This window comes from Metabacillus sediminilitoris, assembly GCF_009720625.1.
GTDB classification, from domain to species: Bacteria; Bacillota; Bacilli; order Bacillales; family Bacillaceae; genus Metabacillus; species Metabacillus sediminilitoris.
Genome location: NZ_CP046266.1, coordinates 3,162,715 through 3,624,087, shown reverse-complemented (window position 1 = coordinate 3,624,087; position 461,373 = coordinate 3,162,715). Strand labels below are relative to the sequence as shown.

The 461,373-nt window shown below is 34.7% G+C and carries 467 protein-coding genes, 3 rRNA genes, 1 other RNA gene, 12 pseudogenes and 6 riboswitches (2 of these 489 cut by a window edge); of the genes and pseudogenes, 378 read left to right on the top strand and 105 right to left on the bottom strand.

Annotated elements, in window-relative coordinates; all coding sequences use genetic code 11:
* The 63 genes and pseudogenes from flhF to GMB29_RS17010 all read left to right on the top strand — a co-directional run.
* On the top strand, positions 1–1,103 hold the 3' portion of the coding sequence (gene flhF / locus GMB29_RS17320) for a flagellar biosynthesis GTPase FlhF (RefSeq protein ID WP_136351226.1). 49 nt of this gene lie to the left of the window's left edge; 1,103 of the gene's 1,152 nt are visible here — the last part of the coding sequence; its start codon lies beyond the left edge, outside the window; it ends in the stop codon at positions 1,101–1,103.
* 10 nt (positions 1,104–1,113) lie between these two features.
* The gene (locus GMB29_RS17315) at positions 1,114–1,977 is read left to right on the top strand and encodes a MinD/ParA family protein (RefSeq protein ID WP_136351225.1); all 864 of its coding nucleotides are present in this window, start codon (positions 1,114–1,116) and stop codon (positions 1,975–1,977) included.
* A gap of 4 nt (positions 1,978–1,981) precedes the next feature.
* The gene (locus GMB29_RS17310) at positions 1,982–3,076 is read left to right on the top strand and encodes a protein-glutamate methylesterase/protein-glutamine glutaminase (RefSeq protein WP_136351224.1); all 1,095 of its coding nucleotides are present in this window, start codon (positions 1,982–1,984) and stop codon (positions 3,074–3,076) included.
* Positions 3,077–3,091: 15 nt separating this feature from the next.
* The gene (locus GMB29_RS17305; RefSeq protein ID WP_136351223.1) at positions 3,092–5,149 is read left to right on the top strand and encodes a chemotaxis protein CheA; all 2,058 of its coding nucleotides are present in this window, start codon (positions 3,092–3,094) and stop codon (positions 5,147–5,149) included.
* Positions 5,150–5,201: 52 nt separating this feature from the next.
* Positions 5,202–5,663 (top strand): chemotaxis protein CheW, encoded by a 462-nt coding sequence (locus tag GMB29_RS17300; protein ID WP_136351222.1) that lies wholly within the window; start codon positions 5,202–5,204, stop codon positions 5,661–5,663.
* 9 nt (positions 5,664–5,672) lie between these two features.
* Positions 5,673–6,314, top strand: a complete 642-nt coding sequence (locus GMB29_RS17295) for a chemotaxis protein CheC (RefSeq protein ID WP_136351221.1) — start codon at positions 5,673–5,675, stop codon at positions 6,312–6,314.
* Positions 6,304–6,801 (top strand): chemotaxis protein CheD, encoded by a 498-nt coding sequence (locus GMB29_RS17290; protein WP_136351220.1) that lies wholly within the window; start codon positions 6,304–6,306, stop codon positions 6,799–6,801. Before GMB29_RS17295 ends, GMB29_RS17290 begins: the two co-directional genes overlap by 11 nt.
* A gap of 44 nt (positions 6,802–6,845) precedes the next feature.
* Positions 6,846–7,613, top strand: coding sequence for a FliA/WhiG family RNA polymerase sigma factor (locus tag GMB29_RS17285; protein WP_136351219.1), 768 nt, complete (start codon positions 6,846–6,848; stop codon positions 7,611–7,613).
* Between the two features lie 27 nt (positions 7,614–7,640).
* Positions 7,641–8,162 carry a Swarming motility protein SwrB gene (locus GMB29_RS17280; protein ID WP_136351218.1) on the top strand — a complete coding sequence of 174 codons (522 nt, stop codon included), beginning with the start codon at positions 7,641–7,643 and terminating at the stop codon, positions 8,160–8,162.
* A 156-nt stretch (positions 8,163–8,318) separates the two neighbouring features.
* Positions 8,319–9,020 carry a 30S ribosomal protein S2 gene (gene rpsB, locus GMB29_RS17275; protein ID WP_136351217.1) on the top strand — a complete coding sequence of 234 codons (702 nt, stop codon included), beginning with the start codon at positions 8,319–8,321 and terminating at the stop codon, positions 9,018–9,020.
* A gap of 117 nt (positions 9,021–9,137) precedes the next feature.
* Complete coding sequence (gene tsf, locus GMB29_RS17270) at positions 9,138–10,019, top strand: translation elongation factor Ts (RefSeq protein WP_136351216.1); 882 nt, start codon at positions 9,138–9,140, stop codon at positions 10,017–10,019.
* A 141-nt stretch (positions 10,020–10,160) separates the two neighbouring features.
* On the top strand, positions 10,161–10,883 hold the full coding sequence (gene pyrH, locus GMB29_RS17265; RefSeq protein ID WP_227551381.1) for a UMP kinase: 723 nt from the start codon (positions 10,161–10,163) through the stop codon (positions 10,881–10,883).
* Positions 10,884–10,885: 2 nt separating this feature from the next.
* Positions 10,886–11,443, top strand: coding sequence for a ribosome recycling factor (frr, locus tag GMB29_RS17260; protein ID WP_136351215.1), 558 nt, complete (start codon positions 10,886–10,888; stop codon positions 11,441–11,443).
* 125 nt (positions 11,444–11,568) lie between these two features.
* A complete protein-coding gene (locus tag GMB29_RS17255; protein WP_136351214.1) occupies positions 11,569–12,348 on the top strand; it encodes an undecaprenyl pyrophosphate synthase in 780 nt (259 codons plus the stop codon).
* Between the two features lie 17 nt (positions 12,349–12,365).
* Complete coding sequence (locus GMB29_RS17250) at positions 12,366–13,157, top strand: phosphatidate cytidylyltransferase (RefSeq protein WP_136351213.1); 792 nt, start codon at positions 12,366–12,368, stop codon at positions 13,155–13,157.
* 112 nt (positions 13,158–13,269) lie between these two features.
* Positions 13,270–14,421 (top strand): 1-deoxy-D-xylulose-5-phosphate reductoisomerase, encoded by a 1,152-nt coding sequence (gene dxr / locus GMB29_RS17245; RefSeq protein WP_136351212.1) that lies wholly within the window; start codon positions 13,270–13,272, stop codon positions 14,419–14,421.
* A 15-nt stretch (positions 14,422–14,436) separates the two neighbouring features.
* On the top strand, positions 14,437–15,696 hold the full coding sequence (rseP, locus tag GMB29_RS17240) for an RIP metalloprotease RseP (protein WP_136351211.1): 1,260 nt from the start codon (positions 14,437–14,439) through the stop codon (positions 15,694–15,696).
* Positions 15,697–15,722: 26 nt separating this feature from the next.
* Positions 15,723–17,426, top strand: a complete 1,704-nt coding sequence (locus GMB29_RS17235; RefSeq protein ID WP_136351210.1) for a proline--tRNA ligase — start codon at positions 15,723–15,725, stop codon at positions 17,424–17,426.
* 221 nt (positions 17,427–17,647) lie between these two features.
* On the top strand, positions 17,648–21,958 hold the full coding sequence (locus tag GMB29_RS17230) for a PolC-type DNA polymerase III (RefSeq protein ID WP_136351209.1): 4,311 nt from the start codon (positions 17,648–17,650) through the stop codon (positions 21,956–21,958).
* 569 nt (positions 21,959–22,527) lie between these two features.
* Entirely contained in the window at positions 22,528–23,001 is a 474-nt protein-coding gene (gene rimP / locus GMB29_RS17225) for a ribosome maturation factor RimP (protein ID WP_136351208.1), read from the top strand.
* A gap of 165 nt (positions 23,002–23,166) precedes the next feature.
* Positions 23,167–24,297, top strand: a complete 1,131-nt coding sequence (gene nusA, locus GMB29_RS17220; RefSeq protein WP_136351207.1) for a transcription termination factor NusA — start codon at positions 23,167–23,169, stop codon at positions 24,295–24,297.
* A 13-nt stretch (positions 24,298–24,310) separates the two neighbouring features.
* Complete coding sequence (gene rnpM / locus GMB29_RS17215; protein ID WP_136351206.1) at positions 24,311–24,583, top strand: RNase P modulator RnpM; 273 nt, start codon at positions 24,311–24,313, stop codon at positions 24,581–24,583.
* 5 nt (positions 24,584–24,588) lie between these two features.
* Complete coding sequence (locus GMB29_RS17210) at positions 24,589–24,891, top strand: YlxQ family RNA-binding protein (RefSeq protein ID WP_136351205.1); 303 nt, start codon at positions 24,589–24,591, stop codon at positions 24,889–24,891.
* Positions 24,892–24,910: 19 nt separating this feature from the next.
* Complete coding sequence (gene infB, locus GMB29_RS17205; RefSeq protein WP_136351204.1) at positions 24,911–27,118, top strand: translation initiation factor IF-2; 2,208 nt, start codon at positions 24,911–24,913, stop codon at positions 27,116–27,118.
* The gene (locus GMB29_RS17200; protein WP_136351203.1) at positions 27,115–27,393 is read left to right on the top strand and encodes a DUF503 domain-containing protein; all 279 of its coding nucleotides are present in this window, start codon (positions 27,115–27,117) and stop codon (positions 27,391–27,393) included. Before infB ends, GMB29_RS17200 begins: the two co-directional genes overlap by 4 nt.
* A gap of 15 nt (positions 27,394–27,408) precedes the next feature.
* On the top strand, positions 27,409–27,765 hold the full coding sequence (gene rbfA, locus GMB29_RS17195) for a 30S ribosome-binding factor RbfA (protein WP_136351202.1): 357 nt from the start codon (positions 27,409–27,411) through the stop codon (positions 27,763–27,765).
* Between the two features lie 116 nt (positions 27,766–27,881).
* Positions 27,882–28,802, top strand: coding sequence for a tRNA pseudouridine(55) synthase TruB (gene truB, locus GMB29_RS17190; RefSeq protein ID WP_136351201.1), 921 nt, complete (start codon positions 27,882–27,884; stop codon positions 28,800–28,802).
* A gap of 33 nt (positions 28,803–28,835) precedes the next feature.
* The gene (gene ribF / locus GMB29_RS17185) at positions 28,836–29,783 is read left to right on the top strand and encodes a bifunctional riboflavin kinase/FAD synthetase (protein WP_136351200.1); all 948 of its coding nucleotides are present in this window, start codon (positions 28,836–28,838) and stop codon (positions 29,781–29,783) included.
* A 124-nt stretch (positions 29,784–29,907) separates the two neighbouring features.
* A complete protein-coding gene (gene rpsO / locus GMB29_RS17180) occupies positions 29,908–30,177 on the top strand; it encodes a 30S ribosomal protein S15 (RefSeq protein WP_095298147.1) in 270 nt (89 codons plus the stop codon).
* Positions 30,178–30,368: 191 nt separating this feature from the next.
* Complete coding sequence (gene pnp, locus GMB29_RS17175) at positions 30,369–32,486, top strand: polyribonucleotide nucleotidyltransferase (protein WP_136351199.1); 2,118 nt, start codon at positions 30,369–30,371, stop codon at positions 32,484–32,486.
* A 299-nt stretch (positions 32,487–32,785) separates the two neighbouring features.
* Positions 32,786–33,763, top strand: coding sequence for a polysaccharide deacetylase family protein (locus tag GMB29_RS17170; RefSeq protein ID WP_136351198.1), 978 nt, complete (start codon positions 32,786–32,788; stop codon positions 33,761–33,763).
* 32 nt (positions 33,764–33,795) lie between these two features.
* Positions 33,796–35,028: a M16 family metallopeptidase gene (locus GMB29_RS17165; protein WP_136351197.1), complete on the top strand. Its 1,233-nt coding sequence runs from the start codon at positions 33,796–33,798 to the stop codon at positions 35,026–35,028.
* A gap of 112 nt (positions 35,029–35,140) precedes the next feature.
* The gene (locus GMB29_RS17160; RefSeq protein ID WP_136351196.1) at positions 35,141–35,401 is read left to right on the top strand and encodes a YlmC/YmxH family sporulation protein; all 261 of its coding nucleotides are present in this window, start codon (positions 35,141–35,143) and stop codon (positions 35,399–35,401) included.
* A gap of 176 nt (positions 35,402–35,577) precedes the next feature.
* Entirely contained in the window at positions 35,578–36,480 is a 903-nt protein-coding gene (dpaA, locus tag GMB29_RS17155; RefSeq protein WP_136351195.1) for a dipicolinic acid synthetase subunit A, read from the top strand.
* Positions 36,477–37,079, top strand: a complete 603-nt coding sequence (locus GMB29_RS17150) for a dipicolinate synthase subunit B (protein ID WP_136351194.1) — start codon at positions 36,477–36,479, stop codon at positions 37,077–37,079. Before dpaA ends, GMB29_RS17150 begins: the two co-directional genes overlap by 4 nt.
* Before the next feature lie 126 nt (positions 37,080–37,205).
* Positions 37,206–38,249, top strand: a complete 1,044-nt coding sequence (asd, locus tag GMB29_RS17145) for an aspartate-semialdehyde dehydrogenase (protein WP_136351193.1) — start codon at positions 37,206–37,208, stop codon at positions 38,247–38,249.
* Between the two features lie 69 nt (positions 38,250–38,318).
* On the top strand, positions 38,319–39,536 hold the full coding sequence (gene dapG / locus GMB29_RS17140; RefSeq protein WP_136351192.1) for an aspartate kinase: 1,218 nt from the start codon (positions 38,319–38,321) through the stop codon (positions 39,534–39,536).
* A gap of 75 nt (positions 39,537–39,611) precedes the next feature.
* Complete coding sequence (gene dapA / locus GMB29_RS17135; protein WP_136351191.1) at positions 39,612–40,487, top strand: 4-hydroxy-tetrahydrodipicolinate synthase; 876 nt, start codon at positions 39,612–39,614, stop codon at positions 40,485–40,487.
* A gap of 219 nt (positions 40,488–40,706) precedes the next feature.
* Positions 40,707–42,368: a ribonuclease J gene (locus GMB29_RS17130; RefSeq protein WP_136351190.1), complete on the top strand. Its 1,662-nt coding sequence runs from the start codon at positions 40,707–40,709 to the stop codon at positions 42,366–42,368.
* A gap of 272 nt (positions 42,369–42,640) precedes the next feature.
* Positions 42,641–43,384 carry a ClpP family protease gene (locus GMB29_RS17125; RefSeq protein ID WP_136351189.1) on the top strand — a complete coding sequence of 248 codons (744 nt, stop codon included), beginning with the start codon at positions 42,641–42,643 and terminating at the stop codon, positions 43,382–43,384.
* Complete coding sequence (locus tag GMB29_RS17120) at positions 43,381–43,629, top strand: YlzJ-like family protein (protein ID WP_136351188.1); 249 nt, start codon at positions 43,381–43,383, stop codon at positions 43,627–43,629. Before GMB29_RS17125 ends, GMB29_RS17120 begins: the two co-directional genes overlap by 4 nt.
* A 1,118-nt stretch (positions 43,630–44,747) precedes the next feature.
* Positions 44,748–46,205 (top strand): annotated as a pseudogene (locus GMB29_RS28105) (DNA translocase FtsK); the annotation flags it as partial.
* 316 nt (positions 46,206–46,521) lie between these two features.
* The gene (locus GMB29_RS17110; protein ID WP_136351186.1) at positions 46,522–47,247 is read left to right on the top strand and encodes a GntR family transcriptional regulator; all 726 of its coding nucleotides are present in this window, start codon (positions 46,522–46,524) and stop codon (positions 47,245–47,247) included.
* Positions 47,248–47,446: 199 nt separating this feature from the next.
* A complete protein-coding gene (locus tag GMB29_RS17105) occupies positions 47,447–48,517 on the top strand; it encodes a BMP family lipoprotein (RefSeq protein WP_136351185.1) in 1,071 nt (356 codons plus the stop codon).
* 291 nt (positions 48,518–48,808) lie between these two features.
* Positions 48,809–50,338 (top strand): ABC transporter ATP-binding protein, encoded by a 1,530-nt coding sequence (locus GMB29_RS17100; protein ID WP_136351184.1) that lies wholly within the window; start codon positions 48,809–48,811, stop codon positions 50,336–50,338.
* Positions 50,335–51,381 (top strand): ABC transporter permease, encoded by a 1,047-nt coding sequence (locus tag GMB29_RS17095; protein ID WP_136351183.1) that lies wholly within the window; start codon positions 50,335–50,337, stop codon positions 51,379–51,381. Before GMB29_RS17100 ends, GMB29_RS17095 begins: the two co-directional genes overlap by 4 nt.
* A gap of 6 nt (positions 51,382–51,387) precedes the next feature.
* A complete protein-coding gene (locus GMB29_RS17090) occupies positions 51,388–52,341 on the top strand; it encodes an ABC transporter permease (protein WP_406600351.1) in 954 nt (317 codons plus the stop codon).
* A gap of 381 nt (positions 52,342–52,722) precedes the next feature.
* Positions 52,723–53,964 carry a bacillibactin exporter BcbE gene (locus tag GMB29_RS17085; RefSeq protein WP_136351181.1) on the top strand — a complete coding sequence of 414 codons (1,242 nt, stop codon included), beginning with the start codon at positions 52,723–52,725 and terminating at the stop codon, positions 53,962–53,964.
* Between the two features lie 155 nt (positions 53,965–54,119).
* A complete protein-coding gene (yfmF, locus tag GMB29_RS17080; protein ID WP_136351180.1) occupies positions 54,120–55,397 on the top strand; it encodes an EF-P 5-aminopentanol modification-associated protein YfmF in 1,278 nt (425 codons plus the stop codon).
* Entirely contained in the window at positions 55,394–56,680 is a 1,287-nt protein-coding gene (yfmH, locus tag GMB29_RS17075; protein ID WP_136351179.1) for an EF-P 5-aminopentanol modification-associated protein YfmH, read from the top strand. The genes yfmF and yfmH overlap by 4 nt, the downstream gene beginning before the upstream one ends.
* A 77-nt stretch (positions 56,681–56,757) precedes the next feature.
* Positions 56,758–57,480 (top strand): elongation factor P 5-aminopentanone reductase, encoded by a 723-nt coding sequence (gene ymfI, locus GMB29_RS17070; protein ID WP_136351178.1) that lies wholly within the window; start codon positions 56,758–56,760, stop codon positions 57,478–57,480.
* Between the two features lie 77 nt (positions 57,481–57,557).
* Positions 57,558–57,815, top strand: coding sequence for a DUF3243 domain-containing protein (locus tag GMB29_RS17065; protein WP_136351177.1), 258 nt, complete (start codon positions 57,558–57,560; stop codon positions 57,813–57,815).
* Positions 57,816–58,024: 209 nt separating this feature from the next.
* Positions 58,025–58,819, top strand: a complete 795-nt coding sequence (locus tag GMB29_RS17060; RefSeq protein WP_136351176.1) for a YmfK family protein — start codon at positions 58,025–58,027, stop codon at positions 58,817–58,819.
* A gap of 8 nt (positions 58,820–58,827) precedes the next feature.
* Positions 58,828–59,718, top strand: a complete 891-nt coding sequence (locus GMB29_RS17055) for a helix-turn-helix domain-containing protein (RefSeq protein ID WP_136351175.1) — start codon at positions 58,828–58,830, stop codon at positions 59,716–59,718.
* Between the two features lie 143 nt (positions 59,719–59,861).
* Positions 59,862–60,440 carry a CDP-diacylglycerol--glycerol-3-phosphate 3-phosphatidyltransferase gene (pgsA, locus tag GMB29_RS17050; protein WP_136351174.1) on the top strand — a complete coding sequence of 193 codons (579 nt, stop codon included), beginning with the start codon at positions 59,862–59,864 and terminating at the stop codon, positions 60,438–60,440.
* Positions 60,441–60,464: 24 nt separating this feature from the next.
* Complete coding sequence (locus tag GMB29_RS17045) at positions 60,465–61,715, top strand: competence/damage-inducible protein A (protein WP_136351173.1); 1,251 nt, start codon at positions 60,465–60,467, stop codon at positions 61,713–61,715.
* A gap of 283 nt (positions 61,716–61,998) precedes the next feature.
* Positions 61,999–63,039: a recombinase RecA gene (recA, locus tag GMB29_RS17040; protein WP_136351172.1), complete on the top strand. Its 1,041-nt coding sequence runs from the start codon at positions 61,999–62,001 to the stop codon at positions 63,037–63,039.
* A gap of 532 nt (positions 63,040–63,571) precedes the next feature.
* Positions 63,572–65,134 (top strand): ribonuclease Y, encoded by a 1,563-nt coding sequence (rny, locus tag GMB29_RS17035; RefSeq protein WP_406600274.1) that lies wholly within the window; start codon positions 63,572–63,574, stop codon positions 65,132–65,134.
* Between the two features lie 333 nt (positions 65,135–65,467).
* Positions 65,468–66,262 (top strand): TIGR00282 family metallophosphoesterase, encoded by a 795-nt coding sequence (locus GMB29_RS17030; RefSeq protein WP_136351170.1) that lies wholly within the window; start codon positions 65,468–65,470, stop codon positions 66,260–66,262.
* 273 nt (positions 66,263–66,535) lie between these two features.
* On the top strand, positions 66,536–66,796 hold the full coding sequence (gene spoVS / locus GMB29_RS17025; RefSeq protein ID WP_066231967.1) for a stage V sporulation protein SpoVS: 261 nt from the start codon (positions 66,536–66,538) through the stop codon (positions 66,794–66,796).
* A 238-nt stretch (positions 66,797–67,034) separates the two neighbouring features.
* Complete coding sequence (locus GMB29_RS17020; RefSeq protein WP_136351169.1) at positions 67,035–67,958, top strand: dipeptidase; 924 nt, start codon at positions 67,035–67,037, stop codon at positions 67,956–67,958.
* Positions 67,959–68,236: 278 nt separating this feature from the next.
* Positions 68,237–69,973, top strand: a complete 1,737-nt coding sequence (locus GMB29_RS17015) for a 2-oxoacid:acceptor oxidoreductase subunit alpha (protein ID WP_136351168.1) — start codon at positions 68,237–68,239, stop codon at positions 69,971–69,973.
* Position 69,974: 1 nt separating this feature from the next.
* Positions 69,975–70,844 (top strand): 2-oxoacid:ferredoxin oxidoreductase subunit beta, encoded by an 870-nt coding sequence (locus GMB29_RS17010; protein WP_136351167.1) that lies wholly within the window; start codon positions 69,975–69,977, stop codon positions 70,842–70,844.
* Positions 70,845–71,622: 778 nt separating this feature from the next.
* On the opposite strand, the gene GMB29_RS17005 is transcribed toward GMB29_RS17010, so the two are convergent.
* Positions 71,623–71,856 (bottom strand): hypothetical protein, encoded by a 234-nt coding sequence (locus tag GMB29_RS17005; protein ID WP_136351166.1) that lies wholly within the window; start codon positions 71,854–71,856, stop codon positions 71,623–71,625.
* A 368-nt stretch (positions 71,857–72,224) separates the two neighbouring features.
* Here GMB29_RS17005 and GMB29_RS17000 point away from each other — a divergent pair, with 368 nt between their 5' ends.
* The 5 genes from GMB29_RS17000 to GMB29_RS16980 all read left to right on the top strand — a co-directional run bounded on the left by GMB29_RS17000 (position 72,225) and on the right by GMB29_RS16980 (position 76,188).
* Complete coding sequence (locus GMB29_RS17000; RefSeq protein WP_136351165.1) at positions 72,225–73,325, top strand: M24 family metallopeptidase; 1,101 nt, start codon at positions 72,225–72,227, stop codon at positions 73,323–73,325.
* A gap of 164 nt (positions 73,326–73,489) precedes the next feature.
* Complete coding sequence (locus GMB29_RS16995; protein ID WP_227551380.1) at positions 73,490–74,188, top strand: thermonuclease family protein; 699 nt, start codon at positions 73,490–73,492, stop codon at positions 74,186–74,188.
* Positions 74,189–74,244: 56 nt separating this feature from the next.
* Entirely contained in the window at positions 74,245–75,204 is a 960-nt protein-coding gene (gene pfkA, locus GMB29_RS16990; protein ID WP_136351164.1) for a 6-phosphofructokinase, read from the top strand.
* A 498-nt stretch (positions 75,205–75,702) separates the two neighbouring features.
* A complete protein-coding gene (locus GMB29_RS16985; RefSeq protein ID WP_136351163.1) occupies positions 75,703–75,921 on the top strand; it encodes a DUF1659 domain-containing protein in 219 nt (72 codons plus the stop codon).
* 51 nt (positions 75,922–75,972) lie between these two features.
* Positions 75,973–76,188 (top strand): DUF2922 domain-containing protein, encoded by a 216-nt coding sequence (locus GMB29_RS16980; RefSeq protein ID WP_136351162.1) that lies wholly within the window; start codon positions 75,973–75,975, stop codon positions 76,186–76,188.
* A 173-nt stretch (positions 76,189–76,361) separates the two neighbouring features.
* Here the strand turns inward: GMB29_RS16980 and GMB29_RS16975 are convergent, their stop codons facing one another.
* Complete coding sequence (locus GMB29_RS16975) at positions 76,362–76,577, bottom strand: hypothetical protein (protein ID WP_136351161.1); 216 nt, start codon at positions 76,575–76,577, stop codon at positions 76,362–76,364.
* A gap of 270 nt (positions 76,578–76,847) precedes the next feature.
* On the opposite strand from GMB29_RS16975, the gene GMB29_RS16970 reads away from it, so the two are divergent.
* Entirely contained in the window at positions 76,848–77,123 is a 276-nt protein-coding gene (locus tag GMB29_RS16970) for a hypothetical protein (protein ID WP_136351160.1), read from the top strand.
* 653 nt (positions 77,124–77,776) lie between these two features.
* Here GMB29_RS16970 and GMB29_RS16965 read toward each other — a convergent pair.
* Positions 77,777–78,157 carry a hypothetical protein gene (locus GMB29_RS16965; protein ID WP_136351159.1) on the bottom strand — a complete coding sequence of 127 codons (381 nt, stop codon included), beginning with the start codon at positions 78,155–78,157 and terminating at the stop codon, positions 77,777–77,779.
* 207 nt (positions 78,158–78,364) lie between these two features.
* On the opposite strand from GMB29_RS16965, the gene glcT reads away from it, so the two are divergent.
* From glcT to ptsP, 4 genes are all read left to right on the top strand, one after another.
* Positions 78,365–79,204, top strand: coding sequence for a glucose PTS transporter transcription antiterminator GlcT (gene glcT / locus GMB29_RS16960; RefSeq protein WP_136351158.1), 840 nt, complete (start codon positions 78,365–78,367; stop codon positions 79,202–79,204).
* Between the two features lie 255 nt (positions 79,205–79,459).
* Entirely contained in the window at positions 79,460–81,562 is a 2,103-nt protein-coding gene (gene ptsG / locus GMB29_RS16955; protein WP_136351157.1) for a glucose-specific PTS transporter subunit IIBC, read from the top strand.
* Between the two features lie 97 nt (positions 81,563–81,659).
* Positions 81,660–81,926 (top strand): phosphocarrier protein HPr, encoded by a 267-nt coding sequence (locus tag GMB29_RS16950; RefSeq protein ID WP_136351156.1) that lies wholly within the window; start codon positions 81,660–81,662, stop codon positions 81,924–81,926.
* Complete coding sequence (gene ptsP, locus GMB29_RS16945) at positions 81,926–83,644, top strand: phosphoenolpyruvate--protein phosphotransferase (protein ID WP_136351155.1); 1,719 nt, start codon at positions 81,926–81,928, stop codon at positions 83,642–83,644. Before GMB29_RS16950 ends, ptsP begins: the two co-directional genes overlap by 1 nt.
* Before the next feature lie 470 nt (positions 83,645–84,114).
* Here the strand turns inward: ptsP and GMB29_RS16940 are convergent, their stop codons facing one another.
* Both GMB29_RS16940 and GMB29_RS16935 read right to left on the bottom strand, forming a co-directional pair.
* Positions 84,115–84,285: a hypothetical protein gene (locus GMB29_RS16940; protein ID WP_155443913.1), complete on the bottom strand. Its 171-nt coding sequence runs from the start codon at positions 84,283–84,285 to the stop codon at positions 84,115–84,117.
* A 424-nt stretch (positions 84,286–84,709) separates the two neighbouring features.
* Positions 84,710–85,393: a GNAT family N-acetyltransferase gene (locus GMB29_RS16935; protein WP_136351154.1), complete on the bottom strand. Its 684-nt coding sequence runs from the start codon at positions 85,391–85,393 to the stop codon at positions 84,710–84,712.
* Positions 85,394–85,517: 124 nt separating this feature from the next.
* Here GMB29_RS16935 and GMB29_RS16930 point away from each other — a divergent pair, with 124 nt between their 5' ends.
* The 5 genes from GMB29_RS16930 to GMB29_RS16915 all read left to right on the top strand — a co-directional run bounded on the left by GMB29_RS16930 (position 85,518) and on the right by GMB29_RS16915 (position 92,071).
* Complete coding sequence (locus GMB29_RS16930) at positions 85,518–86,303, top strand: SDR family oxidoreductase (protein ID WP_136351153.1); 786 nt, start codon at positions 85,518–85,520, stop codon at positions 86,301–86,303.
* Between the two features lie 58 nt (positions 86,304–86,361).
* Positions 86,362–87,231 carry an NAD(P)-dependent oxidoreductase gene (locus GMB29_RS16925; protein WP_136351152.1) on the top strand — a complete coding sequence of 290 codons (870 nt, stop codon included), beginning with the start codon at positions 86,362–86,364 and terminating at the stop codon, positions 87,229–87,231.
* A 285-nt stretch (positions 87,232–87,516) separates the two neighbouring features.
* On the top strand, positions 87,517–89,598 hold the full coding sequence (locus GMB29_RS16920; RefSeq protein ID WP_136351151.1) for a peptidoglycan D,D-transpeptidase FtsI family protein: 2,082 nt from the start codon (positions 87,517–87,519) through the stop codon (positions 89,596–89,598).
* Positions 89,599–89,726: 128 nt separating this feature from the next.
* Positions 89,727–89,903 (top strand): hypothetical protein, encoded by a 177-nt coding sequence (locus GMB29_RS27090; protein ID WP_168733741.1) that lies wholly within the window; start codon positions 89,727–89,729, stop codon positions 89,901–89,903.
* Positions 89,904–90,265: 362 nt separating this feature from the next.
* Positions 90,266–92,071: a PAS domain S-box protein gene (locus GMB29_RS16915; RefSeq protein WP_136351150.1), complete on the top strand. Its 1,806-nt coding sequence runs from the start codon at positions 90,266–90,268 to the stop codon at positions 92,069–92,071.
* 140 nt (positions 92,072–92,211) lie between these two features.
* Here the strand turns inward: GMB29_RS16915 and GMB29_RS16910 are convergent, their stop codons facing one another.
* Positions 92,212–93,360, bottom strand: a complete 1,149-nt coding sequence (locus GMB29_RS16910; RefSeq protein ID WP_136351149.1) for an aminotransferase A — start codon at positions 93,358–93,360, stop codon at positions 92,212–92,214.
* Between the two features lie 232 nt (positions 93,361–93,592).
* Between GMB29_RS16910 and GMB29_RS16905 the strand changes: the two genes are divergently transcribed.
* The gene (locus tag GMB29_RS16905) at positions 93,593–93,769 is read left to right on the top strand and encodes a hypothetical protein (RefSeq protein ID WP_155443912.1); all 177 of its coding nucleotides are present in this window, start codon (positions 93,593–93,595) and stop codon (positions 93,767–93,769) included.
* A gap of 184 nt (positions 93,770–93,953) precedes the next feature.
* On the opposite strand, the gene GMB29_RS16900 is transcribed toward GMB29_RS16905, so the two are convergent.
* The 3 genes from GMB29_RS16900 to GMB29_RS16890 form a co-directional block, all read right to left on the bottom strand.
* Positions 93,954–94,358, bottom strand: a complete 405-nt coding sequence (locus GMB29_RS16900; RefSeq protein WP_136351148.1) for a transporter — start codon at positions 94,356–94,358, stop codon at positions 93,954–93,956.
* Between the two features lie 191 nt (positions 94,359–94,549).
* Positions 94,550–95,533, bottom strand: coding sequence for a GGDEF domain-containing protein (locus GMB29_RS16895; RefSeq protein ID WP_136351147.1), 984 nt, complete (start codon positions 95,531–95,533; stop codon positions 94,550–94,552).
* Between the two features lie 314 nt (positions 95,534–95,847).
* On the bottom strand, positions 95,848–97,134 hold the full coding sequence (locus GMB29_RS16890) for an NCS2 family permease (RefSeq protein ID WP_136351146.1): 1,287 nt from the start codon (positions 97,132–97,134) through the stop codon (positions 95,848–95,850).
* Positions 97,135–97,387: 253 nt separating this feature from the next.
* Here GMB29_RS16890 and GMB29_RS16885 point away from each other — a divergent pair, with 253 nt between their 5' ends.
* Together GMB29_RS16885 and GMB29_RS16880 are read left to right on the top strand one after the other, a co-directional pair.
* Positions 97,388–98,038, top strand: coding sequence for a glycoside hydrolase domain-containing protein (locus GMB29_RS16885; RefSeq protein WP_136351462.1), 651 nt, complete (start codon positions 97,388–97,390; stop codon positions 98,036–98,038).
* Positions 98,039–98,191: 153 nt separating this feature from the next.
* Positions 98,192–99,097 (top strand): chemotaxis protein, encoded by a 906-nt coding sequence (locus GMB29_RS16880; RefSeq protein ID WP_136351145.1) that lies wholly within the window; start codon positions 98,192–98,194, stop codon positions 99,095–99,097.
* A 111-nt stretch (positions 99,098–99,208) separates the two neighbouring features.
* On the opposite strand, the gene GMB29_RS16875 is transcribed toward GMB29_RS16880, so the two are convergent.
* Complete coding sequence (locus GMB29_RS16875) at positions 99,209–100,099, bottom strand: DUF1002 domain-containing protein (protein ID WP_136351144.1); 891 nt, start codon at positions 100,097–100,099, stop codon at positions 99,209–99,211.
* A 292-nt stretch (positions 100,100–100,391) separates the two neighbouring features.
* Here GMB29_RS16875 and GMB29_RS16870 point away from each other — a divergent pair, with 292 nt between their 5' ends.
* The 6 genes and pseudogenes from GMB29_RS16870 (at position 100,392) to GMB29_RS27765 (ending at position 103,914) form a co-directional block, all read left to right on the top strand.
* Positions 100,392–100,826, top strand: a complete 435-nt coding sequence (locus GMB29_RS16870) for a peptidylprolyl isomerase (protein ID WP_136351143.1) — start codon at positions 100,392–100,394, stop codon at positions 100,824–100,826.
* 128 nt (positions 100,827–100,954) lie between these two features.
* A riboswitch (FMN riboswitch) is annotated at positions 100,955–101,102 on the top strand.
* Positions 101,103–101,394: 292 nt separating this feature from the next.
* Positions 101,395–102,042, top strand: coding sequence for a riboflavin synthase (gene ribE, locus GMB29_RS16865; RefSeq protein ID WP_136351142.1), 648 nt, complete (start codon positions 101,395–101,397; stop codon positions 102,040–102,042).
* A 43-nt stretch (positions 102,043–102,085) separates the two neighbouring features.
* Positions 102,086–102,676, top strand: a pseudogene (gene ribB, locus GMB29_RS16860) (3,4-dihydroxy-2-butanone-4-phosphate synthase); the annotation flags it as partial.
* Between the two features lie 126 nt (positions 102,677–102,802).
* A complete protein-coding gene (gene ribH / locus GMB29_RS16855; RefSeq protein WP_136351140.1) occupies positions 102,803–103,270 on the top strand; it encodes a 6,7-dimethyl-8-ribityllumazine synthase in 468 nt (155 codons plus the stop codon).
* A 159-nt stretch (positions 103,271–103,429) separates the two neighbouring features.
* A complete protein-coding gene (locus tag GMB29_RS16850; protein WP_136351139.1) occupies positions 103,430–103,783 on the top strand; it encodes a GNAT family N-acetyltransferase in 354 nt (117 codons plus the stop codon).
* The gene (locus GMB29_RS27765) at positions 103,783–103,914 is read left to right on the top strand and encodes a hypothetical protein (protein ID WP_264766583.1); all 132 of its coding nucleotides are present in this window, start codon (positions 103,783–103,785) and stop codon (positions 103,912–103,914) included. The genes GMB29_RS16850 and GMB29_RS27765 overlap by 1 nt, the downstream gene beginning before the upstream one ends.
* A gap of 11 nt (positions 103,915–103,925) precedes the next feature.
* Here GMB29_RS27765 and GMB29_RS16845 read toward each other — a convergent pair whose 3' ends face one another.
* Positions 103,926–104,456, bottom strand: a complete 531-nt coding sequence (locus tag GMB29_RS16845) for a DUF309 domain-containing protein (RefSeq protein ID WP_136351460.1) — start codon at positions 104,454–104,456, stop codon at positions 103,926–103,928.
* 245 nt (positions 104,457–104,701) lie between these two features.
* Positions 104,702–104,797: a YjcZ family sporulation protein gene (locus tag GMB29_RS16840; protein WP_136351138.1), complete on the bottom strand. Its 96-nt coding sequence runs from the start codon at positions 104,795–104,797 to the stop codon at positions 104,702–104,704.
* A 169-nt stretch (positions 104,798–104,966) separates the two neighbouring features.
* Between GMB29_RS16840 and GMB29_RS16835 the strand changes: the two genes are divergently transcribed.
* The 15 genes from GMB29_RS16835 to GMB29_RS16765 all read left to right on the top strand — a co-directional run bounded on the left by GMB29_RS16835 (position 104,967) and on the right by GMB29_RS16765 (position 120,226).
* On the top strand, positions 104,967–105,725 hold the full coding sequence (locus tag GMB29_RS16835) for a segregation/condensation protein A (protein WP_136351137.1): 759 nt from the start codon (positions 104,967–104,969) through the stop codon (positions 105,723–105,725).
* Positions 105,726–105,729: 4 nt separating this feature from the next.
* Positions 105,730–106,326 (top strand): SMC-Scp complex subunit ScpB, encoded by a 597-nt coding sequence (gene scpB, locus GMB29_RS16830; protein WP_136351136.1) that lies wholly within the window; start codon positions 105,730–105,732, stop codon positions 106,324–106,326.
* Positions 106,327–106,535: 209 nt separating this feature from the next.
* Positions 106,536–107,687 carry a D-alanyl-D-alanine carboxypeptidase family protein gene (locus GMB29_RS16825; RefSeq protein ID WP_136351135.1) on the top strand — a complete coding sequence of 384 codons (1,152 nt, stop codon included), beginning with the start codon at positions 106,536–106,538 and terminating at the stop codon, positions 107,685–107,687.
* On the top strand, positions 107,680–108,267 hold the full coding sequence (locus GMB29_RS16820) for a nucleoside recognition domain-containing protein (RefSeq protein WP_136351134.1): 588 nt from the start codon (positions 107,680–107,682) through the stop codon (positions 108,265–108,267). Before GMB29_RS16825 ends, GMB29_RS16820 begins: the two co-directional genes overlap by 8 nt.
* Positions 108,268–108,273: 6 nt before the next feature.
* The gene (locus tag GMB29_RS16815) at positions 108,274–108,804 is read left to right on the top strand and encodes a spore maturation protein (RefSeq protein ID WP_136351133.1); all 531 of its coding nucleotides are present in this window, start codon (positions 108,274–108,276) and stop codon (positions 108,802–108,804) included.
* Between the two features lie 527 nt (positions 108,805–109,331).
* Positions 109,332–110,066: a 23S rRNA pseudouridine(2605) synthase RluB gene (rluB, locus tag GMB29_RS16810; protein ID WP_136351132.1), complete on the top strand. Its 735-nt coding sequence runs from the start codon at positions 109,332–109,334 to the stop codon at positions 110,064–110,066.
* A gap of 90 nt (positions 110,067–110,156) precedes the next feature.
* Positions 110,157–110,678: a thiol-disulfide oxidoreductase ResA gene (gene resA, locus GMB29_RS16805; protein WP_136351131.1), complete on the top strand. Its 522-nt coding sequence runs from the start codon at positions 110,157–110,159 to the stop codon at positions 110,676–110,678.
* A gap of 16 nt (positions 110,679–110,694) precedes the next feature.
* Entirely contained in the window at positions 110,695–112,317 is a 1,623-nt protein-coding gene (resB, locus tag GMB29_RS16800) for a cytochrome c biogenesis protein ResB (RefSeq protein ID WP_136351130.1), read from the top strand.
* 72 nt (positions 112,318–112,389) lie between these two features.
* On the top strand, positions 112,390–113,565 hold the full coding sequence (gene ccsB, locus GMB29_RS16795; RefSeq protein WP_136351129.1) for a c-type cytochrome biogenesis protein CcsB: 1,176 nt from the start codon (positions 112,390–112,392) through the stop codon (positions 113,563–113,565).
* A gap of 294 nt (positions 113,566–113,859) precedes the next feature.
* A complete protein-coding gene (locus tag GMB29_RS16790) occupies positions 113,860–114,582 on the top strand; it encodes a response regulator transcription factor (RefSeq protein ID WP_136351128.1) in 723 nt (240 codons plus the stop codon).
* On the top strand, positions 114,579–116,378 hold the full coding sequence (locus tag GMB29_RS16785) for an ATP-binding protein (RefSeq protein ID WP_136351127.1): 1,800 nt from the start codon (positions 114,579–114,581) through the stop codon (positions 116,376–116,378). The genes GMB29_RS16790 and GMB29_RS16785 overlap by 4 nt, the downstream gene beginning before the upstream one ends.
* A gap of 172 nt (positions 116,379–116,550) precedes the next feature.
* Positions 116,551–117,135, top strand: a complete 585-nt coding sequence (locus GMB29_RS16780) for a cob(I)yrinic acid a,c-diamide adenosyltransferase (RefSeq protein ID WP_136351126.1) — start codon at positions 116,551–116,553, stop codon at positions 117,133–117,135.
* A 210-nt stretch (positions 117,136–117,345) separates the two neighbouring features.
* The gene (gene sigX, locus GMB29_RS16775) at positions 117,346–117,894 is read left to right on the top strand and encodes an RNA polymerase sigma factor SigX (RefSeq protein ID WP_136351125.1); all 549 of its coding nucleotides are present in this window, start codon (positions 117,346–117,348) and stop codon (positions 117,892–117,894) included.
* On the top strand, positions 117,872–119,038 hold the full coding sequence (locus GMB29_RS16770) for a GerMN domain-containing protein (protein ID WP_136351124.1): 1,167 nt from the start codon (positions 117,872–117,874) through the stop codon (positions 119,036–119,038). Before sigX ends, GMB29_RS16770 begins: the two co-directional genes overlap by 23 nt.
* Before the next feature lie 327 nt (positions 119,039–119,365).
* Entirely contained in the window at positions 119,366–120,226 is an 861-nt protein-coding gene (locus GMB29_RS16765; protein WP_168733740.1) for a M23 family metallopeptidase, read from the top strand.
* 76 nt (positions 120,227–120,302) lie between these two features.
* On the opposite strand, the gene serA is transcribed toward GMB29_RS16765, so the two are convergent.
* Positions 120,303–121,877 carry a phosphoglycerate dehydrogenase gene (serA, locus tag GMB29_RS16760; RefSeq protein WP_136351122.1) on the bottom strand — a complete coding sequence of 525 codons (1,575 nt, stop codon included), beginning with the start codon at positions 121,875–121,877 and terminating at the stop codon, positions 120,303–120,305.
* Positions 121,878–122,035: 158 nt separating this feature from the next.
* Positions 122,036–122,172: riboswitch (FMN riboswitch) on the top strand.
* Positions 122,173–122,345: 173 nt separating this feature from the next.
* Between serA and GMB29_RS16755 the strand changes: the two genes are divergently transcribed.
* A complete protein-coding gene (locus tag GMB29_RS16755) occupies positions 122,346–122,933 on the top strand; it encodes an ECF transporter S component (protein ID WP_136351121.1) in 588 nt (195 codons plus the stop codon).
* 77 nt (positions 122,934–123,010) lie between these two features.
* On the opposite strand, the gene GMB29_RS16750 is transcribed toward GMB29_RS16755, so the two are convergent.
* Positions 123,011–123,259: a ferredoxin gene (locus tag GMB29_RS16750; RefSeq protein ID WP_136351120.1), complete on the bottom strand. Its 249-nt coding sequence runs from the start codon at positions 123,257–123,259 to the stop codon at positions 123,011–123,013.
* Between the two features lie 298 nt (positions 123,260–123,557).
* On the opposite strand from GMB29_RS16750, the gene GMB29_RS16745 reads away from it, so the two are divergent.
* The 11 genes from GMB29_RS16745 to GMB29_RS16695 all read left to right on the top strand — a co-directional run bounded on the left by GMB29_RS16745 (position 123,558) and on the right by GMB29_RS16695 (position 133,752).
* Positions 123,558–124,619, top strand: a complete 1,062-nt coding sequence (locus GMB29_RS16745; protein WP_136351119.1) for a YpbB family protein — start codon at positions 123,558–123,560, stop codon at positions 124,617–124,619.
* A gap of 3 nt (positions 124,620–124,622) precedes the next feature.
* Positions 124,623–126,122: a RecQ family ATP-dependent DNA helicase gene (locus tag GMB29_RS16740; protein ID WP_136351118.1), complete on the top strand. Its 1,500-nt coding sequence runs from the start codon at positions 124,623–124,625 to the stop codon at positions 126,120–126,122.
* Between the two features lie 3 nt (positions 126,123–126,125).
* Positions 126,126–126,725, top strand: a complete 600-nt coding sequence (locus GMB29_RS16735; protein ID WP_136351117.1) for a CPBP family intramembrane glutamic endopeptidase — start codon at positions 126,126–126,128, stop codon at positions 126,723–126,725.
* Positions 126,718–127,368: a LysM peptidoglycan-binding domain-containing protein gene (locus tag GMB29_RS16730; RefSeq protein WP_136351116.1), complete on the top strand. Its 651-nt coding sequence runs from the start codon at positions 126,718–126,720 to the stop codon at positions 127,366–127,368. Before GMB29_RS16735 ends, GMB29_RS16730 begins: the two co-directional genes overlap by 8 nt.
* Before the next feature lie 86 nt (positions 127,369–127,454).
* On the top strand, positions 127,455–127,922 hold the full coding sequence (locus GMB29_RS16725; protein WP_136351115.1) for a DUF2663 family protein: 468 nt from the start codon (positions 127,455–127,457) through the stop codon (positions 127,920–127,922).
* A 164-nt stretch (positions 127,923–128,086) separates the two neighbouring features.
* Positions 128,087–128,803, top strand: coding sequence for a metallophosphoesterase (locus tag GMB29_RS16720; RefSeq protein ID WP_227551378.1), 717 nt, complete (start codon positions 128,087–128,089; stop codon positions 128,801–128,803).
* A gap of 158 nt (positions 128,804–128,961) precedes the next feature.
* Complete coding sequence (locus GMB29_RS16715; protein WP_136351113.1) at positions 128,962–129,213, top strand: hypothetical protein; 252 nt, start codon at positions 128,962–128,964, stop codon at positions 129,211–129,213.
* Between the two features lie 32 nt (positions 129,214–129,245).
* Positions 129,246–130,160, top strand: a complete 915-nt coding sequence (locus GMB29_RS16710) for a MerR family transcriptional regulator (RefSeq protein ID WP_136351112.1) — start codon at positions 129,246–129,248, stop codon at positions 130,158–130,160.
* Positions 130,161–130,284: 124 nt separating this feature from the next.
* Positions 130,285–130,875, top strand: coding sequence for a genetic competence negative regulator (locus GMB29_RS16705; protein WP_136351111.1), 591 nt, complete (start codon positions 130,285–130,287; stop codon positions 130,873–130,875).
* A gap of 265 nt (positions 130,876–131,140) precedes the next feature.
* Positions 131,141–132,412: a Glu/Leu/Phe/Val family dehydrogenase gene (locus GMB29_RS16700; RefSeq protein ID WP_136351110.1), complete on the top strand. Its 1,272-nt coding sequence runs from the start codon at positions 131,141–131,143 to the stop codon at positions 132,410–132,412.
* 377 nt (positions 132,413–132,789) lie between these two features.
* Positions 132,790–133,752 carry a YpdA family putative bacillithiol disulfide reductase gene (locus GMB29_RS16695; protein ID WP_136351109.1) on the top strand — a complete coding sequence of 321 codons (963 nt, stop codon included), beginning with the start codon at positions 132,790–132,792 and terminating at the stop codon, positions 133,750–133,752.
* Positions 133,753–133,814: 62 nt separating this feature from the next.
* Here the strand turns inward: GMB29_RS16695 and GMB29_RS16690 are convergent, their stop codons facing one another.
* A complete protein-coding gene (locus tag GMB29_RS16690; protein WP_196305194.1) occupies positions 133,815–134,783 on the bottom strand; it encodes an asparaginase in 969 nt (322 codons plus the stop codon).
* Positions 134,784–135,014: 231 nt separating this feature from the next.
* Here GMB29_RS16690 and prsW point away from each other — a divergent pair, with 231 nt between their 5' ends.
* The 9 genes from prsW (at position 135,015) to fni (ending at position 143,292) form a co-directional block, all read left to right on the top strand.
* Positions 135,015–135,677, top strand: coding sequence for a glutamic-type intramembrane protease PrsW (gene prsW, locus GMB29_RS16685; RefSeq protein WP_136351107.1), 663 nt, complete (start codon positions 135,015–135,017; stop codon positions 135,675–135,677).
* Between the two features lie 209 nt (positions 135,678–135,886).
* Positions 135,887–137,059 carry a spore cortex-lytic enzyme gene (gene sleB, locus GMB29_RS16680; RefSeq protein WP_406600272.1) on the top strand — a complete coding sequence of 391 codons (1,173 nt, stop codon included), beginning with the start codon at positions 135,887–135,889 and terminating at the stop codon, positions 137,057–137,059.
* 15 nt (positions 137,060–137,074) lie between these two features.
* On the top strand, positions 137,075–138,421 hold the full coding sequence (ypeB, locus tag GMB29_RS16675; RefSeq protein ID WP_136351106.1) for a germination protein YpeB: 1,347 nt from the start codon (positions 137,075–137,077) through the stop codon (positions 138,419–138,421).
* A 146-nt stretch (positions 138,422–138,567) separates the two neighbouring features.
* Positions 138,568–139,230 carry a flagellar brake protein gene (locus GMB29_RS16670; protein WP_136351105.1) on the top strand — a complete coding sequence of 221 codons (663 nt, stop codon included), beginning with the start codon at positions 138,568–138,570 and terminating at the stop codon, positions 139,228–139,230.
* Between the two features lie 108 nt (positions 139,231–139,338).
* Complete coding sequence (locus GMB29_RS16665; protein ID WP_136351104.1) at positions 139,339–139,521, top strand: YpfB family protein; 183 nt, start codon at positions 139,339–139,341, stop codon at positions 139,519–139,521.
* Positions 139,522–139,652: 131 nt separating this feature from the next.
* A complete protein-coding gene (cmk, locus tag GMB29_RS16660) occupies positions 139,653–140,324 on the top strand; it encodes a (d)CMP kinase (protein ID WP_136351103.1) in 672 nt (223 codons plus the stop codon).
* 4 nt (positions 140,325–140,328) lie between these two features.
* Positions 140,329–140,904: a lysophospholipid acyltransferase family protein gene (locus GMB29_RS16655; protein ID WP_136351102.1), complete on the top strand. Its 576-nt coding sequence runs from the start codon at positions 140,329–140,331 to the stop codon at positions 140,902–140,904.
* Between the two features lie 173 nt (positions 140,905–141,077).
* Positions 141,078–142,226, top strand: coding sequence for a 30S ribosomal protein S1 (rpsA, locus tag GMB29_RS16650; protein WP_136351101.1), 1,149 nt, complete (start codon positions 141,078–141,080; stop codon positions 142,224–142,226).
* A gap of 10 nt (positions 142,227–142,236) precedes the next feature.
* Positions 142,237–143,292, top strand: a complete 1,056-nt coding sequence (fni, locus tag GMB29_RS16645; RefSeq protein ID WP_136351100.1) for a type 2 isopentenyl-diphosphate Delta-isomerase — start codon at positions 142,237–142,239, stop codon at positions 143,290–143,292.
* Positions 143,293–143,341: 49 nt separating this feature from the next.
* On the opposite strand, the gene GMB29_RS16640 is transcribed toward fni, so the two are convergent.
* Complete coding sequence (locus GMB29_RS16640; RefSeq protein WP_136351099.1) at positions 143,342–143,473, bottom strand: YpzI family protein; 132 nt, start codon at positions 143,471–143,473, stop codon at positions 143,342–143,344.
* Positions 143,474–143,675: 202 nt separating this feature from the next.
* Between GMB29_RS16640 and GMB29_RS16635 the strand changes: the two genes are divergently transcribed.
* The 54 genes and pseudogenes from GMB29_RS16635 (at position 143,676) to GMB29_RS16375 (ending at position 194,864) form a co-directional block, all read left to right on the top strand.
* The gene (locus GMB29_RS16635) at positions 143,676–144,281 is read left to right on the top strand and encodes a YphA family membrane protein (protein ID WP_136351098.1); all 606 of its coding nucleotides are present in this window, start codon (positions 143,676–143,678) and stop codon (positions 144,279–144,281) included.
* Positions 144,278–145,168, top strand: coding sequence for a YIEGIA family protein (locus GMB29_RS16630; RefSeq protein ID WP_136351097.1), 891 nt, complete (start codon positions 144,278–144,280; stop codon positions 145,166–145,168). Before GMB29_RS16635 ends, GMB29_RS16630 begins: the two co-directional genes overlap by 4 nt.
* A complete protein-coding gene (locus tag GMB29_RS16625) occupies positions 145,168–145,359 on the top strand; it encodes a capping complex subunit for YIEGIA (RefSeq protein ID WP_136351096.1) in 192 nt (63 codons plus the stop codon). Before GMB29_RS16630 ends, GMB29_RS16625 begins: the two co-directional genes overlap by 1 nt.
* Before the next feature lie 351 nt (positions 145,360–145,710).
* Complete coding sequence (der, locus tag GMB29_RS16620) at positions 145,711–147,021, top strand: ribosome biogenesis GTPase Der (protein WP_136351095.1); 1,311 nt, start codon at positions 145,711–145,713, stop codon at positions 147,019–147,021.
* A 15-nt stretch (positions 147,022–147,036) separates the two neighbouring features.
* A complete protein-coding gene (locus GMB29_RS16615; protein WP_168733739.1) occupies positions 147,037–148,068 on the top strand; it encodes an NAD(P)H-dependent glycerol-3-phosphate dehydrogenase in 1,032 nt (343 codons plus the stop codon).
* A gap of 644 nt (positions 148,069–148,712) precedes the next feature.
* On the top strand, positions 148,713–148,913 hold the full coding sequence (locus GMB29_RS16610) for a DUF2768 domain-containing protein (RefSeq protein WP_136351093.1): 201 nt from the start codon (positions 148,713–148,715) through the stop codon (positions 148,911–148,913).
* A gap of 26 nt (positions 148,914–148,939) precedes the next feature.
* Positions 148,940–149,665, top strand: a complete 726-nt coding sequence (locus tag GMB29_RS16605) for a YphF family lipoprotein (RefSeq protein WP_136351092.1) — start codon at positions 148,940–148,942, stop codon at positions 149,663–149,665.
* 361 nt (positions 149,666–150,026) lie between these two features.
* Entirely contained in the window at positions 150,027–151,505 is a 1,479-nt protein-coding gene (spoIVA, locus tag GMB29_RS16600; RefSeq protein WP_136351091.1) for a stage IV sporulation protein A, read from the top strand.
* A gap of 389 nt (positions 151,506–151,894) precedes the next feature.
* Positions 151,895–152,173, top strand: coding sequence for a non-specific DNA-binding protein Hbs (hbs, locus tag GMB29_RS16595; RefSeq protein WP_034332307.1), 279 nt, complete (start codon positions 151,895–151,897; stop codon positions 152,171–152,173).
* A gap of 168 nt (positions 152,174–152,341) precedes the next feature.
* Positions 152,342–152,908 (top strand): GTP cyclohydrolase I FolE, encoded by a 567-nt coding sequence (folE, locus tag GMB29_RS16590; RefSeq protein ID WP_136351090.1) that lies wholly within the window; start codon positions 152,342–152,344, stop codon positions 152,906–152,908.
* Between the two features lie 112 nt (positions 152,909–153,020).
* Positions 153,021–153,245 (top strand): trp RNA-binding attenuation protein MtrB, encoded by a 225-nt coding sequence (gene mtrB, locus GMB29_RS16585; protein ID WP_136351089.1) that lies wholly within the window; start codon positions 153,021–153,023, stop codon positions 153,243–153,245.
* Positions 153,246–153,669: 424 nt separating this feature from the next.
* Entirely contained in the window at positions 153,670–154,455 is a 786-nt protein-coding gene (locus tag GMB29_RS16580) for a heptaprenyl diphosphate synthase component 1 (RefSeq protein WP_136351088.1), read from the top strand.
* A 1-nt stretch (position 154,456) separates the two neighbouring features.
* On the top strand, positions 154,457–155,173 hold the full coding sequence (locus GMB29_RS16575; RefSeq protein ID WP_136351087.1) for a demethylmenaquinone methyltransferase: 717 nt from the start codon (positions 154,457–154,459) through the stop codon (positions 155,171–155,173).
* A 137-nt stretch (positions 155,174–155,310) separates the two neighbouring features.
* Positions 155,311–156,273, top strand: coding sequence for a heptaprenyl diphosphate synthase component II (gene hepT, locus GMB29_RS16570; RefSeq protein WP_136351086.1), 963 nt, complete (start codon positions 155,311–155,313; stop codon positions 156,271–156,273).
* Between the two features lie 118 nt (positions 156,274–156,391).
* Positions 156,392–156,838 carry a nucleoside-diphosphate kinase gene (gene ndk / locus GMB29_RS16565; protein ID WP_136351085.1) on the top strand — a complete coding sequence of 149 codons (447 nt, stop codon included), beginning with the start codon at positions 156,392–156,394 and terminating at the stop codon, positions 156,836–156,838.
* 120 nt (positions 156,839–156,958) lie between these two features.
* Positions 156,959–157,735, top strand: a complete 777-nt coding sequence (locus tag GMB29_RS16560) for a CheR family methyltransferase (RefSeq protein ID WP_136351084.1) — start codon at positions 156,959–156,961, stop codon at positions 157,733–157,735.
* A gap of 77 nt (positions 157,736–157,812) precedes the next feature.
* Entirely contained in the window at positions 157,813–158,985 is a 1,173-nt protein-coding gene (aroC, locus tag GMB29_RS16555) for a chorismate synthase (RefSeq protein WP_136351083.1), read from the top strand.
* Positions 158,985–160,082 (top strand): 3-dehydroquinate synthase, encoded by a 1,098-nt coding sequence (gene aroB / locus GMB29_RS16550; RefSeq protein WP_136351082.1) that lies wholly within the window; start codon positions 158,985–158,987, stop codon positions 160,080–160,082. Before aroC ends, aroB begins: the two co-directional genes overlap by 1 nt.
* Complete coding sequence (aroH, locus tag GMB29_RS16545; RefSeq protein WP_136351456.1) at positions 160,075–160,440, top strand: chorismate mutase; 366 nt, start codon at positions 160,075–160,077, stop codon at positions 160,438–160,440. Before aroB ends, aroH begins: the two co-directional genes overlap by 8 nt.
* Positions 160,441–160,800: 360 nt before the next feature.
* On the top strand, positions 160,801–162,315 hold the full coding sequence (gene trpE, locus GMB29_RS16540; RefSeq protein ID WP_136351081.1) for an anthranilate synthase component I: 1,515 nt from the start codon (positions 160,801–160,803) through the stop codon (positions 162,313–162,315).
* Entirely contained in the window at positions 162,312–163,331 is a 1,020-nt protein-coding gene (gene trpD / locus GMB29_RS16535) for an anthranilate phosphoribosyltransferase (RefSeq protein WP_136351080.1), read from the top strand. The genes trpE and trpD overlap by 4 nt, the downstream gene beginning before the upstream one ends.
* On the top strand, positions 163,324–164,088 hold the full coding sequence (gene trpC / locus GMB29_RS16530; protein ID WP_136351079.1) for an indole-3-glycerol phosphate synthase TrpC: 765 nt from the start codon (positions 163,324–163,326) through the stop codon (positions 164,086–164,088). Before trpD ends, trpC begins: the two co-directional genes overlap by 8 nt.
* Positions 164,081–164,710, top strand: a pseudogene (locus tag GMB29_RS27760) (phosphoribosylanthranilate isomerase); the annotation flags it as partial. The gene trpC and the pseudogene GMB29_RS27760, both read left to right, overlap by 8 nt.
* A 9-nt stretch (positions 164,711–164,719) precedes the next feature.
* On the top strand, positions 164,720–165,946 hold the full coding sequence (gene trpB / locus GMB29_RS16525; protein ID WP_235883114.1) for a tryptophan synthase subunit beta: 1,227 nt from the start codon (positions 164,720–164,722) through the stop codon (positions 165,944–165,946).
* Entirely contained in the window at positions 165,912–166,706 is a 795-nt protein-coding gene (gene trpA / locus GMB29_RS16520; protein ID WP_136351077.1) for a tryptophan synthase subunit alpha, read from the top strand. The genes trpB and trpA overlap by 35 nt, the downstream gene beginning before the upstream one ends.
* Before the next feature lie 142 nt (positions 166,707–166,848).
* Entirely contained in the window at positions 166,849–167,931 is a 1,083-nt protein-coding gene (hisC, locus tag GMB29_RS16515; protein WP_136351076.1) for a histidinol-phosphate transaminase, read from the top strand.
* Between the two features lie 414 nt (positions 167,932–168,345).
* The gene (locus GMB29_RS16510; RefSeq protein WP_136351075.1) at positions 168,346–169,449 is read left to right on the top strand and encodes a prephenate dehydrogenase; all 1,104 of its coding nucleotides are present in this window, start codon (positions 168,346–168,348) and stop codon (positions 169,447–169,449) included.
* Between the two features lie 63 nt (positions 169,450–169,512).
* Complete coding sequence (gene aroA / locus GMB29_RS16505; protein ID WP_136351074.1) at positions 169,513–170,808, top strand: 3-phosphoshikimate 1-carboxyvinyltransferase; 1,296 nt, start codon at positions 169,513–169,515, stop codon at positions 170,806–170,808.
* 223 nt (positions 170,809–171,031) lie between these two features.
* A complete protein-coding gene (locus tag GMB29_RS16500; RefSeq protein WP_136351073.1) occupies positions 171,032–171,943 on the top strand; it encodes a hypothetical protein in 912 nt (303 codons plus the stop codon).
* A 102-nt stretch (positions 171,944–172,045) separates the two neighbouring features.
* The gene (locus tag GMB29_RS16495) at positions 172,046–173,314 is read left to right on the top strand and encodes a tetratricopeptide repeat protein (RefSeq protein ID WP_136351072.1); all 1,269 of its coding nucleotides are present in this window, start codon (positions 172,046–172,048) and stop codon (positions 173,312–173,314) included.
* A 79-nt stretch (positions 173,315–173,393) separates the two neighbouring features.
* Positions 173,394–173,936 carry a ReoY family proteolytic degradation factor gene (locus tag GMB29_RS16490; RefSeq protein ID WP_136351071.1) on the top strand — a complete coding sequence of 181 codons (543 nt, stop codon included), beginning with the start codon at positions 173,394–173,396 and terminating at the stop codon, positions 173,934–173,936.
* A 266-nt stretch (positions 173,937–174,202) separates the two neighbouring features.
* Positions 174,203–174,655: a YpiF family protein gene (locus GMB29_RS16485; RefSeq protein ID WP_136351070.1), complete on the top strand. Its 453-nt coding sequence runs from the start codon at positions 174,203–174,205 to the stop codon at positions 174,653–174,655.
* A 145-nt stretch (positions 174,656–174,800) separates the two neighbouring features.
* Positions 174,801–175,307 (top strand): Rieske (2Fe-2S) protein, encoded by a 507-nt coding sequence (locus GMB29_RS16480; RefSeq protein WP_136351069.1) that lies wholly within the window; start codon positions 174,801–174,803, stop codon positions 175,305–175,307.
* 4 nt (positions 175,308–175,311) lie between these two features.
* Positions 175,312–175,986 carry a menaquinol-cytochrome c reductase cytochrome b subunit gene (gene qcrB, locus GMB29_RS16475; protein ID WP_136351068.1) on the top strand — a complete coding sequence of 225 codons (675 nt, stop codon included), beginning with the start codon at positions 175,312–175,314 and terminating at the stop codon, positions 175,984–175,986.
* 74 nt (positions 175,987–176,060) lie between these two features.
* Positions 176,061–176,828, top strand: a complete 768-nt coding sequence (locus tag GMB29_RS16470) for a menaquinol-cytochrome c reductase cytochrome b/c subunit (RefSeq protein ID WP_136351067.1) — start codon at positions 176,061–176,063, stop codon at positions 176,826–176,828.
* A 370-nt stretch (positions 176,829–177,198) separates the two neighbouring features.
* A complete protein-coding gene (locus GMB29_RS16465) occupies positions 177,199–177,801 on the top strand; it encodes a lipoprotein heptaprenylglyceryl N-acetyltransferase LhaT (protein ID WP_136351066.1) in 603 nt (200 codons plus the stop codon).
* 108 nt (positions 177,802–177,909) lie between these two features.
* Positions 177,910–178,701 (top strand): sporulation protein YpjB, encoded by a 792-nt coding sequence (gene ypjB / locus GMB29_RS16460; RefSeq protein WP_136351065.1) that lies wholly within the window; start codon positions 177,910–177,912, stop codon positions 178,699–178,701.
* A 214-nt stretch (positions 178,702–178,915) separates the two neighbouring features.
* A complete protein-coding gene (locus GMB29_RS16455; RefSeq protein ID WP_136351064.1) occupies positions 178,916–179,272 on the top strand; it encodes a nucleotide pyrophosphohydrolase in 357 nt (118 codons plus the stop codon).
* Complete coding sequence (gene dapB / locus GMB29_RS16450) at positions 179,259–180,056, top strand: 4-hydroxy-tetrahydrodipicolinate reductase (RefSeq protein ID WP_136351063.1); 798 nt, start codon at positions 179,259–179,261, stop codon at positions 180,054–180,056. The genes GMB29_RS16455 and dapB overlap by 14 nt, the downstream gene beginning before the upstream one ends.
* Before the next feature lie 14 nt (positions 180,057–180,070).
* Entirely contained in the window at positions 180,071–180,487 is a 417-nt protein-coding gene (gene mgsA / locus GMB29_RS16445; RefSeq protein ID WP_136351062.1) for a methylglyoxal synthase, read from the top strand.
* Complete coding sequence (gene bshB1, locus GMB29_RS16440) at positions 180,480–181,190, top strand: bacillithiol biosynthesis deacetylase BshB1 (protein WP_136351061.1); 711 nt, start codon at positions 180,480–180,482, stop codon at positions 181,188–181,190. Before mgsA ends, bshB1 begins: the two co-directional genes overlap by 8 nt.
* Positions 181,190–182,320, top strand: a complete 1,131-nt coding sequence (bshA, locus tag GMB29_RS16435; protein ID WP_136351060.1) for an N-acetyl-alpha-D-glucosaminyl L-malate synthase BshA — start codon at positions 181,190–181,192, stop codon at positions 182,318–182,320. Before bshB1 ends, bshA begins: the two co-directional genes overlap by 1 nt.
* A gap of 26 nt (positions 182,321–182,346) precedes the next feature.
* Positions 182,347–183,561, top strand: coding sequence for a CCA tRNA nucleotidyltransferase (locus GMB29_RS16430; RefSeq protein WP_168733738.1), 1,215 nt, complete (start codon positions 182,347–182,349; stop codon positions 183,559–183,561).
* A complete protein-coding gene (locus GMB29_RS16425) occupies positions 183,531–184,511 on the top strand; it encodes a biotin--[acetyl-CoA-carboxylase] ligase (protein ID WP_136351058.1) in 981 nt (326 codons plus the stop codon). Before GMB29_RS16430 ends, GMB29_RS16425 begins: the two co-directional genes overlap by 31 nt.
* A 419-nt stretch (positions 184,512–184,930) precedes the next feature.
* On the top strand, positions 184,931–185,770 hold the full coding sequence (gene panB, locus GMB29_RS16420; protein WP_136351057.1) for a 3-methyl-2-oxobutanoate hydroxymethyltransferase: 840 nt from the start codon (positions 184,931–184,933) through the stop codon (positions 185,768–185,770).
* Positions 185,767–186,615, top strand: coding sequence for a pantoate--beta-alanine ligase (gene panC / locus GMB29_RS16415; protein WP_136351056.1), 849 nt, complete (start codon positions 185,767–185,769; stop codon positions 186,613–186,615). The genes panB and panC overlap by 4 nt, the downstream gene beginning before the upstream one ends.
* Positions 186,616–186,680: 65 nt before the next feature.
* The gene (gene panD / locus GMB29_RS16410; protein ID WP_136351055.1) at positions 186,681–187,064 is read left to right on the top strand and encodes an aspartate 1-decarboxylase; all 384 of its coding nucleotides are present in this window, start codon (positions 186,681–186,683) and stop codon (positions 187,062–187,064) included.
* A 307-nt stretch (positions 187,065–187,371) separates the two neighbouring features.
* Positions 187,372–190,191 (top strand): ATP-dependent DNA helicase DinG, encoded by a 2,820-nt coding sequence (gene dinG, locus GMB29_RS16405; protein ID WP_136351054.1) that lies wholly within the window; start codon positions 187,372–187,374, stop codon positions 190,189–190,191.
* Positions 190,192–190,400: 209 nt separating this feature from the next.
* Entirely contained in the window at positions 190,401–190,571 is a 171-nt protein-coding gene (locus tag GMB29_RS16400; RefSeq protein WP_136351053.1) for a YpmA family protein, read from the top strand.
* A gap of 15 nt (positions 190,572–190,586) precedes the next feature.
* Positions 190,587–191,093 (top strand): cell wall elongation regulator TseB-like domain-containing protein, encoded by a 507-nt coding sequence (locus GMB29_RS16395; RefSeq protein ID WP_136351052.1) that lies wholly within the window; start codon positions 190,587–190,589, stop codon positions 191,091–191,093.
* Positions 191,094–191,264: 171 nt separating this feature from the next.
* Positions 191,265–192,557, top strand: a complete 1,293-nt coding sequence (gene asnS / locus GMB29_RS16390; RefSeq protein WP_136351051.1) for an asparagine--tRNA ligase — start codon at positions 191,265–191,267, stop codon at positions 192,555–192,557.
* Positions 192,558–192,690: 133 nt separating this feature from the next.
* Positions 192,691–193,395, top strand: a complete 705-nt coding sequence (locus tag GMB29_RS16385) for a DnaD domain-containing protein (RefSeq protein WP_136351050.1) — start codon at positions 192,691–192,693, stop codon at positions 193,393–193,395.
* Between the two features lie 259 nt (positions 193,396–193,654).
* Positions 193,655–194,320: an endonuclease III gene (nth, locus tag GMB29_RS16380; protein ID WP_136351049.1), complete on the top strand. Its 666-nt coding sequence runs from the start codon at positions 193,655–193,657 to the stop codon at positions 194,318–194,320.
* Complete coding sequence (locus tag GMB29_RS16375) at positions 194,310–194,864, top strand: YpoC family protein (protein ID WP_136351048.1); 555 nt, start codon at positions 194,310–194,312, stop codon at positions 194,862–194,864. Before nth ends, GMB29_RS16375 begins: the two co-directional genes overlap by 11 nt.
* 37 nt (positions 194,865–194,901) lie before the next feature.
* Here GMB29_RS16375 and GMB29_RS16370 read toward each other — a convergent pair whose 3' ends face one another.
* Positions 194,902–197,577 (bottom strand): transglycosylase domain-containing protein, encoded by a 2,676-nt coding sequence (locus GMB29_RS16370; RefSeq protein WP_136351047.1) that lies wholly within the window; start codon positions 197,575–197,577, stop codon positions 194,902–194,904.
* A gap of 79 nt (positions 197,578–197,656) precedes the next feature.
* Positions 197,657–198,247: a Holliday junction resolvase RecU gene (gene recU, locus GMB29_RS16365; RefSeq protein ID WP_319941516.1), complete on the bottom strand. Its 591-nt coding sequence runs from the start codon at positions 198,245–198,247 to the stop codon at positions 197,657–197,659.
* 134 nt (positions 198,248–198,381) lie between these two features.
* Between recU and GMB29_RS16360 the strand changes: the two genes are divergently transcribed.
* Entirely contained in the window at positions 198,382–199,374 is a 993-nt protein-coding gene (locus tag GMB29_RS16360; protein ID WP_136351045.1) for a DUF2515 domain-containing protein, read from the top strand.
* Between the two features lie 61 nt (positions 199,375–199,435).
* Here GMB29_RS16360 and GMB29_RS27085 read toward each other — a convergent pair whose 3' ends face one another.
* Positions 199,436–199,540 carry a spore protein gene (locus GMB29_RS27085; RefSeq protein ID WP_196305193.1) on the bottom strand — a complete coding sequence of 35 codons (105 nt, stop codon included), beginning with the start codon at positions 199,538–199,540 and terminating at the stop codon, positions 199,436–199,438.
* A 174-nt stretch (positions 199,541–199,714) separates the two neighbouring features.
* Between GMB29_RS27085 and GMB29_RS16355 the strand changes: the two genes are divergently transcribed.
* Together GMB29_RS16355 and GMB29_RS16350 are read left to right on the top strand one after the other, a co-directional pair.
* Complete coding sequence (locus GMB29_RS16355; RefSeq protein WP_136351044.1) at positions 199,715–199,987, top strand: hypothetical protein; 273 nt, start codon at positions 199,715–199,717, stop codon at positions 199,985–199,987.
* Between the two features lie 37 nt (positions 199,988–200,024).
* Positions 200,025–200,387, top strand: a complete 363-nt coding sequence (locus tag GMB29_RS16350) for a YppE family protein (RefSeq protein WP_168733736.1) — start codon at positions 200,025–200,027, stop codon at positions 200,385–200,387.
* 345 nt (positions 200,388–200,732) lie between these two features.
* On the opposite strand, the gene GMB29_RS27080 is transcribed toward GMB29_RS16350, so the two are convergent.
* Positions 200,733–200,897: a hypothetical protein gene (locus GMB29_RS27080; protein ID WP_168733735.1), complete on the bottom strand. Its 165-nt coding sequence runs from the start codon at positions 200,895–200,897 to the stop codon at positions 200,733–200,735.
* A gap of 143 nt (positions 200,898–201,040) precedes the next feature.
* On the opposite strand from GMB29_RS27080, the gene GMB29_RS16345 reads away from it, so the two are divergent.
* Positions 201,041–201,505, top strand: a complete 465-nt coding sequence (locus GMB29_RS16345; RefSeq protein ID WP_136351042.1) for a YppG family protein — start codon at positions 201,041–201,043, stop codon at positions 201,503–201,505.
* Positions 201,506–201,765: 260 nt separating this feature from the next.
* Here GMB29_RS16345 and GMB29_RS16340 read toward each other — a convergent pair whose 3' ends face one another.
* Genes GMB29_RS16340 through GMB29_RS16330 form a run of 3 tightly spaced genes read right to left on the bottom strand, consistent with a single transcriptional unit; the run spans position 201,766 to position 202,486 of the window.
* Complete coding sequence (locus GMB29_RS16340) at positions 201,766–202,026, bottom strand: Acb2/Tad1 domain-containing protein (RefSeq protein WP_136351041.1); 261 nt, start codon at positions 202,024–202,026, stop codon at positions 201,766–201,768.
* A gap of 20 nt (positions 202,027–202,046) precedes the next feature.
* Positions 202,047–202,295 (bottom strand): sigma-G-dependent sporulation-specific acid-soluble spore protein CsgA, encoded by a 249-nt coding sequence (locus tag GMB29_RS16335; protein WP_136351454.1) that lies wholly within the window; start codon positions 202,293–202,295, stop codon positions 202,047–202,049.
* A gap of 5 nt (positions 202,296–202,300) precedes the next feature.
* The gene (locus GMB29_RS16330; protein WP_136351040.1) at positions 202,301–202,486 is read right to left on the bottom strand and encodes a hypothetical protein; all 186 of its coding nucleotides are present in this window, start codon (positions 202,484–202,486) and stop codon (positions 202,301–202,303) included.
* Positions 202,487–202,606: 120 nt separating this feature from the next.
* Between GMB29_RS16330 and GMB29_RS27755 the strand changes: the two genes are divergently transcribed.
* On the top strand, positions 202,607–202,732 hold the full coding sequence (locus GMB29_RS27755) for a hypothetical protein (RefSeq protein WP_264766582.1): 126 nt from the start codon (positions 202,607–202,609) through the stop codon (positions 202,730–202,732).
* Positions 202,733–202,780: 48 nt separating this feature from the next.
* On the opposite strand, the gene GMB29_RS16325 is transcribed toward GMB29_RS27755, so the two are convergent.
* Positions 202,781–203,254: an Hsp20/alpha crystallin family protein gene (locus GMB29_RS16325; RefSeq protein WP_168733734.1), complete on the bottom strand. Its 474-nt coding sequence runs from the start codon at positions 203,252–203,254 to the stop codon at positions 202,781–202,783.
* 167 nt (positions 203,255–203,421) lie between these two features.
* On the opposite strand from GMB29_RS16325, the gene GMB29_RS16320 reads away from it, so the two are divergent.
* The 15 genes from GMB29_RS16320 (at position 203,422) to GMB29_RS16250 (ending at position 219,023) form a co-directional block, all read left to right on the top strand.
* A complete protein-coding gene (locus tag GMB29_RS16320) occupies positions 203,422–203,925 on the top strand; it encodes a PTS sugar transporter subunit IIA (RefSeq protein ID WP_136351038.1) in 504 nt (167 codons plus the stop codon).
* Between the two features lie 120 nt (positions 203,926–204,045).
* Entirely contained in the window at positions 204,046–206,325 is a 2,280-nt protein-coding gene (locus GMB29_RS16315) for a DEAD/DEAH box helicase (RefSeq protein WP_136351037.1), read from the top strand.
* Positions 206,322–207,569 carry a ribonuclease H-like domain-containing protein gene (locus GMB29_RS16310; RefSeq protein ID WP_136351036.1) on the top strand — a complete coding sequence of 416 codons (1,248 nt, stop codon included), beginning with the start codon at positions 206,322–206,324 and terminating at the stop codon, positions 207,567–207,569. Before GMB29_RS16315 ends, GMB29_RS16310 begins: the two co-directional genes overlap by 4 nt.
* 311 nt (positions 207,570–207,880) lie before the next feature.
* The gene (locus tag GMB29_RS16305; RefSeq protein ID WP_136351035.1) at positions 207,881–208,165 is read left to right on the top strand and encodes a CotD family spore coat protein; all 285 of its coding nucleotides are present in this window, start codon (positions 207,881–207,883) and stop codon (positions 208,163–208,165) included.
* A 190-nt stretch (positions 208,166–208,355) separates the two neighbouring features.
* Positions 208,356–208,916: an SLOG family protein gene (locus GMB29_RS16300; protein WP_136351034.1), complete on the top strand. Its 561-nt coding sequence runs from the start codon at positions 208,356–208,358 to the stop codon at positions 208,914–208,916.
* A gap of 96 nt (positions 208,917–209,012) precedes the next feature.
* On the top strand, positions 209,013–209,312 hold the full coding sequence (gene gpsB, locus GMB29_RS16295) for a cell division regulator GpsB (protein ID WP_136351033.1): 300 nt from the start codon (positions 209,013–209,015) through the stop codon (positions 209,310–209,312).
* Between the two features lie 70 nt (positions 209,313–209,382).
* An RNA gene (rnpB, locus tag GMB29_RS16290) (RNase P RNA component class B) lies at positions 209,383–209,777 on the top strand.
* 167 nt (positions 209,778–209,944) lie between these two features.
* Complete coding sequence (locus GMB29_RS16285) at positions 209,945–211,090, top strand: THUMP domain-containing class I SAM-dependent RNA methyltransferase (protein ID WP_136351032.1); 1,146 nt, start codon at positions 209,945–209,947, stop codon at positions 211,088–211,090.
* 85 nt (positions 211,091–211,175) lie between these two features.
* Complete coding sequence (locus GMB29_RS16280; RefSeq protein ID WP_136351031.1) at positions 211,176–211,361, top strand: hypothetical protein; 186 nt, start codon at positions 211,176–211,178, stop codon at positions 211,359–211,361.
* Between the two features lie 272 nt (positions 211,362–211,633).
* Positions 211,634–211,828, top strand: coding sequence for a hypothetical protein (locus tag GMB29_RS16275; protein ID WP_136351030.1), 195 nt, complete (start codon positions 211,634–211,636; stop codon positions 211,826–211,828).
* Positions 211,829–212,011: 183 nt separating this feature from the next.
* Entirely contained in the window at positions 212,012–213,934 is a 1,923-nt protein-coding gene (locus GMB29_RS16270) for an ATP-dependent DNA helicase (RefSeq protein WP_136351029.1), read from the top strand.
* 135 nt (positions 213,935–214,069) lie between these two features.
* Positions 214,070–215,578, top strand: coding sequence for a carboxypeptidase M32 (locus GMB29_RS16265; RefSeq protein WP_136351028.1), 1,509 nt, complete (start codon positions 214,070–214,072; stop codon positions 215,576–215,578).
* Positions 215,579–215,794: 216 nt separating this feature from the next.
* Positions 215,795–215,896: riboswitch (purine riboswitch) on the top strand.
* 106 nt (positions 215,897–216,002) lie between these two features.
* Positions 216,003–216,596, top strand: a complete 594-nt coding sequence (locus GMB29_RS16260; protein WP_136351027.1) for a xanthine phosphoribosyltransferase — start codon at positions 216,003–216,005, stop codon at positions 216,594–216,596.
* Positions 216,593–217,906: a nucleobase:cation symporter-2 family protein gene (locus tag GMB29_RS16255; RefSeq protein ID WP_155443911.1), complete on the top strand. Its 1,314-nt coding sequence runs from the start codon at positions 216,593–216,595 to the stop codon at positions 217,904–217,906. The genes GMB29_RS16260 and GMB29_RS16255 overlap by 4 nt, the downstream gene beginning before the upstream one ends.
* A 112-nt stretch (positions 217,907–218,018) precedes the next feature.
* Positions 218,019–219,023 carry a tyrosine-type recombinase/integrase gene (locus GMB29_RS16250; protein WP_136359247.1) on the top strand — a complete coding sequence of 335 codons (1,005 nt, stop codon included), beginning with the start codon at positions 218,019–218,021 and terminating at the stop codon, positions 219,021–219,023.
* A 408-nt stretch (positions 219,024–219,431) separates the two neighbouring features.
* Here GMB29_RS16250 and GMB29_RS16245 read toward each other — a convergent pair whose 3' ends face one another.
* Positions 219,432–219,749 carry a TM2 domain-containing protein gene (locus GMB29_RS16245; RefSeq protein WP_136359249.1) on the bottom strand — a complete coding sequence of 106 codons (318 nt, stop codon included), beginning with the start codon at positions 219,747–219,749 and terminating at the stop codon, positions 219,432–219,434.
* Positions 219,750–219,994: 245 nt separating this feature from the next.
* On the opposite strand from GMB29_RS16245, the gene GMB29_RS27475 reads away from it, so the two are divergent.
* The 7 genes from GMB29_RS27475 to GMB29_RS16215 all read left to right on the top strand — a co-directional run bounded on the left by GMB29_RS27475 (position 219,995) and on the right by GMB29_RS16215 (position 222,924).
* Positions 219,995–220,225 carry a restriction endonuclease gene (locus GMB29_RS27475; protein ID WP_227551376.1) on the top strand — a complete coding sequence of 77 codons (231 nt, stop codon included), beginning with the start codon at positions 219,995–219,997 and terminating at the stop codon, positions 220,223–220,225.
* Entirely contained in the window at positions 220,197–220,484 is a 288-nt protein-coding gene (locus GMB29_RS27470; protein WP_227551758.1) for a restriction endonuclease, read from the top strand. Before GMB29_RS27475 ends, GMB29_RS27470 begins: the two co-directional genes overlap by 29 nt.
* 312 nt (positions 220,485–220,796) lie before the next feature.
* The gene (locus GMB29_RS16235; RefSeq protein ID WP_136359251.1) at positions 220,797–221,066 is read left to right on the top strand and encodes a hypothetical protein; all 270 of its coding nucleotides are present in this window, start codon (positions 220,797–220,799) and stop codon (positions 221,064–221,066) included.
* A 141-nt stretch (positions 221,067–221,207) separates the two neighbouring features.
* Positions 221,208–221,417 carry a hypothetical protein gene (locus GMB29_RS16230; RefSeq protein ID WP_136359254.1) on the top strand — a complete coding sequence of 70 codons (210 nt, stop codon included), beginning with the start codon at positions 221,208–221,210 and terminating at the stop codon, positions 221,415–221,417.
* A gap of 8 nt (positions 221,418–221,425) precedes the next feature.
* Positions 221,426–221,743, top strand: a complete 318-nt coding sequence (locus tag GMB29_RS16225) for a hypothetical protein (protein WP_136359255.1) — start codon at positions 221,426–221,428, stop codon at positions 221,741–221,743.
* A gap of 285 nt (positions 221,744–222,028) precedes the next feature.
* Positions 222,029–222,571: a hypothetical protein gene (locus GMB29_RS16220; protein ID WP_136359258.1), complete on the top strand. Its 543-nt coding sequence runs from the start codon at positions 222,029–222,031 to the stop codon at positions 222,569–222,571.
* An 11-nt stretch (positions 222,572–222,582) separates the two neighbouring features.
* The gene (locus GMB29_RS16215) at positions 222,583–222,924 is read left to right on the top strand and encodes a DUF4064 domain-containing protein (RefSeq protein ID WP_136359260.1); all 342 of its coding nucleotides are present in this window, start codon (positions 222,583–222,585) and stop codon (positions 222,922–222,924) included.
* A 116-nt stretch (positions 222,925–223,040) separates the two neighbouring features.
* Here GMB29_RS16215 and GMB29_RS16210 read toward each other — a convergent pair whose 3' ends face one another.
* Positions 223,041–223,385: a hypothetical protein gene (locus GMB29_RS16210; protein WP_227551375.1), complete on the bottom strand. Its 345-nt coding sequence runs from the start codon at positions 223,383–223,385 to the stop codon at positions 223,041–223,043.
* Positions 223,386–223,662: 277 nt separating this feature from the next.
* On the opposite strand from GMB29_RS16210, the pseudogene GMB29_RS16205 reads away from it, so the two are divergent.
* Positions 223,663–224,136 (top strand): annotated as a pseudogene (locus GMB29_RS16205) (solute carrier family 23 protein); the annotation flags it as partial.
* Between the two features lie 50 nt (positions 224,137–224,186).
* Here the strand turns inward: GMB29_RS16205 and GMB29_RS16200 are convergent.
* Positions 224,187–224,633: a hypothetical protein gene (locus tag GMB29_RS16200; RefSeq protein WP_136358132.1), complete on the bottom strand. Its 447-nt coding sequence runs from the start codon at positions 224,631–224,633 to the stop codon at positions 224,187–224,189.
* Positions 224,634–225,076: 443 nt separating this feature from the next.
* Here GMB29_RS16200 and GMB29_RS16195 point away from each other — a divergent pair, with 443 nt between their 5' ends.
* Positions 225,077–225,301, top strand: coding sequence for a methionine aminopeptidase (locus GMB29_RS16195; RefSeq protein ID WP_136358130.1), 225 nt, complete (start codon positions 225,077–225,079; stop codon positions 225,299–225,301).
* 74 nt (positions 225,302–225,375) lie between these two features.
* On the top strand, positions 225,376–225,783 hold the full coding sequence (locus GMB29_RS16190) for a VWA-like domain-containing protein (RefSeq protein ID WP_136358128.1): 408 nt from the start codon (positions 225,376–225,378) through the stop codon (positions 225,781–225,783).
* A 95-nt stretch (positions 225,784–225,878) separates the two neighbouring features.
* On the opposite strand, the gene GMB29_RS16185 is transcribed toward GMB29_RS16190, so the two are convergent.
* Entirely contained in the window at positions 225,879–226,322 is a 444-nt protein-coding gene (locus GMB29_RS16185) for a chemotaxis protein CheX (protein ID WP_136358126.1), read from the bottom strand.
* A 181-nt stretch (positions 226,323–226,503) separates the two neighbouring features.
* On the opposite strand from GMB29_RS16185, the gene GMB29_RS16180 reads away from it, so the two are divergent.
* The 8 genes from GMB29_RS16180 to GMB29_RS16145 all read left to right on the top strand — a co-directional run bounded on the left by GMB29_RS16180 (position 226,504) and on the right by GMB29_RS16145 (position 235,044).
* Positions 226,504–227,043 (top strand): GNAT family N-acetyltransferase, encoded by a 540-nt coding sequence (locus GMB29_RS16180; RefSeq protein WP_136358124.1) that lies wholly within the window; start codon positions 226,504–226,506, stop codon positions 227,041–227,043.
* Between the two features lie 284 nt (positions 227,044–227,327).
* Entirely contained in the window at positions 227,328–228,425 is a 1,098-nt protein-coding gene (locus tag GMB29_RS16175) for a type III polyketide synthase (RefSeq protein WP_136358122.1), read from the top strand.
* Positions 228,426–228,428: 3 nt separating this feature from the next.
* Complete coding sequence (locus GMB29_RS16170) at positions 228,429–228,977, top strand: isoprenylcysteine carboxyl methyltransferase family protein (protein ID WP_227551374.1); 549 nt, start codon at positions 228,429–228,431, stop codon at positions 228,975–228,977.
* 382 nt (positions 228,978–229,359) lie between these two features.
* Positions 229,360–232,956, top strand: coding sequence for a dynamin family protein (locus GMB29_RS16160; protein ID WP_136358116.1), 3,597 nt, complete (start codon positions 229,360–229,362; stop codon positions 232,954–232,956).
* 70 nt (positions 232,957–233,026) lie between these two features.
* Complete coding sequence (locus GMB29_RS16155) at positions 233,027–233,212, top strand: hypothetical protein (RefSeq protein WP_136358145.1); 186 nt, start codon at positions 233,027–233,029, stop codon at positions 233,210–233,212.
* Positions 233,209–233,475: a DUF2533 family protein gene (locus GMB29_RS16150; RefSeq protein ID WP_136358114.1), complete on the top strand. Its 267-nt coding sequence runs from the start codon at positions 233,209–233,211 to the stop codon at positions 233,473–233,475. Before GMB29_RS16155 ends, GMB29_RS16150 begins: the two co-directional genes overlap by 4 nt.
* Positions 233,476–233,567: 92 nt before the next feature.
* Entirely contained in the window at positions 233,568–233,702 is a 135-nt protein-coding gene (locus tag GMB29_RS27750; protein WP_264766581.1) for a hypothetical protein, read from the top strand.
* Positions 233,703–234,147: 445 nt separating this feature from the next.
* The gene (locus tag GMB29_RS16145) at positions 234,148–235,044 is read left to right on the top strand and encodes a 5'-3' exonuclease (RefSeq protein WP_136358112.1); all 897 of its coding nucleotides are present in this window, start codon (positions 234,148–234,150) and stop codon (positions 235,042–235,044) included.
* A 51-nt stretch (positions 235,045–235,095) separates the two neighbouring features.
* Here GMB29_RS16145 and sspL read toward each other — a convergent pair whose 3' ends face one another.
* A complete protein-coding gene (gene sspL / locus GMB29_RS16140) occupies positions 235,096–235,236 on the bottom strand; it encodes a small, acid-soluble spore protein L (protein ID WP_136358110.1) in 141 nt (46 codons plus the stop codon).
* A gap of 122 nt (positions 235,237–235,358) precedes the next feature.
* On the opposite strand from sspL, the gene GMB29_RS16135 reads away from it, so the two are divergent.
* Positions 235,359–235,634 (top strand): DUF6123 family protein, encoded by a 276-nt coding sequence (locus tag GMB29_RS16135; protein WP_136358108.1) that lies wholly within the window; start codon positions 235,359–235,361, stop codon positions 235,632–235,634.
* 9 nt (positions 235,635–235,643) lie between these two features.
* On the opposite strand, the gene GMB29_RS16130 is transcribed toward GMB29_RS16135, so the two are convergent.
* Positions 235,644–236,558 carry a DMT family transporter gene (locus GMB29_RS16130; protein ID WP_136358106.1) on the bottom strand — a complete coding sequence of 305 codons (915 nt, stop codon included), beginning with the start codon at positions 236,556–236,558 and terminating at the stop codon, positions 235,644–235,646.
* Between the two features lie 35 nt (positions 236,559–236,593).
* On the bottom strand, positions 236,594–236,977 hold the full coding sequence (locus tag GMB29_RS16125; protein ID WP_136358143.1) for a reverse transcriptase-like protein: 384 nt from the start codon (positions 236,975–236,977) through the stop codon (positions 236,594–236,596).
* A gap of 346 nt (positions 236,978–237,323) precedes the next feature.
* Between GMB29_RS16125 and GMB29_RS16120 the strand changes: the two genes are divergently transcribed.
* Both GMB29_RS16120 and GMB29_RS16115 read left to right on the top strand, forming a co-directional pair.
* Complete coding sequence (locus GMB29_RS16120; RefSeq protein ID WP_136358104.1) at positions 237,324–238,001, top strand: reverse transcriptase-like protein; 678 nt, start codon at positions 237,324–237,326, stop codon at positions 237,999–238,001.
* Complete coding sequence (locus GMB29_RS16115; RefSeq protein WP_136358102.1) at positions 237,994–238,170, top strand: zinc-finger domain-containing protein; 177 nt, start codon at positions 237,994–237,996, stop codon at positions 238,168–238,170. Before GMB29_RS16120 ends, GMB29_RS16115 begins: the two co-directional genes overlap by 8 nt.
* Positions 238,171–238,208: 38 nt before the next feature.
* On the opposite strand, the gene GMB29_RS16110 is transcribed toward GMB29_RS16115, so the two are convergent.
* The gene (locus GMB29_RS16110; protein ID WP_227551373.1) at positions 238,209–238,475 is read right to left on the bottom strand and encodes a DUF2564 family protein; all 267 of its coding nucleotides are present in this window, start codon (positions 238,473–238,475) and stop codon (positions 238,209–238,211) included.
* Positions 238,476–238,791: 316 nt separating this feature from the next.
* Between GMB29_RS16110 and GMB29_RS16105 the strand changes: the two genes are divergently transcribed.
* Positions 238,792–238,992: a hypothetical protein gene (locus tag GMB29_RS16105; protein WP_136358100.1), complete on the top strand. Its 201-nt coding sequence runs from the start codon at positions 238,792–238,794 to the stop codon at positions 238,990–238,992.
* A gap of 146 nt (positions 238,993–239,138) precedes the next feature.
* Here the strand turns inward: GMB29_RS16105 and cspD are convergent, their stop codons facing one another.
* Entirely contained in the window at positions 239,139–239,339 is a 201-nt protein-coding gene (gene cspD / locus GMB29_RS16100) for a cold-shock protein CspD (protein ID WP_026562601.1), read from the bottom strand.
* 262 nt (positions 239,340–239,601) lie between these two features.
* Between cspD and GMB29_RS16095 the strand changes: the two genes are divergently transcribed.
* Complete coding sequence (locus GMB29_RS16095; RefSeq protein WP_136358098.1) at positions 239,602–239,853, top strand: hypothetical protein; 252 nt, start codon at positions 239,602–239,604, stop codon at positions 239,851–239,853.
* Positions 239,854–239,970: 117 nt separating this feature from the next.
* A complete protein-coding gene (locus GMB29_RS16090; protein WP_136358096.1) occupies positions 239,971–240,237 on the top strand; it encodes a phosphocarrier protein HPr in 267 nt (88 codons plus the stop codon).
* Between the two features lie 56 nt (positions 240,238–240,293).
* On the opposite strand, the gene GMB29_RS27075 is transcribed toward GMB29_RS16090, so the two are convergent.
* The 4 genes from GMB29_RS27075 to metA form a co-directional block, all read right to left on the bottom strand.
* Positions 240,294–240,446, bottom strand: a complete 153-nt coding sequence (locus GMB29_RS27075) for a hypothetical protein (protein WP_168733962.1) — start codon at positions 240,444–240,446, stop codon at positions 240,294–240,296.
* Positions 240,447–240,681: 235 nt separating this feature from the next.
* Positions 240,682–241,677: a metal-dependent hydrolase gene (locus GMB29_RS16085; protein WP_168733961.1), complete on the bottom strand. Its 996-nt coding sequence runs from the start codon at positions 241,675–241,677 to the stop codon at positions 240,682–240,684.
* Between the two features lie 104 nt (positions 241,678–241,781).
* Positions 241,782–242,939, bottom strand: a complete 1,158-nt coding sequence (locus GMB29_RS16080; protein WP_136358092.1) for a diglucosyl diacylglycerol synthase — start codon at positions 242,937–242,939, stop codon at positions 241,782–241,784.
* Positions 242,940–243,321: 382 nt separating this feature from the next.
* A complete protein-coding gene (metA, locus tag GMB29_RS16075; RefSeq protein WP_136358090.1) occupies positions 243,322–244,230 on the bottom strand; it encodes a homoserine O-acetyltransferase MetA in 909 nt (302 codons plus the stop codon).
* 177 nt (positions 244,231–244,407) lie between these two features.
* Between metA and GMB29_RS16070 the strand changes: the two genes are divergently transcribed.
* Positions 244,408–246,099, top strand: a complete 1,692-nt coding sequence (locus GMB29_RS16070) for a formate--tetrahydrofolate ligase (protein ID WP_136358088.1) — start codon at positions 244,408–244,410, stop codon at positions 246,097–246,099.
* 9 nt (positions 246,100–246,108) lie between these two features.
* Positions 246,109–246,612, top strand: coding sequence for a hypothetical protein (locus GMB29_RS16065; RefSeq protein ID WP_136358086.1), 504 nt, complete (start codon positions 246,109–246,111; stop codon positions 246,610–246,612).
* A 235-nt stretch (positions 246,613–246,847) separates the two neighbouring features.
* Here GMB29_RS16065 and GMB29_RS16060 read toward each other — a convergent pair whose 3' ends face one another.
* Entirely contained in the window at positions 246,848–247,084 is a 237-nt protein-coding gene (locus GMB29_RS16060; RefSeq protein WP_136358084.1) for a hypothetical protein, read from the bottom strand.
* 121 nt (positions 247,085–247,205) lie between these two features.
* On the opposite strand from GMB29_RS16060, the gene GMB29_RS16055 reads away from it, so the two are divergent.
* From GMB29_RS16055 to GMB29_RS16015, 9 genes are all read left to right on the top strand, one after another.
* On the top strand, positions 247,206–247,865 hold the full coding sequence (locus tag GMB29_RS16055; RefSeq protein WP_136358082.1) for an HD domain-containing protein: 660 nt from the start codon (positions 247,206–247,208) through the stop codon (positions 247,863–247,865).
* Positions 247,866–247,908: 43 nt separating this feature from the next.
* Positions 247,909–249,033: a conserved virulence factor C family protein gene (locus GMB29_RS16050; RefSeq protein WP_136358080.1), complete on the top strand. Its 1,125-nt coding sequence runs from the start codon at positions 247,909–247,911 to the stop codon at positions 249,031–249,033.
* 101 nt (positions 249,034–249,134) lie between these two features.
* Positions 249,135–249,569, top strand: coding sequence for a BrxA/BrxB family bacilliredoxin (locus GMB29_RS16045; RefSeq protein ID WP_136358078.1), 435 nt, complete (start codon positions 249,135–249,137; stop codon positions 249,567–249,569).
* Between the two features lie 60 nt (positions 249,570–249,629).
* Positions 249,630–250,409 carry a class I SAM-dependent methyltransferase gene (locus tag GMB29_RS16040; RefSeq protein WP_136358076.1) on the top strand — a complete coding sequence of 260 codons (780 nt, stop codon included), beginning with the start codon at positions 249,630–249,632 and terminating at the stop codon, positions 250,407–250,409.
* Positions 250,410–250,440: 31 nt separating this feature from the next.
* Entirely contained in the window at positions 250,441–250,572 is a 132-nt protein-coding gene (locus GMB29_RS16035) for a YuzL family protein (RefSeq protein WP_136358074.1), read from the top strand.
* 397 nt (positions 250,573–250,969) lie between these two features.
* A complete protein-coding gene (locus GMB29_RS16030; RefSeq protein ID WP_136358072.1) occupies positions 250,970–251,569 on the top strand; it encodes a YpjP family protein in 600 nt (199 codons plus the stop codon).
* A gap of 226 nt (positions 251,570–251,795) precedes the next feature.
* On the top strand, positions 251,796–252,533 hold the full coding sequence (locus GMB29_RS16025; protein WP_136358070.1) for an anthrax toxin lethal factor-related metalloendopeptidase: 738 nt from the start codon (positions 251,796–251,798) through the stop codon (positions 252,531–252,533).
* 55 nt (positions 252,534–252,588) lie between these two features.
* Positions 252,589–253,383 carry a thymidylate synthase gene (locus GMB29_RS16020; RefSeq protein ID WP_136358068.1) on the top strand — a complete coding sequence of 265 codons (795 nt, stop codon included), beginning with the start codon at positions 252,589–252,591 and terminating at the stop codon, positions 253,381–253,383.
* Complete coding sequence (locus GMB29_RS16015; protein WP_136358066.1) at positions 253,380–253,874, top strand: dihydrofolate reductase; 495 nt, start codon at positions 253,380–253,382, stop codon at positions 253,872–253,874. The genes GMB29_RS16020 and GMB29_RS16015 overlap by 4 nt, the downstream gene beginning before the upstream one ends.
* A 53-nt stretch (positions 253,875–253,927) precedes the next feature.
* On the opposite strand, the gene trhA is transcribed toward GMB29_RS16015, so the two are convergent.
* Positions 253,928–254,566 carry a PAQR family membrane homeostasis protein TrhA gene (gene trhA / locus GMB29_RS16010; protein ID WP_136358064.1) on the bottom strand — a complete coding sequence of 213 codons (639 nt, stop codon included), beginning with the start codon at positions 254,564–254,566 and terminating at the stop codon, positions 253,928–253,930.
* A gap of 418 nt (positions 254,567–254,984) precedes the next feature.
* On the opposite strand from trhA, the gene ilvA reads away from it, so the two are divergent.
* The 10 genes from ilvA (at position 254,985) to ypmT (ending at position 263,880) form a co-directional block, all read left to right on the top strand.
* Positions 254,985–256,253, top strand: coding sequence for a threonine ammonia-lyase IlvA (gene ilvA, locus GMB29_RS16005; protein WP_136358062.1), 1,269 nt, complete (start codon positions 254,985–254,987; stop codon positions 256,251–256,253).
* 118 nt (positions 256,254–256,371) lie between these two features.
* On the top strand, positions 256,372–256,623 hold the full coding sequence (locus tag GMB29_RS16000; protein ID WP_136358060.1) for a DUF2535 family protein: 252 nt from the start codon (positions 256,372–256,374) through the stop codon (positions 256,621–256,623).
* A gap of 290 nt (positions 256,624–256,913) precedes the next feature.
* Positions 256,914–257,756, top strand: a complete 843-nt coding sequence (locus GMB29_RS15995) for a DegV family protein (RefSeq protein WP_136358058.1) — start codon at positions 256,914–256,916, stop codon at positions 257,754–257,756.
* Between the two features lie 112 nt (positions 257,757–257,868).
* Positions 257,869–258,882 (top strand): nucleoside hydrolase, encoded by a 1,014-nt coding sequence (locus tag GMB29_RS15990; RefSeq protein ID WP_319941515.1) that lies wholly within the window; start codon positions 257,869–257,871, stop codon positions 258,880–258,882.
* 115 nt (positions 258,883–258,997) lie between these two features.
* Positions 258,998–259,558, top strand: a complete 561-nt coding sequence (locus tag GMB29_RS15985; protein ID WP_136358139.1) for an SCO family protein — start codon at positions 258,998–259,000, stop codon at positions 259,556–259,558.
* Positions 259,559–259,649: 91 nt separating this feature from the next.
* Positions 259,650–260,453, top strand: a complete 804-nt coding sequence (locus tag GMB29_RS15980; RefSeq protein ID WP_136358054.1) for an SGNH/GDSL hydrolase family protein — start codon at positions 259,650–259,652, stop codon at positions 260,451–260,453.
* 12 nt (positions 260,454–260,465) lie between these two features.
* Positions 260,466–261,044: a YpmS family protein gene (locus GMB29_RS15975; RefSeq protein ID WP_196305192.1), complete on the top strand. Its 579-nt coding sequence runs from the start codon at positions 260,466–260,468 to the stop codon at positions 261,042–261,044.
* Positions 261,045–261,306: 262 nt separating this feature from the next.
* Positions 261,307–262,461 carry an FxLYD domain-containing protein gene (locus GMB29_RS15970; protein ID WP_136358050.1) on the top strand — a complete coding sequence of 385 codons (1,155 nt, stop codon included), beginning with the start codon at positions 261,307–261,309 and terminating at the stop codon, positions 262,459–262,461.
* Positions 262,462–262,464: 3 nt separating this feature from the next.
* Positions 262,465–263,586: a S1C family serine protease gene (locus GMB29_RS15965; protein WP_136358048.1), complete on the top strand. Its 1,122-nt coding sequence runs from the start codon at positions 262,465–262,467 to the stop codon at positions 263,584–263,586.
* Between the two features lie 99 nt (positions 263,587–263,685).
* Complete coding sequence (gene ypmT, locus GMB29_RS15960) at positions 263,686–263,880, top strand: protein YpmT (RefSeq protein WP_136358046.1); 195 nt, start codon at positions 263,686–263,688, stop codon at positions 263,878–263,880.
* A 47-nt stretch (positions 263,881–263,927) separates the two neighbouring features.
* On the opposite strand, the gene GMB29_RS15955 is transcribed toward ypmT, so the two are convergent.
* Positions 263,928–264,119, bottom strand: a complete 192-nt coding sequence (locus GMB29_RS15955; RefSeq protein ID WP_136358044.1) for a hypothetical protein — start codon at positions 264,117–264,119, stop codon at positions 263,928–263,930.
* Positions 264,120–264,561: 442 nt separating this feature from the next.
* Between GMB29_RS15955 and GMB29_RS15950 the strand changes: the two genes are divergently transcribed.
* On the top strand, positions 264,562–265,368 hold the full coding sequence (locus GMB29_RS15950) for an alpha/beta fold hydrolase (protein ID WP_136358042.1): 807 nt from the start codon (positions 264,562–264,564) through the stop codon (positions 265,366–265,368).
* A gap of 48 nt (positions 265,369–265,416) precedes the next feature.
* Here GMB29_RS15950 and GMB29_RS15945 read toward each other — a convergent pair whose 3' ends face one another.
* Both GMB29_RS15945 and GMB29_RS15940 read right to left on the bottom strand, forming a co-directional pair.
* On the bottom strand, positions 265,417–265,662 hold the full coding sequence (locus tag GMB29_RS15945; RefSeq protein ID WP_136358040.1) for a DNA alkylation repair protein: 246 nt from the start codon (positions 265,660–265,662) through the stop codon (positions 265,417–265,419).
* 95 nt (positions 265,663–265,757) lie between these two features.
* The gene (locus GMB29_RS15940) at positions 265,758–266,177 is read right to left on the bottom strand and encodes a MarR family winged helix-turn-helix transcriptional regulator (protein ID WP_227551372.1); all 420 of its coding nucleotides are present in this window, start codon (positions 266,175–266,177) and stop codon (positions 265,758–265,760) included.
* 169 nt (positions 266,178–266,346) lie between these two features.
* Here GMB29_RS15940 and msrB point away from each other — a divergent pair, with 169 nt between their 5' ends.
* The 12 genes and pseudogenes from msrB (at position 266,347) to GMB29_RS15880 (ending at position 275,172) form a co-directional block, all read left to right on the top strand.
* Complete coding sequence (gene msrB / locus GMB29_RS15935) at positions 266,347–267,306, top strand: peptide-methionine (R)-S-oxide reductase MsrB (RefSeq protein ID WP_406600271.1); 960 nt, start codon at positions 266,347–266,349, stop codon at positions 267,304–267,306.
* A gap of 95 nt (positions 267,307–267,401) precedes the next feature.
* Positions 267,402–267,527, top strand: coding sequence for a YjcZ family sporulation protein (locus GMB29_RS15930; protein ID WP_136358036.1), 126 nt, complete (start codon positions 267,402–267,404; stop codon positions 267,525–267,527).
* Positions 267,528–267,699: 172 nt separating this feature from the next.
* Positions 267,700–268,655: pseudogene (gene bioB, locus GMB29_RS15925) on the top strand (biotin synthase BioB).
* A gap of 92 nt (positions 268,656–268,747) precedes the next feature.
* On the top strand, positions 268,748–268,975 hold the full coding sequence (locus GMB29_RS15920; RefSeq protein WP_136358034.1) for a YozE family protein: 228 nt from the start codon (positions 268,748–268,750) through the stop codon (positions 268,973–268,975).
* 192 nt (positions 268,976–269,167) lie between these two features.
* Positions 269,168–269,851, top strand: coding sequence for a hypothetical protein (locus GMB29_RS15915; protein ID WP_136358032.1), 684 nt, complete (start codon positions 269,168–269,170; stop codon positions 269,849–269,851).
* 372 nt (positions 269,852–270,223) lie between these two features.
* Positions 270,224–270,406 (top strand): YozD family protein, encoded by a 183-nt coding sequence (locus GMB29_RS15910; protein WP_136358030.1) that lies wholly within the window; start codon positions 270,224–270,226, stop codon positions 270,404–270,406.
* 442 nt (positions 270,407–270,848) lie between these two features.
* A complete protein-coding gene (locus tag GMB29_RS15905) occupies positions 270,849–271,586 on the top strand; it encodes a serine/threonine protein kinase (protein WP_227551371.1) in 738 nt (245 codons plus the stop codon).
* A gap of 14 nt (positions 271,587–271,600) precedes the next feature.
* Positions 271,601–272,371, top strand: coding sequence for a sporulation protein (locus GMB29_RS15900; RefSeq protein ID WP_136358026.1), 771 nt, complete (start codon positions 271,601–271,603; stop codon positions 272,369–272,371).
* A 67-nt stretch (positions 272,372–272,438) separates the two neighbouring features.
* The gene (locus GMB29_RS15895; protein ID WP_136358024.1) at positions 272,439–273,053 is read left to right on the top strand and encodes a PH domain-containing protein; all 615 of its coding nucleotides are present in this window, start codon (positions 272,439–272,441) and stop codon (positions 273,051–273,053) included.
* 132 nt (positions 273,054–273,185) lie between these two features.
* Positions 273,186–273,950 carry a MerR family transcriptional regulator gene (locus GMB29_RS15890; RefSeq protein ID WP_136358022.1) on the top strand — a complete coding sequence of 255 codons (765 nt, stop codon included), beginning with the start codon at positions 273,186–273,188 and terminating at the stop codon, positions 273,948–273,950.
* Positions 273,951–274,157: 207 nt separating this feature from the next.
* Positions 274,158–274,784, top strand: a complete 627-nt coding sequence (locus GMB29_RS15885; protein ID WP_136358020.1) for a phosphatase PAP2 family protein — start codon at positions 274,158–274,160, stop codon at positions 274,782–274,784.
* Positions 274,785–274,863: 79 nt separating this feature from the next.
* Positions 274,864–275,172, top strand: a complete 309-nt coding sequence (locus GMB29_RS15880; protein ID WP_155443960.1) for a YodL domain-containing protein — start codon at positions 274,864–274,866, stop codon at positions 275,170–275,172.
* 45 nt (positions 275,173–275,217) lie between these two features.
* On the opposite strand, the gene GMB29_RS27070 is transcribed toward GMB29_RS15880, so the two are convergent.
* Complete coding sequence (locus GMB29_RS27070) at positions 275,218–275,367, bottom strand: hypothetical protein (RefSeq protein ID WP_168733959.1); 150 nt, start codon at positions 275,365–275,367, stop codon at positions 275,218–275,220.
* Positions 275,368–275,383: 16 nt separating this feature from the next.
* Positions 275,384–275,521, bottom strand: a complete 138-nt coding sequence (locus GMB29_RS27065; RefSeq protein WP_168733958.1) for a hypothetical protein — start codon at positions 275,519–275,521, stop codon at positions 275,384–275,386.
* 189 nt (positions 275,522–275,710) lie between these two features.
* Between GMB29_RS27065 and deoD the strand changes: the two genes are divergently transcribed.
* From deoD to GMB29_RS15865, 3 genes are all read left to right on the top strand, one after another.
* Complete coding sequence (deoD, locus tag GMB29_RS15875) at positions 275,711–276,418, top strand: purine-nucleoside phosphorylase (protein ID WP_136358015.1); 708 nt, start codon at positions 275,711–275,713, stop codon at positions 276,416–276,418.
* 215 nt (positions 276,419–276,633) lie between these two features.
* Complete coding sequence (locus GMB29_RS15870) at positions 276,634–277,476, top strand: M15 family metallopeptidase (RefSeq protein WP_136358013.1); 843 nt, start codon at positions 276,634–276,636, stop codon at positions 277,474–277,476.
* 14 nt (positions 277,477–277,490) lie between these two features.
* Positions 277,491–278,000: a mismatch-specific DNA-glycosylase gene (locus tag GMB29_RS15865; RefSeq protein WP_136358011.1), complete on the top strand. Its 510-nt coding sequence runs from the start codon at positions 277,491–277,493 to the stop codon at positions 277,998–278,000.
* A gap of 49 nt (positions 278,001–278,049) precedes the next feature.
* Here the strand turns inward: GMB29_RS15865 and GMB29_RS15860 are convergent, their stop codons facing one another.
* The 3 genes from GMB29_RS15860 to GMB29_RS15850 form a co-directional block, all read right to left on the bottom strand.
* A complete protein-coding gene (locus GMB29_RS15860) occupies positions 278,050–278,304 on the bottom strand; it encodes a hypothetical protein (protein ID WP_136358136.1) in 255 nt (84 codons plus the stop codon).
* 87 nt (positions 278,305–278,391) lie between these two features.
* Positions 278,392–279,099 carry a class I SAM-dependent methyltransferase gene (locus GMB29_RS15855; RefSeq protein ID WP_168733957.1) on the bottom strand — a complete coding sequence of 236 codons (708 nt, stop codon included), beginning with the start codon at positions 279,097–279,099 and terminating at the stop codon, positions 278,392–278,394.
* 58 nt (positions 279,100–279,157) lie between these two features.
* Positions 279,158–279,430: a hypothetical protein gene (locus tag GMB29_RS15850; RefSeq protein WP_136358007.1), complete on the bottom strand. Its 273-nt coding sequence runs from the start codon at positions 279,428–279,430 to the stop codon at positions 279,158–279,160.
* 285 nt (positions 279,431–279,715) lie between these two features.
* Here GMB29_RS15850 and GMB29_RS15845 point away from each other — a divergent pair, with 285 nt between their 5' ends.
* A complete protein-coding gene (locus GMB29_RS15845; protein ID WP_136358005.1) occupies positions 279,716–281,098 on the top strand; it encodes a S41 family peptidase in 1,383 nt (460 codons plus the stop codon).
* A 334-nt stretch (positions 281,099–281,432) separates the two neighbouring features.
* On the opposite strand, the gene GMB29_RS15840 is transcribed toward GMB29_RS15845, so the two are convergent.
* On the bottom strand, positions 281,433–282,056 hold the full coding sequence (locus tag GMB29_RS15840; protein WP_136358003.1) for a nitroreductase family protein: 624 nt from the start codon (positions 282,054–282,056) through the stop codon (positions 281,433–281,435).
* A 142-nt stretch (positions 282,057–282,198) separates the two neighbouring features.
* Between GMB29_RS15840 and GMB29_RS15835 the strand changes: the two genes are divergently transcribed.
* The 3 genes from GMB29_RS15835 to GMB29_RS15825 all read left to right on the top strand — a co-directional run bounded on the left by GMB29_RS15835 (position 282,199) and on the right by GMB29_RS15825 (position 283,608).
* On the top strand, positions 282,199–282,519 hold the full coding sequence (locus GMB29_RS15835) for a winged helix-turn-helix transcriptional regulator (protein WP_136358001.1): 321 nt from the start codon (positions 282,199–282,201) through the stop codon (positions 282,517–282,519).
* Entirely contained in the window at positions 282,516–283,265 is a 750-nt protein-coding gene (locus GMB29_RS15830; protein WP_406600350.1) for an SDR family oxidoreductase, read from the top strand. Before GMB29_RS15835 ends, GMB29_RS15830 begins: the two co-directional genes overlap by 4 nt.
* 124 nt (positions 283,266–283,389) lie before the next feature.
* Positions 283,390–283,608 carry a hypothetical protein gene (locus tag GMB29_RS15825; RefSeq protein WP_406600270.1) on the top strand — a complete coding sequence of 73 codons (219 nt, stop codon included), beginning with the start codon at positions 283,390–283,392 and terminating at the stop codon, positions 283,606–283,608.
* Between the two features lie 50 nt (positions 283,609–283,658).
* Here the strand turns inward: GMB29_RS15825 and GMB29_RS15820 are convergent, their stop codons facing one another.
* Complete coding sequence (locus tag GMB29_RS15820) at positions 283,659–284,120, bottom strand: spore gernimation protein GerT (protein WP_136357997.1); 462 nt, start codon at positions 284,118–284,120, stop codon at positions 283,659–283,661.
* A gap of 146 nt (positions 284,121–284,266) precedes the next feature.
* Here GMB29_RS15820 and rarD point away from each other — a divergent pair, with 146 nt between their 5' ends.
* Genes rarD through bshB2 form a run of 4 tightly spaced genes read left to right on the top strand, consistent with a single transcriptional unit; the run spans position 284,267 to position 286,572 of the window.
* Complete coding sequence (gene rarD, locus GMB29_RS15815; protein ID WP_136357995.1) at positions 284,267–285,208, top strand: EamA family transporter RarD; 942 nt, start codon at positions 284,267–284,269, stop codon at positions 285,206–285,208.
* Between the two features lie 21 nt (positions 285,209–285,229).
* Positions 285,230–285,511, top strand: a complete 282-nt coding sequence (locus GMB29_RS15810; RefSeq protein WP_136357993.1) for a hypothetical protein — start codon at positions 285,230–285,232, stop codon at positions 285,509–285,511.
* Positions 285,511–285,861, top strand: coding sequence for a YojF family protein (locus GMB29_RS15805; RefSeq protein WP_136357991.1), 351 nt, complete (start codon positions 285,511–285,513; stop codon positions 285,859–285,861). Before GMB29_RS15810 ends, GMB29_RS15805 begins: the two co-directional genes overlap by 1 nt.
* A gap of 45 nt (positions 285,862–285,906) precedes the next feature.
* The gene (gene bshB2 / locus GMB29_RS15800; protein ID WP_136357989.1) at positions 285,907–286,572 is read left to right on the top strand and encodes a bacillithiol biosynthesis deacetylase BshB2; all 666 of its coding nucleotides are present in this window, start codon (positions 285,907–285,909) and stop codon (positions 286,570–286,572) included.
* Positions 286,573–286,852: 280 nt separating this feature from the next.
* Here the strand turns inward: bshB2 and GMB29_RS15795 are convergent.
* Positions 286,853–288,213 (bottom strand): IS3 family transposase gene (locus tag GMB29_RS15795; protein ID WP_136359328.1). Its coding sequence is split into 2 segments (ribosomal slippage): positions 286,853–287,757 and positions 287,757–288,213, totalling 1,362 coding nucleotides; the frame shifts between segments, so codons are not numbered across the junction.
* A 90-nt stretch (positions 288,214–288,303) separates the two neighbouring features.
* Positions 288,304–289,662, bottom strand: coding sequence for an MATE family efflux transporter (locus tag GMB29_RS15790; RefSeq protein WP_136358611.1), 1,359 nt, complete (start codon positions 289,660–289,662; stop codon positions 288,304–288,306).
* Positions 289,663–290,130: 468 nt separating this feature from the next.
* Between GMB29_RS15790 and cdaS the strand changes: the two are divergent.
* Together cdaS and GMB29_RS15780 are read left to right on the top strand one after the other, a co-directional pair.
* Positions 290,131–290,657, top strand: a pseudogene (gene cdaS / locus GMB29_RS15785) (sporulation-specific diadenylate cyclase CdaS).
* Between the two features lie 340 nt (positions 290,658–290,997).
* Positions 290,998–292,047 carry a C40 family peptidase gene (locus GMB29_RS15780; RefSeq protein ID WP_136358609.1) on the top strand — a complete coding sequence of 350 codons (1,050 nt, stop codon included), beginning with the start codon at positions 290,998–291,000 and terminating at the stop codon, positions 292,045–292,047.
* Positions 292,048–292,101: 54 nt separating this feature from the next.
* On the opposite strand, the gene GMB29_RS15775 is transcribed toward GMB29_RS15780, so the two are convergent.
* A complete protein-coding gene (locus GMB29_RS15775) occupies positions 292,102–293,877 on the bottom strand; it encodes an adenine deaminase C-terminal domain-containing protein (RefSeq protein ID WP_136358607.1) in 1,776 nt (591 codons plus the stop codon).
* 204 nt (positions 293,878–294,081) lie between these two features.
* Between GMB29_RS15775 and GMB29_RS15770 the strand changes: the two genes are divergently transcribed.
* The 5 genes from GMB29_RS15770 to GMB29_RS15750 all read left to right on the top strand — a co-directional run bounded on the left by GMB29_RS15770 (position 294,082) and on the right by GMB29_RS15750 (position 303,339).
* Complete coding sequence (locus GMB29_RS15770; protein ID WP_136358606.1) at positions 294,082–294,969, top strand: ATP-binding protein; 888 nt, start codon at positions 294,082–294,084, stop codon at positions 294,967–294,969.
* 9 nt (positions 294,970–294,978) lie between these two features.
* Positions 294,979–296,898 (top strand): vWA domain-containing protein, encoded by a 1,920-nt coding sequence (locus tag GMB29_RS15765; protein ID WP_136358604.1) that lies wholly within the window; start codon positions 294,979–294,981, stop codon positions 296,896–296,898.
* 415 nt (positions 296,899–297,313) lie between these two features.
* Positions 297,314–300,175: a 2-oxoglutarate dehydrogenase E1 component gene (gene sucA / locus GMB29_RS15760; protein ID WP_136358602.1), complete on the top strand. Its 2,862-nt coding sequence runs from the start codon at positions 297,314–297,316 to the stop codon at positions 300,173–300,175.
* Positions 300,176–300,269: 94 nt separating this feature from the next.
* Positions 300,270–301,514, top strand: coding sequence for a 2-oxoglutarate dehydrogenase complex dihydrolipoyllysine-residue succinyltransferase (gene odhB / locus GMB29_RS15755; RefSeq protein ID WP_136358600.1), 1,245 nt, complete (start codon positions 300,270–300,272; stop codon positions 301,512–301,514).
* 478 nt (positions 301,515–301,992) lie between these two features.
* Positions 301,993–303,339: a sodium-dependent transporter gene (locus GMB29_RS15750; RefSeq protein ID WP_227551370.1), complete on the top strand. Its 1,347-nt coding sequence runs from the start codon at positions 301,993–301,995 to the stop codon at positions 303,337–303,339.
* Between the two features lie 92 nt (positions 303,340–303,431).
* Here GMB29_RS15750 and GMB29_RS15745 read toward each other — a convergent pair whose 3' ends face one another.
* Positions 303,432–304,346, bottom strand: coding sequence for a superoxide dismutase (locus GMB29_RS15745; RefSeq protein WP_227551369.1), 915 nt, complete (start codon positions 304,344–304,346; stop codon positions 303,432–303,434).
* A 173-nt stretch (positions 304,347–304,519) separates the two neighbouring features.
* On the opposite strand from GMB29_RS15745, the gene GMB29_RS15740 reads away from it, so the two are divergent.
* The 5 genes from GMB29_RS15740 to GMB29_RS15720 all read left to right on the top strand — a co-directional run bounded on the left by GMB29_RS15740 (position 304,520) and on the right by GMB29_RS15720 (position 309,852).
* The gene (locus GMB29_RS15740) at positions 304,520–305,926 is read left to right on the top strand and encodes a M48 family metallopeptidase (RefSeq protein ID WP_136358598.1); all 1,407 of its coding nucleotides are present in this window, start codon (positions 304,520–304,522) and stop codon (positions 305,924–305,926) included.
* A 289-nt stretch (positions 305,927–306,215) separates the two neighbouring features.
* Positions 306,216–307,397, top strand: coding sequence for a NupC/NupG family nucleoside CNT transporter (locus tag GMB29_RS15735; RefSeq protein WP_136358596.1), 1,182 nt, complete (start codon positions 306,216–306,218; stop codon positions 307,395–307,397).
* Positions 307,398–307,501: 104 nt separating this feature from the next.
* Complete coding sequence (locus GMB29_RS15730; RefSeq protein ID WP_136358594.1) at positions 307,502–307,708, top strand: DUF6501 family protein; 207 nt, start codon at positions 307,502–307,504, stop codon at positions 307,706–307,708.
* A 298-nt stretch (positions 307,709–308,006) separates the two neighbouring features.
* Positions 308,007–308,516, top strand: a complete 510-nt coding sequence (locus GMB29_RS15725; protein WP_136358615.1) for a GNAT family N-acetyltransferase — start codon at positions 308,007–308,009, stop codon at positions 308,514–308,516.
* Positions 308,517–308,664: 148 nt separating this feature from the next.
* Complete coding sequence (locus GMB29_RS15720) at positions 308,665–309,852, top strand: DHH family phosphoesterase (protein WP_136358593.1); 1,188 nt, start codon at positions 308,665–308,667, stop codon at positions 309,850–309,852.
* A gap of 149 nt (positions 309,853–310,001) precedes the next feature.
* Here GMB29_RS15720 and GMB29_RS15715 read toward each other — a convergent pair whose 3' ends face one another.
* Positions 310,002–310,445 (bottom strand): cupredoxin domain-containing protein, encoded by a 444-nt coding sequence (locus GMB29_RS15715; RefSeq protein ID WP_136358591.1) that lies wholly within the window; start codon positions 310,443–310,445, stop codon positions 310,002–310,004.
* A gap of 260 nt (positions 310,446–310,705) precedes the next feature.
* On the opposite strand from GMB29_RS15715, the gene gsiB reads away from it, so the two are divergent.
* Positions 310,706–311,143 carry a glucose starvation-inducible protein GsiB gene (gene gsiB / locus GMB29_RS15710; RefSeq protein WP_136358589.1) on the top strand — a complete coding sequence of 146 codons (438 nt, stop codon included), beginning with the start codon at positions 310,706–310,708 and terminating at the stop codon, positions 311,141–311,143.
* A 291-nt stretch (positions 311,144–311,434) separates the two neighbouring features.
* A complete protein-coding gene (proC, locus tag GMB29_RS15705) occupies positions 311,435–312,235 on the top strand; it encodes a pyrroline-5-carboxylate reductase (RefSeq protein ID WP_136358587.1) in 801 nt (266 codons plus the stop codon).
* A gap of 67 nt (positions 312,236–312,302) precedes the next feature.
* On the opposite strand, the gene GMB29_RS15700 is transcribed toward proC (GMB29_RS15705), so the two are convergent.
* The 4 genes from GMB29_RS15700 to GMB29_RS15685 form a co-directional block, all read right to left on the bottom strand.
* Positions 312,303–312,971, bottom strand: coding sequence for a serine/threonine-protein kinase (locus tag GMB29_RS15700; protein ID WP_196305191.1), 669 nt, complete (start codon positions 312,969–312,971; stop codon positions 312,303–312,305).
* A 151-nt stretch (positions 312,972–313,122) separates the two neighbouring features.
* On the bottom strand, positions 313,123–313,335 hold the full coding sequence (locus tag GMB29_RS15695) for a cold-inducible protein YdjO-related protein (protein ID WP_136358585.1): 213 nt from the start codon (positions 313,333–313,335) through the stop codon (positions 313,123–313,125).
* A gap of 121 nt (positions 313,336–313,456) precedes the next feature.
* A complete protein-coding gene (locus GMB29_RS15690) occupies positions 313,457–313,636 on the bottom strand; it encodes an H-type small acid-soluble spore protein (RefSeq protein ID WP_136358583.1) in 180 nt (59 codons plus the stop codon).
* A gap of 322 nt (positions 313,637–313,958) precedes the next feature.
* Entirely contained in the window at positions 313,959–315,155 is a 1,197-nt protein-coding gene (locus GMB29_RS15685) for a DUF418 domain-containing protein (protein WP_136358572.1), read from the bottom strand.
* A gap of 339 nt (positions 315,156–315,494) precedes the next feature.
* On the opposite strand from GMB29_RS15685, the gene GMB29_RS15680 reads away from it, so the two are divergent.
* Positions 315,495–316,118, top strand: a complete 624-nt coding sequence (locus tag GMB29_RS15680; RefSeq protein WP_136358570.1) for a CAP domain-containing protein — start codon at positions 315,495–315,497, stop codon at positions 316,116–316,118.
* Between the two features lie 61 nt (positions 316,119–316,179).
* Here the strand turns inward: GMB29_RS15680 and GMB29_RS15675 are convergent, their stop codons facing one another.
* Positions 316,180–316,383 carry an alpha/beta-type small acid-soluble spore protein gene (locus tag GMB29_RS15675; protein ID WP_136358568.1) on the bottom strand — a complete coding sequence of 68 codons (204 nt, stop codon included), beginning with the start codon at positions 316,381–316,383 and terminating at the stop codon, positions 316,180–316,182.
* Between the two features lie 253 nt (positions 316,384–316,636).
* Here GMB29_RS15675 and GMB29_RS15670 point away from each other — a divergent pair, with 253 nt between their 5' ends.
* Positions 316,637–317,422 carry an alpha/beta fold hydrolase gene (locus GMB29_RS15670; RefSeq protein ID WP_168733975.1) on the top strand — a complete coding sequence of 262 codons (786 nt, stop codon included), beginning with the start codon at positions 316,637–316,639 and terminating at the stop codon, positions 317,420–317,422.
* A gap of 17 nt (positions 317,423–317,439) precedes the next feature.
* Here GMB29_RS15670 and GMB29_RS15665 read toward each other — a convergent pair whose 3' ends face one another.
* Both GMB29_RS15665 and GMB29_RS15660 read right to left on the bottom strand, forming a co-directional pair.
* Positions 317,440–317,631, bottom strand: a complete 192-nt coding sequence (locus tag GMB29_RS15665; RefSeq protein ID WP_136358564.1) for a hypothetical protein — start codon at positions 317,629–317,631, stop codon at positions 317,440–317,442.
* Positions 317,632–317,937: 306 nt separating this feature from the next.
* Complete coding sequence (locus GMB29_RS15660; protein WP_136358562.1) at positions 317,938–318,711, bottom strand: hypothetical protein; 774 nt, start codon at positions 318,709–318,711, stop codon at positions 317,938–317,940.
* Between the two features lie 146 nt (positions 318,712–318,857).
* On the opposite strand from GMB29_RS15660, the gene GMB29_RS15655 reads away from it, so the two are divergent.
* Entirely contained in the window at positions 318,858–319,499 is a 642-nt protein-coding gene (locus GMB29_RS15655) for a hypothetical protein (RefSeq protein WP_136358560.1), read from the top strand.
* Between the two features lie 54 nt (positions 319,500–319,553).
* Here the strand turns inward: GMB29_RS15655 and GMB29_RS15650 are convergent, their stop codons facing one another.
* Complete coding sequence (locus tag GMB29_RS15650) at positions 319,554–321,107, bottom strand: bifunctional metallophosphatase/5'-nucleotidase (RefSeq protein WP_136358558.1); 1,554 nt, start codon at positions 321,105–321,107, stop codon at positions 319,554–319,556.
* A 213-nt stretch (positions 321,108–321,320) separates the two neighbouring features.
* Here GMB29_RS15650 and GMB29_RS15645 point away from each other — a divergent pair, with 213 nt between their 5' ends.
* On the top strand, positions 321,321–321,599 hold the full coding sequence (locus tag GMB29_RS15645; RefSeq protein WP_136358556.1) for a hypothetical protein: 279 nt from the start codon (positions 321,321–321,323) through the stop codon (positions 321,597–321,599).
* Between the two features lie 49 nt (positions 321,600–321,648).
* Here the strand turns inward: GMB29_RS15645 and sinI are convergent, their stop codons facing one another.
* Entirely contained in the window at positions 321,649–321,786 is a 138-nt protein-coding gene (gene sinI, locus GMB29_RS15640) for a DNA-binding anti-repressor SinI (protein ID WP_136358554.1), read from the bottom strand.
* Between the two features lie 157 nt (positions 321,787–321,943).
* Between sinI and GMB29_RS15635 the strand changes: the two genes are divergently transcribed.
* Positions 321,944–322,777, top strand: a complete 834-nt coding sequence (locus tag GMB29_RS15635; protein WP_227551368.1) for a glycerophosphodiester phosphodiesterase — start codon at positions 321,944–321,946, stop codon at positions 322,775–322,777.
* A 60-nt stretch (positions 322,778–322,837) separates the two neighbouring features.
* Here GMB29_RS15635 and GMB29_RS15630 read toward each other — a convergent pair.
* A pseudogene (locus GMB29_RS15630) lies at positions 322,838–323,083 on the bottom strand (integrase core domain-containing protein); the annotation flags it as partial.
* A gap of 423 nt (positions 323,084–323,506) precedes the next feature.
* Between GMB29_RS15630 and GMB29_RS15625 the strand changes: the two are divergent.
* Positions 323,507–325,723, top strand: a complete 2,217-nt coding sequence (locus tag GMB29_RS15625; protein ID WP_168733974.1) for a SpoIID/LytB domain-containing protein — start codon at positions 323,507–323,509, stop codon at positions 325,721–325,723.
* Positions 325,724–325,899: 176 nt separating this feature from the next.
* On the opposite strand, the gene GMB29_RS15620 is transcribed toward GMB29_RS15625, so the two are convergent.
* The 4 genes from GMB29_RS15620 to GMB29_RS15605 all read right to left on the bottom strand — a co-directional run bounded on the left by GMB29_RS15620 (position 325,900) and on the right by GMB29_RS15605 (position 329,683).
* Positions 325,900–326,691 (bottom strand): hypothetical protein, encoded by a 792-nt coding sequence (locus GMB29_RS15620; protein ID WP_136358548.1) that lies wholly within the window; start codon positions 326,689–326,691, stop codon positions 325,900–325,902.
* 33 nt (positions 326,692–326,724) lie between these two features.
* Positions 326,725–327,426: a hypothetical protein gene (locus tag GMB29_RS15615; RefSeq protein ID WP_136358546.1), complete on the bottom strand. Its 702-nt coding sequence runs from the start codon at positions 327,424–327,426 to the stop codon at positions 326,725–326,727.
* 161 nt (positions 327,427–327,587) lie between these two features.
* On the bottom strand, positions 327,588–329,012 hold the full coding sequence (locus GMB29_RS15610) for a T7SS effector LXG polymorphic toxin (protein WP_168733973.1): 1,425 nt from the start codon (positions 329,010–329,012) through the stop codon (positions 327,588–327,590).
* 299 nt (positions 329,013–329,311) lie between these two features.
* Positions 329,312–329,683 carry a PRC-barrel domain-containing protein gene (locus GMB29_RS15605; protein WP_227551754.1) on the bottom strand — a complete coding sequence of 124 codons (372 nt, stop codon included), beginning with the start codon at positions 329,681–329,683 and terminating at the stop codon, positions 329,312–329,314.
* 510 nt (positions 329,684–330,193) lie between these two features.
* Between GMB29_RS15605 and GMB29_RS15600 the strand changes: the two genes are divergently transcribed.
* Entirely contained in the window at positions 330,194–331,330 is a 1,137-nt protein-coding gene (locus GMB29_RS15600) for a CapA family protein (protein ID WP_136358540.1), read from the top strand.
* 53 nt (positions 331,331–331,383) lie between these two features.
* Here GMB29_RS15600 and GMB29_RS15595 read toward each other — a convergent pair whose 3' ends face one another.
* Together GMB29_RS15595 and liaG are read right to left on the bottom strand one after the other, a co-directional pair.
* A complete protein-coding gene (locus GMB29_RS15595; RefSeq protein ID WP_136358538.1) occupies positions 331,384–331,953 on the bottom strand; it encodes a CBO0543 family protein in 570 nt (189 codons plus the stop codon).
* A 152-nt stretch (positions 331,954–332,105) separates the two neighbouring features.
* Entirely contained in the window at positions 332,106–332,960 is an 855-nt protein-coding gene (gene liaG / locus GMB29_RS15590; protein ID WP_168733972.1) for a LiaG family protein, read from the bottom strand.
* A gap of 216 nt (positions 332,961–333,176) precedes the next feature.
* Here liaG and GMB29_RS15585 point away from each other — a divergent pair, with 216 nt between their 5' ends.
* The 12 genes and pseudogenes from GMB29_RS15585 to GMB29_RS15530 all read left to right on the top strand — a co-directional run bounded on the left by GMB29_RS15585 (position 333,177) and on the right by GMB29_RS15530 (position 346,613).
* The gene (locus GMB29_RS15585; RefSeq protein ID WP_168733971.1) at positions 333,177–333,710 is read left to right on the top strand and encodes a TetR/AcrR family transcriptional regulator; all 534 of its coding nucleotides are present in this window, start codon (positions 333,177–333,179) and stop codon (positions 333,708–333,710) included.
* Positions 333,711–333,912: 202 nt separating this feature from the next.
* Positions 333,913–334,824, top strand: a complete 912-nt coding sequence (locus tag GMB29_RS15580) for a hypothetical protein (protein ID WP_136358533.1) — start codon at positions 333,913–333,915, stop codon at positions 334,822–334,824.
* A 4-nt stretch (positions 334,825–334,828) separates the two neighbouring features.
* Complete coding sequence (locus tag GMB29_RS15575; protein ID WP_136358531.1) at positions 334,829–335,254, top strand: ABA4-like family protein; 426 nt, start codon at positions 334,829–334,831, stop codon at positions 335,252–335,254.
* A gap of 177 nt (positions 335,255–335,431) precedes the next feature.
* A complete protein-coding gene (locus GMB29_RS15570) occupies positions 335,432–336,604 on the top strand; it encodes an MFS transporter (RefSeq protein WP_136358529.1) in 1,173 nt (390 codons plus the stop codon).
* Positions 336,605–336,900: 296 nt separating this feature from the next.
* Entirely contained in the window at positions 336,901–337,611 is a 711-nt protein-coding gene (locus GMB29_RS15565) for a pirin family protein (protein ID WP_136358527.1), read from the top strand.
* Position 337,612: 1 nt separating this feature from the next.
* Positions 337,613–337,888: a hypothetical protein gene (locus GMB29_RS15560; RefSeq protein WP_136358525.1), complete on the top strand. Its 276-nt coding sequence runs from the start codon at positions 337,613–337,615 to the stop codon at positions 337,886–337,888.
* A 1,068-nt stretch (positions 337,889–338,956) separates the two neighbouring features.
* Positions 338,957–339,561, top strand: a pseudogene (locus GMB29_RS15555) (LysE family transporter).
* A gap of 671 nt (positions 339,562–340,232) precedes the next feature.
* Positions 340,233–341,783: ribosomal RNA gene (locus GMB29_RS15550) — 16S ribosomal RNA — on the top strand.
* A gap of 304 nt (positions 341,784–342,087) precedes the next feature.
* Positions 342,088–345,020 (top strand): 23S ribosomal RNA (locus GMB29_RS15545).
* A 208-nt stretch (positions 345,021–345,228) separates the two neighbouring features.
* Positions 345,229–345,344, top strand: a 5S ribosomal RNA gene (rrf, locus tag GMB29_RS15540).
* Together the 16S, 23S and 5S rRNA genes form the textbook arrangement of a ribosomal RNA operon.
* A 471-nt stretch (positions 345,345–345,815) precedes the next feature.
* Positions 345,816–346,358, top strand: coding sequence for a GNAT family N-acetyltransferase (locus GMB29_RS15535; protein ID WP_136356868.1), 543 nt, complete (start codon positions 345,816–345,818; stop codon positions 346,356–346,358).
* Positions 346,359–346,400: 42 nt separating this feature from the next.
* The gene (locus tag GMB29_RS15530; RefSeq protein ID WP_136356866.1) at positions 346,401–346,613 is read left to right on the top strand and encodes a hypothetical protein; all 213 of its coding nucleotides are present in this window, start codon (positions 346,401–346,403) and stop codon (positions 346,611–346,613) included.
* A 37-nt stretch (positions 346,614–346,650) separates the two neighbouring features.
* Here the strand turns inward: GMB29_RS15530 and GMB29_RS15525 are convergent.
* Positions 346,651–347,142, bottom strand: a pseudogene (locus GMB29_RS15525) (cupin domain-containing protein); the annotation flags it as partial.
* Between the two features lie 245 nt (positions 347,143–347,387).
* Between GMB29_RS15525 and GMB29_RS15520 the strand changes: the two are divergent.
* The 15 genes and pseudogenes from GMB29_RS15520 (at position 347,388) to sdaAA (ending at position 363,775) form a co-directional block, all read left to right on the top strand.
* Positions 347,388–347,957, top strand: a complete 570-nt coding sequence (locus tag GMB29_RS15520) for a PadR family transcriptional regulator (RefSeq protein WP_155443909.1) — start codon at positions 347,388–347,390, stop codon at positions 347,955–347,957.
* A gap of 73 nt (positions 347,958–348,030) precedes the next feature.
* Positions 348,031–348,744: pseudogene (locus GMB29_RS15515) on the top strand (ABC transporter permease); the annotation flags it as partial.
* Positions 348,745–348,746: 2 nt separating this feature from the next.
* Positions 348,747–349,391, top strand: a pseudogene (locus GMB29_RS15510) (ABC transporter ATP-binding protein); the annotation flags it as partial.
* A 277-nt stretch (positions 349,392–349,668) separates the two neighbouring features.
* Entirely contained in the window at positions 349,669–350,505 is an 837-nt protein-coding gene (locus tag GMB29_RS15505) for a ribokinase (protein ID WP_319941370.1), read from the top strand.
* 61 nt (positions 350,506–350,566) lie between these two features.
* On the top strand, positions 350,567–352,291 hold the full coding sequence (gene ade, locus GMB29_RS15500) for an adenine deaminase (protein ID WP_196305190.1): 1,725 nt from the start codon (positions 350,567–350,569) through the stop codon (positions 352,289–352,291).
* Positions 352,292–352,637: 346 nt separating this feature from the next.
* The gene (locus GMB29_RS15495; protein ID WP_136356857.1) at positions 352,638–353,672 is read left to right on the top strand and encodes a LacI family DNA-binding transcriptional regulator; all 1,035 of its coding nucleotides are present in this window, start codon (positions 352,638–352,640) and stop codon (positions 353,670–353,672) included.
* Between the two features lie 316 nt (positions 353,673–353,988).
* The gene (locus GMB29_RS15490) at positions 353,989–355,254 is read left to right on the top strand and encodes an ABC transporter substrate-binding protein (protein ID WP_136356855.1); all 1,266 of its coding nucleotides are present in this window, start codon (positions 353,989–353,991) and stop codon (positions 355,252–355,254) included.
* A gap of 90 nt (positions 355,255–355,344) precedes the next feature.
* Positions 355,345–356,271 (top strand): carbohydrate ABC transporter permease, encoded by a 927-nt coding sequence (locus tag GMB29_RS15485; protein ID WP_136356853.1) that lies wholly within the window; start codon positions 355,345–355,347, stop codon positions 356,269–356,271.
* The gene (locus GMB29_RS15480) at positions 356,271–357,101 is read left to right on the top strand and encodes a carbohydrate ABC transporter permease (RefSeq protein WP_136356851.1); all 831 of its coding nucleotides are present in this window, start codon (positions 356,271–356,273) and stop codon (positions 357,099–357,101) included. The genes GMB29_RS15485 and GMB29_RS15480 overlap by 1 nt, the downstream gene beginning before the upstream one ends.
* 52 nt (positions 357,102–357,153) lie before the next feature.
* The gene (gene melA / locus GMB29_RS15475; RefSeq protein ID WP_136356849.1) at positions 357,154–358,482 is read left to right on the top strand and encodes an alpha-glucosidase/alpha-galactosidase; all 1,329 of its coding nucleotides are present in this window, start codon (positions 357,154–357,156) and stop codon (positions 358,480–358,482) included.
* Between the two features lie 203 nt (positions 358,483–358,685).
* A complete protein-coding gene (locus GMB29_RS15470; RefSeq protein ID WP_136356847.1) occupies positions 358,686–359,936 on the top strand; it encodes an MFS transporter in 1,251 nt (416 codons plus the stop codon).
* A 370-nt stretch (positions 359,937–360,306) separates the two neighbouring features.
* Entirely contained in the window at positions 360,307–360,984 is a 678-nt protein-coding gene (locus tag GMB29_RS15465) for a helix-turn-helix transcriptional regulator (RefSeq protein ID WP_227551367.1), read from the top strand.
* A 62-nt stretch (positions 360,985–361,046) separates the two neighbouring features.
* Complete coding sequence (locus tag GMB29_RS15460) at positions 361,047–362,090, top strand: PTS sugar transporter subunit IIC (RefSeq protein WP_136356845.1); 1,044 nt, start codon at positions 361,047–361,049, stop codon at positions 362,088–362,090.
* A gap of 128 nt (positions 362,091–362,218) precedes the next feature.
* Complete coding sequence (gene sdaAB / locus GMB29_RS15455) at positions 362,219–362,881, top strand: L-serine ammonia-lyase, iron-sulfur-dependent subunit beta (RefSeq protein WP_136356843.1); 663 nt, start codon at positions 362,219–362,221, stop codon at positions 362,879–362,881.
* A gap of 27 nt (positions 362,882–362,908) precedes the next feature.
* Positions 362,909–363,775 (top strand): L-serine ammonia-lyase, iron-sulfur-dependent, subunit alpha, encoded by an 867-nt coding sequence (gene sdaAA, locus GMB29_RS15450; protein WP_136356841.1) that lies wholly within the window; start codon positions 362,909–362,911, stop codon positions 363,773–363,775.
* Between the two features lie 186 nt (positions 363,776–363,961).
* Here sdaAA and GMB29_RS15445 read toward each other — a convergent pair whose 3' ends face one another.
* Positions 363,962–364,414 carry a YndM family protein gene (locus GMB29_RS15445; RefSeq protein WP_136356839.1) on the bottom strand — a complete coding sequence of 151 codons (453 nt, stop codon included), beginning with the start codon at positions 364,412–364,414 and terminating at the stop codon, positions 363,962–363,964.
* 148 nt (positions 364,415–364,562) lie between these two features.
* On the opposite strand from GMB29_RS15445, the gene GMB29_RS15440 reads away from it, so the two are divergent.
* Positions 364,563–364,799: a YczF family membrane protein gene (locus GMB29_RS15440; protein ID WP_136356837.1), complete on the top strand. Its 237-nt coding sequence runs from the start codon at positions 364,563–364,565 to the stop codon at positions 364,797–364,799.
* On the opposite strand, the gene GMB29_RS15435 is transcribed toward GMB29_RS15440, so the two are convergent.
* From GMB29_RS15435 to GMB29_RS15425, 3 genes are read right to left on the bottom strand one after another with little or no spacing between them, the layout of a single operon-like run.
* Positions 364,792–365,892, bottom strand: a complete 1,101-nt coding sequence (locus GMB29_RS15435; RefSeq protein ID WP_136356835.1) for a GerAB/ArcD/ProY family transporter — start codon at positions 365,890–365,892, stop codon at positions 364,792–364,794. The genes GMB29_RS15440 and GMB29_RS15435 overlap by 8 nt on opposite strands.
* A 24-nt stretch (positions 365,893–365,916) precedes the next feature.
* A complete protein-coding gene (locus GMB29_RS15430) occupies positions 365,917–367,119 on the bottom strand; it encodes a Ger(x)C family spore germination protein (RefSeq protein ID WP_168733925.1) in 1,203 nt (400 codons plus the stop codon).
* Position 367,120: 1 nt separating this feature from the next.
* On the bottom strand, positions 367,121–368,743 hold the full coding sequence (locus GMB29_RS15425; protein ID WP_136356832.1) for a spore germination protein: 1,623 nt from the start codon (positions 368,741–368,743) through the stop codon (positions 367,121–367,123).
* Positions 368,744–369,006: 263 nt separating this feature from the next.
* Here GMB29_RS15425 and GMB29_RS15420 point away from each other — a divergent pair, with 263 nt between their 5' ends.
* The 3 genes from GMB29_RS15420 (at position 369,007) to GMB29_RS15410 (ending at position 370,924) form a co-directional block, all read left to right on the top strand.
* Entirely contained in the window at positions 369,007–369,402 is a 396-nt protein-coding gene (locus tag GMB29_RS15420; protein WP_136356830.1) for a VOC family protein, read from the top strand.
* Between the two features lie 239 nt (positions 369,403–369,641).
* On the top strand, positions 369,642–370,250 hold the full coding sequence (locus GMB29_RS15415; protein ID WP_136356828.1) for a flavin reductase family protein: 609 nt from the start codon (positions 369,642–369,644) through the stop codon (positions 370,248–370,250).
* Positions 370,251–370,321: 71 nt separating this feature from the next.
* A complete protein-coding gene (locus GMB29_RS15410) occupies positions 370,322–370,924 on the top strand; it encodes an NADPH-dependent FMN reductase (protein WP_136356826.1) in 603 nt (200 codons plus the stop codon).
* Positions 370,925–371,067: 143 nt separating this feature from the next.
* On the opposite strand, the gene GMB29_RS15405 is transcribed toward GMB29_RS15410, so the two are convergent.
* Positions 371,068–371,421, bottom strand: a complete 354-nt coding sequence (locus tag GMB29_RS15405; protein ID WP_136356824.1) for a DUF805 domain-containing protein — start codon at positions 371,419–371,421, stop codon at positions 371,068–371,070.
* Between the two features lie 422 nt (positions 371,422–371,843).
* On the opposite strand from GMB29_RS15405, the gene wrbA reads away from it, so the two are divergent.
* Positions 371,844–372,455: an NAD(P)H:quinone oxidoreductase gene (gene wrbA, locus GMB29_RS15400; protein ID WP_136356822.1), complete on the top strand. Its 612-nt coding sequence runs from the start codon at positions 371,844–371,846 to the stop codon at positions 372,453–372,455.
* A 227-nt stretch (positions 372,456–372,682) separates the two neighbouring features.
* On the opposite strand, the gene GMB29_RS15395 is transcribed toward wrbA, so the two are convergent.
* A complete protein-coding gene (locus tag GMB29_RS15395; RefSeq protein ID WP_319941369.1) occupies positions 372,683–373,747 on the bottom strand; it encodes a lactonase family protein in 1,065 nt (354 codons plus the stop codon).
* A 157-nt stretch (positions 373,748–373,904) separates the two neighbouring features.
* Positions 373,905–374,231: a winged helix-turn-helix transcriptional regulator gene (locus tag GMB29_RS15390; RefSeq protein WP_136356818.1), complete on the bottom strand. Its 327-nt coding sequence runs from the start codon at positions 374,229–374,231 to the stop codon at positions 373,905–373,907.
* 208 nt (positions 374,232–374,439) lie between these two features.
* Between GMB29_RS15390 and GMB29_RS15385 the strand changes: the two genes are divergently transcribed.
* The 11 genes and pseudogenes from GMB29_RS15385 (at position 374,440) to GMB29_RS15335 (ending at position 389,141) form a co-directional block, all read left to right on the top strand.
* Positions 374,440–375,510 (top strand): LLM class flavin-dependent oxidoreductase, encoded by a 1,071-nt coding sequence (locus GMB29_RS15385; RefSeq protein WP_136356816.1) that lies wholly within the window; start codon positions 374,440–374,442, stop codon positions 375,508–375,510.
* Positions 375,511–375,896: 386 nt separating this feature from the next.
* A complete protein-coding gene (gene rocF / locus GMB29_RS15380; RefSeq protein ID WP_196305275.1) occupies positions 375,897–376,799 on the top strand; it encodes an arginase in 903 nt (300 codons plus the stop codon).
* A gap of 287 nt (positions 376,800–377,086) precedes the next feature.
* A pseudogene (locus tag GMB29_RS15375) lies at positions 377,087–377,938 on the top strand (IucA/IucC family protein); the annotation flags it as partial.
* Between the two features lie 479 nt (positions 377,939–378,417).
* Positions 378,418–379,686 (top strand): ABC transporter substrate-binding protein, encoded by a 1,269-nt coding sequence (locus GMB29_RS15370; RefSeq protein ID WP_136356812.1) that lies wholly within the window; start codon positions 378,418–378,420, stop codon positions 379,684–379,686.
* A 77-nt stretch (positions 379,687–379,763) separates the two neighbouring features.
* Positions 379,764–380,660 carry a carbohydrate ABC transporter permease gene (locus GMB29_RS15365; protein WP_136356810.1) on the top strand — a complete coding sequence of 299 codons (897 nt, stop codon included), beginning with the start codon at positions 379,764–379,766 and terminating at the stop codon, positions 380,658–380,660.
* 13 nt (positions 380,661–380,673) lie between these two features.
* Positions 380,674–381,534: a carbohydrate ABC transporter permease gene (locus GMB29_RS15360; RefSeq protein ID WP_136356808.1), complete on the top strand. Its 861-nt coding sequence runs from the start codon at positions 380,674–380,676 to the stop codon at positions 381,532–381,534.
* A gap of 135 nt (positions 381,535–381,669) precedes the next feature.
* The gene (locus GMB29_RS15355; protein ID WP_136356806.1) at positions 381,670–382,731 is read left to right on the top strand and encodes a LacI family DNA-binding transcriptional regulator; all 1,062 of its coding nucleotides are present in this window, start codon (positions 381,670–381,672) and stop codon (positions 382,729–382,731) included.
* Between the two features lie 61 nt (positions 382,732–382,792).
* The gene (locus GMB29_RS15350; RefSeq protein ID WP_136356804.1) at positions 382,793–384,691 is read left to right on the top strand and encodes a glycoside hydrolase family 127 protein; all 1,899 of its coding nucleotides are present in this window, start codon (positions 382,793–382,795) and stop codon (positions 384,689–384,691) included.
* Positions 384,692–385,032: 341 nt separating this feature from the next.
* On the top strand, positions 385,033–386,043 hold the full coding sequence (locus GMB29_RS15345) for a substrate-binding domain-containing protein (protein WP_136356802.1): 1,011 nt from the start codon (positions 385,033–385,035) through the stop codon (positions 386,041–386,043).
* 28 nt (positions 386,044–386,071) lie between these two features.
* On the top strand, positions 386,072–387,889 hold the full coding sequence (locus GMB29_RS15340; protein WP_136356800.1) for a cache domain-containing sensor histidine kinase: 1,818 nt from the start codon (positions 386,072–386,074) through the stop codon (positions 387,887–387,889).
* Between the two features lie 13 nt (positions 387,890–387,902).
* Positions 387,903–389,141, top strand: coding sequence for a response regulator transcription factor (locus tag GMB29_RS15335; RefSeq protein ID WP_136356798.1), 1,239 nt, complete (start codon positions 387,903–387,905; stop codon positions 389,139–389,141).
* Positions 389,142–389,279: 138 nt separating this feature from the next.
* On the opposite strand, the gene GMB29_RS15330 is transcribed toward GMB29_RS15335, so the two are convergent.
* Entirely contained in the window at positions 389,280–389,642 is a 363-nt protein-coding gene (locus tag GMB29_RS15330; protein ID WP_136356797.1) for a VOC family protein, read from the bottom strand.
* A 347-nt stretch (positions 389,643–389,989) separates the two neighbouring features.
* Between GMB29_RS15330 and GMB29_RS15325 the strand changes: the two genes are divergently transcribed.
* The 4 genes from GMB29_RS15325 (at position 389,990) to mmsB (ending at position 394,827) form a co-directional block, all read left to right on the top strand.
* Complete coding sequence (locus GMB29_RS15325) at positions 389,990–390,619, top strand: serine/threonine-protein kinase (RefSeq protein ID WP_136356795.1); 630 nt, start codon at positions 389,990–389,992, stop codon at positions 390,617–390,619.
* A gap of 314 nt (positions 390,620–390,933) precedes the next feature.
* Positions 390,934–392,016: a multiple monosaccharide ABC transporter substrate-binding protein gene (gene chvE / locus GMB29_RS15320; protein ID WP_136356793.1), complete on the top strand. Its 1,083-nt coding sequence runs from the start codon at positions 390,934–390,936 to the stop codon at positions 392,014–392,016.
* Positions 392,017–392,071: 55 nt separating this feature from the next.
* Positions 392,072–393,607: a multiple monosaccharide ABC transporter ATP-binding protein gene (gene mmsA, locus GMB29_RS15315; protein ID WP_136356791.1), complete on the top strand. Its 1,536-nt coding sequence runs from the start codon at positions 392,072–392,074 to the stop codon at positions 393,605–393,607.
* A gap of 5 nt (positions 393,608–393,612) precedes the next feature.
* A complete protein-coding gene (gene mmsB / locus GMB29_RS15310) occupies positions 393,613–394,827 on the top strand; it encodes a multiple monosaccharide ABC transporter permease (protein ID WP_136356789.1) in 1,215 nt (404 codons plus the stop codon).
* A 168-nt stretch (positions 394,828–394,995) separates the two neighbouring features.
* Here the strand turns inward: mmsB and GMB29_RS15305 are convergent, their stop codons facing one another.
* Complete coding sequence (locus tag GMB29_RS15305; RefSeq protein ID WP_136356787.1) at positions 394,996–395,244, bottom strand: alpha/beta-type small acid-soluble spore protein; 249 nt, start codon at positions 395,242–395,244, stop codon at positions 394,996–394,998.
* A gap of 252 nt (positions 395,245–395,496) precedes the next feature.
* Between GMB29_RS15305 and GMB29_RS15300 the strand changes: the two genes are divergently transcribed.
* The 6 genes from GMB29_RS15300 to araA all read left to right on the top strand — a co-directional run bounded on the left by GMB29_RS15300 (position 395,497) and on the right by araA (position 403,025).
* Entirely contained in the window at positions 395,497–396,627 is a 1,131-nt protein-coding gene (locus GMB29_RS15300) for a GntR family transcriptional regulator (protein WP_136356785.1), read from the top strand.
* Positions 396,628–396,702: 75 nt separating this feature from the next.
* Positions 396,703–397,926, top strand: coding sequence for a sn-glycerol-1-phosphate dehydrogenase (locus GMB29_RS15295; RefSeq protein WP_136356783.1), 1,224 nt, complete (start codon positions 396,703–396,705; stop codon positions 397,924–397,926).
* Positions 397,919–398,623, top strand: a complete 705-nt coding sequence (locus GMB29_RS15290; protein WP_136356781.1) for an HAD family hydrolase — start codon at positions 397,919–397,921, stop codon at positions 398,621–398,623. The genes GMB29_RS15295 and GMB29_RS15290 overlap by 8 nt, the downstream gene beginning before the upstream one ends.
* A 443-nt stretch (positions 398,624–399,066) precedes the next feature.
* Positions 399,067–400,770, top strand: coding sequence for a ribulokinase (araB, locus tag GMB29_RS15285; protein WP_136356779.1), 1,704 nt, complete (start codon positions 399,067–399,069; stop codon positions 400,768–400,770).
* A gap of 38 nt (positions 400,771–400,808) precedes the next feature.
* Positions 400,809–401,525 carry an L-ribulose-5-phosphate 4-epimerase gene (araD, locus tag GMB29_RS15280; RefSeq protein ID WP_136356777.1) on the top strand — a complete coding sequence of 239 codons (717 nt, stop codon included), beginning with the start codon at positions 400,809–400,811 and terminating at the stop codon, positions 401,523–401,525.
* Between the two features lie 15 nt (positions 401,526–401,540).
* Entirely contained in the window at positions 401,541–403,025 is a 1,485-nt protein-coding gene (gene araA, locus GMB29_RS15275; protein WP_136356775.1) for an L-arabinose isomerase, read from the top strand.
* Between the two features lie 487 nt (positions 403,026–403,512).
* On the opposite strand, the gene GMB29_RS15265 is transcribed toward araA, so the two are convergent.
* The 3 genes from GMB29_RS15265 to GMB29_RS15255 form a co-directional block, all read right to left on the bottom strand.
* Positions 403,513–404,376, bottom strand: coding sequence for a YitT family protein (locus tag GMB29_RS15265; RefSeq protein WP_136356773.1), 864 nt, complete (start codon positions 404,374–404,376; stop codon positions 403,513–403,515).
* Between the two features lie 340 nt (positions 404,377–404,716).
* Positions 404,717–405,622: a VanW family protein gene (locus tag GMB29_RS15260; protein ID WP_136356882.1), complete on the bottom strand. Its 906-nt coding sequence runs from the start codon at positions 405,620–405,622 to the stop codon at positions 404,717–404,719.
* A gap of 28 nt (positions 405,623–405,650) precedes the next feature.
* On the bottom strand, positions 405,651–406,493 hold the full coding sequence (locus tag GMB29_RS15255; protein WP_136356771.1) for a hypothetical protein: 843 nt from the start codon (positions 406,491–406,493) through the stop codon (positions 405,651–405,653).
* Positions 406,494–406,783: 290 nt separating this feature from the next.
* Here GMB29_RS15255 and GMB29_RS15250 point away from each other — a divergent pair, with 290 nt between their 5' ends.
* The 7 genes from GMB29_RS15250 (at position 406,784) to GMB29_RS15220 (ending at position 414,018) form a co-directional block, all read left to right on the top strand.
* On the top strand, positions 406,784–407,758 hold the full coding sequence (locus GMB29_RS15250) for a 2-hydroxyacid dehydrogenase (RefSeq protein WP_136356769.1): 975 nt from the start codon (positions 406,784–406,786) through the stop codon (positions 407,756–407,758).
* Positions 407,759–408,208: 450 nt separating this feature from the next.
* On the top strand, positions 408,209–409,192 hold the full coding sequence (locus tag GMB29_RS15245; protein ID WP_136356767.1) for a bile acid:sodium symporter family protein: 984 nt from the start codon (positions 408,209–408,211) through the stop codon (positions 409,190–409,192).
* A 102-nt stretch (positions 409,193–409,294) separates the two neighbouring features.
* Positions 409,295–409,396: riboswitch (TPP riboswitch) on the top strand.
* 125 nt (positions 409,397–409,521) lie between these two features.
* A complete protein-coding gene (locus GMB29_RS15240; protein ID WP_136356765.1) occupies positions 409,522–410,799 on the top strand; it encodes an acetylornithine deacetylase in 1,278 nt (425 codons plus the stop codon).
* Between the two features lie 19 nt (positions 410,800–410,818).
* Positions 410,819–411,493: a thiaminase II gene (tenA, locus tag GMB29_RS15235; protein WP_136356763.1), complete on the top strand. Its 675-nt coding sequence runs from the start codon at positions 410,819–410,821 to the stop codon at positions 411,491–411,493.
* Positions 411,486–412,250 carry an ABC transporter ATP-binding protein gene (locus tag GMB29_RS15230; RefSeq protein ID WP_136356761.1) on the top strand — a complete coding sequence of 255 codons (765 nt, stop codon included), beginning with the start codon at positions 411,486–411,488 and terminating at the stop codon, positions 412,248–412,250. Before tenA ends, GMB29_RS15230 begins: the two co-directional genes overlap by 8 nt.
* Positions 412,247–412,999 carry an ABC transporter permease gene (locus GMB29_RS15225; RefSeq protein ID WP_168733924.1) on the top strand — a complete coding sequence of 251 codons (753 nt, stop codon included), beginning with the start codon at positions 412,247–412,249 and terminating at the stop codon, positions 412,997–412,999. Before GMB29_RS15230 ends, GMB29_RS15225 begins: the two co-directional genes overlap by 4 nt.
* Complete coding sequence (locus tag GMB29_RS15220) at positions 412,996–414,018, top strand: ABC transporter substrate-binding protein (RefSeq protein ID WP_136356759.1); 1,023 nt, start codon at positions 412,996–412,998, stop codon at positions 414,016–414,018. The genes GMB29_RS15225 and GMB29_RS15220 overlap by 4 nt, the downstream gene beginning before the upstream one ends.
* Positions 414,019–414,378: 360 nt before the next feature.
* On the opposite strand, the gene GMB29_RS15215 is transcribed toward GMB29_RS15220, so the two are convergent.
* Together GMB29_RS15215 and GMB29_RS15210 are read right to left on the bottom strand one after the other, a co-directional pair.
* Positions 414,379–415,131 (bottom strand): SurA N-terminal domain-containing protein, encoded by a 753-nt coding sequence (locus GMB29_RS15215; RefSeq protein ID WP_136356757.1) that lies wholly within the window; start codon positions 415,129–415,131, stop codon positions 414,379–414,381.
* 279 nt (positions 415,132–415,410) lie between these two features.
* Positions 415,411–416,202, bottom strand: coding sequence for a GNAT family N-acetyltransferase (locus GMB29_RS15210; RefSeq protein WP_227551365.1), 792 nt, complete (start codon positions 416,200–416,202; stop codon positions 415,411–415,413).
* Between the two features lie 378 nt (positions 416,203–416,580).
* Here GMB29_RS15210 and proC (GMB29_RS15205) point away from each other — a divergent pair, with 378 nt between their 5' ends.
* The 4 genes from proC (GMB29_RS15205) to GMB29_RS15190 all read left to right on the top strand — a co-directional run bounded on the left by proC (GMB29_RS15205) (position 416,581) and on the right by GMB29_RS15190 (position 420,505).
* Positions 416,581–417,441 (top strand): pyrroline-5-carboxylate reductase, encoded by an 861-nt coding sequence (gene proC, locus GMB29_RS15205; protein ID WP_136356755.1) that lies wholly within the window; start codon positions 416,581–416,583, stop codon positions 417,439–417,441.
* A gap of 53 nt (positions 417,442–417,494) precedes the next feature.
* A complete protein-coding gene (gene proB, locus GMB29_RS15200; RefSeq protein WP_136356753.1) occupies positions 417,495–418,622 on the top strand; it encodes a glutamate 5-kinase in 1,128 nt (375 codons plus the stop codon).
* 196 nt (positions 418,623–418,818) lie between these two features.
* Positions 418,819–419,181: a P-II family nitrogen regulator gene (locus GMB29_RS15195; RefSeq protein ID WP_136356751.1), complete on the top strand. Its 363-nt coding sequence runs from the start codon at positions 418,819–418,821 to the stop codon at positions 419,179–419,181.
* Position 419,182: 1 nt separating this feature from the next.
* On the top strand, positions 419,183–420,505 hold the full coding sequence (locus GMB29_RS15190; protein WP_136356749.1) for an ammonium transporter: 1,323 nt from the start codon (positions 419,183–419,185) through the stop codon (positions 420,503–420,505).
* Positions 420,506–420,548: 43 nt separating this feature from the next.
* Here GMB29_RS15190 and GMB29_RS15185 read toward each other — a convergent pair whose 3' ends face one another.
* From GMB29_RS15185 to GMB29_RS15175, 3 genes are all read right to left on the bottom strand, one after another.
* Positions 420,549–421,934 carry a branched-chain amino acid transporter BcaP gene (locus tag GMB29_RS15185; RefSeq protein WP_136356747.1) on the bottom strand — a complete coding sequence of 462 codons (1,386 nt, stop codon included), beginning with the start codon at positions 421,932–421,934 and terminating at the stop codon, positions 420,549–420,551.
* A 446-nt stretch (positions 421,935–422,380) separates the two neighbouring features.
* Positions 422,381–423,460, bottom strand: a complete 1,080-nt coding sequence (locus GMB29_RS15180; RefSeq protein WP_136356876.1) for a copper resistance D family protein — start codon at positions 423,458–423,460, stop codon at positions 422,381–422,383.
* Positions 423,460–424,035 carry a copper resistance CopC family protein gene (locus GMB29_RS15175; protein ID WP_136356745.1) on the bottom strand — a complete coding sequence of 192 codons (576 nt, stop codon included), beginning with the start codon at positions 424,033–424,035 and terminating at the stop codon, positions 423,460–423,462. Before GMB29_RS15175 ends, GMB29_RS15180 begins: the two co-directional genes overlap by 1 nt.
* A gap of 192 nt (positions 424,036–424,227) precedes the next feature.
* Here GMB29_RS15175 and GMB29_RS15170 point away from each other — a divergent pair, with 192 nt between their 5' ends.
* Both GMB29_RS15170 and GMB29_RS15165 read left to right on the top strand, forming a co-directional pair.
* Complete coding sequence (locus GMB29_RS15170; RefSeq protein ID WP_136356744.1) at positions 424,228–424,332, top strand: YjcZ family sporulation protein; 105 nt, start codon at positions 424,228–424,230, stop codon at positions 424,330–424,332.
* A gap of 48 nt (positions 424,333–424,380) precedes the next feature.
* Entirely contained in the window at positions 424,381–424,524 is a 144-nt protein-coding gene (locus tag GMB29_RS15165) for a YjcZ family sporulation protein (RefSeq protein ID WP_136356742.1), read from the top strand.
* 201 nt (positions 424,525–424,725) lie between these two features.
* Here the strand turns inward: GMB29_RS15165 and GMB29_RS15160 are convergent, their stop codons facing one another.
* Complete coding sequence (locus GMB29_RS15160) at positions 424,726–424,947, bottom strand: hypothetical protein (RefSeq protein WP_136356740.1); 222 nt, start codon at positions 424,945–424,947, stop codon at positions 424,726–424,728.
* Between the two features lie 256 nt (positions 424,948–425,203).
* Here GMB29_RS15160 and GMB29_RS15155 point away from each other — a divergent pair, with 256 nt between their 5' ends.
* The 4 genes from GMB29_RS15155 (at position 425,204) to GMB29_RS15145 (ending at position 426,891) form a co-directional block, all read left to right on the top strand.
* Entirely contained in the window at positions 425,204–425,347 is a 144-nt protein-coding gene (locus GMB29_RS15155) for a tyrosine-protein phosphatase (RefSeq protein WP_235883170.1), read from the top strand.
* Positions 425,304–425,510, top strand: coding sequence for a hypothetical protein (locus tag GMB29_RS27060; RefSeq protein ID WP_196305287.1), 207 nt, complete (start codon positions 425,304–425,306; stop codon positions 425,508–425,510). The genes GMB29_RS15155 and GMB29_RS27060 overlap by 44 nt, the downstream gene beginning before the upstream one ends.
* 34 nt (positions 425,511–425,544) lie before the next feature.
* Complete coding sequence (locus GMB29_RS15150) at positions 425,545–425,679, top strand: tyrosine-protein phosphatase (protein ID WP_136356738.1); 135 nt, start codon at positions 425,545–425,547, stop codon at positions 425,677–425,679.
* Between the two features lie 165 nt (positions 425,680–425,844).
* Positions 425,845–426,891 (top strand): M42 family metallopeptidase, encoded by a 1,047-nt coding sequence (locus GMB29_RS15145; RefSeq protein ID WP_136356736.1) that lies wholly within the window; start codon positions 425,845–425,847, stop codon positions 426,889–426,891.
* A 148-nt stretch (positions 426,892–427,039) separates the two neighbouring features.
* Here the strand turns inward: GMB29_RS15145 and GMB29_RS15140 are convergent, their stop codons facing one another.
* Together GMB29_RS15140 and GMB29_RS15135 are read right to left on the bottom strand one after the other, a co-directional pair.
* Positions 427,040–427,330: a YxcD family protein gene (locus GMB29_RS15140; protein ID WP_136356734.1), complete on the bottom strand. Its 291-nt coding sequence runs from the start codon at positions 427,328–427,330 to the stop codon at positions 427,040–427,042.
* Positions 427,318–427,761, bottom strand: coding sequence for a hypothetical protein (locus GMB29_RS15135; protein WP_136356733.1), 444 nt, complete (start codon positions 427,759–427,761; stop codon positions 427,318–427,320). Before GMB29_RS15135 ends, GMB29_RS15140 begins: the two co-directional genes overlap by 13 nt.
* 341 nt (positions 427,762–428,102) lie before the next feature.
* On the opposite strand from GMB29_RS15135, the gene GMB29_RS15130 reads away from it, so the two are divergent.
* The 3 genes from GMB29_RS15130 to GMB29_RS15120 all read left to right on the top strand — a co-directional run bounded on the left by GMB29_RS15130 (position 428,103) and on the right by GMB29_RS15120 (position 430,483).
* Positions 428,103–428,570 carry a YtxH domain-containing protein gene (locus GMB29_RS15130; RefSeq protein WP_136356731.1) on the top strand — a complete coding sequence of 156 codons (468 nt, stop codon included), beginning with the start codon at positions 428,103–428,105 and terminating at the stop codon, positions 428,568–428,570.
* Between the two features lie 42 nt (positions 428,571–428,612).
* Positions 428,613–428,942, top strand: coding sequence for a DUF3243 domain-containing protein (locus tag GMB29_RS15125; protein WP_136356729.1), 330 nt, complete (start codon positions 428,613–428,615; stop codon positions 428,940–428,942).
* Positions 428,943–429,043: 101 nt separating this feature from the next.
* The gene (locus GMB29_RS15120; protein WP_136356727.1) at positions 429,044–430,483 is read left to right on the top strand and encodes a phospholipase D family protein; all 1,440 of its coding nucleotides are present in this window, start codon (positions 429,044–429,046) and stop codon (positions 430,481–430,483) included.
* Positions 430,484–430,537: 54 nt separating this feature from the next.
* On the opposite strand, the gene GMB29_RS15115 is transcribed toward GMB29_RS15120, so the two are convergent.
* Together GMB29_RS15115 and GMB29_RS15110 are read right to left on the bottom strand one after the other, a co-directional pair.
* Positions 430,538–431,152, bottom strand: a complete 615-nt coding sequence (locus GMB29_RS15115) for a class D sortase (RefSeq protein WP_136356725.1) — start codon at positions 431,150–431,152, stop codon at positions 430,538–430,540.
* Positions 431,152–432,108 (bottom strand): processed acidic surface protein, encoded by a 957-nt coding sequence (locus GMB29_RS15110; RefSeq protein ID WP_168733922.1) that lies wholly within the window; start codon positions 432,106–432,108, stop codon positions 431,152–431,154. The genes GMB29_RS15115 and GMB29_RS15110 overlap by 1 nt, the downstream gene beginning before the upstream one ends.
* Before the next feature lie 110 nt (positions 432,109–432,218).
* On the opposite strand from GMB29_RS15110, the gene GMB29_RS15105 reads away from it, so the two are divergent.
* Positions 432,219–432,620 (top strand): YmaF family protein, encoded by a 402-nt coding sequence (locus tag GMB29_RS15105; RefSeq protein WP_136356721.1) that lies wholly within the window; start codon positions 432,219–432,221, stop codon positions 432,618–432,620.
* Positions 432,621–432,698: 78 nt separating this feature from the next.
* On the opposite strand, the gene thiC is transcribed toward GMB29_RS15105, so the two are convergent.
* The 4 genes from thiC to GMB29_RS15085 all read right to left on the bottom strand — a co-directional run bounded on the left by thiC (position 432,699) and on the right by GMB29_RS15085 (position 437,083).
* On the bottom strand, positions 432,699–434,471 hold the full coding sequence (gene thiC, locus GMB29_RS15100; protein WP_136356719.1) for a phosphomethylpyrimidine synthase ThiC: 1,773 nt from the start codon (positions 434,469–434,471) through the stop codon (positions 432,699–432,701).
* 119 nt (positions 434,472–434,590) lie between these two features.
* Positions 434,591–434,706: riboswitch (TPP riboswitch) on the bottom strand.
* Between the two features lie 150 nt (positions 434,707–434,856).
* Positions 434,857–435,504 carry an MOSC domain-containing protein gene (locus tag GMB29_RS15095; RefSeq protein ID WP_136356717.1) on the bottom strand — a complete coding sequence of 216 codons (648 nt, stop codon included), beginning with the start codon at positions 435,502–435,504 and terminating at the stop codon, positions 434,857–434,859.
* Between the two features lie 683 nt (positions 435,505–436,187).
* Positions 436,188–436,523, bottom strand: a complete 336-nt coding sequence (locus tag GMB29_RS15090; RefSeq protein WP_136356716.1) for a MerR family transcriptional regulator — start codon at positions 436,521–436,523, stop codon at positions 436,188–436,190.
* Positions 436,524–436,822: 299 nt separating this feature from the next.
* The gene (locus GMB29_RS15085) at positions 436,823–437,083 is read right to left on the bottom strand and encodes a hypothetical protein (protein ID WP_136356714.1); all 261 of its coding nucleotides are present in this window, start codon (positions 437,081–437,083) and stop codon (positions 436,823–436,825) included.
* Positions 437,084–437,254: 171 nt separating this feature from the next.
* Between GMB29_RS15085 and GMB29_RS15080 the strand changes: the two genes are divergently transcribed.
* Complete coding sequence (locus GMB29_RS15080) at positions 437,255–437,446, top strand: Fur-regulated basic protein FbpA (RefSeq protein ID WP_136356712.1); 192 nt, start codon at positions 437,255–437,257, stop codon at positions 437,444–437,446.
* A gap of 28 nt (positions 437,447–437,474) precedes the next feature.
* Here the strand turns inward: GMB29_RS15080 and GMB29_RS15075 are convergent, their stop codons facing one another.
* Entirely contained in the window at positions 437,475–438,248 is a 774-nt protein-coding gene (locus tag GMB29_RS15075; RefSeq protein ID WP_168733921.1) for a nucleotidyltransferase domain-containing protein, read from the bottom strand.
* A gap of 179 nt (positions 438,249–438,427) precedes the next feature.
* Between GMB29_RS15075 and GMB29_RS15070 the strand changes: the two genes are divergently transcribed.
* The 6 genes from GMB29_RS15070 to GMB29_RS15045 all read left to right on the top strand — a co-directional run bounded on the left by GMB29_RS15070 (position 438,428) and on the right by GMB29_RS15045 (position 445,433).
* Positions 438,428–438,886 (top strand): MarR family winged helix-turn-helix transcriptional regulator, encoded by a 459-nt coding sequence (locus tag GMB29_RS15070; RefSeq protein ID WP_136356708.1) that lies wholly within the window; start codon positions 438,428–438,430, stop codon positions 438,884–438,886.
* Between the two features lie 491 nt (positions 438,887–439,377).
* Positions 439,378–440,385, top strand: coding sequence for a LacI family DNA-binding transcriptional regulator (locus GMB29_RS15065; RefSeq protein WP_136356706.1), 1,008 nt, complete (start codon positions 439,378–439,380; stop codon positions 440,383–440,385).
* A gap of 161 nt (positions 440,386–440,546) precedes the next feature.
* Positions 440,547–441,782: an ABC transporter substrate-binding protein gene (locus GMB29_RS15060; RefSeq protein WP_227551363.1), complete on the top strand. Its 1,236-nt coding sequence runs from the start codon at positions 440,547–440,549 to the stop codon at positions 441,780–441,782.
* A gap of 192 nt (positions 441,783–441,974) precedes the next feature.
* Complete coding sequence (locus GMB29_RS15055) at positions 441,975–442,838, top strand: carbohydrate ABC transporter permease (RefSeq protein ID WP_136356702.1); 864 nt, start codon at positions 441,975–441,977, stop codon at positions 442,836–442,838.
* A gap of 2 nt (positions 442,839–442,840) precedes the next feature.
* Entirely contained in the window at positions 442,841–443,659 is an 819-nt protein-coding gene (locus tag GMB29_RS15050) for a carbohydrate ABC transporter permease (protein ID WP_211091272.1), read from the top strand.
* Positions 443,660–443,726: 67 nt separating this feature from the next.
* Positions 443,727–445,433, top strand: coding sequence for a glycoside hydrolase family 13 protein (locus GMB29_RS15045; protein WP_136356698.1), 1,707 nt, complete (start codon positions 443,727–443,729; stop codon positions 445,431–445,433).
* Positions 445,434–445,652: 219 nt separating this feature from the next.
* Here GMB29_RS15045 and GMB29_RS15040 read toward each other — a convergent pair whose 3' ends face one another.
* On the bottom strand, positions 445,653–447,476 hold the full coding sequence (locus GMB29_RS15040) for a DNA ligase D (protein ID WP_227551751.1): 1,824 nt from the start codon (positions 447,474–447,476) through the stop codon (positions 445,653–445,655).
* Positions 447,477–447,589: 113 nt separating this feature from the next.
* On the opposite strand from GMB29_RS15040, the gene GMB29_RS15035 reads away from it, so the two are divergent.
* Positions 447,590–448,117: a D-glycero-alpha-D-manno-heptose-1,7-bisphosphate 7-phosphatase gene (locus GMB29_RS15035; RefSeq protein ID WP_136356694.1), complete on the top strand. Its 528-nt coding sequence runs from the start codon at positions 447,590–447,592 to the stop codon at positions 448,115–448,117.
* Between the two features lie 134 nt (positions 448,118–448,251).
* Here the strand turns inward: GMB29_RS15035 and ku are convergent, their stop codons facing one another.
* Entirely contained in the window at positions 448,252–449,142 is an 891-nt protein-coding gene (gene ku, locus GMB29_RS15030) for a non-homologous end joining protein Ku (RefSeq protein WP_136356692.1), read from the bottom strand.
* 237 nt (positions 449,143–449,379) lie between these two features.
* Positions 449,380–450,159 (bottom strand): undecaprenyl-diphosphate phosphatase, encoded by a 780-nt coding sequence (locus tag GMB29_RS15025; RefSeq protein WP_136356691.1) that lies wholly within the window; start codon positions 450,157–450,159, stop codon positions 449,380–449,382.
* Between the two features lie 171 nt (positions 450,160–450,330).
* Positions 450,331–450,443, top strand: a riboswitch (yybP-ykoY riboswitch).
* Between the two features lie 92 nt (positions 450,444–450,535).
* Here GMB29_RS15025 and GMB29_RS15020 point away from each other — a divergent pair.
* The 3 genes from GMB29_RS15020 (at position 450,536) to GMB29_RS15010 (ending at position 453,927) form a co-directional block, all read left to right on the top strand.
* Entirely contained in the window at positions 450,536–451,330 is a 795-nt protein-coding gene (locus GMB29_RS15020) for a TerC family protein (RefSeq protein WP_136356690.1), read from the top strand.
* Between the two features lie 651 nt (positions 451,331–451,981).
* A complete protein-coding gene (gene sigI, locus GMB29_RS15015) occupies positions 451,982–452,728 on the top strand; it encodes an RNA polymerase sigma factor SigI (protein ID WP_136356689.1) in 747 nt (248 codons plus the stop codon).
* Positions 452,725–453,927, top strand: a complete 1,203-nt coding sequence (locus GMB29_RS15010; RefSeq protein WP_136356688.1) for an anti-sigma-I factor RsgI family protein — start codon at positions 452,725–452,727, stop codon at positions 453,925–453,927. Before sigI ends, GMB29_RS15010 begins: the two co-directional genes overlap by 4 nt.
* Positions 453,928–453,989: 62 nt before the next feature.
* Here GMB29_RS15010 and GMB29_RS15005 read toward each other — a convergent pair whose 3' ends face one another.
* Together GMB29_RS15005 and GMB29_RS15000 are read right to left on the bottom strand one after the other, a co-directional pair.
* Positions 453,990–454,190 carry an alpha/beta-type small acid-soluble spore protein gene (locus GMB29_RS15005; protein WP_136356687.1) on the bottom strand — a complete coding sequence of 67 codons (201 nt, stop codon included), beginning with the start codon at positions 454,188–454,190 and terminating at the stop codon, positions 453,990–453,992.
* Positions 454,191–454,335: 145 nt separating this feature from the next.
* Positions 454,336–455,034, bottom strand: coding sequence for a DUF1836 domain-containing protein (locus GMB29_RS15000; protein WP_319941366.1), 699 nt, complete (start codon positions 455,032–455,034; stop codon positions 454,336–454,338).
* 208 nt (positions 455,035–455,242) lie between these two features.
* On the opposite strand from GMB29_RS15000, the gene htpX reads away from it, so the two are divergent.
* The 3 genes from htpX (at position 455,243) to GMB29_RS14985 (ending at position 459,925) form a co-directional block, all read left to right on the top strand.
* Positions 455,243–456,121 carry a protease HtpX gene (htpX, locus tag GMB29_RS14995; protein WP_136356685.1) on the top strand — a complete coding sequence of 293 codons (879 nt, stop codon included), beginning with the start codon at positions 455,243–455,245 and terminating at the stop codon, positions 456,119–456,121.
* Between the two features lie 335 nt (positions 456,122–456,456).
* Positions 456,457–457,806, top strand: a complete 1,350-nt coding sequence (locus GMB29_RS14990) for a TrkH family potassium uptake protein (protein WP_136356684.1) — start codon at positions 456,457–456,459, stop codon at positions 457,804–457,806.
* A 103-nt stretch (positions 457,807–457,909) separates the two neighbouring features.
* Positions 457,910–459,925, top strand: coding sequence for a penicillin-binding transpeptidase domain-containing protein (locus tag GMB29_RS14985; RefSeq protein WP_136356683.1), 2,016 nt, complete (start codon positions 457,910–457,912; stop codon positions 459,923–459,925).
* 125 nt (positions 459,926–460,050) lie between these two features.
* Here the strand turns inward: GMB29_RS14985 and GMB29_RS14980 are convergent, their stop codons facing one another.
* The gene (locus tag GMB29_RS14980; RefSeq protein WP_136356682.1) at positions 460,051–460,392 is read right to left on the bottom strand and encodes a DUF3905 domain-containing protein; all 342 of its coding nucleotides are present in this window, start codon (positions 460,390–460,392) and stop codon (positions 460,051–460,053) included.
* A 365-nt stretch (positions 460,393–460,757) separates the two neighbouring features.
* Between GMB29_RS14980 and GMB29_RS14975 the strand changes: the two genes are divergently transcribed.
* The 3 genes from GMB29_RS14975 to GMB29_RS27050 all read left to right on the top strand — a co-directional run bounded on the left by GMB29_RS14975 (position 460,758) and on the right by GMB29_RS27050 (position 461,317).
* Positions 460,758–460,898 (top strand): hypothetical protein, encoded by a 141-nt coding sequence (locus GMB29_RS14975; protein WP_168733920.1) that lies wholly within the window; start codon positions 460,758–460,760, stop codon positions 460,896–460,898.
* Positions 460,899–460,982: 84 nt separating this feature from the next.
* Positions 460,983–461,135: a hypothetical protein gene (locus tag GMB29_RS27055; protein ID WP_168733919.1), complete on the top strand. Its 153-nt coding sequence runs from the start codon at positions 460,983–460,985 to the stop codon at positions 461,133–461,135.
* A gap of 5 nt (positions 461,136–461,140) precedes the next feature.
* Complete coding sequence (locus tag GMB29_RS27050; protein ID WP_168733918.1) at positions 461,141–461,317, top strand: hypothetical protein; 177 nt, start codon at positions 461,141–461,143, stop codon at positions 461,315–461,317.
* A 30-nt stretch (positions 461,318–461,347) separates the two neighbouring features.
* Here the strand turns inward: GMB29_RS27050 and GMB29_RS14970 are convergent, their stop codons facing one another.
* Positions 461,348–461,373, bottom strand: partial view of a B12-binding domain-containing radical SAM protein gene (locus tag GMB29_RS14970; RefSeq protein ID WP_136356681.1) — the 3' portion only. 1,741 nt of this gene lie beyond the right edge of the window; the window shows 26 of its 1,767 coding nt (coding positions 1,742–1,767); its start codon lies beyond the right edge, outside the window; the stop codon is at positions 461,348–461,350.

Genomic DNA, 461,373 nt, shown 5'->3' with positions numbered 1-461,373 from the left:
AAATAAGGTCAGAAATGGGAAATGATGCAGTTATCTTAAATTCAAAGGTAGTTCATACAGGAGGATTTTTAGGTTTATTCTCGCAGAAAAAAATTGAAGTAATTGCTGCACTTGATCCAGAGATTCCTCTCCCCAAAAAAAGGAAAGAAAAGGAATCAAATTTAAAAACTAATAATCCTATTTTATCAAAGGAAGAAATAACTCAAAATGAACGAATAAAACCTGTAAAAGCTATAGAAGATCATCAGCATTTATTAGAAGAAATAAAAGAGTTAAAAGGCATTCTCCAATCGATTTCAGCAAATGAAAAATCTGACTTATATCCTGAACCGCTAAAAGTGATCTTGCAAGTAATGATTAGGCAAGAGATTAATCCTGCTATTCGTGGCCAGATTATGACAGACCTATTAGAATATTGGTTTCAAGCAGGTGGCAATATAACCTCTACACAATTAAAAAATAAAGAGTTAGAACTTTTTGTTCAGTTATTAAATGATCTTGATTTCGGCGGGATCTCATACGAGAAAAAATATATTAATGTCGTTGGTCCAACAGGGGTTGGTAAAACAACTACTCTAGCAAAGCTTGCTGCAAAATGTGTGCTGGAAAAAAAGAAAAAAGTAGCTTTTATTACGACAGATACTTACAGAATTGCTGCTATAGATCAGTTAAAAACATATGCAAAAATCTTAAATGTGCCAATAGAAGTTTGTTATAACATTGATGATTTTAAGGAAGCAAAAAAGAAATTTGAAAGGTACGATTATCTTTTTATTGATACCGCTGGAAGAAATTTTCTTGATTCACAGTATGTGAAAGATTTAAAGTTAATCATCGATTTTAATGATGAACTCGAATCTTATTTGGTATTAGCCGCAACAGCAAAACCATCTGATATGCTTGCGGTTTATGAACAATTCTCAGTTATCCCCATTAAGAAGCTTATCTTTACTAAACTAGATGAAACAACATCAAGAGGTTCATTGATTGATGTCATGATAAAAACGAAAAAGGGGATTGCTTATACAACACACGGCCAAAATGTCCCTGATGATATTGAAGAGGCGACTACAGAACACATAGTCGAACAGATATTGAGGTAGTGAGATTATAATGAACGATCAAGCAGAACGTCTAAGAGAACGATTAAATAGATTTAGAACCCAAGCTAGCTCAATTGCAGTTATTAGTGGTAAAGGTGGAGTTGGAAAATCTAATTTTTCCTTGAATTTTTCATTAGCATTACAAAATGCCAAAAAACGAGTTTTATTATTTGATTTAGATATCGGTATGGGGAATATCGATATATTAATTGGTGAGAGTTCAAAGTATTCAATTGTCGATTTTTTTGAAAATCAGCTTCCTTTAACAGATATTATTTCAAAAGGTCCATATGGTCTTGATTTTATATCTGGCGGAACTGGGTTAGGATCCATTTTTAAACTTAACGAAAAGATGTTTCAACGTTTTATAGAAGAACTTGAATCTTTATTCCAAACATATGATATTGTCATTTTTGATATGGGTGCAGGTATTTCAGAGGATAGCTTACAATTTTTATTATCAGTAGATGAAATAATTGTTATTACTACACCAGAGCCTACATCATTGACAGATGCCTATGCAGCAATTAAAAGCATATGCGTCCGTCATAAAACGATGTCTTTTTCAATTGTTGTAAATCGATCGTTTAATAAGAAATCTGGGGATTCAACGTTTAATAGATTATATCAAACAATTGTCCATTTTTTAAAAAGGGAAGTAACTCTTCTTGGTAGTATTCCTGATGATTCTACGATTATGAAAGCTGTCATTGATCAAACACCGTTTCTTATTTACCGTCCGAATTGTCTAGCAAGTAAAGCAATGTTTACGATCTCACAAGACTATCTACAAAGAAAGTCACTTGATCAAGCTTGCTTAGAATCAACTTCTTTTATTTCTAAATTAAAGAATTTATTCATGAAGGGAAGGTAGATGGATGAAGAAGATCCGCGTACTTGTCGTTGATGATTCAGCCTTCATGAGAAAATTAATAACTGATTTTCTAAGTGAAGAAAAAAAGATTGAAGTAATTGGAACTGCAAGAAATGGTGAAGATGCCATTAAAAAAGTAGCGTTATTACATCCGGATGTTGTAACAATGGATGTTGAAATGCCTATAATGAACGGTCTTGTAGCACTAAAAGAAATTATGATGAAATCCCCAATTCCTGTCATCATGCTTTCTAGTACGACGAAAGAAGGTGCTGAAAATACGATTAAGTCATTGCAATTAGGTGCAGTAGATTTTATTACAAAACCTTCAGGGGCAATCTCATTAGATCTTCACAAAGTAAAGAATGAAATAATAGAAAAAGTTATCCTTGCAAACACTGCTAACATTCGTCATATATCAAGTGATGTTCTTAATAAAAAAAGTACCCTTAAGGGGATTCGATATAGTAAAATAGACTCATATAAGGACCAAGTACCTACAGCTATCGGCAAAGCCAGATTGACTAAACAGATTGTTTGTATAGGCACATCTACTGGGGGTCCAAGAGCTTTACAACATGTGTTGACAAAATTACCTATTGATTTTCAGGCACCAATTTTTATTGTTCAACATATGCCTCCTGGATTTACTCAGTCACTTGCAAATCGATTAAACACACTATCCATGATCACGGTCAAGGAAGCGGAAAATAATGAAGTCGTGCAAAATGGAATTGCATATATTGCCCCAGGCGGCTCGCATTTATTAGTCAATAAAACAGGTAGCTCATTAATAATAAAATTAGAAAAATCAGAAATAAGGAATGGACATCGTCCTTCTGTTGATGTGATGTTTGAATCTATTAGTGAAATCTATGACTATCGGAAAATTGCAGTAATTATGACAGGAATGGGATCTGATGGAACTGAAGGGTTGAAAAAGCTTAAATCTACTGGTGTTGTTAAAGCAATTTCAGAATCTGAGCAAACTTCAGTTGTTTACGGAATGCCAAAAGCAGCTCTGAATACTCAATTAATTGATAAAGTTGAAAATGTGGAAGATATCGCTGCTTCTATCATGGATTTTATTCGAAACTAAGGAGTGCCACCATATATGGATATGAATCAATATTTAGAAGTTTTTATTGAGGAAAGCAAAGAGCATTTACAATCTTGTAATGAAAAATTACTAGAGTTAGAGAAAAATCCAAAAGATTTATCGATTGTAAATGAAATTTTTCGATCTGCACATACATTAAAAGGTATGAGTGCAACGATGGGGTACGAAGATATAGCAAATTTAACACACCAAATGGAAAATGTACTTGATGCAATTAGAAATGAAAAATTAGCCGTTACATCAGATCTTTTTGATGCAGTATTTGTTTCGGTAGATAACCTAGAAGAGATGGTTTTCTCGATTGCACAAGGCGGGGATGGTAAAAAAGATGTATCCGCAGTTGTAGAAATGTTAAAGAAAATTGAAGATGGTGAAGATCTTAATCATGACTCATCAAAAAGTGAGAATCAAGGGAATTCTTTAAATCAAAACCATAACAATCATGCAATTCAAGAATATGATGATTTCGAATATACAATTATCCAGCAGTCAAGAGAACAAGGATTCTCGGCTTATGAAGTGACAATATCTTTGCGAGAGGATTGTTTATTAAAAGCGGCAAGAGTATTTATGGTGTTCGAAATTCTAGAACAACTAGGAGAAGTCATTAAAGCTGTTCCTTCCGTAGATCTCTTAGAAGAGGAAAAATTCGATTCACAGTTTAGTGTAGCGATTATAACGAATGATTCGAGTGATGATATTCATAACAAAGTGATGAAAGTATCTGAAATAAAAGAGGTAGTTGTACAGCAACTTGATCACTTAGCAATGATGAACAATCAAGCAAACTCACAAGCTACAGTTCTAGTAGAAACAAATCAAAATGATGAAGTAGAAAAAGAAACACATCAACATGTGCAAGAGAACAGCGTGAAAGCTGCGGAAAAGCAAGTTGCAGCAACAAGCTCCAAAACAATTCGTGTTAATATCGAAAGATTAGATATACTAATGAATTTATTTGAAGAGCTGGTTATTGACCGGGGAAGATTAGAGCAAATTTCTAAGGATTTAAATAATAATGAACTTAATGAAACGGTTGAAAGAATGTCTAGGATATCAGGGGATCTCCAAAATATTATTTTAAATATGAGAATGGTTCCAGTTGAAACGGTATTTAATCGTTTCCCTCGAATGATCCGACAACTAGCTAAGGACTTAAATAAAAAGATTAACCTAGAAATAATCGGTGCTGAGACTGAATTAGATCGAACAGTCATTGATGAAATTGGCGACCCGCTTGTTCACCTTTTGCGGAATGCGATTGACCACGGTATTGAGATGCCTGATGTACGTTTGAAAAATGGGAAATCAGAAGAAGGACATGTTGTATTAAGTGCTTATCACAGTGGAAATCATGTATTTATTGAGATTGAAGACGATGGTGCTGGTATAAATCGTGAACGTGTTCTTAAAAAGGCGCTTGACAGAGGTGTTGTGACTGAGCAACAGGCAGCAACTTTAACTGATAAACAAGTATATGAGCTTATTTTCTCATCAGGTTTTTCAACGGCAGACCAAATCTCTGATATATCTGGGCGAGGGGTTGGATTAGATGTAGTAAAAAGTACGATTGAATCACTAGGTGGTTCCGTTTCAATAGATTCAGTAGAATCAAAAGGCTCTAAATTTTCAATACAGCTTCCACTTACTTTATCGATCATTTCAGTGATGCTTGTTGAATTACAGAATGAGAAATATGCTATTCCGTTATCTTCTATTATTGAAACAGCTGTTATTAAAAAAGACGCGATATTACAAGCCCATAACCAACAGGTTATTGATTTCCGCGGGAAAATTGTTCCTTTAGTCTATTTAACAGAGATCTTTGAAGTGCCTGTCGAAACAGGAAATGAAGATTATGTGTCATTAATTATTGTACGAAAAGGCGAAAAAATGGCAGCGCTAGTCGTTGATTCGTTTATCGGTCAACAGGAAATTGTTTTAAAATCTTTAGGCAATTATTTAAGCTCAGTATTTGCTATCTCAGGCGCAACAATTTTGGGAGATGGACAAGTTGCTCTAATAATTGATTGTAATGCACTAATAAAATAAGATCTATTGACGAACAATTTTTTTCCTGATTTCAATGAAAGGGGTCTATACAATGGGTGAATATTTATCTGAAGATGTAAAATTCATAGTCTTTCAATTACAAGATGAGGAGTATGGAATTCCTGTACATCAAGTACGTTCAATTGAGAAGGTTCAATACATTACAAGAGTTCCGAGAACAGCACCATATATAAAAGGAGTAATCAATTTAAGAGGTGTAGTTACACCAATTGTTGATTTACGCAGTAGATTCGGATTGGAAGAACAAGTTAATTTAGACAGTTTAAGAATTATCATTGTTTCAAAAGATGAGATGGATGTAGGTTTTATCGTTGACGCAGCAAATGATGTCATAGATATTCCGTTAAATATTATTGAACCAGCACCAGAAGTAGTTGGAGCAGTCCAAGTTGACTTTATTAAAGGGGTTGCTAAGCTGGATAAAAGATTAATCGTTATGATTGATCTAGAGGAAGTTTTAAAGGTTGAAAAAGACCGTTTATTGACTGTGTAGGTAGTGGCTATGGATTATATTAATCGTTTTACAACAGAACACTTAGATGTTTTGAAAGAGGTTGGGAATATTGGAGCTAGTCATTCAGCAACAGCCCTTTCAAAGCTCTTAAATAAAAAAATTGAAATGACCGTTCCAGATGTAAAAGTTGTTTCGTTTAATGAATTAATGGAATGGGTTGGTGGACCAGAGGTTGTTATTGCGAGTGTTTTTTTTAGAATTGATGGGGACATTCCTGGGTCACTCTTTTTCATTTTAGGGATTGATCAAGCTGAACGATTCATAAAGCAATTAATAGACGATGACCTTTTTTCATTTAGACATTCATCGAATGATGAACTTGGTTTATCAGCATTTCAAGAACTTGGAAATATTTTAACAGGATCTTATCTAACATCTTTATCTGATTTTACTAAATTAAACCTTTTTCCTTCTGTCCCTGCTTTATCCATTGATATGTTTGGAGCGGTAATAAGCCATGGATTAGTAGAATTATCACATGTTAGTGACTATGCAATTATTATCGATACAGCGATTAGAGAAGAGGATCAATTAGAAAATGAATCTGTAAAAGGTCACTTTTTTCTATTACCTGATCTGGATTCGTTTAAAAAGCTATTTACAGCATTAGGTATGTCAGATGAATATTGAAACAAATGTAATTAAAGTTGGTATTGCAGATCTAAATATTGTTAAATCGCCAAATCATATCCGTACATCAGGGTTAGGCTCATGTGTAGGATTAATTATATTTGACAAACATAATGAAATAGCTGGGTTAGCTCATATCATGCTACCGGACTCTTCTCTAGCTAATAAAGGGTCTTTTAACCAGGCGAAATATGCTGATACAGCTATACCTTTACTTATTCATAGATTAACGATGGCTGGTGCAAGAAGCAGGGCATTACTGGCAAAAATGGCTGGCGGGGCACAAATGTTCCAATTTCAAAATACGAACGATATGATGAGAATTGGTCCAAGAAATATTGAAGCAATTAAGAAGCAATTACACGAGTACAACATCCCGTTAATAAGTGAAGATGTTGGAGGAAACAGCGGAAGAACGATTGAATTTGATCCCGTATCATGTGAATTAACGATAAGAACAGTAAACAAAGGGACAAAAGTGATTTAAGTCTGTTAGCTGTAAGAAACTATTCTTGGTGGGGCGGATAATAAATGACACAATTTACATTAACTGATGAGCAAGTGATTTGGCAAAAATGGAAAGATGCACGTGACTCTCAAGCAGGTGATGTTTTAATTAAAAAGTATATGCCACTAGTATCTTATCATGTCCAAAGGATTTCCGTTGGCCTTCCTAAGAGTGTTAATAAAGACGATTTGATGAGTTTGGGGTTATATGGTTTATATGATGCATTAGAAAAATTTGATCCATCCAGAGATTTAAAATTCGATACGTATGCATCTTTTCGAGTTAGAGGTGCAATAATTGATGGTCTTCGCAAAGAGGACTGGTTGCCCCGAAGTTCAAGAGAGAAAGCAAAACGAATTGAAGCAACAATAGAGAAGCTGGAGCAAAAGCATTTAAGAAATATTTCTTCAAAAGAAATAGCTAATGAATTAGGTATTTCAGAAGGGGAAGTTGTTAACGTAATAAACGAAGGCTTTTTTGCTAATGTTCTTTCAATTGATGAACAACTTGTTGATCATGAAGATGGAGAAAGCATAGGTTTTAGCATTAAAGATGACAATCAACAAACACCTGAAGAAAAAATCGTTAAGGATGAATTGATTGCACAATTATCCGATGTAATACTTCAGTTAAGTGAAAAAGAACAGCTTGTGATAAGCTTTTTTTACAAAGAAGAATTAACGTTAACAGAAATAGGACAAATTATGAATTTATCCACTTCGAGAATTTCCCAAATTCATTCTAAGGCATTATTTAAATTGAGAAAAATACTTGAGAATGTGATTCATTAACACTCTCTTTGTTAAGTGAGGATGTATATGACAACAATATTACTTTTGATAAGTTTACTACTCCATGTAGTAGCTTTTTATTTTATTGTCGTTCTTTATTCGAAATATTCAACCATTAAAGATTTAGCAGATTCACAAAGAGATTTGCTTGAGGAAGCTGAACAAGCGTTAACTAGCTTTTTAATAGAGATAAAAGATGAAAATGAAAAATTGTTGCAGAATCTTGAGGCGAAAGGTTTGGAAAACTCAACAAATGAGCAGGACGAAAAAAAATCGAAGGTGATCGTTCAATCACGGGGGAATGCTGCATCAGATACGAAGCAGGAACCTGCTGTTTTTACTGATGAGGAGCTTCCGCAATATCTACCAAAAGTAGACGAAATCGAAGATATTATTGAAATTAATAATTTTTCTCAAAAAAATAATATTTCATTCGAGATTGAGGCTATAAATCTCCATGAAAAGGGTCATACTGTTGAACAGATTGCCAAAAAATTAAACAAGGGAAAGACAGAAATTGGGCTTCTTCTTAAATTTCGTCAAAAGTAGTCAAATATCCTTGATTGTCATAATACGATATGGTATATTAATTTTTGGTGTTAATACACACGCTTATAGATTTAAGTATTGGTGCTGTTTATAAAACAGTGATGCTTAAAGATGATGTAAGCGGAGGAAAACAAAACCATTAGGAGGAACAAACACATGTCAGTTATTTCTATGAAGCAATTGCTTGAAGCTGGTGTTCACTTCGGTCACCAAACTCGCCGTTGGAACCCAAAAATGAAACGTTACATCTTCACTGAGCGTAACGGTATCTACATTATCGACCTTCAAAAAACAGTTAAAAAGGTTGAAGAAGCTTACAAATTCGTTAAAGAACTTGGAGCTGAAGGCGGTACTATTCTTTTCGTAGGTACAAAAAAGCAAGCACAAGATTCTGTTAAAGAAGAAGCAGAACGTTCAGGAATGTACTTCGTTAACCAACGTTGGTTAGGTGGAACATTAACTAACTTTGAAACAATCCAAAAACGTATCAAACGTTTAAAAGATATTCAAAGAATGCAAGAAGATGGTACTTTTGAAGTACTTCCTAAAAAAGAAGTAGTTCAACTTAAAAAAGAGCTTGAGCGTCTTGAAAAATTCCTAGGTGGAATTAAAGACATGAAGCAATTACCAGATGCATTATTTATTATCGATCCTCGCAAAGAGCGTATCGCTGTAGCGGAAGCTCGTAAATTAAACATTCCGATCGTTGGTATCGTTGATACTAACTGTGATCCAGATGAAATTGATTACGTTATCCCTGCAAATGATGATGCAATTCGCGCTGTTAAGCTTCTTACTGCAAAAATTGCAGATGCTATTTTAGAATCTAAACAAGGTGAAGAAACTACAACTGCTTAATCTGCAAAAAGGTGATAAGGGGAATTGACCTTTTATCACCTTTTTTAAGCATGATACATAAAGTACTCAAACATTCATGTAAGCAAATACATTAACCCTTAAAGGAGGAATACCGTTATGGCAGTAACTGCACAAATGGTAAAAGAATTACGTGAAAAAACAGGCGCTGGAATGATGGATTGTAAAAAAGCTTTAACTGAAACAAATGGAGATATGGAACAAGCAATCGATTACCTTCGTGAAAAAGGTATTGCAAAAGCAGCTAAGAAAGCTGATCGTATTGCTGCTGAAGGTTCTACACTTGTTAAAGTTAATGGAAATGAAGCTGTAATCTTAGAGGTTAACTCTGAAACTGACTTCGTTGCGAAAAACGAAGGATTTAAAGAATTAATCAATGGTTTAGCTGATTTCTTATTAGCTAAAAAACCAGCTGATGCAGAAGCAGCTTTAACAGTAACTATGGACAACGGTTCAACTGTTGAGGAATACATCAACTCTGCAATTGCTAAAATTGGTGAAAAAATTAGTCTTCGTCGTTTTACAATCGTTTCTAAAACAGACAACGATGCATTCGGTGCATACTTACACATGGGAGGACGTATCGGCGTTCTAACATTATTAGAAGGAACTACTGATGCAGATGCAGCTAAAGATGTAGCAATGCATATTGCTGCAGTAAATCCTAAGTATGTAACACGTGATCAAGTTTCTGCAGAAGAAGCTGAGCATGAGCGCAAAATTTTAACAGAACAAGCTCTAAACGAAGGTAAACCTGAAAATATCGTAGCTAAAATGGTAGAAGGCCGTTTAAGCAAATATTTTGAAGAGATTTGCTTACTAGACCAAGCTTTCGTTAAAAACCCTGATCAAAAAGTTAAACAATTTGTTGAGTCTAAGGGCGGTACTGTAAAAACATTTATCCGTTATGAAGTAGGCGAAGGTATCGAAAAACGTCAAGACAACTTTGCTGAAGAAGTAATGAGCCAAGTTAAAAAATAATTTTCATTCATATACACGCTACAAATTGTGTACATGAGCATACATTTCTAAAAATGGAAAAAGGGAACACAGGCTGTGTTCCCTTCTTTTGGAGATAAGCAGTCTTCTTCAGAACGAAATGTAACAATGCTGGAGGTAATTATGAGTAATCCTAAATATAATCGTATCGTCTTAAAATTAAGTGGTGAAGCACTTGCAGGTGAAAATGGGTTCGGTATTAATCCTACTGTTATCCAGTCAATTGCTAAACAAGTGAAAGAAATTGCAGAGTTAAATGTTGAAGTTGCTGTTGTTGTTGGCGGCGGAAACATATGGCGTGGGAAAATTGGTAGTGAAATGGGCATGGATCGTGCAACTGCAGATTATATGGGAATGCTGGCTACTGTCATGAATTCATTAGCATTACAAGACAGTCTTGAAACACTAGGCATACAAACTAGGGTTCAAACTTCTATTGAAATGAGACAAGTTGCAGAGCCATATATAAGAAGAAAAGCGATTCGCCACTTAGAGAAAAAACGGGTCGTTATTTTTGCAGCTGGTACAGGTAACCCATATTTTTCTACAGACACAACTGCGGCATTGCGTGCAGCTGAAATCGAAGCTGATGTTATCTTAATGGCGAAAAACAATGTTGACGGCGTGTATAATGCTGATCCTAGAATTGATAAAAATGCTGTAAAATATGAAACTTTATCATATCTTGATGTATTAAAGGAAGGACTTGCTGTCATGGATTCGACTGCATCTTCTTTATGTATGGATAATGATATTCCATTGATTGTCTTCTCTATTATGGAAGAAGGAAACATTAAGCGTGCCGTAATTGGTGAAAATATTGGAACAATTGTTAGGGGGAAATAACCTTGGCTAAACAAGTTTTGGAAAATACAAAAGATAAAATGGAAAAAGCAGTTTCTTCTTTAAGTCGTGAATTGGCATCTGTAAGAGCGGGAAGAGCTAGTGCTAACTTATTAGATAAAATCTCTGTTGAATATTATGGCGCACCAACACCTGTTAATCAGCTAGCTTCAATAAGCGTACCTGAAGCACGTATGCTTGTTATTCAGCCATATGATAAATCAGTTCTTGGTGATATCGAAAAAGCGATCCTTAAATCAGATTTAGGATTAACTCCTTCAAATGATGGATCTATTATTCGATTATCTATACCTGCTTTAACTGAAGAAAGACGTAAAGAACTTGTCAAGCTAGTAAAAAAATATGCTGAAGAAGCAAAGGTGGCAGTTCGAAATATTCGTCGTGATGGTAACGATGACTTGAAGAAGTTAGAAAAAAATGGTGAAATCACAGAGGATGAGTTAAGAAACAACACGGAAAATATTCAAAAATTAACTGATGAGTATATTGTAAAAGTAGATAATGTTGCAAAAGATAAAGAAAAAGAAATCATGGAAGTTTAATGAAAAAATAGGTACAATAGAAATGTTAAAGACCCTCTAATGTTTACAGGGGGTTTTTTTGTTAATACTGTTAACAGTATCATGGTAAAAAGAGATCATGAATTATTGGGTGTTGGAGGAATCACATGCTCAACATATTAAAGAAGTGGAAAGGCAATCCTCAAGCCGCAAATGAACAATCAATTATTAAAGAGGAATTATTAAAGGAAGAGATTCCTGAGCATATTGCCATAATTATGGATGGTAATGGTAGATGGGCTAAAAAACGTGCACTTCCAAGAATTGCTGGTCATCATGAAGGTATGAAAGTAGTCAGGAAAATTACAAGACAAGCGAACGAACTAGGTGTTAAAGTACTCACTTTATATGCTTTTTCAACTGAAAATTGGAAAAGACCTAAATCAGAAGTAGAATACATAATGAAGCTTCCTGAAGAATTTTTAAATACCTATTTACCAGAACTTATTGAGAAAAATGTTCAGGTTCGAATTATGGGCGATAAAAATAGACTTCCAGCACATACGTTAAGAGCGGTAGAAAAAGCAATTAATGATACTAAGAACAATGATGGAATGATTCTTAATTTTGCATTAAATTATGGAAGCCGTGCAGAAATTATTTCAGCCGTACAATCAATTGCTCACGATGTTAAAAATGGTCAGTTAAATGAAGATTCTATTAATGAAGAAATATTTTCGAATTATTTAATGACACATACACTTAAGGATCCTGATTTATTAATCCGTACTAGTGGTGAAATAAGACTGAGTAATTTTATGTTATGGCAGTTAGCATATACTGAATTTTGGTTTACAGAAGTTCTATGGCCAGATTTTAATGAAGAAAACTTATTACAAGCCATTCACACATATCAACAAAGAGGACGCAGATATGGCGGCGTATAAAAGGTGATGAAAGCACAATGAAACAACGAATTTTAACTGCAGTATTGGCTGCAGCTATTTTTCTTCCCTTTATCATTTACGGGGGATTACCATTTACAATATTTGTTTATTTATTAGCTACAATTGCTTTGCGTGAATTATTAAAAATGAAAAAAATATCCCTGGCAAGTATACCTGGTCTTGTAAGCTTAGTTATACTGTGGGTACAATTAATTCCAACCTCTTATATAACAGTATTAGATGATGTTAATTTTTCAAAGGCAGAATTTGCCTTAATGGCGTTACTACTTTTATTAACTTATACAGTAGTGACAAAAAATAAATTCACATTTGATGATGTTGGTTTTGTTGTTATTGCTATTTTTTATCTTGGGATAGGCTTTTATTTTCTCATCGAAACGAGAAATATTGGTCTAGAGCTCGTATTTTATGCATTAATATTGATATGGGTAACAGATTCTGGAGCTTATTTTGTTGGACGTGCAATGGGCAAAAACAAGCTCTGGCCAGAAATAAGTCCAAATAAGACGATTGAAGGTGCGGTTGGCGGCGTTATATTTGCGGTTCTTTTTTCATGGGTCTACCATTATTTTACTGGTGTTCTAGATAATTATTTCGTTGTGACTTTCATGACAATATTATTATCTGTATTTGGACAAATAGGTGATTTAGTTGAATCAGCACTAAAACGTCATTATCAAGTTAAAGATTCAGGTACGATACTTCCTGGTCATGGAGGGATCCTAGACAGATTTGATAGTCTGTTGTTCGTTTTACCACTTTTACATTTTTTAAATTTAATTTTTTAAGCTATTATGAGTCCATTACCCTTTCCTATTAGCTTCATACCCTTAATCAGCATATCCTTGTTTGTGCGGATTAGTAACTAACGCATTTTTTTATTTGATTGGAAGTGAATTTGTGAAAAAAATTAGCTTGTTAGGTGCTACTGGTTCAATTGGAGTACAAACTCTTGATGTGATTGGAGCACATCCTGAGGCATTTCAACTTGTAGCCATGTCTTTCGGTCGTAATTACAAAGCCGGGAGCGAGATTATTAAGAAATTTAAACCGAAATTTGTTGCAGTTCAAGACAAAGAAACTTACGAAATGGTTAGTAAAGAGTTTTCACATAATGACGTTAAAATAGGATATGGCAGTGATGCTCTCATTGAAGCGGCTATTTATGATGGGGTGGAATGTTTAGTAAATGCGGTAGTAGGTAGCGTGGGGTTAGTTCCAACATTAAAAGCAATAGAAAATGGCATTACGATAGCACTTGCTAATAAGGAAACACTTGTTACAGCTGGACATTTGGTCATTGAACATGCAAAAAGATATAATGTTGATATCTTACCAGTTGATAGTGAACACTCTGCTATCTTTCAATGCTTACAAGGTGAAAATGTAAAATCTATTGAACGGTTAATCGTTACTGCCTCTGGTGGAAGTTTCCGTGATAAAAAACGAGAAGAACTTGTGGAAGTTACTGTTGAAGAAGCATTGAAACACCCAAACTGGTCAATGGGTGCAAAAATTACAATTGATTCAGCTACTATGATGAATAAAGGCTTAGAAGTAATTGAAGCACATTGGCTATTTAATATGCCTTATGAAAAGATTGACGTTTTATTACATAAAGAAAGTATTATTCATTCATTAGTAGAATTCGAAGACAGTAGTATTATTGCACAACTTGGCACACCTGATATGAGAGTCCCGATACAATTTGCCCTAACATACCCTGAAAGATTGCCTTTAGTAAAAGCTAAACGACTTGAGCTCTGGGAAGTTGGGAAATTACATTTTGAAAAAGCTGATTTTAACAGGTACAGATGCTTACAATATGCTTTCGATTCAGGTAAAATAGGTGGAACAATGCCAACTGTTTTAAATGCAGCAAATGAAGAAGCTGTTTCAGCTTTTTTAAGAGGTGATATAACATTTCTTCAAATTGAAGAAATTATTGAGAGATCTCTTAATAAGCATGAGAGCATTTCACATCCAAATTTGGAGCAAATTCAATTTGTTGATCAACAAACACGAAATTTTGTACAAACATTAATCTCATAAAGGTGGTCATTTAAGATGAATACTGTGATAGCGTTTGTCCTCATTTTCGGCGCTCTTGTTTTTTTCCATGAGCTTGGCCATTTAATTTTTGCAAATCGTGCAGGAATTTTATGCCGTGAATTCGCTATTGGATTTGGACCGAAAATCTTGTCTTTTAAAAAGAATGAAACAGTTTATACGATTCGCTTATTGCCTATCGGCGGATTTGTAAGAATGGCAGGAGAGGATCCCGAAGTCATTGAAGTAAAACCTGGTCATAATGTTGGATTACTTTTTAATAAAGGCAATAAAGTAGAAAAAATCATATTAAATAATAAAGAAAAATATCCAAATGCTCGAATAGTAGAAGTTGAAAACGCTGATTTAGAACATAACATGTTTATCTCTGGTTATGAGCTCGGTGAAGAAGATTTCTTAAAACGATTCGACGTTAGTGAAACATCTTATTTTATTGTTGATGGACAAGAAGTTCAAATCGCTCCTTATAATCGTCAATTTCAGTCTAAAAGTGTCGGACAGAGAATAGCAGCAATATTTGCAGGACCTTTAATGAATTTTATTCTTGCATTAGTCATTTTGTTTACATTAGGATTGATTCAAGGTGCACCTGTTGATGATCCAAGATTAGGGCAATTAACTGATGATGGTTCGGCAAAGTCATCAGGATTGCAAGAAGGTGATGTCATCCATTCTATCGAGGGAGAATCTACCTCTTCTTGGACGGAAGTCGTGACAATTATTCGTGAAAATCCTGAAAAAGAATTAACATTTGAAGTTGAACGTGGTGGAGAAATTTTATCATATGAAGTTGTTCCTAAAGCTGCGAAGGTTGGAGAAGAAACAATAGGTCAAATTGGAGCCTATAATCCAGTAGATAAATCGTTTATAAGTTCCATCAAGTATGGTTTTATTGAAACATACACTTGGACAAAAGAAATATTATTTGGATTTGGAAAGCTAATAACAGGTCAATTTTCAATCGACATGCTTTCAGGACCTGTCGGTATATATGATATGACAGATAAAGTTGCTGAATCTGGTTCATTAAATTTGCTTAGATGGGCTGCACTATTAAGCATAAATTTAGGTATTGTAAACTTATTACCTTTACCTGCATTAGATGGTGGCCGCCTGTTATTCTTATTTATTGAAGCATTAAGAGGAAAACCAATTGATCGACAAAAAGAAGGAATTGTACACTTTATTGGTTTTTCATTATTAATGTTATTGATGCTTGTGGTTACTTGGAATGATATCCAAAGATTATTCTTATAAGTTTAATTAAAATTGAGGTGCTCGTAATGAAACAAAGTATGACGTTTATTCCTACTCTTAGAGAAGTTCCAGCTGATGCTGAGGTGAAAAGCCATCAGCTTATGCTGCGAGCAGGATTTATTAGACAAAACACAAGTGGGGTATATAGTTATTTACCACTTGCACAAAAAGTGTTAAAAAATATTGAACAAATTGTTCGTGAGGAAATGAATAATGCAGGAGCATCTGAATTATTAATGCCTGCCATGCAACAAGCTGAACTTTGGCAGGAATCAGGTCGTTGGTATTCATATGGCCCAGAACTTATGAGACTAAAAGATCGTCATAATCGTGAATTTGCATTAGGAGCTACACATGAAGAGGTCATCACTAGTTTAGTTCGCGATGAAGTAAAGTCTTATAAACGTTTGCCTCTTAGTTTATATCAAATTCAAACAAAATTTCGTGATGAAAAGCGTCCTCGATTCGGCGTATTACGTGGCCGTGAATTTATTATGAAAGATGCATATTCATTCCATGCTACACAGGAAAGCTTAGATGAAGTATATGATAAAATGTTTACTGCGTATCAAAATATATTTACTCGTTGTGGTCTAGATTTTAGAGCAGTTATTGCGGACTCAGGTGCAATGGGCGGTAAAGATACACATGAATTTATGGTATTATCTGATGTTGGCGAAGATACAATCGCATACTCAGACACATCAAAATATGCTGCAAACATAGAGATGGCTCCAGTTATTTCAACATATGAAAAAAGGTCGGAAGCATTAAAACCGTTAGAAAAAATTGAAACACCGAATCAAAAAACGATTGCAGAAATATCTACGTTTCTAAATGTAGCGAAGGAATCTTGTATTAAATCAATATTATTTAAGGTTGATGATCGATTCGTACTCACATTAGTTCGCGGGGATCATGAAGTGAATGATATTAAGCTGAAAAACCTTTATGGTGCAACTGTTGTTGAATTGGCTTCAGCTGAAGAAACAAAAGAAACCTTAAATTGTGTCCCAGGGTTTGTTGGACCAATCAATGTATCTAATGATGTCGAAGTTGTTGCAGACCATGCGATTGCTGCAGTGGTAAATGGAGTATGTGGAGCAAACGAGGAGCATTTCCATTTCCAAGGTGTTAATATTGACCGTGATGCTAAAATTTCACAATATGCTGATCTCCGTTTTATCCAAGAAGGTGACAAATCCCCAGATGGTGAAGGCGTTATTAAATTTGCTAAAGGTATTGAAGTTGGCCATGTGTTCAAACTTGGCACTAGATACAGTGAAGCAATGGATGCTACGTTTTTAGATGAAAATGGACGTACACAGCCAATGATTATGGGCTGTTATGGAATTGGTGTATCTAGAACACTTGCTGCAATTATTGAACAGTATAATGATGAAAGTGGGATCGTGTGGCCAGAATCTGTTGCCCCATTCCAGATTCATGTCATTCCAGTTAATGTAAAAAATGATGCACAAAAGGATTTATCAGATAAACTATATGCTGAATTTTTACAAAAAGGATATGATGTTTTACTTGATGACCGTCCAGAACGTGTTGGTGTTAAATTTGCAGATTCTGATCTTATCGGCTTACCTGTTCGTGTTACAGTTGGTAAAAAAGCAGAAGATGGAATTGTAGAAGTAAAAGTTCGTAAAACAGGTGAATCTTTTGAAGTGTCAGTAACGGAGCTTTATGACAAAATCAAGCAATTACTTGGTAACTAAAATAGGTTACAGAGAAGAATAAAGCATGTTAAAATAAAACTAGAAAATTGACGAGAAGAGGCTGACTCGAATGTAGTGGACATAGCCCTTATACATGTAATATGTATAGAGGCTTTGTTAACAATGAGGCAGCCTCTTCCATTGTGATTAGACCATTTCAGCCAATGACATTCGTCATGAAATGCAATATTTGAAATTAATGGAGAAAGGGGATGACTTAAATGGAGAAAGTGAACCAAATTGAGCGATTTCAACTCCTGCTCCAACAAATAAATTTAACTGAAGATGCAGCTGTCGTTCATTTTAAAAATGGTTCAATTGCCAAATTAACCGTTCATAAACATACAAAAAATTGGCATTTCCATTTTCAATTTGAAAAAATACTACCATTTGATGTATATCAATTGTTTCAAGCAAAACTTGTTAAGTCTTTTTCTCATATAGCCGATATTACATTTTCTATTGAAACGAAGGATCCAGTTTTTGATGAAAAACTTGTACAAGATTATTGGTCAATTTGTATTCAGCAAATGGATGGGATTTCTCCGCCAATGCTCGCTCTTTTAAATGAGCAAAAACCGACTTTACAAGGTATAAAAGTAATCGTAAAGACAAAAAACGATACTGAGGCAATGACAATTAAGAAGAAATATGCCCACCTTATTCAAGAAAGTTTTCAGGAGCTTGGATTCCCTACTTTTCAAATGGATACAACCGTTGCAGTAACAAAAGAAGAGATTCAAAGGTTTCAAGAACAAAAGCTGCAAGAAGATAAAGAAAAAGGGCTAAAAGCATTAACGGATATGATGAATGCTGAGAAGGAAGAATCAACTAAGCCAGAATTCACTGGTCCTTTAACAATAGGATATACCATTAAAAATGATGAAGAAATTCGTACTCTTGCTTCTATTGAAGATGAAGAAAGAAGAGTGGCAATTCAAGGATATGTTTTTGATGCTGAAACGAAAGAATTAAGAAGTGGACGAACACTCCTTACCTTTAAAATTACAGATTATACAAGCTCAATCCTTGTAAAAATGTTCGCTAGAGATAAAGAAGATGCAGTATTAGTACAAGCTGTGAAAAAAGGTATGTGGTTAAAAGTACGCGGTAGTATTCAAAATGACACATTCGTACGCGATTTAGTTATGATTGCTAATGACATAAATGAAGTCAATGCACAAGAACGTCAGGATCTATCGCCAGAAAATGAGAAGCGGGTTGAACTTCATTTACACTCACCAATGAGTCAAATGGATGCTGTTACTTCAGTCAGTAAATATATTGAACAAGCGAAAAAATGGGGACATAAGGCTATTGCTTTAACAGATCATGCAGTAGCGCAATCTTTTCCTGAAGCATATTCTGCAGGGAAAAAGAACGGTGTTAAAATATTATATGGTGTTGAAATCAATCTAGTAAATGACGGCGTACCAATTGCATATAATGATGATAATCGATATTTACCGGATGAAACATATGTTGTTTTTGACGTTGAGACAACAGGCTTATCTGCTGTATATGACACGATTATTGAGCTAGCAGCAGTAAAAGTCCGTGGTGGAGAAATTATCGATCGCTTTGAATCATTCGCTAATCCACATCATCCACTATCTGCTATAACCATTGATTTAACTGGAATAACAGATGATATGGTAAAAGACGCACCGAATGTTGATGAAGTCCTTCGAGATTTTAAAGAGTGGATCGGCAATGATATTTTAGTAGCACATAATGCTAGCTTTGATATGGGCTTTTTAAATGTCGGATATAAGAAGTTATTAGGTGAAGAAAAGGCTAAAAACCCTGTCATTGATACATTGGAGCTCGGTCGTTTCCTCTATCCTGAGCTTAAAAATCATCGACTAAATACACTTTGTAAAAGGTTCGATATCGAATTAACTCAGCATCACCGTGCCATTTATGATGCTGAAGCGACAGGTTATTTACTCATTAAGATGCTGAAAGATGCAGCAGAAAAAGGCATCGAAAATCATAATCAATTTAATGACAATATGGGTAAAGGCAATGCTTATCAGCGTTCTAGACCATACCATGCAACAATTCTTGCCCAAAATGAAACTGGATTGAAAAATTTATTTAAACTAGTATCAATTTCACATATGAATTATTTTTATCGTGTGCCTCGAATTCCTCGGTCGCTACTAAATAAATACCGAGAAGGTCTAATTGTCGGATCAGCATGTGACAAAGGTGAAGTTTTCGAAGGGATGATGCAAAAATCTCCTGAAGAAGTGGAAGAAATTGCCGCATATTATGATTATTTAGAGGTACATCCTTTAGAGGTATACAATCATTTAATAGATTTAGATTATATTAAAGATGAAACGGCATTAAAAGAAATTGTGTCAAATATTGTTAATCTTGGTGAAAAACTAGAGAAACCTGTTGTAGCAACAGGGAATGTACATTATTTAAATCCTGTGGATAAAATATATCGCAAAATCTTAATTAGCTCGCAAGGTGGTGCAAATCCACTTAATCGTCATACATTACCAAATGTTCATTTTCGAACAACGGATGAAATGATGAGCTGTTTTTCCTTCCTTGGAAAAGATAAAGCAAAAGAGATTGTTATAGAGAACACCAATAAAATTGCCGACATGATCGATGAAATTAAACCAATAAAAGATGATTTGTACACTCCTAAAATTGAAGGTGCAGATGAAGAAATTCGGGCAATGAGTTATTCAAGAGCAAGAAGTATTTATGGTGAGAATTTACCGGAACTAGTTGAAGCACGCCTTGAAAAAGAACTTAAGAGTATTATTGGACATGGTTTCGCAGTCATTTATTTAATTTCACATAAACTAGTTAAAAAATCCCTCGATGATGGATATCTAGTTGGATCACGTGGATCTGTCGGTTCATCATTCGTTGCTACAATGACGGAAATAACTGAGGTAAATCCACTGCCGCCACATTATGTATGCCCAGAATGTCAACACTCTGAATTTTTTAATGATGGGTCTGTTGGTTCTGGTTTTGACTTACCGAATAAAGAATGTCCGAATTGTGGTGCACAATATCAAAAAGATGGACATGATATTCCATTCGAAACATTCCTTGGCTTTAAAGGAGATAAAGTACCTGATATTGATTTAAACTTCTCTGGTGAATATCAACCAAAGGCACATAACTATACAAAAGTTCTATTCGGTGAAGATAATGTGTACCGTGCTGGAACAATAGGAACTGTTGCAGAAAAAACAGCATATGGCTATGTAAAAGGTTATGCTAATGATCATAACATTATCTATCGAGGTGCCGAGGTTGATCGTCTCGTTCAAGGATGCACAGGTGTAAAACGAACAACAGGACAACATCCAGGTGGTATTATTGTTGTACCGGATTACATGGATATATTTGATTTTTCACCAATTCAATTTCCAGCAGATGCAACAGGATCCGAATGGCGCACAACCCATTTTGACTTCCATTCTATCCATGATAATTTATTAAAGCTAGATATTCTTGGGCACGATGATCCAACCGTTATCAGGATGCTACAAGATTTAAGCGGAATTGACCCAAAAACGATTCCGACAGATGATCCTGAAGTAATGAAAATTTTTAGCGGTACGGAATCTTTAGGAGTATCTGAAGAGCAAATTATGTGTAAGACAGGTACATTAGGGATTCCTGAATTCGGAACTCGCTTTGTAAGACAAATGCTTGAAGATACAAAACCAACAACATTCTCTGAGCTTGTCCAAATTTCTGGACTTTCACACGGTACAGATGTTTGGCTTGGAAATGCTCAAGAGTTAATTCATAACAAAATTTGTACGTTAAGTGAAGTTATAGGTTGTCGTGATGATATAATGGTCTATCTTATCTATCAAGGCTTAGAACCTTCATTTGCCTTTAAGATCATGGAGTCTGTACGTAAAGGTAAAGGTTTAACAGATGAGATGGAAGAAGAGATGAAAAAGCAAGAAGTACCTGATTGGTACATTGACTCTTGCTTGAAAATAAAATACATGTTCCCGAAAGCCCATGCGGCTGCGTATGTATTGATGGCTGTGCGTATTGCTTGGTTTAAAGTTCATCATCCACTTCTTTATTATGCGGCATATTTCACAGTCCGTGCCGATGATTTTGATATTGAAACAATGGTAAAGGGTTCAACTCCAATAAGGGCTAAAATTGAAGAAATTAATCTAAAAGGGTTAGATGCAGCTCCAAAAGAAAAAAGTTTACTTACAGTTTTAGAATTAGCATTAGAAATGTGCGAGAGAGGCTATTCATTCCAAAAAGTTGATCTTTACCGCTCAAGTGCATCTGAGTTTATCATTGATGGAGATACACTTATTCCTCCTTTCAACTCTATCCCGGGGCTTGGAACTAATGCAGCAATAAACATTGTGAATGCTAGAAAAGATGGGGAATTTCTTTCAAAAGAAGATCTACAGCAACGTGGTAAAGTCTCAAAAACAATTATTGAGTATTTAAATGCGCAGGGCTGTTTAGACGAACTACCAGATCAAAACCAATTATCACTATTTTAAACGAGGTCTGATCCCCGGAGTATATATAAATTTTTCAAGATAACAAATTTGGGGTCTTACCCCGGTCTTGACTGGCGCCAGACCTTTAATATGTCTTAATGTCTAGCTCCAGCGCCTAGTTCCTTGAGTCATAATCCACATTTGAATTGAAGGTAAAGAACATTTTCTATTCAAATGCGTCTTATGCTTGCCGACCTATTCAAGGCGCTTCCGCTAATAATTTGCAATAAAATTCCGGTTATGTTATGCTTTTAATGGAAATGCTAACGATAAGCAGAGGAAAAGAGTGGGGAAACCCACTCTTTCGTATTGTTATCGTCCTCGTCACACGGATAGTATAATACATACCATTCCCTGCTCAAAAGGCAGGGTTTTTCAGCAATTAAAGGTGCCAAAATGCTGTTCCAGCGCTTGCGCATTTCTTGAAAAAACAAAAGTTTAGTTTTTACTTTGTTTTTATGTCTAGTTCCAGCGCCTGTCCATTTAGGTCAAACGAAGGATTTCATATGGTGTGAATTTGCCTGTGACTGATTAAGGTGCTTGCGCTTTTCTGAGTAAGGAGGAAGACAATGAGCAAAAAGGTAACGGACATCGTTGAACAATTAGTAACACCAATCTTAGATGATATGAAATTAGAATTGGTTGATATTGAATATGTAAAAGAAGGTTCTAATTGGTTTCTTCGATTATTTATTGATTCAGAAACAGGCATTGATATTGAAGAATGTGGTGTAGTAAGTGAGAAATTAAGCGAAAAGCTTGATGAATTAGATCCCATTCAACATAATTACTTCTTAGAAGTGTCATCTCCAGGTGCAGAGAGACCATTAAAAAAAGAAGAAGATTTAAAGAGGGCAATTGGTAAACAGGTCCATATAAAAACTTATGAGCCTATAAATGGAGAAAAGTTATTCGAAGGTGTGTTAACTGATTTTGACGGTCAAACGGTTACAGTTACTGTAACAATTAAGACAAGAAAAAAACAGGTTGAAATCCCTTATGATAAAGTGGCGAAAGCTCGATTAGCCGTCACATTCAATTAGCATTAGTTTATTGAGATCTCCGAGGGATTTGCTAGAATACTGCAAATCCTATTCCATTTTTCGTTTTCTTTTGACAATGCTTATTTCACAAAAATTAAAAAAGAAAATGGAAATATCATAACAGATAATGCATTTAGCTTATTTTTTAAGGGGGAAGCCGTTAAAATGAGTAGTGAACTATTAGATGCCTTAACGATATTAGAAAAGGAAAAAGGCATCAGCAAAGAAATTATTATTGAAGCAATTGAAGCTGCTTTAATTTCTGCTTACAAACGTAACTTTAATCAAGCGCAAAATGTACGTGTGGATTTAAACCGTGAAACAGGTACAATGAAAGTTTTTGCAAGAAAAGATGTTGTTGATGAGGTATATGATTCTCGTCTGGAAATCTCAATTGGTGAAGCTCGTCAAATTAATCCAAATTACGTTCTTAACGATGTAATTGAAATGGAAGTAACGCCTAAAGACTTTGGTCGTATAGCTGCACAAACAGCTAAACAAGTTGTGACACAACGTGTCAGAGAAGCTGAACGCGGTGTTATTTATACTGAATTTATTGATCGAGAAGAAGATATAATGACAGGTATTGTTCAGCGTATCGATTCAAAATTCATATATGTAAGTTTAGGTAAAATTGAAGCTCTTTTACCTGTTAGTGAACAAATGCCCAACGAAACTTATAAACCGCATGACAGAATTAAAGTTTTTATTACCAAAGTTGAAAAAACAACTAAGGGTCCACAAATTTTTGTTTCAAGAACACACCCTGGATTATTAAAAAGATTATTTGAGATTGAAGTTCCAGAAATCTATGATGGTACAGTTGAAATTAAATCGGTATCACGAGAAGCTGGAGATCGTTCAAAAATATCTGTCCATTCCGATAATCCTGAGGTGGATCCAGTTGGTTCATGTGTTGGGCCAAAAGGTCAGCGTGTACAAGCAATTGTTAATGAACTTAAAGGTGAAAAAATTGATATTGTTCGATGGTCCGCTGATCCGATTGAATTTGTTGCAAATGCATTAAGCCCATCTAAAGTAGTTGAAGTTCTTGTCAATGAAGCTGATAAAGCAACAACAGTCATCGTACCTGACTATCAATTATCATTAGCAATAGGAAAAAGAGGGCAAAATGCACGATTAGCTGCTAAACTCACAGGCTGGAAAATTGATATTAAAAGTGAAACAGACGCTGAAAAAGCAGGAATTTACCCAGTTCAATCATCTAAAACTGAAGATGATGTTGATGATGAACCACTTTTAACGAGTTTGCATGAGACTGAGCTTAGTGAATAAGAGGTGAAATCACATGAACAATCGCAAAATTCCTTTACGTAAATGTGTTGCAACAGGAGAAATGAAAGCGAAAAAAGAACTTGTCCGCGTTGTCCGATCAAAGGAAGGCGATGTTTCTGTCGACCTAACCGGCAAAAAAAATGGACGCGGTGCTTATATTACGCTTGATAAAGATTGTATTCTTCAAGCTAAAAAGAAAAATATCCTTGCTAATCATTTAAAAGCAACTATTGAAGAGTCGGTTTATGACGAATTGCTTGAATTGGCTGAGAAGGAGAAAAAATAATTCACATGAAACAGCAGCAATGGACGTCCTTATTGGGCCTGGCAAATCGAGCACGAAAAGTCATTTCTGGGGAGGAACTTGTTGTTAAAGAAGTTAGGCAACAACGTGCAAAACTTGTTCTTCTTTCTCAAGATGCATCAGCAAATACAATGAAGAAGGTTACAGATAAATGTAAGTTTTATCAGGTCCCCTTTAAAATGGTTGAAGATCGCTACCAGTTAGGTCAGGCAATTGGTAAAGACGCGAGAGTCGTTGTAGCGATAAATGATGCAGGCTTTGCTGCAAAGTTAAAAACCTTGCTCGATTAATATTCTTGGGGGTGAACGTATGACAAAAATGCGAGTATATGAATATGCAAAACAAACGAATGTATCAAGTAAAGACATTATTTCTACGTTACAAGAAATGAATGTTGAAGTTAGTAATCATATGTCCACGATCGAGGACAATGTCATTGTCAAGCTTGATCAAAAATTTAAAGCTTCAAACAATACAAATAAAAGTAACGAATCAACTATGAAACCGGGGAAAAACGTGACTAATAATTCTAAAACAAGTAATAATCATTCAGAAAATGTAAAAGTAAGCAGTGGGGAAAAACCTGCAAATAATAAACCTATGAAGCAAGCTCCATCTCATTCAAATAATAAAAAGCCAAACCAAGCAAATAATAAACCTTTTAACCAAAATAAAGGGAAGAAAAATAATAACAATAATAACAATAAGAAAAATAAGGGGTTTTCTGGTCAACAGCCTGCACAACCTAAGCCTAAAAAGGAATTACCAAGCAAAATTACGTTTACAGATAGCTTATCAGTAGGTGAATTAGCTTCCAAGCTTGGAAAAGAGCCATCTGAAATCATTAAAAAACTTCTTCTATTAGGTACAATGGCGACAATTAATCAAGAACTTGATAAAGATTCAATTGAATTAATTGCTGGCGAATATGGTGTTGAAGTAGAAGAAGAAATTGTCTTTGAAAAGACAGAGTTCGAGAAATATGAAGAAATAGACCGTGAAGAAGATCTTAAAATTCGTCCTGCTGTTGTAACGATCATGGGACACGTTGACCATGGTAAAACAACACTCCTTGATTCTATTCGTCATACGAAAGTAACAGAAGGTGAAGCTGGAGGTATTACGCAGCATATTGGAGCTTATCAAATTGTCGCTAACGATCAAAAAATCACATTCTTGGATACTCCTGGACATGCCGCTTTTACGACAATGCGTGCTCGTGGTGCTCAAGTAACTGATATTACAATTTTAGTTGTTGCGGCAGACGACGGTGTTATGCCTCAAACAATTGAAGCGATAAATCATGCAAAAGCTGCCGAGGTACCAATTATTGTTGCTGTTAACAAAATTGACAAACCAACTGCAAACCCTGACCGTGTTATGCAAGAATTAACAGAACATGGTCTAGTACCTGAGGCTTGGGGTGGGGATACTATCTTTGTACCTGTTTCTGCATTAACAGGCCAAGGACTAGATGAGCTACTTGAAATGATTATCCTTGTGACAGAAGTAGAAGAACTAAAAGCGAATCCAAACAGACGTGCAACTGGTACTGTTATAGAAGCACAGTTGGACAAAGGTCGAGGTTCTGTTGCTACCCTTTTAGTTCAAAATGGTACATTACGTGTTGGTGATCCAATTGTTGTAGGTAATACTTTTGGTCGTGTACGTGCTATGGTTAATGATATTGGGCGCCGTGTAAAAGAAGCAGGTCCATCTACTCCTGTTGAAGTAACAGGCCTTAATGACGTTCCGTTAGCCGGAGATCAATTTATGGTATTTGAAGATGAGAAACAAGCACGTCAAGTTGGGGAAGCAAGAGCTCAAAAGCAACTTGATGCACAACGTAGTGAAGGTTCTAAACTAAGTTTAGAGGACTTATTTGAGCAAATTAAGCAAGGTGAAATTAAAGATATTAATTTAATTGTAAAAGCTGATGTACAAGGTTCTGTAGAAGCTTTAGCAGCAGCATTACAGAAAATTGATGTTGAAGGTGTTCGTGTCAAGATTATCCATACAGGAGTAGGCGCGATTACTGAATCAGATATCATTCTTGCAGCAGCTTCTAATGCAATCGTAATTGGATTCAATGTTAGACCTGATAACGGTGCTAAGAAAACCGCTGATGTAGAAGAAGTTGATATTCGATTACACCGTATTATCTATAAAGTAATTGAAGAGATTGAATCTGCAATGAAAGGTATGCTTGACCCTGAATTCGAAGAAAAAGTAATTGGTCAAGTCGAAGTACGTACAACTTTTAAAGTATCAAAAATCGGTACAATTGCAGGTGCTTATGTAACAGAAGGAAAGATTACGCGTGATAGTGGTATTAGATTAATTCGTGATGGTATCGTCATATTTGAAGGTGAAATTGATACGTTAAAACGCTTCAAGGATGATGTAAAAGAAGTTGCTCGAAACTACGAATGTGGAATCACGATTAAAAACTACAATGATGTTAAAGAAGGCGACATTATTGAAGCATATGTGATGGAGGAAATTGAGCGTAAATGATTGGATATGTTGATTGTGAATGCTTTATCTATGATTCACAGTCATTAAAAGAAAAAAGAGCCGTTTTACAACGTGTTCAGACAAGAATTAAACAAAAATTCAATGTTTCAATCTCAGAAATTGATTTTCAGGATACATGGCAACGTACAAAATTAGGTATAGTTGCCATTACTTCCTCGAAAGTTCAAACAGAAAAAGAATTGCAAAATGTTTTGCAGTTTATTGATTCATTTCCAGAGATTGAACGAACAGTGACATCGTTTGAATGGTTTTAATGAAGAGGTGATGACATGAGCTTAAGAGCAAACCGTGTCGGTGAACAAATGAAGAAAGAGCTTGGAGATATAATTGGTCGAAAAATTAAAGACCCTCGTATCGGCTTTGTTACCGTGACAGATGTAAGTGTATCAGGTGATTTGCAAATTGCAAAAGTGTTTATCTCTGTTTTAGGTGATGAAGAACAAAGACAAAACACGCTTAAAGGTTTAGCAAAGGCAAAGGGATTTATACGTTCCGAAATCGGTCAACGTATCCGCTTAAGAAAAACGCCTGAAATTCAATTCGAATTTGATGAATCAATTGATTATGGAAATCGAATTGAAACACTTATTCATGAATTAAATGTTCAAAATAAAGAGGAGGAATAACTCCTTTTAAAGGGATAGACACCTTCGTCTATCCCTTTCATTATGTAAGCTTGCAAGAAAAACATACAATTGTTGCAAACTATACAGCAAAACATGGTGTTTAAGGAGAGTGTAAAATGGAAGGTGTGCTTTTATTAAATAAGCCAGCTGGAATGACGTCCCATGACTGTGTGGCAAAAATGCGGAAGCTCGCTAAAACAAAAAAAGTCGGTCATACAGGTACTCTTGATCCTGACGTGACTGGTGTATTGCCAATTTGTCTTGGAAGAGCAACAAAGATTGTGGAATATTTGACGGCTTCTTCAAAAACATATGAAGCAGAAATTACAATTGGTTATTCTACAACAACAGAGGATTCATCTGGTGAAGAAATAAGCAGAAAAAGCGTCAATCCTGCGATAACGAAAGCTGAAATCCAAGAAGTACTCCATTCAATGATTGGGGAGATAGAACAAATTCCACCAATGTACTCAGCTGTAAAAGTAAGGGGAAAGAAGCTATATGAATATGCAAGAGCAGGGATAGAAGTAGAAAGACCTTCTAGAATCATTACAATTAGTGAATTAATTTTACTAAGTGATATTATAAACAAAAACAATCTTACAAAATTTCGTTTTCGAGTCACATGCTCGAAGGGGACGTATGTTCGAACATTAGCAGTCATGATTGGTGAAAGACTGGGCTATCCTGCACATATGTCACATCTTATTCGTACAAAATCTGGAGATTTTGATCTAAAGGATTGTCTTACATTTGAAGAGGTTGAAGAGGCCATAGAAAGTGGGAATTTTCAGAAATCTTTACTATCAATTGGTGAAGCGTTAAAAGATTTGCCGAAACTTATTATCCATGATACGCTAAAAGAGAAAGTGAAAAATGGAGCTGTACTAGAGTTGCCATTGAATTTCCAAGACCTAAATGTTGGTTCTCCTATTGCCGTTTACGGTGAAAATAGACAATGTCTAGCTATTTATGCAAAGCACCCTACAAAGCATCATCTCATGAAGCCTACAAAGGTATTAATGAATGAATCTTAAGAAGTTTTTAGTGAGAAAAAGGTGAAGTTGACTGTGAAACTGATTAAACTGACACATCCCCATCATTTTAGTAAACAAGATTTCGATGAAATAGTATTAGCACTCGGTTATTTTGATGGGATTCATAAAGGACATCAAAAAGTCATTAATAAAGCAATAGAGATAGCCGATAAACTAATGCTTAAAAGCGCAGTAATGACGTTTGACCCGCATCCACTTGTAGTTCTTCGTAATCAAAAAGAAATTGATTATCTTACACCACTTGAAGAGAAAATCCGTTTGATTGAGAAATTAAATGTGGATATTTTGTTTATTGTAGAATTTACAAAAGACTTTGCGTCATTAACGCCTCAGCAATTTGTTGATGAGTATATTATAAATATGAATGTTAAGCATGTAGTTGCAGGCTTTGATTTTACATATGGACATCTAGGAAAGGGGACGATGGAAACTTTGTCATTCCATTCAAGAAACCAATTTTCACAAACGACTGTCGAAAAACAAACAGACCATGATCGTAAAATAAGCTCTACATTAATTCGTGATGTTATACGGAGTGGAGATGTAACTTATGCAAGTACTTTATTAGGAAGACCTTATTCGGTATCAGGAACCGTTATACATGGTGATAAAAGAGGTCGAACAATTGGTTTTCCAACAGCAAATATTGGAGTTGACGACGATCTACTAGTACCTCCTACAGGTGTATATGCTGTTTCATTAAATGTACATGGTAAAGAATTTGAGGGTGTTTGTAACATCGGATTCAAACCTACTTTTAATAAAGAAAAATCATTAAAACCAAGTATTGAGGTACATATTTTTGATTTTAACCAAGAAATTTACGATGAAAATGTCACAGTTTCATGGTATAAACGTATAAGAAGTGAGCAAAAGTTCAATAATGTTGATGAGCTTATTCAACAAATTGCAAAGGATAAAGCAGCTGCAATACAATTTTTTGGACAAAAAACGGTTTAATACTTGCATAATCTTTCAAAAGATAGTATTCTAATTGTTGTAACTTAAAACCATTGCTTGGCAATTCGATTCACCAACGTTTGCTCGGTAATTGGGGTTTTTGAAAATTAAGGAGGTGAAAAGGATGGCTATCACACAAGAACGTAAAAATGAACTAATCGCTACTTACAAAACACATGAATCTGATACTGGATCACCAGAGGTTCAAATTGCTATCCTTACTGAGGACATCAATAACTTAAACGAACACTTACGCGTTCACAAAAAAGACCACCATTCACGTCGCGGTCTTTTAAAAATGGTAGGTAAACGTCGTAACTTACTAACTTACCTACGTAATAAAGACGTAACTCGTTATCGTGAGTTAATCAACAAGCTTGGTTTACGTCGTTAATTACTAAGAAAAGCGGGATTTTTCCCGCTTTTTTAGTGTAATTAAATATAGTTATAAAATAAGCAAATTTTGTAAGTATCTTAATAGTTTTTTTCTAATCCTATTTACATACAATAACAACATTGATATGTTGAAATGAAATGGAACATACTAATACATACTTAACTATATAAGAGAGGAGTTTTACATATATGGGACAAGATAAACAATCCTTTTCCATTGAATGGGCAGGTAGAAATCTTACTGTTGAAATAGGACAACTCGCTAAGCAAGCAAATGGCGCAGTTCTAATTCGATATGGCGATACTGCGGTATTAAGTACAGCAACGGCATCAAAAGAACCAAAGCCCTTAGATTTCTTCCCGTTAACTGTAAATTATGAAGAGCGTTTATATGCAGTTGGAAAAATACCAGGTGGTTTTATTAAGAGAGAGGGGCGTCCGAGTGAAAAAGCGATTTTGGCTAGTCGATTAATTGACAGACCAATTCGTCCATTATTCGCTGACGGCTTTAGAAACGAAGTACAAGTTATTAGCATTGTTATGAGTGTTGATCAAAATTGTTCATCTGAGATGGCCGCTATGCTAGGATCATCATTAGCGCTTTGCGTTTCTGATATACCGTTTGAGGGGCCAATTGCTGGAGTAACAGTTGGACGTATTGATAATCAGTTTATTATTAATCCAACGGTTGAACAAACTGAAAAAAGCGATATTCATTTAGTTGTTGCAGGTACAAAAGATGCTATAAATATGGTTGAAGCCGGTGCTGATGAAGTACCAGAAGAAACAATGCTTGAAGCAATTATGTTTGGCCATGAAGAAATTAAACGTCTAATTGCATTCCAAGAAGAAGTCGCTGCAGCTGTTGGAAAAGAAAAAATAGAAATTGAACTATTTGAATTAAATCCTGTATTAGAACAAGAAATTCGTCAATCTGCAGAGAAGGACTTATTACAAGCTATTCAAGTTCAAGAAAAACATGCTAGGGAAGCTGCGATTACGGAAGTGAAAAATGCAGTTATCGCTAAATATGAGGAACAAGAAGTTGATGAAGGCACTATTAAACAAGTTAAACAAATTCTTCAGAAATTAGTAAAGGCAGAAGTCCGTCGCCTTATTACTGAAGAAAAAGTAAGACCTGACGGCCGTGGTATTGATGAAATTAGACCACTTTCATCTGAAATTGGAATATTTACAAGAACACATGGATCAGGCTTGTTTACACGTGGACAAACACAAGCATTAAGTGTATGTACACTAGGTGCACTTGGCGATGTTCAAATATTAGATGGTCTTGGTATTGAGGAATCAAAACGTTTTATGCATCATTATAATTTTCCACAATTTAGTGTTGGGGAAACAGGACCAATGAGAGGACCTGGTCGTCGTGAAATTGGCCATGGTGCTTTAGGTGAAAGAGCATTAGAACCGATTATTCCTTCTGAAAAAGATTTCCCATATACAATTCGACTTGTATCAGAAGTTCTTGAGTCTAATGGATCTACATCACAGGCAAGCATTTGTGCCAGTACGTTAGCTATGATGGACGCTGGAGTGCCAATTAAGGCGCCTGTAGCAGGTATTGCTATGGGACTAGTTAAATCTGGAGAGCATTATTCTGTACTAACAGATATCCAAGGTATGGAAGATGCGTTAGGTGATATGGACTTTAAGGTTGCAGGTACAGAAAAAGGCGTAACTGCATTACAAATGGATATTAAAATTGAGGGACTTTCTCGTGAAATTCTCGAAGAAGCATTACAGCAAGCTAAAAAAGGACGTATGGAAATCTTAAAATCTATGCTCTCAACCATTTCAACACCAAAACAAGAGCTTTCTGAATATGCACCGAAAATATTAACAATGAAGATTAACCCAGATAAGATTAGAGATGTTATCGGGCCTAGCGGTAAGCAAATCAATAAAATTATTGAAGAAACTGGCGTTAAGATTGACATCGAACAAGACGGTACAGTTTTCATCTCTTCTGTTAATGAAGAAATGAATCAAAAAGCGAAAAAAATTATCGAAGATATTGTCCGTGAAGTGGTTGTCGGTCAAATGTATCTTGGTAAAGTAAAACGTATCGAAAAATTCGGCGCATTTGTAGAAATTTTTAATGGCAAAGATGGTTTGGTTCATATTTCTGAATTAGCTGAAGAGCGTGTTGGTAAGGTAGAGGACGTTGTCTCTCTCGGTGATGAACTTTTAGTGAAAGTAACTGAGATTGATAAACAGGGCCGTGTAAACTTATCAAGAAAAGCAGTATTGAAAGAACAAAAAGAAGCAGAAAAGCAAGAAGGATGATAGTGGAGGCCGGGGTAACCGGGCTTCTTTTTAGGTTTTGAGGGTATGTGTTTAAAAATTTATGTTTATGTTAATAGACATTGAGGTATAAATATGTCTTTAGATTAGCTGTCATTGATTTAATAGGTGTTGAATTAGCTAGTACTATAGCGCTTAGACTCTTAATCCCTAATTGAAATGAAAGAACACCTTCTATTAGAGGTCATCTTATGCTTGTCAGGTCTGACCAAAGCGCTTTCGCTTTTCTGTTCTACCTTGTCCTCTTTTTACATATTTTTTAGTAAAAAGGGGGATATATAATGCAAAGGAAAATTATTCATTTCGTGGGTTTTGTTTTAATCATAACGATAAGCATCGGATTTCTAGAAAATCCCTATACATCTTCATATGTTGAGCAAATGAAGCATGCCAGTGTGACTGTTTCTAAACATCAAGACACTTTATACGATAAGATCATTGCTAGGGCAGAAGAATATTACATACCTGCTCAAAATGCTGAAATAGATAGAGTCTGGAAGACAACTCCAGGTTATAATGGCTTAGAGGTAGATATCGAAGAATCGTATAAGAAAATGAAGGAAAAAGGTGTGTTTGATGAGAAACTCCTCGTGTATCGACAAGTAAAGCCGAAGATTCATTTAGAGGATTTACCAGCAGAACCAATTTATCGTGGCAACCCAGAAAAACCTATGGTTTCTTTTTTAATTAATGTTGCTTGGGGAAATGAATATATTCCTGCTATGCTAGAAACTTTGAATAAATATCATGTTAAAGCAACCTTCTTTTTAGAAGGGAGATGGGTTAAAGAAAATCCTGAAATGGCAAAGATGATTGTTGATGCAGGACATGAGGTTGGTAATCATTCTTATACACATCCCGATATGAGTCAACTATCTCCTTCTTCTATTAGAGAACAGCTAGTGAAAACTAATGAAATTATAAAATCAGTGACAGACATCACACCAACATGGTTTGCACCACCAAGTGGAAGTTTTAAAAAAGAAGTTGTAACAATTGCAGACGAAATGAACATGAATACGGTTTTGTGGAGTGTTGATACAATTGATTGGCAGCGACCAGAACCGCATGTGCTTATTGATCGCGTTATAAGTAAAGTACATAATGGAGCACTAATCTTGATGCATCCAACCTCATCAACTTCAAAAAGTCTTGAAACACTCATATTAACGATCAAACAAAAAGGGTATTCTTTTGGTTCGGTTTCAATGATGGTTAATGAGGAAAGGCTAGTGACAATTGAGCAAACAGATGAATAAGAATTTAGAACATCGATGAAGGAGGAACAAGTTTGATAAAAAAATATACGTGTCAAAACGGGGTCAGAATAGTATTTGAAAACATACCAACTGTTCGTTCAGTTGCAATTGGAATCTGGATTGGCACTGGTTCAAGAAATGAAAATCTAAAAAATAATGGTGTGTCCCACTTTTTAGAGCATATGTTCTTTAAAGGAACAAAAACTAGATCTGCTCGTGAAATTGCGGAATCCTTTGATAGTATCGGTGGTCAAGTTAATGCATTTACATCAAAGGAATATACATGTTACTATGCAAAAGTTCTTGATGATCATGCGGGTTATGCTCTTGATGTATTAGCTGACATGTTTTTCCATTCTACTTTTGATGAAGAAGAATTGAAAAAAGAGAAGAATGTTGTGTATGAAGAGATTAAAATGTATGAGGATACACCTGATGATATTGTACATGATGTATTAAGTCGTGCAACGTTTGGAACTCATCCACTTGGTTATCCTATATTAGGAACTGAAGAAACACTAGCCTCATTTAATGGTGATACATTACGAGAATATATGAATGGACATTATACACCAGAAAATGTCGTCATATCTGTTGCAGGAAATGTATCTGAAGCCTTTATTCATGAGGTTGAGAAACTTTTTGGAGCTTTTGAAACAAGCTCTGGCAAGAGTGATTTTGAAAAGCCTAGCTTTATGGATCAAAAATTAGCAAGACAAAAAGATACAGAGCAGGCACATCTTTGTATTGGTTTTAATGGTTTAGAAGCTGGTCACAAAAATATTTATAGTTTGATTGTTTTAAATAACATATTAGGCGGAAGTATGAGCAGTCGTTTGTTCCAAGATGTTAGAGAACAAAAAGGGCTTGCTTACTCTGTCTATTCCTATCATTCATCATATAAGGACAATGGCTTATTGACAATTTACGGTGGAACAGGAAGCAAGCAATTAAATGTATTATTTGAGACAATTCAGGAAACGTTATCTACTTTAAAAGCTGAAGGAATTACGGCAAAAGAATTAGCTAACAGTAAAGAACAAATGAAAGGCAGTTTAATGCTTAGCCTTGAGAGTACAAACAGCAGGATGAGTAGAAATGGAAAAAATGAGCTTATCCTTGGTGAACATCGTTCACTTGATGCAATTATCGAATTGGTTAATGAAGTGAGTGAGGAAAGTGTGAATACATTAGCGAACCAATTATTTACTGATAACTATTCAGTTGCTCTAATTAGTCCTGACGGTAAACTTCCTGAAAGATGAAATAAATGATCATAGAGATTAATATGACAAATGATTATGCCGACAATTTCTTAAAATTGTTGGCATTTTTTTATAACAATGAGCGATAAGATAGTATAAAGGAGGAATGGACATGAGATTAAGTGAATTAAGCGGGAAAGAAATCGTTGATGTAAAACGTGCTGAACGTTTAGGTGTGTTAGGACAAACTGATCTTGAAATCAACGAACAAACAGGACAAATTACATCACTAATTATCCCATCATTAAAGTGGTTTGGTTTAAGAAAACAAGGCAAAGAAATTCGTGTACCATGGAACCATATTAAAAAAATTGGGACAGATATGATTATCCTAGATATACCAGATGAACAGATTGATAAATTAGAATCATAGCCCTCAAATGATTGGCTTAGGCCAATCATTTTTTATTTCTTCACTTATTTATCTCTTCATTTTCAAATTTACCTAGTTTATTCACCCATACTCCATTTTCTACATAGTATGTTGAAGTAAGTTATCCAAGAAAATCAAAACAGATAACATGTCTAAAAAGAAGGTGAACGATTAACATGTTAACAGGACTGAATGTAGCTGTTATCGGTGGCGATGCAAGACAGCTAGAGGTTATCCGTAAATTAACTGAGCTAGATGCAAAACTTTTTCTCATCGGATTTGACCAATTAGACCATGGATTTACAGGTGCTTCGAAAGTGAAGTTAGATGAGGTTCAATTTAAAGAAATAGATGCAATCATTTTACCAATCCCTGGCACAAATCATGAGGGGATTATTGATACAGTTTTTTCTAATGAAGAAGTCAAATTAACGGAGGATTTAGTTAAATCTACTCCACCACATTGCGTTATTTATTCAGGAATTACGAATGCTTATTTAGATAAAATTGTTCAATCGACAGATCGGAAATTAATCCAGCTTTTTGAACGTGATGATGTTGCAATCTACAATTCCATTCCAACTGTTGAAGGTACGATTATGATGGTCATTCAACATACGGATATTACAATCCACGGTTCTAAAATAGCTGTTCTTGGTCTCGGAAGAGTGGGAATGAGTGTTGCTAGAACATTTTCCGCATTAGGGGCAAATGTAAAAGTAGGGGCTAGAGATACTGCACATATCGCTAGAATAACTGAGATGGGCCTTACTCCCTTTTATTTAGATGCCATTCAAAAAGAAGTTGAAGACATTGATGTGTGTATTAACACAATTCCACATTTAATTGTAACAGCACAGGTCATCTCAAAGATGCCTGCACATACTTTAATCGTTGATTTGGCCTCTAAACCAGGTGGAACGGATTTTCGATATGCTGAAAAACGAGGAATCAAGGCTTTATTAGCACCTGGTTTACCTGGCATAGTTGCACCAAAAACGGCTGGGCAAATTATCGCGAATGTTCTTTCGCAATTGTTACATGATTTAGTGAAAGAAAGAAAGGGGTCTTCACAATGAAATTAGCAGGAAAACGAATCGGCTTTGGTATTACTGGGTCTCATTGCACATATGAAGAGGTATATCCGCAAATTAAGTCATTATTAGATGAAGGTGCAAATGTTGTACCTGTTGTAACACATACAGTGAAAAATACAACTACTCGTTTTGGAGCAACTGGAGAATGGGTTGAGAAAATTCAAAAATTGACTGGTAACAAAGTAATTGATTCAATCGTTGATGCAGAACCATTAGGACCAAAGCTGCCACTTGACTGCATGGTGATTGCTCCTTTAACAGGAAATTCTATGAGTAAGTTTGCAAATGCACTCACAGATTCCCCTGTACTTATGGCTGCAAAAGCAACATTAAGAACTCATAGACCTGTTGTATTAGGGATTTCAACAAATGATGCACTTGGTTTAAATGGAGTTAATCTGATGCGTTTAATGGCAACAAAAGATATTTATTTTATTCCATTTGGTCAGGATGCACCAGACAAAAAGCCTAACTCTATGGTAGCTAGAATGGAAGCATTACTAGAGACAGTATTAGCGGCATTAGAAGGCAAACAATATCAACCTGTAGTTGTTGAAAAATTCCGCGATCTAGAAAAATAATTTAAAAATTCAATAAAATAATCATAAATTTTTGAGTTCATTCTTTAATTATTATGATAGAATAGTACGTAAAAGATTTGAAGCTATTATCATGTTTGTTGAAATAGCTGGAAGGAGCTAGTATTGATGGAAGCAAAAGGTTATCATGTAGCAGTAGTCGGAGCAACAGGAGCAGTTGGGCAGCAAATGCTTCAAACTTTAGAAAATCGTAATTTCCCAATTTCAAAACTAACTTTGCTTTCTTCTGAACGTTCAGCAGGTACAAAAGTAACGTTCAAAAACGAAGAATATACAGTTCAAGCTGCAACTCCAGAAAGCTTTGAAGGAGTTCAAATTGCACTATTTAGTGCGGGTGGAAACGTGTCAAAACAGCTAGCACCAGAAGCGGTTAAACGCGGTGCTATTGTAGTAGATAATACAAGTGCTTACCGTATGGATGAAAATGTTCCATTAGTTGTACCTGAAGTAAACGAGGAAGCATTAAAAACTCATAATGGTATCATCGCAAATCCAAACTGCTCTACAATTCAAATGGTTGTTGCACTTGAACCGCTTCGCCAAGCTTACGGGTTAAATAAAGTGATCGTATCAACTTATCAAGCAGTTTCTGGGGCTGGAGCTGTAGCAATTAATGAATTAAGAGAACAATCTAAGGCTATTTTGAATGGGGACCAATTCACACCTGAAATTCTCCCTGTAAAAGGTGACGAAAAACACTATCAAATTGCATTCAACGCTATTCCACAAATTGATAAATTCCAAGATAATGGTTTTACATTTGAGGAAATGAAAATGATCAATGAAACAAAGAAAATTATGAATACGCCTCAATTACAAGTAGCAGCTACATGTGTTCGTTTACCTGTTGAAACAGGCCACTCAGAATCAGTATATATTGAAATTGATCAAAAAGATGTAACTGCAGACCAAATTAAAGCATTGTTAAAGGATGCAGATGGTGTTACACTTCAAGATGATCCATCAAATCAAATTTATCCAATGCCAGCACATTGTGTAGGAAAAAATGATGTGTTCGTAGGAAGAATCCGTAAAGATTTAGACCAAGAAAATGGTTTCCATATGTGGATTGTTTCTGATAACCTATTAAAAGGTGCTGCATGGAATTCAGTACAAATAGCAGAGAGTTTAATAAAATTACAATTAGTTTAATTTATTTTTGGAAGAGAGCATGGATCATATCAGGCTCTCTTCTCTCACGTCTGGAGTAGAGGTGTTTCAATGAAAATTATTGTTCAAAAATTCGGTGGTACGTCTGTTAGAGATGATAATGGTCGAAAATTGGCCTGTAAACATATTAAAGATGCAATTGAGGAAGGCTATAAAGTCGTTGTCGTTGTTTCTGCCATGGGCAGAAAAGGTGATCCTTATGCAACTGATACATTATTAGATTTAATTTATGGTGATATAGATACGATTTCAACTCGAGAACAGGATATGCTTTTATCTTGTGGTGAAATGATTTCATCAATTGTATTTTCTAGTATGCTAAATGATCATAATATAAAGGCTACTGCGTTAAGCGGGGCCCAGGCTGGTTTCGTAACGAATCATGAACATACGAATGCAAAGATACTTGAAATGAAATGTGAACGATTATTAGATACACTTGAAACTTATGATGTAGTCGTTGTTGCGGGGTTTCAAGGAGCATCTACTAAAAATGGAGATATTACAACACTCGGGAGAGGTGGAAGCGATACGTCTGCTGCAGCTTTAGGTGCAGCTTTACAAGCAGAATTTGTGGATATTTTTACAGATGTTGAAGGTGTTATGACAGCAGATCCACGAATTGTAGAAAACGCAAAACCTCTTTCTATAGTTACCTATACTGAAATTGTTAATCTTGCATATCAAGGTGCGAAGGTCATTCATCCTCGAGCAGTTGAAATAGCCATGCAATCTGAAGTACCAATCCGTGTAAGATCAACATACTCACAGTCCTCGGGAACACTCGTTACATCAAATCAATCTACTAAAAGAGGAAGCGATGTCCATGAAAGCATAATCACTGGAATCGCACATGTCTCTAATGTAACTCAAATTAAAGTAACAGCAAAGGAAGGCCAATATAATTTACAGCCAGAAGTATTTAAAGCAATGGCAAAAGAAGGAATCAGTGTAGATTTTTTTAATATTACTCCTAAAGGTGTCATTTACACTGTAACCGATCAAGTGACAGACCGTGCGATTGAAACTTTGAAAAATCTTGGGTATGATCCGGTTATTAATAGACATTGTGCAAAAGTTTCAACAGTTGGTGCAGGCATTATGGGTGTTCCAGGAGTGACAGCGAAAATAGTGACAGCACTTTCTGAAAAGGGAATCCAAATTCTACAATCGGCAGATAGCCATACAACGATTTGGGTATTGGTGAAAAATGAGGATATGGTCGAAGCGGTTAATGCTCTACATGAAGCTTTTGAATTATCAAAATAAGAGCGGATTACTTCCACGATATTTATCTTTTGCAACACCTTAATGGTAATACGTAACATAAGGAGCGAGCGTGAAATGATTCATTTTGGTAGACTTTCTACAGCAATGGTCACTCCGTTTGATAAAAACGGAAATATCGATTTTCAAAAAACATCAACATTGATCGACTATTTAATTAACCATGGAACAGATTCTTTGGTTATAGCAGGTACAACAGGGGAATCTCCAACTCTTAGTACGGAAGAGAAACTAGCTTTAATTCAGCATACTGTAAAAGAAGTGAATGGAAGAATTCCAGTTATTGCTGGAACGGGAAGTAATAATACCGCTGCTTCTATTAAGCTAACGAAACAAGCTGAAGAACTTGGTGTCGATGCAATCATGCTAGTTGTACCTTACTATAATAAACCAAGTCAGGAAGGATTATTTCAACATTTTAAAGCGATTGCTGAATCAACTAAACTACCTGTTATGCTTTACAATATTCCGGGTAGAAGCGCGGTTAATATGACTGTAGATACAATTGTTAGACTGTCGGATATTCCAAACATCGTAGCTGTTAAAGAAGCAAGTGGGAATTTAGACGCCATGGCAGAAATTATTTCTAGAACAAAGAATGATTTTGTTCTATATTCTGGTGATGACGGCTTAACATTGCCAGTTTTATCAATCGGTGGTGTTGGTGTTGTATCCGTTGCATCCCATATTATTGGAAAAGAGATGCAAGCTATGATCTCAGCATTTATAAGCGGTAATTACATTTCTGCAGCAGAACAACATCGCAAATTATTACCTGTCATGAAGCAACTATTTGTTGTTCCTAGTCCTGGACCAGTTAAAACTGCTTTGCAAGTAAAAGGACTTGATGTTGGTTCAGTTCGTTTACCATTAGTGCCATTAACTAGTACGGAACGAAGTGAATTAATGGATGTAATAAACAAAAACTCATAAAACGCAAGCTTTGATTTTTACATTGAAGATCAAAATAATAGTAAAAGGTCTGATACTCAGTATCAGACCTTTTACTATTATTTAAGGCGTAAGAATATATTTCATTTTATTACTATAAGTCGCTATCCGAGAATTTCCTTGTATTCCAATTCTTTCATCAGGTATAATATTTCTAAGTGACGTTGAACGGGTACATCAGTGGGGAGGATTTATTAAATCATGGAAAAGACAGAAAATATAAAGTTAATAGCATTGGGTGGCGTAGGTGAAGTCGGAAAAAATATGTTTGTAATAGAAATTAACTCTGATATCTTTATTGTGGATGCGGGGTTAATGTATCCCGAAGGTGAAATGCTAGGAATTGATATGGTCATACCTGATATCACATATTTAAAAGAGAATAAAGAACGTGTAAAAGGAATTTTTCTAACTCATGGACATGATGAAAATATCGGTGGAGTTTTTTACCTTCTACATAATATAAATGTTCCTATTTATGGGACAAAGCTTACATTGGCTTTAGTTGGTGAAAAACTGAAAGACAATAGAATGAAGCAATCCATTTTAGTAAAAGAAATTGATAATCAAACTGTTTTATCATTTGAAAGTACAGAAGTAACTTTCTTTAAAACAAATCACAGTATTCCAGATTCAGTAGGCATTAGTTTTCGTACAACAATGGGATCAATTGTTCATACTGGAGACTTTAAATTTGACCAATCCCCATATGGTGAAAGTCAAATGGATCTCGGCAAGATTGCTAAAATTGGTGAGGAAGGCGTTTTATGTTTGTTATCCGACAGTGTTAATGCAGAAAAGCCTGGATATTCTGGTTCTGAAGCAATTGTTGGTGATGAAATTGCTGATGTTATGTATAATGCTGAAGGAAGAATCATTGTTGCGGTATTTGCATCAAACCTTGTTCGCATTCAACAAGTCATAAATGCAGCTGTAAAAAACAACCGCAAGTTGGCGATTGTTGGGAAGAATATGAGGAATCTGCTTAATTTAGCCAGTAGTCTTGGATATATCCATATTGAAGAAGATTTGCTTCTTTCAGTAAATGAAATAGAAAAGTATCCAAAACATGAAGTGGCCATTCTAACAACAAGTAATCATGGTGATCCTCTTGCTGTTTTATCAAGAATGGCAAAACAATCACATAAAATAGTGAATGTTAGGGAAGGTGATACGGTCCTTGTTGCTGCAACACCAATCCCAGGTCATGAGCTTGTTTTTTCTAAAACAATTGATTTATTATTTAGAGCAGGTGCACATGTTGTATTTGGCCAAAGGCAAATTCATGTTTCAGGCCATGGGCATCAAGAAGAGCTCAAACTGATGCTTAATTTAACTAAACCAAAATATTTTATTCCAGTTCATGGGGAATATAAAATGCAGAAGGCCCATGCTAGATTAGCTGGACAAGTAGGTATAGAAGAAAAAAATATATTCCTGATTGAAAAAGGCGATGTAATTGAATTTAAAGGAAACAATGTACATTCAGGAGCAAAAGTTCCTTCAGGTAATGTTCTAATTGATGGCTTAGGCATTGGTGATGTTGGAAATATTGTTCTTCGTGATCGTCGTTTGCTATCGCAAGACGGTATATTAATTGTAGTTGTCACTCTTGATAAACAAAGAAAAAAAATAATTTCCGGGCCAGAGATCATTACAAGAGGCTTCGTATATGTAAGAGAATCTGAAGAGCTAATTACGAAAGCAACTGAGATTGTAGCTGATATCGTTGATCGAAGCATGCAGGAATATAATATCGAATGGTCAGCATTAAAATTAAGTATGAGAGAAGCACTCAATCAATATCTATATGAAAAGACGAAAAGAAGGCCGATGATTTTGCCTATTATTATGGAAATATGAAACGGTTTAACTAATATAAAACCCGAAAAGTGTTGAATTATTTATATAAATAATTCAACGCTTTTTTTTCAAGAAAAGACCTAGGTTCATTACTAAAGTCTGTCTTTTCAATTCAACAATCTTCGTAGAACAGAGCATTTGAGTAAAAAAATATGAATTTCTAGGCTCAAATCTCTTGTGATAGACTACTTCCTTATGTCTAAGAAGTTTTCGTATGAAATATTCTCGGTTGTAAATACTACAAACACAGAATGAAATAGGGAGGAATATTCATGACGAAGCATGAAAACTACATACACGAAAATGAAACAGGAGATAAGGATACTGTAGAAGGAAAAGAAAGTTCAATTGTAGATAAAATACAAGCTTTAGGGCAAACAAATGTACCACAAATGGGACAGGATTCAAAAATCCACTGTTTAACAATTGTCGGTCAAATTGAAGGACATATTCAACTTCCCCCGCAAAATAAAACAACTAAATATGAACATGTTATTCCACAAATTGTTGCAATTGAACAAAATCCAAATATAGAAGGACTGCTTGTTCTGTTAAATACAGTTGGTGGTGATGTTGAAGCAGGATTGGCAATTGCAGAAATGCTTGCATCCATTTCTAAACCAACTGTATCAATCGTTTTAGGTGGAGGACATTCAATTGGAGTTCCTATTGCTGTTTCTTGTGATCATTCCTTTATAGTTGAATCAGCAACAATGACAATCCATCCTGTGAGGTTAACTGGTTTAGTTATCGGAGTGCCGCAAACATTTGAGTATTTAGATAAGATGCAGGAGCGAGTTATTAATTTTGTGACAAAGCATTCCAATATAACAGAGGAAAAGTTTAAAGAACTTATGCTATCAAAAGGAAATTTAACGCGTGATATTGGAACAAATGTAGTTGGAAATGATGCAGTAGAATACGGTTTAATTGATGAAGTCGGCGGGGTAGGTCAAGCAATTCAAAAGCTGAATAGTTTACTTGATAAGTCGAAAGAAGAGCAGGTGTTACAATGATATTCTATACAACGATGCCAGAACAGCTAATGTTTCCAATTATGGATGAAGAATACAGAAAGCAATCTGTCGTTGAAATGAATGGTGTCCAACTCCTTGTACAAGAAACAACACCATCACAATATGAAGTTGTTAGAATATTAAGTAGTGATCCGCAACATTATTTAGATGAACAGTACTGTCCAGGACAAAAAATTACAATGACCTTTTCTACCAATGGTGGTAAATATGGTATAATAGGGTAACAATGAAAAAGCAGCCAGATTCGGCTGCTTTCTTCATTCTTAGAAGGTTTCAGGAAATATCCAGGGACTAGCACATTTAAGACCTAAACCTACAAGACAAAAAGGTAAATAAATTTAATTCTTGTTTGGATACAATGTCAGTCGAGCCAGATCAAAAAATGCTTGCGCAAATGGTTCTTTAACTTGGAAATTAATTTACATAGGTGATAATTATGGCAAAACGTAAAAGAAAACAAAGAAAGTCAAAAACAAAGCAAGATTGGAAACAGACGTTAAAATTTGAACTCGCAGGTTTAATTATTCTAGCAATTGCAATCATTGCTATATCAAAGCTGGGATTTGTCGGAAATACACTTGTACACCTGTTCCGTTTTTTTAGCGGGGAATGGTATATGCTATTTCTTATAGGAGTTGTAATATATGCACTCTATTTGATATGGAAGCGGCAGATTCCAGTATTATTTAGTAGACAAATGATTGGTAGCTATTGTGTGATAGCCTCTCTATTACTACTTAGTCATGTAACTCTTTTTAAAATGCTTTCTCACAATGGGACTTTTGCGACTCCAAGCGTTCTCTCAAATACACTTGAATTATTTTGGATGGATGTAAGAGGTGAGGCAAGTACGATAGATTTAGGTGGAGGCATGTTAGGGGCATTACTTTTTGCTGCTTCATATTATTTATTTGCTGAAGCAGGATCAAGAATGATTGCTATTGTCTTAATTGTTATTGGGATTATTCTCATTACTGGTAGATCTCTCCAAGCAACCTTAGCTAAAATATTTGGTCCAATTGGAAGATTTGTAAAGAATCAAGCAATTGGTTTTATTGATGATATTAAAAACCTGCCTAGGGCATTTAAAAATAAACGCAGGGAACAAAAACAGAAGAAGAAAGAAAGAAAAGCTGAGAAGGCTGATCAACTTAATACAGAAATTGATGAGGAGGAAGAACTTCAACCTCTAATATCCAGCTTTTCAGACCGAGAAGCAGTTGAGAAACAAGAAATGGTTATTCATACAATGGAGGATGATCAAAAAGAATATGCTTCTAAGGAGCTGGAGACAAAGGAAATTTCGCAAAAGTCAACGAAAGAAGACACTCAAGAATTGCAGCCAATTACATTTGTAGAGGTAGAAAATAAGGATTATGAATTGCCTCCGCTTGATTTATTATATCCACCAAAACATAATTCGCAAAATGCTGATAAGAAAAATATATATGAAAATGCTAGAAAGCTTGAAAAAACATTTCAAAGCTTTGGAGTAAAAGCAAAAGTAACTCAAGTACATCTCGGCCCAGCTGTAACTAAATACGAGGTATATCCTGATGTTGGTGTAAAAGTTAGTAAAATTGTCAATTTAAGTGATGATTTAGCATTAGCTCTTGCAGCAAAAGACATTAGAATAGAAGCACCCATTCCTGGGAAATCAGCTATTGGAATTGAAGTACCTAATTCAGAAATTGCGATGGTTTCACTTAGAGAGGTACTGGAATCTAAAGCAAATGATCGTCCTGATGCAAAATTATTAATCGGACTAGGAAGAGATATATCCGGTGATGCAGTATTAGCTGAACTTAATAAGATGCCTCATTTACTTGTAGCAGGTGCGACAGGTAGTGGAAAAAGTGTATGTATAAATGGAATTATTACAAGTATTTTAATGAGAGCAAAGCCACATGAAGTAAAATTAATGATGATTGATCCGAAAATGGTTGAATTAAATGTTTATAATGGAATTCCACATCTACTGGCACCAGTTGTAACAGATCCAAAAAAGGCATCACAAGCATTAAAAAAAGTTGTTAATGAAATGGAACGCCGCTATGAGTTATTTTCACATACTGGTACAAGAAATATAGAAGGATATAACGAAATGATTAGAAGGAATAATCGTGAGGAAGAAGTAAAGCAGCCTGAAATTCCTTATATCGTTGTCATAGTAGATGAGCTAGCCGACTTAATGATGGTAGCATCATCAGATGTAGAAGATTCCATCACACGACTTTCTCAGATGGCTCGTGCAGCCGGAATCCATTTAATCATTGCAACACAACGCCCATCAGTTGATGTCATCACTGGAGTAATTAAGGCTAATATTCCTTCTAGAATTGCTTTTAGTGTCTCGTCCCAAACAGATTCTCGAACAATACTCGATATGGGGGGAGCGGAGAAGCTGCTCGGTAGAGGAGACATGTTATTTTTACCAGTTGGTTCTTCTAAGCCTATTCGTGTACAAGGGGCTTTTTTATCAGACGATGAAGTTGAGCAAACGGTAGACTTTGTAATTGCCCAACAAAAAGCACAATATCAAGAAGAAATGATTCCATCAGATATAGTAGAAACAACAAGTGAAGTACAAGATGAACTTTATGATGATGCTGTACAGCTTGTTGTAGACATGCAAACTGCTTCTGTTTCAATGCTGCAAAGACGGTTTCGAATTGGCTATACGAGAGCAGCAAGATTGATTGATGCAATGGAAGAAAGAGGAATTGTCGGCCAATATGAAGGTAGCAAACCTCGTGAAGTTCTTCTTTCAAAAGAAAGACATGAAGAACGAACATCATAATTTTAAGCTGAACAGTGAATGACGCTGTTTAGCTTTTTTTGTTGAGAAAAATGATTGGAATTTGGGATAGGAATGATGATATGAAAATAATGTTTTTCTATTTAGGATATAACTAAAAATAAGTTAAAAGATTTCATTTAAAAATAGTATGTTTGAATTTTGCTGACTTATTAATGTTTTCTACTAATTTCGACAAATTTACTTTGTTTCTATTTATTTCTTTTTAAAAACATGATATAGTATTTTCGATTAGAGATAGGTGTATAACATCAGATGTCTGATCTCTTGTACATAACAGAGATAGTGAGGCGCACTTATGAGCATAAAATCTGACAATCGTCACTTATATTTACAGGTTATTGATAAAATTAAGGAAGATATTGAAAATGGTACATACAAAGAAAAGGAAAAGCTTCCTTCTGAATTTGAACTTTCGAAAAGTTTAGGTGTTAGTAGAGCCACTTTAAGGGAAGCACTCCGCATTCTTGAGGAAGAAAACGTTATCATAAGAAGACATGGCGTTGGAACGTTTGTTAATTCAAAACCTCGCTTTACATCAGGAATTGAACAGTTAAATAGTGTGACAGGGATGATTGAAAAAGCAAATCTTACTCCTGGTACTATCTTTCTTTCCTCCTCAATTATTAGTGCAACAGATGATGTTGTAAAAAGGTTTAAATGTGAGCAGGATGAGGAAATTTTCTTATTAGAAAGAGTACGTACTGCAAATGGAGAACCAGTCGTCTATTGTTTAGATAAAATTCCTACAACTATTTTACCTGAGTCATTTGGCCATGTGCAGGAATCTTTATTTGAAATGCTGGAGGAAAAAGCTAATATTTATATTAGCTATGCCATAACACATATTGAACCAATTGGGTATCATGAAAAAATTTCACCTATTTTAGAATGTGACCCAGAAACATCATTGCTTTTGTTAAAGCAAATGCATTTTGATGAACAAGACAGACCAATCGTATATTCGTTAAATTATTTTAGAGCTGATCACTTTAGTTTTCATGTTGTAAGAAAGCGGTTATAAGTAAAAGATAAAGATTGGATAGTAGTATGCTTATCCATTCTTTTGTAAGGATAGGTAAGAACATTGTGCTTTTCTCCTCTGCTTTTGTTTATGATGTACATGGGAAAACCTGAACTTTAAGGAGGTGATTGTGCACGAACGACCATCTTTGATATATAGGAATTCGAAATATTATTACATTTTTAGGGGGCAATTAAACGTGAAGAAAAAACATGGACTAGTATTATCATTAGTGCTTGCTGCTGGAACACTTTTAGCAGGCTGTGGTGGCGGTGCTGACAAAAACGAAGAAGCTGGTGGAGAAGGTAATGAAGATATCTTCAAGGTTGCTATGGTAACTGATGAGGGTGGAGTCGATGATAAATCATTTAATCAATCTGCTTGGGAAGGTATTCAAGAATACGGGAAAGCGAACAATCTTGAAAAAGGAAAAGGTATTGACTATCTGCAATCAGCAAGTGATGCAGATTATGCAACAAACTTAAATACGCTTGCTCGTAAAGACTTTGATTTAATTTATGGTGTTGGTTTCCAATTACAAGCGGCAGTAGATGAGATCGCACAGCAACAAAAGGATGCTCATTTTGCTATTGTTGATAGTGTCGTAGAACAGCCAAACGTTGCAAGTCTTACTTTTAAAGAGCATGAAGGATCATACTTAGTGGGTGTGGTTGCTGGTTTAACTACGAAAACGAATAAAATCGGTTTCGTTGGCGGTATGGAATCTGATCTAATCAAAAAGTTTGAAGTTGGATTCGTAGAAGGTGTTAAAGCAGTAAATCCTGATGCAAAAGTTGACATTCAGTATGCTGGATCTTTTACTGCAGCTGATAAAGGAAAAGCGATTGCTTCTAGTATGTACGGTTCTGGCGCAGATATTGTATATCATGCAGCAGGTGGTACTGGTAACGGTGTATTCTCTGAAGCAATTGACTTAAAAGTAGAAGACCCAGATCGTGAGCTTTGGGTTATCGGTGTCGATAAAGACCAATATGAAGAAGGTAACGGTAAAACAAAAGATGGGAAAGATTTTAACGTAACACTTACTTCAATGGTAAAACGTGTAGACGTTGCTGTTAAAGATCTTTCTGAGAAAGCGAAAGCTGGTGATTTTCCAGGTGGAGAAATCATTGAATACGGAATTCAAGAAGACGCAATTGGAATTGCTCCTGCTCCACATGATGAACATTTATCAGATGAAGTAAAAGCGAAAGTAAAAGAATTTCAAGAAAAAATTCTTAGTGGCGAAATCGAAGTACCTACAAAATAATAGATATAAGATATAAACATAATAGGGGCTGACTTAATTTGAAACACTCAGATCCCTCTAACTTAAATGATTATAGGATTCTTTCCTATATCCTTAATATAGTTAGAGAAGTCTGGGCAATTTAAAGTCGCCCCTATATTCCTGAAAATCAGTAAATGAAAGTTTTTTATTAGCTAAAAGATTTTCATTTGGTGATTTTCATACCAGATAGCTTTTGTTCAATGGAGCGTTAAGTTAACAAAAATGATTAGATAATACCTTATGTTGTTCAGGAAAAAGGAGTGAGCCAGTTTGGAATATGTCATTGAAATGCTAAATATTCGTAAAGAATTTCCTGGCATAGTAGCGAATGATAACATAACTCTACAAGTTAAAAAAGGCGAAATTCATGCGTTATTAGGTGAAAATGGAGCAGGAAAATCAACATTAATGAATGTACTCTTTGGACTCTATCAACCGGAAAAAGGAGAGATCAAGGTTAAGGGTCAAAAAGTTGATATTACGAATCCTAATATAGCAAATGATCTAGGAATCGGGATGGTTCATCAGCATTTTATGTTAGTAGATACTTTTACAGTTACTGAAAATATTATTTTAGGTAATGAACCGAAAAAAGGGATGTCTATTAATTTAAAAGATGCTGAAAAACAAGTAAAAGAAATATCGGAAAGATATGGACTTTCTGTTGATCCTTCAGCAAAAATTTCTGATATCTCAGTTGGAATGCAGCAGCGAGTAGAAATCTTAAAAACACTTTATCGCGGAGCTGAAATTTTAATATTTGATGAACCAACAGCGGTGTTAACCCCTCAAGAAATAAAAGAATTAATCCAAATTTTTAAAACGTTAATTAACGAAGGAAAATCGATCATCTTAATTACTCATAAACTTAAGGAAATCATGGAAGTTTGTGATCGAGTGACCGTTATTCGAAAAGGTGAAGGAATTGGTACAGTAAATGTAGCTGATACGAATCCTAATGAGCTTGCTTCGTTGATGGTAGGTCGTGAGGTTTCATTTTTAACTGAAAAAATTCCGGCATCTCCAAAGGAAGATGTGTTAACAATTGAAAATTTAGTTGTGAAGGATAATCGCAAAGTTCCAATGGTTAATTCATTAAACTTATCTGTTCGAGCTGGAGAAATCGTAGGGATTGCGGGTGTCGATGGAAATGGTCAGACAGAATTAATCGAAGCCATTACAGGTCTAAGAAAAGTCGACTCAGGCAGTATTAAATTAAATAATAAAAACATCACAAATATGCATCCAAGAAGAATAACAGAGTCTGGTGTTGGACATATTCCCCAAGATCGACACAAGCACGGACTTGTTCTTGATTTTCCAATTGGTGAAAATATGGTTTTACAAACTTATTATCAACAGCCTTTTTCAAAAAGCGGAGTCCTAAATTTTAAAACAATTTATAATAAAGCAAAGCAGTTAATTACAGAATTTGATGTTAGAACGCCAAGTTCAACAACATTAGCAAGGGCATTATCGGGTGGAAATCAACAAAAAGCAATTATTGGTCGGGAAGTTGATCGAAATCCGGATTTATTAATTGCAGCACAGCCTACACGTGGTTTAGATGTTGGTGCAATTGAATTTATTCATAGTCGCCTTATTGAACAGCGTGATAATGGAAAAGCCGTCCTTCTTATTTCATTTGAATTAGATGAAATTATGAATGTAAGTGATCGTATCGCTGTTATATATGAAGGGAAAATCGTGGATATAGTTGATCCAAAAGAAACAACTGAACAAGAGTTAGGACTACTTATGGCTGGTAGTAAGCGTAAGAAAGAAGGTGAGCAGTCATGAATTTAAATCGTTATATGAACATATTAATTCCCATAATAGCGGTCATACTAGGTTTAGTTTGTGGGGCTTTTATCATGTTAATAAGCGGTTACGATCCGATAGCAGGATATAGTGCATTATGGTATGGGATTTTTGGTGAACCTTATTATATTGGTGAAACCATTAGGCAAATAACTCCCTATATTTTATCCGGTTTGGCTGTAGCTTTCGCATTTCGTACAGGGCTATTTAATATCGGTGTAGAGGGGCAAGTAATTGTTGGATGGCTTGCAGCCGTTTGGGTTGGTGTTGCATTTGAATTACCAGCCATTATTCACCTTCCACTTGCAATTATCGTTGCAGCTTTAGCTGGAGCTTTATGGGGATTTGTTCCTGGATTTTTAAAAGCAAGATTTAAAGTGCATGAAGTAATTGTGACGATTATGATGAACTATATTGCACTTCATGTTGTAAATGCTTTAATTAGAGATGTTATTACAGAAAATGCTGATAAAACGGAAAAAGTGTTTCCATCTGCATCCTTACGCTCTGAGTTTTTTGAGAATATGACAGATTTTTCACGTATGCACTATGGGATATTTATTGCAATTATCGCTGCAATTGTCATGTGGTTTTTGCTTGAAAAAACAACAAAAGGATATGAACTTCGTGCTGTAGGATTTAATCATGACGCATCTCATTATGCTGGAATGAATGTAAATCGCAACATTATTTTATCGATGGTTATATCAGGTGCTTTTGCCGGTATCGCGGGTGCAATGGAAGGTTTAGGTACATTCGAGTATGTATCAGTTAAAGGTGGTTTTACAGGTATTGGATTCGATGGAATCGCTGTAGCTTTAATTGGAGGAAACACTGCACTTGGAATCATACTCGCAGCAGCATTGTTTGGCGGGTTAAAAGTGGGAGCATTAAATATGCCTTCTGAGGCCGGTGTACCAAATGAGCTTGTTGAAATTGTTATTGCGCTTATCATCTTCTTCGTAGCTTCAAGCTATTTTATTCGTTGGATTTTACTTCGATTTAAAAAGGAGGGGAAATAAGTGAGCATATTACAGGCTTTAGAAATCATTATTCCAACAGCATTGTTTGTTGCTGCGCCACTTATTTTCACTGCACTTGGTGGAGTTCTTAGTGAACGTTCAGGTGTTGTAAACATCGGTTTAGAGGGCTTAATGATTATTGGTGCTTTCGTGGGAATTGTCTTTAATTTGACTTTTGTTGAAGTGTTTGGAAAAGCAACACCGTGGCTAGCCATTATAGCCGCAATGATTGCAGGAGCAATTTTTTCATTATTACACGCAGTGGCTTCGATAACATTTAAAGCAGATCAGGTGGTAAGTGGTGTTGCGATAAATTTTTTAGCTTTGGGATTAACATTATTTTTAGTGAAAAATATATATGAAAAAGGTCAAACAGACCGTATCAACATGAGTTTTAATAAAATGGATATACCTATTTTAAGTGATATTCCTATAATCGGTAAGATTTTCTTTTCTGGCGGTTATATTACGTCATACATTGCTATCTTAGCAGCTCTCGTTGTTTGGTATGTTGTTTATAAAACACCGTTTGGTTTGCGACTACGTTCAGTCGGTGAGCATCCAATGGCTGCAGATACAATGGGAATTAACGTAACAAAAATGAGGTATATAGCTGTTATGCTTAGTGGGGCGTTTGCAGGAATTGGTGGAGCGGTTTATGCGACCATCATTTCAAGAGATTTCAGCCATGCAACAATTAGTGGCCAAGGATTTATGGCCTTAGCAGCTGTTATTTTTGGTAAATGGCATCCATTAGGAGCCATGGGTGCAGCACTATTTTTTGGTCTTGCACAAGGATTAAGTATTATCGGTGGATCAATTCCATTTTTAAAGGATATTCCTACCGTATATTTACTTATTCTACCGTATGTTTTAACAATTCTTGCACTTGCAGGTTTTATTGGCCGGGCTGATGCACCAAAAGCAAATGGAACACCTTATGAAAAAGGAAAACGCTGATAAGTATAAAAAAGCTTCTTCAACTTTTGTTGAAGAAGCTTTTTGTTTTTAACAGTGGGAAATACACGAGGATTATCAAGTTTTGTAAAATGATTGGACATTAAATAAATTGGCCGTTGCAAAAAAAATTTCAGCATTTAACTTTTAGAATTTTTAACCTTTCCTACTTATCCCAGTATATGTTAGCTAATATCTACACAAAATGTATTTGTACGAAGGGATAGAGCAGGCATCGGTTTATCTAAATTTTATAGAAAATATCTTTCTATATTTTGGATAAAAATTTATCTTATATCTTAAAATTCACTTTAACCTTTATGATCGATTTTCGTTTTTTTACAATAGTAATGAACAAAAATATAAATTAAAAAAGGTGAAGCAATGAGGGAAGCAAGTAAGAAACTCGATTTATTGGCATTATCATCGGTACCCTTAGTGATGACATTGGGAAATTCAATGTTAATTCCTGTTTTACCGTTAATTTCTAAAAAATTAGGGATATCCTCTTTTCAAGTATCATTGATTATTACAGTGTATTCAATCGTCGCAATACTATTAATCCCAATTGCTGGCTATTTATCAGATCGAATAGGCAGGAAAATGGTGATGGTACCTTGCTTAATAATTGCTGGTATTGGTGGAGCTGTTTCAGGTTGGGCTTCATGGAAAATGGATGATCCCTTTTTGGTTATTTTAATAGGGAGAGTATTACAAGGTGTCGGTTCTGCTGGTGCAGCTCCTGTTGTAATACCTCTAGTTGGAGATATGTTTAAAAAAGACGAACAAATTAGTGCTGGTCTAGGGTTAACAGAGACAGCTAATACAGCCGGAAAAGTATTAAGTCCAATAATCGGAGCAGTATTGGCTTCATTTTTATGGTTTTTGCCTTTTTGGTTTATTCCTTTTTTTAGTGCAATCAGTGTTCTGCTTGTCTTTTTTTTCATAAAGGTCCCTAATCAGAAAGAAAAGAAAAATCAATCAATTAAGGAATTTGCAACAAATGTTAGGGATGTTTTTAAGGTTAATGGGAAGTGGCTTTTCGCCATTTTTGCAATTGGGTGTATTATCATGTTTGTTTTGTTTGGTATTCTTTTTTATTTGTCAGATATGCTTGAAAAAGTATATAACCTTCAAGGAGTAAAAAAAGGTCTAGTTTTGGCTATTCCATTACTTGCACTTTCTATTAGTTCATACATCTCAGGTAAAAAAATCGGTCAAAATAAAAATTTAATGAAAACAGTAACCGTAATAGGTATGGGATTAGTTACAATTTCGTTTATTGCGATAAGAATTCAACATTTATTTATTTATCTAGTTTTATTTTTAATTATTACCGGTATTGGCATTGGGGTCACCCTACCTTGCCTTGATGCAATCATTACTGAAGGTATAGAAAAAGAGCATAGGGGTACAATCACATCCTTCTATAGTGCTATGAGATTTATTGGAGTGGCTGCTGGTCCGCCAGCATATGCTTATTTCATGTCAGTATCAGAGCATCTTATCTATTATATTTCCGGCGGGATAAGCTTTTTGGCAGTTTTGATTGTAATGCTTTTCATAAAGCCAGATAAACGTTCGCAAGATGATCCTAATTCTAAACACATGCCTAAACTTGCTTAATAAAGATCAAGGAGTTAGCTTTCAGTAGCTTAATTACGAGTATATAGAGGTTTAGCTAAAGAAAGAATAAATAGTAAAAAAAGTGTATTATTTCCTTTATTATCCTCGTATTGATATAATTACAAGAATAACTATAGTTTAAATGGAGGTTCTTAATGACATATATTAATGAACAGCTTACCGAAGTGAATGGGCTGACACTTCATACCGTAACTACTTCGAAATTTAAAACAAATACGATTGTAATCAAGATGCTCGCACCTTTGAATGCTCAGGAAGTTACATATAGAGCCTTACTTCCATATGTACTTCAAAGAGGAACAAAGACGTATCCAACTAGCACAAGCCTTAGACAGCATTTAGATGAGTTATATGGTGCAACCTTGAATGTTGACCTTGCAAAAAAAGGTGATAATCATATCATTTCACTTAGAATGGAAATTGCAAATGAAAAATTTTTATCAGATCAAAGTCCACTATTAGAAAAAGGAATGAAACTTTTATCTGAAATATTGTTAGAGCCAGTCCTTGATGGAGAGGCATTTAAAGAAGACATTGTTGTACAAGAAAAACGAACTTTAAAACAACGAATCCAATCCGTATATGATGATAAAATGAGATACTCTAATTTACGTCTTGTTCAAGAAATGTGTAAAGGTGAATCGTATGCATTACATGTTAACGGGGAATTGGAAGATGTAGAAAATATCTCGGCTGCATCATTATATGACTATTATCAAAAAGCAGTTTCTACTGATAAAATTGACTTGTATGTCGTTGGTGACTTAAATCAAGAGCAAGTAGAAGGATATGTAAAACAGTTTTTTACATTTGAAAACAATCATCAACCCATTGCAGAAGAAGGCTCTAAAAAAGCTGTTGAAGAACGTGAAGTAATAGAAGAACAGGATGTTAAACAAGGGAAATTGAATATTGGATATCGTACTAATAGTACTTTTCGTGATGATGACTATTATGCGCTACAAGTGTTTAATGGAATTTATGGCGGTTTTTCACACTCTAAATTATTTATTAATGTCCGTGAAAAAGCAAGTTTAGCCTATTATGCAGCATCTAGAATTGAAAGTCACAAAGGCTTGCTCATGATCATGTCTGGTATAGAAGTTCAAAATTATGAACAAGCGGTATCCATTATCCGTGAACAAATGGCAGCAATGAAAAATGGCGATTTTAACGATCAAGACCTTGAGCAAACAAAAGCAGTTATTCGCAATCAATTATTGGAAACCATTGATACAGCATATGGATTAGTTGAGATCGTCTATCATAATGTTATTGCTCAAATAAATCGTCCATTTGAGGATTATCTTCAAGGAATAGAAACTGTTTCAAAAGATGATATTGTAAAAGTTGCCCAAAAATTGGAGTTAGATACGATCTATTTCTTAAAAGGAAAGGGGGGGAATGCATGACAAATCCAATTCGTTTTGAACAGCTGCAAGAAGAACTTTATCATGAAAAAATGGATAATGGACTCGAAGTCTATGTATTGCCAAAAAAGGGCTTTAACAAAACTTATGCAACCTTTACAACGAAATATGGATCAATCGATAATCGATTTGTCCCTCTTAATAAAGATGAAATGGTCACAGTTCCTGATGGTATTGCTCATTTTCTGGAGCATAAGCTTTTTGAAAAAGAAGACGGTGATGTGTTCCAACAGTTCAGTAAACAAGGGGCTTCTGCAAATGCTTTTACATCATTTACAAGAACGGCCTACCTCTTTTCTAGTACAAGTAATGTAGAGAAAAATCTTGAAACATTAATTGATTTTGTTCAATCACCTTATTTTTCTGAAAAAACGGTTGAAAAGGAAAAAGGGATTATTGGTCAGGAGATAAACATGTATGATGACAATCCTGATTGGCGTCTATACTTCGGACTAATTCAAAATCTCTATCAACAACATCCGGTAAGAATCGATATAGCTGGAACGATTGATTCAATTGCTAAAATTACGAAGGATTCCTTGTATGAGTGCTATCATACATTTTACCATCCTAGTAATTTGCTTTTATTTATTGTAGGTGCTGTTGAACCAGAAGCAATCTTGAAGCAAGTTAGAGAAAATCAACAGAAAAAGGAATTCACATCTCAATCCGAAATTAAGCGAGAATTTCCTAATGAGCCGAATGAAGTGTATAAAAAGATTGAAAAATTGTCGATGAATGTTCAAAGTTCAAAATGTTTAGTAGGTTTAAAAGCAAAAAATCCAAATCGTACAGGAAAAGATTTATTAAAATATGAGCTTTCAATGAACGTTTTATTAGATATTCTTTTCAGTAAAAGTTCTCAACATTATGAAAAACTTTATAGTGAAGGCTTAATCGACGATACGTTTAGTTATGATTATACCGAAGAGAATGGGTTTGGCTTCGCAATGATCGGTGGAGATACCGAAGATCCAGATAAGCTTGCTGAACAAATTAAAAGCATTCTATTTAAAGCTAAGAACGAAGGCGTTGATTTTTCAAATTTTGAAGCTGCGAAGAATAAAAAGATAGGTGCATTTTTAAGAGCCGTTAATTCACCAGAATATATCGCAAATCAATTTACAAGATATGCTTTTAACGAAATGAATCTTTTTGATGTCGTCCCAACTCTTGAATCGCTTACACAGGAAGATATTACCACAATCCTCAATGAAGCTATTGAGGAAGAATTATTCACTGTATGTCAGGTCGTTCCAAAGTGAAATTAAATGACTATGATATACTTATATGACTAATGGAAAGGTCTGACAAATGTCAGACCTTTTTTGAGGAGGAAAACATGGAAAAGTATGCTTTAATTACTGGTGCCAGCGGCGGGATCGGCACTGCAATCGTAGAGAAACTTATTGAAGATGGATATCACATATATGTTCATTATCATCAAAATGAACGTGCAATTAATGAATTAATAAAAGCTTATGAACCATACAAAAAGATGTTGTTACCGATTCAAGCTGATTTAACAAATCATAATGGAGTGCAAAAACTTATAAATCAAATCACTATGCCGATTGATTTACTAGTATTAAATAGCGGTATTAGTTATTACGGATTAGTAACAGATATGAGTGATGAGGAAATTGAGCAAATGATTGCATTACATATATCGAGCCCATTTCGATTAACACAAAAGCTTATCCCTGCTATGGTAAAGAAACGTGAGGGGAATATTATCGTTATATCATCGATATGGGGGATTGTTGGAGCATCTTGTGAGGTCTTGTATTCAATGGTTAAAGGGGGACAAAATTCATTTGTTAAAGCACTAGCAAAAGAGCTTGCTCCAAGCAATATCCGTGTAAATGCTATTGCGCCTGGAGCGATTAAAACCCGAATGCTTTCAAATTTTACTGAAGAGGAATTAAAAGCATTAGAAGATGAAATTCCCCTTGGAAGATTAGGTAACCCTAATGAGGTTGCCCAAACTGTTTCATTTTTAGCATCGAAGAACTCTTCCTATATTACTGGACAAGTGATATCGGTAAATGGAGGATGGAGTTAAATAAATCAAATTAAATAGAATAAAAACTTTTTGAAATGGAACAATAAACTTGTAACAATAATAAAGGAGGTACTCCTATGGCTGTTTTAGAAAATTGGGATGAGTGGAAAAATTTCCTTGGTGATCGTTTACATCATGCACAAAATGAAGGAATGAACGAGCAAGTCATCAATAACTTAGCATTTGAAGTTGGTGACTATTTAGCAAAACAAGTTGACCCTAAAAACACTCAAGAGAGAGTACTAGCAGATCTTTGGAGTGTAGCATCAGAACAAGAGCAACATGCTATTGCAAGTATGATGGTAAAGCTTGTTCAAAATAACGGATCACATTAAGAAGAGAGGAGATATCCTCTCTTTTTCATTATGATCATTAAAGGGTTTCATTTATATCTTTTTTGGATAAAGAAGAAGAAATGATTTGTTTTTGTTTACAAGCTAGGAACGTTTAATCGTTATGGTTTCGTTTTTATATAAATGGTCTTTCTTCTTTTTGATAAATCATTTATTATTAGTAATAGTGGTTGTTTAAAGGGGGACTAAACTTGTCATTTGAATGGTATTTGGAATATGAGATTCAAAAAAATCGACCTGGGCTCCTTGGAGATGTATCATCATTATTAGGGATGTTATCAATCAATATCATTACCATTAATGGTGTCGATGATTCTAGGCGTGGACTATTAATGAAATGTGAAAGCAATGATCAAATTCGCAGACTTGAATCAATTCTAAAAACAATGGACAATATAACTGTTACAAAGCTAAGGGTTCCAAAGCTTCGTGATAAGTTAGCTGTAAGACATGGACGATACATACAAAGAGATGCTGACGATAAAAAAACATTTCGATTTGTACGTGATGAACTTGGACTATTAGTTGATTTTATGGCAGAATTATATAAACAGGATGGACATAAATTAATTGGTATCCGCGGTATGCCAAGGGTAGGTAAAACAGAATCTATTGTGGCTTCGAGCGTTTGTGCTAACAAAAAGTGGTTATTTGTTTCTTCTACATTATTAAAGCAAACAATCCGCAGCCAACTGATAGCTGATGAATATAATGCAGACAATGTCTTTATAATTGATGGAATCGTTTCTACAAGAAGAGGATCTGATCAACATTTACAGTTAGTTAGAGAAATTATGAGACTTTCTGCAACAAAAGTAGTAGAACATCCTGATATTTTTGTTCAAAATACAGAATATACAATTGAAGATTTTGATTATATAATAGAAATTCGAAATGAGCCTGATGAGGAAATTACATATAAAGATGTTGAAGAACCTCAAACGATGTTTGATTCTTCCGGTCTTTCAGGCGGCTTTGACTTTTAGATTATGGGGTGTTACGGTTGAGTGAATTAGGAAATCGACTGAAACAAGCAAGAGAAGAAAAGAATATTAGCTTGGATGACCTTCAGGATTTAACAAAAATTCAGAAGCGTTACCTAATTGGTATAGAAGAAGGCAATTATTCGATGATACCAGGAAAATTCTATGTTCGTGCTTTTATTAAGCAATACGCAGAAGCAGTTAATTTAGATCCAGAAATGCTTTTTGAAGAATATAAAAACGAAGTTCCAAGTACATATAACGATGATTTACCAGAACAACTATCAAGAGTAAAAACACATAAGCAACTCCCTAAAACTGCTTCTAAATTTCTTGATCTTTTACCTAAATTACTAATTGGTGCTATTATTATTATTATTGCGATCGTGATTTGGGTATGGAGACAAAACGCCAATGAGACTGATCAAGTGAAAGAATCCACTGAAGAAGTTGAAAATGAGAACGAATATAAGAACAATGTAGAAAATACGACATCTACTGACAAAGAAGAAAAAGCAGTGAAAGAAGATGTAAAAGAAGGTTCATCAGTTGAGGAAAAAACAGAGCCTGAAGAGGAAAAACCTGCTCAAACAATTACCGTTAAAGGTGTTAATGGTTCTACAACAACATATGAACTCGCTGGATCAGAAAAATTTGAACTTGAGGTAATTGCGAAAGATCGAACATGGGTTAGTGTTAAAAATGGAAAAGGTAAAAGCTTTTTTGGTGCTGAGATTCCTAAAGGGGAATCAAAAGTAACGGATCTTACTGCTGAATCAGAAATTACTGTGAGAGTAGGAAATGTTCCGGGTACTGATTTGAAAATCAATGGTGAACTACTCCAATATGAGGATACAAAAACAACACCACAAAACATTACTATTATTTATACTAAACAATAGGGACTAACTCATGTTAATGTGTTTGATACCTTCCCCAACAAATATTGTCCTGTAAAGCTATAAATGTTGGGGAAAGGTATTAGACTATTGGTGGGTAGTCCCATTTTTTGTTTTCTAAATATATGACTCACGGAGGGAAAAACATGAATTTACCTAATAAAATAACGATATCGAGGATCTTTTTAATTCCAGTATTTATGATTATCATGCTTGCACCATTCAATTGGGGAGAACTGACATTTGGTAATGAAACCATTTTAGTCACTCATTTAGTCGGAGCAATTCTTTTTATTGTTGCCTCGACAACAGACTGGATAGATGGGTATTATGCACGAAAACTAAACCAGGTGACAAACCTTGGGAAATTTCTTGATCCTTTAGCGGACAAGCTCCTTGTTTCTGCCGCTTTAATTATATTGGTTCAACTAAATCTTGCACCATCTTGGATGGTTATTCTAATCATTAGCCGTGAATTTGCTGTTACTGGTTTAAGAGCAATCTTGGCTGGTGAAGGGGAAGTTGTTGCGGCAAACATGTTAGGGAAAATAAAAACGTGGACACAAATTATTGCCATTTCTGCGCTGCTCCTACATAACTTGCCGTTTGAATTTATTAATCTTCCATTTGCACAGATTTCACTTTGGGTTGCTACCTTTTTTACTGTAATATCTGGCTGGGATTATTTTAATAAAAACAAACATGTCTTTATAAACTCAAAGTGATCTAAATGATCAGGAGGAATTCCAATGAATATACGTACAGAAATAATTGCTGTTGGCTCTGAATTATTACTAGGTCAAATTGTAAATAGCAATGCTCAATTTCTTTCTCAGCAGCTAGCAGAACTTGGGATGAATGTTTATTACCATACAGTTGTCGGTGACAATCCGACACGATTAGAGCAAGCTATTGATGTTGCCAAAAAACGTTCTAATATCATTATTTTTACTGGAGGTCTCGGACCTACAAAAGACGATTTGACAAAAGAAACGATTTCAAATGCACTTGGAAAGAAACTTGTGTTTGATCAAGAGGCGTTAGATAGTATTGAAAACTATTTTGTGCAATCAAAAAGAATCATGTCAGAAAATAATAAGAAGCAAGCCCTTGTACTTGAAGGTTCATACATATTGAAAAATGATTTCGGTATGGCACCTGGCATGGCATTAGAGGCTGATCAAACGATTTACATGCTGTTACCAGGTCCGCCGAGTGAAATGAAGCCAATGTTCAAAAATTATGGCCGAGAATATTTCCAAAAACAACTTGGATTCCAAGAAAAGATTATTTCTCGTGTGGTAAGATACTTTGGAATTGGAGAATCACAGCTAGAAACTGATATACAAGACATCATAGACGAACAAGTTAACCCTACTGTTGCACCATTAGCTGGTGATGGGGAGGTTACCCTTCGATTAACTGCAAAGCATGTTGATGAACTGGTTGCAAATCAACTTTTAAACGAACTAGAGCAAAAGATTAATCAACGTGTTGGTGAATTTTTTTACGGTTATGAACAGACAACACTCCCACTAGAACTTAAAAAGCTGTTAATAGAAAAGCAAAAAACGATTTCTGCAGCAGAAAGTTTAACTGGTGGAATGTTTTCTGAACAAATAACAGCGTTGGATGGTGTTTCCCAATTCTTTAAAGGAAGTATTGTCAGCTATTCAAATCAAATGAAAGCTCAAATACTAAAAGTCTCACCACAAACTCTTCAGGAATATGGGGCTGTCAGTGAACAATGTGCAAAGGAAATGGCAGATCAAATCCGAAAGTTATCGAATAGCGATATTGGTATTAGTTTTACAGGTGTTGCAGGACCGGAACCTCATGAAGGCCAGCCAGTAGGTACCGTGTTTATTGGCATTTCGATGCAAAATAGGGAAACTCAAGTGTATTCATTTCATTTTGTTGGAACAAGGAAAGGAATACGTGTTCGAACGGTAAAGTATGGATGTCATTATTTAGTTAAACTATTAACTGAAATAGAATGATATAATAGACTCTCCTAATCATTCTTACATGATTGCTTACTTGAGAGATTCAAATAGGATCTAATTCTTTAGATCCTATTTTTGTGTGAATCTTTTCAGATGATCGAAAAATAGTTTTTACTATTAGATTTACTAGTCATTTTTAAATTATTTTACAAGCAAAAAGGGAAGTTTAGAATCATTTTCTAGTTAAAAATAATCGAATGAATGTTCGATTTTTTACTTGGCAAACGATAAAAAAAGGGGTATATTAATTATAGATTCAATTAAAGGAGGAAATTTAGTGAGCGATCGTCAAGCTGCCTTAGATATGGCGTTAAAACAAATAGAAAAGCAATTCGGTAAAGGTTCAATTATGAAATTAGGGGAACAAACAGATAGAAAGATTTCAACTTCACCAAGTGGCTCGTTAGCACTTGATGCCGCATTAGGAGTAGGTGGATACCCGCGTGGTAGAATTATAGAGATCTATGGTCCAGAGAGCTCTGGTAAAACAACTGTAGCCCTACATGCTATTGCAGAAGTCCAACAGCAAGGTGGGCAAGCAGCATTTATTGATGCTGAGCATGCGCTTGACCCTGTATATGCCCAAAAACTTGGTGTTAATATAGATGAGCTATTGCTTTCTCAGCCGGATACTGGAGAACAAGCACTTGAAATCGCAGAAGCACTTGTACGTAGTGGTGCTGTTGACATTCTTGTAATTGACTCAGTCGCGGCGTTAGTTCCGAAAGCGGAAATTGAAGGTGAGATGGGTGATTCTCACGTTGGTCTTCAAGCTCGTTTAATGTCACAGGCATTACGTAAACTATCAGGTGCGATTAATAAATCAAAAACAATCGCTATTTTCATCAATCAAATTCGTGAAAAGATTGGCATTATGTTCGGTAACCCTGAAACAACACCAGGTGGACGTGCGTTAAAGTTCTATTCATCTGTTCGCCTAGAGGTTCGTCGTGCAGAAACTCTTAAGCAAGGTAACGATATGGTTGGGAACAGAACGAAAATCAAGATTGTGAAAAACAAAGTCGCACCACCATTCAAAGTAGCTGAAATAGATATTATGTATGGTGAAGGGATCTCAAAAGAAGGAGAAATTATTGATTTAGGATCAGAGCTTGATATCGTGCAAAAAAGTGGTTCATGGTACTCATATAATGAAGAACGCTTAGGTCAAGGTCGTGAAAATGCGAAACAATTTTTAAAAGAAAATCCTGCACTCCGTATAGAGATACAAGAAAAAATCCGCAGTCATTATGGTTTAGATGAAGAAGCTCTTTTACCTGAAGAAAGTCAAGAAGAATTAGATTTACAAAATGATTAAAAAGGGCATCAGCCCTTTTTTTATTAATTCATAAAATATTTTTAAATAATAACTATATATAAAAATAATATTTTCATCATCCTATATTTTAATAAAATAATAGAATACATAATTCTCTTATTATAATTAACATATTTGGATATAATCTTCAGAAGAAATGCGTCAAAACTATATATAATATGACATAATTCTACAAACGCATCACTTATTTTCGACAATTGGAATAACAGCTACATGATTGGCAATTGGTTGAGTACCTTTAATCGTTATCATGACAGGCTTGACAAGAAAAATACACACATTTACAATTAGGATGTATATTTTACAATTTTGTAGAATGATGATTGAAGCATTTTGAAAGCAAAAAATGTTGGTACTTGAATTTGTCTTCCTAACAATTCGAATAAGACGTAAAGTTCAACATGGAATCTAAAGCTTTGTGCTGTATGTTGACAACTTATAATTGAACAATGTACATGCCGACACTTTAATCTAGAAAAAAAACAAGTTCATAGCAAGAGGAGGTGTAATGATGGACATCGTATCAATAATCATCTCCATTTTGCTTGGCCTAATCGTCGGTGCAGTTGTTGGCTATTTTATTCGTAAATCTATTGCCGAAGCGAAAATTGCAGGAGCAAATCATGCTGCTGAACAAATTCTCGAAAAAGCAAAGCGTGATGCAGAAGCTACGAAAAAAGAAGCACTTCTTGAAGCAAAGGATGAAATCCACAAATTGCGAACAGAAGCAGAGCAGGAAGTTCGTGAAAGACGAAACGAACTTCAAAAACAAGAAAATCGCTTATTACAGAAGGAAGAGAATCTTGACCGTAAGGACGAGTCTTTAGATAAACGAGAAGTTATGCTAGAGAAAAAAGAAGGTTCTCTGAATGAAAGACAACAGCATATTGAAGAGATGGAAAGCAAAGTGGACGAAATCGTGCGTAAACAGCAAACAGAGCTTGAACGCATATCAAGCCTTACACGAGATGAAGCAAAGTCGATCATTCTTGAAAAGGTTGAAAATGAGCTGTCACATGATATCGCTATAATGATTAAAGATAGCGAAAATCGTGCTAAGGAAGAGGCTGACAAGAAAGCTAAAGATATTCTGTCGCTTGCTATTCAACGTTGTGCAGCAGATCATGTAGCTGAAACTACTGTTTCTGTTGTAAATCTTCCAAATGATGAAATGAAGGGCCGTATTATTGGACGTGAAGGACGTAATATACGAACATTAGAAACTTTGACGGGTATAGATCTAATTATTGATGATACTCCTGAAGCAGTTATTTTATCAGGGTTTGATCCTATTCGAAGAGAAACAGCAAGAATCGCGCTTGACAAACTTGTTCAAGATGGTCGTATTCATCCTGCTCGAATTGAAGAAATGGTCGAGAAATCTCGACGTGAGGTTGATGAACACATCCGTGAAGTTGGAGAGCAAACATCGTTTGAGGTTGGTGTACATGGACTTCATCCGGATTTAATTAAAATATTAGGTCGTTTGAAATTCCGAACAAGTTACGGACAAAACGTGTTGAAACACTCAATGGAAGTTGCATACTTAGCAGGTCTTATGGCTGCAGAACTTGGAGAAGATGTGTTATTAGCTAAAAGAGCTGGTCTACTGCATGATATCGGTAAAGCGATTGACCATGAAGTTGAAGGAAGTCACGTAGAGATTGGTGTGGAACTTGGAACAAAATATAAAGAGCATCCTGTTGTGATTAACAGTATTGCTTCACATCATGGTGACACAGAACCAACGTCAATCATTGCCGTTATAGTTGCAGCAGCAGATGCGTTATCAGCTGCTAGACCTGGTGCTCGAAGTGAGACGCTTGAAAACTATATTCGCCGTCTAGAAAAACTTGAGGAGATCTCTGAATCTTATGACGGTGTTGAGAAGTCGTTTGCGATACAAGCAGGTCGTGAAGTACGAATTATGGTAAAACCAGACAGTATTGACGATCTACAAGCACATCGCCTGGCTAGAGACATCCGTAAAAGAATTGAAGAAGAACTTGATTATCCAGGTCACATTAAAGTTACTGTTATTCGTGAAACAAGAGCTGTTGAATATGCAAAATAAAGTGGTGCAGAAATGCGCCACTTTATTTTTTTAAAAGGCTCTTTTTCTCTAAGAGATTGTTGCTTTTAAATCGAAAATTATTTAAGGTTGATTGGAGCAGATTGCGAGACTCCTGCATAGAGCAGCGGGACAGGTGAGACTAATGCGTGCGTTTACGCCGTAGAGGATCACAGCAAGCCCCGCGGAAATAGAACATCCTCTCGCTGCAATCAACCACACCGCACTACTTGATAAATAGCAATAAAGTTTGCGAAAACAGCTTTTTAAAATATGTGTAAGACTAAGTTTCGTAAAGAATCGAAAAGAAAACTGATAGTAGAGAGGGCCTCAATTATGAAAATATTATTTGTTGGTGATGTATTTGGATCACCTGGTCGAGAAATGGTTAAAGAATACCTGCCGAAATTAAAAACGAAATATAATCCGCATGTGGTTATTATTAATGGGGAGAATGCTGCACATGGAAAAGGAATAACAGAAAAAATATATCAGCAGTTCATAGAATATGGTGCACATGTTATTACAATGGGGAATCATACATGGGATAATCGTGAAATATTTGACTTCATTGATCAAGCAAATAAAATGATTCGACCTGCTAATTTTCCAGAGGATAACCCTGGTAAAGGAATAGCTTTTGTAACAACTGCAGGAAAAGAAATAGCGGTCATTAACCTACAAGGGCGCGCTTTTTTACCACCATCTGATTGTCCTTTTAAAAAAGCAGATGAACTTATTGCAGAAGCAAAAAAGAGGACTTCGATTATCTTTGTGGATTTCCATGCTGAAGCAACAAGTGAAAAGCAAGCTATGGGTTGGTATTTAGATGGAAAAGTATCAGCTGTAGTAGGTACCCATACACATGTACAAACTGCAGACGAGCGTATTTTAGATAAAGGTACGGCGTTCATAACAGATGTAGGAATGACTGGACCATACGATGGTATATTAGGGGTTAACCGTGAGATGATTTTGAAAAGGTTTTTAACCAATTTACCTGTCAGACATGATGTGGCAGAAGGAAGGACACAATTAAGTGCAGTTGTCATAGACATTAATGAAAAAACTGGTCAAGCAAAAAAAATTGACCGAATTCTTATTAATGATGACCATATGTTTTTTGAATAAGTTAAGTTTACAGTAAAAACTACATGGATAAAAAATACGAGAACTTAGTGGGTGAATATGATTGTAGAGATTTCAGGGTGTTGAGTTGATTAAAATTTTCAAATTAATGTACGAACAAGCAGGAATACTTTCCATTTCTAGTGAATATAGTATCAATGGATAAGGAACTACCACTGTTTGGAAGGGGATAGGGGATCCCTTTTAAACAAAATATGCCAATGATTGTTCTAATGAACACTCGAGGATTCATTGAAAAATAAGGGGGAACTAGAAATGGAAATATTAAAAGTTTCAGCAAAATCTAATCCTAATTCTGTCGCTGGTGCATTAGCTGGAGTTTTAAGAGAGCGAGGAAATGCTGAGATCCAAGCTATTGGAGCTGGAGCACTTAATCAAGCAGTTAAAGCTGTAGCTATTGCAAGGGGATTTGTAGCACCTAGTGGTGTGGATTTGATTTGTATACCTGCTTTTACTGATATTCAAATAGATGGAGAAGAGCGTACGGCAATTAAACTCATTGTCGAGCCTCGATAAAGATTATGTAATATGCAAACACTGCCGGAAGTTTGACAAGGGGTTGGCTCAATGAGTCAGCCCCTTGTTTGTAGATAAGGGATAAATTTTATTTTCAATCAAAAAATCGCTATGCAGGCTTGTGTTTTAATAAATAATTGGTGATAGAGCGTAAAATAACTCAAATGGTGACGAACATGTAATTTTCAAAGAGTGATGAAAATGTTGAAAAGATCGGTATGAGGGAGAGGTTGATTAGATGAAATTATTTGATGCACACTGTGATATGCTATTTAAGGTTTGGAGAGATCCTAATATAAATGTATATGATGATAAACGGTTACATGTTTCAATTTCAAAGCTAAAAAATATAAAAAACAATATCCAATGTTTTGCCATTTACATCCCTGAAGATGTCCCATTTACAAATCGTTTGAATGCAGCCCATGCGCAGATAAATTTATTCTATCAAAAAGTGTTGCAAAAATATCCTGAAGTAAAATTAATTAAAACTAAATCAGACATATCCAAACTATCTGAAAACGAAATCGGGGCGATATTGACATTAGAAGGTTGTGATGCAATTGGTGATAGGCTTGAAAATTTAGAACTGCTTTATCAATTAGGCATTCGATCAGTGGGATTAACGTGGAATTATGCCAATCTTGTTGCAGATGGTGCCCTTGAAAAAAGAAATGGCGGTCTAACTAATTTTGGGAGGACAGTAATAAATTTTTTAAATGAGCAAAAGCTTTGGACTGATTTATCTCATTCAAGCGAAAGGAGCTTTTGGGAGGCTCTTGACATTGCAGAGTTTCCAATTACTTCACACTCTAATGTGTATAAACTTTGTCCGCATGTTAGGAATTTAAAAGATGAACAAATTGTTGCTTTATTTAAAAAAAATGGAATGATCGGTGTAACATTTGTTCCATCTTTTATTTCCACGAATCATCAATCCAGTATCTCAGATGTTCTGAAACATATAGATTATCTATGTTCAATTGGTGGAGAAAATCATATTGGTTTTGGATCAGATTTTGATGGAATTGATGAAACGATAAATGGGTTAGACAATTATTCATGCTATGATCATTTTATTAATCGATTATTAAAGCACTATCCTGAGACAACAGTAAAGAAATTTCTTTATCAAAACTTTGAAGATCACATAACATTTTAAATTAGTTAGAATTTTAGGAATTAACAGAAAAGTTAAAAAACTCACCTATTATTTTAAGCGAAACTCTTGTTTTTTTTTCTTTCAAGGTCTACAATTATAAAAGTTTAGTGGAATATCATTCATAGTCGTCAGATTTAAATAAACCTAACAAAAGATGAAGTATTTTTAATAGCTTGAAAGACGATTGGCAAGAAAATGGACAAGAAATGTTTCCACTTAAGTTAATTCGTATCAATACAACATAATAAAATTTTGAGAAATAAGAGGGGTGCAAGTACATGATAAGTCAACTTTCTTGGAAAGTTGGGGGACAGCAAGGAGAAGGGATTGAAAGTACTGGTGAGGTATTCTCTATTGCATTAAACCGACTAGGCTATTATTTATATGGATATCGCCATTTTTCATCACGTATTAAAGGTGGTCATACGAATAATAAAATCCGTGTTAGCACAACACAAGTTCGTGCAATTTCAGATGATCTTGATATTTTAGTAGCTTTTGACCAAGAAACAATCGATGTAAATTTCAATGAATTACGCAATGGAGGGATCGTCCTTGCTGATTCAAAATTTAACCCATCAATCCCTGATGAGATAAATGTTTCATTGTATTCAGTACCATTTACAGAAATTGCTGCTGAATTAGGAACTTCTTTAATGAAAAACATGGTTGCAATCGGTGCAACAAGTGCAATACTTGATATTGATCCGAAAGGATATCATGAAGTCGTTAATGATACATATGGACGCAAAGGTGAGAAAATTGTAGAAAAAAACATGGAAGCGATTGCAGCAGGAGCATATTACTTAAAGAATGAGCTTGGATTTGATCGTCAAGATATGTTTCTTGAAAAAGCAGATAATCAAAAGCGCATGTTTATGATTGGGAATGATGCAATTGCATTAGGTGCATTAGCAGGCGGTTCCCGTTTTATGGCAGCTTATCCAATTACACCAGCATCCGAAATTATGGAGTATTTAATTGACAAACTTCCTAAATTTGGTGGTGCAGTTATCCAGACTGAAGATGAAATTGCAGCTTGTACAATGGCTATCGGTGCAAACTATGCAGGTGCAAGAACGTTTACTGCATCAGCCGGTCCTGGTTTATCGCTAATGATGGAGGCAATAGGTCTTTCAGGGATGACAGAACAGCCACTAGTTATTGTTGATACACAACGTGGAGGTCCAAGTACAGGATTGCCAACAAAACAGGAGCAATCAGATTTAATGCAGATGGTTTATGGTACACATGGTGAAATTCCAAAAGTGGTTATCGCCCCAAGTACAGTACAAGAAGCTTTCTATGATATGATTGAGGCTTTTAATATTGCGGAAGAATATCAATGTCCAGTAATTCTTTTATCAGATTTACAGCTTTCCTTAGGGAAACAAACGGTTGAACCGTTAGATTATAGCAAAATCGAAATTCGTCGTGGCAAACTTCAAACGGACGATTTACCTGACCTTGAGAATAAAGGAAATTTCAAACGATATGAACTAACTGAAGATGGGGTATCACCACGTGTGATTCCTGGGATGAAAAATGGTATTCACCATGTAACAGGTGTAGAGCATGATGAATCAGGTAAGCCATCAGAGTCAGCAGTAAATCGTGTTGAACAAATGGATAAACGAATGAGAAAGTTGAACAACATTCAGTTTAAAAATCCAGTTCATAAAAATATTAAACACGAAAATCCAGATATTTTACTTGTTGGTTATATCTCAACAAGAGGTACGATCGAAGAAGCAATAGGTCGTTTAGAACATGACGGATTTAAGGTAAACCATGCTCAAATCCGCCTTATTCATCCATTTCCAACTGAGGAAATGCAACCATTAGTAGAAGCAGCTAAAACGGTAATTGTTGTTGAAAATAACGCAACTGGTCAACTGGCAAGTCTTTTGAAGATGAATGTAGGGCATGCAAACAAGATTAAATCCTTGTTAAAATATGATGGTAATCCTTTCCTACCTTTTGAAATTCATACGAAATGCAAGGAGTTGATCTAATATGGCTACAACATTTAAAGATTTCCGTAATAATATAAAACCAAATTGGTGTCCTGGTTGCGGCGATTTTTCTGTACAGGCTGCGATTCAGCGTGCTGCAGCAAATGTCGGTTTAACACCGGATCAATTAGCCGTTATATCAGGTATCGGTTGTTCTGGCCGTATCTCAGGATACATTCATTCTTATGGATTCCATGGAATTCACGGTAGGTCATTACCTATTGCACAAGGTGTAAAAATGGCAAATCGAGATTTAACAGTTATTGCTTCAGGCGGTGATGGTGATGGCTTTGCAATTGGTATGGGACATACAATTCATGCCATTCGCCGAAATATTGACATTACATATATCGTAATGGATAACCAAATTTACGGATTAACGAAAGGTCAAACATCACCTCGAAGTGATGTGGGCTTTGTCACAAAGAGTACTCCAAATGGATCAATCGAATCTGCTTTATCTGTTATGGAGATGGCATTAACAGCAGGAGCCACTTTTGTTGCACAAAGTTTTTCAACAGATTTGAAAGATTTAACAGCACTTATTGAAGCTGGTATTAATCATAAAGGTTTCTCCTTGATTAATGTATTCAGTCCTTGTGTCACATACAATAAGGTTAATACTTATGACTGGTTTAAAGAAAATTTAACAAAACTTGCGAATGTTGACGGGTATGATGCGAGTAATAAGGAAATTGCTATGCAAACTCTTATGAAACATAACGGCTTAGTAACAGGATTAATTTATCAAAATACTGAACAAAAATCATATCAAGAACAAATTAATGGCTATAGCGAAAAACCGTTATCAGAAGCTGAGTTAACAATTAATGAAGAAGAATTTAACAAACTTGTAGCAGAGTTTATGTGATAAGAGCAATAAAAACTTAAATTATTATTGTTGTAAAAGGACTGATGGAATAACATCAGTCCTTTTTAATGGTGTGCCCAGCATGGGTGCAATTTTTTGGGTGAAAGTCCCGAACTGTGAAGGCAGAAGTAACAGTAGCTCAACGCGGGGGTGTCCGCGGTTTTGCGGAATCTTAAGGAAGCGGCCGGCAAACTCAGATCTGAGGGACACGCACTTCATATAAGGTTAGATACATTGGATGAGTTTGCATACAAAACTAAGTCCCTTTTGCCGAAGGTGGTAGAGAGTAAATGAAATAGATAGATAGATGGAAAGGTTGTACTCTTATAGGAGGTCTGATTGTAAAGCCTTGTACACTTGCTAACCTATTTAGTGATAGATAGCTGAACAGCAGAAGTCAGCAGAGGTCATAGTACTTTACCTAACTCGAGAAGGTAAGGGATGACTGAACATTAGGAAGAACGAGAACAAGGCATACAATTCTTGTGCAGAAGCAGACAATGCCAAAGGACTTACTTGAAGGAGGAAGTGGTGAATTCCATCGGGGGCCTTCAAAAGGGTGGAGGCAGAGATTTAGCGGATACACCAAGTAAATATAAAAAATTTTATGAATGGGTAAGAAAAAGTCTGTAGTCCAATTCTACACAAAACCCCCAATAATTCCTATTGGAATAATCGAGGACTTAAAAGTTTATATCATAGATTTAAATTTTACGTCGGACTTAATTGAACCGCCGTAAACCGAACGTTACGTATGGTGGTGTGAGAGGTTTGGGGGTTAACCACCCCCTCCAACTCGATTTTCACTGGGAGAAGATGTTGATGATGTTTCTTCTTCATCAGGTCTTTTGCTTACAATAATGTAAGAGATAACAAAACAGCAAAAACCAATGATCCAACCGAAAACAGTACTAAAATAAAAAGTATCAATCAAGATCATCCCGATAATTGGGGCAAGGATTCCAATAATACATAGCATTGGTACCAACTTATGTTTTAACCATTGAAGCACGAACAACAACTCCTTAGTAGGAAGAAAATGAAGTTTATGGAGATGTTAAAAAATCGAAAATCTACTTTGCCAATATTTCATATGTAACTAAATAAACGATCCCTTTTTTTGCCCTCAGGAATAAGTGATAGTTATTAGGATAAAAGGGATACCTGCTTTTCGTTAAAATCAGACAAAGGACATGAGGACGTCCTAATCAGACGATTTCGAGAAGACTGATGGTGCACGTTTTTGGCCTTCAATTTATTAATCCATATACTTTATTATACTTGAAAAAATAGAATCTAGTAGTGATTTTTAATAAATTGATCCTACAAAATCGAGATATGATATCATTATAGTACTATAGTTAGAAGGGTAGTGGGAAAATGGAAAAAAGACTTGCAAAACTTACAAGTTGGCTAGATGATCAATCAATTGAAATGTGTTTTATTCAATCAAAAGAAAATGTTTTTTATTTAACGAATTTTTATACAGACCCGCACGAGAGATTAATGGGCTTATTTTTATTTAAAAATAATGAGCCATTTTTTATTTGTCCACAAATGGAAGCAGGTCAGGCGAAAGAGGCTGGTTGGCAGCAAGAAATCATTGGGTACGGTGATCATGAAAATCCCTGGGATTTAATACATAAAGCACTTGGTAAACGACAAATTCAATCTGTGCATAAGATGGCGATTGAAAAAGAGGTTACATCTTATAATAGAATTGAAAATATGAAAAAAATTGTGAATGTTTCTGAATTTGTTTCGGTTGAAGATATCTTAAATGAGCATCGAGTTATTAAAGATGATAAGGAAATTAACATCTTAAAACAAGCTGCAAAATTAGCAGACTATGGCGTGCAAATTGGTATCAACGCTCTTAAAGACGGGATTACTGAAATGGAGGTATTGGCAACAATTGAGTACGAATTAAAGAAACAAGGGATTCGTGAAATGTCATTTTCAACAATGGTATTATTTGGTGAAAATTCAGGGAAGCCTCATGGAAATCCTGGCTTAAAGACATTAAGTGAAGGTGATTTTGTCTTATTTGATCTAGGTGTTGTCCTTGATGGTTATTGTTCTGATATTACACGTACATTTGTTTATAAATCGTATAATGAAAAGCAAAAGCAAATATATGATACAGTTTTAAATGCCCAATTAGCAGCAATAGAAGCAAGTAAAGCAGGAACGAGAATTGGTGATCTTGATCATACTGCAAGAACAATTATTTCAAAAGCGGGTTTCGGAGACTATTTTCCACATCGACTTGGACATGGACTTGGAATCAACGTCCATGAATATCCATCAATGAGCCATACAAATGACGAGTTGTTAAAAGTAGGTATGGTTTACACAATCGAACCGGGAATTTATGTGCCTTCCATTGGAGGAGTTAGAATTGAGGATGATGTTCTAATTACTCAAAATGGCACTGAAACATTAACAAACTTCTCAAAGGAATTTACAGTTATTAAATAATGTATGGGCTTTTGGAAGCATTGCTATAGAAACATGACAAACAAAACATAATGAGAAAGAACCTATTCTTGACCCCATTAGTTGAAGTTTGGCTTGTGATTATACTCATTTCTTCATACTATTAGGTTGATGGGTTTTACGTTTTGATGAAGGGGAAAAGTATAGTGAAAAAATGGATATTAGTCATTGCTGTCCTTTTCATTACAGTTGGCTGTGAGTTAGACCAAGGAAAGTCTAACTTCATTCCCGCGGAAGTAACAAAAGTTGTAGATGGCGATACTGTAAAAGTTATGGTAAATGGACAAGAGGAAACCGTTAGAATGCTGTTAATTGATACCCCAGAAACGGTACATCCTACAAAACCAGTGCAACCATATGGCTCAGAAGCAAGTCATTTTGTGAAAGAAATGTTAAATGGACAAACCATTCAATTAGAGATGGATATTGGTGAACGGGATAAATACGGCAGGTTGTTAGCTTATGTATATGTGAACGATCAAATGGTAAATAAGCTCCTTCTAAAAAAAGGGTTAGCGCGAGTAGCCTATGTTTTTGAACCGAATACAAAATATGTAGATGATTTTTATGAGATTCAAAAACAAGCTAGGCAGCAGGCAATTGGAATCTGGAGTATGGAGAATTATGCTACAGATCAAGGATTTAATGATGAGAGTGATAAGCTTCAGCAATCATCAAATACTAAAAATGGTAACGGGTGCTCGATTAAAGGAAATATTAATTCAAATGGAGAAAAGATTTACCATACGGAAGAATCATCTTCATATCACGTAACAAAGCCTGAGGAAATCTTTTGTACAGAAGAAGAAGCGGTAGCAGCCGGATACCGTGCCGTAAAAAGGTAATTTCTATAAAGAATAGTGTATTCGCTAAAATTTTTTACATAAAAAGGAGGAAGATCATGAAGAAAATTGCCGTTTTAACTAGTGGTGGAGATTCACCTGGGATGAATGCTGCAATTCGTGCAGTTGTCAGAAAAGGTATTTATTCAGGATTAGAGGTATACGGTGTTTATCAAGGGTATGCGGGATTAATGAATGGCAAAATAAAAAGGCTTGATCTAGGTTCAGTAGGTGATATTATCCATCGTGGCGGCACCATTCTTTATTCAGCAAGATCTGAAGAATTTAAAAAAGATGAATCACAATATTTGGCAATTGAGCAACTTAGAAAACATGAAATTGAAGGTCTTGTTGTAATTGGTGGAGATGGTTCTTATCGAGGTGCTGCTAAATTAACTGAAAAGGGTTTTCCATGTATAGGTTTACCGGGTACAATTGATAATGATATTGCTGGAACTGATTATACAATTGGTTTTGATACAGCATTAAATACAGTTATTAGCAGCATCGATAAAATTCGGGATACAGCAACATCACATGATCGAACATTTATCATTGAAGTAATGGGAAGACATGCTGGTGATATTGCTTTATTTTCTGGACTAGCTTCTGGTGCAGAATCAATTCTAATTCCAGAACGAAATCATGAAATCAATGAAATTGTCCAAAAGCTGCAAAAAGGTATTGAACGTGGGAAAAAACATTCAATTATCGTACTTGCTGAAGGTGTATGTTCTGCACATGACCTTGCGAAAAGTTTAGAAAAAGACTATCAAATTGAAACACGAATTTCTGTATTAGGTCATATTCAGCGCGGGGGCTCACCAAGTGGTTTTGATCGTGTATTAGCCTCACGTTTAGGTGCTCGAGCAGTTGAAGTATTACTTGAAGGTAGAGGCGGACGTGCGATTGGAATGCAAAAGCAGAAGATCGTTGATAATGATATTATGGAAATCTTATCTCAAAAAGATCCACTTCCTGAAGGTGTTTATACATTATCACAACAATTATCTATTTAAATAAAATGATAGAGGCTGACAACAAACATGAAATATCACGTTTGTTGTCAGCCTGTTTTTTGACGTTTTAGGTAATGTTAAGGTTATAGACTACATATTTATTCTAGTTATTTAGCGCATGGTTGCTATGAATTGAAGGGGGAATGCCCTCATTCAAAAGCTATTTTTATTAAATAAGGCTGATTAAGGCCTCTGCTCTATTATTGGTATATGCATGCTATGTATAACCTTCTTCATAGTAATCATTCATTACAATCAAATGCATTTTTAACGCCTAAAGATATAAGCCCTACCTCTCTTACATCGTTACGGCTCCGAGGCCGCGCCACATAAATTCAGCGTCACTTGGGCATTTCCTTATTGTTTTCAACCTTACGTGCGCTACTTATGTATTCCCCTCATATCACTTTATAAAACATTAAATTTATGAAAATGTAGTTCATTACGCTACTCTAACGCCTTTTCTTCCTATATATAAGTGAAAAGGAGGTGTTAAAGATGGCAGATACATTATTAGTAGATACACAGCTCCGTATCGTATTCGACATGGGGTTGGACGCAAATGGTAAACAGTTGTATAAAACGAAAAATTACAACAACATTAAGACGACAGTTTCAGCTGAAGAGCTTCTGCAAGCAGCACAAGCAATTGTTAGTCTTCAAACAGAACCATTAGCATTTGTAGAGCGGAATGACACATATCATGTCACAGCATGATTTGTTCAACATCTTCATATTGAAAATGGAATAAGAAGAAGGAAAAGTAAAATGGCAAAAGTACTTGAACTTCAATTTTTGAACACTGAGGGGAAAACTGTAAAAGTAAATTTAGATTCTCCAAAAGAGCCGATTGATCATGTAGCGATTCATTCAGCCATGGATAAAATTTTAGCTGCCAATATTTTTATAACCTCTGGCGGAGAATTCGTTTCTGAAAAAGGCGCAAGGGTAATTGACCGCAATGTATCAGAAATAAATCTATAAACACACACAAAAAAAACGAGCAATTGATAATAGAAAAATAAAATTTGAAATAATTGAACGATAATAGCTGGCTATAAAATGATAAAAGCCAGCTATTTTTTACTTAAAATTGGAAAAATTTAATTGGATGAAAAGAGGGAAATGGTAGTGGAAAGAGTATGAATTGAAATCATTTAAGATGCATGTATCTGTTTACTCCAGCTTGCAGATAATACGCGATCTAATTGAAAACTGCGGATTTGGTTACGTAATAAACAAAATGCAACAATTTTTTCTGAGGTAATTTTCTTTACAATCACTTTTCTTTGTGAGAATGTGCCGTCTTTTGAAAGATAAATCATTTCAATCGGAACTTGGTTCTCTTGACTAAACTTTATGAATTTAAGCAACTATAACACCTCCTGCATGATATATATTCATTATATACGAACGTACATTCCTTTATCCATAAAATCGAACATATTTTCGTTTTTGTGGTTTCTATACCCTTTGCAAGCATTTAAGTCAAAGGACAAGCAAGGTAATGAAGCTTTTTATAATAAAGTTTTGCCATATTTTTATTTTACAGACGTATGATGGTAGAAAGGATTATTTGCTAAGTTTCAGAGGTGTGTTTTTTCACAGCTTTTAGTTTAATCTTTGAAGGGGGAGAATGAAGGATGACTGAGCAAGAAAAAGTTAAGCTTATTCAAGGGATAACAGAGGATATAATCAGAATTTCTGTTACAGATCATAAAGGGAAAAAAATAAGTGAACATGAAAAAGCAGTTGAATTGCTTGCAAGAGCATTACACGATTTTTCAGTCTATTATTTAACACCACATTCTCATCATGAAGAATCGCTAAAAGGAACAGTTGCAAAAGTGAAAATTGCATACAATACACTTGAGAGAATGAAAAAAACAAATGTTTCGATAACAAGAATCAACCAGTAAAGAGAAGAGTTTGGTCCCACCAAGGATAAAGGTGTGAATATTTACCCTTACTTAGGATGAAATAACTAAATTGGAACATATGTTCGAATTTTAGCTAGATATATGGTACAATAAGTATGCAGTCAAGGATTAAACAAGCCCCTTTTGAAAGGGGGTGATGCTTGTTGACCATATATGAGAGCCTCATTGCTATGTTTAGTTTTGCTTCATTAATGTTGACTATTTTAGCTTTTTCACAAAAAAAATAGACCTGAGCGAGGTCTACAAACTTTTTATGCTTATTCACTTTTGACTGCAGACTGTGGATGTGGCAACATCCACGGTCATTAATACATATATTATATCATAAAGAGAATTATGATTCAGGATCTAAAAAAGAAAAAGACGGATAAAACCGTCTTAATAAGAAAAAAGTTATTTATTTTTATTCTTTTTTTGCTTTTTCATTAACTCTTGTGAGAATTCAGTATCTGCTGCTTGGTTTTGCTGATTTTGTAATTGTTGTTCTTTACTATCATTGTTTTTTGCCATCATGTTCACCTCCATTTATTTATCCGTTCAGTATTATGAATAAATAGCAGACAAAATATACATAATTTTTAAGTACTTTAAACGAAAATGTCGGATAAACCGAATATTTTGTAGTCAAATTTTTAACTTTCTTTATTTATTTTCTTTAATAATGGGGAAAAGTCATAGTCAATATCGAAAAACAATGGTGTATTTTCATCTGTATATAAGATGATGATCCCTTTATTTTTTGTGGCTGGATTGTAGATAAGCAAGGCTTCACTTACAATATCGTTAAACCATTTGCTTTTTACTTTTATAGCTTTTGTTAAGGGAATCTTAATTAAGTAGCCCTTTTTTGGTACTGGATTTGCTTGTACTGTCACACGCTGAATAGATTTGATCGCTTTTTCGACCTCTTTATCTATATCCTCTGATGCTTCTGCCTCTTTAACGACAGAATTTGTTTCTATATCCAAAACTTTTATTGTATTATTTGCTGCTAAAATAGTTTGATTATTCATACATAAACTCATACACAGAAGAAATAGAAAACAATTTAAATATTTTTTCATTATATTCACCTCTATTTTAGCTTTCCCTATCAATGCCTTTTTACGAGTGAGTTTACCTTTCTGTTCAAATTTCTACATAAAACGACAAATTCATTGACGATTCTTCGATACTCTTGTACGATATGTAGGATTGAATAAAAAGGAGATGTGGATTCGGTGAAGGGGTCCTTTACATTACTAAAAACACTAAATAATAACGTTTTAATTGCGCAACATCAATCATTTGGAGAGGTTGTTTTAATTGGAAAAGGGATCGGCTTTGGAAAAAAAGCTGGTGATATTATTCAAGAGAATGGCTTTGAAAAAATGTTTGTCTTAACTAATCAAAAGGAGCAAGAACAATATAAAAAGCTATTAACCGATATTGATGAACATATGCTAAATGTCATTCAGGATAGCATTCAGTATATATCAGAACGAGTTGAGAAGCCGTTAAACGAACATATTCACATCGCATTAACGGATCACATTACATTTGCATTAAAGCGTTTGCAACAAGGGATGGACTTAAAAAATCCATTTTTAATTGAAACAAAATCACTTTATCCTTTAGAATTTGAGTTGGCGACTGATGTGGTGGATAAACTCAATAAAAGTCTTAATGTCCATTTGCCCGAAGGTGAGGTTGGCTTTATTGCATTGCACATTCATAGTTCTATTTCTAATAAGCCACTTTCAGAGGTTAACCAATATTCACAACTAATCAGTAAGTTAACTGAACTAATTGAAGAATCTTTAAACATAAAGATCGATAGGGAAAGTGTAAATTATTTACGGTTAATTAGACATCTACGCTATACGATTGAAAGGGTTAACACAGGAGAATCAGTAGCTGAACCAGAAAAATTATCTTTTTTGTTGAAAAATGAATACCCTATATGCTACAATACAGCTTGGAAAATGATAAAAGTAATGCAGCAGACACTAAAAAAATCTGTGTATGAAGCAGAGGCTGTTTATTTAACAATGCACTTATACCGTTTAACAAATAAATAAAAAATAAATAAATAAATAAATGTAACCGATATTATTTCACGTGTTACTGATTCGATCAGGCATGAGTGAACAAATTGTGTTTTTATTTACTAATTTAGGGAAAGATACCTTTTAGTAGATAAACCTTTGTTCATTCATGTCTTTTTTATTTGTTGGTTATCATTTGGTTGTGTGCTGTAAACGGTTAAATCCAATGTGATTTTAATGATTACATTTTTCATTTTTTAAAACACAATGAAGTTTGGAGGTTATCAAATGTTTAAAAATGCATTCGGCGTCCTTCAGAAAATTGGACGTGCACTTATGCTACCGGTCGCTTTACTACCGGCAGCAGGGCTTTTATTAGCATTAGGAAATGCTTTGCAGAACGAAACCCTTACGAATCTCGCTCCGTTTTTAACAAGTGATTGGGTTGTATTAATCGCAAGTGTAATGGAGAATGCCGGGAATATCGTATTTGCAAACCTGCCTGTTTTATTCGCAGTTGGGGTGGCCATTGGATTATCAAATGGTGATGGTGTTGCAGGAATTGCAGCATTAATCGGATATTTGATTATGAATATTACGATGAGTAGTATTTTAAAAGGCTTAGGAGTTATGCCGACAGATGCAGCTGCACTGACTGATTTCCTACAAGCTAATAGTGCCGCATATGGGAATGTTCTTGGAATTCCGACATTGCAAACTGGCGTATTCGGTGGAATAATCGTTGGTGTTCTAGCTTCTTATATGTATAATAAGTTCTTTACAATTGAATTGCCTCAGTACTTAGGATTCTTTGCAGGAAAACGATTTGTTCCAATCGCAACTGCAGCTTCCGCTGTTGTGCTTGGGATTATCATGTACTTTGTTTGGCCGCCAGTTCAAACTGGTCTTAATGCATTTTCAACAAACTTGTTAGATGCAAATAGAACTATCGCAGCATTTATTTTTGGTGTCATTGAACGCTCACTTATTCCGTTTGGGTTGCATCATATTTTCTATTCACCATTCTGGTTTGAATTTGGATCGTATGTAAACGAAGCAGGTGATACAATCCGCGGTGACCAAGCGATTTTCTTTAATCAGATAAAAGATGGTGTTCAAGATTTAACTGCTGGTACATTCATGACAGGTAAATTCCCGTTTATGATGTTTGGTTTACCAGCTGCAGCTTTAGCAATTTATCATGAAGCAAAACCAGAAAATAAAAAAGTAGTTGCAGGTTTAATGGGTTCTGCAGCATTGACATCTTTCTTAACAGGGATTACAGAACCGCTTGAATTCTCCTTCTTATTTGTTGCACCAGTCCTATTCGGAATTCATGCGATTTTTGCAGGTTTATCATTTATGACAATGCACTTACTTGATGTAAAAATTGGTATGACTTTCTCTGGTGGATTAATTGACTTCTTATTATTTGGAGTTTTAAACTCTCAAACAAATTGGTGGTTAGTTATCCCAGTTGGGCTAGTATTCGCTGTTATCTACTATTTCGGTTTCCGTTTTGCAATCCGTAAATGGAATCTTGCAACACCAGGTCGTGAAACAGCAGAAGTTGAAACAAGTGATGAAGGAACAGCTACAACAGCTGGAGAATTACCTGTTCAAATCTTAGAATCACTTGGTGGTCAAGAAAATATTAAGCATCTTGATGCATGTATTACTCGTTTACGTGTAACAGTAAATGATGCAAAAGAAGTTGATAAAAATCGCTTGAAAAAACTTGGAGCTTCTGGAGTTTTAGAAGTAGGGAACAACATACAAGCCATTTTTGGTCCTAAATCAGATAACTTGAAAACTCAAATTCAAGATGTGATGGCAGGGAAAAAACCAAGAACAACAAAGACACATTCACAAACTCAAGAAGTACAAGAACAAGTGGAAGATGTTGTAGCAGATGGTTTGAAAAATCCTGTTGCTGACGAAACATTTGTATCACCATTAACAGGTGAATTGAAAGAAATAACTGAAGTTCCTGACCAAGTATTTTCAGGAAAAATGATGGGTGACGGATTTGCTATCTTACCTACAAACGGTACTGTTGTTTCACCAGTTAACGGTAAAATCTTAAACGTATTCCCAACAAAACATGCTATTGGACTTCAATCTGATGGCGGAAAAGAAATATTAATTCATTTTGGTATTGATACAGTAAACCTAAAAGGTGAAGGCTTTAAGGCATTTGTACAAGAAGGTGACATTGTAGAGCAAGGCCAAAAACTACTTGAAGTTGATATTGAATATGTGAAACAACATGCACCTTCAGTTATGACACCTATTGTTTTCACGAATTTAAAAGAAGGTCAAAAGATCAAGATTCGATCAAAAGGCAATGTAACAGCAAAAGCTGAAAACATTATTTCGATTGAAGATTAATGATTTTTAAAATTGTTGTACTTGTTTTTTGATTTGTGAGACTGTTACAATAGGGTATTGTAAAATTATGATTTATTTTAAAGGAGATTGATGAAAAATGGCAGAAAAAACATTTACAGTAACAGCAGAAACAGGAATTCACGCACGTCCAGCAACAGTATTAGTTCAAACAGCTAGCAAATTTGACGCAGATGTAAACTTAGAATATAACGGCAAAACTGTTAACCTAAAATCAATCATGGGTGTTATGTCTTTAGGAATTCCACAAGGTTCTCAAATTAAAGTTAGTGCTTCTGGATCTGATGCAGATGATGCAGTAGCAGCTATTGCCGAAACATTGAAAAATGAGGGGTTAGGCGAATAATGAGTAATATCCTAAAAGGGATAGGAGCTTCAGCGGGTATAGCAATTGCAAAAGCGTACCGTTTAGAGGAACCTGAACTTAAGATCGAAAAAAAAGAAATAACAGACAAAGAAGCTGAAAAACAACGCTTCCAACAAGCGATCGAACAATCTAAATCTGAGCTTGAAACAATTAAAGAGCATGCAAATCGTGAATTAGGTGCAGATAAAGCAGAAATTTTCGCGGCACATTTACTCGTATTAAGTGATCCGGAGCTACTTAATCCAGTCATTGATAAAGTAAGCAGTGAAGGTGTTAATGCTGAGTTTGCTATGAAGGAAACAGCAGACATGTTTGTTTCCATGTTTGAAGCAATGGACAACGAATACATGAAAGAACGTGCAGCTGATATCCGTGATGTAACGAAACGTGTTATCGCACACTTACTAGGCGTTCAAATTCCAAATCCAAGCTTAATTTCAGAAGAAGTTATCATTATCGCAGAAGATTTAACACCTTCTGATACGGCACAACTAAATCGTCAATATGTTAAAGGTTTTACAACAGATATTGGCGGTCGTACATCTCATTCCGCAATCATGGCCCGCTCAATGGAAATACCTGCTGTTGTTGGAACGAAAACAGCAACAGCTGGTATTGAAAATGGCGTAATGGTCATTGTAGATGGACTTGATGGCGATGTGATCATTGATCCATCATCAGACGTTATTGCACAGTACGAAGAGAAAAAAGCGAAATTTGAAGCACAAAAAGCAGAGTGGGCAAAGCTTGTTAACGAGCCAACTGTTTCGAAAGATGGCGTGCATGTTGAGCTTGCTGCTAACATCGGTACACCTGCTGATGTAAAAGGTGTATTAGAAAATGGAGGAGAAGCTGTCGGTCTTTACCGTACAGAATTCCTTTACATGGGAAGAGATCAACTTCCTACAGAAGATGAACAATTCGATGCTTATAAAACTGTTCTTGAAAGAATGGAAGGTAAACCAGTTGTCGTTCGTACATTAGACATTGGTGGAGATAAGGAACTTCCTTATTTGAATCTACCAAAAGAAATGAACCCATTCCTTGGATTCAGAGCCATTCGCCTATGTCTAGAAGAACAAGATATTTTCCGTACTCAATTACGTGCGCTATTACGTGCAAGCAGCTATGGTAACTTAAAAATTATGTTCCCAATGATTGCAACTGTTTCTGAATTTAGAGAAGCGAAAGCGATTCTTTTAGAAGAAAAAGAAAAGCTTGTTGCAAACGGAGTCCAAGTGTCAGATTCAATCGAAATTGGCATTATGGTTGAAATTCCCTCAACAGCTGTCATGGCAGATCTTTTTGCAAAAGAAGTAGACTTCTTTAGTATCGGAACAAATGACTTGATCCAATACACAATGGCTGCAGACCGTATGAATGAGCGAGTATCTTACTTGTATCAACCATATAGCCCAGCAATTTTACGTCTTGTTTCAATGGTCATTGAAGCAGCGCATAAAGAAGGAAAATGGGCAGGTATGTGCGGAGAAATGGCAGGAGATCCAATCGCAATCCCATTACTACTTGGATTAGGACTTGATGAATTCTCAATGAGTGCAACATCAATCCTACCTGCACGTACACAAATTAAAGCTCTTTCTAAAGAACAAGCACAAAGCGTAAAAGAAACAGTTTTAAACATGAGCACAACCGAAGAAGTTGTAGCATTTGTTAAAGAAACTTTTCAAGTTTAATTGATTCAATGGAACGGCAGGTATAATACCTGCCGTTTTTTTGTACGGAGAAATTGCGGTTTTATGCACGAAAAAAGGATGTAAATTCACGGTGAATGAAGGAAAATGCACGAACCTTACATTTATGTTCGAATTATTTTTCCTGATTATTTACCATGTCTACAAGTTTAACAAAATCCGATACATATGATGCAAATCAATTATTACCATTTTTTTCAACATTTAGTGAGCGGAGTAAATTTGTTGAAATTGATCTTGAATGTAAATGAAGGAAATTCCTGCATTGTTTATTGGTAATCGTTAATCCAAAAAGAAGATAGAAATCGAGGAGGGCTGGAAGAAAGCATTTTTCGATGTATATTGACAATTACCACAGAGCCAGCTACCTATTATTTTCGCCATAGGTAGTATTTTGCATCTTGGGCATTTAACACATTTTAGTAGATCATTAGGTTGTATTTTATATTTTTTTAAAAAAAGATTGGTTTATATCCAGTATCTAATTTACTAGGTAGTGCAGCAGAATGAATAACCATTTCGTAAACTTCTTGTTTATCAGGGGCTGTTGTAATAATAGTAGAAGGGTGGCTAATAATAATGAATGTAACAATTGATATTTCTTTTAGATCATTTTTCTTCATCAAGTAATTAAGTTAAGTGCGCTGTTTTTGATTTGTAAAATTGGATCTGGAAAACCAAATTCTTTAGAAAACCGTTGAGTGAAAAGTAAGTTGTCAATTTGAAAATAAGTATTATTAATTCCTAGATGCCTTTTATCTTGAAAGATTGAATATGACTTTTGGTTGATAAATTCTAAATGATATTCATTGATTCCTCTCCTCGCAGGCCAGCAGTTCTTTTAGATAACTCTTCTTTTATCATTATTTTAGAATGATGGTTAATTGAAAGTCTTTTATTTAAGCATTCTAGAGTTAATATAGTTATGGGGATTTTTCTTTCATTCTAATTACCGAACATGTTCCTCCTACTAGTCCATACTTTTCACTCGCCAAAAGAACAAATTACTAGCAATAATCCTCTCATTACTAGCCGATTTTTATACTATTAACGTAAACATTCATTTTTCTGCTTAAAAGGATTCTTCCACTCCATCAATATGCCATAATGACATGACTCCTCATCTTCAAGGTAATTCTCAACAGGACAAACAGGGGTCCTTCCACAATGTAATAAAAATGACATAACTGGATCTTTTAATTTGCCGCTTAAAACATTTTGAACATAATCATCAACAGATAGACTGTTACTCACTTTATGATAGCCTGGAATTCTACCGCCACCTATTAAACGATCTAAATTTAAAGATACAACGATCTCATACATAGATTGCATTAACCATTTTCCGACGCCTAGCTTTCTATATGCAGGTGCAACACAAATATCAACGACATAGAGGGAGTTGCCAGTTGGTAGATGACTTCGAATATACCCATCATCTGTTGCTTCTTCCCATGAATGTTTTGAATCATTTGGATGATAATCTATGATTAAGCTTGTCATGGAGCCAACAATCTTACCCTCTATTTCTGCACAAATAGCTCCTTCAGGAAATAAACTCACATGATTTTGCAGTTGCTCTGTATTCCACCAGAGCTTAGATGGAAACGGTGGTGGAAAGCTCTCTTTCTGAATCGCTATTAATTGGTCAAAATCTCTTTCTGTATACTGCCGGAAAATTGTTTTTATAGGAATACCATTATTAAATAAATAGAGTTCCTTTCGATACATATAAAACACCTCTTAAAAGATATAATTGATTTTCAAATTATTACTAATTTTCAATCACAAATTAACAAGATAATGAATCGCCGTGATAAAATAAGCTTATCTTTTAGAAAAGGGGTGGAGAAAAGTGAATTCAAGTTTTAAAGGGAAAAATGCATTAGTTATCGCATCTAGCCAAGGGTTAGGAAAAGCAATAGCTAAAAACCTTGCCCAACAGGGTGTAAATGTGATGATCTCTAGCCGTGAAGCTGGGAAATTGCAAGATGTAAAAACTGAACTTGAACAAACTAGCGTTGGAAAAATCGCCTATAAAGCCTGTAATATTAAAGATAAAAATGAAATTAAATCACTTGTCAAAGCGACAATTAGTGAATTTGGGTCAATTGATTTACTTGTTAATAATGCTGGTGGGCCTCCTGCAGGAACATTTGAAGAAATGACAGATGATGATTGGCAGCATGCTTTTGAGTTGAATTTGTTAAGTTATATTAGAGTCATCAGAGAAGTATTACCACATATGAAAAAAAACGGAGGGAAGATTGTAAATATTGCTTCTTCTTCTGTAAAGGAGCCAATTCCAGGGCTTATCTTATCAAATACGTTTCGAGTTGGCATAGTCGGTTTAACGAAAACACTTGCGAGCGAATTTGCAGCATATAATATTCTTATTAATACGGTCGCACCTGGTCGAATCGCTACCGATCGATTGCAATATTTAGATTCTTTTATTGCAGAAAAACAAGGTATCTCAAAAGAAGAAATTCAAGAATTAAGGAAAAAGGACATTCCATTAGGACGATATGGAAAACCGGAAGAGTTTGCAAACTATGTGAGCTTTCTATTATCAGATGCTAACAGCTATATGACTGGTCAAACCTTTTTAATCGATGGAGGCTTGGTGAAATCGATATAACAGTTGTTTATTGAATACTTTTACTTGAACGATAAAATAAAAAGGGTGGAGACGTAAAATGAGAAAGACAGTTGGATTTATTGGTCTTGGGGTTATGGGAAATAGTATGGCAAGGCACATTCTTCAAGCTGGATATCCTTTAAATGTCTATACAAGAACAAAGGAAAAAGCAGATGAGCTGATTCAATTGGGAGCAAACTGGAAGGATTCAGTCAGTAAACTTGCGATAGAAAGTAACATCATTATTACAATGATTGGCTATCCAAAAGATGTTGAAGAAGTATATTTTGGTGATGAAGGAATCTTACAGACAGCAAAGCAAGGTACATATGTCATCGACATGACAACATCACAACCATCATTAGCAAAGAAAATTTATGAAAAAGCAAATGAAAAACAAATTTTCGCTTTAGATGCACCAGTTTCAGGCGGAGATATTGGGGCTCGTGAAGCACGGCTTGCAATAATGGTTGGTGGAGATAAAGAGGCATTTGAAGCATGCTTACCACTTTTTGGAGTTATAGGTCAAAACATCGTGTATCAAGGGGAAGCCGGGGCAGGCCAGCATACAAAAATGTGTAATCAAATTGTCATTGCTTCTGGTATGATTGGTGTTTGTGAAGCAGTGGCATATGCTCAGAAGTCCGGTTTAGATCCAACGACAGTATTAAAAAGTATTTCAACAGGTGCGGCTGGCAGTTGGTCATTAAGCAACTTAGCTCCCCGTATGCTTGCTGATGATTTTGAACCAGGTTTTTTTGTAAAACATTTTATTAAAGATATGGGAATCGCTTTAGAGGAAGCAAGCCATATGAATTTGCAGACACCAGGATTGGAGCTTGCACATAAGTTGTATGAACAGCTAGCTGAAACAGGTGAAGAAAACAGCGGCACACAAGCTTTAGTTAAGTTATGGAAAACAAACTAATGCAACCGTCCAAATTAGTATGTGTACCATATTACATTCAAAATAGAAACGAAGGCCATTAATTTTTGCCTTCGTTTTTCTCTGCTTCATGATCATTCCTTTATTCTTTTTCTGAAATTACGTTAAGCACTACTCAAGGAATATCTGCCATCATAATTTCACATTATTTTCATAAACCAATACTATTTCTTTATACATGTTAGTGGTAAAATAAAGGGTGGACTAAAAGATCATAACTACAAAATTTATCATAAATAATCCAACTAAATAGGGGAGGAATTGACGGTGACAGAACAAGGCGCAAATGCTTCAGAACAGCGCAAACTAAGGAAATCAAGGTATGTACGAATAAATGTATTCTTCTTTGTTGTTTTTCTACTATTCGTTGCCTTAATTGTTCGATTGGGTGTCGTACAAATTGTACAAGGAGAAGAGTTTTCAAAAGAAGTTTCGCGAACAGAATCAGACTATGCAACTCTCCCGGCTCCACGAGGAAAAATGTATGATCGATACAACCGTGTTGTTGTTGACAATGAAAGTGTACCAGCGATTACATACACTGTTGATAAAACAACAAAAACGGCTGACAAAATCGATACTGCAAAAAAATTATCGGAATTTATTAGTTATAAGACAGAATTTTTAAAAGAAGAATTAAAAGACCGGGATTTAAAGGACTATTGGTTAGCTTCAAATCCGGATGAAGCTAAGGTCCTGCTTAAAGAAAAGGAATTAACTTTAAAGCCATCTGAAACGTATAAACTACAAGTAGAGCGTGTACCAGAGGATGAAATAGCTGCCATGAAGAAAGATCCGCAAGAATTAGAGCTTGCATATATTTTTAAACGATTTTCTTCAGGGTATCAATATGAGCCACAGGTCGTGAAATCAACAGACCTATCGGAAAATGAAGTTTCGGCCGTTGCTGAGCATTTAGAGATGCTTCCAGGTGTAGATGTCATTACCGATTGGGGACGCAAGTATCCATATGATACGACTTTAAAAACGATTTTTGGTGGAATTACAACACCTGAGCAAGGGATTCCACAAGATCGAGAAGATTATTTTTCTGCAAGAGGCTATGCTCGAAACGAGCGTGTTGGGAAAAGTTACTTAGAACAACAATATGAGGATTATTTAAACCCTCGCAAAGCCAAAGTTGAATATATTTCAGATAAAAGTGGTAACATTGTGTCAGAGAAGGTTATTGATGAAGGGCAAAGAGGTTATGACCTAAAGCTATCATTTGATATGGAACTACAAATGAAAGTGGAAGAAATTGTCGAAGATGAATTGCGTAAAGCTAGCGGCAGCCACTTTTTAATGGATCGCGCATTTGTTGTTATGATGGATCCTTATCAAGGTGATGTTTTAGCGATGGTTGGTAAAATGCTTGATCCTGAAAATCGAAGAGGAGAAATGCTTGACTTTGATTATGGAGCATTTGCTACACAGTATGAAGCAGGTTCGGTTGTTAAGGGTGCGACTGTTCTTGCTGGGTATCAGGATGGAATGCCAATTGGGCAATCTTACTATGATACAACACTTTATTTTAAAGGTACACCTTCAAAGAGTTCCTATAAAAATTTAGGTACAATGAATGATTTAAGTGCCTTAAAACTTTCATCAAACGTATATATGTTCCATGTTGCAATGAGAATCGCAGATGTTACGTATGTGAAAAATGGACCTCTTGATATATCTAATGCAGATTATCAAAAGCTCAGAAATTATTTTGCTCAATTTGGTTTAGGAGTGCCAACTGGAATTGATTTACCATCAGAGTCAGCAGGTATGATTGGTGAACAAGACACTGCAGGTAAGATTTTAGATATTGCAATTGGACAATTTGACACATACACTCCACTACAACTTGCACAATATACATCAGTTATTGCAAATGGCGGTTCACGCGTACAACCACGTATCGTAACAAGCATCCATCAGCCAGTAGAGGAAGCTGAACTGGGTCCTATTGTTGTAGACAAGGAACCAAATGTATTAAATAAAATTAATAATACACAAGAGGAAATTGAACGAGTTCAACAAGGGTTTAGGCAGGTTGTTACTTCTGGTACAGCATCAAGATATATTAATTATGATGTTGCTGGTAAAACGGGTACGTCACAAACCCATTATTATGGTCCTAAAAGAGAATACTGGGGAAGAGATACGAATAACTTAAATTTCGTGGGCTATTACCCATCTGAAAATCCTGAGGTTGCTTTTAGTGTTGTTGTCCCTTGGGCTAGTAATGATGGTGATGCGGTTAATAAACATATTGCTAATCGAATTGTAAAGGCATATATAGACCTGCAAAAGAAATATGTTACTACGACTGAAATAGATATGAAAGAAGAGGAGTAATTTCCTCTTCTTTTTTGTTTCATTCTCTTCCATCTAACTATGGCGGCCTCTTTCTTAAATTATCCCACACATAATTCCCTTTTCTTTTCACAAAATAATCATGTAAGTAATTTAGAGGAGTGAAAGAAATGGCGAAACGCACAAAGAAAAATGATCCACAGCAAAAGAATAAAAAAGGCTTTGATTCAAGTGTAATTGACTCAGAGTTTAGTCATGAGTTTGGAAGTGCAAATGCTAATAAAGTTCATAAAGATAAAGCAAAGAAAGAAAAAGCACCTAAAAATAATGGTAAGTTCAAAGGCTGAAAAAGAGGCAATATGCCTCTTTTTACTTTGTTGAATGTAACCTGCAAGAATTGGTTGCAGATTGCAAGCAACCCCTTAGTCCCCATGTAGAAGATTATCCCATAAATTTCTGCAGCTAAATTTTACGCACTTTATTCCTCTTATATTGACAAAATTCGATAACGACGTACACTTAATATGAAAGCCAAAATCGTATATTTTTTCGTTATCTAAGTGATCTAAAAAGGATTTTTAGGAAATAAATTGAATATTATATAGAATAATAAAGAGTAATACTTTATCACCTTTCATGTGTTCTTTATATCATACTTTTTTACTATTTTTAGATGGCGAGTGAAAAGGTAAGGAAAGGAAGAAAAGCTATGGATAAGAATACTTCAATTGTTAATTCTGTCCTGCAGGATGTAGATGTATATGCTGTTATATCTGCAAATGGGCGTATCCAATATGTGTCATCAAATATAGAAGAGCTATTAGGATACCCGAATAATGAATTAATTGGTAAAAATATAAGGGACTTTATACATAATGAAGATATATTTTTAATGGAAAGTTATTTCTTTAATGAGCACCATCTCCATCCATGTACTTTTCGGTTTCTAAACGAAAAAGGAAGGTATATATGGTTTGAAACAACAATTGATTATGTCCATAGTTCAATAAGTATCGATCGACAAGAAATTATCCTTAAAATGACAGCACAACATACTGACTCGGTCATCATTGATCGACCAAATGATAGTGATAAAGCATCAAAGGATTTTACAATAGGTATGATTGATGGTGATATTTTCTTAAATGATTTACCAAGCCCTATATTTATCTCTACTTTCGGAAAGATACGCTATGTGAATAATGCTTTTCAGCAGTTGCTTGGAGCATCCTCGAGAGATCAATTAATTGGTAAATCTTCCTTGGATTTTACCGATGAAGCTTTCCATGACATTGTGAAAAATAGAATCCAAAGGTTGCATAAAGGTGAAAAGGTAGGTCTTATTGAACAAATATGGAGAAGACTTGATGGAACGGAGATAAATGTTGAATTAACATCTAATCTTACGAATTTTAAAGGTCAAAAGTCAGAGTTAATTGTGTTAACAGATATATCTTCAAGGAGAAATTTTCAAAAAATTCTTCAAAGAAGCAGGGAAAGATATCAGCGATTAATTGATAATTCAATTGATACAATAGCTGTTATCCATGAGGACAAATGGGTATTTATGAATGAATCTGGGGTAAGGCTCTTCGAAGCTGGAGCATATCCAGAAATGCTTGGGAAAAACATTTTTGACCATTTACACCCTGATGATCACGAACATATGAAAAAAATATTAAAAAGCATATTAACTGGTAATGCTGAGGTACAAGTAACGAATCAATCATGGGAAATTTCCAAGAATAAGACAATCTATACAGAAATGGTCTGCATTCCATCTACTTATTTTGGCGAGAAAGCAGTACAAATCATTTTACGTGATATTTCAGACCGTAAAAAAACGGAAGAATTAATGCTCCGTTCTGAAAAACTATCAATTGCTGGACAACTTGCTGCAGGGATTGCCCATGAAATTCGAAATCCTTTAACGGCAATAAAAGGCTTCTTACAAATTATGCATAAGGATTTTAAGGATCATCAACAATATTTTCATATTATCTTTTCAGAATTAAATCGAATTGAAATGATTCTAAGTGAGCTTCTTATGTTAGCAAAACCTCAAGAAACTATTTTTAAGAAGGCAAATTTAGTAACATTGTTACAGGATGTTGCATTGTTATTAGAAACACAGGCTAATTTGAATAGTGTTTCAATTGAGCAAATACATAAAAATAATCATATTATGATTAATTGTGATTCCAACCAGCTTAAGCAAGTATTTATTAACTTATTGAAAAATGCGATTGATGCAATGCCTAAGGGGGGGAAAGTACAGGTATATACGAAAAGGGAAGACAATGCCGTAACCATAAAGGTTAAGGATGAAGGAGAAGGTATACCTACAGAATTATTAAAACGGATTGGCGAGCCTTTCTTAACGACGAAAGAAAAAGGGAATGGATTAGGGTTAATGATTACCTATAAAATCATTGAAGATCACAATGGAAACATTTCAGTAGATAGTAAGATTGGAGAAGGTAGTACATTTACAGTTGTCCTTCCTTGTGAATAATCATGAAAAGGTTTATCACAAGATTAAACAAGCAGTAGAATTTAATAAAGATTTAAAAGTAGATTAAATTTCAAGTACCACTAAGACAAGTCTGGCTAACATCAGTGGGCAAAAAAACCCCCGCTGATGGGGGTCTCGTTTTATAAGCTTTCTAAATATTTTTCGATCCTGTCCATAGCTTCGACTAATTGTTCCATTGAATAGGCATAAGAAAGTCGAACATAACCTTCTCCGAATTCGGAAAACGCACTCCCAGGGACTAATGCAACTCCAGCATGACGAACGAGTGATAAAGCAAAATCGAATGATGATTGATTAAATTTTTTTATAGAAGGAAACAAATAAAAAGCGCCATCAGGTTTAACAACTTCAAATCCCATCTTCACCAGTCGATGATAAACATATTCTAACCGTTCTTCATACGCTTTTTTCATCTGGTCAGCATCATCAATACCTGATGTAAGAGCTTCATATGCTGCTTTTTGGGCAATAGATGTTGCACATGACACATTGTATTGATGAACTTTTAATATATGCTTAGTAACTGATTCTGGAGCAAATAACAACCCAATTCTCCAACCGGTCATACTATGTGATTTAGAAAGCCCATTTATCACAATTGTTTGTTCACGTAAAAAACGTGCAATGGAATGATGTTGTTTTCCATAATTTAATTCACTGTAAATTTCATCTGAAAGTACAAATATATTTTTATTTCTAACTAACTCTGCTATGTCTTTTAATTCATCCTCAGATAATGTAACTCCTGTAGGATTAGAAGGGTAAGGTAAAACGATACATCTCGTATTCTCGTTTATATAAGGGGCAATCAAATCTGCGGTTAGCTTAAATTGATTGTTTGTTGTATCCACATAGATTGGATCTCCGCCTGCCAGTTTAATAAGCGGTTCATATCCAGGATAGACCGGGCTTGGGATAATGACTTCACAGCCTTCTTCTAATAAGGTCCTAAACGTACAATCAATTGCCTGACTTGCACCAACTGTAACGATGACCTCATTTTTAGGAGAATAGGTAAGTCCGTATTTCTTTTCTACGAAATGACAAGCTGCTTCCCTAAGCTCATAAAACCCGGCATTATGTGTATAGGTTGTGTAATTTGCAAGTATAGCATCAATTCCAGCATTTTTTACATGCTCAGGTGTTTCAAAGTCAGGTTGTCCAATTGTAAGGGATATAACATCCTCAATATCAGCTACCATATTAAAAAACTTTCTAATGCCTGAAAGTTCAATTTGTTTTACTTTTGAATTTACTAAGTGTTCCATTAACTTCCTCCTACCGTATGTAAAAACTAGATCTCTGACACGAAAATCGATTATAGATGTTATTTTACCATCTTACCAGTAGTTGTCATCATTTTTTTACAGACTTAATTGCAAGATATGTTTACTATCAGTGAGAATGGGGTAAAGTGATAAAAATTCAAAAACTACCGACATAAACGAACAAGTGTATACGAATCATTCTAGTTGATGAATAGGTAAAGGAGTGGAAAAGGTGCAAAATGAAAAATCATTACTAACGGAATCAGAGTTAGAAATCGTAGCTAAATTAGAAACGGAAATGTTTATGGCCATGACACGAGCCCACATGAATTTTTATAAAAAAGAAATTCAAGCCATTTTTTCACAAGCTAAAAGAAGACACCAATTCCTTGTACAGCACTCTAATTAGTCGATTGTACCAATTGGTAAATGAACAATATTTGAAAAATAAGAAGTTGACATAAAAGCATCTAACAAAGCAGGGACTGTTTTGTATGTACTTTTACGTGAACTTCTTTTTGTTTAAATTTATATATTGAAAAGGGGGGCTGACATATTCTAAAAGTCGGCCCCTTTAAAACTCTGCATTTCTATTATCTACAGCTGAAAGAACGAATTCGATCTAGGTCAATACCAAAATACTCCCAACGGAATTGGTTTCTTCTCCAACGCCAACCTGCTACTGAATTTCTTCCAACAAATGTTGGATAATACCAAAAGGACCGGCCATTATTTAAACGAATGAATGTAAAACGGTAGAGACAACCTCTAATTCCGCCTGGATCTACAGCAAAAACTCCAAATTGTCCTTGACTTTGTTCAGGAGGAATTGTGCTTGGGGGTGGACCAAATGGAGGACCAGCTTGACCAGGACCTCCACCAAAGCCGCCTCCTTGCCCAGAACCAGGAGGGCCGAATGGCGGCATTCCTCCTTGACCACCAAATGGAGGGAAACCAGGGACTTGAAATTGACGATAATATGGATAATAAGGATCCATGCAATTACTCTCCTCTCACTTAAACCTTCACGGTTACGATATGCGAGAGGAGAGTAATAGGTGAACGTCCATAAAGTGTTAAATGAATGTTATTCGAGCAACGGTTACTTTTCATATGTAGGTTATTTTCAAGCAATAAGGAAATGAAGCTGCTCATTAACGCTTTTCTGTTTATTTTTACGAAAATGCTGTTAACTCTTATTTGTACTGATATTATTTTCACTTTCATAAACAATAAAACAACTTTCATCTTTTAATTTACATTGTTTTTTAACCTTAGCTGCTTTCTTACTTATTTCATCTAATGAATGAAATCGATTATATTCATTTGTCACCACTGCTATTGAAAGTGTAACAAGCGGAATTTTTCCAAATTGTCCGCTTCTGTCTTTTGTATAGACAAATTGGTTATTCCAATCAGAAGCATCATAATATTCTTTGATTCTGTTTTTGTACTCATGGATAATATAGTTGCAAGTAAGTTCATAATGATAATGTGGTAAGATCGCGATAAAATCATCACCGCCGATATGGCCAACAAAAGAATCCTCATGATCATTTAGCAAAACGTATTTACTAAGAATGTTAGAAATTTCTTTTATTAGTAAATCTCCTCTTTTGAAACCGTAAGAATCATTATATTCCTTAAAATGATCAAGATCTAAATATAATAACGAGTATGGTTTAGAATCATCTTGTAAAAATTTAAGCATTTTTTCCTCAATTAACACATTGCCTGGCAATCCAGATAAAGGATTTGTATACATTGCTTGATTTACCTGGAATTCTGCGAGCTTAATAAGCAAATTTTTAATACTAACGATTCCATGCAATTGACTGTGTTGTGTCACGACTACATAATCATATAAATTCTTTTGGACTCTGGCCATTGCCTGTGAACTAACTGAAGTAATCGGATCTGAAACATCAACAATTAAAGGTTTTGTATCCATGACGAGATTTATCGGTCTCCCCATAAAAATATCAAACCCATATTTAGTTGAAATTTTTCGGTAAAAATGTGTCCGCATGACTAATCCAACTGGTTTATCATTTTCAGAAACAAGTATTCCTTCAAGGTCGGGATTATCTTCAAAAAGTAAGTTCACATCTGTACTTTTAGTCGTTAAAGAAACGACGGGTACCTTTTCTGAAATCTCCCCTATGTTTAACATTTTTCACGACTCCTATTAATTCGAGCTTTAGATCTGATTCTATTTTACTATATGGTTCTGCAAAAATTTGTAAAGATCATGTAAATTTTATGAAAAATCTAACATTATGATCAAAATTGAAAGAAACTGTTTCGTTGAAAATGCTAATGATAGCAAGTGATTTTATATTTTATGAAAGTGATTTACTTAAAATCGTACAATGATCTGTATAAAGACCTCTTCATATTTTTTGGGATAATGGACCTATTTGAGGCGAGTTAAATGGAAGTATAGAAAAAGACAGATCAATGTATGTTTTGATCTGTCTAACATATTTAATGTAATGAATGAAAGATGAAATTTAGTAGAAATAAACCCGCTATAAAATAAAGTGGTGCTTTCACTTCATTTTGTCTTTTTAAGACAAGTTTTAAAAAGGGATACATAATAAACCCAAACGCCATTCCATCTACTATGCTGTAAGTAAAGGGAATTAATGCAATAATTAAAAATGCGGGAAAGCATTCACTAAAATCGTCTAATTCGATATGTTGAATATTTTGTATCATTAGGCTGCCAATTAATATTAAAATTGGAGCAATTGCACTATCAGGAATGATTTTAATAAACGGCAAAAATAATAATGAGCTTAAAAACAAAACACCAGTTGTAATAGAAGTTAGGCCAGTTCGACCGCCGGCTGCAATACCAGCTGCAGTTTCTACTGTGCTTACTGTAGGGCTTGAACCGAATAAGCCAGATGTTATCGTTGATAGGGCATTTGCTTGTAATGACCGTTTATATGCTTTTGGGCGATTAATCATATGAACTTGTCCAAATACAAGTCCAATATTCTCAAAGACAATAACCATCGTTAATGAAAATGTAGCTGTCCAAAATGTTAAATCCGCTAAATTGTCAAATGACATGGCTGCAAAAACATCTTTATAAGCAAGAAATGAATCTTGTGGCTGAGAAGCTGAATCAAATGATAGTTGACCAAACACTGCTGCTAATCCTGTTCCAAACAAGATACTTATTAAGAAATTACCAGGGATCTGCCTTGCGAACAACGCAATCGTAACAAGTAACGTAAAAAAGGTTAGTATTACAGTGGGTTGACTAAAATCACCCAATGCAACGTATGTTTCTTCATTTAGTACGACAATACCGCCCTTTTGAAGTCCAATAAATGTTAGAAAAAGACCAATTCCAACAGTAATAGCTTCCTTTAAAGAGTGTGGTATGGACTCTGAAATAATTGTTGCAAGTTTTGTAAATGCAATGATTGTAAATAATAATCCAGATACAAAGACAACGGCTAACCCTTCTTGCCAAGTCAAACCCATACCAAGAACAATCGTATAAGTAAATAATGCGTTAACTCCCATTCCTGGTACAAGGATAATCGGAGTATTTCCGTATAGCCCCATAATGAAGCAGCCCGCGATTGATGTTAACACAGTCGCAATAATACCCGCTTCTAGAGAAATACCAGCATCAGCTAATATTGAAGCATTAACGACTACAATATATACGATGGTAAAAAAGGAAACAGTTCCTGCAAGAAGTTCCTTCTTTATCGTTGTTTTGTTGTCTTTTAATCGAAAAAATGTATTCAATGTTTACCTTCCTTAAGTATAACCCCTCAGCCCGTCCCGTTTAATCGTTAGAAACGATTTACAAAAGGATTATATCAAGAGATACAAAATTTTTCATTGTTTTTCTACACGAAACGGTGATTACTTATTATCATGTCAAAAATTTCTTATATCATACAAAGCATGAAAAACAAACGAACTATGTGTTATATGTTTGAGACAACCTTTCATTTCATATATATGAGTAGGTGTAGAGAGAAAGGGTGTGGTGAAGCTGGCAAGAAAGGTATGGGGTGTCGATTCTGCAAATCCAGTTGATCAAGAATTATTTGATTGTGTAAAAAAACAATTTGGTTTACCTAAATATTGGGGCAGGTATTTAACTGAGATAAAAAATGTTTCAAGCGGACTTACAAAAAACGAAATTCGTTTTATAAGAAGTAAGGACATAAAAATCTTACCGATTTATAATGTGTTTTCTGAAGCTTTTGGTTATGAGAAGGGACAGCTTGCCGCTAGAAATGCAGTCTTTCATGCAAGAAGGCTAGGAATTCCGACTAATATTGTTTTAATTGCAAATGTGGAACAATTTTTTCAAGTGGATTCTGCTTGGATCAGGGGATGGGTGGAAACACTTTACCCGACTGGGTATCGCTCTGGATTTTACCACGATCCTATAAAAGGTCAGTTTTCACAAGCATATTGTCAAGCTGTTCAAGAAAATAATGAAGTGGCGGTTCAAGCAATCCTATGGAGTGCTGAACCAGAGATCGGGGCTACATCTGAGAGGAAAGCGCCAAAATATAATCCAGCAGCACCGTCTTGTAAAGCGAATGTTTGGTTATGGCAATATGGAAGGGATGCAAAAAAATGCCCGATTTATACAAATTTAGCTGACGAAAGAATAATAAATTATTTATATTAATGGAGCTTGGAGAAAATCCAAGCTTTATTTTTTTATATCCAATGCCCCTTTTATGTTCCAACGATAAAAAGGTTATCTTTAACTACTTTATTTTCTTTTCATTTAGCCGATATAATTAATACAAAGGTTAGATTAAATGGAAGGAAGTTTAGAATGGATCAACATAAAGGGATCTTACTTGAAAGTGGAACAAATGAACTGGAGATCGTTGAATTTACTGTAGGACATAATAAATTAGGGATAAATGTGATAAAAGTTAAAGAAATCATTCAACCTGTAAAGGTGACCAAAATTCCGCACTCACATCCGAATATAGATGGAATCATTGATATTCGCGGTGAAATATTACCTGTTGTAAATGTTGAGAGAGCGATTGGGTCAACTCCTAGCGAGAATCCACAAAATGAAAAATTTATTGTTACAGAATTTAATAAAACGAAAATTGTTTTTCGTGTTCATGCTGTTTCGCAAATTCATCGAATCTCATGGGACAAAATAGAAAAGCCTTCTGATATGTATCAAGGATTAGAAAGCCAGATTACAGGTGTCCTAAAAATTCAAGATGAAATGGTGTTATTATTAGATTTTGAAAAAATTGTTGTTGATATTAACCCAGAATCAGGTATTCGATTAGATCAAATTAAGAAATTAGGAAAAAGAGAGCGCTCAGAGAAAAAACTTGTTATTGCAGAGGATTCACCATTACTACGTAAATTATTACAAGATACTCTAGCAGAAGCAGGTTTCATTCATGTTGAATTTTTCGAGAATGGTAAAGATGCATTATTATACTTACAATCTATTATCGATACTGGTAAAGCTATCGAGGATGAGGTTCAGATCGTCATAACTGATGTAGAAATGCCTCAAATGGATGGACATCATTTAACAAGACGAATAAAAGAAGACCAAGCTTTAACGATTCTTCCAGTGGTCATTTTCTCTTCACTTATTACGGATGACCTACGCCATAAAGGTAAAATGGTTGGGGCGAGCGCGCAAATAAGTAAACCGGAAATAAATGAACTTGTCCATAAAATTGATGAATTTATTTTATAATCACCTTTTCACAATGAACAGTAATGTGTTAATGATGAAAAAGACTCCTATGAATGAGGTTTTAGCCTACCATTCATAGGAGTCTTTTTTTGAATTTCATTCAATAAGGATTTATTCCATTGCTGATTGCTCATTATTTGTAAAGATGGAAATAATCGCATCCCATAAGGCAATGAAAAATTCCTTTACTTGTTGTAAGAAAGTCTGGCCTTCCTCAGAATTTAAAAAGTTCGATATTTTATCTTTGGCTTTATCAAGCTGTTGGCCAACCTGGTTCCAGTCGATATTGATATCTTTCATTTTATTAAACAGCTCAACTAAGCTATTAATATCTGCTTCTGATAAGGTAATCCCTAGCTCTTTAGCAGCATTTTCAATTAAGGTACGAAGATCAGCATCTGATTCAGGGACACCATTTTTAGCAATTTCATCTTTTATTTTTGCCATTAGCGCTGCTGCATTTTCTGTCCCAACTTCATCTCCAAGTTTAGCTGTTGTAACAAGCTCTTCATTTGCAACTTGTTTTACATCTTCAGGTATTGCTTCTTCTGAAGATATTTCATAAGCCTTAATTAATCCTGTTAAGGCTGCTGTTCCTGATACTTCGATTGGAGCAGTTACATAGATGGTAGCATCCTTTACACCTGCTGTCATAAGGGCATTCAAATACATTTCGTCAGTTACCCAATTAATATTTTTTGTCTTTACTTCAAGCCCAGAACCTTTTTCTTCTATCGTAATACTAGATGAAGACAATGCTTTCGTTCCAATTGTAGCTTTAGGGATATAGTTTCCTAAATATTTATGCTCTTCTTCATTAGAAACAGTAATGATTTGATTATCTTCTGTTGCATTCATTTCTTGTAAAAGTGTTTGTCTTTGTTGCTCTGATAAGTTTTCACCAAGAGTAATAATGATATCACCAACTGCTGCGTCGGCGTGACTAAGTGAAGGGAAAGCAAATAGTAGTACTGCTAATAAACTAAGTACATATTTTTTCAAAGGTGTAACCTCCTCTATTTAAAAGCGATTGGAACTTGGAACTCTAACAACATCTATTATAGTGTTTTTTAACAAATGTCAATAGTAATATTGATTTTTTGAGATTATTGTAGCTATTATTTATTCTATCAAAAATTTTATTTTTTCGTGATAAAGCCCCATTTCTTAAGATATTTGGAAAAACAAACGATTTAATCGTTCGATCCATTTGGTTTTCTTGTTGAGTTTATAGTAGAATAGAAAGGTATTCCAGTCTATTAGACGTATTATACATATTGGAGGTTTCATACATATGAAAAAAGCAGATATTACAATGGAAAATGGAGATAAGCTTGTTATTGAATTATTTCCAAATGAAGCACCTGGAACAGTAGCTAACTTTGAAAAATTAGCAAATGAAGGCTTTTACAATGGTTTAACATTTCACCGTGTAATTCCTGGGTTTGTAGCACAAGGTGGCTGTCCTCATGGAACAGGAACTGGCGGTCCAGGCTATTCAATTAAATGTGAGACAGAAGGCAACCCGCATAAACATGAAGCAGGATCATTATCAATGGCACATGCAGGAAAAGATACTGGTGGTAGCCAATTTTTTATCGTTCATGAACCACAACCACATTTAAATGGTGTTCATACTGTTTTTGGTAAAGTAACTGAAAACCTTGAGGCTGTTTACAAAATTAAGCCGAACGATGTCATGAAAGAAGTAAAAGTGTACGAAGCTTAATCCTTGAAAAAAGCTGCATCTAATCATTTGATGATTGATGCAGCTTTTTTATATTTTCAATTAGGTCTAAAATATTGCATCTTTCACTTTAAACGGCTAAAATACATTTATAACTTCATATTTCGATTTACATTCTTCGGGGCAGGGTGAAAATCCCTACCGGCGGTGATGAAGCATTTATTTTGTTTCTTAGTCCGTGACCCGTTAACAATGTTAACGGTGGATCTAGTGAAAATCTAGAACCGACAGTTATAGTCTGGATGGGAGAAGAATTGCGCGGTTTTTGCGGTGTATTAAAATTCTGTTTAAAAATTAGACTTTTAATACTCTTATTTGACATACTCAAATATCAATTTCTTATATACAAGCCCTAAGTCTATGACTTTGGGCTTTTTTGTACGAATCAAAATGTAAATCCAAAGGAAGACAGTATGAGTAAAACGATAGCTTTCGTCATCAGTAATTACTGAAAAGCCAAGTTTTTCTAATGTAAACGTAAATATGACCAGCCTATTTAAAGGAGGTCGATGTTTATTTTGGTTCATGAAAAAGAAAGAGAGGTGTGAAGATGTTTACGGGAATTATTGAGGAAATTGGAATCATTCATAACGTGCAAAGTTCTAAAGATGCGATTGTTTTTACAATTGAAGCAAAAAAAATAATGAATGATATAAACTTAGGAGATAGTATTTCGGTTAATGGCGTTTGTTTAACAGTGACAGAATTTTCATCAGGAACATTTTCGGTAGATGTGATGCCTGAGACTGTAAAAAGCACATCGTTGCATACATTAAAACAAGGTTCTCGGGTAAATTTAGAAAGAGCAATGGCTGCAAATGGTCGTTTCGGCGGTCATATTGTTTCTGGACATGTAGATGGTGTAGCGAAAATTGTCAAAAAGCAACGTGTCTCAAATGCTGTCTATTATGAATTACAACTTTCTGAAATGTTAACTGAAACGTTAATCCATAAGGGTTCGATTACAATTGATGGAATTAGTTTAACGATTTTTGGTCTAGAAAAAGAAAAAGTTATTATTTCGATTATTCCTCATACGCTTTCTGAAACAATTCTTGCGACGAAAGATGTTGGGGATATTGTAAATATTGAATGTGATATGCTCGGCAAATATATAAAAAAATTTATAAATCAACAAGTAAGTCCAAAAAATTCTTCAATAAGCAAATCGTTTTTAGAAGAAAATGGATTCTATTAATAACTTGAAGATTTTTATCTTCTTTAAAAAGGGGGATTGACAGATGTTTAATAAAATAGAAGAAGCGCTAGGAGATCTAAAGCTTGGTAAAGTTGTTATTGTTGTGGATGACGAAGATCGTGAAAATGAAGGTGATTTTGTAGCCTTAGCGGAAAAAGTGTCACCAGAAGTAATCAATTTTATGATCAAACATGGAAGAGGGCTAGTTTGTGTTCCTATTACTGAAAAACTAGCAAATCGACTGGAACTTACACCAATGGTAAATGAAAATACAGATCCACATGGGACTGCGTTTACTGTTAGTGTTGATTATAAAACAAATAAGACCGGAATCAGTGCTTTTGAACGAGCTGATACGATTAAAGCATTACTATCAGATGACTCAAAGGCATCAGATTTTAAGCGTCCAGGTCATACATTTCCATTAATTGCTAAAGATGGCGGTGTACTTCAAAGACCAGGCCATACAGAAGCAGCTGTTGATTTGTCATTATTATGCGGGGCAAGACCTGGCGGAGTAATATGTGAAGTCATAAAAGAAGATGGATCAATGGCAAGAGTAACGGAATTGCTTGAAATGGCAAAGAAGTTTGACTTGAAGATTATTACGATTCAAGATTTAATCCAATATCGTCAAATGAATACCTTGATAAATTAAGAAAATGAATAGCAGTTATACTCGAATATAAACGATATCTAAATTACTTAGGATGATTTTTTCATCTTTAAATAAAATCACATTATTTTGGAGGAACGATAGATGAAAACAACTTTTGAAGGTCACTTAATAGGCAGTGGAATAAAAGTAGCAATTGTTGTCGCACGTTTTAATGAGTTTATTACAGGTAAACTATTAACCGGTGCAGAGGATGGTTTGAAAAGACATGGCGTAGAAGAGGAGAATGTTACGGTTGCATGGGTCCCAGGAGCATTTGAATTGCCATTAGTTGCAAAGAAATTAGCTGAGACAGGTAATTATGATGCGGTCATTACATTAGGAACGGTTATTCGCGGAGCAACAACACATTATGATTATGTTTGCAATGAAGCTGCTAAAGGTGTTTCGAAAGCTACATTATCAACTGGTGTACCTGTTGTATTTGGTGTTTTAACGACTGAAACAATCGAACAAGCAATTGAACGAGCAGGAACAAAGGCTGGTAACAAAGGGTATGAAGCAGCAGTTACTGCGATTGAAATGGCAAATTTACTTAAATCATTACATTAATTTTCTTAAAAGTGTTTAAAATCACTTCAAAACTGTTTATAATGTGTTGAGAAGTGATTTTATTCGATTACCTATGAATTATTCCAATTTATAACTTTTTTCTAAGCAAGATTATTGCTTTCGCTTTTCGGAAAGCTATTTCGTTAATGAGGGGTAAATATGTTAATACGCTATAAAAAAAGTTTCGAAAAAATTGCCATGGGTCTTCTGTCATTTATGCCAGCTGAAAAAGATCTGAAACAATTACAACAAACAATAAAACAATATGAAACAGCAGATGATTGGCAGTTGTTTCTTTGGAAACAAGGTGAGGACATTATCGGTGCGATTGGTGTTGTTATGAAAGAAGAAGATATTGTGGAAATCAAGCATGTCACAGTAAACCCTTCACATCGTCAGCAGGGCATTGGTAAAAGCATGGTAAATGCCGTAAAAGATCTCTACAAAAACAAGTCTGTTGTTCCAAATGACGAAACAGAAGCATTTTTTGAAAAGTGTAAAGGCGATTGCTAATGAAAAAGCCAGTGATGAACGATGTTGATCATTGGCTTTTTGCAATTTCTCCCAATTCAAATCAGGAGATTAAAGAGGATCAGGACGTCCAAGGCGGGAGAAAGCCACAGGGGCAGGCTGTCAAAGCATAAGAGGCCTTACCTTAATAAGACTTTCTTTGATTTTTTCTTCGCTCAAGCTGTTGTCTCCGTTCTTCAATTACATCCGTCCTATTACGTTTCATATGCTTATGTATAAGGTATTCGTTTGATAGATCACTTGTCTGTCCCCATAAGACTTTAGAATCCAGACAAAGTTGCTGGCAATATGCAAGTAATTTCTCATCGCAGATTGGAAGATCGAAACTATAATAATCTTGATTATTTTCGATTTCTTTTTTTCGCTTTTCCAATTGTTTTAATAATAATTCACTTTGTAATCCAAGATTCCGAACAGCCTGTTGATCATTTTCCAACAGTTCAATGGCATTTGTCATCATTCTTAGGGCACCAGCAAAATTTCTTCGTCTCTGATGGTACAACCCAACAGCAACTTGAATGAGACCAACCCAGTATTTTTTTCGTTGTTTTGGTGGGTCGCTTTTCCAATGCTCCTCTAATACCTCATGACACTCAAAATAATCTCGATCACAGTGAAAATAAATTAGGTAATCTATATAGGCGCGATCATACACCACTATTCTCCACCTCTTTAACATTTTTTTAATTAAGTGTACCATAATTATTAAAAGCTGCTGTATTGAACAGCAGCCTCAAAACTTCTTGTTTTAGACTTTATTTGGATTCCTCAACTTAATGAGTATTTAGACAGTTACTTCCAGCCTTTTTGGTATAGCCACTCATGAATTGATTGCAAAGTAATCTACTCATAAGTGGCATATCCATAAGGGGCTGCTCAAGAAGCTTACGATTTAATTCATTAATATAACCAAGCAGCTCCAACAATAATTAATAAAATAAACAATACTACGATTAACGCAAATCCTCCGCCATAATTAAATCCATGTTCACCCATGTTTAATTCCTCCTTAATGTTTAGCTGTTACATTTGTAATATATGAGCAAATAGCTGAAATGTATGGGCGAATAACCATTTGTGAGGATTTTTAAATTTACCTGCTTCAAAAAATAATCTTGGATAAGCTAAAGATTTCATCTATACTATATGTTGGCTAGTTGTTAGAATGGTGGGATTTAGTTTGCAATATCATGTAAAAATTGATGTTTTTGAAGGTCCATTAGACCTCTTACTTCATTTAATTAATCGCCTAGAGATCGATATATATGATATACCTGTTTCAGAAATTACAGAGCAATACATGCTCTATATTCACACAATGAAAGTACTTCAGCTTGATATTGCGTCTGAATATTTAGTAATGGCTGCGACATTACTTTCAATTAAAAGCAGAATGCTTCTTCCAAAACAAGAGGAGGAGTTCATTGAAGATGCCTTTGGTGAAGAGATAGAAGAAGATCCACGGGAAGAATTAATGCGTAGATTAATTGAGTACAGAAGATATAAAGAAGCAGCACAAGATTTAAGAGTATTAGAAGAGGATCGATTACAAGTTTATACAAAAGCACCAAGTGATTTAAGTGAATATGCATTACAGGCAGATAATCAAATCGATTCATTAAACGTCACATTATACGACATGCTTGGGGCATTTCAAAAGATGTTACGAAGAAAAAAGATACAGAAACCTGTACAAACAAAAATTGCTCGTCAAGAAATACCAATCAAAAAAAGAATGAATGAAATCTTAGAGGATTTACGACTGCATCCTGGTAGACGAAAGTTTGTTGATTTATTTCCATCAAACAGTAAAAATCATTTAGTCGTAACATTTTTAGCGATATTAGAGCTAATGAAAACACATTCGATTCTAATTGAACAAGAAAATAATTTTGCAGATATTTATATTATTGGGAGTGAGTAGCATCATGTCCTTAGGCATCATTGAATGGAAGGCGATTGTTGAAGCTCTTTTATTTGCTGCAGGTGATGAGGGCTTGTCTTTACATCAACTTGCAAATGTGTTAGATCTAGAGAATCAAGAAGTTATTGATATTATAGAAGAGCTTTCACAAAACTACAAAGAAAAAGACCGTGGTATTGAATTAGTTGAGGTTGCTGGACAATATCAACTTACAACGAAAAAAGAACATGCTATTTATTTAAAGAAGCTTGTCGAAGTTCCAGGAAATACTTCCCTTTCTCAAGCAGCACTTGAAACATTGGCCATTGTTGCATATCGACAACCAATTACAAGAGCAGAAATTGAAGAAATACGTGGAGTGAAGACAGAAAGGCCAATTCACACACTTGTTTCAAAAATCCTTATCAAAGAAGTAGGTAGAGCTGAAGGTACTGGAAGAGCCATTCTTTATGGAACAACGAAGGAGTTTCTTGAATATTTTGGCCTGAAAAGCATTCATGAACTTCCACCTCTTCCAGAAAAGGCAAAAGAGGAGGACGAGCAGGAAGAAGCAGATCTATTTTTTGAAAAATTTAATGAAACGTTAGAAAATATTGAGTAATGATAACAATCCCCGGCTGACCCGATGGAACTTTTCACATGAATGTTGTGCGATGTGAAAAGACCAAGGATCAGCCTTTTTACGTACTAATTCCTACTGATTTATCGAATGATCATCAAAGACTTCATGTATTTTTTGAAAATACCATTCATAAGCTTTGTCCACTTGCATAAACTTGTACAAAACAAGTAAGGGGACGTGGATGCTATATGTCGCAAATAAAGAAAGTAGCAACAGGATTTATCATCATTTTTTTGCTTTTTACTATTTTTCCGCATCACTCATCTGCAATTGGTGTAAGTGCCAAAGCTGCGATATTAATAGAGCAAGAGTCTGGACGAATACTTTATGAAAAAAATGCTCGTACAAAAATGAGAATTGCAAGTATCACCAAGATTATGACCGCGATACTAGCCATCGAATCAGGAAAACTAGATGATATGGTAAAAGTAAGTGATAGGGCTCTTAAAGCAGAAGGGTCAGCTATTTATCTGCAAAAAGGTGAAAAAATAAAATTGGAAGATTTAGTATATGGCCTTATGCTACGTTCAGGAAATGATGCTGCTGTAGCTATTGCAGAACACGTAGGCGGGAGTCTCGAAGGATTTGTTGTCATGATGAATCAAAAAGCAGCTGAGATCGGTATGACAAATACTGTATTTGCAAATCCTCATGGACTTGATGACCATGAAAATCATTTTTCAACTGCATATGATATGGCAATCTTAACGCAATATGCGATGAAAAATGAAACATATCAAAAAATATCCGGAACAGAAGTGCATAGAGCACCTAATCCTAATGAAAAATGGGACAGAGTATGGCATAACAAAAATAAACTCTTAACAAGCCTCTATGAATACAGCACTGGTGGAAAAACAGGTTTTACAACTAGAGCAAAGCGTACATTAGTTTCTACAGCTTCGAAAGATGATTTTGATACAATTGCTGTTACCTTAAATGATCCTAATGATTGGAAGGATCATATCAATCTACACAATTATGCTTACAATAACTATGATTTAGTAAAGATAAAGAACCAAGGTCAGTTAGAAAAGGTTAAAAATGAATTTTATGAAAATAAAGTGTTTATTGATCGAGATCTTCGCTACCCATTAACAGCGGAAGAACAAAACAATGTGAAAATTCATCTCACATTATTAACTCCAAATAAAAAATGGAAAGATCCTGAAGATGTACCTGACGTTGTTGGACAAATGTCTGTCAAACTAGAAGGAAATGAAATTGCGAATCTACCAATCTATTTTGAAAATGGAAAAGCAGTCAAACCAAAAGGCTCATTTTGGGAGCTATTCAAAAGTTTATTTTTTGCCCAGGCAGGGGTAAATGAACATGGTTAATTTAATTTGGGTACTCTTAACGGTTATCGGCATCGTCTTTGCTATGTTTAATGGAACAATGGAGCAGGTGAATGAAGCAGTATTTAAGGGTGGTAAAGAAGCAATAACCATTTCATTTGGATTAATAAGTGTGTTGGTATTTTGGCTTGGATTAATGAAAATTGCTGAAAAAGCAGGGTTATTAGAAAAGCTAAGTTATATGTTTAAGCCCTTTGTTTCTAAACTTTTTCCTGAAGTACCACCAGACCACCCTGCAATGGGATATATGCTTTCAAATATGATGGCTAATCTGTTCGGATTAGGAAATGCTGCAACACCTCTTGGTATTAAAGCTATGGAACAATTAAAAGCTCTCAATGGTAATTCTGATAAAGCCAGTCGGTCAATGATTACTTTTTTAGCCATAAATACTTCTAGTATCACGTTAATTCCAACTACAGTTATTGCTATTATGATGACCTATGGTGCATCCTCGCCAACAAGTATTGTTGGACCTACAATACTTGTAACATTTATTTCTGCAATAGGCGGAATCTTAATTGATCGCATCTTTTATTATCGGAGAAAGAGAAAAGGGTGAGAAAACATGGGGATCATTGGATTAATATCATTATGGCTAATACCAATTCTAATCGGATATATATTGATTTATGGAACGTTAAAGAAAATCCCGACATATGAAACATTTGTAGAAGGTGGAAAAGAAGGAATAACGATTGCCTTTTCAATCATTCCATATTTAGTAGGGATGCTTGTGGCAATATCAATTTTTCGTGCATCCGGGGCTCTAGAATTCCTAATGAATTTAATGAAACCAGCATTAACCATATTAAATATACCAGCAGAGATTGTCCCACTTGCCTTTATAAGGCCAATATCTGGAACTGCAGCATTAGGAATAACTTCTGACATCATTGCTACTTATGGACCTGATTCCTTTATTGCAACGCTTGCAGCAACTATGCAAGGTAGTACTGATACGACGTTATATATATTAACTGTCTACTTTGGTGCAGTTGGAATTAAGAAAATGGGTGATGCGCTAAAGGTAGGGTTATTAGCGGATCTCGTTGGTATCATAGCATCAATAATTGTTGTTACTTTGATGTTTGGTTAATAAAAAGGGTTGTTTTGAGATGCTTTCTACTAATTGGCATGAAAAAAGACTTGTGAATGTGCACACGTCTTTTTTTTTATTTAATAAACGTTTTCTTACTCTCAAATACTACTGTTAACTTAAAAGACTCATCATAAATCATCGCTTTATTGAGCTGAAAATGGCCGAAATTCCATATTAGAAAGATCTAAAAGATCCTCTTTTAGGTGAAGGACATGTCACTTAAAAGAGCGGTCCTATTAAAGTTTTTCAAAGTAAAATTAAACAAATAATGATATACAATTATTTAGTAAGATCTTCTCGAAAAACTCGATAATAATTTGTTTCAAGCAACAAAAGATAGAATTAAAACTGGCTTCATTACTCTACCAATACACTTAAGAATTACAGAGAACAGAAACTATGGTATGATGATAAACGGAAAATGACGATTATTGTCAAGAGTTGGCTATATATAGTAGTCGATTTTAGTATCTGGACTTGTCTAAAGAAATCGAAAGAAGTAATATGATTTATGAGGTGAAAAAATGGAACGCTTACAGAAGGTAATAGCTCATGCAGGTGTGGCATCTAGACGAAAGGCTGAGCAGTTGATTTTAGAAGGTAAAGTAAAGGTAAATGGAAAAGTAGTAAAAGAACTTGGAACAAAGGTCACTGAACAAGATCGCGTTGAAGTGGAAGGTATACCATTAGAACGCGAGGAACCAGTATATTTACTGTTATATAAACCTGCAGGTGTTATTTCAGCGGCACAGGATGATAAAGGTCGGAAGGTTGTAACAGACTTTTTCCCATACATAAAACAACGGATTTATCCAATCGGAAGACTTGATTATGATACGACAGGAATTTTACTTCTTACAAATGATGGTGAGTTTGCCAATACTTTAATGCATCCACGCTATGAAGTTGAAAAAACATATGTTGCAAAAGTAAAAGGTATTCCTCCACGCGAGAAGATAAGACAACTTGAAAAAGGTGTACATCTTGAAGATGGAAAAACTGCACCAGCTAAGGTGAAAGTGTTATCCATTGATAAGAAAAAACAGACGTCCATTATCGAGTTGAAAATTCATGAAGGTCGTAATCGACAAGTTAGACGGATGCTGGAAGCAATTGGTCATCCTGTTCAAAAACTAAAAAGAGAGCAATATGCATTTCTTGATTTAAGAGGTCTTACAACTGGCGATTCAAGAGAATTAACACCACACGAAGTGAAGCAGCTTAGGGCATTAGCTAAACATGGGAAACAAGCACAGTAATTTTCACATAAACTTCAAATTATGTATCATTCATATTTTTAGATAATGTTATAATGACTGTGAATGTTTTAAGATTAGGGGAGTTTGTTAATGAAGAAAAAGCGTTTACTCATGCGCTCTATTATTTTAATTCTATTGCTTAGTGCAATAGGTTATACATTATATTCTAATTTCTTTGTTAGTAATGAGAAAATAAAGGTTGGTAGTGTAGCACCCGATTTTTTATTAACAGATTTAGAGGGGAACAAACACAAGCTTTCTGATTATAAAGGAAAGGGAGTATTTTTAAATTTCTGGGGAACATGGTGTGAGCCTTGTGAACGTGAAATGCCATATATGGAGAATCAATACGATTATTATAAGTCACAAGGTGTTGAAGTGTTAGCAGTTAATATTGCTGAATCTAATATTGCTGTTGAAAGTTTTGTTGATAAACATGATTTAACATTCCCTATTCTCCTAGATAAAGACCGACAAGTCTTAAATGCTTACGGAGTTGGACCACTTCCAACTACTTTCCTTATTAACCCTGAAGGTAAAGTTGAACATATTACGTCAGGATCATTAACAGAAAGAATGGTAGCAGATTTTATGGAGCAGATAAAACCTTAAATGGGGAGTTTTCAGGATGAATAAGGTACAATGTGAGTGCGGTCACATAAATCCAGAGGGGACACATCTATGTGAATCATGTGGTAATCCAATAGGAGTAAAAGAGATAAAAGACCAACAAAAACTATTGGATATGAAATATGAAGGAACTGCAAGACGGTCTCAAACTTATAAAAAAACGATTGTTGATAAAATATGGAACTTCTTTTCATCGGTTAAGGTAGGGATATGGATCATTGTCTTACTTTTAATAGCCTCGGCTCTTGGAACCGTTTTTCCACAGGAAATGTATATTCCTCCGACAGCAACTCCAAGTGAGTTTTACAAGGATGAATATGGAGTTCTCGGGCAATTGTATTATCAGTTAGGTTTTCATAATTTATATGGTTCCTGGTGGTACATGATTTTGGTAGCTTCATTAGGTATCTCACTTGTAATTGCGAGTTTAGATCGATTTGTGCCATTATATCGAGTATTGAAAAAGCAAGGTGTTTCTAGACACAATTCGTTTATGAAGCGACAAAGATTATATAGTTCTACTAAAACAAATGAAATGAACCTAGAGTTAATAAAAGAAAGGTTAGAATCAAGCCGCTATAAGGTAAAAGAAGAGAATGGAAACTTACTAGCTGAAAAAGGCCGCTTTTCTAGATGGGGTCCTTATGTTAATCACTGTGGATTAATTATCTTTTTAATCGGCGGTATGCTGCGATTTTTTCCAGGCATGTATGTCGATGAAGTCCTTTGGTTAAGAGAAGGTGAGACACAAGTTATTCCTGGAACCGATGGACAGTATTATTTAGAAAATAAAAAATTCACTATGGAAACATATGAAAAAGACAAAGAAAATGAAGTTTTTTCGGATGCCATTACTCGTGTAGGAGATGGAAGTATTGTTAAAGATTTTCAGTCTGATGTTGTTCTATACGAAAGAAAAGGCGAGTTTATCCATGGTGAAGAACCTAACCTTGAAAAAATAAAGCAGGCAGAAATTCAAGTAAATGAACCACTTAAATTCGATCGTTTTTCTCTCTATCAAGTTGATTATAAATTAAATGAATTAAATAAAATGACATTTAGTTTAATAGATAAAGAAACAGAAAAAGCTTTTGGACAAGTGACGGTTGATCTTCTAAATCCTCAATCAACCTATGATTTAGGAAATGGTTATAAAGTTGAACTTGCTACATACCTACCAGATTTTTTCTTTAAGGATGATGGGACTCCTTCCACTAAGACAAATGTTCCAAACAATCCTGCATTTGTCTTTAAAATGATAAGTCCTGAAAAACCTGAAGGTGAGACAAGTTTTGTTGCCATACAACAAACAATAGAGGCTTCAGGAGAAAATCAGTATAAGATGAAATTTGAAGGTGTTGAAACAAAAAATCTTACTGCACTAACTGTTAGAAAAGACTTAACACTATGGGTACTTGGGCTTGGCGGTGCAATCTTTATGATTGGTGTTCTCCAGGGAAGTTATTGGAATCACCGGAGAATCTGGATCAAACGCAATGAATCCGAAGTATTGATAGCTGGACATACAAATAAAAATTATTTTGCCTTAGCAAAGGAATTGAAAAAGATATTAGAAGGTACATCGTTAACATTACCTATTGATCAGAAGGAAAAGGAATAAAGTGACTGTGTACATTACGCCCATTTTCAAAGACAGAACTGATAAATAAGATTGCAAGAGGGAGGGGAAATTGTGGCGGAACTTAGTAGTACTTTATTAGAGATTGCTTTTATACTATACTTGTTTGCCATTTTCTTATTTGGCGGTTCCATCCGTGACAAACGGTCAAAATCAGATAAAATGAGTAAGTGGACAATACTTGCAGTGGTGACAACAATTGCCGGTTTTGCTACACAGCTTGGGTACTTTATTACGAGATGGATTGCTTCAGGGCATGCTCCGGTAAGTAATTTATATGAATTTGCAACTGCATTTGGCATGATGATGGTGCTTGCGTTCATTATTTTATTTTTCATTTACAAGGTAGCTATTTTAGGTTTATTTACTTTACCTATTGTTATCCTTATCATTGCATATGCGAGTATGTTTCCATCAGAAATTAGTCCGCTTATTCCATCATTGCAGACTCACTGGCTATACATACATGTAACAACTGCTGCTTTAGGACAAGCAATCTTATCAATAAGTGCGATTGCCGGAATTATACATCTTGTAAAGGTAGTTGATCAAACGAAATCTACAAAAAAAACATTTTGGTTAGAATGTGTCATGTATATACTAGTTGTTGCATTAGGGTTTATTATAATTACTAGCACATTTAAGGCGATGGATTATCAAGCAGATTTTAATTGGATAGATAAAAATGAGCAGGAAGCAGTAATGACATTTACTTTACCTGCATTAGTTGGTCCACATGAAGGAGAATTAGTAACAGAAGGGAAATTTGAACCGTTAGTAGAACTTCCCGCAATCATTTCAGCAAGAAAGCTGAATACGGTTATTTGGTCAGTTGTTGTCGGATCACTTCTTTATGGAATATTAAGATTGGTATTCCGAAAACGAATCTCAGCATCTATTCAACCATTTACGAAAAATGTAAACCTGGATTTAGTCGATGAAATCGGTTATCGGTCGGTTGCAATCGGTTTTCCGGTATTTACACTTGGGGCCTTAATTTTTGCAATGATATGGGCGCAAATCGCCTGGACTCGATTTTGGGGCTGGGATCCGAAAGAAGTTTGGGCACTTATTACATTTTTGTTTTATGCTGCATACTTACACCTTCGTCTCTCAAAGGGATGGCATGGTGAAAAATCAGCATGGCTTGCCGTGATTGGTTTTGCGATCATTATGTTTAACTTGATTTTTGTAAACTTAGTCATTGCTGGATTGCATTCATATGCATAGAAAATTAGCGTTTTAGTAGGATAGTAAAACACACTGCTATCAAAGCCTTCACTCTTTTGCGGTGACAGGCTTTTCTTTTTAATCATGGAAATAATGGCTTATATTAGCGTTAGAGCTTTTAGCTAATGATAATAGTGAATAGGAATTAAACTCAAGAATCCGTGTCTAGCTCCTGCGCGGGTATATCATTACATAAGTTGACTCCTAAAGAAAGGATTAAACCTTCTTGTAAATAGGAGCAGTTCACGAATCACATGCCAAACATTAGAGCATTTCACACTAGGAGGAATCGTAATGGAAGAGAATCAATTTGCAAAAATTTTAGTGGTAGATGATGAAGATCGAATCAGACGACTTTTACGTATGTATTTAGAAAGAGAAAAATATGAAATCGAAGAAGCGGAAAATGGCCATGAGGCATTAGAGCTTGGCTTAAACAACGATTATGACCTTATTTTACTTGATATTATGATGCCAGGTATCGATGGTATTGAAGTGTGTAAACAACTTCGTGAGAAAAAAGCAACTCCAATCATTATGTTAACCGCTAAAGGTGAAGAAGCAAATCGTGTACAAGGATTTGAAGTAGGTACTGATGATTATATTGTAAAACCTTTTAGTCCAAGAGAAGTTGTATTAAGAGTTAAGGCTTTATTAAGAAGATCCTCACAAACTTCCTATTTAAAAACGGATACGAAAGCGAAAAATGTCATCGTTTTTCCGCATCTTTCAATTGATCATGATGCACATCGTGTAACAGCAGATGGTTTAGAAGTTAGTTTAACTCCTAAAGAATACGAACTGCTCTACTTTTTAGCAAAAACACCTGATAAGGTTTATGATCGTGAGAAGTTGTTAAAAGAAGTGTGGCAATATGAATTTTTTGGAGATCTGCGTACGGTTGATACACACGTAAAACGTCTTCGTGAAAAATTAAGTAAAGTATCCCCTGAAGCAGCAAAAATGATTGTTACAGTATGGGGAGTAGGCTATAAATTTGAGGTTAATAATGCATGAGGCTTTGGCGAAGTGTAGTTGGTAAAGTTTGGGGAACGATTATTTTGCTCGTAATCTTTGTCTTATTTGTTTTAACCATTTTTATGTTGGAATTCATTGAAAATTATCATGTTGATGAAGCTGAGAAAGAGCTAACACAACTTGCGAATAAAGTCTCCGTTATTTTGGAAAGTCATGAAGATCAATCTTTAGCCAGATCAATTACATGGGAATTAACAGATGAATTAACTCATATCCTTATTGTTGAAGACAATGATACTTTTTGGAATTCACCAATCGAATATGAAAATGTCCCCCATCTTGAATTTGAAGATATTGCAAAAGATCCTGATCTAACAAGTGTATTTACAAATGAGAGTAAAATTAGTAAACGTACAAATTTAGATGACCTGAATGATCAAGTCGAAAATGCAGAAGAAGAAGTATTAATAGTTGGTGTTCCATACTCAGTTTCGGAAAATGTTGAAGGTGCCGTTTTTATTTCACAATCGCTTTCAGCAGTTCATGAAACAACAAAACATACGACGAAATATATTATTTATGCAGCTGGTATTGCCATTGTCTTAACAACAATATTTGCTTTCTTTTTATCTACGAGAATTACGTATCCTTTGAGAAAAATGAAAGAGGTAGCACAAGAGTTAGCAAAAGGAAAATTTGATGATCAAGTACCTATTATGTCAAATGATGAAATAGGTGAACTTGGAATTGCTTTCAATCAAATGGGAAAGCAGTTAAAATTCCATATAAACGCATTAAGTCAAGAAAAGGAACATTTAACAAATATATTGAGCAGTATGGCAGACGGAGTCATTACCTTAAATCATGATGGAATCATTTTAATTACAAATCCTCCTGCAGAACGGTTTTTACAGGCCTGGTATTATGACAAAGGAATGAATGTACATTCTGGTGAAGAGCTTCCTCCAGAAGTTATGGATCTCTTTCAGCATGTTGTAAATACAAATAATGAACAGCTACATGAAATAACTCTGCAAGGTAGAAGTTGGGTTATTCTAATGAGTCCATTGTATAACCAATCATATGTTCGCGGTGCGGTTGCTGTGTTAAGGGACATGACTGAGGAGCGGCGTTTAGATAAGCTGCGCAAGGATTTTATTGCAAATGTTAGTCATGAATTACGAACACCAATTTCAATGCTTCAAGGATATAGTGAAGCGATCGTTGATGATATTGCAAGTACTGATGAAGAAAAGAAAGAAATTGCGCAGGTCATATATGATGAATCACTCCGTATGGGACGTTTGGTTAATGAATTATTAGATCTCGCAAGAATGGAAGCGGGGCACATTACATTAAATTTTGAAGAGATTTCTGTTCCACAGTTTATTGATAAAATTAATCGTAAGTTCCAAGGATTAGCTAAGGATAAACAAATATCTCTCCAAGCAAATGTTCATTTAGAAGAAAATCATTATGTGGTAGATCCAGATCGTATTGAACAAGTTTTAACGAACTTAATAGATAATGCAATTCGCCATACTTCTGAACATGGTGCTGTCTCTATTTCTGTGGAAGACAATGAATCAGGCTTAAAAATTTTAGTTCAGGATTCTGGAAGCGGTATACCTGAAGACGATTTACCATTCGTTTTTGAACGCTTCTATAAAGCTGATAAAGCTAGAACTCGCGGCAGGGCTGGTACAGGTCTTGGATTAGCGATTGTAAAGAATATCATAGAAGCACATAAAGGTAAAATACAAGTTCACAGCAAGTTAGGAGAAGGGACAACTTTTAGCATCATTTTACCACGAATAAGGTTAAATTCTGCATGATATTGGCGAACAATCTTGTTTCATAAGGAACAATGAAACAATTGAAAAAGAAATAGACTATTCGTACGAATAGTCTATTTTCATACCGTTTCTTTTATAGAATATAGAGAAGAAGAATAAGTGAGTGAAATTTTATAACGATTAGCTAATATTAAGATTGGAGAGTGTATGTATGAATTTATATACGAGAACTGGTGACAGCGGGAAAACAAGCATTATTGGCGGAAGAGTTGATAAGGATCACTTGCGAGTAGAAGCATATGGAACAATTGATGAAGCGAATTCCTATGTTGGTTTAGCAATGACAATGTTAACAGACCAGATGTTTAAGGATATCTATCAGGAATTAGAGAAGATTCAACATGAGTTGTTTGATTGTGGGGGAGATTTAGCAGTTGTTAAAGAAAAATATCCATATAAAACGACAGCAGAAATGGTTTTGTTTTTAGAGGGAAGAATTGATCATTATGTAAAAGAAGCTCCAGAATTAGAGCGATTTATCTTACCTGGAGGCAGTCCAGCTTCAGCTGTTGTTCATCTTGCTAGAACTGTTACACGAAGAGCAGAACGGTGTACTGTTTCCCTTCACAAGGAAATGGATATAAATGATATTGTCTTAAAATACTTAAACCGCTTGTCTGATTACTTTTTTGCAATAGCTAGAGTGATTAATTATCGATTAGGTGTAAATGATGTTGAATATGAAAGAAGTGCGCTAGTATTTAAAACGAAGTCTCCAGAGAATAATCAACTTTAAGAAAGTTTAAAAACGACTTATGTTTATTATACATGAGTCGTTTTTTTCTTTCATCATTCTAAATTATTTTCTCCCGAATCATTTGAAATATGCTAAAGTATTACATAGTTGTTGGTAAATATTACATAGTTGTTTCAAAGAGGATTTTTATGATAATGATGAAACTTTTCCTATATCTTTACGACTAAATAACAGAATGGAGGGGCATTCATGGAGGATACCTTTCAACGAATATATGAAAAATATCATCATGACCTTTTTCAATTTTTATTCTATATGGTTAAAAATCGTGAACAAGCTGAAGACCTCGTCCAAGAGGTTTATATACGCGTTTTAAAATCCTATGAAAAGTTTGAAGGGCGAAGCAGTGAAAAGACATGGCTTTTTTCGATTGCCAGGCATGTGGCGATTGATTGGTTTCGTAAGCAAAAAACAATCCGAAGACGGATCTTAGAAAAGTTTGATTGGGATAAACAGCAACTAGAAGATGATCTGCCACTACCTGATGAGGTCGCATTACAAAATGAACAAGTTCAATGGATGTATCGTGCACTTGATGCATGTTCAATCGATCAGCGGATGGTCATTGTTTTACGTTATATTCAAGAACTATCGATAGCTGAAACGGCAGATGCACTAAAGTGGTCGACAAGTAAGGTTAAAACCACACAGCATCGAGCAATCAAACAGCTGCAAAAAGAAATGAATAACATATCTGATAAGGAGGGGTTATCTCATGAAAAAACAAGAGTGGAATGAAGAACAGCTTGAACAGCTTTTTCAGCAGTTACCCCCTATTAAAGATAAAAGAACTGCTGAAGACCTTTATAAAAGGATTCAACAAACACAGCAGGGAAAGAATAGGCCATGGATAAAACCGGCGATTGCTTCAGTTGCTGCACTTTTACTGTTTGCGATGATCTCCCCTCATTTCTATCAAAAATTCACTTCATCTGAAGAAAGTACCATGGATATGGCGTCATCCTCAGAAAAAATAGAGCATGAATCTAGTAATGAAACGAAAATGGAGGAATCAAAATTCGCCCAAGAAAGCTCGATCGAACAACAAGCTTTCGATGATAGCGTAAATGAACAAGAAACCTTTGTTACTAGCTCAAACAAAGCAGAAGAGACAGTTACTGTTGGTTTTACTGATTCTCAAGCACAAAACATTCTACCGATTAGTCTTAAGGCGGATAAAAGGCAAGAAAAACTAGCGCAATTAGAAAAAGTTAATCCGAATGATTATTCTGAACAACTCGGACCAATAACATATGAGTTAATGAATACTGATTTTATTCATGCAGAAAATCCTGAAGAAATTGCTATTTCTTATAAAGGTGAACCTAATTTTCAATCAACTGCAAATGAGGAATTATATCAAAATGCTATTATTGAAACGTTAAGATGGTATGATTATAAATCGGCAAAACTTTTTTCAGATGAAAAGGAAGGGATTTATTTCAGTCAAACAGGTTTAAAAAAAGAATTGGTTGTAAGAAAAGAAAGTAAAAAAGCTTATTTCCTATATCAGTATGACGAACAAACACGTAAACTTCTTGTCCCATCGCCTACTCATTATGATTCAATTGATTTAGCCATTAAAGCAATGAAACAGGGGATGGAAGAGCGAAAATTAAAACCTACCATAAGGAATAATATTTCGATTATTAAGACAAAAAATAGTGGAAAACAACTAGTCGTTGAGTTTGATAAAACAGCAAATTTTCAAAACAATGAACAAACAATTATTATGCTTGAATCGATTCTTTTAACTGCTAAAGAGTTTGGTTATCAAACAGTTCGCTTCAATGGTATGAATCTGGACAAAGTTGGAATAATGGATGTTACAAAGCCAATTGAAGTCCCTTTTTCACCAAATCCAATTGATGACGAAAATTAATCATGCAGACTATTAGAAATGATAAGTGATTTTATCCTAAAGAGACTCATATTCTGAGTTTCTTTTTTATTTCAAGTTTTAATTATCAGCCAAAAGCGAATGTTTTATGAATAAAACGGCAAAATTTGTAACATACTACTTTTGTTCTTTTTTTAGACGAGCCTACATACATTATTTTTTGTGATTAGGATTGACCGAATTTTATAAAAAGAATCGTCGATCTTCAAAAAATGATCATGTGACTTGTCACTTCAAGCCTTTGCATAACAAAGTGCTATTTTCGTATAAACAAGTGAAAAAGCCTAATCAGAATGTAGGGGGAAAATGATGTTAGTTTATGTTAGACACTTGCTAGGAATCACTTTGATTGTACTATTATTCGGTATGCTCTTTTTGGAGGGCAGCCAGGTAAAAGCAGAATCATATGTTGATGAGCTAGAAGATAAATGGATTCAGCCTGTTGATGGTAGAATTACGGATACGTTCGGAACAAGAAATGGTAAGCATAAAGGGATAGATATTGCAGCTCCAGAAGGTGAAAAAATTGTTTCCGTTTCAGATGGCAAAGTAACAAGGTCGTATTACTCAACGACATATGGTCATGTTGTTTTCGTTGAACATCCAGAAGGCTATGAAACTGTTTATGCTCATCTAAGTAAGCGGAAGGTAGACGAAGGGGAAGTAGTAAAGAAAGGACAAGAACTTGGGGTTATTGGCAACACAGGAGTCTCATCGGGAACACATTTACACTTTGAATTGCATGAAGGCGAATGGACATATGGAAAAGAACATGCGTTAGATCCATTATTCGTATTTGATTTACCGAACTCTACTGTACATAGTGAACAAGAACATCATCATTTAAAGGGGAATGTGATTAGCAAAGAAGTTCAAGCAAATACTTCTGAAAATCCTCAAGATGATAATCAAAATGATGCAGTAACACAAGAAAAAGTAATTACAGTGAAAAAGGGTGATACTCTTTGGAGATTGTCACAACACCATAAAGTAACTGTGAAATCGATTCAAAAATGGAACAAATTGGAGTCTGATGTTATTTTTCCTGGTCAAGAATTAAAAATGTATAATGTGAAAGAAAAGAACAATGTTGTCCAGGATAAAGATACAAATTTATCAATTGCGAATACTTTTCGTTTTGATTCTGCAGCTAACATAAAGCTGAATTAGTTATAAAGAGTTATACAACTGGTTATTAGCATTAAAAAAGTGGCTGACAAAAAGCCAGCCACTTAATAATCATACATTATAAATCAATAGTTTTGACAGAGACAATCTCTTCGTAGCTTGCTAGTTGCTTTGTTAAAGATGGATCTAAAACACGGTCGAATGCTAACATCATAATAGCTTCTCCGCCTTTAACCTTTCGACCAACCTGCATTGTCGCAATATTTATTTCATGATCTCCTAACACTTTTCCAACTCGCCCAATTACACCAGGTTTATCTTGGTGTTGAATATACATTAAATGCCCTGTTGGATAAAAATCAATATTAAAATCATTAATTCCAACTATGCGTTCTCCGTAGTTAGGAACATGAGTACCTTTTAATACAAAGGTTTGATCGTCACCAAATACTTTCACTTCTAAGCAATTTTCATAACCAGATTTGTTCTCAGTAATTTTTTCGCTAAAGGTAATTCCTCTTTCTTTTGCAATCATCCCTGCATTAACTTCATTAACAGTAATGTCAACTCTTGCACCTAAAAAGCCTGATAATAATGCTTTTGTTATGAATGATGTTTCAAGTTCAGCTACAGTACCTTCATACTGAATGGCAATTTCTTGTACAGGCACTCGCATACATTGTGAAACAATATTACCCATCTTTTTAGCAAGCTGATAAAATGGTTGAATTTTGTCAAATAGCTCCTTTGTTAAAGTCGGCAGGTTAATCGATGATGTAACCGGTTTGCCGTCAAGGTAATTTAATACTTCTTGAGTTACTTGTGCAGCAACATTGAGCTGTGCTTCTTTCGTAGAAGCACCTAAATGCGGGGTGACGATTACATTTTCAAATTCAAGCAGTTTATTATTAACAGGTGGCTCTACTTCAAATACATCCAAAGCTGCACCTGCAACATGTTTATTTTTAAGATGATAAATCAATCCTTCTTCATCAATAATTCCACCACGGGCACAATTTAATAAATATACCCCTTTTTTTGCTTTTGCGATTGATTCTTTGTTTAAAATTCCTTTAGTTTCTTTAATAAGCGGAGTATGGACAGTTATAATATCGGCACCAGCTAAAAGTTCATCAAATGCACAGATTTTTACGCCGATTTTTTCTGCGCGGTCTTTAGTAAGGAAAGGATCATAAACAAGAACATCCATGCCGAATACACGTGCACGTTTTGCTAATTCACCGCCAATTCTGCCAAAACCAATTATACCTAAGGATTTACCGTACAATTCTGTTCCTACAAAGGCATTACGATTCCATTCATTTGATTTTACAGAGACACTTGCTTGTGGAATGTGTCGTAATAAAGAGGCCATCATTGCAAAAGTATGCTCTGCTGTTGAAATTGTATTGCCATTAGGTGCATTTATCACAACAACACCATATTTTGTCGCAGCATCAATATCAATGTTATCAACACCCACACCAGCACGGCCTACAATTTTTAGGTTTGTCATTTTTTTCAACAATTCTTCGGTAACTTTTGTAGCACTTCTAACGAGGATTGCATCAAACAAGTGTAGTTCCTCTTCAACTTCTTCAACCTTCTTTTGCACGACGTTTATCTGTGGTGCATTCAATATTGGCTGCAAACCTTCACTACTCATTGAATCTGAAACTAAAACATGAATCATTCATAATCCTCCTAAAGGGCAGAATAAATATCAGATAATTTAACATATTAAGACAATTTTGTCAATGAAACTTTAAAGCATTGGATTCGAGACTTTATTGTATACAAAATTGTTATTGCATTATATAATTTAGTGTGTATCAAAAATTAAATAATATGATCAATCTTCGGGGCAGGGCGAAATTCCCGACCGGCGGTGATGAAATTTTTTTTCTAAGTCCGCGAGCCTATTGTTTTGGGCAGGATCTGGTGGAATTCCAGAACCGACAGTATAGTCTGGATGAGAGAAGATGGAGGTTCACGCGTTTAAAAAGAAACAGTTTTAAACGTTTATTTAAACTTGCATAAAAATGCCCCTGGAATGTATCGTTTTATGAAATTCAACGATATATATCAGGGGCTTGTTTCGTGTGAGTTTGATTAAGAACTTTCTCTTTTTCGAGTGCGATCAGAAAAGGAGAGATAAAAGATGCAACAAAGTAAAGTAAAAAAACATGTAACAGTTGGGATGTTAAGTAGTATTGGATATTTACTTATGATGCTTGATTTTCCATTCCCAGGGTTCCCAACCTTTTTACAAATTGATTTCAGTGATATCCCTGCTTTAATCGCTGCCATTGTATTTGGACCATCTGCAGGGTTAATGGTCGAAGCTTTTAAAAATATTCTTCATTACCTCATACAAGGAAATGCGACAGGGGTACCTGTAGGCGAAATGTCTAATTTTATTGCTGGATCTTTATTTATTCTGCCTTCAGCTTATATGTTTAGACGATTTAAGAACCTAAAAGGATTACTAATTGGACTAAGTATAGGTACTTTATTGATGACTGTAATCATGAGCATTTTAAATTATTATCTTATCATGCCAGCATACACTTTATTTTTAAACATGCCTGCAATGTCTTCAGAAGCAACGAGACAGTTTGTTATTGCGGCAATTCTGCCATTTAACCTTATTAAAGGATTGTTCGTGACATTACTGTTAGTGGCAATTATGTCGAAAATGAAAAATTGGTTATCAGGCCAAATGAATATAAATTATAAACAAGTATAAAGAAAACCTCTGCAATTATGCAGAGGTTTTTATTATTAAACGTTATCCAAAACTGCGAAATATCGCAGAGAAGAACTCTATTCGAATTTTAACGCATCACCATCGAATTTATCGTCTGCGATCTTAATGGAATCAGTTGGACATCCTTCAAACGCATCCATCATATCTTCTTCAAGAACCTCAGGTACTTCGACAATTCCTTGATTATCATCTAAGGTAACATATGCAATCCCTTCATCATCGTAGTCATAGATGTCTGGGGCTGCTGCTCCACATGCACCACAAGCAATACATGTGTCTTTATCTACAATTGTGTACTTTGCCATTAAAAACAAACCTCCTGATAAAATTAATACCATATAAATCATCATATGGTAGAACATATTATTTGAGTGAATTCTATTTACAGATTTCAATCTCGAAATTTGTGCCTATCTAGTATTGTAAATTGCTTTTCAGGACTTTTCAATATAAAAGTCTAATGAGAATCCTTATCATATAAGGGTTTTGTGTTTTATTTGGAAATGTAAACGACAAAATCTGATTAAATATATAACGTATGTCCATAAATTTGTTAAAATAGTAGGTAGAATCGAAACTTGTCAAACACTGTAAGGTGATATAATGAAGAATAGTTATTTTCATGTGATTTTGTTACATTGTATAAACCAACTTAACGGAGAAAGATCTGTCTCCGCTATTTATCATTTACTTAATGGGAAAAAATCTTCACAAACAATACAAGATGGTAAACTTTTCAACTTAACACAAATGTTTTCCCTATTTCCTAAGCTTTCTCGACATCAGATTAATGATGCCTGTAAACATATTTTGCAAGAAGAACTTATTGTACAATTACCCAATCAACATTATCATTTAACGGAAAAAGGGAAATTATTTTTAGACAAAAAACGAAGCGAACGACCAATTCCGGTAGCATTAAATGGATGGAAATATGGGGATGTTTCAAGAATCTTTTGGAGAAGAATATCTTTACTTGTGCAAGTACTTTCTAATTATGCATATGATAACCAACATTATTTGCCTTTGACTAAAAATCAAGAAGATTTATTGTGGGTCAAGCTATTTTTAAAACAAGTCCCATTTTCAAAATCAGAGCTTATACATTTATTGTATAAGGAATTAAAACAGGTCCTTTTATTACAATCGAATAGGGATGCAACCATTTTTATTCAACGACTTACTTCACGAAATAAAATTGGACAGACTTTTGAACAAATAGCACTAAAGCAAAATGAAGATCCAATATATACTTATTTACTGTTTTGGAATGTCATTCATTTTATTATGGAAAGACAGTATTTGAAGGAAAATGAGGATTTTGTGTTACATGAAATAATAATAGACAAGCTAACCAAAAACCCGCTGACATCTTCAACATCCATGACACGCTCTTACTTATTGCAAGGAAAGAGTATATCGGAAATTGCACACATGCGGAGATTAAAAGAAAACACGATAGAAGATCATATTGTAGAAATCACACTTCATGATCGTTCGTATCAACCAGATCATTTTTTATCAAGTGATGATTATGAACGAATTAATCACGCGATTTCTACTCTTAAAACACACCAATTAAAAAGGGTGAAGGAATATTTAGAACACAAATACAGCTATTTTCAAATCAGACTTGCATTTGCGTTAAACGGGAGGAAAGGATGAAGGATGAACGAACAGATTGAAAAAATGTTAAAAATTTACTTTCATCTAGAACAATTTAAAACAGGTCAAAGAGAAATTATCGAAGCTGTGTTAGAAGGAAATGATGTCGTGGCCATGCTGCCAACGGGTGGCGGGAAGTCACTTTGTTTCCAACTTCCGGCATACATTTTAAATGGACCAATATTAATTGTTTCCCCACTTTTATCTTTAATGGAAGATCAAGTAGAGCAAATGAAGCTTAGAGGCGAAAAGAATGTCATTGCGTTAAATAGTACACTGCAGTTTATGGAGAGAAGAAAGTATTTACAAAACTTAAGTAACTATCGGTTTATTTTTGTATCTCCCGAAATATTGCAGAATGATTTTGTTATAAATGCATTGAAAAAAGTGGATATTTCATTATTTGTCGTGGATGAAGCTCATTGTATTTCACAATGGGGACATGATTTTCGACCTGATTATTCAAGATTAGGTGATATAAGAAGACAGCTTAATTCTCCTCCTTGCCTTGCTTTAACGGCTACTGCCACTAAAGAAGTTCTTAAGGATATTCAAAGAATTCTTCAATTCCGAATAGAGAATAAACAATTCATCTACTCTATTGACAGGCCAAATATTGCGATAACAGTTGAAAAGCTGACAAATGTTGATGAAAAAATAGCTAGGATTGTTAATCTCGTTCAATCATTAAAAGGAGCAGGAATTATTTATTGTTCGAGTAGATTATGGACAGAGAGACTTTCTCAAGTATTAATCGATTCAGGCATGAATGAAGTCGGTTTTTACCATGGAGGAATGGATCAGGAACAACGAATTCTCATTCAACAGCAATTTTTATACGATCAACTTCAAGTCGTATGCTGTACAAATGCTTTTGGAATGGGGATTAATAAACAAAATATCCGTTATGTCATTCATTTTCATTTTCCATCTCAATTAGAATCTTATATGCAGGAAATAGGCAGAGCAGGACGTGATGGACAAAATAGCTTAGCGGTCACTTTGTTAACAGACTCAGACTATGAAGTTCCTAAGACATTAATGGAAACTGAATTCCCTTCTTATGAAAAACTTTACCGAACCATTTACTTTTTACATGAAACACAAGATGAATCGTTTTCATATGAAAAAATAAATGAACAATGCGGTATTAGTGAAACACAGTGGCGCTATATTGAATATCATTTGACAGCTTTAAAAGATCGAAAGTTAACTCCGGAAAATCTTATTTCAATCATTTGGTCAGCAATAGAAAATAGACTTTCAGTTAAACAAGAGAAGCTGAGAAAGATGAGGAAGTGGCTTACAACGGATGGCTGCAGACGACAAACATTATTAGCTTATTTTGATGAAGAGAATGCTCCAACCGTTTTAAAAAATTGTTGTGATCAATGTGGTGTCGATCTTACAGTTTTTGAAGGGGAAAAAGTCGATACTGATGACATTTTAAAGATGGATTGGGAAGAAGAACTTAAAATGATATTTTGTAAGGCGAGTGATTAAGTTTTGCTTAAAAAGCAAGAAGAATTAATAAAACAACTATCAGATAAACAAATCGTTCAAAATTTATATTTCACTCAAGTGCTGCTATTCATTATCTCGCTTGTCTTAGGAATATTTTTATTTCAACCTTTTAATGAATTTCTTGAGCTATGGTTAGTTCGCGATTATTCATTTGTTTATTACGGAATCGGTACAGCTTTACTAGTTATTTTTGTTGATTTTATTATCATGAAAATTGTTCCAAACCATATGATAGATGATGGTGGAATTAATAAAAAACTCTTCAAGAAACGATCTATTCCACATATCTTTTTTTTGACAGCATTAATTTCATTCTCAGAAGAGATCCTTTTTCGAGGTGTTTTACAAACCTATTTTGGAATTTGGATTGCAAGTATAATCTTTGCGATTTTACATTTTCGTTATCTGTCGAAGTGGCTGCTCTTTATAATGGTCGTTTCAATTAGTTTTTTATTAGGCTTAGTGTATGAAATAACAAATACATTGTATACCACCATTCTTGCTCATTTTATAATTGATTTTGTTTTTGCATGTCAAATTAGAATGCAGTATTTAAGAGAGGTGAAAGAAGAAAATGAATGATCCAGAATATCGCGGTGATCAAGCGGAAAATTTACGTACAAAAATGATCGATGAATATAAAGAAGTCCACGGTGATTATCCGCCGCGCGGTGAAGTTCATAAAGACAAAAAGAAAAAAACAAAACTAAAAATGAAATACCCAATTATTAGTTTGCTTGCTTTCATTTTTATTTTACTACCAATATTAATCATAACAATTTACTACAGTAACGACAGCGATAACACAGTGACCATTAATCAGCCATCTGGAAATGAAATGGTGTATATCTCTAATAATCAAAATGAAGAAGAAACAATTGATGAAGATATGATTGAAGAAGAAACAGAAAGTATAAATCAAGATGAAATTGAAACAAATCAAACAGAATCAGATGCAGATAATAAAGAAGCGACTGATCAAAATAATCAACCGAATGAAACAAATGTGCAATCATCTAACTCTGTGAACAAAAATGCTGTCCCAACTGATGAATCGGAATATCGGGAAGTGAAAACCCATACTGTTGCTGCAGGAGAAACCTTATTTAAAATCGCTATCAAATATTATAATAGCAAACAAGGGGAAGAGATCATTCGAGAATTTAACGGCATTGAGGCAAATGATATATATGAAGGACAAGTGTTAAAAATTCCTTTGAAATAGCTACTTAAAAATAATCACAATTTTCATATATGCTTGGACTACATCATACAATGTACTATCTAAAAAGTGATATTGTATGAGAGGAAGTGATTTTTATCGAACCAAGTATTCAATTGCTAAAAGATCATACAGACGAACCAACAAAGAAAATGCTACATCATCTTGTTGAACGTAAACGAAAATACGAAACATATAAAAGTAAATGTTTTAAGGCGCAATTCCTAACGTTTGTGTTAGCAATGGGATTTATCGTTTATTTATATGCATTTATTGTTAAACCTACAGGTGGACAATTAGAAATGATTTTTCATTATATTTTCAACGGTAAATATCACATTTTAATGGTATTGCTTATCGTAGGCGGGTATGGATCAGCACAGTATTTTAAAAAGAAAGAGGAAAAAGCAGAGACAGAATTTCATAATTTAAGATGTGAAGTCATTAGAAAAAGTATTGAGCTATGGCCACAGCCTACTCATTGGAAAAAACGACATGAAGTATTTTCACTAATGAAAAATGAATTTGATATTAACTTATTTCACGAAAGTAAATGACGAACATTTCAAATTATCCCTTCATTTCTTGATAGAAAAGGAGGGTTTTTTTATCCTTTTATTAAAGTGATATAATCCATATAATGAAGCGAGGTGTAAATATTATTCTCTTCATAAAGATAATGTTGGCGATTGTTTGTTGCTTTATTATTATGATTGCTTACATGAGTTTTAAGGCCAAAGAAAATCATCTAACAAAACACATCATAAAATTTGATAAATTCCCAAAAAGTTTTCATACAATCAATATCTTTTTTATTTCAGATATCCATCGGAGAATCGTTTCTGATAAATTATTAGAAACGATACCGCCTTCCATTGATTTTGTTGTAATTGGTGGGGACTTAACAGAATCAGGGGTACCTTTTAAAAGAGTTGAGCAAAATATCAAACGTTTAAAGAAGATTGCACCTGTTTTTTTTGTATTTGGAAATAACGATTATGAAGTAGGCAAGGAAAGGCTTGAATCATTGCTTTTAAAACAAGGAATTACAATATTAAATAATTCAGCTGCATTTATCACATCTCAACATAATGAGAAACTGGCCATCCTTGGAGTAGAGGATATGACATTGGAAAGAGATAAGCTAGATCTTGCGGTAAGAAAAGCTGCGCAGGCAGATTTTAAATTACTAATTAGTCACAATCCTGATATCTATCACAAGGTTGATGAGAATGCAGGTATTTCGTTAATTTTAAGTGGGCATACACATGGGGGGCAAATTCGTTTATTTGGTTTTGGTTTATATGAAAAAGGAAAAATTCATTTTCTTAAAAAAGCAACCCTTTTAATAAGTAATGGCTATGGAACATCAGGTATTCCATTAAGGCTAGGAGCTCCTGCAGAGGCTCATTATATCCAATTAAAAGCTAATCAATAATAATGAATCATGCAAAAAGCATGGTTTATTTATTTTTGACTGAATTCTTTTACAAAGGATCTTTTATAAGAGATTCTTTTTTTAAAACGAAAACTATTTTAGGTTGATTGGAGCAGATTGCTAGACTCCTGCTTAGAGCAGCGGGACAGGAGAGACTCATGCAGGCGTTTACGCCGAGGAGGCTCACCGCCCGCCCCGCTAAAAAGCGAGCATCTCTCGCTGCAATCAACCACACCGCATTACTTGGTAAAAAGCAACAAAGTATGCGAAAACAGCCTTTACAAAAAACTCAATTAAAACCCGCTCTTCAATTACGTGATGAAAATGTTTTATTCCATACAGTAACTCGAAGTTTTCCTTTTTTAAAATACAAATTTTACACAAATAAAAGGATTCGTTATAATTTTTGATAGTGTAGTTTTTTCATTATTGGGGGATCAAGATGTCTATTCAGGAAGGTAAATACAATATTAAGGCTGTTTCAAAATTGCTAGGGATACAGTCTGGAACCTTAAGGGCGTGGGAGCGAAGATATCATGTGATTGCACCAAAAAGAAATGAAGCAGGTCATCGTTTATATACAGAGGAACATATTAACATTTTAAAATGGCTGATCAAGAAAGTTGATAATGGTTTTACAATTAGTCAAGCAGTTAATCTGTTAGAAAACAATGAAATAATAGTGGGTAATCATGAAATACATAAAAATAAAGACATTGACCAATCATTGCAACTCATGGACAAACTTATAAAATCCTTGTTAGCTTTTGATGAATACGATTCAAATGAAAGGTTAAATGAGGCGTTTAGTCTTTATTCTGTTGAAAAAGTTGTTATAGAGATAATTGGAACTATACTAATGAAAGTGAAGGAACAACGGGACTTAGGAAGAATAACATCTGCACAAGAACATTTTTTATATTCTTTTTTTCGTTCACGTTTAGGCTACATTTTTCATTCTATACCTGTAAATAGATTGTTACCAAAAGCAATTGCTGTTTGTGGTCCTAATGATTCATCAGAGCTTGAATTACTCATATTTTCAATTTTTTTGCGAAGAAACAGTTTTGACGTGCTATACATAGGGGCAAGTATTGCAAATCATGAATTTGATCATATTCTAAATCAAGTAAAGCCAGCGTTTTTATTTTTATCGTGTACATTAGGTGAAAATGTAATAAAAACGTTTGAACTTGTTGACCATTTAACATTAAAATATCAAAATGTAAAAATTGGGCTTTATGGTGCCGGATTTAGTCAAGTATTAAGTTCAATGAATTCACCTTATGAAGATTATTTGGTAGGTGAAACGAAGCAGCAGTGGCAAAGATGGATGAAAGATAAATTAGTCCATTAATATTATTCACATTGCTTGTCTTATTGCTGTTTTGAGTGTAAACTGTAAAAAATATTAGAACCATCTCATATAAAAATCATACTATGATTGTATATTGAGCGTTCTGACGGCAGGAGGGTATGGGATGCGGCTAGAGCGACTGAACTATGACAAAATAAAAATTTTCTTAACAACTGATGATTTAAAAGACAGAGGGCTTACAAAAGAAGATCTCTGGAAAGATTCATTAAAGGTACACCAATTATTTAGAGACATGATGAATGAAGCAAGCGCAGAATTGGGCTTTGAGGCGCATGGTCCAATTGCTGTCGAAGTGTATTCGCTTCATGCTCAAGGGATGGTAGTGATTGTAACTAATAGTAATGAACCAGCTGAAATAGATGATGATTTTTCTGATGATTATATTGAAATGCAAGTGAAATTGGATGAAAACATTGATGTCATCTATGAATTTGAAACATTTGAAGATATCATTCAACTATCAAATTGTCTTCATCAACAACATGTTTACGAAGGGATGCTCATTTTCTATCAAGAACGCTATTATTTGCTTTTAAGTGATGATCAACAGGTTGAACTTGACAATTTAGTTGCAGTATTAGCAGAGTATGGCAGCCCATCAACTTTAACAGTCCATAGATTAAAAGAATATGGGAAAATCCTTATGGAAGATAAAGCAATCCAAGAAATCTTTAAATATTTTGGTCCTAAATAATAATGGTTTAAAGTATAACATGTTTAATTTCTATTAAAAGCGGTATATATGATATGTATACCGTTTTTTATTGTTTAAAAAAAGATGCAAGACAAATACTAAATAATAATGTGAAAAAGCATTGAAATATATCAAGTGTATAATTGTTTATATAATTGAAACAATTAAAGTTTTTCTTCTTTGCATAAATATTTTTAAGGTGTATACTATGTCATGAAAGGGTTTTATATTATATTTTTAGATATGATTTAGGAGGTTAGCTTAAATGGTTGCCGAAAAAAGCACCGATGCTAAAAATAATAATTTAGATGTGTTGAAATCTACACAAACGGTGATACATAATGCTCTTGAAAAATTAGGGTATCCAGAAGAAGTATTTGAACTTTTAAAAGAACCAATTAGATTAATGACTGTGAAAATTCCTGTACGCATGGATGATGGTTCTGTAAAAATCTTTACTGGTTATCGTGCGCAACATAATGATGCGGTTGGACCAACAAAAGGCGGTATCAGATTCCATCCGAATGTAACTGAAACTGAAGTAAAGGCATTGTCCATATGGATGAGTTTAAAATGTGGAATCGTAGATCTTCCTTATGGAGGAGGTAAAGGCGGAATCGTTTGTGACCCTAGAGATATGTCATTTAGGGAGTTAGAACGTTTAAGTCGTGGCTATGTTCGTGCGATAAGTCAAATCGTTGGACCTACAAAAGATATCCCAGCTCCAGACGTTTTTACAAACTCACAAATTATGGCATGGATGATGGATGAGTATAGCCGAATAGATGAATTCAATTCTCCAGGTTTTATCACAGGTAAACCACTTGTACTAGGTGGTTCACATGGACGTGAATCTGCTACTGCAAAAGGGGTTACAATCTGTATTCGTGAAGCTGCAAAGAAAAGAGGCATCAACTTAAAAGGTGCAAAAGTGGTTGTACAAGGATTCGGTAATGCAGGTAGTTTTCTATCAAAATTTATGCATGATGCTGGAGCAATAATTGTTGGAATTTCCGATGCATATGGTGGATTATATGATCCGAATGGCTTAGATATAGATTATTTATTAGATCGTCGTGATAGCTTTGGTACTGTTACGAAACTTTTTAATGATACAATAACAAACAAAGAATTGCTTGAACTTGAATGTGATATTCTTGTTCCTGCAGCAATTGAAAATCAGATTACTGAAGAAAATGCAGCAAATATTAAGGCAAGCATTGTTGTAGAAGCTGCTAATGGTCCAACTACACTTGAAGGTACCAGAATTTTATCTGAAAGAGGAATTCTCTTAGTGCCAGATGTATTGGCAAGCGCTGGAGGCGTAACTGTTTCATACTTTGAATGGGTACAAAATAATCAAGGATATTATTGGACAGAAGAAGAAGTTGAAGAAAAACTTGAAAAAGTAATGGTTAAATCATTTAACAATATTTATGAAACAAGCCAAAACAGACGAATAGATATGCGTCTAGCTGCCTATATGGTAGGCGTTCGTAAAATGGCTGAAGCTTCAAGATTCAGAGGCTGGATCTAAGGTTTTCAATTTGCAACGCAGTAAAAAATCTCTTATCATAATCGATAGGGGATTTTTTATTTTTGACTATTCTACCTCAAACCTAGAGGGTGAAAAGATAACATGTAGAAATAATAATTTTATTTAGGCTCTTTTCTAAGTGATTGTTGCTTTTAACACGAAAAGTATTTTAAAGTTGATTGGAGCAGATTGCGAGACTCCTGCTTAGAGCAGCGGGACAAATGAGACTCTTGCAGGCGTTAACACCGAGGAGGCTTACAGCCCGCCCCGCTAAAAAGCGAGCATCCTCTCGCTGCAATCAACGGCACCGCACGACTTGTAAATAGCAACAAAGTTTGCGAAAACAGCCTTTATTTATAACCGGGAGTGGAAAATTCGTGATAATAGAAGATACCATCATTGTTGGTGGAGGTCCATGTGGATTGTCAGCAGCAATTGCATTAGAAGAAACAGGAAAAAAACCATTAGTTATCGAAAAAGGGAATATTGTCAATGCAATTTACAATTATCCCACACATCAAACTTTCTTTAGTTCAAGTGAAAAGCTAGAAATTGGAGATGTACCATTTATTATAGAAAATCGTAAGCCATTTAGAAATCAAGCACTGGCTTATTACCGTGAAGTTGTTCGCAGAAAAAATATTCGTGTTCATTCTTTTGAGGAAGTGGAACAAGTAGAGAAAAAAGGAAATGTATTTATTGTTAAAACTGATAAACAAGTATATGAGGCAAAACAAATAGTTATTGCAACTGGATACTATGATCATCCTAATTATATGAAGATCCCAGGTGAGGAACAGTCAAAGGTATATCATTATTTTAAAGAAGGACATCCATACTTTAACAAAGATGTAGTAGTAATTGGTGGGAAAAATTCAAGTGTTGATGCGGCGTTAGAACTTGTGAAATCAGGAGCAAGAGTAACGGTATTGTATCGAGGAACAGAATATTCACCTAGTATAAAACCATGGATTTTACCAGAATTCGAAGCACTTGTTCGAAATGAAACAATCATGATGGAATTTCAAGCAAATGTTATTGAAATAAAAGAAAATACTCTCATATATGAAGTTAAGGGAGAAGTAAAAGAAATAAAAAATGATTTTGTGTTTGCAATGACAGGCTATCATCCGGATCATGGTTTCTTAAAGAAAATGGGTGTCAATATAGATTCTGAAACAGGTCGACCGACATATAATCCAGATACGATGGAAACGAATATTGAAGGGATTTTTATTGCAGGGGTAATTGCAGCTGGAAATAATGCGAATGAAATATTTATTGAAAATGGACGCTTTCATGGTCAACTAATAAACGAGGAAATCAAAAAAAGAAAGTGAGAGATAAATTGTTATTTCTCACTTTTTTTTATACCTATTTTAAAATGCATCATTATCAAGTATTAGATTGAAAATATTTCTTCAAGCTTTTCTCGATCTGATGTTGTTTCTAAAGCAATCATTAATTTCAGTCTTGCTTTTTGACCATTCAAACCATTACTAAAAATCATACCTAATTCCTTTAAATGCCTTCCTCCACCTTCATAGCCATAAATATCTTGAACAATACCATTAAAACAACGTGATACAAGAACAATTGGTATACCTTTATTTAAAAGTTTTTTTAAGCCAGGCAGTAGTGTTGGCGGTAAATTCCCTTGGCCTAATGCTTCAATAACTAATCCATCGATATTATGTTGTTCAATTGCTTGGAATAAAGAATCATCCATTCCAGCATATGCTTTAAGTAAAAATACTTTTTTATCAAGTTTAGAAACATTCAATGGCTTGTTTAATAATGGTTTATGATGGAAGACAACGCCTCCCTTATTTACGATGCCAATTGGTCCGTATTGTGGACTTTGGAAGGTTGCAATATTACTTGTATGAGTTTTCGTTACATTTTTTGCTGTGTGTATTTCATCATTCATCACAACAAGCACACCCAGATCCTTGGCTTTTTCGGAAGTGGCAACTTTTAATGATGATATAAGATTATACAAACCATCTGAGCCTAATTCATTACTCGATCTCATCGCACCTGTGATAACGACAGGAATAGATAACGATAACGTGATATCAAGGAAAAATGCCGTCTCTTCAAGTGTGTCTGTTCCGTGTGTAATGACAACTCCATCAATAGAATGTGTATTAACATTTTTTTCAATAAAGGTTTTGATTTCCAGCATATTATTAGGTGTTATATGTGGTGATGGTAAATGAAATAATTCGTGTGTGAAAAAATGGATATTTGGGATCTCGTTTGTTTGGAATACGAGTGGATTCTTATCTCCAGGCTTTACTTCACCTGTTGTTTCGTCTTCTTTCATTGATATTGTTCCGCCTGTGTGTATTAAAAGTATATTTTTCAAAACCATAATCCTCCATGTTAGCAGTTCTTAGATTTGTGTTGTCGAAATGTTCTTCAGTCATTTTCAATTTTACGATAACATGATACGATTAAGAAAGTAAAATATCCTATAAAAATGATTATCTATTACAAATAGACGGAATGATAGTGCTTAAAAACTACTTAATATGTAAATGGAATAGGCTATAAGTGCTATATCAATAGAAAGACTTTAAAGGAAAGAGGCCTGTGAATGATTGCAATTATTTCTGCGGGCATTGCCCCAGGTCTTGCTTTGTTAAGCTATTTTTATCTAAAGGATCAGTACGATACAGAGCCATTTTATATGGTGCTGCGTTCGTTTATTTTTGGGGCCCTGCTCGTTTTCCCTATTATGTTTATCCAATATGTATTAGATGTTGAAACTGTATTTTCTTCTAAAATCATGTATACCTTTGTTGCAGTAGGATTTTTAGAAGAATTTTTCAAATGGTTTATTTTGTTTTTTACCATTTATCAGCATGTTCACTTTGATGAACATTATGATGGGATTGTATATGGTGTTTCTGTTTCATTAGGATTTGCTACACTAGAAAATATCATCTATTTATTTGCCAATGGTTTAGAACATGCATTTGGCCGTGCTATATTACCTGTTTCAAGTCATGCTCTATTTGGCGTGATAATGGGCTATTATCTAGGGAAAGGGAAATTCTCGGGCGGTGATGAGCAAAAAAAATGGCTGCTCTTTTCTAGTCTATTACCGATTTTCCTGCATACTATTTATGACTCGATTTTAATAAGTTATGTAAATTGGCGTTATATTATGGTTCCATTTATGTTGTTTTTATGGTGGTTTGCTTTACATAAAGCAAAAAAAGCGAGAGTAAATATTATTGATTCAAAACTGCCCTAAGGCAGTTTTTTTTGTGCAAACTAAAAACTAAGGCTTTTGCTATAGAAATTAGCTAAAAGTCTTAGTTTTCTTTTTTTTAAGTCATTACGCTGATTCTTTTCCATTCCCATCATTTGATAAATTGGCTGCATGTTAATTAGGATGAATAAAATACCAAAGACTACAAAAAATACGTTTAAGTAATTACATCTACTAGAGGAGGCAGCAACATGAAAAACATGCGCATAATGTTGATGGTTGCAGTAGTGACTTTTACTTCTGTCACCTTACAAATTTCTTCAATAAATGTCCCTGTAGCACATGCTTTTTCAAATCAGATTATCCAAAAAGGTGCAACTGGTAGTGATGTTATTGAATTGCAAGCAAGACTTCAATATAACGGGTATTACCATGGAACAATTGACGGAGTATATGGTTGGAGTACGTATTGGGCTGTTAGAAACTTTCAACACATGTTTGAATTAGAAGAAATTGATGGATTAGTAGGGCAAAAAACGAAAGATATGCTGCAAAGATCTACTAAATTTTATAAAGATTTCGTATATAAGCAAATAAATAGCGGCAAACGGTTTACACACTACGGTGGGATACCATTAGCCCAACAAACTGCTCCAACTGCACAACAAATTCAAAGAGCAAAACAAATTGCAGAACAAAGAAAACAGCAACAGGAGCAAACCTATAAGTCTCAGGTTACTCAACAACAGCAACAACAAAAACAACAGGAACAGCAACAACAGCAACAACAAAAACAACAGGAACAGAAGCAGCAACAGCAGCAACAGCAGCAACAACAAAAACAACAGGAACAGCAGCAGCAACAGCAGCAACAACAAAAACAACAGGAACAGCAGCAGCAACAGCAGCAACAACAAAAACAACAGGAACAGCAGCAGCAACAGCAGCGACAACAAAAACAACAGCAACAGCAGCAACAGGCGCAACCACAACAGCAGCAACAAAAACAACAAGAACAGCAAAAACAAGAACAACAAACAACAACGGCGGTTAATTTACCAAATGGCTATTCTCAAAATGATATTCAATTAATGGCTAATGCTGTATATGGTGAAGCAAGGGGTGAACCGTATATCGGTCAAGTAGCAGTAGCGGCAGTCATACTCAATCGTGTAGGAAGTGCAACATTCCCAAATACGGTTGCAGGAGTTATCTTTGAGCCACGAGCTTTTACAGCAGTAGCGGATGGACAAATCTGGCTAACACCTAATGAACAGGCTAAGAAAGCTGTATTAGATGCGATAAATGGATTTGATCCAACTGAAGGTGCAACATATTATTTTAACCCAAATACAGCAACTAGTTCATGGATTTGGGGTAGACCACAAATTAAACGTATCGGAAAACATATTTTCTGTTTATAGAAAGGGTGAAATAGCATGATACGTGGAATATTAATTGGTATTTTATCACTAGCTGTCATAGGCTCCGGATATTGGGGATATAAAGAACATCAAGAAAAGAACGCGGTGCTTATACAAGCAGAGAATAATTATCAACGGGCCTTTCATGATTTATCATACCGAGTAGACCAATTACATGATCGGATCGGTGCAACACTTGCTATGAATTCAAAGAAATCATTATCACCTGCATTAGTAGACGTTTGGAGAATTACATCTGAAGCACAATCTGATGTAGGTCAATTACCTTTAGCTTTACTTCCATTTAATAAAACAGAAGAATTTTTAGCAGGAATAAGTGATTTTAGTTATCGAACTGCAGTACGAGACTTGGAAAAGGAACCACTTTCAGATGACGAATACAAAACATTAGAACAGATGTATACAAAGTCTGAAGAAATTCAAAACGAACTAAGAAATGTACAGCATTTAGCAATTGAAAATAATTTGCGATGGATGGATGTTGAATTAGCACTTGCTTCTGGCCAAAAACAAGCTGATAATACAATTATTGATGGATTTAAAACAGTTGAAGAAAATGTAGAAGGATATTCTGAAGCTGATTTTGGCACCAGTTTTATGTCGAATGAAAAAGAAATAAACAAGGGATTTAAAGAACTAGAAGGTAAAGAAATTAATGAAGCTGAAGCAAAAAAAATTGCAAAAACATTTGTTTCTAACGGTGTTTCAGATGTAAAGGTAGCTAAAAATGGAGAAGGTTCGAAATTTGAATTTTATAGTGTCTCCATGCACGATAAAAAAAATAACGTAGATGTGAATATGGATTTAACACAAAAAGGCGGACATCCGATATTTTTAGTGCAAAATCGTGAGGTTAAAAAACAATCGATTAGTTTAAATGAAGCTTCAAACAGTGCTAGAAAATTTTTAGAAAAGCACGGGTTTAAGGATCTTGATCTCTTTGAAAGTGATCAATATGATAATATCGGCGTTTTTTCATTTGTTTCAATTAACGAAGGTGTGAGAATTTACCCTGATGCAATTAAGATGAAGGTTGCTTTAGATGATGGAAAAGTTATTGGTTTTTCTGCAAGAGATTATTTAGCAGCTCATAAAAAAAGAGAAATTGAGAAGCCTAAAATTTCAAAAGAGGCGGCTGCAAAAATGTTGAACCCAAGCTTGGCGGTTCAAGAGGACAGATTAGCTATAATCGTTGATGAATTTGGTGAAGAAGTCCTGTGTTTTGAATTTTTAGGTACAATTAACAAAGATACTTATCGTATTTTTATAAATGCTGAAAACGGAAATGAAGAAAAAATAGAAAAGTTGAAGAACCCAGAACCAATTTTTCAAGAAGTATAAATTAGAATGAAAAGAAGAGGAAATCCCTAATGATTTTTTTCGGGGATATCCTCTTTTGTTTTTAAAAAGTTGTTTAGAATGCACCCTTGCACATCGCTATGGTACATGCTTTAATAAGATAGAGAGTATGAAAAGAGAGTGATTTTGTGCTAAGTATTGGTGATGTCATTTTTTTAGAAACGAAAACGGATAATGTTGAAAGATTTAAATGCAAGCTTGTAGAAAGAAAAGGAAATCAGCTTTATATAGATTATCCAACAAATGCAAGTACAGGACGAACAGCCTATCTGATGATTGGTACTGAACTTTCAGTATCGTTTGTAAATAAAGATCAACAAGCTTTTCGTTTTCAGACGGTTGTTACAGGTCGTGTGAAGGATAGGATTCCAATGATATCATTGGCATATCCAGGTGAAGATGACGTAATCCGTATACAAAGAAGAGAATTTGTTAGGATTGATGTTACGCTAGATGTTGCAGTTCATCCAGTCAATAATGAATTTCAGCCTTTTGTAGCTGTAACCACTGATATTAGTGCAGGAGGTGCAGCAATAATCCTCCCTAAATCCACAAAATTAAAGCAGGATCAAGAACTGATAGTTTGGTTTTCATTACCATTTCAGAATGAAAAGATTGAATACATAAAAATAAAAGCAAAAATTGTTCGATTTCTTCCTATGGAGAATGAATCATTTCAAAAAGCTCCATTGCAATTTTTGGAAATCGATGAAGCTACTCGTCAAACATTATTACGTTACTGTTTTAACCAACAAATTCAAATGCGTAGAAAAGGGCTTATTAAAGAATAAATTTCGGTTTTTTTATGCATACTACATACTATTGCGGGTCCAATTTCAGAAATCTACTGATCATTCACCGTTATAGTCAAATTTGTATAATATGCCGGAGTTGAAAACATGAAAAGATTTGAACGTATTTTAATCAAATTAATCGTTATTCAATTTATAGCCTTAGTATTTGCGCAATTTTTGATACAACAGCCTAGCATTCAACCATACTTTTCTCGTGTGGTTCAATATGAAGGAGTAAATAAAATAACCATTACTGAATGGCTCGAAACTTTTAGCGGGCAGAGATGACGCAGGTGTGTGATGTGGCCTGCTTCTTTGTTTGGATAAAAAGAGATGTAAAATACACAACCCAAATATTTTTCATAATAATAGCTCTACTACACCAAAACTACTAGACTAAAAAACTATTTGGAGGAATTATGAAACAAAAACTATCTATAGCAATTGACGGTCCAGCTGCAGCTGGAAAAAGCACGGTTGCGAAAATAATTGCTGAACATTATTCATACATTTATATTGATACTGGTGCCATGTATCGAGCATTGACATACAAAGCATTAGAAAATAACATCGATTTACATGATGAAGACAAAGTGGCAGATGTTCTATCAACAATAAATATTGAACTTCTTCCTACTGAAGAAGGCCAAAATGTAATGGTGAACGAAGAGAATGTAACAGAAATTATTCGTTCTAATGAAGTTACAAATAATGTATCCATTGTTGCTATGCACTCAAAGGTCAGGGAGGAAATGTTAAAAAGACAACGTCAATTAGCAAGAGAAGGTGGCGTTGTGATGGATGGCCGAGATATTGGTACACATGTTTTACCAAATGCAGAGCTGAAAATCTTTTTAAGAGCATCTGTTGAAGAGAGAGCAAAAAGACGTCACGAGGAAAATCAAAAAAAGGGCTTCTCATCTAATCTTGAACAATTAAAACAAGAAATTGCAAATCGTGATAAACTTGATTCAGAAAGAGAAGTTGCACCATTAAGAAAAGCAGATGATGCAATAGAAATTGACACGACAGCTTTGTCTATCCTCGATGTAGTTAATAAAATAGAAAATTATATAGAAGAAAGGCTTTGATATTGTGTCTTTATATCCATTTGCAAGATCTGTCGTAGCAGGTATATTAAAACCCACATATAGAATTAAAGTCGAGGGGAGAGAAAATTTCCCAAAAGAAGGCGGCGTACTTCTTTGCACGAATCATATTAGTAATTTTGATCCTCCGGTCGTAGGGGTTACAGCACCTAGAAAAGTTTTTTTTATGGCAAAAGCAGAGCTTTTTAAAGTGCCAATATTAAAGGATTTACTACATAATTTTGGTACATTCCCAGTGAATCGCGGCGGTAGTGATCGAGAAGCACTACGTACAGGCTTAAAAATTTTAAAAGAAGGAAATGTTTTAGGCTTTTTTCCTGAAGGAACAAGAAGTAAAAATGGAGAATTAGGTAAAGGGCAGGCAGGAGCGGGCTTCTTTGCACTCCGTTCAACTGCAGCTGTAGTTCCATGTGCCATTAAAGGACCATATAAACCTTTCAAAACTTTACGAGTTATTTACGGTAAACCTATTAATATGGATGAATACCGGGAGAAAAAAATAGCAGCTGATGAGATGTCAAATATCATAATGGATGAAATAGGTAAGCTTCTAAAAAAATAATAATCATGTTGAGTACTTCTTACTTGACAAAAAGTAGCATTTATTAGAAGTTTATTATTAAGAGGTTTTTTTTTCATTTTATTTTGAAGGTAGTAATAGCTTTATTTATAAAATGAAATTTTACATACATTTATTCTAAAGTTGCAAAGGTTTTGACCAAGGAGGTAATCGAGATGGTAGAAGAATTAAATAACGTACATGTTGAAACACCTGAGGTTGGAAATATTGTAAAAGGAATTGTAACAAAGGTAGAAGAAAAGCAGGTTATTGTAGAAATAGAAAACTGTAAGCACTCTGGTATCATTCCTATTAGTGAGCTTTCAAGTCTTCATGTTGAAAAGGCATCAGATGTGATAAGTGAAAATGACGAACTAGAATTAAAGGTTTTAAAAGTTGAAGATGAAGCATTAGTTCTTTCAAAAAGAGCTGTTGATGCGGAAAAAGCTTGGGACTCATTAGAACAAAAATTTAATACAAAAGAAGTCTTTGAAGCTGAAGTGAAGGATGTAGTGAAGGGCGGCCTTGTGGTTGATTTAGGTGTACGCGGCTTTATTCCTGCTTCTTTAGTTGAAGCACATTTCGTTGAGGACTTCTCAGATTATATGGGCAAAACTCTTTCATTAATCGTAGTTGAGTTAGATCGTGAGAAAAACAGAGTGATTTTATCTCATCGTGCAGTAATTGAAAAGGAACAAACTGAAAAAAAATCATTCATATTGGATTCTCTTAAAGTTGGTTCAACAATCGAGGGTACGGTTCAACGCCTAACAGACTTCGGTGCATTTGTTGATATTGGAGGAATTGACGGTTTAGTTCATATCTCTCAATTGTCACATACACATATCGAAAAACCTTCCGAGGTAGTCGAAGAAGGCCAAAAAGTAACTGTAAAAGTACTGTCAGTAGACCGTGATAATGAAAGAATTTCTCTTTCTATTAAAGAAACCCTTCCAGGACCTTGGTCTAATATTACTGATAAAGTAAAACCGGGAGACGTTCTTGAAGGTGAAGTCAGACGATTAGTTTCGTTTGGTGCATTTGTAGAAATTTTACCTGGTGTTGAAGGTCTTGTGCACATTTCACAAATATCGAATAAACATATTGGAACACCTCAGGAAGTTCTTGAGGAAAAACAAGTTGTGAAAGTGAAAGTTTTAGATGTAAATGAAGCAGATCAACGTATTTCGTTAAGTATCCGTGAATTAGAAGAATCTCCTAAAGCAACAGATGAGGATTTTCGTCAATACCAAGCTCAAGAAGAATCTACATCTGGATTCCAATTAGGTGAGATGATTGGAGATCAACTAAAAAAACTGAAGTAATGGTGATAAGGTGAGCAAAAGAGCACAAAGAAAATTAGAACATATCCAGCATACCTTGGCATTAGGTCAACAAAGATTAAATGGATTTGATGATATTACATTAATACACCAAAGCTTACCAAACCTATCAGTCGCAAAAATTGATTTATCTACAAAAGTTGGCGAACTTATTTTAAGTTCGCCTCTTTTAATAAATGCGATGACAGGCGGCGGTGGCATTGATACGATGAAAATCAATGAAGCACTAGCTAGAGCTGCTCATGAAACAAATATAGCGATTGCTGTAGGTTCGCAAATGTCTGCTATTAAAGATAAAAGCGAGCAGCCGTCTTATAAAATCATGAGGAAGGTTAATAAGGACGGAATCATCTTCGGGAATTTAGGCAGTGAAGCAACCCCGGAACAAGCAAAAATTGCGATTGAGATGATTGAAGCGAATGCTTTACAAATTCATTTAAATGTTGTACAAGAACTAGTCATGCCAGAAGGTGATCGTGATTTCACAAATGTATTAAAAAGAATTGAAAAAATTGTTCAACATGTTGATGTACCTGTTATTGTTAAAGAAGTTGGTTTTGGTATGAACCGTGAAGTTGCAGCAAAACTTAGCGAAATTGGTGTTGCTGCTATTGATGTAGGTGGTTTTGGAGGTACTAATTTTTCAAAAATAGAAAATTTAAGAAGACAACGAATACTCCATAATTTTGATCATTGGGGAATTTCTACTGCAGTATCAATTGCAGAGGTAATCAGTATAAAAGGAAATATCTCTGTCATCGGCTCTGGGGGGATTCAAAATGCGCTTGATCTTGCTAAGTCAATTGCATTAGGTGCATCAGCGGCAGGTGTTGCAGGTTTTTTACTGAAGTTATACATAGAAAAGGGTTATGATGCATTAGTGCATGAAATCATAAACATCCTAGAGGACTTAACCTATATTATGACAGCGCTCGGAGCAAAAACTGTTGACGAACTACAGCGTGTACCATTAATCATATTTGGGAATACCCATCATTGGTTAAATGAAAGAGGTATTGATACAAAGAGATATAGCGTTAGAGAATAAGAAAAAATGGCTATTTGGTTCCATAACCAATCTTAGCCATTTTTTTGTTTTATTTATTTCGTTCTCTTGCTGAATCAGGTCCCTCTAATGTTGTTGCTCCAGGGTAATTAAGTGATTGATCTCGGTCTGATTCTACTCGTTCGCTCTTCCTAAGTTTTTTTTCTTGTCGATCTTTTCCCATTATGAACCCTCCAAATTGTTTCAATATCTTTTTAAACATGCCCTAATATTCCTTGAAAAATGTGCACGATATAAAGCGCTGCACTTTTGTTCTTAAAACTATTTTTTGTTATTTTCCCTATATTCATAAGTGCTATTTTTTGTTAATTTACGATTAAATGTAATGGGAATCAGGCATAATGGGAATAGTAGGAGGGTTGGCTGTGGAAGGAATTTTTTTTTATTGGTTTATGTGGTTAGCCTGGATTGTTTCAACTTTTTTGATGAAAAAAGGAAAAATGAGACTGATGATGTCATTTTTTATTTTATTTACTATTGTCATCAGTAAATTTTATATGGAAATAGGCCAATTTAATATAAGGGTTTCCTTATTGTTGTTTTTATGTATGGGCTATTATCTTGTTGTGAAACAAAAAGGACGTAAAACATTTATATTTTATATGTCTTCATTCACTTTAACATTTGCCTATTCTGGAATTTTACTTTTTCGAATTTATGATCCAGTTTGGTTTGTATTTGATTATCGATTAATTATAAGTATCATCATTAGTCTGTTAGCTATTTATTTAGTAAAACAAACAATCCAAAAGTACGCTCTTTATATCATTTCTGTATGCCAAGGGGAATTTATCTACTGCTTCATTATGGGTGAATTTCATAATGGTTTAATTATTGGTACTTCAGCCTTTTTGGATATAGTGGTCATTGGTTGCTCGATTATCTATCTTTGGTCAATCACACAGCATATTATTTTACTAATTGAACAATCAATACAAAAACCTGCAAAAGGAGAAGCAAGGCTAAAATGAATGAATATACAATGCCGGTGCTTTTTGGAGTAATAGTAGGAATACTCACAAGGCTCCATATGCTTAGAACAGATTACAGGCAATATCCAACATACTTACATGGGAAGATCATCCATGTTGCACTTGGTGTTATTGCTGCTGGGTTAGGTACAGTTGCTGTCCCATCAATTATGGAAGAGGATTTTACAGCGATTACTTTTCTAACATTGGCAGCATCGCAATTTCGTGATGTTCGAAACATGGAACGAAATACACTTACTGTTTTAGATGGTTTTGAACTTGTTCCGCGTGGTAGTACATACATTGAAGGCATTGCTATTGCCTTTGAAAGTAGGAATTATCTTGTTATTTTCACTTCATTATTAACTACATTTGCTTATTTGGTTGTTAATTTTTATGCTGCAATTATTGTCGGAGCCATTTGCTTTTTTATTTCTAGAAAATTAATGGCAGGAAGTCGAATTAAAGATCTTGTTACAATCGAATATGTAGAACCACATTTTGAAGGTGCCGGTTTGTATGTTGGAAATATATATATTATGAATATTGGGATACCTGATAAACAGGAGGCTGTCTTAAAATATGGGATGGGGTTTGTGTTAACGCCTAAAAACTTTAATTCATCAACAACGATTGCAAATCTAGGTCAAAGGCAAGCAATCCTTCATGATGTTTCAACTGCACTTGGAGTTGTTAGAGATTCAGGAGAGCCATCATTGGTTCCTTTAGCGAAAAGAGATTTAAATGATGGACGCCTAGGTGTCTTTGTTCTTCCGCAAGATCGTAATGTTGAAAAGGCAATGCGTGTGATCGGAGAGGTTCCAACACTAGAAAATGCAATAAGGATGCCATCTGAAGCAAAGGCTAACCGTCGAGGGGGTATATGATGAGTACAGAACTTGAAAAATATATACTTGCCATTATAACAACAGATGAATCAAGAGCAGCAGGCGGTACAGCGATCTTTATTTGTAAGACCAAAGAGGAAATGCATGTCTATGCAAAAAACCTTGAAGCCATATTAGATGGTATTGCTCATGGAATTGGTGATGATTTATATGTTGTCGTCAAACACTAAGTTGAGTATTCATGAAATGTTTGCTACTATATATAAGTTAAGCCCTTCTTAGCTAAATAGGAGGGTTTCTTTTGTAGATATACAATAGCTAATACCAGAAAAAATAATGAAATAAATTAGCAGTAACCCTCCATCTCTAAGTCTGAATAGGACATAGAGTTAATAGTGGTGAGATTACTGCGCGTAAATGTCCGATAAAGGACAGGACCCACAAATGTGCGGTTCTAAGCGTGATAAGTCTTGCAAAACATCAGTGAGGAATCAAGAACTCCCTTCTGATGAGAGTCTCGCTTTATATACATATCTATTTGTTTTCAAGGTATTTGCAAAAATAAAGGAAGGTGTTTTTTTATGGCAAAACCAATTGTAGCAATTGTTGGACGTCCAAATGTAGGAAAATCTACTATTTTTAACCGAATCGTTGGGGAACGTGTCTCGATAGTAGAGGATATTCCCGGTGTAACAAGAGATCGTATTTATAGCTCAGGTGAGTGGCTAAATTATCAATTTAATATTATTGATACAGGTGGAATCGATATTGGTGATGAACCATTTTTAGCGCAAATTCGCCAACAAGCAGAAATCGCAATTGAAGAAGCAGATGTTATCATTTTTTTAACAAATGGTCGTGAAGGTGTGACAGCTGCTGATGAAGAAGTGGCCAAAATTCTTTATCGTTCAAATAAACCGATTGTGCTTGCAGTCAATAAAGTGGACAATCCTGAAATGCGAGCAAATATTTACGATTTTTATTCACTAGGGTTTGGTGAACCATATCCAATTTCAGGATCACATGGATTAGGGCTTGGTGACTTATTAGATGAAGTTGCAAAACACTTCAAAAATATTGGTACAGATGATTATGATGATTCAACGATAAAATTTTCTTTGATTGGCAGACCAAATGTTGGGAAATCTTCTCTGGTTAATGCGATTTTAGGTGAAGATCGTGTCATTGTAAGTGATATTGCAGGAACAACTCGTGATGCTATTGATACAGTTTATAAATATGAAGGACAAGAATTTGTTATCATCGATACAGCTGGGATGAGGAAAAAAGGTAAAGTGTATGAAACGACTGAAAAATATAGTGTTCTTCGGGCTCTAAAGGCAATCGACCGATCAGACGTTATATTAGTTGTGATTGATGGGGAAGAGGGAATTATCGAACAAGATAAGCATATTGCAGGATATGCTCATGAAGCTGGCAAAGCTGTTATTATTGTTGTGAATAAATGGGATGCTGTTGAAAAAGATGAGCGTACAATGAAAAAGTTCGAAGAAAACATTCGTGATCATTTTAAATTTTTAGATTACGCACCTATTGTATACTTATCAGCAAAGACAAAAAAACGAATTCATACGCTGATGCCTAACATTATTCGAGCGAGCGAAAATCACTCAAGAAGAGTTCAAACAAATGTATTAAATGATGTTGTGATGGATGCTGTTGCAATGAATCCAACACCAACACATAAAGGAAAACGTTTAAAAATATTTTATACGGCCCAAGTTGCTGTTAATCCTCCAACATTTGTTGTATTTGTAAATGATCCGGAACTCATGCATTTTTCTTATGAACGATTCTTAGAAAACCGAATTAGAGCAGCATTTGAATTTGAAGGTACTCCTATTAAAATATTTGCTAGAGAAAGAAAATAAAAAGGGTGTGATATGGTGGAACAGATTACAGTGTTAGGAGCCGGCAGTTGGGGTACGGCATTAGCGATTGTACTTGCAGATAACGGACATAATGTGAAATTATGGGGCCATCGTCCACAATTAATTAACGAAATAAATGAAACACGAAAAAATGAAAAATACCTTCCTGGTGTTGTGTTACCGGAGAAAATTGAAGGTTTTTCAGATCTAAAGCAAAGCTTAGCGGGTGCCCGGACTGTTGTATTGGCAGTACCAACGAAAGCAATTAGAGGTGTTTTAAGCGATATTTCAAAGGTCATTAATGATGCAATCATAATTGTTCATGTGAGCAAAGGGATTGAGCCTGATTCATTGCTTCGTATATCAGAAATTATTGAAGAAGAAATGCCTAGTCAATTATTAAAAGACGTCGTAGTCTTATCTGGACCAAGCCACGCCGAAGAGGTGAGTCAAAGACATATTACAACTGTCACATCTTCTTCAAAAAATATGGCTGCTGCTGAATATATACAAGATTTGTTTATTAATCAACACTTCCGTGTATATACAAACCCTGATATTATCGGAGTTGAAATAGGGGGAGCTTTAAAAAACATTATTGCATTAGCAGCAGGTATAACAGACGGTCTTGGGTATGGAGATAATGCCAAAGCTGCCCTTATTACTCGAGGACTTGCTGAAATTGCACGATTAGGAAGTAAAATGGGTGGAAATCCATTAACGTTTTCAGGACTAACAGGTATAGGTGACCTAATTGTGACATGTACAAGTGTACATTCTCGTAACTGGAGAGCAGGAAACTTACTTGGAAAAGGCCAAAAATTAGAAGAAGTGTTAGAAAACATGGGAATGGTTGTTGAAGGTGTTCGAACAACAAAGGCGGCATATCAATTAGCTCGTAAATATAATGTGAAAATGCCAATTACAGAGGCGTTATATGATGTGTTATTTAATGAGAAGGAACCAAAGATTGCTGTTGATTCTTTAATGGCTCGTGTAAAAACACATGAAATGGAAGATTTAGTGAATATAATGGAGAATCGTTAAGGCGAATGGTTGCAATCCCTACATACCATGCATACAATAACAAGAATTACAAATAGGGAACAATATCCTATAAGCTATAAATACTGCTTGCAAAATGCAATGGATACAAATGCTTTTCCCACCCTTTTTCCTTAGGTTGCCCGAACAATATACTTATCTTGTAAAGTTTACACGGCATATCTAGGCATTAGAGGATACAAAACTATTTTTATCCGCATAATATGCAACGTAGTCAAATAAGAGTTGTTCTTCTTGTTGGGTACAATTTAGTCGCTCACTTGGCTGAAGTAAAGTTCGTCCCCTCTTTACTTCAGTTTTTTTATTGCTTGAGTAATCATAATTCTTAATCTGCCTAGACATGTTATCTAGCTGAAAACGCTTTTGGACAAGCTTTATAAAGTATATTATAATCAACCATGGAGTCATCAAATCATCAATTAAGTAAGATTTATAGCGTGCAATTTTTTACATAGCAGCAAAACAATTTGTTTTTTTTAGCATTTTTATATGTGGTCTCCCGCGCTACGTCCTCAAGGTCTAGCCACTTTCATAATTCTTGGCAAAGAACGTCTAATATTCAGACTGTCTATGTCCTTCTTTTTACGAATCAAGGCAATTGTGCTTATTGAGTAGGAGGTGTCAAAATGAGTGCAGCCCTTATGAAAATGTGGATCTCATTTGCATCAATGGGGTTTATGTTTGTAGCTATTTTGTTTATCTATTTAAGCCGTTTTAAATTGAAGGGAATACTTAAAGTCATTATGACAATATTAGCTTATATTTTTATGATTCTAGCAGGACTAATCATTTTGTTCGTCGTTTTTAGCGGACCTGTTTCAGAATAATACGATGTAAAAGGAAGTTAATGCAGATGATGAAATTTTTAAAAATTATGGCTGTAGTCTATGGGTGTATCCTGTTATCTGGATGTCTATATCCGGAAGAAAAACTACAAAAAAATACAATTCCATATTCTGACCAAATTGCTGCTGTACAAAATTCTATCGATCAGTTTCAAGCAGAATCAGGTGGTTTACTTCCTATAAAAACACGGGATATGACAACACCTATATATCAAAAATATCCTATTGATTTTTCTGCTTTAGCACCTAAATATATGGCTGAACCGCCTGGTACTGCATATGAAAGCGGCGGAATTTATTCATATGTTTTAGTAGATGTTGAAAAAAAACCAACCGTTAAGTTGATTGACTTACGAATGGCTGAAAAAATCCATGAATTAACAATAAAATTAGATGTCTACCGCCAAGCAAATGGTTATCCTCCTTTTAAAGACCTAATTACAAATGAAATATATACATTAAATTATGATAAGCTAGGTTACGAGGAACCGCCAACAGTTGAGAGTCCTTTTTCAGGTGAACACTTACCATTAGTTATTGATAAGAACGCTGACATTTATGTTGACTATCGAATCGATTTATATAAGGCTTTAGAGAAAAAAGATCATACGTATAAACAAGGGGATGATATAAGAAATCTATTAGTCGAGGATTCTCACTTTGTTCCTGCATATTCATTACCTTATACAATTGATGAAAATGGAGAACCGATTTTTATGATTTCTGAAAACTAAGTATCTTTCTGTTCTTCGTTTTTTTGTCTATTTATCTAGCTTTAACACATAGTCCGCTAAGGATATTCCGGCAAATGAACTTCTGTGCTTCATATAAACAATGTGTGGCTGCTAAGGTGCTTGAGCTTTTTTCTAGATAAAAATCTCATAAATAAGTCATGAACCCTTCTTTAGAGAATAAACTCAAAGAGAAGGGTTTTTCTTTTTCGTTTTTTTAAGGAGTATGAATCATTATGATGACATGTGAAAAAAATTTAGCAATGAAGTCATAAATAAATAGGACAATGTCATACATATATAGTGTCCTATAAGAAGACGGATAAGCTTTATCCCAATATTGTATGATCGGGAGGGGATCCACTTGGAAAAAGTAGATATTTTCAAGGATATCGCTGAACGAACTGGTGGCGATATATATTTAGGAGTAGTTGGTGCAGTTAGAACAGGTAAATCTACTTTTATTAAAAAGTTCATGGAATTAGTTGTTCTACCTAACATTGAAAACGAATCTGACAAAGCTAGAGCTCAAGATGAATTACCACAAAGTGCAGCTGGTAAAACGATTATGACAACTGAGCCGAAATTTGTCCCAAATCAAGCAGTATCCATTCACGTGGATGAGGGACTTGATGTTAATATTAGATTAGTAGACTGTGTAGGTTACACTGTACCTGGCGCTAAAGGTTATGAGGATGAAAATGGTCCTCGTATGATTAATACTCCTTGGTATGAAGAGCCAATACCATTTCATGAAGCAGCTGAAATTGGCACACGTAAAGTTATACAAGAGCATTCTACACTTGGGTGTGTCATAACAACAGATGGTTCAATAGGTGATATTCCACGTAAAGATTACGTTGAAGCAGAAGAACGAGTGATTGAAGAATTAAAAGAAGTTGGAAAGCCATTTATTATCATCATTAATACGGTTCGTCCTTATCATCCGGAAACAGAGACCCTTCGTCAGCAATTAAATGAAAAATATGACATTCCGGTTCTTGCGATGAGTGTTGAAAGCATGCGGGAAGCAGACGTTTTAAATGTCCTAAGAGAATCGTTATATGAATTCCCAGTACTAGAGGTTAATGTTAATCTTCCTAGCTGGGTAATGGTTTTAAGAGAAAATCACTGGTTACGAGAAAGTTATCAAGAGGCAGTGAAAGATACTGTTAAGGATATTAAAAGACTACGGGACGTTGATCGTGTAGTCGGTCAATTTAGTGAATATGATTTTATTAACAGAGCGAGCCTGGCTGGAATTGAAATGGGTCAAGGTATTGCAGAGATCGATTTATATGCACCTGATGATTTATATGACCAAATTCTTAAAGAAGTTGTAGGTGTAGAAATTCGCGGAAAAGATCATCTGCTTCAACTCATGCAAGACTTTGCTTATGCAAAAGCAGAGTATGATCAAGTAGCTGACGGCTTAAGAATGGTTAAGCAAACAGGATATGGAATTGCCGCGCCTGCATTATCAGATATGAGTCTCGATGAGCCAGAAATTATACGTCAAGGGTCAAGATTTGGTGTCCGTCTTAAGGCTGTTGCCCCTTCTATTCATATGATCAAGGTCGATGTTGAATCTGAATTTGCCCCAATTATTGGAACTGAGAAGCAATCAGAGGAATTAGTTCGCTATTTAATGCAAGATTTCGAGGATAATCCATTATCAATCTGGAATTCTGATATTTTCGGGCGAAGCTTAAGTTCAATCGTACGTGAAGGTATTCAAGCAAAGCTATCATTAATGCCTGAAAATGCTCGTTACAAACTTAAAGAGACATTGGAAAGAATTATAAATGAAGGCTCTGGTGGATTAATAGCAATCATTTTATAAAAAAGTTGACCTCTAAAAAGAGGTCTTTTTTTTGTATGTACAGAATGATATAACTAGAATAGTAAATGATTACGAAGAAATTCACTAGTAATTGACCAGTTTTTTAAGATTATTTGTACTAAATCCTTGATACTATTGGTTTTTTATTAGGATTAAACTTGATTCAGTTGATTTATTATGTTAATCTTTTTAAAGAAATTATTTTCTCTAATGGTCGATTCTTCCTTAGTAGCCAATATTAACGATGAAAATCATTGAATTTTGTAGAAAAATCATATAAGATAAGCGTGTTGATCGTATTTTATGATCTACCATGTATATAAATTAATGAAACTGTGAAGAAATGAAGACAAATATTATTTCCATTCTATTGGGAGGAGGTGAAAGGCATGAATAAAACAGAACTTATCAATGCAGTAGCAGAAGCTAGTGAATTATCTAAAAAAGACGCAACTAAAGCAGTTGATGCTGTTTTCGATACAATTTTAGATGCACTTAAAGATGGTGACAAAGTTCAACTTATCGGTTTTGGTAACTTTGAAGTACGTGAACGTGCGGCTCGTAAAGGTCGTAACCCACAAACTGGTGAAGAGATCGAAATCGCTGCAAGCAAGGTGCCTGCTTTCAAACCAGGTAAAGCACTTAAAGATGCTGTAGCAGGGAAATAAGTTAACTTTCCATGTAATACCTATTACATAATACCATTCTTCACAGAAGCCCCTTTCTAAGGGGCTTTTCATTGTTTATGCTCTCCTTATAGCCCTTTCTAACTTTTGCTATTTTCATCATACATATGCTAGAATCTTTTTTAAATGTTATCAATAAGGAGGACAGAAATGGGAGAAGTAAACAAAGAAAAAATTGAACAAGCAGTAAGACTTATATTAGAAGCAATTGGTGAAGATCCGACACGTGAAGGATTACTTGATACACCAAAAAGAGTTGCAAAGATGTACGGTGAAGTATTCAGCGGTTTAAAGGAAGACCCATCAGAACATTTTAAAACAATTTTTGGTGAAGATCATGAAGAGTTAGTATTAGTAAAAGATATTCCATTTTATTCTATGTGTGAGCACCATTTAGTTCCCTTTTATGGAAAAGCACACGTAGCTTATATACCAAAAGGCGGAAAAGTGACTGGTTTAAGTAAGCTTGCCCGAGCAGTTGAAGCGGTTGCAAAAAGACCTCAATTACAAGAACGAATAACATCTACTATAGCTGATAGTATTAATGATTCGCTTGATCCGCATGGTGTTATGGTTGTTGTTGAAGCTGAACACATGTGTATGACGATGAGAGGTGTTAAAAAGCCTGGTTCACAGACGATTACATCTGCAGTAAGAGGTATTTTTCGAAAAGATAATGCGGCAAGATCAGAGGTTTTATCATTAATTAACAAATAATATAAAATGTATCTTTTATTAATGAATATAATGATATGTTTAACAATTATTCAATGGTATGATAGTGTTAGTACATATTAGACTTAATATTAGATAAACAGGTGGTGCTAGGATGAATCCAAAAAATGACTTCGTTGTTATTAAAGCAATTGAAGATGGCGTAAATGTGATTGGACTTACAAGAGGGTCTGACACTAGATTTCACCATTCTGAAAAATTAGATAAAGGTGAAGTAATGATCGCACAGTTTACTGAGCATACATCAGCAATAAAAATTCGCGGAAAAGCGCAAATTCAAACCGTCATTGGAGAAATGGAAAGTGATTCACGTAAATAAGCAGGGATACCTGCTTTTATTTGCGTTTAGAAACACTACAAATGCAAGGTAACATCAATATCAGTGTAAATAAAGAAAAACACTGATGGTAGTATCTCTTCATTAATAGTATAATCTGCTAATAGTAGAGTAAATAGAAACATATAGGATTCAATGTGTTATAATGGATTAAATTATTTTATTGATTAGTGACCAAACAATATTCCCCCCATACATGAAATGGTTCAGGGGATACAATTTTATTACTTATACATAATAATTGTGGAGTATTTGAATGACATGAATCCAAAAATGGTGATTTATGATCCTATAACCACATAATATACATATCGATTGTAATTGACACTTTCCTAATAGTATGGAGTCAGCTAGGGGTTTCAATCAATAGAGAGAAAATGTTAAATTGGGGACAAGGGTGATTTATTTGCAGGACATCTATGGAAAGTTAGCGGAAATGAAGATCTCGTTAAAGGAGAAACTGACACATCCATTTTTGGAAAAGTATTTACCTTCTCCAAATATAGATGAAGATAAGCTATTGCTCTTTTATGCGATTTTTGATGAGATAGATCTTTCAGAGGAGTTAAAGAAACAGTATATTATGACAGCTATGCTTGTTCAAATTGCCCTTGATACTCATGACGATGTGACAACAAAACATGATATTTCTTCTACTGAATTCGTGCAAAGACAATTAACAGCTCTAGCTGGTGATTATTTCAGTGGATTGTATTATTTAATGCTTTCTGAAATGAAGGATATAAACATGGTACGAACGCTAGCAGTGGGGATTAAGGAGATTAATGAACATAAACTTAGACTCTATCATGATGTAAATGTTTCTACGGAGTCCATTTTGGATAGCCTTCTTATAGTTGAATCTGCTTTATTTCAACACGTAACCAATCATTTTCAACTCAATAAATTGAATTTACTTTCAACAAAATTTATTACGTATAAAAGATTATCTCATGAAAAATTACGATGTTTTAGTGGTAAAAGCTATCAAGACACATCAACGTTTAATAGCCAAGTCTCGACGAACGAATTGAAAAGAGCATGTAGTATGTTTTTTGATGAGGCTTCATCACTAATAGAAGCTGGTGTTTTTAAGAATCCAACAATAAAAAATCTACTGCAAAAACGTTTAAAATATATCCGTTTTCATGAAACATTACATGATAAAAAGACAGTGGAAGAAGGTTTGTGAAATGGATCAATCTAAAGAAGAAAAAGTCCACGGTGTATTTGAAAAAATATATAAAAACTATGATCAAATGAATTCCATTATTAGCTTTCAACGCCACAAGGCATGGAGAAAAGAAACAATGAAAAGGATGGATGTTAAATTAGGCCATAAAGCTTTAGATGTTTGTTGTGGTACTGCTGATTGGAGTATTGCTCTTGCAAAAGAAGTGGGGACTAATGGACATGTAATCGGACTTGATTTCAGTAAAAACATGCTAGAAATTGGCAAGCAAAAGGTAGAGGAATTAGGCTTATTAAATGTAAAACTAATACATGGTAACGCTATGAAGCTACCATTTGAAGATCATACATTTGATGTGGTAACAATCGGTTTCGGATTAAGGAATGTTCCAGATTATATGCAAGTATTAAAAGAAATGAATCGAGTTTTGAAGCCTGGTGGAAAAGCAGTGTGTTTAGAAACATCACAACCTACTGCGCCTGTGTTCAAACAGGGGTACTATTTCTATTTCCGTTATGTCATGCCTTTATTCGGCAAACTTTTCGCGAAAAGCTATAATGAATATTCTTGGTTACAAGAGTCTGCCCGAGATTTCCCAGGAATGGCAGAACTAGCAAGAATGTTTAAGCAGGCAGGTTTTGAACATGTGCAAGTCAAACCATTTACAGGCGGGGTCGCAGCCATGCATTTAGGTGTAAAACCAACGATTGTTTCATAATCGAGTTTGGTTATACCTCTTTGTGGTGTAAAGACAGCAAACGAATAGGATAGGCACCTAGTTTAAAACATGTGCTTCTTGAAATAATAAAGTTTATCAAGTATTTATTGACAATAAGATGTATTAAGGTGAATAGGATGAAATTAAAATCAATGTATTCTTTTCTGAATACTGACCTCACAATAATTGAACAAGAGTTAGAAAAGACAGCACATTCTGAGTATCCCTTATTAAGAGAAGCTAACTTAGAGCTTCTTCAAGCGGGTGGCAAACGGATTAGGCCTGTTTTTGTATTGCTGTCATCTATGTTCGGTGATTATGATATAAATACCGTCAAATATGTGGCAGTTACACTAGAGACCATACACATGGCGACACTTGTTCATGATGATGTCGTTGATGATGCAAAATTGCGAAGAGGAAAGCCGACAGTTAGAGAAAAGTGGGATAATCGTATTGCGATGTATACAGGTGACTACTTATTAGCACGCTCGTTAGAGGTAATGACTAATATTGAAAATCCTTTGGCACATAAAATCCTTTCAAAAGCAATTGTAGAAGTTTGTTTAGGAGAAATTGAACAAATAAAAGATAAATATCGATTTGAGCAATCTTTGCGTACATACTTAAAACGAATTAAACGGAAAACAGCTATATTAATTGCCGTAAGTTGTCAATTAGGAGCGATTTCAGCTGGTGCTCCAGAAGAAATACATAAAAAACTCTACAGATTTGGTTATTACGTTGGTATGTCATTTCAAATAACCGATGATATACTAGATTTTACCTCAACTGAAAAGGAACTTGGAAAGCCTGTTGGGAGCGACCTTCTTCAAGGAAATATTACGCTTCCTGTTTTGTTTGCATTAGAAGATCCATCCTTAAAGAATGAGATTGAAAAGATAACAAATGAGACGAAACCAAGTGAGATACAACCAATATTAAATAAAATTTTGCAATCAGATGTGATTGAAAGATCAGCAAAAATTAGTGATCAGTATCTGCAAAAAGCATTTGAAATTGTCGAAAGCTTACCAAAAAATCGTGCAAGGTCTACATTGGCTAGTATTGCTAAATATATTGGAAAAAGAAAATTTTAATTAAGAATTTTCTTTTTTTTTCGCCATTCTATCATTGCATATCAATACAATCACATGTTATTATTTTCTTGGGGTATGAAAGCCTATACATAAATAACTTATGGGGTGGAGAAATATTATGGAAAAAACATTTTTAATGGTTAAACCTGATGGAGTACAACGTCAATTAATCGGGGAAATTGTTAGCAGATTTGAAAGAAAGGGCTTACAATTAGTTGGCGCAAAACTAATGACAATTTCAGAAGATCTTGCCCAGCAGCACTATGGGGAACATAAAGGTAAGCCTTTCTATGGTGAGTTAGTAGAATTTATTACTTCAGGACCTGTTTTTGCAATGGTTTGGCAAGGTGAAAATGTTGTGGAACTAACCCGTAAAATGATGGGTAAAACAAATCCGAAAGATGCTGATCCAGGCACGATCCGCGGTGATTACTGCATGAATGTTGGGCAAAATATTATTCATGGATCTGATTCACCTGAAAGTGCTGATCGTGAAATTGCATTATTTTTTAATGAGTCCGAGCTTGTTGGATATGATAAATCAATCAATACGTGGATCTACTAAGCTAGCATTTTGCTAGCTTTTTATTTTTTAAGAAGCATTTTCTTTAAAAATTGCGCCAATTCTCACAAATTTAAGATATACTATTAATTATCGTAAGGATATGTAATAGGAGAGTATACAATGGAAGATCAAGATTATGAGTTATTTATTAAAAAAATTAAACTAAAAACAGGAATTGATTTATCACTTTATAAAGAAGCACAAATGAAGAGAAGATTAATTTCTTTATATGAGAAACGTGGCTTTTTAAATTTTAATGATTTTTACAATGGTATAAGTAAACAAAATGAATTATATTACGAGTTTTTAGACCGAATGACCATAAATGTTTCGGAATTTTATCGAAATATTAAAAGATGGCAGGTGCTTGAAGAAAAGATTCTACCAAAACTTCTCGAAAAGAATTCACAGTTAAAAATATGGAGTGCAGCATGTTCGACAGGGGAAGAACCTTATACGCTTGCGATGATTCTTTCAAAGTTTGTTCCGTTTTCAAGAGTGAAAATATTAGCGACAGATATTGATGAAAATGTCTTGGCGAGAGCCAAGCTCGGGATTTATCCAGAAAGATCATTAAATGAAGTCCCGCTTGAAATGAAAAACAAATATTTTAAAAAAGAAGGATCAAATTATCAAATTAGCGATCAAATCATCAAGTCTGTGCAATTTAAAAAGCAAAATCTATTAGCCGACCCATTCGAGTCACAGTTTGATTTAATTGTTTGCCGCAATGTATTAATTTACTTTACGGAAGATGCAAAAGAAATATTGTATAAAAAGTTTAGTGATGCCATAAATAATAAAGGAATCTTTTTTGTAGGAAGTACAGAACAAATTTTTAATGCAGACAGGTTTCAATTAAATTCTATTGAAACGTTTTTTTATCAAAAGAGTTAAAAAATTGCTATTTTTTTTTTTGTAGATATGATATATTTTTACTTAAAAGCGTTAGCGCGTTGAAGGGAGACAGAAAAATGAGATATTTAACAGCTGGAGAATCTCACGGTCCTCAACTTACTGCAATTGTCGAAGGTGTACCGTCTGGATTAAATTTAAGAGCAGAAGATATAAATAAAGATTTAGCAAGAAGACAAAAGGGCTATGGTCGCGGTCGAAGAATGCAAATTGAAAAAGATCAAGTTCAAATTTTAGGTGGAGTTCGACACGGTAAAGCTTTGGGTGCGCCAATTTCATTAGTTGTAGAAAACAGAGACTGGAAGCACTGGACAAAGATCATGGGTGCAGAACCACTTTCACAAGATGAAGAGCAAGAAGTAAAACGTCAAATTACACGTCCACGTCCAGGACATGCTGATTTAGTAGGTGCAATGAAATATGGGCATCGTGACATGAGAAACGTATTGGAACGCTCATCTGCCCGTGAAACAACGGTACGTGTTGCAGTTGGAGCTTTAGCAAAACAAATTTTATCTGAATTAAATATTAAAGTTGTAGGACATGTATTGGAAATTGGCGGCGTAAAAGCTGAGAATGCAGAATATCGTGATATTGACGATTTATTAGCGGTAACTGAAGAATCTCCTGTGAGATGTTATGATCGTCAAGCCGAGACGAAAATGATGGAGGCAATTGACAATGCTAAGGCTAACGGTGACTCTATTGGTGGAGTTGTAGAAGTAGTCGTAGAAGGACTTCCAGCTGGAATTGGCAGCTATGTACAATATGATCGTAAGTTAGATAGTAAGATAGCAGGAGCGATTGTTAGTATTAATGCCTTTAAAGGAGTGGAATTCGGGATTGGATTTGAAGCAGCTCGAAAATTTGGCAGTCAAGTTCATGACGAAATTATTTGGAATGAAAAAGCGGGCTATACGCGGAAAACAAACCGATTAGGCGGCTTTGAAGGCGGTATGACAACAGGTATGCCTATCGTTGTAAGAGGCGTGATGAAACCAATACCGACACTATATAAACCATTACAATCCGTCGATATTGATACGAAAGAACCATTTACGGCAAGTATTGAACGATCTGATAGCTGTGCAGTGCCTGCTGCAAGTGTTGTAGCTGAAGCTGTTGTCGCTTGGGAAATTGCGAATGCAATTGTTGAGCAGTTTGGTGTAGATCGTATGGATCTCATCAAGGAAAATATTGAAAAAATGCGCCAATATACGAGGGATTTTTAATGGAATCGATTTTGATCAATACGACTGAAGAGACATACCCGGTAATTGTTGGTCATGAAGCGATAAAAAAACTCCCAAATCTAATTAGAGGCATATCACCGTCGAAGATTCTAATTGTAACAGATACAAATGTAGACAGATTATATGGAGATTGTTTGATAGATCTCGTCGGCGGGGAATGGACGACATATAAGCATGTAATCAAAAGTGGCGAGGCTGCTAAATCATTTGAGATGTTTTATGAGATTCACACTTTTGCGTTACAAAATGAACTTGATCGAAAATCAGTTGTGATTGCCTTCGGAGGCGGGGTTGTCGGTGATCTAACAGGCTTTGTTGCAGCTACGTATATGCGGGGAATTCCATTTATTCAGGTACCGACTACATTATTAGCACATGATAGTGCTGTCGGTGGAAAAGTTGCGATCAACCACCCTGAAGGGAAAAATATGATCGGTGCTTTTTATCAGCCTAAGGCAGTTGTATATGACATTCAGTTTTTGAAAAGTTTGCCAAAAAGTGAACTAAGATCAGGTTTCGCTGAGGTCATTAAACATTCTCTTATAAGAAGTGAATCACTGTTTCAGTTCTTATTTAAGGAAGTTCGTCAATTAGAGGACATAACAATTGATAACTTGCAAAGAATGATACGTGAAGGTATCCAAATAAAAGCAGATGTTGTTTCAAAAGATGAAAAAGAATTAGGTCTTAGGGCAATCTTAAATTTTGGTCATACACTTGGTCATGCGATTGAAGCAGAGGCTGGATATGGGAAGCTCTCACACGGTGATAGTATTGCAATTGGCATGCTATTTGCTATATGGTTAAGTAATAAAACATTAGATATAAATCTCCCATATCATGAATTAAAAACATGGTTTAAGGAGATTGGTTTCCCGACTGAAGTTCCAAATGACCAGACAACAGAGCAATTAATAAATAAAATGAAAAAAGATAAAAAAACAAAATCAAATCAATTAACATTTATATTATTAAAAGACATCGGTGTAACAACATCTGCCATTTTTACAGGTGAAGAGTTATTTGCTCTACTTGATGAGTGGAGAACCGTCGAACGAGGTGAAAAGGTTGATTAGAGGAATTCGCGGAGCAACAACTGTTAAAGAAAATGAAGAATCTCTTATCATAAAGGCTACTGATGAGCTGTTACATGAAATGATTCGTCAAAATAACGTTAAACCAGAAACTGTTGCTCAAGTGATTATGACAGTTACACAGGACCTTACAGCTGCATTTCCTGCAAAAGCATTAAGAACAATTGATGGATGGACATTTGTCCCTGTTATGTGCATGCAGGAAATACCTGTCCCAAATAGTTTAGAAAAATGTATTAGAATACTGATGACGGTTGAAACAAATGAAAAGCAAGAGGATATTCAGCATGTTTATTTAGGTGATGCTATCAAGCTGAGACCCGACTTATTCGTTAAATAATTATTGAAGATTTCAGAATAATGGCATAACATGATTGACATGAGTTGGTAATTTGTATTAACATAAAAAAGAAGATTGATTAGTTAATAGATTAGATGAGTATAGGGTAGCAGAGAATGAGTTAGTTTAGCTGAGGTTTTATTTACAATGGCACAAGTCTACCCAAAAACCGAAGTGTTTTTGGGTTTTTATGTTCTTCTTTTTCATTTGAAGAATGTAGATCTTTTTTATAATACAACTGGGACATTTTTAACAAAAGATGTGTGAATGTATTGTAAGAAAAGGGTCGATGTGCAAAATAATCTTCAATTTCACCTCCTAAATCCTCATTCTCCAAAAATATTGGAGGAGTGAGTCACTTTGAATTTTTCTTCTTTTACAACCTTTTGTGAAGATAGCAAGCAATATCGTACAATCCCCATCGTGCAACGTTTTTTCGTTGACACATTTACACCTATTCAATTATTTCAGCTTTTTCAGGAAGAAGCTGTGTACTTATTAGAAAGTAAGGATTCTGAATCAAGCTGGTCACGGTATTCTTTTATTGGTATAAACCCATTTTTATTTATCGAAGAAAACAATGGCGAGTTTTCAATATTGAATGAACAAAGAAAAACGGTCTCTAAATCAAATTCCATTACAAAAATTTTCAGTAATCTCCAAAAACATTTAGCGATTAAACTTCCAAACCTTGAAATACCATTCGTTGGAGGTGCTGTTGGCTATATTGGTTATGACACTGTTTCGATCATTGAAAAAGTTGATAAGCATAAGGTAAATGACCTTAATCAACAAAATTGCATGTTTTTTGTGTGTGAAACCGTTATTGCGTTTGATCATCAAGAGAAACAACTATATTTTATCCACTATGAGCGTGTAAATGGTGAGGAAGATGAGGGACATCTTAAAGCTATTTATCAGCTTGCAGAAGCAAAGATGAATAAATATTTCAGCAAGCTAAAGCAAAAAGATCAACCTGACCACCTTCCATTACAAGTATCAGATCAATTTGATGTCAATTTTGATGAAATTAAATCCAATTATGAAAAGAACAAGTTCTTAGAAGATGTCGAAAAAGTAAAGGAATACATCCGGGCTGGTGATATATTCCAAGGAGTATTGTCACAGCGGTTTGAAATCCCAATAACAACAGACGGATTTTCATTATATCGGATTTTACGAAATGTTAACCCATCACCATACATGTTTTATATACGTTACAACGACACGGAACTTGTTGGTAGCTCGCCAGAAAGATTAATTTATATTCAAAATAAGCATCTGGAAATTCATCCAATTGCAGGAACACGAAGACGTGGTAAAACAATTGAAGAGGATCAATATTTTGAAGAAGAATTAAAACATGATGAAAAGGAAAAAGCAGAACATTATATGTTGGTAGATTTAGCACGTAATGACCTTGGCAGAGTATCTGAGTATGGTTCAGTTACTACTCCAACATTAATGGAAATCGGCCGTTTTTCACATGTTATGCATTTAATTTCTAAAGTAACTGGAAAGATGAGAGATGATGTCCACCCAATTGATGCTTTACTGGCTTCGTTTCCGGCCGGAACTGTATCTGGAGCACCTAAAATTCGTGCAATGCAAATTTTAAGTGAACTAGAGCCGACTGCAAGAGGCAGTTATGCAGGCTGTGTCGCTTACGTTGGCTTTGACGGAAATATTGATTCATGTATTACGATTCGAACGATTACGGTAAAAAATAACACAGCATACGTACAAGCAGGTGCAGGCATTGTAGTTGATAGCATCCCTGAACTTGAATGGAAAGAAACGTGCAATAAGGCAAGTGCCATGTTAAAAGCAATCCAATTAGCTGAAAAGGTATTTTCTAAGGAGGTAACACAGTGATGAAAGAGATATTAGCCCAATGTATTGAAGGGAAAACATTAACAGAAGCTCAGGCAGAACAAGTGATGGATGCGATCATGACAGGTAACGCAACATCAAGTCAAATCGCAAGTCTTGTTTCAATTATGCGACTTAGAGGAGAAACAGTCGATGAGCTTGTTGGTTTTGCCAAGTCTATGAAAAACCATATGGCACAGATCCATTATGAAATTGATGTTGTGGATACATGTGGAACTGGTGGAGATGGAGCCTCAACTTTTAATATCTCAACAGCAGCAGCAATTGTTGTCTCATCACTGAAAGTAAAAGTTGCTAAACATGGAAACCGGGCATTTACTTCTAAAAGCGGAAGCGCTGATGTGATAGAAACATTGGGGATTCATTTCCAAACGACCGAAAAAGAAGCAGTAGAAAGTCTAGATAAACAAAACATGAGCTTTTTATTTGCACCAATGTTCCATTCATCAATGAAGCATGCTGTGAATCCTCGTAAAGAAATTGGATTTCGAAATGTTTTTAATCTTTTAGGACCTTTGGCAAATCCAGCTAATGCTAAAAGGCAAGTAATTGGTGTTTATTCAACAGCCTACGCTGAAAAGATGGCCGAAGCATTAAAGCGTTTAGGTGCTAAGCATGTCCTTCTCGTTACAGGCAGAGAGGGATTAGATGAAATTTCTATAACAAATGAAACAGATGTCGTTGAACTGAAAAACGGTGTGATTACAAGATATGTTTTACATCCTAATGATGTTGGTCTACAGCAGGGGAAAATGGAGGAAATTAAAGTCACAAACCCACAAGAGAGTGCAGAGCTTATTGAACGTGTATTTAAAGGTATAGCACCGCAAAGTGCTGAAAACATTGTTGCAATAAATGCAGCAGCAGCTTTATATGTAGCAGGTTATGTTCAAACATTAGCTGATGGTGTCATGTTTGCAAAAGAAGCGATCCAAAATGGTTTAGCATTAAACCAATTAATGATGCTGCGTCATCAGGTGGAGGAAAACTATGCTTAATAAAATAATTGAAACAAAAAAAGAAGAAATAAAAAATCTAGTATTACCAGCTGATGAAAAATTGCCACATCGTTCGTTTTACCAAGCGCTAAAGTATCCAAAGCGAGAGATTGGTTTAATTGCTGAAGTGAAAAAGGCATCACCTTCTAAGGGGTTAATAAAAGAAAACTTTCAACCTGTAGAAATTGCTCTAGCATATGAAAAGGGTGGTGCAGATTGTTTATCAGTTCTTACCGATAATCCATTCTTTCAAGGAAAACGAGAGTACTTAACGTCTGTGAAAAAGTCAGTGAATCTACCAATATTGCGAAAGGATTTTATCATTGATCACATTCAGGTTGATGAGGCTAAACGTATAGGAGCAGATGCCATCCTGTTAATCGGTGAAGCACTTGATCCTTCTTTGCTAAAGGAACTTAATCAATATGCAACAGAATTAACACTAGATGTTCTCGTTGAAGTTCATGACCTACAAACATTAGAACAAGTGTTAAAGGTCATCACACCGAAAATTTTAGGAGTAAATAATCGAAATCTCAAAACATTTGAAGTAGATATCCAACAACTTGAAAATATGGTTTCTTATATCCCAAAAGATACATTACTTGTAAGTGAGAGCGGTCTTTATACAAAGGATGATTTAAAACAAGTGCAGCAATACGGAGCAAAAGCGGTTTTAGTTGGCGAATCGCTTATGAGAAAAGAGGATCAGACGTTGGCCATCCAACAATTTTTTGGAGAAAGTGTCAATGTTTAAACCATTATTAAAATTATGCGGCGTTCGAACAAAAGAAGACCTAGAAATTGTAACTAGATCTAAAGCAGACTATATTGGTTTTATTTTTGCTGAGAGTAAACGTCGAGTTGATCCAAAAGTCGTAAAAGAATGGTTGGCTAGTGTTGATATTTCTAGTAAACAAGTTGTAGCTGTATTTGTAAATCCTACTATTAAAGAAATCAATGAGGTATTAACAGTTTTTCCAATCGATGTCATTCAACTTCATGGGAATGAATCAGTAAGTGACATTAAGGAACTTAAAAAGTCATACACAGGTTCTGTTTGGAAGGCACTTCATCATCATCAACAGACACTTGAAGAAATGGAAATATATAAAGATGTCGTTGACGGCTTTATTATTGATTCTAGAATAAAAGGTCAATGGGGAGGAACAGGAGTAAGTTTTGACTGGTCAGCTATTCCAAACTATATAAAATTTTCTGTAGACCATGACATGCTTTGTTTTATTGCAGGCGGCGTAAATGAAACCAATATTCAAAAACTATTAACCTATAAACCTCAAGGTATTGACCTATCGAGCGGTATCGAAGTAAATGAGAAGAAAAGTAGAGATAAAATAAACCAAATTGAAGAAAGGGTGTATTCTAATATGTCAACTTATCCAGATAAAAATGGCAGGTATGGTGAATTTGGTGGTCGTTTTGTTCCTGAAACATTAATGAGTCCATTAGCGGAAATTGAACAAGCCCATAATGAAGCAATGAAAGACCCGGCATTCCTAAAAGAATACCATTTTTTATTAAAAGAATATTCTGGCAGACCAACAACGGTTACGTTTGCTAAAAATGTTACAGAAAAATTAGGTGGTGCAAAAATCTATCTTAAAAGAGAAGATTTAAACCATACTGGTGCACATAAAATTAATAATGCAATAGGTCAGGCATTACTTGCCAAAAGAATGGGGAAAACAAAAATTATTGCAGAAACAGGTGCAGGGCAACATGGTGTCGCAACGGCTACAGTAGCTGCAAAATTTGGAATGGAATGCAAAGTATTCATGGGGGAAGAGGATGTCCGTCGTCAACAATTAAATGTGTTTCGCATGCAGCTTCTTGGTGCTGAAGTCATACCTGTAACAAGTGGGAACAAAACTTTAAAGGATGCAACAAATGAGGCAATGCGTTATTGGGTTCAGCACTGTGAAGATCATTTTTATATTATTGGATCTGCTGTTGGTCCACATCCATACCCATATATCGTAAAGGAATTCCAACGGGTAATAGGGGATGAAGCGAAAGCACAATTTCAAGAAATAGAAGGAAATCTACCAACGAAAGTAATTGCTTGTGTCGGGGGCGGGAGTAACGCAATTGGGATGTTTTCAGCATTTTTGAATGATAATGTTGAGCTAGTTGCATCTGAGGCTGCTGGTATGGGTGTTGATACGGATATGCATGCAGCTACCATTACAAAAGGAACGAAGGGTGTCCTTCACGGGTCATTGACATATTTAATTCAAGATCAATATGGTCAAGTAATTGAACCATATTCGATTTCTGCTGGTCTTGATTATCCTGGTATTGGACCTGAACATGCTCATTTGGCAAGTACAGGTCGAGTGAAGTATGAAAGTGTTACAGATAAAGAAGCTCTTCATGCACTTGAACTTTTAGCGAAACAAGAAGGAATTTTAGCTGCAATTGAATCGGCTCACGCACTTGCTACCGCTTTTGAACATGCACAACAAATGGCTAGTCATGAAAGCATCCTTATTTGTCTATCAGGTAGAGGCGATAAAGATGTCCATACATTAATGTCATATTATCAGGAGGGAACAGCAAATGAAAACACTCTTCAAGCAGCCGTTACAAGATAAAAAGCTTTTTATACCATTTATTACAGCAGGAGACCCTCATAGTGATGCAACAATCGAATTAGCCGTTGCCTTACAAGAAGCAGGTGCCTCTGCTATTGAACTAGGAATACCGTTTTCTGATCCTATCGCTGATGGACCTGTCATTCAGAAAGCTTCAAGCAGGGCCTTGAAAAACGGGATGAATATTGTGAAAGCTATCCAATTAGTTCCTGAGATGAGGAAAAAAGGGGTAAATATTCCGATTATTCTATTTACGTATTACAATCCTGTGTTACAATTAGATCAAGAACACTTTTTCGCTTTACTGCGGGAAAATACTGTAGATGGCTTGTTAATTCCAGACATTCCTTTTGAAGAAAGTGAAGAGCTCCGTAAAAAGTGTCAAGAGCATTCAATTTCTTTTATATCACTTGTTGCACCTACATCCACTAGCAGAATTAAAATGATTGTAGAAAACGCTGAGGGTTTTGTCTATTGTGTTTCTTCTTTAGGTGTTACAGGAGTCAGAAAAAGCTTCGACAACTCAATAACAACTTTCCTAGATGAAGTAAAACAATATAGTAAAGTACCAGTTGTCGTAGGTTTTGGCATCTCCTCTAAAGAACAGGTAGAGCAATTTTCAAACTTGTGTGATGGTGTAGTTGTCGGGAGTGCATTAGTTAGAGAAATTGAACGGTTGCAAACGTCATTATTGAATAAAAATAGTCGTCAGCAAGCTATTGATGAATTTAGAACTTTTGCACATACTTTCGGAGCATAACATGATCTAAAAAAAGTGAAGGATTAACAGCAATTATCAATTTGATTGCTTATTTAAAAAGAACAGATTAAGATAATAATCATCATGATCAGAGGCTCATCCCTCTGATCGAAGATTCACTTTAGTAGGAGAGGTGTTACCTATGCAAGTAAAAGAACAGTTATTACAGTTAAAACCATATCAACCAGGAAAACCGATTGAAGAAGTCAAAAAGGAGTTCAATTTAACCAAAGTTGTTAAACTTGCTTCTAATGAAAATCCATTTGGATGTTCACCAAAAGTTAAACAAGCAATCCTCGATGAACTTGAACAGTTAGCTATATATCCAGATGGTTATGCAGCACTTCTTCGCACAAAAGTTGCAAATCACGTTGGGGTAAACGAAAACGAAATCATTTTTGGAAATGGGACAGATGAAGTTATTCAAATCATTTGTCGTGCACTTTTAAACCCACAATCAAATACTGTGATGGCAACTCCTACATTTCCACAATATAAACATAATGCGGTAATCGAAGGTGCAGAAATTCGAGAAGTACCACTCGTGAATGGTGACCATGATCTAGATTCAATGCTCGTGCAAATTGATGAAAATACAAAAATAGTTTGGATTTGCACGCCAAATAATCCAGTTGGTACATATGTAAAAAAACAAGCATTACTTGATTTTTTAACTAAAGTGCCGAAACATGTTCTTGTCATCGTTGATGAAGCTTACTATGAATATGTGACTGCTGAGGATTATCCACAAACAGTGCCGCTTTTAAAAGATAATTCAAATTTAATGATCCTACGAACATTTTCAAAAGCATATGGTCTTGCAGCTTTACGCATCGGTTATGGACTTGGAAATGTTGAATTAATTAATAAAATAGAACCGGCAAGAGAACCATTTAATACAAATAGAGTCGCTCAGGCTGCTGCTATTGCAGCTTTAGGTGATGTACAATTTGTTGAAGAATGTCAAATTAAGAATAAACAAGGCTTGCAACAGTTTTATGATTTCTGTGAAGAATTAAAATTAAATTACTACACATCCGAAGGGAACTTTATTTTAATTGACTTTAATAGAGATTCTGATGAACTATTCCAGGCTTTGCTTAAAAGAGGCTATATCGTTCGTTCAGGTAATGCACTTGGAGTGCCAAATCATTTGCGTATTACCATTGGAACAGAACAGCAAAATGCTGAAATTATCCAGATTTTAAAAGACTTCATTCTTTAATTAAGGCTCTTTTCGTAAAGATTGTTGTTTTAGCAAGTAACAAATTCGATCAACTGTTGATTGTAGTGAATATGCGAGACTCCTGCGGGAGAAGTTTGCCTAAGGTGACCCCGCACGCAAGTGCAAAACACTGCAGAGGCTCATGAGACCGGCCGCGGAAAAGCGAGTACCTGCAGCATAAATCAATCTAGCTTATTCGTGTAATATAATTGAAAAGCAACAAAGTATGCGAAAATAGTCTAAATAAAATAATAAGTAACAAAAATTCAGTCCTCTTTTCAATGGAAGAGAGGACTGAATTTTGTACTTGCTTAGGAATAATTGAAGCTTTTAAACGGGAAAGTACTCAGCAAGTCTTTAAGATAATGAAGTAATGCATCTATAGAATGGTAGGCCAAGAAAAAGGTGAATGAAATGGTAAAAAATATTTATTTTATAGGACTTGGGTTAATTGGTGGTTCATTAGCATTATCAATAAAACAAACGAATCCTTCTATCAATGTAATAGGTTTTGATATTAATGAAGAACAAGCCATGTTGGCGATGAAGCTTGGAGCCATTGATGAAATTTCTCCTACTCTTTTTCCGAATTTGGCTCATGTCGATATGATCTTTATTTCTACTCCTGTTCAGCAAACAATTGAAATCATTGAACAGCTGCAAAATATTGAGTTGAAACAAGGTGTCATTATTACAGATGTAGGAAGCACGAAAGCGAAAATAGTAGATTGGGCAAATAAATATTTAAATGGCCGAATCAAATTTATCGGAGGACATCCGATGGCTGGTTCTCATAAATCTGGTATTTTAGCAGCCAAGCCTCATCTATTTGAAAATGCTTTTTATATTTTAACTCCATCAAAACATGTAACAACAGAAGACCTTTCAGAGGTAAAAAGGGTACTTGAGGGAACAAAAGCCAATATTATTGAAATGACACCTGAAGAACATGATAAAGTAACAGGAGTGATTAGTCATTTTCCTCATATTGTAGCAGCAAGCTTAGTTTCCCAAGCTGAAAGTTATGAAGAACATTATCCTCTTGTAAAAAGGCTTGCAGCAGGCGGGTTTCGAGATATCACGAGGATTGCTTCAAGTAATCCTTCAATGTGGCGGGACATTTTACTTCATAATAAAGAGCCATTACTTACTCTATTTGAAGAATGGATGTCAGAAATGGAACGTGTGAAACAATTGGTTGCAAATGAAGATTCTGAACAATTATTGTTGTTTTTTGAACAAGCAAAGCTTTATCGTGATGGCCTTCCTGAAAAGCAAAAAGGTGCTATCCCATCATTTTATGATTTATTCGTAGATGTACCAGATTATCCTGGTATTATCTCAGAAATAACAGGTTATTTAGCGAAAGAAGAAATAAGCTTAACAAATATTCGTATTATTGAAACCAGAGAAGAAATATATGGTGTTTTAAGATTAAGCTTTCAAACTGAACGTGATCGTGAACTAGCAATAGATTGTATTAGCAAATATTCGAATTATGAAACATTTATCATCTAAAAATGGTAAGATGAATAGAAACCTTATCAATAAGCATTAAATTGTCATAATAGAGGTGGAAACATGTCGGAACAAAAGAAATTATCAAATGTAAATAACTTGGCTGGTACGATTGAAGTACCAGGGGATAAATCGATTTCACATCGAGCAGTAATGTTTGGGTCACTTGCAAACGGTAAAACAGTAATCACAAATTTTTTAATGGGTGCTGATTGTTTAAGTACTGTAGATTGTTTTCGGAAGATGGGTGTTTCAATCGACATTCAAGAAGGTACGGTTACAGTTGAAGGAAAAGGCTACGATGGTTTAGTAGAACCTTCATCCATTTTAGATGTTGGCAACTCTGGAACAACGACAAGATTAATGATGGGGATTTTAGCTGGATCGTCATTCCATTCATGTATTATCGGTGATGAGTCAATTGCCAAACGACCAATGGCCAGAGTGACAAAACCATTAAGGTTAATGGGAGCTAAAATTGATGGAAGAGAAAATGGACAATTTACACCATTAGCTATTCGCGGTGGAGAATTACATGGTATAAAATATGAATCACCAGTTGCTAGTGCACAAGTTAAATCTGCGATTCTTTTAGCTGGATTAAAAACAAATCAGGAAGAAACTACAGTGATAGAACCGCATAAATCCAGAGATCATACTGAACGTATGTTACGGGCATTTGGTGTTGAAGTTAAAGAAGATGAAATCTCTGCAACAGTAAAAGGCGGCCAAAGTTTAACCGCGACAAATATATTTGTACCAGGAGATATTTCATCTGCTGCTTTTTTCCTTGTAGCAGGAGCTATTGTACCAAATAGTGAGATCATCCTTAAAAATGTAGGGATAAATCCAACAAGAACTGGAATTCTTGATGTGTTAAAAATGATGGGAGCATCTATTGAAATTATCCCACATAAAGAGGATGCTTTTGAGCCAATTGCTGATATTGTAATAAAAACATCGTCTTTAAAAGGAACTACGATAAGTGGGGACTTGATTCCAAAGCTAATTGACGAAATCCCTGTCATTGCTTTACTTGCCACACAAGCTGAAGGTGAAACGATCATTAAAGATGCAAGTGAACTTAAAGTGAAGGAAACAAATCGTATCGATACAGTTGTAGGTGAACTATCAAAAATCGGTGCAACAATAAAAGGCACTGATGATGGTATGATCATAACTGGTAAAACGAAATTAGTAGGTAATGCAACAGTTTCAAGTCATGGTGATCATCGAATTGGCATGATGCTAGCAGTTGCTTCTTGTATTACTCAAGACGCGATTACATTATATGATGCAAAGGCTATTGAAGTATCATACCCAAACTTTTTTGATCATTTAGCATTATTATCAAAATAATAGGTTCAAAATAATGCAAATCTTAAACGTAGATTGATTCAAATGAGAGTTGTTTTAAATTTGAATAAAGGACAACCTATCGTAAATTCGAATTTAGGACAATCTCATGTTGAATCACTATGACCCTTTTAAGAGGCCTTTCTTCAATCATCCGAAATTTATTAGCATATTTTATCACCTTCACTCATAGCTTGTCTTAAGAGGAAAGAAGGTGGGGAGTAAAGTGAGTTATATAATTGAAAATGTAAGTCTGCTAAAAGCTGATAGTGTTGAAAAAACTTCATTATTAATTAACCACGACAGAATTGAATTTATGCGTCCTTCAATGAAAAATTTTCGTTTTATGAGAATGGATATGAGCACTTATTTATTAACCCCAGGATATGTTATGCTAGATTTTTCTCTTCATACATTACTTCACTTTCAAGAATTCAAACAATATATGATCCAGCATTACTTAAAAAAAGGCTGTACTTCACTACTAACAGTAGTAGATGTTCAGGGTGAACGAGATCTTGCTACGAAACTAAAGGAAAAAAGACATCAAATGATTAACACACCAATTGATTATTATATTGGTATTAAGCTTCCCCTACACTCATTAACACCTGCTATTTTAAGAAAATGTAAACAACAGAATGTATCTGTCGTTTTTATAGAAGCTGACAAAGAGGATACATTTAAAGCGATTTCATGGGGCTGGATTAGAGATGCCATGTTTTCAAATCCAATTACACTCATTCTATATCCACCTAAAGATTCTCATAAAAATCAAAAAATCCTGCATCTATGGGAAAAAATTATGAAAGAGAATCGTCTTTCCTCGATTTCAACGCCTTTGGAAGAAAAGGCACCTTTATCTAAAAATGTGTTAATGAGATTAGGTATATATCCTGTAAAAGGTGATATCCGAGTAGGTGGACAAGTAAACTATAATTTGTACAATTTAGATGATTTACGTTATCATACAAATGGTATGCCAAAGATTCAATATGATGAACAGGTGCCAACTTTCACAGCTCATCAAGGTAAACTTATAAATGTAAAAGGTGATATTACTTTTAATCCAGGTGTTGGTGAAGAAAGTTTTATTTCTATTTCAGGTCGTTTTATTCCACAATCAGCTTCTTTTTAAGTATACTTAATGAAATCATATCAGTTGCCATTAGCAAAACATTACATGTAAGATATACGATACAATAACTACAATTATTCGTTTAAAAAGAAGGGAATAAATATGTTTAATTCAGTATTAATCGAAGGAATTAATCTGGTAAATAAAGGTGAAACAGAAAAAGGCTTAGATCTATTAGCAAATATAGAGCCTACACTTCATGATGAAGAGAAACTGCAATTAGCAGAAGAATATTATCAATGGGGAATCATTGATAAAGCACATGATATTATTGAAGAACTGCACTTTCTTTATCCTGATGAAATACAAATTACCTTATTTTTAGCAGAACTTTTTATTGAGATGGAAAAAGAGGAGGATGCGATTGATTTATTAAATACAATAATGATCGATCATGAAGCATATCCACAAGCACTCCTTTTATTAGCAGATTTATATCAGATGCAAGGATTAGTGGAAGTCAGTGAACAAAAATTACAAGAAGCAAAGCACTTATTACCACATGAACGTATTATCGATTTCGCTTTAGGGGAACTTTATTTACATCAAGGAAAATACAAACATGCTATCCCTTATTACGAAACGGTTAAAGAAGAACATTCGTCGATTTCAGGAATATTTATAAGCCAAAGGCTTGCAGAGTGTCTAAGTGCGATTGGTCAATTTGAAGAGTCACTTGATTATTATAAAGAAGCTATTAGTGAACATGAGGATCTTAACACATTATTTGGATATGGATTTACAGCGTTCCAAGGAGGATATTTTAAAACAGCTATTCAACAATTTTCAAAGTTGAAAGAGGCTGATCCACATTATACTTCTCTTTATTTATATTTAGCAAAGGCCTATGAGCATGAGGGATTAATATCAGAAAGTCTTGAAATTGTCCAAGAAGGAATAAAAGCAGATGAATACAATAAAGAGTTGTATCTATATGGCGGTAAAATTGCCATAAAATCAGGCGAAATAAAAATAGCTGAAAAATTATTACGTGAAACACTTGCGATAGATCCTGGACATATTGAAGCTGCTATCACATTATCTCATGTTTTTCTACAAGATGAAAGATACGACGATGTCATTGATATTATTTCAGAAAGTAAAAAATATGGCGAAGAGGATCCACAGTTTGATTGGAATTTAGCAAGAGCATATCATCAAAAAGAAGAATATACACAGGCATTAAATCATTATCAACTAGCATATAATTCTTTCAAGGAACAACGAGAGTTTTTACAGGAATATGGTTATTTTCTATTAGAGGAAGGACGTAGAAGAGAAGCTAAGGCGATATTTGAACAAATTCTTAAGCAAGACCCTTCAAATGTCGAAATTGGCGAGATATTGCTACAATTAGAAGATGAGTTTTAAGTCGGGTAAAGAAGGAATTTAATTCGATTTGTGGAATTAACTATGTAAGAAACAACTGAATTGCAGAGGAGGGAATTGTATGGTGGCCCCTGTATCTGTCCACGAAAAGAAAGATTTTGTCAGGTGGTTTTTAAACCATTATCAACTGAAAAGAAGAGAATGTGTATGGATTTTAAATTATTTAATGAGTCATGATACCTTAATGGAAAAAGTGCACTTTGTAGAGCAAGCACAGTACTGTCCAAGGGGGATAATCATGTCAACGCACTGTGTTGAAGAAGTTCCTTTCCGTTTTTATAAAGAAAATGTGATGACAACAGATGCGGAAAAATCTTTCCATGATATCCGTTTAAATAAAGACGAAGAACTTTTTATTCAACTTAATTTTAGATCAGCTTATCAGTCCCCTCAATACGCAGCTGTATTAGTATCAAATCCATTTATGCCAAAGCATTTAAACGAGAATGAAAAGGACCGTGAAGTCGCTGAAAAGGTCCTTGAGCACTCCTTGCAAACGTATCAAAAAGAAAAGCTTCTTCAATTAATTGACGAAGCCCTTGATCGTCAAGATAAAGAGGGCTTTCAAAGGCTAACGAAACAATTGATTAACTTGCAAAAATAATGATGATCTGATCGACTTTCCCATACATCTATCTATTCGTGTATAGTAGCTTAAAATAATAAGCGGCATCATTCATGGAGAAAGTACGGAAGCTAAAAAAAAGAACGTAGAAACGATTGTTTTGATACCCTTTCACAAAACGTGGAAGGGTATATTTGTGTGCATAGAAAAAAGAAAATAGCTATAATTTGAACTTCATATTTAACAATTAGGTAGACAAACATTATAATATATCTATATTTCATTAATAGTGGGGGTGTAGAAATTTGAAGTGGACTATAAGTGACTTTGATATTTATCAGCAATCAAAGGAATATGTCGATACTGCTGTTATTCCATTAATCCCGGTTTGTTTAGACACAGATTTTAAAACGACTGTTTCTAAAGGGGAGTATATAACACATGTAACGATCGAGCTTGAGAGACAGCTAAAAGGCAGGGTTTATCTTTTTCCTTCGATATCTTATTTAAAAAATTCAATAAATGTGATTGAAAACTTAATAGAATGGAAAACTAACATTCAACAGGAGTTTAAGCACGTTATTTTCTTAACAAGTGATGAGTCACTTAAGGAAAGTAATAGTGAACTGCTAAAAGGGAACCTTGTATGGTTGCCTACAGTCCCGTTCGAGCATATGGATGAGAACCTAAAGAAAAAATTAATGCAGGATCAAGTTGAACAAATTTTGAACATTTTATTACAATCTTGGAATAAATAATAAAAACCCTTTCATTTCCAAGATAACAAATCAGGATTTTATTGACCTCTTGATGAGATTGATATATCATGAGAATGTCCTAGTTTTATATGTCTTTTCCGTATGTCCTTTAACGGACTGAGCTTAAGATAGAGGGGGGAAAATGATGAGCGAGAAAAAACATCGAGTTTCTAGACGTCAATTCTTGAACTACACGCTTACGGGTGTAGGCGGTTTCATGGCTGCAGGTATGCTAATGCCAATGGTTCGCTTTGCACTTGACCCTGTGCTCCGACCAGCAGAAGAAACAGATTTAGTACAAGTTGTCAAGGTGGACGAACTGACTGAAGAACCTCAACGCTTTGACTTTAAAATCAAACAAAAAGATGCTTGGTACGAATCAGAAGAAACAAGATCAGCATGGGTTTTCAAAAATGGCGACAAAATTACAGCGCTATCACCAATTTGTAAACATTTAGGCTGTACTGTAGGTTGGAATAATGATCCGTCTAACCCAAACCAATTTTTCTGTCCATGTCACTATGGAAGATATGAAAAAGATGGTACAAACATTCCGGGAACACCGCCAATTGCTCCGCTAGATGTTTATGATCAAGCAGTTAAGGACGGTTATTTATTCTTAGGTAAAGCAAAACCACGAGGGGAGGCGTAATCTATTGCTTAACAAAATTTATGATTGGGTTGATGAACGATTAGATATTACGCCGATGTGGCGCGATATTGCTGACCATGAAGTTCCTGAACACGTAAACCCAGCACACCATTTTTCTGCCTTTGTTTATTGCTTTGGTGGACTGACATTCTTCGTTACAGTTATTCAAGTTCTTTCTGGTATGTTTTTAACGATGTATTATGTGCCAGATATTAAAAATGCATGGGAATCCGTTTTTTATTTACAAAATGAAGTAGCTTTTGGTCAAATTGTACGTGGTATGCACCACTGGGGTGCAAGTTTAGTCATTGTTATGATGTTCTTACATACGTTGCGCGTTTTCTTCCAAGGAGCGTATAAAAAACCACGTGAACTAAACTGGATCGTGGGCGTACTTATATTCTTTATTATGCTAGGTTTAGGTTTAACGGGTTATTTACTACCTTGGGATATGAAAGCGTTATTCGCAACAAAGGTTACATTACAAATAGCAGAATCGGTACCATTAATTGGACCAACTGTTAAAACATTATTATCAGGTCACCCTGAAATCGTAGGTGCTCAAACACTTACACGTTTCTTTGCTATCCATGTATTCTTCCTTCCAGCTGCACTTTTCGGCTTAATGGCAGCTCACTTTGTCATGATACGTAAGCAAGGTATTTCAGGACCGCTATAAGATTAAAATGCAAAAGAACTATTACGATATAAACGAAATAATATCGGAGACCACCTTAGTAAGGAGGGGAATTTATGCATCGCGGAAAAGGTATGAAATTTGTTGGCGACTCTCGTATTCCAGCAGAGAGAAAACCAAATATTCCAAAGGACTATTCGGAATATCCAGGGAAGACAGAAGCGTTCTGGCCTAACTTCCTTTTAAAAGAGTGGTTAGTAGGTGCTGTTTTCTTAATTGGCTTTTTATGTTTAACAGTAGCCCATCCATCGCCGCTTGAGCGTGTGGCAGACCCTACTGATGCTGGTTATATTCCATTACCAGACTGGTATTTCTTATTTTTATACCAATTGTTAAAATATTCATTTGCATCAGGTCCATATACGGTTATTGGTGCTATCGTAATACCTGGATTAGCATTTGGTGCGTTAATGTTAGCTCCATTCCTAGATCGCGGACCACATCGTCGTCCTGCAAAACGACCGGTTGCTGTAGGGATGATGATTCTTGGTGTGGCTGCTACATTCTACTTAACATATGAATCAGTTGCGACACATGATTGGGAAGCAGCTGCTGAACAGGGGAAAATCAAAGCTGAAGCAGATATTGACACATCATCTGAGGGTTATGCAATCTATAAAGAGCAAGGCTGCATCTCTTGTCATGGTGATAATCTAGAAGGTGGGGCTGCAGGTAAAGCTCTCGTTGATAATGGATTAGAGCCAGATAAAATTGCAGATATTGCTAAAAATGGTCAAGGAGCAATGCCTGCAGGCGTTTTCAAAGGAACAGATGATCAATTAAAAGTTCTTTCAGAGTTTATCTCTGGTGTTACTTCAAAATAAAAGCTGACAATAGTCAGCTTTTTTTTGTAAGGCTCTTTTCTAAGAGATTGTTGCTTTTAAACGATAACTATATAAGGTTGATTGGAGCAGAAGTGCGAGACTCCTGCGGGAGCAGCGGAACAGGTGAGACTCATGCAGCCGTTTACGCCGAGGAGGCTCACCGCCAGCCCCGCTAAAAAGCGAGCATCTCTCGCTGCAATCAACCATATTGCACTACTTGTAAATAGCCACAAAGTTTGTGAAAACAGCCTTTTGTAAAAATTGAGAGCAAAGTAGTTAGAATTACTAAGTTTTAGTTAATTTATCTTAGTTTAATTTTTGAAAATGAATGTTGATAGGCTATAAATAATTTAGATTTGGTGAGTGAAAAATGAAAATATTTCAATATGCTTTAGGTCAAAAACCTTTTTTAATAATCCTGACGTTAATAAACTTTTTCGGGACTGCATATGGCTACTATTGGTATCGATATCAATTAGCAGATACGCCTGCCCATTTTTACATATTTGTTCCTGATAGCCCTACTGCCAGCCTATTTTTCTTTATTGTATTGGTTGGATTTTTAATGCACAAAAACTTTCCAATAATTGAAGCACTAGCAATTGTTACTCTTTTTAAATATGGAATTTGGGCAGTCATTATGAATATTCTTGTATTAATGATTAATGGCAGTTTACCATGGGAAAGTTATATGTTAATTGCATCACATTTTGGTATGGCCATTCAAGGTTTACTTTATGCACCATATTACCGCTTTAAAGTCTGGCATTTGCTGCTTGCAGCCGTTTGGACTTTTCATAATGATGTAATTGATTATGTATTTGGAATGATGCCAAGATACAGTGTCATAATGGATTATATCAATCAAGTTGGATATTTTACATTTTGGTTAAGCGTCATTTCTCTATTGATTGCTTATTATTTAGTTATTGATAAACGTGCGAAACAATTAAGTCTTCCTAAGTCTAGATAAATATCTAGGCTTTCTACATGTAACAATCATTTTTTTGTACGAAAATATTGGTCTAACCTTGTCCATTTCAACATACTTTTTTTAATAGAAGTTGTAGGGGGGACAAGGATGAAGAAATGGATAGCCGCAATTATGATTAGTATGTTGCTGATCTACATGAAACCAGCACTTGGAGAAGAAGCATATGACTGGGAATCTTTAAATGAGATTTCTGATACAGCGTTACAACTAGCAAAGCAGGAACGTTTTAACGAGTCGGCCCAATTACTCGATTACTTTGCAGTGAAATTTAAAGAGCTCCCACTTGAAAATGAAAATATTTCAGTTGATCATTTAAGAACAATAACAAGCACTCACAAAAATGCAAAAGATATATTGCGGGATGAAAAGGTCAGCACAAATGAGAAAGTTCGATCATTAACTAAGTTTCGACTAGTTGTCGATGCTATGGTATCTGAACATCAACCTTTATGGGGTTCTATGGAATCGTCTATTATGGAAACTTTCACGCAAATGAAAAATGATGTCGTTGAAGGTGACAATCAATCCTTTCAGCATGATTGGAATCAATTCTTATCATTATACGAAGTGATTTATCCAAGCATACAGGTAGATTTAGATAGTCAGCGAGTTAAACAGATGGATGCTCATATTTCATTAGTAGAGGATCGATTGTTTCAAGAAATCTCAGAAACTAGTCGTTTTAAACAACTGGCCATAATGGAAGAAGAATTAAAGGCCCTTTTCGAGCGGGTGAAAGAAGATGAAGCAGATCCTTCGTTGTTATGGGTAATGATATCAACGGGAAGTGTTATATTATTATCATTGTCATATGCTGGCTTTAGAAAATATCGTGCAGAAAAAGCTAGAATAGAGAAACGGGAAATTAATAAAGAATAAAGATTAGGTTAGATTTAATTCTAACCTTTTTTGTTTGATCATTATTTTTATCAAAAGGATGAATTGATTATGATCAATTTTTTTATGTGAAAAGATAAATTCGTAAACTCAAAAGAATGTCAAGATGCAAATTTTGAAAAAATGATGTCGAAATAATTGTAAAACGTTGATTGATTAGCTAACATTGAAGAGTAAAGTATGTGAGGTGATACAGATGAAGCAGAAGTCGATGCAAGAACTTCAAAAAGAAGTTGATCAATACATAAGTGGATTTAAAGAAGGATATTTCTCGCCACTTGCAATGATGGCACGTATTACAGAAGAAGTTGGAGAACTAGCTAGAGAAATCAATCATTATTATGGTGAGAAGCCTAAAAAAGCTTCTGAAGAAGAGAAGGAAATTGAAGAAGAACTAGGTGATGTCTTATTTGTTCTGATCTGCCTAGCTAATTCATTAAACATAGATTTAGAAAAAGCACATGATCTTGTTATGAATAAATTTCAAACAAGAGACAAAAATCGTTGGACGAGAATAGATAGTAAAGGAGATTTATCAAATGGAAGAGATTAAGATTGTGATTGCGGGGCCCAGAGGCAGAATGGGTAGTGAGGCAGTGAAGCTTGTAGAAGAAACAACACATTTTACACTAGTTGGAGTAGTAGATCATAAACATGACGGGTGGAGCTTAAAGGAACTAGATGGCTTTAACGCTGACGTACCAATTTATTCTGATATTGATAAGTGTTTTTTTGAAACGAAACCAGATGTATTAATTGATTTAACAACACCTGAAATTGGCAAAATTCATACTAAGAAGGCTTTAATAAATGGTGTAAGACCTGTTGTTGGGACAACTGGATTTTCTGAAGACGATTTAAAGGAATTACAACAATTGACATCTGAAAAAGGTATTGGAGCGATTATAGCACCAAACTTTGCAATTGGAGCAATTTTAATGATGAAATTCTCACAAATGGCTGCAAAGTACTTTCAAGATGTTGAAATTATTGAACAACATCACGATCAAAAGTTAGATGCACCATCTGGTACAGGGATAAAAACAGCCGAGATGATCTCAGCAGTAAGAGAAGAAAAACAACAAGGACATCCAAATGAAAAAGAACTCATTCCAGGTGCACGCGGAGCAAATTTTGATGGCATTCGATTACACAGTGTACGTCTTCCAGGATTAATTGCACATCAAGAAGTGATGTTTGGAGGAGATGGACAAACCTTAAAAATACGTCATGATTCATATAATCGTGCTTCATTTATGTCAGGAGTAAAACTGGCCGTTGAAAATGTAATGAAAGTAGATTTGCTTGTTTACGGATTAGAAAACATTATTGAATAAAGGGGAAAATGAAAATGAAAATTGCATTAATTGCTCATGATAAAAAGAAAACAGACCTAGTACAATTTGTAATGGCATATCAACCTATTTTTGAAGATCACGAACTTTTTGCAACAGGTACTACAGGTTTACGAATTCAGGAAGCAAGTGGACTATCAATTCATCGTTTTCAATCAGGTCCATTAGGTGGAGATCAAGAAATTGGTGCTTTGATCGCTAAAAATGATATGGATATGGTTATTTTCTTTCGAGATCCATTAACAGCACAACCGCATGAGCCGGATATTACAGCATTAATTCGCCTTTGTGATGTATATGCAATACCTTTAGCGACAAATATGGGTACAGCTGAAATGCTTATCAGAGGTCTGGAACGCGGAGATTTAAATTGGAGAAACGTGATACATAAACAAGGAGCAGAAAATGAGTAAAACACTTGATATTCTTGCAATTGGCGCCCATCCAGACGATGTGGAAATCGGGATGGGAGGAACAATAGCAAAATATAGTAAACTTGGGCATAAAATCGGTATTTGTGATTTAACGATGGCTGAACTTTCTTCAAATGGCACTGTTTCGATTCGTCAACAGGAAGCAAAACGAGCTGGGGAAATTTTAGGCATAACAAATAGAATTCAATTACAATTACCTGATCGGGGCCTTCTTTTAACAGAAGCTGCGATCAAGTCAATTGTAACTATTATTAGAGAATATCAACCTAAAATTGTCTTTATCCCTTATTTTGAGGATCGTCATCCTGATCATGGAAATTGTTCCAGATTAGTAGAGGAAGCAGTATTTTCTGCAGGTATAAAAAAGTATAAAGACGAAATGGAACAATTACCACATCGTGTTCAATCAACTTTTTATTATATGATTAATGGTTTTCATAAGCCTGATTTTGTCATTGATATTTCACATACAATCAATCAGAAATTATCAAGTCTTCGTGCGTATGAAAGTCAATTTGAGAAATCAAATGGTTCGACAGATACACCATTAACAAACGGGTATATTGAGAGTGTAGAGAATAGGGAGAGATTGTTTGGAAAAGAGGTTGGTGTCATATACGCAGAAGGGTTTAAAACGAAAAAGCCAATTTTACTTTCAAATGACTTATTAGGTGATGTGTGATGAAAAAAAAGCTTAAAATTGGAATTACCTGCTATCCCTCTGTTGGTGGTTCAGGTGTAGTAGCAACAGAGCTTGGCAAGCTGCTTGCTGAACGGGGTCATGAAATTCATTTTATTACATCAAGTTTGCCTTTTCGTTTAAATAAAGTTTATTGTAATATTACATTTCATGAAGTGGAAGTAAATCAGTATTCAGTATTTAAATATCCTCCATATGATTTAGCATTAGCTAGTAAAATGGCAGAAGTCGCTAAAAGAGAAAAATTAGACTTATTACATGTACATTACGCAATTCCACATGCTATCTGTGCATTTTTAGCTAAACAAATGATTGGTGAGGATCTTAAGATTGTTACAACTCTTCATGGTACAGATATTACGGTTCTAGGTTATGACCAATCACTTTCAGATTTGATTCGTTTTGGCATTGAAACCTCTGATAAAGTAACAGCCGTTTCACATTCACTAGTGGAACAAACAATTGAACTCCTTCAACCTAAAAAACAGATTGAAACGGTTTATAATTTTATTGATGATCGTATTTACTTTAAGAAAAACACAACACACTTAAAACGAGAATATGGAATCGATGAGGATGAAAAGGTCATCATCCATGTATCAAATTTTCGAAAAGTAAAACGTGTTCAGGATGTGATCTATTCTTTCCAATTAATTCAGCGAAAAATTAACGCGAAATTACTACTAGTTGGTGATGGTCCTGAAATGTCGTTTGTCAGTCGACTTGTAAGAGAATTAGGTCTTACAGATAAAGTTCTTTTTCTAGGTAAACAAGACAATTTGGAGCAACTATATTCTATTAGTGATTTGATGCTACTATTATCAGAAAAAGAAAGTTTTGGCTTGGTTCTGTTAGAAGCAATGGCATGTGGAGTACCGTGTATTGGTACGAACATTGGAGGAATACCTGAAGTCATTCATGAGGGGAAGACAGGTTTTCTAAGTGAAATTGGTGATATTAATACTGTATCAAATCATGCCATTCATATATTATCAAATCCTGATCTACATAAGAAAATGTCGGAACATGCGATATATATAGCAAAAAATGATTTTCATTCTGAGAAAATTGTTTCGCAATATGAATCAATTTACTATGATCTGCTTAGCTAAAGAGAGCGAAATTGGAGTTGTCGATGATGGATACCCCATTTATAGAAGCAAAACCTATATTAGAAAAGCTGCATAAAGCTGGCTACGAAGCCTATTATGTTGGGGGAGCAGTTAGGGATTATCTTTTAAAACGCAAGATAGGGGATGTTGATATAGCAACATCTGCAAAGCCTTATGAAGTACAGGATTTATTTAGCAAAACAATTGACGTTGGGGCAAAGCATGGAACAATTATCGTATTACATAAAAACATTCCATATGAAGTAACAACTTATCGTACTGAATCAGAATATGAAGATTATCGAAGACCGAAAAAAGTTTCTTACATAACATCATTAAAAGAAGATTTACGGCGGAGAGATTTTACAATAAATGCAATGGCTATGGGCATTGATGGTGAAATTCAAGACTATTTTAATGGTAAGGCTCATATTAAAGCGAAACTTATTCAAACAGTAGGATCTCCTTCAGAAAGATTTACAGAGGATGCTTTACGCATGTTAAGAGCTGTTAGATTTATTAGTCAGTTGGATTTTACATTATGTCCTCGTACAATTGAGGCGATAAAAGAACATATTCAACTTTTAAATGTCATTTCCGTTGAGCGAAAAACGATCGAAATGGAAAAGCTTTTAAAAGGTATGAATATAAAAACTGCACTGCATATGATTGTTGAAACAAACTTGAATAAATATTTACCTGGATTAGATATGAAAAAGCAGGAATTGAGATTGCTTGCGACATATAACATGCAATTATTAGAAACAAATGAAGAGCTTTGGACTTTATTAACTTTTTTTATAAAACCTACAAGAATTGATCACTTTTTGAGGGAATGGAAATTACCAGTTAAACTTATTAAATCGGTAGAAAAAAATATCCATCTATTAACGATTTTACAACAAAACCCTTGGTCAGATCTTTTATTATATGAAGCGGGTTATGAAACAGCACTATCTGTCGAAAGGCTTCGTACTGTAATGACCAAACCGGACGAATTGAAGGCTAATATAAATAAAATAAAACATTCTTTTTCACAACTTCCGCTTCAAAGTAGAGATCAGATCGCAGTGAAAGGTCATGAAGTCATCCAAACCCTGAATAAAACACCAGGTCCATGGGTCTCAAAAGCAATTTCTGAAATTGAAAAAGCAATAGTTACTAAAAAACTTGCAAATAATAGTTCGGCAATAAAGGAGTGGCTTATGAGTTGCAAACAGGACTTCGAACAAAATTACTAGAGGCCTTCTCAAAAGCAGATGGAGAATTTTTATCAGGTCAAAAAATAAGTGAATATATAGGTTGTTCTAGAACGGCTGTTTGGAAACATATTGAAGATTTACGTAAAGAAGGCTATGAGCTTGAAGGTGTTCGGCGATTAGGCTATCGAATAACAAAAAAGCCAGATAAAATAAGCAGTAATGAAATTCAATTAGGCTTAAAGACGAATATCATGGGACGCCACATCCATTTTGAACAGACCGTTTCTTCTACACAGAAAATAGCACAGAGTCTAGCAAATGACGGTTGTCCAGATGGAATGATCGTTGTAGCTGATGAACAGACGGATGGAAGAGGAAGAATGGCTAGAGCATGGTATTCTCCAAGTGGTACAGGTATTTGGATGAGTATGATTATTCGCCCGAACATACCGGTTAATCAAACACCTCAGCTAACACTTTTAACCGCTGTGGCGATTGTACAAGCAATCGAAGAGTTAACACCCCTTAGACCAACAATAAAATGGCCAAACGATATTATGTTAAATGGGAAAAAAATCGTTGGCATATTAACGGAGTTACAAGCTGAAGCGGATAAAGTGCATTCTGTGATCATTGGAACTGGAATAAATGTAAATCAAACAATTGAGCATTTTCCTGAGGAACTTCGAAATATTGCAACATCTATTAAGATTGAAACAGGGACAAACCTTGAGAGAGCACAGTTAATTCAAATGATCTTATTGAAATTTGAAGGATTATACTCTTTATATTTGACTAAAGGGTTTAAGCCAATTAAGCTGCTTTGGGAAGGATATGCTATTAGTTTAAATAAAATGATTGTTGCAAGAACTCTTCGTGGATCGATTGAAGGCAAAGCAATTGGAATTAATGATGATGGCGTTTTATTAATCGAAACGGCAGATCGGTCAATTGAACGAATTTATTCAGCTGATATAGAGATAAAATAAGTAATAAATAGTTGTTATATATACAAATAAATTGTATAGAACAAATGATAGAATTTATTTGAACATTCTGTTATACTTTCACTTGGGTAGTATCTAATTGAACTACACCTCTTGTAGTGATTGTAATGAACCTTAAAAAATGAATTTTAATGAAATTCTGCCTTGATCCAAAAAGGACTAGGACAGAGGGATGAAAATCGATTTTAGTATGCCTTTAAATCCTTCTTTCTTTGTCGAAAGAAGGATTTTTTTATATGATTAAACGTAAAATCGCTTATTTCATCTTCTCTCCTAACAAGCACTGATATTGAACCAGTAGAATGTTGTGTACGTAAAGAAGATTCTATCCATGTTACAGCTTTGAGCATAAGGAAGAATGAATACCAAAGAATGCTCTTTGAAATTAGGAGGGAAACAATATGAAGACAAGACTTGATTTTATGAACATGAAACAAATTGGTGAACCGATCACAATGGTAACGGCTTATGATTATCCAAGTGCAAAACATGTTGAACAAGCTGGAGTCGATATGATCCTTGTTGGTGACTCCTTAGGCATGGTTGTTTTAGGCTATGATTCTACAATTCCAGTTACAGTTGAGGATATGATCCATCATACAAAAGCGGTAAAACGCGGCGCAAACGACACGTTTGTTGTTACAGATATGCCATTTATGTCTTATCATCTTTCAAAAGCAGAATCGATGAAAAATGCAACTCGTATTATGCAAGAAGGGGGAGCAGATGCTTTAAAGCTTGAAGGAGCCGATGGAGTTGCAGAAATTATTGAAGCGCTTACTCATGGTGGTATACCTGTAGTCTCACATCTTGGTCTTACACCCCAGTCTGTTAATGTACTAGGCGGATACAAAGTACAAGGGAAAAATGCAATGGCTGCACGAAAATTAATAGATGATGCAAAGAAATGTCAAGATGCAGGAGCTATTGCTCTTGTCTTAGAATGTGTACCACAACAATTGGCCGAAGAAATAACAAAACAATTAGAAATTCCTACAATAGGGATTGGTGCAGGAGCAAAAACAGACGGTCAAGTCTTGGTGTATCATGATTTAATTGGCTATGGATCCGAAAAAGTACCGAAATTTGTTAAAAAGTATGCTGCGTTAGCTTCAACGGTTGAACAGGCTATTAGTCAATATATTATAGAGGTAAAAAATCGATCTTTTCCCGATGAATCTCATTCCTTTAACATGAAAGAAGAAGAGCTATTTAGCATATATGGGGGAATAAAGAGATGAATGTGATTACAACTAAAAAAGAATTAAGGCAGAAAATAACGGAATATAAAAATAAAAATGTAACGATCGGGTTCGTACCAACAATGGGATTTTTACATGAAGGACATTTGAAACTTTTAGATGAAGCACGAAAAGCAAATGATATTGTCGTATTAAGTGTTTTTGTAAATCCATTACAATTTGGGCCGAATGAAGACTTTGATTCCTATCCAAGAAATATAAAAAGAGACGAAGAATTGGCAAAACTTGCTGGTGTAGATCTTTTATTCAGTCCAAGCGTAAATGAAATGTATCCAAATAAACCTTCATATACTGTTACTGTAACTTCAAGAGTTCATGTCCTTTGTGGGAGATCGAGAGAAGGACATTTTGACGGGGTCGCAACAATTTTAACAAAGCTCTTTAATTTAATTGAGCCTAACCGCGCTTACTTTGGAATGAAAGATGCACAACAAGTAGCAGTTATTGATGGCTTAATAAATGAATTTGAATTTCCCGTTCAATTAGAAGCAGTCGAAACGATTAGAGAGGAAGATGGTCTAGCCAAAAGCTCACGAAATGTATACTTGAGCGAAAAAGAAAGAAAACAAGCGCCATCTATTTATAAAAGCTTATTAGCAGCTAAACAATTAATTTTACAAGGGGAACGTAACAAAACAAAGATTAATCACCTCATTACACATATCATTAATGAAGAAACGGATGGAAACATTGATTATGTTGAGACTCTTTCATATCCTGACTTAGAAGAAGTTGAGATAATTAGCGGAAAATGTATCATTGCTGTCGCTGTCAAGTTTACTGGAGCAAGACTAATTGATAATATCACGATCGAAGTTCAATAAATAACAAAGTTTTTATAATGATTCATTGGTGATTATAGAGATCATGAACATTTGGAGGAGAGAAAATGTTTCGTACAATGCTAAATGCAAAAATTCATCGAGCGCGTGTAACAGAAGCGAATTTAAATTATGTTGGAAGTATTACAATTGATGAAGATATCATTGATGCTGTGGGAATGGCTGCAAACGAAAAGGTTCAGATAGTCAATAATAATAATGGTGCACGATTTGAAACATATATTATTGCAGGTGAAAGAGGAAGCGGCGTCGTATGTTTAAATGGTGCAGCTGCAAGGTTAGTACAAGAAGGAGATATTATCATTATCCTTACTTACACATTAATTCCCGAAGAAAATGTTTCTTCACACAATCCTAAAATCGCAATCATGGATGAAAATAATAATATTGTAGAAATAATCGGTCACGAGCCAGCAGCAACAATCATGTAAAAAATTCTATAGAGAGATAGATAATTATAAAGGTCTGACTCTTCAAATATCTGAATTTGTATTCCTTACGATGAATTCGGACTTTTGTTGAGAGTCAGTCTTTTTTTCTTTATGATTATGGTATAGTTAGGATACGTTAATAAATACAATACATAAAAATTATTATTTACCTTTTCTCACTAGATAAGATATAATTTTATTTCATTTCGTTTTATGTCTGGCTAAGCACCTAACTCTTAATGGTTCCTACAGTCCATATCATCAAGTTCAAGGCGCTTGTGCTTTTTAAATAATAGAGGTGTCACAAATGAAGCAACGATTTGTAGTAATTGACTTAGAAACTACAGGAAATTCCCCAAAAAAGGGCGACAAAATCATTCAAATAGCTGCAGTTGTCATCGAAGAAGGACAAATTGTAGACCGCTATATGAGCTTTGTTAATCCAAAACAACGTATTCCTTTATTTATTGAACAATTAACAGGAATAACAAATGAGATGGTTGATAACGCGCCAACCTTTGAAGAAATTGCCAAAGACCTTAACTCATTATTAGCTGATTCCTTTTTTGTTGCGCATAATGTTTATTTTGATTTATCATTTTTACAAGAAGAAATGATAAATTGCGGGTTTCAATTTACTGGTCCAATTCTAGATACTGTTGAATTAGCAAGAGTAGCATTTCCAACTGAAAAAAGCTATAAATTATCAGATATTAGTGATGAATTTAAGTTTGTTCATGAAAATCCGCACCGTGCGGATAGTGATGCAGAAGTAACAGCACTGCTATTATTACGTATTTGTGAAAAATTTAGGAATTTACCGATTATTACCCTTCAGCAAATAACAAAGTTATCAAGATCTTTCATAAGTGATATTGAAGAAATTTTCGAAGAGATGATTTCACAAAAATTACTTACTATTAAACAACAGCATAATAGAAAAGATTTAGACACAATTAGATCATTAGCAATAAAAAAAGTACTTAAAGATAATCTTGATAAAAATAATGAGTGGAGCAAAGATCAGTTTCATGTAGAAGAGATGATCGACCTTTTTCAAAATAGGAAAGGAGAATTAAGTAACATCATTCCTTCCTACTATGTAAGAACAGAACAAATAGATATGATGAAAGAAATAAACGATGCTTTACATACACATCAACATTTTTTAGTTGAAGCTGGAACAGGTAGTGGAAAAACAATTGGGTATTTGGTTCCAGCAATTTTATTTTCTAAACAAGAACAAAGACCTGTGATTGTAAGCACATATACAACAAATCTGCAGTCACAAATGTTTGAACGTGATATTCCAAATCTTAAGAAGCTATTCCCTTTTGGTTTCACCGCAACAATCTTAAAAGGAATGAATCATTATTTATGCTTGCAAAAATTCGAACAATCATTAAAAGAGCAAGACGATAATTATGATTTTATTCTGTCAAAGGCTCAACTTCTTATGTGGTTAACCGAGACAGAAACCGGTGATTTTGAAGAATTAAACCTTCCATCCGGCGGTAATGTATTGTGGAATCAACTGCATGTGGATCGGTCTTCATTAATGGAAAACCCATTTTCGAACGTGTGTTTTTATAATCGTGCTAAAGACAATGCGTTAAAAGCGAATCTCATTATTACAAATCATTCAATTCTATTATCAGATATTTTGCGGGAACAAAAATATTTACCTGAACATCATGAAATCATTATAGATGAAGCACATCATTTCCATCGAGTTGCTGGTGAACAATTAGGTGTTAAAATTTCATATCTAGATTTTCACAGTACTATCACACGTCTAGGTACATTTTCGTCAAATGGAATAATAAAAAAGTTTGCCCGTTTAACGGAAGAATTAGGTGAACAGAAACTATTAGCTCTTCAAGAAATGGACCCTTTTCTTAACCAGTTACAGGAAGAATGCCATCAATTTTTCTCAGGTATTCATTCTTATGTTTTTAACAGACGAAAAGGGGTTTATGTCAATCGTACATCTTATAAATATCACACGGAGAGGGAAAATAATCGAGCATGGGACTCCTTTCTAGAACTTGCAAAAAGAATCAAGTTTACCATTCATGATCTACTAGTGTTGATGGAAAAATCTTTGTTTGATTTGGGGCAAAGAAAGGGGAATATTTCCATAAAAAATAGAATCATTTATGAAGATTTCCAAAAAATGTTTACCCTTCTTAAAGAATATAAAGATAAGATAGAGTATTTACTATTTGAGGTAGATGATTCTGTCGTTACGTGGATCGAGATTGATTCAAAAGGTGCAAAAAACGCCGTGACCTTTTATGCTCAGCCTCTTCAAGTATCTGATTTTCTAGCGGATAAATTTTTTGCAAATAAACAAAGCGTTATCTTAACATCAGCTACTTTAACAGTAAATAAATCTTTTTCCTATATAGTTGAAGCGTTGGGTCTAACAGACTTTTATCCAAAACAACTGCAGCTTTCATCACCTTTTCAATTTAAGAATCAAGTTAAGATGTTTATTCCAAGTGATATGCCTCTTGTAAATGAAGTAACGCTTGATGAATATTCAGAAGCGGTAGCAGCCAATATTGGCAGTTTGGCACTAATAACTGATGGGAAAATTCTTGTATTATTTACATCGTATGAAATGCTTAAAAAAACATATCAACTTTTAAAAGAGGATGAAACATTAGATGAATTTATTATAATGGGGCAGGGTACGGGAAGTGGCAGTCGTTCAAGGTTAGCAAAAAACTTTAGACAATTTGAAAAGGCAATATTATTAGGTACAAATAGTTTTTGGGAAGGTATTGATTTCCCTGGGGATGAACTAAATGCATTAATGATTGTTAGGTTGCCATTCGCCTCACCTGAAGAGCCTATTGTTGAAGCAAAAAGCAAACAATTAGAAGAGAATGGGATAAATGCTTTTTATCATTACTCTCTACCTGAAGCTGTATTGCGATTTAAGCAAGGCTTTGGACGTTTGATACGAAAGGAATCTGACAAAGGTATATTATTCGTTTTAGATAATCGAATTGTAACGACAAAATATGGGAGAGCATTTCTTGACTCTATTCCCAATATTGACATTGAAAATAAACCAATGCATTTATTAACACATTCAATTGAAGAATGGATGAAGTAATGTATTAAAAAATGGCTGATTCAACTTCATTCATGGTTGAATCAGCCGAATGGTGTGAGTTAGGAGAAATTTTATTATCACGCATTAAGTGTTTACACATGTAAATTGGATCAAGGTACAACAAATGATAATGTTGTTGTACTGTTATTGTGTCCAGACTTATCAGACATATAAGTTACAAAATTTGTTTCATTATGGAGGAAAATGTTTTGGAAAGTAAAATAGAAATATTATCATCAGTTACTGTTGAGCATTCAGATGACTTATATAAGATTGTTGACTTGTTAAATCGAACATTAAAACGAAATGATCTAATGTTTGGTCTAGCGCTTGATCAACAAGACAAAAATAAAGCTGTATTTACAATTTATCGTACTTAAAGGAAGTTGGATGTAATGGGCAAAAAAACATCGATAACATTCATCGTAATCGCGGCCATTGTAGTAATTGCTGTATGGGTATTCACTTCTGCTTATCATTCTGCAAGAGAACAATATCTTGATGGACATGAAAAAACAAAGCAGCTAGCAACAGAAAAAGGAAATTTGTCCTCTATTGATGCAATTGATACGTTTTATGGTCATATAAAATATCATGTCGTTTCAGGAGTGAATAAAAAAGATGAAAAGGTATATATATGGGTTCCACAAACGAACAAGAATCAAGATGTAACAATTAAAAAACAGTCTTCAGGAATAACAGCGAAACAAGCTATATCAAAGGTGAATCAAGAATACAATCCATTAGAAATCGTTGGTGTGAATTTAGGAATGGATGAAGGGATTCCAATTTGGGAAGTAAAGTATAGAGATCAGTCTGATCGCTATACATTTGATTTTGTAAACTTTTATGATGGAGAAATTATTAAACACATGGCTATAAAAAATAAAAAGGACTCATAGAAAGAGAATAGGAATGAGGCCTTTATTATTGTCATAATGAGCAAGTGCTGGAGCTAGACATAAAAAGAAAGTATAATACACTTATACTTTCTTTCAAATCTAAAAAAAGTATAATAATAAATGGTTTATACATACATGTTTAAGACATCCGAGCTTTGGAGGGAATCAATAGTGAAAACTACAATAGCAGAAGTAGGAAAATTTGTTGGTAAAGAAGTGACGATTGGTGCTTGGCTGGCAAACAAACGATCAAGCGGTAAAATTGCATTTTTACAACTAAGAGATGGAACTGGATTTATTCAAGGTGTTGTTGTAAAAGCTGAAGTTGATGAAACCATTTTTCAACAAGCTAAATCGATTACACAAGAAACTTCTATATATGTAACAGGAATTGTCCGTAAAGATGAAAGATCACCTTTCGGATATGAGTTAGGGATTACAAATATTCAGGTGATATCTGAATCTGTTGATTATCCTATCACACCTAAAGAACACGGTACTGAATTCCTAATGGATCATCGTCATTTATGGCTGCGTTCAAAACGTCAACATGCTGTGATGAAAATTAGAAATGAAATTATCCGGGCTACATACGAGTTCTTTAATATAGAAGGCTTTGTGAAAGTTGATCCGCCAATTTTAACAGGGAGTGCTCCTGAAGGAACATCAGAGCTTTTCCATACAAAATATTTTGATGAGGATGCATACCTCTCGCAAAGTGGCCAGCTTTATATGGAAGCAGCTGCAATGGCGCTAGGAAAAGTTTTTTCATTTGGACCGACATTTAGAGCAGAAAAATCAAAAACTCGTCGTCATTTAATTGAATTTTGGATGATTGAGCCTGAAATGGCCTTTTATGAATTTGAGGATAATTTACAAGTTCAGGAATCATATGTATCATATATCGTTCAAAGTGTTCTTAAAAACTGTTCTTTAGAATTAAATACCTTAGGTAGAGATACATCTAAATTAGAAAAGATTGTTGCGCCATTTCCACGTATCAAATATGACGATGCGATTAAATTCCTTCACGAGAAAGGATTTACGGAAATTAAGTGGGGGGATGATTTTGGAGCCCCACATGAAACAGCAATAGCAGAAGCTTATGATAAACCGGTATTTATCACTCATTATCCTACAAGCTTAAAACCATTCTACATGCAACCAGATTCAACACGTGAAGATGTTGTTTTATGTGCAGATCTAATTGCACCAGAGGGATATGGTGAAATTATTGGTGGCTCTGAGCGTATTCACGACGCTGAATTACTAAAGCAGCGTTTAGATGATCATAAGTTAGATAAAGAAGCTTATAATTGGTATTTACAGCTAAGACAATATGGATCTGTTCCACATTCAGGCTTTGGTCTTGGACTAGAACGAACAGTTGCATGGATTAGCGGTGTAGAACATGTTCGAGAAACGATACCATTTCCACGTTTATTAAACAGACTATATCCATAATATAATGAAAATGGCTCTTAATAGCTTTTATAGCTCATAAAGAGCCGTTTTTATGTTTTGGAAAAAAATAACCCAGATTGATTTTATACATGAGCGGAGTGGTCATGTTATACTTGAAGGTGAGGTGTGTTTGATGAATAAAGACCAATTTATTTATATGCAAGAAACTGGAAGTGTCTCAATACCAGTTATTTTATTTAATTACTATGCCAAGTTAGGCTTAAATGAAGAGGAATTTATGATGATCCTCCAAGTAAGGAAATTTAAACAAATTGGTAATCAATTTCCTACTCCAACTGAGCTTTCCGAACACATGTCAATCTCAACTTCAGATTGTACGTCTATCTTAAGAAGCTTAATTCAAAGAGGTTTTTTAACAATTGAAGAATGTGAAGCAAATACCATTCTTTATGAAAATTACTCTTTAAAACCGCTTTGGAACAAGTTATATTCCTATTTAACTCAAGAAAATCAAATAAAAGCACAGGAACAAAGTAAGCAAGAGGACGAAAGTTTATATACAATATTTGAAAATGAATTTGGCAGACCATTGTCACCATTTGAGTGTGAAACATTAGCTATTTGGATTGATCAAGAGGATTATGATCCTGTTATTATTAAAGCTGCTTTAAGGGAAGCAGTCATGTCAGGGAAATTGAACTTTCGCTATATCGATAGAATTCTTTTTGAATGGAAGAAGAATGGGATTCGTACCATTGATCAAGCACGAAATCATGCTAAAAAATTCCGACAGAATCAAAGTAATGCTTCTACACAACAAGTACATCAAGATGAGTATAAACGAAAAGTTCCGTTTTATAATTGGCTCGAGAGCTAGCGTTTAGCTCTCTTTTTAATCTCATTAAAACAGGTAGTAAAACCAATACCCTTGATTTTGGTGAATCAAAGCTAATAAGGGGAGGGAGGACTGCCAGTAAAGATCAGACGAAGTACCAAGGGGGCCAACAACGACTTGTCAAGCCGAAAACACATGAAGGTGGCATTCTAAGCGTGATAAGTACGCAATCATTAGTAGGGCTAAAAGAAACCCTACAAATGAAAGTCTCGCTTTTTGGCGAATATTAGAAGGTGATAATATGTTAACGAAAATTCAAATTCGAGAATGTTTAGATACATTTGAACAAATGTTTCCTGATGCACATTGTGAATTAATTCATGCTAATCCATTTGAACTTGTTATTGCTGTTGCATTATCCGCTCAATGTACAGATGCACTTGTAAATAAAGTGACCAAAAATCTCTTTCAGAAATATAAAACACCAGAAGATTACCTTGCTGTTTCATTAGAGGAATTACAATCAGATATAAGGTCCATTGGCTTGTATCGCAATAAAGCGAAAAATATCCGCCGTCTCTGTGAAACGCTTTTAGAACAATATAATGGTCAGGTTCCAAATCAACATGAAGAATTAACTAAACTTGCTGGTGTTGGCCGGAAAACAGCTAATGTTGTTATGTCGGTAGCATTTGGTGAACCTGCGATTGCAGTTGATACACATGTAGAAAGAGTTAGCAAACGATTAGGAATTTGTCGCTGGAAGGATTCAGTTTTAGAAGTGGAAAAAACATTAATGAGAAAAATTCCAAAAGAAGAATGGTCACAAACACATCATAGAATGATTTTTTTCGGCAGATATCATTGTAAAGCTCAATCTCCAAAATGTGAAATTTGTCCACTTTTACACTTATGTAGAGAAGGACAGAAGCGGATGAAAAAGGTAATATCTACTAATGCTAAATAATAAAAATGATGAATTTCTAGTTCCAGAATCATTTCTAATCCAACCATTTTTTGATATTGACTCAACATTTGCAGTTTTTCAAGATGGGTTAGAATTTGCGACAATCATCAAAAAGGAACCTTTATATTATGATATGCTGCAGGTTATAAAAAGTCAGTTGGTTGAGGAACCATGGAGAAATTTAGATAAAACCATTCCAATTATATTAAAGCAATGGAAAGAACTTAAACCTGAAGTTTATGAAGGATATAAAAAAAGAGGCAGCACACAAAATAAGAGTGTAATCATTCAAAGCCTTTCATTATTTATTGTTTGTCTATTCTGGATGAATGAATCATCTGTTCCCACTTTGAAAGTGAAAAATATGCGGATTTCAGAATTACAAATAACGCCGATTAATTGTGAAGAACGTTTAACATTTGTACTTAGCAACCCTATGAAATACCATTCCTTTGTACAATTAGATCAATTATTTGCTGAACTTGAAAAATCTTATTTTAAAAAACAAGCAATTAAAAAGTTAAAAAGGGATTACTCGTCTTGAGTAATCCCTTTTAATTATTAGTGGAGAGTTACAATTCTTATTCTCCATCATTATTATTTTGTTGTTCCTCATCCTCTTTACCAGCGTTGTTTTGAGGTGGGGTAGTAGCTTCAGTTGAAGGCGGAGTTTGTTCTGTATCACCCTCATTTTCTGTATCTTCTTGGTTTTCTCCGTTGCCATTACCACCATTATTATTTTCATTTCCATTTCCATTGCTATTCCCATTGCCGTTGCCATTTTCATTCTCGTTTTCGTTCTCGTTCTCGTTCTGATCATCATTTTGATCTTCACCATTTTGTACATCATCACCTTGACCTTCTTCAACAGGGAGCTCTGGAACGTCTACCTCTGGCTCAGGTACCTGTATTTTCGTTGCAGCAGCATCGCTTCGAGTATTTTCAGCACTTACTGCCACGACTTGGAATGTGTATATGGCTCCAGGGATAACATTACCTACCTGATACGAGGTATTTTTAGAGTTTGCTACGACATTGTAAGGTCCTTCATCTGTAGATTGACTTACCTCAAATGTAACATCTTGATCATGACTCCAATTTACTGTAATTGTATTTGAAACTTGATCATAGTTAATATTTAAATTTGAAGGTTTCTTAGGCTTTTCAGGCTTTTCGTATTTCTTTGAAACCTTTTTAGGCTCTTCACCTTTTACAAAATATTCATACCTTATTTTACTTGAAGGAGTATAGTCACTTGCTAATACAGCCTCACTCGAACCTATTTCTACTGCTCTTTTAACTACACTATCAGGTTGTTCGAAATCTGATGTATCTCCTTCTGCTACAGTAGTAAAGACTTCTTTAAAAATAGCACGTGCAAGTCTTTGATCAGAAGAATCTAAATACACCTTATCACTATCTTTCGAAATATTGTATCCAGTCCAGACTGCTGCAGTATAGTTTGGATTATAACCGACAAACCAGGCATCTTTGGCTGCTCCAGAAGGTACATTGTATTTTGCTTTATCCTCTGGAGTAAAGTTTGTTGTACCAGTTTTACCTGCAATATTAATTGGAGGCGAATTGACAGATTTACCAGTACCATATTCAACAACTGATTTCATCATGTCAGTAATCATAAACGCTGTATAATCACTCATTGCAGCTTCTGGCTCAGGTGCAAGACTAATTTCTGTTCCATCACTTAAGACAATTTTCTTAACCGTATGCGGCTCGATAAAAATACCATTATTACCAAAGGCACTGAAAGCACCAGCCATTTGCAGAGGGGAAACACCATCATTAAATCCGCCGATCGCATATGATTCATATATTTCATCAAGTGGAATGCCAAGGCCCTGAGCAAATTTCTGAGCTTTTTCTAAACCAACTTCTTGTATTGCTTTTACAGCTGGAATATTTCTTGAATCAGCTAAAGCATTACGAATTGACATTTCACCCTTATAACTTCTATCCCAGTTGTTAATAGGAGTACCATCACTGTAAGAATATGGTGCATCAGTGATTTGCTTGTAAGTTGACCATTTTAAATGTTCGATAGCCGGACCATAATCCAGTACAGGCTTTATAACAGATCCTGGCTGACGTTTCGTATCTGTTGCATAATTATATCCTCCTACCGGCTGATTGCGGCCGCCGCCAAGTGCTCGAATTTCACCTGTCTTTGTATCGACTAAGGCAATACCTGCTTGAAGTTCCTCATCAGGAAATTCAATTTCATCACCATTTAGAACATTTTCTACCGTATCCTGTGCCTCAGGATCTAATGTAGTATAGATTTCTAATCCTGCTGAACCTGCATCAATATCGGTTTTTTCTTTTATTTCCTCAATAACTTCGCCGACAAATGCATGGTATGGATTGGCTTTTTCTGTTGGTTCAACAACAGTGGATTGTACTGGTACTTTTTTTGCTTCATTTGCCTCAGCTTCTGTAATAAAACCATGCTTAGCCATTAATGATAAAACAATATTTCTTCGTTTTTCAGCTTTTTCTGGACTTGTTCTAGGGTTATAGTTATTAGGACTTTGTGGCATACCTGCAATCATTGCAGCCTCATGGAGCTCTAGATCACCTAATTCTTTTCCATAAAATGACTCAGCAGCTTGGGCAACACCATAAATATTACCTGCAAAGTAAATTTTATTTAAATACATTTCCAGAATCTCTTGTTTTGAATATTTTTGTTCTAATTGAAAGGCTAACCATACTTCTTGAACTTTACGTGTAATCGTCTTATCTGTCGTTAAAAGTGAGTTTTTAATAACCTGCTGAGTGATCGTACTGCCGCCTTCAGCTCCAAATCCTTCTTGTAGATTCGCTACTAATGCTCCGCCTAAGCGGATAAAGTCAACACCGCTATGCTCATAAAAACGTGCATCCTCAGTTGCAAGAACGGCATCTTCAAGAACTTTAGGAATATCTTCATAAGGGGTATACGTCCGTTTAACTTGACCAAACTCAGTAATTTCCTCGCCATTAATATCGTAAACTTTAGAAGAGAATGAATCCTTAAGTTTTTTATCATCTAATGGTGGAGCACCGGCTACAATCGCTGCGAATGTAATTCCGCCTGCAACCATACCAACTATACCAATTGCAAGTAAAGTTAAAAGAATCTTCTTCCACAATGGTGCAGACTTATTTAATTTTTTCTTTTTTGGTTTTTTATTATTTGCAGATTTTTGAGCCTGTTGTTTTTTTCTTTCTTCACGACTCGTATATTGTTCAGACATATACTACCAACCTTTCATAATAGGCCTTTAAATAAAAAGGGTTATTATAAGTTTCCAAAATTTTTATAAGGAAAATACCTTAAAAATATAGTTTATCGATAATTTTTAGATAGTCAATCCTTGCTTGATACCCTAACGGAATTTTGTATCCTATTTCAATTAGTTCATTATACGTAAATGATTTTCTTCCACCAGCTTCTTGACGTTTCCAAAATGTTAAGAGGTGCTGTGCTTCTAAAAAATAAATTTCATTAAATGCTGATAAAATAACAAAGCAGATTCCACCTTGATGTAAGACATTTTCCATATGAACAATCTGATGTTCATGAAAATTTTGCAAAGGAAATGACGTTTTATTTTTTGTTTCCTTTGCTTCAAAATCAATGTATTTCCCGCGATAAATGCCATTATAATCAGTTGTTGAGCTTTGTTTAAAATAGGCTTCTTTGATGACAGCAGCACTTCTTCTTGGATAATCAACATTGACGATTTGAACAGGTGTTGGCTTTTTATGTATAACGGCAAGGTTATTTTCTAAATAATATTTATTTGTTTCATTTAGATCATCTTCAAGTATCATACCTCGATTGCTATATGTAAGTGTTTTTTGTTTTTTTTGCTCCACTTGTGCCTTTGGCTGATAAGGCTTTCCATTCGGGTAATGAAAAATCATACTTTACCTCCTAACTAAAACTACACTTATCATATCAAAAATATCAAGAAAGAGATGATAAAAAAGTTTCAATTTTGTAAATGTGTACATTTTCTTCAAGTTGGAGACGATACAGAATATGAGGTGAAGTCATGTTCATCAAAAAAAAACGATTAGATTTGGCTACATTGGAACCCAACGATGACGAAATCGTCTCACATATAGTTAATACGACAAATAATAAAAATTATGACAATATATCTAGGACAAAGGCATATGAAGATTTTTATTTTCGACATCCCGAAATTAAATGGGCATATCTAGCTAGCATGGTTTCAAGGAATGCAGGGTGGAGCATGACAGATTTACAAGGAAAATGGCTTAGAAAAGCTTTAAGTATTGAGCAAAGAAGCCTGCTGTTTATGACCTATGAACATGCAAATTGGACAATCTTTCAGGATGCATACCCACAACTTCTGCTGTATGAGTGGTCAAAAAAACGTAATAAACCTTTATTTTATTTATTAAATGCCTTTCAAGTATCTCATTTTATGGAAATAGAATGGACTCGATTTTGGCAAGAAGATCAAACAGAGCGATTATTGACAGCACTTATCATAAATGAACAAAACATTATACAAAACCCGGTTATAGATAACAAAAAATATAAAGACAAAGTGTTTAAAACGATACCATATAAGATTCAGGATCGATTCCATTTTAGTACAGTCGTATTTCCAATTTTAAGCGGTAAATTGTTCGGTTTTTCAGTTTCAAAATTTAATCATTTAAAAAATAGAATTGAGCTTGGAAAACAGCTGGCATGGTTATTATTTTCAGCAGGTTTATATGATCAATTTATTACGTTTTCAAAATCTGTTCCACATACAGGCTCGCGATATGATTACGAACGATATTTTCCCGAATTTCGAAAAAGAGAAACACCTTTATTACGGACGAGTTATCCAATGGTTTCACATTCAATAGACGAAAATAGAAAAGATTGGTTTCATGGTCAAGATACAGAAAAGTGGTTTAAGGAGAAAAAAGTACCTAATCATTATGAATTAACTGAGTGGTTCAAGCATAAACAAGATCAATTGCATTTACTCACATTGCTGCAAGAATATTGGAGGAATGGTTAAAAGAAAGCAAGGACAATGTCCTTGCTTTTTTCGTACTAAAATAAAATTTTTAAAACGGTGATTAAGTTGATGGACGATTAGGCCCATCTAATTTTTTATCTCCAGTCGTGAAGCGACCTTTTTCTTCAGTTGTTTGTTGTTGTTTGCCTTTTGGTTTTTTTGCCATTTTTAGCACCTCCTAGTAAATAGTTTGTTCAAACCTTTTTGTTTCATTCAAGTAATAAGAAATGTCGAAGAATGCTTTTTTTCACTTTCTTTGACGAATAGAAACTACTTTTGTCAAGTGGGAAGGTAATCAAATTTATTCAGAGAATTAGTAGCATAAAGAGGAGGGAGAAAGATGAAAAATATCATTGAAAAGAGTGTAATCGTAGGAAAATTAGCTGAATTAGAACAAGAACTTTTTGCACTTGAAGGTGTTTTTTTAGAGAAAATTTCGACTCAAAAAATGGAGATGAAATTAGAGGAAGATGCACTTCAAATTGACAAGCAGCTAACAGAAATGATTTCTAGAGTTGATAGGGATAGAGAAGCACATCTAAATAATGATAATAATCAGTTTCATGCTTCCTGCTTTCCTTTTATAGCAACAAATCTAAAATATGCGAAATAAATTTGTATCTGATATGATTAGATCTGAGGTGAACTTCATGAATCTAATTTCAACATCAAAAGATCTTCTGCAACAATTAAATGAATGTAAAGATAGATTTGAAAAAATTATTCAAAAACCAGAAAAAACAGAAGCTTTATTTTATAAAGAAGTAAGACCTGCTTTTGAGTTGGTCATGAATCAGGCGAATAAATGGAAACCCTTAGCTGAAGCATGGGTAAAGAATCGAAAACCTAAATATATCCATCTTTCACAAATTGAATCAACAATTGAAAATATTGAACAAATTGTGTTGCAATCTTTTTATAAAGATATTAATAAGCAAAGATTTCACAATTTACATCATTCTGTCGAATATATAATTAAAAGTATTCTTGCTGAAATTGATGACGTGCTTTGACGTTCAAACTCTAGATAACCACTATTGAAGGAAAAATGATAAAGTAAGTTAGCATTTATTTCACTTTTCCTTATATCCGTTGATCAATCTCAGTGTTTCAATTATAAAGGACAATTCTCCAGCTAAACGACGGGTATTGTCCTTCAAGGTTATAAGAGGGGAAATTCTCCATGTATTCCAAGGAGGATTGTTTTTCGTTAACTTTGTAATAGTCTTGATACTGATTTTTACACGAAAGGAAACACACTGTGAATCGAATGTGTTTCCCTTACATATGTCTTTAAAATGTAGACGTTTATATATTTGAAAGGTACCTTTACATATATTAATTCAATTATTATATTCTTATTTCTCGACTTTAACTGTCACAGGAGCTTGATTTTCGCTTGCAACCGGTTCAATAGCATATCCTAAATGTTCTATTTTCTTTTCTACAACCTGTTGACCATGTTTTGGAATTGTTGGTTCATGTCCTCGTTCTTTATGATTAAAATGTTTTCCTCTAGCCATGCTCGAAAAACCTCCTTTAATTGTTACACTTCTAATATGAGCAAATTCACACACAAACATGTATTCAATTGTTTCACCAGATGGGCATTTACATCATATAGTAAAAACAACCAAGGTTCCGATTATTGGAAGGAGGAAGAAAATTGAATCAGCAATATCCAATTTTTCATAGAAGACCAAGAAGAAGTCAAAATGGATTTTATCAGCCTTTTTCATCTATTAATCCATATGAACAGCCGTCATTTCAACAATTTGCGCAAAATGAGCACCCTTCTATGTTACAACATTCGTTCCAAAACCAATACCAGCCCCAGCAACCATTTCAACAAGTATATCAACAACCATATCAAAATTCGTTTCAGCCCTATTATGGAAATGGTAGTAATATAAATGGGCAATTTGTAAATACACCATATCCGACACCATATCCAAAACCAGCGCCAAATTTTAAACAACAGCCTACGGGAATTCAATCGGTCATTTCACAATTCAAGAAATCAGATGGGCAACTAGATATTAATAAGATGATGGACACTGCAGGACAAATGATGAGTGCTGTAAACCAAATGGGGGGGCTTTTTAAAGGAGTGACCTCAATGTTTAAGTAATTCATAATTTATGTTTTATACACGGGCAGTAATACCCTCCAATATGCTTAGTAGATCACGAAGCAAAGGTGGTGGGTTACCGCCCGTCATTATGTGAAAAAGACATGATCTTTTAGACAGGGTAATTAGAAAAGAATACTTACCGTATACTCTTTTTAAAATTGGATTCCAGTAATTGTTTGACTTCATTATAGGATAATCCAGATTTTGCATTTAAGCGTTTGACTTCATTCACATCAGTATTAGAAAATTTCTTTGTGCTAAAAGGTTTCATTATGCTCATATCCTAATTGTTTATCCTCCATTCGTTCTTTTCTTACACGAAGTGCATAATTAGCACTCTGTAAGTTGGTGATGGCAATTGAATTTTCAGGACAAGCGAACTCTCCGTTTTGATGGGATTTTAGTTTTTCAACAAGGACATTAATTACGTCTTCAACTTGACAGCCATTAACCCCTTCTTTATCAATTGCTCCTGTTTGGAATTTGATATTGATGTAATGATTACTGTTTCTATTCATGAAAGCCTCCATTTGAAAATTTAGATTAACAATTCATAAACTTCATTTAACTGATTACCTCTTACAAAGTCTTGTTCATCAAATGCGTATTTAATTTCATCTGGTAAAATATTGTTTAAAAATTGAATTTCTTCCTCATCAAGTGCTAGGACAAAATCCTTCTCTGAGTTAAATTGCCCTTTTTCTATTTTCTTGCTGATTCTACTACCAACAGAGCTTCTATCATAATTAGATAAAGATTCAATTAAATATCCAATTGTAAAATCCATGTCCATCAGTCCTTAAAAAAGTTTTTAAATCTTGTTGAAGAATTCCTATTCGTTGCATAAGGATTTTCTTTTTCGTTATTTTCTTGATCTAAATTTGTTTTTATCACAAGAGTAGGGGATGATGTTGGCTCCGCTATAATACGATCTGTTAGTTCATTAAAGTCAGGCAGCTCTATTTTATGTTTATCCATTTTCACACCTCCAATTATAGTGTTTGATGTGATAACTTTTTCTCTCACGTTAATATTTGGTTTTTTTTATTAGTCATTTTTTTCACCTAATGTGAAATCATATATTTGAGGAGTGATTTTATGGGTGTAAATAAGCAAAAGCAAATTCAAAAAAACGACGTAACAACATCAGCAAAAGATTTAGCTAAAGATCCAACCCCAGAAGAAAATCCAAAGTATGGAAGTAAATCACATAAAAACAGCTAAGGTCAGACTCTTCGTCTGACCCTTTACAATATGTGGTGATGATTATGTTCAATCTTCATCGATAAGAATTTTCTTTGCCTTTTTAGGAATAGTGACTGTTAATAAGCCTTTTTTAAATTTCGTTTTTATGTCATGTTCTTTTACCGAATAAGGGAGTAGAATTGTTCTTGATATGCTATCGAGGGATGTAAAATTTCTAAATGTCGAAGAATTTTCATTGAATTCTTTTATTTCTTCACGATTTGTAATTGAAATTGTTAAATACTGATCAAAAAGCTCGAGTTTAATTTGTTCTTTTTTTACTGGAGGAATTTTTAAATTGATGACACATGTTTTATCTGTTTCAAAGGTATTAACATTAATATGGTGGTGTGGAAAAGAATCTGTAATCATCGTATCAAATTCATTCATAAATTGCTGTAAAGGCTCCGAGCGGAAAAACTGATCGACAATTTGAAAAAAATCAAGCTGCTCACTTTGTTGTTGAGTGTTTTGCTTAATTAAATCATTTTTCTTACGCAAAATTATAGCCTCCTTATCATGAATCATTTAAAATTATTATATGAAGAGTTAGAAAAAAGGTTAAATATACTAACTTGTTCTAAAGATTAAGAAATGAATTTTCGTTTTAAAGGAAAGTGAAGGGGTAAGTTAAAAATAAAAAGAGTTTCACGAAAAGAGGCGGTTATATGATTAAATCATTTTTTAACAAAAAGAAAAAGGTAACAGAGGAATCAATTACAGCTCCATTAACAGGAAGGCTATTAAACCTTGAGGAAGTACCAGATCCTGTTTTTTCTCAAAAATTAATGGGAGAGGGAATGGCAATTGAACCGACTGAAGGGACGATTGTAGCTCCTATAGATGGACAAGTTATTCAAATTTTTCACACGAAGCATGCAATTGGACTTCGTTCAGCAGCAACTGGGATTGAGTTGCTCATTCATATTGGACTTGAGACAGTAAATATGAAAGGTGAGGGTTTTGAAGTACATGTTAATGAGGGACAGAAAGTCCAAGTTGGTGACAAATTAATTACGGCAAACCTTTCCTTAATAAAAGAAAAAGCAGCAAGTACAATTACTCCTATCATCATCACGAATTCGGACATCGTAGATAAAATCGATAAAGCAACTACCACTGATGATGTGTTAAAAGGCTCTTCACAAATATTTGGTGTCCAAATAAAATAAATGAAAAAAGCAGAAATTTTTCTGCTTTTTTTGATACAAATTATACCTCTTTCCTTACGAACGTTTATTCGATAAAATAGATTATACGATCTTAGGTCGAGGAAATGAGGTTGTATAAAGATGGAATTTAGAAAATCATTATCAAATTTACTTGATTCTTTAAAAAATGACCAAGAATATAGTGAACAAATTGTTCATTGGCATACAATACCACCAAAAGAAGCTGATCTCGTAAAATTACCGTCTGAGTTAGACAAACGATTGAAAACAACTTTGCAATCGAGAGGTATTACGGCATTATATACACATCAAGATGAAGCTTTTCAGCTCGCAAAGAACGGTTCACATTTTGTTGCTGTTACACCTACAGCATCAGGGAAAACATTATGTTATAACTTACCTGTATTACAACAAATTTTGAATAATGAAAATAGTCGGGCATTATATCTTTTTCCAACAAAAGCTTTAGCTCAAGATCAAAAATCCGAACTGAATGAAATCATATCTGAGATGGGTGTTCAATTAAATTCATATACATATGATGGTGATACTTCACCTTCGATTCGTCAAAAAGTCAGGAAAGCAGGACATATTGTAATTACAAATCCTGATATGCTTCATTCAGCTATATTACCGCATCATACCAAATGGGTATCTCTGTTCGAAAACTTAAAATACATTGTTATAGATGAACTTCATATTTATAGAGGAATATTTGGGAGTCATGTTGCAAATGTCATCAGACGTTTAAAACGAATTTGTGCATTTTACGGAAGTAACCCACAGTTTATATGTACCTCGGCAACAATAGCTAATCCAAAGGAATTAGCTGAAACTCTGACAGGTACATCAATGGAGCTTATCTCTAAGAATGGAGCGCCATCTAGTAAAAAACACTTTATCTTTTATAATCCCCCAGTTGTAAACAAACCTTTAAATATTAGAAAAAGTGCAACACTAGAAGTCCGAAAGCTAGCTGGTCAATTTCTTAAAAATAAAATTCAAACAATCGTATTCGCTCGAAGTCGGGTGAGGGTTGAAATTATTTTAACGTACTTACAGCAATTGATAAAAAATGAGCTTAAGCAAAAATCAATTCGCGGCTACCGTGGTGGATATTTACCGAAACAAAGACGAGAAATCGAACAAGGTTTACGAAATGGAGAGGTGCTGGGTGTTGTTAGTACAAATGCCCTGGAACTTGGTGTTGATATCGGCAGGCTTCAAGTTTGCATTATGACAGGCTATCCAGGGACAATTGCAAGTGCTTGGCAGCAAGCAGGCAGGGCAGGCCGGAGACAGGGCGAGGCTGTCATCATAATGGTAGCAAGTTCAAGCCCGCTTGATCAGTACATCATCCAAAATCCTCGTTATTTCTTCGATCAAAATCCTGAAACGGCGATTATTAATCCAGAAAATTTAGTCGTACTCGTAGATCACTTAAAATGTGCTGCATTTGAGCTTCCTTTTAAAGATGGTGATACGTTTGATGGATTAGAGTTAGAGGATATTTTACAGTTTTTAGCAGAAGAGCGAGTGTTATATTATAATGATCACACCTATCATTGGATGAATGATTCATTTCCTGCCCATAATATTAGCCTTCGTTCAGCATCACAAGAAAATGTGATTATTATTGATCAAACCAATATTGCACATGTAAAAGTAATCGGAGAAATGGATCGATTTAGTGCGATGACACTCCTTCATGATGAAGCGATTTATTTACATCAAGGCGTTCAATTTCAGGTGGAAAAGCTTGATTGGGAAGAAAAAAAGGCGTTTGTAAGAGAAGTCGATGTTGATTATTTCACAGATGCAAATTTAGCTGTACAACTGAAAGTTCTTGAAGAGGATTTATTACAAGAAAAAGAAAATACTGTATATGGTTTTGGTGATGTAACAGTACAAGCAATGGCAACAATTTTTAAAAAGATAAAATTTGACACACACGAAAACATAGGATCCGGACCGATTTATCTACCTGAGGAAGAGCTGCATACAAATGCTGCATGGATGAGTTTACACGGTAACTTAAAGTCCAAAATGTCAGGAAAACGTCTTGAGGAATCATTAATTGGGGCAGCACATGTTCTTCAGCATGTCGGGCCATTAAAAGTAATGTGTGATCCTTCTGACTTACATGTTATCGCCCAAATAAAATCTGTCCATAATAATAAGCCTACCATCTTCTTATATGATCGATATCCCGGAGGAGTCGGATTGGCAAAAAAAATCTATGAAACAATGGATTCCGTCCTATATGAGGCAATAAATTTATTATCACAATGTCCATGTCTTGAAGGGTGTCCTTCATGTATTGGGACTGAAAGTATCTCAAATTCTATAAAAAATGATACCCTTCTTCTTCTTAAAAGCTTAAAGGATGAATCAATATGACATTAAAAAATAAATTAAATCGTTTAAAAAAGCATGTAGTAAGAGAAGAACATAATTCTATGAAGGAATTAGACGATCATAAATGTGTAGACCCTTTATGGAATGATCATCAATCAACCAATTATTCTTACGATGGCCAACACTGTATCATTAGGGAAGTTACCTATCCACTTGAATACCAGCATGGACTTTATCAACTTGGTGAATTTCATTCCATTGTATCGTTGTGGAACGAGAGTGACTTGTCGCACCCATTATCATGTAAAGGTCATCGTGCAAATGAACTATTTTTCTTTGATACTGAAACGACTGGACTCGGAGGAGGAGCAGGGAACACCATTTTTTTATTGGGTCAAGCCCAGGTTTTCCCAGATCGTGTTGTTGTGAAGCAGCATTTATTACCTAAGCCAGGTAATGAGGTTGCTTTATACCAAAGTTTTCTTCAAGGTATTAATAGTAAAACACTTGTCACATATAACGGAAAAGCTTTTGACTGGCCGCAGGTGAAAACTCGCCATACATTAATACGAGAATCAGTTCCTAGTCTTCCGGCCTTCGGACATTTTGATTTGTTCCACGCAGCTAGAAGGCTTTGGAAGAATGAGCTTGAATCAGTCCGTCTTGCAAATGTTGAAAAAGAAATTCTTCATATTTCTCGTGAAAATGATGTACCAGGCTTTTTAGCTCCTATGATTTATTTTCAGTTTGTAAAAGATCAAAAACCAGAGGTTATTATGGGTGTTTTAAAACATAATGAAATTGATGTTTTATCACTAATCACACTATATATCCATTTATCATTAAAGATATTAAAAACAGATAACGAGGCATCTGATGCTGAACATTTTGAAATTGCTAGATGGTTAGAATATGTAGGTGATGAAAAATCAGCTATACATGCGTACAAATCTTTAATGGAAAAGGGATCTGAAAATAAGCTTGAGGCGAAATTTGCACTTGCTATTCATCATAAAAAACATAAGGAATGGAATGAAGCTATTTCAGCATGGAAGGAGATCATTCAATCATCAAGAAACGAGGTGATTGTAAGAAAGTCAATGATCGAATTAGCTAAATATTATGAACATAAGAAAAGAGACTTTGAACAGGCGCTTCACTATAGTGTTCTTGTCTATAATAGGTTTAAAGAAAGTGATCATATCTCTGTCAGTTCTCAGGTGGATGAAATAGAAAAACGAATGGCTAGATTGAAGAGGAAATATTCCCCGGGTAAGCGCAAATAATGAGGAGATTCGCCAAAAATCTTAAGAATTTATGAATTTTTTTAATTATGCAAGATAACGATTGTAGATTTGTGGAGAACGATGTAAAATAGGGCGTTGTATAAACAATGTAGAGGGAGAAGAAAACCGTGTACAAAAGTATTTTTTACTTATTTTTCATCGTTGTTGTTTTAACCATTTTTATTTTGACAAACTTTAAAGACAGTTTCTATGCGTTTTTATAAAAATTAGGTACTTGCATTAGTACATGTATATCCCTTTCATCATAGGCTAGAAGTGTAAGCTAGATATTGATGGAAAGGAGAATAATTATGCATTGTAGACCAAAAGTATTAGCACCTATCGTACACCCTACTAAATGTTGTGTTCAAAATAATTATGCTGAAACAATCGTGCCACATATCCATCCACAACACACAACTATTGTAAACCATGATTTTTATAAGCACCAACACTATTTCCCGCAAACTCAATCAGTTGAGAACGAAGTAACACATCAACACTTTAATGTGTATGGCCAACCAACTCCAGGTTTTGGTGGTTTCGGAGGTCCAAGACCTCGTCCAGGATTTGGCTTTGGACCATTTGGTCGATAGTTTTTAAGAGTGGAGCTGATCCTTCAGCTCCTTTTTGTTAAACATAGTGTATGCGGATTAACTGTTTACTTTGAGTATTAGCGAACAAGAATTACAGGAGCTGCAAAAGGAAATAACCGCCCAAAAATTCATGTTTCTTACGTAATATATAGCAATAAAAACGATTTTTTATGAGGTTAAGGAGATAAATGTGAAGGTATTAACAATCTCTGGTTATAAATCATTTGAATTAGGAATATTTAAAAATGATGATCAAGCAGTACACTATATAAAAAAGGCAATCGAGAAATCATTAATAGAATATGTTGAAAATGGGCTGGAATGGGTAATCATAAGTGGACAGATGGGTGTAGAATTATGGGCAGCTGAAGTCGTTTTTGATCTGCAGCTTCAATATCCAGATATTAAACTCGCCATTTTAACGCCATTTCTGAATCAAGAAAGTAAATGGAATGAAACAAATAAAGAATATTATGAGTTTATTTTATCACAGGCTGATTTTGTTGATAGTATTACAAAAAGGGAATATGAAAGCCCGTTACAATTTAAACTTAAAAATGAATTTCTCCTTCGAAAAAGTGATGGGCTTCTCCTCCTTTATGATGAAGAAACTCAAGGCTCACCAAAATATTTATTAGAAGCAGCAAGAAAAAAACAAGAATCGACAGATTTCTTTATTTCTCTACTCGCTTTTTCCGATATACAAGTGATTGTAGAAGAAGAAAATATGAAAAATGAAGATTATTGGTGATTTATGTAAAAACATTCTAATGTAGTTGAAATTGACAATTTGTAAGATTTCTGAAAAAATATAGATTGATGATTTCGCTATGATGAGGTGAAAAATATGCTTTCGGATAAAATTAAATTAACGGCTAAGGAAATACTAGAAAGAGAATTCAAATCAGGTGTAAGAGGATATAAACAAGAGGAAGTTGACAAGTTTTTAGATCTTATTATAAAAGATTATGAAACATTCCATCAAGAAATTGAAGATCTTCAACAAGAAAACCTTCGTTTGAAAAAACAATTAGATGATACATATAAAAAACAGCAACCTGTTCAAACGAACACAACAAATTTCGATATTTTAAAACGATTATCAAATTTAGAGAAACATGTATTTGGAAGTAAACTGTTCGACTGATTATTCCTTTTTTTTACACTTGTTTTATTGAAGAATTTTATGTATACTTAGTTTTGTTGTTTCATTAATGACGTTCAGGTAATCGCTGCAATCTTTAGGGTTGTAGAGGAAAGTCCATGCTCGCACGGTGCTGAGATGCCCGTAGTGTTCGTGCCTAGCGAAATCATAAGCTAGGGCAGATCGAGCTTTTTGCTCGGCTGACGGCAGGGAAAAAGCCTAAGTCTTCGGATATGGCTTGAATACCTTGAAAGTGCCACAGTGACGGAGTCTTACAAGAAATTGTAAGAGTGGAACGGGGTAAACCCCACGAGCGAGAAACCCAAATAATGGTAGGGGCACCTTCTTGGAGGAATTGAACGAAGAGGAGGACAGAGGTATTTTAATACTTCTGTAGATAGATGATTACCACCTGAGTACGAGGCATTGCCGTTTGCAGTACGAAGGCACAAAACATGGCTTATCGAACGTTATTAATCAGTATGAAATTCAATGCGACAGGGGCTGATGTAATCAGCCCCTTTTCATTTACATATTTTAAGGTTAGATCATAGTAAATTAGACAATGATGATAGATAAATCACATAAGTCTTACTAAAGGAATTTATGAAACATACGTTAGGTAGGGTGAAAAAATGAAAAAGCTATCACTTATTGCAACATCGGCAATGGGACTTGAGGCGATTGTCGGAAAAGAAGTAAAGGATCTAGGATATGATTGTAAGATTGAAAATGGCAAGGTTACTTTTGAAGCGGATGAATTAGCGATTTGCCGATCTAATTTATGGTTGAGAACAGCAGATCGTATCAAAATTAAAGTAGGAGAATTTCACGCCAGAACCTTTGATGAGCTATTTGAAAAAACAAAAGCTTTAAACTGGGGTGATTACTTACCTGAAAACGCAGAATTTCCTGTTATTGGAAAATCAGTAAAATCTACTTTAGCAAGTGTGCCAGATTGTCAGGGAATTGTAAAAAAAGCGGTTGTAGAAAAATTAAAGACACATTATAAAACAACTGGTTGGTTTTCAGAAAATGGACCACTTTACCGCATTGAAGTTGCACTATTAAAAGATATTGCCACAATTACGATTGATGCAAGCGGTACTGGATTACATAAACGCGGCTTCCGAATTAACCAAGGTGGAGCTCCGATAAAAGAAACGCTCGCTGCTGCACTGATTCTATTAACGAGATGGACACCAGATCGTCCATTTGTTGACCCGTTTTGCGGATCAGGTACAATTCCAATGGAAGCAGCACTTATCGGTCAAAATATTGCTCCAGGCTTTAATCGTGAATTTGCTTCGGAAAATTGGCATTGGATAGGAAAAGATAAATGGGATCTAGCAAGGCAGGAAGTGGAAGAAAAAGCAAATTACGATCAGCCTCTAGATATACAAGCATCTGATATAGACCATCGAATGATTTCAATCGCAGAAGCAAATGCAGAGGAAGCAGGATTGCGTGATTTGATAAATTTTAAGCAAATGCAAGTTAAGGATTTTACAACGACAAAGGAATTCGGTGTCATTGTCGGAAATCCGCCGTATGGTGAGCGTCTGGGCGAAAAAAGAGCGGTTGAGCAAATGTATAAAGAGATGGGTCAAGCATTTGCTCCATTGGATACATGGAGTATTTATATGCTTACTTCTCATGAAGGTTTTGAGGAGCTGTACGGAAAACCAGCAACAAAAAAACGGAAACTATTTAATGGTTTTATCAAAACTGATTTTTATCAATATTGGTCTAATGTACGTCCTCCGCGTAATAAGGATTGACAAAACAATAAGATGTTTGTAAAAAAAACTAGTAGGATTCTGTTCATCATTCTTGATATAATCAAGAAAATGGGAGGTGAAAAAAATGTCCTCAATTATTGAACAGCTTGGACCAAAATATTTTTCTTTAGAAGCTGCCCGTGTGGATGCTAGTCCAACAGAATTTATTATTACGAATGATGATGGAAATACATACTATATTGTGACTCCTGAAAGATTAACAAACGAGATAGTTGAACTTGGATATAAAAAGGTAGAAGGCGAAGAGTAAATTTCTCTTCGTTTTTCTTTTTAGCATAGAGTTTATCCAATTTCATGAAAAGTTTATATACCATCTCCAAAAAACACTCCTTTCATTTGCCTCTAAACCTCCTTTTTATCACCTATTCTTCTAAGTTTATGATTAGTTCAGCATAAATTTAATTGAACTTGTCTAAAATAAAATCATCATGTTAAGTACTATATATAATCCCCTACAACATAAAATGGAATAAATAGTATATTTTTTAGAAAATGAATTATTTTGAAAGGTGGATTGTTTATATGTATGATGATCAGCAATTTCAGCTAATTTCGAAGGCATTAAGTTCAACCAAGCAATCGTTAGTAGAACAAATTGGGTATGAATCTTCTGCTGTTCTTCAGATTGGACAGGCAAAAGAAGACATGATTAAAGCTCTTGCACATGCTTCCTCAATTGATCATCAACTTATTGTAGATACATTATTTGATGAATAAGAAAATGATCTTTTATTTGTAGCAGGTTTTAAAAGAAAATAACGGATGTTTTTATAATAAATGGAGTAGCCGGATAGGCTTACTCCATTTTTCATGAATAACTATTTGACTTCTTATTAAATTAATAAGATAATTATTTATTGCGGATAAAAACGAAATTGAAAAATACTGGAGGAAGCGTACATGGTAACAGCACGTTTGCCTTTTACGATATCAAAGGATGAGAGCTTTTATCAAGCTTTAAATAACTGGATAGGAGATGTATTTTACGACATCCTTCCTGAAAAAGGCTTTGAGGAAAGAGACGAACAAATTTTTATGGCCTTTCAATTGGAGCGGGCCTACCAAGAGAAAAAAGTCATGTTCGCTGAAGCAGGGGTTGGAACAGGGAAAACAATCGTATACCTGCTATATGCATTATCTTATGCTAGATATACTGGTAAACCAGCAATTATTGCTTGTGCAGACGAAACATTAATTGAACAATTAGTAAAACAGGAGGGCGACATTGCGAAGCTTTCCAAGTATCTAGATTTACAAATGGATGTACGATTAAGTAAATCACATAGTCAATATCTCTGTTTAAATAAACTAGATGAGGCAATACAAAAAACAGGTGATGAAAAGTACTTAGATTTATATCAGACATTACCCGATTTTGTTCACGAAAAAGCGGGTATGCAGCAATTTTCAGCATATGGTGATCGCAAAGAATTCGGTCATCTTAATGATGAGGAGTGGAACAAGATAGGCTGGGATACCTTTCAAGATTGTTTTACTTGCTCACAAAGACATCGTTGCGGGTTAACATTGTCGCGCGATTATTATCGAAAGGCAACCGATATTATTGTTTGCTCACATGATTATTTTATGGAGCATGTATGGACCTATGACTCTAGAAAGCGTGAAGGGCAAATGCCATTACTTCCTGAGTATAGCAGTGTTGTGTTTGATGAAGGCCATTTATTGGAATTTGCAGCACAAAAGGCACTTACATATCGAGTCAAGCAAAGTTCATTACAAGTCTTTCTTGAAAGACTGCTTCAAAATGAAATTCGAGAAGAACTAGCCTATTTAGTAGAAGATGCATTAGCTATAAATGATGAATTTTTTGATGAATTACAAGAATGTACTACACAAGTAGAAGGTTCAAATCGCCTAAGAATACATAGCAAGACAAGGCTTCAATCAACGGCAAAATTACTTCAGCGTAAATTATCTGAAATTAGCGAAGCACTTGTATTTGAAGGCGAGCTATTTACAATTGGTGACTATGAATTAAAAATTGTTGAAGAATATATTGATCAAATGGAGTATTCACTATCATTATTTAATCAAAAAAATAATGCTGTAAGCTGGGTTGAAGTGAAAAATGATGATTATAGTTTAGTGATTATGCCTCGAAAGGTTGAAGAGGTGTTAAAGGAGAGTGTATTTTCTAAGAAAATACCGTTTATTTTCTCTTCAGCAACTCTATCAGAAGGTAAATCCTTTGATTTTATAGCAAAAAGTTTAGGAATTAGTGATTATTTATCGCTTTCTGTAGATTCGCCTTTCGATTATGAAGAGCAGATGAAAATATCTCTTATTAATGAAGAAGAAGAGATGAAAAAATTCTCCAAAACACTAGAAGAGTTAAAACGCACTGGCGGTAGAGGTCTTATTCTTTTTACATCCCAGCATGAATTAAAATGGTTCAAAGAAAATCTTGCATCTGTAAGTTTAGATTTTCCTGTTCTTTTCGAGGGTGATAAAGAAATAAGTTCATTAGTGAAAGAATTCCAGCAAAACGAGGAAACTGTGCTTTGTGCTGTTCATTTATGGGAAGGTCTTGATATACCAGGTCCATCTCTTTCGAATGTAATCATCTGGTCACTTCCATACCCACCTGAAGATCCTGTTTTTGAAGCAAAAAAATCAGATAAGAAAGATCCTTTTACAGAAGTAGAATTACCATATATGCTGTTACGATTAAGACAAGGGATTGGAAGATTAATTAGAACAAGTCAAGATAGCGGATCAATAACGATTTTCTTAGCTGAAAAAGATCAGGAAATCATCGCGAAAATTAAGTTGGTTTTACCTATAGAGCCTGTTGTTGAATAGACAAAAACAATTGTTTTTGTCCTATTCTTTTTTATCCAGCATTACTTGGGAAGACACGCCATCTTTTCAAAAAGTTTGACAGTCTTGCTACAACTTTATACGCTAGAAGTGAATAGACAAAGGGAGTGATGAAAGATGGGTCAAATTGAAAAAGATTTTCTCGAATACATAAAAAAAATGCAGGCTTATGAGGAAGCAATTAATGTTATGTACTGGGATATGCGCACAGGCGCACCTAAGAAGGGGATTGATCAACGTTCAGAAGTTATAGGTATGCTTTCAACAGAAGCATTTCAAATGTTAATATCAGACAAAATGAATGATTACTTAACAACTTTATCGCAAAATGATGTGTATCAAGGGCTAAATCCTGTCACAAGAAAAGCGGTGGAATTACTAAAAAAAGAATATCGAAAAAATAAAGTTATTCCTGTCAATGAATATCAAGAATATGTTGTTCTTTGTTCAAAAGCTGAGTCAGTATGGGAGGAAGCAAAAGCCAAATCTGATTATACCCTTTTCGCACCGTATTTAAAAAAACTAGTCGATTATAACAAAAAGCTTATAACATATTGGGGTTATGAAGGAAATAAATACAATACATTGTTGAATGAATATGAACCTGGAGTAACTGTTGATATATTAGATAAAGTATTCTCAAAAATTCGTGAAAAAATTGTCCCGCTTGTGAAAGAAATTTCCGAGTCCAAACAAAAACCAACAACAGATTTCTTATATGATCACTTTCCTAAAGAGAATCAGAAAAAGCTAAGTGAATATTTCATAAAAGAACTAGGCTATGATTTTGATGCAGGAAAACTAGATGAAAGTGTTCATCCATTTGAAATAACCCTTAATCGTGGTGATGTAAGAGTAACAACTAAGTATGATGAGAATGATTTCCGAACAGCTATCTTTGGAACAATTCATGAGTGTGGGCATGCAATTTATGAACAAAACATTTCTGAAGAGCTAGAAGGTACGTTTTTATGTAGTGGTGCGTCTATGGGAATTCATGAGTCTCAATCATTATTTTATGAAAATTTTATCGGGAGAAATGAAGGCTTTTGGAGACGTTATTATAAAAAACTTCAAGAATACTCATCAAAGCAATTTGACGAAATAAGTCTTGAAAAATTTTATCAGGCAATTAATGAATCAAAACCTACGTTAATCCGTATTGAAGCAGATGAATTAACATATGCACTACATGTCATGGTGAGATATGAAATTGAAAAGTCACTTTTTAATGATGAAATAACAGTTGATGAACTACCACGTATTTGGAATGAGAAATATCAGGAATATTTAGGAATCACCCCACCAAATGATGCAAAAGGCATTTTACAAGACGTTCATTGGGCAGGAGGTAGCTTTGGCTATTTCCCTTCTTATGCATTAGGCTATATTTACGCAGCACAGATAAAACATGCGATGTTAAAAGATTTTCCACATTATGATGAGCTTTTAGAAACGGGTCAGTTTGAAAAAATAAAAAATTGGTTAACAACAAATATTCATCAGTATGGAAAAACAATGCAACCTCTCGAAATTTTAACAGCTGTAACAGGCGAAGGTTTAAATGCCCAATATTTAATCGACTATCTTGATGAAAAATATAGAGAAATTTACCAATTATCCTAGTCTTAACTGTTAAATCCCACTACAAGACTTTAAGAAATATAGAAGATGGGTGGAGGGAATTGCTCAGGTGGACATCTCACCTTATAAAGCCGAACAAAGAAAGCGATTAATACGCTTTCTTTTTGAATTTTACGAATATTCACATCCTGTTTCATCGAAAAAGTTCGTGTTTTTCTTATGAAAGTATTTGCAATTCACATATTTATTGATATAATTTTTTTAAATTAATAAAGCACTCATATAATCGTGGAGATATGGTCCACAAGTTTCTACCGAATAGCCGTAAATTATTCGACTATGAGTGGGGTTAAATGTTCGCCATTTTTTTATGGTTCAATGTAATCATAAAAGCGGCATTGCTTCACTTATAGATGAAGCAATGCCGCTTTTTTTGTTATTTTTTATAGTCGTTAGGAGGACGAAAATGAAGGTACTTAGAGAAAAAATTCAAGATGAAGGAATTGTTCTTTCTGACGGTGTACTAAAAGTTGATTCATTTTTAAATCATCAAATTGATCCATATCTTATGAAAGAAATAGGTTCAGAGTTTGCGAGATTATTTAAGGCTGAAGGTATTACAAAGATAGTAACAATCGAATCATCAGGGATTTCTCCTGCAGTTTTTGCCGGTCTTGAACTTGGTGTTAAAGTGATCTTTGCAAGAAAGAAAAAATCATTAACATTAACAGATAATTTACTTGTTTCATCTGTCTATTCCTTCACAAAACAGGAAGAAAATACGATTACTGTTTCATCACAATTTATAACAGAATCAGATCGAGTCCTCATCATCGACGACTTTTTGGCAAATGGGGAGGCTGCGAAAGGATTAATCGAAATTGTGAAAAAGGCTGGAGCATCTGTAATAGGTATTGGAATCGTTATCGAAAAATCCTTTCAAAAAGGTGCTGAAGAATTAAAAGATTTAGGATACAGAGTAGAATCACTAGCAAGAATTAAGTCCTTAACAGATGGGAAAGTAAGATTTGTAGAAGATCAGGTGGAGGTTAGAGTATGAAACAATCATTAAAAAACCTTTCTTTGGGAATTCAACATGTGCTAGCAATGTATGCAGGTGCTGTAGTTGTTCCGTTAATTGTTGGAAGTGCAATTGGCCTTTCTGGTTCACAATTAACGTATTTAGTTGCAATTGATATTTTTATGTGTGGAATTGCAACCTTTTTACAAGTATGGAAAAATCGTTTTTTTGGTATTGGTTTACCCGTCGTTCTAGGTTGTACATTTACTGCAGTTGGTCCAATGATTGCAATTGGTAACGAATATGGTGTGTCAGCTGTTTATGGAGCGATAATTGCTTCTGGAATAATTGTTATTCTTATCTCAACTATTTTTGGAAAGCTAGTTCGTTTTTTTCCACCGGTAGTAACTGGTTCAGTTGTGACAACTATAGGTGTAACATTAATTCCTGTAGCTATGAATAATATGGCTGGAGGCCAAGGCAGTCCTGAATTCGGTTCAGTTGAGAACGTTGCTCTTGCATTTGGTGTGTTGTTTGTTATTATTCTTCTTAATCGGTTTTTTACAGGTTTTATTAGAGCGATTTCGATCTTAATTGGGATCATCTTAGGGACAGTTGTTGCAGGATTTATGGGGATGGTCAATCTTCAGCCAGTTTCAGACGCATCATGGTTTAATATTGGACAGCCTTTTTATTTTGGGACTCCAACCTTTGAGCTTGCACCTATTTTAACGATGACAATCGTCGCAATTGTTAGTATGGTTGAATCAACAGGTGTTTATTTTGCACTTAGCGATATATGTAATAAAAAAATAAATGAAAAAGATTTAGCGAGAGGATATCGTTCTGAAGGACTTGCATACTTACTTGGTGGAATATTTAATGCTTTTCCTTATACGGCTTTTTCTCAAAATGTTGGACTTGTGCAAATGTCCGGTATAAAAACAAATCGTGTTATCTATATCACATCCATTTTACTCATTTCACTAGGTCTAGTTCCGAAAATTGCGGCATTAGCAACAGTAATCCCTTCTTCCGTATTAGGTGGAGCAATGGTTGCTATGTTCGGAATGGTCGTTGCTTATGGAATCAAAATGCTTAGTCAAGTAGATTTCCGTTTACAGGAAAACTTACTTATCGTTGCATGTTCAGTTGGTTTAGGCCTTGGAGTAACAGTTGTACCAGATATCTTTGCAGGACTTCCAGAATCACTTAAAATATTAACAAATAGTGGTATCGTGGCTGGAAGTATATCAGCTATTGTTCTTAATATTTTGTTTAATGTTATACCATTTGGCAAAGAAATAAGTAATCAAAGTGAAGAAACATTACAACGTCAAGCTTCTTAGAAATGATGTAAAACCCCATTTTTTATCCAACATTCTATTAGTAAAAAACGTTAAAACGTTACCTACATTTTCGTGTCATAGACATGGATTTGGAGGTGACGTTTTTAATTTTATGAAAAGAAAAAGAATGACTGTCAGAGTAAACTCTGTGAATGAGAATGAAGGTAAATCTTTTAATTTTACCTTTGAGCAAGCATTTGAATATTTTATTTCTGCTAAATCCGAAGGTTTACGTGAAGGAACTATTGGTACTCATTATGAACATTATGGTTTTTTTACAAAATGGTTGGAAGAAGCAAATTCAAAAATTAAAAGGGTTAATGATTTAGATATGAGTATTATTAGAGATTACATTAATTACATGAAGGAAGATCATTTTAATTGCAAAACCAAGAAAAGTGGACTTTCAACACAAACCATTAATGGAAGGATAAGATTCTTAAAGACTTTCTATAATCTACTCTTTAAAGAAGAGATTTCAAATACTAATCCTGCCGAGCAGATTAAATTACTTAAAACTTATGAAACGCCATTTGAACCATTAACAGAAAAGGAAATGATGGATTTATTGAATGTACCTGATTTAAAACAATTTCCTCAATGGCGTGATTATTGCATAATGATGCTTTTATATGACAGTGGTATGAGAATAAATGAGGCTATTAATCTTACAAAAAATGAAGTGCATTTTAAGGCTAGGAGAATTGTGCTTCCTGCTGAAAGAAATAAAACACGTAAACCTAGAATTATTCCATTATCAAATCATGTTATCAAACTATTGTTGGAATTAATAAGTGAAAACGAAGTGAATTTTGAAAGTGAATTCGTCTTTCTTAATTGGTATGGAGAACAATTGGCTGAAGACTCATTTCGGAGGAATTTGAAGAGGTACGTAGAAAAAGCTGGAATAAAAAAACATTTTTCTTGTCACGATTTTAGAAGACAGTATTGTACTGAATTCTTAAGTCAGGGTGGATCGTTGTTTGCGTTGCAGTCCATCGTAGGTCACTCGCAAATTTCTACTACTAGAAAATATGTCAGATTTGATGAACAAACCATTAAGAATCAACATGAGTTATATTGTCCAGTAGTTAAATTAAGAAATAAATTTAAATAGTAATATAAACTCAATTACTCAACAATGAGGGGGATTTACATGCAAGCGAAAGCACTGGAGCGTGATGCCACAAAGGAATATATTTCAAAACTTGAAAAGGAATTTATGAAATTACAGGTGTATGCAATGGAATAAGCGAAGGAGAACTATCTTAAAATTGAATTCATTTTAAACAATGAGGTTATTATTGATAGCTATTGTAACTATCTAAGAAAGTTAACAGTAGATGGAATTGAAGATGACTATATGGGTGCTCATAACTTGTTTGGATATTTTAATGGGATTGTAAATGGAGTACTGGATCAGAGGTACTATGGTGAGTTGTATGAAGCGACTGTATATTTAGCGCATTGAGTAATAATTCAGAAGAAAATAAAACCCTAATCAAAATGACTAGGGTAAGGATTATTATCCAGCTTTATTAATAGTAGAAATTTGTGAAATAATATCTCTTTCAATTTCTTCATTTAGTTTATCAACTTTGCTAACTAAACATACAATACCATCAATTAACGGCCAAATTCCAAACGTTGCCCATCCTAAAAGTAACATTGCGACTGCATAACCCGTTTGACCTAGATAAAAACGATGTGCTCCAAATGTTCCAAGAAAAAACCAAAATAAGAAAGTGATACCTTTTGACTTTTTCTTTTTGTCAAACTCAGAAGCTAATATGGCTTGTTGATGTTGGTCTAGATTCTGTTTTAGATGAATGTTCTGACTCATTTTTCTCTCCCGTTCTAGTACTAAAATACTAATAAAATTATAATAACAGAGTTTATTATACATTTACCTATTAAATCCAGCAATAATTTTTTGTATAAAAAGGAAAATATTTCGTACTAAAGACACTTAGTCAGGTGATCAAATGGTCTTAGTGAGTGTGGATCTGCTATCCAAGTTATAGGATGTACAAAAAAATTAGGTTTAGTTTGAATATGGAATGGGCTAAATTTGATGGGGGAATAATTATGGACATAATGAATTTAATTGTTTTGTATTTATCCATAGTAGTTGCGAGTGTCTATTTAATCATTATATATCAGGCAAATAGACAAAAACGTTTAAGACAAATAGAAGAACGCTTAAGTCTATCAGGCAGTAGAGATATTGACCAAATGGATGGTATAGAATTTGAGCGTTATTTAGTAGTGCTTTTTAAAAAGCAAGGGTATCAAAGCAAGACATGCACCTGCATCTAATGACTTTGGTGCAGACTTAATATTAGAAGGAAATGAACGGATTGTAATTCAAGCTAAAAGATACAGTAGCAAAGAGGGAATTAAAGCAGTTCAAGAAATTTATTCAGCAAGAGGTTATTATAAGGCTCAAACGGCTTGGGTAATAACAAACAACTATTTTACATCTCAAGCAATAAAACTTGCAGAATCAACTGATATACAACTTATAGATCGGAATAAGTTGGTTGATATGATTTTAAATTCTAATAATCCAAAATAAAAATAAGGTGTAAAAGAACTATATAGTGTGACTGTGCGGTGTGTCCCAACTTGGGCATTCCCTTTTTATTTTCCAAATTATGTAATGGAAAAAATAGCGAGCTGTATGTGCAGCAAGGGAAGAAATTCATTTTTTGGCTGTTGAAACTCAAGAATCATTTGAGTATTTAAGTAATTATTTTAGGAAGTTACATAGGAGGTATATTAAAAAAGGGTCTTAAGTTCTTCTAAGACCTAATTTTGATAGAAGTTTGCACATTCACACTACAATATGATACAACCTAAAAGGAGCTAATTACAGGAGGTTGTTCAAATGGATGAAATTAAAGACTTATTATCTAGAGCGATAAAATCAAATAAAGAAATTATAAAAGGCCAGGAATTCAGTGTACAAGCGAATCTAAAAGGAACTGATGATTACATAAATCTTTATGCCAATGGTGCGGTAGTAGCTGTATATGACGTAAATGATCAAGATTTAAATATAATCAACTATGACTATAAGAAAGAGGTAAAGTTTTTTGGTGAATGTTTAGAAGATGAAGGTATGGAAGTTTATTTAGATGAAGGTTTAATGAATTAACACTCTTTAAAGGGTGTTTTTTCTTTCTACATAAATTCTAAAATTTCATTTGAAATGATTAGCACAACTTGTCAACCATTCTTTATCTCTAATCTTGTCGAATAATGGTAGAATGATAGATGAGATTAGGGGGAATTAATTATGAGTAAAATTAAATTTAAAAAACAGCTACTAGTTACATTGGGAGCTACCATCTTATTAGTATGGTTTTCAGGTACAAATACTTTTGCTGACAGTAAAAAGCAACTCGCTCAAATGGTTATGGATCATGAGCAGAAAATCGCTTCTCTTGAAGAAGTAATTAACAATCTTGATTCTGGTTCAGAGGAAGAAACGTTAGCACAGATTTAAAACAAGCATTGAATAAAGAAGTTGATAATTATATCAATAATAGAGCTAGTACATCTCATTGGGATGGAGAAAAAACAGTAACACTCAATATTACTGATTACGAGATTAAAGAAACAGATGGAAAAGTAATATTACAAGTATTCACTGAAGGTAGTCATGATTGGACTTATACTAGAGATGGATATGGAAATGTAGGAATAGGTCGTACATTTGCTTATAATTTAATTTGGCATTTTGATGCTACAGCAAAAATGTATGGTGTAGAAATGAATTATGAGTTTTATGAGAACGGTGAAAGAATAACATTGTTTACAAAAATTAATTAATATTTGAAGTAAGGACACTCATTTTTTAGAGTGTCTTTTTCTTTTGTTATTCAATTTATGCTCATTATGCAAATTGACTAGTGACCATAATGTTCTTGTATAGCGCTTATCAGCTTTAGATTTGATTTTTCTCTGTCTCACTCTCTCTTTGTCTATGGTTGCAAAGTCATTTTAGTGCTTTAGATAAATTATGACATTTTTACTACAATTATGACAAATTTTACACTAAATTTACAATAGTTGTGGTAAAATTACACATGTAAAATTATGGGGGAGGAATATACTGTGAAAAAATTATTGGTATTATTAACAGCTTTATTATTGTTAGTATTAGGAGCTTGCGGAAATTCTGAAGTTTCTACTGGTGGAGATGGAAACTCAACTGAAAAGAAAGAAGAAACTACTGAGCAAGTTGAAAATGACGAACCAAAAGAAGAAACTGGTAAAACTGTAGATGCTTCAGCTCAGTCTGTAGAAGCAGCAGGAATGAAAGTAGGATTAGGTGAAATTAAAATTGCCGATGATAAAATTTCAGTAGGAATTAACTTAGAAAATACAACAGATGGAGCGTTAAGTTTTTACCCTGATCAAGGAAGCGCAGTAATTGGAGATATGCAATTATCAGCTAATATGTTTATGACTTCTGGTTCAGTTGGTGGAGATGTTCAAGGAGGAGTAAAACAAGAAGGTGTAATTGAATTTCTACCGCCAGAAGGAAAAACAATTGATACTGAAGCTATTACTGAAATTAAGTTAGTTTTTGGTGATGTGGCTACAGAGGATTTCATGACAGTGAAACCAGTTGAATTTACTGTTCCAGTTAAATAAGGAGTGTACAATTGAAAAGAACAACTGAATTTGTATTAGGTTTAATTGGTGGAATCTTTGGTTTAATAGGAGCTGTTATGGCAATATTCGTAGGTGTGTTAGACGAAGCTTTCAGTGGTAGTACCGAAATTAGTGGATTAGGTTGGTCTGCTGTATTATTATCAATCTTAGGAATTGTTGGATCTGTTATTGTAAAGCGTAAACCTAAACTTGGTGGAGCGTTTATGACGATTGCAGCAATTGGCGGAACAATATCAATTTTTGTTTTCTACATTCTACCAGGTGTATTGCTCTTTATTGGTGGAATAATGGGATTGTTTAGAAAAGATAAAACAAAAAGTGTCGAAGCCTAGATAACTATTTTAAAGTTTTAAAAGTGATACTACATTCAGCTAAATTAGTATATTTTTATCAATTTATAAAACCAGTGAAACTATTCACTGGTTTTTATAAATAATTTATACTTCAATTACTCTACTGGTGTAAGTTTAACTTTTGCTTCAGTTTGAATCACATCGCCATCAACGGTAAAGAATGTGTAAGAATCTTCACCATATGACCCTAAGATCGTATTAACCTCACCAACTCCGTCTACAAAAAAGTTGCTTCCTTCACCTACTGGAGTTACCGTATAACGACCTTGTGGAATATCCTGACCAACTATATATTGACCAGCACTTAAAATCTTTGGTTCTTCGCCAGTTTCAATTAATCTACCTTCCAAAGATGCCAGTTCTGCGTTTTTATCTTCAATTTTACTATTTAAATCATTAATCTCTGTGTTTAATTTAATAAGATTACTCTCTGCATCCATTTTATTTTCAATAATGGTTAAAGCTTCATTTATGTTTTAAAAATATTGAAGGAAAACAATCTTGATACATTTGCTGTAAAAATTATGGATCATGATATCAACATTGCAGGTGTACATAAGAAAGGCGAGTAAATTTCAACACTTTTATTTTTGTGTAGGAAATTATTGATAGTTGTACAATGGTAAGTATAATGAAAAATATAATTTGTCATGAAAATGTAGTTAACTTAATAATATGTTGGATTATTTATTATACTTAAATGCTGAGAATATGGGGTTTTCAGCATTTAACATCACCCTGGCATTTTCTCAAAATGTTGGACTTGTGCAAATGTCCGGTATAAAAACAAATCGTGTTATCTATATCACATCCATTTTACTCATTTCACTAGGTCTAGTTCCGAAAATTGCGGCATTAGCAACAGTAATCCCTTCTTCCGTATTAGGTGGAGCAATGGTTGCTATGTTCGGAATGGTCGTTGCTTATGGAATCAAAATGCTTAGTCAAGTAGATTTCCGTTTACAGGAAAACTTACTTATCGTAGCATGTTCAGTTGGTTTAGGCCTTGGAGTAACAGTTGTACCAGATATCTTTGCAGGACTTCCAGAATCACTTAAAATATTAACAAATAGTGGTATCGTGGCTGGAAGTATATCAGCAATTGTTCTTAATATTTTGTTTAATGTTATACCATTTGGCAAAGAAATAAGTAATCAAAGTGAAGAAACATTACAACGTCAAGCTTCCTAATAGTTCATATAAGTAAAAAAACCCGTTAGAAACTTTCTAACGGGTTTTTTTTATCCTTCAATTATTCGTTCTTTTTGTTCTAAGTATTCATCTTCTGATAAGATTTCCAAGTCTTTTAATTCTTTTAATTTTTTCAATTTGTCAAAGTTGTCAATTGTTGAATCAATTCGTTGTCCTTTTATTTCGTCAATTTTATTTTCAATCGTTATTTTTAGATCTAATGCTAAATCTTTCTCAATTTTTGAAAATTCAATTGTATTTTCATGTTTTTCATTTTTATTTTGATTTTTCCCACAATCTAAAACAATATGACCATTAGATGCTAAACCAGGATTTTTCAAATTTACATTCGAAATGTTTTTGAATTGAATAAGTTTTATTTTGTTAAATTTTCCTAAAAAACCATGATGAATAATTTCAATGCTGCTTTGATACAAGTATACGGTTGTTTTACTGCCTTTTTTAAAAATATATTCTTTAAATGCCAACTCAGCCATAGAATACTCCTTTACTTATCAATCTACTAATTTCACTATTAATATTTTACCTAAAAATCTTTGAAAAGTTAAGGTGCAAAAGTCGAGTGTAGGCCAGGAATTTTTTTAATCTATTAGTAACACTAATATTTTAAACGGTAATACATAAAAAGCAAGGTGGTAAATAGTGAAGCATTGTCAATATGTTTCGAACTAAGTTTTTGAATAGATGATACCAATATAAAATGCATATGAGCACTGACTATTATAAAGCATTCCTTTCAGTTTTATTTTTTATGTAACTTACTTAGTTTACTAAATAGGGCATTAAATTTCATACCTAAGAAAAAACATTGCTTATCGAAGGTGTATCTAAAAATCAGCACTGAAATATCTGAAAACTCTTTATATAGGTTTAAAAAATCAAATCATGATACATATTAAGGAAAAAAGAGGTGGGAAATTTGGGTATTTTAAATGGATTTTCACAATGGAAACAATCAAGGTATGAAAAAGTAGTTACGGATATGGAATCTTTAGGGAAATGCCCTGATTGCAGAGGAAGAGGCTTTACTTCATCTTATTCAAGTGTATACATACCAAATTTTGATGCATTCTTTGACTGTCCGGGTTGTAATGGTACTGGCAACTTTACGGATTGGAATTTAAATCAACAACAATTTCATTAATTTTCCCTCATATTTATGATCCATATGCGCAAAATAGATTTGCTTTCAGAAAAATGGCGAGGGGAGATGTAAACATGAAATGGCAAAGGTTGTTACTTTCAAAATTACAAGAGCGGGTAGGTAAAAAAATTGCCCTTGCAATCGATACATCAACAAATCAAACAAGAACAATACTGATTCAAAATATTGTAAAGCTGTTTGGTGAAGTGTGCCCTGATGCATTATTAGTACAAGCTGATTTTAAAATTCGAAGCATTTCCTCGATTAAAGATGATAAAATAACGTATTATACACACGGAAAATCCTCTTATACTGATGTACTTGAATGGGTAGAAAAAGAAGATATAGACACTCTTTTTTACATTACAGATGTAACTGGTTACTTTTATGAGGAATTGAAAGTAAAAAAAGAAATTTTCTGGCTAGTCCCAGATGAGTTTATTCCTAAGGTGCCTTTTGGAAAAGCAATAAGAGTGGCATAAAACAACCGTAAAAGTGCAGTCTGGCGAAGGTGCTTAAGGCTTTATTTCAATAAAACAGATTAACTAATGAAAAGGCTGACAATCAGCCTTTTCATTTAATTTAATAATAATAATGAAATTGCCAAATGACCACGATCGTTTATGACAATTGGAATTGTAACGTGTTGTTCATAATGTTCTATTTGCAAATCTGATAGAAACTTTGGAGGTGAAATATCAGTCATTAGGCCATTATTAGAAAGCGATGTTGCCAAATTGCCAGTAAGCATATTAGCAAATTCACCGATAAAAGATTCCAATAGCTCTCCAGTTATTGGCATACCAAACATACCTTCACCAATATAACTGTAAACAGTCGTTTCACCTTGAATTAAAATAGCTCCATTACATTCTCCTATTAAATCAATTTGAACAGAGTGTAATGAGTGATCATTAGGAATTGATTCAGTTATGGACTGTATTGAATAGGGGATTGTAAGGAGCATTTTAATCGACGCTATTGTTCCACCCAATAATAGATCTCTCACATCGTTTTTCATCTTCTTGCTAGTTCCTCCAGCCTATTGTTGATACTTTATAATACCATATTACTAGTCCTATAACGTGAATTTTTTGTAAAATTTCAAGAGGATTTGTCAAGTTTAGTCAAATAATGCAATGAATCAGTATCACGATTGATTTTAAATATTAGGCCATTTTCACTAAAAGGGGTAATCAAATTTGAAAAAGGATGAGCTTATTAAAAAGGTGATTGCTAAAAATGGAACAAACGCTGTCTTGCGTCCTGCAACAGTTGATGATGCTTTTCAAATTGTACATGCAGCTGAAAAAATTATCAAAGCTGGTGTATATATTCAAAAGGAAAAAGCCCGTACAATAGAAGAAGAAAAAAATTTCATTAAAGAGTTGGAACAACGCAATAACATGTATATAGTGATTGAGATTGAAAAAGAAGTTGTAGGAATTGCTCGAGCGATAAGAGGTGAACTCGAAATGAAAAGCCATATCGGTACTTTTAGAACTTGGTTAATAGATTCTGCTCAAGGTATTGGCATCGGTGGTCATATTATGAACTATACGTTAGAATGGTGTCGAATTCATCACTTTCATAAATTGTGTTTAACTGTTTTTGCATCAAATAGGTTGGCACAGAAACTTTATGAAGGATACGGGTTTATATATGAAGGTACTCAAAAACAGCAAATAAAGATAAATGGTAGGTACGATGATGAAATATTTATGGCATATTTCTTCCAATAAGGAACAAATGAACTCTTGCTATTTTTTGACAAACATAATTTCCAAAATTTATTAATGATTAAACGTAAATAGTGCGATATAATAAGAGGGCACAACAACAACTTCTTTAAAACGTCTAGCTTTTCCCCATATGGGAAAGGCTTTTTTATTTTTCCATCCTTCACAAGAATTAGTTACTTATATTCATACAACTTAAAACCTCATCAGATTCCACACACTTTAGTTAGGATAATTTGCCATTAAATTGGAAATAGTAACCTTAAGAAATTGAGGTGAAATATCTTATGGCGCATATTTTATCTGTAGGAAAAGCCATTCCGCAAAATGAAATGACCCAAGATACGACTGTCGAGTTTGCAAAAGAAATTTTTAAAGACTCTTTTAAAGAGATAAATCGGTTATTAACTGTTTTTAAAAATGGCGAGATCCAGAAGAGGCAGTTTGTAGAGCAGTTAGATTGGTATAAAAAAGAGCATTCATTTGAAGAGAAAAACGAAAAATATATTGTAAATGCTGTCCAGTTAAGTTGTGAAGCAATAAAAAAATGTCTCGCAAACGAAAAATTATTAAATCAAAAGATTAAATATGAAGAAATTGATGCGGTTATATTTGTAAGTAGTACGGGTATATCAACTCCAAGTATTGATGCGAAAATAATGAACCAACTTCCATTTAAAGAAACAACAAAGAGAATCCCGATCTGGGGGTTAGGCTGTGCAGGTGGAGCTTCTGGTTTATCTCGCGCATTTGAATATTGTAAGGCATTTCCGACGGCACTTGTTCTCATAATATGTGTCGAGCTATGTAGTTTAACATTTCAACATGATGACCGTTCAAAAAGTAATTTAATTGGGACATCTTTATTTGCAGATGGTGTTGCATGTACATGCATAGCAGGTGAGGCTAGTGAATGGCAAACAAAATCTAAACTTAAGGATATACCATTTATTCTTGAAACTAGATCAACTTTTATGAGGGATTCAGAAGATGTAATGGGTTGGAAGATTAAAAATAATGGTTTTTATGTTGTTTTCTCACGTGACATACCTACAATTATTTCAAAATGGCTACGACCTCATATAATACTATTCCTTCAAGAACATCGGTTAACTTTAAATGATATTACACACTTTGTAGCACATCCAGGCGGGAAAAAGGTTATTGAAGCATATATGAATGGATTAGGTTTTACAGAAAAGCATTTACATATCTCAAAAAAAGTATTAACACAACATGGCAATATGTCATCTGCAACAGTTATGTATGTTCTGCAGGAATATCTTGAACGAGAACAAGGTCAAGCCGATGAATACGGTTTGATTGGCGCACTTGGACCTGGATTTAGCTCAGAAATCCTTCTCATTCAATGGAAGGGTGTTTGATAAGTGTTTTATTTGCTATTTCTCCTTTTAATTATGCAAAGAGTAACAGAATTGTTTGTCGCCAAACGTAATGAAAGATGGATGTTACAAAGGGGAGGTATCGAACATGGAAAAGAACACTACCCTTACATTGTCCTATTGCATGCCATGTTTTTGCTATCCTTATTTTGTGAAGTGATGTTTTTCAAAAAAGAATTAACAAGTTTATGGTATATCGTCATACCCATTTTAGCTATCACCCAACTAATTCGTTATTGGTCAGTGTATTCTTTAGGGTATTATTGGAATACGAAAATTATTATTGTTCCGAATGAACTTATTGTATCAAAAGGCCCATATCAATTCATGAAGCATCCTAACTATGTAATAGTAGCGCTGGAATTCTTATTAATACCATTTTTATATCAAGCTTATATGACAGCATTATTATTTACTTTTCTTAATATCATCATGATGTCAATCAGAATACCAACAGAAGAGAAAGCGCTTAAAGAACATACTAATTATGCTGAAGAGTTTAACCTCAAGGCGAGGTTTGTTCCAAAAAGATAAACTATCTTTCAGAAAAATAAAAAAAGAATATTGAAAATGATTATCATTGATGATAAAATGTATCTATAATGAAATTCATTCTCATTTTATAGGTTGGAGGTCTGCTGCGAATATGACGATGCTATTTGTAGGTTGTACCGTTGTCACGTATAGTGTTTTAATTGGTTACATATTAAAGAATATTGATGCCAAAAAGGCATAAACTTTGCTTACGATTATGTAAGCTTTTTATTTTTTAATAAAAGGAATAGGGCATTTGATCATATTTAAGGAGCTTGCAAACAGCAATGCTCCTTTTTGCATATCTTTAGCATAGCAAAATGTTAAAAGATTTTGTAAAATAAAAATTAAATAAAGCTATAGAAAGACAAAGGGGATAACGATGACTGCTGCTGTTAAAACGGATCAATCTATACAAGTATTAATCAAGCTTCATAAAATATTGAAAACAGAAGATGTTGAAAATGCTAATAAACTTGTTGAATTAGTAAATAAGCTTTACAATGATAAGCTTTATATTGCATTTGCCGGGCATTTTTCTGCAGGGAAATCATCCATGATTAATAAATTATTGGATGAACAAGTATTACCAACAAGTCCTATACCAACAAGTGCAAATTTGGTTTTGTTAGAAAAAGGTAAAGAACAAGTTACATTGTATTCAAATTCAAAAGAAAGTATTGAGTTATCGGGCAATTATTCAATTGAACAAATTAAGGAATATTGTAAGCAAGGTGATGAAATTGAGCGAGTCCATATTAAGAAACCATATCATCATCTTAGTGATAATGTCTTAATCATGGACACTCCAGGAATAGATTCAACAGATGCAGCACATAAGCTATCAACAGAATCTATGTTACACATCGCTGATGTTATTTTTTATGTAACAGATTATAACCATGTCCAATCCGAAGAAAATCTTTCATTTGTGAAAGAAATGAAAGAAAAAGATAAAATGATCTTTCTCATAGTCAACCAAATTGATAAACATGTGGAAAGCGAAGTACCATTTACTACCTTTAAAAACCAAATAGAATCTTCTTTTGCTAATATTGGCCTTCATGAACAAGATATATTCTATACGACATTAATGAATGATAATCATGAACATAATCAATTGAAAGAGATTAAAGAAATTATTCGGGTGTTTGTAGAAAATAAAGAAGATTATTTAGAAAAGAATGTCATGGCATCTGTCCATCAACTAATTAACGAACATTTAGAGAAATATCAAGAGCAATTAGATTTAGCAGATATTGATAAAAAAGTGATTCAGACATCACTTGAAAATTGTATGATTAAAAAAAACGAGATGAACGGTCGTTATGCTGAAGAATTAAATAAAATAAAAGAGATATCGACTGAAATAGATGACAGAGTTACTTCTATCTTAAAGAGTTCAAATATCATACCTTATGAAACAAGGGAAAAAGCTGCTGCATTTATAGAGGCGATTGATCCAACATTTAAAGTAGGATTTTTATTTTCAAAATCTAAAACAATACAGGAACTTGAGAAACGGAAAAAAGAGCTATTTGAAGATTTGAAAAAAAACGTTGAAACACAGATCACATGGCATTTTACACCATTATTTAAAGAATTTATAAAAAAATATGACATCCATGATCAATCATTCCTTCAACAGGTTCAAGCGTTTAATATTAGACTAAGCGAGCAGATCGTAGATGAAGCAATCAAGCCTGGCGCATCCTATAACAATCAGTATATTTTAACCTATTCAACAGATGTGAGCGATTTAATTAAAAGACATAGTAAAAATGCTGTTATGACTTTATTTAACCACTTCATAAAGCTTATTGAAATTGATCGTCAGGAAATCTTTGATCAATTTACTTTGGATTTAAAAAAATGTGAGGAAGAGCTCCAGCATTTTAAAGGTATTGAGGAAAAAATTGACCATTTCCTAACATATAAACAAAAAATTCAAATGACAATCAGCCAACCTAGTGAAGACTATACAAATAGTAATCAATGGATCAAAGAAAACGAACTATATAAACATCGGATACAGCATACATTATCTCTTTCGAATAATGCACAAGTTGAAGAGAAAAAGACACGAAAACAAAATACAAACCAACCGTCAAAAAATATGGATAATAAGGACCAATTCATAGTTGAAACACAACAAATGATAAAACGCTTAAAAAATATTCGTGGATTTAAACAATTCACTGATTCTTTAGAAAAGCGAGTAGATAGTTATCAAAATCGTTCATTTACGGTTGCGTTGTTCGGCGCATTTAGTGCAGGTAAGTCTTCATTTGCAAATGCTTTAATAGGTGAGCGCTTATTGCCTTCTTCACCAACGCCAACTACAGCGACAATTAATAAAATTGCTCCGCCAACAGAAAAGAAAAAACATGGACTTGTAGAAGTAATGTTAAAAACAGAAGAAGATTTATTGAAAGAAGTATTCGAGAGTATTCCTTCTTTAAGTAACCATCTTGATTCACTTCAAAAAATAATTGATTCTATTAAAGAATTAGCATTAGTTGGTAAAGAACAGACCGAATTGGATAATATAAAAAAATACAAAATAGCATTAGAAGATTATCAACGATTAACAGAAAATGGTTTAGTCATCACATCATCTAAAGATTCCTTTAAGGACTTTGTTGCAAAAGAGGAAAAAGCTTGTTTGGTAAAAGAAGTTATTGTTTACTTTGATTGCCAAATTACAAAAGCAGGTATTACCTTAGTGGATACACCTGGTGCAGATTCCCTTCATAAAAGGCATACTGATGTTGCTTTCCAGTATATTAAAAGTGCTGATGCTATTCTTTATGTTACGTATTATAACCATCCATTTTCAAAAGGAGATAGAGAATTTTTGCGTCAATTAGGACGTGTAAAAGACTCTTTTACTTTAGATAAGATGTTCTTTATCATCAATGCAATTGATTTGGCGAAGGATGAACAAGAAGTTGAGCTTGTTAAAGAATATATTCGTGAACAACTTTTACAGCAGGAAATAAGAAATATTCGATTATTCGGTGTTTCAAGTTTAAATATTCAATCTAATCAATTAGAAAATGAAAAAGATTATGAAAAATTCAAGGAACAATTTAACTATTTCATCACACAAGAATTAACGAATACAACGATCATATCGATTAATGAAGATTTAAAAAGGGCCAATGAAAGGCTATTGTCACTCATTCATGCTGCTGAACAGGATGAAGCAGAAAAGGAAAAAATAAAACAAAAGCTTCTAGAAGAAAAACAGAACGTGAACAATGAATTATCGGCCCTTTCTAATTCGCATATGACAAAAAATGTGAAACAGGAGATTGAAGAACTCATTTTTTATGTGAAACAACGACTGTTTCTACGTTTTAATGATTTTTTTAAAGAATCTTTTCATCCCGGTATGTTTACTCAAAATACAAATATTCAACAAACCTTGCTTACCTGTTTAAATGAATTAATACGGACAATCGAATTTGAACTAATTCAAGAACTGCAAGCTACAACATTAAGAATTGAAAACTATATACGAAAAGCATTAGAAGATGAATTTTTAAGAATATCACAGCTCATTAAAAAACATTCACAATCAGTAACATTGACGAAGAATGAAGTGGATGAGATTTTGACGCCACATATTTCAGTTGAATTCTCATCAGAAGTATTAGCTAATTTAAAACCTTCTTTAAAAATATTTAAGAATACAAAGTCATTCTTTGAAAAGAATGAGAAAAAAATAATGAGTGAAGATTTGTTAGTTCGCTTTGATGTGCCAGTTTCTTTGACGTTAGAAAGATATGTACACGATTTTATACATTATTATGAGGATATATTGAATCTTCATCATTCAACGCTTATTGAAGCTATTCAAAATCAAACAGATGAAGGTTTTGAAGCATTACTTGATATTAGTTCAGAAGATACGAAGGATTTAGTAGAAGAGCAAGCAAGACTCAAGAATGTAATTAATCTTCTGAATGTATAAAATTATTGGTTCAACTTGTGGTAAAATGAAAAAATATGACCACATTGTAGCATGTAAGGAAGGTGCTGGCATGAGTAAAAAAACGTATCAAGTTTGTGCAACATGTATTTATTTTCAAGCGGAAAGAATTGATCATAAAATGAGATATTTCTGCAGCCGGTTAAAATATGAGACAAAGCCATCTTATTCGTTTAATTGCTGGAGTCCTAAAGAACATGTTATAAAGCTAATGGAAAAAAGAGGAGAAATGATATGAGTAACGTTCATGAAGCAATCTCACAACATAGTAAAAAACAGCATAATCACATTCAATCATTTTTAAAACTAGAAGCTAAGCGTGAAGCGTTAATTGAAGAAGCGATCCAATTATGTGTTCAATCACTTCCATTTGAAGTCGATGCAATAAATCAAGTTTCAAAGGAAATGAATCGTTTAGCTTCAGAAGGTATCGTCCCAACTAGAAAAATGGTGACAAAACAAATGGTTCAAGAATTTGTGCAAAGAAAAAATACAAAATAGAACAATGAACTTATTGCCATGTTTTCCTAGAATCAGATCAAGGTCTTCGAGAGAAACTAAACTCGATTAATCTTGAAAGGATGATGAATGTTATGGGAAGAACAAAACTTGGTAATGCAAATGCGCAACGCAATAATAATAAAAAGAAAAAAAATGGTTTTAATACAGAATTTGCTTCTTATGCACAAAATGAAGCACTTAAAATGAGCAGTCAAAATAAAGACTAAGCCTTTGGCTTAGTTTTTATTTTTGGTAAATTTTTTAAAGGATTATTACTTTTAAAACGAAACCTATTTAAGATTAATTGGAGCAGATTGTGAGACTCATGCAGGAGAAGCGGGACAGTCATGAAGGGGATTACGCCGAGGAAGCTCTCATCGCCCGCCCCGCAGAAAGCGAGCATCTTTCGCTGCAATCAACCGCATCGCACTACTTGGTAAATTACAACAAAGTTTGCCGAATACAGCCTTATTTTTTGAAGCTATTTTTGTATTCTTGTACAAAATACATTTGTTTGACAAAGGACTGTTCTAATTAAAAGAGAATGGCATAAAAATCTTTCATCCTTCACTGGAATAAATAATCAAAACTGCTGGTACTCTTACTATAAATTCCAAACTATTTCAGGATTTAATATGTTATGATACTAATAGAATTTGAGGGGGGAAATAAATGAATAAAGAAAACCATTTGTTAATAGTCGATGGTATGGCATTATTATTTCGATCATTTTATGCTACATCTGTTTATGGACAGTTTATGATAAATAGTAAAGGGATTCCAACAAATGCTGTGAATGGCTTATTAAAGCATTTAATCGCAGCAATTGATTTTGCGAAGCCAACACATGTTGTATGCTGTTGGGATATGGGGAGTAAAACATATCGTAATGATCTTTTTAGAGATTATAAAGCAAATCGACCAGAGGCACCAATCGAACTAATCCCGCAATTTGATCTTGCAAAAACGGTTGTTGAAGCATTGGATATACCCAACCTCGGAATAGAAGGATTCGAAGCGGATGATTGTATTGGAACATTAACAAAGAATTTTGAAAGTGAAATGAAGATATCAATCTTAACAGGAGATAAAGATATCCTTCAACTACTAAATGAAAATGTGGATGTTATGATCTTTCAAAAAGGAATCGGAAACTATAAACACTTCACTAAACAATCGTTTATGGAGGAATTTGAAATTGAACCACATATGCTAATTGATGTAAAAGCTTTAATGGGTGATTCAAGTGATAACTATCCAGGAGTTAAAGGGATTGGAGAAAAAACAGCCTATAAACTTATTAATCAATATAGATCAATTGACCGATTATTGGAAAGCTTAGATGAGCTAACAAAAGGGCAAAAGTCAAAAATTGAAAATGATTTAGAAATGCTACATCTTTCGAGAAGGCTTGCAGAGATAAACTGTCAAGCACCTTTACAATGCTTATTAGAGGATGCTTTACTAGTTGTAAATGAAGCAAAAGTATTCGCTATGATCCAAGAGATTGAGTTACGCAATGTACAAAATTTAGTAAAGAACATACTAGTTATTAGAGAGGCGATTTAGTGCCTCTCTTTCTTAATATTCTCGGTTTACAATGTCTATCCGATTCATTGATTATTTCGTATTTTTTTTCTTTGCAGCATTTTCTAGCTTGCTTTTAGGTTCTGTTGAGAATTCAACATCTTCACCATAGCCCTGTGGATTAACACCATGTGCTAATTTACCGCGATGATTTGCTTTTTTCTCACTGCTCATGATTATGACACCTCCTGTTTTAGTGTGACCTTTTTCTCATAAAATTATGAAAAACGATAGAAATCATCGACAATTTTCGCTATTATTAATGATATATTTATGAAGTAAGGATGGAATCACATATGGGAAAAACGGTCAAAACAATAGCAGATTATATGGAATATCTTTCAGGTAAAGGTTTTACATTTGGAGAGGAAGCAATAGGTTTTATCCAGTTTGGTCAACACTATACAAATACAGATGATGAAATCGTCATTATTGCAATTGAACTAACACTAAAAATTCAAAAGGAATTTGATGGGTCTTTTTTCATCTCATTATTAGAAATGTTTAAAAAAGAAGAAATAAATAGCCGTGAACAGGCAGTTAGTCATATACATATGTTGAATTTAATGTAAAAAGCCCGGTTACTCCGAGCTTTTAGATAAATGATATTTACTTTTCAACCATTTGATTTGTTTTATATCTTGAATTTCAGTGATAATCATGGCTATAAAAATCAATATACATCCAATAAGACCATTTCCAGTTAGCCTTTCATGTATCATAAAAAAGGCTGTAGCTGCAGCAAAAACAGGTTCCATTGCGAATATTAATGCTACTCTAGCAGCTGTTGTAAACTGTTGAAACTTCGTTTGGATAAGAAAAGCAATTGCCGTTGCAAAAATAGAAGTGACTGCTAATGCAATCAACACATCTTTTTGAAAAAAGCTGTCGATTGTTATGGTTGCTCGTTCAAACAAGGCAGAACATATCAAACTCGATATCGAAACGGTTAGTAATTGAACAATTGTTAATGGTAAAGCATGATATTGGTTAGCGAATTTACTCGTAAATATAATATGTAGAGCAAATGCAATCGCACAGAAAAAAACAAAGAGGTCTCCAATATTTAAACTCGAAATATCACCAAGTGTGAGAAAGTATAGACCAATTGTTCCCAATAATGACCCTAAAAATACAATGGATCGCGGTTTATCCTTTAAAATCCATATTGATAATAACGGGACAATCATAACACTTAAACCAGTAATAAAACCAGCCTTTGATGATGTGGTATAAAGTAATCCAACTGTCTGAAAAGCATAGCCTAGAAATAAAAAGAAACCTAAAAATATTCCAGATTTAAGTAATTCTAATGAGAATTTCCTCCTGGCTTTTTTTAATAATAATGATAATAAAAGAGCGGCAATTAAAAATCTTGTTCCATTAAATAAATGTGGTGGTAAAAAGTTTATTGCTTTTTGGACGATCACGAATGTTGCACCCCAAATAAATGCTACAAACAATAAACTACCATCAGCTAATATTGTTTTTTTCATGAATTCTTCACAACTTTCTTTGTATGCTACAATGTTTAGAGTAATATTGCTTTTCTTGCTAGCTGATCTGCAACTTTATTTTCTTTACTAGGAATCCATTTAAGAAAGAATAAATCCAATTGCTTGCTTAGGTCTAACACCTGTTCTAGTAAAGGTGCATATGTCGGGTTTTTAACAAATTGCTTTTCGATTGCTCTGTCAACAAGTTGTGAATCTGTTCGAAAGGATACATTGCGATAGCCCTTTTCAATGCAAATTTCCAATCCTTTAATAAGTGCATGATATTCAGCCTCATGATTTGTCATAATTCCAAGTGGAATTGAATATTGTTCTGCACTTCCATGGCCCTTAATAAAAATACCTGCTCCAGATCTTCCTGGATCACCTGCACTTGCACCATCTACATATACTTCAATCATATTCGTTATAACACCTCCTAATAATGTATGTTTAACATTTAGCATGACAGTGATAAAATAGGTGCAATCATATTAATAGTTATGAAAATAAGATCTTAATACATAATAAATAATAGATAATTTACGAAAGTGCTCTCATACTATAAAGAAAAAGGTCTGTAAATGAAATCAAGAAATTACAGGGGAACAAGACTTCACCAAATTTTCATTTTAAAAGATAAGCCAATTAGATTAGAGCAGTAAAGATGAAAAGGGATAAGACTTAAGAGTTCTTCATAATAATTGATTATACCAAAATTAGACTACTTTGAGATGTATATATTGATCACGTTCAGGAGTGAAGGAAATGAAGTATAAAATTGAATGGTCTTATCAAACAAAAAAGAAATTTCAAACTTTAATTTCAACCGAATATCTTTCATTAAACGATACCATTTTTTTTGCAGAAGATTTTTTACAAACTGGAAGAGTAAAACAATTAGACTTTACATCTGAGGACGGGCAATCTTGGACGTTAAAAGAATTGAAAAAGTTAAAGGATATTGTTAAAGATGAACCACATGATGTTGTTGCTTTTTTTGATGGGGGTTATCAAAAAGAAACGAAACAAGCTGGATTTGGTGTTGTTATTTACTATACACAGAGCAGTAAGCGATTTCGGATAAGAATGAATGAAAAGGTAGATGAGCTAACATCAAATAATGAAGCTGAATATGCTGCATTTTTATATTTAGTGAATGTGCTGGAGGAGTTTGGAATAATAAAGCAAAAGATCGTATTTAAAGGTGATTCACAGGTTGTATTAAATCAGCTTTCTGGAGAATGGCCATGTTATGAAGAAGAATTTACAATTTGGTTAGACCGAATCGAAAATAAACTGGAGAAGCTAGTTATTACACCTGAGTATGTAGCCATTTCAAGAAAAGATAATCAAGAAGCAGATAAGCTGGCAACTCAAGCAATGAATGGTATTGAAATAAGAAGTAAAATGATAATAAACGAGGAAGTTGACGAAGATGAGTAAAAAACAAACTTTTCAAGAAATAAACGAAATATTAGATACTTTTTGTGTTGACTGTTTACTAAAGAAGCATTTTCGTCAAGAACATGGGAAGAGGTATGCTCACTCATTTTGTATTAACCAATGTACAGTTGGCCAAAAAATAAAAGAAATGGGCGAAAAACTCACTTAATCAATTAAAATAAAAAAATCCGCATAGTGCGGATTTTTTTATTGCTTTGCTTCTGATAATTGATGCTCACATTGATTAAGGAGTTCTTGTTGTTTTAGTAAAAATTCTTGATCAACACCTGTTTTGGGTGAACGATTCATGATCTCTTTAGCGTCTCGTATAGCATTTTCAGCGTGATGAATCGCCTCAGGGTCTAATTGCATAGTTGCGGAACCAACCATTTTTTGAGCTGCCTTTACTGACATTTCAATTTGACTAAGTTCATTCATTCCGCTTATTAAATCTGTATGATTTATTTGATCCACTTGAAACACCTCCAGATTATCGCTGAGTAATGGGCAGCAAAACGATGACTTCAAAGAAGGATAAGAAGGGAATATACTGCCCAAACAGCTCGGTAATATCAAAATGCAAGAAATCCAACAGATTGAAGTCTCGCTTTATAGTCTTTGGATTTTTTTAAAAATTATTCGTTAAAAAAAACAATTAGATACATATATCGAAAATTGAAATGACGTGTTAAAATGTAGAAAGACATAGTTCGTGTAAAAATATAACACAAATATAAAACTTTTTAACTATACATAGATTCGAATTGACTGAATAAAGGGGTGGAGTTAATTGGAAAATGAGCAATTAGTATCAACAATAAAGGAGGCGTTCTCGGAAATTTATCGAGACTTGGATAAATTAGTCTTTATAGCGAACAATGCAAATGTCTTCAACCAACTTGAAGTGAGCAGAATTGAAAAAAACATTAAACAAAATGTAAAAGCAATTGAATACATACTAGTTAGTCAAAAAGTAAATTCACCACGTTGAGCTTGTTAATATGGCGAGGAGCTTTGCAGATTGCAGTTATTGAATAACGATGATGATTTGGAATTGATAAAATAAAAAGAGGCGGAGAAATTCTCCAGCCTCTATTAGTTATTGTGTTTATGGTTAGTCACAAGAAAAGCTTGTGATTATAACTTTGTAACGTTAGCAGCTTGTGGTCCACGGTTACCTTCAACGATTTCGAATGAAACTTCTTGACCTTCTTCTAATGATTTGTAACCTTCACCTTGGATAGCTGTGAAGTGTACGAATACATCGTCTCCACCTTCAACTTCGATAAATCCAAAACCTTTTTCATTGTTAAACCATTTTACTTTACCGTTTTGCATAGTACTTAATCCTCCTAATACTGTAGCACAGGTGGTGCTAAAAAAAATTTATCATAAACAGAATATAATATGTAAAGATATGATGAAATTACCATATATACTCAGCTTATTGATATTTTAATAATACATCAGTTTCATAATATTCGTCAAGATCAAGTAGTATATTTTAACAAAACTTTCAGATATTTTCTATAAGAATAAAACATAAATACACTCACACGTACGAGCATATATATGGTAAAAAAAGAGGGGACGAATCCATATGCAAAAACTACATTTATTCAAGGATGATATTTATATTACTAGTAGCCGTAGAATTGATGATATTGGGTTTACAAGAGCTTGTAAAATGATTAAAAAAGCTCAAAGCGAGATTTTGTCGATGGAAAAGTCATCCGTCATTATTCTGCAAGATCATGAAAAGTATTCATTTGTCATTGAACGGATGAATACTGATACATTTACAATTCATGTTCAATATGAAATAAACGGCATAAATGTGTATCAAATTTAGTTCCTTTTTTATGAAAAAAGCTTATAATATTTATAATGAGTATTTGTAGTAATTTGTTACAAATATAAAAAAATACATAGAATTAAGGGATTGGCTTAATTGGAAGGGTGAGTTTAAATGGTTGAAAAAACGTTTACAATTACACACGAAGCTGGGTTGCATGCAAGACCAGCAACAGCATTAGTGAATGCTGTTAACTCATTCACATCAGATGTAAATCTAGAGGCGAATGGAAGAACTGTTAACTTAAAATCAATAATGGGAGTTATGTCACTAGGAATATCAAAAGGTGTACAAGTGAAAGTTTCTGCAAATGGTAGTGATGAAGAAGCAGCACTTGAAGCGGTTGAACGAGCTATAAAGGCTGAAGAACTAGGTGTATAAGTAAAATAAAATTCATCTAAAAACGTTGACAAAACAGCCACTAAGTGGCTGTTTTTTTATTCTTCTCTTGATTTATCTCTTTGATCTTTATTTCGTTTGTTTCCTTTACTATTATCTCCGGGAATATGATCTTCTGCCAACTCCAATTGATATTTTCCATTTTGTGGACCGTTTTGATTATTACTGCCTTTGTTGAATTTTTTAGTCATACATATCCTCCTAATAAAGTTAAATATTATAGTATTTTACTTAAATATTCTGTGTATGCGTTAGAAGAAAAAACGACATTCATTTACCTCATTACTATCTCCATCTGGCATAATTGTTTATGCACATTTATCGAATAAATGTAACTGCCGTCTATTTTTTTAGTTAGAATTGAAGGTAAGTAAACAAAAAAATGTCTGACCAATGATTAATATGGTCAGACATATACGTATAAGATTATCGTTCTAATGCTCGATTTTGATTCGAAGGCAATTTTTCATTTCGATTTTTTATGTTGTGCATCCAACCTGTACTTGAATGAATAATCGTTTGTTCCCGATTAAATTTGACGATAGCCATATATGGAAATCGATCCTTATGACGAAAACGTAAGTCAATCCAATGAACTTCAAATCCTGATAGAGAATGGTAGGATATTGCATGTGTATGTTTAGAATTAGCTATAAAATGCTGGACATTTTTATCTTGTAATGAAGCTTTAATAAGTTGAGCATTAGGATCATGGCGTACAAAATGTTGAAACAAATTAATTTTATTTCCGTTTACAAAACCAACATGATAAGCTGAATCTGTTTCGAATACAAAGTCCCATTTATGTAACCACATAGTAGGGATAAAGGTTATATTTCCTCTTTTTTGTGTGTTTTTCATAACGAAAGATCGCTTCTGTTTATAGACTAGATATCTCATTGCTACATATAAAAGTAAAACCAAATATCCGCAGCTAAAGACTATTCCAGGAGGATATCCGATTAACCATAAGATAAAACCAATTAGGTGGATGAAGATAATAATAGGATCAAATAAAGGAATAAAATTTAATGAAAGCCAATTTTTTGTGAAAGGTCTTCCAGCTTGTGTCCCATAGGGGTTCAAAATATCAAATCCAACGTGTATAACGACAGATATGAAAGTCCAATATAAGAGCGGTAAAAAAGAAACATCTCTAAAAAATAAATAAATAATTCCGGCAACAAAAAGCGTCCAAATGAAAAGAGCAGGTATGGAATGCGATAGCCCGCGATGATGTTCAGTATACATGCCCCGACCTTTAACAAGTTTTATGGCATAATCAAAATCAGGTGCATTTGATCCAATAACAGTTCCTAATAAAATGGCCTGAGCAAGCTCAGGATTAGATGAAACAGCAGGATCTATAAAGCTTAATCCTGCTAATCCAAAACCCATGATAATATGAGTACTTGTATCCATTTTAACCTCCAGGAAAATGTAAATTAACCCGTTCATCCCCAACCATTTTAATACGAAACAATGATTATTTACTTTTCCATTTGATCATTCCATTTAAATATAGTTTAGTAGTTTACTGAGCCAGCCATCATATGTTTATCTTTAATATAAGCAGCTTCTTTGATCATATCGTTTACTATCAAGTCAGCTGAATGTGGAACATGAAGTTTTTTTATATTTACTTTCATGTCAGTTAATTTTTTTTCATCAGATAATAATTGATGCACTTTGTCTGTTATATCTTCAATCTGGTTCACAATAATTGCAGCATGATTGTCTTCAAAGAAATGAGCATTTTCTTTTTCTTGTCCTGGGACTGGTTTGAATAGTACGACAGGAACGCCCAGTGCTGTTGCTTCTGTTAATGTAATTCCACCAGGTTTTGTTATCATACATGAGGCTATCCGATATAGTTCATCAATTCTTTCTACATAACTCAATACTTTGAATTGATTAGGGTAATTTGTAGCGAGAGAATCCAGACTCTCTTTTAAAATTGTGTTATTGCCACAAACAACAACTATTTGGATTTCGTCAGACTTCGAAATAAATGACTGACAAAGTTCTTTAACATTTTTTAGAACACCATGAGCACCAGCCATGATCAAAAGTGTTTTTTTAGTAGGGTCCAACTCGTATTTTTGATAAATTTCTCGTGTATTTATTTCTTCTTCGAATTGAGTCCTGATTGGAATACCAGTTACTTTTACGGTACTAGGATGAATGCCTAATTGAATTAACTTTTCTTTTACATGATTTGATGCAACATAGTACTTATCAATATTTTCATGTACCCAAATTCTGTGTAAACAGAAATCAGTTAAAACGTTAAAAGTTGGAATAATAGTTCCCGTTTTTCTTCGATATTCAGGGACGACGATCATTGGGAATGTATTAATAATCATATCAGGCTGCTCACTCGTTACAATCTGGTGTAATCGTTTGTGTCCCATTTTAAAGTAGAGATTCATCATTCTTTTGTTATAAATTTTATCTACTCCATAATAAAATAAACGATAAAACTGCTTACCTATTGAGAAGCTTTTTAAATATAAATACTGCGTAATCTCCGAAAAAACAGGAAATGATTCTGAATAAAGATTACAGACAATAACCTTTTCAAACCCAAGTTTTTTACACTGATTTTCTAGTGTTTTTGCAACTTGTACATGCCCATTGCCATACTTAGCTGTTAAGATTAACACTTTTGAATTGCTTTTCAACATATTCACCTCAATCTAGTTAGAAACGAATCCCAACAACAATATTAACAGTTCCTCATACAGGTGCATGGTGCAAATGGATGCCTGCATCAATTTTGAGGAGAAATTCAGTTTCATAACAAAGCCAACAAATTAAGTTAATAGGGCCGCATGCCTTTCCTTCATAAATAAAGATATGAAAAGAACAACTGAATTTGTCTTAAAGATTACCATATAAATGTTACTTTTCTATAAAGTAATTATTAAGTATTTCTTAAGATGTAATATTGTAAAGATTTAATGAAGGAATGTTAACATTTGCTGCTTATCAAGGGTAAAAAGATAACATTACTTTTATAAGCAAAACGAATGAAAAGCATGATGGAAATTTGAGAACGATCTTTTATTCCCAAATATAAGGTGTTTCTTGGTATACATAATAATTTAGCCAATTCACAAATAGCAGGTTTGCGTGTGATCTCCAACAATGGATCGGTTGATTTTTTGGATCATCGTTAACAAAGTAGTTTTCTGGAATATCAACAGTGAGTCCTTTTGCTATATCTCTTTCATATTCATCTTTGAGTGACATACGTTCATATTCAGGATGACCAGTTAAGAATATTTGCTTTCCGTCCTCAGACATTACTAGACAAACACCCGCATCTTCCGAATAAGTGAGAATTTGTAAATTCGAATCAGCTTCAATTTCTTTTTTAAAGACATCTGTATGTCTAGAATGTGGGACATAATAGTAATCATCAAACCCTCTTAATAATTTTACAGTCGGATTTACAATTTCATGCTTAAAAATACCAAAGCATTTTTTTTCCAGTTTATATTTATTTACGCCATAGTGATGGAAAAGTCCTGCTTGTGCTCCCCAACATATATGTAAAGTTGAGGTTACATTTGTTTTAGTCCAATCCATAATTTCTTTTAGTTCTGGCCAATACGAAACCTCTTCAAAAGCTAAATGTTCGATTGGTGCACCAGTAATGATCATTCCATCGAATTTCTTATGTTGTATATGTTTAAAAGTTGTATAAAATTCCTCTAAATGTTCAATTGATGTTGTTTTTGATGTGTGTGTTTCAGGTCTTAAAAATGTGATGTTTAATTGAAGTGGAGAATTCCCCAGTAAACGTAATAATTGAGTTTCTGTTTTTTCTTTCTCAGGCATAATATTTAAAATAACAATGTTTAATGGTCGTATATCTTGAGAATACGCTCTTTTTTCTTCCATAATAAAAATATTTTCTTGTTCAAGTATTTCTTTTGCTGGTAAATGACTAGGTATGTTAATCGGCAAAACAGGCACCTCCGTATTTTCTCTGTAGTAGAATCTGATTCTTTATTATAAAAAGTTTAGAAAATTATTTCAATTCAATATTTTGCTGCAGGGTTTTTACTTATCAAAAAATTAATAAGATATGCATATATGGTAAAATATTCTGAATGATAAATCTAGTAAAGTGAGGAAAAAACTGTGGACACTAATAAAATATATAAATCAGATATTGAAATTGCTCAACAAGCAACATTATTGCCTATTAAGCATGTTGCTGAGAAGTTTTTAAATCTTCAAGAGGAAGAATTGGAGTTGTATGGTAAATATAAAGCAAAGCTCTCACTAACACTCCTTGACCGATTAAAGAATAAAAAGCCGGGTCAAGTTATTCTGGTTACCTCAATAAATCCAACTTCAGCAGGAGAAGGAAAATCAACCGTAACTGTTGGTTTAGGGCAAGCATTAAATCAGTTAAACAAAAAAGCAATTATTGCAATGCGTGAGCCTTCACTTGGTCCGACTATGGGGCTAAAAGGTGGTGCAACCGGTGGAGGCTTTTCTCAAGTACTGCCTATGGATGAAATTAATCTCCATTTTACAGGAGATCTTCACGCAATTACAACAGCAAATAATGCATTAGCATCATTTATTGATAATCATATTTATCAAGGAAATAAACTCCGTATCGACCCGAGGCGAATCGTTTGGAAACGAGTATTAGATTTAAATGACCGTTCGCTTCGTAATATTACTATTGGTCTTGGCGGTCCAATGAACGGGGTACCGCGAGAAGATCATTTTGATATAACTGTCGCTTCTGAAATAATGGCTATATTATGTTTAGCTGAAAGTCTATCAGATTTACGAACTAGACTTTCAAAAATTGTCATTGGATATACTTATGAAAACACGCCTATTACGGTAGGAGAATTAGGATATGAGGGTGCACTAACCTTATTATTGAAAGATGCAATAAAACCCAATTTAGTACAAACCATTGAACATACACCTGCAATTATTCATGGTGGTCCATTTGCAAATATTGCACATGGCTGTAACAGTTTATTGGCGACAAAAATGGCTTCTAAACTAGGTGATTATGTAGTAACAGAGGCAGGTTTTGGTGCAGACCTTGGGGCTGAAAAATTTCTAAATATAAAAGCGCGAATTGGCAAGATTTCTCCTGCTGCAGTTGTAATCGTTGCCACAATTAGAGCACTGAAATTACATGGTGGAATAAAAAAAGAAAACCTGTTACAGGAAAATACAACAGCTTTAATGAACGGCATAGCGAATTTAAACAAACATATTGAAACGATAAAAGGCTTTGGCTTACCATATGTTGTGGCAATAAATAAATTTATTACAGATACCGATGATGAAATTAATGCAGTCATTGATTGGTGTGATAAAGAAGCACATCCACAAGCTCTATGCGAAGTATGGGAGCATGGAGGAAAAGGAGGTATTGATTTAGCTAATAAAGTACTTTCTATTATAGATTCGAAAGAGAACCATTTTCATCAATTATATGATCAAAATGAATCTATAAAGGAGAAAATTATGAGCATAGCAAGTAAAGTATACGGAGCAACTGGTGTCCAGTATACTAGTATTGCAGAAAGACAAATCAAAGAATTTGAACAACTAGGATGGAGTGAATTGCCAATCTGTATGGCAAAAACTCAATACTCTTTAACAGATCAAGCACATCTAGTAGGAAGACCGGAAAATTTCACACTCACAATTAGAGAATTCAAAATTTCACTAGGTGCTGGTTTTATTGTGGCTTTAACCGGAAATATCATGACAATGCCAGGATTACCGAAGAAACCAGCAGCTCTTGCAATGGATGTAAATGAGGCTGGTTTTGCTACGGGTTTATTTTAGGGGGTAAAAATGATTGATCCAACCGTATTTGATAACCTAAAAGTAATAGTTGAAGGGTATATTTATGATTTAGATCTTGAAAAGGAAATATCTGTGATAAATAGAAGCGATCTGATTGATTTAGCTAGAATGTCCAGAAGTTATTTGATTACTTTTTCAAATATTGAAAAGAGTCCTTCATCTGTTACTTTTGAAATAGAAATGAAACATAAACAACTCTCAGGTGAACTTCAGGAAACAATTCTTTACCCTGTTTGCCATATCAAGTTAACACTACAAGAGGAGATTAATGGAAAAGAATATGACGAGCTTTTATTAAGAAAACTTAAAAAGCTTTGGGGAGATGAGCATTTGATCAAGCTCTTTGTAACAAAAGAGATAACATCTCCCATTAAAAATTATCAGCACCAATACCAGATATGTTTTAACACAACATATGGCGAGGACGATATCGAAGCTTTATTACAAATTGTCGATCAATCGATCTCCTTGTTAAGAACGATGACAAGATAGTAACCGTGTCAAGTGAACCATTGTCAGCTTTCTTTGTACGAAAGGAAAATACTAGCAAAGCAAAAATCGATATATTTTAGAGTGTTTCAAGCAGAAGGTAATATCTTTAGGTAATGCATTAGCAATTTATTACTTTATTCTAATGATCATTTCATGTACTAGTATTCATATCTGATAGTAATAAACGAATGAAAGAAGTCTTATAATAAGGCTTTATTAATGTGGAAACAAGGGATTATAGCACCAAAGTATATTGGATCTTTTTTGATGGGAGTGGTGTGATTGAGTAAATACGATAACCAATGCTTATTAATTGTGATAATGTTTCAGCACAATTTTCACGAGCTGGCTCTATAGGTGCATGGTAGCTTTTATAAAGGGCACTAAACACATTTTTTTCCGTACAATGAAGCAAGACAACATGTCTTCCGTGCCATGCTTGACCAATTAAAGTTTGCGGTGCTCTATACATATTAATTATTCACATCCTTCATATTTGTTAGGATAATATATGATATTTGACTAGTCCTTTGTTCTTTATTTATTAAAATTACCTTTTAAACAATGTGAATATAATGTAAGGAGTATAATTAATGAAAGAAAAAGATGTAATAACCAAAATTGAAAATGTTGTCTATCAAATCCTGCAAAAAGAGGGAAGCGGGCATGATTGGTGGCATATTGAACGTGTAAGAAGGATGGCAGTTCGAATTGCTGATGCAGAACATGCAAATCGTTTTATTGTTGAATTGGCGGCATTACTACATGATTTAATTGATGATAAACTTCCAGAAAATATGAAACTAGATATACATGATGTTGAACAAATATTAGAGAGAATGGGCATTTCAGACGAAGATGTTTTAGAAATAATAAACATTATCCAAATTATAAGTTTTCGTAAACAAACTCCGAGTAGTCAACTGTCGCTTGAAGCAAAGGTTGTTCAAGATGCTGATCGACTTGATGCAATAGGTGCAATTGGTATTGCGAGAACCTTTGCATATGCAGGAGCGAAAGGAAATCTTATTTATCAGCCAAATGACCAAAAAGGTACTGACGCAATCGGCCATTTTTATGATAAATTACTAAAGCTTAAGGATTTAATGAATACAGCTACTGGGAAATGTCTTGCCGAGGAGAGACATCAGTATTTACATACATATTTAGAACAATTTTATCGAGAGTGGAATGGTCTAAATGAGTTAGAAAATAACTTTTCACCAAACGTTATGATTAGCCGTGGAAAATAGGCTATGTTACAATACTATTACGAATGAAAGGAGTGCTCATATCATGAAAATTAAGTCAATTGAACCTACTCCTAGTCCTAATACGATGAAGGTGCTGCTCTCGGAAGAACTTCCCTCAGGAAAAAGCAATAATTATAAAAAGGATCAGGCACATGAAGCACCCGGTATTATAGGTGATATTTTACATATAGATGGAGTAAAAGGCGTTTATCATGTAGCGGATTTTCTGGCTGTTGAGAGGAATGCTAAATATGATTGGAAAGATATATTAGCACTAGTCCGTCAAGCATTTGGCGAACAGGTTGATGAAGGCAGCTCAAATGAAGGCAAATTAGATGAGGCATTTGGCGAAGTAAAAGTATTTGTACAAATGTTCAACCATATCCCTATGCAAGTAAAATTAACAGACGGTTTGACGGAAACACGCTTTGGTTTGCCTGAACGATTCAAAGAGGCTGTTTTAGCTGCACAACAAGCAAATGAAAACATCGTACTTGATCGTAATTGGAAAGAACATGGAATTAGATATGGTGAACTAGAGGATATTGGAAAAGAAGTAGCAGAAGAAATAAGTGCTGCTTATCCAAATGAAAGATTGCAAAGACTTGTGCAAGCTGCTGCTGATTCGGAGCAAAAAACGAACAGAGTTGGAAAGAAAGCTTATAAAGTTACACTTCAGATGTTAAATGACGAAGACTGGTCTGTACGTTTTGCTCATTTAGATCAATTGGATCCAACTGTAGATGACCTTCCAGTTTTAGAGAAAGCGCTAGATGATGAAAAACCATCGATAAGAAGGCTGGCAACGGTGTATTTAGGCATGATCGAAAATTCGATTGTCTTACCATTATTATTTAAAGCGTTAAAGGATAAATCAGTTACTGTTAGAAGAACGGCAGGAGATTGTTTATCAGATATTGGTGACCCATCTGCAATCCCACCTATGATTGATGCCCTTCAAGATAAGAACAAACTCGTAAGATGGAGAGCAGCAATGTTTTTATATGAAGTAGGAGATGAAACAGCATTGTCAGCATTAAAGCAAGCAGAAGACGATCCTGAATTTGAAGTAAGCATGCAGGTGAAAATGGCAATTGAGCGAATAGAAGGCGGGGAAGAAGCGAAGGGTTCTGTTTGGAAGCAAATGACTGAGCGTAGAAAAGGTTAATACATTAAGACGTGATAAATGATGATGAAGAGTAAGTTGTTTGCATTGTCAAATACCCTATAGTATTCTTTAAATAAATGTTTAGATGTGGAGGGATTTTTATGTCAATGGCATATGACGAATATATGAAACAAGTTGTTAAGCCAATGAGAGCCGAGCTTACAAATGCAGGGTTTGAAGAATTAACAACTGAAGCAGAAGTAGAAGAGTTTATGAAAGTTGCAAAAGGAACAACACTTGTCGTTGTGAACTCTGTATGTGGGTGTGCTGCAGGATTAGCAAGACCTGCTGCAACACAATCTGCCTTAAATTCTGACAAAAAGCCGAATAAACTAGTTACAGTTTTTGCAGGACAAGATAAAGAGGCAACAAGTAAAATGCGTGAGTATTTTAAAGGATATGAGCCTTCATCACCTTCAATGGCACTATTAAAAGACGGTGAAGTTGTTCATTTTATTCCTCGTCATAATATTGAAGGAAATTCGATTGAAAATATCATGCAGAATTTAGAAAATGCCTTCGAGAAATATTGTTAAAAAGGATGCGAAAATGCATCCTTTTTATTATGCATCTAAAAAATGAAAGTGGAGATAAAAATGATCGTAACAACTTCAGGAAGACCCGATAATCAATTAATTCAATTAGCAAACGAAATTTCCCTTGAACTAAACGGTACATTTATAAAGAGAAATAAACAGGCAGTCCAAGATATGAAATCTGCATTTCAAGATACCTTACTTGTTGTAGGGAAAAATCGACTTGAACTTCATGTGATCGATCATGAAAGCCCATTGTTTTTTCATCCGAATTCAGCGATGTTTAGAATTAAAAGACTTCAAAAAGGTGAAAGCGATCTTCTTTGTGAGACTTGTGGACTTAAAGAAGGAGATTCCTTTTTAGATTGTACACTTGGGTTAGCTTCAGATAGTATTATTGCTAGTTTTGTTGTTGGGGACACAGGATATGTGAAAGGGATTGAAGCAAGTCAAAGTTTAGCATATATCGTTAAAAAAGGGCTTCAACAATGGGAAACAGGAATACAAACATTTGATGAAGCAATGAAACGTATTGAAGTGACATCTTCAGATCATTTATCATTTTTACAAAGCTGCCCTGATAAATCCTTTGATGTTATTTATTTTGATCCAATGTTCGAGGAAACGATTGAAGCATCGATTGGACTCTTGCCATTAAAAAGTCTTGCAAACTATTCACAACTTGATGTTAAAACGATAAAGGAAGCAAAGCGTGTCGGTAAAAGAAGAATTGTTTTAAAAGACCATTGGAAAAGTGATCGCTTTATGAAATTAGGTTTCAATGTAAATATCCGCAAATCAGCAAAATTTCATTATGGCGTTATAGAAATAAATGAATAGCAAATGATAATAGTGTGGAGGTGTTATCATTATGACAAAACGTAAAGTTGATCCTTCAAGGGAAGTACTTGGTTCTCCAAATGTGGAGGGACAAGGAACAACAAATAATGAATCAGAGTCAAAGCAGCTTGATTCAGCAAGAAAGAAAAAGAAACGAGTATAAAAAATGGGTGCATACATTTGATGTATGCACCCTCACTTTTTCCATCTTAACCAAGAAATAAACCCCTTGGAAGCTTGATACCCATCATTGGATAAGCCCCTCTAAAGGAAATCACGCTATGTATTTAATCAGTAATTTCTACAAAAATAAAATATGCAAGAGTAACGAAACAGCCAATAAAGAAAAATAAATCATAGCTCATTTTTCTAACCTCCCGAAATGTTATCTTTAATATATGTATGTCTTATTTATTTTAAACGTTTTTGATTACCAATAAAAGTATTTTATCGTTAACAGAATGATTTTCGTTTGATTTGTAATCATTTTGATATATTGTAAATCCAATCTATATGTTAAGATTGTAATATATTAGTATGTTTTGGAAGGACGTTCAGCTATGAATAAATGGTTAAGAAAATCACTTTTTATACTATTCTCAATAGCAACTTTTGGACTTGTTACACCTCCAGCTTCTTTAGCTATACAAGATAAGCCTTCAGAGGATTCATTTTCAAATCCCTCTATTAACGATGAACAAATTGAACGATTTTTACCACCAAAAGTAGATGTAGAACAAATTCCATTTTCAAAGGAACAAGTATTATCTAATTTATTATCTGAAGCTGAACAAAAGTCATACATGAAGTTTGGAGATAAAATTAGCGGAGCAATTGAAGATGAATTTAAAGAAGTCATTTATCCTAAAATGCAAGATATTATTACATATTATATAAATACAGAAAATGATGAGTTATTTCAACATCTTGTTGTCTCAAAACCTTCAGGGGGAACAAGTGAAAAAATATTTCACATATACAATTCGCAAACTGGTAAAGATGTACTGCGTTTTCACGTGCGACGAGAAAACCGTCCATTAGATGGTTATTGGTTCAATTTTCATTATCATACGTATCATGATTCTTTTCAGTCTCATAAGGATTTAGGTAGTATTTATTGGGACAAAAATACGCCGCCAAATTGGATGAGCTACCACTGATACCTTTTTTGTTTCCCGAAAAATGAATAAAATAAGACAAGCACGCATGTTATTTTGCGTGCTTTTTTATTTTACTAGGAAGCAAAGTTAGGTGAATTAATCTTTGTAGAATGATAGTTTAATATGTTGAAATATGGTATTCTATTCATAAAAGTTTTATAACATGAAACCTCATATATCATCCTTTTCCAAACCCTAGTTATTATACAGCGAGAGGAAGAACAACATGAAAAAGGGTATATTTTTCTTATTAATTCCACTTATGTGTCTCCCCTTTTATCATTTAGCTAAAGCTATACCAGAAGGAATGCCGTTATCTACATATTCCTTTAAGTCAAAAGAAGTCATTTTATCGAAACCAATAGTAGGGGAGATCATTCTTTTACCAGAATCATCTTTTTCTGAAGATGAGGTTTTTTCTATGATCAGGAATATAGAAAAAGTCGATCAGAACATCTTAATGCTTGCAGCAAGACAAAATATTAAGATTAAATTATTTAATGGTTCTCTAACAGATCAAGAGGGCTTAACTAGTTTACAAGATAAAAAGCCAAGAGGTTATACGGAATCAGCTCCGAATTGGGATCAAGTACCTGGGATGAGTAAAGATAGAGTCGTTTATGCGAAAATTGGGCATAGTGAATATGGAAAAGGCCATTCATCTGTTTCATTAGAATTACACGAGCTAGCACATGCAATTGATAAATATGTTTTTTATTATGTTCGTAAAGATCCGATGTTTCTCAATATTTGGAAACAAGAAGTGCATCAATTATTTCCAATGCGAAATTATTTTATTCAATTTCCAGAAGAGTACTTTGCAGAATCGTTTGCAATGTATTACCACAACAAAGAAACGAAATTACAATTAAATGAAAAAGCACCACTTACATTTAAGTTTATCCATTCTTTAGAACAAAAAGCGGCCAATCAGCCAAAAATCAAATATGTGAGTTTTCAATAACCTTAAAAATAATGGTAAAATACATGGGGTAATTTAAGTAAGGGAAGTGTAAAAAATGAAACAATATTTAGAATTATGTAAACATGTCCTTGAAAATGGAGTAAAAAAAGGAGACCGAACTGGAACTGGTACAATTAGTACATTTGGATATCAAATGAGATTTGATCTACAGGAAGGATTTCCTTTAATGACAACGAAAAAACTTCATACCAAATCAATCATCCATGAATTGCTTTGGTTTTTAAAAGGAGATACAAATATAAAGTATCTTCAAGAAAATGGGGTTCGAATTTGGAATGAATGGGCAGATGAAAAAGGTGAGTTAGGACCTGTCTATGGTCATCAATGGAGATCATGGCCAGCTAAAGATGGCTCAACGATTGACCAAATTTCAAATGTTGTAAACCAAATAAAAAATAATCCTGATTCTAGAAGATTAATTGTTTCTGCTTGGAATGTGGCTGATGTCGACAACATGGCACTGCCGCCTTGCCATTGTTTTTTTCAATTCTATGTAGCTGATGGCAAACTTTCATGCCAGCTATATCAAAGGTCTGCTGATGTATTTTTAGGTGTTCCATTTAACATTGCTTCATATGCATTATTAGTTCATATGATGGCACAAGCAACAAATTTAGAGGTCGGAGAATTTGTTCATACGTTTGGTGATGTACATATATATACAAATCATCTTGATCAAATCAAAGAACAATTAAAGAGAGAACCCCGTCCATTACCGACTTTAAAAATGAATAGTGATGTATCATCGATTTTTGATTTTACTTTCGACGATTTTACAATTGAAGGATATGATCCACATCCACATATAAAGGGAGCTGTTAGCGTTTGATTTCATTATTGTATGCAATGGATAGAAATCGACTTATCGGTAAAAACAATCAACTTCCATGGCATTTACCACAGGATTTAGCTTATTTTAAGCGTGTTACTATGGGACATACTATTGTAATGGGGAGGAAAACATTTGATTCGATTGGTAAACCATTACCTGGAAGAGAAAATATCATCATTACAAGAGATAAACATTTTACTAGTAATGGTTGCAAAATAATCCATTCAATTGATGAATTACTTGAACTTTCAAGGAATAAAATGGATGAAGAAATATTTGTGATTGGCGGAGCTGAAATCTTTAAAGAAATACTGCCTTATAGTGATCGTTTATATGTAACGAACATCTATCATGAGTTCGAAGGGGATACGTATTTTCCAAGTATAGATGAAAATGAATGGAAAATGATATCAAAAGAACCAGGTATTAAAGATGACAAAAATCCATATGATTTCGATTTTGTCGTCTATGAAAAAATAATAAAATAAAAACAGCCTCAAAAATGAAAGATGAACAACTCATTTTTGAGGCTGTTTTTTAATTATAAAAGATAAAATAATACTGAAAAGAAATGTAAGATCGTTCCAGCGAGTACAAACAAGTGCCAGATTGCATGGTGGTATTTAAACCCTCTCCATACATAAAAGATTGCACCAATTGTATATAACACTCCTCCAACAACGAGTAATAAGACACCATTGTAAGCCACGTTTTCGGTAATTTGACCCCATGCGAAGATAATTAACCAGCCCATAATAACATACATAAGTGTAGAGAAAAATACATATTTTTTCACAAAGAATGCTTTAAATAGTGTTCCGACAATAGCAAGGCCCCAAACAATTCCAAATAATGTCCAGCCAATCCAGCCTTTAACCGCGATGAATAAAAACGGTGTATAAGAGCCTGCTATAAAAAAGTAGATAGCAGAATGATCAAGTATTTCAAAAACATCCTTTGCTTTTCCAGCTGGAAAACTATGAACCAATGTCGAAGCAGTATATAAAAGGACCATAGTGATTCCAAAAATTGTGAAGCTGACAATATGCAATGCTGAACCATATGAGGAGGAAAAAACAATTAAAATGACTAATCCCGCCATGCTTAATAAGCCACCGATTCCATGAGTGATTGAATTAGCAATTTCTTCGCCTTTTGAAAATGTATGTGTATTAGCCAATTTTTGTCGTACTCCTTTCAAACTCAATTCATTCGTACAATTATATTCACTTTTCAAGCATATATAGTATAAATAATACTCACGTAAAAACATGTGCTTGCTTGTCCATTAGAGTAACTAAGATCACTAAATCTAAGATTCATAATTAATATGGATGTGATAACCTTCTGACAAACAAAAGGATAAATTTATTATAACACCAATGAAAATGAAATACACAATATTAAAGAATCGACTTACGAGAACTGTGTCATTAAAGCTTTTTTGTTCGATCGTAACATAAGACTAGCTTTACACCAATTTTAAAAAGAAGAGCCTTTACATAAAAAAATCTGTTAAAATTTTAACTATTACCGCTATATTTAGAATATTCATGATATAATTTTAAAATTAATAAGTTTTTGAAAGGGTCGTGACAATGAAACAAACTATCAATGAATTACAGAATGTATATGTAGAAGATATTTTAAAAGCGAATCATTTATTAAAAGATGTTGTAACACATACTCCATTACAAAAAAATGAAAAGCTTTCGGAAAAATATCAATGCAATGTGTACTTGAAAAGAGAAGATTTACAAGTTGTGCGATCATTTAAAATTCGTGGTGCTTATAACAAGATTAAACAACTTGATGAAACTCAAACAGTAAATGGAATCGTTTGCGCAAGTGCTGGTAACCATGCACAAGGTGTGGCATATTCATGCAGACAATTAAAAATTCACGGTAAAATTTTCATGCCATCAACGACACCTCGTCAAAAGGTGTCCCAAGTTGAGTTGTTTGGTAAAGAATTTGTCGAAATCATTTTAACAGGTGATACATTTGATGATGCAAGCCAAAAGGCTGTTGAGTGTTGTAAAGCTGAAAATCGTACATTTATTCATCCTTTTGATGATGTTGATGTCATTGCAGGACAAGGGACAATTGCAGTTGAAATATTAAATGACTCGGATGTAAATTTGGATTATGTTTTTGCTAGTGTTGGTGGAGGAGGCCTTATTTCGGGATTAGGCACATACTTTAAAAGTATTTCTCCGTTAACAAAAATAATTGCTGTGGAACCTGAGGGTGCAGCATCTTTATACAATTCACGATTAGAAGACAAAGTCTTGACACTTGAAAAAATTGATAATTTCGTTGATGGGGCTGCAGTTAAACGCATTGGTGATAAAACTTTTGCAATTTGTAAGGATGTTGTCGATGAGGTTGTCCTTGTACCAGAAGGGAAGGTTTGTACTACAATTTTAGAATTATATAATGAAAATGCGATTGTGGCTGAACCAGCTGGCGCATTATCAATATCTGCTTTAGATTTTGTTAAAGATGAAATTAAAGGAAAAAATGTTGTTTGTATAGTTAGTGGCGGTAATAATGATATCGGCAGAATGCAGGAAATGAAAGAGCGTTCAATGATTTATGAGGGATTACAACATTATTTTATTGTAAACTTCCCGCAACGTGCAGGTGCTTTAAGAGAATTCCTTGATGAAGTTCTTGGACCAAACGATGATATTTCACGTTTTGAATATACGAAAAAGAATAACAAAGATAACGGTCCTGCCTTAGTTGGTATTGAATTAAAACATAAAGGTGACTATGAACTATTAGTACAAAGAATGAAGAAAAAAGGTTTCGATTTTACTGAAGTTAATAAAGATAGCTATTTATTCAATTTACTAATATAAGAGTGTACAAAAAATATAAAAAGAACTAAAAAATAATTTTTTTCTGACATGAATAGACAGATTTCTCGAAAAAATTGGGTTATAATATAAGAAACGGGTAAAAAAGAGGATTGATAACTTGTTATTAAAAAGCCTAGAGTTCAAGCTGATGAGTGGACAGAAGGTAAAGATCATTGAAATCCCAGTATTGGAGGAAGATAACAAATACCGTTTCATGCTTCAAATCCGTTTACAAACTTTTTTAACAACAATTTATGCCCAAAAGCAACCTAAAAGTATTTATTCATTTAAAGATTATTTGAAAAATAAAATAAAGTGGCCTGATTATGAGGCGATTTTTGGATCTTACATCTTAAAAAACAATGCATAATTACAAAAAAACCAGAGAAATCTGGTTTTTTTGTATTCTATTTGTAGTGATTATTTTTATATCAAATACCAATGTTTACGAGTTGGAAGTGCAGTCATATAATCATGAGAATTTCAGCATATCATCATGTTAGGACAATAGATTTTTTTTACGAATACAAACAAAGTACTAGTTGAAAAAAATCAGAGGGATAAAAATATCAAAACTACAAAGGATATCCATTTATTTTGCATTGAAACATCATAGATTGAATGTATAATAAAGGATAGTCTTTCTAGGGATGTGATATAATGAGCAACATTAAAATTGTAACAGACTCCACAATGGATATTAGTAAAGAACTGATAGATGAATATAATATTACGGTTGTACCATTATCCATTACAATTGATCATCATACATATATAGATGGTGTTGATATTGAACCAGATGAATTCTTATCATTGATGAAAATTTCAGAAGAACTTCCAAAGAGTTCACAGCCACCTACAGGAAAATTTCTAGATGTATATAAGCAATTGAGTAAAGATGGAAGCGCTATAATATCGATACATATGACAGAGGCATTAAGCGGAACAATCCACTCCGCACACGGAGCAGCACAAATGTCAGATGCAGATGTTACGGTTGTAGATTCCTCGTTTATTTCGAAAGCACTTGGATTTCAAGTTGTAGAAGCTGCCGAGATGGCGAAAAATGGGTTTAATAAAGAAGAGATCCTACAAAGGCTGAATGAAATGAAGAAAAATACAACCCTATATATTATGGTTGATACTCTTGAAAACCTTGTAAAAGGGGGAAGAATTGGTAAGGGAAAAGCTTTAATCGGTTCGCTTTTAAATATTAAACCAATAGCAAAACTTCAGGATGGTGTATACACTCCAATTGGAAAGGTAAGAAGCCATTCACAGGCGATAAAATTTTTAGCAAAGCAATTCGCTGAAGATATTAAAGGCAAAACAGTAAAGGCAGTTGGAATTGCACATGCAGATGCTTTTGAATTAGCAACAAAACTTAAGAATGCGATTAACGATATCAGTCCGAATTGTCAGATAGATATATCGTTTACAACACCAGTGATTACAACTCATACTGGTTCTGGTGCAATTGGATTTATGTTTTTAGCAGAATAAGGAAAAAGGACTAGCTATCTTAAGAGCTGGTCTTTTTTACATGTAAAGGCTCATTTTCGTTAGAGATGGAAACATATTGAAATTTGAAATAACTAGAAAGTAAAACACATATATTAAAATAACATATAATAGGGGGTGTTTTAACATCTCACAGAAAATCCTTTTTATAGGTGATTTTGGAATTGATGATATTATCGCACTGCTATTTGCTTATTATAATCCTGAAATCGAAATCGTAGGCATTGTAGTTGATTATGGCAATATTTCGAAAGAGAATGCTACAAAGACTGCATCATACATTCAAGAGATAACCGGGCTAACGAAAGTTCCTCTTATTGGAGGAGCAATTCGACCCTTAACGGGCGAGGTACCGACCTATTTTCCGGAAATTCATGGCGAGTTTGGTATGGGGCCAATAATTCCAAAGTTTAACACTAATAACCATATTGAAGAATTTGAAAATTTCCATGAAATCCTTTCTGTTGTCAATCAATATCAAAATGAATTGATCATTGTGAATGTTGGTAGATTAACTTCTTTAGCAACTGCCATTGTTCTTTATCCAAATCAAATGTCGAAAATAAAAGATTTATATATTATGGGTGGTGCCTTCCTATATCCGGGGAATGCATCACCAATAGCAGAAGCAAATTTTTATAGTGATCATTATGCAGCAAATTTAGTACTGACATATGCTAAAAACGTAAAGATCTTCCCATTAAATATTACAAACTATGCAATCATACCCGAAAACATTGTAAACAAAATAGATAAATATTTTAAAGAGAATGATGATCCAGCAGGCCAATTAATAAAACCAATGATAGATTACTATTCAAACTGGTATAAAAAAAGAGATCCTTCTATTTTAGGGGGACCTTTGCATGATCTTTTAACATTATGGGCAGTAGACAATAATGATTTATTTCAATTTGTTGAAAAGCCAGTAAAAATTGTAACTAGTAATGATGATGGAAGAGGATTTAGTATTGGTGATTTTCGACCATATAAAGATTTAGCAGACTATCCAATCCATTCGATTGCTATTCGATTTGATTACAAAGATTTTTTATTAGATATCGTTAAAACCTTTACAAAGGATCCATCATTAGATGAACGGAAATGAAATCTTCATATGCTACCCTTTATTTGGACGCCAAATTTTGTTACACTTTATAGGTGCAAATGAAGAGGCGAAGGGTGAAGATTGATTGAAAAGAATAAAATATGGGCTTTTTTATATGGTAATCGTTAGTATATTTTTGCTTTTATCAGCTTGTGGCAATTCATCTGTGATTAAAGATCCATTAAATTATGAGGTCCAATCCTTTCAATATAGTAATCAAGATGGAAAAAGTGTATCTTTAGAAGATTTAAAGGGTGATATATGGATTGCGAATTTTATTTTTACAAGCTGTGAAACAGTTTGCCCTCCAATGACAGCACATATGAGTAAGCTACAGGGAATGATTGAAGAAGCAGGTCTGGATGTAGAGTTAATTTCTTTTAGTGTTGATCCTGAAATTGATACACAAGAAAAGTTAAAAGAGTTTGCTAAAACTTATTCAGTTAATTTTAAAAATTGGAGTTTTTTAACAGGATATTCTCAAAAGGAAATTGAAGATTTTGCAATGGAAAGTTTTAAAACAATTGTTAAAAAACCAGCAAATGAGGATCAAGTTATTCATGCAACTAGTTTTTATTTAATTGATCAAAACGGCATTGTTTTGAAAGACTATAGCGGGGTAGACAAACCTCCATATGATGAAATGATTGCTGATATGAAAGCATTAGCAAATTAATTTAATAAATGGTAAAAAGATTCCATTTGGAATCTTTTTTACTAACATGATGTTGGGAATCTTTTACTAGATTAATAGTTAAGGTGATTTTATGAAACGGAAAATAGTAGCGATTTGTATTTTTGGCTTACTGGCTGCTACAGGATGTATGGCTGAACGAACTGGAAATTTAGGAGCCGAGCCCGATTCAGAAATAAACAAGCAAGAAGCATCTGAAGTGAATGCTCCAAAGACGATTAAACTTGTTGGTATCGGTGATTCATTAACAAAAGGAATAGGTGATGAATCTGGTCATGGCGGATACTTCGGAATGGTGAAAGATAAGATAGAGGAACAGGATCATATTAAAGAAGTATCAGTGAAGAATTTTGGTGTGAAAGGGCATAAAACAAGCAATTTACAAGCTAAGCTTCAGGAAGAAGCGGTAATAAAAAGTGTAGAAGAGGCTGATATCATTCTGATGACAATCGGAGGTAATGATATTATGAATGTCGTAAGAAGTAACATCTTTTCACTTGATTTCGAGCCTTTTCGAACCGAGCAGAAAAACTATGAAAAGAGATTAAAAGATGTTTTTACGACCATTCGTCATCATAATTCTAATGCATATATTGTTTTTATAGGCCTTTATAACCCATTTCAATCTATGCTTCCAGAGCTTCCGGAAATAAATACGATTATAAATGAATGGAATGTAAATACAAAACAAATGATTAATAAAGATGACAAAGCTATATTTGTATCAGTTGATCAACTCTTTTCTAATGATCATGATGAGCGACTCTTTTATAAAGATGAGTTTCATCCTAATGAAAAAGGGTATTCTTTAATTGCAGGTGAAGTTTTTAAGGCAATTAAAGAAATTGACTTTGAAAGATTTAATAATGAGAAATGAGTGAGTATGACTTTGAATAAATGGAAAATTTCCTTTCTAATTTTATTGATCATAAATATTGTGATCATACTTACCATCTTCGCTTTCATGCTAATACCGAATAAACCTTTAGAAGAAGATGGAACTAATAAAATAGCGTCGGCAGAAGCTATACCATTCCTAATAAAAACTCAAAAGAATTCGTTAACAGATTTAATAAATCATTATTTAGAAGAAGAAACTGCACAAGAAAATTTACAATATCGGGTAGAGTTGAAGGAAAATGTCCATGTTTATGGAGTTATAGAAGCATTTAATAAAGAAATAAATATGACAATGATTCTTGAACCAAAGGTGAAATCTGATGGAAATATGCAATTACTCGTAAAGGAATTATCGATAGGGAGATTGAAACTCCCTGTATCATATGTATTAAAATATATGAATACAAATTATGATCTTCCTAAATATGTAAAAGTTGATACAGGCAATAATTTGATTAATATTCAACTTGATGAGCTGAAATTCAAAAATGGTTATACTGCTCGAGCAGAAAGTTTTAACTTAGTAAATGATGATATTACGTTTACATTGTATGTACCTTTGCCATAACAGTAACTATCTGGATAAATAGGTCTGACAATTCGTGTCAGGCCAAATTTTTCACGAAAATAGTTTAGAGAAAATGGTACGAAATACCCTATGATACATATCTAGAATGAAACGAGTTAAACATGTATACTAATAAAGAAGAATGTCGAATTATACTATTCTTGCAGACTGAAAGATCGATAGAGAATAAGGGTATTACGTTTAAATTTATGTAAAAGTTGCGTTCCGCCCCTTTACCACAGAAAAGAGGAGGATATTCTTTATGTTTTGTACAAGCTGTGGAGCCAATCATTTGGAAAATAATGCAAATTACTGTTCACATTGTGGAAAAAGACTTGAAAGTAAAAAAGTGAAAAATAAAAAACGAACTATTTTAGTTTATCTCATGCCTTTGATAAGTTTTATAATCGTAATTCTCTTGCTTTTTTCAACGAATATTTATGAGTCAAAAGTAAATGCAAAGGTTCTGGCTCTTCAAGAAAAAGCAGAAAAGGCGGCACTTGAAGGAAAGTACCAAAAAGCATTAGCATATATTGAAGACGGCCTTTCATATCGTAATGATTACGAAATATTGAAAAAAGAACAGGAAATCATTAATACTTTTATTGACTTAAATGAAGATCTACATGAAGTAGAAAAGAAAATGATAAATGAAGATTTTGATAATGCACAAAAAGAGATTAATTTGTTAAAAAGGCAAATTGACTTAAACCGTTCCCCGTTATTTGTTAACCTTTTGAATCAAGTTGAACAAGCTGAAACAAGTGTAAAAGTTGGAGAAATAAAAGGGGAAATTAATCAACTTACGACAATTGATGAGCTAGCTGATAAGTTATCTACTCTATATTCATTAAACATACAAGAAGCATCGGAATTAAAACAGCAGATCTACACAAAAATGGTGATGATTAGTTCAATAGAAGCAGAAAAAAGTCTTGAAGCGAAGCATTTTAACCAAGCTGTTTTAGTAGTAGACGCAGCCCTTCAATATGTTGTAAACAATGAAAAACTATTATCATTAAAAGAAAGAATAATAACTGAAAAAGCTTCCTTTGAAAAGGAAGAGCAAGAGCGGATAGAGAAAGCAATGAAAGTTGCAAAAGCGGAAGAGGAAAGAAATCTTACGAAAGCAGTACAGTTAGCAAGTATTGAATTGAAAGTTGATAAATATGGTGATGCCTATATTGAGGGAAAAGTGAAAAACAGTGGAACAAAGCCTGCTTATTCCATTATTGTTGAATTTACTGTAGTTGATAAAAATGGAAAAAAAGTCGAAGATGGTAAAACAAATGTATTTCCTAATAAACTACAGCCCGGTAAGACAGGGGATTTTGAGCATGTAACGTATTCTGCAAAAGAGAATGCGAAAGTGGAAATTAACAATATATCCTGGTTACTCGAAGAGAAGAAAGGATAAATTATGAATAGAAAGTTAATCATTAGTATCATTGTAACAATTCTTATATGGGTTTGTGGTGGTCTAGGTTATGTTTATACAAAGGACAAAATAGCTGAAAAAATGTTTTCTGAATCCACTATCCTAAAAAGGGTTGAATCTTCAGGTATCAAACAAGCAGTTCCAGATATCAAGGAAATCATAAGAGAGGCGCAAAAAAAAGTTGTGATGGTTGAGCTTGATGATGGCTCGGTAGGATCTGGTTTTTTATACAACAAAAAAGGTGATGTAATTACAAATGCTCATGTTGTTAGCGGGGCAGATACAGTTAAAATCCGGACAACAGATGCGAAAGGTTTTAATGGTCAGGTAATTGGGATCAGTACCGAAACAGATGTTGCGGTTGTCAGGGTCGAAGGATTGAAAAATATTGACCCATTACCACTTGAACCAAGTTCAAAGCTAGAAATTGGTGATGAAATATTAGCACTTGGTAGTCCATTAGGTTTTCAAAATACTGTAACAACAGGCATTATTAGTGGTACAGATAGAGAATTAAATGTTGATCCATACATTTATGAAAATGTTTACCAGATCTCAGCCCCGATTGCACCTGGAAACAGTGGAGGTCCATTAATTGATCGCTCAACAGGAAAAGTTGTCGGGATAAACTCTGCCAGAATCGAACAAGGAAATATTGGTTTCAGCATCCCTATTAATTCTGTTTTATCATTGGTCAATAGTTGGTCTGAAACTCCAATGAAAAATCTACCGGCAATAACATCCCTAAACTCTGCAGCAGATATTGATGTAAATAAAATGTTAGAGACTTCAGATTATCTTGTAAATTATTTTATCGAAAGTATTAATTTTCGAGATTTTGTCACAGCCTATTCGCTTTTAGGTAGTGAAAGTCAATCAAATATTGATTATCAAACATTTCGTAATCAATATTTGAATACCATTTCTTTAAGCGTTAATGAATTAAAGACAACAAATCAAGAAAATCAGGTAATTGTCGAAACTGAGATTTCCGCAATAGAACGAACAGGTGAAAAAGAGAAGACAAAAACCTATAACATGAATTTTATTGTTGCATATGAAAATGATCAGGCTAAAATTATATCAAAGGAAATTGTAGAATAATGATCAAAGGGGATCTATTTATTGTATATCAATTTTCAGATATACTGTTTGAAAATGGGTGTAGAATTAAGTAATAATGTATATGCGGGGGGAAGGTAATTGAAAGACAAATACGTTATTTTTACAGTATTATCAATATTTTTTTCATTTATTTTCGGTGCAATAGCATATCAACAATTTTATGCAGAAAAAATGGATGAGGTTTACTTAAACATTGCCTATTGCACTCTGTTTTTAAGTATTGCCATTTATTTATGGCATATGAAAGACGAAAAAAGAAAAGATAATAGTTGAAAAATGAGAGGTAAACACCTCTCATTTTTTAGGTTTTAAAGGATTGATTATTGTGCTTGTTCTTCTTCAGCGCCTTCTTCAGTTTCAGTACCTTCCTCAGTCTCAGTACCTTCTTCTACCTCAGCGCCTTCCTCAGTGCCTGTTTCTTCTTCAGGAGTTTCTTCTGTGTTGTTACATGCAGCCATTAAAAATACAGCAAGTAATGATGCTCCAACTTTCAATAATAAACTCTTATTCATTGTTTATTCCTCCCATGTAACGATTGAGTGATCACTTGTGAACCAGCTGGCTCAATCTAATAATAATGGAAAATATGGACATGTATACTCTTTTTACAAAATCTGTACATTATCTTTATAATATCAAAACACCGTTAAAATTTATTAACATTATTTACAATAAATTATTATTAAAGTAGTTATATAGGCAGTTTTAATTGATAGATAGTGAGTATGAAGTCATATTATGTAAATATAAATTACATAATAGTGGTTTTTTTGGATATTTTTGGAACAATTAAGCTCTTGAAATAAATGAAATTAGATAAACTATTTACACTTTTGGGTTTTGTTTTCTATAATAAGTATATTAGTTATTGGAAAAATTTGAGTTCATACTAAATGTTTGTTACGATAAAATTCTAATTGATTAAATATTACAATTGAACTCGGAGGGTGAATGATGGAGCGATTTACTCAAAATGTTGGCGATAATATGATATCTTACATAGATCAAGGGGTTGGACCATGTGTAGTGTTGATCCACGGCTTTTGTGGTAATAGCCATTACTGGAAGTATGTCGTTCCGCATTTAGTGAAAAAAAACAGAGTTCTTTCTGTAGATTTAAGAGGACATGGGGATTCAAGTACACCGAGGGATTGCTGTGAAATAACTGATATGGCCATGGATTTAGGAAGTTTGTTAGACTCATTACAAATTGAACGAGCTACACTAATTGGCCATTCATTAGGCGGTTATATTAGTCTTGCTTTCGCTGAAATTTATCCTGAAAGATTAACAGGTTTGTCTTTAGTTCACTCAACTGCTTATCCTGATTCTGAAGAAGCAAAAGGTAATCGTGATAAAGGGATAAATAAGATTTCTAATGAGGGAATAGTTCCTTTTGTAAATGATTTAATCCCAAAGCTTTTTTCAGAAAAGAATGAAAGTGAACTAATTAATCAAGTGGATTTTGTTAAAAAGATTGGTTATAAAACTTCAGAATTTGGTGCAATTGGTGCACTTAAAGCAATGAAAAATAGACCAGATCGAAACCATATTTTAAAAAATCTCCAAGTTCCAGTTCTATTAGTTGCTGGTAGCGAGGATAGGGTAATCCCTATTGATAAGGTTTTTTCTGTAGATAAAGGGAATATTCAACAAACAGTTATTGAAGATAGTGGACACATGTCGATGCTTGAACAGCCAGAAAAATTAGCAGCAGTTCTACAAAACTTTTTGGGAAACGTTGTGGATAGTAAAATGTAAAAAAATAAGGCCCCTCAATGGTTCTGAAATTGAGGGGTCTCAAGTATTTTAAGACTTAAGTTGTGCTCTTTTAATAAATGAAAGTTCATTCTCAATAAGCCCGCAAACTCCACATTGTACCTTATAGTGAGGGCCATTATAAGTGATGTGGAAGGGATCTAAAGAAGATTGTTCAAGCTCTTCAATTATAACTCCTGTTTGAGGATCTAATTTAACTGATTTGGCTTGTTGTTCAATAATGTTAAAGCGTGTACGATTTGTCTTACAATTGGGGCATAAATATGGTGTTGACATTTTTTTGCACCTCCTAGTATATATAACTATCGTGTGCGTATGAAACAAAAAATATGTAGGAAAGACAATACCTAAAGAAACGAAAATGCTCGTTATTATTTTGACAGCTTTTCCAATAAGGAAATAAAGTTTTCAATTTCTTGATCACTTAGATCATTAAATTTTTGTAAAAGGAAATCTGTTTTCTTTTTTTCAAATAGTTGTAATGTGTTTTTTCCTTCTTCTGTTAAATGTAAATTAACAATTCGACGGTCTTGTTCAGACCGAACACGTTGAATCCATTCTTTTTCAATTAGAGAATCCGTTACTGCAGTAATATGTGAAGCAGAGACATTTAACATTTTTGATAAATCTGATGATTTTTTCGAACCTTGTTCATAAAGAGTTTTAAGAATGAAAAATTCATTTCTAGACATTTCTTTATCATAAACAATGTTCATATCCTGGCGTAATTTTTTATATACACTTCGCATGAGAGCTTCCATTTCATACATTTTTTCTTGTTTACTTTTCAACCTAATTCCTCCGAACCCACAATTTATTCTATTTTTAAGACTAAGGAATGTTTAATGAAGTGTCAAGTAGAGTATATAAATAGGCGGGTATAATAGAAATCGTATCGTTTTTTTAAAAGTTACTCATGATATATAATATGATTAATAATGTTTTACATTGGGGGCAAAAATGATGAATAAAGATATACTTGAGGTTGCAACGTTTGCAGGTGGTTGTTTTTGGTGCATGGTTCAACCTTTTGATGAACTTCCAGGTATAGTAAGTGTTATATCAGGTTATACAGGTGGGGATAAGGAAAATCCTACATATGAAGAAGTTTGTTCTAATACAACGGGACATCTTGAGGCTGTACAAATTACCTTTCAACCAGATATCTTTCCGTATGAAAAGTTGTTGGAATTGTATTGGCAGCAAATAGACCCTACTGATGCGGGGGGGCAATTTTATGATCGTGGTGAATCATATAAAACGGCGATATTTTACCATACTGAGAAACAAAAATTATTAGCTGAGAAATCTAAACAGCAACTTGCAGAAAGCGGAAGATTTTCAAAACCTATTGTTACGATGATAGTAGAAGCAAAACCTTTTTATCCAGCAGAAGACTATCATCAAGATTTCTATAAAAAAAGCACTTCACGATATAAACATTATCGAACAGGTTCTGGTAGAGATCGATTTATTGAACAGCATTGGAAAGAAAAAAATCGTGAAGAGTTAAAAAAAGTATTAAGTCCGATGCAATTTGAAGTCACACAAAACAATGGAACTGAACCACCATTTCAAAATGAGTTTTGGAATTTTGAAAAGGAAGGTATATATGTTGATATCGTGTCGAGAAAACCATTGTTCAGTTCAAAAGATAAATATGATGCAGGATGCGGTTGGCCTAGTTTTACAAAACCAATTCAGGAAGTTGAGGTTGTCGAAAAAGTAGATACTAGTTACGGAATGGTGAGAACGGAAGTGAGAAGTAAAACGGCTGATACTCATCTTGGTCATGTCTTTGATGATGGACCAGGACCAAATAGACTTAGGTATTGTATAAATTCTGCTGCACTTAAATTTATTCCAAAAGAAGACCTTGAAAAAGAGGGATATGGAAACTACGCGGATTTATTTAAATAAGTTTATCTCCAAATGGGCGAATGCACATACGATACAACCCACCCGAAACATAATGTAAAGAGAAGTAAAATTATACTAATGAGGAGTGGGGAAATATGCATTGCTATTATGATCATGGATATCCTAATGCACATCCAGGTTATGGGTATGGAAATAGCTTCGTGTTAATTGTCGTTCTTTTTATTTTGTTAATTATCGTTGGCTCGGCTTACCTTCGATAAATAAAGCATGTATTTGAGCTCCGTTGGGGCTCTTTCTTTTTTTATATATGTAAACCGTTTTGTAAACTAAGTTGACATTAATTTATCCATACATTCCCATATATCTTATAAATGGGAATGGGGGATGAAGATGTACTGGGAGTTATAAGCTGAAGAAGTGATAAATGGAAAAATGATTTCAATGGAAGAAGCTGAAAGAGTTTTAAATTGTCATGAAGATAATTTACTATTAATTTTAAATGGTGCATTTAAAATTAGAAAATATTATTAAGGGAAAAATTAAAGTTAAATATGATTATGAATACAAAATCTGGATTATGTCCTGAAAACTGCGGGTATTGCTCACAATCTATCGTATCAAACGCACCTATTGAAAAGTATAAAATGCTTGATAAGGAAACTATTCTAAAAGGAGCAGAAAGAGCTCATCATTTAAATACGGGAACATATTGTATTGTAGCAAGTCAAGTGTCGCGGTCCTTCAAACAAAGAGGTGGAACATGTTTCTGAAGCTGTTAAGGAGATTAAAGCAATATATGGCTTAAAGGTTTGTGCTTGCTTAGGTATTTTTAAACCTGAACAAGCAAATAGATTAAAAGAGGCAGGTGTTGATAGGTATAACCATAAAGTTGATACCTCAAAAGAACATCATGAAAAGATAACAACCTCACATACATATGATGACCGATTAAATACGATTGAAATAGTAAAAAACAGCGGGATATCACTATGCTCTGGTGTTATTGTGGGAATGAAAGAGACGATAGAAGATGTAGTAAACATGGCTTTTACTCTAAGAGAATTAGATGCAGACTCTATTCCAATTAAATATTTACACGCCATTGATGGAACACCATTAGAGGAACAAATGTGCTAAATCCTAGATATTGTTTAAAAGTTTTGGCGTTATTCCGGTATGTGAACCCAACAAAAGAAATAAGAATTTCCGGTGGCAGAGAGGTGAATTTGGGAACATTGCAACCATTTGGCTTGTACGCTGCAATTTCTATTTTCATTGGCGATTATTTAACGACAAAAGGGCAAAAAAATACAGCTGATCATAAGGTGCTAGAAGAATTAGGATTTGAAATTGATTTTTCTTCTGAGGTAGATAATTTTATGAGCTAATCCATTTTTATTTTTTAAAAAATAGCTTTTAGTTTCATTCTCACCTTTATCAAGCTATAATGAAAAAAATCTCTATAAAGGGGGAATGATACATGAAATCCTTTTATCACTATTTAATGAAATTTCGTCACCCTAAACCAGTGGATGAGATTTCGAAATTTGCCAATGATGCATATCTTGATCATAGCTTTCCAAAAGGTTCAGTAAGCTATGATGAACTAAGCTCATATTTAGAAATGAATGGGACGTATTTAACAAGTGTGTCTGTATTCGATAAAGCTTGGGATGGTTATCAAAATGAGATTGTAAAACAAATATAAGTTTCAATAAAAAACATGTAGATAACTTAGCAAAGTTACCTATATGTTTTTTATTTTATACATTTTTGGATCGAAAATAAGTTGATTTACATATATAGACAAACTATTCATATTAAAAAATTACCCATGACGATTTCTGAAATACAGCATATACTATCTTACCCCATAATCACGACAAAGGAGAGATGAACAATGTCAAGTAAAAATAGACCGAAATTTAGTATAGGGGACATTGTCGTGATTATTATGTATGGGACAGTTGGAACGGTAACGAAGCTGCATCAAGTGGATCAACATTTTGTCTATGAGGTAAATCATGGAGATATTTTGTTTTTTGAAAACGCTCTGCAATTATTTTCGGAATATGAAGGTACAATAATAGAAACTGAAAAAATCAGTATAGAAGTTCTTTATCAAATCGGTGATATTGTCCTTGTAAAAGGGTATGGTGGCTCATTATTTCGAATAGTTGGAATCAGAACCGAAATTTGGAGATATGCTGACGATGGTTGGGAAGAACTAACATATGAATTAACAAGAATGTCTGATGGAGAATGGCTTGAAGCAACAGAAGATGAAATGAGCCTAATGATCAGTAATCAAGAAGCTGAAACATTTATACAACAGCTACACTTAAATAACATGTTAGTAGATGAAAATAAATATTTTTCTTCCCTCATTACAAAACAACTTACTTCAGATGCTTATCCAAAGAATGACAATGATGATCTGAATGAAATGATTGATGAATTACTAGATATATATAATGACTATAAGACATTGTATTTAATGTTCCAAGATCCTGAGTACAAGGAGATGATGAACTTAATTCTAAAAAGCTTGATGAGATATCATAATTTAGATTCAGATGATTAAATGAGGAAGCAAATTAGCATATAGCAAAAAAATGGAAGGCAAAAAATGATGATGCCTTTAAATAGCCATTTTAGAATTAATTGTAAAACGAAATCAAACTCCTTACCATCAATGAATTGAATGAATCTATTATTTTCTTTATCTACCTTCTCAATCACACCGTAATTAGTAGAAACCTGTTTTAACATATCTTTCACTCCTTAAATTAAGCTTGTCCACTTAATTCCATCTATATGAAAGTGTTTAACTTTTATTCCATATTCTAAAATTTTCTTCTCTAAATATTAGAAGATTAGTAACAAGAAAAAGATTTTAATTTAAATGACATATGTCCTTTTATAAGGACATAAACAATAAATGGGGGGCGATATTGTGAAGGAAATTGAAGTAATTATTGATACAGAGGAGATTGCGGAGTTCTTTTACAATGAGCTCACAAAAAGGGGCTTTGTGCCAGGAAAAAATGAGCTTGAAGAACTAGCTGATATTACGTTTGATTATCTTCTTAACAAATGTATTATCGATGAAGATTTAGATTTTGAGGAAGAAGACTAGAAGGAAAAGTTCAAAAGAATGTAAATTATGGCTGACTTTTTAGTTAGAGCCTGAAAATTCTCAAAAACAGTTTAGATGAGAATTTCTGTGCTTAACTAATATGTCAGCTTCATTTATGTGTTTTCATGTTATGTTTATAATAATTTGTAGAAAAATGAAACTTTTGAAATTCGCACTCGTATATAAACTATTAAAACGAAATGAGGGATCATCTATGTTACGTAAAATTCTTAAATCACTCCTATCAGATAAATCTTCCCATCATCGACATTACAGCTCAAGTGATTTTAAAAAAAGAAAATATGGGCACAAAAATCCATCTAAATATGGCCACCAATATTATAAGAAAAAACACCGTTCAAGCGGGTTCTTTAGCTCATACAGCAGTTAAATGAATAAGCTTTTCACAAAAATCATTGAAATTAGTGAGAAACCCTTAGATGTGAGTACGATTGTTGGTGGTAAATACTTAATTATTGATGTATTAGGAAAGGGTAGCTATGGGTTTACGTATTTAGTGAAAGATCAAGCTAATCAAATCTTTGTCTTGAAACAATTACGTAAATATAAACAGTTAGATCATGCAGGTATTGCTGCATTTAATCGTGAGGCAAATATTTTAAAGGATTTAGACCATCCGGCATTTCCAACTTTTTATGAACAATTTGTTGAGGAGCAAAAACAGTTTATTGTAATGGAATATCTCAATGGAAAAACATATGAAGAGCTGATTTTCCAAGATAAACAAAGCTTTTCTGAATCTGAGGCATTTAAAGAGTTATATTCTATTTTACTTTTAGTCAAGTATATTCATGAAAAGCAATTTGTACATCGAGATTTAAGGATTCCCAACATTTTAAAAAATAATCAAGACTATTATATTATTGATTTTGGTCTTACTAGACATGTGCTTGATCAAAATAACACGGAAAAAATAGACCATCTTGAAAAAAAATTATTTCGAGAAGTTGCCTTTAAGAGCGATTTCTACGCATTAGGTCACTTCTTGTTATTTTTACTGTATTCTTCCTATGTCCCGGTTTCAAAGAAGAAAATGAGCTGGGAAGAAGAGTTATATATTACGGGAAATGCAAGAAGAGTATTAAGGAAAATGCTTCAAATTGATGACCCTTATTATGATATGGAACATCTTTTGAAGGATGTAAAAAAATGTATATAAGTGGAGGAGACTATATGGCATTTTTTAATAAAGTATTAGCTAGTATTGGAATTGGTGCTGCTAAAGTTGATACGAAACTTTCTCAATCATCCATTAAAGCTGGTGATGTTGTAGAAGGAATGGTTGAAATTAAAGGAGGAAGCATTGAACAAAATATTGATGAAATATATTTATCAATAAATACAACGTACGAAAAAGAAGTGGATGACAAAATCGTTCATAAACAAGCGAGCATAGCTACAATTAAACTGAACGAGCCATTTGTCATTATGCCAGAAGCAACAAAAACAATTCCATTTCAATTTCAGTTGCCAATAAATACACCAATTAGTGCAGGATCCACTAAAGTATGGCTCCAAACAGGAGTTGATATTAAAGGTGCAATGGATCCGACAGATAAAGACATGGTAACTGTCTTACCTCATGATTTGGTTGATGAAACATTAAAGGTATTTTCACTACTAGGATTTACAATAAGAAATGTAAAAAATAAAGCAGCATCTAATAAATTGCGGAATAGTCTCTCATTTATCCAAGAATTTGAATTTGTCCCGACTTCAGGTACATATTACGGAAAATTTGATGAAGTCGAATTAGTTTTCTTTCCTATAAATGAAAAGAAACTAGAGATAATGATGGAAGTGGACCGCCGTGCAAAAGGTTTAACAGGTCTTTTATCAGCTGCATTTGATATGGATGAATCGATTATCCGATTTACTCTAGATGAATCTGATTTACCTTCTTTTAGGAATAGGATTGAGGAGATTTTAAAAAAGTATAGTTAGTAAGAAATCGTTATACCGATAAAGTCAACTTATGAAGTTAACTAATTATGATAAGGATGGGATGGAAATGTTTAAAAAAATCGCCGCTGATGCACTAGGATTATCTGATATTGGTACAATTATTCAACCTTCTGATTATGATAAAACCGATGCGGATGATTATGTTATGCACGAAGATGGAGAAAAAATATATTTTTTAATCAAAACAAAAGCTGATGAATATTGCTTTACAAATCTCGCAATTATCCATGTAGACGGTGCAAGCGCTGCTTCATCAAAAAGAACATTGAAGCGCTATCCTTATTCTCAACATAAAATTTCCGGGGTTCTACTTGAAACTGCTGGAAAGATCGATATGGATGTCGAGATTAAGTTTCACTTAGGTAATCAACAGTTTGATATAGATGTAAGAAAAGAACAAATTGAACAATTAAAAGATCTTTACAAAGCATTGCTGCAAATCTCAGAGATAACCTATGAAAATGGAATTATGATCGATCTTGCTTCACAAAGTTTAGATAAGGCTGTAGCAGTTTTACAAAATTCAAGAACAGATGATAATAAACTAGCTGACACGTTTAAAGGGATAACTGATTTTGGTTTTAATTGGCTTACATCAGCTCGTGAAAAATACCATGAAAAAGACTTTGGTCAAGTATTTGAAAAATATATTAATAACTAAAATATTTTAGGCGGCGTAAACCAGCTAAGACGGTTTACGCCTCTTTCAATTCACAACATTATTTTTTAAGAAAACCCATTTACATTGACGTAACGTAAAGGTGTATAGTTGTGTTGTCAGGAGGTGAAGGCAATGGAATACACAGTACAAAAACTCGGGAATTTAGCAGGTGTTAGTACGAGGACACTTCGATATTATGATGAAATTGGCATTCTTAAGCCGGCAAGAATCAATTCATCTGGATATCGTATTTATGGCACAGCAGAGGTCAACCGTTTGCAGCAAATTCTCTTCTATAGAGAGCTTGGAGTAGACCTTGAAAGTATAAAAAAAATTGTAACTGCACCTTCTTTCGATGGTACATCAGCACTTAAAGAACATCGTGAAAAACTTCTGGCGAAACGTGAACAATTAGATAGGTTAATAGCTAATGTCGATAAAACAATAGCTGCAACAGAAGGGAGAATGACAATGTCAAATCAAGAAAAATTTGAAGGATTTAAACAGAAAATGATAGATGAAAACGAAAAAAAATATGGTGAAGAAATTCGCGCAAAATATGGTAATGACCAAGTCGATAAGTCAAACCAAAAATTCAAAAATATGACCCAAGAACAATATGAAGAAGTTGAGAAATTATCTGAAGAACTGATGGAAACGCTAAAAGAGGCGCTTGCTACTGGAAACCCAGCGGGTGAAATAGCACAAAGAGCTGCAGATTTACATCGTAAATGGTTGTGCTTTTATTGGGACAGCTACTCAAAAGAAGCCCATGCAGGTCTAGCGCAAATGTATGTAGATGATGAAAGATTTACAGCCTACTATGATCATATCAGTCCTGGATCAGCGGAATTTTTAAGAGATGCAATTTTTATTTATACTGGAATGAAAAAATAAAATCAATGAAAACGACTGATATTGATTCAGTCGTTTTTTGAATCCTATGGAATAGGTTACATTAAATAGTTTGGCTAGAGTAGATGAAATAAGAGTATTATTACCAAAAAAACGTGGGAATTACTAGTTTTAAAAGCAAATATACAGTATACTTACGGAACCGAAATACATAGTAATGATGGTAGATGGGACGAGGGAGGAATAAATTTGATAAGATTATTTCTATTAGCATTAATTTTATTTATTGTTATATCGCTAGTTTATCCGCTAGAGATAATTGGAGCAATAGATGCACAGATAACGTTATTTTTTGAATCAATTCGATTTCCTATTTTAACAGACGTTTTTTTATTTATTTCAGACATCGGGTCTTTAAAGTATATGTTACCAATATGTTTTGTTTTAGGCTTATTTCTTTTGTTCAAACGTAAGGTAGTAGCTGCTATATTCGTTTTTGTCATGTTATTTAGTGTAAGGCAAGTAAATTATTTATTGAAAGAGCTTTTTAGTAGAGAACGTCCCGATTTCAATGCAGTATATGAGGCAGCTCATTACAGCTTTCCAAGTGGACATACCATGAATTCAACTGCAATGTATCTTTTTCTTTTCTATTTATCAATGCTTCATCTTATTAAAAAGGATAATCAAAAAAATAAGCTTTTAATTGGTACATTGACTTTGATTGTATTAATTGGCATAAGCCGAATTTATTTAGGTGTACATTTCCTTACAGATGTAATAGCAGGTTTTAGTGCAGGTTTTGCATGGTTTATCGTTATTTTCTTTCTTTATTTAAGAATCAATAAACGATTCGACAAAAATAGAAGTTTTTAGATGAAGGATTTTTTTAAACATATCTCTAATTAAGTATATATAAAAGCAGCATTACTTAATTGGGGGGAGAAATAACTTGGTGTATACTTTATTAGTTAATAAACGAATACAAACATATGATATTACAATTTTTCAAACTCCTAATTTTGGAGAGAAAAAGGGTTATCAAAATGTTTATCGTAATTATTTTAAAGGGAATGGTCATCAGGATGTATTAAAGAAAATTTTCAAAACGTTTAATGTAGCTGATCGAATGCCTGTTGATTACAATGCAAGATATATATGCACAGGGGATATTGTTTTAATTGATGAGGGAAAAAAAGGGCAATTTTATTATAAACTCTTTCCAGAAGATTGGAAAAGAATTAATCGTATAAATGTAAGATAAGGCTGACAATTGTCAGCCTTTTTAAATTGTACACTCATATATGATTTAGTGTGCTTCCTGATTGTGACCAGGGCCATTTTTTCTTTTTTCAGAAGTTTGTTCTTTTGCATGGGCAATTTCTTCTGCTTCGATTACTTCAGGAGCGATATGATTATTTTTCTTCGGTGTATTTCGATTGCGATGTTTTTTACCCATTTATTTTTACCCCATTTCACATTTCATTTGTATTATTGTTATTATGTGTTTTTTGCTTTTTTGCCCTTTTTTCTAAATGTGGAGTGCCTCCATTACGAGAGCTTGGATTTGTTTCATTTGCATGTTGAACTGCTTGTTCTAATTTTTTTTTCATAATTAAAAGCCTCCTATAAAATAGATCAAGTATAGATTGTCCGGAATCTCTACTATTAAATCTGTAAAAAATTGCTTGTTATTCCTTACAGATCATGTCTGAATTTGTTTGAGAAACTTTTCATTTTGGTTAAGCTTATGGTATAGTTAGTTTGCTCTTTTAGATCTATTCAAGTAGGAGGTAATATAAATGAGTGTACATATAGGTGCGAAAGAAAATGAAATAGCAGAAACTGTCTTATTGCCAGGCGATCCATTACGTGCAAAATATATCGCTGAAACCTTTTTAGAAAATGCGACATGTTATAATGAAGTAAGAGGGATGCTGGGTTTTACAGGAACATATAAAGGTGAAAGAATATCTGTTCAAGGAACGGGAATGGGAGTTCCTTCAATATCTATATACATAAATGAGTTAATGCGAAGTTATGACGTACAAACACTAATACGTGTTGGTACATGTGGTGCAATTCAAAAGGATGTAAAAGTAAGAGACGTCATATTAGCAATGAGTGCTTCAACAGACTCACAAATGAATCGTTTAACATTTGGCGGAGTTGATTATGCACCTACAGCTAATTTTGAGCTATTAAAAAAAGCATATGAAACGGGACTAGAAAAAGGGTTAAACTTGAAAGTTGGGAATATCTTTACAGCAGATATGTTTTACAATGATAACGCTGAATTAGAAAAATGGGCTCAATATGGAATTCTTGGTATTGAAATGGAATCAGCAGCATTATATACGCTTGCAGCAAAATTTAATCGTAAAGCACTTTCTGTATTAACAGTAAGCGATCACATTTTAACAGGTGAAGAAACAACAGCAGATGAACGTCAAACAACCTTTAATGATATGATCGTTGTTGCATTAGATGCAGCAATAAAGAAAGACTAGCGTGTGCTAAGCACACGTTTTTTTGTTGAAAAAAACGACATAAAACTACATAATATAAGAAGTAGGTGCGAAATTTGTCGGAGGAAAATGATTCAATCTAAGTTTGAACCTATAGGTAAAAAGGTAAAAATGAAAGTGGTAGCTTAAGATCATTTATTTTCAGTGTGTTTTGATGTTAGTATTAGCAGGTATTGAAATAAGATAGGGTGATTTTTATGTCGTTTTATATAAAATCAAGTGTGGTATTGCTTCTAACAGTATCATTAACAGCGTGTACTAGTTTTTCTTTACCAAAAGGATTTTCCTTTATTGGTGATCAACAAGGGCAGGAAATAAAACAATCTGGACAAAAAAATGATGACGAAAATCATGTATTTGGTATTAATGATAATGGTAATCAAATAGATGAAGAATTTTTATTAGAGTCCAAATATTTTAATGTAGTAAAAAAAGCTAATGGATCCCAAATAATTGATAATCCAACGAATATTCTTGCAATGGTTAATAAAGAATATACCCTCCCAGAAAAGTATGAACCATCAGATTTAGTTACACCTAATGTTGAATTTTCATTTGGTGAGGCTGATGTTCCTCAGCGATATTTACGGGAAGAGGCAGCAAAAGCATTGGAAGAATTATTTAAGCTGGCTGAAGCGGATAACATTGAGTTATTTGCAGTATCAGGATATCGTTCCTATTCAAGACAACAAGGTATTTTTAATGTTGAAAAAAATGATAAAGGTGAAGATCAGGCACTTCAAGCGGTTGCATTACCAGGACAAAGTGAACATCAGACTGGTTTAGCAATGGATGTTTCTAGTAGAAGTGTAAACCTAGAAATAGTAGAAGAATTTGGTGAAACAAAAGAGGGGCAATGGGTGAGAGAAAATGCACATAGAGCAGGGTTCATCATTCGTTATCCTAAGGGAAAGGAATCCATAACCGGATATCAATATGAGCCATGGCATTTACGTTATGTAGGGAAAGAACAGGCTTCTGTTATATATAAAAACGAATTGACTTTAGAAGAATATTTCAAAAAGGCGAAGAAGATCTAGTTGGTGACAATATTATGGATGACAGAATGGATATATTAAATAATAACTTAACTATTCTTTTTATAGGTTTTAATCCAAGTCTAGTTTCTGCAGAAGTCTGTCATCATTATGCAAATAAACATAATCGATTTTGGAAAATAATCTACGAAGCAGGAATTACGGACAAATTGTATAAACCTGAAGAAGATGTAAGCCTATTAAGTAAAGGAATAGGTTTTACAAATATCGTATCTCGTCCGACAAAATCGGCAAATGAAATCACATCTGAAGAATATAAAAAAGGAAGAGAAATTCTTAGACAAAAGATTTCTAAATATAAGCCGAAAATTGCATTTTTTGTAGGAAAAGGCGTTTATCTTCATTATAGCCAGAGAAATAAGGCTGATTGGGGTAAACAAAAAGAAAGTGTCATAAATGGGGTCACCGATTTTGTTGCCCCATCCTCAAGCGGATTGGTCAGAATGAAGATGGATGAGATCATATCAATATACAAGAAAGTAAACTCGATTTCGCACTTGGATTAAAATTTAGAGGGAAGGCATAGAGCCTTCCCTCTAAATTTTAACTTCTTAATTACCAGAACAATAAACCACCCAATACAATACCAGTAATAAATCCTAGCCCTATCCCATATGGGTATCCATAACCATACCCGTAACCACCGTAAAAACCAATCCCATAACCGCCTCTTTGTAACCTAGGTTCAATATACACTTTATTACGTGTAACTTTTAAAATTCTACCGACATGTACTCGACCATTTCTATCGTTAATTCTTACATCTTTACCTTGATATCTACAACATATATCGTAATAGTGTTGTGACAATTTTTTCCCTCCCTTACGCTCATTCAACACATTTTATGAAAGAAGAAGAGGGAAGGATTGTACGCCAATCCATAATATTTTACTTATTTAGCATTTTCTTGCAAAAAGTATCCGATATGATAGTTTATTTTGGTATTTATTTGTTAGTCTTTCATGTTCGGAAAGAAGTTGATAGGTGATTTCTGGTATTGAATGAATAGGAGTAAATTCCGTTGTTGGTTCATCATTATTTAAAATTTGTAGATCCTCATAAGAAAGAATTTTATAAATGGATAAATCTCCTTGCAAAAATTCTTCTTTCCATTCCTCAATGGAAAAAATATAATCACAACCATAAAAGGTCGTAAGTTCTATTTCTTCTTCTTTTGTTAGATGTTCATTTCGAACCATTTCAATAGCAATGACCACACCTTCACGTTTTAATATCCTAAAGACTTCAGGTAATGTGTGTTGAAGTGATGTGAAATTTAAAACAGATTCACATAAGATTATGTCATACGTATTAGTTGGAATAGAAGTTTGCGCAAGATCTTCATTTAAATAAGTAATTTGAAAGTTTAACTGTTCATTCCTTTTTTTTGCATGTTCAATCATTTGCGAATCTTTATCTAATCCTGTTACATCGTAGCCTAATTGATATAAATAACTAGCTGTTTGACCTGTTCCACATCCAGCATCAAGAATTGCTTTATCTAAAGGAAAACGTTCGTTCTCAAAAATGGCTTTTGTTAACAATATTCCACCAGGATGAGCACCGCCAATACCCAATGTCGATAACAAATTTAAATAATTCAAATGTAAACCTCCATTCTGTTCCCTTTCCACACTTTATGCGGAAACAAAATGCGGGTGATTAGACACAGCTTAGGAGATGGTGTTTTTCATATATATCTGTTAATTTACGTTTAATTAGATGGTGAATTTCGGCTTTGTAAATGTTTTGAAGAGAACATTTTACATGTAACGTATGAATAAAGTGATCAATGCAATCGTTAATATATCGTAACACTTGATTTTTATAATAAAATGTTTTACTTGAAATTTTATGATCGATATCTTTCAATAAAGAAAATGAAAAATGAATCATTTCTTGGTCAGATTTTCCAATGTATTCAGTTATGTTCAAAGTAAAAACCCCCTTTATTTACATTGTTGTAATAAACTTTACAATTAATTAATAAAAAAGTATCGTAAAATTTGTCGAAATCGTAAAAAATTAACATAGTTTCATTGTATTCTACATATAAAAAGTCTTTCTAGATATAAGGAAGTATTTCAATACAGGTCTTTTGGAGTGAGAAAAACTGCAAACCTTTGTTCTTTCTTAATTGATTCTTTTTCTCATAAAAGTTGACGTTTTTATTTTCCTTAGACATAATAAGAACATACATAAAGGTGGTGCAGTGTTACAGTGAAAAATAGTAAATTAATCGTAACGATTATTATCACAGCAATTGTTACGGCGGGGATTACATATAGTATTGTTCCTAAGGGAGTTAATATCGAGGGTGATGACCCTTTTCAAAAGTTAAGGTCAACGTATTCCATTTTACAAGAAGGTTATTACAAGGATATCGATTCTGATAAGCTAGTGGAAGGCGCAATTAAAGGAATGGTTGAATCCCTCGAAGATCCATATTCAGTTTATATGGATGTCGAAGAAGCAAAGAGCTTTGGTGAGAATATTTCATCCTCTTTTGAGGGGATAGGTGCAGAAATCCAAGAGAGTAATGGAAACATTATGATTGTTTCTCCAATCAAAGGCTCTCCAGCTGAAGAAGCAGGACTAAAACCTAAAGATATCATATTAAAAGTAAATGATAAATCGGTTGAAGGTCTGACAGTGAATGAAGCTGTAATGGATATAAGAGGTGAAAAGGGAACAAAAGTAAATCTTTTGGTACAACGAGCAGGTGTAGGCGAGCTATCATTTACAATTACACGTGATACCATCCCAATTGAAACTGTTTATTCTGATGTCATTGAAGGTAATATCGGAAAAATTCAAATAACAAAATTCTCAGAGTCTACCGGTGATGAATTGGCAAAAGCATTATCAGATTTACAAAGCAAAAATGTCAAAGGGTTAGTCCTTGATTTACGACAAAACCCAGGTGGTTTAATGGATCAAGCTTTGGCAATGTCTGAATTATTCGTACCTAAAGGTAAGAATATTCTTCAAGTAGAAAATAATGATGGATCGAAGGAAGTTTATAAATCAGAAAATGAAAAGCCAATCGATTTACCAATAACTATCATAGTAGATGGCGGTACTGCTAGTGCAGGAGAAATAATGGCTGCTGCATTACAACAGTCAGCAGGTGTGACGTTAGTTGGTGAAAAAACATTCGGTAAAGGAACTATTCAAACAGCGAGGGCATTTAAAGATACATCATCTGTTAAATATACGACTGCAAAATGGCTTACACCTGATGGAACTTGGATTCATGAAAAAGGAATCCAACCTGATATAAAAGCAAAACTTCCTGCATATGCAAGCTTACCTTATATTAATCCTGAAAACACTCTTAAATTAGGTGATGCTACACCTGAGGTAAAGGCTGCACAACAAATGTTAAAGGCACTTGGTTTTGAAAATGTAAAAGAAGATGGTTATTTTGATCATACAACTGAAAATGTTGTAAAAGAATTTCAAAAACAGCATGATCTAAAGGTAGATGGAATAGTGACTGGTGATACCACACTTAAGATGATGGAACAAATCTCAACAAAAATAAAAGAGAATGATACACAATTAGAAAAAGCAGTCTCTGAATTAAAAGAAAAGTTATAACAATAATACAGCTTCACAAGATTAATTTCATGTTTCATGTTATTAATTTTTGGAGCTGTTTTTTAATGTGGTGTCATAATTGGATTTAAAGGGTTCGTTTTTAATGAGAATAATTTAAAATATAAATGATTTCATAGAACAAATAAATTTTGGTGTTAATGCATACGTGAATCAGGCTAATTTACCTTAAATACTGTTGATCAAGAACATATTAATTAGAACTTTTAAAAAAATTCGTAATTAACGTAAATGTAGTACTAAGCCATTTAAAAATGACAAAAGAAAAGTCCTTCATACATATATGAAGGACAAAACTTGCTAAGTAAGCATCTTGTTATAGCCATGTTGTTACTTTATCTAATTCCAAACGATTACTTTGGTGTGCTGGTTTTACTGCCTTACCAATTGTAATTAACATAATTGGAACATATCTAGTTGAGATGGAAAATTCTTTCATGAATTGTTCTTTATTGAAACCACCTATAGAACATGAATCGAATCCTTTTGCTTTAGCAGTTAACATGACTTGCATTGCTGCTAATGATGCATTAAGAAATGCTGCATCCCTTGCGAAACCTTTATCAGTGTAAGCACGATTAATCTGGCCTGCTAAAGTTTCTTTAATCTCTGCTGACATAAATCCAGCATCCACTAATGGATCATACACTAAATCAGTATTTTTATCTGCTTCGAGATCACCTAATATGGCAATAACAGCTGATGATTCAACGATTTGACTTTGATTATATGCGATTGGAAGTAACTTTTTCTTTGACTCTTTACTTAGAAACACAGTAAAATGCCAATGTTGTAAGTTCCAAGCAGACGGTGCCTTTGATGAATATGATAATATTTCAGATAATTCTTCTTTAGTAATCGTAACTTTAGGATCGTAGTGTCTAACTGATGATCGATCTGAAATCACTGAAAATAGATCTTCTGTATAGGTTGTACTCATGAGAAATTCCTCCTAGTTGTATTAACTGTTTGTATCTATTATACTAAAAGTAATATACTTACTTTTAGTAAGTTTTGTATCGTAAATTATATCATAATAGATGTAATAAAATCAGTCAAGATTTAAGCAAGGGGTGATTAAAGTGAAAAATAATCTTTGTCCGAAGATGGAATCTGCCTTTCAAGTTTTAGGGAAGAGATGGATTGGAATTATCATTCATGTTTTATTAGATGGTCCCAAAAGGTTTAAGGATTTAACAGAGATTATCCCTAGTATTAGTCAAAAGATGTTATCCGAACGGCTAAAAGAGTTGGAAAATGAAGGCTTAATAGACAGAATTGTTATAGATGATACTCCTGTTAAGGTCATCTATCAATTAACAGATAAAGGTAAGAGCTTAGAAGGTGTTTTGAAAGAACTCGGAAAATGGGCGGATATTTATTGTGCCAGAGAGGAGGAATAGGTATTATGCCAAAAACAGTTATTGTTACTGGTGGAACGAAAGGTATTGGTAATGCAATTGTAAATCACTACGCTCATAGAGGGTTTAACGTTATTATTGCAGATATAGATGAGGATCTAGGTAGAAAAAATGAAAAGCACTACAAAGAAAGTTCATTAAATGTTTGTTATATCAAGACAGATGTTTCAAAGGTGAATGAAATTGAAATACTAATGAAAGAAGCGGTAAATCGATTTGAAACGATTGATATTCTTATAAATAATGCTGGTATTTCCAAATGGATTTCACCATATGAGATAACGGAAGATGATTGGGACACTGTGCTCACAACTAATTTAAAAAGTGTCATGTTTGCTTCAAGAGAAGCTGCTAAAATTATGAAAAAAAATAAAAAGGGTGGAAAAATCATCAATATAGCTTCCACAAGAGCGATCATGTCTGAAAAAAACTCTGAGGCATATGCAGCTTCAAAAGGAGGAATAGTTGCTTTAACACATGCACTAGCAGCATCCTTTAGTGAAGACCATATTCAAGTAAATGCCATCTCTCCAGGTTGGATTGAAACAGGGAATGATGAGTTATTAAGAGAAATTGACCACAGCCAACACTTCTCAGGAAGGGTTGGAAAGCCAAGTGATGTTGCAAAAGCCTGCTTATATTTAACAGATGAGGAGAACGATTTTGTCACAGGTATCAATCTTGTCGTTGACGGGGGTATGACAAAAAAGATGATTTATGCTGAATAAGCTTACATCTTAAATCTAAAGGCTGTAAATTAAACTATTTACCTAAAAATAGTTATTCGCCCACTCCAATAACTCCTTCAATGAATACTTTTTAGTGTAGGTAAATATTAGAGGAGGTAATTTCGTGGGACCTTATATGATGCGCAATAAATTTCCTAGACCTTATCCTGATGGTCGTTTCTTTTTTGGTGGTCCGTTTGTTGGAGGATTACTTGGTGGTTTAGTCGGATCTGCAATTTTTAGACCTAGACCGCCATATTATCCTTACTATCCTCCTTATGGCGGATCTCCGTACGGTTATGGTTATGGTTACCCCCCATATGGTGGAGGATATCCTTACTAATAAAAAAAACTACCTGCTAATGTAGGTAGTTTTTTTGTTAAAAATAGATATTAATAAGTAATATCGACCTCAGATATATTATATTCATTGAGCTTTAAAAATTGGATTTCAAGATATCCTTCAACAAACCTGGCTCTTGTTCCTTTTCTTTTTACTGGTGATGGAAGCATATATTTCGTGTTATCTGATTGCTTTGGGTAGTTTGTGAGGATTAATTGATTGTTTGTATGTTGTATTTTAACAGAACTAATTTCTTCCTTTGACATAGGGAGCTTTACATAAACATAATCATTTGTTTCAAATATCTCTGGATGTTCTTGTTTCGAAGAATTTTCTCTCACTTCTTTTTGCTGCAGGTCACCTTGAAAAGGGAAGCCTTGTGAAAAATCACCTCCAAATACATTCTTCATGACGGACTGTATATAGTTCTCAACTTCTTTTGGTTTCATTTTATTGATATGTTGGGTAAAACCCGTCTGATCAAAGGGGAATTGCTTATTCCAAGGAAACATCTTTTTCACATCCTTTAACAGAAAACCTAGGTGCTTACATTATATGCATCTTATCCGTAAACGTTAGTAAAAGCGAATAGCTTGTAGGACACAAGCGTTCATGTTTATAATGTTCATTAGGTGAAAGAAAAGTGAGGGAATAAAAAATGGATACACCACAATTAAATACATACAAGCAGGGCATTCTTTATACAGCAGGATCATATTTTCTTTGGGGTATACTACCATTATATTGGAAAATGGTTGAAAATGTTTCAGCAGAGGAGATTCTAGCACACAGAGTTTTCTGGTCATTTTTATTCATGATAGGATTACTTACTTTTAATAAGGAATGGAAAAATATAAAGGTTGCTAGCAAGAGGATCATTCAAAAACCAATGCTATTACTTTCATTAGTTTTGTCTTCTTTATTAATTAGTCTTAATTGGTTTGTTTATATTTGGTCAGTTAATAATGGTCATATTATTGAGACGAGTTTAGGCTATTACATAAACCCTTTAATAAGTGTCATATTAGGAATGATCTTTTTTAAAGAAAGGTTAAATCTTTGGCAAAAGCTATCATTTGTCGTAGCGGCAATTGGAGTGGTATTAATGACACTTCATTATGGTAAGTTTCCATGGGTTGCATTAACTTTAGCATTAAGCTTTGGATTGTATGGTTTAACTAAAAAAATGACAAAATTAAGTTCTTCAGTTGGTTTAACATTTGAGACAATGGTCGTAACACCTATTGCAGGATATTATTTGGTTATGATGGAAATTTCAGGAAAATTAGAATTTTTTTCCTTTGATCTGTCAACAACTTTATTATTAGTAGGTGCAGGTATTGTAACAGCCGTACCTTTATTACTTTTCGCAAGCGGTGCACAGCGGATCCCATTATTCATGGTTGGCGTTCTTCAGTATATAGCCCCAACAATAACGTTAATAATTGGAGTAATCTTATTTAATGAACCGTTTACGAATATTGAAGTCATTACATTCTCATTCATATGGTGTGCTTTATTGTTATTTACATTATCCAATTCTAAATATTTTAGAAAAGTTGAAGTGAAATTAACAAGAAAAAACTCAATAGGAATGTAAAAGAAATTGAGGTAGTATAACATGGATGGAAAAGATTTATTACATGCATATCGGCAACTTTGGGTTAATCGCTCTTTAACAGTTGAAAAGAACGAAATTGAGACATTATTCATTGCGATTGAAAAGGATCTTAAAGATGAGATGACACATCCGCGCCTTAGGAAATCGTTCAATGAAAAGTTTCACCTGGCGATAAAAAGAATTGTATCTTCACTATTGTCAGATAATCAAAAAGTGAAATTAATTGATTGTCATATCGTTGTACTCGAAAAACTAAAAAAGAATAATGAGGGGGAAAGATGATGAAACCAATTACGAAACATGATATACAAGCATATTTAGAAACATTCATGAACAAATCAATTTATATACACCTTGAAACAACGACTGGTGCTTATTCTGCACATAAGGACGAATCATCTATGACTGTCGTTGCATTCATCCGTAATGCAAAAGTTAAGTATCATCAAGCAAAAATAACTGGCAATGGGCCTTTTCGCGTTGGGTTAAAAATGGAAGAGGGATGGATTTACGCTGAGGGATTGACCGACTGGATTTATAACGATCAAAATCAGTTACTACTTGCTGGTCATAATTCTGAAGGACAATTAGCAATTGCTTTACAATTAAGTGAAATACCTTTCAAACATTAATAATCCTTTTAAGAAGTAAAATTTTTTAGAAAAGAAGGGATACAAATGAAAGAACATGTTTTAATCATTTTACCACATCCTGACGATGAATCCTTTGGTGCTGCAGGCATCATTGCACTGAAAAGGAAAGCCGGCATTCCAGTTACATATGCTTGTGGAACATTAGGTGAAATGGGCAGAAATATGGGGAATCCATTATTTGCAAATCGTGAAACATTGCCATTCATCCGTAAAACAGAGTTAGAAAATGCATGTAAAGCAATGGATATTCAAGATTTAAGGATGCTTGGCCTGCGTGATAAGACTCTTGAATTTGAAGATGATGAACAATTAGCAGATTTAATGGAAAGTATCATTAATGATGTAGAACCGACATTGATTATTACTTTCTATCCAGGCTATGCTGTACATCCAGATCATGACGCATGTGGTGCTGCAGTTATTCGTGCCTTAGAGCGACGTCCAAAAGTCCGACGTCCATTAACTTATTGCTTAGCTTTTACAAATGATCGCTTTGACAAAATTGGAGAGCCTGATGTTACAATCGATATTACAGAAGTTGCAGACATAAAATTAAATGCTTTAAAAGCACATCGTTCACAAACAGAGGGAATGCTAAAACTCATGGAAGAAAAGCTCTTAAATAAAGATCCTGAAGCGATGCTATGGTTTGAAAAAGAAGTATTTTACACATATAAGTGGAAGGATTAATCTATAAAATTTAAGATTCTTTTCTAAGTTAAAACAAAAACTATTTACGGTTGATTGGAGCGTGAGTGCGAGACTCCTGCTTAGAGCAGCGGGACAGGTGAGACTCATGCAGTCGTTTATGCCGAGGAGTATCACCGACCGCCCCGCGGAATGGCGAGCATCTCTCGCTGCAATCAACCACAATGCACAACTTGGTAAATAGCAACAAAGTTTGCGAAAACAGCCTAATCTAAAAAAGCTAATTCAGAATGATCTGACCCAATAAAGTTAGACAAAAAGGTTAGGCTGCTTTCAAGACCTGAGTCCGGTATTCAACGGGGCTTAGGTCTTTTAATTTTGCCTTTATTCGTTTGTGATTGTAGTAATAAATATATTCTTCTAATTCTCGTTCGAAATGTTCCATACTCTCAAATTCTTGTAAGTAGAGTAGTTCAGACTTTAATAAGCCAAAGAAATTTTCCATGACTGCGTTATCTAAACAGTTTCCCTTACGGGACATACTTTGTCGTATACCGTGCGCTTTTAATTTATTTTGATATTTACTCATTTGATAGTGCCAGCCTTGATCTGAATGGAGGACGATTTCATCATCAGGTTGTATCCTTTTTACTGCTTCTTCTATCATATCTCCAACAAGAGCATAAACTGGACGGTTCATAACTTTATACGCAATTATTTCTCCATTACATAAATCTAAAACAGGCGACAAATAACGTTTTTCCCCGAATAAATGAAACTCTGTAACATCAGTTACCCATTTTTCATTCATGTTGTCTGCGTGGAAATTACGATTCAATAAATTCGGCGCGATTTTGCCTACTGTTCCGCGATACGAACGGAATTTTTTCATCCGCACTTCACATTTTAAGCCCATCGCTTTCATTAAACGATTAATTGTCTTTGGATCATGGTGAATATTCATTCTTTCTAATTGTTTGGTGATACGACGGTAACCATAGCGTCCTTTATGTTCATGATAAATAGCTTCAATCGCTTCTTTTACCTTTGCATATTTATCTTCACAATTTAATCGTTTTTCCCAGTAATAATACGTACTACGTGGAATGTCTGCGACTTTAACTAGTTCCACTACATCAAACTCATGCTTTAGTTCAAAAATTACTTGCGCTTTGATTTTGTTTGTAATTTTTCCTGTTCTAGAACTAAAGCGTTCAACTTTTTTAAATAGGCATTCTCCATACGTAAACGCTCATTTTCAGCTCGTAGAGCTTCGATCGATCCTTCAACGGGTGGTTGTTGTTCTTTGTTTAATTTCGATACTTTTTTCATGGATGAAGGCCCCTTTTTCATTAATTGTAGGGCATCAACTCCTCCAGTTTCAAAAGCCTTTCGCCAATTTCGGATCATACCTGGTGAAGAAATATTGAAAATGGCAGCTGTGTCATAAGAAGATGTACCCGTTTCGTTCATATAATTGAGTACATTTAGTTTAAACTCCACAGAATAATTTGTATAGGACTTAATAAATGCTTCTATACCGTGTTGTTCATAAAGCCTAACCCATCCACTTAAAATAGGAGGACTAACTTTTACTTCTCCTGCAATTTTTTCAATACTTTCATTTCCTTCAACGTATCTCAATGTAATTTGTATTTTATCTTCCGTTGTAAATTTCGCCATAAAAACACCCCGTAAATGTTAGTTTAGTGTCTAACATTTACGGGGCAGTTCAGAAAAGAATTAGCTTTTTTGTGTTTTCTTATATTTACTTCAATTTTTAAAAGCAACATATTTTGAATTCTGGATCATACGTAGTCTAACTGAAAGTCCGATTGCACCTGCTGCAAGTCCTGTAATTAAGCCAATCCAAAATCCAAAAGCATATAGTGAAGTATAGGTTGCCAAGAGATATCCGACAGGAAGGCCAATTACCCAGTAAGAAACAAGTGCCATAATAAAGGTAACATTGACATCTTTATAACCTCTTAACGCACCTTGAATAGGTGCTGCTATTGCATCAGATAACTGGAAGAAAATAGCGTAAATTAAAAAATCTTGCGTTAGATTTAATACAGCTTTATCGGATGTGTAAAGTGTTGCAATTTCAGGTCGAAAAAAATAGATCAATGTTGCTGATAACAACGAGAGAAATAGAGCCAATCCAATCCCTAAATAACTATATTGTTTTGCTTCCTTAAATCGGTTAGCCCCAACTTCATGACCAACAACGATGGTAAGCGCCATTGAAATACTTAAAGGAATCATGTAAAGAAAGGAAGCAAAATTAATTGCAGCTTGATGTGAAGCGATTGTGATCGTATTGTATTGACTCATGAATAGGGTTACAGCTGCAAAAATGCTTGTTTCAAAAAATATGGCAAAACCAATTGGAACACCGATAAGTAAGATTTCTTTCCATGACTTCCAAGCCGGTCGATAGTATGTCTTGAAAACTTTGTATTCTCGAAATGGCGTTCTCTTACTTACAATGACAATGGCTATTACCGTAATACACCAATATGTCATAGTAGATGCGACACCTGCACCAATCCCCCCAAGTTTTGGAAGACCGAATTTACCAAAGATAAAAAGATAATTAAGAACAAAATTAATTGGTAATGATGTAAGCGTGATATACATGGTAACTCGTGTTAAACCTAAAGCATCAATAAAACATCTCAAAACCGTATATATAAATAAAGGCAAAATACCAAATGATAAGGCAATTAAGTATCCTTTAGCAATATGTAAGACATCTTCTTCTAATCCCATGTTATATAAAATAGGATCTAATGCAAAGTAGCCAATAATGGTAATAATAACCGAAATAATTACACTTAAGTAAAGTGCCTGAATAATCATTTTAGGTACTTCAATGCTTCTCTTTGCACCAACTAATTGTGCAACGATTGGTGTAACAGAAAGCAGAATGCCGCTTAATCCAGTATAAACAGGTACCCATAGACTTGAGCCAATGGCGACACCTGCCAAATCATTAGGATGGGCTTTTCCTGACATTGAAGTATCTAAAAATGTCATACAATACAACCCCAGCTGTGTGACGAGAATGGGGAATAAAATTTGTGAAAAATTGCTTATCATCTGACGCTTTGTAACGATTTTTTTCATTAATAAATCCTCATTTCTAATGTTCATTAGAGAATTATATCACGAAAAAAATGTATTGATACTTATTTTGGCTGGTTATCAGATTTACGAGATTCACCCTTGAATAATTGGTAATAAAAGAAGCCTAATGAAAGCATCCCAAGAATACTAAAGATATATTGAAAAACTTTTTGTATCATCATTTGCAAAACCTCCAATTATAGTATGTAGAAAAAATTGGGAATTATACGTTAAAGTCATTATGATTATTAGTTTTACTGGTGCAAGAATATGCCTTTGACAAATAGGCAAATAATTTATCGTGCACTCTAAATTTGATGGGGTGTAGAACAAATTTTTCATATTATCCTGAAAATTAATAACACTAATAATAAGGAGGGTAAAAAAATGGAATTAAATGGCACATTTATAAACATTCGGAATCATATTTCTTTTCATTTAGAAAAAATTATTGTTGAAACGGAGTTAATGAGGAAGTCAATTGGAGAAAAAGATTATTGTCTATTATGTGAGCTTGCACAAATAAAAGAATTATTCAATAAAATACAGTCATCAGCTTCATTATATTACTTACAGGCTTATATTGCAGAATTTACTGGAAATTATTTCGAAATCGCAAAAGCGATTGAAAATTTGTCCAATCGCCGACATGGTGCCTTAATTATAGTTGAACGCGAAAGCCGAATAGATAGCCATATTCAAGTTGGTATACAAATAAATGCAGATTTATCAAATAGATTACTTGAAAGTATTTTTTTCCTGGAAATCCCTTGCATGATGGGGCAGTTCTTATAAGAGGTAATTTTATCCTGTCAGCTGCAAATATAATACCATTAACATCTAAGAATTTTGGAAATGAAAAGGTAGGGACAAGGCATCGAGCTGCAATCGGACTTTCTGAGATTTCAGATGCGCTTATTTTGGTCGTTTCAGAAGAGACAGGCAAAATGTCCTTTGCAATCAATGGAACACTTTATCCAATGAGTACCGCTTAAATTAAACTGAATGACAAAGAAATTTCAGGAACATAAAGTAATATGTTCAAAATGAATCACTTATTAAAATACATAAAAATGAAATAAAAATAGGTAATGGTGGAATCTCAAAATCTACTATTACCTATTTTTATTGAATAAATAGTCTTTTATGATCATTTTAAATTGTCAAATAAATGATTGTCTATATCTGTAAAGTTTTGTATGATTAAAAGGAGAATTTTGTTTCTTTTTACCTATTTTTAGCTTTTATTACCTATATCTTAAATATTAGTGTAGTTTTTTGTCTATGAATCTATTAAACTAATTTAGTAGAGAAGTCTAGGAGGTACAAATAGAAATGAAGCATAAATTGTTAGGATTGACAGCAACAGCTGTTATAGGATCATCTTTATTTACGTCAATGGCAGCTGCAGAGAGTGTAAAAGTTAAAAGCGGTGATACGCTTTGGGAAATTTCTAAGCAATATAACACAACTGTAAGCACAATCAAAAATTTAAATGGTTTAAAGTCGGATATAATAAGAGTTGGACAAGTATTAGAAATATCGGGAACTACAAATTCTAAAACTTCTGAACCTGCTCTCCAAACTGAAACACCACCAAAAACAACTTCAAAGGCAACAACGTATACAGTTAAATCAGGTGATTCATTATGGGTTATTGCGAAAACATATAATACCTCAGTAAGTGAATTAAAAAAGCTAAACGGTTTAACGAGCGATTTAATCAGAATAGGGCAAAAATTGACTATTAATAAAGAAGTTGTAGAAACGCAAAGTAATACAGGATCACAGGAATCAACTAAACAACCTGCAAACACTAGTACAGCTAACTCTACATATACAGTAAAATCAGGTGATTCATTATGGAAGATTGGCAATCAATTTAATGTAACAGTCGCAGAAATAAAAGTAGCTAATAATCTTAAATCAGATGTAATAAGAGTGGGTCAAGTGTTAAAACTTTCAGGTGGAGCTAGTAAACCTGAAAATAGCCAAACGGTAACTCCAGAAGTAGAAAACTCCTCAAGTAAGGTTGACAAAATGATTAGTGAGGCTAAGTCTCTAATGGGGACACCATACAGGTGGGCTGGTAATACACCTTCAGGCTTTGATTGTAGCGGATTTATTTATTATGTGTTAAATAAAGTTACATCTGTTTCACGATTAAGCACAGCTGGATATTGGGATATAATGAAATCAATTAGCAATCCTTCTGCAGGTGATTTTGTTTATTTTACAACCTATAAAGCAGGCCCTTCACACATGGGAATTTATTTAGGGAATAATGAATTTATTCATGCAAGCAGTTCAGGTGTAACAATTTCTAACTTAGATAATTCTTATTGGAAAGCACGTTATTTAGGTGCAAAACGTTTTGTAAACTAAATGACAATCTAAATTTAAAAAAGAACCTTACTAGGTTCTTTTTTTTAATACATTTTATACTCTAACAGAAGGTAATGGTCCAGCAGGGTTCAAAATGGTGTCTGTTTTTACTTCATATAAACCATGTGGAATGAGTCTAAGACCTGGCAGAAAATCACATGTTAAGAAAAGTAGAGAATATAAAATATCATGAAATGGGTATCCTCTTTCTTTCATTGCATTTAGAAATGAATTTTGATATTTTGTTGCTTGATCAAATGAAGAAGAGGTTGTCATCATACCTGTTAATGGTAAAGGTATCTCCAAAACAATTTTATCCCCATCTACAATGGCAATTCCCCCGCCCATTTCATAAACACGTGCAGCTGCTATAGCCATAGCATTAGGGTCCCTACCCATTGTCAGCAATTCTGTTGTCGTGTTGTATGTCGAAGCCATTCCATCTAGCTTAGGGGCAAAGTTTTGAAGAATTCCGCGTGTGACCCAGTTTCCCTCCCGATCAATTAATGCTGCTTGTATAAGATCTTCGTGTTGTGAGAGATCTGCATAACCATTAATAGAAGGTAGAGGGGTATCTACTCGTTTACTTATTACAGTACTCATAAAATGTGCAACAGGAATATGCTTATTATTTGCTTGATGTGGATATCGGTAAAGATCACGATTTTCAAGAACTGATTTTGAAATAGAAAAAGGTTTTCTAACCATATATTTCTCCCAATTAAATACTGGAAGATTAGTAGTTAATTTACCATTTTTAGCAACAATTTGTCCTTTTGAAATGACCAATTCAGGCTTGAAGTCGCTGAGATTAGGTAGAAGCAGGATGTCTGCTTGTCTACCCGGGGCAATCCCTCCGATATATTCATCCAATCTAAGGTATGTCGCGGGATTTATTGTTACCATTTGAATTGCTTGAATAGCAGGAACTCCTAATTGGACAGCCTTTCTAACAAGCCCATCTACAAAACCTTCCTCATCAATAAATGAAGGATGTGGTCCATCAGTTGTCATAATAATACGGGAAGTACTAACTTTCCCTTCAGTTAAGAGTTTAATAATTTCGTGAAGGTCAGGACGTAAAGAGCTATTCCTTAATACTGTCCATAAACCTAGTCGTAAACGATCATAAGCTTCTTTAGCAGTAATTGCTTCATGACAGGCATTAATTCCAGAAGCAGCAATCGAGTTTAACTTTTCATATGAACATCCAGCATTGTGTCCATCTGCAATTTTTCCGATTTGTTTGACATAATCAATCATATCAAGAACAAATGGATCCCCATTATAAAGTAACGGCCAACGCGTAATTTCTGCGCTTCCAACAACCTCATCAAGATCTAGCAGGGTACGGATATTTTCAGGATGGAACCATTCTTTTTCACCAGGATAGTCTGCTTGAGAAACAAGACGAACTAACCATAGAAAGTGTCCAGGTAGTAGATTAGAATCTTTAATTAACTCTTTTAAGCCTTGTACACCCATATGCAAATAGAAGAATAAATTATCATTTACAGTAGTTGTTGTACCAAGGGGCAAAACTTTTTCCGTAACACTGATAGGATTATAAATGACCCAAGGATGTGCGTGTGATTCAATAAACCCGGGTGAAATGTACATCTCTTCGGCATCAATGATTTGTGTGTTGTCACCTATGGATAATTCACTGTCTCCAACATATGCGATGCAATCTTTGTAAATGGCAATGTTTTGTTCAAGATACTCACCCGAGTAAACGTTTACAACTTTACCGCCTTTTATATAAATATCAGCTGGTTTTAATCCTTTAGCAACATCAATTAATTCTTTTCTTGAAGCTCGTAATTTCATTTCCATCCCCCAGTTCTTTATTATCTTTATTTTACTATCGTCTAATATACATGATACAAAAAATATTGGAAAATTACAAAATTAATTCACTCATAGATAGAATTTCCTTTTATGTCTTTACTTTGTACACAGACCCCGTTTCTAGTATAATCGTGGTTGGTGTAGTTTTAACATAGAATTGTGATATGAAAGAAGGACATAGTAATGAATCATTTAGAATCATTTAATCTACCAGAAGAAATAAAATCACTAATCAAATCTCGTTCATTGCGTTCAATAAGTGAAGAAGAATCATTATTAATTGGTAAAGGTGGATATACCCCATCTGAAGAATCAATTTTAACGGATGCGATGATCGCTATTGCACTAGGTAAAAATGTATTATTGAAAGGACCAACAGGTTCAGGAAAAACAAAACTTGCGGAAACATTATCAGCTATTTTTCAACAACCAATGCATAGTATCAACTGTTCAATTGATATGGATGCAGAGGCTTTACTCGGTTTTAAAACAATTGAAAATCAAAATGGTGATACAAAAATTGAATTTATATCTGGTCCTGTTGTAAAAGCAATGAAAAGAGGACATTTACTATATATCGATGAAATTAATATGGCAAAACCTGAGACATTACCAATTTTAAATGGTGTGCTTGATTATCGAAGAATGATCACAAACCCATTTACCGGTGAAGTGATTAAGGCAAATGAATATTTTGGCGTTGTTGCAGCTATTAATGAAGGATATGTTGGTACTGTACCGTTAAATGAAGCATTAAAAAATCGGTTTGTGGTCATCGATGTACCATATATTCAAGGACAAGAACTAAAAGCAGTTTTGCAAAATCAATCAAAACTTACTGATCAAATGAAGTTAGATACATTTACAAAGCTATCATCTGACTTACTAACACTCGTACACAATGGCCAGGTTTCAGAGGAGGCAGCTTCAATTCGCGCATTGATAGACACTTGTGATTTAGCTAGATATTTACCACCTCTACGCGCCATTGAAAGGGGAATAGTAGATAAGCTAGAGGATGAAAGAGAAAAAGCTGCCATCCGAAATTTAGCTGAAACGTTATTCGAATGAGGTAAAGCGATGAGATTTATAAAATTTAATGATCAACAAGTTGATTCCTTTTTATTTATGGAACTTTCAGATCTGGCAAAGGCGCTTACAAAGCAAAGTGATTTTGAGGTTGATTATAGTGTGCAATCCTATTTAGATCCTATTGAAGGTAAAATTTATGTCAGTCATTTTTGGGATCATCGAGAAAAAGTTGAAACCATTCTAGCATTGAAAAGTGATATTTACCTTAGAAGTATTGGGAATTTCCATCATACAAACTTTCGTGAGATAGGCCAATTTATCGAAAATACAAAGAAATTACAGTTTCAAAGCTTTGCAAAACAATTATGTATGCTCCTAGAAGATATACGTTTAGAAGAGTTATGTAAAAAAGAAAGACCGGGTACCAAGCATGCTTTCCAGATGAGAAGGGCATTATATCGAAAATATTTTGAAAGCCAGGCTATCATCCATCAAGAACGTAGTATTTTAACAGATGCGCTGTTTAATTATCTTTATTTGCATATTACTGCCCAATCCCCAAGCGAGCATATACCGGAATTATTAGAAGGATTTGGGCGTGCATTGTCATATCTAGTTTCAAAAATGTACCTCGTTTATGAAGCGAAAACGACAAGAGAAGTCATCGCTATTGCTCAAGATATGATGGATGTGTTAGAGGAATTACTTGAGCGGGACATGTTAAATACGTATTTCTTTTTGGCAGATTTACCATATGAAACATTGAAAAGTAATACGCTCTTTGATGAGCTAAAAAGAAAAAAGAAATTGAAAAACAAAGATAAACTTGAAGATGTAAAAAAAGGCGATGAGAATGTTAATAGCGAAAAAATGCCTACATATCACCGTGAGACAAGCAAACCAACGAAAAGCTTTTTACAATTCGACTTAGAGCAAGGAACGAATACAAATTTAAATGGAGATGGGATTGTACGAGAAGGTGATGACAGTGATCAAGCACTTGCGATGATTCAAGGTACTTCTGGGAAAGCTCAAAAAAATGACTATTCGAAACTTGAAGCAGAAGAAATGAAACATGAAGAACGTTCGATTTCTGGTGACCTTTCATATGGAAAGGAAAATAAATATGCTGTTCCAGTTTTTACAGGTGCGAAACCACCTACAGGGATTGAAATAGAACAATATAAGAAAGAAAGAAATGGTATTTTACTATTTCAGAAAAAATTGAAGTTAATGATTCAGAAAACATTAGAACATAAAAGAACACTGCCTAGAACAGACCTTCATATTGGAAGATTAAATAAGAAGCTGTTAAGACTGCTCACAGATCACAATCCAAAGCTTTTTTATAAAAAACAAGAAAAATCACCTCAAATTGATGCAGTTTTTACACTTCTAGTAGATTGTTCGGCTTCAATGTTCGACAAAATGGAACAGACGAAGTTAGGAATTATCCTATTTCATGAAACATTAAAATCTGTAAGAGTTCCTCATCAAATTGTTGGATTTTGGGAAGATACAAATGAAGCGTCTAAAACACATCAGCCAAATTATTTTCATACTGTGATAACTTTTGACGATTCTTTAAAACATCAATCAGGTCCAAAAGTTATGCAGTTATCACCTGAGGAAGATAACAGGGACGGATATGCGATAAGACATATGTCAAATCAATTGAAATCAAGAAATGAGGCACAAAAATTCCTTCTTGTTTTTTCAGATGGTGAACCAGCTGCAATGGGTTATGAGAGGAATGGAATAATAGATACACATGAAGCTGTTCTAGAAGCCAGAAAAAAGGGAATAGAAGTAATGAACGTGTTTTTAGCAAATGGTGAGGTTGATGAAGGCACACAAAAAACAATTCAAAATATTTATGGTAAGTACAGTATTTTTGTTGAAAAGATTGAGGAGCTGCCAGAGCAACTATTTCCATTATTAAAAAGGTTACTATTAAAATCAATTTAAAATCTAGCTCCTAGCTCTATATAAGAGATTAGGGGCTTTTTTAAGTGGAAAAGGTATTGTTTTATTTCATGCGATTTTCTAACACTCTAAATAGACCAAAATAATAAAAATTGTACCTTTTACGAAAGTTTATTGTATGATGGTAGTAAGAAAAATTGAGTAAGTAGTTAGATGATTCGAACTATTCAAAAAAATACACCTTCTTTTATATGCCAACAAAAAAGTAAGAAATTTTTTGATTTTTTTGTGATACAAGCTTGGAATGTAGAGTTAGCAGTGTTAAAATGAACTTGGAAGCGTTTTATAATCATACTACTATACTTGAAATATTGGATAATATTGTAGGATAATATCGCCCTTCCTGCGTATTAAAAACTTTTTCTGATTATTTATTAATAGTTGGGGGTAATGTTAGATGTCAGAAGGTATACAGAAGCGAAATTTCCCTTGGGAAGACTTCCATGGTCCAAACCTTGGCTATGTCATGGAGCAATATGATCAATATAAAATTGATCCAAACTCTATTGATATAGAATTAAAAGAAATCTTTGAAAAATGGGGATCTCCTTCTATACAAACGAATCAAGGGTCAATTACATCAGACAATGAAACTATTAGTGCTGATAAAATGACAAAAATTGCTGAAGCTGTCAATCTAGTGACAAAAATTCGCAGTCATGGACATTTAAATGCGTCTATTTATCCATTTGAAGATTGCAGCGGTAGAAATGAATTTCTTCGATTAGAGGAATACAATCTATCAGAAGAGGATTTAAAGGATATACCTGCTCATCTTCTGTGTAAGGATGCTCCGGCACATGTAACAAATGGCCTAGAAGCCTATCAATACTTAAAAGAAGTTTATAAAAAATCAATTGCATTCGAATTTAGTCATGTGCAAAATTATGAAGAAAAATTATGGCTTTTACAAATGGTTGAATCTGGAACTATTTTTAAAGACTTATCACAAGAGAAACGTTCATCTATTTTAAAGAGATTAACTGCAGTTGAAGGATTCGAACAATTTCTGCATCGGACATTTGTAGGACAAAAGCGCTTCTCAATTGAGGGCTTGGATATGCTTGTTCCAATTCTTGATGAATTAATTTCAAGTGCTGTTCAATTTGGTACTGATACTATCAATATTGGTATGGCTCATCGCGGACGTTTAAATGTATTAGCACACGTACTAGGAAAACCATATGAAATTATTTTCTCTGAATTCCAACATGCTCCAAATAAAGAATTAGTACCTTCTGAAGGTTCAACGGGAATTAACTATGGTTGGAGCGGTGATGTTAAATATCATTTAGGAGCTAATAAGCAAATAAAAGACGAGAATACTGTTCGTGCAAAAGTTACATTAGCAAATAATCCAAGTCATTTAGAATTTGTTGATCCAATTGTTGAAGGATATACACGTGCAGCACAAGAAGACCGTTCTAAAAACGGATATCCACAACAAGATGTTAGTAAAGCCATGGCAATCTTAATTCATGGAGATGCTGCCTTTCCAGGTGAGGGAATTGTGGCAGAAACACTAAACTTAAATAAATTGAATGGGTACCAAACTGGTGGAACGATCCACATTATTGCAAATAATATGATCGGTTTTACAACAGAAAGTCAGGACTCTCGTTCAACAAAATATGCAAGTGACTTAGCAAAAGGATATGAAATTCCTATCGTTCACGTTAATGCAGATGATCCAGAGGCATGTTTAGCTGCAGTCCAAATTGCGATGGAATATAGAAATAAATTTAAAAGCGATTTCTTAATCGATTTAATTGGTTATCGCCGTTTTGGACATAACGAGATGGATGAACCTGCAATGACTCAGCCTAAACTTTATGAAAAGGTTCGTAAACATCCAACTGTTAGTAAGATATACGGGGGAAAACTTGTAAATGAAGGCGTTTTAAAGCCTGAAGATATTGAAAAGATAAACAAAGATGTGAAAGAGACTTTAGAAAAAGCTTATCAAAAAGTACCTGATAAAAAAGTTCCGCAAATTCATGAAATTAAACTTCCTAAATTTGTTAACAGTGGGTTGCCAGAATTGAATACTGCTGTTGACAAAGCACAATTGCTTAAATTAAATGAAGAGCTTGTCAAATGGCCTGAAGACTTTAATGTCTTTCCTAAGCTACAAAAAATCTTAGATAAAAGAGCAAAAGCATTATCTGAAGAAGGTAAAGTAGAGTGGGCTTTAGGAGAAACATTGGCCTTTGCTTCTATTCTAGAAGACGGAACAGCAATACGTTTATCAGGACAGGATTCACAACGTGGTACATTTGCACATAGACATCTTGTTTTACACGATGTTGAAAATGGAAATTCGTATTTACCGTTACATCGTTTAGGAAATGCGAAAGCATCATTTACTGTACACAATAGTCCACTTTCTGAAGGTTCTGTATTAGGCTTTGAATATGGTTACAACGTGTTTGCTCCTGAAACATTAGTATTATGGGAAGCGCAATATGGAGATTTTGCGAATGCAGCTCAAGTCTTTTTCGACCAATTTATCGCGGCAGGTCGAGCTAAATGGGGCCAAAAATCTGGTTTAATTATGCTCTTACCACATGGTTTTGAGGGACAAGGGCCTGAACATTCAAGTGGACGCTTAGAGCGCTATCTCCAATTAGCAGCAGAAGATAGCTGGCAAGTTGCTAATCTAACTAGTGCGGCTCAATATTTTCATATTTTACGTCGTCAAGCAGACTTACTAAAACGTGAAGAAGTTCGTCCATTAGTGATTATGACACCAAAAAGCTTATTACGTAATCCGAAAACAGTGTCATCTATTAATGAATTAAGTGAAGGTGAATTTAAGCCGGTCATTGAACAGCCAGGATTAGGTAACGCACCTGAAAAAGTGAAGCGATTAGTGTTATGTAGCGGAAAAATAGCAATCGATTTAGAAGATAAATTACATTCACTTGAAGGAAATCAAGACTGGGTACACATTTTACGAGTGGAAGAGCTATATCCATTCCCTAAAGAGATTATTTCGTCAATTATCAAACGATTACCATCTCTAGAAGAAATTTACTGGGTACAAGAAGAACCACAAAATATGGGTGCTTGGTTATTTATCGATCCTAGACTGCGTGAAATTGCTCCTGAGGGAGTCCCAGTTAGATATATTGGAAGAAGACGTAGACAGAGTCCTGCTGAAGGGGATCCGACTATTCATAAGAAAACGCAAGAAAGAATCGTAACGAGTGCTTTAACTGAAAATGTTCTTGATCAATCTTTTGTTGAATTAAAATAAAATAAAGCAGCTTACAATATAATGGCTTGAGTTTATATTTTTAAATAATTTAAATGAAAAATTAATTAAGCAAGTGTTCAAGGGGGAAAAAGACATGGCTGAGATTAAAGTACCAGAACTAGCAGAATCTATTACTGAAGGAACGATTGCACAATGGCTTAAGCAACCGGGGGAAAAAGTTGAAAAAGGTGAATACCTTTTAGAAGTAGAAACTGATAAAGTTAATGTGGAGTTAACGGCAGAATTTTCAGGCGTTTTAAAAGAGCTATTCAAAGAGTCCGGAGATACTGTAGAAGTAGGAGAAACGATTGGTGTTATTGATGAAAATGGAGAGTCTTCAGCTCCTGCATCAGAGCAGCAAAATACAAAACAAGCAGAACCAAAGGCTGAAGAACCTGTTGTTCAGCAAAGTGAAGTTGAAAAAGAACAATCACATCAACGTACTATCGCTTCACCTGCGGCAAGAAAACTTGCTCGTGAGAAAGGGATCGACTTACAAAGTGTTCAAACAATTGATCCACTAGGACGTGTTCGTAAACAAGATGTTGAATTACATTCAGCAAAACCTGTTCAAAGCGAACAAGCTAAGCCTGCAGCACCTGCAAAGCAACCTGCTGTTCAACAAGAACAACCGGGTAAACCTGTTGAACGAATCAAAATGTCAAGACGCAGACAAACGATTGCTAATCGATTAGTTGAAGTTCAGCAAACAGCTGCAATGTTAACAACATTTAATGAAGTTGATATGACGGCAGTTATGGATGTTCGTAAACGTCGTAAAGACAAATTTTACGAACAACATGATGTTCGTTTAGGGTTTATGTCCTTCTTTACAAAAGCAGTAGTATCAGCATTAAAACAATATCCATTATTGAATGCTGAGATCCAAGGTAATGAACTTGTTATGAAGAAATTTTATGATATTGGTATTGCGGTATCAGCACCGGAAGGATTAGTTGTCCCTGTTGTCCGTGATGCTGACAGATTGAACTTTGCTGGGATCGAAGGCGAAATCTTAAACCTTGCTACTAAAGCTCGTGATAATAAACTAAGCTTATCAGATTTACAAGGTGGAACATTTACAATAACGAATGGCGGTGTTTTTGGTTCTTTACTTTCAACACCAATTTTAAATGGACCACAAGTAGGTATACTTGGAATGCATAAAATTCAACTTCGTCCTGTTGCAATTGATGCAGAAAGAATGGAAAATCGTCCTATGATGTACATTGCACTTTCTTATGATCACCGTATTGTTGACGGAAAAGAAGCTGTTAGTTTCTTAGCTACTGTGAAAGAGCTTCTTGAAGATCCAGAATCACTATTATTAGAAGGTTAATAATAATATCAAAAAAGCGGAAAGATGTTTTTCATCTTTCCGCTTTTTATTATGTCATTTTTGATATCAGCTCTTTGCTAATAGATTGTTACCTTTAAAACGAAAACTATTTAAAGTTGATTGGAGCGGAAATCAATCACTGCTCATTACTTAGTAAATAGCAACAAAGATTGCAAAAACAGCCTTGATAAAACACTTATAAGAAAAAAATAATAATATTATGCTAACTAATTGATCGTCATTTATTATATCACTTTATCGTTTAAATTATTGTAGTAAAATGTTAAAATGATAACTTGAAAATGTATGTTTTGTATTGGTTATTTAAGTGATTATGTGAACTCATAGATTATTCATATGAAGGAAAATATATGAGAAATCTTAGCATTCGTCAAATGAAATTAGACGATTAGACTAATTATTGTAACATAGGTCATTCTAATCAATTAACTTACAGGAAAAAATTAGAGGTGATTTTGTGGGAAACAATATTGAACAATGGTCTTCAAAGTTGGCTTTTATTCTAGCAGCAGCGGGTTCTGCAATAGGGTTGGGCGCAATTTGGAAATTTCCGTATGTAGCAGGGACAAGCGGAGGCGGAATCTTTTTACTGATTTTTATTTTGTTTACAGTTCTTGTTGGTTTACCGTTATTATTAGGTGAATTAATTATTGGAAGAAGTACGCAAAAAGATGCCATCCAGTCTTATAAACAGATAGCCCCGAATTCAGCATGGCATTTAATTGGATGTCTAGGGATTGTAACATGCTTTATTTTATTATCCTTTTATAGTGTTGTTGGTGGATGGATCGTCATTTATATTTTTAAAGGAATAACCGGTGGGCTAACTGGGCTAACTGAACAACAATATAGTGATTTATTTGGTCAAAGTATTTCAAATCCTAGTTTAACTGTTTTTGCCCAGTTCATTTTCTTACTAATCACAATTTTTGTTGTTTCCAAAGGTATTTCAAATGGAATTGAAAAGGCAAATAAATTTATGATGCCTGCTCTTTTTGTTATATTCCTTATTTTAATTATCCGATCTGTTACCTTAGATGGAGCAATGGAAGGTATTACATTCTTTTTAAAACCTGAGATCTCCAATGTAACATCTGAAACAATCTTGTATGCTATGGGACAATCTTTTTTTGCTTTAAGTGTTGGGGTATCCGTCATGGTTACGTATAGTTCTTATTTATCTAAAAATGAAAATCTTCCTCAATCAGCAATCTCAATCGTCTTTTTATCTGTTTTAGTGGCGCTCTTATCTGGATTAGCTATATTTCCAGCCGTATTCTCATTCGGATTGTCACCTGATGCGGGACCAGTCTTATTATTCAATGTATTACCGACCGTATTTGGTCAGATGCCATTTGGGATCCTATTTTTAGTAGCCTTTTTACTTTTGTTCTTATTCGCGACATTAACATCAGCATTTTCTTTACTTGAAATTGTTGTTGCGCCAGTTGCAAAAGGAAACGAGGCTAAACGTAAAAAGTATTCTTGGATTTTTGGATTATGTATATTCATTGTAGGGATTCCATCAGCACTCTCGTTTGGCATATGGAATCATATCACAATTTTTGACAAGTCAATATTCGATGCAGCAGATTTTTTGGTTAGTAATATTTTACTGCCTGTTGGGGCTTTATTAATCTCTATCTTTGTCCCTCTAAAAATATCTAAGGAAGCACTTTTTGCTGAGCTTTTACATGGCTCATCTATAAGTAGAAAGATTTTCGTTATGTGGTATATCTTATTAAAATATCTTGCTCCAATTGTTATTATTTTCGTATTTTTAGATGTGCTAGGTATTATATAATCAGAAAGGCGGATGAAAATAAATTCATCCGCCTTTTTATTTTGGATTGATAATCAATGCCTAAATAAATGGCAGTTTTTTATAATGAAAATTTATAAAGGTTGCCACTTTAGTTTTTGTGCTTCATTGTATCTTCTTTCTGCTTCTTTCCAGTTTACAATTTTCCACCAATTGTCAATATATTTTTTTCTTTCGTTTTTGTATTGAAGATAATAGGCATGCTCCCACACGTCAAGAACTAATATTGGCACTACATCCCATTGACTGAGATTTTGGTGTTTTTCTGCTTGTAAAATTTCTAATCGTCTAGAACGTGGTGACCAGACTAAGATAGCCCAACCTCCGCCTTCCACATTGTTTGCCGCTTCTGTAAAATGTTTTTTGAATTTTTCAAAACTCCCAAATGATTGATTAATTTGCTGCAATAGCATGCCTGACGGTTGACCACCGCCAGATGGACTCATAATCGTCCAAAAAATCGTGTGCAGATAATGTCCTGCTCCATTAAAGGCTGCTTCTCTTTCCCAATGTTTTATTAGGTCAAAATTATTTGAGGAACGTGCTTTTTCCATTTCTTTTTCGGCTTTATTTAATCCTTCAACATAGCTTTTATGATGTTTATCATGGTGTATTCTCATTATTTCTTTATCGATATATGGCTGTAAAGCATCATAACGATAGGGTAGTGGCGGAAGGATATGTCCACCTATAGGTACAACATGATCGGCCTGATTTTGAATACGATCAGTTTTGTCAGATATGTTATAATCGTTTCTTTCAAAGTGATCCTCTAACTGTAAGTAGAGCTCGTTGGCCTGTTCATATATTTCGTTGATTTCAATTGGATCTTCCCCAGATAGTTCCTCTTGGAACTGAATAAATTTTTCTTTTAATTCATCAAGTGTAACTGAATTGTTAGTTTCACGTAATTCATCATGATTAAGATGTAAGTTTTCTAAAATGTCTTCACACCACTGCCTCATTGATAAAATGTATTCGTTAGACAAGCAAATCCCTCCTCGATTAATGTCGTAGTCAATATATGCACAAAGGGGGAAAGATTGATTCTTTTTTTAGGTGAATGATCAATGATCAATGATTCAATGATTCAATCAATTTAATCTTCTATCTTGATAAAAAACTAGCTATAATAAATTGACTACATAACGTTGGAGGACATATGAATAAAGAATTTATTTCACAAAAGGAAAAAATATATTTTTGGATACTACTTAGTTCAAGCATACTTCTTTATGTATTATTTTTGATATCTATTGTCGGTATTTTCATCATGGTACTTTTATTTCTTATATCTGGCTTTTTATTTTTATTAACTCTTGGACAAATCAGAACAAATGGAATAAAGGTAACAAAAAATCAATTTCCTATTATATATAATAAAGTAGAGAAAATATCAGCTGACATGGAGTTAAGTACAATACCAGATGTTTATATTGTACAATCACAAGGTATTCTAAATGCCTTTGCATCGAAATTTTTCCGAAAAAACATGATTGTCATTTATTCTGAATTGGCTGATTTAATCGTTGAAGATCATGAAAGTGAATTAAGTTTTGTGATTGCACATGAATTAGCTCATATAAAACGGAACCATGTAGTAAAACAAATGCTTTTATTACCTGGAAACTGGATCCCATTCCTTGGAAATGCTTATTCCAGAGCTTGTGAGTATACATGTGATATGATGGCCGCACATTACATAAAAGATTTAGAAGCTTCAAAAAACGCATTAACCATTTTAGCTGTAGGCAAAAAATTATATAAAGATGTTAATCTTAATGATTATATCTTTGAAGCTAGTAAAGAAAACAATTTTGTAAGTTGGTTTAGCGAAAAATTTTCTACCCATCCAACATTACCTAAAAGGATTGCGACTATTCAAAGTAAGTTCGGTGAACCTTATCATTATTCCTTCAACACGTCAGCTAAGATGAAATTGGCGATTGCAGGACTGCTATCATTTAGTATCCTTATTATAATAGGAGGTATATTTGGTTTTCAGGCCTTTCAAAACACTTCCATTTATAGCAATATGATGTTACAAACAGAGGGAACAACTCCTCTCATGTTAGCCGTATCAAATGGAGATATTGAAGAGGTTAAGGATCTTTTAGATGAAGGTGTAGATATTAATGCAGTTGATGCAGACGGTTGGACTGCACTTCATTATGCAATCTCATGGCAGGAATATATGGATGAATATGAAGAGGAACTAGTAGAATCTCCTACAAATATAGAATTAGTCAAGCTATTGCTAGCAAATGGAGCAGATCCCAATATTGTTGATCAATATGGAGATCCAATTATAACATTTGCAATTAATCAAGGATTTTTTGAATCAACAAAGCTATTAGTGAATGCAGGAGCAAATCTAAATATAAAAGATGAATATGGTGAATCACCACTATTTGATGCCGTTTATATGGAAGATATAAGTATGGTTCAATTTCTTTTAGAAAATGAAGCAAATATTTATCTTGAAAATTCTGATGGACAAAATGTCATCGATATTGCAACGGAGTATAAAAATGAAGAAATGCTGACCGTTTTAAAAGAATATCAATAAATTGGAATGAACGAATGTTTATAATTAGAGGTAGGGAATCTAAGAGATATCCTACCTCTTTTTTGCTCCACACAAATGGGCTATAATAAATTTTGATTTTTATAATGATTTATATTTTCAATTGTAGACTTTTATAAATTGAAGATAAAAAGTGTCATTTCATAAGTGTCTATTAAAAGTTAAATCTTTTCTCCTAATTGAATAGATTGTTCATTTTGATGAATAACTATATAATAATGTGTGCTTTCATTTCGTTGGCATATACATCATGAAAAGAGGAGAGAATAGTTTGAAATTTGTATTATTTTTGGCAGCATTGGTTATTATCTTTTTACTTGCTTATGTCGTTAGTAATAATAAGAAAGTCATAAAGATTAAGCCTATTATTACGATGCTAGTATTGCAATTAATTTTAGCTTTTTTACTATTAAATACAGAAGTAGGACTTGTAATCATTAAAGGGATATCTACTTTATTTGAGCGAATATTAAATTATGCAGCAGAAGGTATAAACTTTGTTTTCGGAGGCTTTGCGAATGAAGGGGCAGCTCCATTTTTCTTAACAGTATTAATGCCGATCGTATTTATTTCTGCATTAATTGGTATTGCGCAGTACATAAAGGTTTTACCATTTATTATTCGCTATTTAGGTTTGCTATTAAGTAAAGTAAATGGCTTAGGTAAATTAGAGTCATATAATGCAGTTGCATCAGCTGTTTTTGGACAATCCGAGGTATTTATTACCTTAAAAAAACAACTTCCTTATTTATCTGAACAACGACTTTATACTTTGTGTACATCTGCTATGTCAACTGTATCAGCTTCTATTTTAGGTGCTTACATGACAATGATTGAGCCAGAGTATGTCATTACGGCTCTTGTTTTAAACTTATTTGGAGGCTTTATGATTTCTAATATCATTAATCCATATGAAGTGAGTGATGAGGAGGATATCATCGAAATTCAAGAAGAAGAGAAACAAACATTTTTTGAAATGCTCGGAGAATATATCTTAGATGGTTTTAAAGTTGCCATCATCGTTGGTGCTATGTTAATTGGGTTTGTAGCCTTAATTAGCATGATCAATCATTTGTTTGAAGCCATATTTGGTATCAGCTTTCAATTGATACTTGGCTATATATTTGCACCATTTGCTTTCATCATTGGAATACCTGCAACTGAAGCTATAAAGGCTGGGACAATTATGGCAACAAAATTATTGGCAAATGAGTTTGTCGCAATGATGGATTTAGCTAAAATAGCGAATTCATTATCAAGTAGAACAGTTGGTATTATTTCTGTTTTTCTTGTTTCCTTTGCAAACTTTTCATCGATTGGTATTATCACAGGTGCTGTGAAAGGGCTAAATGAAAAAAAGGGGAATCAAGTTGCTAAATTTGGATTGAAATTGCTTTACGGAGCAACACTCGTAAGCTTACTCGCTGCAGCAATTACAGGTGTCATGCTTTAGAAAGGTAACCGATATGTATAAGATACAGTGACACTTTCACATTCGGGGTTTAACTGTTCATTAAACTGAGTTAAAATGAGAGAAATAAAGAAAGGATGAATACTATGAAACATAAGACTTGGCAAAAAACTGCACCAATAAAAAAAGTAACATGTGTACATACTAATGCTGAAAAATATATGGTAAATCGCGCATTAACGGCAGGCAAACAATACGATGTACAAAATGAAACAGAAGAATTCTATTTTGTAATTGATAATACAGGAAAAGTCGGCGGATATTATAAGGATTATTTTGAAGTGATATCTTAATCTAATTATGAATAGGAATGACCAAGTGTCATTCTTTTTTGTTATTAAAGTTTCATATCCATACAAGAGGCACCTAGATGAACACACCCTTGTTAGAATAATTACATTCGAACAACTACATGACCTTTAAATAAAATAGATATTTCAAAAAGAACCTTATAAAATAATAAAGATTTTATTAAGTTCTTGTCTTTTTATCACTTTTTTAGTATAAAAATTACATGAAAGTAAAATAACAAAGACAGCTTGCAAGTTCAACTAGATGGTTTGCATGGTGCAGGATGAAAGGAACGCAAATATGGGGAATGAAAAACTAGCAATTAGAGATGCAAAACTTGAAGATCTAAATAGAATTGTCGAAATTTACAATACGTCAATCCCAGGTAAACTTGCAACAGCGGATTTAGAAGAAATAACAGTTGAAAGTAGATTGCCTTGGTTTCACGACCATAATCCAGCACACAGACCATTATGGGTCTTAGAGGAAGATGAAGTAATTGTTGGATGGTTAAGCTTTCAATCGTTTTATGGAAGACCTGCATATGATGCTACAGCTGAAGTAAGTATTTATTTAGATCCTTCAGTCCATGGTAAAGGTTATGCCAGAATATTAATTGAAAGAGCAATTTCTGAATCTCCAGCATTAAAATTAAAAACATTGCTCGCATTCGTTTTTGGTCATAATGACCCAAGTATTAAATTATTTAATAAGTACCAATTTGAAAAGTGGGCACACTTACCTAAGATTGCTGATATGGCGGGGATAGAAAGAGACCTGCTTATTTTGGGCAGAAGAATATCAGAATAAAACGATCGTTGCCAGGGTACAATTGGCTTTATGTTAAGCCAATTGTACCCTATTTATTTTTTGTGGCATCAATTGAATAGATTCTAATATCAGAAACAAATACTTAGTAGAGATACGAGATAAAATAGTAATCCTAGAAGGTGAAAATATGGAATATCTTTTACTTACACATAATGATTTAGATGGAGTAAGCTGTGGAATAATAGCGAAATACGTATTTAAAGATAAGGTTGATGTATTTTATCATTCAGTAAACAGCTTAGATTATCATGTAGAGGAATTTTTAAATGAAAACAGTGAAAAAAGGTTGGATCAACATCTTTACATAACAGATCTTTCGGTAAATAAAGAAAATGAAGCAAATTTAGAGAAGTACGTGTTAGCAGGAGGCAAGATTCAATTAATCGATCATCATAAGACGGCCCTACATTTAAATCAATACACTTGGGGTTATGTTGAAGTTGAAGAATCAAAGGGCAAACTGGCCTCAGCAACGTCTTTATTTTACAACTATTTAGTAGAGAACAACATGATAAAACGAACACCAGCTTTAGATGAATATGTTGAGCAAGTACGACAGTATGATACATGGGAATGGGAAAAAAATAATAATAATGATGCCAAACGTTTAAATGATCTTTTATATATGCAATCAATTGAAGAATTCGAAGAATCAATGCTAGAACGAATCACAAAGAATAACCATTTTTCTTTTAATGACTTTGAAGAAAAGTTATTGAAAATTGAAGAGAAAAGAACAGATCGCTATATACGTCGAAAAAGAAGAGAATTAGTTCAAGTCACTATTAAACATCTTTGTATAGGAATTGTTCATGCTGAGTCCTATCATTCAGAATTAGGAAATGCACTTGGGAAGGAATATCCGCATCTTGACTGTATTGCGATCTTGAATATGGGGAACAAAAAAATAAGCTTTCGTACAATTCATGATAATATTGATGTATCAGAATTAGCCGGGAAATTTGGTGGGGGAGGTCATGCTAAAGCAGCTGGTTGCTCTTTAACAAAAGAAGCATATAAAGAATTTGTTGAAAAATCATTTGCCATTAAACCATTAAAAGAAGATGCTCGTCATAATCAGTATAATAACAAGGAACGCTGTGCTCATTATGAAAACAAAGAGGATGAACAGTTTCTCCTTTACAAAGATAGGAAAGATAACTGGGTTATTGAAAAAAATCATGTTTTAATGGGAGAAGCTTTTCCAACCTTTGAAACGGCAGAACAATTTTTAAAAAGGTCTTTTTCAGCAGGTCTTTCTAAAGATGAGAAATTAATTAGCTATTTACTTCATGGTTATGAAAACATGAAATAATTAGATAACAAGAAAAAGCAAAGCTGGAAAGCTTTGCTTTTTTAATTTATTTTTATAACTATTGACCTTTTTTTTTGTAAATCAACTAAGATCATGTTCAGATACACATACAAAGCATGCAGTAGTCATTGAATTATGTAAAATTTGAATTAATCTACTACAATATACGCAATCATTGGAACACCATTATCATGATGTGTATGGGTATCACAAATTAATCGGTATGTTCCTTCTTCTTTAAAGTGTAGAGGTACAATCGTTTCTTCACCCTTTTTGACCGTTCCTTGTATATCTGTACCTTCGATATAAAATGGATGCTCGTTCCCATTGACACCAAAAATACTTAAGGTTACATCTTGATTCTTAGGAATCGAAATTGTCCCTGGGTCAAAACGATAAGCTTCGATTTTTTTTCCATCAGATGTCGTTGAGGTAAATTCCCCAGTTACCATATTTATGACAAGTTCATTTCCTTTTTCCTGGCTATTTTCAAATGTAGGAATCGAATCGTTCGTGTAAAAATATAAACTACCGACTAGTATTGCTGCTAAGACTAGAAATAACCATCTTCTTTTTATAATAATAAACTTCATAGCATTCCCTCCTTAAAGCATGTCTACAATCATCTATATGATATGGAAGAGGGTAACTTGTCTAAAAGTTATGAAATTTAATAATGAAATTTCTTGTTTCCTTACAATATTAACATCTTATGTGCATTTTTTTAATATTCAAACTTATTTTGAGTAATTTAGTCATTTCCTCCTAATTTTAGACAAAGATGTTTTAAGTGGTTTGTTGGTGGTATTACATAAACTGTACAACATATCAAAACCTTAAGGAGGATTTCAAAATGAAAAACGATAACAGTAAAATGAGTAGAGAAGAAGCTGGACGTAAGGGTGGAGAAAAAACTGCAAGAAATCATGACAAAGAGTTTTATCAAGAAATCGGCCGAAAAGGTGGAGAAAAAACGGCAAAAGAACATGATAAAGAATTTTACCAAGAAATAGGTCGAAAAGGCGGAGAGGCAACAGCTGAAAATCATGATAAAGAATTCTACCAAGAAATTGGTCAAAAGGGTGGAGAAGCAACAGCTGAAAATCATGATAAAGAATTCTACCAGGAAATTGGTCACAAAGGTGGAGAAGCAACAGCTGAAAATCATGATAAAGAGTTCTACCAAGAAATAGGTCGAAAAGGCGGAGAAAAAACCTCTAAAGAAAACGGTAAAGAATTCTATCAAGAAATCGGTGAAAAAGGTGGAAGAAACTCTAGATCAAACGATTAAGAGTTTAGGATCATAAAAAATGATTTTTCGTAAAAATATACTTTTCTTATTACTAAAATAATGTTATAGTATATTAGCGATGAGCTGAATTGTGTAAGTCGACAGACAAGCCAATAGGCTAAATGCACGATGTGGCGTGCAGTCTGTCGCCTCAATACGCAAAACGACGTCTAACTAGACGTCGTTTTTTATTTTGATATTTTCTTATTCTACTAAAATACGGAAATGGTGGAAATATATCATAATGTAGGAACTTTAGCTAATAAGGTTTCTAGAGAAAAGGGGTATTTTATGAATTCTGCTATATTATTTATTGGTGCAGGACGTATGGCTGAAGCGATTATCTCGGGTTTACATAAAAATAATCAGCAAAAATTCAAAAGAGTATTTGTTACAAATCGTTCCAATCCAAGTAGGTTACAAACATTATCTGATATGTATGGAGTTCAACCTGTTCGTGAATGGAGTGAGGTGATAAAAGAAGTAAGCGTAGTCGTTTTAGCTATTCCACCTCAAGAACATGAAAAAATACTCAATAAATTAAAGGGTGTTGTAACAGATCAATTTATTGTTACAATAGCTGCGGGAATCGGACCATCATTTATAGAAGCAAGACTTCCAGGCAATCAAGCAGTTGGTTGGATTATGCCAAATACTGCGGCCGAACTAGGCCATTCAATTTCATTGTATACGTATGGAAAATATGTTACCGAAGCAAATAAAAATCAGATGGTTGAATTAGTCGATTCTATTGGTGCTTCGCAATTATGTACCGAGAAGGAAATTCATGATTTAACTGCCGTAACAGGTAGTGCACCTGCTTTTTTATATCTTTTTGTAGAAGGACTCATAGAGATAACAGAAAAATATGGAGTTTCTAAAGAGGTCTCCCAGAAATTAGTGACTGAAATGGTAGTTGGTTCAGCTGAAATGTTGAGGACTGGAAAAACTCCGAATGAACTTAGAGAGCAAGTTACGACACCTGGTGGTGCAACAGCAGAAGGGATTGCACTACTAAAAAACGGCGGGTTTGAAAAACTGCTTCAAGAGGCTATTAAAGCAACGAATAAAAAAGCTAATGGTTCAATATGAGGATAAAAAGAGGCAACCTTCAGAGGAGCTAACCACTTCTTTTAGGGCTGCCTTAATTTATTCAATTTTATGGTTTAACATCTTTCTCTTGATAGGATTCCTGTCTTTTTCTAAAGCCGCTAAAAAGTAAATAATATTGATAGCTTTTTCTAACTCTTTCTAAAAACCAAAAGGGAATAGCGAATTGAAATCTCTTAAATAATGGATAATAAACGAAGTTGTATATTTTTTTAAAATGACTCCATTTTGGACATGAGTATGGTTTTAAAAAATCAGAAACATCAACGATATATCCCTTACCATCTTTCATAATCACGTTTTTTCCGTGAATATCAGTAGGGTTTAATCCTCTTTGTTTTGCATAAATGATTGCTTGATCAACATCATGTATAACAGATCGAGGAATAAAAATACCTTCTTTAAGTGCTTGATACAAAGTAATACCATCTAATTTTTTTAGAACAAGGTGACGTTCACCATAATCATAAAGCTTTGAAAATGAATGGTGATCACCAAGCTTTTTATAAACGTCAATTTCTTCTTTTATTCCTTCACGATTTTTCGCGTATACTTTAACAACGACTCCGTTTAATGTTTCATGAGTAAATACCCCAGCAAAATTCCCTTTGCCAACGAGATTCCAATCTTTAGGAATGTTCTTAATAATAACAGGATCATATTGAGCCATACTTTTTATAAAGATATTTTTTACTAATTCATTATATATCAATGACATTTTGCACCCCAAAACAACAAAGTATTTCACTTTTAGTATATTTAATTTATTGCAATAATCAATGATACAAGGGAAGAAATTAATTTTATTAGAGGGATAAGTGCATAAAAGAAAATCTCATGCTCTGGCATGAGATTTTCTAAAAAATACTTTATTTATTCTTTTTTAGACTTACTGCCGAAAAATTTTCTAATACTGGTAAAGTCTTTTCATCTTCAATCATAGCGTGTCCACAAAGAGGACAATTGGGTTTTTCATCAGATTTAAAATTATCTCTCATCCAACCATTACACTCATCGGAATCACATGTCCATATTTTTAAACTTACTTCTGGCGGCTTTTCGACTTGCTGTTGAAATCTCATTTAAACACATCCTTAGTAAGGAGATTTAGTACTACATACATTATACACAATTTTATGAACAATATGTATAATTGTTAACAAAAACATCCAGAGCTTCCAATTAGATATTGGAGGGCTGGTATTACTCCTCAACTAATTCCGAAACGGCAACCTGAGATCTTTCTTCAAGGGGTCCTCTTAAATGGCAAGTAACCATCTCTTGATCCTCATGTAATTCATCAATCCAAACAGAACTGCCATTGTACATAACTTTAATATCAGCTGAAGAAGACAAAATTTGTTTTACACGATTAATATCCATAAAAAAGCCTCCTTTATCATCATAATTCTATTTTTTACTAATAATGTGTTTTTTATCCCATCATACGGTTAATTAAAGGCTCTTTACGTAAAGATTGTTGTTTTAGCAAGTAACAAATATGAACAGCTGTTGATTGTTGTGGATATGCAAGACTCCTGCGGAGGAACGTCCATTAGGACCCCGCAAGTGCAAAGCACTGATGAGGCTAGTGAGGCCGCCCGCCGAAAGCGAGTACCTGCAATGGAAATCAATCCAGTAATTCGTGTAAAGATATTTGAAAAGCAACAAAGTATGCGAAAACAGCTTAATTAAAGGAATTCTTTTAAGAATGATCATGATTTTTTGTGAGTTTTCTGCCCTTTTTCAACGGCATAATTTGACCATATGTTAAAGTACGCCAGAGCCATTCTGCGGGACCATAATGGAAGTAAGTAAGCCAAAAGTAGCTAAATACTAATTGGGAACTAAAAATAACTAAACTAATCAATGTTCCTTCGATTAAATCAACTTTTTCGTATAAATGAAATAATCGATAAAAACCAATCGATACTATAGATTGAAGTAAATAATTAGATAAAGCCATCTTGCCAACAAAACCAAACGGTAGAAGCAGCTTCAACCATTTAGGATATGAACATAAAATGAAAAGGGAAGACATATAGAATATGCTTAGTGAAAGACCACTTACACTTGAAAAAAAGTGAGATATTAATTGCTGATCAGCTTGTCCAATATGAATGATTGATGTCAGAATAAGTCCGTTTACAATTACGATTGGTAAGCTGGTCATAAAAGTCCATTTTAAACATGATGTAATAAAATGATGATTTTTTTCATTTTCTATATACATTTCCTTTTTTCCTACATACAAGCCAAGTAAAAACGAACCTAAAATCGGAATGATTGTTATAGGTAACTGATTGAGAATTGGCAGTACTTCGACTTGAAATCGATAATACAGCCAATCAGTATATGATGCTTCTTTATAAATAGTTGTATATTCAGAAATTTTGTTGGCAATAAAGTCAGAATCCCAAGTCGATGACAAAGGCAAAAACGCGCTTACGAGTAGTAAAAAGTGATATAGAGATAGTAATCCAATTGAACAATAGAGTATTTTCCTACTTGGTAGCCTATAAAAAAGCAATAGAATAAGACCGCAAATGGAATAAGTATGTAGAATATCGCCATGCCAAATCAAGACAAGATGAGATAGGCCTAATAGTAGTAAAAAAAGCATTCTTTTAATGAAGGTCGTCCTTCTTTTAGTATGTAGGAAAAATAAATAAAAACCTAATCCAAATAAGAAAGCGAAAATAGGATAAAACTTCATTTGAATAAATAGGGTAAAAAAGATTGATATGAACTTTTCTAATCCCTGATAATTATTAGGTAGTCCATAATAACTTTTTATAATATCAGGTGAGTGAAAACTACTCATGTTAACTAACAAAATACCTAAAAGGGCAAATCCGCGTATTATGTCTAACTGTATTATTCTGCTCCTCTTTTCAGACATTGGCAAACCTCCTTATCAAAAACATTATATTCTTATATGAATTTTCAATTGGCATAACAAAAATGTCCACTTTTATTATAGGCTGTTTTCGTAAATTTTGTTGCTATTTACCAAATAATGCGGTGTGGTTTATTTTTAGATACTCGCTTTCCGTACCGCAGGAGTCTCGCAATATGCTCCAATCAACCTTAAATAGTTTTCGTTTTAAAAGCAACATTATCATAGAAAAGAGCCTAATTATATAAGAAAGATTGTTTTTTAGAAAAAAAGTGAATTCATTTAGTAAAAATAGCCAAACTATGGTAGTGAAAAAATAACATATAAATTGGAGTGAAAAGAATGTTAAAAAAGTTAGTATTGGCAACTTTTGTGCTTTTATTGTCAGGTCCGGCTGTTTCTCATGGGCAAATCAAGATGTTCAATGAACCACCATTTGAATATTATAAAGTGTCACCAGGTGATACATTTTGGTATATAGCAAAACGGTATGGCTTGGATTACAAAAAACTGATGCAATTAAATCCAAATGTTGAACCAAGGAATATGCAAGTTGGAGAAGTTATTCGGTTAAAAGCATCTGCATCAAGTCCTAGTGGATTTGAAGAACAAGTTGTTCAGCTTGTTAACCAACAAAGAGCTAAGGCAGGTTTAAGACCTCTGACACATCGTGCTGATGTTAAAAATGTAGCTCAGAAAAAAGCAGAGGATATGATTAATTCAAACTATTTCTCCCATACTAGTCCGAATTACGGTTCACCTTTTGACATGCTAAAAACATTTGGAATTAGCTATTCATATGCAGGCGAAAATATTGCAAAAGGACAAAAAACACCTCAAGAAGTGATGAATGCTTGGATGAATTCATCAGGACATCGTGCAAACATTTTAAAACCGGAATATGATGTTATCGGTGTTGGTTTTTACCATGGTGCTTGGGTTCAAATGTTTATAAAAGCTCGTTAAAGATTAAAAGAAAAAGGCACCAATAAGGTGCCTTTTTACCAAGTTTATTCAGTTAAAGTAATTATTGTACTCTGCCACTCATTTGTGATTGAGCAAAAGATACAAGACGTTTTGTGATTTCTCCACCAACAGAACCATTCGCACGAGATGTTGTTTCTCCACCAAGATTAACACCAAATTCTGAAGCGATTTCGTATTTCATTTGGTCGATAGCTTGAGAAGCACCTGGTACTAATAATTGGTTTGAACTATTGTTGTTTGCCATGTTGATTCCATCTCCTTTTTGAATTATTGTTTGGTGGGTTAGGTTGGATTTGCACCAAGCTTATAACCTACTAGGCTAACCCGTTTTTGTTTGTGTGATTGTTGATAATAATATCTCACGTATAAGAGGATTTATTCTTATATAAGGGGGAGTAATTTTTTCCAATTTAAAATTCTGTTTTGAAAATTGGGAAACGGCTAACAAATTTGAAATGAGGAATAATAGAAGCAAAAATGCCGTAGGAGTTGACATTATGACAAACTTTGCTTTGATAGATGGTAAAAAAATCGCTTATGATGATTTAGGAGAAGGAACTCCTGTTATTTTTATTCATCCACCTGGGATGGGCAGGAAAGTATTCTATTATCAAAGAAAACTTAGCGATCATATGAGGGTGATTTTCCCCGATTTATCTGGTCATGGAGAAAGTTCACGAATAAATGCAAAAGAAGTGTCAATTGACTATTATAGTAAGGAATTAGTTGCTTTTCTTGATCAATTAAAGGTGACTCGTGCTATTTTTTGTGGATACTCTGCTGGTGGAGCAATTGCCCAATATATTAGTATACATTTTCCTGATCGCGTAGAAGGATTAATATTATCTGGTGGTTATCCTGCAGTATTAAACAAATCTTTACGTTGGGAACATCATGCAGGTATGTATATGGTAAAAAAACATAAAAAACTTTTATCAAGAATTTTAGCGATTAGTCATACAAAAAATGAAGACTTAAGAAATATTCTTTTCTTACATATGAATAAAGCACAAAAGGATGTTTGGTATAATTATTATAAAATGGTTCTTCATATGAATTTAATTCATCAACTTAATAACATAAATGTTCCTTCCCTTTTGATGTATGGGACAAAGTCTGATTTAATTAATAAGTATGCGGAATTTTTCAAAAAAAAGTTAAAGCGGCAACATCGAATCGTCTTTTTTAAACAATCTACACATCAATTACCAACGAGAAGATGGAGACATGTAAATGATGAAATTATTCAGTATGTACAGAAATTAGAAACCGCTCCTAAATAAAAAGAGCGGTTTTCTGTTTATTTTCCATATGGATATGATACATGGATACTGTTAATTGTCCCAGGTTCATCTTGAATAATATTCAATGATTCCATGTAATTTGTAAATTCTTTTTGGATTTCTTTAGGTGCACCTTCTTTTAAATGCCAATTGCCAGGCTCATCAACAAAGTATTCACTATTAACAAATTTAGGATAATCTTCAGGCATATACTTTCCTCCAAACGAATGACTTGTTCATCCATAGCATATCCAGTAATTTAAATGGTTATTGTCAAAAAGACAGTTAAATTTCAATGTTGATTTTAAGAAAATGAATGATAATCGGAAATGGCGGTGGCTTTTGTGTGAAAGCACGCAACCGAAACCTCGTAGGAGTAAGGTGACGAGGCGTCTAAGGAGCGGCAACTAGTCATTTTCATGATCAGCATGATGTTTTTTAATGAGCCTATAAAGAAAAAAAGCTGAGTAGGGTGTATATTTGAGGACACCTATATTCAGCTTTTATTGATGGACCTATTTGATTGTTTCTTTTTCCTTTTTTTCTCTTTCAACTGATATTTCCTTGATAAAACCTGATCTTGAGAAGAGATTTGTCACATACCCAATTACTTGTTTATAATTATCTTCAATTTTTTCGATAACATAGCTAATTCTTTCATGTATTGTTGCTCTAAGACTATCAAGATCTCTTGACATTTTTTGATTCAATGCTTCTTGATGATCAAATCTCTCTAAAATCGTTTTATGAAAGGCTTCTTGTAATTCAAGTGTTGTTAATATTTCTTCATACATTTTATTTTGATCTTCTAATTGTTCACTAAGGCTTTTATGCTGCCCATCATATTGTTCAATATTTAAAGAAAGTCTTTGAATAGCAGAGTCTTGAAGCGTAAGTTGATCAATAATTGCCTGATTTACAACACCATCATTTTCATATTTATTTATAATTTCATGATTGAATTCTTCCATTTTTTCTAATCGTATCAGTAACATTTTATATGCTTCATCTTGATTTGACATATTTTCAATGATTGGTGTTGTACGAGCTTCTTGTTGTTCAAGTTCTTGTATGACATGTTGATATTGTTTTTCTTGTTCATGCTTTGTTTCATGTACTAACATATTCATAGAATCTGTCGTATTTTTTATTGATTTATTCATTTCAACTTGTTGTGAAATAAATTCCTGTAAATAATTCTTTCGTAAAGAATCTTGATTAGAAGTAACCGTAATTTTAGATGGATGTTTATATATCGTAGGATGATTATCGTTTTTGATATAGACCAAAAATCTCACTCCTTTCACTAAATCGTGTAAATGGTGTTAATATCTTATGTGTTAACATCTTGTTTTGATAACAATAAAAAATTATGAAGGATTTATTAACTTGAGGGACATACTAAGAAGGATGAAAATGGAAAGGTGGTTGAAAGATGAGTTTAGAATGGTTTGACCGGGTAAGTGTTGAATTGCAAGATCATCTGGAATCAATTTGTGATAAGTATGACCAAGTAGGACAAATGTCAATTGATCGTGGTGCGAAACATCCAAGAATTGAATTCTTTGTTGAAACAGAAGATGATGATCGTGATTATTTTTGTACTTTGTTTTTTGATCCTCATAATGAAGACTTCTATATTGAAACATTTGATTTTGAATACGAGCAAACCTCTAGAATGATTCTTTCTGATATTGAAGAAATTGTTGATGCTGTTCATGAAAGCTTCCATAGTTATATGAATGACGATTATGAAGATGAAGATGAAGATTTTTCTGAGGAATATGAAATCGTTGATGAAGAAGAATCAGATATCTTTGAAGAAATTGATGTTGAATGGGAGACGCCAGAGGTTACAGCATTTAAATACGAAGATGAAGTAGAAGTAACATATCAATTTGGAATAGTTCAAGAAACAGGTGATGGGGTTCTTCGTCGACTTAATCGGATAAAAACGTCAGATGATGACCTCATAAAAGATGAGACAAACTTTATATTTAGTAAAGAAGAGGCTAGCACAATTATCGCCATGATCGCTAGTCATATGGATTCATTATCTGAGTTTGATTTATCTTAATACAAAGCCATTTCAAAATGAGAAGAAAATGGATCCCCCTAAAGGGGGGGTAAATCATTGAGAAGCGTAAGACTTATTATTAGAATTTTCACTAGCTAAGAAGTCTGCAAAACTATCTCTAAGTAAAGATCCTGTTACAAATATTTTACCCGCTTTAAAAGAAGTGAATCCATCACCTCCAAATGCTAAATAATCACTAATAGCCACACTATAAATCTTAGATGGAACGATTTTATGACCATTTTTATCACTTAGATCTTGAATTTTTTCTCCAATTTTGGCAGCATGATTAATTGAATAAGAAATCCCTGCAGGCTGAAGAAGGTTTTCTCTATCTTTCTTCCATTGTTGTTCTAAGGCTTTTTTAATTTGGCTTCCTGTTAGCCTCGTTTTTACCACTTTATGATTAAAAGGCAATACAGTATATATATCCCTAGCCGTTATTTCTCCTTTTTGAAGACTCATTCTAATTCCCCCATGATGTGTAAATGCCATATCTGTATCCATCTCTGCCATCATAGACGTTGCTACCATTTCAGCAAGTGGTGAATAGCCGTTTTTATCTTTTTTTCTAGAGAGTGATTTCGGAATAGATGCAATTACTTCATTTTTTCTTTGCGTAAGCTTTTTTTCATAAGCTGAAATGTGTTTCATTGTTTCCTTATCAGGATCAATTAAATTATGTAATGTCAATTGAATAGTAGCATCCTTACTTACAATTTCTCCTGTTAAGGAATCAATTTGAAGTTGAACTTTTGAAATTGCCTTTCCATAAGAGTAGCCTTGTACAATTAATTTATTATCTACAGTTGTATTAGCGTACGTGTGACTATGGCCGGTAAAGATTATATCTACCTCATCATGAATAAGTGGAGCCATTTTGACCATTGCTTTCTCTGGACTCTCACCCGTCACATTTGATTTTGCAGAAACATGTGCTAATACAATAATTGCTTTTACTCCCTTATTAATTAATTGTTCTGTCGCTTGATTAATAGCAGAAACTTCATCAATAATATGTACTTGTTCTCTATTTTTGTAAATAACATAATCGTTTGTTTCAGTTGTTAAAACGCCAATAAAGCCGATTTTTATCCCATTCATTTCTTTTACAACATAAGGCGGGAGTAGTTGAGCGTTTGTTTTTTTATCAATTACATTTGCAGAAATATATGTAGTGTTCGACCCTTCAAACCCGCTATCTTGATCACCTTGTAAAAGCCGATTCATTTCTTGAACTCCTTCATCAAATTCATGATTACCAAGAGTCCCTACATCTATCTTTAGCTGGTTTAAATACTCAATCGTTGGTTCATCTTTGTATAGTGAAGAAATAGGAGGGCTGGCACCTACCATGTCACCAGCATGGACAAGCAGTGTGTTCTTTTGTTCATTTTTAAATTTTTTAAGATATGCAGCTACATATTCTGCACCACCGACTTTTTGACCAAACAAAACTTGATGTGTATTAAGTTGTCCGTGAAAATCATTTAAGCCAAGCAATTGTACGTTTACAAGATTCCTATTCGTGTTGTCCGAATAAACAGATGTTCCGATTACTAGAAAACTAATACAGCAAATCAGGATGATTATTCTTTGTTTAGCCAAGCTTTTTCCCTCCTTATTAGGTTTAAGATAAGCTTAGCAGTCAAAAATGAATCCTAATTAAATAAAACGTAAAGTTTTAATGAAGTTTATATTGGATATGTAATAAGAGGGGTTTGTACAGTAAAAAGTCAATAAAGAAGTATGGTACAATCGTTTTACAGGTGAGAGAAACAATGCCATTCTTATCAGAAGTGTATATGAAGGAGAGACAATGTGAAAATTATTGCTGACATACCATATATTAAAGTAGTAAGAATGATTGAACATAATACACAATATCATAAAGAAGAAGTGCACTACATCACATTGTCTAAAGAAAAAGTTATAACATTTGACGATTCCTTTTTATTACATGAAGTTTTAGATATATCCTACCGATTTTTTTCAAAAGAAATGGGTTTTCTTTATTTACATACAACAAAAGGAATGTATTCATTTACAGTGAGAACAAATCCACAGTCCTTTATTGATCATTATAAAAGGATTAAATAAACCTTAAAATCTAAGTCAATACATCCTTTTGTTTGTGAGTGTTTTTTTCTTATTTAGTTGATTGATTATTAATCTTTTTTTCAATAAATTTCTTGAAATCTTCCTTACTAATACCTGATAACATAGCCTCTTTTACTAATTTAGCAATTTCTAGCTTTTGATATGAGTTCAGTTCATCTGTAGTCAATTAAAGACCTCACTTTCATTATTGCCATAAGATTAATTGAATCTGGCAATGTTTTTTGTAATAATAAACAATTAAATATTTCCCTATTATCTAGATATTTAAACCTCAAAAGATGAAAAAGTTGTTGGGTTAATAGTAAAGAATGGAGGAGAGTCGAGTGATTGTAAGTTCTATGGTGCATTCTTTCCGAAGAATATTCAAAATGAGTCCATCCATTTCCCTAATAAAAAAAATAAAAGATCAACATAACATGAATGATATGAAAAAGATGATTATTGTAGCTCATCGAGGTGCTTCAGGACATGCACCAGAAAACACGATGGCTGCGTTTAAAAAAGCAATTGAATTAGAGGCTGATTACATAGAGTTAGATGTTCAATTGTCAAAGGATCAGGAGCTTGTTGTTATACATGATTTAAATGTTGCAAGAACAACAAATAGTAATGGAGATGTTCGGGAGCTTACATCGCGGCAGTTAAAAGGACTTGATGCAGGAAGCTGGTTTCATCAAAAATTTTCTGGAGAAAAAATACCGACACTTAAAGAAGTATTTGAGGAATGTAGAGGCAAGATCGGACTATTAATCGAGATAAAAAATCCTCATTTATATCCCAATATTATTGAAAAACTTGCTATTGAACTAAAAAAATACAAACTGCATTGTCCTCAAAATGATGAATTAATTGTCCAGTCATTCGATTTTAAATTGTTGCAAAAATTCCATAAATTGGTACCAGATGTTCCATTAGGACTTCTAGTGAAATATCAAGTGCAGGGAGTTTCAAATATCCAATTAAAAGAATGGGCAAAACTTGTTCATTATATAAATCCTAATAAAGCACTTGTCACTAAAAAGTTAGTGAAGAGAATTCATGCCCATCATATAAAAGTTTTTCCCTATACAGTTAAAAGTAAAAAATCAATTAAGCTATTGATGGCTGCTAAAGTGGATGGAATTGTAACAGATTATCCTGATTTTTTTATAAAATGAACCTTAAAAAAGGCTGATATGTGTGAACTGACCCATCTAAATGAGACTTAGAAAAAACACCTAAGCTACCTGTTCTCCAAATTCTATTGGAGACAGGTAGTTTAGTTTTGCCTGATTTCGTATTTGATTATAATAATACATGTATTGATTTACGATTTGCACTACTTTAGATATAGATGCTCTTCTTAGAGTGTTGAATCCTTCCGACTTTAGCGAGGAGTGAAAGGATTCTATGACGGCATTATCATGGCAGTTTCCTTTGCGGGACATGCTTGTGATAATGCCTTTTTCTTTAGCTAAGTTTTGATTTAAGAGGGGAAATACATGTAAGTGATGAATGAAGCTATAAAATTATTTATTGGAGTTTTACTTAAAGGCACTTCAGAAAATCTAAAATAAAAATGAAAAGGGAGAAGAAAAGCGGTCAGTATAAAAACTGTTAAAATTATTCGTAATTGATTAAGAATCGAAAATAAGTTAGTAATGTAAGATTGTCCAATGCGCATTTCACTCAAGAAATGCACTATAATGTTTTCTGAAAAAAATCTATAATAGTAAAAATTCAAATAGAGAATAAAATGGAGGAATATTATTCCACCAAGGTGTTGAATTAACAAGGTTTTAGCCGTAAATGGGAACAAAATATAATTGTCATTACCGAACTATTAATATATGATTATCCAAGTAATTTGGACTTTAATTAATAGTTTCGGAGGGAAACATTTTAATATGAAAAAAATCATTCTATTTATTATGGTTTTTACTTTGTTTATCACTTTTCTACTTCCAACTGGTCATATTTATGCACAACAATTAGAACCTATTGTGAAAGTAAAGTTATTGAATTATTTAGGGAATAAAACAGAAATCACGTTAAAGCCAAATGGTGATTATGTAACAAATGATGAGAAGGTTGTTTTGAAATCAGGACAATCATATCTATTAAAACAAGTGAATGGAAAACTATCTTTATATAAAGATGGAAGTCTCCTTAATTCATATGAAACGTTTTCTGCTCAACCAATACAATCCAGATCACAACTTTCAATCAATAACCGTTTGTATTTAGGCAGCTTTGATTTTATTATCGAAAATAATCAATTTGTACGTCCGATTAACGCGGTGTATATGGAAAATTATTTAAAAGGTGTTGTTCCAATTGAAATGTATCCTTCTTGGAATGTCGAAGCCTTAAAAACACAAGCAGTAGCTGCAAGAACGTATGCAATGAGCTATATTAACCGCGGTATCATTAATGATACAATCTCATATCAAGTATATGGTGGATATATTTGGACACCAAACACAACAAAGGCAGTTGATGATACAAAAGGACAAGTCCTTAAATATAATGGTCGTTTAATAGATGCTGTATATTCGGCAAGCAACGGAGGAACGACAGAAAGTAATGCAAATGCTTGGGGAAATACGGCAGTTCCATATTTAACGATTAAGAAAGACGATTATGATCCAAAAACGGTTTGGAGTTTTTCTTTTAATAAGACACAAATTGATTTAACGACAAAAGATTTAGCTAAATCAGGAGAATGGTGGTCTTCAACAAAAGAAGTGAATGCAGGAATATCGTCTAATCTTAAGTTGTGGTTAAACAACAACGGTTATGCAAACAAAGATATCAAAATTATGTCTATCCCTGAATTTTCTCTTCATAATACTGGCTCTGGCGGTCGTATTAACAAGGGATCGATCACTGTAAACTTTTTAGTGAAAGACAAGGTAGATGCTGATGGTAAATTAATTCCTCAACAACTATCGTTTTCAGATGTAAGTGCATCAAAAATTCGTGCGATGATTGGTAATCGTGTTATGTTGAGTTATTTAATAAAAGAAATGAAGACAGAAAATAACATTGTTACTGTCGAGGGGCAAGGCGATGGACATGGTGTCGGCATGAGTCAGTGGGGAGCAAAGGATATGGCTGATGCAGGAAAAAGCTACGAGGAAATTCTAAAGTTTTATTACACAGGAATTTCGATAACAAAAATGTACGAACCATCTACAAAAGTTGAAAGTCCATCAACAATCGAAGAAGTAAATCAACCAACGGCAATACAAGAATCGCAAAATGAAGCTGAGCTTTATGTGGATTCAAAAACACAGACACCAGTAACACCTCAACCAATTCAAGACAAAACAGCACCGATCATCAAAGATGTTGCGTCTTCCTATAATTATAATAACAATACCAAAAAAGTGTCCTTAACTTATTCTGTCAATGAAAATTCTGATATAACTGTATATGTGAAAAATTCAAATGGAACCATTATAAAGGAACTTGAAAAGCAGATTAAAAAGAATACTGGAAAATATACCGTAACTTGGGATGTTTCATCCGTATCAAACGGTGGATATATTTTCGGAATCATTACAACTGATTTAACAGGAAATACATCCTCAGCAGCACATCCATTTACAGTAAATAAACCTACTGTTGTCATAAAAGATAAGACCGCACCAATCATCAAGAATGTTGCAGCAACGCTCAATAACAGTACAAAAAAAGTGTCATTCGCGTATTCTATTAACGAATCATCATATGTAACAATTTATGTGAAAAATTCTAAGGGGAAAATCATTCAGACTCTGCAAAATCAGGTGAAGAAGTCATCAGGTAACAATACAATTACATGGAATGTGGCTTCTATATCAAACGGGGCTTATGTTTTTGGAATTACGACAAAGGATTTATCAGGGAATATCTCTTCAGTAACACGAAATTTTACTTTATACAAGGTGCAAACAGGAAAAATAAATGTAAACAATGTGTTACTTAAACAAAAAGCTTCGACTAGTTCTAAAACATTAGCAAAACTCCAAAAGAATTACACAGTTACCGTAATAAGTAAAAGCGGTTCATGGACTTATATCCAATATGGCAAAACGAAAGGTTATGTTTATTCAAAATATATTAGCGAGATTAAGTAAAAAAATATGTATGTGCACTACTCTCTTTAAGCTTAATAAAGAGAGTAGTTTTTTATTATCCAACGAATATTTTATGCAAAATTAGTCTTAAACAAAAAAGGAACTGTTCTCTATCAAAGTTGTAAGAAAGCAGTCATTTTTTTAGAACATGCTGAATGAACTTGAAATAAAAATAACTATAAAGATCCAGGCTCATTTTTCACCCTTGCAATGACATCAACAATCTCTTTTACAATATCGGCACCAGATGCTTGTCTCGCTTCAAGCCACTCGTCATGTTCATGCTGGATCATGCGCAACACCCAGTTATAAGAAGGTGATGTGAGAACATGAATACCTTCCACATTCCATTGGTCATTGCGCTGATAAAACATCATCAAACGTTGGTTATGAATTTTCCTTTGAATGGCCTTGTGAAATTGTTTTACGATTACACTACAAGTCTCTAATCTGTTGGTTTCTTCAATTTGTTCGAGATGATCAATTTTATGATCTTGAACATATTTTTTATAATCGGCAGGGGAGATGAGCAAATGTTGTGTAGTCTGAACAGGAAGATTTTCTACTCCTTTTAGCATTCGAGGAAGTATGATGTCATTCCATGTTTCATCAGGTTTCCCAAGTATTGTAATGGCTAATTGATTTTCATGTAATCGGGTACATTCAATGACTTGATGATCACTAAAATAGAAGAGTGTTTTTTCATGTTCATCCAACACCATTTCTACCACGACATTTGATCTGGCTATGACCCACATTGCCTCGATAAATTCATCATTAAACGAGAGCTCTCCGCTAACCAAGTCTACTAAGCCAAGCTGATGCAATTTTCTAAAGGTGATTTCCTGTTCAATATCAAATTGACGAGGATCTTGACCTGAAAAGGGATATGATAAGCCAATTAACGTTTTTGCACCTAACATGTTCATTAGTATATAGATATCTTTGTTTGATAATTGATATGTCAACGTTATTCCTCCTCATGAAGATTGATTGCTTTTCTAGGCAGACATTCTGCGGCTTTTTTTCGGTAATCCGAACTCAGGATAGACTTGCTTGAGTTTGTCTTTATGCTTATTCATATAAAAATAACGGTGAATAAAAATTGAAAAATAAGCTGTTAAAATGGAAATGATTGCTAACAAACATGTGAATATCAATATTTTCAGCTCTTCGCTAAAAACAAATGTCAGGATGATTTGGGAGAGAACATACCCAATACCAGCAGCAGACATGGCTTTTGATATATTCATTGTATTTCCTTTCTTTTGCAGCGCAGCATATGTACCAGAATGCAAGGCTTTTACATTGATGATATTCATGGTGATAATTAACCCAACAAAGATCAGGAATCCAATTATAAAGGACATGCTTCCTTCGACTCGAATATTGGCATAGAGCAATTTTTGGGTTGTAAGGAAAAAGACGTACGTATTGACGATTCCGTATACACCAAAAAATAAATAATAGGAATGTTCAAAACGATACGGTGCGATGATATAAATGATCGCCCAGAGATGGAGGATCACTGCTGGAATGATCGCTGCAAGAAAAAATGGATAGGAAAAGGGTACGCTTACTAATGGCAAAAGACCTAACAAGTCTAAGAAAATGAGAAAGAAGACAAGGATATTCCCTCTGTTTTCTTTTGGTCTCTGTAATTTAAAGTATGATAAATGTATTTCATCTAGCTGTTTTTTCAATATGTCCACCTCATTTTATAGCAGAATAACGGGCAGTTAAGCCTTCATTTCAAGACTTTGATAACTCGAGGAAGGGTAACTGCTCGTAATAGCCTGATAAGTCTTGCTTTATCAATCAAACCAAGAACCAACTTTATCAATCAAACCAAGAACCAACTTTATCAATCAAACCAAGAACCAACTTTATCTATTAAAGCTGTCGTTCCTTTTTTGATTGCGTCGCCGACAGAATCAGATTTGCCATCATTGTCGACATCCATAAATTTAAAATCACTTAGCAGGGTAGAAACGGCAATTCCAGCTACTGCACCAACAGCTGTTCCGGCTATTACGCCAACTGGACCGCCAACAGTTCCGACTAGTGCACCTACTTTTGCTCCGGCAGCGGCAGAGGCTGCAATGGAAGCACCGGCAACGACAACATCACCGGTTACATTTCCAGCAATTTCGCTTGCTTTTTGGTTGTTTTGTACACCGTGGACAATATCTCCAGCAACTGTTACACCTACACCGATATACCCTAATTTATTACTTGCCCACTTAAATGAATCCTTTACCTTTGTTGCTGGATCAACATATTTATATAATCTTGATAAGTTTGTTGCGTTAGGACCAGAATACGTCTTTTTTCGTAGACCTACTAAATCAGGGCGGGTAACCTTTAAGACAACTTTTTCCTTCCCTTGGGCGGTTACTCTCGTTGTTCTGCTTACCCCAAAGCCTTGGCCTGCAAGCCTTACATCTTTTGATGACTCATATGCGGTTGCGACAAGTCCACCCAAACTTGCGAAGGCATTGATCGGCTTTTCTTTCCAATCATTAAAATTAAAACCTAATGTTTGTGTGGGATCCCATTCAGCATTCATGCCTTGAAAGAGATGTGTCGTCTCAACACCATTTGCTTCAACTCGTGGATGATTGGCCAATAGAGATGTGTTCGTCATGATGCTTGTGTCGATTGTTCCTTCTGGGTTGTATGTTTCAATTGAAAGGTCCTTCGCTTGAAAGGCTTGTTGAATATGCTGAATATATAGGTTCATCTTTTGGATATCTTGTTCTACTGGATTCAATGCCGTTGATTGGCTTTGATCAAAGGTATGTAATTTTTCGACTGTTTGATCAATACTTAAATTGACTTGATAGATTCGATGGAGAAAATCATCATTTTTTAAGAGTGGTAAGGCAACGATATCTTGTACAGAATCCATCAGGTTATTTGTCTCATTTGATAAATTTATTGTCATATTCTTTGCATTTTGCAAACTGCTGAGAAGATCGTGTTGTAAAAAATTATCACGTATATAACCATTGTCAGCAGGTTCCAATGATTGCAGTTCCGCTTTCATCGTATGTAATAGGCTCTTATAATTTTCAATAACCGTTTTATAAAATGACAAAAATGAATCATGACAATCTTGATAAAAAGCTCGGATCGATTGCCCGCCATTACCTTTTAACGAATCCTCGAGGGAAATAATCCCTTTAACCATTTCTTGAATTTGCTTTATTTGTTCATCATAAATGGTTAATTTATCAAGCATTTCATCTATACCTGACTGCAATGATGCAACGTCTAAAGTCTTCATCTCGACTTCACTCCTTATGAACCGGATAAACATATCATTTTTACTATAACATGGAAAAATAGTACCGTAATGATAAAAATAGATGGTTTTTCCAATTATACACGTGGGACTTATTACTTGTTTTAACCAGGGGAAAGGGTACAAGTATCGATATGATTGTGAGAGGGAAGCAGCAGGCAAAAAAAGGACGATCCAGTTAGGTGAATCGTCCTTCCATGATCCTTATTCTTTTAAATCCATTGAGATTTCAACAAATACTTTAGCGCCTTCCTTACTTAGCGAAGAAATATTTTTATCTGTTAGAATCGTCCCTTTTTTATATAATAAGCCTTTTTCTCCGCCTGAGTTAGTGGGCCGCCTCCCAGTTTTATGGGATTCTCTCGTAGTTCTTCCTTCTTCTGTGTGAGCAGCGCATCATTGACTATGACACGTTCTTTATCAAAAGAAATCACATTCTCAATGGGTAGAAATAGTTCATTTGTACCAGAATGGATGAGGAGACTATCTAACTGACCATTATCTTCATTGAAAAAATTATCGGAAATTTCGCCTGATAGATCTCCTTTTCTTGTTAGAACTATTGATCCAATGAGATGAATTTGCTTATTTAACAATTGATTGATAAAAGGAATTTCATGTAAATCGATGATAGAGTTATTTTGTTCAATCATCACAGCTGATTCCCCAATCCCAACAATTTTTGGATAAGGAATGGCTTTTACACTAACTTGTCAATCATCCTGTTCCATTGTTAAAAAATCAACTGAAAGTTTTCGGGATTAATAATCAATCCTTTTATCTTTCCGATCTGATTAACGTTAGAAATACTTATTACGGGAAGATCATATATTTTTTCCTTGCTTTTTTTCATTATTGTGCAATCCTTTTCCGCTAGATGGTTTTAATAAACGTATTGGTCTATTGCAGACCATGTGATTGGTATATAAAAAAGTCTCAAAAAATAATAATTAGACCTAACCTTTCTTTTATATACATATATGTTTTCTAAAATCAGGTTTGACAGTGAAAAATCCAAACGTCATGAAAATGAGTGCATAATAAATATACATCAAATGTCCTGTATTTTTCACAAATTATGTAACAAAATCATCCTAAAATCCGTTATATTAATATGAAATCTATCATTTCATTTAGAAAATGGGTTGAAGGGGAATAGAATGATGAGGCAGGAACGAAACAGAAAAAGACGTCGGTTAAAAAAGTCTGTCCGCCGCTTGCTTTTTTTCCTTTTTATCATGCTGATTGGAACCGCTTTATATCGCATTTTTGATTCTGAAAAAATTGCGACAGAGGTTGCAGGACATGAAGGGAAAAAAGAAGCCGCACAAGAGAAAGAGGAAAAGCCAACTGAAACAACGATAAAAATCAGCGCAGCTGGAGATTTTACCCTTGGAACAGATGAAAACTTTGACTATCATGATTCTTTTGTCAATGAAGCATCGGAAAAAGGGCTTCCTTATTTTGTTGAGGGACTAGACAATATTTTTAAAGAAGATGATTTTACAACCGTTAACCTGGAAACGACGTTGACGAATGCTACTGAAAAAGCCGTCAAAAAATTCACATTTAAAGGAGATCCTTCCTATGCAAATATATTAGAGCTTGGCGGGATTGAGGCAGTAAATCTAGCAAACAATCATATTTACGACTATTTAGAGCAGGGATATGAAGATACAATTGCTGCTTTACAGAAACAGAGCATTGGTTATTTTGGCTATGATCATCAATATGTAACGACGGTAAAAGGAATTAAAATAGGTGCTCTAGGTTATGAGGGCTGGGAGGATACAGCTGAAATACGAAACAAGATTGTGAAGGATATTACCTCTCTACGCAATCAAGGGGCACAAATGATCCTTGTCCATTTTCATTGGGGAGCAGAAAAGCAGTATGTACCAAATGATGTCCAGAAATCATTTGCTCGATATACGATTGAACAAGGAGCAGATCTCATCCTTGGACACCATCCACATGTTGTGCAAGGAATTGAAGAATACAAGGGGAAATTTATTGTATATAGCTTAGGAAACTTCATGTTTGGCGGAAATCGAAACCCAGGTGATAAGGATACATTTGTTTTTCAACAAACCTTTCAATTAAAAAACGGTGAGCTAACATCACAAAAAGAAATGAATATTATTCCATTTTCTATTTCTTCGGTGACAGAACGGAATAATTACCAACCTACATTATTAACAGGTTCAGAGGCTGACCGTGTGAAGAAAAAGATAATTGATGTTTCCGATCAAATAAACGGTACAGAGTGGCTTGTTTACGAAACAAATGAGAAGGAGTAAATATAAATGTTCTAACGCTTGGTGTTTTAAAGGTAACCCAAGCGTTATTTGCTTTACTGTTTATTTTCAGAAGGAAGAGGAGAAAATCGACTCCGACTACTTACATAATGCGCAATTAAATAAATAACAAAATAAAATGGTAACGAGTAAAATGAACTCCAATGAATTTCTTCATAAAAATCGATCCATTTAAAAATGGGCTCTCCAATAAATGAACTGACAAAGGCAAAAAAAATAGCTTTGATATATGGTGAAATATGTTGTTTATATTGAAGAAGCAACAACACAGTGACTGGTAAAATGGTTAAATCAAACGGAATAAAAGATGGAATTGTTGGGATCACTTTATGAATATAAAACCACAGTCCTAGTGAAATGCCCAAAAAATCAAGCCAGCAAGTAATGATGATGACAATAAACCCTACATACAATAGCCGATCAGTGCTCTCTCTTGGCCTAACCTTTATCCATATTAACCAGGGCAATACCGTTAACAAAATACCTAGCCACCATTCAAAATGTAAAAAGGTATTTTCATACCATAAATGAAATAATTCTGAATTTGCATTGTCTACGTTGCCATATTGTTTTTTTATTAGTTCTATATATTTATCCTCTGTCACCAATTCTCACCTATATATGTTTATTTATTATTTACATATGCTTCCCAAATCTGATTAAACTAACCTGTTCGGTTTTCTATCACCAAGGTAAAAGTAAAGGGAGGATAAGAAAAGACCAAATCACAATGAGATTTGGTCTTTCAATGAGTGTTTTATTTTATTTCAATTTTCCCGCTGTTTACTTTTAGTTGGATCGCATGCTTACCAGAACCGTGAACACCTACTAAATTGTGTTCATCTTTTTTTGAATTAGTCAGGTTAAAGTCAGTCGTAATCGCTCCGCTTCCTATTTCACCACTTAATGTAAAATCCGCATCAGAAGGTAAATCAAGTGTAGTAAATCCAGACTTTACGCCAAGATTAATCGTGTCCGTTACATTTTTCATGCCGAGTAATAATCGTCCAGACGATAATTCGGCCTCAACTTTTCCAGAGTATTCCTTTACATCCATGTTTCCTGAACTCATATTGAATGAACCCGTTTTCGTGGAAAGGGAATCGATTGACACGCTCCCTGAAGAGCCATCTTGTTCAAAGTGAGTTGTCGATAAATTTCGTAATTGGACATTTCCTGAGCTCATGTCTAGTGAAAGGTTTTCTAATTTCATTGGGTTGTTTTTAGACTGTCCAGAAAAACGAAGACTTCCAGAACCACTATTAATGTCTAAATCACGATCATAATCCTCTGGGAGATAAATGGTTAAGTGATTTTTCTTAAACCATGATAAAACATTAAAAAAATGTTTTGCTTCAAAATCAATCGAAATTGTATCTCCATTCTCCACAATTGATACTTTTCCATTGCCAGTGTATTCTGTGCTCACATGATTTCGATCATCTGGAATTATCGTTGTGCTTACACCAGAAACATCAATTTCAATCAAATCAATCTCATCCGTAACGTTTACTTCCTTTTCACTTTGGCCAAAGGATAACCAAGAGGTGTTTGTTACGATAAGTAAGAATAAACCTATAATAAAAAAGAGAATGACAATAAGTTTTTTCAAAGACAATACCTTCTTTCAATTTGTATATTTTAAGGTGCTGGATAAAACCTTATATGCTGATTGTAGGTTATAAAGAAAATACCCACAATGAACGTGAGCTTTATTCTGAACTAAGACTTGAGTCGTATTATCATTTCGATGGATTGACAAGGATTTTATTCTTGATTATGATTTATTTATTAATCAATAAATAAATAAACTCTAAGGATGATATACTTGACTAATAAGGAAGATCGCAAAGAACAAATTATTGATAAAGCGGTAGGGGTATTCGCAGAGAGGGGGTATTATAAAGCAACGACAGCAATGGTAGCAAAAGCTGCAGGAGTGACACAACCTTATGTCTTTCATTTCTTTGCAAACAAAGAAGAATTATTTAAAGCAGTCATCGATCGTGCGTTTAGTCGTATTTATGAAACATTTGCAGCAATTGAAGCACCTGCAGATCAATTAATTGAAACAATGGGTCATGCATTTAGTCAAATTATTGAAACACATCGTGATGAAGTCCTAATGGTTATGCAGGCACATACGATAACAGAAGCCGGCATACGAGAACATGTCCGCAATATGTTTCGAAAGATTTATGAGTCATTATCAGTGAAATTTGAAAGAGCTGGAATTGAGGAGGCAAAAGGAACAGCAGCGCATTTTATCGGAACGGGTTTACTCATCACGGTTGCAGAAGTATTAAATTTACCGGAACTAACGGGTGGAATTGATGATGGAAATGGAGAAGCAGGGTGTTAATAAAAGAGGAAGTTTTCTACTTCCTTTTTTTTGAAATATTATTTATTGATTAATAAATAAATAGATGTAGTGGATGGTTCATGAACTGAAATGAAGTTCAAACTAACAGTTAAATCAAACGGGATATGGGTCAGCCTTGAAAAAAACGTTTAAATAGATATTTACTATTGCAAATCAATACGATCATGAAAGAAGGGAATACATGTTTAAGAAAACAGCTCGAATTCAAGTGGAAAAACCGTCGTTTAAGCTGTTTGAGGGAGAAAAATGGCTTGTGATAATGAGTTTGATTGGTTTTATCCTTTCCGCTGGAATAGCGATTTATATTCTTCAAAATGGTGAAGTTATATTACCTGAAGGTAATGTAAAGGATGCTTTTTCATTCAATGCAGCAATTGCTATGTTTATTTTATCTCTTGCAGCCATTTTACCTTTATCAGGACTTAGTGCACGTAAACGCAAGACGTTCAGATGGTTAATGATAGCTGCAACGTTATATAGCTATGGAATTGAAACGATCCAAAATTTTAGAGGATTTAATCCCCGATTTTCGCGTGAAGGTTCTATCATTGATACTGTCGGTGGCATGCTATTTGGTGTTGTTTCATTGATAATCGTGATTTTAGGCTTATTGCTTTTGGTTCAGTTTTTTCGCTTGAAAAAGCCCTTTCACCGGCCATTGCTGATCATGGGTATTCGTTATGCATTCCTTTCAGTGTTAGTAGCAAATATAGCGGGCATCTGGATGATTTTGCTTCAAGATCGTTTTACGGGGGATTCTGGGAATTTAATCGTTCTTCATGGCATTAGCTTTCATGCGATGCAGACATTAATCGTCCCTTGCTGGCTTTTGGAAAGAGTTCAATTAAAAGAGCATTCTAAGAAAATGTTGCTGCATGTGGGCAGTATTGCTTGGATGGTTGCGATTATGATCATTGGAAATCAAACGGCATTAGGTCGCTCTGTTTTTGAAGGTAGTGTTTTATCAATTGTTGCCCTCATATTATTAGTAGTGTGGTTTGGAACATTTATCACTGCCCTTTTACATTACGTTAAAGCAAAGAGCAGCACGAGACTTCCATCAAATGAGATTGGTATTGAGAGAGGAGAGTAATCTTTTGGCAGAACTTTTGTATTCACTTTCTAGTATAGCGATGATTTTTTGGGTGATGTTGATTGTACTGCCTAAATGGAAAGTCACACGCTTCCTGGTGAATCTACATATATTTCCGATATATTTGGGCTTTCTCTATAGTATTGGGATGATCACTACTGTTTGGTCGAGCGGCTTACATTTTATGGCTGATTACAACTCTGCAGCTGGAGTTATCAACTTGTTATCACATCCAAATTTTGCATTAATCGTTTGGATTCATATCCTATGTTTTGACCTGTTCATTGGTCATTTTATCTATCGGGAAAATATGGAACATGGATACGTGCCAATCCTTTTGCAATCTATTATTTTATTTTTAACCCTAATGTTTGGACCCTTTGGTTGGTTGTGTTATGTAGGAATAAGAAAATTAAAAACAACCGTTTGAGGTTAAAATTCTCCTACCATTTAAAACATAACAACATAAAATAATAAAAACAAAGGAGTAATTTTCATATGACACTTTTTGCAAGACCACCTTGTTAAGAAAATAAAACAACTCAATCCCGAGCGCCTCCATTTTGATTTGCTCTTTTTCATAATGAAAAATGAGAGGAGTTTACGGATGGGGTATAAGGAAAATATTTGGAAGCTATACGTGTACAGATTTTTTTACAGTCTCATTCCTGCATATGTCATAGAAAGGATATTCTGGGAAGAAAGAGGAATGACCATCGAAATGGTCGTATACACGGAGATAATTTTTGCGATCACCGTTGTACTGCTCGAAGTTCCCACCGGTATTATGGCTGATATGTGGGGAAGAAAAAGAATGATCATGTTAAGCGCAATATTAGAATGTGTGATGTTTTTAATCTTGATATTTGCGATGGAATTTTGGCATTTTGCGGCAGCTATTTTCTTAGCTGGTATTGCACGTTCTGCAAGCAGCGGATCAGAAAATGCCCTGCTCTATGATTCATTACTAGAGCACGGTCAGGAGCAGGATTTTGAAAAATATTTAGGAAGATTGAATGTGTGTGATTTTACGGCCATAATGATCGGAGCATTATGCGGGAGCCTGCTTGCGAATTCGTATCGATTCGAGGTAAATTACTGGATCTCTTTTTTCAGTATGGTTGGATCAGTGTGTGTTTCGGTTTCGTTGGTAGAGCCACCAATAAAAAGCAAATTGAATGTGTCTATCGGGTTCAAGGAATATGTAAAAACATCCATTCTCTTTTTCAAAAACCATCCAGGGATATGGATTGTCGTCCTATCAAGCATGGTTACTGGGGCAGCCATAAACTTTATTGATGAGTTTTGGCAACTTTATTTAAACAGATTGGAGATTCCGGTAATTTATTTTGGGCTATTTTCAGCATTTATTATGCTCGTGAGACTTCCAGGAAGTATGATCGTCCTTTCGATAAAAAACCGATTTAAATACCGAACAATTATTTTAAGTATTTTAGCTATTTTTGCTTTAGGTTTTTTATATGTATCGTTTATGAAAAACGTTACAGGACTAGTGGCGATCTTCTTGATTTGCTTGGCATCAGGGATCATGGAACCAATCACAACCGGTTATTTGCACCATCACATTCAGTCATCGATGAGAGCAACCATTGATTCCTTTCAGTCACTTGGGTTAAATACAATCCTCATTCTCTCTGGATTGGGATTTGGCTATTTTTCCTCTACCTATGATGTGTTTGGAGGATACGGGTTCATCGCATGTATATGTATCGTATTTTTTTGTTATTTTTTAATTACATCCAAAGAAAAGATTAAATAGGGATGTTGCTTCGGACGGTTTTCCACATAGTGTTGACTTAGGAAAATCGTCTTTTTTAATAGAATGATTAATAATTGTAAGTAAAAAGATTAAGGCTTTAAAACAATATAATTATAGAAGGAAAACGGTATATTTTACTTGTTGGAAATTTGACAAGAACGTTTCCTGGGTTTAAAATTATTTTGAATCTGAGATTCATATTTTTGGTTATCTTGATTTAAAGGTTTTATACAAATAAGAATATCAAGATTAGATAAAAGAACTCTCTTTAAGAGGGAACTCACGAGGTGAAAAAAATGATACAAATTATTCCAGCAGCATCAAGATATTCAGCTAAAAATGATTGGTTAGAAAGCCATTTTAGTTTTTCCTTTGGTGAATATTATGATGAAACAAATCTTAATTTTGGTCCCCTTCGAGTCTTGAATGATGATACGATTCAACCCGGCAAAGGGTTTGGGCTTCATCCTCATCGTGAAATGGAAATTGTCTCAATTGTCTTAAAAGGTACACTTAAACATGAAGATAGTTTAAAAAACAGTGGTCTGCTTCAGTATGGCAGTATTCAACGGATGAGTGCAGGGACAGGGATTCTTCATTCAGAAGTGAATCCATCTCCTGATGAAGAGGCAAGTCTTTTACAGCTCTGGTTTTTCCCAGTGAAAAGTAAGTTAACTCCATCATATGAAGATATCACATATGATCAAGATAAACTGAAGAATCATCTCTTACCAGTTGTATCAAATACACCTTCTTCACAAGTAGCAAAAATTCATAGTGACGTAACCATTTATTTATCTAAGCTTGATGAGGGAAAAGAACTTATTTTCAGCCAAGAAAAAGGTAGAAAGATTTATGTGATGGCAATTGAAGGAGAACTTAACATAAATGTTGATCATGTATTAACACCTCGAGACACTGCCCGTATTACAGATACAGAGAAATTAACAATGACAGCAAAACATGACAGCTTCTTTATGCTGATCGATTTACCGGGTGGTGAATAGGATGCTGATGATTAGACATGCGATTGGTAGCAGATTATTGTTTCAAACAGATATATTCGAAATTAACGAAAAGAATGATAAGTGGGAAATTTCCATTCCTGTAAATAAGAAAGATGTTCAAGAAGTTCTAAAGTTAAAAGAAGAATTGAATCTTTTTGAAGTGACAGAACAAGAAAAAGCTTGGTATTACTCTTCAAATGCTCAAATTGAATTAAATGATGAGGGAACTGAATTACTGATTTCAGCGGATCATAAAACAGTATATCCCCTAAGTTAAGAGGAAAAGAAATAGTTGGAAATGGTGAATATGGGTTGATCTCCATTGTCATATTTTTGTTTTAGGAATAGAGAGTAAGAAGATTCATCTATGACGTTATCATGAGGGTGAACTTTTTAATATATATGTAGTGTTAAGTAGAAGACAGGAAACTAATGATTATTACTGCCCTTAAAAGAAGCATGCTTGGAAAATGATTATTTTCCAAACAGTAATTGAATGGATTTTCCGTATAATTCGAAACCAAATTTAAGTGAGTTTAAGATTTTTTCCATGTTTGTGATCTCCTTTTCGTTTGATACTCTTATTATGGGTTAGGAAGAATTTTTTAACAATGTTGGTGGAAACGGAAACATCTTTAAAGAAAACGGTAACAACCTCAATGAAAACGGGAACACCCTGTTTTTTCTCACAATTTTGTTGTTTAAACATGAAAACAATGATTCATCTATTTTTACCCTTGCATTTACAGATCATTGCCAAGGTCACTGTTCGAAGGTATAATAAACGTATATAAAATGAATAAACTAAAAAGACCGCTGGTGCTGGAACACCAAACGGTCCTTCAATAGTCGGTTCCTGTATAGGAGTCGGCCATATAGGAAGATCAAGTAATCCACCTGAGCCGCTAACTCAAGGGTGGATTATTTTTTTGAGTCAAATGACAAAATCGCTACGATTAAACTTGCAAACGCAACCGCAAATGTCAATGATTCATAAATCGTCAACCGGCATCACCCCCTTTACCAGGAGTGTACCGACACCCTTGAGATATCCGAACTATTGCTCTTTTATTGTAACATGATTTAATAGAACACTTTACATGAAATTATCATGTATCTACTAAGAATGAAGCCTTCCTTTATACTGTTAAGTCACAACTATATGATAATCACTCCGACCTCTTCCATTTAGCAGACAAAATCAATCCTATTGTTACTATCACTACTGAAAGTATTCTTATAACTTCTATATATAAGTCTAATCAGTAAACTCTTCTCATAGAATGTACAAGTTGTCTGAGTGTGGAAGTGAGTGGTGTTTATTGAGTATTAGCATTTTAGTTACATATTTTTAGGTTTATCTTTAGCTGCCCCGATTGGTCCCATTAATTCTGCACGATTAGATAAAGGGATAAAAAATGGATTTTGGCATGCATGGATTGTTGGGGCAGGGTCAATGATTACGGATGCTCTCTTTATGCTGCTCGTTTATTTAGGAATGGTTCAATTTCTGGGATCCCGATTGTTCAAATCTTCCTTTTGCTATTTGGTGGTTTTATTCTCATTTATTCAGGGGTAGAGAGCATCTTAGGCGTAAATTCAATTCATTTAACTTATAGCAGAAAAAAGGAATCTTTAATGAAATGCTGTCTAACAGGCTTCCTCATGTCGATTACAAGCCCGCTATCAATCCTTTTTTGGCTGGGGATTTATGGATCTGTACTAGCAAAAACGGCACAAATGAACGGGACTGGTCAATTATTGATTTATAGCTGTATGATATTCGTTGGTTTAACTTTATGGGATCTATTTGTTGCAGCCTTAACAACATGGTTTCGAAGATTTTTAAGTGATACAAGCATTAAAGGTATTTCCATAATTTCTGGTGTATCCTTACTCGGATTTGGGGTGTATTTTGGCTATCAAGGGGTGAAGGACTTATTCGGTTAATAGCTGTAGTAGGCAAACACAGCGGTTAGTTTGTCAGTTGTATATATAATAGTAGAAACTTTTATTATAGTCATAGATGTGTTTGTTTCAGGTACTTAATTTACATTTGTATTAGCTCGTTTATATATTAACAAACACTTCTTTTATTCCCGAAAATAAGGAGATTTGAGATATTAGTAAATGAGATCGTGATTAGAAAATCTTTTTAAGATAGAGAGGAGATACAAAACATAATGACCAGACACGTTATTTGCTAACTAGAAAAGTGATTTCTTAGGAGTTGACATTAAGAAAATGTTTTGATATGATATCTCTTGTCGCTGATCGAATAGCTCAGTTGATAATAAGTATTGACTTATTCGAAAATGAATGATAAGATATTTCTTGTCGCTGAAAAGTAGTTAAATAGAAAGCGATAATTTTTTCTTCTCACATCTTTCGTAGAAGTTTAAAGAAATGAAGTTTTTGGATAAAATGGTTTTGTAGCTTGAGTTTAGAAGCTATAAAAACAAATAGTTCTTTGAAAACTAAACAAAGCAGAACGTCAACGTTAATTCTAATTAACAAAAACGTACTATATAGTACAAATGAAAGGCTAAGGAACTTCTACTAAGAACTGTCACGTCCTGTGACGAACGTAGAAGTCAGCACATCATGTGCAAGTCAACTCTTTATTGGAGAGTTTGATCCTGGCTCAGGACGAACGCTGGCGGCGTGCCTAATACATGCAAGTCGAGCGAATCTGAGGGAGCTTGCTCCCGAAGATTAGCGGCGGACGGGTGAGTAACACGTGGGTAACCTGCCTGTAAGATTGGGATAACTCCGGGAAACCGGAGCTAATACCGGATAACATGTCGAACCGCATGGTTCGACATTGAAAGATGGCTTCGGCTATCACTTACAGATGGACCCGCGGCGCATTAGCTAGTTGGTGAGGTAACGGCTCACCAAGGCGACGATGCGTAGCCGACCTGAGAGGGTGATCGGCCACACTGGGACTGAGACACGGCCCAGACTCCTACGGGAGGCAGCAGTAGGGAATCTTCCGCAATGGACGAAAGTCTGACGGAGCAACGCCGCGTGAACGATGAAGGCCTTCGGGTCGTAAAGTTCTGTTGTTAGGGAAGAACAAGTACCAGAGTAACTGCTGGTACCTTGACGGTACCTAACCAGAAAGCCACGGCTAACTACGTGCCAGCAGCCGCGGTAATACGTAGGTGGCAAGCGTTGTCCGGAATTATTGGGCGTAAAGCGCGCGCAGGTGGTTTCTTAAGTCTGATGTGAAAGCCCACGGCTCAACCGTGGAGGGTCATTGGAAACTGGGGAACTTGAGTGCAGAAGAGGAAAGTGGAATTCCAAGTGTAGCGGTGAAATGCGTAGAGATTTGGAGGAACACCAGTGGCGAAGGCGACTTTCTGGTCTGTAACTGACACTGAGGCGCGAAAGCGTGGGGAGCGAACAGGATTAGATACCCTGGTAGTCCACGCCGTAAACGATGAGTGCTAAGTGTTAGAGGGTTTCCGCCCTTTAGTGCTGCAGCAAACGCATTAAGCACTCCGCCTGGGGAGTACGGTCGCAAGACTGAAACTCAAAGGAATTGACGGGGGCCCGCACAAGCGGTGGAGCATGTGGTTTAATTCGAAGCAACGCGAAGAACCTTACCAGGTCTTGACATCCCACTGCCCGGTATAGAGATATACCTTTCCCTTCGGGGACAGTGGTGACAGGTGGTGCATGGTTGTCGTCAGCTCGTGTCGTGAGATGTTGGGTTAAGTCCCGCAACGAGCGCAACCCTTGATCTTAGTTGCCAGCATTTAGTTGGGCACTCTAAGGTGACTGCCGGTGACAAACCGGAGGAAGGTGGGGATGACGTCAAATCATCATGCCCCTTATGACCTGGGCTACACACGTGCTACAATGGATGGTACAAAGGGCTGCAAGACTGCGAAGTCAAGCCAATCCCATAAAACCATTCTCAGTTCGGATTGCAGGCTGCAACTCGCCTGCATGAAGCCGGAATCGCTAGTAATCGCGGATCAGCATGCCGCGGTGAATACGTTCCCGGGCCTTGTACACACCGCCCGTCACACCACGAGAGTTTGTAACACCCGAAGTCGGTGGGGTAACCGCATTGGAGCCAGCCGCCTAAGGTGGGACAGATGATTGGGGTGAAGTCGTAACAAGGTAGCCGTATCGGAAGGTGCGGCTGGATCACCTCCTTTCTAAGGATAATATGAAGTTTTATTACTTCATTAAAAAGACGTTTCTGACTTTGTTTAGTTTTGAGAGAACTATCTCTCAATGATGATACACATAGGATTAAAAACATTATGCATACGATAAGTTCCTTTTTAAAGGATCGCCTGCTAAAGGCGCCACGTCCTGTGGCAACGCATGCGTTTGCACATCCTGTGCTTTGTTCCTTGAAAACTAGATAACGATAACAATTCAAGTAATTCACTGAGTTTAAACGCTTAGTTTAGTGATTCTCTTAATAATGATTAAAATGACATTTATAATGTCAAAGGTTAAGTTGTTAAGGGCGCACGGTGGATGCCTTGGCACTAGGAGCCGATGAAGGACGGTACTAACACCGATATGCTTCGGGGAGCTGTAAGTAAGCTTTGATCCGGAGATTTCCGAATGGGGGAACCCACTGCTCGTAATGGAGTAGTATTTTCACCTGAATACATAGGGTGATAAAGGCAGACCCGGGGAACTGAAACATCTAAGTACCCGGAGGAAGAGAAAGCAAACGCGATTTCCCAAGTAGCGGCGAGCGAAACGGAATTAGCCCAAACCAAGAGGCTTGCCTCTTGGGGTTGTAGGACACTCTATACGGAGTTACAAAGGAACGGAGTAAATGAAGAGGTCTGGAAAGGCCCGTCAAAGAAGGTAACAACCCTGTAGTTGAAACTTCGTTCCCTCCAGAGTGGATCCTGAGTACGGCGGGACACGTGAAATCCCGTCGGAAGCAGGGAGGACCATCTCCCAAGGCTAAATACTCCCTAGTGACCGATAGTGAACCAGTACCGTGAGGGAAAGGTGAAAAGCACCCCGGAAGGGGAGTGAAAGAGATCCTGAAACCGTGTGCCTACAAGTAGTCAAAGCCCGTTAATGGGTAATGGCGTGCCTTTTGTAGAATGAACCGGCGAGTTACGATCCCGTGCAAGGTTAAGTTGATGAGACGGAGCCGCAGCGAAAGCGAGTCTTAAGTAGGGCGAAAGAGTACGTGGTCGTAGACCCGAAACCAGGTGATCTACCCATGTCCAGGGTGAAGTTCAGGTAACACTGAATGGAGGCCCGAACCCCCGCACGTTGAAAAGTGCGGGGATGAGGTGTGGGTAGCGGAGAAATTCCAATCGAACTTGGAGATAGCTGGTTCTCTCCGAAATAGCTTTAGGGCTAGCCTTGAAATTGAGAGTCTTGGAGGTAGAGCACTGATTGGACTAGGGGCCCCCATCGGGTTACCGAATTCAGTCAAACTCCGAATGCCAAAGACTTATGTTCAGGAGTCAGACTGCGAGTGATAAGATCCGTAGTCAAGAGGGAAACAGCCCAGACCACCAGCTAAGGTCCCAAAGTATACGTTAAGTGGAAAAGGATGTGGAGTTGCTTAGACAACCAGGATGTTGGCTTAGAAGCAGCCACCATTTAAAGAGTGCGTAATAGCTCACTGGTCGAGTGACTCTGCGCCGAAAATGTACCGGGGCTAAACGTATCACCGAAGCTGTGGATTGTTCTTACGAACAATGGTAGGAGAGCGTTCTAAGGGCTGTGAAGCTAGACCGGAAGGACTAGTGGAGCGCTTAGAAGTGAGAATGCCGGTATGAGTAGCGAAAGAGGGGTGAGAATCCCCTCCACCGAATGCCTAAGGTTTCCTGAGGAAGGCTCGTCCGCTCAGGGTTAGTCGGGACCTAAGCCGAGGCCGAAAGGCGTAGGCGATGGACAACAGGTTGAAATTCCTGTACCACCTCCTCACCATTTGAGCAATGGGGGGACGCAGAAGGATAGGGTAAGCGCGCTGTTGGATTAGCGCGTCCAAGCAGTTAGGCTGACAACGAGGCAAATCCCGTTGTCGTAAAGGCTGAGCTGTTATGGCGAGGGAAATATAGTACCGAAGTTCCTGATTCCACACTGCCAAGAAAAGCCTCTAGCGAGGTGAGAGGTGCCCGTACCGCAAACCGACACAGGTAGGCGAGGAGAGAATCCTAAGGTGAGCGAGAGAACTCTCGTTAAGGAACTCGGCAAAATGACCCCGTAACTTCGGGAGAAGGGGTGCTTTTTCAGGGCTTGCCCTGCGAAAAGCCGCAGTGAATAGGCCCAGGCGACTGTTTAGCAAAAACACAGGTCTCTGCGAAGCCGCAAGGCGAAGTATAGGGGCTGACGCCTGCCCGGTGCTGGAAGGTTAAGGGGAGAGGTTAGCTGCTAAGCGAAGCTTTGAACCGAAGCCCCAGTAAACGGCGGCCGTAACTATAACGGTCCTAAGGTAGCGAAATTCCTTGTCGGGTAAGTTCCGACCCGCACGAAAGGCGTAACGATCTGGGCACTGTCTCAACGAGAGACTCGGTGAAATTATAGTACCTGTGAAGATGCAGGTTACCCGCGACAGGACGGAAAGACCCCGTGGAGCTTTACTGTAGCCTGATATTGAATTTTGGTACAGCTTGTACAGGATAGGTAGGAGCCTGAGAAGCCGGAGCGCTAGCTTCGGTGGAGGCGTCGGTGGGATACTACCCTGGCTGTATTGAAATTCTAACCCGCAGCCCTTATCGGGCTGGGAGACAGTGTCAGGTGGGCAGTTTGACTGGGGCGGTCGCCTCCTAAAATGTAACGGAGGCGCCCAAAGGTTCCCTCAGAATGGTTGGAAATCATTCGTAGAGTGTAAAGGCACAAGGGAGCTTGACTGCGAGACCTACAAGTCGAGCAGGGACGAAAGTCGGGCTTAGTGATCCGGTGGTTCCGCATGGAAGGGCCATCGCTCAACGGATAAAAGCTACCCCGGGGATAACAGGCTTATCTCCCCCAAGAGTCCACATCGACGGGGAGGTTTGGCACCTCGATGTCGGCTCATCGCATCCTGGGGCTGTAGTCGGTCCCAAGGGTTGGGCTGTTCGCCCATTAAAGCGGTACGCGAGCTGGGTTCAGAACGTCGTGAGACAGTTCGGTCCCTATCCGTCGTGGGCGTAGGAAATTTGAGAGGAGCTGTCCTTAGTACGAGAGGACCGGGATGGACGCACCGCTGGTGTACCAGTTGTCTTGCCAAAGGCATAGCTGGGTAGCTATGTGCGGAAGGGATAAGTGCTGAAAGCATCTAAGCATGAAGCCCCCCTCAAGATGAGATTTCCCATAGCGTAAGCTAGTAAGATCCCTGAAAGATGATCAGGTTGATAGGTCAGAGGTGGAAGCGCGGTGACGTGTGGAGTTGACTGATACTAATCGATCGAGGACTTAACCTAAATAGAAAAGCGGAAGAAGCCCGCTTAAATCCATAGGGCATTGGAGCGCTCGAGAAGAAGTCGTACTTTGACTTCGCAGGAGAGTGTGAAATGACCGTAGGATTTGGCTTCTGGAGCTGGACAATGTAAGAGTATAAACTCAGTTGAGTGAATTGAATTGTGAATCGTTATCTAGTTTTGAAGGAATATCCCTTCAAACTTAATATTATTTGGTGACGATGGCGAAGAGGTCACACCCGTTCCCATGCCGAACACGGAAGTTAAGCTCTTCAGCGCCGATGGTAGTTAGGGGTTTCCCCTTGTGAGAGTAGGACGTTGCCAAGTAAGAAGAAAAAGATCAACAGAGATGCTGGTCTTTTTTATTTGTGTTAAACTATCACAATATAAAAAAGAGAACCTAAGGAAAAGATATAATAACTAGCCTGAGGAAAAGTAGAGATACTGAGATACTGGTCTTTTTTTATTGGATGGAGTTATGATAAAGGTTTAATAATTCTAAATTAGCTAAAGGAAAAGACCATCATAGCCCAGATGAAAGTAAAAACCACAACTAAATAGCAAAAGAAAAGGCCTTCATATCATCTGAAAGACAGCAAAAGAAAATTCTTTCATTTAGATTGATTCTCACCCCCCCAAGAGGGGTACAATCGTTTAATAGTTCCATTTTTTATAGAATTTTTATATTTTTATATTCATAGTAATATTTTATAATTTTAATAGAATGATTATTTAGAGAAGACAAGAATGGATGCTACTTTGTGGCATGGTTGAAAGCGATTGAAGGGAGAGCAGGATTTGATAAAACTAAGCTATTTTACACGTTCTGATTTCAAACAATTAATCAATTGGATCGATTCACCAGAATTTCTTTTACAATGGGGCGGGCCTGCTTTTGAGTATCCGTTAACTGAAAGTCAGTTAACGACATATCTTGCGAATGCAAATCATGATGAGGCTGACAAGTATGTCTATAAAGTATTACATAAAGAAACAGGTAAAGTGATCGGGCATATTTCGTTAGGAAATGTTGATAGGAAACATAAATCTGCACGAGTAGGCAAGGTTTTAGTTGGGAATAAAGATGTTCGCGGCCAAGGTATTGGTCAACAGATGCTGAAAGAGGTCCTAAAGATTGCGTTTGGTGAACTAAACTTACATCGAGTAAGTCTTGGAGTTTTTGACTTTAACGTTTCGGCAATTAACTGTTATGAAAAGGTAGGTTTTAAAAAGGAAGGAGTCCTTAGGGATTCAAGAAGAATCGGGAACACATATTGGAGCTCATTGGAGATGAGTATGTTAGAAAATGAATGGGCAGAGTGGCGAAGTCTGCATACATAAAATGATCTGTGAGTAATTGATATCGAGCAAAGGGGATCATGAATGGCAAAGTATATTAGTATGTTCTTCTTTAGTGTTTTGGCTTGTTTCATTCTTTTATTAATTTTGTCTTCTTTTTTCATTGGAGACGGTGATCCACCTGAAGCAGCTGTTTACACATTCGGTTCAATGATCGTTATTCTTTTTTCTTTTTTGATCACACAAATGTACTATTTAATTGATTTGGTAAAGGATATAGCGACATACCTGGATTAAAAAAAGGCATGGAAAAGCCATACCTTTTCATCGTTTGTTATAAATCAATTGTGCGATTATTAATATTAATCAAAATTTCTCCATCATGATTGTTCACCTTTTCAGTGTCATTAGCTCTTGAATGAATACTGTCTTTTGAGGGGGGACCAATCACAACTGATTCTTTAATTGGTGATAAGGCTTCAGCGATTTTTTCTTTATCTACTCCGTATGCAGCGTGAAACACTTTCGGTGGAGTTAGACGCAATGTATCAGAACCTTCTGCTGTTTCAAATTGATCATTATTAAAAAATAGATGAAGATGCAGTTTTTCTGTTATAGGTCTGATCCAATGCCACCATGCCATTGGGATAAACACGACTTGACCTGGTTTTGCCTTATAATTATGCAGTTTTTTAGTATCTGGATCTACGATGGATATCATTGCTTCACCTGAAACGATAACATCTAATTCCCATGAATTTGGATGCCAATGTGGTTCACGCATATATCCCTTTGTAAGAAAGAGGTCGACAAACGCCCCGCCAACCGTATACCTCCTATAAAAAAGAATAAATGTTATATCTTTTTATATGAAGAAGTCATTTTATAGGTGAAATGAATAATTGATAAATTAAACGATAAAGCATCCTCGTAAGAGATGCTTTTTTATATCGAATAAAATTAATCGTAATAGTAAAACCCCTATGGAGGTGTAAAATGTCCCTGTTTATAAATTAAGATTTTTTGACAATCCTAGGCCATTTAAGTCGTAATCATTTAAATGAGCAGGAATTGTTACATATTTTAGGAGATGAAAATTCAACAAAGGTTCTTGAAAAATTAGTTAGGGATGAAATGATACAAGTTAACAATGGCATCTATTCCGTTACAAGAAAAGGCTTAAAAAATGCACGTAACCTATTCGATCGGCCTTCAAAACCAAATTCAAAAGGTATGAAACGGAGAGGACTTATCCAGATAGCTATTCTCAAGCTATTAAAAGAAGAGCCGAGGCATGGCTATCAGGTGATGAAGTTATTAGAAGAAAGAAGCAATGGTTATTATACTCCAAGTGCCGGGACAGTAAATCCTGCTTTACAGGATTTACATGATAAAGGACTAATAACAGTTGTTGAACAAGGAGATAAAAAGGTCTATACATTACATTCAGATGGCTTGTTATTTTTAGCGGAAGCTGTTCAAGGTGAGGAAGATGTGTTTTGGGAGGACTGGCGAATCCGTTTAATGTGGAAGCAATCAAAGCATGCGGGTCTTGTAAGGGAAGAAATGGATAAATTTATGTTAGAGTATCACATTGCGATGAGAAGCCAGAACATGCTGAAGAATTCATCTCAATTTTAAAAAATGCGCGTGAACAGGTGATTAACTGGTCAGATCAGCAAGAAAGAAAACAACAAGGAAAGGAGGTAGATGAATGAAATCCGTCATGACGTTGTGGAAATACACGAAACCTTATCGGATATTTGTTGTTTTAGCCCCGTTATTAATGGCTTTAGAGGTGTCAATGGATCTTTTACAGCCGTTAATTATGCAGAAAATCATTGATAATGGGATCGCAAACAATAATACGGCATATGTCATACAAATGGGTATTTTGATGATATGTGCAGCCATTCTTGGATTAGTCGGAGGAGCGGGTTGTACGATATTTAGTACGCGTGCAGCTGTAAATTTTGCAACAGATATTAGAAGGGAAGTTTTTAAGCAGGTAGAACATTTTTCGAGTGAAAACCGAGATAAGTTTGGGACCGGAAAGTTAATTACGATTATAACAAGTGATCTTTCATTGGTACAAACGGCTTTCATGATGACACTTCGGGTATTAGTGAGAGGACCGCTTTTATTTATCGGCAGTATCCTTATTGTGTTTTTTCAGGCACGAGAGCTTTTTCCGATCCTTCTAGTCTTGATCCCAATTTTGATATTTTTTATTATTTTCCTTTCAAGAAAAGCTGGGGCATGGTTTAAACGTGTTCAGGAAGGGCTGGACCAGCTAAATACAAAACTGCAGGAAAATATTGCTGGAATTAGAGTTGTGAAGGAATTTGTTCGCAAGGATTATGAAATTGCTCTGTTTAATAGGGTAAATCAGTCATTAACGAAAACGACAATGACGGCAGAACAAATTTCGCTGGTGAAACCGTTGCATTGGTAGCACCTTTGGGAGCTGGTAAAACAACGATTTGCAGTTTAGTTGCCCGATTTTATGATATCGATCAAGGTGTGATTTCAATTAATGGAATCAATATTACGGATATGAAGTTAGAATCGTTACGGTCGCATATCGGCATTGTCCAGCAAGATGTCTTCTTGTTTGACGGAACGATCAGGGAAAATATCGCATACTGCCGATTAGGAGCAACGGATGATGAAATCTGGGATGCTGCAAGACGTGCTCAAATTTTTGATGTTATTAAGAAGCTGCCTGAAGGTCTCGACACACTCATCGGTGAAAGGGGAGTAAAGCTTTCAGGAGGGCAAAAGAAAAGACTATCAATCGCGCGAATGTTTTTGAAAAACCCGTCCATTCTTATTCTTGATGAAGCAACATCTGCGCTTGATACTGAAACTGAACATGCCATACAGCAAGCGTTATCCGAGTTGTCACAAGGAAGAACAACTTTGGTGATTGCTCATCGCCTTGCAACGATAAAAAATGCGGACAGGATCATTGTGGTTACAAATCAAGGGATTGCTGAACAAGGTAGCCATGATGAGCTGTTGGAAGTTGGAGGCGCATATAGTCGCTTACACAGCGCACAGTTTGGTGCTTAGTTTACCGAAATGGGATTTTTATAATATCATTAAATAAAACAAGGCGTCTAGAAGAGTGCTGAGCCACTGACTAGACGCCTTCGAATGTTTCAGACAGTAGGTTTAGAGTAAGAGGATGCAAATGATCATCAATATTTCTTGGGAGATATCCGGACGAATAATACCTTAATTGCACCATTTTGTGTTAAAGTTTAGAAAACAAAATAATTTATTGTAACAGGCGGTGTCAGAATGATTACTGTAGTTGGCAGTATTAATATGGATTTAGTCGTAGAGTGTGAAAAAAAGCCGCAGCAAGGTGAAACTTTTCGGCCAGTCCTATTCCACATTTCCAGGTGGAAAAGGAGCTAACCAGGCTGTTTCGGCCGCTAGATTAGGCGGCAAAGTCAATTTTGTTGGAAATGTAGGTAAGGATATGTTTGGTAAGGAGCTGCTTGAGCATTTAACAAATGAGAGCATTAGTATCGAACATATTAATATAGATCAAGAGCAATTTACAGGAATTGCAAATATTGTGATTACTAAAGGAGATAATAGTATCATTGTCGTCCCAGGTGCGAATTACACCTTAACCCCTTTACATGTTCAACAAAAAAAAGAACTTATAGCAAAAAGTGATCTTGTCATCGTTCAGTTAGAGATCTTAACAGAAACGGTTGAGGAAGTATTAACAATTTGTCATGAACTAGATGTTCCTGTTTTATTAAATCCAGCTCCAACTGCCTCTTGTACAAAGAAAATGATTGAAATGGCAACCTATATTACTCCTAATGAAACAGAATGTGAGGAATTATTTGGAGGATACTCTGAGGGGCTTTTGAAGAAATATCCTAATAAATTAATTGTTACATTAGGTGAAGCGGGAGCGGTCTATTTCAATGGTACTGACATTGTGCAAGTCGAGGGCTTCAAAACAACAGTTGTGGATACGACTGGTGCAGGAGATACATTCAATGGAGCTTTCGCATTTGCAATTAACAATGGCAAGGAAATAAAGGATGCCATTCAATTTGCAAATGCAGCAGCATCTCTTTCAGTCGAGAAATTAGGTGCGCAAAAAGGAATGCCATCTTTTGATGATGTTAATAAACGCTTAAAGGACACAATGATCTAAATACTAGAAAGGTGGTAAAGTTAAAAGCTTATCACTTTTTTTGTAAACGGAGGATATTTTCATGACTGATTTCATTTCAGACTTAATTGAAAAAGCAAAAAATTTAAATGACGTAGATCTCATTCTAAAGAACGGTGAGATTGTAGATGTGTTTTCATTAGAAACATTTAAGGCAGATATTGCCATATATAAAGGATATATAGTTGGGATCGGGCATTTTGATGCAATTGAAAATACTGTAGATGTCTCAAATAAGTTCATTATTCCAGGATTTATCGATGGTCATATCCATATTGAATCAACAATGGTGAGACCCTCAGAATTCTCTCGAGCGATCATTAAACACGGAATTACGACAGTCGTCACAGATCCGCATGAAATTGCGAATGTATCAGGTATAGATGGTATTAAGTTCATGATTAATGATGCAGCAGGCGCCAGCGTCGATATCTTAATGAAACTGCCCTCTAGTGTTCCTGCAACTCGTTTTGAAAATAATGGGGCGACACTTACTTCAGAAGATTTGCAACAGTTGATAGATGAAGAAAGTGTAATCGGTCTAGCAGAAGTTATGGATTATCCAGCAGTTGTTCATCATGAAAAGGATATGATGGAGAAAATAAGAATGGTGAAAGAAAAGAAATTCATCATCGATGGTCATGCAGCTGGATTAACTGATCGAGAGCTTGATATATATAGTATTGCGTCGATAAGAAATGATCATGAAGCTGTAAACAAAGAGGAAGCAATCCGCCGAGTGAGAAAAGGTTTTAACGTCTTAGTAAGGGAAGGTTCTGCAGCAAAAGATTTGTTAGCAATTTTACCTGCCATTAACGAAAGAAATAGTACAAGGTTTTCTTTTTGTACAGATGATAAGCATCTCGATGAATTAATTGCAGAAGGGACGATCAATCATGCGATAAAGCTTGCTGTTACAAACGGACTAGATCCTCTAATAGCGATCCAAATGGCTACTATTAATAATGCATTATGCCATGGGATAGAAAACAAAGGTGCCGTTGCCCCAGGGTATCTTGCAGATCTGCTAATTGTCGATAACCTCAAAGATTTAACGATTCATCACGTCATCAAAAGTGGAAAAATCATGAAAATTGACAGCAAGCCAAAGCAGGAACAAATTTTAATTCCAAGTTCAATTATGCAATCAGTAAAGTTACAATCCATTTCGAAAGAAATGCTTCGAATACCAATTAAGGATCAGCAAAAAGCCCATATTATCGAGATTTTACCAGGGAAAATTATCACGAAAAAACGAATTGACTTTGTTGACCAGGAAGATGGTTTTTTTAAGCCTAATCTTGAAAAAGATTATTTGAAAATGGTTGTTTGTGAAAGACATAATCATACTGGTCATGTAGGTCTTGGAATCGTTCATGGATTAAAATTATTGTCAGGGGCAATCGCCTCAACAGTTGCACACGATTCACATAATATTGTAGCTGCTGGCACAAATGATGAAGATATATTGATTGCAATCGAACGATTACGAAACATTCAAGGCGGATTAGTGATCGTTAAAAATGGAGAAGTGATGGCTGAAGTTCAACTTCCTATCGCTGGTTTAATGTCTGATCAACCATATGAATTTGTAGGAAAACAATTAACTGACCTACATGAAAAACTAGAAATGATTGTAGATAACCATTCGCAAAATATTTTTATGATTTTATCATTCTTATGCTTGCCGGTCATTCCTGAATTGAAACTTACGGATAAGGGACTTTTTGATGTAACTGCTTTTGAGCATATCAATGTTGGTTTATAATCTTTGAAAATGACTAGATGAAGAGAAAAGAAGCCTTGATAGGGAATAAGCCTATCAAGGTTTTTATATGAAAAAATTTAGTAAATCAATCAAAAGTTAAAAAAGTATTTAGCAGTAAATAATTTATTATTTAGTAAAGATTTACTGTTGATTTACTGGTAAGAGAAGGTGATTCATTAATTTATCTAGGTAATATAAGTAATTAAAGAGAATCAAAATTGTTGAAATTATTAAAAAACTTATTGAAAGCGTTTTATTCATCTGTTAATATTTAATCATCAAGTAAATATTTAGTGAAACAATAGAAAGAATTTTCCTTAAACAGAGGTATAGTGAGGTAGTACAAATGACAACGATCAAAGATATTGCAGCACACGCGAATGTCTCGAGTTCGACTGTTTCAAGAGTTTTAAACAATGATCCGACTATTTCTGTAACAACTGAAACGAGAGAGCGAATTTTAGAGGTTTCGAAGGAATTAGGTTATAAAACGGTGAGGAAGCGAAAAAATGAACAAAAGCTTTTGAAAACAACGAATCATCGAATAGGCATCTTTTTAGCAAACACTCGCGAGGAAGAAGAAGACGGGATAAATGATCCGTATTTTACTGGAATAAGAAACGGGGTCGAGAGTGAGTGTCTTAATCAAGGGATCTATTCTAACAAGATCATTCGTTTATCAGAAGATCTCCAAGAGCAATTTATTGATGACGTTGATGGGTTAATTGTTATTGGTGTTATGAAGCCAAGTGAATTAAACCGAATCAGCGATTGTTTAGACCATGTTGTGTTTATTAACTATTCACCTGATGAGGATAAATATGATTCCGTTATTTCAGATTTTGAAAAGGCTACAACGAGTGCTTTAAAGCATTTGTTTGAGCAAGGGTATAAAAGTATTGGCTATCTCGGTGGACGAGAAAGAGAGCAAATTACTTTTCGAATGGTTGAAGATAAGCGTCATACAACATACGTAGATTTCATGACAAGAAAAGGACTTTATCGAGAAGACCATGTATTCATTGGTGAGTTTTCAATGAATCAAGGTTATAAGCTAATGAATGACGTCATTAAACGGGGGGATCTTCCAGAAGCCTTTTTTATTGCGAGTGATTCAATGGCAATCGGAGCTTTGCGAGCTTTACAAGAGGAGAATATTAGAGTACCTGAAGATGTCGCAATTGTGAGCTTCAATGATGTTCAAATGGCTAAATTTGCGAGCACACCTTTGACTTCTGTAAAAGTATACACGGAGCAAATGGGTCGGATAGGTGTTCAATTACTTCTCGACCAATTAAATGGGAGAGAAATTCCGTTGAAAATAACGGTTCCTACCAAATTATGTATTCGTGAAAGCTCAAATGTTAAGAAAAATATATAACGAGATGAGGAAGCTTAAGGGGGGTGATGGTAGGGGAAAGATAGAAGATCAGTTTGGTTTTGATAGCCTGTTAAAATGAGATTAAAAAGTCAAAGGGTTCAAAAAATCAATTTGGCAGAATTGATTTAAATAAGAACTAGTTCCTAAGACTCTTCAATCTCCAATCTCCCCTTATTAAAAGGGAAAAAGATCTAGAATTATATTATAAAATAAGTTTTGTTTTAAGGCAAAAATAATGCTTTGTACTTACAACATTGTCTCACACATCAAAGAATTCATTTTCATTTATTACTTAATTAGAATGTGGGGGAAGTAAATGAAGAAGTTTATGAGTTTGATAACTTTTGTTATCGCTTTCACAATAATTGCAGCTGGATGTACAAATAAAGGTGCTTCAAATGAATCAACAGGGGATGGAAAAGTCTCATTATCGCTTTTCTTAACAATGTCTAATGAAGGAGAAAAAAAGGCAATTGAAAATGTTGTTGCAAAATTTGAAGAGGAAAATCCTGAAATAAATATTGAATTAAACCTTCCTGGTGGAGGATATGAAGATATGCTTCGTGTCAAAATGGCTGCGAATGATATGCCTGATTTATTTGATACACATGGCTGGTCACAGCTCCGTTATGGTGAATATGTAGCTGATCAAAAGGATATGGATTGGGTGCAGCATCTTGATCCGGCATTAGACCAAATCCTTAAGGATGACAGTGGAAAAGTATACGCTTTCCCGATTAACCAAGCAAAAGATGGCATTAGTTATAACGTAAATGTGTTAGAAAAGTATGGAGTAAAGCCGCCAAAAACAATCGATGAATTCATTACAGCACTTGAAACGATTAAAGAAAAAAGTAAAGGGGATGTTACGCCTTTATGGATTCCTGGTGGAGATAACTGGACAATTGGACAAATTTTCGATGAGTTAGCTACTCCTTTAGTCATAACAGATGAGAAAAATAGTTATGGAGATGAGTTGAAAGATGGATCATTTGATTGGTCGAAATATACTCCGCTAGCTGAAAAAATCAAAGAAATGCAAGAGAAGGGATTAATCAATGAAGATGTGTTAACAGCAAAGATTCAACAAGCGACAGAGCTGATTGCACAAGATAAAATTGCTTTTACATTCGTAGCTGGCTCACTTGGACCAGATGCAACGGAATTAAACCCAGAAGTCAAAGTAGGGACAATGCCGGTACCAGCATTTCATGAGGGAGATAAACAAAGTTGGATTGGCGGCGAACGTTATACGATCGCTATTTCAAAAAATACAAAGCATCCTGAAGAAGCGAGAGCATTTATTGACTTTATTTCACAACCTGAAAACTTAAAAATTATGGCGGAAGGAACATCGGCACCTGATGCACTAACAAATGTTGATGCTGAAAACTATTTCTCTGAGTACTACAAACAGTATGAGGATGTAATGGTTGAACCGTATTTTGACCGTGTGTATTTACCAAGTGGAATGTGGGATGTTATGGCAACTACAGGCCAGGAATTATTAGCTGATACGTTAACACCTGAACAACTTTCGGGAAAAATGGGTGAAGAGTATACACGTTTAAGAAATCAGTAACTTCGATGTGTGGCAAGGGTTTGTTGAGGAGAGGATATCTGTCCGCTCCTTACTTATTTAACCCTAACGTCTAATTAAGGAGTGTGAAAGATGAGTGAGATAGTCACAGAAACAGAGTACACTGTAACCAAAAAACCAAGGAAACTTAAAGTGAAAAAGCAAACTTCACTTTGGTGGATGTACCTACCAAGTTTCGCTGTAGTATTTCTGTTTATCTTATATCCGTTTTTTAATGGTATTCAACTATCCTTTACGAATTGGAATGGTTTCTCGCAAGAATATGATCATGTGGGATTTGATCAATATAAACGTCTTTTTGCAGATCCTACAACATGGCTTGTAGTCAAAAATACACTTCTATACGGGATTGGCAGCACTATTCTCCAAAACGTACTTGGCTTATTATATGCCTTGCTGTTGAACCAAAGTATAAAAATGAAGGCAGTTACTCGTACAGTCATATATTTACCGGTTATTATCAGCCCGTTGATTATGGGATATATTTGGTACTTTTTCTTCTCTTTCCAAGGTGGAGCACTTAACGATGCATTGCAATTCTTTGGACTTGAAAAAATCAATGTGTTAGGAAATCCGGAATTTAATACGTGGATTATCGTGTTTGTCAATACGTATCAATATGTTGGAATCGCGATGATTATCTATTTAGCAGGTTTACAAAGTATCTCAAAGGATTTTTATGAAGCAGCACAAATTGATGGGGCATCATCACTTCAACAATTTAAAAACATTACACTGCCACTATTAATGCCATCGATCACCATAAATATGGTACTTAATATAATCGGCGGTTTAAAATTATTTGATGTCATCATTGCATTAACTGGCGGCGGACCTGGGAATGCATCACAATCGATGTCAACATTTATGTACGATCTTTATTTTAAAAGACAGGATGCTGGCTATGCAGCGACACAAGGCGTATTTATGGCGATTATTATTCTCGTAATTAGCTTAGCGGCGCTTGTTTACTTTAAGCGAAAGGAGATTGAAGCATAATGGAATATCTTAATAAGAAAAAGAAACACTTGTTAACAGGTGTATCTATCCTAGTGTTGTTATTCCATATCATTCCCTTTTATATTATGGCCACAACCGCTTTAAAAGCAAAAGGTGATTTTAGTTCGAAGTGGGTCTTTCCTAAGGAATTGAATTTTCAGAACTTCTCAGAGGCGTGGCAAACAGCGAATTTAGGTCCATCTTTTATAAATACACTGATTATCACGGGATGCTCAGCCGTTTTATTAATTTTCTTTGGATCAATGGCAGCTTATCCAATGGCGCGCCGCAAGACAACATTAAATAAAATCTTTTATTTCGTGTTTATTGCGATCATGATTATCCCGCCTTTAACTGCATTGGTGCCATTGTATAAAATGGTCGTAAATATTGGCATGATGAATACATATGAGGTCGCTATTTTGAATAACGTGGCCGCTTTTATGCCATTAACGATCTTTTTATATGCAGGGTTTATCCGCTCAACGATTCCAAAGGAGTTAGAAGAGGCAGCAAAAATAGATGGGGCTAGTACGCTAGGAACTTTCTTCCGAATCGTGTTTCCGTTGCTTAAGCCGGTAACAGCTTCTGTACTCATTATTGCTTGTGTATTCATTTGGAATGATTATCAATTTGCCATTTTCTTCTTACAGGATAAATCGATGCATACGGTTACTGTTTCATTAGCGAGTTTCTTTGGTCAAAATCAAAATCACTTAAACCTGGTTGCAGCCGCTGCGATCTTAGCAATGCTGCCAATGACGATTTTATTCTTATTTTTACAAAAATATTTTATAGCAGGACTATCCTCTGGATCTGTTAAAGGATAATTTGATAGATTCGTTATTTCAAAAATATCATATCTAGGAAGGAAGATGATTCATGTCAAAAATCACATTTATCGGAGCAGGAAGCACTGTATTTGCAAAAAATGTACTAGGCGATTGTATGTTTGTTCCAGCGTTAGCAGGATTTGAATTTGCCTTATTTGATATTGATGAGCAACGTCTAAAAGATTCAGAGAACATGTTAAAAAATTTAAAAAATAACTACAAATGTAATGTGATAATCAAATCATATTCTGATCGAAAAGAAGCGTTACGTGGTGCAAAATATGTGATCAATGCGATACAAGTTGGTGGCTATAAACCTAGTACAGTCATAGATTTCGAGATTCCTAAAAAGTACGGTTTACAGCAAACAATTGCTGATACAATTGGAATTGGCGGGATTTTCCGAGCGCTTCGTACCATTCCGGTTATGTTGGATTTTGCAAAGGATATTGAAGAGGTTTGTCCTGATGCACTTTTCTTAAATTACACAAATCCGATGGCAAATTTAACAGGAGCAATGCTTCGCTATACAAATGTGAAAACAGTTGGTTTATGTCATAGTGTTCAAGTTTGTACAGAGCATCTTTTCAGGGACTTAGGAATGGATCATGAAGGAATTGAAGAGAGAATCGCTGGGATTAACCATATGGCATGGCTGTTGGAGGTGAAGCGAGATGGCGAGGATCTTTATCCAGAAATCAAACGCCGAGCAAAGGAAAAGCAAAAAACAAAACATAATGATATGGTTCGTTACGAACTAATGGATAAATTTGGATACTATATCACTGAGTCTTCTGAACACAATGCAGAGTATCACCCGTATTTCATTAAAAGCAAATATCCTGAGCTTATTGAGAAGTTTAATATTCCTCTTGATGAATATCCGCGTCGTTGTATATCACAAATTGAAAATTGGGTGTCGATGCGAGAAGAAATGGTGAACAACAGTCAACTTACACATGCTAGATCACATGAATATGGTTCAAGAATAATTGAAGCAATGGAAACGAACGTCCCGTTTAAATTTGGCGGAAATGTGCTAAACACCGGTCGCTTAATCAGCAATCTTCCGGAAAACGCAGTTGTAGAGGTGCCATGTGTTGTCGATCGCAATGGTATTTTGCCAACCTACATTGGAAGTCTTCCAGAACAATTAGCTGCACTTAACAGAACGAATATTAATACACAATTATTAACAATCGAAGCAGCTATTACTGGAAAAAGAGAGCATGTGTACCATGCTGCGATGCTTGATCCTCATACGAGTGCAGAGCTGTCTATGGATGAAATTATCTCTATGTGTGATGAGTTAATTGAAGCACATGGCAAATGGTTGCCGCAGTTTACAGAGATTGGTACGAAGGTTTATGTGAGATAGGATTTATGGTATGTTTTTGACAGTCCCACCACTTATTGAATGTGGTGTGGGACTGTTTTTTTTATCGTGGCAAATTAACATTATAAAGCTACTCTTAGGTAAGTCTCACTTTATAATGTTAATTTCTATACTTTATTGGTTAGGAAGTTAGTATACTTAAAATTAAGTCACTTTTAAAAAATTGAAGTTTGAGAGGTTTAAACATGCAAACAGTTCAACAAACGAAGCTGATAAAAAAATCCATACCACTTCCATTTCTAGTCATCTTTGTTGGATATTTAGTTTTTGGTTTTTTAGAAAATATTAAGGGTCCGGCCATTCCAAGGATGCAGACAGATTTTGCAATAGATGAATGGCAAATCGGCGTCCTTTTGGCGTTGAATTCGTTCGGATTTTTGCTCGCTTGTAGTTTTACTGGGGTATTTACATCGAAGTGTGGGATTAAATTAGTCAGTTTACTTGCATTTGGCTCTATGGCATTATCTGGAGTATTTATTTATTTTTCAAGTAATTATTTTGTGTTTTCTCTATCTTATTTCTTTATGTATATAGGGAATGGGATGCTGGAAATTGCCTTAGCCATTATAGCTGCTAGAATTTTTACTAAGAATACCGGTTTTATGATGAATGTATCCCATTTCTTTTATGGGCTTAGCTCAACGGTTGCCCCGATGATGGCTACAGGACTTATGGGATTGCATGTTTTGGGAAATGAGGTAGGATGGCGTGGGATGTATTTGTTGATGCTTTCCCTTTGTATTATTCCGATGATTCCAACGTTTTTTAGTAAATTCCCTGTAGATAAGGTAACAGCAGAGGAGCGTATTCCTCTAAAAGTATATTTGAAGGATCCTGCTGCATGGTTAATCATAAGTATTCTTTCTTTCGGTGTGATAGCAGAATTATCAATGGCAGGCTGGCTCGTTAATTTCTTAGAGAAATCCTACCATTGGAGTCAAACTGCATCATCAGCTATGTTATCGATCTTTTTCCTTTGTTTTATGATGTCGAGAATCATTCTAGGTGCCGTTACAGATAAAATAGGATTTATGAAGTCGCTCATTATTTTTTCTGCTGTTGCGGGAATTGCAACGATTGTAGCAACTCTTATTGGATCATCTGCTGTCTGGTTATTTGGATTAGCTGGGATTGGTATCGCACCAATTTATCCAACGATTATGGCATTGATTGCTAAGCGGTATCCCAACGGAATAGACACTGCCATTACGTTTACGGTCACATTAATGGGGATTGCAGTTGTGTTAGGGAATTTTCTAATTGGAGCGATTATTGAGTTTTTCAAGCAATGGTTTACAAGTATGCATGGAGCGGAAATAGGCTTAACAAGAGGATTTCAGGCAGGTTTCGTTTTTATCGGAGTTTGTGCAATTCTTTGTTCTGTTATGAGTTTTCTCTTGTACCGTTACTTTCAGAGAAGAAATGAATTGATCTAGAATACTTAAAACGATCGAAATAGCTAAGGAGGCTAATCAATGATTAGCCTCCTTAGCTATTTTTAGATTCAATCAATGGAATTAATAAATAATTAATTTAGTATGTTAATAAAATAAAATAGGGTTCTTTGAATGAGGGGATAGATAAGTGATTTTAATAGATAAATTAAAAAAAATTGGAGTGAATTACGATTTTACTAATAAAATTGAATTTTACAATTTTTTAATATCTATTAAAATTTTATTTTAAATGCAAAAATAGTATGTTATGATACTTTTGCAATAAAGAATTAATAGTATTCATTTAAAAATCGTTTAAATTTTTTAGTTTCACCTGTAAGCGATTACATATAAGAGAGGTGTGTGAAAGTTGCGAGATCATAATGAAGCTATATTTGATATGGCGATTCGGACAGCTGATATGCTTGTTAAGATGTTTGGTTCAAAATGTGAAGTGGCCGTACATGATTTTACAGATTTAAAAAAATCACTCATTCATCTTGCAGGAAATGTGACAGGTCGAAAGATTGGTTCACCGATAACTGATTTAGTGTTAAAGGAGTTAGCAAACCCAAATGAGGACATAAACGATATTCCGAACTATAAAACACAGTCGGAAAAAGGACAAATTATGAAATCGTCGACGGTCTTTTTAAAGGATCAACACAATAAACCGATTGGTGCTTTATGTATTAATTATGATATTAGCTTATTCATGCAATTTAATGGTGTGGTTGAAGAATTTATTCATTTTAATAACAATGAGACAACAACTGAAAGTTTTTATGCAACAGTACAAGATGTGATACATGGGATGGTTGACGAAGTTTTACTTGGTTTCAAAAAGGCTCCTTCAGACATGACAATCACAGAGAAGATTGAATGTGTAAGGATTCTTGAGAAGAAGGGAACGTTTCTCATTAAGGGTTCAACCGATTATGTCGCACATGCTTTAGGTGTTTCAAAGTTTACAGTCTATAATTACCTTCAAAAAATCCGCACGATGAATGAATATCATCTGGATGAAACAGCAGAAATCATGGACTAAATCTTGAAAAATTTTTAGGCTTTTAAAAGATTAAAAGTTTCATATGATAAGGAGAGACTAAAATGGAAATCTTAAAAGGTACGGTTTTATTATTGATTGTTTTAGGGTTTTTCACCTTGTTTAGCTACAAAGCTCCGAATGGAATGAAAGCGATGGGGGCACTGGCGAATGCGGCTGTAGCTGCCTTTTTAGTAGAAGCCTTTCAAAAGTTTGTTGGCGGTGACTTATTAAAGATTGAGTTTCTTGGAGAAGTGGGATCTGCTTCAGGTAGTATGGGTGGTGTAGCAGCTGCAGCACTTGTGGCACTTGCGATGGGTGTGTCACCTGTTTATGCGTTAATGCTAGGTGTAGCATGTGCAGGAATGGGGTTATTACCAGGATTTATTGCAGGTTATCTTGTCGCTTTCCTAGTGAAAGTCATTGAAAAGAAGGTTCCAGCAGGCTTAGACTTAATTGTTACAATCATCGTGGCAGCACCGCTTGTAAGATTAATTGCAAAATACATGAGTCCTGTTGTTGATGCAACATTGCTTAATATTGGTGGAATAATTGCTGAGACAGCGAACAGTAATCCGATTTTAATGGGGATTATTTTAGGCGGCGTTATCACAGTTGTTGCGACAGCACCATTAAGTTCAATGGCATTAACTGCCATGCTTGGATTAACAGGTCTTCCAATGGCGATTGGTGCTTTAGCTGTTTTTGGTTCTTCTTTTATGAACTATGTTTTATTTGATCGCATGAAATTTGGAGATCGTCGTACAACAATTTCAGTTGCAATTGAACCATTAACACAGGCAAACATCATTTCGGCTAACCCGATACCTGTATATGTGACGAATTTCATCGGAGGAGCAGCTGCAGGTGTTGTCGTAGCGATGGCTGGTTTAGTAAACAATGCACCAGGAACGGCAACACCAATTGCTGGTCTTGCCGTTATGTATGGGTTCAACGATCCTTTAAAAGTAACGATTACTGCTGCTATATGTGCAATCGTCGGCGGATTATGCGGGTTACTTGGATCGATTATCTTCAAAAACTTTAAGATCCGTACGTTGGCTGAAATAACGAAGGATGATGCGAAACAAGTAAAAGAAGTAGCTTAAGCAAATAACTGCAGATATGCGCACGCTATTTTACTATGTAGCACAATGCATGAAAGTGTAGATCCATAGAAGTTTCTAAGGCGATTGTGCTGTTGTTTAAATATTTATATCAGATAAGGATGATAACAATGAAATATAGATCAGCTTTTGATATTATCGGACCAGTTATGATTGGTCCTTCTAGTTCTCATACAGCTGGGGCTGCTCGGATAGGGCGAGTAGCTAGAACCTTATTCGGACGACAACCAAAAAAGGCAATTATTTCTTTATATGGTTCATTTGCAAAAACGTATAAGGGACATGGAACAGATGTAGCCATCGTTGGAGGGCTGCTTGATTTTGATACATTTGATGAGCGTATACCACAAGCTTTAACGTTAGCTAAAGAAGTCGGAATGGATGTACAATTTGTCGTTGAAAATCTTGTTACAGACCATCCAAATACAGTAAGAATTCGCTTGTATGATGAAAATAATGAACTCGATGTCGTTGGTATATCAATAGGTGGAGGTTCAATTGAAATTACGGAATTGAACTCATTTAAACTTAAATTATCAGGAGAATATCCTGCCATATTAGTTGTACATCAAGATCGTTATGGAGCGATTTCAGGTGTCACAAATATATTAGCTAAGTATCAATTAAATATCGGCCATATGGAAGTATCACGGAAAGAAAAAGGAAATATGGCGATGATGGTGATCGAAGTTGATCAAAAAATTGAGGACAATGTCATCAAGGAGATTGAAAGCTTACCAAATATTACGCAGACGATTCGGATGGTTGAATAAAAGCTTTTAACAAACTGGAGGTACAATATGTTTAGAAACGTAGCAGAACTTGTTGCGCTTGCAGAAAGCAAACAAGTGAAAATAGCAGAAATTATGATTCAGCAGGAGATAGAGGTTACAGGACTTACACGGGAACAAATCATTGAGAAAATGGATCGTAATTTAACGGTGATGGAGCAGGCAATCGAACGGGGCCTAAAAGGTGTTCAATCATTCTCAGGCCTAACTGGCGGTGATGCTGTGTTGCTGCAAAATTATATAAAAAGCGGAAAAGCTTTAACAGGTCATATCTTGTTAGACGCAGTCAGCAAGGCTGTTGCAACAAATGAAGTGAATGCTGCAATGGGGACCATTTGTGCGACACCTACAGCTGGTTCAGCAGGGGTTGTTCCTGGAACATTGTTCGCTGTAAAAGAAAAGTTAAACCCTACGCGCATGGAAATGATTGAGTTCTTATTTACATCAGCAGCATTCGGTTTTGTCGTTGCAAATAATGCATCCATATCCGGAGCAGCTGGAGGCTGTCAGGCAGAAGTCGGCTCAGCCAGCGGGATGGCTGCCGCCGCAATCGTCGAACTTGCCGGTGGTACACCTGCACAATCTGCTGAAGCAATGGCGATTACATTAAAAAATATGCTTGGCTTAGTTTGTGATCCTGTAGCAGGATTAGTAGAGGTGCCATGTGTAAAACGTAATGCGATGGGTGCATCAAACGCAATGACAGCAGCCGATATGGCATTAGCAGGTATAAAAAGCAAAATTCCTTGTGATGAAGTGATAAATGCGATGTTTTTAATCGGGCAATCGATGCCATCGACTCTTAAAGAAACGGCAGAAGGCGGTCTTGCAGCAACTCCAACTGGAAAAAGATTAGCAAAAGAGATTTTTGGATAAAAAAGGTGACATGTACCAACGAAAGAATGTAGGTACATGTCACCTTTTTATATATTCCAATCGAAAGGGTTAGAGACTTTTACAATGAATAAAGACAGTAACTTCGATAATAAATAAGTTGAAATCCTCACTAAAAGATTTGGTAGAATCAAAGAAGCTATGTGGGATAAAAATCAATAAGTCAAGTTAATCTTTCTTATGTGTAAGATCCTTAACATCCTCATCCTCACCAAATTCTGTCCCATAGGCAAAAGAAGGATTAAAGCCTGTTTTTCTTCTTTCAATTGTTTGTGTTATATCTGCCTTATTTTGCAGGAATAAATGGACAAACACCTCTGCTACCGTAATAATGCTAGCTGAAATGATACTTCCCCAGCCAATTTGTAAATAATTGTCCAATAAAATACTTCCAAATATCCAAACACTTAAGTACGTTAATAAAAAATCAGTAACAGCTGCGGCACGTTTTCCAAGTTTAGGTAAGATGATTTGATCTCCAATTACATAAGATACAATCGTAACAAACAAACTAAAAGTGAGAATATCAACGATTGTTGCATCAAAGAATAAATCTAAACCAATCGCAAAAGCAATGACACAGGTTACAAATTTTATAAGTAAAATTGTTATTCGTTTCATTTTTAAACCTCCCGTTTTTAGTTTTGATCAAAAATTGAAGGTTCATACATTAAAAAACAAATAAAAGCTAGAAAATTGTCTCTAAATTAATAAAAGAATTCACCATGACAAATACTGATCATAATAAAAATGAAAAAGGAGAAAAAACATGAAAATAATAGGTGTAGTTGTATTTATTTTTTTAGGAACCATTTCAACAAATGTTTTAATCGATCTAATGTCGGGGTATAGGCTCTCTTTCGCTATGTCCAATCTACTCAATCCGTTTTGGGTAATTGAACCAGGAGAGTATGTTATGCTCGCTTTGCTTTTATTCATTATCATAGGTCAGCAAATCTTATTTATCATTAAAAATAGAGAGGAAAATCAAAATGGATCTAATTAGTTTTATGTTTAAAAACGTTTCGTATGACTGAAATCAACAGCATGAACAAAGGCAAAATAATAAAAAATAAATAGACTAGATAACGTAGACCTTTCTGTGCCTCTTCAATATATCCAGAAAAATTTGTTGCAATCATCATTGCTGAAATAATGATAATTCCCCCTACAGGCAAAAGAATTTCCTGATGATTTTTTAATTTAAACAGATCAACAATGCCAATTGCGGCTGCATACATAAAAATGGAGCATTTGAAAAATACCGTCATAAACATTGTAAAAACAACCAGTGCATCAAGCCTTTGGATAAACTCAAGGAGATTCACTTTTCCGATTGTTGTTAAAGTAGGAAACGTTGTTCTTTCCATGACATCAACACCTAGAACTGCTATATTTAAAGATGCTGTCCAGCTTAAAATAAGTCCACTTGAAATCAAGGCTGACAGCCATACTTTTTTCACAGGTCCAGATTGATTAAAATATGGAAGGAGCATCGTGAAGGCAACCATTTCACCAAAAGGAAAATGGATAGTTTCCAAAAAAGCAGTTTTGATAATTGGTTTTAATCCATTTTCAAGTAAAGGCCGCAAATTATTTAACTCGAAATTGTTAGAAACAAGAATGAGAAAATTTGCAGCCACACCAAATAATACTAAAATGACAATAAATACTTCTGAAGTTCTTCCTAACACTTCAATCCCTTGATAGAGGACATAACAAACGACAAGTACGAATGAGATTTGTATCGCTAATAAAGGTGTGTCTGTCATTGTTGATGTGACGAGCAATTCGCTAAAATCACGAACTTGTCTAGTTGCAATATGTAAAAAGTATATGACATATAAAAAACCGATGATCCACCCAAGATATTTACCTAATATTTTTCGAGCATACGCAGTTAAAGGTAAAGTAGGATATTGGCGAAATAAACGATAGTAGATAAAAAATAGCATGATTCCTCCGCACATTCCTAAAAGGATGGCCAGCCAAGCGTCTTTTCTTGCATCTATTCCATAATTTACGACCACAGCAGTCCCCATATTAAACATAAACATCATGGCAAATAGTTGAATTCCACTAATCTTGGCTTTCTCCATCTCTAGGAGCACCCTTTCCGAGTATTATTTAATATATGATTTTACCCTCATTCCGGTACGTCTGATAGCTGCATGTACATGTACGTTAATTTCCGTCTCGGGAAAGATTTCTTCTTCCCATTTCTTCTCTATTTTTTTCCAATATTGTTTATCCTCAATGTTAATATAATCCCCAAACCCTATGATATCGCTTTTTTCCTCTTGAGCAGATTTAAGCGTTGACAGAACTTCTTCTTTTATTTCTTTACTAAGCTGTTTATTTAGTTCATTTATCGTTTTGTTTTTTTCAAGATCGAGTGAACACTGCGTTTCCGAAATAGATCCTTCCGTATTGATTGTTAGGTTAATGACCGGTTTATCGTTATTTATATCAATCTTAATATCTGAATTGGCACGAGCAATATCGATCGCAATTGCATCCTTTTTCTTTGGGCAATCAAGGCTCATCACCGTACGTTTCATTTCATTAGTAATCCACATGACACCTCGAGCACTATTATTTTCTAACCATGTTTTTATTTTCCCATCTTTCATAAGCGCAAGTCCTTTTAGCTCTATTTTAGTATCTTGTGAGATTTGCTGCACATTCGTTGTTTTGTTTCCCTTCTCTACATCCCCGTTAATCTGTATCCCAGCAATGCCTAGATTCCCTTCCTTTAATTTTGCAATAACTTGATCTGCTCGAGAGACTGGATACTCTCCCCATATTTCTTTAGAAGATTCCAGACTCTCTACTATTTTAGAAGAAGGGATAGTTTTTAATGAGGTAGTAACTTTAAGCGCGTCCTCGGCTGTATGATCCCTTACGATTAAAATTGGAAAAAGAACGCGGAAATATGGATCACGTTCAAAAGCATCAAACAGTTCTAAGATTCCCTCTTTAGCCAACTCTTCACCAATAAGCATGACTTGGACGTGAGGGAAAAAAAGTTCAGAAGGTGCTTTATGTGAAATTTTACGAAGTGCTTCTTTTAGAGTGCTGCCTGTAGCTGACAGCATTGTTACAGGAGAGGACTGTACTTTTCCTCCTTGTTGACCGCCGGCAATTTGGCTAGGATCGATAATTTGAACAGTTGCTCGATACCTGTTTTCAACATCGTCTTCACCTTTATCGATACCAATCCCGGAAACGATGCTAAGGTCCTGTAATTCAGCACTGTCCCAGCATCCTGATAAACAGATTATCAATAAAACGAATAAGAAAATCCTAAATAGTTTAAGTATCATTTCAATCCCTCTTAGGTTCATTGTCATTCATGTTCTTTTCTTCTTTTAAAGAAGACTTAGCCTCTTTTCTCTTTCTTTTCTTCTGACTGATGAGGCGAGGGCGTTTTGACATAAATGGTACAGGCAAGCGCAAAATCGCATCTTTTTGATCAGTTGGAATAAAAGGAGCAAAGGGAGCTAAATAAGGTATACCAAATGATCGCAAGCTTACAGTATGTGAAACAAGTATAATCACTCCTAGTCCAATCCCGTAAAGTCCAAACGTACTTGCCAAAAGCATCATCATAAACCGTAATAAACGAGTAGAATCAGTCATTGTATAGTGGGGTATTGTAAAGCTTGCAATTGCAGTTGCTGCAACGACAATAACCATTGCACTTGAAACAATTCCAGCTGAAACGGCTGCTTCTCCTAAAACAAGTGCACCCACAATTGAAACTGCCTGGCCAACGGGCCTAGGCATCCGGATTCCAGCTTCCCTCAAAACTTCAAAAGTCAATTCCATTAATAATGCCTCAAAAATGATGGGGAAGGGGATAGCCTGTCGTTGTGCTGCTAGATTAATTAGCAAGGGTGTAGGAATTAATTCTGGATGGAACGAAATAAATGCAATAAAAAGGGCCTGTCCAAGAAGTGTAATTAAAAAGGAGGCAAGTCTTATAAATCTTAAAAATCCAGACATACTCCAACGTAAATAATAATCTTCAGCAGTTTGAAAAAATTGATTCCACGTAGCAGGAACAATCAATGGAATCGGTGTACCATCTACAAATATGGCTACACGTCCTTCCAATAAATTTCCTGTTATTACATCAGGGCGCTCTGTTATTAGAATAGTCGGCCAAGGTGTCCATTTGTCATCTGTAATCCATTCTTCTATCGTATTCGAACCTTGAATTTCATCGACATCAATTTTATCGAGGCGCTCTCTTACCTCTTTGAGGAGTTTATCATTTACAATTCCATTTACATACATAATGCCAACATCTGTTTGTGTTAGGTTACCTATCTTCATTGTTTCAAGCCAAAGATTTGGACTCTTAATCCGCCTGCGGATCATGGAAGTATTCGTAATGAGTGATTCTGTAAAACTTTCTTTAGGACCACGTACAGAAGATTCAGATGTTGGTTCAGATATTGCTCTTAACTCACCGCCTTGGGACGCACATCCAAATCCCTGAATACACCTATCAACGAGTACAATGGTTTGTCCAGATAATAGGAATGAAAAAAGTTTTTTCAAGTCTGTAACAATCTCAACATGTGTAGTGGTTAAAATATGTTCCCTAATATATGTACCTAACTGATCTGGAGACCAAGATTCATTATTTTCAATCATCCTAGTGTCAGTCATTAGTTTTTCGATAATTGAATTAGCTGTGAGTACTTTATCAGTTAATCCATTGATATAAATAGCAGAAACTTTATGCAATAAAGGATTTCCCATGCTAAACTCACGAATAATTAAATCACTACTATTTCCTAAGGTGTTCTTAATCGTTTGAATGTTAAAATCTAAAGAGGAGCTAAGCTCATGATCTTTAAAGGACATATCTATATCCTCATAAAGTACTTGTTGTTCCTTTTTATTATGCTTAAATAATCGGTTCCATGCACTATTCATATTCTAATAACACTCCATGTCTTAACTTCCTACAACAAATTGTTGTTCATAGAGTATCCTTTTATTGTGAATTCATACACTTTTTCCCTGAGGCTCAGCTTTGTAATAATAAAGGTGACAGACACTAACTAAATGGGATGATTCCTTTATCTGATATGTGTGTGGCTTGATCATTTGTGAGGTAAGTGTAAGTAATAATGTAACTGAAATTTTTTCCATGCTATAATAATAATCATTCCATTATACAAAAGGAGTTGTCTGTCATGATCGAAGTAGAAAGCATCCACCATATAAGTCTATCAGTAACAGATTTGCAAAAGGCAAAACACTTTTATGGAACACTTTTGGGATTTCAAGAATTAAAACGACCTAATTTTGACTTTCCTGGTGTATGGTATCAGATTGGCAATCAACAACTGCATTTAATTGAAATGGATCAATCTTCAACCCTTCGTACCAATCATCATATAAGTTCAAGAGAGGGGCACTTTGCCATTCGTGTTAAAGATTATCATAGGACTTTGACACATTTGAAAGGCAGAGGAATAGAATTAGTTGAAAAACCGAATAGTAAAAGCGGTTTTGCCCAAATATTCTGCATGGATCCAGATTATAATTTGATTGAATTTAACGTGGATAAAGAACAAATGAATCGCTAAGAGGGAGGAAGGGGATCTTTCCTCTAAAAAAAAAGAAAACAATGTGATTGACAAAAAAATATCCTTATAATAATATTATCTTGAATTAAAAATAAAAGTAACTGAGATAAATGGCTGGTAAGTTAAATTCGCATTATTTTATAATGGATTATCTCGAATTCAAGAATATTTAATTGAAAGTTATAATTTATACAGTATTAGGAATATGGTTAAACTGAATAAAGAAAGGAATGATTTTCATGCATTCAATTGACCCATCTACGAATTCCGAAAGAGAAAATTATAAACTCTTAATTGGCAGCATAATACCAAGACCTATTGCTTTTGTGACTACAACTTCTCGTGATGGAATTTTGAACGGTGCACCCTTTAGCTATTTTAATATTGTATCAGCAAACCCGCCGTTAATTTCCGTATCCATTCAGCGAAAAAATGGAATTCTTAAAGACACAGCTCGAAATATAATAGATACGAAGGAATTCGTTGTTCATATCGTTGATGAAAGCAATGTAGAAAAGGTCAATATCACAGCTGCAACCTTGCCACCTGAACAGAGTGAAATAGAGATAGCGAATTTGACGCCAATAAAAAGTACAAAAATCTCTGTTCCAGGTATAAAGGAAGTGAAGATCCGAATGGAGTGTACCTTAGAAAGATCGATTGAATTAGGCGGTGAAGATTCACCAGGCTGTGATTTAATAATCGGAAAAATTGTACAATTTCACATTGATGAAGATCTATATGAGAATGGAAGAATCAATGCGGATCGCTTAGGGGCAGTTAGCCGATTAGCTGGTGATAATTATGCCAAAATTGGTGAGAGCTTTTCAATTAAAAGACCTTCTTAAAGACTTAAATTACAACTTTAAGGGGGTGAAGTTTTACTAGAACAGATATTAACATTTTAGAGGTGAAAGACATGGGTTTTTGGAACAAATTATTCGGAAAAAATACAAATAATGAGGAGACGATCGAAATGACAAAATTAAACATTGGGATTGTTTTAGGAAGTACTCGTGAAGGACGCGTAAGTCCACAAGTAGGGCAATGGGTAAAAGAAATTGCTGACAAACGCGGAGATGCAAACTATGAAATCGTTGATATTGCTGATTTCAATTTACCGTTCTTAGGAACTACTGATGGAACAGAGCCAGGAATCGCAGCATGGAATGAAAAACTTGCTAGCTTAGATGGATTCGTATTCATCGTACAAGAATACAACCACAGTATTACAGGAGCATTAAAAAATGCCCTTGATTTTGCTCGTGAAGCATGGAATGACAAAGCAGCTGGTATCGTAAGCTATGGTTCAACAGGCGGTGCTCGTGCAGCTGAACATCTACGTGGAATTATGGGTGAATTAATGATTGCAGATGTTCGTACACATCCAACATTATCATTATTCACAGATTTCGAAAACGGTTCTGTTTTCAAACCACAAGATTTACATCTTGACAATGTTAACTTAATGCTTGATCAAGTAAATGCATGGAGTGGCGCATTAAAAACATTAAGAAAATAACAAATCAATTAATATTTGAGCTAACTAGGAATTATCTAGTTAGCTCTTTTCAATAGATCTATAATTACTCGATTTGTTGATATTAATCAATAGAAAGACCGCTCTAGAGTTGAGCAGTCCATTCTAAGCAATTTTCCCAAAGCTCAATGACTTACCAGCTTAGGGTTTGTGCCATATTGATTATCTCCCTCTTCACTATCTAGACATGTAAACACAAGTAGAACGATGCTACCAATTAAGGGAATTAAACTAATTAAGACCCACCATCCGCTTCTTCCAGTATCATGTAGTCTTCGAACGGTAACAGCTAGGGAAGGTAATAGGATGAATAAAGAATAAAGTACTGTCAAAAAGGGAGCTATATCTGTACTTGTTTCAACGATTGTAAGTACAATTGAAATAATGACATTAATAAGTACAAACATCCAGTATTCTTTACGTCTTGCTCTTCCTTCAAATCCTACGTAATTTTTTAACACTTTTAAATACCAGTCCATAAAGTTCCTCCTTTTAAGTAAACAATATGATTTTAGGATGTTATTGCAATTTACAGTATCGCTTTTGGTTATTAAAATTTAGATTAAAATATTGTAAACCCTAATTAAATAAGCACATAAATTAATCATCAATAACATCCTAATATCAAAGTATGTTATTCGGAGACTTTTATGAACTTAGTTTAATTGAGGATTTTATAAGGTGTTTTTAAAAATATTTTTGTGGAAATATATAAGAGTACCAACTAAACAGTATTGCCTTATTAAAAGAGAGGAAGATAAAGATACCATCTCTAAGAGTTGTGTACATAATGAATAAGTTAAATAGGTTTATTAGATTGATTGGCAGAAGTTTAAGGGTGAAAGGGTGGAATTGTTAGCAAAAGTGTTTGGGAAAAATCAATGAAAAGGAGACGAAAACTATGTCAAATGTAAAATTAGCTGTTATTTATTACAGTTCAACTGGGACAAACTATCAATTAGCTCAATGGGCTGAAGAAAGTGGAAAAGAGGCTGGTGCAGAGGTAAAAGTATTGAAAGTTCCTGAAACAGCTCCACAATCAGCCATTGAATCAAATCCAGCATGGAAAGCGCATGTCGAGGAAGCGAAAGATATTCCTGAAGTAACATTAAATGATCTTGAATGGGCAGATGCAATTATTTTCAGCATTCCGACTAGATTTGGTAATATGCCATCACAAATGAAGCAATTTTTGGATACAACTGGAGGACTTTGGTTTAACGGAAAACTTGTTAATAAAGTAGTAAGTGCTATGTCTTCAGCCCAAAATTCTCATGGCGGTCAAGAGGCAACCATTTTATCATTATATACAACCATGTACCATTGGGGAGCGATTGTAGCTGCACCTGGATATACAGACCCAGTTACATTTGCTTCTGGCGGAAATCCTTACGGAACAAGTGTAACTGTTAACCAAGAAGGAAAAATGGTTGAGGATGTACAAGCTGCTGTAAAACATCAAGCGAAACGTACAGTTACAATAGCGGAATTAGTGAAAAAAGGTAATCAATAATTTAATATAAGCTAATCTGGATATTTCCGGTTAGCTTTTTTCTTAGGCACATTTATAAGAGATTGTGTTTATAAAACGAAATCTAATTAAGGTTGATTGGAGTAGAAATCAACCACACCGTATTACTTGGTAAATAGCAACACGGTTTACGAAAACAGCCTATTCATAAAAAGAGCTCAAAGAAAACCGCTTGGAAATCCAAGCGGTTTATTCTCATATAACTCAAATTATACATGTAAAAATTTCACACAAACTGGATCAGGTACTGTAACATCAGATTGTAATAACGTTAATTTCCCTGTTTCTGTATCACGGGCAAATAAGACAAGATTGCTGCTTTCTTGATTGGAAGCAATGATAAATTTTTCTGTTGGATCGAATGCGAAGTCACGAGGCCACTGTCCTTCAGTTGATGTGTATTCAACAAATGTAAGTTCACCGTTTACTTGATTCACACTGAATACTGCAATGCTATCGTGGCCGCGGTTTCCTGCATAAACAAATTTCCCGTCAGATGAGATATGTATGGCACTACCTTGGCTGTTTTCTGTAAAATCATCAGGTATGGTCGGAATATATTGCAATTCGGTAAAAATACCAGTTTCTGAATTGTAGCTTAGTACAATCACTTCATTACTTAGTTCTGTCATCACATAAGCGAATTTTCCATTTGGATGGAAGGTAAGGTGTCTAGGACCACTTCCTGCTTTCACTAATAGGCTGTGTACCTCTTCTAATTTACCTTCTTCGATTTTATATGTAATCACTTTGTCAATGCCTAAGTCAACGGCAACTACAAATTTATCATCTGGTGTAAAACCTGAATAATGAGTATGTGGTTTTTCCTGTCTTTCGTGCGGGCCTTTCCCTGTATGCTCGACAATCGAAGTAACAGGGGTTAAGTGACCATTTTCATCTACTAAATAAGCATCAATTGTACCTTTATGATAGTTTGCTGAAACAACTTGACGATTATGTGAGTCAACACTAACATGACAAGGTGATGCACCATCGATGACCTGAGTATTGATTTTTGTAAGTTCACCTGATTGAGGATTGATTTCAAATGAGGCTACTCCACCTTGATTTCCCTCTTTAATAACTGCATATAGATGTTTGTTATCCTGACTTAAGTTCACGTAAGTCGGATTGTCTAATTGTGCAACTGCTTTTATTTCGCCAAGCTTTGAAGCATCAGCATCGAAAGTAAAGCTGTATACTCCTGTACTTTCCCCTTTTGTATATGTACCAATATAACCTATGTATTTTGACAAATTTATTACTCCTTCCATTGCTGTGGTTGTCTACATTATACAGTTTTTTAGTGAAATTCAACAACTTTGACATAAGGATTTCTTAGAAGACGGAAAAAATATTGAAAAAAGGCATTCATGAAAGAATGCCTTAAGTCAGTCGATTGATCGTTTTATTTTAGAAAAAATTGGGAGACTAATCCGTATCTTCTTCTATGATTAACCATGTTTGTGACCACTTTTCTATATCTCGCAAAAGAGGTTCTAAGGATAGACCTTTTTCAGTTAAAGAATATTCAATACGAACGGGAGTTTCAGGGAAAACTTCTCTTTTCACGATTCCTTGATTTTCTAAGTCCTTTAATCTCTCAGAAAGAACTCTCCCAGTAATGCCGATTGACGTTTCAATAGTAGTAAAACGTTGAGGGCCACTAAGGAGTTGGTAGATTACCAGTCCAGTCCACCGTTGACTTAAAATCCCCATTGCTTTTTCAAATCTTGGACAAATTAGAGACTTATTCAATTTCATCACTCCTATAAGAAATAGTATACCAAATATTAATATAGTAATAAAGAATAAATTAATTACTTGACAATAGTTTGTAATAAAAATATAATTACTTACATTAAGTAACTAGGTTTGTAATATAGTAATCACATGAATAATATCCTTTATATTGACAAAAAATACATGAGTTTCAAATGAACAAGGTAATCTGGAGGAAGACCCAATGCTGACAAATACAGACTTAACGAAATCCGAATTTGAAATTGGAATATATACACTTGGTGATATCGTACCAGATCCCTATACAGGTAAGGTAGTAAATGCGCGACAACGATTACAGGAGATTGTTGAATCGGCAAAAATTGCAGAGGAAGCGGGTTTGGATGTTTTTGGTGTTGGTGAGCATCATCGTTTAGACTTTGCTGTATCTGCCACACCTGTTGTTTTAGGAGCCATTTCACAAGTAACAAAAAAAATAAAGCTTACGAGTGCAACTTCTGTACTTAGTACAATGGATCCAGTTAGATTATTTGAAGACTACGCAACATTGGATTTGCTTTCAAACGGCCGTGCAGAAATAATCGCAGGCAGAGGAGCTTTTGTTGAGTCATTTCCTCTATTTGGATATAACTTAGACGATAATGCCGCACTCTTTGCAGAGAATATGGATCTTTTTCTAAAGCTCAGCAAGAACGATCGAATTTCCTGGGATGGAAATTTTCGTACCCCAATACACAATGCCGAAATCGCACCACGACCTGTTCAAGAGCAAATTCCGATCTGGGTCGGTGTTGGCGGCTCACTTGAAAGTGCAGCAAGAGCAGGTCGATTTGGTGCAGGGATGGCAATGGCAATCCTTGACGGTGATCCTTCACGATTTAAGCCAGTAGCAGACATTTATCGCAAAACCGCTACAGAGACAGGTCACAGCTTACAAAATCTCAAAATCGGTGTAACAGGGCATGGCTATCTTGCAAAAACATCACAGCAAGCGAAAGATGAGTACTATCCATATTATTTAAATTACAAGAAATATGTTGGACAACAGCTCGGTATCGGTTCTAACATGAATGAAGCCGAGTACGAACAAATGCTAACACCTGGAGGAGCATTGTTCGTAGGCAGTCCAGAGCAGATTATTGAAAAAATCCTTTACCAATATGAGATGTTTGGACATAAACGCTTCGTAGCTCAAGTTGATATCGGTGCCATTCCGTTTAAAAAAGTAGCGGAAAGCATTGAGCTTTTAGCTACAAAAGTAGCTCCAGTCGTACGCAAAGAAACAATCAGGTAAGTTCTATCCATTAAATATTTTAATTGAAAGTGGTGATAAAATGAATAATTTTATTACCACTTTTTTGTTTGGAGTAATTTATGAGTAAACCTAAATCAGCGAAAAGATGAATATAATCGAGTAAATAAAATAATATTAGCGAAAAATTGATTATACCAGCAGGATTTTGGGGTTATTAGCGGAATTTTGAATATATTAACGCAATCAGAAATCGAGCAGTGATATCCAGAAAAGATCAGATATCATTGATTTAACAACGATAATTCAGCAATAAGTATCTTTAAGAGTGTGTATGGGTATGAATATTTATACATGTAATTGTCAAGTTGAACCATCAATCTCCGGTAAGTTACAATTGTGATATAAACAAAGGGGGTTAATGAATGATGAAAAAACATATATCGATTATCGGTGTCCCCATGGATTTAGGACAATCTCGACGTGGAGTTGACATGGGCCCAAGTGCGATTCGCTATGCTGGTGTTGTGGAACGTTTAGAAAAGCTGGATTTTGACATCCATGATAAAGGTGACATTGCTATTGGTCGACCTAGTAAAAATGAGGTACACTCTGACGGCAATTTGAAATTTTTGAAAGCGGTAACGGAAGCAAGTGAGAAATTGGCTTCTGTTGTTGACGAAGTTATTGAAGCAGGTTCTTTTCCACTAGTTTTTGGCGGTGACCACAGTATTGCAATTGGATCACTTGCAGGTATTTCTAAGCATTACAAAAACTTAGGTGTTATCTGGTATGATGCTCACGGTGATTTAAATACAGCAGAAACTTCTCCTTCGGGGAATATTCACGGTATGCCATTAGCGGTAAGTTTAGGCATCGGTCATCCGGATTTAACGAATATTGGTGGCTTCGCTCCGAAAATAAGTCCGGAGAATATTGTCATTATTGGAGCAAGATCATTAGATGAGGGTGAAAGAGAGCTTATCCGTGAAAGAGGCATTAAAGTCTATACCATGCATGAAATAGATCGTTTAGGTATGACAAAAGTCATTGAAGAAGCGATTACATACTTAAAAGATAAAACAGATGGCGTCCATTTATCACTTGATTTAGACGGATTAGATCCAAGTGATGCACCAGGCGTAGGTACACCGGTATTAGGTGGAATAAGCTATCGTGAAAGTCATCTAGCAATGGAAATGCTAGAGGAATCAAAACTGATCACTTCTGCTGAATTTGTTGAGGTAAACCCAATATTGGATGAAAGAAATAAAACAGCTTCTGTTGCTGTTGCGTTAATGGGCTCACTTTTTGGAGAGAAATTATTATAATATTTGTGTAAGAGGTGTCACTTAACGGTGGTGCCTCTTTTTTACTGTTGGTGTTTTTTTTTCAATTATTACTACGAATCATCCCACAATTACCGGAAAAAGCCTACCATTCGCAATATATTCGCCCAAAAAAAGATAAACCCACATACATAGCTATTCTTCAACTTCAGAACCAAAACTTTTGAACCAGATGAAAATAATATGTAGGTACATGTTAGTAATTTATACCAAACTAATTGACTTTGATAATCATTATCAATTAGTACGAGTTTATTCAAATGATTGTGATAATGAACATTTTAGAAAACGACTCTTTTTTGAAAGACGAATGCCGAATCAGATTATTAGGGGAAGTAGCAACAATGAATGTCGATCATCCTACATTTAATAAATTAAAGGGAGCACCATATCAATATCTTGAACTACTTGGTGTCGTATGGAGAGAAAGTATTTATCAAGAATTAACAGAAGGGGAACATGCCATTACACTTGCCGCATTACTGCATGTTGACCATCATGGTACATCATTTGTGTCAAAGCTTATTGAAAAATCAGGATTGACAGCCCGGGAATGGGTCAAGAAACTTGCAAAAGCAATTTTACCGCCATTGCTCCATTACTTATATCAATACGGTACCGTATTTTCCCCGCACGGTCAGAATACTGTCCTTGTTCTGAAGGATTATATACCTGAACGAACAATCATGAAGGATTTTGTTGTTGATGTCAATATTAGTGATCAGCCATTTCCAGAGCTTGACGTTCTTTCAACGGAGCTGAAACAAGTCCTTCGAAGCGAGGCACCAGAAGGTTTAACACAGTTGATCTTAACAGGATTATTTATTTGTCACTTCCGCTATTTAAGCAACATCTTAGAAGAGAAGGAGGCATTTTCTGAACAGCAATTTTGGCGTATTATTCGACATGAAATTATCACGTATCAACAGAGGTTTCCACATCTACAAGAACGTTATCCGCTATTTGATTTATTACGTCCGACATTTACAAAACTAACACTTAACCGCAATCGAATGTTTGATTATGGATATGGTGATGGTGAAGATCGTCCACATGCAAGCGAATACGGTATTGTGAATAATGCTTTGCATCTGGTAGCAGCACATGAGCAAACAATTTAAGATGGGTTGAAAAGGAATGAGGTATTCAATAGTCTATTGGGTACCTTATTTTTTTGTTAGACTAACCATGTAGGCAATAAAAAACTTAAAAATAAACGGTAAAATTTTTATTGACAGGATATAAACCCATCATTATTATATAATTAAACGATTAATTAATTTGCTTGGATAAGATGTTAAGGGAACTTATCAAATATTTTTTTGAAGGTTATTGAAAACGTATTCAAAAAGCGTTATCAGCAAATATCATTAACTTTCAAGCATGGAAATTAGTAATATTGGTAGTTTTGTATCCCTATATCCAGTATGATAGTAATTTTGAATTACCAGGTGTACATATTTTTTTAAGTAAAAAGTTAATCGTTTAATTTTTACTCATGTTACTATTAACAGAGGTTATGAAACAATCATTAAGGGGGGAAACGAAGGGTCATATTGTCTCATCAGCTTTTCATTAATTATTTATGGAGGGGAAATAAATGAAAAAGCGCAAGTTCTATGTACATTTTCTTACTGTTATCGTATTAATTTTGAGTATTGCGTTAGTTGGCTGTAGCAATAATGAAACAACTAGTAAAGATAGTGATGGGAAAGTAACGATTCAATTCAGTATGTGGGATACATTAGATGATAATGCAAGTTTTATCAAAGATTTTGAAGAAAAAAATCCAAATATCAATATTGAATTAGTAAATATTCCTGAAGATTACTCACAAAAAATCAATTCTATGATTATTGGTGGAACAGCTCCTGATGTTATCTTGTCATGGGAAGCTGATATTAACCGCTTTGCTGAAAGCGGTGCTATTGATTCTCTAGAGGAGTATATTGAGAAAACAGATGCTTTTAAAATGGAAGATTTTATCCCGGCAGTTAATAAATTAAACAAGAATAATGGTAGCATTTACGGTTTACCATGGAGCTACGCATCTGAGTTTTTATATTATAACAAAGACATGTTCGATAAAGCTGGTGTAGAGTATCCAACAGCAGATTGGACATGGGCAGATTTTGAAGAAGCAGCGAAGAAATTAACGATTCGCGAAGGGTCAAATACAGTTCAATGGGGAGCAGATGCGATTTCATTCCCTGGAATTTGGTATTCATCAATTGGGGCAGCAGGTGATGATGTTGTTGATGCAGAAGGAAACCTTGATTTATCAAATGGTTTAAGAAAGACATTAGAATTCCAAAATAAATTAACGAATGAAGATAAAGTCATTCCACAGCCATCTGTTGGTGGAGAAGTATCTGACTTGTTTGCTGCAGGTAAAGCAGCTATGACACGTAATGGAAGCTGGTATATTGCTAGTTATAAAGAGAATGATTTTAATTGGGATATAGCGCCATTACCAAAGGAAGAAAGATCATATTCGTCCCTTCATACAGGATTCTTTACAATTAATAGTAACAGTGAGCATAAAGAAGAAGCATGGAAGTTTATTGAATATATGATGGGAGATACTGGTCAATCTCTTATCAGTAAACAGTTTAACAACCCTTCAACTCGTTTAAGTGTTGCTGAGAAAGGCGAGTATCAAGTAGCTGGTGAAAAAGGACCAGAAAATTGGGATGTCTTTGATAAGACTGCGCAATTTGCAGATTTTGGTTATGTCTTAGTGAATCCAACAGTAACAAATGAGCTTGTACAAAGCTTTAACGCAGTGCTATTAGGAAACAAAGACATTGATGAAGTTATCAATAAGGATGTACCTAGTGCACAGAAAAAACTAGATAAAGAGAAATAACAAAGTATGTGGTGACCCATGAAAGCCAAATGCTTTTGGGTCACCCATTTTTATCATAATAAAGAGGGTGTGTAAAAGTGAAAAAAAGTGGAAATACCTTGAAAGAGAATCTTTCTGCATACGCATTCCTTTCACCGTGGATTATCGGAGTTATCTTATTTACAGGTGGACCGATCATCGTTTCCTTCCTGCTAAGTTTAACGAAATGGAATCTATTAGGACAGCCAGAATTTGTTGGCTTAGAAAACTATAAATTTATGTTTTCTGGGGAATCAGATTTTGCTAATTCATTAAAAGTAACCATTTTATACACGGTCATTAGTGTATGTTCAAGTGTTATCATGTCTTTATTTTTAGCAGTACTATTAAACTTTAAGGTTAAGTATATTAGTCTCTTTCAATTTTTTTACTTTATACCAGCTGTAATGCCTAGTGTTGTAATGGCATTTGTCTTTAAGTTAATGTTCAACAAAGAACTGGGAATTGTTAATTATATGCTGACATTTATCGGCATTGACAATCCGCCAAACTGGTTAAGTGATAATTTTTGGATATGGCCGACATTAGCTGTAGCAAGTATTTTTACATATGCAACAGGACAAATGATGTTAATTTTTAATTCAAGCTTAAAAGAAGTTCCGAAAGAATTATATGAAGCATGTGATATTGAAGGAGCGAATTTCTTACAAAGATTCTTCCATGTTACGTTGCCATCGATCTCACCAATTATCTTATTTAATACGGTCGTAGCTACAATCAATTCATTTAACAGTTCATTCACATTAATTTATCCGCTTACTGGCGGCGGTCCTGGGAATGCGACACAAGTATTAAGTTTAAGCATCTATGAAAATGCGTTTAAATTGTTTGATATGGGCTATGCATCAGCGTTAGCTGTCGTCTTATTTGTCATCGTTGGAATTATTACGGCTTTTCAATTCAGACTTTCGAAAAACTGGGTTCATTATGATTGAGGAGGGATAGAAAATGGGCTATTCACAAACGAAAAATAAACAAGAGAGATCCAGGAAAATTCTCCAATATTCCATTTTGATTATTGTTGCTATTTTCATGATGTTTCCGATTCTATGGATTTTCTCAAATTCTCTTAAAACCCTAAACGGTATTAGCCAGTATCCTCCAAAACTAATACCTGATAACCCGCAATTTCAAAATTATGTGGAAGTTATCAAGAATAGTAATACATTAATTTACTTGAAAAACAGTATCATCTTAATTGTTGGAAATACGATCGGTACACTTCTTTCAAGTGCAATTGTTGCGTACCCGCTGGCAAGGATGAATTTTAAAGGTGTAAATGCTATATTCGCCATTATTTTAGCGACTATGATGGTCCCTACGGTAACAACGATTATTCCGCAATTTTTACTTTTCCGCCAGTTAGGATGGTTAGATAGTTTTCTGCCATTAATCATTCCTAGTTTCTTTGCATATCCATACAATGTCTTTTTGTTCAGACAATTCTTTAAAACAATACCTAAAAGTATCGATGAGTCTGCGATGATTGATGGTTGTACAAGATGGCAGGTCTTTACGAAGATCCTTGTTCCAATTTCGAAGCCGATTTTTATAACAGTAGGGGTATTATCAGCGGTATACTGGTGGAACGAGTTATTTACACCATTGATCTTTATTGATTCAGAAAACTTAAAACCTCTAACAGTAGGAGCCTTAACATCTTTCAAAGTACAAGGTGCTACAAATTTAACTGCATGGAATTTACAAATGGCAATGGCGATGATTATGGCCATACCACCAATGATCTTATATCTATTTGCGTCAAGATTCTTGGTTGAAGGAGTAAAAACATCTGGTTTAAAAGATTAACTGCATGTTATTAAACGAAATATCGACTAGAAAGTTATCTTTTTAAAAAAACTGTAAATTAAGTAGGTTAGAAATTGAAAGTATTGTATAGTAAACTAATATTAGTGTAAACGTTTAAATTTTAAGGAGCATAGGATGGTTACCATAAAAGATATTGCTATAAAGGCAAATGTTTCAACTGCAACTGTTTCATATGTTTTAAATGGCACCGGTACTGTTAGTGAGAAAACTAGGAAACGAATCTTGCAGATCATTGAAGATCTTGATTATAAGCCAAACCAAGTAGCTAAAAGTTTAAAATTGAGAAAGACAAAAACAATTGGTGTTATTGTAGAGGATATTACTGTTTTTAATGCACCAGGTATCATTGATGGTATAAATGAATATGCAGAAAAACTTGGTTTCTCAATCTTACTAACAAATTTGAGGTTATTTAAAAGAGTAGGAAATAACTTTTCTGTGAATATCGAGCAATGTCGAGAAGTAGCAAAACAGAAAATTGACGAATTACTTAGTAATCATGTTGATGGAATCATTTATGTTGGCGTTCACCCAAGAGAAGTCTCAGAAATTATCGGTGAAGTGAATAAACCCTTTGTCTGTACATATTGTTATTCGACTGACAATACTCACTACTCCATCAATTATGATGATGAACAAGCAGCATATGATGCAACAAATTATCTTATCAGCTTTGGCCATAAAAAAATTGCCTTGATTAGCGGATTAATTGATTCACAGCCTGCACATGCACGGTACTCTGGGTTTTATTCCGCTTTAAAGCAAAATAATTTACCATTTCATCCTTCATTTATTAAAACAGGGGATTGGGAATTCAAATCAGGTTATCAATTGACGAAAGAATTACTTGAAACAAGTGAAGAAGTTCCAACAGCGATTGTTGCCATGAATGATTTAATGGCAGGAGGTGCTTTAGAAGCTTGTAGAGAAATTGGTTTTAAAGTTCCTGAGGATATCTCTATTATTGGGATTGATAATCAAGAATGCAGCCAATATTTTATACCGCCATTAAGTACCATGGGTTTACCATTAAGAGAAATGGGACACCATTCAATGGAAACTATAATAAATATTTTAGATAAGAAGGATTCTGATCATAACGTAATGGATAAACTGAAATGTCATTTAATAGAAAGAAAGTCTGTAGCAGCACCAAGTAATGTAAAAGCTAAATAATTGTATTTGGCTTTTTTATTCCAGAACAAGTTAATCGATTAAGTTATGTGGAGGGGTAAGTATGTCGATCATCGAACAAAATAAATTAGAACCCGTTTCTTTAAAGGATGTAACGATAAATGATCATTTTTGGGCGCCAAGAAGAAAAATTAATCGTGAACAAACGATTCCATTTCAATATAAGCAATGTAAAGAAACAGGTCGTATAGATGCATTAAAATTAAATTGGAAGCAAGGAGATCCAGAAATCCATCCATTTTGGGACTCTGATGTAGCAAAATGGATTGAAGCGGCAAGCTACAGCTTAGCAACAGATCCTGATGCCGAACTAAGCAAGCTGGTAGATGAAGTGATTGAACTAATCTCTGCAGCACAGCAGGAAGATGGATATTTGAATACATATTTTACTGCTGTGAAACCTGGAAAGCGTTGGACAGACCTTCGTGACGCACATGAATTATACTGTGCAGGACACTTTATTGAAGCAGGTGTAGCACATTTTCAAGCAACTGGAAAGTGCTCACTTTTAGATATAGTTTGTCGCTATGCTGATTATATCGATTCGGTTTTTGGACCTGAAGAAGGAAAAATCAAAGGCTACCCTGGGCATCAAGAAATCGAGCTTGCTCTTATTAAGCTGTACCATGTAACAGGAGAAGCTCGTTATTTTAGACTTAGTCAATTTTTTATTGAAGAAAGAGGAAATGAACCACATTATTTTACTGAAGAAAAGAAAAAGTATGGCCCGGGTTATTTTGAAGAATTATTTTCAACGTTTGCCAATTTAAAGGAATATAATCAATCACATAAACCTGTAAGAGAGCAGGATAAAGTTGTTGGGCATTCAGTAAGAGCCATGTATATGTATTGTGCAATGGCAGATTTAGCGAAAGAAAACGGCGATGAAAAGTTAAGAGAAGCATGTGACCGCTTATGGAATAATTTGCATTACAAAAATATGTATGTAACTGGGGGAATCGGTTCAACTGCTGAATACGAAGGTTTTACCTGTGATTATGATTTACCTAATGAGTCTGCATATGCAGAGACTTGTGCAGCGATCGGACTAGTCTTTTGGAATCACCGGATGCTACAGCTAGATTGTGATCGAAAATATGCGGATGCTTTAGAAAGAGCACTCTTTAACGGGGTCATAAGTGGCATTTCTTTAGACGGGAAAAAGTATTTTTATGAAAATCCACTAGAAAGCCTTGGTGAAGTTCATCGAAAAGAATGGTTTGGTGTATCATGCTGTCCGCCAAATATTTCTCGTTTGCTTGGCTCACTTGGACAATATATTTATTCACAAAGTGATTCAGAAGCAATTATTCATTTGTATGTGTCAGGAAGTGCAAAATTTAAACTTGCAAATCAAGAAATAAAACTAAATCAAACAACGAACTATCCATGGGATGGCAATGTTTCAATTCAGTTGGAAGTAGAAAACCCTGTATCATTTGCTCTAAAATTAAGAATTCCAAGCTGGACAAAGAGTGCAGGATTAAAAGTAAATGGTGAGATGGTTTCGTTAGAAAACATTCTTGATAAGGGCTATGTACGCATTGAAAGAGAATGGAAGAATCATGATCAGATTGAACTCATCCTTCCAATGACTATCGAGAAAGTGTATGCACATCCAAGTGTCAGACAAAATCGAAATCATGTGGCACTCCAACGCGGACCACTTGTCTATTGTATTGAAGGTATTGATAATACTCATTATTTAAGTCAATTATCTTTGCCAAGGGATAAGGAACTTACTGCGATTTTTGATCAGAAATTACTTGGCGGTATTGTAAAAATAGTTGGAAATGGAGAAATTACTGAGGTTTATGATTCAGAAGATTTATATCAGACAAAGCCTTTTACAACTAAGTCATTTGAAATGACTGCAGTCCCATACTATGCATGGGATAATCGGGAAGCAGGCCCAATGAAAGTATGGATCCCTGAAAGTTAATAAGTATTGATAAATGAATACTATGTATTCTATTACGCGACAAGGCCCCATTCAATAAGAATCTGAATGGGGCCTTGTCTATTTAAGGATAAATAAACTAAATATTCATGCTTAAGAAAGAGCATGATAAATAACAACTTCACGTCCACATTCTTGTGGTCTTTTCCTCTTCAATACTAAGCCTACATAATTCGTTATAGAATTCTTCCTCTACGGCCAATATACATATCTTCAGCTGAAATTTTAGATGCAAGAATGTACGTACAAGTGTATAATAGGTTAAATAAAAAGATGTACATGCACTTGTATGTGTTACTTACGTTTGAAGGGTGATCTTGTCATTGAAAAAGCTATTAATTGTTTACGCTTTCTTGATTTCTATTTTTGCTATTTATCTATTTACCTATTATTTAAAGGATTCTATTCTAAATCCTTTTGATCAAAGTGACAAACGTTTGCAAGGTGATATAGGAGAAACATATGTGATGGTAACGTTTAGTGCTGGAATTGAATATTGGAAGAGTGCCATAAAGGGTTTTGAAGATGCGGCAACAGATCGCAATGTTTCTGTTGAATACAGAGGGGCAACTCAATATGATTCACATGAACAAATAACGGTCTTAGAACAAGTAATTGCGAAGAAGCCAGCGGGAATTGCGATATCTGCGATAAATCCATATGAATTAAACTCAACGATTAATAAGGCAATTGATGCAGGAATTCCTGTTGTTTTGTTTGACTCTGATGCTCCTGCAAGTAATGCTAATGCCTTTTTAGGAACAAATAATTATTCTGCGGGTGTGACTGGTGCTCATAAAATCGCTGATTTATTAGGAGGTAAAGGCAATGTAGCGGTCATTACATTGCCTAATCAACTTAATAATAAGGAACGAACAAATGGCTTTGTTGAGACAATAAGTAACGATTATCCTAATATGAAAGTAGTTGCGATCAAAGATGGGAAAGGTGATCAACTACAATCTGAAAAGGCTGCAATAGATATTATCAAATCATACCCAGATATCCAAGGGATATTTGCAACAGAAGCAAATGGCGGGGTTGGTATTGCAGATGCAGCACAGTCTTTAAAAAAGGACATGAAAATTATAAGCTTTGATACTGATAAACGAACACTTGACAAGATAAAGGAGGGAGCGATTTCTGCTTCCTTAGCTCAAGGTACATGGAACATGGGGTATTGGTCTTTGCAATTTCTTTTTCAACATCATCATGGGAATTCTGAACTTCAGGCAGATAGACAGAGTAAGCAATCAGCTGTTATCCCGGATAATGTCGATACAGGCATTTCAATCGTGACGAAGGAGAATGTTGAAGAATACTATGCAGACTGAATCAATAACGAACGAGAGATGACATATGATGAAGCAGCAATTATTAAAACTAAATAATGTTCCGATTAGGTATAAAATTATTGCCCTATTACTTGTTATTAGTATTTTACCGTCGATCGGCTTAGGTTTATTAACAGGTTTTACAGTGGAACGGATTATTGATAAACAGGCAACACAGCATACACTTCAACTGATCGGTCAAGTGAACAAAACGTTGGAAACCTATGCTAGTAACATGCAAAATATTAGTTATTTGCTTTCTATGGATCCGGAAATAAAAGAATTTCTACATCAACAAGAGACCAAAAACAACAAACAAACAGATGATGAGGATTATTCAATCCGCCAATTTATGCAAGGGCTTTCAACGTTATACCCTGAAGTGGCTGGGATATTAGTTGTAAATAGTCGAGGTGACTATATAAGTAATGAATTGTATTCAAGATCACAGCAGAATTTAACGACAGAATCGTGGTATGAAGAGGCAGTGAAAAATGAAGGGATTTTTAAGATCATTGGTCACCCCACAGATCGGGGGATTACAAGTCATGTTCATTACAAGGATAGTGACGTAGTGACAGTTGTTCGAGCCATTCTAGACCCAGAAACACAGAAGGTTATGGGTGTTATTTTAATTGACTTAAAACTAAGGGTTATAGCTGAAGCAACAAAAAATGTCCGGTTAGGCAAATCCGGGTACTTGATGGTGATCGATGAAAACGGGGAAGAGATTTATTCACCACCAGAGCCATTAACAAATGATATACCAAAGCGAATCCTGAAGAAAGAGGATTCTGGAGCTTTTTCAGAAGAGGTTGATGGAAATAAATTGCAATTCATTTACCAAAAACAGCCCTTTACAAATTGGACGACCGTTGGGATCTTTTCAAGTGAAGAGTCTGTTATTGAAGTCAGAACAATCCATTTATATGTCATTTGCTTTGTCTTTTTTGTCTGTTTATTTGGTGTAACAGCTTCCTATTATTTAGCGAATTCAATGTCAAAGCCTATTGTCCAATTAATGTCATTCATGAAAAAGGTAGAATCGGGCAATTTGAGGATTCGCTATCAAGGTGACCGATTAGATGAAATTGGGATGTTGGGAAGAAGTTTTAATAAAATGACGGCAAAAATTAATAGCCTTCTTATTCTTACTGAACGTCAAGAGCGTCAAAAAAGAGATGCTGAATTACGAAGTCTCCAGGCCCATATCAAACCGCATTTTTTATACAATACATTAGATACGATTAACTGGATGGCGCGAAAACGCGGGGCAGAGGATGTCGCAGAAGTGGTTGCTTCGTTATCAAGTTTATTTCGGATTGGCTTAAGTAAAGGGAATGATATCATCCTTTTAAAAGAAGAAATGGCCCATATTCAAAGCTATCTCACCATTCAAAAAGCGAGGTATCGCGATAAGCTTCATTATACGATTCATGTAGATCCTGGTTTAAATGATGTCATGATCCTTAAAATTGTGCTGCAGCCTATTGTGGAAAATGCTATTTATCATGGGATAAAAGAAAGAAGAGGCTCAGGTCACGTTACGATCCATGTTAAAGAAGAAAATGGCTGCTTAGTTCTTGCAGTTCGGGATGACGGAAAGGGGATTCCTGTTGACAAGCTTGAAGAACTTAGACAGAAAATGGATTCACTTTACAAGAAAGATGAGGAAAAAGGAAAACCAGTCAATTTTGGTTATGGCATGATGAATGTCCAAGCGAGAATAAAATTAACGTATGGTGACCAATACGGGTTAACCATCGATAGTGAGCTGGGGAAAGGGACAGAGGTAAAGATTCACCTTCCACTTCAAAAAAATGGCTATGAGCTCGACAAGGCTTAAGGGGGTACATGTGATGAGCGATTATTGGAAAGTATTAATTGCAGATGATGAACCAATTATTCGTGAAGGAATTCGAGAATCTGTTGATTGGTCATCACTTCAAATGGAAGTTATAGCGGAAGCGGAAGACGGAGAGGAAGCGTTGGAGCTCGCGATAAAACACAATATTAATATTCTTTTGGCAGACTTAAATATGCCAATCATGAATGGACTTACTTTGATAAAGGAAATTCGTCAAAGATTACCACATTGTAAAATTGTCATTATTACAGGACATGATGAATTTTCCTATGCACAAGAAGCTCTCAGGTTACATGTGACAGACTACATTTTGAAACCGGCAAATCCTGAGCAACTAAAAAAAGTGCTAGACGGTGTTCGACAAGAGTTAGAGGCTACTGTCAAACATGATGAATATGTAGAAATGGCCTCTAATCAAATTTCCAAAAACTTAACGATACTTCGAGAGCGATTTTGTCGTGAATGGATTGAGGGGCGTGTCGATGAAGCTGAGATTTGTAAGCAATTAGAATTTCTAAAGCTGCCTCAACATAATCCGCAGCATTTTGCTGTGATCCAATGTCCTGAATATTTTGCAAATAAACCGCTTTTAAAGGAAAAAGAAAAGCAAATGTTCATGTTCTCGATTGAAAATATATTAACTGAACTATTCCAATCGACGACCCATGTTATTTTTCGGGATGAAGATGGATTAATCGTATTGATCCTGTGGGGAGATGTATCCTATGAAACATTTGATAAGATTGACAAAACCGTAAAAGAGTGTTTGAAAATAACCCTTATGATGCATGTCGAGAAGGTAGAAGGAGGTTTGCCATCTGTTCCAGAGATTTACAAGCGTTGTAAAGACAAAGTCTATAATGATTCAACCATTTCACCTGTTGTTCGTCGCGCAAGACAATATATAGAATCACATTTCACTGAATCATCAATTGCTTTAGAAGTTGTTGCACAGAATTTACATGTTTCACCTGTCTATTTAAGCAGAATGATAAAACAAGAGTTAGGGATGTCTTTTGTTAGTTTAGTAACAAATATGAGAATAAAGAAAGCGATTCATTTATTAAATTCGACTGTTCTGCCGATTGTAGAGATTGCAGAGCTTGTCGGCTATGACACCCAGCATTATTTCAGTACCGCCTTTAAAAAGATTATGGGTGTATCGCCAATTAACTATCGTAAAAATTATTTGCTGGTGGATGGCAAAGTAAACGAATCGAATAATCATTGAGTTCTTTGTTTTGTCCTTCTTATGGCAAGTAAATACGACACTTTACCCTGAAGCAAGTAATGCAGTCAAATGATTTTGCCTCTATGCTTTCGCCAGTAAAAGAGGATAGAGGCAAGACGGGGCTGATTGATTTTGATCTTAGCCTTTCAACAAAAAGACATTTTCGTCTTCGTCTTTGAATTGAACGAATGTTCCCCATTCCATCTTGTTCGGTTCACCTAACAATTCAACACCATTTTCTTTTAATGTTTCATATGTACTTTCGATATCATCACATTGAAATACAATTGAAGCTTTCATATTCTCGTGGCCCTTCATCATCGCTTTAGGGTAAATCACTAACCGAGTTTGACTGCCCTTTGGGGCAACTTCAAGCCAAGTTGCATTTGGACCCATTTGGTGTTCTGCGACAACTTCAAAACCAACTTTTTCTGACCAAAAGGTTTTTGCCTTTTGTTGATCTTCTACATAAACGGCAACTGTTGCTATTTCATTAATCATCCTTATACCTCCTAAATATTTGTTTTCTTTTAATTATACCATTTATTGCTAGAGTTAATAAAATGTGTAGAAAGAAGTAAGAAAAAATACGATCATATAGTAATTAATTGACCATCCTTCTAATAAAATTTATAATAAGTATAATTTTATTCCTTTTCCTTTTTAAAGGGGAGTAGCAGGTACAGTAAAGTCGTCAATACAGGTTTATCCTCGGCTTTATTGGCAACATTTGTTGTTTGCGAGACCTTTACCATTTTTGGTGAGGGTTTTTTTCATACTTGAAACTTTGTAAAATACCGATCTAGTTAACATACAAAAGGTTAGGAGTCGAGTAAGGAGTTGATAGGATGAAGTATCAAGAGTATGCGAATAGTATTGTTTTTGAAGTGAAAAAAGCAAGCATTCATGTTAAGCATCATCATCAGGATCTGTCACTAATTGGTACAGGCAGAAGTGCGTGTGTATTTAAAATCAAGGACACAAATCGAGTGATAAAAGTCTTCCCTAAAGAATTTGCTCATATTGCAAAAGAAGAAGCAGACATTTATAGCATGTTAACGGATATTCATTATTTTCCTACAATCTATGAAACAGGGCCGAATTATCTCACAATGGATTATATTAAGGGAGAGACACTTTTTCAATGTGTAAACAAAGGGATCCCAATAGGTGAAGAACATATCAATGTGGTAGATGACATTTTAACTGAAGTGAGAAAGCGTGGGTTAAATCCGTCTGATATTCACCTGAGAAATATCATGATAACCCCTGATGATCAAATAAAAATGATTGACGTAGCAAGATTTAAACAAAAAAAACAGGATACACAATGGGAAGATTTAAAAAACGCTTATTACCGCTTTTATCAACATCCGCTATTTCCAAAAAGTTTGCCCGCTTATTTATTAAACTTTATTGCGGCCTTATACAAAAAGAAGCTAATTACCGTTAGCAAAAGATATCGTCGTACCGGCTAAATAAATAATCATGTTCTTCTGAAAAATAGGAGTCTGCTGACACAAGCAGACTCCTATTTTGTATTGTCTGTTAACGATGAAAGCGGTTTAAAAAGTTATATTTTTATAAAAATAGTAGTTTTATTAAAAAGACTGAAAATTTTTTGGATGGTATATTTTTAGTAATTCAGAAATGAATTAATACCGTGTCTAGCAGCAACGCATGTGAAAGCAATTTGACGTGAAATGAAGGAATGTACAGATCGTATAATTGCTTGGAGTGGAATGTGCGTATGCGCTATTCATGAAAGTAGAAATGAAAGGGGGAAGTCCTTATGAAAAAGAAATCGCTTACACTATTTCTTTTAATCGTAATGGTATTTACTTTGGCAGGATGTGGAGCAGTAGAAACAAAGGGAGAATCGAAAGGATATATCGGAATTTCAATGCCGACAAAATCTTCTGAGAGATGGGTTAATGATGGCGAAAATATGAAAATACAATTTGAAGAACTAGGATATAAAACCGATTTACAATATGCAGAAGATATCATAGAAAATCAAACGGCTCAAATAGAAAATATGATCACTAAAGGTGTCGATGTGCTTGTTATAGCGCCAATTGATGACCGTTCAGGGCTATCAAGTGTCCTAGAAAGGGCAAATCAACGCGGGATTAAGGTCATCTCGTATGACCGTTTGATTCAACATAGTGAACATGTTGATTACTATGCAACATTTGATAACTTCCAGGTGGGAGTTTTACAAGGTACATATATTGAAGAAAAACTAGGGTTAAAAGAGTCAGAAGGTCCATTTAATATTGAACTTTTTGCTGGTTCTCCAGATGATAATAATGCCTATTTCTTCTTTGATGGTGCGATGTCGGTACTAGAACCATATATCGATTCAGGGAAGCTAGTTGTGAAAAGTAATCAAACGAAGTTTAATCAAGGTGCAACATTAAGATGGGATGGCGCACTTGCCCAATCACGGATGGATAATTTATTGAGCGCTTATTATTCTTCTGAACGAGTTGATGCTGTTCTATCACCATATGACGGTATTAGTATCGGGGTCATTTCTTCTTTAAGAGGAGTAGGATATGGCAGCGGCGATAACCCAATGCCAGTTATTACAGGCCAAGATGCCGAACTTGCTTCAATTAAATCGATTATCAATAAAAGACAAACTCAAACCGTTTTTAAAGATACTAGGGAACTGGCGAAAAAGGCAGTTGAAATGGCTGATGCTTTATTAAATGGAAAACAAGCCGAAGTAAATGATACTAAAACATATGACAATCACAAAAAAATTGTCCCGGCCTACTTGTTAAATCCAGTCTCAGTTGATATTACGAACTATGATTCTGTGTTAATTGACAGTGGGTATTATACGAAAGAACAGCTTGGCAAATGATGAATCAACTTTCTAGAATTCTAGTGAAAACGACGAATGTAGGTGTGGTGAAAATATGTCAAATATAATACTAGAAATGCGGAACATAACAAAAGAGTTTCCAGGGGTAAAAGCACTTGAAAATGTAAATTTAAAAGTGAAAGAAGGAGAAATTCACGCCTTATGCGGTGAGAATGGTGCTGGAAAATCAACACTGATGAAAGTGTTAAGTGGTGTTTATCCACACGGAACATATTCAGGTGATATTCTATTTCAAAATCAAGTATGTCAGTTCAAAAACATTAAACAAAGTGAAGAATTAGGGATCGTTATCATTCATCAGGAGCTTGCTCTTATTCAGGAATTATCAATTGCTGAGAATATATTTTTAGGTAATGAAATTGCAAGCAGCGGTGTGATCAATTGGAATGAGACGACAATGAAGACAAAGGGTCTACTCGAAAAAGTGGGTCTAAGTGAATCGCCGAATACGAAAATAGACGATATTGGTGTAGGAAAACAACAATTAGTCGAAATTGCGAAAGCGTTGTCAAAAGAAGTGAAGCTATTAATCTTAGATGAGCCAACAGCTTCATTAAATGAAGACGATAGTGAAAACTTGTTAAATCTTCTATTGGAATTTAAAAACCAAGGGATGTCAGCGATTATTATTTCTCATAAATTAAATGAAATTGAGAAGGTTGCAGATTCGATTACCATTTTACGTGATGGGAAAACAATTGAGACATTGGATGTGAAAAAAGGTAACGTCACAGAGGATCGGATCATTAAAGGGATGGTTGGGCGAGATTTAACAAATCGTTATCCAGCAAGAACACCTAGAATTGGCCAGACGATTTTCGAGGTGAAAAATTGGAATGTCTATCACCCTTTGCATACCGATCGAAAAGTTATTGATGATGTGAATTTTCATATACGAAAAGGTGAAATTATCGGGATTGCCGGTTTAATGGGGGCAGGACGAACAGAACTGGCAATGAGCATCTTTGGTAAATCTTACGGGAAGAAAGTGAACGGCCAGCTCTTGAAAAATGGAGAAGAAGTTGAATTTCATGATGTACCTTCAGCGATTAAGCAAGGAATAGCATATGTTTCTGAAGATCGTAAAGGAAATGGACTTATCTTAATGGATGATATTAAACAAAATATCACACTTGCTAGCTTAGATAAAATTTCAAATAAATCGATCGTTGATAAAAATAAAGAAATGGTCATTGCTGAAGAATATCGTAAAAAGCTAAAAATTAAAACACCAAGCATTTTTCAAAAAGCAGGCAACCTAAGCGGTGGTAATCAACAGAAAATCGTCTTAAGTAAATGGATATTCTCAGAACCGGATATTTTGATTTTAGATGAGCCTACACGCGGCATTGATGTCGGAGCAAAATATGAGATCTATTCGATTATTAATGATCTTGCCACGGCTGGAAAAGGAATCCTTATCATATCATCAGAACTCCCAGAGCTATTAGGGATGTGTGATCGAATCTATTGCTTAAACGAAGGCAGTATCACTGGTGAAGTATCGAAAGAGGAAGCAAACCAGGAAAAACTAATGACATACATGACAAAAAGTAAGGTAAGGGGGTAGTTTCAATGAGTTCACAAGTACAAAGAAGTCAACCTATTCAACCAAGTTTAAACAATGAATCACCATTTAAAGCAATGATTCGAAATAATATGCGCCAATACAGCATGATTATAGCGCTTATCTTTATTATGGTGCTGTTTCAAATATTAACAAATGGTCTATTATTAAAGCCATTAAATATCACGAATTTGATTTTGCAAAATAGTTATATTTTAGTTTTAGCAATCGGTATGGTGTTAGTCATCATAACCGGGCACATCGATCTATCAGTTGGATCCATTGCTGCATTTGTTGGAGCAATATCTGGAATCTTAATGGTCAACTATAATGTTCCAATGTTTGTTGCCGTGATTATCTCATTACTAGTCGGTGCTATTATTGGAGCTTGGCAAGGATTTTGGATTGCCTATATTAAAATACCGGCCTTTATCGTAACATTAGCCGGAATGCTCTTATTTAGAGGATTAACAATGATTGTGCTTGAAGGGAAATCAATTGCTCCATTCCCAGAATCATTTCAAAAAATGAGTGCAGGTTTTATTCCTGATATTACAAGTGGCGGATCACTTCATGTGCTAACGATAATCATTGGGATTGTCTTATCAGCAGTGATTGTATTCATTCAAGTTAAAAATAGAAGAACACAATTGAAATATAATTTTGACGTACAATCACAAGGGATGTTTATTTTAAAGTTAGCGGGGATGATCGCGTTATTAAATGTGTTTACATATGTACTAGCTGCATATGAAGGAATCCCGAATATCTTAATTATTTTAGCTGTCTTAATCGTCGTCTATACGTTCATCACGAATAAAACAAAAGCAGGAAGACATGTTTATGCCATCGGGGGAAATGAAAAAGCTGCACAGCTTTCTGGTATCAAAACAAAACGAATGACATTCTGGGTGTTTGTCAATATGGGTGTCCTATCAGCATTATCAGGTCTGCTATTTGCAGCTCGCTTAAATGCTGCGACACCAAAAGCAGGTAATTTATTTGAACTAGATGCCATTGCAGCATGCTTCATTGGCGGAGCTTCTGCCTACGGTGGAATCGGTACTGTTCCTGGAGCCATTATCGGCGGACTTGTTATGGGTATTATGAACAACGGTATGTCATTACTAGGTCTTGGCATCGATTGGCAGCAAGGAATTAAAGGATTAGTCTTACTTGCCGCAGTAGCATTTGATATTTATAATAAAAATAAAGCATCATAATAAATTGGATTGTTTCATACATGGCTGACAGATATCTTCATCTGATCAGCCTGTTTTATTACCATATCTAATTATTAGGGAGAATGTTTACTCCACAAGGTAAATGGTTCACTAATAAGAAAAGGGATTTAATCACAAGTGGTAAGCGGTCCTTTGCTACATTCGTTTTTACTTTTTCAATTGTTCTTCCGCCATCTTGACCATTTCCCTAACCATATTGCCACCAAGTTTACCACCAATTTTTCCAGCTTGACTAGAGGTTATGCTGCCATTATTTCCTTTATTAAGCGGGACACCCAATTTCTCAGCCACCTCGAATTTTGCATCACTTGGATTTTGTGTGTTTGCAACCTTTGCTTTTAACTGGTCTACACCTTGACGAGCCTCTGGAACTAATAATTTATTTCTTCTAGCCATTTTGATTTCCCTCCTTTGTAAATAGTATCCGCATTATGATGTTTTCCTATGAAATTTGTTCTTTCAAGAGTACTGCCTTTGTCAACACTTCACTGGTCATCGTATGCTTGTAACCGTAATGGTAAAATGATAAAAATCCTATAGAAATTTGCAGAATGACGAATGTAAATTTGCTGGATCTTAGTGTATAATTAAAGTTGTACGAATAAGTTGATCGTGAAACATACAAGCTGAATTGAAGGGGGTGACATATTGGCTCAACAAACGAAAGTCAGTATGGTAAAAGAAAAAATCAAACAATGGATTATAGATGGAATGGTTATGCCTGGTGAAAAAATCTATTCAGAAAATGAATTAGTTAAAATGTTTGAAGTAAGCAGACATACAGTTCGTCAAGCTGTTGGCGATCTCGTCCATGAAGGATGGTTATATAGAGAGCAAGGAGCGGGTACTTTTTGTTCAGATCGCACAACTGACGTTCAAAAACAACCTATAAAACCAACGGGAAATAACATTGGTGTTATCACAACATATATATCTGATTATATTTTCCCTTTTATTATTAAAGGAATTGAATCATATTTGTCAGCACATGGTTACTCATTAACATTTGCATGTACGGATAATGATCCTGATAAAGAAAAGCAATGCTTGGAAGCGATGTTAACACGTAATATTGATGGATTAATTGTAGAACCGACAAGGAGCAGCAGCTATAATCCGAACCTTCACTATTATTTAGAGATGGAACAAAACAATATTCCGTATTTGATGATTAACCAATATTATCCGCAATTAAATCCTCCAAATATTATTTTAAATGATGAGAAAGGCGGATTCATTGCGACAGAGCATTTAATTAAGCTTGGACATCAAAAAATTATAGGTTTGTTTAAAAGTGATGATATTCAAGGGTTAAACCGTATGCAAGGTTTTATAAGAGCTTTTAGAGAAAATGATATTCCTTTTTTTTCCCACATGATTGTAACATTTACAACAGAAGAAAAAGACGTCATCTTGATAAATAAATTGAAAGAGATTCTTTATTCTGAAGAAAAAAGACCAACTGGTATCGTTTGTTACAACGACGAAATTGCGATTAATGTATTGAATCTCCTAAGAGAGCTTGACATTAAAGTCCCAAATGAACTATCTATTGTTGGATATGATGATTCGTATTTAACAGAAGCATCTGAAACAAAGATTACCTCTGTAACCCACCCGAAAATGGAGATGGGAATTGAAGCTGCAAAATGGATTGTAGCGGCTGTGGAAAAGAAAGAGCAAGATCCGGTTGAAATGAGGCAGAAGATCTATGAACCGGAATTAGTTATTAGAAACTCAACAAGCGCCATTACTAAACATGCGATTGATCTAAAATAACGGATCGATCGTGTACATATAAATGAATGGATTTATGTTTTCTAGCAGTTTTCATCTGATAAGGGGGACGATTGAATGATAACGTTAAATGAACTTTCAAACCTGTCAAAATCATGTACATGTGGAAACCGTCATTATGAGATTACGATCGAAGACATCAATATTAGTTACAATGCTTTAAATGAAGCTGTCACTTACATAAAAAACAAAGAGTTTCAGAAGGTTGCGATTGTTGCTGATCAAATAACTTTTCAAGTTGCAGGTGAAAAGCTTGCAAGCTTGTTAGTTGAAGGCAAAGTAAATAGTGAAGTTGTCATTATTCAGCCAAATGAACTTGATGATGTCATTGCCGATGAAATTTCTTTGATTGAAGCCATGTTAGGAATCTCACAGGATACAAATGTTGTCATTGCCGTCGGTACAGGAACCATTCATGATATTGCGAGATTCGCCAGCTTTAAGATGGGGAAACCGTTTATATCAGTTCCGACTGCGCCATCTGTTGATGGGTTTAATTCAATGGGTGCTCCAGTTGTGATAAAAGGATTTAAACTAACCTATCAAATGCATTCACCTATCGCTATATTTGCGGACCTTTCGATTTTACAAGAAGCACCGAAAGAACTAATTGCTGCTGGTTTTGGCGATATGATTGGCAAATATACGTCATTAGCAGATTGGAAGTTTTCTCATCTTATTGGCGGTGAATCGTATTGCCCGCTGTCTGCGAGGTTAACGTATGAGGCTCTCGATGATTGTGTAAAATATGTTGATCAGATTTCAGATGCAGACGAAGAAGGGATCAAAATTTTAATTCAAGCACTTATTCAATCGGGTTTAGCCATGCTTTTGGTTGGACATTCTTCACCAGCATCTGGCGGAGAACATCATTTATCACATTACTGGGAGATGGAATTCTTAAAGCAAGGCAGAGCCCAGGTCCTCCATGGCGCTAAGGTTGCCGTTTCAGCCCAGCTTATTTTAGAGGTTTATAAAAACAAAGTCTTAACGTTAATATCGAATAAGCATCGTTTAGAGAATCTTGATGCGAAAAACAAAGATATGCTCCATAAAGTGATCGAAAAACAAACTGAAGTCGAAGCGATCATCCACTCATTACCAGATCCTGAAAGTTTATCGTTATTGGTTCAGAAAGTAGGCGGTGCAGGAAGCCCGGGTGAGCTAGGGATTCATACTGAACTTGTTCAAAACAGCTTACTTGAGGGACATACATTACGAAATCGATATACGATGTTAAAATTTTGGAATGAACATGTAGGAACACATCATTATGCATAGCCTGAAAGAGGCAGAAGCTGTTTTTTTTGATCTTGATGACACATTATATGATCAATTATCACCTTTTCAATTAGCATTGGAGCATTATGATGTAAAACTACAACAACATATGATAGAAGAACTTTTCAAAAAGGTACGATATTATAGTGATGTTTTTTGGAAGGTACATGTAAAAGGTGACATGAGTCTTGAACAATTAAGGGTTGAAAGATTGAAATATGCTTTTCATGATTTTGAGCTATCATTGACAAATGCACAAGCAAAAGCCATTCAAGATCGCTATGAGCTTGAGCAGCAACAGATTAGGACTTTTCAAGAAGTAAGCTCCTTCATAGAAGACTTACAAAAAAGGAAATCCGTTATTGGAATTCTTACGAATGGACCTGTTGAGCACCAAATGAAAAAAATAAATGTATTGAAATTGAATCACGTCATCAAAAAAGAGAGAATTTTTGTCTCAGATGGGATCGGTATTGCAAAACCAGATAAAAGAGTATTCCAATATGTGCAAAATCAAATAAAGATTGAGCCGGAAAAATGCTGTTATATAGGTGATACATGGGAAAATGATATGATACCTGCACTTGAAGCAGGCTGGAAATGTATTTGGTTCAATCATCGTAAAAGAGAGCCGCAATCACCTCATACACCATATGAAATGATTTTGCGCTTTAAAGATCTAATCGGACATGCATAGAGAAAACATTGTCATCTATGTAGAGGATGTAACAACACATTGATTGAACTTCAGAGCGATACGAAACCATACAAAGATAAAAATATAGAATAAGAGGCTGATTATTGACATAATCGCCTCTTTTTTATATTCAAATAGAATGATTGACTAAAGTGGTGCAGGAAATTAAAAAGCCATTACAACCATCTTTTTAACTTGTAAGTATAAGTTTGTGAGAAAAATGGGGTTTCAGGACAAAAAATGAAGAAAATTTTTAAAAAATAGCAAATTTTTATTGAAAAAAACTCAACAAGTGCTAAAATTTAGTTAAGGTTATCCGTACGAGTAAATGAATAATTTTAATCATACATCTTGTTGTAACTTGTACGTATAATGTAGGTAAATATGTGATTTTTTCTTATAAAATGTTTTACATGTTTAATAGAGAACCAGGGGTGAAGTTCATGGCAAAATATTCAATTGGCGTCGACTATGGTACACAATCAGGAAGAGCGGTATTAGTAGAAATCGGTACTGGGAAAGAGATTGCAACAGCAGTTAAACCTTATACACACGGAGTTATGGACGAATTTTTACCAGACGGAGTAACAAAGCTTGAAAATGATTGGGCCTTACAACATCCAACTGATTATATGGAAGTATTAGAAATAACGATTCCAGATGTGCTAAATCAAGCAAAGGTTTCTCCAGATGATGTAATCGGTCTTGGAATTGATTTTACTGCATGTACAGTATTACCAATTAATGAATCAGGAATTCCACTTTGTTTAACAGATGAATTTAAAAATCATCCACATGGATTCGTTAAATTATGGAAACACCATGCCGCACAAGAAGAAGCGAATCGCTTAAATGAAATAGCAGAGGCAAGAGGAGAGTCATTTCTCAAACGATATGGCGGAAAAATTTCCTCTGAATGGTTATTACCTAAATTGTGGCAAATTTTAAATGAAGCACCTGAAGTGTATGCGGCAACAAGCCAATTTGTTGAAGCGACAGATTGGGTTATTTATCAATTAACAGGTTATTTGAAACGAAATAGCTGTACGGCTGGATATAAGGCGATGTGGCATAAGCAAGAGGGTTATCCTTCAAAAGAATTCTTTAAAGCACTTGATGAGCGTTTAGAGAATGTCGTAGAAGAGAAGTTATCGAAAAATATTTTTCCAATTGGTTCAAAGGCAGGAGAATTAACGGAAAAAGCAGCAAAATTAATCGGATTAAATCCAGGGACAGCCATTGCAATTGCAAACGTTGATGCACATGTGGCTGTACCAGCTGTAGGTATTACAGAACCAGGAAAGCTCCTCATGATCATGGGGACATCAACTTGTCATATTTTATTAGGTGATAAAGAAAAGGTTGTCCCAGGTATGTGTGGAGTTGTCGAAGATGGTGTTATTCCGGGATTAATGGGATATGAAGCAGGTCAATCCTGTGTTGGAGACCATTTTGAATGGTTCACAGAAAACTGTGTACCAGCTAGCTATTATGAAGAGGCAGAAACGAAGGGAATGAACATTCATCAGCTTTTAACAGAAAAGGCTGCACAGCTTGAAGTTGGTGAAAACGGTTTAATTGCTCTTGATTGGTGGAACGGAAACCGCTCAACACTCGTTGATGCTGATTTAACAGGTGTTCTATTGGGTGCTACATTGCTGACAAGACCTGAAGAAATCTACCGCGCTCTTATTGAGGCAACTGCATATGGTACTCGTACGATTGTTGAAGCATTCAGAAACAATGGTGTCCCAATTCATGAGGTATATGCTTGCGGCGGTATTGCAGAGAAAAACGCATTAATGATGCAAATTTACGCTGATGTCTTAAATATGGATATTCGTATTTCTGCTTCATCACAAACACCAGCATTAGGATCTGCTATGTTTGGTGCAGTGGCGGCAGGGAAAGAACGTGGCGGATACGCTGATATTCGAGATGCTGCGAAAGAGATGGCTAGATTAAAAGATACAATCTATCAACCTAATCATCAAAACTCTGAAGTTTATCATCAATTATTTGCTGAATACTCCCGTTTATATGATTACTTTGGACGCGGTGAAAATAATGTGATGAAAAACTTAAAGAATATTAAGAAGGCTAGTATGGCAAAGACACAAGGTAAAACAGAAGTAGCTCAATCATAGATGGTATTTGCAATTTTTAATAGAGAGGAGAAAATAGAATGCTTGAGTCGTTAAAAGAGCAGGTATTGAAAGCAAATCTACTTTTGCCAAAATACGAAATGGTAACGTTTACTTGGGGGAATGTCAGCGGGATAGACCGTGAAAAAGGTCTTGTTGTCATCAAACCGAGTGGTGTACCATATGACGAATTAAAAGTGGATGATTTAGTAGTCGTAAATTTAGATGGTGAAATTGTTGAAGGTGAGTTGAATCCTTCTTCAGATACTGCAACACATTTGGCATTATACAAAGCATTTCCGACAATCGGTGGTGTTGTCCATACACACTCACCTTGGGCAACAAGCTGGGCGCAGGCTGGACGCCCGATTCCTGCATTAGGTACAACACATGCCGATTATTATTATGGTGACATTCCTTGTACAAGACCGTTAACAGATGAAGAAATCACTCGTGCTTATGAGTTGGAAACAGGTAATGTCATTATTGAAAAGTTTGAAAAAGCTGGTATTGATCCACTTGCATTGCCTGGAGTACTAGTGTCAGGTCATGCACCATTTTGCTGGGGGAAAGACGCATTAAATGCCGTGCATAATGCAGTCGTTTTAGAAGAGGTAGCAAAAATGGCGTTACACACGTATCAACTAAATCCGGATATCCAACCAATCGATCAATTTTTACTTGATAAGCATTATCTTCGTAAACATGGAGCAAATGCCTATTATGGTCAAAACAAATCAATTAAAACTACGAAATAAATGGGGGTATGTAAGATGTTAACAGTTAAACCTTACGAATTCTGGTTTGTAACAGGAAGCCAAGATCTATACGGTGATGAAACAATCAGAGAAGTTGAAGCAAATTCAAAAGTCATTACGGAAGCATTAGATCGTGATCCGGCCGTTACATATAAATTAGTCTTTAAATCTGTCTTAAAAGAAGCAGATTCAATTCGCAGATTATGTTTAGAAGCGAATGCGGATGAAAATTGTGCCGGTATTATTACGTGGATGCATACATTCTCACCAGCTAAAATGTGGATTGCTGGTTTATCAGCTTTACAAAAAACAATGCTGCATCTTCATACGCAATTCAATCGGGACATCCCATGGGATAGCATTGATATGGACTTCATGAACACAAACCAATCTGCACATGGTGACCGCGAATTTGGCTTTATGGGCAGCAGGTTGAATGTAAAGCGAAAAGTTGTAGTTGGACATTGGGATAATAACGAAGTAAAAACGAAAATCGGCAGCTGGATGCGTACAGCTGTGGCCTTCTCTGAAAGCCAGCATTTAAAAGTTGCCCGCTTTGGTGATAACATGCGCAGAGTGGCCGTTACAGAAGGGGACAAAGTTGAAGCGCAAATTAAGTTTGGTTGGACTGTAAACGGTTACGGTATTGGTGATTTAGTTCAACGAATGAACGATATCTCAGAACAAGAAGTTGATGAACTAATGAACGAATATGAAGCACAATATGATATTGTTCCTGAAGGGCAAGTTGATGGACCAGTGCGTGAATCGATTCGATATCAAGCAAGAATCGAACTTGGAATGAAGGCATTTTTAGAAGAAGGCAATTATACTGCGTTTACGACTACATTTGAGGATTTACATGGAATGAAGCAGTTGCCAGGTCTTGCTGTTCAACGTTTAATGGCCCAAGGTTATGGCTTTGCTGGTGAAGGAGACTGGAAAACGGCTGCGCTTCTGCGCATTGCGAAAATTATTGCCGATGGGGAAGATACATCTTTCATGGAAGACTACACATATCATTTTGAGCCAGGTAATGAACTTGTCCTTGGTTCACATATGCTTGAGGTTTGTCCTACTATTACAGCAACTAAACCGAAAATCGCTGTACATCCATTAGGGATCGGCGGCAAAGAAGATCCCGCCCGCCTTATCTTTAATGGAAAGAGCGGTTCAGCTTTAAATGCCTCTATCGTTGATCTTGGACATCGTTTCCGTCTGATTGTTAATGAAGTAGATGCGGTTCAACCTGAAATTGATATGCCAAATCTTCCAGTAGCAAGGGTACTATGGTCACCGCAGCCGTCTTTAAGCGAAGGTGCTGAAAACTGGATTATTGCCGGTGGTGCTCATCATACAGTATTCTCATATAAAGTAACAACAGAACAGTTAAGAGACTGGGCTGAATTAGTAGGCATCGAATGTGTACTAATTAATAATGATACAAACAAGCATGCCTTTACAAATGAATTACGCTGGAATGATGTGATTTTTAAGTAAAAATATCATGACCCGAATTGTGTAAGAAGGAAACGAATACTAAAAAAGATCCTCTTGCATTTTAAGGATAGATCTAGTATTATATCAATACAAGCTGCGCTGTTCGCATTTTTTATAAAGTTTTAACCTTTAAACTGAAATAGGGAGTTTTACATCGAAGTCGGAATATCAAGCCTTCATTGCGTAGAGGAAGATATGAAAGCTTCTGCAAACACCCACTTGTAGGAGTGGTGGTTTTAAAACTCTATAATGCATAATGCGGCAATCGCGGCACATTATTTGACTAATCAATCCGGTTTCCATTAGGAAGCCGGATTTTTCATATTATTTTGGTTTATCATACAAAAAGCGACAAACACTTTACAAAATAAGTGTTTGTCGCTTTTTATTTGGAAGACAACAAGGTCTTCCGCTTTTCGGAGCTGAACAAGGCGCTTTTGCTTTTCTAGTGTCTAGCTCCAGTGCTGATCAAGGCACTTCCGCTTTTTTAGTGAATCGCTGTTTTAAATCTCCCGCCATGTGATTCCTGTGTATCCATAATGGTCGTGAAGGCTCTTGGATCGATTTCGGATACGATTGATTTTAATTTCGCTACTTCTAGACGTGTGACAACAACATAGATAACTTCTTTATCTTGATCATGATAGCCGCCTTTTCCATAGAGCTTCGTTACTCCGCGGCCTAGTCGGTGTGTGATGGCATCCGAAAGATCTTCGTATTCATCTGATACGATGATTGCTGCCTTTGTTTCATCAAGACCTTGGATTGTTGCGTCAATTGTTTTTGATGCAATATAGTAAGTTAGGATTGAATACATTGCTTGTTCCCATCCTAAAACAAATCCTGCCCACCCAAAGACAAAAATGTTAAAAAACATCACAAATTCGCCGACCGAGAAAGGAATTTTTTTTGAAAGTAAAATCCCTAAAATTTCAGTTCCATCTAATGCTCCGCCATTACGAATGACAATGCCGACACCTGCGCCTAACAGCAATCCTCCAAATACAGTGGCTAATAACGGCTCTGTTGTAAATGGTTCGAAATGATGTAAATTCGGTTCAATAATGGCAAGTAAAATAATACTAAACAGAGAAGATATAAAAAAGGTCTTTCCAATATTTTTATATCCTGCATAAAGAAAAGGGATGTTAATAATAAAAACGAGGATCCCAAAACTAATATCTGTTAAATAGTTGATTAATAGCGAAATCCCGATGATCCCGCCGTCAATAATTGAATTTGGAACTAAAAATAATTCAATGGCTGCTGCTGCCATGGTTGCGCCAACCATCATTAAAATATAACGGAAGATTAAATGACTTTTACTTTCACTTTTATGCTGTTTTCCCATGTAAAACACCTTTCTGCAAATGTATTTCGGATTGATTTATGTATTAGAAGGAACTAGTGGGTTATTTTAAGTGAATGGAACATGCAACATACAAGTATATAAGTTTTTTGAATACAATCGAGGAATGATCGGAACACATGATTGATTTTATCCACAATTATGGACTATTAAGAAAATACCTAATACAAAATGAAGCCTAATCTGTAACCTTCTTCTACTCTATAAAGTTTAGACAATAATCAAGTTGATTTCAAATAAATATTATTGAGTAGGGATAACCTTACGCCACTCATCAAATGTAAATAGAATATTCACGATCTCATAAGTGGCATGAATAAGATTAGTCATTTTTCTTGGCATTTACTTCTTTAGGCAATTTTTCTGGTGCACTTGGGACTTCACGTTTTTTAATGTCGAGAGTATCTGACGAATAAATGACAACAACTAATTGACCGCCAATCACTTTCGAACGAATAAGTAATGGCTGAGTATATTTGTTTGAGAAAGTAAAGTCGGGGCCATACCAGCTTACCGTAGCATCTCGATTTGGCGGAACATACGGAACTCTTCTGCTATGTGAATAACGTTCAAGTATTTTTACACCGGCAAGATCAACCGCATTAAAAAGGGTGGAGGATACTTGGCAGATTCCACCTCCAACACCTTCAGTTAATTCCCCCCTTACGATAACTGGAGCAGGTAAATAGCCTTTATCAACCGTTCGCTTTCCGACAACTTGATTGAATGAAAATGTTTCTCCCGGGAAGACAACATGATTATTGATTGCTTCAGAAGCTAAGTTGATATTATGCGTTCTTTCCTTATTTCGACTGTTGAAATAGGTAATATAGTGACTAATTTTCTTCGTTCTAATACTTGCTAATAATTCGGTATCAACTCTTGGATAAATCGTTTCAAGCGGAATTTCAATACGTGCAGAACGCTTTGCAAAGAAAGAGGAATAAACCGACTCTTTAAGTTTTTTCCGATTTAGTTTATGTCCCATTTTCTCACTAACTAAATTTCCATATTCATCAAGTGTTGCATTGATCGGCTCTTCATGCATGTCAGCTTCTAGCCCTTCGACAAGTTGGAGGTACTTATTTTGATCAATCATTGATTCTTCGAAAGGAGGCAGAGATAACTCAGAACGTTGCACGGTTTTTATTTCCTCTCCTTTATGAGTAAATGTCATGTTTTCTCCAATCGTACTTGTTTGAAGAGCAAATAATAATAATGTCAGCATTATTTTCAATTTTTTCACCTCTAATAATTTAAGAATTGCTTATGGTAGAAAGTAAAGGGTCCATATTCACCTTCCAAGGAGAAAGGAAAGAGGTTCTAATTAATGTAAACGTCAATTTGGTACGAATAGGTCCTGCATCTTTAATAAAAATACTGACATCAACGGGTATTGTGGTTGATAATTCAGTCGTTTTGTTTTCGTTTATTGGAGGCATGGACCACTGTATGGCTTCAATATTATCCATTTTTACAAGCTCTTTTTTCAAATTTTTTTGATTGCTAATCGCCATTTTTTTCGCTAAGCCTATATCATCATTTTTAATGCTGACGAAAAATACATTTAGCAATTGAGATGGTGGCAGTGCATTTATATATTCATCGATTTTTCCTGCGGCTTTTAGGATCATCACATGATGTGATAAATCAGATTTACCTGTTCGATGTGTCGTACTTCCAGAAAAGTGAATACAAAAATGACCGGGAAAGTCGTTTTTTAGTGCACCTGCACCATGTGGCATCCCATGCATCGAGGCAGGGATTAGACGATCTTGGGTTAAAATTAACACAGCTTTGCGTCGCCAGCTCCAGCTTCCATCATATATTTGCTTCATAATTTTTGTGTCTTTTTTTGTAAGAGGTTGGACATCTGCATGTCGGTTTCCAGCACGTCGCTGCACATCAAAGCTTTTACCGCTTTCCACATCAATAACAGTAAATTTTGAGTACTTTGGAAGTGTTTTGTTTACCTCATTCCAATTTTGAACATCAATTTGAAAACTAATAGGTAGTGGATTCGATTTCTTTGATGTAGCATATGTATTTCCGCTGAAAGCAAAAAACGCCACTAAAAGTACGCAAAAAACTTTTTTCACAATGAATGTCATCTCCGTTAGCTAAGTTTGAATACATATAGTTTGCATTGAACGTTCTAAAAAAATTTCTTATAAAAATTGGAAATAATGCTAAAATATCATCATTGGTATTCATGATTTATTTCGTCTTAATACAGATAATCAAGTCTCGACTTTTTGGGAAATAATGCTAGAGTAATAGTGAGGGTATCTTACATAGCTATACATACTGTTCAGATGAATACCACTTTTTTAAAAAGCTATTTTAGCGGAAGAGACCGCCCTATTTTATTGGAAGAGAGGAATCAAGTATGAAACCAAAAATAATCGTCTATAAGAAAGTGGATCAAAGTGTATTGGAATATCTTCAAAATACGTGTAATGTCGTTTATTTTGAGCAACTTGATTCACTAAACTATCCTGAATTTTTCCAAGAGTTGAAGGATGCTCAAGGTATATTAGGTTCAGGATTACAAGTAAATAAGGATTTTCTTGATAGAGCACCACAATTGAAAATTGTTTGTAATGCTTCTGTTGGTCATGATAATTTAGATCTAACAGAGTTATCTAAGCGAGGGATAATGGCCACGAACACGCCAGATGTTTTAAATGATACAGTTGCTGATACAATCATGGGATTGATCTTGTCTACAGCGAGAAGGATGCCTGAGTTAGATCAATTGGTTAAAGCAGGACAATGGGGATCAAAGAATGAGGAAAAGTGGTTTGGCCTTGATGTGCATCATAAGGTGTTAGGAATTATCGGTATGGGTGGAATTGGCTCAGATATTGCCAAAAGAGCTCATTTTGGATTTGATATGAACATTTTATATCATAACCGCTCCAGAAATAATGAAGCAGAACAAAAGTATGGTGCGACATATTGTTCACTAGAGGATTTGCTTCGGCAATCTGATTTTGTCTGTTTAATGACACCGCTTACGCCACAAACCGAAAAGTTGATCGGGAAAAGGGAGTTTGAGCTTATGAAGAAGACTGCTATATTCATCAATGGCTCAAGAGGGAAAACGGTTGATGAAGAGGCACTATATCATGCGTTAAAAACAGGAGAAATTTATGCGGCTGGTCTTGATGTCTTTGTTGAGGAACCGATTAAAAAAGATAATCCACTCCTTACTTTGGAGAATGTAGTCACCCTGCCGCATATTGGCTCGGCAACGTATGAAACCCGTTTAAAAATGGCGATGTTAGCAGCTGAAAACCTTGTTGTTGGATTACGGGGAGAAACTCCTCCAAACCAGATTAAATCAGGGGTAATAGCTTAATAAGTAGCAACTTTAAAGTATAAAAGAGAATTTTCATTAACTGTGCTTGTAGAGAAAAGTATTTCTTATACAGGCTTTTTTTTATTTGTTTTTTCAAAAAAGAGCATGAACTATGTTAAAATTTAGTAAAGGTAATAGTTCATAAGGAGAAGTATAACTAAATTGATAACGTGAAAAATTGTTAATTTCTCATCATCATATCGCTGTAGCAATATGGAACGAAGGGCATAAAAAGGGATATTAGCATACGACATGTCTTCGTTGGTTTCCTCGTAAAGAGATGAAGTAGAGTATCTTTTTAAATTCACAGGTTTTATCTTAAGGATGGATATTTTTATCATAGTTGGAATTGATCGAATAAAACAATGTGATTTCAAAACTCACTTAATGCAATCCAAATTTGATACAATAAATCTACACATTGTTCATAATTAGTTAGGAGAATGCATAATGCTTCAAAAATTAAATCGGCAGCTTGAAAAATTCATGCCGTTTATTACACCAGCTAGCGTGATAATAGGAATCATATTTTCAGAACATCTATTAAGCCTCTCATTTTTAATTCCTTGGATTTTTGCACTTATGACGTTTTCAGGGAGTCTTGGTTCTAATTTTTCATCATTTAAAGGAGTTGCCAAAAGTCCGCTTCCCTTATTCATTATTCTCCTTCTCTTGCATGTTATTATGCCTGTTATCGCATGGATAACGGGACAGCTCATTTTTATGGATGATCATTTAATAGTGACTGGGTTAGTGTTAGGGGCTGTAATTCCAACTGGTGTCACAAGTGTCATTTGGGTGTCAATTTACAAAGGGAACATGGCGCTCGCTTTATCGATTATTTTAATTGATACAGTTTTATCACCATTCCTTGTACCGCAAACTCTATCACTTCTAGTCGGTCAGAATGTTGAGATGGACACATTTTCAATTATGAATGGATTGCTTTTTATGGTTGTATTGCCATCGTTAATAGGAATGCTAGTAAACCATTTATCAAAAGGCAAAAGTGTAAAAGCAGGAAAAATGTTATCGCCTTTTTCAAAATTAGGCCTTGCTACTGTTGTCATGATCAATGGTGCAGTTGTTGCCCCGTATGTTGTTGATTTTAATGGTAAGCTTTTCTTAATTGCGATAACTGTGTTTGTTTTAGCATGTGTATGTTATGTATTAATCTGGATGATTAGTAAATGGTTAAAGCAAGATCGAGAAACGAGAGCGGTTATGCTATTTACAGGCGGCATGAGGAATATAAGTGCTGGCGCTGTTATTGTTGTTCAATATTTTCCAGCTGCCGTTGCACTTCCTGTTATTATAGGGATGTTGTTTCAACAAATGTTAGCCTCCATTTTTGGCTCATTATTTAAAAGATTTGAAGATCGATCTGTTCATACGAAAAAACAACTTCCAGATAATGTGCGTGTATCATCATAACTGAATGCAGGGAATCGAAATGAATATAACTTATTGCCAAAAATAAGATAATGTGATAAAAATAGTGTAATCACTTGCTAAAAGATTCATAATTTAATAGTTATTCACCACTAGGGGAGCTGTTAAAGCTGAGAGAGACCTTTGTCTTGACCCTTATTACCTGATCTAGATAATACTAGCGTAGGGAAGAGGTGTTTGAATATACGTTTAAAAACATAGAATCAATTTGTATGTTTTTACAATGTTTTGCACAAATATTGAGCGTTCAAACCACTTCTTTCGATAAAGAAGTGGTTTTTTTGTACTTAAAAATACAAGGAGGTGTTTCGATGACAATCGAATTATCAGAATTAGTTGAGCAAATAGATAGTCGCAAAGATGAGTTGATTGATTTACTTAAAAAGCTGATTGAATTTAAAACACCGGCCCCGCCAGCCCGCAATACGAAGGAAGCTCAAACCTTTATTGCGAATTTTTTACAAGAAAAGGGTTTCATTATTGATATGTGGGATGTGTACCCGAATGATCCGAATGTTGTCGGTGTTCTGAATGGAAAAGAAGAGCATGCCTATAAAAGTTTAATCATTAACGGACATATTGATGTTGCCGAAGTAGGTAAGGATGAAAACTGGGATGTTGATCCTTTTATTCCAATTGTAAAAAATGGAGCGGTTATCGGCAGAGGTGCAGCTGATATGAAAGGTGGTTTAGCCGGGGCCTTATTTGCTATTCAGCTTTTACATGAAGCAGGAATTGACTTGCCAGGCAGCTTGCTTTTTCAATCTGTTATCGGAGAAGAAGTAGGTGAAGCAGGGACTCTCGAGTGCTGTAAACGAGGGTATAAAGCAGATTTTGCGGTCGTTGTTGATACAAGTGATTTACATATTCAAGGTCAAGGTGGCGTGATCACTGGATGGATTACAGTGAAAAGTGACCAAACCTTTCATGATGCAACAAGAAGGCAAATGATTCATGCAGGCGGGAAATTATTTGGAGCAAGTGCCATTGAGAAAATGATGGTGATCATAAATGGGTTACAGGAACTTGAACGTCACTGGGCTGTAACGAAAAGTTATCAAGGCTTCCTGCCAGGAACAAATACGATTAATCCAGCAGTCATTGAGGGTGGGAGACATGCGGCATTTATCGCAGATGAGTGCCGACTATGGATTACCGTCCACTATTATCCGAATGAAACACATGAACAAATTATTGAGGAAATAGAAGAACACATACGTCATGTCGCAAATGCTGATCCATGGCTTCGAAAAAATCCCCCTATATTTGAATGGGGAGGTAAGTCAATGATTGTTGACCGCGGGGAAATTTTTCCGTCACTTGAAGTTGATCCAAACGAGTTGGGGGTAAAGCAATTAGCATCTGCACATCGAGAAGTCATTCAAGAAGAGGTCATAATCGATGTTTCACCATCTGTAACAGATGGCGGATGGCTTGGTGAGGCTGGAATTCCGACAGCCATATATGGCCCGGGAAACTTACAAAATGCCCATGCAGTAAATGAGCAAGTATCGATCGGCCAGCTTGTTTCTTATACTAAAGTCATTTTGATGTTTATCTATAATTGGTGCAATACAAAACGTCTATAACAAATAAGGAGTGAAAAACATGAAATTCAGTCAGCGCTTAGTTGAAAAGGTTGTCCCATTATGGCAAAAAAATCATGTGCATCCGTTCGTACAAGGGATCGGCGATGGTACGTTAGAAAAAGAAAAATTTCGTTTTTATATGATTCAAGATTATTTATTTTTAATTGACTATGCAAAGCTATTTGCAATAGGTGCAGTAAAGGCTAAAGATCTTGTGACAATGGGGAAATTTGCTGCTCTTCTTGATGCCACAATAAATGAAGAAATGGAACTTCATCGTCAATATGCAAATCGCTTTGGGATCTCTCTTAACGAACTTGAAGCTGCCAAGCCTTCACCTACAACACTAGCCTATACTCATTATATGTTACATGTCAGTCAAAATGGCACACTTGCTGAACTCGTTTCATCCCTGCTTCCATGTATGTGGAGTTACTGGGAAATTGGAAAAGCATTAAATGAACGAGAAGGTGCAGATGAACATGAGTTTTATGGTGAGTGGATCAAAATGTATGCTTCAGATGATTTTGGAAAACTTGCCTTATGGTGCATTGATCTACTAGATGAATTAGCAGTAGGAAAGTCAGAATCTGAGCTGGATACATTGGAAGAAATTTTCCTAAACACAACGCGCTTTGAGTATATGTTTTGGGAAATGTCTTACAATGAAGCGATGTGGCCGACAGATGTATAAACCAGCGTTACAGTTTCAAAATGTCTCATTTGCCTATGAAAAAGAAAAGCTTCCGATTTTACAAAATTTTCATTTTCATATTAATGAGGGTGAATTTGTCAGTATCATCGGACATAGCGGCTCTGGTAAAAGTACCTTGTTTAAATTAATAACAGGCCTGGAACAGCCTGCCGATGGAATCATTTTTTTACATAATCAACAAAAGTCACATCGGCTTGGACAGGTAGGTTATATGCCTCAACAGGACTTGCTTTTACCTTGGCGCACGATTGTGGAAAATGCCGCACTCCCTTTAGAAATAAAAGGGGTTCATAAACAAAAAGCCCATAGCCAGGTTCTTGCCTTACTTGATGAGTTTGGTTTGAAGGGTGTAGAAAATAGTTTTCCAAGTGCATTGTCAGGCGGAATGAGACAAAGGGTATCATTTTTACGGACGATCTTAAGCGGATCACAGATCCTTTTATTAGATGAGCCGTTCAGTGCACTTGATGCTATCACGAGATTAACGATGCAGGAATGGTTGTTAGCACAGTGGCAAAAACGAAAAGAAACGATTCTTTTTATTACACATGATGTGAATGAAGCATTGTTTTTATCAGATCGCATCTTTATTTTTACAGAAACACCAACTAGTAAACTTGAAGAGTTCGAGGTTCCGCTTAAACGGCCGAGAGTGTTAAAGGATTTAAATATGCCTGCAGTCATTGAGTTGAAAGATCATTTAGTTGACGTACTCCGAGCAAGGGTGAAGGTATGAGTGTGATAAAAAATTATTATGCTTCTATTTTATTGGTAATTAGTTTACTAGTAATTTGGGAGATTGGCACAAAAATTGTTAATTTAGGATTTATTTTACCTGCACCAACAGATATCGGACGGAAACTTTGGGAGTTAAAAGGACCCTTATTTGCTGATCATCTACCAGCTACATTGTTAATTATTTTAATTGGTCTTTTCATTTCTATTGTATTTGGTGTGGCTTTAGCTGTTTGGATGAGTGTGAGTAAAACGATTGAAAGGGCATTTTATCCACTCATTATTTCATCGCAAATGATTCCCATTATTGCATTAGCACCTATTTTTGTACTTTGGTTCGGCTACTCGATCTGGAGCAAAGTTGTTGTAACAATTCTTATAACGTTTTTTCCGATAACGGTAAACACATATGATGGACTTCGTTCCACTAGTAAGGAATACAGGGATCTATTGTTAACAATGGGGGCAAGCAAAAAGGACTTATTCTTAAAACTTCAAGTACCATCTAGTGCCCCGCATTTCTTTTCTGGTTTAAAGGTAGCCGTTACGCTTAGTGTTATTGGTGCAGCTATCGGCGAATGGATCGGCGCACAAGCTGGATTAGGCTACTTTAGCAGAAGAATGATGACACAGTTTGATGGGGCAGGTGTCTTTGCGCCAATTGTCATATTATCGTCAGTTGGCATTCTTTTATTTCTGCTTGTTGTAGCATTAGAAAAAATTGTACTTAAATGGAGGAGAACAGAGTGAAAAAGATTTTATTGGTAGTAGTAAGTTTAGTAGTTGCGTTAATGACAGCATGTTCGAACAGTGAAAGCACTGCATCTAAAAAGACTGCAGAGGGAAATGGCGAAACAAAGGAATTAAAAGATGTCAGCATTATGCTTGATTGGTATCCTAATGCTGTCCATAGTTATTTATATGTTGCACAAGAAAAAGGATATTTTGAAGAGGAAGGAATTCAAGTTGATATTCAATTTCCTGCCAATCCAACTGATCCAATTAACTTAGCAGCAGCAGGGAAAGTTACCCTCGGAATTTCATATCAGCCAGATGTCATTATTGCCCGCGCTAATCAAAATGTGCAAATTAAGTCAGTCGGAGCGATTGTAAGATCACCTTTAAATCGAGTGGTTTTCAAAGCTGACAGTGATATTCAGTCCCCTAAAGATTTAGAAGGAAAAACAGTTGGTTATCCAGGTATCCCATTAAATGAATCACTTATCAGATCAATGGTGAAGGCGGATGGCGGTAATCCAGATCAAGTTAAAATGGTGGATGTAGGTTTTGAGCTGAATTCTTCAATCGTTACTGATAAAGTCGATGCAGTCATTGGTGCATATATTAACCATGAAGTCCCAGTATTGAAACATGAAGGTTATGAAACACGTAATCTTAATCCAACTGAATATGATATTCCTCCTTATAATGAATTAATTGCTGTTACAAGTGATAAAACATGGGATGAAGAACAAGTGAGTATTCAAGCGTTTTGGCGTGCAGCAACAAAGGGATATGAATTCACTGCTGAACATCCCAAAGAAGCATTAGATATTCTATTAAAACATCAGGATGAAGCAAACTTCCCATTAGTAGAAGAGGTAGAAGAGGAAAGTCTTGATATTTTGTTGCCATTAATGAAGTCTGAAGAGGGCTTTGGCAGCCAAAGTAAAGATCAATGGGAACAGACAATCGGCTGGATGAAGGATGCTGGATTAATTGACAATGAGCCTACTGTTGATGATATTTTTGTCAATATGACAGAGTAATTGAAGAAGCCTCTCTGAAACATAAAATAAGAAAAGACGTGTGAATTGTTCTTATTTTGTAAGAGTTTTTTTCTAGCGACCATTCCTTTGAAGAAGAAAAGGTCGCATATGAATTTCAAAAGAATGCACATACAATGTTAAGGATTAAAAAGATTAAATGAGAGTGATCTTTTGTTATTTAAAAGCAGCAGCGTAAGAATGGAATAAGTTTGAATTTATCAATACGTTGAACGCTACCGAATGAAACGCAATAAAATAAATAAAGCCACACTGTACAGAAGATCTTTTAACCTTCTAAACAGTGTGGCTTATTCAATACCTAAAAGCTGATCCTACGAATAGCTTGAGCTCATGCTCTAATTAGATTTTCAATTCAACCTTTGCAGCTTCACGAAGTTCCTCTATTTTAGGATTGAGCTTTTCTTGAGTTTTTTGTTGTTCAAGCTGCAGTTTAAGCTCTTCTTTTACGTCTTCAAATTTCTGTTTTTCTTTTGATTCTGTTTCGTTACTTGCCATTGAATCATAATATTCTTTAATCTCTTCTTCTTTTACTTCTTCAACCTTTAAATCATTTTTTACATATTTGCTATATTTAACAGTGTCAGAGATTTGTTTTTTAAGATTATCAAATGTAAGGTTATTTTCCTTCAATGCTTTTTCAAATTCTTCTTCATTTTCATATTGAGCTTTTAAGCCGTCTAGTTCTTTGTTAATCTCTTCATCGGTTGCTTTATAGCCTTTTTTATCGATCTCTTGCATGAGCAATGTTTGTCCAACAAGCCCTTCAAGGGTATAATCTTTAATTTGCTTTGCTATTTCATCTGTAGTAGGGTCTTGTCCCATTAGTTGAAACTGCATTTGTGAAATACTTAAAGCGTTATTATATTCGGCTCCTTTTAGTTCCTGGCCATTGACAACTGCAACAACCTGATCATCCTTTACTTTTTGCTTTTCAAGCTTTTTTTGCATTTCTTCAGGATCTACTGCAGCTTGTTCTTCTTTCTGTTTGGTATCAGATGCTTCATCAGTTTTTGCTTTGTCCTCATCGTTATTACATGCAGCAAGTGATAAAGCTAATAAACCGATTAATAATGTTAACAAGTATTTTTTCATTGTCGTTCTCCTTTCGCTATTAGGAAAAATACTATTTATCAAGACATGCATAGTTGGAATTGTATAACAGTTACACGTAAAATGAAAGGGATTAACTAATTAAATTGAGAGACTTTAATCAGTTTAGTTTTTTTGTCCCTACTTATTGTTAACGAGACTTATTACGAACAGACCATCACATATCTGTGGTTTTGTTGCCCATCGACGGATCTTTAGATACAGTTAATATTCTTTGAATCTCAAAGGGTTTGTAGCCTGTTAAAATGAGAATCGGACTTCCTAATTAGGGTAAGCCATACTCCATTTGCCGATATCCTTAAAACCAAGTCGCTTATATATTCGACCAGCCCTCGGGTTGTCATAAAACAAACAAAGTGATTTTCCTTCTGAAAGAAGCTCAAGGCATAATTCACTCATGACAATAGAAGCGAGTCCCTTTTGGCGTACATCAGGATGTGAACAAACGCCGACAACCATTCCTGAATATGTATTTTCTGCTGTTGTAGAGGCGAGTGAAATCACTTTTCCTTCATGATTTTCAATGTAAAATGAACGACCGGTATTCGTCTCAATTGTTCGTATGTAGCTTTGCTTAGCTTCAGGACCAAAATCAAATTCTTCGATTTGTACCTGAAGCTCAAACATTCTCTCGACATCCTTTAAAGAAGCTTTCTTTACAAGATAGTTATGTTCGACTTCATTTCTTATAGAATTGTTCTTTAATTCAGCAAAAAAAGTCTTTTTTACTTTTTGAAAGGGTATATGCTCTCCAATCTGGCTGACAAGCTCCTCTTTTCCTGAAACCATAACGAGGTCAGGGTCCTCTGTGATCACCTTAATGAAATTTTTTATATCAATCTTTGTTTTAGCATAAGGAATATAGGAATGCTGATAGCGCAGTAACACACCCTCTATTTCACCATTAGTGTCAAATTGGACATAAATATCTTGAAAGTCTGAATTATAACCAAAATTTTCAATGTCCCCAATAATAAAAAGATTCATTGCTCGTTCTTCTAATAAAAACTCAATGAGCTGTAAATGATCTCTTTCATCACATTTTCTAAACAATTCTTTTCCCTCCCTAAGATGAAAACGAACTAGCGGGGATAACGGCTCGTAAAGACCCGGTATGCCTCGTTAAGCGTATTACCGTCATTATACAAACGATTTGAAAAAGTGCAATACAAGGACACGCATGAATGATAAATATTTGTAGAATACATAAAAATTGGAAACCATATTTCTTTAAAATAACGGCTGAGAGGCGTTTTTACGGGGTGAGGCGCTTTTAGAAAGAAATAACTGTCAATGAGACCGCTTTAACTCACTAATTGGAAGATATACTCACAACTTAACTTTAGAACCTTGATTATGAAAATGATCGTGTTAGTATTGAATTGTTAAAAGAAATACGAACAAAAATACGAACGATATTGGAGAGATGAGATGCTACACGATAAAACAATTGCATTTTTAGGTGCAGGTTCTATGGCAGAAGCAATGATTTCTGGTTTGGTTAAGTCGGAGAAAATGAAGGCAAATCAAATCTTTGTGACAAATCGTTCTAATCACAAGCGATTAGGTGCACTTGAAAAAACATATGGTATTAACGGCGTTAACCAGAAGGAATTAAAATTAGATCAAATCGATGTTTTTATATTAGCGATGAAGCCAAAAGATGTCGATGGAGCACTTGATCACATAAGGGATCGTATCAAGCCACATCAACTTATAATGTCTGTCTTAGCAGGAATTACAACATCATACCTTGAACAGAACCTTCATTATGGCCAACAAATAGTCAGAGTGATGCCGAATACTTCCAGTACAATTGGAGAATCGGCTACAGCGATATCCCCAGGCCAAGAAACAGCCAATAAAAATATAAAATTAACAAAAGAATTGTTTAAATGTATTGGCAAGGTCTATGAAATTGAAGAAAAAAATATGGATATTTTTACAGGACTTGCGGGCAGTGGACCAGCGTATTTTTATTATTTAATGGAGCATATGGAGCAGGAAGGTGTTCATGCCGGCTTAGATGCTGAAACAACGAGACAAATTATTGCCCAAACAATTGTTGGAGCAGCAAAAATGATTCAAGATCAGGATAAAACCCCAACGGTTTTAAGAGAAAAAGTGACATCACCTAATGGCACAACTGCTGCTGGGCTAAATGCGCTTGAGGTACACGGTGGGGGAATTGCTATCTCCAAGGCTGTTGAGCATGCAACAAAGCGATCTAAAGAAATTAGTGATCAAATCCAAGAAAGCTTATTAGTTGGTTCTTCTAAACAAATAAGCTGATTCATATAAAATGTAGTGTATTGATAAGATAATAATGATTCAGGAGTGATAGTATGACAGCCCTTGAAAACGAGAAAAAACGGGTTGTAATAAAAGTAGGAAGCAGTTCATTAACAAGCAGACACGGGGAAATAAGCCGGAGAAAACTAGAGAAGCTAGCTGATGAAATCGCTATGCTAAAGGATGAAGGTCATGAAATTGTTTTTGTATCCTCTGGTGCTGTAGCAGCAGGTTATCGAAAACTTGGTTGTCTTAACCGTCCAACCTCTTTACCTGAAAAGCAAGCAGCAGCCTCTATCGGTCAAGGATTATTAATTGAAGCTTATTCAGAGATTTTTTTATCACACGGATATGTTGCCTCGCAAATATTAATAACGCGCAATGACTTCTCTGATGAAATCCGCTATCACAATGTTCGTAATACATTAAATGTCCTATTAGAACGTGGTATTATCCCAATTGTGAATGAAAATGATACTGTTACAGTTGATCGATTAAAGTTTGGTGATAATGATACACTTTCTGCAAAAGTCGCAGGATTAATTGAAGCAGATCAATTAATTATTTTATCAGACATTGATGGATTATATGATTCAGATCCTCGCAAAAACAAAGCAGCGAAATTACTTGAAAAAGTGGATGTGATTACTCCTGAAATTGAACAAGGTGCAGGTGGTTCAGGGAGTGTTGTTGGAACTGGAGGAATGAAATCTAAAATCGATGCTGTGAAAATTGCCATGGCATCAGGAATTACAACCTTTTTAGGAAAAGCCAGCATAGCTAATATTTTAGTAGATGCTGTAAACGGTATAGCAAGAGGGACATATTTTGACATCACAAATGAGACGAAAAATTTAAATCAAAAAAAGCAGTGGATTGCGTTTCATTCAGGTCCTGAAGGTGAACTGGTTATTAATCAACATGTTAGAAAGTCTATTGCCGATCATAATTCTAGTATTTATTCTTCGGATATTATTGAAGTAAAAGGACAATTTCCTAAAGGTGCCGTTATACAAATTATTGATGTTGCAGGAGAAAGAATCGGCTTAGGCGTTGTTAATTATTCACATGAAGATTTAGAGAAAGTAAGGGAACTGGATAAGGAAGTTGAAGACTTAGTTGTTGTCGATTGTGATGACTTTGTTTGTGAACTTGAACTGTCCTTACCTGTTGGAATATAAAACCACACAATATGATATTTTAAGACCCAAACCAATGTGATGAAATGTTTGTTGGTTTGGGTCTTTTTTGTGGTTTCCAGAAATAAACCTATTAATTTAGAAAATTGCTTTATTAAAAACTATTGACTCATACTCTATTAATGTTATAATCTTTATCATACCATGTTAGGAAATCTAACACAAAGTAGGTGATGACATGAAAAAAATTGAAGCAATTATTAGACCGCAGAAAATTACAGAGACAATTAAAGAGTTGAAAAATATTGGCATTACAGGATTTACGGTTTCTCAAGTTGTTGGAAGAGGGAAGCAAAAGGATACAAAGGGTGTTTATCGCGGGAAAAATTATCATGTAACCCTGCATCCTAAAATTAAACTTGAAATTGTTTTATCAGATCATATGGTTGATCGAACAATAAAAACCATCATCACATGTGCTCAAACAGGTGAAGATGGAGATGGAAAAATATATGTATATCCAATCCTTGAAGCGTACAACATTCGAACAGGTGAACCGGATGTAACAATCGATGATGTTACCATAAGTGAGGGAAGATAAGATGGAATTAATTCATTTAAATACAGTATGGATCGTTATCGCTGCCGCAATGGTTTTATTTATGGAAGGCGGCTTTAGTCTATTAGAAGCTGGACTAGTTAGAACAAAAAATGCTGTCAACGTGACAATGAAGATATTTGTCGATTTAACAATCGGTGCATTAGCTTTTTGGTTATTCGGATTTGGCATTATGTTCGGCCAGGATGCTTTTGGGTTTATTGGGACTAGCCTTTTTGGAAATCCAGAAAACATTTCATTAGGAATAGAACTTCCAAGCGAAGCGTTCGTTCTCTTTCAGATGGGTTTTGCAATAGCGTGTGTCTCCATTATTTCAGGAGCTGTTGCGGAACGAATGAATTTTAAAGCATATATTATAACAGCTGCACTTATCACATTAATTATTTATCCACTATCAGGACATTGGATTTGGAATGGTGATGGGTGGTTAGCTAAGCTGGGTATGAAGGATTTTGCTGGTTCAGCAGCTATTCATGCAGTTGGCGGGTTTGCAGCATTAGCGATGGCTAAGATTTTAGGTTCAAGGAAGGGAAGATTCAATTCAGATGGAAGTGTAAATGTGTTTGCGCCAAGTAATATTCCTTTAGCATCATGTGGTGCATTCATCTTATGGTTTGGATGGTTCGCGTTTAATAGTGGAAGTACGCTAGATGCCTCAAATGCTTCATTAGCCTCGATCGCTATCAACACGATGCTGGCTGGTGCGAGTGGCGGAACAGTCACACTTCTGATGACGATGAATAAGTTTGGAAAAGCAGACCCAAGTATGACGATTAATGGTGTTCTATCAGGTTTAGTAGCAATTACAGCTGGTTGTGCATTTGTTGATCAATGGAGTGCGATCATCATTGGCGGGGTAAGTGGAGTGATTGTGATCTATGCAACATTACTAATTGATAACATGAAAATTGATGACCCGGTTGGAGCTGTCGCAGTACATGGTTTTAATGGAATATTTGGTACGATTGCTGTAGGATTATTTGATACAACTGCAGGTCTTTTCACTACTGGTCAGTTTTCATTATTAGGTGTTCAACTTTTAGGAGCGCTAGTTGTCGCTGTTTGGGGATTAATAGGTGGTACATTCATTGCAAAAGTAGCAGACGCAACCGTTGGTTTACGTGCTACTGAAGAGGAAGAAGAAGAGGGCCTAGATATGTCATATCATGGTATTCCTGCTTACAATGAATTAGAACGGTTTACAGATTTTCCGACAAGTCTGTACAATTTCGAAGAATCAACTGGCATTACAGTAGCCCGTACGGAACAAAAGCAGGTAATTGGTATGAATAGTTTACACGAATAAATATCCAAAATAAAAGGAGCTTGTTATGAACAAGCTCCTTTTATTATTTACCCAAATTACTATGATGTTTAGCGTAACCGAAATAGATAATTAATCCAATACCAATCCAAATAACAAAGGCTATCCATGTGATTAAAGGTAAACTTGTCATTAAATAAATACATAATAAAGCACTAATCGCCGGCAGTATCGGAACGAAAGGTACTTTAAATGCTCTTTTTAAATGCGGGTGGCTTTTTCTAAGCACGATCACTGCAAGGGAAACCGCTGTAAAGGCTGCTAATGTTCCGATGTTGACAAGATTCGCTAGTGTCGTTAAATCGATAAAGCCAGCGATTATTGCAGCGATGAAGCCTGTCATCCAAGTATTTTGAAAGGGCGTTTTAAATGTGGGATGGATGTTAGAAAGTTTTTTTGGTAATAGTCCATCACGGCTCATTGCGAAAGAAACCCTAACTTGTGCATACATAATGACAAGGAGAACAGTCGTAATTCCTGTAATTGCCCCGACAGAAATAATTCCAGCAAGTGAGTTTTGTCCAACAAATTGCAGGGCAAAGGCTACTGGATCAGCGACATTAAGTTGAGTGTATGGAACCATACCGGTTAAAATAAATGACACAGCAATGTATAAGATTGTACAAATTGCTAATGACGAGATAATGCCTATCGGAACATCCCGTTGAGGTCGTTTCACTTCCTCGGCAGCTGTTGCGACTGCATCAAAACCAAGGTAGGCAAAGAAAACTGTTGCAGCCCCTGTAATAATTCCTTCAAATCCGAATGGAGCAAAAGGCGTCCAATTTTCAGGCTTCACATAAAATACTCCTGTCACAATGAAAATGATAATGACAGCTAGTTTGATAAATACCATAATATTGTTGACTCGTGAACTTTCCTTAATTCCTCGTGATAACAAAGCAGTTATAAGGAAAATAATGATAATCGCTGGCAAATTGACGATTCCACCTGTGCCAGATCCTGGAGCAGAGGTAAGAAGTGCTGGTAGATGAATGCCAAATCCTGCAAGAAGTGCTTGGAAATAAGCTGACCAGCCAGTAGCAACAGCAGAGGTTGCTAGTAAATATTCCAGCATTAAATCCCACCCTATTAAGAAGGCAAAAATTTCACCAAGTGTTGCATATGAGTATGTATATACACTCCCGGAAACAGGGACAGATGAAGCGAATTCAGCATAACAAAAAGCAGCAAGTCCACATGCAATACCAGACAATATAAATGAAATAATGAGGGCTGGACCTGCAGATTCTGCTGCAACAACTCCCGTTAAAACAAAAATACCAGTTCCGATAATAGCTCCAACGCCTAGTAAAGTTAAATCCAGGGCGCTAAGTGACCGCTTAAGTGTTTTTTGATTACTTTGCTGGATTAGTTGGTTAATCGATTTTTTTCTAAATAGTGAGCTCATAAATCCTCCAAGACATAGATGTTAATCAATGTGCAAATTGTAGTATATTGTCGAATTTTCTGAATGTCAACTATATTTATTAAAGGGAGAGTGTTAGGTTGTAGTATTAACAAACAATAATAGGAGCATTCAAAATAAGAATGTCTATTAGGAGAACACAATAAAACGAATAGATAAGCTAATGGGAGAAAGAAGATGAAAAAAGATCAAAAGAATAGCAAGGATTCTATTCTTAAAACCATCCTGTTGGAGATTCGAGACTCAATCTAATTTGAATTAATGTGGAGCATGATTTCTTTTATTCCAGAATTTATTGTCCTCATATTTATTAACAACTAACAAATGTTGATGAAGTAAAAAAGGCTTGAGAGTTTAATCTTCTCAAGCCTTTTTGTTCACGTTTATTTGATTGTAAAATAAAGAATGCAATCTGTCTTCAATTATTATCACACTACAATCGACATCATTAATCCAAGGTATGCCGCAACAACAAATAGAACAGCAAATGATAGAGCAACCCAAGGAATAAGTTTTTTATAAAAACTTATGACGATCATAGCTAAAAACAACAATGAGATGATCAATAATAGCAATCCGTCAAGCACAAGTGAAAACTGAACAGTTAATGGTGCAACAACCTCATGTCCTAGTATTAACTCTACCCAAAAAGCTCCACCTTCTTGAATGACGGTTGCATTAACTTGGTGTGGAGGTGGTAATGTACCTAAAACACCAGTAATAAAAAAGACAATCATAAGGATAACTGTTTCAGCCTGTACCCATTTTTTTGCATCAAAATCTGAGTCCTTTTTTGATTTTCTTGATAAGAAGCCATTGATAAGAGCAAATGCTAAAACAGGAATAATGCTTAGATGCTTTAAGAGAAGCATTTGTCCATATGGTAAAACCCAGGCATTAGCATAATCTTTCGGTTCAACGACAAAAAACATCAGGAATATGCCGCTTATTGTTGTTAGTAAAAACAGCCCAATGGATAGCGGTGTAAACCATCGTAAAAAGGGATGCCAATTTTCAATCGTTCTCGCCGACCAACCAACATGTAGAAGGACTCCGACCCATATCGTTATGGCTAAGAAATGAAGAGTATGTGAGAATAGTCCAGGCCACAAATCAAGTGTTGATGAATGGCTTGCATACCCTACTGAAAGAATCATGAATACTAAAAATAGTGCTTGTAAATATTTTGAACCTTCAACATAAATAATCATCCATAAAAAAATCGCTGCAAAACTACCATACAACCAGGCAATACCGACTTGAAATTCAGTTAAGATCGAATATGCCCGTAAACTGAAGATTCCTTCCGTTGAAAAAAATGAGATGACTTGCAGAACTGGAAAAAACGAGACAATGATGATACCTAATACAGCAAGTAATAAACTTTGTTTCGATACTTTGATCATTGGCTTATTTGCAGGAGGTACAAATTGTAGCACAATCGCTCCTGCCAAATAAGAATAGAGCATGTATGAAACATATTCTGTAATTGGGATTAGCTGATTCATCATTTACCTTTTTTACGGAAAAGAATCCATAGTCCTGCAGCTAATAGGATGACTAATACAATGATCGAAATCAATGATATGAGTGAACTGTTGTCTTTTTCAGTTTCACCTTCTTGTTTCGTATCTATTTGTTTATCCTCTTTTTGTACAGTGTTTTCTTGATCAGATTTCTCTTCCGTATCGCCTGTAGTATCTGTATTTTTTTGGACATTCTCTCCCGTTTCGGCCTCTGGTTTGTTAATAGTAAATGGAATATCACCTGTCATAAGATGTCCGTCTGTAGAAGCTATTTTCCAAATTAATGTGTAGCTTCCATTTTCAAGTGGTGATGATACATCACCGGAAATCTTCTTTTCTTCAATTGAAATATGTTCTAACGGTATTTCTTCTTGATCGTGAATTAATGTTAATGATCCTTGATTTTCAATTTGCCCGGCAAACTCTACACTTAGTTCACTAAGCTCTTCTGTAATAATTTCACCTTCATTTGGATTTGAGTTTGAAACAGTTGTATGTGCTAATGTTACGAACGGAATGGCTAAAAACAACCATGTGAGCATCATTATTTTCTTCATTTTATCACCCTTAATCTATGTATTATCTACCTTTATCGTCCTTCATTGTATCATTTAATCATTCCTTCATTTTTAACAATTTAGCAAACAAATAATGAAAATAAGAATTATTCCCAAGAACTGTGCGAATGCCCTTACGCAAAAGCCCTACCTTTCATATTGTAAAAGTACAACGAATGGGAGGTGTTTTTTATGAGTGTTGAAACTCCAGGTTGTGGCTATGGCGGTGGTTTTGCATTAATTGTTGTATTATTCATCCTGCTAATTATTGTAGGTGCGGCTTTCATTGGTTGCTAAAAAGAAGATAAACAAATTTTAATAACATTTTAATAAGGAGGAGTTAATATGAATCACAGCCATGGATATGGTGGTTATGGTTGCTGTAACTACGGTTACGGTGGTGGATATGGATATGGTGCAGGTAAAGTATTTGCGTTAATTGTTGTATTGTTCATTCTATTAATTATCGTTGGCGCGGCTTGGTTATAAAATCGCCTATAAAAAGGGGTCTGACAAAGAGTCAGACCCTATTTTTTCTGTTTGGAAAGTTTATTACCTTGAACATGTTATTTCAAAAAATAAAACCTCTTCAGAAACACCAATTAACGAGTTGACCAAAATGAAAAAAATACGTACAAGGTATTGCTGTCTTAGGTACAACGTTATAACGAGGCAATCAATGAAGTCTTATTAAGATGTTTTTTTCTCCTGGTCATTAATATGTATGAGCGAATTTCTTTTAATCCAGTATTTAAAGCTATCTAATGGAAAAACACCTCGTCGCTTTGAATTGTTCATTTGAATCACAACGATTCCATCAGAAATTTCTACGATTTTTAATTTGTCAGAATTACTTATGTTAGGAATAAAACTACCTTTCAATTCAAACTCCATGTTGTTGTATAAATCCATTATCGTAACACCTTCCAATTTTTATTCATGTTGAATGATACACAATTAAATTATCCAAATTTCCATTAATTATCCATTCCTGAAAGATGAAAGAGGATAAAAGGGTTTTGTTTATCTCGCATTGAATAAATAAGATTGCAGCTTCTCATAAATAGTAAGGTGGGCTTACCTCATGTATAAAATAGTGGAAATGAAAAAAGTGAATATAAAGAAATACAAAACATAGTTTACTAAATAAGACGATGGTTGATAGGAAATGAAAAAATCAATGAAAGTAGTAGTAAAGAAAGATTTTCATTTTGAAAAAATATATAATTTTCGAGATATTGGAGGAGTGCAAACAGAGGACGGGCGGAATGTTCGCTCTGGTATATTGTACCGATCTGATGATTTATCATGATAGTCAGGATTTAACACACCGCGGTCTCTTCCGGCTTTTAGTAGGACATTCAAAGGAAATTGATTTTGAGAAAATGATGAAGAAGTTTTATCATTGTATGATTATGACCGCAGAGCCGTTAATAGGACCAAGAAAGAAGAAGATCGAACGATTCGTTTCATGAGTCTTTATCCAAATAACCACAGAGAGAATGAAAAGTGAATCGTTCCTATTTAGAGGGTGTATTAAAAGATATCGTAAAGAATTATGGGTCTGTTGAGAACTATTTTATTGAAGGATGTGGAATTGATAAAAGGATATTAAATCGTCTGCATCTGAGGCTGCTTGAGTAGCTCAAATAGGTTGTAAGGGATGAGGTAACAGGAGTTGGAATAGAATCTTCAAAAAGCATAAATAAGGGAACCAATACGTATGAACCATACCCCCCTGTTCGTCGTGCAAGTTATAATTTGTTACAATATTGCTATGTAATGCCTACTTTTGAAAGGAGTACATTTATGAAAACAACAACGTCTGAAACCATTCAGCTAATAAAAGAACTTGTTGAAATACCTAGTCCTTCAGGAAATACGAATCAAGTGATTACTTTCGTAGAAAATTATTTAAAGAATACCGAAGTAGAAATGAAACGTAATCACAAGGGTGGCTTAGTTGTCACAATTCCGGGTGAGGATAACAATCAGCATCGTATGTTAACAGCACATGTAGATACATTAGGAGCGATCGTAAAGGAGATAAAATCAAGCGGAAGATTAGCGATCGATTTAATTGGCGGATTTAATTACAACTCCATTGAAGGGGAGTATTGCCAAATTGAAACATCGAATGGAAAAACGTATACTGGCACGATCCTAATGCACCAAACATCTGTACATGTTTATAAAGAAGCAGGAAAATTAGAGCGCAATCAAAAAAATATTGAAGTAAGAATTGATGAAAAGGTACATAATGCAGAAGATGTTCGTGAACTAGGGATAGAGGTAGGGGATTTTATTTCATTTTATCCAAGAGTGGAAATCACACCAAGCGGTTTTATTAAATCTCGTCATTTAGATGATAAGGCAAGTGTTGCAATTTTGCTCCAACTGATCAAACGAATCACAAATGAAGAAATAAAACTCCCATACACAACCCATTTTCTTATTTCCAATAATGAAGAAATTGGGTATGGCGGCAACTCAAACATCCCTCAAGAAACCGTTGAATATGTAGCGGTAGATATGGGGGCAATTGGAGACGGTCAGGCAACAGACGAATACACCGTTTCGATTTGTGCAAAGGATGCTAGTGGTCCATATCATTATGGGTTAAGGAAAAAACTGGTAGAATTGGCTAATCTCAACAATATTGAATACAAAATTGATATTTATCCATATTATGGTTCAGATGCATCGGTAGCTATTCGGGCTGGTCATGATATCGTCCACGGTTTAATTGGACCTGGGATTGATGCTTCACATGCCTTTGAACGTACACATTGTACATCTATCGAACATACGGCAAATTTACTTTATTTTTATGTGAAATCGAAAATGACCTATTAATTTTTTAATGAAAAAAGGCGAAGGTATGGAAACTCTCCAATACTTCGCCTTTTTCTATGATCGATTCATAACGAAATACATCGTAATTGATTCTCCTAGGTGAAATGCAGAGAATTGGAAAACCATACCAGAGGGAAACGACCTATTATTATTTCACGTAACAAATAATTCCTTCATCATCATCAAGAACAAGATCAAGAGCTGCAGAAAAAGGATCGATTTTCATGACTGTATCAAGCCAAAAGCGAAGAGCTTCAATAATATTTGCAGTTATAAGGACCTGCTTTCGGTCACTCACGTAGGCTTCAGCAGAAAACCCATAATCATCATCAAACATGAGCTCGACTTCAACTTCTTGAGGTTTTATTTGTCGTTTATGTGCAATGTGTAAACATAACGCATTGACAATATCCTGCTCAGAAATTTTTATTTTCCCCATACAGTATCTTCCTCTGATTTACGTTTCTTTTTAAAATAAATAAATAGTTTGCGAATAATAAAGATTACAGCAAAAATAGCAAAGAGATTAATAAGTAACCCGATAATTGAGCCTAAAATACCAAGATTACCAAGCAATCCGCCTAGCAATAAACCTGCTAAACCACCCAAAAATAATCCTTTCATAATTCCGCCGGTCTTTGATTTTGCCGTTGTCGTACTTTTTGTAGTAGTAGATGATTTTTGTTGTGTATCATCTTTTTTAAACAATGAAGGGCTATTATTGTTTGTTGTATTTGAGTTAAAAGATTTTTTACCAGATTTGTAGCCCTTTGCATGTACTGTTGATATCTGATCGCCAAGCATAAAGCCGCCAACAGGTGTGAACAGTAATGTTAGTACAAGCATTGCAGAAAATAATTTCTTGAACATGTTGTCATTTCCTCCTCTAATAGATGCATCAATAGTAATTGATATATTGCTGACAATAGTATTACGTATAGAAAAAAGAAAGGTTTCATTTCATGATAAACTTTTTTCTATATCTTATATAGTAGAGATTTTTTATAGATAGGGCAATAAGTTTGATTTTATAAGAGTTGAATGTTAATCGGACGTTATCGCCATTATCAACATTATGATTTAACAAAGCTTTTAGAAAAAGTAAGAGTTAATCGATGAGAGTTTTATTTCTTAGATTAATAGTTTAATAATGATTTAGTTCGGGAATAGAACAACTAACATAAATAACAAAAACATTGGAGGTAATAAAAATGAGACAAGATATCATGGTTGAAGAAAATCAAAATAAAAGTAAATTAGTAACAGGTATGATTATTGGAGGTGCCATTGGAGCATGTATTACTTTGCTTGATAAAAATACAAGAGAAACTGTTGCTACAAAGGCTGTTGATTTGAAAGATACGTCGAAAAATGTTTTCACACATGTGAAAGAAAATCCTAATGAAGTTAAGGATCAAATCATGGAGCAAGTAAAGCAAGCGACAGATACATTAAAAAACACAATGCAAGAGGCAAAACAATTAATCGAACGTATTAATTCTGATGTTGTCATAAACGCAAAAGAAATCTCAAGTGATGCTGTTAGTTTTGCGGAGGATGCGAAAGAAGAGTTAAGAGATATTCAAACAAATATGAAGGATACAGGCTCAAAGCTAATTGAAACAAGTCAAGAACAGGAGACACAATCTAACAATCAAATGAATAAACAATTTAATTAATGTCATAATCAAAGGCAAAAAATAAAAAATGGAGGGATATTCATGGATCAATCAAATGAAACAAATCAATCAGAACAGCTTAATAAGGTGGAAAGAGCTGTTAACGGTTTGAAGCAAGAAGAAAAGGATGAAATCCTTTCAAATTTTGAAGGATTCAAGGAATTCCTTGGAAACAAGGTAGCATTAGGTAAGAAAATGGGACTAACTGAGGAGCAGCTTGCACTTGCGACTCAGAAGGTAGCGGGATATTTAGCGGAACATGAAGCACCGCGCAATCGTGAGGAAAAGCTGCTTCAAGAACTTTGGAGGGCTGGATCTGAAGATGAGCGTCATATGTTATCACATATGTTAGTGAAACTTGTTAAGTATTAAGTGGGATACATCTTCATTTAAAAATATAGTCATATCTATTTTCTAAAAGAGGTTTGCCCTTTGTGGTTAACCTCTTTTTTGAACAGAACGGTGGGGGAGCAATGGAAAAGCTTAAAGAGATTTTAAAGAGAAAAACAACTTGGGTCATTCTGCTATTTGTCATCCTCTTTTTTAGTGTAAATTTTTATCATACAAACAAATCTTTACCAAATGGAGTTGCATATGAAGGACAAACGCATATGGTGAAAGATGTGGAGTTTTTATATGATCTTACCTACCAAGATGCTCATGGTGAAACGAGGATGAAACAAGAGATTTTCAAGGAGATTTTTAAAACAATTGAAAAAGCAGAGGAATTTATTGTCATCGATATGTTTCTTTTAAATGGTTATACAGATGATGATGATAAGTATCCTAACATAAGTAAGATTTTAACGAAAAAAATCATCGAACAGAAAGAGAAAAATCCACATCTAAAAGTACATATCATAACTGATGAAATCAATACGACATACAATTCACATAAAGTGGAGCTGTTTGAAACGCTAAAGAAACATGGGGTCCCTATCACCTATACTGATTTAAATAAGTTAAGAGATCCTAATCCATTATACTCAGGACTATGGAGAGTTGCCCTTCAATGGTTTGGACAGGAGGGAATTGGTTGGTTGCCAAACCCGTTAGCTGAAAATGCTCCAAAGGTAACGGTAAGATCTTATGTAAAATTACTTAATATTAAAGCAAATCATAGAAAAGTTATTGCAACAGAAGATGAAGCGATTATTTCATCAGCAAACGCTCATGATGCTAGTGGATATCATGCGAATATTGCCTTTAAAGTAAGTGGTCATGTTATCGGTGATATCCTTGAGTCAGAACAGGCAGTTGCTAGTTTTTCAGGATCTGATCGTCTTCCAAATTTGGAGGATAAGAAATCTGGTGGAGGCGAAATTGCGATCCAGTTATTAACGGAAGGAAAAATACAAAAGCATATCATAGAAGCAATCAGTGCGACAAAAAAGGGTGAAACGATTTGGCTTGCCATGTTTTATTTAGCAGATGCGGAAATCCTAGAAGAATTAAAAGCAGCTGCAGAAAGAAATGTAAAAATTAATATCATTCTTGACCCAAACCAGAATGCATTTGGATCTGAAAAAATAGGACTGCCGAATCTGCCTGTTGCAGCAGAATTGATGAATCTAGCAGAGGAGAATATAACAATCCGTTGGTATAATACAGGGAAAGAGCAATTTCACTCTAAATTGATTTATGTTGAAAAAAATAAAGAGTCGGTTATTATAGGTGGTTCCGCAAATTTCACTGAGAGAAATTTAGATAATTACAATCTTGAAACAAATCTAAAGATTGTGGCACCGAACCAATCAGAAGTAGTGAAAGAAATAGATGACTATTTCCATCGTTTATGGACAAATGAAGATGGAGTTTTTACAGCTGATTATGAAAAATATCAGGATAAATTACCAGTTTTTAAATATGTTCTATATTTAATGCAAAAACTTTTTCGTTTTACAACTTATTAAAACTAGTATTGCGTTTTATTCTATAGAAAAATAAAAAAGGCTGATATGGATATGTTATCCACTTTCAGCCTTTTTTCGTTCGATTTTTGGTTTCGTTATTTGCTCTGCTTCAATAATATAACGTTGAGGTGCCGGCCCTATAAATGTAAAGGGATAGCAAGTCGTTAACGTTAATGTGCTTCTTGGCTTTGGTACAATCACCGTTTCATCGTCTTTATCAACAATACGAATTTTTTTGATTTTGTATATATAATATGTTCCGAGTCTCTCGACAATAAGTTTGTCACCAACAAGTAACCGGTCCAGATGACGAAAAAACGTATCGCGATGCCCAGATAATACAGTATTGCTCTTTTCTCCAGGTAAAGCGGTGCCTTTCACATGGCCGATTCCTTTTATTAAAATCTGCTCACTTTCTCCATGGAAAATAGGAAGAGTTTGCTTTAGCTTTGGGATGGATAAAGTCCCTATCTTTTCACCATCTTCTGGATAAGGAGCAAGAACGGGTTGGATAATCTCTGCTTTTTTTGCCTCAGCAGACGAGGTTTGCTCTATTTTGATTTTATCAACAGATTGTACTCCGATCATAATCCAATAAGCATGATAACTAAAAACAAACAAGCCAATTACAATAAAACCAATTGAAAGGAAAGAAATTATTTTTTTCATTAAGTAACCTTGTGAATTCTTTTTGAAAACATAAATACAATTATACCGAGGCCGATTAATAAAAGTCCAAATAACATATTTGCCCATAATGTTGAAGCAGTGTTTGGCAATTTGTTATGGAATAGGGTTGTAAGCTCACCAGCTAAATCTCCAACTTCAGCAAATTCCTTTCCTGATTGGAAGAGAAAATCAGACATAAGCATTTCCTCTGACATCTGCATATCCAAAATAAGACCGCCGTTTGTATGATATAGTTGGATTAATAGAACATTTCCATATAATTCTTCCATATTGATGAGTTCTTTAAATGTTACAGGAGTTTCAACACCGCTTCGATTAACCAAATAAAATTGAGGTTCCAGCTTTAAAATGCCCATCATATCTTGTAAAACGGAGACTAATTCATCTTGTTGTGCTTCTGTAAGTTCTGTTGTTTCATCAATCATTAGAAATGGATCTAATCGAGTTATGATTCCTTCCATTTGTTGTTCGAGAGGTTCTTGATCAAGCTCCATAAAATGAGTAAATAATGAATCTACTTCTGCATCAGTTAGCCCGATAAGCGCCATAAATTCTTCAAGTTCAGCCATTTCTTCGTCATGGCCTAAATAAAAGCTGAGGGCGATATCAAGATCTTCAATAAAATAATAGTCATCCAAAGTTTCTCCAAACTCTGCTAAAATCGTGTCCATCTCAGGTCTTGTTAATTCATATTGGAGAAGTAAATCAGCTAAATTCTCATTTGTTATAGGTGTACCAAGCATATCTTTTAGATCTTCTATTGTTTCAAAATCATCAATTGTAAGCTCATAATAACCTAGATAGTCTGTCAGATCATTCATCGTCCAGTCTAATTCAGATAACAATTGATCTAGTTCATTTTGTGGCGGAGCAGCAAAAGATGTCTGCTGAACAAAGAACAAAAGGACAATACTTATTAAAAATGCTTTTTTCATACTTCCAATCCTCCAAATAATCATGTCTATGAGGGTATTATTTGAAAGATTATATAAATTATTCCAAGAGGATGTTTGTTTGCTAAAGTTAGGAGTAGAGGGGGGTGTTTATGAATCTATTAATAGGTGCTGTTAAACCACATCATACGCATTATTATTTATTGAAATCTTCGGATGCAAAAGGTCATTATCATGTTGTGAAGGGTATTGTAAGAGTAATCAATGGGAATCGTTTAGATCGCCATATTCACATGTTTAGAGGCATTACTACTCTTGATAACCGCCATTATCATCGTTTTTATGGAAAAACAGGTCCTGCTATTCCTTTGGAAGGTGGAGGGCATTATCATTTGATAGATGAGAGGACATTTTATAATTATGATGAACCGCTCGAGGCACAATTCGGCGGAGTGATTTACGGAGAGCATGATCGGCCAAAACATGAACATCGATTTAGCGGCAAAACAATTGATATAATAGGGTATGACCCATTTTTTAAATCATTTTTATAATGAAGGAAATATCCCCACCTTAATCCAAGTATGTAAATAAGGTGGGGGAAAGATAAATAAAAGCAAAGTTATGTGACTTTATTTGTAGATAACAGATCCGCCGTCAATAAATTCCTTTGCTTTTTCCTTTAAGCCATTTTCTAGCATTTCTTGTTCGGAAAAATTGCCGTTCGTTGCCATTTGTCGAATATCTTGAGAAATTCTCATTGAACAGAATTTTGGCCCGCACATTGAACAGAAATGGGCTGTTTTTGCTCCTTCAGCAGGTAATGTTTCATCATGATATTCAAGAGCTTTTTCTGGATCCAGGGAAAGATTGAATTGATCATGCCATCTGAATTCAAATCTTGCTTTTGAAAGGGCATCATCACGATTTTGTGCGCCTGGATGTCCTTTTGCTAAGTCAGCCGCATGTGCAGCAATTTTATACGCAATAACACCTTCGCGTACATCATCTTTATTTGGTAAGCCAAGATGTTCTTTAGGTGTAACATAGCAAAGCATCGCTGTGCCAAACCAACCGATCATCGCTGCACCAATTGCAGATGTTATATGATCATAGCCTGGTGCAATATCTGTTGTTAATGGACCTAATGTATAAAAGGGTGCTTCCTTACAGATTTCCTGCTGTTTATCGACGTTTTCCTTTATTAAATGCATCGGTACATGACCAGGGCCTTCTATCATGACTTGAACATCATATTTCCAAGCAATTTCTGTTAATTCACCTAGTGTTTCTAGTTCAGCAAATTGTGCTTCATCATTGGCATCGGCAATAGAACCAGGTCTTAACCCATCACCAAGTGAGATAGAAATATCATATTTCGTTAAAATCTCACAAATTTCATTGAAATGTGTGTAGAGAAAGTTCTCCTTATGATGAGCAAGGCACCATTGTGCTAAAATAGAACCGCCTCGTGATACAATTCCTGTTGTACGTTTTGCTGTAAGTGGTATATATCGAAGCAGCACGCCAGCATGAATAGTAAAATAATCAACACCTTGTTCAGCTTGTTCAATTAGTGTGTCTCGATATACTTCCCATGTTAAATCTTCAGCAATACCGTTCACTTTTTCTAAAGCCTGGTAAATAGGTACCGTCCCTACAGGAACAGGAGAGTTACGAATGATCCATTCTCTCGTTGTGTGTATGTCCTTACCAGTCGATAAGTCCATAATATTATCAGCACCCCAGCGAGTTGCCCATGTCATCTTTTCCACTTCTTCTTCAATCGATGAGGAAACAGCGGAATTTCCGATATTTGCGTTGATCTTTACATGAAAATTCTTTCCGATAATCATTGGTTCACTTTCTGGATGATTGATATTAGCAGGGATAATGGCACGTCCTGCAGCTACCTCTTGGCGAACAAATTCAGGTTCCATAGACTCTCTAATCGCAATAAATTCCATCTCAGGAGTGATGATTCCTTTACGAGCATAGTGAAGCTGTGTGACGCTTTTTCCTTCTTTGGCCACTATTGGTTTTATATGTTGTGATGGAAATACTTCTAAATTTGTTTGCTTCTTCGTCAATTTATAGCCATTATCTTCAGGCTTTACAGTACGACCTTCATATCGTTCCACATCGTTTCGAGCTAAAATCCATTTCTCTCTTATTCTTGGCAGCCCTTTTCGAATATCAATTTCAGCGGTTACATCAGTATAAGGCCCGCTTGTATCGTATACTCTTATAGGTGGATTTGTTTCCTCACCATATGTATTTTTTGTTGGACTTTGAGAAATTTGCCTTACTGGTACTTTAACATCAGGGGTACTTCCTTGAACATAAACCTTTTTACTTCCTGGAAATGGCTGTTTGATATTAATTTTCATGATACTCCTCCTCATAAGTGAATGAACATGAATTCTTTCAGAAACAGCGAAAGGCAAAATAAAAACGGATTCTGATATTCAGAACCCGTTTGGAGTAGGTAATAACTGTAAAAAGGAACGAAGAAATGTCCTTTTAACAACTGTTACTACTTCCCTACGCTGGTATCATCCAGATCAGGTTCAAAGGGTCAAAGAACTTCAAGCGCGTTCTTCTCTCAGTCCAAGCTAATGGACTCCCCTAGTAGAAAATGGTATTAAGTTAAAATCAGTACTAACTATAACATAATTACTCTGCTAGTCAATGAAATATTTTTAAAATTTTTATTTTTGATCTTTTTGAACTAGAGAGAATTGAAAACGTAAGAGAAATAAGAGTTTTGACTTTATAGCTAAGAATCTATCATTGTTTTGCCTGATTATAAAGCTTTAACATTCTTTCTTTCCATTCTAAAGCAAGTTCATCGATCGAGAGAATGGATTCTATTTGGGAAAGATCCTTTTTATTAAAAAAGTATGTATGATGAATGGCTGCAATCGAAATTTCTTTAGGATGCTTTTTAAGTAATGTTATTGCAGAATCTGAAGTAATTGTGCCTTCCTGTAATACGCGAAAGAAATATCCAGTATAACCCACTTCAACAATTTTACTTAATAGTGTGTTAATGTTTGCATGTTTATTAATCGTTGAACATGGAAACCTGCCTTGTGATACTTGTAAAATTGCTGTACCAATTTGAAACACATCGCCAATACAGACATCTTTTTCTTCCATTGCGGTTGGTGTAAGATTCTCGCCAAATGCAGCATTTGGTAGACTTCTTCCATAAAGCTTTTCCCAATGTGCATAGTGTTCATATGGATAAACACATATAACTCTTTCGCTTCCGCCATGAAACTCATGATTTTCAACATCATCACCATCAACACGATGAGATAAAACCTCTAGTTTATCAACTTGTTTTTTTGAAATTCCAGAACGGTACTCTGTTCCGTTATAGGAGAGTGTTTTTGGCGTCCCTTTACTTAACCATATAATTTTTGCTGTCATATCGATCACATCCTAATTAGATTCCGATTTGGCATAAAAGTGCCACTAATTAATAATATGGAGAAATGGAGTTAGATTACAAGCCAAACATTTTAAAAAGCTATTCATATAAGAGGGGGGGTGTCTGATCAACGGCTAAAAAAATACATCAATAATGAATAATTGATGTACATGATCATACGATATGGCTTTTTTCAGGCTCTTTATCTTGTAGGAATGAATTTTCTTCATTCATTTTTATATTTAGCAAGTGATCCAGGTGTTGACTTGCCATTATTGTTCGATGAAGTGTAGCCCGTTTTCTTTTGTGATTTTTATCATTTGTTACCGGTATTCTTTAATTACAACATCAATCGTTTTCATAATGAACGCCTCGCATTAAACTTTACATAGTGGAAAAGTCCTGGTAATACAATTATCGGATTTTTTTACCTATAGTAAGGTTAATTGCGAAAATTTTTAAGTGGTTTTTAATGAAATACTATATACAGTGTTTCATTCTGAATGAGAAAGGTAGATATTGAATGTGGTATTGGGAGGGAATATAGGAAATGGTAAGTCTAATCAAACTGAATATACTCATGTGTAAGGAATATGATCTAGTAGATAAGAAGGGTGTAATGTAGAAATAGAAACGCTGCAGCTCTATTCACGTAAATTCTGCAGCGTTGATCGTGCTTGATCTAATTTCCACGACCTAATTTAAATTGTGCATTTAATTGTCCTTGAAGCATTCTTTTCTTAAGATCTTTTTCACTTTCACGCTTCTTTTCTTTTAATCTCATTTCTCTTAAAATTTCAGTCGTTTGCACGCCGTCCTCTCGTTTATCTGCTATATCCATTAATGTCTCAATATCAGTAAACGAATATTTCCTTGTACCGCGCTCATTACGATATGGAGATATTAATTTTCTTTCTTCATAATAACGAATTTGCCTTAAGGTTAATCCAGTTAACTCACTGACGGTTCCAATTGAGATCACTTTCTTATCCTTATAAGTGCGGTCCTGCGGATTCATTACCCCACCCCTTAAGAATCATTGTTATTTACAGTATACCTTCACATGTAAGTTATCGCACTTTTGTTGTAATGAAATCTAACAAACATATTCGAAACAAAAAACGGTGTTAGGTTTTATAACACTAATAGTGTATCTTATTGTCAGAAAAATTACAATTAGATTAATTTATAACTTAAAACTATTAATATATGGAAAATAATGAAGGTGCAATGTAGTTTTGTCATGGTGAAAATGTGGAAAATAAATTTAAAGGGGATTGGCCGGTTGTAGAAAGGTGTGAGGAGAGTGAAGATTAATCATAATGCTTTTGCTTGGTTATGGTAGATAAGCTGAGTTGTGATCTGTTGGGCAAGGTTGTTTAAAAAGCTAGTCTGGAAAAGGGATGTGACTTCTTCATATTCATTTGTTTTATCATTAAAAACAGTCAATATCTCAATCTTCAAAGCATTGTCTATAACAGCCATATACAATTGTTGTGATTTTGGTTCAGATGGATTTAAATAAAAAACTTTTGATTTTACTCCTTGTTTTTGCATAGCTACTACTCTAATTGTCATTGTTTCAACTCCTTGATTAGTTGAAACTATTCTCGACTTTTTTTCAAAAGTTTAAACAAATTTAAACAAAATTAATAACTTAAAAGCAAATCTTTACATTATATTAATCGTCTGATAACAATTTTGAGGTAAGTTAAAGGTAGCAAAAAAAAATAAATGGAGATGAGTGCCATGAGCAAAATGCTACAAAATGCACTTATAGAGCAAAGGAATTATTATTCTGAAAAATTACTGGCAATAGGTGTATATAATAAAGAAGTCATGAAGAATATGACCTTAACAGAATTAAAAAATGAATACAATTACTTTTATCATAATGATCCGCAAGTTAAGAGAAAAGGTGCTAAATCATTTGAAATGTAAAGAGGGAAGAGAGCTCATACGGGCTCTCTTAATGATGATTGCCTGTTGGATTGTTTAGTGTTTTAAGAAAAAATTGATTTAAATCGTTTGTCATGTCTACGTTTTGATGTTTTAATTTTTTTACCTTTTCTTCAATAAACGGAATCGTTTTTTCTATGTAAAGATTAATTAATTCAGAATGAAATAGAGTCTGTCCTTCTTTTTTAGCCTGTATTAAATCATCAACATGTTTAAGGATAGCTTGATCTTGTAAAAAATGATGAAATAGGGAAGAAACATCTTCAATAAAAGGCATTTCTTTATACTCTAAGATCCATAAACATGTGAATAAAGGTCTCAATATATTTAAATAACGTTTTGTGGTGAAATCCTGATTCTTTTGTAAGAGTTGATTATTTTTCTTAGCCATATTTAAATAATGAAAGCCTGTGGGAGTGGGTGAAAATGACAGCATTGCCAGCTTTTTTAATTCAGTGATGAAAGGATCATTCCTTATATATGTGATGGGTGAATTGATCCATTCAAGAAGTGTTGGATTCGATTTTTGCAAAAGTCTTAATGATTTTTTTAAATCCCAGCCAACTAGATCAACTTTTGGATGATATGACGTTTCGATTACATCACGGCCTTCATAAATTTGTAAATACCAATTTATTTTGTGACTATAAATAAACCGAACATCGAAATCACTAGCAGCTGCTTGGGTGCCCCATACACGACTTCCAGATTCACATGCAAAGTGAATTTGAATCTTTTCTTCTTCTTCAATCCTTCTTAATGAATGTAAAATCTCATCTTGCATCCAGAAACCTCCACATTTAATCATATATTTCAAGCTATTTTTATATCTTTTTCAATTTTTCGAATTAAAAAAACTTCTAATTAAAGTAAAATCATAGTAAAATAATAATTGTACAAAAAATTTTCATGTAAAAATTATATTACTTTTTAGATTAATTTGGAAATAAAGAGGGCGATGGGATGAAATCATACACTGAAGAAGAGTTACAAAGAGCATTAGATTTGTTTCGAATATTTGCAAGAGCATTTAAAAGTATTTCCGAGCATTCAATAAGAGATAGTAAAGAACATGGGTTTAACCCTACAGAATTTGCTGTATTAGAACTGCTGTACACGAAAGGTCCACAAAAATTGCAACAAATTGGATCAAGATTGCTATTAGTAAGCGGTAATGTTACATATGTCATTGATAAGCTAGAAAAAAATGAATTTATTTATCGTGAACAAGATCCAAAAGATAAGCGTTCCATTTATGCTAAATTAACAGACAAAGGACATGCTTACCTTGAGGAAATCTATCCAATTCATGCAATCCGCATTGCCCGTGCTTTTTCAGGTCTATCAACAGAAGAACAGAATGAATTGAAAGCGCTATTAAAAAAAGCGGGCGTTCATAGCCAGCATTTGTTATTTCGATAAAGCTATTAAACTAGAAAAAAATGCGACTCTTTTGAGGCGCTTTTTTTACGTTTTTAAAACATAAAACTTTTTGAAAGCTGGGGGGAATAATGGCACCTACCTAAAGCTTTTGTTCTTAAGCAACAGTCAAGAAAGTTCATATGAGAAAATGAAAAGAACCTATGAAGTCATTGTCGATTAATGATAGGAAGAAGAGTATCTTTTTTTCTTTAAAAATTATCGTTAAAATAACAAGTTTATCTATTTAGATCTATTTTATTTATTATAATGGCAAATAAGGATCGTGTTTAATTGTAATATTGATAATCGCAAAAATGGCTACGCCGGGGAGTCTGATGTCTCCGCATCTCCTTGTTCCTGCTTTTATTTATTTTTTATACAGAACAACAATGAAATTAAAAAAAAGCCTAAATAAAAAGCTTGAAAAGGTTTTCATAAGGTGCTAATATAATCACGTAAACGTTTTCGTTATTAGGAAAGTAGGTGGGAAATTGTCTTCTACCATAAAGGACGTGGCAAAGCGAGCGAATGTATCGATTGCAACGGTTTCAAGAATCGTTAATAATCAGACTGGATACTCAGAAAAAACAAAAAAGAAAGTGCTTGAGGCCATCGAAGAATTGGGTTATCAGCCAAATGCTGTTGCAAGAGGTTTAATTAATAGACGTACACATACAATTGGAGTTCTTTTTCCAAAACTTTCAAGTACGTTTGTAACAGATCTCTTAAGTGGCATCGAAAAGGCGACACATGAGGCGGGATCAAGTCTAATTGTTTGTCATACCGAGTCAAATGGCGAGAAAACAATGAAATATCTTCAATTGTTAAATGAAAAAAGAATTGATGGCATTATTTTCACAAGTGCACCATTAATTGACGAGTACTATCAATATATTAGCAAGATGAATGTCCCATTAGTGCTTTTGTCAACTGAATCATATGCTTACAATGTTCCATATGTGAAAGTAAATGATCGCCATGCAGCTTATACAGCTACACAGTACTTAATAAAACAAGGCCATAAAGATATTGGGATGATTAGCGGAAATAAAGATGATTTAATTGCTGGCAGACCAAGAATTGATGGTTTCATTAGTGCCCTTCAGGATCATAACCTGCCATATGATGAACAGAAAATTGTGACGAACCAAGGATTTAGTTTTTCAGATGGTTTAGGGAGTTTAAAAACACTACTAGACCAGTCACCAGACATAACAGCCATCTTTGCTGCAAGTGATGAGTTGGCAATGGGCGCGATTTCAGCTGCTTATCAGCTTGGAATAAAGGTTCCTGATGAATTGTCGATTATCGGCTATGATAATTTAAGTATTGCAGAAATGGCCATACCGCCATTAACTTCTGTCGCACAGCCATTAACAGAAATGGGAGAAGTGGCAGCCAATATGCTATTTGAAATATTGAATCATGATAAAGTAGTTAAAAGCCGTATCATGCCACATCAAATTAAAGAAAGAAATAGTGTAAAAGAGAGAAAGTAATAAATAATTTTTTTACACTTTTACGTAAACGTTTACTTAAAGTTTTACGTAAATAACTAATTATTTTTTTATCTAAAATAGTAAACGTTTACTCACTGATTTAATCAAAGTGAGAAGTCAGTTCGTTTACTATTAATCTTATACATTTAGGGGGAAATATGATGTTTAAAAAAGTGACAAAAGGGATGGCTGTTTTTGCGTTAGGTGCAACTATACTTGCTGGATGTAGTTCAGGCGGTGAAGATGCAGACGGAAAAGTTACACTTGAACTATTCTCGAATAAAGCTGAAAGTATTGACACTTACAAAGGGCTAATTACAGAATTTGAAAAACAAAATCCAGATATCAAAATAAAGCTTGATGCACCACCGGAAGCTGAAACGGTTTTAAAGACGCGTTTAACAAAAAATGATATGCCAGACATTATGTCGATTGCTGGTAATGCGACATATGGTGAGTTAGGACGAGCTGGTGTCCTACACGATTTCACTGATTCTAAAATTTTAAAAACAGTTCAACCATCATATGTTGACATGGTTGGCCGCTTAGTTGGCACTGAAGAAGAAGGGGTTTTTGGGCTTCCATATGCTACAAATGCAAACACTGTCATTTACAATAAACAGAAGTTTGAAGAGTTAGGCTTAGAAGTTCCAAAGACATGGGATGAGTTTATTGCTGTCTTAGACAAAGCGAAAGCTGCAGGGGAAATTCCGATCTACTTTACGTTAAAAGATGCTTGGACAGGAATGATAGCATGGAACTCACTTGGTGCAAATATTGCAGGTGAAGACTTCGCTGAAAAGAAAAATGCAGGTAAAACGACATTTGTTGAAAGCTATGATGAAGTAGCTGATAAAATGCAAACACTTATTCAATATGGACATAAAGATAATCTTGGTGTTGCATATGGTGACGGTAACAATGCTTTTGCAAGTGGTAAAGGTGTTATGTATATACAAGGAAACTGGGCAATTCCAGAAATCTTAAAAGCAAATCCAGATATGGAGCTTGGAGTATTTCCGATGCCTGTTAATAATGATCCAGCACAAAATAAACTAGTTTCTGGTGTAGATGTACTTCTTACTATGAGTGAAGATACTGAGCATGAAGAAGAAGCAATGAAATTTATCGAATTTATGATGAGTAAAGATACGGCGAAACGTTATATTGACGAACAAAAGGCATTTTCTGCTATTCAAGATGTATTCCAAGAAGATCTTGTTTTTGAAGGAATTAAAACAAACTTTGAAACAGGAGCAATTACAAGCTTCCCAGATCATTATTACCCAGCTGGTATGGGTGCAGAAAACCTTGTTCAAGAGTTCTTCATTGAACAAAAGAAAGATGCATTCTTGAAAAAGCTTGATAAAGAGTGGGAGAAAGTACAAAATCGTTAAAAATATTGTGAGGAAGGGGCATCATCGTGTTGGTGCCCGAATCTCTCTCATTCATGTTTCTTTAAATACTAGGAATGGTTAGTATAAGCCACTCCTTAATAAAAGGTTTGAAACCTTCTATTAAGGAGCGTTTTATGCTCAAGTTATGTTTAATAAGAGTTCATGTATTTGTTTATAAAAGGAGAGGTTATGATGAAAAAGAAAAATTCCGTATTTCTAACGATCGCTATTCCCGCTTTACTTCTTTTCTTCATTTTCCACACATATCCGACCCTCCAAGGGATTTTCTACAGCTTTACTGATTGGAAAGGGTATGGAAATTGGGATTTTGTAGGATTGAAAAATTATTTAAATGTTTTTAAGGACGATCGTGCACTTGATGCATATGGATTTACATTTAAATTCGCCATTATTTCCACAATACTAGTTAATATCTTTAGCTTACTAGTAGCGATGGGATTAAATTCAAAAATAAAATTTCAAAAGACGCTGCGTGCGATCTATTTTCTTCCATATATACTTAGTATTTTAATAGTTGGTTTTATCTTTAGTTTTATTTTCACACATTTCCTTCCAGGGATTGGAGAAAGCTTAGGAATTGAAGCACTTTCGAAAAATATTTTAGGAGATCCAAAGCTTGCTTGGATTGGAATTGTTGTCGTAGCCGTTTGGCAGTCAGTTGCCTTTAATACGATTCTCTATCTAGCTGGCCTTGTCACAATTTCAGAAGACTTATATGAAGCTGCAAGCATTGATGGGGCAGGAATTTGGACAAAGTTTTGGAAAATAACCTTCCCGTTAATTGCGCCGTTTTTCACGATTAATATGGTATTAGCAATGAAGGGCTTTTTAATGGTGTTCGATCAAATCGTTGCCCTGACTGGCGGAGGACCTGGTAAATCAACAGAATCTATCTCTCTATTAATTTATCGTGGCGGTTTCGAAGGTGGAGAGTTTGCCTACCAATCGGCAAATGCTGTTATCTACTTTGTCGTCATTGTTATCATATCTGTTGTTCAGCTTAAATTCTTAGAAAAACGAGAGGCGGAAAACTAATGATGAATAAAAAAACAAATTGGCCTGTTACCACTCTCTTAATTTTAGGTTCTTTACTTATTTTGCTGCCATTGTACTTAACGATTACAATCGCAATTAAAACACCACAAGAAATGGCAGGAAATTTATTATCCCTGCCAAAATCTTGGTCATTTGATAATTTTACACAAGCAATTGAAATGACAAATTTCTTTAGTGCTCTTGGAAACACTGTATTTATTACATTCTTTGTTGTGATTTTTACGGTACTTACGAACTCACTAGTAGCATATGCTATTGCACGTAATATGCACAAAAAATTCTATAAACTATTATTCTATTATTTTGTTAGTGCCATGTTTATTCCCTTTCCTATCATCATGTTACCGCTTGTAAAACAAACAAGTGCATGGGGAATGGATAATCTAGTTGGATTAATAATACTATATGTTGTTTTCAACTTATCTTTTAACACGTTTATTTATGTTGGATATATCCGCTCAATTCCAAAAGAATTAGAAGAAGCAGCTGTTATCGATGGAGCTAGTACATGGGGTGTTTTCTGGAAAGTTATTTTCCCGCTATTAGCACCAATGAATGCAACAGTAGCTATTATTACCTGCCTTGGCGCTTGGAATGATTTCATGCTTCCACTCGTTTTATTAAGTGACAGAGATATGGCAACATTACCGCTTGTTCAGTACATTTTCCAATCACAGTTCAGTACAGATTATAATCTTGCCTTTGCTTCTTATTTAATGGCATTAGCACCAATGATTATCGTATACATTTTTGCGCAAAAATGGATTATTAGCGGTGTCATGAAGGGATCGATTAAGTAAAGAATGAAGCATCAGATTAGCCTCTGGATTCAAAAAAATGGGACTAACCCTAAAAGGAGTCATAACGATGGAAAAAACATGGTGGAAAGAAAGTGTCATCTACCAAATTTACCCGAGAAGCTTTAATGATAGTAATGGCGATGGCATTGGTGATTTAAAAGGAATAACGGAAAAGCTTGATTACTTAAAGGACCTTGGCATTGATGTCATCTGGCTTTCACCTGTATACAAATCACCGAATGATGATAACGGATATGATATTAGTGACTATCAAGATATTATGGATGAGTTCGGAACAATGCAAGACTGGGAAGAGTTATTACAAGAAATCCATCATCGCGGAATGAGGTTGATTATGGATTTAGTTGTAAACCATTCATCAGATGAGCATGCATGGTTTGTTGAATCAAGAAAATCAAAGGATAACCCATACCGTGACTACTATATTTGGCGTCCAGGTAAAGATGGTCACGAACCAAATAATTGGGAATCAGCATTCAGTGGTTCAACTTGGGAATATGATGAAGCGACTAATGAGTATTTCCTTCATATCTTTAGTAAAAAACAACCTGATCTTAACTGGGAAAACCCAAAACTTCGTGATGAAGTGTATAAGATGATGACATGGTGGCTAGATAAAGGGATCGATGGTTTCCGTATGGATGTCATTAATTTCATATCGAAAGTTACAGGGTTACCTGATGCACCTAACCCCAACGGTAAAAAATATGCATCAGGTTCAGAATTCTTTATGAATGGACCAAGAATCCATGAATTTTTACACGAGATGAACGAGAATGTACTTTCCAAATATGACATCATCACAGTCGGTGAAATGCCAGGTGCAACAGTTGAAGATGCAAAACATTATACTGGTCATGATCGTGAAGAATTAAACATGGTCTTTACATTTGAACATATGGATCTTGATTCTGGTCCAAATGGTAAATGGGATTTAAAGAAGCTTAACCTACTTGATCTAAAGGATAATATTTCAAAATGGCAAACCGGCTTAAATGGAGAAGGCTGGAACAGCTTATATTTAAATAATCATGATCAGCCCCGTATGGTTTCGCGCTTTGGTAATGATAAAGAGTATCGTGTGGAATCTGCGAAAATGCTTGTAACATTCCTTCACATGCTGCAAGGTACGCCATATGTGTATCAAGGTGAAGAAATCGGGATGACAAATGTCCGCTTTGATTCAATTGAGGATTATAAAGATATCGAAATTTTGAATATGTATCATGAAAAGGTTATTGAAGGTAATGAGGATCTGTCAAAGGTAATGGAGTCGATTTATGTAAAAGGCCGTGACAATGCAAGAACTCCATTTCAATGGGATGAAAGCGAGCATGCTGGCTTTACAACAGGTGAACCATGGCTTAGAGTAAATCCAAATTACAAAGAAATCAATGCAAAACAAGCAGTGAATGATACAAATTCGATCTATCATTATTATAAAAAAATCATTCAACTTAGAAAAAATCACACAATTATTGTTTATGGTGATTATGAGTTACTTTTACCAGACCATGAAACCATTTTTGCTTACACGCGTTCATATGAAAATCAAAAACTTTTAGTCGTGACAAACTTTAGCAGGGAATCAGCACCATTTACGTTACCTGCACATGTTGAACTAAATACACCTGAGTTATTAATTAGTAATTATGAGGTTGCAGCTGATGATATCACTTCATTTGACTTACGCCCATTTGAAGCAAGAGTGTACAAAAGCAAAATAAGATATGGGAAGCTTCCATTAAAGTAGAACCCATTGCCAAAGCCAGCCCTTTCTGTAAGTGATGAAAACAACATGGCTAATGTTTTAAAATCTTGACAAAAGAGAATACAAGATGAACAAACAATTAATTATTTCAATTGATGAAAACCCTAAACAGGTGTCAGCTGGTACAATCGACTTACAATCAGACGAAGCACGAATTTATTCTATTGATAAACGTTAAAATAGGAGGGACCTGACACCAACTTATGTTGAAGTCAGGTCCCTTATTAATGTTCGCAATGTTTCATCTTGTGGTGATGTAAAGTACTGTTTGAATGGACATCCAATCGATTTGGAACGTGTAAGAACATGGTCGATCGTAAATTGTTCAACGGAAAGTTTTTCATTTACTTCCTCCCAAAATAATGGAGCTGCAATATAGGCTCCTTCTTTTTTTCCTCGAAGTGAATAAGGAGCAATGATTGTTTTTCCTTCTGCATGCTGGATATAATCAATATACAATCGATTTCCACGATTTTTTTTCATCCGTTCGATTGTAAAATCATCGGGAAAGCTTGTAACTAGGAATTCAGCTATAAATGATGTAAACACTCGAGTTTCCTCATAGCTAAGTGAATTATTTGTAAGTGGAATATGAATTTGTAAACCTTTATTACCAGAAAGTTTTGGAAAGGTTTGCAGCTGAAATTGATCAAAGACTTTTTTCATTTCTGTTGCTGCTTTCACAGCTAGCGAAAAATATTCTCTAGATGGTGGATCAAGATCAAAAACAATTTCAGTTGGATGTGCTGTGTCAATCGTTTGAAAAGGGATATGAAATTCAAAAGCTAATTGATTTCCTAACCAAAGTAAAGTCGATAAATCATTACAAATAATATAATCAATGTCCTCATGTTTTGTCGTTTTGATAAAGTCTGGTGCATAATCTGGGCAATTTTTCTGATAAAACGCTTCACCGAACATGCCATGAGGAAAGCGAATGACAGTTAATAAACGATCTTGTAAAAAAGGGAGCATAAACGGCGCTATTTGAAATAGATAACTAATAAAATGCTCTTTAATGAGGTGTGTAGTTTCCCATAATGGTTTGTCAGGATGAGTAATTATCACTTCTTTATGGATGGGCGCAGTCGATAGTAAAAGGTGATCCCATGTACACTCACCAACTTGTTTATCAAAACGAAAGGCTAAAAAGGATGGTTCGCGCAGCTGTTCTTTATATAAGGATAAAAATTGTAATTCAACAACGATTGCAGGGCCAATCTCGATAAAGTCAGTTGTTTCACGATTCTTGTTTTCTTTGACAATTTTAATTAATGCTTCACGTTCCTCACTTGAAATCCCATGTGAAAAAACTCCAGCCGGAATCATGTTGTCATCATGAAAAACGCCAACATGAAAATAACCATTTTTCTTGTCATAGCCGGTAATAAAAAAGCATGCCTGCTTATAATTTTTAATTTTTAGCCATTGTTTTGTACGAACACCTGATTCCCATTTGCTTTTTACTTGTTTTGCAATCAACCCTTCGCCATTATCGAGTCTCATCTCGTCCCACAATGTTGTATAATGGGTTGAAGATGGAACATACTGTAAAAGATTAGGATGTAATGGGTCAACATTTGTCGGCAGTTTTACTGTTTCGAAAAACTTTTTGAGCTTATTCTTCCTCGTTTTTAAAGGCTCTGATTGGATGGATTCTCCGTTTATTTCAAGAAGATCAAATGCTAAAAATTTACATGGGAATTCAGTTGAAGCCTTTACAATATTCTCGTTATTCTTTAAGCGTCCTCTCACTTGCAGCTGCTCGAAATTAGAAAAATGCTTTGAAGTGAGATAAACAATTTCTCCATCTAGTGTAAGGGGTAAGTGCGGCTCTAATTTATGCTGAATACCTTTTATTTCATTGATGATTTCAGGAAAGGTGTCATTCAAAGGTTTTTCATTTCGACTCATTAAATCGATACTTATATCATGTATCGTTAAAATTGCACGAAAACCATCATATTTCGTTTCATACACCCAATCAGGACCAATGGGGATTTCACTATGTAAAGTCGGAAGCATCGGTTTCAACTATGTCACCACTTTTTAAAAGATTGTTAATCATTTTCCCATTTCTTCTTTTCCTACTATTAATATGGACAGAAATACGTGAATCATGAAAGGAAGCGATAAAAATGCAAAAAGCAGTTTTTCTTGATCGTGATGGAGTCATTAATGAAGTGTTAAGTAAACGAGTGAAGTTTGTAAATAGACCAGAACAGCTTTATTTGTTAGAAGGTGTTGCAGAAGGTATTAAATTATTGAATGATAGCGGCTTTTTAGTATTTGTTGTGACAAATCAAGGTGGCGTCGGCCTTGGGTTTATGAAGGAAGAAATGCTGATTACCATTCATGAAAAAATGAAAAAGGACATTGCCAAGGCCGGGGGAAAAATTGACGATATTAGCTATTGTCCACATAAACCGCATGCAGGGTGTGCTTGTAGAAAGCCAGAACCTGAAATGTTACATCAATTGGCTAAAAAACATCAAGTGGATTTAAAAGAAAGCTATATGATTGGCGATAGGGATGTCGATATTTTTGCTGGAAAAAAGGCAGGAACAAAAACAATCTTAATAGGTGATCAGGAAGGACTAGCTGATAACCGTTTCTCGTCACTATACGAGGCAGCACAATGGCTGGCACAGGAAAAGGTAAAATAATGTAAAATGGAACACTTAATGAACAGGAAAGAAACTGTGATTAAGTGTTTTTTCACTTGTAAAGGAGTGTGGGGAACGGTTGACGATCAAAGAAGTGTGCTAAGCTCTCGTTAGAACTTAACACACCATCTTTTTTACGCCTTTTTCCGTACTGTTTTTGTCTTTTTAGCTAATGTTGTTGGCGCAGCGGCTTTCTCCTTTGTTGCAGGAGTCGCAACTTTAGCTGGTTTTGCTTTTGTTTTTCCTTGAGGTTTTTTCGTTTTTTCAATACTTGCTTGCAATGCACTCATTAAATCAACAACATTTTGACGAGGTGCTGCTTCTGTTGGTGTTTTACCTTCATCTTGGTTTACTTTGCGCTCGATTAATTCCTGTAAAGCGAGGCGGTAATCATCTTTATACTTTTCTGGATCAAAGGTTGTCGTTAATTGATCAATTAACATAATCGCCGTTTCCAGCTCTTTTGATCCGACCTCGACTTGTTCTGGAACACTTGGTACTTCTTTTACATTTCTTACTTCATCCGGATAATGAACGGTTTCCATCACTATACAATTTTGATAGACTCGAACCATTGCAAGCTGTTGTTTCGAACGGATGGTGATTTGAGCAATTCCTATTTTCCCTGATTGATTTAAAGCTTCACGAAGTAATCCATAGGCTTTTCCGCCATTTTCACCTGGTCCAAGAAAGTAAGAGCGGTTAAAGTATATAGGATCAATATCCTCCATTTTGACAAAATCGATGATTTCAACAGTTTTATCCTCGTGCTCATCCTTTAATTCCTGAAGCTCTTCATCAGAAAGGACAACATATTTCCCTTTCACATATTCATACCCTTTGACGATTTCATCTGTCTGTACTTCTTCATCACAATTCGGACATTTTTTTTCATATTGAATAGGTGTGTGGCATTTTTTATGAAGCGTTCTAAGTTTTATATCTTTATCTTCCGTTGCAGCATATAACTTAATCGGAATGTTAACAAGACCAAAGCTAATTGAGCCTTTCCACATCGTATGCATACGATTCCCTGCTTTCGTTGAATGTATTTTCCTTTTAGTATGTAGCATAAGCCTCTAAAACTTTTTCATGAGTAGTAATACATTCCAAAAAAGCTGAAAGGAAGAGTTCCACAAAAAAGAATGTTTTAAAGGGTAAAATTAGGTTGATTCTTTAATAAACAAGCAAAATGGCCTTCATCAAAGAGATGAAAGCCAAAATTCTGTAAATGAACGAGCATCGTGTCTTCATAGCAACTTTTAAAAAATCCGTAGCCATTGCAAACCAATTATGACTCCGCCAAGAATCCATACATATATGGCAAATATTTTTAAAGACTTCCTTTTTACAAAGGAGATCATGAATCTTACTGCTATGTAACCAAAAAACGCAGAGGCTAAGGTTGCGATAAACATAGATAGAAAACTAATTTGTGGAACATTGCCTGATGCAACATCTTTCAGCTGAAAAATGACGCCGCCACAAATTGCTGGTATTGATAATAAAAATGAAAAATACGCTGCTGCTTCTTTGTCCATTTTTCGAATGAGTGCACCAACAATTGTCATACCTGATCTAGAAATAGCAGGGAAAATCGCGAATGCTTGAAAGCTCCCAATAAAAAATGAGTCGAAGAGAGAAAGGTCGTCTATTTTTTTTGCACCATTTTTAATGGAATCAGCAAACCATAAAAATACTCCGGTGACAAGAAATTCCCAGCCAATTGTTACTCCCGTTTTTGAAATATCATCAAAGAAATCACTAAACAATACTCCTGCGATGACAGCTGGAATTGTCCCGACAATCAACAATAAAGTTAACCGACTGAACGGTTTTTTGACCAACTTTATGACGATGTCCTTGTAAAAGACAAGCAGAGCAATAAGTGTACCAATGTGAAGCATTGTATCTAAAAATAAGCCAGCTTCTTCTAACCCAAAAAGTTTCCGTCCAAGATAAAGATGTCCAGTGCTGCTAATTGGTATAAATTCAGTTAATCCTTGAATGACACCTAATATAAATGCCTGAAGCCAATCCATCCTCGTAAAACCTCCTCTAAAAACAATGGTTGTCTGTATTCATGAATATGTGATATCCATCGTATTGTAGAACTTTTTGAGTGAAAAAGAAAAACACCTAATTATGAAAAAATAAAATTTATTTATTGACAATAACTTGAAATGCCTTGTAAGATTAAAGTAACTTAATATTCTTCCTTCAAAGGGGAGTAGCGTTCAGGGTAAAACCTGAAAACAAAGTCGTCATTTCATGGATATCTATCCATCGGCTTTGTTGGCATGATCGGATCTTTACAAACATGCTCAGCAAGACCTTTGCCGTCGTTGGCATAGGTCTTTTTTTGTTTCCTATTGCTAACGGTATAAGGAAAATAACATTAGCATAGGAGGAGAAATCATGGAGGTTTCGATCTTGTTCGAGTATGGTTGGGTGCTGCTTGTCCTTATTGGGTTAGAAGGTATTTTAGCAGCTGATAATGCCCTTGTGATGGCTGTAATGGTTAAGCATTTGCCAGATGAAAAGCGGAAAAAAGCATTATTTTATGGGTTAGCTGGTGCATTTCTTTTACGTTTTGGTGCGTTATTTTTAATTTCGTTCTTAGTAAACGTTTGGCAGGTTCAAGCAATTGGGGCGATTTATCTTCTTTACATTTCGATCAACCATATTGTTAAGAAGTTTCTATTAAAGAAAGGTGAACATAAACAAAAAGCGAAAAAAGAGTCAGGCTTTTGGGGAACTGTACTGAAAGTTGAGCTTGCAGATCTTGCGTTTGCGGTTGACTCCATTTTAGCTGCTGTTGCATTAGCCGTTACATTACCAGCAACAAATCTTCCAGTTATCGGTGGTCTAGATGGAGGTCAATTCCTTGTGGTGTTAGCTGGCGGTATTATTGGAATTGTGATCATGCGATTTGCAGCAACCTATTTTGTAAAGCTTCTTAAGAAAAAACCGAACCTTGAAACTGCGGCATTTGTCATTGTTGGTTGGGTTGGTGTGAAATTAGCATTATATACATTGGCACATCCAGATATGAATATTGTATCTAAACACTTTATTGAATCTCCAACATGGAAGATTATATTCTGGATCGTCCTGGCAGCAATAGCTGTATGCGGCTGGTTCTTTTCAAAAGAAGGTGAAGGACTAGAAGAGAAGAGTGATCAATCATTTAGAAATGTTGAAAATCAATAGTAATAAAAGCGGTAGATCATTTTCAATGGTCCGCCGCTTTTTTATATCCAGTTTTGAGGAAGTATCACACTTTTTCATCAACTTGATTTGTAGATGTGAAAATGATTTTGAATTGATTTAAGTGACAATGTGGCGTTCTAACTATTGAAAATTCGCTGCAAAATCAAAGAGAACAAAGAAAATCATCCAAAGAAAATTTTGCTTTATGACATTTATGTAACAAAACGTAAATCAATATACCTAATTTCATCTTTTTAATAATTATTTATATCCTACACCCTTAATAAGAAAAGTTGCTTCGAAACAATGTAATTGAAGCATACAAATGAAGAGCAAGAGATGAAGGTGGTATTTTTAAAAATTCCAGAAAAAGACGAAAAATAGAAGTTGTAACTTGAAAAGAAGCAATATAAAATTTGTTTTGTTTTGTTCAATTTCATTTTTGATTACATCATTCCTATAAGGTGACTAGCTGTATATTTATGTAAAATGTCCTTGTGTGTATATTAGGACTAAAGTCTATATTTTTGTAACAATTGTCTTCAATTTGTAGAAAACAGAAAGATTTTTTCATATTTCTTCCTTTGCTAACCCTATTTAATTTAGCTATGATAGACAAAGTAATATAGGGGAAACAGAGGTGAACCACAGGTGCTAAGCCTTTTGTTTAAATTAGGTAAGAAAAAACAAACACTTGAAGATACCGTTCTTTTAATCCAAAAAGGTGACAAGGATTTACAGAACCAACTAATTGAACAATATAAACCATTCGTTGCAAAAACAGTTTCATCTGTTTGCAAACGATATATAAATGAAAATGATGATGAATTTAGTATCGGCTTAATCGCATTCAATGATGCAATTGAAAAATATTCAACAGATAAAGGTAGTTCGTTATTTGCTTTTGCTGAACTCGTAATAAAACGTAAGGTCATCGATTATATTCGTAAGGAAGCTCGAAAACCGTACACCCTTAATCTTGATTTACAGGAGCATGAAGAAGGCGACTTCTCACAAAGCAAAATTGAGTCTGATTTATCGATTGAAGAATATACAAAATTGATCGAGCAAGAACAGAGAAAAGAAGAAATAGCTTATTTTCAACATCGTTTAAAGGATTTTAAATTAACATTTGCTGAAATTGTTGAACAATCTCCAAAACATTTTGATGCAAGACAAAACGCAATCTTAGTTGCAACAAAATTGATTGAAGATGACGAATTAAGGGAATTTCTTTTCCATAAGAAGCAACTTCCAGTAAAACAGCTTGAAGCAAAAGTAGCAGTAAGTAGGAAAACGATTGAGAGAAATAGAAAATACATTATTGCAATGGCCATTATTCTCTCAGGTGAGTTCCTCTATTTAAAAGAATATATTAAAGGGGTGCTACATTCATGAAAAGAGGGGTCGTCGTAGAATCAAATGATGACTTTGTAACACTGCTCACCCCAGATGGGCAATTTATAAAAAGGAAAAATAAAGAGGGCAAGTATGAATTAGGGGAAGAAATTTCATTTATAGCTTCTATAGAAAACCGTGAAGAGGCTGCAACTAGAACGAGAACAAAAAGGCGATCTTTTACGAATTATCTTAGTTTACGTGTAGGTGCTTTATCTGCAATTGCCATTATGTTTATTATGTTTATTATGTTTACATTCCTACCGTTTTTTAACAATGACAAAGTGTATGCCTATATGTCGATTGATATAAATCCTAGTTTTGAAATTGGAATAAACGAAGAGTTAAAAGTCATTTCTCTTGAGCCTTTAAATGAGGAAGCAGAAAGACTTATTGTAAAGCTCTCTGATTGGGAAAACAAACCATTCGATGAAATCGTTAACGCCATTGTTAAACAATCAGAAACAAATGGATATATTTATCCTGGAAAAGAAATTGTCATAACAACGGTTATCGATGAAGAAGATCAGGAAGTACAAACAAAGCTAGAAAAAGATATTGTCGAAATTCGTTCATCCTACGAAAACGAAGATATGATTGTGAAAACGATTGAATCAAATGTTGAAACAAGAGAAAAAGCTCTGAACCAAGGAATTTCTACAGGTAAGTACTTACAACTTCAAGATAAAGCAAAAGCTGCTGATGAACAACAAAATGAAGAAGTGACAGAGCCTGCAGTAAAAGAAGAGCAAACGGAAAAAAGTTCAACATCAACGAATCAAACAACTCAAGCACCAACTCCAGCTCCAGCTAATGTAAACCCACAGCCTGTACAGGAAAAGGAAACGGATACGAAAGCGAAGCTTCAAGAAACAAAAAAGAAACTACAAGAAAATGCTCAAAATTTGAACAACAACAAGACGAAACAACAAGCTAATCAGCAAACTAAACAAATAAAAGAAGATGAGAAACAAAACAAGCAAAATAATAGAAATAACAAAGATCAAAGTGACCGAGACGACGATGATCGAGACAGTAAATATGTTCAGAACAATGATCAATCTAAAAAGAACGATCGTGACGACTGGAATGATGATGACGATCGAAAAGAAGAAAATTGGGATGACGATAGACAAGAGAACAAGTGGAATGATGATCGAGATAAGGATGACAGGGATAGAGACAGAGATGATGATTAATCATTATTAAGATAATCCATGAAATTAAAAAGGCTGATCAATTGATCAGCCTTTTTGCCATATTATTCAGTTCTTTGACCATTTAATTGTGATTGAGCTTGTGCTACTAGTCGTTTTGTTATTTCTCCACCTACAGATCCATTTGATCGAGATACAGTATCTGATCCGAGCTGGACACCAAATTCTGCAGCAATCTCATATTTAACTTGATCCAGAGCTTGTTCGATTCCTGGTACAAGTAACTTATTTCTACTTCTAGACATCAAAAAACACCCCTTATCTAATTTTTAATAAACTGACATCATCTTAAGTATTCAAAAAGATCTGTGCGTTCTCACAAAAGGTAAGGTCAGCCTTATCCATAGAGTTTTCATACAAGGGGGGGTTCTATACTGGTAATCTTTAGAGTTATGGAAAAATCAAATGAGAATTCGTATTTAAATAAAGTTGTGTTCTTAATTGTAAATGTGTAGCTAAAACCGCTAAAATTGTAATGACTAAAACATTTTTAATTGGCTCCCATTGTTCTTGTGAAAGATCTGGAAATTGACGATTATATAAATGTACTTTTGAAATGATGTGATTTTCTAACTGACGATCATTTAGTGATAAAGATGAGGATTCATCCAATGAATCAAGTACTGTCGCATAAATCTCATAAAACGCAAGCGGACTCATAAAATCATCACTCCGATCAGACAATGTATTAAAAACCACGGATAGTAATTGCCGAATCTTTTCAAAATCAAAAACGGTTTTTAAGTCCTTCACAATTAAAAGCATTGCGACTTGTTCAATCGAATACTTTTTACCAAGCTCAGGAGCACCAATAAGGTCTTTGACATCCCGTTTAATCCAATTTTGAAGTGATGACGATGTAAGAGAAGTCAACTCACATAAGTTTGCTAGAGATACGATTTCATTTGTCGACAATCCATTTTCTTGATTGCTCCATTTTTTATTTCGCTTTAACAAAAAATGAGGGATCTGATTATTGTCACTTTGATAAGCTTCGAATCCTGCTAAAATAGCAGAAGGTTCTTGACCTTCACCTTTTAATGAATATAATAAATTTGTCATTTGTTTACGTGTTAATTGAAATTGCATGATGACACCTCATTTTTGGCTTAAATGTATATTATAAATCATCATATCGTGTAACTTCCAACATATGATAATAATAATTAGGACAGACTCCATTTCTTCATCATAAGTTCGTTCACTACAATCAATCAAATTGCTTGTAATAGTACAAATTAGTTTCTATTATTTTATTATAAAACAAGTTCATATGAACTTGAATATGGAGGTAATGATGGCTAAAAGAATTTTTCTTTTCATTTTGTCAAATATCCTTGTATTAACGACAATCGGCATCGTACTATCGCTCTTAAATGTTGCTCCATATCAGTCGTTAAATGGCAGCCTTGATCTTGTGAACTTACTCATATTTAGTGCAGTCGTTGGGTTTACAGGTTCATTTATGTCGCTTTTGATGTCTCGTTGGATGGCAAAAATGATGATGGGGGTAAAGGTTTTAAATCCTTCAGCGTCACTTTCTCCGGTTGAGCGTGATTTAGTTGATAGAGTACATCGGTTGTCAAGAGCTGCAGGATTAACGAAAATGCCTCAGGTTGGAATTTATCAGTCATCTGAAGTAAATGCCTTTGCTACTGGCCCTTCAAAACGTCGATCATTAGTCGCCGTTTCAACTGGTCTTTTACAAAATATGGATGATCATGCAATTGAGGGTGTTGTTGCACATGAGGTTGCCCATATTGCAAATGGTGATATGGTAACAATGACGTTATTACAAGGTATTGTTAATACATTTGTTGTGTTTCTATCACGTATTGCTGCTTGGTTTGTATCTCGTTTTGTAAAAGAAGAATTGGCACCTGTCGTTCATTTTATAGCAGTCATTGTTTTTCAATTGGTCTTCTCCATATTAGGAAGTCTTGTTGTGTTTGCCTTTTCTCGATATCGTGAATTTCATGCCGATCGAGGCGGAGCAGATATAGCAGGTAAGGACAAGATGATTCATGCCCTTCGTTCGTTAAAACAGTATACAAGCCGCGTTAATGATGATCAAGCATCATTATCAACATTGAAAATAAATAGTAGAAAAGGGCTGTCTTTATTTTCAACACACCCAGATTTAGATGATCGGATTAGCCGTTTAGAAGCGAAATAAAAAAGGATGAAGCAAATTTGCTTCATCCTTTTTTATGTTCTTTATTGATTATTATAGGTATTTCCTTTACAAAGGTCTGACTTCCGATATGAATGACAAAAATAGGTAAAGTATTTAGATGAAAGTCTATCTACAGATCTATGAAGGACATTTATTTTGAGCATAAATGATAAGATTCTTCAACATACCATTTAACATAGCTTATTATAAATTGAAAGATAAAATTATAATTAAATCAATGTTTTCGTTAAACCCCTTTTATTTTAATCGGTTTTTCTTTATGATAAAGTGAATGTTGTATGACAGCGAGTATTGACGATTGGAATGAATAGGAAATGGAAAAATGGAAATTACGTTTGCAATTATTAACACCGGTGCAATTAATTGTATCTTATTACTTCATTGCTGTTACTGTATCAGTCATTTTATTAAGTTTGCCCATTGCTCATAAACCAGGTGTTGAATGGACGTTCATAGATGGCTTATTTACAGCGGTAAGTGCAGTAAGTGTGACTGGACTTTCATCTATCTCCGTCGTTGATACGTTTAGTGTCCCTGGAATATTAATTCTTGCTTTTGTTTTGCAATTTGGCGGGATCGGTGTTATGACTCTCGCAACCTTTGTATGGTTGATTACAGGTAAAAAAATCGGGTTACGAGAACGGCAATTAATTATGAGAGATCAGAATCTAACAAGTTTATCCGGACTAGTAAATATGATTAAACAAATTATTATTTTAATCCTTCTTATTGAATTTTTAGGAGGAATGATTTTAGGAACTTATTTCCTTACCTATTTCGAAACATGGGAAGAAGCTTTTTTACATGGCTTTTTCTTATCAATTAGTGCTACAACAAATGGCGGTTTTGATCTTACAGGGCAATCATTAATCCCGTTTGCAGATGATTATTTTATTCAATTTATCGTCATGAGTTTAATTATCCTCGGGGCTATTGGATTCCCGGTATTAATCGAGGTAAAGAATTTCTTATTTTCAAAACAAAAAAGATATCGTTTTTCCTTGTTCTCAAAAATCACCTCAATTACGTTCTTTTCTCTTGTTATTGGAGGTACAATCCTAATTGCCTTTTTAGAGTATTCCTATTTTTATAAAGGTATGAGTTGGCACGAAATCTTTTTTTATTCGTTGTTCCAATCTACAACAACTAGAAGCGGCGGGATGGCAACATTGGATGTGAGTATGTATACGGAAACAACGCTTATCATCATGTGTGCAATGATGTTTATAGGAGCATCACCAAGTTCTGTTGGTGGAGGTATTCGAACAACTACCTTTGCGTTAAATCTATTATTTCTTTATCATTTCGCAAGAGGGAATAAATCAATAAAGATTTTTAAACGAGAACTTCACGAAGAGGATTTAAATAAATCAGTTGTTGTGACAATGATGGCAAGCATTATATGCTTTTTAGCTGTGTTTATCCTATCGATTACAGAACCATTTTCATTGCTGCAAATTATCTTTGAGGTTTGTTCAGCATTCGGGACGACAGGTCTTTCTATGGGGATAACACCTAATTTAAGCATAATCGGAAAAATAGTGATTATGATCTTAATGTTTATTGGTAGAATTGGTATCCTAACGTTTCTTTTCTTATTAGGGACGAAGGAGCGTAAGAAGGACAACTATCATTATCCGAAAGAAAGAGTAATTATTGGCTAATGCAGAGGATTGAGGTTCACATTTTAGAACTTCAATCTTTTTTATTACTAGTCTATTATCTGGTACAATATGTAAGGGTCGATATGTAAGGAGGGGGATATGAATGAAAAAATTAATGTTTGTTTTATTACTTATCATTTCAATGATGGTGCTAAGTGCCTGTACAGATAAACCGACAGCGAGTGACCGTTTTTCAAAATACATAGCACTTTGGAATGAGCAAAAATTCTCAGAGATGTATGACATGCTGACACCAGCTACAAAAGAAAAGATTACCCAAGAGGAATTTGTCCAACGTTATGCTGACATCTATGATGGAATTTCAGCTAAAAACCTTAAAGTAACATTCGAAAAGCCATCTGAAGAAGAACAAAAGGATAAACAGGATTCTGTTGTCTATCCATTTTCATTAAAGATGGATACAGTTGCAGGAGAGGTTGCTTTTGAGCAAGATGTAGAACTTAAAAAGGCGGAAATCGATAAAGAAGAAAATTGGTATATTACATGGTCCTCATCAATGATCTTTCCGCAGCTAAAAGATGGAGAAAAAGTAAGAGTTTCAAGTCAACCTGCGGTAAGAGGACAGATCTTTGACCAGAATGATAAAGGTCTTGCCGTTAATGGAGTTGCACATGAAATTGGCATTGTCCCGCAAAACATTCCTGAAAATCGAGAAGAAACGCTTGCAAAGGTTTCAACATTGCTTGGTTTAGAGCTCACAGAAATTGAAGCAAAATTAAATCAATCCTGGGTAAAACCAGATTTATTTGTACCAATTAAGAAAATTGATCCAATGAATACAAAACTTTTAGAACAACTAATGGCTATTCCTTCTATACAAAAGCAAGATGTGGAAGCTAGAGTTTACCCAGTAGGTGAAGCAGCAGCACATCTTACTGGGTACATTGGAAGCATAACAGCTGAACAATTAGAAGAGTTAGAAGACAAAGGATACAGCAGTCAGTCAATGATTGGAAAAGCTGGACTTGAACAGGTTTATGAAAGCCGCTTAAAAGGTGAAGCAGGCTCAAAAATTTATGTAAATGGGACAGATAAAGTCATAGCTGAAAAATCACCTGTCAATGGTGAGGATATTAAAATTACTGTTAATAGTGATCTTCAAACATCTCTTTATGAACAATTAAAAGGTGAACCAGGAACGGCCGTTGCCATCCACCCTAAAACAGGAGAGACGTTAGCGTTGGTAAGTAGCCCTTCCTATAATCCAAACGAATTTATTTATGGATTGTCGAAAGAAAAATATGATTCATTGGAGAAAAATCCTTTAAATCCAATGATGGCTAGATTTAATAAAACATTTTCACCAGGCTCATCACTAAAACCTGTAACTGCAGCAATCGGTTTAGAATCAGGCACTCTTAGTCCGGATCGTACAAAGGTTATTAAAGGGTTAACATGGCAAAAGGATAGTAGCTGGGGAAATTATTATGTGACACGTGTTTCAAGTAAAGTCGAAAATGTAAATTTAGAAAATGCTTTAATGTTTTCGGACAACATTTTCTTTGCACAATTAGCATTAGAGATTGGGCCTGATAAATTATCTGAAGGGTTAAAGAAGTTTGGATTTGAGGAAAAGATAGATTATTCTTTCCCAACTAATAAGTCGACCATTTCAACAGAAGGACTTAATAATGAACCGTTATTAGCAGATTCAGGCTATGGTCAAGGACAAATCCAAATGAGTCCTATCCATCTTGCTGCCACATACACACCATTCTTAAATGAAGGAAATATGATTAAACCATACCTGGAAGTAAATCCAGAAACGAACACCACTATATGGAAGGAGCAGGTAATAACACCTGAACATGCAGATTTACTTTTACAGGATTTAGTGAAGGTTGTACAAGATCCAAATGGAACAGCATATGACCCGCATATTCCAGGTCAACAGCTGGCAGGAAAAACAGGTACAGCTGAATTGAAGCAGTCAAAAGAGGATAAAGAAGGAAAAGAAAATGGCTGGTTTATTGGTGTAAATACAAATGATCCTCAGCTTTTAATAGCAATGATGATTGAGGATGTAAAAAATAAAGGCGGCAGCCACTATGTTGTTCCGAAAGTAAAGCAAGTGTTTAAAGAATTTATTTCAAATTAAAAAAGAAGAGCTGGCAATTAACTTGCCAGCTTTTTTCAATTACAAGAGTAAGTACGCAGATACCTTTACTTCTTGCTTTAGCTATTTTTGAAAGCTGTATATCTGTATGTTTCCTTTCCTTGTGATCAATCACTACTATAGCTTACGTCTTTATCTGGATGTGTAAAAGGGACACCATTTGGTTTTTTCTTTGATTCAATCAGCTCTCTGTTTTCTGCAGTATTCCAACCGATATCATTCGTAGGATGGACCCATTGATCACCTGACATTATCGCTGGATCAACTTCATCACTCCACCTATTTAATGGTGATTCCTCAGAATCATAATAACTATCACCAATAACCACTCCATACTCATTAACAAAAGGGTCTTTCATTTTAATCCCTGTATCTTTCCATGAAGGAGAATTGATTTGGTGCGGCATTGTTTCATTGATTGAAATATTCATTTTTTTGTGTTTAGGCATTTTAACACCCTCTCTATATTGTTTTATTTCATGGCTGTTTTCGCATACTTTGTTGCTACTTACCAAGTAATGCGGTGTGGTTGATTTCAGCGAGAGATGCACGATGACCGCGGGGCGGGCGGTGAGCCTCCTCGGCGTAAACGCCTGCATGAGTCTCACCTGTCCCGCTACTCTAAGCAGGAGTCTCGCAATCTGCTCCAATCAACCTTAAATAGTTTTCGTTTTAAAAACAACAATCTTTACGAAAAGAGTCTATTTCATTAACTGTCTCCGGAGTAGTACAATATGCTTCCGCTTTTCTTTATTGTTCCCGCACATATTTTGATTATGAAATTGAAAAAGTAAAGGAGAAGGCAGGTGAGATGATGGAAAAGAAAAGAGACTTTCCAGTTGCACAATTATCGGAAACACAGATTGATACACTTGTTCAAATGGAAGCAAAACTTCGCCAGGAAACAGGTGAGGATATCGTCCTTATCGCATACGAACATATGGATAAATCATGATACCAATTAGTACCTATAGTAAAGAAGCTTTATATTGGAAAAGGTAAGAAAGTATCAACTATAAAAACTTCGGGGTGAATCATAATGAAAAGAAAAGCAGCGAGAAATCAAGCAATTAAACATAATTTTACACCAACTGAAAGCCTGCCTGATGCTGAATTTGCAGAAATTAATGATGATCAGGATCCAATGAAGGGCGCCAACCGCAATTCAAAACATGGGAAACAAGGGAAATAAATAAGATGACAAAAAAACATTTGAAAAGTAAGGACATGCAAAATCATAAAATACCTACATCTAAAGACTTGCTCAAAGAAGAATTTGGACATGAACTTGGCGACGTAAATGCGGCGAAACTTTATGAAACAATTGAAGGTAATAAAAGCAAAGGGAAAAAAGAAGGAAAAAAACGTAAATAAATAAAAAAGTGAGAGAATGATCTCTCACTTTTAGCTTACTTTTGAATCAATTTCAC

Bases quoted from the DNA above. Each gene is read 5' to 3' on its own strand.
- GMB29_RS17315 (WP_136351225.1), top strand. From the start codon at position 1,114: ATGAACGATCAAGCAGAACGTCTAAGAGAACGATTAAATAGATTTAGA.
- GMB29_RS17310 (WP_136351224.1), top strand. From the start codon at position 1,982: ATGAAGAAGATCCGCGTACTTGTCGTTGATGATTCAGCCTTCATGAGA.
- GMB29_RS17305 (WP_136351223.1), top strand. From the start codon at position 3,092: ATGGATATGAATCAATATTTAGAAGTTTTTATTGAGGAAAGCAAAGAG.
- GMB29_RS17300 (WP_136351222.1), top strand. From the start codon at position 5,202: ATGGGTGAATATTTATCTGAAGATGTAAAATTCATAGTCTTTCAATTA.
- GMB29_RS17295 (WP_136351221.1), top strand. From the start codon at position 5,673: ATGGATTATATTAATCGTTTTACAACAGAACACTTAGATGTTTTGAAA.
- GMB29_RS17290 (WP_136351220.1), top strand. From the start codon at position 6,304: ATGAATATTGAAACAAATGTAATTAAAGTTGGTATTGCAGATCTAAAT.
- GMB29_RS17285 (WP_136351219.1), top strand. From the start codon at position 6,846: ATGACACAATTTACATTAACTGATGAGCAAGTGATTTGGCAAAAATGG.
- GMB29_RS17280 (WP_136351218.1), top strand. From the start codon at position 7,641: ATGACAACAATATTACTTTTGATAAGTTTACTACTCCATGTAGTAGCT.
- rpsB (WP_136351217.1), top strand. From the start codon at position 8,319: ATGTCAGTTATTTCTATGAAGCAATTGCTTGAAGCTGGTGTTCACTTC.
- tsf (WP_136351216.1), top strand. From the start codon at position 9,138: ATGGCAGTAACTGCACAAATGGTAAAAGAATTACGTGAAAAAACAGGC.
- pyrH (WP_227551381.1), top strand. From the start codon at position 10,161: ATGAGTAATCCTAAATATAATCGTATCGTCTTAAAATTAAGTGGTGAA.
- GMB29_RS17255 (WP_136351214.1), top strand. From the start codon at position 11,569: ATGCTCAACATATTAAAGAAGTGGAAAGGCAATCCTCAAGCCGCAAAT.
- GMB29_RS17250 (WP_136351213.1), top strand. From the start codon at position 12,366: ATGAAACAACGAATTTTAACTGCAGTATTGGCTGCAGCTATTTTTCTT.
- rseP (WP_136351211.1), top strand. From the start codon at position 14,437: ATGAATACTGTGATAGCGTTTGTCCTCATTTTCGGCGCTCTTGTTTTT.
- GMB29_RS17235 (WP_136351210.1), top strand. From the start codon at position 15,723: ATGAAACAAAGTATGACGTTTATTCCTACTCTTAGAGAAGTTCCAGCT.
- GMB29_RS17230 (WP_136351209.1), top strand. From the start codon at position 17,648: ATGGAGAAAGTGAACCAAATTGAGCGATTTCAACTCCTGCTCCAACAA.
- rimP (WP_136351208.1), top strand. From the start codon at position 22,528: ATGAGCAAAAAGGTAACGGACATCGTTGAACAATTAGTAACACCAATC.
- nusA (WP_136351207.1), top strand. From the start codon at position 23,167: ATGAGTAGTGAACTATTAGATGCCTTAACGATATTAGAAAAGGAAAAA.
- rnpM (WP_136351206.1), top strand. From the start codon at position 24,311: ATGAACAATCGCAAAATTCCTTTACGTAAATGTGTTGCAACAGGAGAA.
- GMB29_RS17210 (WP_136351205.1), top strand. From the start codon at position 24,589: ATGAAACAGCAGCAATGGACGTCCTTATTGGGCCTGGCAAATCGAGCA.
- infB (WP_136351204.1), top strand. From the start codon at position 24,911: ATGACAAAAATGCGAGTATATGAATATGCAAAACAAACGAATGTATCA.
- GMB29_RS17200 (WP_136351203.1), top strand. From the start codon at position 27,115: ATGATTGGATATGTTGATTGTGAATGCTTTATCTATGATTCACAGTCA.
- rbfA (WP_136351202.1), top strand. From the start codon at position 27,409: ATGAGCTTAAGAGCAAACCGTGTCGGTGAACAAATGAAGAAAGAGCTT.
- truB (WP_136351201.1), top strand. From the start codon at position 27,882: ATGGAAGGTGTGCTTTTATTAAATAAGCCAGCTGGAATGACGTCCCAT.
- rpsO (WP_095298147.1), top strand. From the start codon at position 29,908: ATGGCTATCACACAAGAACGTAAAAATGAACTAATCGCTACTTACAAA.
- pnp (WP_136351199.1), top strand. From the start codon at position 30,369: ATGGGACAAGATAAACAATCCTTTTCCATTGAATGGGCAGGTAGAAAT.
- GMB29_RS17170 (WP_136351198.1), top strand. From the start codon at position 32,786: ATGCAAAGGAAAATTATTCATTTCGTGGGTTTTGTTTTAATCATAACG.
- GMB29_RS17160 (WP_136351196.1), top strand. From the start codon at position 35,141: ATGAGATTAAGTGAATTAAGCGGGAAAGAAATCGTTGATGTAAAACGT.
- dpaA (WP_136351195.1), top strand. From the start codon at position 35,578: ATGTTAACAGGACTGAATGTAGCTGTTATCGGTGGCGATGCAAGACAG.
- GMB29_RS17150 (WP_136351194.1), top strand. From the start codon at position 36,477: ATGAAATTAGCAGGAAAACGAATCGGCTTTGGTATTACTGGGTCTCAT.
- asd (WP_136351193.1), top strand. From the start codon at position 37,206: ATGGAAGCAAAAGGTTATCATGTAGCAGTAGTCGGAGCAACAGGAGCA.
- dapG (WP_136351192.1), top strand. From the start codon at position 38,319: ATGAAAATTATTGTTCAAAAATTCGGTGGTACGTCTGTTAGAGATGAT.
- dapA (WP_136351191.1), top strand. From the start codon at position 39,612: ATGATTCATTTTGGTAGACTTTCTACAGCAATGGTCACTCCGTTTGAT.
- GMB29_RS17130 (WP_136351190.1), top strand. From the start codon at position 40,707: ATGGAAAAGACAGAAAATATAAAGTTAATAGCATTGGGTGGCGTAGGT.
- GMB29_RS17125 (WP_136351189.1), top strand. From the start codon at position 42,641: ATGACGAAGCATGAAAACTACATACACGAAAATGAAACAGGAGATAAG.
- GMB29_RS17120 (WP_136351188.1), top strand. From the start codon at position 43,381: ATGATATTCTATACAACGATGCCAGAACAGCTAATGTTTCCAATTATG.
- GMB29_RS17110 (WP_136351186.1), top strand. From the start codon at position 46,522: ATGAGCATAAAATCTGACAATCGTCACTTATATTTACAGGTTATTGAT.
- GMB29_RS17095 (WP_136351183.1), top strand. From the start codon at position 50,335: ATGAATTTAAATCGTTATATGAACATATTAATTCCCATAATAGCGGTC.
- GMB29_RS17085 (WP_136351181.1), top strand. From the start codon at position 52,723: ATGAGGGAAGCAAGTAAGAAACTCGATTTATTGGCATTATCATCGGTA.
- yfmF (WP_136351180.1), top strand. From the start codon at position 54,120: ATGACATATATTAATGAACAGCTTACCGAAGTGAATGGGCTGACACTT.
- yfmH (WP_136351179.1), top strand. From the start codon at position 55,394: ATGACAAATCCAATTCGTTTTGAACAGCTGCAAGAAGAACTTTATCAT.
- ymfI (WP_136351178.1), top strand. From the start codon at position 56,758: ATGGAAAAGTATGCTTTAATTACTGGTGCCAGCGGCGGGATCGGCACT.
- GMB29_RS17065 (WP_136351177.1), top strand. From the start codon at position 57,558: ATGGCTGTTTTAGAAAATTGGGATGAGTGGAAAAATTTCCTTGGTGAT.
- pgsA (WP_136351174.1), top strand. From the start codon at position 59,862: ATGAATTTACCTAATAAAATAACGATATCGAGGATCTTTTTAATTCCA.
- GMB29_RS17045 (WP_136351173.1), top strand. From the start codon at position 60,465: ATGAATATACGTACAGAAATAATTGCTGTTGGCTCTGAATTATTACTA.
- rny (WP_406600274.1), top strand. From the start codon at position 63,572: ATGGACATCGTATCAATAATCATCTCCATTTTGCTTGGCCTAATCGTC.
- GMB29_RS17030 (WP_136351170.1), top strand. From the start codon at position 65,468: ATGAAAATATTATTTGTTGGTGATGTATTTGGATCACCTGGTCGAGAA.
- spoVS (WP_066231967.1), top strand. From the start codon at position 66,536: ATGGAAATATTAAAAGTTTCAGCAAAATCTAATCCTAATTCTGTCGCT.
- GMB29_RS17020 (WP_136351169.1), top strand. From the start codon at position 67,035: ATGAAATTATTTGATGCACACTGTGATATGCTATTTAAGGTTTGGAGA.
- GMB29_RS17015 (WP_136351168.1), top strand. From the start codon at position 68,237: ATGATAAGTCAACTTTCTTGGAAAGTTGGGGGACAGCAAGGAGAAGGG.
- GMB29_RS17010 (WP_136351167.1), top strand. From the start codon at position 69,975: ATGGCTACAACATTTAAAGATTTCCGTAATAATATAAAACCAAATTGG.
- GMB29_RS17000 (WP_136351165.1), top strand. From the start codon at position 72,225: ATGGAAAAAAGACTTGCAAAACTTACAAGTTGGCTAGATGATCAATCA.
- pfkA (WP_136351164.1), top strand. From the start codon at position 74,245: ATGAAGAAAATTGCCGTTTTAACTAGTGGTGGAGATTCACCTGGGATG.
- GMB29_RS16985 (WP_136351163.1), top strand. From the start codon at position 75,703: ATGGCAGATACATTATTAGTAGATACACAGCTCCGTATCGTATTCGAC.
- GMB29_RS16980 (WP_136351162.1), top strand. From the start codon at position 75,973: ATGGCAAAAGTACTTGAACTTCAATTTTTGAACACTGAGGGGAAAACT.
- GMB29_RS16970 (WP_136351160.1), top strand. From the start codon at position 76,848: ATGACTGAGCAAGAAAAAGTTAAGCTTATTCAAGGGATAACAGAGGAT.
- GMB29_RS16965 (WP_136351159.1), bottom strand. From the start codon at position 78,157: ATGAATAATCAAACTATTTTAGCAGCAAATAATACAATAAAAGTTTTG.
- ptsG (WP_136351157.1), top strand. From the start codon at position 79,460: ATGTTTAAAAATGCATTCGGCGTCCTTCAGAAAATTGGACGTGCACTT.
- GMB29_RS16950 (WP_136351156.1), top strand. From the start codon at position 81,660: ATGGCAGAAAAAACATTTACAGTAACAGCAGAAACAGGAATTCACGCA.
- ptsP (WP_136351155.1), top strand. From the start codon at position 81,926: ATGAGTAATATCCTAAAAGGGATAGGAGCTTCAGCGGGTATAGCAATT.
- GMB29_RS16940 (WP_155443913.1), bottom strand. From the start codon at position 84,285: ATGAAGAAAAATGATCTAAAAGAAATATCAATTGTTACATTCATTATT.
- GMB29_RS16935 (WP_136351154.1), bottom strand. From the start codon at position 85,393: ATGTATCGAAAGGAACTCTATTTATTTAATAATGGTATTCCTATAAAA.
- GMB29_RS16925 (WP_136351152.1), top strand. From the start codon at position 86,362: ATGAGAAAGACAGTTGGATTTATTGGTCTTGGGGTTATGGGAAATAGT.
- GMB29_RS27090 (WP_168733741.1), top strand. From the start codon at position 89,727: ATGGCGAAACGCACAAAGAAAAATGATCCACAGCAAAAGAATAAAAAA.
- GMB29_RS16915 (WP_136351150.1), top strand. From the start codon at position 90,266: ATGGATAAGAATACTTCAATTGTTAATTCTGTCCTGCAGGATGTAGAT.
- GMB29_RS16910 (WP_136351149.1), bottom strand. From the start codon at position 93,360: ATGGAACACTTAGTAAATTCAAAAGTAAAACAAATTGAACTTTCAGGC.
- GMB29_RS16900 (WP_136351148.1), bottom strand. From the start codon at position 94,358: ATGGATCCTTATTATCCATATTATCGTCAATTTCAAGTCCCTGGTTTC.
- GMB29_RS16895 (WP_136351147.1), bottom strand. From the start codon at position 95,533: ATGTTAAACATAGGGGAGATTTCAGAAAAGGTACCCGTCGTTTCTTTA.
- GMB29_RS16880 (WP_136351145.1), top strand. From the start codon at position 98,192: ATGGATCAACATAAAGGGATCTTACTTGAAAGTGGAACAAATGAACTG.
- GMB29_RS16870 (WP_136351143.1), top strand. From the start codon at position 100,392: ATGAAAAAAGCAGATATTACAATGGAAAATGGAGATAAGCTTGTTATT.
- ribE (WP_136351142.1), top strand. From the start codon at position 101,395: ATGTTTACGGGAATTATTGAGGAAATTGGAATCATTCATAACGTGCAA.
- ribH (WP_136351140.1), top strand. From the start codon at position 102,803: ATGAAAACAACTTTTGAAGGTCACTTAATAGGCAGTGGAATAAAAGTA.
- GMB29_RS16850 (WP_136351139.1), top strand. From the start codon at position 103,430: ATGTTAATACGCTATAAAAAAAGTTTCGAAAAAATTGCCATGGGTCTT.
- GMB29_RS27765 (WP_264766583.1), top strand. From the start codon at position 103,783: ATGAAAAAGCCAGTGATGAACGATGTTGATCATTGGCTTTTTGCAATT.
- GMB29_RS16840 (WP_136351138.1), bottom strand. From the start codon at position 104,797: ATGGGTGAACATGGATTTAATTATGGCGGAGGATTTGCGTTAATCGTA.
- GMB29_RS16835 (WP_136351137.1), top strand. From the start codon at position 104,967: ATGGTGGGATTTAGTTTGCAATATCATGTAAAAATTGATGTTTTTGAA.
- scpB (WP_136351136.1), top strand. From the start codon at position 105,730: ATGTCCTTAGGCATCATTGAATGGAAGGCGATTGTTGAAGCTCTTTTA.
- GMB29_RS16825 (WP_136351135.1), top strand. From the start codon at position 106,536: ATGTCGCAAATAAAGAAAGTAGCAACAGGATTTATCATCATTTTTTTG.
- GMB29_RS16820 (WP_136351134.1), top strand. From the start codon at position 107,680: ATGGTTAATTTAATTTGGGTACTCTTAACGGTTATCGGCATCGTCTTT.
- GMB29_RS16815 (WP_136351133.1), top strand. From the start codon at position 108,274: ATGGGGATCATTGGATTAATATCATTATGGCTAATACCAATTCTAATC.
- rluB (WP_136351132.1), top strand. From the start codon at position 109,332: ATGGAACGCTTACAGAAGGTAATAGCTCATGCAGGTGTGGCATCTAGA.
- resA (WP_136351131.1), top strand. From the start codon at position 110,157: ATGAAGAAAAAGCGTTTACTCATGCGCTCTATTATTTTAATTCTATTG.
- resB (WP_136351130.1), top strand. From the start codon at position 110,695: ATGAATAAGGTACAATGTGAGTGCGGTCACATAAATCCAGAGGGGACA.
- GMB29_RS16790 (WP_136351128.1), top strand. From the start codon at position 113,860: ATGGAAGAGAATCAATTTGCAAAAATTTTAGTGGTAGATGATGAAGAT.
- GMB29_RS16785 (WP_136351127.1), top strand. From the start codon at position 114,579: ATGAGGCTTTGGCGAAGTGTAGTTGGTAAAGTTTGGGGAACGATTATT.
- GMB29_RS16780 (WP_136351126.1), top strand. From the start codon at position 116,551: ATGAATTTATATACGAGAACTGGTGACAGCGGGAAAACAAGCATTATT.
- sigX (WP_136351125.1), top strand. From the start codon at position 117,346: ATGGAGGATACCTTTCAACGAATATATGAAAAATATCATCATGACCTT.
- GMB29_RS16770 (WP_136351124.1), top strand. From the start codon at position 117,872: ATGAAAAAACAAGAGTGGAATGAAGAACAGCTTGAACAGCTTTTTCAG.
- GMB29_RS16765 (WP_168733740.1), top strand. From the start codon at position 119,366: ATGTTAGTTTATGTTAGACACTTGCTAGGAATCACTTTGATTGTACTA.
- serA (WP_136351122.1), bottom strand. From the start codon at position 121,877: ATGATTCATGTTTTAGTTTCAGATTCAATGAGTAGTGAAGGTTTGCAG.
- GMB29_RS16755 (WP_136351121.1), top strand. From the start codon at position 122,346: ATGCAACAAAGTAAAGTAAAAAAACATGTAACAGTTGGGATGTTAAGT.
- GMB29_RS16750 (WP_136351120.1), bottom strand. From the start codon at position 123,259: ATGGCAAAGTACACAATTGTAGATAAAGACACATGTATTGCTTGTGGT.
- GMB29_RS16745 (WP_136351119.1), top strand. From the start codon at position 123,558: ATGAAGAATAGTTATTTTCATGTGATTTTGTTACATTGTATAAACCAA.
- GMB29_RS16740 (WP_136351118.1), top strand. From the start codon at position 124,623: ATGAACGAACAGATTGAAAAAATGTTAAAAATTTACTTTCATCTAGAA.
- GMB29_RS16730 (WP_136351116.1), top strand. From the start codon at position 126,718: ATGAATGATCCAGAATATCGCGGTGATCAAGCGGAAAATTTACGTACA.
- GMB29_RS16720 (WP_227551378.1), top strand. From the start codon at position 128,087: ATGAGTTTTAAGGCCAAAGAAAATCATCTAACAAAACACATCATAAAA.
- GMB29_RS16715 (WP_136351113.1), top strand. From the start codon at position 128,962: ATGCAGGCGTTTACGCCGAGGAGGCTCACCGCCCGCCCCGCTAAAAAG.
- GMB29_RS16710 (WP_136351112.1), top strand. From the start codon at position 129,246: ATGTCTATTCAGGAAGGTAAATACAATATTAAGGCTGTTTCAAAATTG.
- GMB29_RS16705 (WP_136351111.1), top strand. From the start codon at position 130,285: ATGCGGCTAGAGCGACTGAACTATGACAAAATAAAAATTTTCTTAACA.
- GMB29_RS16700 (WP_136351110.1), top strand. From the start codon at position 131,141: ATGGTTGCCGAAAAAAGCACCGATGCTAAAAATAATAATTTAGATGTG.
- prsW (WP_136351107.1), top strand. From the start codon at position 135,015: ATGATTGCAATTATTTCTGCGGGCATTGCCCCAGGTCTTGCTTTGTTA.
- sleB (WP_406600272.1), top strand. From the start codon at position 135,887: ATGAAAAACATGCGCATAATGTTGATGGTTGCAGTAGTGACTTTTACT.
- ypeB (WP_136351106.1), top strand. From the start codon at position 137,075: ATGATACGTGGAATATTAATTGGTATTTTATCACTAGCTGTCATAGGC.
- GMB29_RS16665 (WP_136351104.1), top strand. From the start codon at position 139,339: ATGAAAAGATTTGAACGTATTTTAATCAAATTAATCGTTATTCAATTT.
- cmk (WP_136351103.1), top strand. From the start codon at position 139,653: ATGAAACAAAAACTATCTATAGCAATTGACGGTCCAGCTGCAGCTGGA.
- rpsA (WP_136351101.1), top strand. From the start codon at position 141,078: ATGGTAGAAGAATTAAATAACGTACATGTTGAAACACCTGAGGTTGGA.
- GMB29_RS16640 (WP_136351099.1), bottom strand. From the start codon at position 143,473: ATGGGAAAAGATCGACAAGAAAAAAAACTTAGGAAGAGCGAACGAGTA.
- GMB29_RS16630 (WP_136351097.1), top strand. From the start codon at position 144,278: ATGAATGAATATACAATGCCGGTGCTTTTTGGAGTAATAGTAGGAATA.
- GMB29_RS16625 (WP_136351096.1), top strand. From the start codon at position 145,168: ATGAGTACAGAACTTGAAAAATATATACTTGCCATTATAACAACAGAT.
- der (WP_136351095.1), top strand. From the start codon at position 145,711: ATGGCAAAACCAATTGTAGCAATTGTTGGACGTCCAAATGTAGGAAAA.
- GMB29_RS16610 (WP_136351093.1), top strand. From the start codon at position 148,713: ATGAGTGCAGCCCTTATGAAAATGTGGATCTCATTTGCATCAATGGGG.
- GMB29_RS16605 (WP_136351092.1), top strand. From the start codon at position 148,940: ATGATGAAATTTTTAAAAATTATGGCTGTAGTCTATGGGTGTATCCTG.
- hbs (WP_034332307.1), top strand. From the start codon at position 151,895: ATGAATAAAACAGAACTTATCAATGCAGTAGCAGAAGCTAGTGAATTA.
- folE (WP_136351090.1), top strand. From the start codon at position 152,342: ATGGGAGAAGTAAACAAAGAAAAAATTGAACAAGCAGTAAGACTTATA.
- mtrB (WP_136351089.1), top strand. From the start codon at position 153,021: ATGAATCCAAAAAATGACTTCGTTGTTATTAAAGCAATTGAAGATGGC.
- GMB29_RS16575 (WP_136351087.1), top strand. From the start codon at position 154,457: ATGGATCAATCTAAAGAAGAAAAAGTCCACGGTGTATTTGAAAAAATA.
- hepT (WP_136351086.1), top strand. From the start codon at position 155,311: ATGAAATTAAAATCAATGTATTCTTTTCTGAATACTGACCTCACAATA.
- ndk (WP_136351085.1), top strand. From the start codon at position 156,392: ATGGAAAAAACATTTTTAATGGTTAAACCTGATGGAGTACAACGTCAA.
- GMB29_RS16560 (WP_136351084.1), top strand. From the start codon at position 156,959: ATGGAAGATCAAGATTATGAGTTATTTATTAAAAAAATTAAACTAAAA.
- aroC (WP_136351083.1), top strand. From the start codon at position 157,813: ATGAGATATTTAACAGCTGGAGAATCTCACGGTCCTCAACTTACTGCA.
- aroB (WP_136351082.1), top strand. From the start codon at position 158,985: ATGGAATCGATTTTGATCAATACGACTGAAGAGACATACCCGGTAATT.
- trpC (WP_136351079.1), top strand. From the start codon at position 163,324: ATGCTTAATAAAATAATTGAAACAAAAAAAGAAGAAATAAAAAATCTA.
- trpB (WP_235883114.1), top strand. From the start codon at position 164,720: ATGTCAACTTATCCAGATAAAAATGGCAGGTATGGTGAATTTGGTGGT.
- trpA (WP_136351077.1), top strand. From the start codon at position 165,912: ATGAAAACACTCTTCAAGCAGCCGTTACAAGATAAAAAGCTTTTTATA.
- hisC (WP_136351076.1), top strand. From the start codon at position 166,849: ATGCAAGTAAAAGAACAGTTATTACAGTTAAAACCATATCAACCAGGA.
- GMB29_RS16510 (WP_136351075.1), top strand. From the start codon at position 168,346: ATGGTAAAAAATATTTATTTTATAGGACTTGGGTTAATTGGTGGTTCA.
- aroA (WP_136351074.1), top strand. From the start codon at position 169,513: ATGTCGGAACAAAAGAAATTATCAAATGTAAATAACTTGGCTGGTACG.
- GMB29_RS16495 (WP_136351072.1), top strand. From the start codon at position 172,046: ATGTTTAATTCAGTATTAATCGAAGGAATTAATCTGGTAAATAAAGGT.
- GMB29_RS16490 (WP_136351071.1), top strand. From the start codon at position 173,394: ATGGTGGCCCCTGTATCTGTCCACGAAAAGAAAGATTTTGTCAGGTGG.
- GMB29_RS16480 (WP_136351069.1), top strand. From the start codon at position 174,801: ATGAGCGAGAAAAAACATCGAGTTTCTAGACGTCAATTCTTGAACTAC.
- GMB29_RS16470 (WP_136351067.1), top strand. From the start codon at position 176,061: ATGCATCGCGGAAAAGGTATGAAATTTGTTGGCGACTCTCGTATTCCA.
- GMB29_RS16465 (WP_136351066.1), top strand. From the start codon at position 177,199: ATGAAAATATTTCAATATGCTTTAGGTCAAAAACCTTTTTTAATAATC.
- ypjB (WP_136351065.1), top strand. From the start codon at position 177,910: ATGAAGAAATGGATAGCCGCAATTATGATTAGTATGTTGCTGATCTAC.
- GMB29_RS16455 (WP_136351064.1), top strand. From the start codon at position 178,916: ATGAAGCAGAAGTCGATGCAAGAACTTCAAAAAGAAGTTGATCAATAC.
- dapB (WP_136351063.1), top strand. From the start codon at position 179,259: ATGGAAGAGATTAAGATTGTGATTGCGGGGCCCAGAGGCAGAATGGGT.
- mgsA (WP_136351062.1), top strand. From the start codon at position 180,071: ATGAAAATTGCATTAATTGCTCATGATAAAAAGAAAACAGACCTAGTA.
- bshB1 (WP_136351061.1), top strand. From the start codon at position 180,480: ATGAGTAAAACACTTGATATTCTTGCAATTGGCGCCCATCCAGACGAT.
- bshA (WP_136351060.1), top strand. From the start codon at position 181,190: ATGAAAAAAAAGCTTAAAATTGGAATTACCTGCTATCCCTCTGTTGGT.
- GMB29_RS16430 (WP_168733738.1), top strand. From the start codon at position 182,347: ATGGATACCCCATTTATAGAAGCAAAACCTATATTAGAAAAGCTGCAT.
- panB (WP_136351057.1), top strand. From the start codon at position 184,931: ATGAAGACAAGACTTGATTTTATGAACATGAAACAAATTGGTGAACCG.
- panC (WP_136351056.1), top strand. From the start codon at position 185,767: ATGAATGTGATTACAACTAAAAAAGAATTAAGGCAGAAAATAACGGAA.
- panD (WP_136351055.1), top strand. From the start codon at position 186,681: ATGTTTCGTACAATGCTAAATGCAAAAATTCATCGAGCGCGTGTAACA.
- dinG (WP_136351054.1), top strand. From the start codon at position 187,372: ATGAAGCAACGATTTGTAGTAATTGACTTAGAAACTACAGGAAATTCC.
- GMB29_RS16395 (WP_136351052.1), top strand. From the start codon at position 190,587: ATGGGCAAAAAAACATCGATAACATTCATCGTAATCGCGGCCATTGTA.
- GMB29_RS16385 (WP_136351050.1), top strand. From the start codon at position 192,691: ATGAATAAAGACCAATTTATTTATATGCAAGAAACTGGAAGTGTCTCA.
- nth (WP_136351049.1), top strand. From the start codon at position 193,655: ATGTTAACGAAAATTCAAATTCGAGAATGTTTAGATACATTTGAACAA.
- GMB29_RS16375 (WP_136351048.1), top strand. From the start codon at position 194,310: ATGCTAAATAATAAAAATGATGAATTTCTAGTTCCAGAATCATTTCTA.
- GMB29_RS16370 (WP_136351047.1), bottom strand. From the start codon at position 197,577: ATGTCTGAACAATATACGAGTCGTGAAGAAAGAAAAAAACAACAGGCT.
- GMB29_RS16360 (WP_136351045.1), top strand. From the start codon at position 198,382: ATGTTCATCAAAAAAAAACGATTAGATTTGGCTACATTGGAACCCAAC.
- GMB29_RS27085 (WP_196305193.1), bottom strand. From the start codon at position 199,540: ATGGCAAAAAAACCAAAAGGCAAACAACAACAAACAACTGAAGAAAAA.
- GMB29_RS16355 (WP_136351044.1), top strand. From the start codon at position 199,715: ATGAAAAATATCATTGAAAAGAGTGTAATCGTAGGAAAATTAGCTGAA.
- GMB29_RS16350 (WP_168733736.1), top strand. From the start codon at position 200,025: ATGAATCTAATTTCAACATCAAAAGATCTTCTGCAACAATTAAATGAA.
- GMB29_RS27080 (WP_168733735.1), bottom strand. From the start codon at position 200,897: ATGGCTAGAGGAAAACATTTTAATCATAAAGAACGAGGACATGAACCA.
- GMB29_RS16340 (WP_136351041.1), bottom strand. From the start codon at position 202,026: ATGAATAGAAACAGTAATCATTACATCAATATCAAATTCCAAACAGGA.
- GMB29_RS16335 (WP_136351454.1), bottom strand. From the start codon at position 202,295: ATGGATTTTACAATTGGATATTTAATTGAATCTTTATCTAATTATGAT.
- GMB29_RS16330 (WP_136351040.1), bottom strand. From the start codon at position 202,486: ATGGATAAACATAAAATAGAGCTGCCTGACTTTAATGAACTAACAGAT.
- GMB29_RS27755 (WP_264766582.1), top strand. From the start codon at position 202,607: ATGGGTGTAAATAAGCAAAAGCAAATTCAAAAAAACGACGTAACAACA.
- GMB29_RS16320 (WP_136351038.1), top strand. From the start codon at position 203,422: ATGATTAAATCATTTTTTAACAAAAAGAAAAAGGTAACAGAGGAATCA.
- GMB29_RS16315 (WP_136351037.1), top strand. From the start codon at position 204,046: ATGGAATTTAGAAAATCATTATCAAATTTACTTGATTCTTTAAAAAAT.
- GMB29_RS16310 (WP_136351036.1), top strand. From the start codon at position 206,322: ATGACATTAAAAAATAAATTAAATCGTTTAAAAAAGCATGTAGTAAGA.
- GMB29_RS16305 (WP_136351035.1), top strand. From the start codon at position 207,881: ATGCATTGTAGACCAAAAGTATTAGCACCTATCGTACACCCTACTAAA.
- gpsB (WP_136351033.1), top strand. From the start codon at position 209,013: ATGCTTTCGGATAAAATTAAATTAACGGCTAAGGAAATACTAGAAAGA.
- GMB29_RS16285 (WP_136351032.1), top strand. From the start codon at position 209,945: ATGAAAAAGCTATCACTTATTGCAACATCGGCAATGGGACTTGAGGCG.
- GMB29_RS16280 (WP_136351031.1), top strand. From the start codon at position 211,176: ATGTCCTCAATTATTGAACAGCTTGGACCAAAATATTTTTCTTTAGAA.
- GMB29_RS16275 (WP_136351030.1), top strand. From the start codon at position 211,634: ATGTATGATGATCAGCAATTTCAGCTAATTTCGAAGGCATTAAGTTCA.
- GMB29_RS16270 (WP_136351029.1), top strand. From the start codon at position 212,012: ATGGTAACAGCACGTTTGCCTTTTACGATATCAAAGGATGAGAGCTTT.
- GMB29_RS16265 (WP_136351028.1), top strand. From the start codon at position 214,070: ATGGGTCAAATTGAAAAAGATTTTCTCGAATACATAAAAAAAATGCAG.
- GMB29_RS16260 (WP_136351027.1), top strand. From the start codon at position 216,003: ATGAAGGTACTTAGAGAAAAAATTCAAGATGAAGGAATTGTTCTTTCT.
- GMB29_RS16255 (WP_155443911.1), top strand. From the start codon at position 216,593: ATGAAACAATCATTAAAAAACCTTTCTTTGGGAATTCAACATGTGCTA.
- GMB29_RS16250 (WP_136359247.1), top strand. From the start codon at position 218,019: ATGAAAAGAAAAAGAATGACTGTCAGAGTAAACTCTGTGAATGAGAAT.
- GMB29_RS16245 (WP_136359249.1), bottom strand. From the start codon at position 219,749: ATGAGTCAGAACATTCATCTAAAACAGAATCTAGACCAACATCAACAA.
- GMB29_RS27475 (WP_227551376.1), top strand. From the start codon at position 219,995: ATGGACATAATGAATTTAATTGTTTTGTATTTATCCATAGTAGTTGCG.
- GMB29_RS16235 (WP_136359251.1), top strand. From the start codon at position 220,797: ATGGATGAAATTAAAGACTTATTATCTAGAGCGATAAAATCAAATAAA.
- GMB29_RS16230 (WP_136359254.1), top strand. From the start codon at position 221,208: ATGAGTAAAATTAAATTTAAAAAACAGCTACTAGTTACATTGGGAGCT.
- GMB29_RS16210 (WP_227551375.1), bottom strand. From the start codon at position 223,385: ATGGATGCAGAGAGTAATCTTATTAAATTAAACACAGAGATTAATGAT.
- GMB29_RS16200 (WP_136358132.1), bottom strand. From the start codon at position 224,633: ATGGCTGAGTTGGCATTTAAAGAATATATTTTTAAAAAAGGCAGTAAA.
- GMB29_RS16190 (WP_136358128.1), top strand. From the start codon at position 225,376: ATGAAATGGCAAAGGTTGTTACTTTCAAAATTACAAGAGCGGGTAGGT.
- GMB29_RS16185 (WP_136358126.1), bottom strand. From the start codon at position 226,322: ATGAAAAACGATGTGAGAGATCTATTATTGGGTGGAACAATAGCGTCG.
- GMB29_RS16175 (WP_136358122.1), top strand. From the start codon at position 227,328: ATGGCGCATATTTTATCTGTAGGAAAAGCCATTCCGCAAAATGAAATG.
- GMB29_RS16160 (WP_136358116.1), top strand. From the start codon at position 229,360: ATGACTGCTGCTGTTAAAACGGATCAATCTATACAAGTATTAATCAAG.
- GMB29_RS16155 (WP_136358145.1), top strand. From the start codon at position 233,027: ATGAGTAAAAAAACGTATCAAGTTTGTGCAACATGTATTTATTTTCAA.
- GMB29_RS16150 (WP_136358114.1), top strand. From the start codon at position 233,209: ATGAGTAACGTTCATGAAGCAATCTCACAACATAGTAAAAAACAGCAT.
- GMB29_RS27750 (WP_264766581.1), top strand. From the start codon at position 233,568: ATGGGAAGAACAAAACTTGGTAATGCAAATGCGCAACGCAATAATAAT.
- GMB29_RS16145 (WP_136358112.1), top strand. From the start codon at position 234,148: ATGAATAAAGAAAACCATTTGTTAATAGTCGATGGTATGGCATTATTA.
- sspL (WP_136358110.1), bottom strand. From the start codon at position 235,236: ATGAGCAGTGAGAAAAAAGCAAATCATCGCGGTAAATTAGCACATGGT.
- GMB29_RS16135 (WP_136358108.1), top strand. From the start codon at position 235,359: ATGGGAAAAACGGTCAAAACAATAGCAGATTATATGGAATATCTTTCA.
- GMB29_RS16130 (WP_136358106.1), bottom strand. From the start codon at position 236,558: ATGAAAAAAACAATATTAGCTGATGGTAGTTTATTGTTTGTAGCATTT.
- GMB29_RS16125 (WP_136358143.1), bottom strand. From the start codon at position 236,977: ATGATTGAAGTATATGTAGATGGTGCAAGTGCAGGTGATCCAGGAAGA.
- GMB29_RS16120 (WP_136358104.1), top strand. From the start codon at position 237,324: ATGAAGTATAAAATTGAATGGTCTTATCAAACAAAAAAGAAATTTCAA.
- GMB29_RS16115 (WP_136358102.1), top strand. From the start codon at position 237,994: ATGAGTAAAAAACAAACTTTTCAAGAAATAAACGAAATATTAGATACT.
- cspD (WP_026562601.1), bottom strand. From the start codon at position 239,339: ATGCAAAACGGTAAAGTAAAATGGTTTAACAATGAAAAAGGTTTTGGA.
- GMB29_RS16095 (WP_136358098.1), top strand. From the start codon at position 239,602: ATGCAAAAACTACATTTATTCAAGGATGATATTTATATTACTAGTAGC.
- GMB29_RS16090 (WP_136358096.1), top strand. From the start codon at position 239,971: ATGGTTGAAAAAACGTTTACAATTACACACGAAGCTGGGTTGCATGCA.
- GMB29_RS27075 (WP_168733962.1), bottom strand. From the start codon at position 240,446: ATGACTAAAAAATTCAACAAAGGCAGTAATAATCAAAACGGTCCACAA.
- GMB29_RS16085 (WP_168733961.1), bottom strand. From the start codon at position 241,677: ATGGATACAAGTACTCATATTATCATGGGTTTTGGATTAGCAGGATTA.
- GMB29_RS16065 (WP_136358086.1), top strand. From the start codon at position 246,109: ATGATTGATCCAACCGTATTTGATAACCTAAAAGTAATAGTTGAAGGG.
- GMB29_RS16060 (WP_136358084.1), bottom strand. From the start codon at position 247,084: ATGTATAGAGCACCGCAAACTTTAATTGGTCAAGCATGGCACGGAAGA.
- GMB29_RS16055 (WP_136358082.1), top strand. From the start codon at position 247,206: ATGAAAGAAAAAGATGTAATAACCAAAATTGAAAATGTTGTCTATCAA.
- GMB29_RS16050 (WP_136358080.1), top strand. From the start codon at position 247,909: ATGAAAATTAAGTCAATTGAACCTACTCCTAGTCCTAATACGATGAAG.
- GMB29_RS16045 (WP_136358078.1), top strand. From the start codon at position 249,135: ATGTCAATGGCATATGACGAATATATGAAACAAGTTGTTAAGCCAATG.
- GMB29_RS16040 (WP_136358076.1), top strand. From the start codon at position 249,630: ATGATCGTAACAACTTCAGGAAGACCCGATAATCAATTAATTCAATTA.
- GMB29_RS16035 (WP_136358074.1), top strand. From the start codon at position 250,441: ATGACAAAACGTAAAGTTGATCCTTCAAGGGAAGTACTTGGTTCTCCA.
- GMB29_RS16030 (WP_136358072.1), top strand. From the start codon at position 250,970: ATGAATAAATGGTTAAGAAAATCACTTTTTATACTATTCTCAATAGCA.
- GMB29_RS16025 (WP_136358070.1), top strand. From the start codon at position 251,796: ATGAAAAAGGGTATATTTTTCTTATTAATTCCACTTATGTGTCTCCCC.
- GMB29_RS16020 (WP_136358068.1), top strand. From the start codon at position 252,589: ATGAAACAATATTTAGAATTATGTAAACATGTCCTTGAAAATGGAGTA.
- ilvA (WP_136358062.1), top strand. From the start codon at position 254,985: ATGAAACAAACTATCAATGAATTACAGAATGTATATGTAGAAGATATT.
- GMB29_RS15995 (WP_136358058.1), top strand. From the start codon at position 256,914: ATGAGCAACATTAAAATTGTAACAGACTCCACAATGGATATTAGTAAA.
- GMB29_RS15985 (WP_136358139.1), top strand. From the start codon at position 258,998: ATGGTAATCGTTAGTATATTTTTGCTTTTATCAGCTTGTGGCAATTCA.
- GMB29_RS15980 (WP_136358054.1), top strand. From the start codon at position 259,650: ATGAAACGGAAAATAGTAGCGATTTGTATTTTTGGCTTACTGGCTGCT.
- GMB29_RS15970 (WP_136358050.1), top strand. From the start codon at position 261,307: ATGTTTTGTACAAGCTGTGGAGCCAATCATTTGGAAAATAATGCAAAT.
- GMB29_RS15965 (WP_136358048.1), top strand. From the start codon at position 262,465: ATGAATAGAAAGTTAATCATTAGTATCATTGTAACAATTCTTATATGG.
- GMB29_RS15955 (WP_136358044.1), bottom strand. From the start codon at position 264,119: ATGAATAAGAGTTTATTATTGAAAGTTGGAGCATCATTACTTGCTGTA.
- GMB29_RS15950 (WP_136358042.1), top strand. From the start codon at position 264,562: ATGGAGCGATTTACTCAAAATGTTGGCGATAATATGATATCTTACATA.
- GMB29_RS15945 (WP_136358040.1), bottom strand. From the start codon at position 265,662: ATGTCAACACCATATTTATGCCCCAATTGTAAGACAAATCGTACACGC.
- msrB (WP_406600271.1), top strand. From the start codon at position 266,347: ATGATGAATAAAGATATACTTGAGGTTGCAACGTTTGCAGGTGGTTGT.
- GMB29_RS15930 (WP_136358036.1), top strand. From the start codon at position 267,402: ATGCATTGCTATTATGATCATGGATATCCTAATGCACATCCAGGTTAT.
- GMB29_RS15920 (WP_136358034.1), top strand. From the start codon at position 268,748: ATGAAATCCTTTTATCACTATTTAATGAAATTTCGTCACCCTAAACCA.
- GMB29_RS15915 (WP_136358032.1), top strand. From the start codon at position 269,168: ATGTCAAGTAAAAATAGACCGAAATTTAGTATAGGGGACATTGTCGTG.
- GMB29_RS15900 (WP_136358026.1), top strand. From the start codon at position 271,601: ATGGCATTTTTTAATAAAGTATTAGCTAGTATTGGAATTGGTGCTGCT.
- GMB29_RS15895 (WP_136358024.1), top strand. From the start codon at position 272,439: ATGTTTAAAAAAATCGCCGCTGATGCACTAGGATTATCTGATATTGGT.
- GMB29_RS15890 (WP_136358022.1), top strand. From the start codon at position 273,186: ATGGAATACACAGTACAAAAACTCGGGAATTTAGCAGGTGTTAGTACG.
- GMB29_RS27070 (WP_168733959.1), bottom strand. From the start codon at position 275,367: ATGGGTAAAAAACATCGCAATCGAAATACACCGAAGAAAAATAATCAT.
- GMB29_RS27065 (WP_168733958.1), bottom strand. From the start codon at position 275,521: ATGAAAAAAAAATTAGAACAAGCAGTTCAACATGCAAATGAAACAAAT.
- deoD (WP_136358015.1), top strand. From the start codon at position 275,711: ATGAGTGTACATATAGGTGCGAAAGAAAATGAAATAGCAGAAACTGTC.
- GMB29_RS15870 (WP_136358013.1), top strand. From the start codon at position 276,634: ATGTCGTTTTATATAAAATCAAGTGTGGTATTGCTTCTAACAGTATCA.
- GMB29_RS15865 (WP_136358011.1), top strand. From the start codon at position 277,491: ATGGATGACAGAATGGATATATTAAATAATAACTTAACTATTCTTTTT.
- GMB29_RS15840 (WP_136358003.1), bottom strand. From the start codon at position 282,056: ATGAGTACAACCTATACAGAAGATCTATTTTCAGTGATTTCAGATCGA.
- GMB29_RS15820 (WP_136357997.1), bottom strand. From the start codon at position 284,120: ATGTTTCCTTGGAATAAGCAATTCCCCTTTGATCAGACGGGTTTTACC.
- rarD (WP_136357995.1), top strand. From the start codon at position 284,267: ATGGATACACCACAATTAAATACATACAAGCAGGGCATTCTTTATACA.
- GMB29_RS15810 (WP_136357993.1), top strand. From the start codon at position 285,230: ATGGATGGAAAAGATTTATTACATGCATATCGGCAACTTTGGGTTAAT.
- GMB29_RS15805 (WP_136357991.1), top strand. From the start codon at position 285,511: ATGAAACCAATTACGAAACATGATATACAAGCATATTTAGAAACATTC.
- bshB2 (WP_136357989.1), top strand. From the start codon at position 285,907: ATGAAAGAACATGTTTTAATCATTTTACCACATCCTGACGATGAATCC.
- GMB29_RS15790 (WP_136358611.1), bottom strand. From the start codon at position 289,662: ATGAAAAAAATCGTTACAAAGCGTCAGATGATAAGCAATTTTTCACAA.
- GMB29_RS15780 (WP_136358609.1), top strand. From the start codon at position 290,998: ATGAAGCATAAATTGTTAGGATTGACAGCAACAGCTGTTATAGGATCA.
- GMB29_RS15775 (WP_136358607.1), bottom strand. From the start codon at position 293,877: ATGAAATTACGAGCTTCAAGAAAAGAATTAATTGATGTTGCTAAAGGA.
- GMB29_RS15770 (WP_136358606.1), top strand. From the start codon at position 294,082: ATGAATCATTTAGAATCATTTAATCTACCAGAAGAAATAAAATCACTA.
- GMB29_RS15765 (WP_136358604.1), top strand. From the start codon at position 294,979: ATGAGATTTATAAAATTTAATGATCAACAAGTTGATTCCTTTTTATTT.
- sucA (WP_136358602.1), top strand. From the start codon at position 297,314: ATGTCAGAAGGTATACAGAAGCGAAATTTCCCTTGGGAAGACTTCCAT.
- odhB (WP_136358600.1), top strand. From the start codon at position 300,270: ATGGCTGAGATTAAAGTACCAGAACTAGCAGAATCTATTACTGAAGGA.
- GMB29_RS15740 (WP_136358598.1), top strand. From the start codon at position 304,520: ATGAATAAAGAATTTATTTCACAAAAGGAAAAAATATATTTTTGGATA.
- GMB29_RS15730 (WP_136358594.1), top strand. From the start codon at position 307,502: ATGAAACATAAGACTTGGCAAAAAACTGCACCAATAAAAAAAGTAACA.
- GMB29_RS15725 (WP_136358615.1), top strand. From the start codon at position 308,007: ATGGGGAATGAAAAACTAGCAATTAGAGATGCAAAACTTGAAGATCTA.
- GMB29_RS15720 (WP_136358593.1), top strand. From the start codon at position 308,665: ATGGAATATCTTTTACTTACACATAATGATTTAGATGGAGTAAGCTGT.
- GMB29_RS15715 (WP_136358591.1), bottom strand. From the start codon at position 310,445: ATGAAGTTTATTATTATAAAAAGAAGATGGTTATTTCTAGTCTTAGCA.
- gsiB (WP_136358589.1), top strand. From the start codon at position 310,706: ATGAAAAACGATAACAGTAAAATGAGTAGAGAAGAAGCTGGACGTAAG.
- proC (WP_136358587.1), top strand. From the start codon at position 311,435: ATGAATTCTGCTATATTATTTATTGGTGCAGGACGTATGGCTGAAGCG.
- GMB29_RS15700 (WP_196305191.1), bottom strand. From the start codon at position 312,971: ATGTCATTGATATATAATGAATTAGTAAAAAATATCTTTATAAAAAGT.
- GMB29_RS15695 (WP_136358585.1), bottom strand. From the start codon at position 313,335: ATGAGATTTCAACAGCAAGTCGAAAAGCCGCCAGAAGTAAGTTTAAAA.
- GMB29_RS15690 (WP_136358583.1), bottom strand. From the start codon at position 313,636: ATGGATATTAATCGTGTAAAACAAATTTTGTCTTCTTCAGCTGATATT.
- GMB29_RS15685 (WP_136358572.1), bottom strand. From the start codon at position 315,155: ATGTCTGAAAAGAGGAGCAGAATAATACAGTTAGACATAATACGCGGA.
- GMB29_RS15680 (WP_136358570.1), top strand. From the start codon at position 315,495: ATGTTAAAAAAGTTAGTATTGGCAACTTTTGTGCTTTTATTGTCAGGT.
- GMB29_RS15675 (WP_136358568.1), bottom strand. From the start codon at position 316,383: ATGGCAAACAACAATAGTTCAAACCAATTATTAGTACCAGGTGCTTCT.
- GMB29_RS15670 (WP_168733975.1), top strand. From the start codon at position 316,637: ATGACAAACTTTGCTTTGATAGATGGTAAAAAAATCGCTTATGATGAT.
- GMB29_RS15665 (WP_136358564.1), bottom strand. From the start codon at position 317,631: ATGCCTGAAGATTATCCTAAATTTGTTAATAGTGAATACTTTGTTGAT.
- GMB29_RS15655 (WP_136358560.1), top strand. From the start codon at position 318,858: ATGAGTTTAGAATGGTTTGACCGGGTAAGTGTTGAATTGCAAGATCAT.
- GMB29_RS15625 (WP_168733974.1), top strand. From the start codon at position 323,507: ATGAAAAAAATCATTCTATTTATTATGGTTTTTACTTTGTTTATCACT.
- GMB29_RS15610 (WP_168733973.1), bottom strand. From the start codon at position 329,012: ATGAAGACTTTAGACGTTGCATCATTGCAGTCAGGTATAGATGAAATG.
- GMB29_RS15605 (WP_227551754.1), bottom strand. From the start codon at position 329,683: ATGATTGAACAAAATAACTCTATCATCGATTTACATGAAATTCCTTTT.
- GMB29_RS15600 (WP_136358540.1), top strand. From the start codon at position 330,194: ATGAGGCAGGAACGAAACAGAAAAAGACGTCGGTTAAAAAAGTCTGTC.
- GMB29_RS15580 (WP_136358533.1), top strand. From the start codon at position 333,913: ATGTTTAAGAAAACAGCTCGAATTCAAGTGGAAAAACCGTCGTTTAAG.
- GMB29_RS15570 (WP_136358529.1), top strand. From the start codon at position 335,432: ATGGGGTATAAGGAAAATATTTGGAAGCTATACGTGTACAGATTTTTT.
- GMB29_RS15565 (WP_136358527.1), top strand. From the start codon at position 336,901: ATGATACAAATTATTCCAGCAGCATCAAGATATTCAGCTAAAAATGAT.
- GMB29_RS15560 (WP_136358525.1), top strand. From the start codon at position 337,613: ATGCTGATGATTAGACATGCGATTGGTAGCAGATTATTGTTTCAAACA.
- GMB29_RS15530 (WP_136356866.1), top strand. From the start codon at position 346,401: ATGGCAAAGTATATTAGTATGTTCTTCTTTAGTGTTTTGGCTTGTTTC.
- ade (WP_196305190.1), top strand. From the start codon at position 350,567: ATGACTGATTTCATTTCAGACTTAATTGAAAAAGCAAAAAATTTAAAT.
- GMB29_RS15495 (WP_136356857.1), top strand. From the start codon at position 352,638: ATGACAACGATCAAAGATATTGCAGCACACGCGAATGTCTCGAGTTCG.
- GMB29_RS15490 (WP_136356855.1), top strand. From the start codon at position 353,989: ATGAAGAAGTTTATGAGTTTGATAACTTTTGTTATCGCTTTCACAATA.
- GMB29_RS15485 (WP_136356853.1), top strand. From the start codon at position 355,345: ATGAGTGAGATAGTCACAGAAACAGAGTACACTGTAACCAAAAAACCA.
- GMB29_RS15480 (WP_136356851.1), top strand. From the start codon at position 356,271: ATGGAATATCTTAATAAGAAAAAGAAACACTTGTTAACAGGTGTATCT.
- melA (WP_136356849.1), top strand. From the start codon at position 357,154: ATGTCAAAAATCACATTTATCGGAGCAGGAAGCACTGTATTTGCAAAA.
- GMB29_RS15470 (WP_136356847.1), top strand. From the start codon at position 358,686: ATGCAAACAGTTCAACAAACGAAGCTGATAAAAAAATCCATACCACTT.
- GMB29_RS15460 (WP_136356845.1), top strand. From the start codon at position 361,047: ATGGAAATCTTAAAAGGTACGGTTTTATTATTGATTGTTTTAGGGTTT.
- sdaAB (WP_136356843.1), top strand. From the start codon at position 362,219: ATGAAATATAGATCAGCTTTTGATATTATCGGACCAGTTATGATTGGT.
- sdaAA (WP_136356841.1), top strand. From the start codon at position 362,909: ATGTTTAGAAACGTAGCAGAACTTGTTGCGCTTGCAGAAAGCAAACAA.
- GMB29_RS15445 (WP_136356839.1), bottom strand. From the start codon at position 364,414: ATGAAACGAATAACAATTTTACTTATAAAATTTGTAACCTGTGTCATT.
- GMB29_RS15440 (WP_136356837.1), top strand. From the start codon at position 364,563: ATGAAAATAATAGGTGTAGTTGTATTTATTTTTTTAGGAACCATTTCA.
- GMB29_RS15435 (WP_136356835.1), bottom strand. From the start codon at position 365,892: ATGGAGAAAGCCAAGATTAGTGGAATTCAACTATTTGCCATGATGTTT.
- GMB29_RS15430 (WP_168733925.1), bottom strand. From the start codon at position 367,119: ATGATACTTAAACTATTTAGGATTTTCTTATTCGTTTTATTGATAATC.
- GMB29_RS15425 (WP_136356832.1), bottom strand. From the start codon at position 368,743: ATGAATAGTGCATGGAACCGATTATTTAAGCATAATAAAAAGGAACAA.
- GMB29_RS15420 (WP_136356830.1), top strand. From the start codon at position 369,007: ATGATCGAAGTAGAAAGCATCCACCATATAAGTCTATCAGTAACAGAT.
- GMB29_RS15415 (WP_136356828.1), top strand. From the start codon at position 369,642: ATGCATTCAATTGACCCATCTACGAATTCCGAAAGAGAAAATTATAAA.
- GMB29_RS15410 (WP_136356826.1), top strand. From the start codon at position 370,322: ATGGGTTTTTGGAACAAATTATTCGGAAAAAATACAAATAATGAGGAG.
- GMB29_RS15405 (WP_136356824.1), bottom strand. From the start codon at position 371,421: ATGGACTGGTATTTAAAAGTGTTAAAAAATTACGTAGGATTTGAAGGA.
- wrbA (WP_136356822.1), top strand. From the start codon at position 371,844: ATGTCAAATGTAAAATTAGCTGTTATTTATTACAGTTCAACTGGGACA.
- GMB29_RS15395 (WP_319941369.1), bottom strand. From the start codon at position 373,747: ATGGAAGGAGTAATAAATTTGTCAAAATACATAGGTTATATTGGTACA.
- GMB29_RS15385 (WP_136356816.1), top strand. From the start codon at position 374,440: ATGCTGACAAATACAGACTTAACGAAATCCGAATTTGAAATTGGAATA.
- rocF (WP_196305275.1), top strand. From the start codon at position 375,897: ATGAAAAAACATATATCGATTATCGGTGTCCCCATGGATTTAGGACAA.
- GMB29_RS15370 (WP_136356812.1), top strand. From the start codon at position 378,418: ATGAAAAAGCGCAAGTTCTATGTACATTTTCTTACTGTTATCGTATTA.
- GMB29_RS15360 (WP_136356808.1), top strand. From the start codon at position 380,674: ATGGGCTATTCACAAACGAAAAATAAACAAGAGAGATCCAGGAAAATT.
- GMB29_RS15355 (WP_136356806.1), top strand. From the start codon at position 381,670: ATGGTTACCATAAAAGATATTGCTATAAAGGCAAATGTTTCAACTGCA.
- GMB29_RS15350 (WP_136356804.1), top strand. From the start codon at position 382,793: ATGTCGATCATCGAACAAAATAAATTAGAACCCGTTTCTTTAAAGGAT.
- GMB29_RS15340 (WP_136356800.1), top strand. From the start codon at position 386,072: ATGAAGCAGCAATTATTAAAACTAAATAATGTTCCGATTAGGTATAAA.
- GMB29_RS15335 (WP_136356798.1), top strand. From the start codon at position 387,903: ATGAGCGATTATTGGAAAGTATTAATTGCAGATGATGAACCAATTATT.
- GMB29_RS15330 (WP_136356797.1), bottom strand. From the start codon at position 389,642: ATGATTAATGAAATAGCAACAGTTGCCGTTTATGTAGAAGATCAACAA.
- GMB29_RS15325 (WP_136356795.1), top strand. From the start codon at position 389,990: ATGAAGTATCAAGAGTATGCGAATAGTATTGTTTTTGAAGTGAAAAAA.
- chvE (WP_136356793.1), top strand. From the start codon at position 390,934: ATGAAAAAGAAATCGCTTACACTATTTCTTTTAATCGTAATGGTATTT.
- mmsA (WP_136356791.1), top strand. From the start codon at position 392,072: ATGTCAAATATAATACTAGAAATGCGGAACATAACAAAAGAGTTTCCA.
- mmsB (WP_136356789.1), top strand. From the start codon at position 393,613: ATGAGTTCACAAGTACAAAGAAGTCAACCTATTCAACCAAGTTTAAAC.
- GMB29_RS15305 (WP_136356787.1), bottom strand. From the start codon at position 395,244: ATGGCTAGAAGAAATAAATTATTAGTTCCAGAGGCTCGTCAAGGTGTA.
- GMB29_RS15295 (WP_136356783.1), top strand. From the start codon at position 396,703: ATGATAACGTTAAATGAACTTTCAAACCTGTCAAAATCATGTACATGT.
- GMB29_RS15290 (WP_136356781.1), top strand. From the start codon at position 397,919: ATGCATAGCCTGAAAGAGGCAGAAGCTGTTTTTTTTGATCTTGATGAC.
- araB (WP_136356779.1), top strand. From the start codon at position 399,067: ATGGCAAAATATTCAATTGGCGTCGACTATGGTACACAATCAGGAAGA.
- araD (WP_136356777.1), top strand. From the start codon at position 400,809: ATGCTTGAGTCGTTAAAAGAGCAGGTATTGAAAGCAAATCTACTTTTG.
- araA (WP_136356775.1), top strand. From the start codon at position 401,541: ATGTTAACAGTTAAACCTTACGAATTCTGGTTTGTAACAGGAAGCCAA.
- GMB29_RS15265 (WP_136356773.1), bottom strand. From the start codon at position 404,376: ATGGGAAAACAGCATAAAAGTGAAAGTAAAAGTCATTTAATCTTCCGT.
- GMB29_RS15260 (WP_136356882.1), bottom strand. From the start codon at position 405,622: ATGCTGACATTATTATTATTTGCTCTTCAAACAAGTACGATTGGAGAA.
- GMB29_RS15250 (WP_136356769.1), top strand. From the start codon at position 406,784: ATGAAACCAAAAATAATCGTCTATAAGAAAGTGGATCAAAGTGTATTG.
- GMB29_RS15245 (WP_136356767.1), top strand. From the start codon at position 408,209: ATGCTTCAAAAATTAAATCGGCAGCTTGAAAAATTCATGCCGTTTATT.
- GMB29_RS15240 (WP_136356765.1), top strand. From the start codon at position 409,522: ATGACAATCGAATTATCAGAATTAGTTGAGCAAATAGATAGTCGCAAA.
- tenA (WP_136356763.1), top strand. From the start codon at position 410,819: ATGAAATTCAGTCAGCGCTTAGTTGAAAAGGTTGTCCCATTATGGCAA.
- GMB29_RS15230 (WP_136356761.1), top strand. From the start codon at position 411,486: ATGTATAAACCAGCGTTACAGTTTCAAAATGTCTCATTTGCCTATGAA.
- GMB29_RS15225 (WP_168733924.1), top strand. From the start codon at position 412,247: ATGAGTGTGATAAAAAATTATTATGCTTCTATTTTATTGGTAATTAGT.
- GMB29_RS15215 (WP_136356757.1), bottom strand. From the start codon at position 415,131: ATGAAAAAATACTTGTTAACATTATTAATCGGTTTATTAGCTTTATCA.
- proC (WP_136356755.1), top strand. From the start codon at position 416,581: ATGCTACACGATAAAACAATTGCATTTTTAGGTGCAGGTTCTATGGCA.
- proB (WP_136356753.1), top strand. From the start codon at position 417,495: ATGACAGCCCTTGAAAACGAGAAAAAACGGGTTGTAATAAAAGTAGGA.
- GMB29_RS15195 (WP_136356751.1), top strand. From the start codon at position 418,819: ATGAAAAAAATTGAAGCAATTATTAGACCGCAGAAAATTACAGAGACA.
- GMB29_RS15190 (WP_136356749.1), top strand. From the start codon at position 419,183: ATGGAATTAATTCATTTAAATACAGTATGGATCGTTATCGCTGCCGCA.
- GMB29_RS15185 (WP_136356747.1), bottom strand. From the start codon at position 421,934: ATGAGCTCACTATTTAGAAAAAAATCGATTAACCAACTAATCCAGCAA.
- GMB29_RS15180 (WP_136356876.1), bottom strand. From the start codon at position 423,460: ATGAATCAGCTAATCCCAATTACAGAATATGTTTCATACATGCTCTAT.
- GMB29_RS15175 (WP_136356745.1), bottom strand. From the start codon at position 424,035: ATGAAGAAAATAATGATGCTCACATGGTTGTTTTTAGCCATTCCGTTC.
- GMB29_RS15170 (WP_136356744.1), top strand. From the start codon at position 424,228: ATGAGTGTTGAAACTCCAGGTTGTGGCTATGGCGGTGGTTTTGCATTA.
- GMB29_RS15165 (WP_136356742.1), top strand. From the start codon at position 424,381: ATGAATCACAGCCATGGATATGGTGGTTATGGTTGCTGTAACTACGGT.
- GMB29_RS15160 (WP_136356740.1), bottom strand. From the start codon at position 424,947: ATGGATTTATACAACAACATGGAGTTTGAATTGAAAGGTAGTTTTATT.
- GMB29_RS15155 (WP_235883170.1), top strand. From the start codon at position 425,204: ATGAAAAAATCAATGAAAGTAGTAGTAAAGAAAGATTTTCATTTTGAA.
- GMB29_RS27060 (WP_196305287.1), top strand. From the start codon at position 425,304: ATGTTCGCTCTGGTATATTGTACCGATCTGATGATTTATCATGATAGT.
- GMB29_RS15145 (WP_136356736.1), top strand. From the start codon at position 425,845: ATGAAAACAACAACGTCTGAAACCATTCAGCTAATAAAAGAACTTGTT.
- GMB29_RS15140 (WP_136356734.1), bottom strand. From the start codon at position 427,330: ATGGGGAAAATAAAAATTTCTGAGCAGGATATTGTCAATGCGTTATGT.
- GMB29_RS15135 (WP_136356733.1), bottom strand. From the start codon at position 427,761: ATGTTCAAGAAATTATTTTCTGCAATGCTTGTACTAACATTACTGTTC.
- GMB29_RS15130 (WP_136356731.1), top strand. From the start codon at position 428,103: ATGAGACAAGATATCATGGTTGAAGAAAATCAAAATAAAAGTAAATTA.
- GMB29_RS15125 (WP_136356729.1), top strand. From the start codon at position 428,613: ATGGATCAATCAAATGAAACAAATCAATCAGAACAGCTTAATAAGGTG.
- GMB29_RS15120 (WP_136356727.1), top strand. From the start codon at position 429,044: ATGGAAAAGCTTAAAGAGATTTTAAAGAGAAAAACAACTTGGGTCATT.
- GMB29_RS15115 (WP_136356725.1), bottom strand. From the start codon at position 431,152: ATGAAAAAAATAATTTCTTTCCTTTCAATTGGTTTTATTGTAATTGGC.
- GMB29_RS15110 (WP_168733922.1), bottom strand. From the start codon at position 432,108: ATGAAAAAAGCATTTTTAATAAGTATTGTCCTTTTGTTCTTTGTTCAG.
- GMB29_RS15105 (WP_136356721.1), top strand. From the start codon at position 432,219: ATGAATCTATTAATAGGTGCTGTTAAACCACATCATACGCATTATTAT.
- thiC (WP_136356719.1), bottom strand. From the start codon at position 434,471: ATGAGGAGGAGTATCATGAAAATTAATATCAAACAGCCATTTCCAGGA.
- GMB29_RS15095 (WP_136356717.1), bottom strand. From the start codon at position 435,504: ATGACAGCAAAAATTATATGGTTAAGTAAAGGGACGCCAAAAACACTC.
- GMB29_RS15090 (WP_136356716.1), bottom strand. From the start codon at position 436,523: ATGAATCCGCAGGACCGCACTTATAAGGATAAGAAAGTGATCTCAATT.
- GMB29_RS15085 (WP_136356714.1), bottom strand. From the start codon at position 437,083: ATGACAATTAGAGTAGTAGCTATGCAAAAACAAGGAGTAAAATCAAAA.
- GMB29_RS15080 (WP_136356712.1), top strand. From the start codon at position 437,255: ATGAGCAAAATGCTACAAAATGCACTTATAGAGCAAAGGAATTATTAT.
- GMB29_RS15075 (WP_168733921.1), bottom strand. From the start codon at position 438,248: ATGCAAGATGAGATTTTACATTCATTAAGAAGGATTGAAGAAGAAGAA.
- GMB29_RS15070 (WP_136356708.1), top strand. From the start codon at position 438,428: ATGAAATCATACACTGAAGAAGAGTTACAAAGAGCATTAGATTTGTTT.
- GMB29_RS15060 (WP_227551363.1), top strand. From the start codon at position 440,547: ATGTTTAAAAAAGTGACAAAAGGGATGGCTGTTTTTGCGTTAGGTGCA.
- GMB29_RS15055 (WP_136356702.1), top strand. From the start codon at position 441,975: ATGAAAAAGAAAAATTCCGTATTTCTAACGATCGCTATTCCCGCTTTA.
- GMB29_RS15050 (WP_211091272.1), top strand. From the start codon at position 442,841: ATGAATAAAAAAACAAATTGGCCTGTTACCACTCTCTTAATTTTAGGT.
- GMB29_RS15045 (WP_136356698.1), top strand. From the start codon at position 443,727: ATGGAAAAAACATGGTGGAAAGAAAGTGTCATCTACCAAATTTACCCG.
- GMB29_RS15040 (WP_227551751.1), bottom strand. From the start codon at position 447,476: ATGCTTCCGACTTTACATAGTGAAATCCCCATTGGTCCTGATTGGGTG.
- GMB29_RS15035 (WP_136356694.1), top strand. From the start codon at position 447,590: ATGCAAAAAGCAGTTTTTCTTGATCGTGATGGAGTCATTAATGAAGTG.
- ku (WP_136356692.1), bottom strand. From the start codon at position 449,142: ATGCATACGATGTGGAAAGGCTCAATTAGCTTTGGTCTTGTTAACATT.
- GMB29_RS15025 (WP_136356691.1), bottom strand. From the start codon at position 450,159: ATGGATTGGCTTCAGGCATTTATATTAGGTGTCATTCAAGGATTAACT.
- GMB29_RS15020 (WP_136356690.1), top strand. From the start codon at position 450,536: ATGGAGGTTTCGATCTTGTTCGAGTATGGTTGGGTGCTGCTTGTCCTT.
- GMB29_RS15010 (WP_136356688.1), top strand. From the start codon at position 452,725: ATGAAAAGAGGGGTCGTCGTAGAATCAAATGATGACTTTGTAACACTG.
- GMB29_RS15005 (WP_136356687.1), bottom strand. From the start codon at position 454,190: ATGTCTAGAAGTAGAAATAAGTTACTTGTACCAGGAATCGAACAAGCT.
- GMB29_RS15000 (WP_319941366.1), bottom strand. From the start codon at position 455,034: ATGCAATTTCAATTAACACGTAAACAAATGACAAATTTATTATATTCA.
- htpX (WP_136356685.1), top strand. From the start codon at position 455,243: ATGGCTAAAAGAATTTTTCTTTTCATTTTGTCAAATATCCTTGTATTA.
- GMB29_RS14990 (WP_136356684.1), top strand. From the start codon at position 456,457: ATGGAAAAATGGAAATTACGTTTGCAATTATTAACACCGGTGCAATTA.
- GMB29_RS14985 (WP_136356683.1), top strand. From the start codon at position 457,910: ATGAAAAAATTAATGTTTGTTTTATTACTTATCATTTCAATGATGGTG.
- GMB29_RS14980 (WP_136356682.1), bottom strand. From the start codon at position 460,392: ATGCCTAAACACAAAAAAATGAATATTTCAATCAATGAAACAATGCCG.
- GMB29_RS14975 (WP_168733920.1), top strand. From the start codon at position 460,758: ATGGAAAAGAAAAGAGACTTTCCAGTTGCACAATTATCGGAAACACAG.
- GMB29_RS27055 (WP_168733919.1), top strand. From the start codon at position 460,983: ATGAAAAGAAAAGCAGCGAGAAATCAAGCAATTAAACATAATTTTACA.
- GMB29_RS27050 (WP_168733918.1), top strand. From the start codon at position 461,141: ATGACAAAAAAACATTTGAAAAGTAAGGACATGCAAAATCATAAAATA.